Raw genomic sequence first — 459,024 nt, 5'->3', positions numbered from 1 at the left:
GTGCTGCTGTCCGCCCTGGTGCTGGTCGTGCTCGGACTGCTCGCGTGGCACCCGTGGACGCACGCGTCGATGGAGAAGTCCACCGTCGAACTGCCCGCGCTGCAGGCGGCACCGGCCGGCGAAGAAGACCTGCTGGTGGTGATCTACTCCGGCGATGGCGGGTGGTGGGACCTGGACCAGCGCCTCGGTGCCGTGTTCACCCAACGCGGTATTCCGGTCGCCGGCGTCAGCACGTTCAAGTACTTCTGGCGCTACCGGTCGCCGGAGGAATCCGCGCACGACCTGGATGGCCTCCTGGACCGCTATACGCGGCAGTGGCACAAGACGCGGGTGCTGCTTGTCGGCTACTCCTTCGGCGCCGACGTGCTCCCCACGCTCGTGGGAAAGCTGCGGCCGGACAACCGCGCGCGCCTGGCGCAGCTCGTGCTGCTTTCCGCGAGCCGCGACGTGAACTTCGAAATCGAGCTCGAGGGCTATATGCAGCAGGGCTGGTGGACGACGCACACGCACGACTTCCTGCAATGGCTGAACCCGGTGGTGCATACGGATGCCATGCCCCCGATCACCGCGCTTGACGGCAAGCCGCCGGTGGCCTGCTACTACGGTGCCGAGGATGCGGACGAAAGCGGCTGCACCGACCCCAAGCTGCCCTCGTTCGTTGAGGTTTTTCGCAAGCCGGGCTCGCACCACTTCGACGAAAACTACGAGGCACTGGCGACCGAACTGATCACGCGCATGCCCGCGCGGAAGCCAGCCGCGTCCACGCCGCCTTAACGCTTTTCCCGGCCTCCCGAATGTGAAGGACTGTCACGGAACCTTCACCGTGGTGCCACCGAAAATTTCTCTTCCGGCGCCCACTCTTCAGTTTCGGGGCGGATACGTGCGGCAGGAGAAAAGTGATGCAAAGAGAACCCGGTAAACGCGATTACGGCTCCGCCGACTGCGCCTATCTACGCAGCCTGGCCAGCCGTGGAGTGATCGTTCCCCAGCCGACGAAGCCGTCGCGGCAAGTCCATCCGGACGGTCCGCGCGCCGAGCGCCGCCGCGAACCCCGCGGCCCCCGCACCCCGGCCTGAAACCGGCCTTCGTCGTCGACGAAGGCAATTCCACACTAATTTTAAGAATCCTCCTATATCCGTCGGCGTCCGACCTACGCAAGATGAGGTCCAAGCCTTCCCGGTCACCCGGGCAAGGCCAAAAAATCGCCGATGACCGATCCGATGGCAGGATGCCGTCCGTCCCTAGTAACAGGATCGATCCCCCCTTCATCGGCGGTGACGCCGCGCCGGCTTCGCCGGGCCGCGTTTGGGTGGCCCAGGCCACCGGACCCCAGGGACGGTCGCCATGGCCCTCCGCGTGAGCGCGAGGGCCATGTTTTTTTGGGGTCAGCCCTTCCTGCTGCCGAAGAACATCGACACGCCCATCCCCACGATGACGGACGGGCCGTGCCGCCCGATGCGGTGCAGCGCGTAGGCATCGAGCTGGACGTGGTCGCCGATGTCATAGGCGACGCCGCCGCCGGCCTGCAGCTCGTTGCCGTCTTCCGCATCGTGGATCGCATCGGTTTCCACGTACGCGAGCAGGTTCTTGCCGAACTGCCGACCGAAGGTCGGTGCCAGGGTCCACGTATTCCGCCCCTTCAGGCGATCGACGTTCGCGTAGAGCGTTTCCTGGTGCGTATCGTCGGGCTTCCACTGCAGGGTGCTACCGAGGCTCACCTCGCGAGCGCCGTTGCCGAAGTCGTTGTCGCCGTTGGCGAACGTGACCTGTCCCACGGCTGCCCAGCTGAAACCGCCCTCGTTCTGTGCCCCGCCCGGCGCCCACTTCATGCCGACGCTGGTGTCCCCGTGGCCCACGGCATGGCGGCGCGAGCCCAATCCACGCTCCTCCAGCCGGTTCCACGCGGAGCCGGCCACCTGCAGTTCCAGCGGGCCGCCGACACCGATGCGGACCAGGCTGTCGGCCGTGTACGTGCGATCGAGGTACCCCTCGTCGCGCTGGCGTTGGTACGTGGGCAGCCCCTGCTCCAGCGCCACCGTGCCGACAGGCAGCACGGTGGTAGCGAAGCCGGCCCCGGGGCGATCGAAGTCCGGCGGGTCCGCGAAGGCGGACGTGGCGGGGAGGATGCAGGCCAGGGCGGCGAGGATGGCGCGTGATGTCATGGGCGCATTGTGACTGCGCCGCGTCGCGATACCGTGCACACCGTTCCCCACCGCCCATCCTGCGAGGTGCGCGATTACTGCGGGGCCTTCACCACCGGGAAGCTTTCGCCTAGCGCGACACGCTTTTCTTCGACCACGTCGGTAGCGGAGCGGGCGAGCTTTACCGCGTAGTCGCCTGCCGCGACGTGCCAGCGCTTGGCCTTGTCGTCGTAGCGGGCGAGGGCCAGCGGCTCCAGCGGGATGTCCACGCGGCGGCTCGCGCCGGGTTTCAACCCGACTTTCGTCCAGCCGGCCAGGCGGCGCGTGGCGGCGCCCGGTGCGGTGACATACACCTGCGGCACGTCGGCACCGGCGGCCTTGCCCGTGTTACGCACCGTGACGTGCGCGACGGGATGGCCATTCGCGTCCTTGTCCACCGCGAAGTCGCTGTACGCGAACTGGGTGTAGGTGAGGCCGTAACCGAAGGGGAAAAGTGGCTCGCGCTTCGTCTTTTCGTACCAGCGGTAACCGACGTCGGCGCCTTCGATGTTGTAGTCGACGTTGTCGGCCGGCTTGGCCTTCGAGTACAGGCCCGCAGCCTGGATCGCCGGGCGCGGCAGCTCCGCTTCGTCCTTCGGCCAGCTCAATGGCAGACGACCCGACGGCGCCGTGACGCCGTAGAGGAGGCGCGCGATCGCCTCGCCACCGCCGGAACCGGGATACCACGCCTCCATCGCCGCGCCGACATGGTCGAGCCAGGGCATCTTCACCGGGCCATTCGTCTCGAGCACGACGACCGTTTTCGGATTCGCCTTCGCCACGGCCTCGACCAGGGCGTCCTGACCGTCCGGCAAGGCAAGGTCTGGCGTGTCGAACGACTCGGCCGCCCATTTGGTGACGAAGACGACGGCGACGTCCGCGCCCGCCGCCGCTTTCGCCGCGGCAGCGGGGTCGGTGCCGGGGTCGAAGCTCACCTTGCCACCGAGTTTCTGCATGAAGGCGAGCGGCGCCGACGCGTGGTACATCAGCGGGCCCGGCCAAGCCTGCGGCTGGAGTCCCGGCACCGGGTCGCCTGCCACGTCGCGCACGAGCGAGGAGCCGCCGCCGGCGAGGACGCCCTTGTCCGCGTGCCCGCCGATGATCGCGACCGACTGCTTCCGCGACAGCGGCAACAGTCCCCCTTCGTTACGCAGGAGCACCGCGCCCGCTTCCAGCGCATCGCGCGCCACGACACGGTCGGCTTCGTAGGGCACCTTGCCCTTCGTCTTGGGCTCGTCGAGCACGCCGTGCGCGAACAGGGTGCGCATGATGCGCTTGACCATGTCGTCCAGGCGCGCCTTCGGGAATTCGCCGGAGGCGTAGGCCGCGCGCAACGGTTTGTCGAAGTACACCTCCTTGTCGAACACTTCGCCCGCCGATTCCTGGTCGAGTCCGGCCATCGCCGCCTTCACGCCACTGTGCACGCCGCCCCAGTCGGACATGACATAGCCCTTGAAGCCCCATTCCTGCTTCAGCACCTGGTTGAGGAGCCAATCGTGCTCGCCGGCGTAGGTGCCATTGATGCGGTTGTACGCGGACATCACGGACCCGGGATCGCCCTTGGCAATCGCCAGCTGGAAGGCCAGGAGGTCGGACTCGCGCAGCGCGACCGGGTCGATGTCGGCGCTCAGTGTGTTGCGTCCCGACTCGAGGTCGTTGATGACGAAGTGCTTGACCGTGGCGACGACCTTGCGCTCCTGGATGCCCTTTACGGCGGCGCCGACGATCGTGCCGGCCAACACGGGATCTTCGCCCGCGTATTCGAAGTTGCGCCCGTTGCGGGGATCGCGCGTAAGGTTCACGCCGCCGGACAGGAGGACGTCGTAGCCCTTGCCGCGTGCTTCGCCGCCGATCATGCGGCCACCGGCGTGGGCGACGGCCGGGTCGAAGCTGGCGGCCGTCGCGAGGCCAGCGGGAAGGGAGATGGCGCCCTTGCCGTCGCTGCCGTCGCGGGTCACGCCGAGCCCGGCGTCGGTCTCATTGAGGAAGGGCAGGCCGAGGCGCGGCATCGCCGGGACGAAGCCGGCGCCGTTCAATGCGCCGGGCGGGTTGGGGCCCTTCTCCTTCACCTGCCCGAAATCGGCACGGATCATCCGGAATTTCTCGTCGTCGGTCATGGCCGCGACGAGGAGTTCCGCGCGGCGGTCCGGCGACAGCGAGCGGTCCATCCACGGATGCTCCGGCGGCGGGGCGGCATGGACGGAGCCGGCGAGTCCGCCGGCAAGGGCGAGGGCAAGGGCGCTGCGACGGGCGATATCGGGCATGGTCACGGTGGGGTCCGGGTGAGAGGCTTACACCATCGCCAAGTAACGCTTTCATCGCAACCCATGCGACCGTGGAGGAGTACCCTCGCGGCTTGCCATCCACACCGTCAGGCCCCACTTAAGTGGTTCAATGAATTCACAAAAGTCGATGCCGCTCGCCGCCTTCCATCCCGCCGTCGCCGCCTGGTTCGCCAACGCGTTCCCCGCGCCCACCGAAGCGCAGGTGGCCGCGTGGCCGGCGATCCGCTCGGGACGGCATACGCTGGTCGCGGCGCCCACCGGTTCCGGCAAGACGCTCACGGCCTTCCTCTCTGCCATCGACGTGCTCGTGCGCGAAGGCGTCGAGCAGGGTGGCCTGCGCGATCGGACGACGATCCTTTACGTGTCGCCGCTCAAAGCGCTGTCGAACGACATCCGGATCAACCTCGAGGCTCCGCTGGCGGGTATTCGCGACGAACTGCGCAAGCAGGGCCTGCCCGACCTCGACATCCGCACGGCCGTGCGCACGGGCGACACGCCCCAGGCCGATCGCGAGCGCATGAAACGGCGTCCGCCGCACATCCTCGTGACCACGCCGGAGTCGCTTTACGTGCTGCTCAGCTCGGAGTCCGGCCGCGCGATCCTCCGCGACGTCCGCGAGGTGATCGTCGACGAAATCCACGCCGTCGCCGCCAGCAAGCGTGGCAGCCATCTGGCGGTGTCGCTCGAGCGGCTGGAGTGCATCGCGCAGCGGCGCATCACGCGCATCGGCCTGTCCGCGACGCAGAAGCCCATCGAAACAGTCGCCGCCTTCCTCACCGGTAATGCGCGCGAGGATTGCGCCATCGTCGACATCGGGCACGCGCGCAAGCGCGACCTCGCGCTGGAGGTGCCACCGGTTCCGCTCGAGCCAGTGATGTCGAACGACATGTGGGAGCTCGTCTACAACCGGCTCGGCAACCTCGTCGAGCAACACCGCACCACGCTGGTCTTCGTGAACACGCGACGCATGGCCGAGCGCGTCGCGAGGCACCTGTCCGAGCGCCTCGGCCACGACGCCGTGACCGCGCACCACGGCAGCCTGTCGCGCGAGCAACGCCTCGACGCCGAGCAGCGCCTGAAGCGCGGCGACCTGCGCGCGCTGGTGGCCACGGCATCGCTGGAGCTCGGCATCGACATCGGCGACGTCGACCTCGTCTGCCAGATCGCGTCGCCGCGGTCGATCGCGGCCTTCCTGCAACGCGCCGGCCGCGCAAGCCACGCCGTCGGCGGCACGCCGAAGGCGCGCCTGTTCCCCACGTCACGCGACGACCTCGTCGAGTGCGCGGCCCTGCTCGACTGCGTGCGGCGCGGCGAACTCGACACGCTGGTGGTGCCCGAGGCGCCGCTGGACGTGCTGGCGCAGCAGATCGTCGCGGAGGTGGCGTGCCAGGAGTGGGACGAGGATGCGCTTTACGACCTCGTCCGCCGTGCGTATCCCTTCCGCGACCTGAAGCGGGGCACGTTCGACGAAACGGTGCGCATGCTGGCCGACGGCTTCACCACGCGCGTCGGGCCACGCGGCTCGTACATCCACAGGGATGCCGTCAACCGGCGCCTGCGCGAGCGGCGCGGCGCCCGCCTCACGGCCGTCACCTCCGGCGGCACGATCCCCGACACCGGCGATTACAACGTGCTGCTCGAACCGCAGGCGACCATCGTCGGCACGGTGAACGAGGACTTCGCCGTGGAAAGCCTCGCCGGCGACATCTTCCAGCTTGGCAACCGCTCATATCGCATCCTGCGCGTCGAGATGGGCCGGCTGCGCGTGGAGGACGCCCAGGGCGCGCCGCCGAACATCCCCTTCTGGCTCGGCGAGGCGCCGGGCCGCAGCAACGAACTGTCGATCGGCGTGTCACGCCTGCGCGCGGCGATCTCGGCCGCCTTCGACGAAGGCGGCCGCGAGGCGGCACTGGCCTGGCTCACCGGTGAGCTCGCGCTGGCAAAGGCCGCCGCCGAGCAGATCGTCGACTACCTTTTCCGCGCCCGCGCCGCGCTTGGCGCGTTGCCCACTCGCGACACGCTGGTGATGGAGCGCTTCTTCGACGAATCGGGCGGCACCCAGCTGATCATCCACACGCCCTACGGCAGCCGGATCAACCGGGCATGGGGCCTCGCCCTGCGCAAGCGGTTCTGTCGCAAGTTCAACTTCGAGCTGCAGGCCGCGGCCACCGAGGACGCGATCGTGCTTTCGCTGTCCACCAGCCACAGTTTTCCGCTGGACGACGTCGCGCGGTACCTCCACTCGAATTCGGCGGAGCACGTGCTGGTCCAGGCCTTGCTCGACGCGCCGCTGTTCGGCGTTCGCTGGCGCTGGAACGCCACCACCGCCCTTGCCCTGCCGCGATTCAGCGGCGGCAAGAAGGTCGCGCCACAGTTGCAGCGCATGAAGAGCGAGGACCTCCTCGCCACCGTCTTCCCGGACCAGGTGGCCTGCGCGGAGAACCTCGTCGGCGAACGCGAGGTGCCCGACCATCCGCTGGTGAAGCAGACCCTCGACGACTGCCTGCACGAGGCGATGGACTGCGAGGGCTTGCTCGCTATCCTGCGCGGCCTCGAATCCGGCGCCATCGCCATGGTCGCGCGCGACCTGGCGACGCCTTCGCCCCTCGCATCCGAAGTGCTGAACGCGGCGCCCTACGCGTTCCTGGACGATGCGCCGCTGGAAGAGCGCCGCACGCAGGCCGTGCAGTCGCGCCGCTGGAACGACGCGGAAAGCGCGGACGACCTTGGCCGTCTGGATGCGGAAGCCATCGATGCGGTGCGCGGTGAAGCATGGCCGGAAGCGCGCAGCGCCGACGAAATGCACGAGGCGTTGATCCAGCTCGGTGCGATCACGATGGACGAGGTGCATGAGAACGCAGGGTGGGCCGCGCTGCTCGGTGCGCTCGCCAGGGACGCCCGCGCCACGCTGATCGATGACACGGTCGCCCCCCTGTGGGTGGCCGCGGAGCGCCTGCCGGTATGGCGCGCGATCCGTCCCGACCTGTCGATGTCGCCGGCGATCGCGGCACCGGCCGAGTTCGAAGCGCAGGCGTGGACAATGGCGTCGGCGCTCGTGGACATCGTGCGCGGACGTCTCGGTGGTCTCGGCCCCGTGGCGGCGGCCACGCTCGCGGCGTCGCTGGGCGTGCCGCAGACCGACATCGACTTGGCGCTGACGGCGCTGGAAAGCGAAGGCTACGTCATGCGCGGCGAGTTTTCGCCGGGCGCGGCGAACACGGAATGGTGCGAACGGCACCTGCTCGCCCGCATCCATCGCTACACGATCGGCCGCCTGCGCCGCGAAATCGAGCCGGTGGCGCGTCGCGACTTCCTGCGTTTCCTGCTCGACTGGCAGCACGTAACGCGCGCCACGCAGGTGTCGGGTCCCGATGCGCTGGCGGGCGTGATCGGCCAGCTCGAAGGTTACGAGGCCGCTGCGGGCGCATGGGAATCCGAACTCCTGCCGGCGCGCGTGAACGACTACGGCATCGGCTGGCTCGACGACCTCTGCCGTGCGGGTCGCGTGGTCTGGAGCCGGCTACGCCTCGGCACCGGCAGCGGCGGTCCCGTGCGGTCCACGCCCATCGTGCTGCTCCCGCGGCGCCAGTTGGCGATATGGTCGGCAGCGGCACCGGCAGCCAGCGACGACGTATCGCTGTCGTCGCGTGCGCAGGCCGTGGCGGACGCGCTACGCGACGAAGGCGCGCTGTTTTTCGACGAACTCGCCTCGACGACGCGCCTCCTGCGTACCGAACTGGAAGACGCGCTGGGTGAACTGGTCGCCGCCGGCCGCGTCACCGCGGACAGCTTCGCGGGCTTGCGCGCCCTCCTCCTGCCGGCGTCCAAGCGCAACGGCAGTCGCCACCGGCGCACGCGTCGGCACATGCTCAGCGGCATCGAGGACGCGGGGCGCTGGTCGCTGGCGCGACGGCCGAGCGAGCAACGTAACGACGCCGATGGGCTGGAACACATCGCGCGCACGCTGCTCCGCCGCTATGGCGTGGTGAGCTGGCGCATCCTGGAACGCGAAGCGGCCTGGCTGCCGCCCTGGCGCGACCTGCGGCGCGTCTACCACCGGCTCGAGGCGCGCGGCGAGATCCGCGGCGGGCGTTTCGTCGACGGCCTGGTGGGCGAGCAGTTCGCCTTGCCGGAAGCACTTCCCGCGCTGCGGCAGATCCGCCACCGCGCGCACGACGGCGAGATCGTCTGCATCGCCGGCACCGACCCGCTGAACCTGGTCGGCACGATCTTCGCCGGGAGCAAGGTGCCCTCCACCCTCGGCAACCGCATCGCGATCCGCGACGGCGTGCCGCTGGCTGCGATGGTCGCGGGCAAGTTCGTCACCTTGCTGCCGCTGGAAGGCGACGACGAACGCGAGGCGCGGAGCGCGTTGCAACGGAAGGCCGATATGCGTAGCACGCTCGCCTGAAGAAACCGCTCGCTCCTAACGCAGCTGCACGTCGCCTAGTACCCACATCTTCGGACCCGGCTTCCCGGTGACGACGAAGCAGAGGTCGTGCGTGCCTTCGCGCTTGGGAAGGATGCCGTCCAGCGTGGCACGGCCGTCCTTCGCCTTCGCGAGCGGAATGGTCGTCAGCTTCGGACCGTCGCAGGTGTCCTGGTGGACTTCCAGTTCACCCGCCGCGGAGCGTGCCTTGCGCGAGACAACGGCCTTGGCGTCCTTCCACAGCGCGTAGTTGTACGGCAGGCGGTCGACGGTGACGGCGACGCCATAGTGGCCGTCCAGCTTCACGCCCTTCCAGACCCAGCAGGTGTCCATGATGTCCACCTTGTACACGGGTCGCTGGCCGTCCGTCGCCGTCGGCGATTCCAGTCTCAGCACGAGCTTGTCGCTGCACGTATCGAGTTCGTCGCTGCTGCGCCGCAGGAGCGACTTCGCAACGATCTCGCGATCGCGCGGGCCGGCCAGGCCGAAGCCTCCGTCGAAGGCGTTCGCACGCACGGTCGTCGGCAGGGCCACCTCGAAGGGACCGTCGTAGGTCGTCGATTGGGACGTCGGTGCGGTGCCGTCGGTGGTGTAGCGAATCGTGCCGTAGCCGCTCTGGTTCGACAGCGTGACCTTCGCCTTGCGGTCGGGCGCGCTCTCTGTCGCGATGGCAACGGCGAACACGCCGTCGGATGGGACGATACCCGCCGCACGGTAGCGCGACATCTGCACTGGCAGGCGTGCGACGAAGCCGTTCCAGTCTGCCGTCGACGACCAGGTGCGTTCCGCGAGCGCGGCGACACGAGGGAAGATGGCGTGCTGCGTGCGGTACCAGTTCGGCAGGTATTCGGTGAAGAGCGTGACTTCGGCGCCGAGCACGTGCTGCGCCTTCTCCGGCGCGATGGCCGCCGGCACGGGCTCGAAGTCGTAAATCGTCTTCAACGTCTGTCCCGCCGGGCGCCCCGGCGGCTCGTCCGGCAGGGTCGATTGCAGCCGGTCGAGGTAGAGCGTCGGCGACGGTGCGAGCACGACGTCGTGACCGGCGTTGGCGGCCTTGATGGCTCCCTCGGTGCCACGCCAGGACATCACGGTGGCACTGGCCGGCACCTTGCCGTCGAGGATCTCGTCCCAGCCGATCAGGCGGCGACCATGCTGTTCGAGATACCCCCCGATACGCGCGATGAACCAGCCTTGCATCTTTTCCTCGTCGTCGATGCCCAGCGACTTCATCTTCGCCTGCACCGTCTTCGACCGCTCCCATTCATCCTTCGCCGCTTCGTCGCCACCGACATGGATATAGGTGGACGGAAAGATCGCCATGACCTCGTCGAGCACGTCCTGCAAGAAGGTAAAAGTGCCGTCGTCGACGTTGTATAGGGCGGTATTCACACCCCAGTCGGACGAGACCGAGAGCTTCTTACCGCCGGCACCGAATTTCGGATACGACGCCACCGCGGCTTGCGCGTGTCCCGGCATCTCGATCTCGGGCACCACCGTGATGTGACGCTCCGCCGCGTAAGCGACGATCTGCTTCGCTTCTTCCTGCGTATAGAAACCGCAATACGGCTTGTCGACGGAACCCGTGAGCGCGACATCCGGACCGACCGTCTTTCGACATGACCCGGTTTCGGTGAGCTTCGGGTACTTCTCGATCTGCAGGCGCCAGCCCTGGTCGTCGGTGAGGTGCCAGTGGAAGGTGTTTAGCTTGTGCATCGCCATCTGGTCGAGCAGGTGCTCGATGTCGCTGACCGACTGGAAGTGGCGGCTCGAGTCGAGCATCAACCCGCGCCACTCGAAACGCGGCGCGTCGACGATGTGCACACCGGGAACGCCATTGCGCGCCGCGGGATCGGTCAGCAGCTGCCAGTAGGTGACGGCACCGTAGAAAAGTCCCGTCTCGTCGTTGGCGGCGATGCGTACGCCGTTACTGGTTACATCGAGCGTGTACGCCTCGCGGCCCTTGATGCTCGCCTGGGTGACCAGGTCGATGCCGCCACCGCCTGCCTTGCCCTCCACGACCGCCAGCGTGATGCCGCGCGCCTGGCGAATCCAGCCCTGCAACTGGGCGGCGACCCGCTTCGCCTGGGCGTCGCCGGGCGCGATCACGATCTTCGTGTCGGCATCGATCCGAAAGTGGCCGGGCATCCGCTGGAGCTGAGCCGGCATGGGGATGAGCGATAACGGCGTGCTGTCGATGGGGCCGGCTTCTTGCTTCGGCTGGGTGGCGCAGGCGCTGAGGCCGGCGGCCATCGCGAGAAGGAGGAATCGGCGCATCGAGGGCTCCTGTTTGTTGGGCAGTCGATCGATTGTGCAGCTTCCCTGTAGGAGCCGCTATAGCGGCGAGGGAAACATCCTCGCCACTTCATTGCTTCGTGGGCTTCTCGCCGCTATGGCGGCTGTCACGTTCCAAAAAAAAGCGGGCCCGGTCGAGGAATTGACGGGCCCGAGGGGAATGGTGCTTCGAGGTTGCGTTTGCGGCCGTCCCTGGCCGCGCGTCCATGACGCTTTATCAGAGGTCGAAGTGCACCGAGGCCATGTAGCGGCGGCCCGTCGTGTACTTGGCTACCGGCATCGCGGTAATGCCGAGGTACTGCTTGTACTTCTCGTTGGTGAGGTTCATGCCCGCGAGCGTGAACGACACCTGCTGGTTGAGCTTCCAGCCGAGCGTGGCACCGAGGTCGCCATAGTCCGCCGTCGTGGCCGGCGGCGCACCGGCGATGTAGCCGCCGGCGAGGTACTTGCCACGCCAGTTGTACGTGACACGGGCGCTGAACGGACCCATTTCGTAGTACGGGCTGACCGAGTACGAGTTCTTCGAGTTGTACGGCAGCGAGCCACCGGAATCGAGCGTGCCCTTGGCGTACGTGTAGTTCGCCGTGACGCCGAAACCCGTGTCCCAGAACGCCTGCTGATAGCTCAGGCTGCCGCCGCGCACCTTGCCCGAACCGGTGTCGCGCGGACGGCTGATGCTGTACGTGCAGAAGCCATCCGCCGTGCAGAGTCCCTGCGCGACCTGGCGCGCAAAGGTCGTCGGGTCGGTGAACAGGCCCGAATTGAACTGCGTTTCCGGCGCCGAGTCCACGAAGGTGTAGTTCTCGATTTTCTTGTAGAAGCCGGTCAGCGCGATGTACGACTGCGGCGCGAAGTACCACTCCGCCGAGAGCGAGAAGTTCTTCGATTCGTACGGCTTCAGGTCCGGATTGCCGCCGGAACCGGTGAGCACCGAATCGTTGAGGAACAGGTTGTTCACCTGCATGTTGTACGGCGGACGCGCGATCACCTTGGCGGCGGCGAAGCGCAGCACGACGTCGTCGGCCAGGTCATAGGCCACGTTCAGGCTGGGCAGCCAGTTCTTCGTGGTCTTCGACGAGGTCTGCCACGAGCCCGCGGGTGCCGGCAGCACGGGGGCGCCGCTGTAGTTGAAGCCGGTGCCGTCGGTCTTGGTGTCGACGTAACGGATGCCCACGTTGCCGTGGAAATCGCCACCGGCGAAGTTCGCCTGCAGGTAGGCGGCGTTCGTCTTCTCAACCAGCTTGTACGTGCCATTGAGATAGGTGCCGGGGTCTTCGTTTCCGCCGTTCGTGTTGCGCACCCACGCGTACTGGGCGTCACGGTCCGGCATCACGTGGCTCGATGAGCCGTCCAACGCACCGCCGAACGCGTCGAGCGTATCGGTGAAGCCGCCGAACCCGAGGTCGGCAAGGTTAGTGGGCGCGTTGCCACCGTAGACATGCGCCTGCATGCCCTCCTCGTGGCGGTTCCAGCGATAGCCGAACGCCAGCTCGTTGAAGAACGAGTCGAAGTACTTCGAGAAGTCGAGCTGCGCATACGTATCGCGCGCCTGCGCCGAGTAATCGCCGTAGTTACCGGGCCAGCCGCCAAGGCCGGGGGCGTCGCCCATGTGCCAGTTCGCCGGGTCGCGCGCGGCGGCCGGATTGTCGAAGGCGAAGCCCTTGTTGATGTCCCAGGTATAGCCGCCGGCGTAGACCGGCTCCATCACTGCCTGGGAGATGTTGTTGTTGACGGCCTTGCTGTAACCGGCGGCCCCGCCAAGCTTCCAGCCGTCGCCACGATAGGTCGACTTCAGGTCGAAGGCCGACGTACGCACCACCGACTTGCGGATGTTGCTGTCGAACGTGCCCTGGGCGATCGCCGGGCAACCGACGGTGTCGTTGCCGCAGACGTGGCCGCCCGTGACGACGCCGTTCGGACCCTGGGTGAAGCTGGTGACGTTACCCGGCGTGGCGCCGGTGAACGGGTACAGCGACTGGTTCCAGTTGTCGAAGTTCTCGCGAACGAACAGGTTGTTGATGTCGATGTCCCAGTTGTCCGTGGGACGGATCTGGAAACCGAGGGTGGCGGTATCGCGCTTACGCTTCTGCTGGAACCATGCCGAGTTCACCTCGTCCGGCACCATGGCGTTCGGGTCGAGCGACCCGTTGCCGATGCCTGCGGCGACGGCCGGGCTCGCTGCCCACTTCGACACCGGGCTATAGCTGAAGATCTCGAAGCCCTGGCGGTCGATCTTTTCCTCGTAGTGCTGGACCGAGGCGATGACGCCGAAGATGTTGTTCGCGTCCTTCCAGCTGTACAGCGCCGAGCCGTTCGGGCGCGTGCCCGGCGTGGCCTGGTCGTTGTAGTTCAGGCCGAACGAGCCGCGAATGGTGTTCGCCGGCAGGTCGAGCGGCTTCAACGTGTGCAGCAGCACCGTGCCACCGAGGCTGCCTTCCGGCAGGCGTGCTTCCGGCGACTTGTAGACTTCCAGGCGACCGATGATTTCCGGCGCCAGCATGGTGAAGTCGAACCCGCGGTTCGGCTGCGCACCGTACTGCCACGGCGTCTGCGATATCGGCTGGCCGTTGAGGAAGGTGAGGTTGAGGCTCGGATCCGTGCCGTCGATCGACACACGGTCGCCCTGGCCGAACTGGCGGTCGATGACGACGCCCGGGATCTGCGTCATCGCTTCCGCGACGTTGGTGTTCGGGAACTTGCCGATGTCCTCGGCGGTGACCGCCTCGACAACGGCGTCGGCGTTGCGCTTGGTGTCGAGCGATTTCTCGAGACTGGCGCGGATGCCGGTGACGGTGATGCCCTCGAGCTGGGACGCCTTGGCGGCGTCGGCCTTTTCCTGGGCGGTCTGCGGCCTCGCCGGTGCGGTCGTGTCCTGTGCGGCCACCGTTCCGGTGAAACAGCAAAGCCCGGCGATGATGCTCGCCGTCAGCAGGTTTCTACGATGCGACATGGTGTCCTCCCCTCAGAGGATGTGTATCGACGATGGGCCTCGCGGCCCGCTTTTTTTGAACTGAGCCTGCGTTCCTTTCCCGCTCTTCAATGAGCGGTCGAACCGTGCAGGTAGAGACCGGCGGCACCGATCACACCCAACTGTCCGTGGTCCATCAGACGTACCGGCACTTGCTGGAGAAAGGCGCGCATGACGCCCTTGTTGAAAAACCTGGAGGCGAAGCTGCTGGCGATGAGGCGCTCACGTACCTGCGGCAGGATGCCGCCGGCGAGGTACACACCGCCGCGGGCGCCGTAGAGCAGGGCGAGATCGCCGACGAAACTGCCGAGCAGGCCGCAGAAGACGTCCAGCGCTTCCGACGCGGCAGCATCGCTGCCTTCGAGGGCTGCGCCGGTGACGGCGGCGGGTTCGGCCAGCGTCGCGTGCGTGCCGCGCAGCGTGGAAATGGCTCGATAGAGATTGACGAGGCCCGGCCCGGACAGCGCCGCCTCGTAGGACACGTAATCGCGGTCGCGGGCCAGTTCGCGAAGGATGTCCACTTCGCGCTCGTTGCCCGGTGCCAGCGAAATCTGCCCGGCTTCGGTCGGCAGCACCGTGGCGTGCGGACGTCCGGGCAACAACACGGCCGAACCCAGTCCGGTGCCGGGACCCATCACGAGAATGGGGCCTTCGGCGGGCGCGGCATCCGTTTCGATGATCGGCGCCGTCTCGTGGCGCTGCAGGAACTGGCAGGCGTAGGCCACGGCTTCGAAGTCGTTGACCACGGCGAGGCTTGCCAATCCCAGCGTCTGGCGGATATCGCCGATCGACACCGGCCACGGAAGGTTTTCGTTGACGATGGCATCGCCGAGGACGTACCCAGCACTGGCGACGGCGCAGTGTTCGATGGACACCTGTCCTTCCAGGTGCCCGACGAAGTCCTGGAGCACCGCCGTGAGGCTGGGCCAGTCGGCGCAGGCATAGCGCTCGTAGCGAAGCACGTCGATCGTGGCGGATTCGTTGGCGCGGCGGACGAGACCGATACGGGCATGCGTGCCGCCGACATCGGCGGCGAGGAACGCCTCCGATCGCGACGCACGCGGCATCTCCCGCTGATTGGCCGATTCCACCACGCCCCACCCCTTGGTTCTGTCTGTGACAACCCCTTGATGGCGGCGAGTCTTGGCTCGGATGACAACGTTGTCAACAGGACAAATGGCTAGGACAGGCGACATTTCATAACGCGCCGCAACAGGAAACGTTTGCGCCGGACAGGCCGAACTCGCCGCGTAAGCGCCTGTCGCAGCGCCATTTGCCGTTCGTCTTGCCCGTTCGGACCGTTGACGCGACGCGACATCGAAAGTGCGTACCCCTCCCGGGGGTAACGCACCGACGCCGTCTCGCGATTGACAACGTTGGGCAGGGAAGCCGATAAAGGGGCGGATCGGGGCGCGTCCGGCCCTGCGAGAGGGGAGCATCCATGTCGTCCAGCACGGCCGCCGTCCACGAGACGCGCCATTCCAGCCTGGTCCCGATGATCATCATCGGGGTCCTGTTCTTTATCTTCGGCTTCGTCACGTGGCTCAACGGGCCGCTGATCACCTTCGTCAAGCTCGCCTTCAACCTGGACGACGTGAACGCGTTCCTGGTACCGATGGCCTTCTACCTGTCGTACTTCTTCCTCGCCCTGCCCTCCTCTTTCATCCTGAAGAAGACAGGCATGAAGAAAGGCATGGGCCTCGGCCTTTTCGTCATGGCCATCGGCGCGGTGATGTTCGGTCAGTTCGTCACGATGCGCGTGTACCCGGGAGCGCTTACCGGCCTGTTCGTGATCGGTGCCGGTCTTTCGCTGCTGCAGACGGCGTCCAACCCCTATATCTCCATCCTCGGCCCGATCGAGAGCGGTGCGCAGCGCATCGCCTTCATGGGCATCTGCAACAAGGTGGCCGGCGCACTCGCGCCATTCGTCTTCGGTGCGGTGGTGATGAGCAACATCGGCAGCTTCGACAAGCAGATCGCCGCCGCAGGCTCGCCGGGCGAGAAGGACGCCCTGCTCGCCGCCTTCGCGGCGAAGGTGCACATGCCGTACATGGTGATGGCTGGCCTCCTGGTGATCCTCGCGATCTGGGTCGTGCGTTCCTCGCTGCCGGAGATCAAACCGTCGAGCGACAACAGCGAGCGCGCCATCGGCCACGACAAGGGCAGCCTCTTCAGCTTTCCGCACCTGTGGCTGGGCGTGCTCTGCCTCTTCGTCTACGTGGGCGTGGAAGTCATGGCCGGCGACGCGATCGGCACCTATGGCCAAGGCTTCGGCATGTCGCCGGCCGACACCAGCCACTTCACGTCATACACCCTGATCGCGATGCTCGTCGGCTACGTGGCGGGCCTGCTGCTGATTCCCCGCTTCGTCTCGCAGCAGCGCTACCTCGCCTTCTCGGCCATCCTGGGCGTGCTGTTTTCCATCGGCACCTACGTCACGAGCGGCTATCTCTCGGTCGCCTTCGTGGCCGCGCTGGGCTTCGCGAACGCCATGATGTGGCCGGCGATCTTCCCGCTGGCGATCAAGGGCCTCGGCCGCCTCACCGAGTTCGGCTCGGCGTTCCTGATCATGGGTATCGCGGGTGGCGCGGTCATTCCGGTGCTGTTCGCGCACCTGAAGCAGCACTTCGACTTCCAGGCGGTGTTCGTCTGCCTCGTGGTCCCCTGCTACCTGTACATCCTGTACTACGGCGCCGCCGGGCACCGGGTCGGTCAGCACGTGCGGGACTGAGGATTTCATCTTCGCTCCGTGACGGCCATCCGCTAGGATGGCCGTCCTGCTATCGAGGGTCGTAGATTGCGTAGCCCTACCATCAAGGACGTGGCCGAGCGGGCCGGCGTCTCGCTGAAGACCGTGTCCCGCGTCATCAACCACGAACCGTCGGTGCATGCGCGCACCCGGGAAAAGGTGCAGCGGGCGATCGACGCCCTCGACTACCAGCCCGACCAGGCGGCGCGCAGCCTGCGCAGTTCCCGCACCTATGCGCTCGGGCTGGTCTACGACAATCCGAACGCGCACTACGTCATCGCCATGCAGAACGGCGTGCTTTCCGTGTGCCGCGAGCGCGGCTTCGGCCTGCAGATCCACCCCTGCAACTCTTCCGCCCCGAAGCTCGCGGAGCAGCTCGCGGACCTGGTTCGCCGCAACCGCCTGGCCGGCCTCGTGCTTTGCCCGCCGATGTCCGAGCAGCCGCGCCTGCTTGCCTCGCTGACCGAGCAGAACGTGCCCTTCGTGCGCATCATCTCCGCGCGACAGGACCCCAAGGACGGCTGGCCCTGCGTGTTCGTGGACGACCGTGACGCCGCCTACGCGATCACCGAGCACCTGATCCAGCTCGGCCACCACCGCATCGGCTTCCTCTGGGGCGGCAAGGGACATCGCTCCAGTCCCGAGCGCTACCAGGGTTACGAGGACGCCTTGCGCGAGTACGGCATCGCGGTGGACAAGCGCCTCGTGGTCGAAGGCGACTATTCCTTCGACGACGGCTTCCGTGGCGCGCGCAAACTGCTGGCGCTGAAAGAACCGCCGACGGCGATCTTCGGCTCGAACGACGAGATCGCGGCGGGTGTCCTCGCGGCGGCGCGCTCGGGCGGCGTCGACGTGCCGTGGGAGCTCTCGATCGCGGGATTCGAGGACAGTCCGTTTTCGAAACAATCCTGGCCGGCGTTGACGACGGCGCGGCAGAACACGGAGGAAATCGGTCGCCACGCGGCGCAGCGGCTGATCGCGGAACTCGAACGCGAAAGCGACGACCACGTCATCGAGAACGAAGGCTTCAGCCCCGACCTCGTGGTGCGTGGATCGACGGCACCGCGGCGGCTTTGAGAGCATCCGTCCACTCGCCCTTCCTACGCGGTTTTAACGGCGCTCCCGTTATACTTTCGCGATGTCTCCGCCGCATCGTGCTTCGATGCACGTGCGGGACATCACGCGCGTCCCCCTAGCGGACTGCGCCCGAGCGCCGCCACTTCCGCGTTGCGCAACCCTTTCCCAGGACGGCATCCGGCCACGCCTGTGCGTGCCCGTCCGCGCGAAACAGGAGCACACGATGCAGGATTCCGCAGGGCACGACGCCCATTTCGGCTGGTTCACCCGCCGCCGCAAACACCTGAAGCCCGACGACCTGACCATCGTCGACGAGCCTATGCTTCGCCGCGCCGTCGGCGCCGCCGCTCTTGGCAATGCGATGGAGTGGTTTGATTTTGGCGTCTATGGCTACCTTGCCGTGACGCTGGGGCACGTGTTTTTCCCCGGCGGCAATCCGACCGCCCAGGTGATCGCCACCTTCGCCACGTTCACTGTCGCGTTCCTCGTGCGACCGCTCGGCGGCCTCGTCTTCGGCCCGCTCGGCGACCGCTTCGGCCGCCAGCGCGTCCTCGCCGCGACGATGATCATGATGGCGCTGGGCACCTTCGCCATCGGCCTGATCCCATCCTATGAGCGCATCGGTTTGTGGGCGCCGGGCCTGCTGCTGCTCGCCCGGCTGTTGCAGGGCTTCTCCACGGGCGGCGAGTACGGCGGCGCGGCGACCTTCATCGCGGAGTATTCGACCGATGCGCGGCGCGGGCGAATGGGTAGTTGGCTGGAATTCGGCACGCTCGGCGGGTACATCGCCGGTGCCGGTGTCGTCAGCCTGCTCACGACGCTGCTGGACGAAGGCGACATGCTCGCGTGGGGCTGGCGCGTGCCCTTCCTCGTGGCGGGCCCCCTCGGCCTGCTAGGCCTGTACATGCGGATGAAGCTCGAGGAGACGCCGGCCTTCAAGGCGCATGCGGAAGCGATGGAGGGGAGGGAGGACGCGACTCGCGTCGGTTTCGTCGAACTTATCGCCGTGCATGGCCCGCAGCTGCTGAAGTGCATCGGCCTTGTCCTGGTGTTCAACGTCACGGACTACATGCTGCTCACTTACATGCCCAGCTACCTCACGGTGACGCTTGGCTACGATGGGACGAAGGGCCTGCTCCTCATCCTGATCGTGATGCTGGTGATGATGCCCCTTAACGTGATCGGTGGTGGCTTCAGCGACAGGATCGGTCGCCGGCCGATGATCCTCGGCGCATGCGCGGCGATGTTCGCGCTGGCCATACCCTGCCTCCTGTTGGTGGGCACGGGTAACGACGCGCTGATCTTCACCGGACTGATGCTGCTCGGCATCGCCCTGGTGTGCTTCACCAGCACCATGCCCGCGACGCTGCCCGCGCTGTTCTACACGCCCGTGCGCTACAGCGCGCTGTCGATTGCCTTCAATGTGTCGGTCTCGCTGTTCGGCGGCACGACGCCGCTGGTCACGGCATGGCTGGTGGAACGGACCGGCGATCCGCTGGTGCCGGCCTATTACCTGATGGGCGCAGCCGTCATCGGCGCGGTCACGATGCTGTTCGTGCGCGAAACGGCGGGACTTCCCCTCCGGGGATCGCCTCCTGCCGTAGCCGACCATGCGGAAGCACGCGAACTGCTTGCGGGGGATGCCCCGTTGACGGTCGACGAGGTGCTGCCGGTACTGGCGATCGATACGATGGTGGAGCCGCGGTCGGCTTGAGATGCCAGACCGAAGGTCCTTGTTGCATGTCGCGCGAGTGCGCGGTTCACGCGGTGGCGAGCACCGCGATGGCAGCAATGGCCAGGACGATACCGCCCCAGTTCACCGGCGCCAGGCGCTCGCGGAAACCGAATGCGCCGACGACGGTCCCGAGCACGACGACGCCGACATTCATCGACGCGAAGACCAGGGACGGATCCTTCGGCAGGGCCTGGTGCCCGCGCACGTAGAACAAGATGTTCGCGAAGTTGGCCGCGCCCAACAGCACACCAAAGCCCAGGCTCCGCAGGGTAACGGACGCGCGGCGCGTGACCGCGCGCGCGAGCACCACGATCCAGCACGGCACCATGGCGATGAGGAACGAGGCGAGCAACGCGCTGGCGAAGGGCGCGCCGGCCTGCGCCACGAGCTTGAAGCAGATGTCGATCGCCCCGAATCCCGCGAACACCGCCAGCGGTGCGAGCCAGCCGCTGCGTTCCGCCGAATCGCGCTCCTTGCGCCATAGCACGCAGAGTACGGCCGCGAAGGCGAGGACGATGCCGAGCGACTTGGTACCCGTCAGCGTGTCGCCGAAGAACGCGAACGCCGCCATGAGCGAAAGGAACAAGGACAGCCGTTGCGCCACGTCGGTACGCACGATGCCGGCCGTCCGCACCGAACGTGCGAGCACGAGGAAGATCGCGGGGAGCAGGATGCCGAGGAGGAGCAGCGGCGTGTACGTGGCCTTGGCGTCGATCGCGGCCTGTGGCGTCGCACCGAGCAGCCACGCCGAAAGCAATGCGGCGACGACATAGTTCGTCGCGACCGCCTGCACGATATCGATCCCGTGCTTGCGCGCGAGCTTGAGAAGCACGGACACGGCCACGCTGAAGACGACCGCGAGGAGGATGTAGGTCATGCCAAGGGGTACGCCGTTATCGGGCGAGCTGAGCCGCTTCGCGCGCCAGCGCCTCGATGCCGGCCCAGTCGGAGGCGGCGAGCTTGTCGGCGGGCGTGAGCCACGAGCCGCCCACGCAGGCCACGTTCGGCAGCGAGAGGAACTCCGATGCATTCGCGAGGCTGATGCCGCCGGTCGGACAGAAACGAATCTGCGGGAGCGGGCTGGCCCAGGCGCCGAGCAGCTTCGCCCCGCCGGCGGGCACCGCCGGGAAAAATTTCTGGAAGCGATAGCCGCGTTCGAGCAACGCCATGGCTTCGCTCGACGTCGCCGCACCGGGCAGCAACGGAAGGTCATGGTTGTCGGCGGCATCGAGCAGGCGTGGCGCGCTGCCCGGCGACACGGCGAACTTGGCTCCGGCCTTGTACGCGTTCTCGAGGTCGCGGGCGGTGAGCACGGTGCCCACGCCCACGAACGCGCCCTCGACCTCGGCCGCGATGGCGCGTACCGCTTCGAGCGCCGCCGGTGTGCGCAAGGTCACCTCGATGGCGGGCACGCCACCGGCGACCAGCGCGCGCGCCATGCCGACGGCCTTCGAGGCGTCCTCGATGATCACCACCGGGACGACCGGGGCAAGGCGTAGGGTTGCCTCGACACGCTGTTGCTTGGCTTCGTTGCTCATGTCTACTCCAGTGGATCAGAAAACGCCCGCGCCCAGGTCGGCCGTGACGGCGGACTGGCGGAACATCGCGAAGAGTTCGCGGCCCATGCCGCTGTGGTGCACGGCAAGGTCGGCGGCGGCGGGTGTGCGCGCGTTCCATTCGTGCGCGTCGACCAGGACTTCCATCGTACCGGCGACGGCATCCACGCGGACGAGGTCGCCCGTGCGGACGCGCGCGATGGGTCCGCCCGCCTCCGCTTCCGGCGTGACATGGATGGCGGCAGGGACCCGCCCCGAGGCGCCGGACATGCGTCCGTCGGTGACGAGCGCGACGCGACGCCCGCGATCCTGCAGCAGGCTTAGCGTCGGCGTGAGCTTGTGCAGCTCCGGCATGCCGCGTGCGCGGGGGCCCTGGAAGCGCACGACGGCGACGAAGTCGCGGTCGAGGTCGCCACGGTCGAAAGCGGCCTTCACATCGTCCTGCTCGTCGAAGACGATCGCCGGTGCTTCGACCACCATGCGGTCGTCGGGCACCGAGGACACCTTGATGACGCCACGCCCGAGGTTGCCCTTGAGCATGCGCAAACCGCCGTCCTGGCGGAACGGCTCGTCGATGGAACGCAGCACGCCGCGATTGCCGCTTTCCTTCGACACCGGCTTCCACGTGAGCGCGGCGCCTTCGAGCACCGGTGCCTTGCGGTAATGGTGCAAGCCGTGACCCATGATCGTGTTCACGTCGTCGTGCAGCAGGCCCGCGTCGAGCAGCTGGTCGATCAGGAAACCCATGCCGCCAGCGTCATGGAAGTGGTTAACGTCGGCATAGCCGTTCGGATACACGCGGGCGAGCAACGGCACGACGGAGGACAGGGCGTCGAAGTCGTCCCAGCGCAGTTCCACGCCGGCGGCGCGCGCGATCGCGACGAGGTGCAGCAGGTGGTTCGTCGAACCGCCGGTGGCGTGCAGCCCCACCACGCCATTGACGATGGCGCGCTCGTCGACGATGCGACCGAGGGGGATATAGTCGTCGCCGAGCGTATCGATGGCGAGCACGCGCTGCACGGTGGCGCGGGTGAGCGCGTCGCGCAATGGCGTATCGGGTGCTTCGAAGCTGGCGCCCGGCAGGTGCAGGCCCATGATCTCCATGAGCATCTGGTTCGAGTTCGCCGTGCCGTAGAAGGTGCACGTGCCGGCCCCGTGGTAGGAGCGGGCCTCGGCTTCGAGCAACTCGGCGCGCGTGGCCTTGCCCGCGGCGAATGCCTGCCGCACCTTCGACTTCTCTTCGTTCGGGATGCCCGACGGCATCGGGCCCGAAGGCACGAATGCGCCGGCCAGGTGGCCGAAGCTGAGCGCACCGATCAGCATGCCGGGCACGATCTTGTCGCAGATGCCCAGGTACAGCGCGCCCTCGTACATGTCGTGCGACAGGGACACTGCGGTGGCCATGGCGATGAGGTCGCGCGAGAAGAGCGACAACTCCATGCCCGGCCGGCCCTGGGTCACGCCGTCGCACATGGCCGGCACGCCGCCAGCGACCTGCGCGGTGGCGCCGAGCAGGCGTGCGGTCTTGCGGATCAGTTCCGGATAGCGCTCGTACGGCTGGTGCGCCGAGAGCATGTCGTTGTACGAGGTGACGATCGCGAGGTTGGACGCATGGCCGTTGCGCAAGGCGTCCTTGTCGTCTTCCGCGCAAGCGGCGAAGCCGTGGGCCAGGTTGCCGCAGGACAAGTGGTGGCGCTTCGCGCCCTTGCCACGCGCCGCGTCGATCTTGGCGAGGTAGGCGGCGCGCGACGTGCGGCTGCGCTCGACGATGCGCTCGGTGACTTCGGCGAGGATGGGATGGATGGTCATGCTTACGGAGCCCAGTAGACGTCCACCGGCACGCGATCCTGCGTCAGCACGGCCGCGATCGGGAAGTCACCGCCGGCCAACGCCTTGCCGAGCACGTCCTTCTTGTCGTCGCCTTCGATGTGGAGATAGAGCGCGCGCGTATCGAGCACGCGAGGCAGGGTGAGCGTGATGCGCGGTTCGCCGGCGTCCGGAGCGCGCATGGATACGACCGTGCGCGTGCCGTTCGGGTCGAGTGCCGCGGCAAGGTTGTCGCCACCCGGGAAGAACGACGCCGTATGGCCGTCGCCACCCATGCCGAGCAGCACCACGTCGAACGGCAGGCCGAGCGCGTCGATGCGTTTGCCGACGTCGTCCAATGCGTCGTCCACGCTGTCCTTGTGCGCGCGGTCGAACAGCGGGACGAAACCCGCCGTGTGGGACTGGTGGTGGAACAGGTGCTCGGCGACCATGCGCGCGTTGGAACGGTCGCTGTCGGTATCCACCCAGCGCTCGTCCACCAGCGTCACGGTGACCTTCGACCAGTCGATCTCCTGCTCGGCCAGCACGGCGAACATCGTCTTCGGCGTGCCACCGCCGGACACGGCGATGGTGGCCTTGCCGCGCGCCTGGATCGCGGCCTCGAGCTTGGAGGCGACGTCCCGGGCGAGCTTGTCGGCGAGCGTGAGGCGATCGGCGAATTCGTGTCGGTTGATCTTGGCGTTCATGCGGCGTCCTCGGCCCAGGTTCGGCCATCGCGTTCGATGAGCGCCACGGCGGCGCTCGGACCCCAGGTGCCTGCGGTATACGGCTTCGGTGTGTCGCCGCTGGCTTCCCACGCGTCGAGGATGGGGCCGGCCCAGTTCCATGCCGCCTCGACCTCGTCGCGGCGCATGAACAGGGTCGGGTTGCCACGCACGACGTCGAGGATGAGCCGCTCGTAGGCGTCGGGCTGCTGCACGCCGAACGCCGCCGCGAAGCTCATGTCGAGCGGCACGTGGCGCAGGCGCAGGCCACCCGGACCCGGATGCTTGATGGTCAGCCACAGCTTCACGCCCTCATCGGGCTGCAGGCGCAGCGTGAGGCGATTGGGCAGGAGCGGACCACTGGTGGGATCGAAGATCGAATGCGGCAACGCGCGGAACGTCACCACGATCTCCGAGACACGATTGGGAAGGCGCTTGCCGGTGCGGAGGTAGAACGGGACGCCGGCCCAGCGCCAGTTACCGATCTCCGCCTTGAGGGCGACGAAGGTTTCGGTTTTCGACTGGTCGCTGCCGAGTTCGTCCAGGTAGCCCGGCACACCCTGCCCTTCGGCCGCGCCGGCGCGGTACTGGCCACGCACGGTGAGCTGCGCCGCGTTGGCGCCGTCGATCGGACGCAGCGAACGCAGCACTTTCAGTTTCTCGTCGCGCACGGCGTCGGGCGCCAGGGACGACGGTGGCTCCATGGCGAGCATGCACAGGAGCTGCAGGATGTGGTTCTGCACCATGTCGCGCAACGCGCCGGCACGGTCGTAGTAGCCGGCGCGATGGCCGACGCCGACCGTCTCCGCCACGGTGATCTGCACGTGGTCGATGTGCTGGGCGTTCCACAACGGCTCGAACAAGGCGTTGCCGAAGCGCAGCGCCAAAAGGTTCTGCACCGTCTCCTTGCCGAGGTAGTGATCGATGCGGTACGTCTGCGATTCGCCGAAGACCTGGGCCACCGCGTCGTTGATGGCGTTGGCGCTTTCGAGGTCGCGACCGATCGGCTTTTCCAGCACCACGCGCGAGCGCTCGCCGTTGAGGCCGAGCCCGCCGAGGCGCTGGCAGATGTCGGTAAAGATGTCCGGCGACGTCGAGAGGTAGAACACGCGGATGTGCGTGGGCTCCGCCGCCATCAACGCGGCGAACTCCTCCCAGCCGTCGGACTTCCGCGCGTCGAGCGACCGGTAGCCGATCATCCCGATGAAGGCGTCCAGCTGCGCCGGGACGATGTGCGACACGCCCTTCTCGACGGCGGCGCGAACCTGCTGGCGGTATGCCTCGTCGTCGAGGCCTTCGCGTGCCACGCCGATGATCCGGCTGGTCGCCTGGATCTGGCCGTCGGCAAAGCGGTGGTACATGGCGGGCAGCAGCTTGCGCACGGCAAGGTCGCCGGTGCCGCCGAAAATGACCAGATCGAAAGGTTCGATCGACTGGAGGGGAGCGCTCACGACAGTGGCCTCTTTAGGAGCGGGAAGAAATGCCTCCGGATCGTACCAGTGACATACCAGGACGTACCAGCCCCGTACCAGTCGCTCCTGTACGGGGTGACGTTTCACGCGCCGGAAACGGAATGGAAACGTTTCCATGGAAATTTCAATCGTGCAAACGTCTGTTCGACCGGGCGGCTGGTATGGCTGCCCGCCCCCGGTCTTGCCTCAGTGGTCGTGCATTGGTATGTTCGCCGGATGGAAACCGCCCTCGTCGCCGAGTACCAGCGCCTGCAACACGATCCGGCCACCCGGCAGCCGCTGGCGTACATGCGCCTGCGCCGCGCGATCCGGAACGTGATCGAAAAGGGCGAAGTGCAGGTGGGCCACGCGCTCCCCAGCGAACGCGACCTCGCCAGGGCCCTCACCCTGTCGCGGGTCACCGTGCGCAAGGCCATCGGTGGCTTGGTCGAGGACGGCCTCCTGACCCAGCGGCACGGGGCAGGCACCTTCGTCTCCGAGCGCATCGTGAAGCCGCTCTCGCGGATGACGAGCTTCACCGAGGACCTCCGCGCCCGCGGCCTCAATCCCCGTTCGGAATTCTTCGAGCGAGCGATCGGCGAGGTCACGCCCGAGGAAGCCATGGCGATGAACCTGTCGCCTGGCACGCAGGTGGTCCGCCTGCATCGCTTGCGTTACGCAGGCGACGAGCCTCTGGCCATCGAGCGCAGCGCCGTGCCGCTGGACCTCCTCCCTGATCCCTCCCTCGTGGAGGACTCCCTGTACGAAGCCCTCGACAAGCTGGGCAACCGTCCGTTGCGGGCGCTCCAGCGGCTGCGCGCGGTGGTGCTGGGGCCCGCGCAGACCCGATTGCTCCGCCTCGGGGCCGGCAGTGCCGGCCTCAACATCGAGCGGCGCAGCTTCCTCGACGATGGCCGCATCGTCGAGTTCACCTGCTCCTGGTACCGCGGCGATATCTACGATTTCGTCGCGGAACTGCAGAGCGACTGACGACACTCCAGGACATGACCAAACTTCCGCAAGACACCCTGATGTTCCGCGAAGCGCACGAGACCGCCGGGGTCGTGGAGCGGCAGCTCGCTGAAAGCGAAGCGGTCGTGAGCGCCTTGGGCGCGCACCTGCGTGCCAACCCGCCGCGCATGGTGATCACCTGCGCCCGCGGCAGCTCCGACCACGCGGCGATGTACGCGAAGTACGTCTTCGAGACGCAGCTCGGTGTGGTGACCGCATCGGCGTCGCCGTCGGTCACATCGATCTACCACGCGAAGCAGAACCTCGACGGCGCCCTCTACGTCGCGGTGTCGCAGTCCGGTAAAAGCCCGGACCTCGTCCGCAACGCCGAGGCGGCCAAGCGCGCCGGGGCGTACGTGGTGGCCCTGGTCAACGTGGTCGATTCACCCTTGGCCGCCTGCGCCGATGTCGTCGTGCCGTTGCACGCCGGCCCGGAGAAGAGCGTCGCGGCCACGAAGAGCTACCTGGGTGCGCTCGCCGCCATCCTGCACATCGCCGCGCGCTGGAGCGGAAACGCCGCCATCGGCGAGGCGCTCGCCGCCCTGCCGGCGCAACTGCGGGACGGCTGGGACGCGGACTGGTCCGCCTTGACCGACGGCCTCGTGGACGCGCACAACCTCTTCGTCGTCGGCCGCGGCTTCGGCTTTGCCGGTGCGCTCGAGGCCGCGCTGAAATTCAAGGAAACCTGCGGGCTCCACGCCGAAGCCTTCAGTTCGGCGGAAGTGAAGCACGGCCCCATGGCCCTCGTGGGTCCCGACTTCCCGGTGCTCTTCTTCGCGCAGGACGACGACACGCTGGACGGCGTCCTCGCCGTCGCCGCGGAATTCCGCAAGCGCGGCGCCAAGGTGTGGGTCGCCACGCCGGGCGGGCAGGGCGACGACATGTTGCCCCTGGTCGCGACCGCGCCGATCAGCGCGCCGCTCGTCACGGTACAGAGCTTCTACCGCGCGACCGCCGCGCTGGCCCTGAAGCGCGGCTTCGACCCGGACGTTCCCCCGCACCTCAACAAGGTGACGGAAACCATGTAGGGCTCGCCTGCCCGGAGGTGGGTAGACGAACAGAACAGACATTTGAGCTTGCAGAGGAAAGACCCATGACCATCGCCCTCGTCAACGGCCGCGTACTCACCGACAACGGATTCCAGGGCGGTTTTGCCGTGCTCGTCGACGGTGGCACGATCACCGGCCTGGCCTTGCCGTCCGATCCCCGCGTCCGCGCGGCCGAACGTCACGACCTCGGTGGACGCACGCTGCTGCCCGGTTTCATCGACTGCCAGGTCAACGGTGGTGGCGGCGTGCTGTTCAACGACGCGCCCACGGTCGATACCATCCGCCGCATCGGCGAAGCCCACGCGCGCTTCGGCACCACGGGCTTTCTGCCGACGCTGATCAGCGATGATGCGGACGTCATGGTGCAAGCCATCGACGCCGTGAATGCCGCGGTGGAGCAGGGCGTTCCCGGCGTCCTCGGTATCCACCTCGAAGGACCGTTCATCGCGCCGGAGCGCAAGGGCGTGCACGATCCGGCGAAGTTCCGCATTGCCGGTGCCGACGATATCGCGCTGGTGGCGCGCCGACATGGCGGCGTCACGCTCCTGACGCTTGCACCGGAACGCACCTCGCCCGAGGTTCTCGCACAGCTCGTTGCCTCCGGCGTCATCGTGGCGGCGGGGCATACCGCCGCCGACTACGACACGACACGCAATGCGCTGGCCACCGGCGTGCGCGGCTTTACGCATCTGTTCAACGCCATGACCCCGTTCACCAGCCGCGAACCCGGCGTCGTGGGCGCCGCGTTGGAAGACGCGGCCAGCTGGTGCGGCCTGATCGTGGACGGACACCATGTGCATCCGGCGTCGCTGCGCGTCGCCATCGCCGCGAAGGCGCGCGAAAAGATGATGCTCGTGACGGACGCGATGCCGCCGGTGGGCTCGGACAACCCGAGTTTCGTGCTGAAGGGCGAGACGATCACGGTGCACGACGGCGCCTGCAAGACCGCCGACGGCACCATCGCAGGGTCCGCGCTCGACATGGCCACCGCGGTACGCAACACCGTGCACATGGTCGGCGTGCCTTATGACGAGGCCGCACGCATGGCGTCGACTTATCCTGCCGCCTTCCTCGGCCTCGGCGCCACGCACGGCCACATCGCCGCCGGCTATCGGGCCGACTTCGTCGTCGTGGACGACACCCAGCACGTGATCGAAACCTGGATCGGCGGTTCGAAAGTCCACGGTTGAAGCCATAAAAAAGGCCGGCGCTCCGCGCCGGCCAGTTCCAGGGAGATCTCATGACGCACCCGGATACTTGGTCCGGGTGCGTCGTGGTTCCCGCCGTTAGAGCGAGAAGTCGTAACGCACGCCGAAGCGGAAGTAGCGCGGCGACTGGTACGCGACCGGACGACGATAGTCCGGGTTCACGTTCGGCAGGCCGGTATCATCATCGATCGTGTCAAGTTCGCCGGTGTCGATCTGCGCGACGGGGCGCTGCTTGCCCGCCAAATTGAACACCGAAGCGGTAAACGCCAGCGGCTGCTTCGCACCGGCCCACATCGGGCGGTACTCGGCATTGAGATCGAGGCTCCAGGTGTAGGGCAGGCGACCCTGCGAACCGCGCGGTGCCGGCTGGAGTCCGCACTCGAAGTACGACGCACCGTACTGGATCGCGTCGACCGGATCCTGGCCCAGGCAGTTCTTCGGACGACCCGTGGCCACGGCCAGGTTCGCGCCGATCAGCCACTCTGGCGTCGCCTGCCAGTAACCGTAAGCCTTCAGCTGGTGGGTGCGATCGTTCGGCAAGGGACCATTCGAGTACTGCATGATTTCGGGGGCATCCCAATCCTGCGTCACCGACGGATCGAGCTGACCGATATCGGACTTCAGCTGGCCTTCCGAGTTGCCGTAGCTGCGCGAGAAGGTGTAATCGACACGGGCATACCAGTCGTTCGCCAGCTGGTGCTCCAGGTAGAGTTCCAGGGCGTAGTACTTGCGCTTCAGGTCGGGGAACGCGACGCCTTCCGGCGACGTGAAGTCGTCCTTGGTCAGCTTGAACGGCACCAGCGAACCCTGGCCATCGATATCGACCATGAACGTGTTCGACTGGCCCGGGTTGAACAGGTAGCAACCCGGAATCGACGCGTTGCTCAGGTCGATGCCGTTGCGCGCAGCGTACTTCTCGAAGGGACGCGAGTCGCAGAAGTCATCGATGGAGCTCTTCAGCTTACGCACCGTCGCCTTGGCGCCGAAGGTCCAGTCGGCGTTGATCGCCTTGTCGAAACCGAGGATGTACTCATCCTGGAAGTAGGCGTCGATGCCCTGCGAGGCGATCGTCTTCGGATTGAGCGGCGTACCGTCTTCGCCATTGAGGTAGGCGCGGGTGCCGATCGGTGTGAGACCCGTGGGTTCGCCATTCGGGCCCACGCCCGTGTACGTGTAGTACTCGGAGTAGTACGTGGAGGCGGAAGCACCGCGAATCGCCACGTTCGACGGGATCGCGAGGTGGTAGCGGCCGGCGTTGGCGTACACCTTGAAGGTCGAGTCGCCGAAGACGTCCCAGGTCACGCCGAGGCGGGGTGCCAGCTGGTGACGCTGCTTCACGTAGGTAGCGCCATCGCCATTGATGTTCTTGAACTGTTCGTTGCGCAGGCCGATGGACGCCATCCAGCGATCGGTCACCTGCCAGCGATCTTCAATGAACTGGGCTTCCTGCTCCACCTTCACGTTCGCGCCGGTCGCAAAGAGACGCTTCTGGGCGAAATAGTCGACGCCGGGCGGCGCAACAATGCCGCGGCTCGGGATATCGCCAGCCGGCCCGTAGATCCAGCGGTAACCGCCTTCATAGACGTTGCCCGAGTACGATTCCAGCGTCTGGTTATCGACACCTGCGCGCAGATCGTGGGCGCCGAGAACGTATTCAACGTCGAGACGCCAACCGTGAGTCTTGTCCTGTGCACCTTCACCGAGAACCGTGCCATTGACGAGGCCGCAACCCGTGATGCGATCGGGCTGGGCCCGGTTGTCGACGATCCAGGGGCAGTTCGGATTGCTGGCATAGGACAGGTTGCGCTCATGGACGGTCTTGGTGTGGCCGTACAGCGCGTTGACCGTCAGGTTGTCCGTGATGTAACCGGTGTACTTGCCGATGTATACATCACCGCCAGGCGCGGACCCGGCCTGTGCATCGAAGTTTTTGAGGTTGTCGGTGCCGATGTATGCGCCGCGGGCGCTGCGGTTGTAGTCGTACGCGTAGACGCTGCGCTCGATGTTGCTCTTGTCACCGAGGCCCGTGATTTCCAGGAGGTGGTTGTCGGTGATGTTCCAGTCGACCTTGGCCAACCATTTCGTGGCCTTCGATTCCTGGTAGGTGCGCTGCGGCGCCACGATGCTGCTGGTATTACGGCTATCGGATCGAGTGAAGTCGCCGGCCGCGAACAGGAACAGCTTGTCCTTGATCAGCGGGCCGCTGATGTAGCCGGTGTACTGCGTGTCGGTGCTCTTGTTGCGGCCGCGGTCCTGCCACAGCGTACCGTCCTCGCGGTAGATGCTGCGGGGCTTCTGGCGCAGGCCCTGCGGCGTGACGTAGAGGCCGACACCGGCCTTCCAGTCGTTACCGCCGCGCTTGGTGACGATGTTGATCACGCCGCCGGTCGAGCGACCGTATTCCGCGCCGTAACCGCCGGTGAAGATCTGCTGCTGGTCGATCGCGTCGAAAGGCAGGCTGGTGAAGCCCAGGCCCGTGAGCGCGTTCGTGACGGAGTAGCCGTTGATGTAGTACTGGTTCTCGGATGCGGACGCGCCACCGAACGAAGCCACGTTGCCGTAACGCGCGTCGCCAGCCACGACGCCGGGCGCGAGCAAGGCCGCCGCAGTGACGTCACGGGCGAGCGGAATCTTCTGAAGCTGCTGGGCGGTCAGGACAGTACGGGAGTCGACGGACGAGACGTCGATGGCGGGAAGCACGTTGCCCGTGACCTGAACACCCTCGAGGTTCTGTGCCTCCGTATTCGTCGCGCTGGCTGCGCCGGCGAATGAGACGTCCACGCCACCACCGATGTTTACCTGGACATTGTCGCGGCTTTCGACAACCTGATCGCCTCGCTCGACAGTGACTTTGTAGACGCCGACCGGCAGGGAGCTGACGCGGTAACGACCATCGGCATCGACGGCGACCTTGCGGTCGAAACCGGTATCGACGTTGGTCAGATGAACGGAGGCGCCTTCAGGCTGCGAGACGCGGCCGAAAATGACACCCGAAGCGTTGGACTGGGCAAGCACGGCGCCGCTGGCAAAGCAGAGGGCGAGCGCGGTGCAGAGGGTTGAGCGGCGAAGGACGCCGTTACGGCGGGTGGAACGATGCATGTTTTGTCTCCCCAAAGAAACAGCAAGAAGGTCCGTCGCCGTGACTGGAATACGGACCTTTGTTCTCGATGGCCGCCTTTCGTGTCCGCCTCCACGCATCCTCCCCAGGATGGGTGGGTGGCCGACACGCCCCCGTGGCGCAAGAACCCGCGCCCCTACGGCAATCCGTTACGCTTGTAATCGAAATATTTCGCGGTCGTCAAGACCCCGTTAAGGTTTCGGTGAAAAAATCGTGACAGTCGAAGCACTTGCGAAGTACTATCCGCCACGTTCGGGTGGCCTTCCGGCGCAAGTTGGAAGGCTGAAACGGGAAGCCGGTGCGCCACCTGGGTGGCAAGGCCGGCACTGCCCCCGCAACGGTATGCGTCATCGGGAAGGCGTTTCGCGTTTTCCTGCGGTCCGGTCGTAAGCCACTGCGCAAGCGGGAAGGCGCCGGAGCCGGCCATCGGCGATGGCTGACGCGAGTCCGGAGACCGGCCCGATGACCGCCCGCCCCTCATGGGGTGGGTGTCCCTGTTTCGGTCGATTCGCGGAGGGCGGATCCGGACAGCTTCCGGGTTCCCTCCCCGTTCGCCGTTCGTCTGCGTCCTCCCTCGGCCCCGTGCGTTTGGCCGCGATGGCGGCAGAGGAAGACGGTGTGATGAAGAAGACCCTGCTCGCGACGGCGTTGCTGTCGACGACCGCCATGGCCCATGCGGCCGACGCGCCCGATCGGCTCGACGCCGTGGTGGTCACGGCCAGTCGTTTCGCGATGCCCCTGGACCAGGTGCTGGCACCTGTCACGGTGATCACGCGCGAGGACATCGAACGCCTGCAGCCGCTCAGCGTCCAGGACCTGCTCGCCGGACTGCCCGGCGTGGCCCTGTCCAATACCGGCGGCATCGGGCAACAGACCTCGCTGTTCATGCGCGGCACGAATTCCTCGCACACGCTCGTGCTGGTCGACGGCGTCCGGGTCGGCACCGTGGGCGCCGGCCTTCCCGCGTACGAGCAGCTGCCCGTCGAGCAGATCGACCGGGTGGAGGTGGTGCGTGGCCCGCGTTCCGCGCTGTACGGCTCCGACGCGATCGGCGGCGTCATCCAGATCTTCACCCGTCACGGCAGCGCAGGCGAAGCGCCGACGCCGACGATCGCCATCACCGGGGGTAGCCACGGGTATACGGCGGGACAGGTCGGACTTTCCGGCGGTACCGCGCACGGCTGGTACAACGCCAGCCTGGGCGGCCAGTACACCTCGGGCATCAATGCCTGCCGCGTCGGCGCCGCGGCTGCCTTTGCCGGCTGCTTCACCGACGAACCCGACCACGACGCGTATCGGACCTACAACGGCGCCCTCTCTGGCGGCTACCGCTGGGACGACGGCACGGAACTGACCGGCAGCTGGCTGCGAAGCAAGGGCGACATCCACTACGACGGCGATTTCCAGAACGTCACCCGGCGCTCGCAGCAGGTGGCGGGCGCGAAATTGTCCTTTGACGCACTCGCCGAGTGGCGCGTGTCGCTGGCCGTGGGCCAGAACCAGGACCGCGCCGACAACTATCTCGACGGTGCCGACAAGACGCTGGATTTCGTGCACTACGGCGTCGACGACGCGCGCGTGGGCTACCTCTATTCGAAGCGCAACCAGGCCTCCTGGCAGAACGACATCACGCTGACGAAGGACCAGGTCCTTACCGCGGGTGTCGATTTCCAGCAGGAAAAGCTGGAGAGCGATACCGCCTACCTCGCCGATTCGCGCAATAACACGGGCGTCTTCGTGCTTTACCGTGGCCTGTTCGGGCCGCATGAGCTCGAACTTTCCGCCCGCCACGACCACAACACCCAGTTCGGCAACCACACGACGGGTTCCGCGGCGTATGGCTTCCGCTTCGACAGCGGCATGAAGATCACGGCGTCTTATGGCACGGCCTTCCATGCGCCGACCTTCAACGACGAGTTCTATCCCTACGGCACGCCGGTAAACCTCAAACCCGAGAAGTCGCGCACGGCGGAGATCGGCCTCTCCGCGCGGCCGGGCATCTGGACCTGGGCCGTGAACGCCTACCGCACCGATGTCGACGACCTGATCGGCTTCGACGCCAGTTTCCTGCCGATCAACGTGAGCAAGGCCCGTATCCGCGGTCTCGAAGGCCAGGCAGGCGCGGACGTCGACGGCTGGCACGTCCGCGGCTACCTCACGTTCCAGCAGCCGGAAAATCGTGACGGTGGCGTCCAGCAGGACAACCTGCTCGCCCGCCGGCCGCGGCGCATCGCCCGCGCGGATATCGACAAGGACATGGGCACCTTCACCGTCGGCGGCTCGCTGAACGCCGCCGGGTACAGCTACGACGACGCGGCCAATACTCGTCGACTGGGCGGCTACACCACCGCGGACCTTCGCGCGACCTGGCACGTGGCGCCCGACTGGAGCGTCCAGGGCCGTGTCGCCAACGTGGCGGACAAGCGCTACGAGACGGCGGCGTACTTCAACCAGCTGGGCCGGACCTACTACCTCACGCTGCGTTATTCACCGGTCCGTTAGCCATGACGAATGTGGGAGTCTCACGCATACGCTGCCCCCCTGCCTTCCGGCAGGGGCCCCACTAAAGGCACACGCGACGAATCGGGCGGGACGTCATAAAGTTCGCGGGCGCGGAGTGTGGGCTCCGCCCACACAGGAAGTGCCGTGAACTTTTTTGCTCCATTCATCCGCCGGCCGAAAGGTACCTCGCTGCTCGCGGCGGGATTGACCCTGGCCGGTGCGATTGCCTACATGCTGCTGGGCGTGGCCGCGCTGCCCTCGATCGAGGTGCCGGCGGTGTTCATCCAGACGCAGATGCCGGGCGCCAGCGCGCAGACGATGGCTTCGACCGTCATCGCGCCGCTGGAGCGCCACCTGGGCCAGATCCCGGGCGTCGACCAGATGTACTCGAACAGCGCCGAAGGCGCCGGCTTCGTGCGCATCCGCTTCAATATGGACCGGTCGACGGACGCGGCCGCCCGCGACGTGCAGGCCGCCATCAATGCCGCGGCCGCCGACCTGCCCGCCGGCATGCCATCGCCGCCGCAGTACTTCAAGTTCGACACGGGCCAGATTCCCGTGTTGCTGGTCGCGTTCACCTCGAAGACCATGCCGCCGGACAAGCTGTACGACGTGGTCGACACGCTGATCCGGCCCGCCGTGTCGCAGATCGACGGCGTGTCGCGCGTGCAGGTGTTCGGCGGCACGCCGCACGCCGTGCGTATCGAGCTGGACACGAACGCGCTCTCGTCGAAAGGCATCACCACCAACGACGTGTCCAATGCCCTGCAGGCAGCGAATGTGAATTCGCCGCAGGGCCTGCTGTCCGACGGCAAGACACAGACCACGGTGATCGCCAACGATGGCCTGCGCGACGCCTCGGAATTCGGCAACATCCTGATCGCCGTGCGGAACAACATCCCGGTACGGCTTTCGGACATCGCCAAGGTCTACAGCGGTCAGCAGGACCAGTACCAGAAGGCGTGGTTCCAGGGCGATCGCTCGGTCACCATGCAGATCAGCAAGCGTCCGGAGGCCAACTCGATCGCCACGGCGGAGGCGATCCGTGCGGCCCTGCCGCGTTTCCGTGCCCTGCTGCCGGCCGACGCGCAGGTGACGCCGATCTTCGACCTGACCCAGACGACCCAGTCGGCACTGCACGAGGTCAAGGTCGCGCTACTGATCAGTATCGTCATGGTCGTGCTGGTCATGATGGTGTTCCTGCGCCGTCTCGGCCCGACGATGATCGCCACGCTGAGCGTGCCGCTGTCGCTCGCGGGCGCGTTCGTCATCATGTGGTCGCTGGGCTATACGCTGAACACGATGTCGTTGATGGCGCTGGTGCTGTGCATCGGCTTCGTGGTCGACGATGCCATCGTGGTGATCGAGAACATCGTCCGGCACATGGAGAACGGCGCCAAGCCCATGGAGGCGGCGCTGGAGGGCGTGCGCGAGATCGGCTTCACGGTGGTTTCGATCACGCTGTCGCTGATCGCGGTCTTCGCACCGCTGCTGTTCGGCAACAACATGATCACCAAGCTGCTGCGTGAGTTCTCGGTGACGCTCGCCGGCGCCGTGCTGATCTCGGCCGTGGTGTCGCTGACCCTTACGCCCGCGCTATGCGCGCATTACCTCAAACACGACGCGCCGGACCGCAAGCCCGGGCGCCTGGAACAGGCGCTGGAGCGTTTCGACCGCGGCTTCCTGCACGTCTACCAGCGCGCGTTGGATTGGGCCATGCGCCACCGTCGCCTCATGCGCTGGCAACCGTTGATCCTGCTGGTGGCGACCGTCCTGCTGGCCATGGCGGTGGTGAAGACCGCCGGTGGCAACTTCATGCCGGAGGAAGACACCGGCATGCTGCAGGCCCAGATCAGCGCCGACGCGAACATCTCGCCCGACGAGATGACCCGTCGCCTGAAGCGCGTCGGCGACATCATGCAGAACGACGCCACGGTGGCCGATGTCACCACCATCCTGGGTGGCGACAACGGCGGCGCCGTGGGCAACCAGGGCCTGATGTTCGTCGACCTCAAGCCGAAGGGCAGCGGACCGGGCCAGCGCCACGAGTCGATGAAGGAAATCATGGACCGGCTGGGCAAGGAGTACGAGAAGATCTCCGACGTCCAGGTCTTCATGAACCCGGTGCAATTCCTCGGCGGCGGTGGCGGTAACAGCAATCGCGGGCAGTACTCGTTCCAGCTGATCAGCACCAGCGGCGAAGACCTGCAACCCTGGGTGCTGAAACTGGTGCGGCAGATGCGCACGATGAAGGAGTTTCGTGACGTCGGCAGCGACTTCGACATCGTGGGCAAGCAGCAGATGTTGAAGGTGGATCGCGAGGCCGCGGGGCGCCTGCACATAGGCATGGGCATGATCGACTCCGCCCTGTTCAATGCCTTCGGCCAGCGCCAGGTATCGATCATCTACTCGGACATCAACCAGTACTGGGTGGTGCTGACGGCCGCGGCGGCACAGACGCTGAGCCCCGACGCCCTGCTCAACACATACGTCAAGAACGAACAGGGCAAGATGATCCCGCTTTCCGCCGTGGCGAAGATCGCGCCGGTCGCGGTGCCCAGTTCCGTGACGCACCAGAACCAGCTCGAATCGGCCGATCTCACATACAACCTCGCGCCGAAGGTTACGGCGGACAAGGGCAACGCCCTGGTGGAGCAGGCGGTGCACATCATCGGATTGCCCGAGGGCGTGCGCATGGATTTCACCGGTGCGAACCAGCGCCTGCGCGACGCGCAGTCCAACGGCATGGTGCTGCTGATCGGCGCCATCCTCGCCGTGTATATCGTGCTGGGCATTCTCTACGAGAGCCTTGGGCACCCGCTGACGATCATCTCGACCCTGCCGGCGGCGGGTGCCGGCGCCTTCCTCGCGATGCTGGTCACGCAGACCCAGCTGACCCTGATGGCGATCATCGCCGTGTTGCTGTTGATCGGCATCGTGAAGAAGAACGCGATCCTGATGGTGGACTTCGCCCTCGTGGCGCAGCGCGAACACGGCATGTCGCCGGTGGAGGCGATCCGCCAGGCGGCGCTCGTGCGCTTCCGTCCGATCACCATGACCACGCTCGTCGCGATGGGCGCGGCGCTGCCCCTGGCGATCGGCTTCGGCGTCGGCTCCGAAATGCGCCGCCCGCTGGGTATCGCCATCGTGGGCGGACTCCTGGTGTCGCAGCTGCTGACGCTGCTGAGCACGCCGGCGATCTACCTGTGGAACCACGATCGCAAGGAACGCAAATACCGGCGCATGCTGAAACGCCGCTACAAGCGCTGGTTGAAGATCCGGAAGCAGCGCGACAACGGCGGGTTCCGGGCGCTGAGGCCAAGCGAAGCCTGAGCTTTCGTCCTACACGGCTTTTTCCGCCAGTGTGCGGATGTAGTCGCGTACGTCGGTCGGCCATGCGTCGAGCAATGCCTCGAACCGTTCGCGTTCGTTGCGGTGGAACGCGCGCGAGACCTCCTCGTACCCGGGCAGGTCGCCGCCCAGTGCGAGCATGATCCGATCGACCGCTTCGCGCGCCTGGCGGGTACGGTCCGCGGAAGCGTTGTCGCGACTCGCCGCCTCGACCAGCCGGCGCAGTGCCACCGAGGCGCCGCCGGGCTGCCTGCCTAGCCAATCCCAGTGCCGCGGAAGCAGGGTGACCTCGCGAGCGACGACGCCGAGCTTCGGCCGGCCCGGTCCGCGTTTGGCCACTGAGGCCGGTTCGGAGACGTCCGACTCGCCCTCAGGCGTCAGGCGTGCGAGGACATCCTGAACGTTCCCGCGGTAGTCGATATCGACGGGCCGGCCGGTGGCGTCTTCGTAGACGAGGATGGTGGCAGCGGAATCCGCATCGAACATGACCTTGCAGCGCTCGGCGACCGCGGGGAGCGTGCCGGACGCCACGCGCGTGTGGCCGTGGAATGCCGTGTAGGTGGACATGGGGAAGGCTCCGGGAAACGATGCGGCAATACTACCCGGGTTAAATGTGATGGGCAATACCTTCCGGGTAAAACTCGCCCACGCATACGAGTCCATCGACAGCACGCCATAGGTGAACCCGCCATCGATCGCCATGGGCGCATCGCCACCGGCGGCGCCCAGGGCCACGAGCAGGGGCAGGTAGTGCTCTTCCGTCGGGTGCGCGCGGATGGCGCTCGGCGCCACATGCCGATAATCGAGCAGCGCGTCCACGTCGCCGGCAAGCACGGCTTGCCGGCTCCACGCGGCGAATGCCTTCGCATACGCCGCGGCGTCCCCGTCCCGGCGTACCTCGTGCAGGTTATGCGTGAGGCTACCCGACCCGACGACCGCCACGCCGCGGTCGCGCAGCGGCGCGAGTATCTGCCCCAGGCGCAGCGCACCCGCAGGGTCCAGGTTATGCGGCATGGAAACCTGGATCACGGGCGTGTCGGCGTCCGGGCGCAGGTAGCGCAGCGGGACCCATGCGCCATGGTCGTAGCCGCGCTCGGTGTCCACCGTCGCGACGAGGCCGCCGTCGATCAGCAATGAAGCCACCTCCGCCGCAAGGCTCGCCGAGCCCGGTGCCGGGTAGGTCAGGTCGTAGAGCGCCGACGGGAAGCCGCCGAAGTCGTGGATCGTCGGCGGCCATGCCGCACCCGTGACGCGGATGCCGCAGGTCTGCCAGTGCGGCGAAACCACGACGATGGCGCTGGCGCTGGCGAGGCGCGTGCCGAGGTCGGTGAGACGGGACCCCAACAGGCCGGGCTCGAGCGCGAAGGTGGGGGCACCGTGGGAAACGAAGATGGCGGGGGCGCGGAACATGGGGAACACCGGGGAAACGTGGCTCGATGCCACCAACCCTCAATGTACGAGCGTCGTATCGCCGGATAAATCGTCCTGCGGAGAACGCATTGACTCCCCGCGTGAACGACCCAGCTGCTCCACCGGCACGGGCCGCGAAAAGAAGTAGCCCTGCATGACGCTGCATCCCTCGGCCAGCAGCCAGGAGCGCTGGCGATCGAGCTCCACCCCCTCCGCGACCACGCCGAGGTTCAGGCTGCGGGCGAGGAAGATGATGGAACGGCAGATCGACGCGTCGACCTCGTCCTGCAAGAGCGTGCCGGTGAAATGGCGGTCGATCTTGACCTTGTCGAGCGGCAGGCGCGAGAGATAAGTGAGGTTCGAGTAACCGGTGCCGAAGTCGTCCAGCGCGATGCTGACACCCATCGCGCGGAGCTCGTGCAGCGTGCGGATCGCGCGCTCGGGCTCGTGCATGAATGCGCTTTCGGTCAGTTCCAGCTCCAGCGCGGATGCGCTGGCACCGGTCTCGGCCAGTGCGTGGCGGACATCGGCGACGAGGTCGGTATGCACCAGTTGCTGCGCGGAGATGTTCACCGAGAGGCGGCAGCCGTGGCCGATGGTGTCGAGCACGAGACGCTGCTGCCGGCAGGCCTCGTGCAGCACCCACTGGCCAATCTGCACGATCGCGCCGGTCTCCTCGAGCAGGGGAATGAGGCGATCCAGGCGGCCGAGATCACCCGGCGCCGATGGCCAGCGCAGGAGGGCTTCGGCACCGATGATGGCGCCATCGGCGCCTTCATGCTGCGTCTGCCAGGCGAGCGCCAGCTCGTTGTCCAGATTGGCGCCCGACAGGCGAGTGAGGACCGTGAGGCGCGCCATCGCGGTCGCGTGCATCTCGGCGGAATAGCACTTCCAGGTATGCCGACCCGAGCGCTTCGCGTCGTACATCGCGGTATCGGCATTGCGAATCAGCGTGTCCGCGTCGGCGCCGTCGCGGGTGGCGAAGGCCACGCCGATGCTGCACTTCAGGCGCTGGAAGGTGCCCGCGACCTCCAAGGGCTCCTCGATGGCCCGCTGGATACGCGGCAGCACGTCGATCGCCTTCGCCGGCGAACAGGTGAACGGCAGGACCGCCACGAACTCGTCGCCACCGAAGCGGCCCACCTGTCCGGTGCCACCGAGGGCATCGCCGAGTCGCAGCGTCACGTCGCGCAGCACCTGGTCGCCGAGGGTATGGCCGAGGGCGTCGTTGATGACCTTGAAGTGGTCCAGGTCGACGAACAGCACCATCAGCCCGGAGCCGTCGCGCATGCTCTGCGCCAGCATGGACTCGAGCGTCTCGCGCAACGCACGGCGATTGGGAAGGCCGGTGAGTTCGTCGTGCGTCGCCTGGTGGTTGAGGCGTTCCTCGTAGCGACGCTGCTCGGTCATGTCGCGGACGATGACCAACGTGCCGCGCCCGCGGGAATCGCGATAGTCGGAGAGCGCCAGTTCCGCCTCGAATGGCATGCCGTGTCCCGGCTCGATCCAGGCGGCGATGCTGGTCCCCTCGGGCGCGCCGCGGCGGATGGCGTGCAGTGCGTACGCGTCGAGGAAGTCACTGGCGGCGCGGCCGACCAACGTGGCCTCCCCGCCGTCGAGTCGTTCCTCGGCGAGCAGGTTGGCGTACTCGATACGGTCGTCGCGGACGATGACCAGGGGCAGCGGCATGCGCGTCAGCAGCTGCCGATAGGCGGCTTCGCTGGCGGCCAGGTCCCTGTCGGAATCGTGGAGCCGCTGTCGGGTCTCGTGCAGGGCGGTCACTTCGCTGATCGTGCCAGCGAGGGTCCGCTGCACGTCACCGAGATGGCGCGTGCTCCGCGAGAGGGCTTCGACGAGGCGTGTTTGCCGGCGGTAGGCCCGGTCGAACAAGGCAGCGAAGCCGTTGAGCAGGACCAGGAGCGCAAGCGTCGCCAGCAGGGACGGGCGGGCCTCGCGCAGCCACTCGCCCAGTGTGCTGGCGCGGTCCACGCTCACCAGCACCATGTACGGATAGCGCGCGGAAGCGAGCCACGCATACAGCCGCTTGCCATCGTCGTAGCCGCCGGACGCACCGGCCGCCGGACGCGGCGAGGTCCAACGCGTCGCAGTGTCATCGGGATAAGCGGCGAGGAGTCGCCCATCGAGCGCGAAGGCGCTCATCGACGCAGCGGAGCCTGGCATCGCATGGCGCATGCCTTCGCGCACCCGCGCCGCGTCGACCACCGTGCCGAAGGCGGCGGGTTGGGGAACGCGGGAGTCGACCAGGATGCGGATGCCCGGCGGAATCGTTCCGTCGGCATCGGCGACCAGGACGCGGACGCTCACTCCGAGCGCCATCCGGGACGGCGTGGCGCGACTGCCGCGCCAGTTGGCCAGCGGAAGGCTGGTGGAGGCGATAACGCCACCGTCGGTATCCAGCGCGACCATCCCCGACAGTTCGGGATGCCGCGCCTGCACTTCGGCGAGGCGTGCGTGAAGCGGGCCGGATTCGGCGCTGTCGACGGCATTGCGAAGGGCGAGCAGCGGGCCCAGCGCGGCGTCGATGTCCTGATCGATCATATGGACCGCGCCGGATGCCGATCCCGCGAGCTGGCGCCACGTGTTGCCGAGCATGCGGTGGTAGCCGTCGACCTGGAGGATGCCGACGAGTGCGACCAGGCCGGCCGAGAGCACGATCGCGACCGCCCAGGTCGCCAATCGCACGTGGCGGGCGCGCACCCTCGTCACTACCTTGACCGTCGCGCCTTCCACTGTCCCCTTGCCCCCCGCGGCCCCTGCGCCCGCCGGCGGCGGCGAGTTCTCTGCGTCTTTAACGGCAGGGGGCGGGCGCTCTTGAACCGGCGCCCAGGGCAGGAGCGGACAAGCTTCTACGCGTCGGGCAGAAAATAATTATCGCCATGCCCTTTATTCACATTCGTTGGACACTATTTACCGAACGATCCAGTTCACAAACGTCCCATCACAAGGCCCCGCCTCCCATGCGTTCGTCCCGTCCCGTCCTCGGCGCCCTCGCCGTCCTCGCCCTCGCCGGCGCAAGCCTTCCCGCCACCGCGGAGACCCACCTGGAACTGCAGGGTGGCCGCAGCTACATGAACAGCTATGGCACCAACGCCTTCTTCGCGGAAGCCGTGTTCACGCCGCAGTCCATGGGGCAGAGCCGGTTCACGTGGTCGCCGGATATTTCGATCGGCTACATCAAGGGACGCGAGATCGGCCGTTACCGCAACGCCGACCCGGGCGTGACGGACAACCTCTGGCTTGGCGCGGCCGGTGCACGGTTCCATTACGGCAGCGCCGGCGACTGGTACCAGCCGTTCTTCTTCAGTTTCCAGGTGGCAGGCGTCGCGGGCGGCCGCACCCAGGCGTTGTCCAGCGGCTACGAGTTCGTCAGCACCATCGGCTGGCAGTACAAGAACGTGAGCCTGCAGGTCCGCCACATCTCCAACGGCAGCTTCAAGGAGCCGAACCGCGGCGAGACGATGGCACTGGTGGGTATCGGTTTCGATATCTGACCGCCTCAGGCTCAAAAAAAAACCGGCGCTGGAAAGCGCCGGTTTTTTTGTTGCGGGAAGCGCCCGGGCCGGTGTCAGTGGCCTGCCGCGGCCGGTCCCGCCTTCGCGGCGAACGGCGGCTTCGCCAGCCACACTACGAAGATCAAGGCCACGAAGACGTAGCCGAGCAGGTGGAAGACCTCGTTGAAGGAGATCTGGTAACCCTGCTGGGTGATCATCTGGTTCACGGCGGCCGCGGCATATTGCGGATCGCCTTGGCCGATCTGGTTGAGGGCCTGTTGTGCGGTCGGATTGAATGGCGTGATGTTCTCCGCCAGCCGCTCGTGGTGCACGATCGCGCGGTGGTCCCACATGAACGTCGTGATCGAGGCCGCGAAGCTGCCGCCCAGCGTGCGCAGGAAGGTCGCGAGGCCGGAGCCGGCCGCGATCTCCCGCGGTTGCAGGTCGGACAGCAGGATCGTCAGCACCGGCATGAAGAACAGCGCCACGCCCAGTCCCTGGATCAGCTGCACCATCGCCACGCTGTAGAAGTCGATGTCGAGGAAGAAGTCCGAGCGCATGAAACAGGTGGCACCCATGACGATGAACGCGCCGGAGGCCAGGAGGCGCAGGTCGAACTTGTGCGCATATCGGCCCACGAACGGCGTGAGGATCACCGGCAGGATGCCTAGCGGCGCCGCGGCGAAGCCCGCCCAAGTAGAGGTGTAGCCCACGTTTCGCTGCAGCCACTGTGGCACGAGCAGGCCGATGGCGAAGAACGCCGCATAGGCCAACACGAGGCATAGCGTGCCCATCGCGAAGTTTCGATGCCGGAACAGCTTCAGGTTGACGATCGGGTCCTTGTCGGTCAATTCCCAGATCAGAAACACGATGAGCCCGACCGCCGCGACGATCGCGGTGATGACGATGAAGGTGGAGTTGAACCAATCCTCGTCGTTGCCCTTGTCGAGCACCACCTGCAGCGCACCCACGCCGATGATCAGCGTGATGAGGCCCACGTAGTCGACCTTCGGTCGCTCGGTCGTTTCCGGACGGCCCTTCATCTGGTTGGCCACGACGAAGCTGGCGAAGATGCCGATGGGCACATTGATGAAGAAGATCCAGGGCCACGCGTAGTTGTCCGTGATCCAGCCGCCCAGGATCGGACCGGCGATCGGCGCCACGACGGTGACCATCGCCAGCAGCGCCAGCGCCATCCCTCGTTTCGCAGGGGGATAGATCGAGATCAGCAGGCTCTGCGTGATCGGGTACATCGGTCCGGCCACCGCGCCCTGCAGGGCGCGGAAGAGGATCAGCATGCTCATGCTCTGCGCGATACCGCACAGGAACGAAGCGAGTGAGAACAACAGGGTCGCCCACACGAACAGCTTCGTCTCGCCGAAGCGGCGGGTGAGGAAGCCGGTGAGCGGCAACGCGATCGCGTTGCTCACCGCGAACGAGGTGATGACCCAGGTGCTCTGGTTGGAGCTGACGCCCAGGTTGCCCGCGATGGTGGGCAGCGAGACGTTCGCGATCGTGGTGTCCAGCACCTGCATGAAGGTCGCGAGCGAGAGGCCGACCGTGGACAGCGCCAGATTGGGCGGTCGAAATTCGGTGCTCATGGATAAGCCTGGTCGTTAAAGAGGAACCGGTGGCGGACGGGACGGACGGGTGGCCTGGCCACCGACGCCCGTCCCCGCACTCTTACTTCGGAGCCTTCTGCTGCTCGCCTTCACCCGCCGACGCGTTCTCGTGGATGACGCGCGCGATTTCCTCGTCGGCGCCCGCGAGGCGACGGTCGTAGACATCGGTCGAGAACTCGGGCTTGGTCGGCGCCTGCTGCGCGAGCAGCGGGCCGCCCTGGTCGTGCAGCGACACGGTCACCTTGGTGGACAGACCGAGGCGCAGCGGCTTCTGGTCGAGCTGCTTCGGATCGGTGAACACCACACGCACCGGCACGCGCTGCACGATCTTGATCCAGTTACCCGTGGCGTTCTGCGCCGGCAGCAGCGAGAACGCGCTGCCGCTGCCCACGCCGAGGCTGCGGATCTTTCCCTTGTAGACGATATCGCCGCCGTAGACGTCCGCGGTGATGTCCACCGGCTGCCCGATGCGCATGTGGGTCAGCTGGGTTTCCTTGAAGTTGGCGTCGATCCATACCTCGTGCAGCGGTACAACGGCCATCAGGGCCGCACCGGGTTGCACGCGCTGGCCCAGCTGCACGCTGCGCTTGGCGACGTAGCCGTCCACCGGCGCGAGGATGACCGAGCGCGCCTCGTCGAGGATCGCTGAGCGCAGCTTCGCGGCGGCGGCACGCACGTCCGGGTGCGAGGCGACGACGGTGTCGTCCACCAGCACCTTGCTGGTGCTGTACGACTGCTTCGCCGAGGCGAGGTTGCTTTCCGCCGCGGTGAGGGTGTCGAGAGCGTGCGACAGTTCCTCCGCGGAGATGGCGCCGGTCTTCGCCAGGTCGCGGCGACGGTTGTAGTCGGCGCGGGCACGGTCCACCGCGGTCTGGCGCACGGCCACGTCGGCCTGCGCCGAGGTCACGTTGTTGTACAGACCGCGGACGCGACGGACGGTGTTGGCGAGTTCGGCGCGTGCGCTCAGCAGGGCGATCTGGGCGTCGCTGTCGTCGAGCTTCACCAGCACGTCGCCCTTGTGCACGAGGTCGCCATCGTCAGCGGTGATCGACAGGACCGTCGCGGCGATCTGCGGCGTGATCTGCACGACATTGCCGTTGACGTAGGCGTCGTCGGTGTCCTCGTACCAGCGTCCATCGACGAAATACCAAACTGTCCAGCCGATGCCGGCCAGGACGAGGACGAGGACAAGGAGCTTGAGGAAGAAGCCGCGGCGGCTCTTCGGTGGCGGCGCCACGACGGCGCCGGCGGGGGCGGTGGTTTCTTGGGACATCGTTAGCTGCCTCGGGACGTTTTCTTAGTTGTTAGCCGGCGTGGCGGCGGCGACCGGCTGGTCCCCCGCCTCGGGGCGGAAGCCGCCGCCGAGCGCCTGGATGAGTTGGACGGAGGTATCGACCTGCTGCGCGCGCAGGGCGGCCATGCGCTGCTCGGCAAGGAGCAGCTGCTGGCGCACGACGAGCGACTCGAGGTAGCTGCCGACGCCGGCCTTGTAACGCTGCTGCGAGAGGTCGTAGGCCTGTTGCGCGGCGTCGCGCGCACGCTGCTGCGCCTGGATCTGCGTACCCAGCGAGTCGAGGCCGGAGAGGTCGTCGGCGACTTCGTTGAGGGCGCCCACCAGGATCTTGTTGTACTGCGCGACCGCGATGTCGTACTCGGCGTCCTTGCCGGCGAGGTTGGCGCGCAGGCGGCCGCCGTCGAAGATCGGCAGGCTGAACGCCGGCAGCACCTGCCAGAAACGGGCCCGCGACGAGAACAGGTTCTCGCTGCCACCCGCGACCTGGGCCGCGAGGATGCCGAGGCTGACGTTCGGGAGGAACTCCGTCTTCGCCGCGGCGATGTCCTTCGATGCCGCTTCGACACGCCAGCGCGCGGCCACGAGGTCGGCACGATGGCCGAGCAGGTCGGCCGGCAGGTTCGCCGGCACGGCTACGGCCGAAGGCTCCAGCACCGCGGGACGGCCGATGTCGAGGCCACGGTCCGGGCCCTTGCCGAGGAGCACGCTCAGCGCGCTGCGCGAGGAGTCGATCGCGCGTTGCGCCACCGCCATCTCACGCTCGGCCGTGGCGACTTCGGTGTCGGCCTGCTTCACCTGCATCTGGTTGTCGACGCCGGCGGCGACGCGCTGGCGCGTGAGGTCACGCGACGCGCGGCTGCGATCCAGCTCGGCCTTGGCGACATCCATCTGGGTGAACGCATAGCCGAGCTGCACGTAAGCGCGGGCGACGTTGGTCGACAACTCGATGCGCGCGGCGCGCGCGTCGATCTCGCTGGCGCGCTGCGAGCCCACCGCGGCTTCCCACGCGGCACGCTTGCCACCCCAGAGGTCGAAGTCCCAGCTGAAATTGCCGTAGCCGTACTTCGTCCAGCCGAAGTGGTTGCCCAGCGGCGCGGGGAACAGCGTGCCCGGCATGTGCGCACCGGCGACACCGCCGCCGACGGCCAGCGTCGGATCGCGCGCGGCATCCGCCGCGCCACTCTGGGCCTGTGCCTGGCGCACGCGCGCGTCGGCCGCGGTCAGGTCCGGATTGTCCTTCAGGGCTTCTTCGATCAGCGCCGTGAGCTGGCTGTCGCCCAACCCCGTCCACCAGTCGGCCGAGGGCCAGTTGGCCGGCGACACCTGGGCCTTGGCCAGGCTGCGTTCGGCGTGGAGGGTGGCGGGATCCGCGAGCTGGCCCTGTGGCTCCAGTCCACGGCTGGTGACGCAGCCGGAAAGGATCAACGCGGCCCCGACGGCCGCCACGAGAGTGTGCAGACGCATGAGTTTTCTAGCCTCGACAGGTGGTCAGTCTTTTTCGCGGAGCGCGGTAAGTACGCGCTCCAGGTAATCGCGCAGCTGCTCGCGTTCTTCGGCGGACAAACTGCGCTGCGCACGCTCGAGCGTGGCGACGTTGCTTTCGTACAGGTGCCGCCAGAGCGCTTCGCCCGCTTCGGTCAGCTCGATGCGGAGGGCCCGGCGGTCCTGTTCGTGCGGCTGCCGGCGCAGGTAGCCCTTGGCCTCGAGCTGGTCGAGCTGACGGGTCATGGCACCACCGTCCAGGTCGACGGCGCGTGCCAGTTCCGTGGCGGACATCGGACCCGCCACGGCCAGGCGCTTCAGCACGTGGAACTGCGTGAACTTGAGGTCGGCGCCCTGGGCGGCGAGATCCGTCTCGATGGCCCGCACGATTTCGCTGCGGACCATGCCGATCAGGGCACCGAGGCTGTCGCGGCCGTCAGGAGTGGGGCAGGCGTTCGGGTTCATGACGCATATTCTATTGCCTATAGTATAGTTGTCAAGGCAAATATGCGCAGGGCAGATAGTTTTAACTCACAGCCGGTTCGTCCTCGTCGGCGAGGAGGGCTGCGAGCGCCGGGTCACGGACAGTAAACAGGTCGAACACGCCGAGCGCGCGGAGCGTCGGCAATTGCGCCAGCAAGCGCGGTTCAAGGGTCCTGACCTGCTCTTCCGGGGTTCCCGGGTCGAGCATGGCATGGGCGCAGGCGACGAAGGTGACCAGGGCGTGGCCCGCCTCCTGGCCGCCGTCGAGGTCGTTGTAGTCATTCGTGACGAGACGGATCATGGGGAATCTCCGGCGTCGAGGTTCCGTTCGCGGCATCGGGAACGCCACGGGGAACATTTGTTTGGGAGTGCAAATGTTAAGCACGGAAGCTAACGGCCTGATATCGTCATCGGGCCAAGTTATGTCGAGGAATGGCCAAAATGCTGGATGAAACCCTGCATGCCTTGCTGGAAAGCGCCGACGGCCCGCCGCTCATCGCGTACGAGGCAAGGGGCGAGATCCCGCTGGCGGAGACCGACTGGCACAGCCATATCCGGGGGCAGTTCTTCTACGTGGAGCAGGGGCTGGTCATCAGCCGCACGCAGCACGGTTCCTGGTTGCTGCCCCCCCATCGCGCGGGATGGATGCCGCCGGGCGAACTGCACACGGTGAGCATTGCCGGGCCGAGCCACGCCTGGGGCGTGTTCATCGCGCCCTGCGCCGCCGCGGGCCTGCCCGACCGGCCCTGCGTCGTGGGTGTGAACGACCTGTTCCGGGCCATCATCAAACGTGCCGCCAGCTGGCCTGCCGACGCCGACAGCGCGCCGGAAAAGGATCGACTGCTGGCCGTGCTGCTCGACGAGATACGCCGCGCGCCGGTCGAGCAACTGCACCTGCCCATGCCGGTGGACCGCCGCCTGCGCCGCATCGCCATGGCGATGTTCGAGCGCCCCGACGACACGCGCGGCATCGAGGACTGGGCGAGCTGGGCGGGCATGTCGGTGCGCACGCTCACGCGCTTGTTCCGCCAGGAGACGCAGTGCAGCGTGGCGCAATGGCGACAGCAGGCGCGCCTCACCTGCGCGCTGGAACGGCTAGCCGAAGGCGAACCGGTGTCGGTCGTCGCCGATGCGCTGGGCTACGCTTCGCCGAGTGCCTTCGTGGCCATGTTCCGAAAGGCCTTCGGCGATTCGCCGGGACGCTACCTGGCAAGGCAAGCCGTCGGCGCCTGAGGTCTTACAACGGCTTGCACATCCATAGCGTCTCGAACGTGTAGGCATCGCCGCTATGGCGTTCGACGACGTCCATGGCGATGCGGCCGTAGTGCCAATCGCCATGCGGGGCCGGTGAATCGACGTCGTAGCACGAGCGTTCCTTCTCGAATCCGCCGCTGGCCACTTCGGTCAGGGTTCGTTCCTCCTGCCGGCATTGGAGCATCGCCTCGCCGTGCGAAGGCAGGATGCGATCGCCGGCGACGAAGCGCTCTTCCGCGCAGGCCATCGTTCCGGTCAGGACAGGTGCCTCGGCCGCGCCGACGGCGATGGATACGAGGATGATGGCGATGGACGGCAATCGGTACACGCGGCGCTCCTTTTTCAGTGAGCGGGCGAGGCTGCGTCAGCCGATCGAGGAAGGAAATCGGACTTGTCTTAGAAATGCGCCGCATGGGCCGGTCTGTGACAGGCATCACGCGTTTGCGTGGCGTCATGACGACCGCGTGAGAGACGAAAACGTTTGCGTCGGCGTCAGTTCGCGGGGAAGCGATACCCGACGCCCGGCTCCGTTTTGAGCCAACGCGGAGAAGACGGGTCATCCCCGAGCTTTTGCCTCAGCTTGCCCATCACGATACGCAGGTAGTGGGTGTCCTGCGTATGCGTCGCGCCCCAGACGTCGCGGAGGATCTGTTGCTGCCCGACGACCCGTCCCGTATGTCGGACCAGCAACGAAAGGACGGCGAACTCTTTTCGCGTCAGCGCGACGGCGTGGCCGTCGAGGAAGACTTCACGACGGGCGAGGTCGATCGTCAGCGTGCCATCGTCATAGCGCAGTGCCGCTCCCGCCTCGCCACCCTTGGCGCTGGCGCGCAACAGCACGCGCAGGCGGGCCATCAGTTCCTGGATGCCGAACGGCTTGGTGACGTAATCGTTGGCGCCGCGATCGAGCGCCTTCACCTTTTCGCTCTCCGCGTCACGCACCGACAGCATCAGCACGGGCACCTCGCTCCATGCACGCAATTCGCGCAGCACCTCGTGGCCTTCCATGTCCGGCAATCCGATGTCCAGGATGACGAGGTCCGGGGAACGGGTGGCCGCCAGGCCCAGGCCTTCCTCGCCCGTGGCGGCGAGGATCACCTGGTAGCCCTCGGCGCGCAGGCCGATGTCGAGGAAGCGGCGAATCTGGACCTCGTCGTCGATGACCAGCACGCGCGGCGCGGTGGCATTCATGGGATCTCGTCGGGCGGAGCCGGCAATGGCAGCGAGATCCGGATGGTGGTGCCCCCGCCGACATTGGGCAAGGCCTCGACGCTGCCCCCGTGCGCGCCGATCATGCCGCGGCAGATGGCGAGACCGAGGCCAGTGCCCTGCTTGCCGCGGTCGCCGCGTGCCACCGAATGGAACATGTCGAAGATCTTCTCGCGCTCGTCCTCGGGAATCCCCGGTCCCCGATCGACCACGTCGACGAGCAGGCGACCCGCCTCGCTGCGCACGACCACCCGCACGGGCTCGGAAGGTGGCGAGAAGCGGGCGGCATTCTCCAGGATGTTGAACACCGCCTGCTCGATCAGGGCCGGATGCGCATGGAGCAACACCGTGTCATGCGGTAGTTGCACGTCCACCCGAGTGTCGGGAAACAGTTTGCGCATGCGCCCCACCGCCGCCGCGACGATCTCGCCGGCGTCCACCCAGTCGCGGCTCAGCTTGAGCGTGCCGTGGCCCAGCCGCGTCATGTCGAGCAGGTTCTGGATATACCGGTCCAGGCGCTGGCCCTCGCCGAGGATGGCCTCCAGCAGCTCCTTGCGCTCGCTTGCCGGCAACCGCTCCTCGTAGTCGAGCAAGGTGCCGGCCGAGCCGATCATCGACGCAAGCGGCGAGCGCAGGTCGTGCGACACCGAGGAGAGCAGCGCATTGCGCAGGCGCTCCGTTTCACCCTGGACCCGCGCACTTTCGAGTTCGGAGGCCAGCCGCGCACGCTCCAGCGCCTGGCCGATGTCCTGGACCATCGCGAGCACCAGCCCGCGGTGCTCGGGATCGGGTTCGTTCGACGAAGGCGGAAAGCGCAGGGCGACGACGCCGGCACGCTGCGTGTCGCCACCGAGCGGCAACATCCAGCTCGAGGCGGCGCGCAACGTATCGGTGAACCGCCCCGCGGGTTCCGCATGCATCTCGCTCCAGTCGGCCGCCGCGAAATCCTGCGCCGACAGGGGCAGCGCTTCCGGTGCCGAGGCGAGCGGCGCGAGAACGCCGGCCGCGTCGCGCGCCAGGATCGCCACATGGATGTCGAGCGTGCGTGCCAATACGCGCGCGCCCACCTCGCGAATGGCGGCTGCGTCGGCCGCCGCGGCGAGCTGCTGCCCCAGCGCCACCAGCGCACGCCCGCGCACCTGCGCCGCCCGCAGCGAGGTGACCTGGCCGGCGAGCCGGGTCGCGAGGCGGCTGCATACCAGGGCGGCCACCAGGAACAACACCACGGCCAGCACGTCGTCGGCATTCGCTATCGCCAGCGTGTAGCGCGGCGGGGCGAAGAAGAAGTTGTAACCGAGGAAGCAAAGGATCGCCGTGTATACCGCCACCGCCATGCGCGTGCGAACCGCGACGAAGAGCACCGCGGTGAGGAAGACCAGAGACAGGTTGGCGACCGAGAGGAACCGGTCGGCCACGAAGGACAACGCCATCGCCACCGCCGTCGTCGCCGTGGCGATGCCGTATTCGCGCCGCGAGCCCTCGGCGTTACCCGCTCGAAGCCGGCGGCGGGCACTGGCTCGTTCCGCCGGCGTAGCGACGATCGTCAGTTCCAGGTGTGCACCGCGGCGGAGCAACTGCTGGGTGAGGGAGTAACCGAGCCGGCGGGCGATCGGGCGCTCGCGCGTGCGACCGACGATGATCTGGCCCACGCCCTCGCGGTCGGCCCAGGCAAGCAATTCGTCGGCGACCGCGTGTCCGCGCAACACTACTTCCTCGCCACCCAGCCGGCGCGCGAGGCGCATCGCGGCGTCCACGCGTTCGCGGCGGGTGCCGTCGGCACGGCCGCGGTCGACGAAGACGACGCTCCAGGGCGCGCCACGTCGTTCCGCGATGCGACGCGCCATGCGCACCAGGTATTCACTTTGCGCCGCCCCGTCGATCGCTGCCATGATCCGCCGCCGAACCGGCATGGCGCCGCCCCGCGCCCGCATATGCACGCGCAGATCGCTGTCCACGTGCGTCGCCACCGTCTCCACGGCCAGCTCGCGCAATGCGGCGAGGTTGCCCGGCGAGAAGAATGCCTCGAGCGCCACGGCCGCCGTCTCCGGCACGTAGACCTTTCCCTGGCGCAGGCGCGCGATGAGCTCACGCGGTGGCAGGTCGACCAGCACGATGTCACGCGCGCGGTCGAGGAAGGCGTCCGGCACGGTTTCGCGCACCGCCACGCCGGTGATACGGCGCACCTGGTCGTTAAGGCTTTCCAGGTGTTGCACGTTGAGCGCGGTGTAGACCTCGATGCCCGCATCGAGGAGTTCGGCGATATCTTGCCAGCGACGCGCATGACGTCCGCCCGGCAGGTTGGTGTGCGCCAGCTCGTCGACGAGGATCACCGCCGGCTTGCGTGCCAGCGCGCCCTCGAGATCGAATTCCTGGAAAACACGACCGGCGTAATGCACCGCCCGTGTCGGCAACACGTCCACGCCCTCGAGCAGGGCAGATGTCTCGGTACGCCCGTGTGTCTCGACCAGTCCGACGACCACGTCCACGCCCTGCTTGCGCAGCTCGCGGGCAGCCGAGAGCATCGCGAAGGTCTTGCCCACGCCCGGCGCGGCCCCGAGGAAAATCTTGAGTCGTTGGCCGTCCTCACTCTTCACCGCGTCGAGCAGCGCATCGGCACGGGCATGGCGTTCGTCATTCATGAAGTTGACCAGGAGGAGGAGCCGCTCGACGAGCAGATTACCCGAGGCACGACGGCGCCGTTTGTGGGAACAGACCGTCCGTTGCCGGGAGGGCCATGGGTCGGCTCCCCAAGGCAAGGCGGTAGGCTGGTTTTTTATCGGTGCACATCATCCAGCGCGAGGTTGAGCGCCAGCACGTTCACCCGCGGCTCGCCGAGGATGCCGAGCTGCCGGCCTTGCATGTGCGCGTCGACCAAGGCCTCGACGACAGCGGGATCCATGCCGCGCGCGCGCGCGACGCGAGCCACCTGGTAGCGTGCCGCCGCCGGACTGATATCCGGATCCAGGCCGCTGGCGGACGCGGTGACCAGCTCCACCGGCACCGGCGCATCGTTGCCCGGATCGGCCGAACGCAGCGTGGCGAGGCGTCCCTTCGCGGCGTCAGCAAGGGCCGGATTGGTGGGACCCTGATTGGAACCGCTGGAAGAGGCCGCGTTGTTGGCGTTGGGCGCGGTTGCCGAAGGTCGGCCCCAGAAATAGCGCGGTTCAGTGAACGACTGGCCGATAAGCGACGAGCCGATCGCCTTCCCGTCGCGCTCGACGATGCTGCCATTGGCCTGCTTCGGGAAAACGAACTGCGCCAGCCCCGTCGCCGCTAGTGGATAGAGCACGCCGGTGAGCACCGTCATGCCGATGAAAAGGAACAGTGCCTGGCGAATCAGCTTACCCATGACGACATCTCCTGTCAGAACGTGCCCTGGAACATGACGAAGCCCCGCGTTCCGCCCACATCGCGCGTGTCGGAAGCGTCCGTGAAACTGGCGACGCGACGGTAGAACGCGCCGTCGTCCGCGTGGGTCACGCCGCCGCTGACCGACCAGTGCGTCGCCAACTGATATTTGAGCGTGACGCCGGTGTCCGTATAACTGGCATCCCGCGCGCCGGTTGCCAGCGCCGTCGCCAGCTGCGCGCTGTAGCGCGTGTGACCGGCGTGCAGCGAAAGGCTCCATGCATCCGCGAGGGGGAAGACGGCATCGAGCTGCAAGTAGCTGGTGCCGTGCGTATCGCCGTCATAGCCCTGCTCGGTATCGGCGCCGAAATAGTCGGTGAGCGAGCGGTTGTACTTCAGGGTGAACTGCCGCCACGTGAGCGCCGCGTTGGCCTCGACCGTGTTCAGCGAGCGCGAAGGCAGACCGGCCTCGCTGAGGTTCGCACCCGGGTAGACATAGGCATACACGCCCGCGCGCCATGACCAGTCCGCATCGATCGGACGCCCGAAGCTCGCGTAGAGATCGAGTTCCATGGAGCCACCGGGGTAGCTGCGGTCGCTGACGCTCGAAGCCCAGGCGCCGGCGGCGAATCCGCTGGGCTGCGCATAGTCGACGCCGCCCTGGATGGCGGGTTTGCCCCAGGTCTGGGTGAGGCCGCGGAACATGTAATCGGACACGGCGGCAACGTTGCCCGTCACTGCCGGCGCGTCGGCCGCCGGAGCGGCGGGAGCGAGGAAGAGGAGGAAAAGGGCCGCCGGAGCGGCCAAGGAACGGCATGTCATAAGGAACTCGGGGAAAGTGACTTTGGGGACGAGTGGGAATGCGGACGTCGATGCGTCCGTCTGACGCGCTTCAGGCCAGTCCGAACAGGACCAGCAACATATCGATGGCCTTGATGCCGATGAACGGCACGACGATGCCGCCGAGGCCGTAGACGAGCAGGTTCCGTCGCAACAGCGCGCCCGCGCCGAGGGCGCGATAGGCCACGCCCTTGAGTGCCAGCGGTATCAGGCAGACGATGACCAGGGCATTGAAGATCACCGCCGACAGGATCGCGCTGCGCGGTGTTGCCAGGTGCATCACGTTCAGCGCATTGAGGGCTGGATAGGTGCTCGCAAACGCCGCCGGAATGATCGCGAAGTACTTCGCGATATCGTTGGCGATGGAAAACGTGGTGAGTGCGCCGCGCGTGATCAGCATCTGCTTGCCGATGCCCACCACTTCGATCAGCTTGGTCGGGTTCGAGTCCAGGTCGACCATGTTGCCGGCTTCCTTGGCCGCCTGCGTTCCCGTGTTCATCGCCACGGCGACGTCCGCCTGGGCCAGTGCTGGCGCGTCGTTGGTGCCGTCGCCACACATCGCCACGAGGCGGTTTTCGGCCTGCATGTCGCGGATGAGCTTGAGCTTGGCCTCCGGCGTGGCCTCGGCAAGGAAGTCGTCGACGCCTGCCTCGGCGGCGATGGCCGCCGCGGTGAGCGGGTTGTCGCCGGTGACCATCACCGTGCGGATGCCCATCCGGCGCATCTCGGCGAAGCGCTCCTTGATGCCCTCCTTGACGATGTCCTTGAGCTCGACGACACCGAGCGTCAGGGCACCGTCGACCACCACCAGCGGTGTGGCGCCGCGGCGTGCCACATCCTCGGCCATGCGCTTCACCAACGGCGGCATATGACTGTCCTGGCCGCCGAGGTAGCGCTCGACAGCGTCCATGGCGCCCTTGCGAATGTGTCGCAGGCCGGTGTCGACGCCGCTCATGCGCGTCTGCGCGGTGAACGGCACGAACACGGCTGCCCGGTCGTTGCCGTGCCTGTCGCTCCAGCCAGGTGTGTTCGAGGCGAGCGCGACGATGCTGCGTCCTTCGGGGGTCTCGTCGGCGCGCGAGGCGAGTTCGGCCGCTTCGGCGAGTTCCCGCACCTCGACGCCCGGCGCGGGATGGAAGGCCACCGCCTGGCGGTTGCCGAGCGTGATGGTGCCCGTCTTGTCCAGCAGCAGCACGTCGACGTCGCCAGCCGCTTCGACCGCGCGGCCCGAGGTGGCGATGACGTTGGCGCGGATCATGCGGTCCATGCCCGCGATGCCGATAGCCGATAGCAAGGCGCCGATGGTCGTGGGGATGAGGCACACCAGCAACGCGATCAACACGGTGAGGGTGATCGGTTCGCCCGTCCCAGCCGCCTGCACGCTGTAGATCGAGTAGGGAAGCAGGGTGGCGCAGGCGAGCAGGAAGATCAGCGTGAACTTCGCGAGCATGATCGTCAGCGCGATCTCGTTGGGCGTCTTCCGGCGCGACGCACCCTCGACCATCGATATCATCCGGTCGAGGAAGGTTTCGCCGGGATTGCTGGTAATGCGCACGACGAACCAATCCGACAGCACCCGCGTTCCGCCGGTGACCGCGCTTCGGTCGCCACCGGATTCCCGGATCACCGGTGCGGATTCCCCCGTGATGGCGCTCTCGTCGACGCTCGCTGCGCCGACGACGACCTCGCCATCGCCGGGAACGATGTCCCCGGCTTCGACCAGGACGTGATGCCCGCTGCGCAGTTCGCTCGAGGGGGTGAATACGATCGCGGCATCGCGGTCGGGCCCCGCGAGCTTTTTCGCCGCGACGTCCCGGCGCGCGCCACGCAGCGCGTCCGCCTGGGCCTTGCCTCGTCCTTCGGCCAGCGCCTCCGCGAAGTTGGCGAAGAGCAGGGTGAACCAGAGCCAGAGGCTGACCCAGAAGATGAAGCCGGTGGGCGCCTCGCCGTGACCCGTCAATGCCTGTATCCAGAGCAGGCTGGTCAACACGCTGCAGACGAATACCACGAACATCACGGGGTTGCGGAATTGCTGGCGCGGCGAAAGCTTGACGAACGCGTCGCCCAGGGCGCGGGTGACCAAGGCGCCGTCGAAACCGCGCTTGGCGTGCGTATGGGTTGTCATGGATCAGTGCCCCGTGGCGGACATCAGTTGTTCGGCGATCGGCCCAAGGGCCAGCGCCGGCAGGAAGGTCAGTGCGCCGACGACGATCACGACGCTGGTCAGCAAGACCACGAACAACGGCGTGTGCGTCGGCAGGGTTCCGGCGGATTCGGGCACGTGGCCCTTCGCGGCGAGCGAGCCGGCCATGGCGAGCATGGCGACGGCGAGCGGGAAGCGGGCGAGGAACATGCAGATGCCGAGCAAGACATTCCAGAACGGTGTGTTCGCCGACAGCCCGCCGAAGGCGCTGCCGTTGTTGTTCGACGCCGACGAGACGGCATAGAGCATCTCACTGAACCCATGCGCTCCCGGGTTCGCAACGCCGGCCGCTCCTGCGGGAACCATGACGGCGATGGCGGTGCCGATGACGACGAGCGCGCAGGGAATGAGCACCGTGAGACTGGCCATCTTCATCTCGTGCGCCTCGATCTTCTTGCCGATGTACTCGGGCGTACGCCCCACCATCAACCCGGCGATGAACACCGCCACCACGGCGAAGGCGAGCATGCCGTACAGGCCACTGCCCACACCGCCGAAGACGACCTCGCCGAGTTGCATGAGCCACATCGGGACCAGGCCGCCCAACGGCGTCATCGAGTCATGCATGGCGTTCACCGCGCCGCAAGAAGCAGCCGTGGTGATGGCGGCGAACAGGCTCGAGGTGGCAATGCCGAACCGGGTGTCCTTTCCTTCCATGTTGCCGCCCGCCTGCAGGGCCGATGCGTGGGCGTCGACTGCAAGACCGTGCAGCGCGGGATTGCCGGCCTGCTCCGCGGCCACCGCGCCAAGCGTGAGCGGGATGAAAATGAGCAACATCGTGGCGAGGATCGCCCAGCCCTGCCGTCGATCGCCCACCATCTTTCCGAAGGTGTAGCAGAGCCCCGCGGGGATCACGAGGATCGCGAGCATCTCGATGAAGTTCGAGAAAGGCGTCGGGTTCTCGTACGGGTGGGCCGAGTTCGCATTGAAGAATCCGCCGCCGTTCGTGCCAAGCATCTTGATGGCCACTTGAGAAGCGGCCGGACCCATGGGCAAGGTCTGTGTGGTCGCTTGGAGCGTCGCCACCTCCTGGTAGGGCCGTACGTTCTGCACCACGCCCTGCGACACGAGAAGGAGCGTGATCACGAAGGAAAGCGGCAACAGCACGTAGAGCGTTGCCCGGGTCATGTCGACCCAGAAGTTGCCCAGGGACGAGGTCGCGCGACGACTGAAACCGCGCACCACCGCGATCAGGACCGCGATGCCCGTGGCCGCCGAAAGGAAGTTCTGCACCGCGAGGCCGAGCGCCTGGGTGAGGTAACTCATCGTGGTCTCGCCGGAATAGCCCTGCCAGTTCGTGTTGGAGGCAAAGCTGATGGCGGTGTTCACCGCGGAGTCCGGCGCCACGGCGCCGAAGTGCTGCGGATTGAGCGGCAGCCATCCCTGCAAGCGTTGCAGCAGGTAGACGGCGGCGATACCGATCACGTTGAACACGAGCATGGCGATGGCGTACCGCTTCCATCCCATGTCCTCGTCCGCGCGGATTCCGCACAGGCGATAGAGCCCATGTTCGATGCGGGCACCGAAGCGTGTGACGCGGTTGGGGTCGTCCGAGAACACCAGGCTCATGTAGTGGCCTACCGGTTTCACCAGGAGGACCAGCACGAGCAGGTAGAGACCCACCTGCAGCAGGGCGTTCGCGTTCATTCGAACCACTCCGGCTTGAGCAGGGCGACGCAGAGATAGCCGGTAAGCGCCAGGGCGATGGCGCCGGCGAGGACGTAGATGAGTGACATGGCGGCTCCCTCAGCGGCGACCGAGTCGGTCGCAGATCATGAGGAAGCCGATCGTCATGGCTGTAAGCACGATGACGAGGAGGATGTACAGGAATTCCACGGTTGCGTTCCGTCGAAGAGGACGGTGCGCATTGTTCGCCCCGGGCGATATTTACGGCGTATCGCGCGGGGAGGGGGGCGTAACGTTTTCGTAAATTCTTCGCGACTACCTGGCGCTGGCCGGCTCCAACCGCTCGCGGAACAGCTCGTCGATCCGCCGGTACTCGTCGTACCACGAATCCGCGTGCACGAAGCCGTGCCGCTCCATGGGGTACAGCGACATCCAGAAGTTCTTCTTGTGCAGCTCGATGAAGCGCTGGTACAGGCGGATCGAATCGCTCGCCAGTACGTTGTCGTCGATCAGGCCATGCTCGATCAGCAACGGATCGGCCAGGGCATCGGCGTAATGGATCGGCGAGCTGGTCGTATACGCCTCCGGATCCAGCTGCGGATCGTTGAGGATGTTCGAGGTGTATTCGTGGTTGTAGCTGGTCCAGTCGGTGACGGGACGGAGCGCGGCGCCCGCCGCGAATTCGCCCGGCGCGCGCAGCAGGGCGATCAGCGTCATGAAGCCGCCGTAGCTGCCGCCATAGATGCCGACGCGTTTCGGGTCCACGCCGTGGTTCGCGACCAGCCAGGCCTTGCCGTCGAGCAGGTCCTCCAGTTCCGGATGGCCCATCTGGCGGTAGATCGCCGTGCGCCAGTCGCGGCCGTAACCCTTCGAGGCGCGGTAGTCCATGTCGAGTACGACGTAGCCACGCTGGACGAGCAGGTTGTGGAACATCTGCTCGCGGAAATACGCCGGGTAGGACAGGTGCACGTTCTGCAGGTAACCGGCGCCGTGGACGAAGATCACGGCAGGTCGCGATGCCGCCGCGGCCGCGTCGGCGGGACCGTAGAACTTCGCCCAGACGGTGCCCGCGCCATGCTTCGACGGCACCTGCACGATCTTCGGCGCGATCCACTCGCGCGCCTTGTACGCCGGCTTGCGCGTGTCGGTCAGTTCATGGATCGCCGAGCCATCCACGCCGATGGTGGCGAGTTGCGACGGAACGTAGGGCGACGAATGGAGCACGGCGAGGCGAGTGCCATCAGGAGACAGCGAGAAATCGTCGAGCCCCTCGAAGGTCGTGACGCGCCTGAGATCGCCGCCTTTCGCGGGCACGTCGTAGATGTCGTAGCTGTACGGCGCCACCTTGTTCGTACGCACGTAGAAGCGCGAGCCGTCCGGGCTCAGCACCGGATGGTCGACCTCGAAGCGGCCCGCCGTGAGCGCGGTGGCCTTGCCGCCGAGTGGCCGCGTGTACAGCTGCGCGTAACCCGATTCCTCGCTCAGGTACCACAGCGTGCGTCCGTCGGGCAGCCACCCGAAGTCGTTGCCGTCCCAGTTGATCCAGGCCTTGTCGGTGAGGCGGTGCTGCGAGACCAATGCATGACGTGCGAAGTCCACGGTGGCGATCCACCGGTCCTTGTTGTCGATGGCGCGAAGCTGCACGGCGACCTGCTGCCCGTCGTCGCTCCAGACGATGCCAGGGCTGTATTCCGCGTTGACGATGACCGGTCGCTTCTTCGGGGCGGCGAGGCCGTCGGCGCGGTCGTTCTTGCCCGCCTTGCGCAAGCCGGCGACGGTCTTTGCACGGATGTCGGCCAGCGGATCGTCGCCGATGCCCGGCAGCGTCTTCGTGTCGAGGTCGAAGCTCGCGTGGGTTTTCAGGTCGAGCAGGCGCAAGGCCTGCGGCGTCGGGTCCTTCCTCCCGACGTAGCTGCGCGTGGCCTCCGTTTCGGCGTAGCCCGACTCGGTGACGTAATGCGTTAGGTCGGCGATCTTGCCCTTGTCGGCGTCCTTGGCCTCGGTGACGACGAGCATCCACCGGCCATCCGGCGAAAGCGAGGTGTCGGCGATGCTCACGTCCTTGCCGAGCCAGAAGGGCTTCGGCGCACGCCCCGCATCGGCCGCGGCCAGCGCGTCGGCGTCCGCGGTCATCGCCGCTTCGTCGGCGCGGAGGTCGCGCAGGGTCTTGAACAGGGCCTGCTGGTCGTCGGTCAGGCCGTCGGATGTCTTGGCCTTCGGATCGTCTTTCGCCTCGAGCGCCGCCGCCTGCGTCACCGGGCCGCCTTCAACCGCATAGGCGAACCAGTCGTTGTCGGCGCGGAAGGTCAGCAGGAGGCCATCGAGGGAAAACCTCGGATCGCGTTCCTTCGCCGCGGTGCGCGTCACCTGCACCGTGGCACCGCTGGCCAGGTCGCGCAGGAAGATGTCGCCATGACGGACAAATGCCGCATGGCGTCGTGCACGGTCGAACACGGGCTTTCCACCGTCCGCCTGGGCGGCCGCCGCGGCATCGAGTCGCTCAGGTGTGCCGCCAGCGGCTGGTACGCGCCACAGATCGCGCACCGGGGTGCCGTCATGCTTCAGCGAGTAGTAGACCTGGTTGCCGTCCACGCTCCAGTAGGCATCCTCGACCGGCGGCCCGATCCAGTCCGGATCGGCCATGATCGTCTCCATGTCCAGCGGCGGCTGGGCAGCGAGGGCCGGCGCGGCAGCGAAGAGGGTGAGCAGGGCGGCGGCGAGTACGCGCATCGGACGTTCCGGCAGGGGCAAATCGCAAGAGCATAGCGTGGGCCGAGAACTCGGTGGGAGCAGGTACCGGCACCGCCGTGGGTCCGGGCCAAACAGGTGAGGGCGCCTCCGGGCTCGGCGCCTTTGCTACCCTCGGCAATCCTCCACGGGAGTCCAACCTCATGCGCGTCCTCGTCCCCCGCCTGCTCGCTGCGAGCCTGTTCGTCGCCTTCGCCGCCCAGGCCGCCACGTCCGCCCCGCCGCCGACGCCGAAGCGCATGGTTTCGGAAACCCTCGCGGGACAGCCGGTGAACGATCCGTACCGTTGGCTGGAAAACCCCGACGCGGCCGACGTGAAGCAGTGGATCGACGCACAGAACGCCTACACCGAGGCGGCGATCGGCGCGATGCCACTGGGGAAGGCCCTGAGTGCGCGCATCCGCGAGCTGTCGATCACGTCCACCACGCGTTCCTCGCCCACGCTGGCGGGCGGCACGTTGTTCTACTTCGAAAACACGCCGCCGCAACCGCAACCCGTGCTGGTCGCGAAGGCCTGGCCGGACGGCGAGACCCGCACCCTGGTCGACCTGAACAAGGGCGACGGGAGCACCGCGATCACCGCCTACTGGCCCTCGCCGAGCGGCCGATACCTTGCCTACGGCACGGCGGAAGGCGGTAGCGAACTGACGACCATCCACATTCTCGACACACGCACCGGCAAGCCGCTGGGCGACGTGCTCCCGTTCGCCGGCGGCGGCACCACGCCGCAGGCGCTGGCCTGGGACGCCGACGAGAAGGGCGTGACGTACGCGCGTTTCGATGCGCCCACCGCAGGCAAGCCGCTGCGCGAATTCGACGCCCACCTCGCGCACCATGTCATCGGCCAGCCGGCGGCGAAGGACACGGTGGTGTTCGGCAAGGGCTATTCGCACGTGGCCGAATACATCCTCAAGGAAAGCGGAGACGGCAAGGCCACGGCCCTGCTGGCGAACGAAGGCGACGGTGGCCCAGCCGAGGTCTACCTGCGCACGGGCAACGGCTCCTTCAAGCGCGTGCTGGGCCATGAAGCCGACGTACGCGAGGCGAGCTGGATGGGCGACCGCCTCTACGTGGCGACATTTGCCGGCGCGCCGCGCGGCAAGATCGTCGCCATCGGCCCCGACGGGAAGGCTACCGACGTGCTCGCCGAGGGCAAGGGCGCCATCCAGCACGTGACGGCCCTTGGCGATGGCTTCCTTGTCGTGCGCAGCGCGGGCCCCGATTGGTGGGCCGACCAGTACGACGCCAAGGCAGGCTTCGTCCGCCGCGTGCCCCTGCCCGCGACCGGCATCATCATCGGTGGCGTTGCGGCCGAAAAGGGCCAGGGCAAGGCATTGATCACGTATGCCGGCTGGACGCAGCCGACGCACTGGGTCGAGTACGACGGCGCCAGTGGCGCGATGAAGACCATCTTCGAGGTGAAGCCCGCCGCCGATTATTCGAAGGTGCGCGTCACTCGCGTCGAAGGCACCTCCAAGGACGGCAGCAAGATTCCCGTCACCGTGATCGCGATGGACGGCACGACACCCAACGGCAAGCGCCCGACCATCCTCTACAGCTACGGCGGTTTCGGCATTCCGGTGACACCGGGCTTCATCGGCGCGAACCTCGCCTGGCTGGAGCGCGGCGGCGTGCTCGCCTATGCCAACATCCGCGGCGGCAACGAGTTCGGCGAAGCCTGGCACGAGCAGGGCCAGAAGACGCGCAAGCAGAACGTCTTCGACGACTTCTATGCGGCATCGCAGGCGCTGGTCGACACGAAATGGACGGACACGAAGCACCTCGGCATCCTGGGCGGAAGCAACGGCGGCCTGCTGATGGGCGCGTCGCTCACGCAGCATCCGGAGCAATACCGTGCCGTGGTCGGCGCCGTGGGCATCTATGACGTACCGCGCCACGAGACGGCTTTCGCGAACGGCCCGTACAACGTGAGCGAGTACGGCAGCGTGTCCGACCCCGTACTGGCGAAGGCCATGCTGGCCTACTCCCCGCTGCACAACGTGAAGAAGGGCACGAAGTACCCAGCCGTGCTCCTGACCACCGGCGCGAACGACCCCCGCGTGGCGCCGTGGCAGTCGCGCAAGTTCGCCGCGGCGCTGCAGGAGGCCAGCACCTCCGGCCAGCCCGTGCTGCTGCTCACCCGCATGAACGCCGGCCACGGCATCGGCGCGCCCTTCAGCCAGCGCGTGGGCAACCAGGCCCTGTCGATGACGTTCTTCGCGACCGAGCTGGGTCTCGGGGAGTAACGGCAGGTCGCGCGCTTCGCCTATATTGGCGGCGCGGCCGGGAATGGCCGTGCCGCCAAGGAAGCCTTCGTGATCGTGTCGGATCTTTTCACCCTGCCCGCCTTCGTGGCCTACTTGGCCGTCGGGATCCTGTACTTCGTCGCCTTCCTGGTGACCTATATCTGGATCACGCCCCAGCGGGAAATGGCGCTGATCCGCGACGGCAACCTCGCCGCCACCATCAGTCTCGGCGGTGCCGCCGTTGGCTTCGTGCAACCCCTGGCCAGCGCGATCGCGCACAGCGTCAACCTGCTCGACCTCGCCCTATGGGGCCTGGTGGCCTGGGCCGTGCAGTTGCTGACCCATTTCGTACTTCGGCTGGTGGTGCGTGACTTGCGCGGCAAGATCGAGGGCGACGTGCGCTCGGTGGCGGTGTTCGTCGCGGTGGTCGCCGCCTGCGTCGGCGCGATCAACGCCGCCGCCATGTCCTACTGAAGGACAGCGGCATGAAGAAAGACAGCCGAACCACGCTGCCGTCGGTCGCCCGGCATCCCTCGTTCCATGCGCCCAGCGATCCGTTGCTGCGCAAACGATCCGTGAGCGTGGCCCTGGGGGTGCTCGGCGTCGCGGCCATCGGTTTTATCTCGTTCGGTGGCAAGGACGTGCAACGCAACGGCTATGGTTCGCTGGAGGATTGCGAGCACGATTACGCCACGGGGCAATGCACGCGGGATGCGCCCGTGTCGTCCAGCGGCGCCGGCGGCTATCACTACTACGGACCCTGGTATCGCAGCGACTGGCGCAGCGGTCCGATCGCGGGCGATCCCGGACCGGGACGCCGTTTCGCAACCGGCGCCGGAGTCACAGGACACGGTCCTTCCACGATGGACTTCGGCCGGCGCGGCGGGTTCGGCTCGTCGGGGCGGGTCTCCGCGCGGGGCGGCTGATGCGACGCGAGCGGATCGTGCCGCGCACGGCATGGCAGGAGCGTGTCGAGGCGATCGGTTTCGGCTTCCATACGCTCGAAGGTAAGCCTTACTGGCGCGAAGACGCCTGCTACGTCTTCGACGAGTCCGAAATCGAGGTACTCGAGACGGCCACGGGCGAACTGCACGCCCTCTGTCTCGACGCCGTCGAGCGGATCATTCGCGCCGGACGCTACGCCGAGCTCGGCCTTGGCGACGACGCGGCGCGGCTCGTCGAGCGCAGCTGGTTCGATCGCGATCCGTCGCTCTACGGACGCATGGATCTGTCGTTCGATGGCGCATCGCCACCGAAGCTCCCCGAATACAACGCCGATACGCCAACCTCGCTGTTCGAAGCCTCGGTGGTGCAGTGGTACTGGCTCGAAGATGTGGCGCCCGAAGCCGACCAGTTCAATTCGATCCATGAGAAATTGATCGAACGCTGGCGAACGGTCGGCGGCGGCCCACGCGTGCATTTCGCGGCCTGCTACGACAACCCCGAAGACGGCACCACCACCGACTACCTGCTCGATACCTGCGTACAGGCTGGATGCGACGTCCAGCCGCTGGATATCGAAGAGATCGGTTGGTCTGGCAAGGCCTTCATCGATCTTGCGGACCGGCCGATCGACCGATTGTTCAAACTCTACCCATGGGAATGGCTGATGAGCGAGCCATTCGCCGCGCACATCCCGCAAAGCGCGGCGCGCTGGCTGGAGCCGCCCTGGAAGATGCTGCTTTCGAACAAGGCGATCTTGCCGCTGCTATGGGAATTCTTCCCGGGACATCCGAACCTGCTGCCCGCGAGCCGCGCGCGTGCGGATATCGAGGGCCCCGTGGTAGCCAAGCCGTACTGGGGCCGCGAAGGCGATGGCATCATCGTGCTGCGCGCGCGCGAGTCGAGTGAAGACAAGCCGTTCCATGTTTACCAGGCACTTGCTCCGTTACCGGTATACGACGGCCGACACGCCCTGGTGGGTTCGTGGATCGTCGGCGATGAGCCCGCGGGCATCGGCATTCGCGAAGACGACGACAGGATCACGCGAAACACGAGTTGCTTCGTGCCGCACATGTTTCGCTAGGCTTCCGGAAACGGCATGCCGTGTGTGTTGCGGTAGTGCTGGTGGAATCCCGCCGTGTGATGCAGCTGCGCACCTTCGCCACGATCTTCCGACGACACGAGTTGGCCGACGAAGAACGTATGCGAGCCGATGACCTGGCTGTGGACGATGGCCAGCTCCTGCACGCGCAAGGCCGATGCAACCATCGGGATATCGAACGCGGGAGACCGGCTGGTCGGGAAGGCCAGTTCATTCCAGGCCCTGATGGGCTCCTTGTGGTGTCGGGCCAACTGGTAAACCGTCGGCTTCATCGATGCCGGCGGGTGCGACAGCGCAACGCGGCGGATCTCGCGCATCGTGGATTCCGACACGTTGCTGCTGCGCAGGGCGAGCGAGAACAGTCCGCTGCTTTCCAGGGCCCCGATCAGGTCCATCGGAAAGATGTTGCGATGACCTTCCGTCTCCACCGACACCAGGACGACCGGACGCGGCGGCAGGTACGTGATCATGAGCTGCTGCGCGGCGATGGGTTCCATGTTCAGGTGATTGGTCGATCGGTGCTTGCGCATGCTCCGGTTCTGCCGCCACGCGGTGACCGCGCGAAGCGGCCAGCCGAGGCAGTAGTGTTCACCCGTCTCCACCTGATACAGATGGATCGGCGCATCCCCGATGGCGATGCTCCCTTCCTTCCTGAGGCGCAACACGCCAAGTACGCGCCCCGTAAGGCGATCGCTGTATTGGAGCAAGGGTCGCTCGCCGGCGTCGACGCTGGTGGCGATCGTCAGCGGCTTCAGGGAAGCGATCGTGTGGTCGCGGGTGACGGTCGCGTGGCCGCCGTTCCAGTGCAGTTCGGCGGTCACGAATTGCGCCGAGGGCTCGACGGCCACCGTCGCCCACTGAGGGATGGGTCGCACGATGCGCCTGACCACGTCTCGCAACACGATCAGGCGCGCCTGAAGCGCATGAACAGGTACGGATCGGTCAACACGCCGAGCCTGCGCGGGAGCCAGCGCTCCAGGCGGAAATGCGGCGCGGCGGCGCGCGCCAGCAGTCGCGGGGCGAAGCGGTGGATGCCGCTCTCCGTATCGAACGAATAGGAGCCGTGGCGGAACAGGTTCAGGAGGTTCTTTCGCCACCAGCCGTACTTCGCATCGCCGAGAAAGTAGGGATTGAGCAGGCTGGCGAAGACGAACCCACCCGGTTTGACCACGGCGTGAAGTTGCGCAAAGAGCGGCGCGTGGTCGGCAATATGGTTGAGCACGGCGAAGTTAGCGACCACCGCGTCGACACGACACGGAAGATCCGCGTCGATTCCGATCACCGAGCCGTTGGCGATCTCGTCCCGGCAATACACTTCGAGGTGAGCGCGCATGGAAGGCGACGGCTCGTAAACATAGGTACGGTGGTTGTTCGAGGCGTAGGCCTTGGCATCGATGCCCGTCCCCGCGCCGAAGTCGAGCAGTTCGGCACCTTTCGCCACCCGTCCCAGCACCGCCTGCTGGAAGCGATCGCGCACCGCCAGGTCGCGCCGCGAGGAGAGGAAAAACTGGTGGTACTGCTCACCGGTGTGCATTCGTGGGCGGCCTCGCGCTTTGTGAGAATCCCGCGTTCGAGCGGCTCCAGGCGTGGGTGCGCCACGGCAGGGAAAAGGTTTCAGGCACCGTGCGCCTCACGGGGTCTACCCGCCTGATACGATGCGTCCCCTGCGAAAACCGGAGTTCCCGCGATGCCCCTGCCTACCGTCGAACACGAGACCAGCCCCTCGCCGGCGTGGTCGGTCCTCTGGCTGCATGGCCTCGGCGCGGACGGCAACGATTTCGCGCCGATCGTTCCGGAACTCGTCGATCCCGCGTGGCCCGGCATCCGCTTCGTGTTTCCCCACGCGCCGGTACGGCCGGTGACGGTGAACAACGGCATGCCGATGCGGGCCTGGTATGACATCAAGGGGCTCGCGATCGCCGACAAGCAGGACGCGGCGGGTATCCGCGCATCCATCGAGGAGGTGGAGGCGCTGATCGCGCGGGAGGCGGAGCGTGGCGTGCCGCCGTCGCGGATCGTGCTGGCAGGGTTTTCCCAGGGCGGCGCGATGGCCTTGGCCGCGGGGCTACGCCATCGCGAAGCGCTCGCGGGCCTCCTCGTGCTGTCCGCCTACCTTCCGTTGCACGAGACGATCGAGGCGGAGCGCAGTGGCGCGAACCACGCCACGCCGATCTTCTGGGGCCACGGTAGCGCCGATCCGATCGTGCCGATGGCGCTGGGCGAGCAATCGCGCCAGGCACTGGAGGCCCTCGGCCATCGCATCGACTGGCATACGTACCCGATGGGTCACCAGGTGAGCCTGCCGGAGATCGAGGATATCCGTGCGTGGCTATCGGAGCGCTTCACCGTGTAGGAGCAGCCATAGCGGCTCTCGCCATCGGGCATACTTCCTTCATGTCCGAGTCTCGCGACAATCCGCGACCGCCGTCCGCTCCGCTGCCCGATTTCTGCAGCTTGCCGGTGCTGTTCGCGTTGCTGGTGGTCGGGGCGCTCACGGTCACCCTGATGTGGCTGGCGCCCGGCAATGACGGCGACCTGCGCGATTACAGCATCGCTGTGCTGTTCACCAGCTGGCTTTCGATCCTGCTCACCGTGGCCCTTTGCAAGCTGCGGCCGTGGATGCAGCGGCTGCCCTGGCTCTTGCCTTACGCCGCCGTCTGGCTGCTGCTGGTGGGGACGGTCGGCATCAGCGCGGGCCTGCTCGGCTGGATCGACCATAACTTGGGCGCGGGCCTCAGCCCCGTCTCGCGCTATCGCTTCGTGCGTGACTGCGTGCTCGCCACGGGATTGCTGGGTGCGGGCTTGCTCCGCTATTTCTACGTCGTCGCGCAGTGGCAGGCGCGCGTCGCCGCCGCCGCGCAGGCCCAGGTGGCAGCGCTGCAGGCGCGCATCCGCCCGCATTTCCTTTTCAACAGCATGAATGCGGTGGCGGCCCTCATCCGTGTCGATCCGGACGCCGCCGAACGCACGGTGGAAAACCTGGCCGAATTGTTCAGGGCAGCCTTGGGCAGCGACCAATCCGCCTTGGGTACGTTGGGCGAAGAGTGGGCGCTGGTCGACCGCTACCTGGAGATCGAGGCGCTACGCCTTGGCGACCGCCTGCGCGTGCAGCGCGACATCGACGTGCCGGCCGAGATGCCGCTGCCGCGCCTGCTGCTGCAGCCGCTTGTGGAAAATGCCATCCGTCACGGCGTGCAGCCGCTGCGCGCGGGCGGCACGATCCGTCTCGGCGGCCGGCGCGTGCGTGGCGGCGTGGAGGTCGTGGTGGACAATCCCGTGGCCGAGACACCGGCCATGCCGGGAAATGGTCACGGGCTGCGCAACGTGCGCGAACGGGTGCGTTTTCATTTCGGCGAGCGCGCCAGCGTGGACGCGCAAGTACGCGAGGGTCGCTTCGTCGTGACCGTGTTCCTTCCGGAGACCGTGCATGCGCGTACTGATCGCCGATGACGAGCCGCTGGCACGGGTCCGCCTGCGCAGTCTGCTCGCGCGGCGCCCGGACGTGACGGTGGTGGGGGAAGTCGCCGATGGCGACGCCATGCTCGACGCCTGTGTGCAACTGAAACCGGACCTCGTGCTCCTGGACGTGGAGATGCCCGGACTGACGGGTACCGCCGCGGCCCGCCGGCTGGCCGCCTTTCCCACGCCACCGCAGGTGGTGTTCTGCACCGCGTACGAGCAACACGCGCTCAGCGCGTTCGATCTTGGCGCGACGGACTACCTGCTCAAGCCGGTACGGGCCGAGCGGCTCGACGAAGCACTCGACCGCGCGGCGGCGCGGCAGCCCTCGCCGCGCGCGGAACGGGGCGCGTGGCTGCGGGCGCGCAGCGGCTCGGATGAAGTGCGCGTGGCGCTGGACGAGGTGCTCTACCTGCTCGCCGACGAAAAGTACGTCGCCGTCCACCATGCCGGCGGCATGTGGCTGATCGACGAATCGCTGCGCCAGCTGGAAGCCGCGCACGGCGACCGCCTGGTCCGCCTGCACCGCAATTGCCTGGTCCCGCGGGTGCGCCTGCAAGGCCTGAAGACGCTGCCCGATGGCCGTGTGCTCGCGCGCCTGTCCGGCACCGATGTGGCGCTGGAAGTCAGCCGCCGTAACCTCCCGGCCGTCCGCCAGCTGTTGCGCGCACCCGGCCCCTGAGCCTCGTGGACCGTTTTGTTGTGGGAAGCGCGCTGCGCGCGCCGGTGGTTTGCGGGACAATCACTCTCTTCGTTCGTTCCGTCCCGGCTGGAAAGTAATGACCGCACCGCTCCGCATCGCCACCCGCAAAAGCGCGCTGGCCCTCTGGCAGGCCGAACACGTGGCCGCCCTGCTGCGCCAGGCCCACCCTGGGTTGCTCGTCGAGCTGGTACCGCTGTCCACGCGGGGCGACGAAATCCTCGACCGCTCCCTCGCGACGATCGGCGGCAAGGGCCTGTTCCTGAAGGAACTGGAGATCGCGATGCTCGAGGATCGCGCGGACATCGCCGTGCATTCGCTGAAGGACGTGCCGGCGGAGCTGGAGGCGGGGTTCGTGCTGTCGGCCATCCTCCCGCGCGCCGACGCCGCCGATGCCTTCATCAGCAACGACTACGGCACCCTGGCGGAGCTGCCAAACGGCGCCCGTGTCGGCACGTCGTCACTGCGCCGGCAGGCACAGTTGCGCGCCCTGCGCCCGGACCTGCAGTTGCTCGACCTGCGTGGCAACGTAAATACGCGGCTGGCCAAGCTCGACGAAGGCCACTACGAGGCGATCATCCTCGCCTGCGCCGGCGTGGATCGACTCGGCTTGGGCGGGCGTATCCGCCACCGCCTCGCAAGCCCGGACTGGCTGCCGGCACCTGGACAAGGCGCGATCGCGGTCGAGTCTCGCGAAGGCGACGGACGCGTGGCCGAACTCATGAAGGCGCTGACCGATCCGGAGACGCTCATCGCGGTGGAAGCGGAGCGCGCCATGAACGAGAAGCTCGGCGGCAGCTGCGCGGTGGCGATCGGCGCGTGGTGCGTGGTGGCGGAGTATGGCCTCACCCTGCACGGCATGGTCGGCAACGCGGCCTCGGGAGAACTGCTGCGCGCGCAAGCAGACAGCCGGGGCGATACGCCCGTGGCGCTGGGCCACGAAGTCGCCGAGATGCTACTGGCACAGGGCGCCGCGGAATTCCTGAAGCCGCAACGCTGAGAGCATCGCCGACGGGGTCGGCTCCCACCGAGCATGCTTTCGAACCCGACAACCTCTGGATCGGCTGAAAGGATCGGCTCCCACGGAGCAAGCCTGCCTGAGGTGGCCTGTCCTGCCTGGTGGGAGCCGACCCTGTCGGCGATGCTTCAGAAGTTGTAGACGAGGTTTGTCGTCGTCAGCTTATCGGTGCTCTGCGTGCCCGGCTGCGTGTCGCTGTTGTAGCGGATCTGGTAGCCGACCTTCAGTGCCATCTTCTTCGTCATGCTGACCGAGAGGCCGATGTCGTTCTGGTAGTACTGGTTCTTGGAGCCCGCTTCCACCAGCAGCGTGTCTTCAAGCGCGGTGTTGTCGGTCAGGCGGTACTTGGCGTTGATCAGGCCACGACCGACCACTTCGCTCTCGGCGTCGGGTTTATAGGTTTCGCTCACGGCGTTACCGGAGGCGTCGAACACCGGGGTGCCGTCCGGGTTCAATGCGGCGCGTTCCGAACTCGCGGGCTGGTAGCGCTTGAAACCGGGACCGATTTCGAAGGACAGCTCGGCGCGCTCGTTCTTCAGCGCGATATAGCCATAACCGACCGAGACGATGCCCTGCCAGAGGTTGGCGCCGAAATCGTCATGCTCGTAACGCGCGGCCGTCACGATGTAGCTGCGCGGGTCGAACTTGTAGCCGACCGAGGCGCCCGTGTCGTAGCGGTTCGCGGTGGTGCTGAACTTGTCGACCGTATTGCCCGCGCCGTCCTCGACCGAGACCTCGCCCTTGGAGCGCAGGCCATTGAGGAAGAAGTTGTTCTTCCAGACCTCGTTTTCCTGGCTCAGGCCGAGCTTGGCGTTGGCGTTCTCGGAGCGCGAGTTGCCGCGCGACGAAGCGAAACCGAACTCGCCGGAACCCGTCCACCCGCCGTTCTGGGCGGGGTCCGAATTGGGGTTGGCACTGGCGTTGGCGTCCTGGGCCGATGCCGTGAAGGGCAGCGCGGCGAGGACGAGCGTGGCGATAAGGAGTTTTTTCATCGTCTACCCGGATGTGGAAAAGGAACCGTCATGCGTCGCCCGCGACGAGCCGACCGTACGCACGGCCGTAGAGCCGCTGCTCGAGGCATTGACCGACAACGCAGCTTAACGCGGCCAGACCGGCGGCCAACGCATGGGCGGGGCCGGCGGGATGGGAAATCAGGAGCAGGCTGGGCAGGCCGACCGACAGCATCGCGGCGGCGACCCGGCCGCCGAGCAGGGAAACCGCCCCCCGCCCGCTTACGAAGCGGTCCGCGGCGCCATGGTCTTCGGCCAGTTGGCGAAGCGAGCGCCAGCGCATGCCTTCGACGATGCCCAGTGCCAGGGCCACCGCGAGCAGGGCCAGCCGCCACGGGTTGAAACGCTCGACCGGCGCGTCCGCCTGCAATGCGACGCAGAGCCAGAACCAGAGGCTGCCCGCGAACAGCGCCCAGGTCGTCCGCCCCAGCGGCAAGGTATTGGCCACCGAGGCCACCGCGTGGGGGAGGCCCTTCGACATGCCGCGAGCGGTATGGACCAGCGTCGTCAGGCTGCACAGCATCAGCGCGGCGCCGGCCACGCGCGTGGCCCAGAAGTCGTTGTCGCCGCGCGCCAGGCCGGCGAGGGCCAGCATCGGCAGGAAGTTCACCATGGCGATCATGCCTTCCAGCGTCGGCATCATCCGCTTTACCGGGTTCCAGCCGTGCCAGTCCGGCGCGAAGGACAGGCGAAGACAGGTGGCGACCAGGCCTGAGGCGACGAAGACCAGCCCAATCGACAAGGGGACGAGGACTTCACCGCGGCCGTCGGGATACGTGCCGAGCGCGAGGGCGGTGCCGAGCACCATCCACAGGCCGTAACCGGTCGTCGTGGCCGTCTGGATGACCACGCGCGGGGTGGAGAACAGGTTGCGGGCAGGACCGCCCCTGTCGATCCGACCGTTGGAGCCGGGCACGACGGAGGCAGTCTCGTTCGGTTCCGCCATGGTCGGGGGAAGGCCTTCGGCGAATCGCAAAGGGCCATTTTTGCGCCTTATGGCGCCCAGCGCAAACCGGAAAGGCCCGGGCGGACACGACTCCTACGGAACGGGCGGCCTCGCTCCCTTGCGGAGTAGCCCTGCCACCGCCATGCTTCCGCCGTAGATACGGGCGTCACGCCCGCGCGGACACACTCACCGAAAGCTCCATCTGCCGGCGACACCCATGGACCGCTACGAGCGCATTCTCACCCTGCACCGACTGCTGAAGTCCGCCCATTATCCGGTGCCGCTGTCCCGACTGATGGACGAACTGGAATGCTCGCGGGCCACGCTTTACCGCGACGTCGCCTTCCTGCGCGACGCGCTCGGCGCGCCGGTGCAGAGCGTGGCGGGCGAACAGGCCTCGTTCCGCTACGAGGCCGGCGAAGGCGACAGCTTCGAGCTGCCGGGCCTGTGGCTGACCAGCGACGAGCTGGCCGCGCTGATGGCCCTCAACGAGCTGATCGGCCGATCCGATCCCGGCGTTCTGGCCGGCGCGCTCGCACCATTCAAGGCACGCATCGAGCGCCTCCTCTCCGACCATGGCAGCGGCAAGGCCTTGCCGGTCGACCGTATCCGGGTCATCTCCTGGGGCGCGCGCAAAATGGACCAGCAGGTGTTCCGCATCGTTGCGGGCGCCGTCCTCGAGCGTCGCCAGGTGAGCTTCCGTTACCGGGCGCGCACCACGAATTCGGATACCAAGCGCACGGTGTCGCCGCAGCGCCTGACCCACTACCGCGACAACTGGTACCTCGACGTGTGGGACCACGACCGCGAAGCGCTGCGCAGCTTCGCCGTGGACCGCATCGCCGACCCGCAGGCGCTGGATGCGAAGGCGAAAGACGTCGAGGAAGCCGAGCTCAACGACTTGCTCGCCTCCAGCTACGGCATCTTCGCGGGCAAGCCAAAGGCGTGGGCGACCATCCGCTTCTCGTCGCATGCGGCACGCTGGGTGGCCGACGAGCACTGGCACTCGCAGCAGAAGGGCGAGTGGCTGCCGGACGGCCGCTACGAATTGAAGGTGCCGTATTCGAACTCGCGCGAATTGCTGATGGACGTGCTCAAGTACGGGCCCGATGCGGAGATCGTCTCGCCGCTGCCGCTGCGCGAGGAAATGAAGATCCTGCTGCAGCTCGCTCTTTCGGGTTACCAGGCCAACGGCAACCACCACTGAAGAGCGTTCCATGAGCGACCTCGACATCGCCGACCCTAGCGCGTTGCCGGCCGTGACCGGCGGCCCGCGCAAGCCGCGCGTCGCGCTCGCCCTCGGCGCCGGCGCGGCCAAGGGCCTGGCGCACATCGGCGCGATCGAGACACTGGAAGAACATGGCTACGAAGTCGTGGCCGTGGCGGGCACATCGATGGGCGCGCTCATCGGCGGCATCTACGCCATGGGCAAGCTCGACATCTACCGCGACTGGGTATCGACCCTGGCCCGGTTCGACGTGCTGCGCCTCGTCGACTGGAGCTTTTCCGGCGGCGGCTTCATCAAGGGCGATCGGATCATGGCCGCGCTGCGTGAATTGATCGGCGAGGTGAACATCGAAGAACTCGGTCTGGCTTACACCGCCGTGGCCACCGACCTCGACCGCGAGCGCGAGGTGTGGCTCACGCGGGGGCCGTTGTTCGATGCCATCCGTGCCTCGATCGCGATTCCCACCTTGTTCCGCCCCTATACCCACGAGGGCCGCCGACTCGTCGATGGCGCCCTGCTGAATCCGCTACCCGTCCTGCCGCTGATGCGCGAGGAGGCCGACTACGTGATCGCGGTGAGCGTGGACGGTGCGGCGGAAATGCAGAGGCCGCCGGAGAAGGACGTCGCCGCCATGCCCGACAAGGGCTATGCCGCCAAACTCGGCCGCTTGATCGGCCGCGTACTGCCGCAGGGCGAGCAGAAGATCCGCGATCCCGGCGCATTCGAACTGATGACGCAGTCCATGGACCTCATGCAGGCCAACCTCTCGCGCCTGCGCCTGGCCGCCTACCCACCGGACCTGCTGATCGAGATCCCCCGCAACGTGTCGACGGTGTACGAGTTCTACCGGGCGCGCGAGCTGATCGAACTGGGCCGCGAGCGGACGGCGAAGGCGCTGGAGGCGTGGCGACCGCGCGCGCCGACTTCGCGCTGATCCTGCCGCTCGCTGCCGGTGCCGCAGCGGCTCAGACTTCCTCGGTGCGCGTCACCTTCGCCCGGCGCATCAGCCAAGCCACGCCGCGCAGGTCAGCCAGGCCGACCCAGAGGCGGTCGAGCATGCCGTACTTCGAGGTGCCGGCCGTGCGCGGGCGATGGCCTACGGGCACGCTCTGGCTGGCGAACCCCGCACGCTTCACCAACGCGGGCAGGTAGCGGTGCATGTGGTCGAAGTAGGGCAGGCGCAGGAAGGTCTCGCGTTCGAACAGCTTGAGGCCGCAGCCGGTGTCCGGCGTGTCGTCGCGGAGCATGCGCGAGCGCACCGCGTTGGCGACCTTCGACGAGATCCGCTTGTTGAAGCTGTCCCGGCGGGTAACGCGCCAACCGGCGAACAGCTTCAGCTCCGGCGCGGCCCCGGCGCGAGCGTCGAGCAGCTTCGGGATGTCGGCCGGATCGTTCTGGCCGTCGCCATCCAGCGTCGCGATCCAGGGCGCCCGGGCGGCGCGGACGCCGTTCCACACGGCGGTGCTCTGCCCGCTACGCGTGATGTGCCGGATGATCCGCAGTTCGGGGTACTGGGCGCGGGCCGCCGTTAGGACGGCGACGCTGTCGTCGGTGCTGTCGTCATCGACGTAGATGATCTCGAAGTCGATCCGCCCACGCAGGGCCGAGGCGATCTCGGCGAGGAGGGGCGGGATGTTGTCACGCTCGTTGAAGACGGGCACGACCACGGCGAGTTCGGTCATCGCGGTTCCGGAGGCAGCAGGATTCGGGCCCGCATTATCGCCCATGCCGCCAGCCGGGGACACTGCGGAGCCTGCTGGGGCGCTGGCGCTCAGATCTGGCCGACGTTCGGGGCTGCCGGTCCTTCGATCGCCGCGCGCCAGCCGCGTTCCACGGCCGCCATCGTCTGGCGGCTGGCGCCCTGGGCCATGACGACCAGGGTGCCGCCGCTGAGCGCCACCTGTCGGCCGTCCCAGCCGTCGCGATGGAAATCGGTGCTCTTGTCGATCATTTTTTCCGGCATGTAGAGGGCGACCACGGGCTCATCGTTCATCCGCGTGACCAGGTGCACCGCCGGGTACGGTCCCACCGTGCAGTCGTGCACGTAGGTAACCCCGACCGGCGCGGGGCCCTTGAGCCGCGAGGCACGGCCGACGAAGCCGGCTTCCACCTGGGCGTCGGTCATCGGCTTCGTGAGGTTGAGCGAGTCCAGTTCCTCCGGCATGTGCGCGACCGCGAGGGCCGGCAATGAGCTGAGGTCGGCCTGGCGCCAGAACAGGCCTGCACCGACGAACGCGAGCAGGACGGAGGCGGCCATCGCCATCCAGGCACGACGCCTGCTCACCTGGCGGCGGCGCTCGCCGGTGGCGTGGGCGAGCAGGATTCGGTCCGCGAGGCCCTCGGGAACGGGCACGGTAAGCGCCGCCTCGAGGTCGTCCTCGAAACGCTGGGCGCGCTGCCAGAAGGCCGCACAGCCCTCCTTGCAGGCATCGCGGTGGCCGAGCAGCTCGGGATCGCGTGAGCGCGGTTCGGCGCCGATGCGGCGGCGGAAGTCCAGGCAGTTCATTTCCGGCCCCCCTCGGCCGCGGCGCGCCCGCCCAGCAGGGCCTTGAGGCGCTGGCGGGCACGGAACAACTGGGTCATGACGGCACCGGGTTGCTGCCCGGTGCTCTCGGCGATCTCCTCGCAGGTCATACCGCCCAACACCTGCATGGCCAGCGGGTCGCGGTATTTGTCGGGCAGCTTGAGCATCGCTTCTCGCACCTGCGCGGCGTCGCCGCTGCGCTCGGGGCTGGCAAACGCGCCGTCCTCGGCCACGTTGTCGTCCAGTTCCACGAGGTCCAGGCGCTTGCGTTCGTAGAGTCGCGCGTGTTCGCGACGAAGGATCGTGATCAGCCAAGGCTTGGCGGCGTCCACGTCGCGCAAGGCGTCGAGGTTCTTCCACGCCCGCAGGAACGTCTCCTGGACGAGGTCCTGGGCGACCGTTTCGGAGCGCGACAGCCAGAAGGCGTACCGGTAAAGGTCAGCCGACAGGGCGCGCACCATGGCTTCGTACTGGCGCTGCTTCGGATTCACACCCTCTTTGACCGGCGCCATCGATGTTCTCTTACAAGGTGCCCTCAACGGACCTTGGTGAGGATGCCATCGAGCTCGTCGAGGCTGTGGTAATGGATCACCAGCTTGCCCTTGCCGCCGCGGCCATGGGCGAGCTCCACGCGGGTAGCGAAGCGCTCGGCCAGTTCGCGCTCGAGGTTGGCGATGTTCGGGTCGACCGCGGCCGACTTCGCCTTGCCCTTCGGCGCCAGCTGGGCCTTGCGCGCCGCCTCTTCGAGCTCGCGCACGGTCCAGCCGTTGCGCGCGGCTTCCAACGCCAGCGGTTCGGCGACCGTGGAAGGGAGGGTCAGCAGGGCGCGGGCGTGACCCATCTCGAGCTTGCCCTCGTCGAGCAGTTGCTTGATCGAGGACGGGAGCTCCATGAGACGGAGCAGGTTCGACACCGCCGCGCGGGACCGGCCGACGGCGTCGGCGGCCTGCTGGTGGGTCAGGTCGAACTCGTCGATGAGGCGCTGCAGGGCCTGCGCTTCCTCCAGCGGCGTGAGTTCCTGGCGTTGGATGTTCTCGATCAGCGCCATGGCCAGCACGGACTGCTCGGGCACGTCCTTCACCAGCGCCGGGATCTCGCTCATCGAGGCGCGCTGCGCGGCGCGCCAGCGGCGCTCACCGGCGATCAATTCGTAGCTGTTCTTGCCGATCGCCCGGACCACCACCGGCTGGATGAGGCCCTGGGCCTTGATCGAGGCGGCGAGTTCGTCCAACGCCTCGTCATTCCAGTGCCGACGCGGCTGGTACTTGCCCGCCTGGATCTGCTGGATCGGCAGCATGCGCAGCTCTCCCTCCTGCTCGACGATGGAGGGCGTGGCCGTCGGACCCGCGCCGCCGCCGAGCAGGGCGTCGAGGCCACGGCCGAGTCCACGTTTTTTCGCTGCTGCCATGGTTACGGATGCTCCTTAAAGGGTCGTCGGGGCTTCGTCGGCGTCGCTCATGGCCGCGGCTTCCGCGCCGTTCAGCGCGCGCTCGCGACGGATCATCTCGCCGGCGAGCCCGATATAGGCGATGGCGCCGCGCGAGCCCCGGTCGTAGAGGTGGATCGGCTGGCCGTGGCTCGGCGCTTCGGCCAGCCGCACGTTGCGCGGGATGATCGAGCGCAGCACCTTATCGCCGAAGTGCTGGGTGAGCTGGGCCGAGACCTCGTTGCCGAGGTTGTTGCGCACGTCGTACATGGTGCGCAGGAGGCCTTCGACCTCCAGACGGGGGTTCAGCCGCTGGCGCACGGCCTCGATCGTATCGAGCAGGCTCGAAAGACCTTCCAGCGCGAAGTACTCGCACTGCACGGGAATCAGCACGCCGTCCGCGGCGGTGAGCGCATTCAGGGTGAGCAGGTGCAGCGAGGGCGGGCAGTCGATCAGGATCGTGTCGTAGCGGTCCGCGACCTTCGCCAGCTGTTCCTTCAGGCGTTGCTCGCGGGCCAGGCCGTCCATCAGCTTGAGCTCGGCGGCGGTCAGGTCGCCGTTGCCCGGCAGGAGGTCGAAACCGGCCTCGGTCCGGACCAGCACGTCGGCGATGGGCGCCTCGTCCAGCAGCACCTCGCAGCCGTTCGGCTTGGCCTCGTGCTTGTCCACGCCGGACGCCATCGTGGCATTGCCCTGCGGATCGAAGTCGACGAGCAGCACCTTGCGCTTCGCGGCGGCCAGGGCCGCGGCGAGGTTCACGGAGGTGGTGGTCTTGCCGACGCCGCCCTTCTGGTTGGCGACTGCGATGATGCGGGCCATGGGGTACCGGTAGCTGCCGTGCGCGGAAAGGGTAGTAGCGTAGCATCCACGGGCCGGCGGGCCCTAGGTGCCCCCGTCGCGGCAGGATGCGACCTTTGGGAGACGACTTGACGAGGACTCATATGCACTCGGCCAACACGCCTACTTTGAACATCGCTTATGTCGAACACGGACCGCGGACCGGCTGGCCGGTCGTGTTGTCGCACGGCTTTCCCTACGACGTTCATGCCTACGACGAGGTAGCTCCGATCCTGGCAGACACCGGGGCGCGGGTGATCGTGCCCTACCTCCGCGGCTTTGGGCCGACCCGTTTCCTTTCGGCGGCAACGCGACGTAGCGGTCAGCAGGCGGCACTGGGCCGCGACATCATCGAACTGCTGGATGCCCTCGGCATCGAGCACGCCCTCCTCGCCGGCTATGACTGGGGCGGGTTGGCTTCATGCGTGGCGAGTGCGCTCTGGCCGGAGCGTGTCACAGGACTCGTTTCGTACGCCGGCTACGACGTCATCGATGTAGAGCGGCTCAGGCACGCCTACCCCCCGAGCCTGGACGCCGTCTGGTATCAACACTTGTTCCAGCACGAGCGTGGCCGCGAGTGCCTCTCTCTCCACCGGCGGGACCTCTGCCATATGCTTTGGAAGCAATGGTCGCCGGGTTGGCCATTCGACGAGGCGACGTTCGAACGGACGGCCGCTTCCTTCGACAATCCTGACTTCGTCGATGTCGTGATTCACTCGTATCGCTTCGACTTCGGACTTGCCGAGGGGGACCCCGCACTTGCTCACTTGGAAGAAAGGCTCGCGAAGAAACCGCCGATCACGGTTCCCGCCATGACGCTCGATGGGACGCAGGACCCACTCAAGCCGGGAGGCACTGCCGACCATGCGACGATGTTCGCCGCGCGGCATGAGCACCGCACCGTGGATTGCGGACACAATTTCCCCTGGGAGGCGCCGAGGGAGTTTGCCGACGCTGTTCTTACGGTGCACCGTTGGACGACGGGCGGCTTCCCCGCCGTAGCTCGTCGTTTGCAGGGCACTTGCCAGTAATTCGCCCGCGGGTCGATAGGCCGCGCCATTGCCGCGATCGCGCAGCGGCTGGCCACACGGATGCCTCAGGGGGGGCTGAAGAGCATGCGCAGATCGTCGATGACGGCCTTTTTCTCGGCACTGCAGCTTTTTGCTTCTGCGGGTGCCCTGGCTCAATCAACAAAAGCGCTTCCGCCCATTCCAGGCGACGTCCGTACGGTGACCGCGCCACACGTGGAATCGTGCAATACGATCAATTGCGATGTGAGTGCCGAACAGATACGAGCATTCGATGCCGCGCGCGGGCTTTATATGAAGAATTCGCTCGCAGCGGCAACGTTCTCGGTCGTTTTCGGACACGAACGGGAAAATATCGCGATCACCTTCATCCCGTCACCCCTCGGAACCCGCGGGCGAGCCATCACTTACCTGTTCGATTCCTCGGGTGTGAAAGTCGAGCGGAGTTACATCAACCGTTGAGGTTGCGTCGCGGCCTACCTTCGGCGAATGACGACGAGGTGCCGCTCGCCTTCCACGCCCGGCACGGTCAGCACATGGATCGCCTCCACCTGGAAGCCTTCGGGCACCCCGTCCAGCTCTTCGGCCGGATGCTTGCCCTTCATGGCAAGCCAGACGCCGTTGGGCGCGAGCAGGTGACCACCCCAGCCGAGCATGTCCGCCAGCGACGCGAAGGCTCGGGCGGTGACGCATTCAAACGTGCCCTCGACGTCCTCGACCCGGCTCTGCAACGCCTTCGCATTGCCCAGCTTCAACGAGCGAATGGCCTCGCGCAGGAAGCGGACCTTCTTGCCGTTCGAATCGACCATGAGGACCTCGCGCGCCGGTTCGGCGATGGCGAGGGGGATGCCGGGCAGGCCCGGGCCCGTGCCAAGGTCGGCGAGCGATCGCCCGTGCACATAGGGAAGGATCGCCAGCGAATCGAGCAGGTGACGCCCCACCATCTCACTGCCGTCGCGGACCGCCGTGAGGTTATAGGCCGCGTTCCAGCGCTCGAGCAGTTCGCGGTAATCGAGCAGGCGCTCGACCGCGTCCTCGGGCAAGGACGCGCCGAGCGTGGCGATGCCACGTTCCAACTGGGTTTGCAGGGCTTCGCGCGCGGTCATGCCGTACCCGGTTCAGGCGAGGGTCGCAAAGTATGGAAGCGCGGGCGCTACGGCGCCAGCGCGGGAATCACGCGGCGTCGAGTTCGACGCGGGTGACGAGCATGCCGCGGGCGCGGAGCGAGCCGTTCACGGCGTGCTTGAGCTGGGTACCGACGGCGCGGCGGTCGGTGGTGTGGGCGGTGCCGTTGTCGCGGAGGGCGGCAACGACGTTGGTGCGGATGAGCTCGGGCGCCTCGTCGATCACCTCGTCGGCGACTTCCGGCTCCAGCACCTGCCAGTAGACAGTGCCACCTTCGAACCGAAGCACCTGGCCGCCGAGGTCGATCTTGTGCGCGACCCGGTCGATCATCGGAAGGACCACGTGCGTGCCAGCCGTCAGGAGGGAGGGACGGCGGCCGAGACGCCGCACCGTATAGACCTGCCCTTCGGGAATACGCCGGACCGAGATCGCCGCGATGGCGAAGGCTATGAAGGTCGTAGCGATGAGGGCGGTGGTCAACATGGCTGCTACATCAACGAGTTATCGGCTTTTCCTGTCGCGCCGCGCAGCGAGAATGCTGCAGGGCGATGATCGGGCGGGTGTTAATCATAATTTAACGGGGCCCTTTAACGCTAGCTTTACGAAGCCCCACATTCAGTTAACGGACGGCTTGGTCAAAACTTGAGCAGATAGTGCGGCCCCACCGTTTGACCGACTCGCCGCAAATGATAATAATTATCAATCAGTCATTCGCCCGGTCTCGCCCATGGATTTCCTCGGCTGCGTGGCGGCCATCGCCGCCATGGCCCTCGCCTACCTCTCGTCGCCCAACCAGCGCCTGTTGCGTCGTTCACTCGGACGGCCTGGCAAGGTCGCCGGTTGGCTTTTCGGGATCGGCGCGTTCGTCGCCTGGATCGTCGGCGAAACGTCGCTGCCGGGGATCTTCGCGGCCCTCACGGCGCTGATGTTCGGCGGGGTCGTCCTGCCGTACATCACCTGGTTCTTCCGCCCCGCCTCCGAACGGACTCCGCGCTGATGCTCGCCAAGACGTTTGCCGGTGTCCTGCTCGGCCTGCCGCTGTCGATGGCACTGGTATCGCTCGCGATCTGGCTGTGGCCGTCCTCCAGCGAGTCGGTGGCCATTCCGATGCTCATGCTGTTCTTCCCGCTGTGGATCAGCGTCATGGCGGCCACGTTCCTCTTTCGCAGCGGCGTCCGCGCATGGGCGTGGCTCGCCGTCGCGAACGTAGGCGCCTTCGCCGCGCTGTTCCTCGCCAAGCACACGCTGCCCGGGCTCTGACGAATGAAAGCCTCGACCCTCCGCACATTCACCACGGTGCACACCTGGACCGGTCTGCTCGCCGGCTTCGCCCTGTTCATCGCCTTCTACGCCGGCGCACTGACGATGTTCCACGAGCAGATCGACACCTGGGCATTGCCGCAGGCGACGATGGCCCGCGCGGACACGATGGATCGCGCGCGCGCGATGCTCGACGACATCGTCGCCAGGCACCCGGCGGCGCGCGCGCAGATCGGCGTGACGTATCCGGCCGACCATCCCTCGCACGAGGTGGCGGCGTACTGGATGGAGAAGGACGGTTCGTGGAAGACGCAGACCTTGGGAGCAGCGACACCGCGCGATTCCGAAGACCATGAGCACGGCCTCGCGGATTTCATCTATGAGCTGCATTACGACCTCGGCATTCCGGTCGTCGGCATCTACCTCATGGGCGTCGTCAGCGTCATTTATGGCCTGGCATTGCTCACCGGCCTGCTGATCCACCTGCCTAACCTGGTGCGTGAACTCTTCGCCCTGCGGCCCGGCCGCAACCTGAAGCGCCTGTGGCAGGACGCGCACAACGTCATCGGCATCCTCAGCCTGCCCTTCCACATCATCTTCGCGATCACTGGTGCGCTGCTTTGCCTCACGCTGGTGATGCTGATGGCTTTCAACACAGTCGCCTTCGACGGCAAGCTCATGCCGGCCTTCGATCGCATGACGAGCTCGCTGCCGGAAACGAAGGCCAAAGGCGGCGTCGCCGTGATGCTCTCGCCGGCCGAACTCGGCGCGCGTGCGCGCCACGCTGCGCTCGCCGCCGGTGCGGCGGATTTCTCGCCCGACTACATGCGTTATGTCCATTACGGCCAGCAGGGTGCGACGGCGGAAGTACGCGGCACCTCGACGAAGACGCTCGGTGAATACGGTTCGGTCGCACTGGACGCCGTCGATGGGCGCGTACTGAACATGCAGCTCGCGGGCGTTCGCGACGCCAACCACGCAACCTATTCGGCGATCTTCGGCTTGCACTTCGGATCGTTCGGCAACCTGTCGCTCCGGTGGCTGTACTTCTTGCTGGGACTCGCCGGCGCCTTCCTGTTCTATTCGGGCAACCTGCTGTACATCGAATCGCGACGCAAGCGCCGCCAGGCCGACCAGCCGATGAAGGTGCGCGCGATGGCCACCGCCACCGTCGGCGTTTGCATCGGCTCGTGCTTCGCCATTTCGATGACCTTCCTCGGTAGCCTGCTCCTCCCGCTGTGGGGCGCTTCAGCCACGGCCATCGTGCAACCCGTGTGCTTCACGGCGTTTGCGGCGGCGATCCTCTGGACCTTCTGGCGTCGGCCCGCGAAAGCCGCGGTCGAGCTACTGTGGGGAACGGCCGTGGTGAGCGTGGCCGTGGGCGTTCTCGATGTCGTCATTTACCGTGAACGCCTGGCACGCACCCTGGGCGAGGGCGACTTCGGCGTGCTTGGCGTCGACCTCGTCGCGATCGCCATGGGCATCGGCTTCGCCTGGTTGGGCATCGCGACCCGCCGCCGCGCAGTGGACGGAGACCCGTGCAGCGTGTGGTCGTCGCGGAGACCCGCGCCTCCGACGCAGGCGGTGGAGCTGCAAGAGGCCTGAGGACTGTCGCGCGACCCTCCGATGTAACGCGCGTTACGTATTTCTATACCTGACAGCTATTTATGTCAGTGAAGGTTTTGTGTGCGTTTGTTGCGGCAGTGCCGCAAACGGCCGAATACCACTCAGGCTATTGATCGGAGCGTAGTTTTTAGCTGACCTGGTGCACTGGTATTGCTGATACCGCGACTTCTTGCGGCGTTGCACCAACCGGTTGATTTCGAAGGCTTTACAAGCTCGTATGAAAACGTTTACGTTCCGCGCCGTCGAGCCCCGGGAGGGGTTGGCTCAAGGGCGAGAACGACGTGAGTGTGACGATCAAAGACGTCGCGAGAATGGCCAACGTATCGGTGGCCTCTGTCTCGCGCGCACTGAATGGACATGGTGGAGTCACCGCGGAAACGCAGAAGCGGATTCGTGAAGTGGCGGCTCGCCTGCGCTACGTGCCGCACAATGCGGCGCGGAGCCTGATCACTCGCCGGACGCAGACCATCGGCGCGTTGTTGCCGGATTTGCATGGCGCGTTCTTCTCGGAATTGATCCGCGGCATCGACCTCGCCGCCCGGGCCCATGGCCTCTACATGCTCGTCTCCAGTTCGCATGGCGATGCCACCGAGGCCGCCATCGCGTTGCGCGCGATGCAGGGCCGCGTGGACGGCCTGTTGGTGATGTCCCCGCACGCGGACGAGGCCTTCCTCGACGAGAACCTGCCGATCGTGTTGCCGACCGTGCTGATCAACAGCCACGTGCGCTCTGATCGCCATACCGCCCTGGATATCGACGATTACGGCGGCGCACGGCTCATGACCGAGCACCTGCTTGGGCTCGGCCGCAAGCGTATCGCCTTCATCGCCGGTCCCGAGGTGAACCACGACGTGCAGGAACGCTGTCGCGGGTACCGCGAAGCGCTGGCCGCCGCCGGACTTGCCGACCGCGCCGTCGTGCTTCCCGGCGACTTCACCGAAGAATCCGGCTACCACGCCGGCAAGCAGGCATTGGCGATGGTCCCGCGTCCCGACGCGATCTTCGCCGCCAACGACATGATGGCGATCGGGTGCCTTTCCGCGCTGTCGGAAGCCAAGGAGCGCACGCCGGAAGACGTCGCCGTCGTCGGCTTCGACGACATTCCCATGGCGCGCTATGTCACGCCACCGCTCACGACCGTCCGCGTGCGCATCGCCGAATTGGGCGAAGCGGCACTGGAACGCCTCGTTCGCATGATCGAGGCACCCGAGGATGCCGCGCCCGAACCGCGCGCCGTCGTCGGCACCGAACTCATCGTCCGCGCCTCCTGCGGCGGCAACGACACGGTACGACGACGAGCCTGACCGCTCGTCGACAGGCGGCCTGCCGGGCCCTGGATGGATTCTTCAGGACGGCGTCTTCACAGGACAACAGCTTCAAAGCCGGCTCCGTTCACGCGGGGCGGGCGCGATACACGGGGAAAGAACGCTTGCAGAAGAGTGGTACGACCACCGCGTCACGACGCTACGTCGATCGCCGTGTTTCACGTTCGGCCGGATAAGAAAACACACACGGAACCTTTCGGGAGAGGGGAACAATGAAAGCCTCGATGCAGTTGAAGAAGAAAATCCTAACGAGCGTGATCTCCGCGGCGGTCGCCACCGCCGTGGTGTCGCCCTCGGCATTCGCGCAGTCGGCCATTGCCACCTTGCGCGGCAAGGCCGCGCCGGGCGCCACGGTGACCGCGTTCAATCCGCAGACCGGCCTGAGCCGAAAGGCCACGGCGGGTGCCGACGGAACCTATACGATCAACGGTCTGCCGCCGGCGACGTACCAGGTCGACGCGGGTCCGGGCACGCAGCAGAACGTGACCCTCACCGTCGCGTCGACGGCGACGCTCAATCTGGCCGCGCCGGCCGGGGCTGCGCCTGCAGACGCCACCGCCGCCACGTCGATGGAAGGGGTCACCGTTAGTGCCACCACGCTGACCGAAGTGCGCACGCCCGAGGTCGCCAAGACCATCTCCCTGCACCAGATCCAGACGATTCCGCAGGTTTCGCGCAACTTCCTCGAATTCGCCGATACCGTGCCCGGCATGGTGTTCAGCGTGGACGCCCAGGGCCATACCTCGCTCCGTGGCGGCGCGCAGAACAACAGTTCCGTCAATGTCTTCATCGACGGCGTCGGCCAGAAGAGCTACGTGAAGGAAGGTGGCGTCTCCGGCCAGGTCAACAGCCAGGGCAACCCGTTCCCGCAGCTCGCCATCGGCGAATACAAGGTCATCACGTCGAATTACAAGGCCGAGTACGACCAGGTGTCGTCGGCTGCAATCACCGCCGAAACCAAGTCCGGCACGAATGAGTTCCACGGCGAGACGTTCTACACCTACACCGCGGACAAGTACCGCAGCCGCACCGCGGCCGAGGAAGACGCCGACAAGGCACGCTCGTTCGAGAAGGAATACGGCTTCGCTCTGGGCGGCCCGATCATCAAGGACCAGATGCACTTCTTCGTGACTTTCGAGCAGAAGAAGTTCGACACGCCGATCACCGTCACGCCAGGATCGGACGTGCCCGCCAGGGCCATCGGCCTTCTCCCGGCCGCTGCACAGGCGGAACTCGGTCCGGCCAACCTGCCGTTCGACGAGAAGCTGTACTTCGGCAAGATCGACTGGGAATTCTCGGATCGCGACCGTATCGAGATCAGCACCCAGGTGCGCCGTGAGACGCAGGCCGACAACATCGGCGCTGGCCAGTCGTACTCGCAGTCGATCGTGACGGAGAACCACGATACCCGCGCCACGTTCCGCTGGCAGCACAGCGGGGAGTGGTATTTCAACGAGCTCAAGGCTTCTTACGAGAACTCGTCGAACGATCCGCTCCCGATCAACTATGGGAACGGCTACAACTACACCTGGCGTCCTGCGAGCGACGCGCCCATCATCGGCATCGGCGCCGCCTCTCCGCTGGCGACCCAGATCAAGGGCCAGGAAGGCCCGATGATCTCCGACGACTTCACCTTCAACGACCTGACTTGGCACGGTAACCACGTCGTCAAGATGGGTTACAAGTACAAGGAAGTGACACTTCATGCGCAGGACGCGCAGGACACCAATCCGCAGTTCATCTACAACGTCGAGGAGGATGGCACGAACCCGCTTCCGTACAAGGCGCAGTTCTCGAACCCGGTGCCCGGCCTGAATCCGGTATCGGAGACGAACAGCAAGCAGTACGGCGCCTACATCCAGGACGACTGGTCGGTGAACGACCACCTCACCTTGAACCTCGGTGTGCGTTGGGACAAGGAGAAGACGCCTTCGTACCTGGACTACGTCACGCCGCAAAACGTGATCGATGGTTTCAATTCGCTCGACGAGAACGCGCAAGGCCAGTTCCCGGGTCAGACCTACGCTCAGACCCTCGCGAAGGGCGGCATCAACTACCGCGACTACATCGGTACCGGTAACAACCGTCATGCCCAGAACCAGTGGGCACCGCGTCTCGGCTTCTCGTACGACCTGTTCGCAGACGAAGCTCACGTCATCCACGGTGGCGCCGGCCGTTCCTACGACCGCAACCTGTATGACTACCTGCAGCTGGAGCAGACGAAGTCCGCACTGCCGTATCAGGAGATCTTCTTCAACATTCCGGGTCGCCCCTGCACCGTCGGTCCGAACACGAACTGCGTGAACTGGGACCCGGCGTACCTGAATGGCCTCGAGAACCTGCAGGCGCTCGTCGCCGGCACGAACAAGGGCCAGGAAGTCGACATGCTCAACAACGACCTGAAGGCTCCGTATTCGGATCAGTTCAGCCTCGGCATGTCGAACAAGCTCGGCGACTGGAACACCGACGCGACGATCACGCGCGTGCTGTCGTATGACGGCTTCGCGTTCACGCTGGGCAATCGCTTCCCGAACGGCGACTTCTTCCAGGCCGGTTCGCAGCCCTGGGGCAACGGCATCCCGGGCTTCGGCTCGATGATCATCGGCAACAATGGCATCCGCACTCGCACGACGCAGGTCTTGTTGTCTGCCGATAAGCCGTACACGCGTGAGTCGGGCTGGAGCGCCAACTTCGCCTACACCTACACCCGCGCAAAGCAGAACCGCGACGTCAAGGAACACTACTCGTTCGACGAGCCGACGATCTTCGACTACCCGTTCATCACCTCGAACGCGGCGTCCAAGCATCGCTTCGTGGCGACGGGGTCGATCGACGGTCCGTGGGGCTTCAGCTTCTCGGCGAAGCTGACCCTCGCCACGCCGCTGCCCTGGAATGGCAATTACGGCTACGGCGGTGTCTTCCCCGATGGCTCGAGCAATATTCCCCGGGCATACGTCCCGGCCGGCTCGAAGTTCCTGGTGGGCGGCAATATCTGGGGCTATCGCGACATCGATATCCAGGCCACGAAGGACTTCCCGATCGGCGAAGGCGACATGACGAAGTTCTACATCCGCTTCGACATCCTGAACGTCTTCAACTGGAAGAACTTCGTCGACTACAACACCAACTTTGGTGAGGGCGGCATTCCCAGCAACGACAGCCGTCCGGTCGCTTTCAACAAGACGGGCAACATCCAGTTCGTGCCGCGCACCGCGCGCTTCACGGCTGGCTTCAAGTTCTAAGCGCTTCACCGGCGCAACCGGCTCGCATGACCGGTTGCGCCGTCATTGGCGCCCGCGAGTCTCCCCGCGGGCGCATTTCTTCTCCATTCGCGCGCGACCGCCATGACCTACGGCATCACCCACATCGTCGTCGTCGGTGGCGGCACCGCAGGCTGGATGGCAGCCTCCGCCCTGGCGCGAGTCCTCGGCCGACAGGTCACCGTTCGGCTGGTCGAATCGGACGAGATCGGCATCGTCGGCGTGGGTGAAGCGACCGTCCCGCACATCAAGTTGTTCAACAACCTCCTCGGCTTGAACGAGGCCGAGTTCGTCGCCCGTACCCAGGGCACGTTCAAGCTCGGCATCCAGTTCCGCGACTGGGGCAAGCTGGACACTACCTATATCCACGGATTCGGAGTGATGGGCCACGACGTGGGCCTGACGCCGTTCCACCAATACTGGCTCAAGGGACACCTGGCGGGTTACGCCGGCGACCTGCTCGATTATTCCGTCAACACGGTGGCGGCCGTGCGTGGCAAGTTCATGCCCGCGCCAGTCGACGTACCGGCCGGCAATCCGCTCGGTGGCATCGGCTACGCCTACCATTTCGACGCCGCGCTCTACGCCCGCTTTCTTCGTGCGTACGGCGAGGCACGCGGTGTACGCCGCACCGAAGGCAAAGTACAGCACGTCGAACTCGATCCGGAGTCCGGGCACGTGGCCGCCGTCGTGCTCGCCGACGGCGAACGCGTGGAAGGCGACCTCTTCATCGATTGCTCCGGCTTCCGCGGGCTGCTCATCGAGGGCGCCCTGCAGACCGGTTATGAGACGTGGAACCATTGGCTCCCGTGCGATCGCGCGCTCGCCGTGCCTTGCGAGAGGGTGGACGTGCCGACACCGTATACGCGCTCCACGGCGCGCGAGTCCGGCTGGCAGTGGCGCATCCCGCTCCAGCACCGCACCGGCAACGGCTACGTCTATTCGAGCAGCCACATCGGCGACGACGAGGCCGCGTCGACCTTGCTGGCGAACCTCGACGGCAAGGCGCTGGCCGACCCGCGCCCGCTGCGCTTCGTCACGGGTGTGCGCAAGAAGGCCTGGAACAAGAACGTGGTGGCGCTCGGCCTCGCCAGCGGCTTCATGGAGCCGCTGGAGTCGACCAGCATCCACATGATCCAGATGGGCATCTCTCGCCTGCTGCAGCTGTTCCCTTCGGATGGCCGCATGGATCCGGTGCTCGCGGATCGCTACAACGCGCAGACGCGTTTCGAAGCCGAGCGCATCCGCGACTTCCTCGTCCTGCACTACAAAGCCACCACGCGCGACGATTCGCCGTTTTGGAACGATTGCAGGACGATGTCGATTCCGGATTCGCTGCAGGCGACGATCGATCTCTTCCGCCACAGCGGCCGCTTCTTCCGCGATGCCGATGAGATGTTCGGCGTCGTGAGCTGGGTCCAGGTGATGATCGGCCAGGGCATTATTCCGAACGGCTATGACCCGCTGGTCGACCAGATGCCCGGCGTGGACCTGCCAAAGTTCCTCGCCAGCGTGCGCGACGTCGTTTCGCGGAACGTCGATCTGATGCCCACGCACCAGCAATTCATCGATCGCGAATGCCGGGCCGCGGCGGTGGCTGCCTGATGGCCATGGCAATTGCCACGAGGGGACCGGGTACGTATGGTTCCAGGTCAGACCAAGGCCCTCCGGGGCCTTTATCCGGCCTCGCGACGTAAACGTTTACGCACACAGGATTTCGCTCCATGCACGCCAAGACGATCAAGCGCCTCTCCCTCGCCCTCGGCCTCCTCTTCGCCTGCGCCGCGCCCGTGGCGATGGCACAGAAGGACGCCCCGAAGCCGAAGCCGACGAGCGCTGCGCGGATCCGCGACATCCATCCGGTATCCCCGATGATCGCGGACCTCGAGAAGCGCACCTTCCAGTGGTTCTGGGACAGCGGCAATCCGTCCAACGGCCTCGTGCCCGACCACTACCCGACGAACTCCTTCGCGTCGATCGCCTCGGTGGGCTTTGGTCTCACGGCGTACGGTGTGGGTGTGGAACGCGGCTTCATCACGCGCGACCAAGCGGTCGAGCGAACACTCGCCACGTTGCGCTTCTTCCACGACGCGCCGCAGAACGAGTCCGAGGACGACGCCACCGGCTACCGGGGCTTCTTCTACCACTTCCTCAACATGGAAACCGGCAAGCGCCACGACCGCTGGGTGGAGCTCTCCACGGTCGACACGACGCTGCTTCTTGGCGGCGTGCTGTTCGCGCAGAGCTATTACGACCGCGACGATGCGAAGGAACAGGAGATCCGCCAACTCGCCGACGACATCTATCGCCGCGTGGACTGGGCCTGGGCTCAGAACCACAAGCCGCTCATCAGCATGGGCTGGACCCCCGGCGGGAAGTTCATCCCGCACGACTGGGCCGGCTACAACGAAGGCATGCTGGTTTACATCCTCGCGCTCGGCTCTCCCACGCACGCCGTGGAGGACGACGCCTGGCCGGCCTGGACGAAGACGTACGAGAAGACCTGGGGCGAGTTCCACGGCCAGACCTTCCTCAACTTCGCGCCGCTGTTCGGCCATCAGTTCACTCATACCTGGGTCGATTTTCGCGGCATCCGCGACGACTGGAACCGATCGCACGGCCTCGACTATTTCGAGAACAGCCGCCGCGCCACGTACTCGCAGCAGGCCTATGCCATCGCCAATCCTGGCGGTTGGAAGGGCTATGGCAAGAACATCTGGGGCCTCAGCGCCAGCAACGGTCCGGGCGGCCTGATCGTCAAGCAGGGCGACAAGGAACGCACGTTCTACGGCTATACCGCGCGCGGCGCGGGCCGCGACTACATCTCCGACGACGGCACCATCGTGCCAATGGCCGCCGGCGGGTCCATCGCCTTCGCGCCGGAGATCGTCATCCCGGCGCTGGAGGAAATGAAGAAGAAGTACGGCCAGACCATCTATACGAAGTACGGCTTCGTCGACGCCTTCAACCAGAGCTTCGACACGCGCACCGAGCTGCGTACGGGACGTCTCGTACCAGGCTTTGGCTGGGCCGACACCGTCCACCTCGGCATCGACCAGGGTCCGATCGTGCTGATGATCGAGAACTACCGCAGCGAGTTCGTCTGGAACGTGATGAAGAAGAACCCGTACATCCGCAAGGGCCTCGAGCGCGCCGGCTTCACCGGCGGCTGGCTCGATGCCGACACGGCAACCAGCCTGTGGTGAAGCGTGGCGCCCGCGGCCTGCTGACGGCACTCGCGCTGGTCGCCTGCGCGGGGCTGGCCAGTTGCGGGAAGCCGGAAGAGGGCACGCGCACGCTGCAGTTCTGGACCATCGGACGGGAAGGCGAGGCGGTGGCGCAGTTGCTGCCGGATTTCGAGCGCGAGCACCCGGGCCTGCACGTCGCCGTGCAGCAGCTGCCCCTGACCGCGGCGCACCAGAAGCTGCTCACGGCTTACGCCGGCGACTCGACGCCGGACATCACGCAGCTCGGGAATACGTGGATACCGGAGATGGTCGCGCTCGGCGCGCTCGAGCCGCTCGATGCGCGCGTGGCCGCGTCGAAGGTGGTCGACCGGTCCGATTACTTCCCCGCCATCTGGTCCACCAACGTCATCGACGGCACGCTCTATGGCGTGCCGTGGTACGTGGACACGCGCCTGTTGTTCTACCGGAAGGACCTTCTGGCGAAGGTCGGCTACGACCATCCGCCGCGCGACTGGGCGGAATGGCAGGCGATGATGGCGAAGCTGTCGCAACCGCCCGGCAAGACCTATGGCGCGCTGCTACCGACCAACGAATTCGAACAACTCCTGGCGCTCGCGCTGCAACAGGACGACCCGCTGCTGCGTGACGATGGCCGCTACGGCAACTTCCGCAGCGCGGGATTCAAGAAAGCGCTGGCGTTCTACGTGTCCATCTTCAAGGACCGCCAGGCACCGATTATGACCAACGTCGGCATCGGCAATCCATGGGCGGCCTTCGGCCAGGGCTTCTTCACGTTCTATCTCTCCGGCCCCTGGAACATCGGCGAGTTCCGCAAGCGCCTGCCACCGGAACAGCAGAACGACTGGGGCACCACGCCGCTACCGGGCCCCAACGGTCCAGGCGCATCGAACGCCGGCGGCTCCAGCCTCGTGATCTATCGCAGCTCAAAGCATAAAGACGATGCGTGGGCGCTCGTGGAGTTCCTGTCGCGACCCAAAATCCAGGACCGCTTCTACCGGATCCTCGGCGACATGCCGCCGCGCCGATCGTCATGGCTGTCGCCTGCGTTGAGCGGCGACGACAAGGCCGTCGCCTTTCGGGACCAACTGGAACGCGTGAAGCCGACGCCCCCGGTGGCCGAGTGGGAACGGATCGTCACGGAGATGCAGCTGGTGGCGGCGCAGGCCGCCCATGGCGACCTCACCATCGACCAGGCCGCGGCGGAGATGGATCGGCGCGCGGATCGTCTCCTCGAGAAGCGCCGCTGGATGCTCGACCACGGCCACAAGGCTTCGCCATGAACACATCCCGTGCCGCCTGGTGGTTCATCACCCCCGCGCTGATCGTCCTCGGTTTGTTTTTCCTCCTACCCGTGGCGGCGGCGCTGGTGCTTTCGCTCACTGACTACGACCTGTATGCGCTAGCCGATATCCGTAACCTGCGCTTCGTCGCCTTACAGAACTATTGGGCGCTGCTGCAACGGCCGCTGTTCTGGTCGGCACTGGGCCACACCGTGTACTTCGTCGTGGTCGGCGTACCTCTGTCCATGATCGCCTCGCTAGGCGCCGCGATGCTGCTCAACTCGCCGCTGGCGCGCTTCAAGGCGTTCTTCCGCACGGCCCTCTTCGCACCGGTGGTGACGACCGTCGTGGCGGTGGCCGTGATCTGGCGCTACCTCTTCAATACCAAGTACGGCCTGGTGAACTACGTCTTCGACGCGGTGGGCATCCCGACGGTGGACTGGCTGGGCGATCCGCACTGGGCGATGCCGACGATCATCCTCTTCGCCGTATGGAAGAACTTCGGCTACAACATGATCATCTTCATGGCCGGGCTCCAGGCCATCCCGGGCGACCTCTACGAAGCCGCGCGCATCGACGGCGCGTCGGCGGTCGCGCAGTTCCGCCATATCACGCTGCCGATGCTGAAGCCGACGATGGTGATGGTCAGCATCCTCACGGTGTCCGGCTACTTCCAACTCTTCGCGGAGCCGTACGTGATGACGGAGGGCGGACCGCTGCAAAGCACGACGTCCGTGCTGTACCTGATGTATGAAGAAGGCTTCAAGTGGTGGAACCTCGGATCGGCCTCGGCCGTGGCGTTCATCCTCTTCGTCATCATGTTCGTGGTGACCGCATCGATGCTTCGCTTGTCGAAGCAGGGAGCACCGGCATGAGCCCGCGCACCGCCAAGGCCCTCATCAATGGCCTGCTCATCGGTGGCGCGGCCATTGCGATCGCGCCGCTGCTCTACATGGTGTCGGTCTCTTTCATGCCCCAGGGACAGGCCAGTTCGCTGCCGCCGCCGGTGCTCCCGAGCCATGCCACGCTGGACAACTACCGGCAGCTGTTCATGAACGCCGGCATGGGTCGCTACCTGTTCAACAGCCTGCTGATCTCGACGTCGATCACGCTGGTCTCGCTCGCGTTCAACCTCATGGCCGGCTACGCCTTCGCGAAGCTCGAGTTCAAGGGTCGGCAGCGCATCTTCCAGGTATTGCTCGGTGCGCTGGTGATCCCCGCGCAAGTGGCGATGCTGCCGCTGTTCCTGCTGTTGAAGTACATGGGGCTGGTGAATACGTATGGTGCGGTGATCGTGCCGGCGCTGGCCACGATCTTCGGTATCTTCCTCGTACGCCAATACGCCAGCGGCATCCCGGATGACCTGATGGAAGCGGCCCGTATCGACGGCGCCGGGGAGTTCCGCATCTTCGCCACCATCGTGATGCCCTTGCTGAAGCCCATCATGGTGACGCTCGCCATCTTCACCTTCCTGGCCGCGTGGAACGACTTCATGTGGCCGTTGATCGCTCTGACCGGGCAGGAGCACTACACCTTGCCCATCGCGCTCGCCTCGTTATCGCGCGAGCACGTGCAGGACAGCGAATTGATGATGGCCGGTTCGGTCGTCACGATCCTGCCGGTCCTGGTGTTGTTCCTCGCCTTGCAGCGCTATTACCTCGAAGGCTTGCTGCTGGGCAGCGTCAAGGGTTAAGCACGATGAAGAGCCCTCTTAGGAACATGTCCCTCTGCGGACTCTGTTTCATGGCATGCCTCGTGTCGCCCGGCGCACGAGCCGGGGTCCTCGACAGCTTCGACAAGGCCACCGGCTGGCAGGCGACCCACACGGACGACGTCTCCGCGCAGCTTCGCGTGGTGCCTGGAAAGACGGGGCAGGCCATCTGCCTCGCCTACGACTTCAACGGCGTGTCCGGCGCGGCGTCGATCCGCAAGACCCTACCGGTGGACTTCCCCGGTGGCTTCGCCATCAGCTTCGACGTGCGCGGCACGATGCCGCCGAACACCTTGCAGCTCAAGTTCATCGACGACAGTGGCGACAACGTGTGGTGGTACACGAAGCCAGCTTTCGAGCCGTCGGATACATGGCGGACGATTGAGGCGACGAGCCGGCAGGTCGAGTTTGCCTGGGGGCCCATCAAGGATCGAACCTTGCGCCACACGCGCGAGATCGAGTTCGTGATCTACAAGGAAGCGCCAGCGCGCTTTCCACCGCCGCAGAACAAGGGTGAGGTGTGCTTCGACAACCTGCGGCTTGTCGCGCAGGAACCCGAGGCGGTGCCCCCGCCGCCGCCTACGCCGAACGCCGTCTTCGAATCCCGTGCGAAGCAGGTTCGTCGCGGCCTCTATCCGCGCGGGTTCTCTGGCGAACAGTCGTACTGGACGATCGTCGGCGTCGATGGCGGCAGCCGTGATTCGGCCTTGATGTCGGAAGACGGGGCCGTCGAGATCACGCGCGGCGGTTTTTCGATCGAACCGTTCCTCATCGACGGCGGCAAACTCGTCACCTGGGCTGACGTGAAGACGACCCAGTCATTGCGCGATGGCTATCTGCCGCTGCCGTCTGTGCGCTGGCAGGCCGGCGCGCTGGCGCTGACGACGACGGCGTTCGCGCAAGGCGACGCCGGTCGATCACAGCTCGTAATCGGCTACCGGGTTGCGAATGCCGGCGACGCCGCGCGCGACGTGACGCTCGCGCTGGCGGCGCGACCTTTCCAGGTGAATCCCCCCACGCAGTTCCTCAACGCGCCGGGCGGTACGAGCCGCATCGACGACCTGGCATGGGATGGCCGCGCGCTTACCGTCAACGGGACGCGCAAGGTGGTTCCGCTGCAGGCGACCACGCGTTTCGTGGCCAGCGGGAACCAGCCGAAGACGCTGAGTGAGCGACTCGACTCTGGGGAACGTCCCACGGCGAAGGCGCTCCACGACGACGAAGGTTTCGCGCAGGGCGCGCTGCTTTACGACGTGCATGTGCCGGCGCACGGGCACGTCGATCTCGGCGTCGTGGTGCCAGTCGATCCAACGGCGCACCTGGCGGTTGACCACATCGACCCCGGCCGTTGGCTCGCGACGCATGCCGATGCCGTCGCCGCCCTCTGGCGGGACAAGCTGGACCGCGTGAGGATCGAGGTACCACCCACCGGCCAACCCATCGTGGACACGATGAAGAGCGGCATCGCGCAGATCCTCATCTCCCGCGACGGCCCGGCGTTGCAACCCGGCACGCGCTCGTATTCGCGTACGTGGGTGCGCGACGGCGCCATGATGCTGGAGGGCCTGCTGCGCACGGGTCACGAGGATGTCGCTCGCGACTTCATCCGCTGGTATGCGCCTCACCAGTTTTCGAACGGCAAGGTTCCCTGCTGCGTCGATGCGCGCGGCTCCGATCCCGTGCCAGAAAACGACAGCCACGGCGAGTTGGTTTTCAGCGTCGCCGAACTGTGGCGCTACACGCACGACCGCGCGGTGGTGGAGACGCTGTACCCCCATGTGCGCAAGGCGGTGGCCTATATGGATCGGCTTCGCGCCAGCGAGCGCCAGCCCTCGCGGCTCGACGGAACCGACCGCGCGCTCTATGGCCTGATGCCGGCATCGATCAGTCACGAGGGGTATTCGGCCAAGCCGATGCATTCGTACTGGGACGATTTCTGGGCGTTGAAGGGCTACGACGACGCGGTGGAACTGGCCAAGGTCCTCGGAAAGAACGACGCCGCGCGCTACACCGCGTCGCGCGACCAGTTCCGGGCGGACGTGCATGCATCGATCGCGGCGGCCGTGAAAGCCAAGGGCATCGACTTCATTCCGGGCTCGGCGGAACTCGGCGACTTCGATGCGACGTCGACGACGATCGCGTTGTCGCCGGGAGGAGAACAGTCGCGCCTGCCGAAGGACCTGCTCGACCGCACCTTCGAGAAGTACTGGGAGGGTTTCGTCGCGCGGCGCGACGGGAAGACGGCCTGGAAGGACTACACGCCGTACGAGATCCGCACGGTGGCGAGTCTCATTCGGCTCGGCTGGCGTGACCGGCTCGACGGCCTGCTCACGTTCTTCTTCGCCGACCGCCGCCCGGCGGCATGGAACCAGTGGGCCGAGGTCGTCGGCCGCGACCCGCGAGAACCGCGGTTCGTCGGCGACATGCCGCATGCGTGGATCGCGTCGGATTACGTTCGTTCGGCGCTCGACATCTTCGCGTACGACCGAGACGCCGACCGCGCATTGGTGGTCGCGGCCGGCGTGCAGCCGTCATGGCTGGAAGGCGAGGGCATCGCGATCCGCGACCTGCGCACGCCTTATGGGCGGTTCGGGTACACGTTGAGGGCGAAGGACGGCATGGCCGAGCTGACAGTCACACAGCCGGTGGCCGCGCCGGGTGGGATCGTTCTCTCGCTTCCATCGGGTGAAGCGAAACTGCCGACGGGTGACACGCACTTGCGCGTGAAGCTGTAACCCGCGAAGCGGGCTCAGTGCGTCGCCACGCGGGTGCGGAGCAGGGCATCGACCGCCTGCTGCCATTCAGCGGAGCCGGGCTGGCTTTGTGGGGCTTCCTGGCCCAGCTTTCGGTTCACGGCCTGGTCCCACTCCGCTGTGCCGGCCTTGGGGCCGTGCCCGTCGTCGCTCACGGCCAGGGTCTTGTCCACCCAGGCATACCACTCGGGCGACCCGAGTGTCGGGTTGGCCGGTGCCGTCTTGCCGGGGGCCGGCGAGGCGGCCGTTGACGCCGCCGCCGGGGTGGCGGAGGGGGCGGTGGGCTCGGAATGCGAGCAGGCCGCGATGATGAACGCAGCCGTCAGCGGAACCACGGTGAGGAAGAAGCGCATGGTCGATCAAGTCCTTTGCTTACAGGGCAATCCTACGAACCCCTTCCCGTCCCCCGCCTAAACGCCCCAGGGAACTTCTTGAATCCGTTCAGCTTCGCGCCGCGATCTCGTCGATGTGGCGGAGCATGTCAGCGGGGTCTTCGAAGACCCGATACGCGCCGGCGCGCTCCAGCTCGTTCTCCCCGTATCCCCCTGAGAGCAGGCCGATGCCGAGTGCCCGGGCGCGCTGGGCGGCGAGCATATCCCAGATGGCGTCGCCGATCACCATGGCATCGCGGATATCCGTGCCCAGGCGCTCGGCTGCGGTGACGAAGAGGTCGGGGTCGGGCTTGGCATGACGGACCTGGTCGCGCGTCACCACCGGCACTTTCGCCGGGTCCACGCCGAGGGCGGCGATGTTATGCGACGCCGTTTCCATCCGTCCGGACGTGGCGATGGCCCAGGGGATCTTGGCGTCCGTCAGCCAGGCGAGCAGTTCGACCGCGCCCGGCAACGGCCGGACGGCCCCTGCCTCGGCAAGCCGGCCGTAGGCCGCCGCATGGTTGCGGCGCAGGCGGTCAATGCGGTCGGGCGTGATCTCGGTACCGGTCTCGCGCAGGAGGATGTCGGTGAACAGGCCACCGCTCATGCCGATCTTGCGATGGATGCGCCACACGGAAAGGTCGATGCCCTCCATGTCGAGCGATTCTTTCCATGCGAGGACGTGCTGGTAGACGCTGTCGACCAGCGTGCCGTCGAGGTCGAAGAGGAAGGCATGTTTTTGTCGGGACATGCCGGTCAGGGTAAGGCGCCCGGGTCGGGTCTGACAACAACCGGGCGCCTTGGCCGACTCAGAACTTGCCGGCGCGGAAGTCCGCGATGGCCTCGTGGATCTGCGCTTGCGTGTTCATGACGAACGGGCCATAGCGTGCCACGGGCTCGGCCAGCGGTCGCCCGGCGACGAACAGGACGCGGGCGGGACGTTCGGCCGCGAAGCTCACCATGTCGCCCTTCGACAGGACGGCCAGTTCGCTGCGCGCCAGCGGCTCGCCTGCCACCGTCGCCGACTCGCCGTCGAACACGTACGCGAAGGCGCTGTGCCCCTCGGGCAGGTCGAGCTCGAAGCGTGCGCCCGCGTCCAGGCCGATATCGAGGTAGACGGGTTCGGTGCTGATGCCGCTGACCGGGCCGGTCGCTCCCGCGATATCGCCGGCAACCACGCGGACGGTAACGCCTTCCGCAGGATGGACCACGGGAATCGCCGCGGGCGGGATGTCCTGGTAACGCGGTTCCACCATCTTGTCCGCGGCGGGCAGGTTCACCCACAGCTGGAAACCCCACATGAGGCCTTCTTCCTGCTGCGGCATCTCCGAATGCAGGATGCCGCGGCCGGCGGTCATCCACTGCACGCTGCCCGGGCCGAGGTCGCCGCGGTTTCCGTGGTTGTCGCCATGGCGCATGCGGCCGGCGAGCATGTAGGTCACTGTTTCGAAGCCACGGTGCGGATGCTCGGGAAAGCCTTCGATGTAATCGTCGGCCTGGTCGGAGCGGAACTCGTCGAGCAGCAGGAACGGGTCCAGCATGTCGAGCGCCGGCTGTCCGATCACGCGCTTGAGCTTCACGCCCGCGCCGTCGGCGGTATCCATGCCGCGGACGCGGCGGGTGATGTGGCGTTGAGTGGTCATGGCAGGCTCCTTGGTTGGAACAAGGATGGCTCCTGACAGGACGCCGGCCAAGACGCGAACGATGAACGATGCGTTCCGGCGATAAGGTCAGTGCACCCAATGGCCCGCGCGGTGCCTCGGCGGGCCTTCCTCGCCCTCTTCGCGAGGGCGGGTAAGGGCCTGGAGCTCCGCTTCGGTCGGTGGGCTTTCGCGCCAGTAGTCGCCGACGGCGTTGAGCACCTCGGGCAGCTGGCCCAGGCACTCGTCGTATTCCTCGTCGGTGAGCTTTTCGAATTCGGCGTCGGCCTGGAGCACGCCTTCGTCCACCGCGAGGGCCATGATCGGGCCGAGCAGCTGCATCAGGGTCGGGTCTTCCGCCAGCCGGTTTTCCCAGACCTGCGCGCGCATGTCGATGCCCCGGCTGAAGCCTTCGCACCAGCCGGCCGCCGAGAGCAGCGGGCCTTCCTCGGTATCCACCTCGCCGAGTATCGGCTCATAGGCGTCCACGTCGAGTTCCGCGCTGATCGAATCGTTGAGCTTGGCCAGCAAGGCGAGCACGCGATTGCCTTCGTTCTCGTCGTCGAAGGCATCGTGCAGCACTTCGTGCAGCCATTCCTCGGGCTTGACCTCGAGCGGACCGATGGCGACCGCGGAGAGCAGTCCGTGCACGCCGTCGAGCATGAGGTCGCCCTCGGACCCGTGCGCGCGCAGGTAGGTGTCGAGTTCTTCGAGTTCCTTGTCGTCGAGGGAACTCGGCCATTCGGACTTCGGTGTATTCAAAGGTTCAACTCCAACGCGACGGGCGCGTGGTCGGACGGCTGTTCCCACTTGCGCGGTGCCTTGTCGATGATCGACGAGGTCGCCACGGATTTGAGCGCATCGCTGATCAAGATGAGGTCGATCCGCAGGCCCATGTTGCGACGGAAGGCGGCCTGACGATAGTCCCACCAGCTGAAAAGACCGGCATCTTCGGTGAAAAGACGGAAACTGTCATGAAGACCGACATCGAGCAGTGCCTGCAGGGCCGCGCGCTCCGGCGGCGAGCAGAAGATGTCCTCGCCCCAGGCCACCGGGTCGTACACGTCGCGGTCGTCGCGACAGATGTTGAAGTCGCCCAGCACCACCAGCTTCGGGTGGCGTGCGATCTCGCCCGCCAGGAAGTCGCGCACCTTCGCTAGCCAGTGCAGTTTGTACGTGTACTTCTCGTCGCCGATGGCCTTGCCGTTCACCACGTAGAGGTTCACGACGCGAATGTCGCCGACCGTCGCGGCGAGGATGCGACGCTGCGGATCGTCCAGGCCGTCGATGTCGGTGACGACGTCGACGGGTTCCTCGCGCGCGAGGATGGCGACGCCGTTATAGGTCTTCTGTCCGGAGAACACGGCGCGGTAGCCCATGGCCGCGATTTCGTCGACGGGAAATTTCTCGTCGACGATCTTCGTTTCCTGCAGGGCGAGGATGTCCGGCTGCGCCTCCGCCAGCCATTGCTGGAGGTGGGGCAACCGGACCTTGAGGGAGTTGACGTTCCATGACGCGATCTTCATCGCGCCATTGTAAAGGACAGTCAGGCCAGCCCGTAGCTCTTCAGGAGGGCGTCCGGGCGCGGTTCGCGACCCCGGAAGGCCTTGAACGACTCCAGGGCGGGTCGGGTGGCGCCGACCGCGAGCACTTCCTTGCGGAACCGTTCGCCCGTGGCACGGTCGAGCACGCCCCCCTCTTCGAAGGCCTCGAAGGCGTCGGCCGAAAGGACCTCCGCCCAGAGGTAACTGTAGTAACCGGCCGAATAACCACCGGCGAAGATGTGCGTGAAGGCGTGCGGGAAGCGCTGCCAGGCCGGCGGATGGAGCACCGCCACCTCGCGGCGGACCTCTTCCAGCACGTCGAGCGCCCGCGCGCCCTTTGCCGGGTCGTATTCGAGGTGCAGGCGAAAGTCGAACAGGGCGAACTCGAGCTGGCGCACCAGGAACAGGCCCGCGTGGAAGTGCCGGGCGTCGACCATGCGCTGGTAAAGGTCGTCGGGCAGGGGCTCGCCCGTCACGTAGTGCTTCGCGAAGGATCGCAGCGCCTCACGGTCCCAGGCGAAGTTCTCCATGAACTGACTGGGCAGCTCCACCGCGTCCCATTCCACGCCATCGATGCCGCCGACGGAAGGAATGTCCACCTCGGTCAACATGTGATGCAGGCCGTGGCCGAATTCGTGGAACAGGGTGAGCACGTCGTCATGCGTGAGCAGCGCCGGCATGCCTTCGGTCGGCGGCGGGAAGTTGCAGGTGAGGAAGGCTACCGGCAGCTGCACCCGTTCACCGTCCCGGAACCGTGCCGCGCACACATCCATCCATGCGCCGCCGCGCTTGCCGGAGCGCGCGTAGAGATCGAGGTACGCACCGGCGAAGACGGTGCCGTCGGCGTCGATCAGGTCGTAGTAGGTCACTTCCTTGTGCCATGTATCGACGTCCTCGCGCGGGGCGAAACGGATGCCGTACAGCCGCTCGACCACCATGAGCAGGCCGTCGATCGCGGCGGACGCCGGGAAGTACGGCTTGATCTGTTCCTCGTCGATCGCATAGCGACGCTGGCGCAGGCGCTCGGCCGCGAAAGCGATGTCCCACGGCTCGAGGTTGTCGATCTTCAGTTCGTCCGTGGCGAAACGGCGCAGCTCGTCCAGCTCCTTGCGCGCGACGGGCTTGGCGCGGGCGGCGAGGTCGCGAAGGAAAGTGAGGACGACGTCTGGCGACGTGGCCATCTTCGTCGCCAGGGATTCTTCCGCGGCGTTGGCGAAGCCGAGCAGCTGCGCGGCCTCGTGGCGGAGCGCGACGATCTTCTCGATGCGCTCCGAGTTGTCGAATTTGCCCTTCGAGGGCCCCTGGTCCGATGCGCGCGTCTGATAGGCGTAATAGACGGCTTCGCGCAGCTCGCGTTTTTCCGCGTACGTCAGCACGGCCTGCACGCTGGGTTGCTTCAGCGTGACCAGGAAGCCGTCGAGGTTCGCCTCGCGCGCGTACTCGCGCAGCACGGCACGGCTGGAAACGGGAATGCCGGCGAGGTCGCGTTCGTCGGTGATGTGCTGGTGCCACGCCTCGGTCGCATCCAGCACCGCATTGGAAAACTCGGTGGTCAGGCGGGAAAGCTCCACGCCGATCTCGCGGAAGCGGCTGCGTGCCGGCTCCTCCAGCGCCACGCCGGACAGGCGGAAGTCGCGCAGCGCATGGTCGACGGCGGCGCGGGCCGCCACCGGGAGCGTGGCGAAATCGTCACGATCCGCGACGGCCTGCACGGCGGCGTAAAGATCGCGGTTCTGGCCGATTTCCAGGCCGAGGTCGGTGAGCTTTTCTTCGGCGTCGCCGTGCGCCTTGCGCAGGGCTTCGGAGTCGGCGACGGAATGCAAGTGGCTGACCGGTGCCCAGGCGCGGGACAGCGTCTGGTCGAGGCGCTCCTGGGTGAGCATCACGTGCTCGAAATCGCGCACGCCGTCGGGCGCGGCGATCCGCTCGATGGCGGACCGCTGCTCCGCCACGAGCGCGTCGATGGCCGGCTCCACGTGCTCCGGCCGGATGGCCGAAAAGGCGGGCAGGCCATGGGGGTCGAGCAAGGGGTTGGTTGGGGTATCCATGGGCGATCTCCTGTCAGGCGACCAGCGTGGTGCCCCCGCGAGGCCAAATCAAGCGGGGGGATGTCGAGACATCGCCTACCCCTGGGCCAGGTAGTCGTCCTTCAGGCGAACGTAGTTGGCGGCCGAGTAGTAAAGCTGTTCGACCTGGCTATCGCTGAGCACGCGGACCATCCGGGCGGGGTTGCCGAGCCAGAGTTCCCGCTCGCCGACGACCTTGCCGGGGGAAACCACCGCGCCCGCGCCGATGAAGCCGTTCTTCCGGACCACGACCCCATCGAGCACCGTGGCGTGCATGCCGATAAGGCAACCGTCCTCGATGGTGCAGGCGTGAATAACCGCACCGTGGCCGATGGTGACGTCGGCCCCGATGATCGTGGGAAAGCCGCCGGGGGTATAGGGACCGTCGTGGGTCACGTGGACGATGGCGCCGTCCTGGATGTTGCTGCGGGCCCCGACACGGATGTGGTGGACGTCGCCGCGGAGGACCGCGCCGGGCCAGATCGAGGCGTCGTCGGCCAATTCCACATCACCGATGACCGTCGCGGCCGGATCGACGTAAACGCGGGCGCCCAGGCGCGGGAAGATGCCCTTGAAGGGCCGGAGCGAAGTAGACATGGCGGGCATTGTAAGCGCTCGCGTGGCGGAGGGACGCCCTGCCCGGCGTCCCCGGTGACTTACTGGAAGTGACCGCCGGCGATGCGGCCGAAGGTGTCCACCTCGGCGAAGTAGCGGCTGTTGTCGCTGCGCAGTTCACGAGTGGTGAGATCGCCCGGAAGGACGAGCTGCACGCAGGCATAGGCGGCACGGAACTCGGCGACCGTCGGAAGTCCGGCGATGAACGCGCCGAACGCGGCGAGGTCGGTCACGCCGCAGCTGCCGGTGGCGCTCAGGGAGCCGTTGCCGCCCTGGAAGCCACCGCTCTGGCCGTTACCGCCCTGGGAACCACCGCTCTGGCCGTTACCGCCCTGGAAGCCGCCACCCTGGCCGTTACCGCCTTGCAGGCCACCACCCGCCTGTGCAGCGGCTGCCAGCGGGGCGGCAACGAGGAAAGCGAGGACGGCAGTGCGAATCATTTTTTCCATCATGGTGGAGCTCCTTGAGTGTCAGGGTTCGACCGCGACGTGCGGTGCGATACCCACGACAAGCGTGGCCGACAGGAGCCCGCCGTTACCTGAATCCGGACCGTCCTTCCGCCGACGCGACGTGTCGGCCGATGCCGCGCCTCACATGAACGAGCCGCCGACGATCCGGCCTTCGGCATCCATCTTGGGAAAGTAACGGCTGTTGTTTTGCCGCATTTCCCGCGTGGTCATCATGTCGGGCGTCACGAGCATCACGTCGGGATACGTAGCCCGGAATTGCTCGGGCGTCGGCCGCGTGGCGATGAAGGCCTCGAAGGCCCGGGTGTCGGTGACGAAGCCCGCGACCGGCTTCGGATGGGTGGCTGGCGCGGTCTGGCAGGCGCTCAGGGCCGCGCCGCCGAGGGCGATGAGGAAAAAGATCGGGGTGAGGCGATTCATAGGGAGGCTCCGTGCCGTTGGGGTGCCGCGATTATCCCCAGCCCGCCTGGCACGCGACATGAACCGGTTCGCGAAGCCGGTCATCCGTTCCGGTGGCGCATGGCCTCGGCGCGGGCCTCGTCCTCCGCCGTGACCACCTGCTGTTGGGCATCGAGTTTGGCGCCGAGGATGATCAGCGTGTAGTTGGTCGGGTCATAGTCGCGCAGGAGCGCGATTTCCCGGCGTGCCTCTTCCAGTTCCCTGCGGTTGATCAGCCGCTCGATCTCCTGCGCCGCAAACGGCAGCGTCTCGCGCAGTGCATCCTGCGCCGTCGCATTGTTCGCATCCAGTTGGATCACGCTGAGGTAGTACTCGTAGGCGTTATTGCCTTGCGGCGCCACGAGGCGCCCTTCACGCGTCGCTTCACGCGCCAGCCCGAGCAGGATGTCGACGCCGCTCGACCCGGACTCGTCGCTGGGAGATGACGTCATCGCGCCATCGGCCATGGCGACGGTCGCGGAGTGACGTCCGTGCAGCGCGGTGAACGTCCCGATCGACAAAACGGCGATGGCGGCTGCAACGAGGACAGCCGCGCGTCGGGGAGGCGCGGCGAGGGCTAGCTTGGACATGGGGGACATCCGGGGGAGCGCCCGCAACCAGGCAGGCCCCCTGTCGGCCGGCCCCGGCGGGCGCGCCATCTTCCCGCCCGATTGTTGCAGTTCCGTGGCGGTCCATTCGCAGGAACTTCCGAAGACATGGCATGACGAGGTTCATATTTGTTCTCTGGCAGGACGTTTAGACGTCCAAATGTGACCAGGGTCACCCCGTTGCGCTCGTGGCGGGTTTAGCGTGGGAAGACTGATCGCCCTGAGACGTGGCGTTGGGGGCAAAGCCTCAAGCAGGGAGCTCGGTGGGGAACCATCACTCACGCCAAGGGAGTAGCCACATGTTACGCAGGTACACCACCTGGCTCGCGCTCGCGAGCCTGACGACGGGCTGCGCGCTGTCGTTGCCGTCCGCCGCAACGGATTTGCGGGAAGCCGCCCGATCCTTGCAGCCGCAGCCCGCGGTGCGGATAACGACCACCGTCGAGAAAACATCGACCGTCGCCTTGCCGGGAACGGCACCGCTGCAAACCATAGCGAAGTACGACCTGGGTCCGATGCAGGCGGGTGACACCGTCGACGGAATCACGCTCGTGCTGAAACGCGACGACGATCGCGAGAAAGCCTTTCGAGCATTCCTCTCGCAACTCAACAATCCTGCGTCACCGGATTTCCATCATTGGCTGACAGCCAAGGAGCTGGGCGAACGGTTCGGGCCTTCACCGCAAGACGTGCAAGCCGTCCAGCAGTGGCTGCAAGCGCAAGGCATGACGGTATCGAATGTGTCCAGCGATCGCATGCGCATCGTGTTCTCCGGCGCCGCGGGTGCCGTCGCGAAGGCGTTTGGAACGTCGTTGCATCGTTACAACGTCGACGGCGACCGCCACTTCGCCAACAGTGGGGCGGCCAAGGTTCCCGCCGCGCTGTCGCCGGTGATCCAGGCCGTCGCCCTGGACGACTTCTTCCCGAAGGCGCAGCACACACCCGTAAGCCGCAGCAGCTTCGACCGGAAGCACGGGAAGTGGACCACCACGACCGCGGGTGCGACCGCGAACTTCACGGTGCCGCCCGGTAACACCGATCCGAACACCACGTACGACATGGTTCCCGCGGACTTCAACCAGGTCTACAACGTGAAGCCCTTGTGGCAGCGGCGCGATGCCGTGCGCGGTGCGGGACAGACCGTGGTCGTGCTCGAACGCACGAATGTTCTCCCCGACGACGTCGCGCGCTTCCGCAAGGCATTCCTCCCGGCCGACGCCAAGGGCAGCTTCAGCATCCTGCATCCGCTGTACGACGGCGTGGCATGCGACGATCCCGGCTTGAACGGGGACGAAGGCGAGGCGGCACTCGATGCCGAATGGGCCGGCGCCGCCGCGCCCGACGCCGACGTCGTGCTGGCATCCTGCGCGGACAGCGGAAGCACCTTCGGTCCCTTCGTTGCCGCGGCGCGGTTGCTGGAAGGTGGTCCGGACGGCGCGTTGCCGCCACCGGTATGGAGCTTGAGCTACGGCGCGTGCGAATCCCTCGACCCCAGCGACGCCTTCACGGCGGACGTGCTGTGGTCCGCTGCCGCCGCCGAAGGCGTGACCGTCTTCGTGTCGTCCGGCGACGGCGGATCCACGCAATGCGACCAGGGTGCGTTGTTCTGGTCCACGTCGGGCGCGGCGGTCAACGGTCTTGCCTCCTCGCCTTCGGTCGTCGCAGTGGGTGGCACGGACTTCAACGATCGCGGCCACCTGTCGACGTACTGGACCGACACCAACCTGCCGTACTACCAATCCGCCATCGGCTACATCCCGGAAATGACCTGGAACAACAGCTGCGCCAGCAGCCACTTGTACACGCTGCTTGGCTATACCGACGGCATCACCGCCTGTAACGACGGCGTCGGCCGCGGACAGGATTTCCTGCAGGTAGGCGGTGCCGGTGGCGGCCCCAGCGGCCGGTTTGCGCAGCCTGTGGAACAGGTCGGCATCGCCGGCTCGACCAACCATACCGCGCGCATGCTGCCCGACGTGTCGCTGTTCTCCGCCAACGGCATCTTCGGCCACGCGCTGGTCTTCTGCATGTCCGACGCGGACAACGGCGGTACCGCGTGCGACTTCGACAATCCCGACAGCGTCTTCGCCAACTCGGCGGGCGGCACGTCATTCGCCGCGCCGGCAATGGCCGGTGTGCAGACGCTGATCAACCAGGCGACGGACGGTCGCAGCGGTAATGTGCTACCGGCCCTTTACGGCATCGCCGCCCGCCAGTACGGCACGGTCGGTTCGCCGAACACGAAGACGCTCACCGCCTGCAACGCCAGCAACGGCGCGACGATCTCTCCGGATTGCGTCTTCAACAACGTCACCGAAGGCGACATCGTCCAGCCCTGCGGCGTGGGCTCCCCCAACTGTGACACCGGCCACAAGCTCACCAATATCGTTGGGATCGTCGAGGGCGGTGATCCGACGACGAACGCGCTGGTCCCCGCGTGGAAGACCAACGTCGGCTACAGCATGGCCACCGGCCTCGGCACGATCAACGCCTCCAACCTGGTGGATGCGGTGGCGGCATGGGGCTCCCCCGCGAAGCGCGACTATGCCGCCCCGGCGGACTTCCTGTCGCTCAACAACCTGTTCAGCAACGATGGTTACAGCGATTTCGCCTATGTCGATCCTTCCGAAGGCATGCTGCATTCGGTGGCGATGAAGGGCGCGGTGAGCCTGTACGACCAGGCCCAGGCGATCGATCCCAGCCTCACGGTGGCCGCATTCGGCGACCTGATCCCAGGCCTCGATGCCCTGTCGCTGAAGTCCGGCGAGATCGTCCTCCTCGGCAGCGATAACCGGGTGAACATCTGGGTGTCCACGGGTACCGGCGGTTACTTCACCTTCGTGGTGAACCATTCCGTGCCGTCCACGTGGAAGCTGCTCGGCACCGGCGTCGACGATCCCAGTGGTGACCAGAAGCTGGTCTGGTTCGACACCAAGACCTCGCAGATCATCTGGTGGAAGCTGGACCTCGATCCGGTGACCCAGAACGACATCATCGTCACCGCACTATCCAAGCCGATCGACGGCGTGCGCGATGCCACGCCGGTCCTGGCCGACGCGAACGGCGACGGCTACACGGATATCGTCTGGACCCGCAGCAGCGACGCCTCCGTGACGCTCTGGATCGCGGACCAGAAGCGTGGCTTCGTGTCGCGCCGCCTGCCCGATCGTCCCGCGGGTGCCACGCTTTACGGCGTGGGCGACATCGACGGTAACGGCAGCACGGACCTGATCTGGACGGATGCGGCGAACGCGCAGCTCACCTGGTGGACCCTCGACGGCTTCCGCGTCGTCGCGACGCGCAGCCGCGCGATTCCGGACGGCTACGTCCTTGCCAGCATCGGCGATTACGATGGCGACGGCATGGCCGACCTGCTCTGGCGCAATACCAACGGCCGGGTGATCGAGTGGCAAGGCACCGGGAAGGCGTTCGCGGCGTTCAAGGTGGCCGACGCCTGGGGCACGCCGCTCGTCCTCGCCAAGCAGGCCACGGTGCCGGCGAACCGCTTCCAGGGCGGTCGGCGTGTGACTGCGACGCAGTAAATGCTCCAGGCAGCTCCTGCCTCCGGGCAGGAGCGGCGTGAATACGCGTGGGTGGGGGCCGGCCGTGTCGGCTCCCACTCTTGCGTCACGACTGGCAACCGGGCTGCTTTTCGCGCCTAATGCAGCCACCGTCCGCTGGAGGATCGTGGCATGACCCTGCTGCTCGCCTTGCTCATCGGTATCGTCGCCGGACTGCGCGCGATGATCGCCCCCGCCGCGGTGGCGTTCGCGGCCCGCTTCGGCGGACTGGCGCTCACCGGTACCCCGCTCGCCTTCATGGGATACGCGTGGACGCCATGGATTTTCGGTATCGCCGCGCTCGGCGAACTCATCACCGACCAGCTACCGCAGACGCCCAGCCGCAAGGTGCCGGTGCAATTCGCCACGCGCGTGATCATGGGCGGCCTGGCCGGTGCCTGCATCGGTGCGGCGCACGAGATGCTGGCAGGAGGCCTGATCGCGGGAGCGATCGGGGCGGTGCTCGGCACGCTTGGCGGCGCCGCGGCCCGGTCGAGGCTGGCGGCCATCTTCCATAAGGACGCACCGGCGGCGATCGTCGAGGACGTCGTCGCGATCGGGCTTGCCATCGCGATCGTTGCGATGGCCTGAGGGATCGCGACGGGGCACATCTGCCCTACCCAACGCGCCAGCGGATGCGGCACCGCGGGGATCAGAAGCGCTGGCGCAATGCCTCGTAGACAGGATCCGTATCCGGGCGCTGGCCGTGCCAGCGTTCGAAGGCATCGGCCGCCTGTTCGACGAGCATCCCCAGGCCGTCACGGAAATAACGTGTGCCCGCGGCGGTAGCCCACCCCTTGAAGCTGGCGGTAGCCGTGCCGTAGCAGAGGTCGTAGCACGTGGAGTGGTCCTGCAGGATCGACATGGGCAGGTCGAAGGAACCCCCGGTGACGCCGATCGACGTGGCGTTGACCACGAGGTCGAAGCACTCGCCCTCCAGCCCATCCCAGTACCGCGTATGGCAACGTGCGGGCTCGCCGATGGCGTCCGCCAGCTCGTCGGCACGCTCCGGTGTGCGATTGACGATGGTGAGCGTTTGCACGCCCGCGTCGAGCAGGGCCCAGGCCACGGCGCGGGCGGCACCGCCGGCACCGAGGAGGAGGGCGTCGTGGCCACGCAGGTCGAGCGAGTGGCGCTCCGTGACGTCGCGCACGAAGCCGCTGCCGTCGGTGTTATGGGCGTGGATTTGTCCCCCGACGAGCGGCGTGAGCGTATTGGCGGCAGCGGCACGAATCGCCGCCTCGCTGCGCTCCTCGGCCAGTGCGAAGGCCGCTCCCTTGTACGGCAGGGTCACGTTTGCGCCAAGGCCGCCCTCGGCGAAGAAACGGCGGACCGCTTCGTCGAACGTCCCGGGTGCCGCATCGATCGTTTCGTAGCTCAGGCGGATACCGAGCTGCGCGGCGAAGGCCTTGTGGATTTCCGGGGACAACGAATGCGCAATCGGATGACCGAAGACGGCGTAGCGGTGCGCTTCAGCGCTCATGGATTTTCCCTTGGCTCATGCTCGGCACAAATTATGGCAGGTGCCGCGAATTCCGGGAGGCCCCCGTGGATCCCTCGGGGGAGCCGGTCGCGGTTCTTGAGACGGCGGCCTCTTAGCCTTGCTCCATCGCCATCGATGCCCGGAGTACGCCATGCACGACACGCTCTCGCCGCGCCGCCTGCGCGCCCTCATCGCCCTGGCCTGGTTGCTCGTCGGCGCGCTGTTGCTCCTGCTGACCCCGCTCACCGGCCACAGCGAAACGCTGGGATGGACGCCGGCCTTCTGGCTGCTGCTGGCGCCGGCCAGCGTACTCGTGGCGATGAAGCCGAACCTGCCGATGGCCTTGCTGGCCGCGCTGTTCCGCCGCTGAAGCGGCGCCTTACGCCTGGATGCCGAGCCGCTTCATTTCCAGCCGGCGCAGGAACTCCTGCATGATGCGCAGGTAGAGGTCTTCGCCCAGGTAGGCATCCTCGACACCGGCATCGATCGACGGGTTGTCGTTTACTTCGATGACCACCGGACGGTCGCCCACCTGCTTCAGGTCCACGCCATACAGGCCGTCGCCGATGGTTTGCGTCGCCTTCAGCGCCAGCTTCACCACCTCGGCCGGCGCGTCGCGAACGGGCACCGTGCGGAAGCCACCGGATTTCGCGGTGCCCTTCGCGCCGTGGTTGTAGATCTGCCAGTGGCCGCGCGACATGAAGTACTGGCAAGCGTAGAGCGCTTCGTGGTTCAGCACGCCGATGCGCCAGTCGAACTCGGTATAGACGTATTCCTGCGCGATGAGCAGGGCGCTCTTGGCGAACAGTTCGCCGGCGGCTTTTTCCAGCGCCTCGCGCGTCTCCACCTTGACCACGCCACGCGAGAACGAACCGTCCGGAATCTTCAGCACGATCGGCAACCCGAGTCGCTCGGGAAGGTCCGGCAGGCGCCGCGTGTCCTCGCGATAGAGGATCTCCGTGGCCGGCGTGGGAAGCTTGCGCGCGACCATGAGGTCGTTCAGGAAGATCTTGTTCGTGCAACGCAGGATCGACGTCGGATCGTCCATCACCACCATGCCTTCCTTCTCCGCGCGATGGGCGAAGCGGTAGGTGTGGTTGTCGCTGGCAGTGGTTTCGCGGATGAAGAGGCCGTCGTATTCCGCGAGTCGCTGGTAATCGTTCTTGCCGATCGGATCGACTTCGATGCCGAGGTGCTTGCCCGCTTCGATGAACTGCTTCAGCGCCTTCTTGTTCGAAGGCGGCATCGCCTCGTTGGGGTCGACCAGCATCGCGATGTCGTAGCGGAAGCGGCGACGGGTGCGGGGCTTGCGCCAGATCTTGCGCGAGAACTTGTCCAGCGCCTGCGCGAAGGCGTCTTCCTGCGCGTCGTCGAGGGTATGCAGGCCCACCGCCTTGATCGACGACACCTGCCACACACGCTCGCGCTCGAACTCGATACGCATGAGCGGGCAAGGGAACATGTCGAACAGCTGCCTCGCAAGATCCTGCAGGTCCGGGTAAGCGGTTTCGCCGAAGTAAACGAGCACGCCGAAGTCGGTGGTGTCGCGGCCGCCGGCGGGGAGGAAATTGGCGAGCTTCTGGTTGAGGTCTTCGATATCCAGGCCGTACAGCGAACGGCGGCGCAGGTCGTTCACCGTGCGCACGGAAGGAATGACCTTGTGCCCGCGGGCCTCGGCGAGCAGCGAGACGTAATAGCCCGTGCCCAGGTATTTGTAGCTGCGGCAGAGGTTGATGACGTGGGTGCGCTCGTCGTCGCCACCCACGGGCTGGCGAAGGTAGTCCATGGCGGTGACGACATCGGCGGACGGGTAATACGAGCCCCAGTCCGAGGCTTTCTCCACGACGATGACGAGCCGGCTCATGAGACCTCTGCAGACGGCGAATGCCATTCCTTCGACCCCGCCTGGGATCGATCGTATCGCCGGTGGCGCAGTGTGAGCTTCTCGCGGCGCGACGCACAAGCGGGGCGGCCGCATCGTGCCCGACAGGTTCATGAAAAAGTCATTGATCCATGCTGCGTCGAGGTCTACAGTGCCGCGCCTGCCACCCGATCCCAGTCATCCTCCACCCGCGCCGGAGTCCCCAAGCGCATGCGTCCACCCCCGGTCACCGCCGCGGTGCGCGTTCGTCGCGCCGAAGTGAGCGATCTCGACGATCTCGTCGCCCTCGAGGAATCGAGCTTCGCGCAGGATCGCCTGAGCCGCGCCCAGTACCGCAAGCACCTCGACAGCGAGAGTGCGCTGGTGCTCGTCGCCAGTGCCAACCATCGCCGCTTCCTCGGCACCGCCGTCGTGTTCTTCCGCAAGGGCACGACCGTCGCGCGACTGTATTCGCTCGCGACCACGCCGCAGGCGCAGGGCAAGGGCGTCGGATCGGCGCTGATCGGCGCCTCGGAAGACGCGGCCCGCGTCCGTGGCTGCCGCTCGCTACGGCTCGAGGTACGCAAGGACAATGCCGTCGCCATCCGGCTTTACGAGCGGCTGGGCTACGTGCGGATCGGCGAGTACGCCGCCTATTACGCCGACGGCGCCGATGCCTTCCGCTTCGAAAAGAAGTTCTGAGCGGACCCGAGGCTATACTGCCCGTCGTTCACAGGACAAAGCCCATGCGCCGACTCATCCTGCCCATCGCCCTCGCCGTCACCACCGCCACGCTCGCCGGTTGCGGCCAGAAGGGCCCGCTCGTTCTGCCGCCGGCCACGGCTGGCACCACGGCGAAGCCACAGGCAACGACACCGACGTCGGGTACCACGTCCGTCGCGCCGCCACCGGCCAGTACCAGCAGCCAGCCGTTCAATTCCGTCCTTCACCAGTAACGCCGCGATGCCTTCCCGCTTCACCAAGATGCATGGGATCGGCAACGACTTCGCGATCGTCGACTGGCGCGAGGATGCGCCGCGGGTCCCGAACGCCGCGCGCGTCGCGGCGCTGGCCGATCGCCACACAGGCGTCGGTTTCGACCAGCTGATCAGCATCGAGCCCGCGCGGGACCCATCCTGCGCCTTCTACTACGGGATCTGGAATGCGGACGGCTCGCCGTCGGGCCAGTGCGGCAACGGCGTGCGCTGCGTGGCCGCGTGGCTCTACCGGGACGGTGCCATCGAACGCGATACCGATGTCCGCCTGGAGAGCCCGTCCGGGCCGGTCACGGTGCGGGTGCTCGACGAGGGCACCGTCGTCGTCGACATGGGCGAGCCGAATTTCGACCCCGCCGCCATCCCTCTCGACATGCCGCGCCACGCCACGCACACCGTCCACCTCGAGGGCGAGGACGTGAGTTTCGGCGCGGTCTCCATGGGCAACCCCCATGCCGTGCTATTCGTCGACGACATCGCCGATCCGCGGGTCGACCGGCTGGGCCCCGTGCTCACGACGCACGCCGTCTTCCCGAAAGGTGCCAACGTCGGCTTCGCCCAACGCGTGGGGCCTGACCGCATCCGCCTGCGCGTGCACGAGCGCGGGGCCGGCTGGACCCGCGCCTGCGGTACCGGCGCGTGCGCCGCGGCGGCCGTCGCCCAGTCGCTAGGGCTGGCCGCCCCGGTGGTGCAGGTCGACCTGCCCGGCGGCACACTCACCATCGAATGGCACGGGCCGGGCCATACCCTGTGGATGACGGGCCCCGCCGCCTTCGTCTTCGAAGGCGAGGTGTGACGTTCGCTTGCGAACGGGGCACACTCATGACGCACGCATCCGAGGAAACACGCATGACCGACACCGCGATCGACGGCGACATCAAGCCAGCCACCGTGGCGTCGTACCTGCGGCGGCACCCGGACTTCCTCGTCGCCTACCCCGACCTGGCCCATGAGCTCGTCCTGCCCAGCGCGAACGGGCCGGCGTCCTCGCTCGCCGTCCATCAGTTGCGCGGCCTGCGCGAGAAGAACGCGGAGCTGGAAGCGCGACACAAGGAATTGGCCGCCGTGGCGGGCGACAACGAGAAGCTGATGCGGCGCGTGCATGGCCTGATGCTCGCGCTGCTTGGTTCCAGCGACATCGAAGATACCGTGCGCCAGGTGGTTCGCCGCCTCACGGAGGACTTCCAGTCCGAGCGCATTCGCCTCGTGTTCTTCGGCGACCTGGCTGGTCTGCCGGACGAGCCCTGGCTGCTGCGGGAGCCGCACGGCGCCTCCGGCCTGCCGGAGTTCGCCTCCTTCCTCGAGCACGGCGACCCCGTCGCCGGCCGCCTGGCACCCGACAAGCTGCATCGCCTCTTTGGCGATGCCGCGCCCGAGGTACGCTCGGCGGCGCTCATGCGCGTGGGCGAGGACGCCCTGCTGGCCATCGGCAGCGGCGATCCCGACCGCTTCCACCCAGGCATGGGCACGTTGTTCCTGGACATGATCTCGACCACGGTCGGATCGGCCATCGAACGGGCGCGGAAGGTGGCGTGACCCCACGGGCCGCCGTCGAGGCGTTCCTCGGCCACTTCGCCGCCGAGCGGGCACCGTCCGCCCATACGCTCGCCGCCTACCGGCGCGACCTGGAGAAGCTGCTGGCCTTCATGGAGGCCGAGGGCCTGGAGAGTTTCGACCGGCTGGGCCCGGACCGCATGCGCACGATGATCGCCCGGCTGCACCGTCCGCCCCCCGGCAGGAACGGCAAGGCACCGGAGGGGCTGGAGCCCACCAGCATCCAGCGCCTGCTTTCCGCCTGCCGCACGCTGTTCCGTTACCTCACCCGCGAAGGCCGGCTCGACCATGACCCCGTGGCGGGCGTCCGAGGGCCGAAGGTGCGTCGCAAGCTGCCCCAGGTCCTGGATGCCGACGAGGCCAAGGAGCTGGTGGAAACCACGCTGGGTGGCCCGCTCGCGCCACGCGACACGGCGATGATGGAGCTGTTCTATTCCAGCGGGCTGCGCCTCTCGGAACTCTGCCGCTTGCGTTGGGACGACCTCGACCTCGAGGACGGGCAGATCAGGGTGCTGGGCAAGGGGAACAAGACGCGCATCCTCCCGGTGGGGCGCTTCGCCGTGGCCGCGCTGCGAGCGCTGGCCGCGGCGGGCGGCGCCGGCCCGGAGCAGGCGGTGTTCAAGGGCCGGGCCGGAGAGCCCATCGGCCCGCGGGCCGTGCAACAGCGGTTGGCGAAGCTGTCCAGCGGGCAGGCGAAACGGGTGCACCCCCACATGCTGCGGCATACCTTCGCCAGCCACATGCTGGAGTCCTCGGGCGACCTGCGCTCCGTGCAGGAGCTGCTGGGGCACGCCGACATCGCCACGACCCAGATCTACACCCACCTCGATTTCCAGCACCTGGCGAAGGTGTACGACGCGGCGCACCCGCGGGCCAAGCGGAAATCCTGAGGGCCGGAGCCGGTACGGCGCTTCCGGCGCGGGCCCGGCGTCCTTCTGCCGGGCTTGCACCACCCCCCGGGGAACCCCACCTCTGGCGACTCCCCCAAGGAACGCGCTATGGAACCGATGCATGCCACGACCATCGTCTGCGTCCGCCGCGACGACAAGGTCGTCATCGGCAGTGACGGCCAGGTGACCCTCGGCAATACCGTGATGAAGGCCAACGCCCGCAAGGTGCGCCGCCTCGGCAAGGGCGACGTCCTGGCCGGGTTCGCCGGCGCCACGGCCGACGCCTTCACGTTGTTCGAGTTGTTCGAGGAGAAGCTGGTCAAGCACGGCGGCAACCTCACACGCTCCGCGGTAGAGATGGCGAAGGAATGGCGTACCGACCGCCGCTTGGGTCGGCTCGAGGCCATGCTGGCCGTGGCCGACCGGGAAGCCTCGCTCCTCATTTCCGGCAACGGGGACGTGCTGGAGCCCGAGCACGGCCTGATCGCCATCGGCTCGGGTGGCCCCTACGCCCAATCCGCCGCGTTGGCCCTGATGGAGAACACCGAGCTGGATGCGCGCACGATCGTGGAGAAAGCGCTCAAGATCGCCGGCGATATCTGCATCTACACCAATCACAACTACTCGATCGAAGAGCTCTGAGCCGATGTCCGAACTCACTCCCCGCGAAATCGTCAACGAACTCGACCGGTACATCATCGGCCAGCACGACGCCAAACGCGCCGTCGCCATCGCCCTACGCAACCGCTGGCGCCGCATGCAGCTGGACCCGGCCATGCGCGACGAGGTCACGCCGAAGAACATCCTGATGATCGGCCCGACCGGCGTGGGCAAGACCGAGATCGCCCGCCGCCTGGCGACCCTGGCGAACGCGCCATTCGTGAAGGTCGAAGCGACGAAGTTCACCGAAGTGGGCTATGTCGGCAAGGATGTGGAGTCGATCATCCGCGATCTCGCCGATGTCTCCTACAAGCTGCTGCGTGAGCAGGCCAAGGGCCGCGTGCGCAGCCAGGCCGAGGATGCCGCCGAGGATCGCCTGCTCGACGCCCTGTTGCCGCGGCGCCAGCCCAGCGGTTGGGACGACACCGGCAGCGCCGCTCCCGCGATCGACAGCGATACCCGCCAGAAGCTGCGGAAGCAGCTCCGCGAAGGCGCGCTGGACGACCGCGAGATCGAGCTGGATTTCGCCATGAACGTCGGCGTGGAGATCATGACCCCGCCCGGCATGGAAGAAATGAGCCAGCAGCTCGGCAAGATGTTCCAGAACCTGGGCGGGCAGAAGTCGCAGAAACGGAAGATGAGCATCCGCCAGGCCCGGCCGATCCTGGTCGAGGAAGAGGCGGGCAAGCTGCTCAACGACGACGAACTGCGCAGCCAGGCGGTCGACTGCGCGGAGCAGAACGGCATCGTCTTCATCGACGAGATCGACAAGGTGGCGCAGCGCTCCGAGTGGGGCGGCGCCGGCGTCAGCCGCGAAGGCGTCCAGCGCGACCTGCTGCCGCTGGTCGAGGGCTCCACGGTGTCCACCCGCTACGGGTCGATCAAGACCGACCACATCCTGTTCATCGCCTCGGGCGCCTTTTCGCTGGCCAAGCCGTCGGACCTCATTCCGGAACTGCAGGGCCGCCTGCCGATCCGGGTGGAGCTGAGCGCCCTCTCGGTGGACGACTTCAAGCGCATCCTGCGCGAGCCGAACAACGCGCTGACCAAGCAATATGCTGCGCTGCTCAATACCGAGGGCGTGACCCTGGACTTCACGGAAACGGGTATCGACCGGCTCGCCGACGTGGCGTTCCAGGTCAACGAACGGACCGAGAACATCGGCGCGCGGCGCCTGCATACGGTCATGGAGCGCCTCCTGGAGCGCATCTCCTTCGAAGCGGCGGACAAATCCGGCGAAAAATATGTGATCGACGCCGAATATGTCGACAACAACCTTGCTTCGCTGGTCAAGGACGAGGACCTGAGCCGTTACATCCTCTGAACATCGGGAAATACCCCCTCTGGTAAACTATTGACGTATATGGGCAAGGTCATTCATCTCAAAACCAACGGCCAGCGAGCCACCCTGCGCGAGGCGCAGGACAACGGTCAGCTGGTGCGCCTGTGGCGCGGCGAACTCGAGCATGGCAGCTTCTGCGGCTATGTCGGCGGCGTCGGCCGCGAGTTCTTCCTGCTTTGGGTCGTGGGTGACGGTGTCAGCTACGACGGCATGTACGTCATGCGGCATCGCGACATCTCCGAAATCGAAGCGCCGGACAAGCACGCGATCTTCCTCGAGAAGGCGCTGGCGATGAAGGACATCCGGCCCACGCCGCCTTCCGACTTCCCGCTCGACGAGATCGCCCAGGTCGTCCAGGCGGCGGCGTTGCATGCGCCGGTCATCGGCGTGCACGTCGACAGCGAGGACGAGTCGGAGGTCTGCTACATCGGCCGCGTGGTCAGCGTGGAAGAAGAAGGCTTCAACATGCAGGAGATCACCCCCGACGCGGAATGGCTGCGCGAGCCGTCCTTCTTCGCCTGGGACGAAGTCTCCACGGTGAGCATGGAAGACGCCTATGCCATGGCGCTCCTCGCCGTCGCCGGCGATCCGCCCCCGCTCGAGCAAGGCACTGGCGACGGCTTCGGTCGCGCCCACTGATCCACCGTGCAACACCCGCATCCGGTCGACATCGTCCTCCACGCGACCTCGCGCATCCTCGAGGTCGCGTTCGACAACGGCGAGCGCTTCCGTCTTCCCTGCGAATACCTTCGCGTGAACTCCCCCAGTGCCGAGGTCCAGGGCCACGGCCCCGGTCAGAAAGTTGTTGTGTCCGGCAAGCGCGATGTCGGGATCACGGCACTTGAACCCACTGGCCATTACGGCGTGCTGATCCGTTTCGACGACGGGCACGCCAGCGGCATCTTCGGCTGGAACACCCTCTACGAACTCGGCCGCGCCTACGACGCGGCGTGGCCCGCGTACCTCGCCGCACTCGAGGCGAAGGGGCTTTCCCGCTAGACGACAGCAAGCGCATGAAAGCAGCACGCGCTTGCACGACGTATATTGGCCCGTCCTCTCCAGCAAACGCCCCCGGAGCCCCACGACATGGCGCGAATCGTCGTCGTCGGCAGCATCAACATGGACCTGGTCACCTTGTCGCCGCGGTTCCCCGATCCGGGTGAAACCCTCACGGGCGATCGTTTCCTCACGATTCCCGGCGGCAAGGGCGCGAACCAGGCCGTGGCGGCCGCACGCCTCGGCGCCAGCGTGGCGTTGGTTGGCTGCATTGGCGACGACGCGTTCGCCCAGGCGTTGCACGACGGCCTCGTGGCCGAGGGCGTCGACGTCACGCATGTCACGCGCGTCGCCGGTATCGGCAGTGGCACCGCGTCGATCACGGTCGCGGGCGGCGAGAACAGTATCGTCGTCGTACCGGCGGCGAACGGCCGGGTGACACCCGCGCACGTGGAAGCGGCACGCGACATCGTACGCGGGGCCGACGCCGTCCTCGTCCAGCTGGAAATTCCCCTCGATGCCGTCGAAGCGACCTTGCGTGTCGCCGACGACGAAGGCGTCCCCGTCATCCTCAATCCCGCGCCGGCGCAGCGCCTGCCCACGGAATGGTTGTCGCGTGTCCGTTTCCTCACCCCGAACCAGCACGAACTCGCCACGGTACTCGGCGCGGGCGACGACAACGATTTTCGCGACCTCATGCGCCGTGCGCCATGCGCGGTCGTGCTGACGCGTGGCGCCGAGGGCGCGTGGTTCGGCGAAAAGGACGAAGCGCCGGAGCACCAGGCCGGATTCAAGGTCGAGGCGGTGGACAGCACCGGTGCGGGCGACACCTTCAACGCGGCGCTCGCGGTGTATCTCTCCGAGGGCCTCGACAACGCCGTGCGCAAAGCGTGCGCCGCAGCGGCGATCGCCGTGTCGCGCCTGGGTGCCCAGGCGGGCATGCCGCGGGCCGACGAGGTCACGGCTTTCCTGGAAGCGCAGGGATGAGACGCCATGGTCTGCTGCATGCGGAACTCAACCGCGTCATCGCGGCCATGGGCCACACCGACACGCTGGTGATCGCCGACGTGGGCCTTCCGGTCCCACCGGGCGTGCCGTGTATCGATCTCGCCTTGCTGCCGGGCACCCCATCGTTCGCGGCCGTCTTCGAGGCGGTGTACGCGGAACTCGCGGTGGAGCGGCTCACCGTCGCCAGTGAAATACACCGAAAGAACCCAGCGCTTGTCGACCTGTCCACGCGCATTCGCGCGGAAGGCGTCGGCGTGGACGAGGTCTCGCATGACGACCTGAAGCGCCTGGCCGCACGGGCGGTAGCCGTCGTGCGTACGGGTGAAACCTCGCCGTACGCCAACGTCATCCTGCATGCGGGCGTCACCTTCTGATGGACGCGCCGCTCATCCGGATGCACGACATCCACAAGGCTTTCGGTCCGGTGAAGGTGCTGGAAGGTGTGGATTTCGAGTTGCTGCCGGGCGAAGTGCACGCGCTCATGGGCGAGAACGGCGCGGGCAAATCGACGCTCATGAAGATCCTCACCGGGATCTATGCGCCAGATTCGGGCACGGTCGAGGTGGATGGAAAGCCTGCCGCGATGGCGACGCCGGCGGATGCCGAGAAGCACGGCATCGCGATCATCCACCAGGAACTCAACCTCATCTCCGCGCTGAGCGTGGCGGACAACCTCTTCCTCGGTCGCGAGATTCATCGCTTCGGGCTGCTCGACCGCCGCGCGATGGCGCGCCGCGCGACGGAATGGCTCGCGCGCGTCGGCATGGAGCGGCTCGACACCGCGACGCTTATCGAGCGGCTGTCGGTCGGCCAGCAGCAGATGGTCGAAATCGCCCGCGCGCTCGGCCAGGAGGCGCGCGTGCTGATCATGGACGAGCCGACCGCCGCCCTGACCGAGCACGAGACCACCACACTGTTCAAGCTCATCCGCGAGCTGCGCGAGCAGGGCAAGGGCATCGTCTACGTATCCCATCGCATGGAAGAGATCTTCGCCATCTGCGATCGCATCTCCGTGCTGCGTGACGGCCGGTTCGTCGGCACGCGCCCGGTACCCGGCCTCGCCTTCGACGAGGTCGTGAAGATGATGGTCGGCCGCACGCTGGATGCGCGCTATCCGACCCGCACACCGAACATCGGCGAGGTGCGGTTGAAGGTCGAGCACGTCACGGGCGGACTGGTGCAGGACGTGAGCTTCGACCTGCACGCCGGCGAGGTACTCGGCGTGGCCGGCCTCCTGGGCGCCGGCCGCACCGAGCTGGCGCGGTTGTTGTTCGGCCTGGACAAGATGGCGTCCGGCACGATGACCCTCGACGGCACGCCGGTCACGCCGTCGTCGCCCATCGACGCCATCCATGCCGGCTTCGGTTTCGTGACCGAAGACCGGAAGGCGCAAGGCCTCGTCCTCGACCTCAGCCTGCGCGAGAACGTGAGCCTGCCGCGCGTGCCCGCGCATGCGGGCCTCGTCGACCGGCCTTCCGAGAAGAAGCAGACGCGCGGCCTCATCGACGCGCTGAAGATCCGCACGCGCGACATGGAGCTGGATGCGCGATCGCTCTCGGGCGGTAACCAGCAGAAGGTCGTGCTGGCGAAGTGGCTGGCGCTAAAGCCACGCGTGCTCATCCTCGACGAGCCGACGCGTGGCGTCGACGTCGGCGGCAAGGCCGAGATCTACCACATCATCAACCAACTCGCGGAGCAGGGCGTGGCCATCCTCATGATCTCGTCGGAACTGCCGGAGGTGCTCGCGATGAGCGACCGCATCCTCGTCATGCACGAAGGCCACGCGACGGCGCTGCTCGACGCCCATGGCGCCACGCAGGAAGCCGTGATGACCGCCGCGACCGGAGGCAAGTGACATGACGCTGCATTTCGACTGGAGCCGCGCGACGACGATCCTCCAGCGCCTCGGTTCGGTCATCGGCCTCGTCCTGCTCTTCATCGTGCTCTCGATCATGAGTCCGGACTTCCTCACCACCGGCAACTTGCTCACGGTGCTGCGCCAGGTCTCGATCAATGCGCTGATCGCGTTCGGCATGACCTTCGTGATCCTCGCCGGGGGCATCGACCTTTCCGTCGGTGCGATCCTCGCGCTTACCGGCGCGGTGGCGGCGGGCCTCATGGCCGCGGGACATGGCATGGCGCTGGCGGTCGGCGCGGGCCTCGGGCTCGGGCTCGTCCTCGGCATGGTCAACGGTGTGCTCGTGTCCTGGGGCAAGGTGGCGCCGTTCATCGCCACCCTCGGCACGATGACGCTGCTGCGCGGACTCACGCTTTCGTATACGCAGGGCAGTCCGATTCCCGTCACCGACAAGGGCTTCGCGCTGCTCGGTGGCGGCTATGTCGGCCACCTCGTGCCGTTGCCGGTGGTCTGGATGTTCATCGCCTTCGTCGTGTGTGGCTTCCTGTTGCGCGGCACCGTGTTCGGTCGCCACGTGGTCGCCATCGGCGGCAACGAGGAGGCCGCGCGCCTGTCCGGCGTGCGCATCTCGCCGATGAAGCTCGCCATCTACGGCCTTTCCGGCCTGCTTTCCGCCTTCGCCGGCATCGTGCTCACCTCGAGGCTCTATTCCGCGCAGGCCACGGCCGGCGCCGGCTATGAACTCGACGCCATCGCCGCCGTGGTCCTCGGCGGCACCAGCCTGGCCGGTGGCCGTGGCTGGCTCTTCGGCACGCTGGTAGGCGCGCTGCTCATCGGTTTCCTCAACAACGGCCTCAACCTGCTGGGCGTCAGTTCGTTCTACCAGCAGGTCGTCAAGGGCATCGTCATCCTGATCGCCGTCCTGCTCGACAGGCGGCAGTGAACCACGAGGTACACGTCATGCGCACACGCAACTTCTTCACCACGGCCGCCGTCATCCTTCTCGCCGCCTGCTCACAGCAGGGCCCGGGCGAATCCGCGCCAACCGCTGCCGGCACGGCGGGAGGCGCGGCGCCGTCGGGTACGCCGGTGGTCGGACTCGCACTGTCCACGCAGAACAACCCGTTTTTCGTTGAACTGAAGGACGGTGCGCAGAAAGCGGCGAAGGACGCCGGCGTGCAGCTCGTCGTCGTCGACGCGCAGGACGATCCGGCCCGGCAGATCTCGAGCGTGGAGGACCTGATCCAGAAACGCGTGTCGGTGATCCTGCTCAATCCGACCGACTCGTCCGCGCTCGCTGGCGCCGTGCAGTCGGCGCAGCGCGCCAACATTCCTGTCGTGACGCTGGATCGTGGCGTCGATGGCGTGGAAGTCGCCTCGCACATCGCATCCGACAACATCGCGGGCGGGAAGATGGCCGCCGACTACCTCGCGAAGGCGCTGGGTGGCAAGGGCGACATCATCGAACTGCAAGGCGTTGCCGGTACCTCCGCCGCGCGCGAGCGTGGCAAGGGTTTCGACGACGCGATCGCGGGCACCGGCATGAAAATCGTCGCGAAGCAGCCGGCGAATTTCGACCGCGCTCAGGGTCTGTCCGTGAGCGAAAACCTGCTCCAGGGCCATGGCGACGTCCAGGCGATCTTCGCGCAGAACGACGAGATGGCGCTCGGTGCCGTGCAGGCACTCGCCGGCAAGAGCAAGAAGGTACTCGTCGTCGGCTTCGACGGCACGCCGGACGGTAAGACCGCGGTACAGAACGGCGGCATGGCCGCGACAGTCGCGCAGCAACCCGAGGAAATCGGTCGCCTCGGCGTCGAGACGGCGAAGAAGCTCATCGACAAGCAGCCGGTGGAGAAGTCGATCGCGGTGCCGCTGAAGCTTCTGACGAAGGAATAAGCGGCCAGATTTGCTGCCTGGTGGGAGCCGAGCAGAAAGTGAGCAGCCGCTAGTCCTGCGGGCCCGGTGCGATGACTTCCCGTTGCCCGTTGATGCCCATCGCCGACACGAGGCCCGCCGCTTCCATCGCCTCCACCAACCGCGCCGCGCGGTTGTAGCCGATGCGGAACTGGCGCTGCACGAAGGAGATGGACGCACGGCGGGAGCGCAGGACGAACGCAGCCGCTTCGTCGTAGAGCGGGTCCAGCTCGGCATCGATGCCTTCCTCGCCCGGCTCGCCCTCGACGGCTTCGCTCGCCGGGCCGGCAAGGATCTCGTCCTTATAGTCCGGTTCGCCGAACTGCTTCAGCCACGCCACGATGCGATGCACTTCTTCGTCGGCGACGAAGGCGCCGTGGATGCGTTGCGGGTACCCGGTGCCTGGCGGCAGGAACAACATGTCGCCCTGGCCAAGCAAGCTCTCCGCGCCCATCTGGTCGAGGATGGTGCGCGAGTCGATCTTCGAGGACACCTGGAACGCCACGCGTGTCGGGATGTTCGCCTTGATCAAACCCGTGATGACGTCCACCGACGGACGCTGGGTGGCGAGGATGAGGTGGATGCCCGCGGCGCGTGCCTTCTGCGCCAAGCGCGCGATCAGTTCCTCGATCTTCTTCCCCGCGACCATCATGAGGTCGGCCAGCTCGTCGATCACCACGACGATCATCGGAAGGGTGTCGAGGTGCTCGGGTACTTCCGGGTGTGCGGGGAAGGGATTGAACAGCGGCGTCCCGGCCGCGCGCGCCTCGCGCACCTTCTGGTTGTATCCCGCGAGGTTACGCACGCGCAGGTCGGACATGACCTTGTAGCGGTTTTCCATTTCCGCCACGCACCAGTTGAGCGCGTTCGCGGCGAGCTTCATGTCCGTGACGACCGGCGCCAGCAAGTGCGGAATGCCTTCGTAGACCGAAAGCTCCAGCATCTTGGGATCGATCATGATCATGCGGACGTCGTCCGGCGTCGCCTTGTACAGCATCGACAGGATCATCGCGTTGACCGCGACCGACTTGCCGGAGCCGGTCGTGCCGGCGACAAGCATGTGCGGCGCCTTCGCGAGGTCGGCGACCACCGGTTCGCCCGTGATCCCCTTGCCCATGGCGAGCGTCAGCAACGAATCCGAGTCGCGGTATTCCGCCGAGTCGAGGATCTCCGACAACGCGATCATCTGCCGCTGTTCGTTCGGCAGTTCGAGCCCCATGCACGTCTTGCCGGGAATCGTTTCGACGACGCGGATGGACGTGCGGCCAAGACCGCGCGCGAGATCCTTCATCAGCGCGACGATCTGGTTGCCGCGCACGCCGACGGCAGGCTCGACTTCGTATCGCGTGATGACCGGCCCCGCCGAGGCCCCGACGACCTGCACCGGCACCTTGAACTCACGCAGCCGCTGCTCGATGAGTTCGCCGGTCTCCCCGAGCTCTGCTTCGGAGATGGACAGGGTGTCGTGACGCGCAGCCGCCAGCAACGTGAGCGGTGGCAGGCTCGCCTCGTTTGGACGGCTCGCGCGCAAAGGGCCGACAGGTGTCAGCGCCACCCGATGTCGCAGTGGCTCGATCGGTTCGTCAGGGCGGGGCGATTCGGCGACGGATTCGTCATTCGCCGCGATGGCGAAGCGCGACACGGGCCGTGCCGATGGCGGCACCGACACGGGCACCGGCACCGGCACGGGCCGGTCCGCAAGGTGTTGAGTTGAACCGTGCCGCTGCTGGGTGGGAGCCGACCCTGTCGGCGATTCAAGGCTGCCCTCGTTCTCCAGGCCCACCGAAAGGGGTCCCACCGCACGCGGCGCCAACCACGGCTCGCGAATCACCGTCTCCGGACGGGCATCACGGCGTGGCGGCACGGACGTGGCCATCGACGGCCCGACCGTCGGCGCGGGGGACGCGGCGCGAACGATCGTCCCCCGCGACGAACGCGTTTGTGCAGACGATCGCTTCGCCTCGGGTGTCGCACGCCGACGGACGGGCGGACGATCCGCACGCCGCACGGCCGCCGCCGTTCGCCGACCGGTAGCGCGCGCGGCCGTGCGCGAGAACAGCCTCCGCGTCGCTTCGATCGTCAGCGCGCCCAAGGGCTCGAGCACCGCGTTCGCACGCGTGAGGAACGACGACCAAGGCACGCCGACGTACCAGGGCAACGCGATCACCAGGATCACGACCGCAAGCAGCGCCGTAAGGCCGCCGCCGGGAAAGGTCGTGAACGCCGCGGCCAACACGCGGCAGACGACACCGCCGGTGGACGCATCGTCGGTGTAATGCGACACGACCAGCCCTTCGAGCGTGGAGCTCGCCACCAGGACCAGTGTGAATCCCACCCAGAAGCGAATCGCGCCGGGACCGACGGTGGGCGGCCGGCGCCGGCGGACCATCGCGGCGACGAGTCGCCAGAACAGGGGAAGCAACCACAGAGTGGACAGCCCGAAGGCGCCGAACACGAAGGAGAGCATGCCTAACCGGAAGAAGAATCAAGCGAGCCCATTAGTTTAGCCCGCATTCGTGCGGAGAGCGGCGGGAATGCGCGCTAAGCCGCTGGCATCGTTCAAAAGGCACATTCCCACGAGGAGCGGGAATGCTAGCCTCGCGAAAACCTGCGGGGGCGACGATGAATCCGATGATCCTGGTAGCCGTGCTTTGCCTGGGTGCCGTGGCCGGCGCCTGGCTTCGATCGGAAGCGGTCCTCGCGGCGAAAGGGTCGCTCGGACTCGCCGCGGGAGTCCTGCTTGCGCAGGTGCTTTCCATGCTCCTTCGCTTCGGGCACGTCGCGGATGCGGACGAGATGCTCGAACCGATCCTCGTCGCGCTGCATGTAGCGTGGGCGCTGACTGTCGCGTACGCGATCGGCGCGGCCTTTCCATCCACGCGCGGCAACGGGGCACGTCAGCGCGCGCTATGGCTTGCCGCGGTGGGCGCCGCGCTCCTCGTGGCCGGAAAATTCCTGCTCTTCGAGGTCGGCAAGATCCGTCATAACGAGGAAATGGAACAGTTCTTCCTCTCCTCGGGCTACCCGGCGTTCCTGCATTACGTGGTCATGGCACTCGAACTGACCGGGTCGCTCGCCCTGCTGTTCTTCGCGAAGCGGCGGCCGGGTTTGGCCGCCGCGATCGGTCTCGGCGTGATCATGGCTGGCGCGGTCGCCACGCACATGCGTAACGGCGACCCGCTGAGCGACTCCTACGACGCCATCTCGCAGGCCGTCTATATCGCTACGTACTTGGTAGCCGCGGTCTTGGCGATGCGTGCAACGGCTCCGGTCTCGGCGCGGCGTTACGCGCGGTAGCGCGGTGCCACGTCCTTGCGCGAGAGGTTCGGCGCCATCGTGAGGCGTGCGGCCTCGTAGGCCTTGTACTGCTCCTCGTCCTGCAGCGGCGGAATGGTGACGACTTCACCGCGGTCATAGCCGACCAGTGCGGCGTCCACCAGGTCGGCGGTGTCCATCACCATGCCGGGCAGCATGGCATCCACGTCCTTGCCCGACTTCTCCCAGATTTCGGTCCGGGTCGCGCCCGGCAGAACCACCTGCGCGCGCACGTTCGTGCCCTGCAGCTTCGCCGCCAGCCCGAGCGTGATGTTGACGAGGTGCGCCTTGGTGCCGCTGTAGAGGCCGTCCATCATCTCCGGGGCGAAGGCGAGCACGCTGGCGATATTGATGATGCCGCCCTCGTTGCGTGCCGCGAATGCCTTGCCCGCCGCGGCGGCCAGCAAGGTCGGCGCGAGTGTGTTCACGACGATCAGCTTTTCGATGTTCTCGCTGCCGTTCTCGAGGATGCTGCCCTCCAGCGAAATGCCGGCGTTGTTCACCAGGAGGGTGAGCGTGGCGTCTTCCGCGAGTACGCGCTCTACCGTCGCGATCCCCTCGCGGTCGCCAAGGTCGGCTTGCAGCACATCCACCTTGCGGCCGGTGCGCGCGGCGATTTTTTCGGCAAGGGCGTTGAGCCGGTCGAGACGCCGGGCGACCAGGAGCAGGTCGTAGCCGCGGTCGGCAAGGCGCTCGGCGTACAGCTCGCCGATGCCCGAAGAAGCGCCTGTAATCAGTGCCTTACCCTTGTTCTGGATGCTCATGATCGTTGACTCCGCATAGTTAGTTGCAAAACGATAGTTACTACGTTGCCATACGATAGTGACATCGCTATCATAATGCAATGGACTCCGACAAACTTTCTTCCGGTACCTGCGCCATCTCCCGCGGCCTCGCGCTCGTCGGCGACACCTGGAGCGCCCTGATCCTGCGGGACGCAAGCCTCGGCCTGACCCAGTTCGACCAGTTCAGGACCAGCCTCGGGATCGCGCCGAACATCCTGTCGCGCCGATTGAAGTCCCTGACGGAGGCTGGCGTCTTGGAGAAGCGGCGCTATAGCGAGCGGCCTCCGCGCGACGAGTACGTGCTGACGCAGGCGGGGCGCGACTTCCTTCCCATCCTCGCCGCGATGGGCGAATGGGGTCGACGCTATAACGGCGGCGGACGGGCGCTATCGCACCTGGTGGACAGCGACACCGGCTGTCCTCTCGAACCTGTCGTCGTGGATCGCACGACGGGCAAGCCGCTAGGCGAGCTACCGATGCGCCTGGTAATGCCGGACTGAGTCGGCTGGCTTCGGGCAAGCCGCCGTGGGAAAGAGGTCGTTCGGATCGCCACGGCGCGAGGCGACGATGGGATGCTGGACGGCCGTGTACCAGCGCTGGCGCGGCCACCAGTGCGCGAGCTTGGGGTGCAGCGTCGGTTCGACGGCCTGCCCCGGCTCTGGAATCAGCACCTCGGCATGACGGCATGCCGCCGCTGCCAGGACGCGCTCGGCCGGCTCCGTCCACGCATGGTGCGCCAGCTTGATGAGGCCCCAGTGCACGGGGATCAACACGCGTCCACGCACTTCCTCGTGCACGCGCACCGCCTGTTCCGGACCGAGGTGCCAGTCGGGCCACTGCGGATCGTACTGGCCGGACTCGATCATCGTGACGTCGAAGGGGCCCAGCTTCTCACCGACATCGACGAACGTGTCGTTGAGGCCGGTGTCGCCGGAGTAGAAGGCGCGATGCGCCGGGCCGACGAGGGCAAAGCCGGTCCACAGCGTCTGGTTGCTGCGTGGCGACAGTCGTCCGGACGCGTGGCGCGAGGGGGTGGATACGACACGCACGTCGCCCACCGTCGTTTCCTGCCACCAGTCCAGTTCGGTGATGCGTTGCTCGGGCACGCCCCAGCCCACGAGGTGGGAACCGATACCCAGCGGCACGATGAAGCGCACGCCGCGCGCGTTCAGGGCCTGGATCGAGGCGCGGTCGAGATGATCGTAATGGTCGTGCGACACCAGCACGGCGTCGATGCGTGGAAGGTTCTCGATCGGCACCGGCGGCTCGTACCAGCGTTCCGGGCCCAGCCACGGGAACGGCGACGCCCGTTCGCTCCAGAGCGGGTCGACCACGATGTTGGTGCCGTCGATCTCCACGAGCATCGACGAATGCCCGAACCACGTGATGCGCAGCCCGCTTGCCGGGGCGGCGGCGTATAGCGCCGAGGAATCGACCGTCGGTACGGGACGGTCGGGTTCCTCGCCCGGCTGCGATCGAAGCAGCTGGAAAATGCCGCCCTTGATGTTGCTGTACATCGGCAGCGGGTTGTCGAAACGATCGCCATGCCATTGCGGCGAGTGGGCATAGCGCGACAGTCGCGCGCCGTCCGGGTTCGTGCCGATGTTCGGCCACGCCGAGACGGCGGCGAATACGATCAACGCCACGACAATGGCGGCCGCGACGCCGACATGGCGGGCGATGCGCTTCAAGCAGGCATCGTCGCCATGTCGATCACGAAGCGGTAACGGACGTCGTTCTTCACGAGGCGCTTGTAGGTCTCGTTGATCGAGGCCATGTCGACCACCTCGATGTCGGACACGATGCCGTGCTCGGCGCAGAAGTCCATCATCTCCTGCGTCTCCGCCATGCCGCCGATCGCCGAACCCGCGATGGTACGACGGGGGAGCATGAGCGCACCGCCGATCATGCCGTCGATGGGCGTCAGCACACCGACCAGCACCATCGTGCCGTCGAGCCTGAGCAGGTTGATGTACGGATTCAGGTCGTGCGAGACCGGCACGGTGTTGAGCAGGAAGTCGAAGCTCGCAGCCGCCGCCTTCATGGCTTCCGCGTCGGTGGAGAGCAGCACGGCGTCAGCGCCCAGACGCTTCGCGTCGTCGCCCTTGGAGGCGGAGGTGGTGATCATCGTGACGTGCGCGCCCATCGCCTTGGCGAACTTGACGCCCATGTGGCCGAGGCCGCCGAGGCCCACGACGCCCACCTTCTGGCCCGGGCCCACGTTCCAGTGGCGCAGCGGCGAATAGGTGGTGATGCCGGCGCAGAGCAGCGGCGCCGTGGCCTTGAGGTCGAGCTTCTCCGAGATCTTCACCACGAAGCGATCCTGCACGACGATGTCGGTGGCGTAGCCGCCGTAGGTCGGGGTGGTCTTGTCCTGTTCGGTGCCGTTGTAGGTGAAGCTGGTGTGGGTCAGGCAGTACTGCTCGAGGTCGCGCTTGCAGGATTCGCACTCGCGGCAGGAATCGACCATGCAGCCGACGCCGGCATAGTCGCCGACCTTGAACTTCGTGACCGCCGAGCCGACGGCCTTCACGCGGCCGACGATCTCATGGCCCGGCACCATCGGGAAAATGCCCGGACCCCAATCGTCCTGAGCCTGGTGCAGGTCGGAATGGCAGACGCCGCTGTAGAGGATTTCGATGTGGACGTCGTTCGGGCCCACGTCGCGGCGAGGAACCTTGAAGGGGGCGAGGGGCGCCTTGGCCTGGGGGGCGGCGAATCCGCGGACTTCGAACATGGCAGTCATCCTCTTCATAAGGGTGTGGATCGGTAGCCGGTAACGGTAATGCTTCAACAATCCATTGCGCCAACGGGGATTCCGCGATGAATCGTTGAGTTATCCTTGACAATCATGCGACCGGACAACCTTTCCCACCTCGCCGCGTTCGCGGCCGTGGCCCGCCACGCGAGCTTCCGCAAGGCCGGGGCCGAGCTGACGCTGACGACGTCGGCGATCAGCTATGCGATCCGCAGCCTGGAGGAACGGCTGGGCGTCGTATTGTTCCATCGAACGACGCGGAGCGTTTCCCTCACCGAGGCGGGGCAGCGCCTGCTGGAGCGGCTGGCGCCCGCACTGCTCGACGTGGGCGAGGCGCTGGAGGAAATGAACAACTTCCGCGCGACGCCCGCGGGTACGTTACGGATCAACATGCCCCGCGTGACGGCCCAGCTGCTGCTGCCCGGGCTCTTGCCCCGGTTCCTGACCCGTTACCCGGACATCCACTTCGAGGCCGTCGACAACGACGGACTCGTGGACATCGTGGCGCTCGGGTTCGACGCCGGCATCCGCTTCCTGGAACAGGTGCCGGAGGACATGATCGCGGTGCCGATGGGCGGCGACCAGCAGGGCGCCTGCGTCGCCTCGCCTGAATACATTGCCGAGCACGGCATTCCCCAGCATCCGAACGACCTGTTCCAGCACGACTGCATCCGATTCCGCTTCCCCAGTGGTCGGCTCTACAAATGGGAGTTCGAGCAGGGCACGAAGAAGCTGGAACTGGACGTGCGCGGCCGCGTGACGTTCGGCGACCTCCGTCTGGCGCTCGATGCCGCCGTGGCTGGGATCGGCTTCACGCTCGTCCTGGACGAGCAGGTGACCGACCTCGTCGCCGAGGGGAAGCTGGTGAAGGTCCTCGAGGACTGGTGCCCGCCGTATCCGGGTTTCATGCTTTATTACCCGCGCCAGCGGCGGGTGACCTCGGCCCTCAGGGCCTTCATCGAGTTCGTCCGCGACGAGACCTACTAAGTCCACTTGTGGCGGCGTATCCTATGGCAATGTTGCGTCGCAACACGCGGCGACGCGCCCCATCGTCCCCGAGCTGCCAATGACTTCTTCCGCACCCGCGCTCCGCCCGGGCACGTCGCCCGTTCGCGCTCCCCATGTCGGTCTGGTGATCCTGGCCCTGGCGGTCGGTGGCTTCGCCATCGGCACGACCGAGTTCGCGTCCATGAGCATGCTGCCCCTGTTCGCGCAGGGCCTCGGCATCGACGCCCCGACGGCCGGACACGTCATCAGCGCCTATGCGCTGGGCGTGGTCGTGGGCGCGCCGATCATGACGGTGCTCGGCGCGCGCGTGCCGCGTCGCCGCTTGCTCCTCCTTCTCATGGCGATGTTCACGCTGTTCAACGGCCTGACCGGGCTTTCGCCGAACTACCACTGGATGCTGGTGTTCCGCTTCCTCGCGGGCCTGCCGCACGGCGCGTATTTCGGCGTCGCCGCACTCGTCGCGTCGTCGCTCGTGCCGGCGAATCGCAGAACGCGCGCGGTGGGGCAGATGTTCCTCGGACTCACGATCGCCACGGTGGTCGGCGTCCCGCTGGCGAGCTGGCTCGGACAGGCGGTCGGTTGGCGGTGGGCGTTCGCGCTCGTCGCGTTGCTGGGCATCGCGACGATGTCCGCCGTCGCGCTGTTCGCGCCCGAGGTGCCGGCGGACCAGAACGCGAGCCCTCTGCGCGAACTGGGCGCGCTGAAGCGACCGCAGGTGTGGCTCACGCTGGCGATCGGCGCGATCGGCTTCGGAGGACTATTCGCCGTCTACACGTATCTCGCCGATACCCTCGTGGCCGTCACGCACATGTCGTTGGGCACCGTGCCATGGGTGATCGGCGTCTTCGGCCTCGGCCTCACCGCCGGCAACATGATCATTCCCGTCTTCGCCGACCGCGCGCTCATGCGCACCGCGGGAGGACTGCTGGTGTGGAGCATCGTCGTGCTGGCGCTCTTCCCGTTCACCGCGGGAAATGTATGGACGCTGGGACTGAACGTGTTCCTCATCGGCATCGGCGGCGCGCTCGCCACGGTGTTGCAGACGCGGCTGATGGATGTCGCGGGTGACGCGCAAGGCCTTGCCGCCTCACTCAACCATTCGGCCTTCAACACGGCGAATGCGCTGGGGCCGTTCCTCGGCGGACTCGCCATCGCGCACGGCTACGGGTGGACGTCGGTGGGTTGGGTGGGCAGCCTCTTGGCAATGCTCGGCCTCGGTATCTGGGCAATCGCCGCGGCCGCCGACGTGGAAACCCGGCCGTCACTTGCCGATGCAGAATGAGCTGAAGATGGCGCCCAAGAGGTCGTCGGACGAGTAGGTTCCGGTGATTTCGCCCAACGCCTGTTGGGCATGGCGCAGCTCTTCCGCCGCGAGTTCGCCGGCATGGCTGCCGTGCAGGGCGTGCGCCGTGCGCTCGAGATGGTCGCGCACCGCTTCGAGTGCGACGACATGGCGGCGTCGTGCACTGAAGGCGCCTTCGCCCGCACCCGCCGTGGCGAGGTGGCGGAGGATCGCGCGAAGGTCGTCGAGGCCTTCGCCCGTGCGTGCGGATAGCCAGAGCGTTTCATGATCGCCATGCCGTTCGCGGCGTGCGGCGACATGCGCCAGGTCGATCTTGTTGATGACGACGACGCGCGTTGCATGCGCCGGCGTGCCTTCGAAGAAGGCGAGGTCGTCGCTCACATGGGACTCGTCGGTGACGAGGAGGGCGACGTCGCAACGCTCGAGTTGTGCGCGCGCGCGGCGAATGCCTTCGCGTTCGACGATGTCGTCCGACTCGCGTAGCCCCGCCGTGTCCGCGAGTTCGAGCGTGGCGCCTTCGATCGAGACGGACTCACGAAGCACATCGCGCGTCGTGCCCGGGATGTCGGTGACGATGGCGCGCTCCTGTCCCGCAAGCGCATTCAGCAGGCTCGACTTGCCCGCGTTGGGACGGCCGACGATCGCCACGGATATGCCGTCGTTCAACCGGACGCCTCGCCGCGTTTCGACGAGCAACGCATCGAGGTTGGCTCGCAGCGTGGCGAGGTTCCGCCCGATGACAGGGTCGGCGAGGAAATCGATTTCCTCTTCGGGGAAGTCGATGGCCGCTTCGATGTGCACGCGGAGCGCGACCAGCTCGGCGAGGAGATCGTCCACGCGCGCCGAGAACACGCCTTCCATCGAACGCAACGCAGCGCGCGCCCCGGCTTCCGATGTGGCGGCGACGACGTCGGCCACCGCTTCCGCCTGGGCGAGGTCGAGCTTGCCATTGAGGAACGCACGCTCGGTGAACTCGCCGGGACGCGCTAGACGCGCACCCAGCGTGACGACGCGGCGAAGCAGGGCGTCGAGCAGCACCGCGCTGCCGTGGCCCTGCAATTCCAGCACGTGTTCGCCCGTATAGGATGCCGGGCCAGGGAAGTGGAGCAGGATGCCGCGGTCGATCAATTCGCCGTCGCCGTCGCGGAATGCCGCGAAGTGTGCATGTCGCGGCGACGGCTCGCGCCCGAGCATCGTGCGTGCGATCGACGGAACGAGCGGGCCGGAGACACGAACGGCGCCGACACCGGCCGCACCCGCGCCGGTGGCGATGGCTGCGATGGTGTCTTCGCCGTGGCTCATGGGGAACTCCCTATGGCGAAGCGGCGCGTCTTTCGACGCGCCGCCCTGTGGATCAAGCCGTCTTGGCCTTGATCTCGGCCCTGTCGACGCTGCGGTTGATCCACCACTGCTGGAGCAGGCTGGTGGCGCCGTTGACGGTCCAGTAAAGCACGAGGCCGGCCGGGAAGAAGGCGAAGAAGACGCCGAAGATCAGCGGCATCACCTTCATCATCTTGGCCTGGGTCGGGTCCATGCCGGCGGTCGGCATCATGCGCTGGGTAAGCAGCGTGACCAGGAAGTACAGCACCGGCAACACATAGAGCGGATCGGGCGCCGAGAGGTCGTGGATCCAGCCGAAGAACGGCGCGTGGCGCAATTCGATCGACTCCGACAGCACGCGGAGCAGGCCGATGAAGATGGGGAAGGTGATGAGGATGGGCAGGCAGCCCGCCATCGGGTTGACCTTCTCCTTCTTGTACAGCTCCATCATCGCCTGCTGCATCTTCATGCGATCGTCGCCGTAACGCTCCTTCAGCGCGGCGACGCGCGGCTGCAGCTTGCGCATGCGCGCGCCCGACCGGAACTGCGCATCGGTGAGCTTGAACAGCGCGGCCTTGATGAGCAGCACGAGCAGGATGATCGCCACGCCCCAGTTGCCGCTGATCGCGTGCAGCTGCGAGAGGAGCCAGTGCAGCGGCTGCGCGATAATCGTGAGCCAGCCGTAGTTGCTGGTGAGCTCGAGGCCGGGCGCGATGACGTCGAGCGTGCCCTGCAGCTTCGGACCGATGTAGAGGCGCGCGACGCTGTCGGCGGCCTGGCCGGGTGCGACCTGCATGGCCGGGCCGAAGGCGCGCACGAGGTAACGCGGCATGGCGGAGTTCGGATCGACGATCGTGCTGCTGTAGGTCACGTTCTGGTCGGCCGGCGGGATCCAGGCGACGAAGAAGTAGTGCTGCAGCATGCTGATCCAGCCGCCGGTGATCGCGTGGTTCAGCGGCTTCTTGGCGAAGTCGAGGAATGACAGCGATTCGAACTTGTTTTCCGGGCTGTACCACGCGGCACCGAAGAAGCTGTGCTGCGCCGGATCGGTGTAGCTCTTGAACCAGTTGGCCTTCGGCGCGGGAACGCGCTGCAGCTGGTGATAGGCGTTGCCGGTCCAGGCCACGCTGGAACCGTTCTCGACGCGCTGGTCGAGGTCCACCACGTAATCGGTGCGCTTCAACGTGTAGCGCTTCACAACCTTCACACCGGACGGATCGGTCCAGGTGAGGTCGAGACTCACCGACTTCTGGCCATCGGCAAGGACGGCTTCGCTTTTCTCGGCATGGAAGAGGGCGCGATGGTCGGGGGCGGCGCCGGTGCTGCTGACCAGGCCATCCTGCGCGGCGAAGAAGTGTTCCGGCGTGTCGTCGAGCAGTCGCGCCGGCGGCGGGTTCGGATTCTTCTTCGTCACCGGATCGTTCGGGTACGCGAGCAACTCGGAACGCACGATGCTTCCGCCGCGGGTATCGATCGTCAGGCGCAGCACGTCGTTAGCCAGCGTGACGAGTTCGCCCTTGCTGTCGGCGGACGAGGCAGACTCGGTCGGCACGGCAGCCGGCGCGGCGGCCCCGGGAATGCTGGTGTCCGTGTTCGGCTTGCCGGCGCCGGCACCGGCATCGGTCTGGGCTGCAGGCGTCGGGGCGACCGGTTGCGGACCGTAGTCCTTTTCCCATTCCGTCCACAGCAGGTACGCCACGAACATGAGCGCGAAGAAGAGGAGCGTGCGCGTTTGATTCATTGCTTAGGCCAGATCCGAATGGCGCCACGGCCGGCTGGCCGGGAAAGGCGGGAAGGACGGTGAGGTCAACGCGCGATTGTGCCGTCGGCACCCTCAGGCTTCAACGGCCGGATACGGCGCAGCAGGCCATCCAGCTCGGCCAGGAGCACCGCGCCGGTCTCGCCCACCGCGGTATCGCGGGCCATCACGAGGATATCGACCGGCGGCAGCGAAGGACGGGCGCGACGGAATGCCTCACGCGCCAGACGCTTGATCCGGTTGCGATCGACGGCGCGTTTCGAGCAGCGCTTGGAGATGGCCAGGCCGAGCCGGGCGGTGCCGGCGTCGTTGTTTCCGAAGCGCAAAAGAAAACAGCGGCCGCCGAGGCGACCGCTGACTGTGCGCAGGGCGGCGAAATCGGCGGCGCGGCGTAACCGCGCCTCGCGCGGCATGGCTGCGGCACGCACGACAGGCGAGCCGCTTACGGGATCAGGCGCTTGCGACCCTTCGCACGACGGGCGTTGATGATCTTGCGGCCGTCGGCGGTGGCCATGCGGGCGCGGAAGCCGTGCGTGCGTGCACGCTTGAGCTTGCTGGGCTGGAAAGTACGCTTCATGGCGCTACATCCGGATGAAGAGGGAAAAAGGCCCGAAAGTATGCGGGACATTCCGTAGGACTGTCAACCGCTTGGGCGAGAGAGGACACGGGTCTTCCGGCGAGGCGAGGCCCGAGGAGGGGGCGGAACACTGGTAGACTTCGTCGTCCACCCCGCGCGCATGCGCCCCTGCTGTGGCAAGAATACCTGATGAGTGATCTTTGGAGGCGCTGTCTCGAGCGTCTGGAAGGCGAGTTGACGTCCGAGGACGTCCACACCTGGCTGATGCCCCTGCAAGCCAGGGAGGATGGCCACGGCCTGTTCCTCTACGCGCCCAACCCCTATTCGCTGGACACGGTGCGCGAGCAGTACCTGGTCAAGATCCAGTCGATCGTGGAGCACCTGAGCGGGCGTGCCCTGCCCGTCCGCCTGGAAGTCGGTTCGTCCGGCGCCCGTCCGGCACCTTCGCGCCCCGCCTCGTCGACGGCGCACGCCCCGGCGCAGGCCGCGCCGCGCATGGCGGAGCCGGCGCACGAGCCGCCGCACGTGCACAACCTCGACCCGCACTACACGTTCGAAACCTTCGTGGAAGGCAAGTCGAACCAGCTCGGCAAGGCCGCGGCGATGCAGGTGGCGATGAATCCCGGCCGCGCCTACAACCCACTGCTGCTCTATGGCGGCACCGGCCTGGGCAAGACCCACTTGATGCATGCGGCCGGCAACCTGCTCATGCAGAACAACCCGGGCGCGAAGGTGCTTTACCTGCGCTCGGAACAGTTCGTCAGCGGCATGGTGAAGGCGCTGCAGCAAAAGAACATGGACGACTTCAAGCGCCGGTTCCGCTCCGTGGACGCGTTGTTGATCGACGACATCCAGTTCTTCGCGGGCAAGGACACCACGCAGGAAGAGTTCTTCCACACGTTCAACGCGCTGTTCGAGGCGAAGCAGCAGATCATCCTTACCTGCGACCGCTACCCGAAGGAACTGGACAAGCTGGAGCCGCGCCTCAAGTCCCGCTTAGGCTGGGGCCTCTCGGTGGCGATCGAGCCGCCGGATTTCGAGACGCGCGCGGCCATCCTGCTTTCCAAGGCGGCCGAGAAGGAGATGGAAGTCTCCGAGGACGTGGCGATGCTGCTGGCCAAGCGCATCCGGTCCAACGTGCGCGACCTCGAGGGCGCCCTCAACACGCTGGCCGCCCGCGCCAACTTCTACCGCAAGCCGATCACCACGGATTTCGCCGAGGAGACCTTGCGCGACCTGCTGAACACGCATGCGCAGGCCGTCACGGTGCCGAACATCCAGAAGACGGTGGCGGACTACTACCAGGTGCGCCTGTCGGACCTGCTCTCCAAGCGCCGTGTGCGCTCGCTGGCGCGTCCCCGGCAGGTCGCCATGGCCCTGTCCAAGGAACTGACCGAGCACAGCCTGCCTGAGATCGGGGAGGCCTTTGGTGGCCGCGACCATACGACGGTGCTGCATGCGTGCCGCACCATTCGCGGTTTCTGCGAAAAGGACGTACGGATGCGCCAGGATTGGGAGCAACTCATACGTATCTTGACGGGCTGAGAAGCTGTGGATAATAGGTGGATGGATGGAGGACGGTTTTGACGCCTGAAGTTATCCACAAGGCACCCACACGAAACCGCGTGTTCAAGCTAGTCGATATCAAGAATCAAGCTTCTGAAATTCAACGTGATTTCCGGCTTTTCAAGATATCCACCGGCCCAACAACAACTACCAATAAAATCTTAAAAACTTAAAAGCAGGAGTAGGGGACGCATGCAATTCAGCATCCAGAGGGAAGTACTGCTCAAACCCCTGCAGCAGGTGGTGGGCGTCGTGGAACGCCGCCAGACGCTGCCCGTGCTGGCCAACCTCCTCGTGCGCGCCTCCGGTAGCGAGGTCTCGTTCACCGGCACCGACCTCGAAGTCGAGATGATCGCCACCACCGCCGCCGACGGCGTGCAGGAAGGCGAGATCACGATTCCGGCCCGCAAGCTGTTCGACATCGTTCGCGCCTTGCCCGACGGCGCGAAGATCGACATCAAGTTGAACGGCGAGCGCATCGCGCTGAATGCCGGCCGCAGCCGGTTCACGCTGGCCACGCTGCCGTCCAGCGAGTTTCCGATCATCGACGAGATCGAACTGGTCGAGCGCGTGACGCTTCCCGAGGAAGTGCTGCGGGACCTGATGGATCGCACGGCCTTCGCCATGGCGAACCAGGACGTCCGTTATTACTTGAACGGCATGCTGCTGGATCTCCAGGAACACACGCTGCGCTGCGTCGCGACCGACGGCCACCGCCTGGCCCTGAAGGAAACGAAGCTGGAAAGCTCCGTTTCCACTCGCCGGCAGATCATCATTCCCCGCAAGGGCGTGAACGAACTGATCGGGCTGTTCGAGTCGGGCGAGGGCTCGGTCGAGCTGGAGTTCGGCCGGAACCACCTGCGCGTTCGTCGCGGTGGCGTGGTCTTTACCTCGAAGCTGATCGATGGCCGCTTCCCGGACTACGAGGCGGTGATCCCGCTCGGCGCCGACAAATCCGCCACGATCGAGCGCGACGTGCTCCGCAGCGCCTTGCAGCGCGCCGCGATCCTCTCCAACGAGAAGTATCGTGGTGTGAAGCTCGAACTGACCCCGGGGCGCATCAAGATCGTCGCGCACAATCCGGAGCAGGAAGAGGCCCAGGAAGAGGTGGAGGCCGAAACCGCGGTGGACGATTTGGCCGTTGGTTTCAACGTCGGCTACCTGCTCGACGCCTTGGGCGCCCTGCGCGGTGACAAGGTTCGCATCAACCTGCGCGATGCCCAGTCCAGCTGTCTGCTCCAGGAAGAGGGCAACGACGAAGCCCGCCATGTGGTCATGCCGCTTCGTCTCTGACGGCCTTCCACGCTAAAGTGCGGCCCATGACGCCGGGGATGTCTTCGACACCCCGGCGTTTCTCGTTTCGGATGGGATAAAGGCTGGATGAAGTTCGACCTGCTGCGGATCGCTGGCTTGCGCTGCCTCGACGAGGTGTCGGTGACACCGTCAGCCGGGATCAACGTGTTCGTGGGTCCCAATGGTGCCGGCAAGACGAGCGTTCTCGAGGCGGCATACCTGCTTTCGCACGGGCGCTCGTTCCGGGCGGGATCGCGCGACGTGCTGCTGAAGCGGGGGTCGGCTTCGCTCTCCGTCTTCGCCGAGGTAAAAAAGGGCGACGGGAGCGTCCGCCGGCTTGGCCTGGGTCGGGAGAGCGGCCGGTGGCAGGCCCGTGTCGATGGCGATGCCGCGGCATCGCTCGGTGCCTTGGTCCAGGAGTGTGCCGTTGTCTGCTTCGAGCCGGGATCCCACGACCTGATCGCCGGCGCCTCCGACGAGCGCCGTCGGTTCCTGGATTGGGGTCTGTTCCACGTGGAACATGGTTTCGTCGGGCAGTGGCGCCGCTACCAGAGGGCGCTGAAGCAGCGGAACGCTTTGCTTCGGGCGAACAACAGCGTCGACCCCGCCCAATTGGAGCCGTGGGAGGCTGAGCTGGCGGCATCGGGGGAGGGGATGACGACATACCGTCGCCAGTATCTCGACCGCCTGCTCCCGCACGTCCAGTCGTTCATGACCAACGTGCTTCCCGAACTGGGGGCGTTTTCCATCCGCTACCGCCCGGGGTGGGATGAGGCGGCCGATTTGGCCACCACGCTGGCAGAACGCCGCCTGCGAGACCTTGGGAGGGGCCACACGACCGTGGGACCCCACCGGGCGGACTTCACGGTGACGTTCGAGCAGGCCCCGTTGCGTGAGCACCTGTCCCGCGGGCAGGAGAAATTGTGCGCGTTGGCGTGTCTCCTGGGGCAAGCGTCGCTCCACGCCGAAATCCGCGGAGAATGGCCTGTGGTCTGCCTTGACGACCTTGCATCGGAGCTTGATCGTACCCATCAAGAGTGGGTAGTCGCGCAGCTTCTCGGCCGCGACGTCCAGGTCTTCGTGACGGGGACAGAGGTTCCCTCCGCCCTTGCCGCACAGCCGGTCACGATGTTCCACGTGGAACAGGGTGCCGTCACGGGTTTGCTATAATCGACCGACTGTCCCGAAGCCTTTCCGCGCCGCTCGGGGCCGCACTCTGGCGCCATCACCGGGCATCGCATGAACGAACCTCTCGATCCGACGACGAACTCGAACGCCTACGACTCCGGCAGCATCAAGGTCCTGAAGGGCCTCGACGCCGTCCGCAAGCGCCCCGGCATGTACATCGGCGACACCGACGACGGTACGGGCCTGCACCACATGGTGTTCGAGGTGGTGGATAACGCCATTGACGAGGCTCTGGCCGGCTACTGCGACTACGTCAAGGTCACCATCCTCCAGGACGGGTCGGTCAGCGTCGACGACAACGGCCGCGGCATCCCGGTCGACATGCATCCGGAAGAGGGCAAGTCGACCGCCGAAGTGGTCATGACCGTGCTCCATGCCGGCGGCAAGTTCGACGCCAACTCCTACAAAGTCTCCGGTGGCCTCCACGGCGTCGGCGTCTCCGTCGTGAACGCGCTCAGCGAGAAGCTGTGGCTGACGATCTGGCGCGACGGCAAGGAATACCGCCAGGAGTACGCCCACGGCGAACCCCAGGCTCCCATCGCCGCCGTCGCCGACGCGAACCGTCGCGGCACCATGGTCCGCTTCCTGCCCAGCCCGGCGACCTTCACCAGCAATATCGAGTTCCACTACGACATCCTGGCGAAGCGCCTGCGCGAGCTGGCCTTCCTCAACTCGGGCGTCACCATCGAGCTGGTGGACGAACGGAACGACCGCAAGGACATTTTCGCGTACGAGGGCGGCATCAAGTCCTTCGTGCAGCACCTGGCCCAGCTCAAGACGGCGTTGCACCCCAACGTCATCAGCTTCAGCTCGTTCTCCGAAGGCATCACCGTCGAAGTGGCGATGCAGTGGACGGACGCGTACCAGGAAACGATGTTCTGCTTCACCAACAACATCCCGCAGCGTGACGGCGGCACCCACCTCACGGGCTTCCGTGCGGCGCTCACCCGTACGCTGCAGAACTACATCGAGAAGGAAGGCCTGGCGAAGAACGCCAAGGTCGGCCTTTCCGGCGACGACATGCGCGAGGGCCTGATCGCCGTCCTCTCGGTGAAGGTGCCGGATCCGAAGTTCTCGTCGCAGACCAAGGACAAGCTGGTTTCCAGCGAGGTGAAGACGGCGGTGGAGCAGGTCGTCAACGACAAGCTCGCCGAGTTCCTCCTCGAGCACCCGGCAGAGAGCAAGGCCATCGCCTCCAAGGCCGTGGACGCCGCGCGTGCGCGCGAAGCGGCCCGCAAAGCCCGAGAAATGACCCGCCGCAAGGGTGCGCTGGACATCGCCGGCCTGCCGGGCAAGCTCGCCGACTGCCAGGAGAAGGATCCCGCGCTGTCCGAACTGTTCCTGGTGGAGGGTGACTCCGCAGGCGGTTCCGCGAAGCAGGGGCGTAATCGCCGTACGCAGGCCGTGCTGCCGTTGAAGGGCAAGATCCTCAACGTCGAGAAGGCCCGCTTCGACAAGATGATTGCCTCCGCCGAAGTCGGCACGCTGATCACCGCGCTCGGCACGGGCATCGGCAAGGAGGAATACAACCCGGACAAGCTGCGCTACCACCGCATCATCATCATGACCGACGCGGACGTGGACGGATCGCACATCCGTACGCTGCTGCTCACCTTCTTCTACCGCCAGATGCCGGAGCTCATCGAGCGCGGCCACGTCTACATCGGCCTGCCGCCGCTGTACAAGGTGAAGCAGGGCAAGCAGGAGATGTACATCAAGGACGACAACGTCCTGAACGAGTACCTGATCGCCAGCGCCGTGGACAACGCCTCGCTGACGCCGGAAGAGGGCGCCCCCGCCATCGACGGCGTGGCACTCGAGAAGCTGCTGCGCGACTACCAGGCGGCGCAGGACCAGATCCAGCGGCTGAGCCACCGCTTCGACGTGGCGTCGCTCACGGCCATGATCGAGCACACACCGCTCGAGGAAGGGCATTGGACCGACCCGGCTCGGATGCAGGCGTGGCTCGACGGCATCGCCACCCGCCTCAGTGCGAGCGGGCTCGGCAAGCCGACCTACAAGCTGCGTTTCCGTGCCGCGCTCAATGAGCAAGGCGCCGCGATCGAGGTCGAGCGCATGCAGCACGGCCTGAGCCACACCTGGATCATGCCGCAGGCGTTCTTCGCCGGTACCGAGTTCCGCGCCATCCACTCGATCGCGCAGCAGCTCTCGCAACTCGGTCTCCAGCCCGGTGCGGTCGTCCGGCGCGGCAACGGTTCGCGCGGCGTGCTGTCGTTCGCCGACGTGCGCAACTGGTTGCTCGAGGAAGCGAAGAAGGGCCGTACGATCCAGCGCTTCAAGGGCCTGGGCGAAATGAATCCCGAGCAGCTGTGGGAAACCACGGTGAACCCGGAAACTCGGCGCATGTTGCAGGTGGGCATCGAGGACGCGGTCGCGGCCGACCAGATGTTCTCCATGCTCATGGGCGAAGCGGTGGAACCCCGCCGCGACTTCATCGAGGCGAACGCGCTGAAGGTCGCGAATCTGGACATCTGATTCGCCCATAAAAGCACGTGCGACATCCAAAACGCCCGGTCGACGCTCGACCGGGCGTTTTTTATGAGCTGCATCACAGATCGCCGCAAAGGGGTCGAAAAGTGCGATTTCAAGGCAACCTTTTGCCTATAAATCGGTAAGCGCCAACATTCTTCTAACAAGTCGTTGTTTTGACTCTCCTTTTTTCTTGCGCTGCGACTTGTTCTTAGGAATAGAATCGGGTTAACCTCTGTAGTCCCCCGGAGTGCCGCCTTGTGCGAAGACTCCTACAACCGAGGTCATTCAATGAAACAGGGTTCCCTCAGCAAGTTGGCGCTCGCTACCGCGATCGCACTTTCGCTTGTCAGTGGTGCGGTGGTCGCTCGCGACACCAAGCCCCAGGAAAAGAAGGAAGCGCTGTACCCGAACGCCACGCGCACGGAACCCAAGCTCGACCTCAAGAGCGAGAAAGACCAGAAGGCCATCAACGAGGGCCTCGACGCCGCGAACAACGGCGAGAAAGACAAGGCGATGCAGATCCTGCAGCCGCTCGCCGATGGTTCGGGCACCAGCAGCAAGTACGCCCAGGCGCTCGCCCTCCAGGGCATCGCCAACATGAAGTACAACGACGGCGACATCAAAGGCGCCATCGCCACGCTGAAGCAGGCGCTCGATATCGGCGTCATGCCGAACGACACGTACTTCCAGCTGAAGTACATGTACACGCAGTTCCTCGTGGCCGACGAACAGTACGCGCCGGCACTGCAGTCGCTGCAGGAATGGCGTAACGAAGGCAAGAAGGAAACGGCCGATTCGTACGGCCTCGAAGGCAACATCGACTATCGCCTCGAGAAGTACCCGGAAGCGATCGCCGCGATCAACAAAGCCAAGTCCATGCCGGATGCCAAGCCGCAGGGTTCGTGGGACCAGATCCTCGCCGCCAGCTACGCGGAGACCGGCCAGGGCGACAAGGCGGCCGAACTCGCGCAGGCCGAGCTGCAGAAGAACCCGAACGATCCGACGGCCTTGAACAATGCTGCGTCGTCGTTGATCCAGGCGCAGAAATACCCCGAAGCCATCGCGCTGATGGAGAAGGGTCGCGCCGCCGGCGCTTTCAAGGATGAGAAGCAGTACGTCAACCTCGCGAAGGTCTACCTGATCGACGGCCAGGAACATGGCGACCGCCAGGAAGGCAATGCCTCCAAGGCCGCCGCGGTGCTCGACGACGGTCTGGCGAAGGGCGTGGTCAAGCCCAGCGCCGAGGTCTACAAGCTCCAGGGCGACGCCGCCATCACCGGCGGCAACGAAGCCGCCGCGCTGGCCGCGTACCAGAAGGCCGCGCCGCTCGCGAAGGACGGTGAAATCACGCTGAGCATCGCTCGGCTGCAGCTCAGCAAGAACCAGTACGGCGCCGCTGAAAAGTCGGCGACGGATGCCATCAGCAAGGGTGTGCAGCATAAGGGCCAGGCCTACATGCTGCGCGCGGAAGCCAAGCGTGGTCAGAAGAACAAGCAGGGTGCCATCGCGGACATGAAGCTCGCGGCTCAGGACCCTGAAACGTCTGCCAAGGCCAACGCCTGGTTGAAAACGGCAGGTACCGGCAAGTAAGCGCTTGTAAAGACCCGGAAGGGGGGTCTATGGATCGTCGTAAATCCTCCCTTCAGGTGCTATACAAACGCCATATGCTGGTGTAACTTGCTTATCTTTCCGCTTGCAGAAACCTGCGTTTTCGGCATTGTCAAGCCGTCGACGCCGGAAGAGCAGTGCGGGCTCACTTCCGCTTGATTAGCTCTTGATAGTGACTGATGGCCTCAAGTAACGAATCAACCGGCCAAGCGCCGTTCAGTTGGGGGCGCACCAGTGCGTTGGCTGTTGCCATCGCGCTGCACTCGTTCGCCTTCCTGCTGCTGGTCGCGCCCATGGCGCCGCCCAAGACGCAGGAAAAGCAGAAAGAGAAGGTCGTGCAGGTCGATTTCATCGAACCGCCACCGCCGCCCCCGCCTCCTCCGCCGCCGCCGCCGGAACCCCCAAAGCAGCCGCCGCCGAAAATCATTCAGCAGGTAAAGCCGCCACCGACACCGCCGCCGCCGGCACCGCCGCCGCCGGCTGTTGAAGAGGCGAGCACGAATGCCGTTCCGGCACCGCCGCCGGCGCCTCCCGCGCCGCCAGCACCGCCGGCTGACATCGCGCCCAGCGAGAATCTGTCGTACCGTCAGCGCAACCCGCCAAGATATCCGCCGCAGGCGATTCGTCAGCGGCATGAAGGTACGGTGATACTTCTGGTCCTCGTAGGTGTCGACGGTTCGCCGAAAGACATCAAGGTCGACCAGTCGAGCGGTTTCCGCGAACTGGACAAGGCAGCGCAGGATGCGGCAAGGAACTGGCGATTCAACCCGGGCAAGCGAGGCGGTCAGGCCGTCGAAGGCTATGCACGTGTCCCCGTTACGTTCAACCTAAACCAGCTGTAAGTCCTCACACTTACATCTCTGTTCACGCTTGACTTCCCAAGGGTAGCGTTATGTTGCAAGACACCTCCGCTCAGCCTGCTAATCCAGGTCAAAACTCCAATGCCGACGCCCTCAAGCAGATGGGCTTCGACCACCTGATCCACAACTTCGACTTCCTCGGTTGGATTGTGTTCGTGGTGCTGGTCGCGATGTCCGTACTCTCCTGGTACTTCATCGTCGCCAACTTCATCCGTAACAGCATGGTGCGTGCGCGCGCCGACAAGGTGATGCAGGGCTTCTGGAACACCTCGTCGACGCAGGAAGCCATTCGTATGCTCGAAGAGCAGCCGAAGGGCGAACCGTTCTCGAAGATCGCTCTCGATGCCGCTTCGGCCGTCGCTCACCACCAGGCAGCCGCCGGTGGTCGCCTCGCCGAGACGCTGTCGCGTTCGGAATTCATCGACCGCGCCCTGCGCCAGGCCGTCGCTCGCGAGAGCCTGCGTCTGGAAGGCGGCCTGACCCTGCTCGCCACGGTCGGTTCGTCGGCTCCGTTCATCGGTCTTCTCGGTACGGTGTGGGGTATCTACCACGCACTTATCGGTATCGCCGCTTCGGGCTCCGCTTCGATGGATAAGGTCGCCGGCCCCGTCGGTGAAGCGCTGATCATGACCGCGTTCGGTCTGTTCACCGCTATCCCGGCCGTGCTTGCGTACAACTTCTTCATGCGTTCGAACCGCCTGACCTATGCCCAGTTCGACGAATTCGCGCACGACCTGCACGACTTCTTCGCCACGGGCGCCCGCGTCGAAGGCACCGGTCCGGCTGCCGTCGTCAAGAAGTAAGAGGAACTGACCCATGGCTATGAGCAGCGGGGGCAACTCCGGTGGGCCGATGTCGGAAATCAACGTCACGCCGCTGGTCGACGTGATGCTGGTTCTGCTGATCATCTTCATGATCACGGCGCCGCTGATGTCCCATAAGGTCCAGATCGATCTGCCGAAGGCTAATCCGAACGTTAAGGATGACACCCCGGTCGAACCGATGGATCTCGCGGTCAAGCCGGACGGTACGTACTTCCTCAATGACGGCGAAGTCACTGAGGCTGAACTGAAGGCCCAGTTCGCGGTTGCGGCGGCGAAGTCGCCGCAGCCGGAACTCCAGATCCGTGCCGACCGCACCACCGAGTATCGGGTGGTCAAGAAGATCCTTGGCGATGCCAAGGAAGCGGGCATGGTCCATGTCGGCTTCATGTCGACTGGCAAGGCGGGGGAGTAACGAACATGGCATTCAGTTCAGGCAACTCCGGTGGCCCGATGTCGGACATCAACGTCACGCCGCTCGTCGACGTGATGCTGGTGCTCCTGATCATCTTCATGATCACGGCTCCGATGCTGTCGCATAAGATCAAGATCGATCTTCCGCAGCCGAACCCGAACATCGTCAACCCAGAGAATCCGCCGGATCCCGTCCGGCTGCAGATCCGCCAGGATGGCTCGCTGTATTGGAACGACACACCGGTCGACGAACTTGGCCTTCGTGCCCAGATCGCGGTGATCGCCCAGCAGTCGAACCAGCCGGAACTGCAGATCGACGCGGATGACGCGGTTCAGTACGAGGTCGTGGCACGCGTGCTTTCCGACGCAAAGGGCCAGGGCCTGACCAAGATCGGTTTCGTCAACGCGCAATAACCGATCGGTTGTCCGGTAACACCGAAAACCCCGCCTCACGGCGGGGTTTTTTTATTTCAGGATGTCGAGGTAGGCGCGGACTGTACTCGCCAGGCCCTGGTACAACGCCTCGCTGATCAAGGCATGTCCGATCGAGACCTCTGCCAGTCCCGGAATCGCCGACTTGAACGTGCCGAGGTTCGCCTGGCTCAGATCGTGTCCCGCATTCACCGCGAGACCGGCCTGTTGCGCGCGTCGCGCGGTGTCTGAAAAAGCGGCGAGCTCCCTGCGTGCGTCACCTTCCTCGAAGGCCTTCGCGTAAGGCCCCGTGTACAACTCGACGCGCTGGATGCCGATCGCTTTTGCCTCCTCGAATCCCGCACCGCCCGCATCGACGAACACGCTTACGCGGCAGCCGAGTTCACGGAATGCCGCGACCACCGGCTTCAGGGTCTCGATGTCCGTGGTGAGGTCGAAGCCGTGGTCGGAGGTGATCTGGCCATCGCCATCGGGCACCAGCGTGACCTGCGTCGGCCGCACTTCCCGCGCGAGTTCGAGAAGACCCGGGTACGCGCCACGCGGACCTGCGAAGGGATTGCCTTCGATGTTGTATTCCACGCGCCCGCGCAGCAAGCCGGCCAGCGTGCGAACGTCGTCAGGCGTCACATGGCGCATGTCGGGCCGTGGATGCACGGTGAGGCCGCGGCACCCGGCGTCGATGCAGCAGTTGGCGGCGGTGGCGATGTCGGGTTCGTGTCCGCCGCGGGAGTTGCGCAGTACGGCGATCTTGTTGAGGTTGACGCTGAGCAGGGTCATCGACGGTCCATAAAAAAACGCACGCCACCAAACGCGACGTGCGTAATGACTGTCATCCCAGCATAACTCGCCACGTCCCTGTGGCGCACTCCACGGTCACACTCACACACAAGGAATCAGACACAGCTCGCCGCGAAAAGGTTCAAAGCGGAAATGTGAAGACGCGGAGCGCACGTTGAGCACCCCGCCAGGCGACAGCGGCGACGAGGTCATCGGCCAGCGACAAGGGGCGGACCTGCCACTCGGCTGCGTCGCCCACGTCGCCCTCGAAAGCCTCCGGCTTGGCGCCCTCCTCGTTCAGGCTGAACGACACGCGGTGGAGTCCATAGGAAAGTCCGCCGCCGTGGGCCTTGAGCACCGCTTCCTTCGCGGTCCACAACGTGAGGAAGCCCTGCAGTTGCATTGCTGTCGGCAACGATCGGAGGTAAGCCGTCTCAGCCGGCGCGAAGAATCGCTGCGAGAGTTCGATCGCCCGGGCCCTCGGCCGCACGGTTTCCACGTCGACGCCCACTTCGAACCCAGCCGCTCCCCGGCCCACCGCGAGTAGCGCCACGTCGCCACTGTGCGACCAGTTGAAGCCCAGGCCGTCGTGGGGTGGCCCGAAGTGCGGTTTGCCGTGCTCGCCCCGCTCGATCGGCACCGTCTCGTCACCCGCATAGGACCGGAGGATGCCGGCGAACGCGCGCTCGCCGGCACCACCGGCCCAGCTGCTGCGCCAGATGTGGATCTCGTCATTCGCCAGGGGCGAGATGTGCGTTGCCGGTGGAGTCACCGGCACGATCCTAACCCGTGGGAGCGGTGGCGTCGCGAGGTCCTTCGGCACGGAATGAACGCGTCCGGGCGGGACGGGGCAAGTGGCCCTAGAATGGCCACGTATACCGGGGGAGGCCAAAGGTGATCGCAGGCTGGCTGTTGTTGCTGGTGTCGCTGCTCTACGTGGGGATGCTCTTCGGCATCGCCTACCTGGGCGACCGCCGTCCGCTTTATCCGCGGCAGCCGAAGCTGCGTCCCTTGGTCTACAGCCTGGCCCTCGCGGTGTACTGCTCGTCGTGGACGTTCTACGGCGCGGTCGGCACCGCCGCGGTCTCGGGCCTGTCCTACCTGCCGATCTACCTCGGTCCGCTGCTCCTCTTCGTCCTGGGCTTCGGCCTGCTCGAGCGCCTGGTGCTCGTGGCGCGGGAACGCAACATCACCTCGATCGCCGACTTCATCGCCGCGCGCTTCGGCAAGTCGCACGGTCTGGCGGCACTCGTCGCGGTCATTGCGGTCGTGGCCGTGATTCCCTATATCGCCCTGCAGTTCAAGGCTGTGGCGATGTCGTTCACCGTCCTCGGTGCCGGCAACTCCGCCTGGTGGTTCGGCGATACCGCCTTGTGGTGTGCCGGCCTCCTCGCTGTGTTCGCGATCCTCTTCGGTACGCGCAACATCGACGCGACGGAACACCACCACGGCATGATGCTTGCCGTCGCTGTCGAGTCGCTGGTGAAACTGCTCGCCTTCGTCGCGATCGGCGTCTATGCGTACCTGCACGGCCCGGGGCTGGTGGAAACGATGCGCGCGCCCATGCTCCAGGTGGAAAAAGGAAGCATGCCGCCCGGCTTCGTCGCGCAGACGCTGCTCGCGTTCTGCGCGATGTTCTGCTTGCCGCGACAATTCCAGATCGGCGTGGTGGAATGCGAAGATCCACGCGACCTGCACCGCGCGCGCTGGTTCTTCCCGATCTACATGGTGCTGATCTCGGTAGCGGTGCTACCCATCGTCAGCGCGGGACTGCACCTCCCGCAGGTCACGCGGGGACACGTGGATGCGTGGGTGCTGAACCTGCCGATCGCCTTGGGCGATAGCGGCATCGCCCTCCTCGCCTTCGTTGGCGGCTTTTCCGCCGCCACCGGCATGGTGATCGTCGCGGCCGTGGCGCTCGCCACGATGATCAGCAACGACCTGGTGATGCCGGCGTTGTTGCGCGTGAAGCGGCTCGACCTCGAGCGCCGCGGCGACCTCTCGAACATCGTGCTGCTCGTGCGCCGCGTGGCGATCGTCGTCCTCGCGGGGCTGGCGTACATCTACTACCGGATCATCGCCGACGCCGAGAACCTCGCCGCCACCGGGCTGTTGTCGTTCGCGGCGGTGGCGCAGTTCGCGCCGGCGATCGTCTCGGCGCTCTATTGGCGCGGCGCTAGCCGTGTCGGCGTGTACGTCGGCCTGCTCGCGGGATTCGTCGTCTGGGCGTATACCCTGCTGCTGCCCGCCATGACCCGCGCCGGCTGGTTGCACCCGGGCTGGATGGACGACGGTCCGTTCGGCCTCGGCTGGCTCAAGCCGACCGAACTGTTCCATCTCACGGGGTGGGAGTCGGTCACGCACGGCACGTTCTGGTCGTTGCTGTTCAATGTCGGTTTCCTCGTTTTCATCTCGCTGCGTTTTCGTCCCAGCGTCGCGGAGCGTCTCCACGCCGCCCTCTTCGTCGATCCCTTCGTGCGTAGCGCTACCGGCGCCGGCGACTGGCGTGGGCGAGTCACCGTGCGCGACCTCGGCACGATCGCCGGGCGCATCGTCGGCGACCGCGTCACCGTGCGCGCGTTCACCGAGTACGGCCAACGCCACGGCGTGACGCTCTCCCCCACCGATTCCGCCGACCGTCCGCTCATCCAGTTCACCGAACGCCTGCTTGCCAGCGCCGTCGGTGCGGCCAGTGCCCGGCGCATCCTGATGGGCGCGCTCTCGGGCACCGGTCTCGATATCGCCGAAGCCATGGCCTTGATGGACGAGGCGTCGCAGGAGCTGCGCTTCAATCGCGAGCTGCTATCCACGACGCTGGAAAACGTCTCGCAAGGCATCAGCGTCGTCGACGGCGAGATGCGCCTTGTCGCATGGAACCGTCGATACCTGGAACTGTTCGGTTACCCCGATGGCATGGTGTACGTCGGACTGCCGGTCGCCGACCTCATCCGCTGGAATGCCGAGCACGGCGAGTGCGGCCCCGGCGAGGTCGACGAGCACGTGGCCAAGCGCATTCGCTACATGCGGGCCGGGTCACCGCATGTCTTCCAGCGTGTGCGCCCCCACGGCACGGTGATCGAGATGCGCGGCCGGGCGTTGCCGGGCGGCGGCTTCGTGACGACGTTTACCGATGTGACAGCATATAAGTCGGTGGAACAGGCACTGATCGACGCCAACGAGACGCTCGAGCAGCGCGTGGAAGATCGCACCGCCGAATTGTCCGAGGCCCTGAGCGCGACCGCCATCGCGCGGCGCGAAGCCGAAGCCGCAAACGCATCGAAGACGCGCTTCCTCGCCGCCGCCAGCCACGACCTGCTGCAGCCGCTCAATGCGGCCCGGTTGTTCACCTCGGCGCTACGCCAGCACCCCGGGCTCGACGGCGAGGTGGCGAAGCTGGCGGAACGCATCGATGCCTCGTTCCGCGCGGCGGAAGACCTGCTCGACGCACTGCTCGACGTCTCGCGACTCGATGCCGGCAGCTATCGTCCGGAAGTCGCGCCGTTCGCACTGGAAGACTTGTTCGATTCCCTGCGGCAGCAATTCGCCGTCGTGGCCGAGCAGCGCGGCCTGACCCTTCGCGTGGTGCCCTCCTCGCTCGCTGTGCGTTCGGACGCGCAATTGCTTCGCCGCATCGTCGCCAACTTCCTCTCGAACGCCTTGCGCTATACGCGCTCCGGCGGCGTCCTGCTCGGCGTGCGCCGCAGCGGCGACACGGTGCGCATCGAGGTCTGGGACAGTGGGCCCGGCATCGCCCACGAACAGCAGGCGCGGATCTTCGGTGAGTTCCAGCGGTTGGAGCGTCCGTCGCCGTGGGGCGAGAAAGGCCTCGGCCTCGGTCTCTCCATCTGCGATCGCCTCGCCGGCATCCTCGGCCATCCCCTCGGCCTGCGTTCCCGCGTCGGCCAGGGGAGCTGCTTCAGCATCACCGTGCCACGCGCGGAAGCCGTGTCGCGCAAGCGCGCGCCGGCCGTCGTGCGTCCGGGCGGCGAACAGCTGCCGCTGACGGTACTGTGCCTGGACAACGACGAGACCATTCTCGAGGGCATGCGTGCGCTGTTGGGCCGCTGGGGCGTCGATTGCCGCGTGGCCTTGGATGTCGAGGCCGCGCTGGAGACGCTGTCGGCCACGCACGTCGACTTGATCCTTGCGGACTATCACCTTGGCGAAGGCATGGACGGCCTCGAGGCGCTGCAGTTCCTCGGCGGCAAGGTGACGCGGATGCCACCGGCGGCGATGGTGACGGCCGACGGAAGCACCGAGTTGAAACAGCGCGCGCGTTCGCTGGGCTACCCGTTGCTGCACAAGCCGGTGCGACCGGCCGCGTTGCGTGCCTTGCTAGTCGCATTGGTCAAGCGCACGGGAACGCACGCGGCCTGAGGTAATCCCATTCGCTCGCAAGCGAGCTTCCCACAAACCTGCAATGGGCTAGTGCTTGCTAGCAATCCCATAAAACCGAGGGGCCGGTGCTTGCCAGCCAAGCCCACAAAACCTGGGACGGCTCAGTGGGAAGCGCGCTTGCGCGCGAACGGTCGAAGCGAAACGTTAACCTTCTTGCGACACACCAGGGAATGCTTCCTTCTCCACATCCAGGTGGCTCGCCGCCAGCGCCACTTGTGTGCGATTCGACACACCCAGCTTTCGCATGATCGCGGTCATGTGCGCCTTCACGGTCGCCTCGGACACGCCGAGGTCGAAGGCGATCTGCTTGTTGAGCAGACCCTCGGCGATCATGTTCAACACGCGGAACTGCTGCGGCGTGAGCGACGCCACGCGCGCGGCGACATCGGCCTCGTCGGCCTTCAGTTCGACGCTACCGCCGACGAGCTGGTGCGGAAGCCACACGTCGCCATCCAGCACGGCACGCACGGCCTCGACGATCTGCTCCACCGCCGCGGACTTCGGAATGTACGCCGACGCCCCATGGGCAAGCGCCCGGCGCGCGATCTGCCCTTCCTCATGCCCCGAGACGACGATAGTGGGCAAACCCGGGTACTGGCCACGGATGTGCGCGAGCGCGGAGTAGCCTCGCGCGCCCGGCATGTGCAGGTCCATCAGCAACAGGTCCGCGTCGGGTAGCGATTCGATGAGCGCGAACAGGGCCGGAACGGTGTCCGCGGTGTGCACCGTCGCGCCCGGCACCGCCGCCAGCACCGCGCGCTGCAAGGCATCGCGGAACAGGGGATGGTCGTCGGCAATGAGGACGTCGGACATGGGCTACTTGATCAACCGTTCTTCCACGAGGCTCTTCACCACGCCGGGATCGGCGAGGGTGGATACGTCGCCGAGCTGGTCTGGCTGGTTCTCGGCGATCTTGCGCAGGATGCGGCGCATGATCTTGCCGGAACGTGTCTTCGGCAGGCTCGGCGCCCATTGCAGGTAATCCGGCGCGGCGATCGGACCGATCTCCTTGCGCACGCCCGCGATCAGTTCCTTCGCCAGCGCCTCGCTGCCCGTTTCCCCGGCGACGAGGGTCACGAAGGCGTAGATGCCCTGGCCCTTGATGTCATGCGGGCAACCCACCACGGCGGCCTCGGCCACCTTCGGATGCGCCACGAGCGCGCTTTCCACTTCCGCGGTACCGATGCGATGGCCCGAGACGTTGATGACGTCGTCGACGCGACCGGTGATCCAGTAGTAACCGTCGGCGTCGCGCCGCGCGCCGTCGCCGGTGAAGTAATTGCCCGGATAGGTCTTGAAATACGTATCGACGAAGCGCTGGTGATCGCCGTACACGGTGCGCATCTGACCGGGCCAGGAATCGGTGATGACCAGGTTGCCGCTGCACTCGCCTTCCTGCGGCTTGCCGTCGGCGTCGACGATGGCCGGCTTCACGCCGAAGAACGGCAACGTGGCGGACCCCGGCTTCAGGTCGATGGCACCCGGCAGCGGCGTGATCATGAAACCGCCCGTCTCCGTCTGCCACCAGGTATCCACCACCGGGCAGCGTTCGTCGCCGACCACGCGGTAATACCAGTTCCACGCTTCCGGATTGATCGGTTCGCCGACCGTACCCAGCACGCGCAGGCTCTTGCGCGAGGTCTTCTTCACCGGGCCCTCGCCCTCGCGCATCAGCGCGCGAATGGCCGTGGGCGCCGTGTAGAACAACGTCACCTTGTGCTTGTCGACGACCTGCCAGAAGCGGCTGAAGTCGGGATAGTTCGGCACGCCGTCGAACATCACGACGGTGGCGCCATTAGCCAGCGGACCGTATACGACATAGCTGTGGCCGGTGACCCAGCCCACGTCGGCCGTGCACCAGTAGATATCGTCCTCGCGGAGGTCGAAAGCCAGTTCGTGCGTGAGACTCGTATACACGAGGTAGCCGCCACTGCTGTGCAGCACGCCCTTCGGCTGGCCCGTCGAGCCCGACGTGTAGAGGGTGAACAGCGGGTCCTCGGCGTTCATCGGCTCCGGGGCGCACACCTCGGACTGGCCTTCCATCAACGTGTGGTACCAGCGGTCGCGCGGCGACTGGAAGGGGATGGCGCCGCCCGTGCGGCGAACGACGATGACCGTCTCCACGCTGTTCGTGCGCGGACGCGTCAGCGACTCGTCGACGTTGGCCTTCAGCGGAATCTTCTTTCCGCCACGGCAGCCTTCGTCGGCGGTGACGATGAGCTTGGCGCCCGAGTCGGCGATGCGGCTGGCCAGGGAATCCGGCGAGAAGCCACCGAAGACCACGGAATGCACGGCGCCGATACGCGCGCACGCGAGCATGGCGACGGCGGCCTCGGGAATCATCGGAAGGTAGATCACCACGCGGTCGCCCTTGGCGATGCCCAGGTTCTTCAGCGTGTTCGCGAACTTGCACACCTCGGCATGCAGCTCGCGATAAGTGATGCTGCGCGATTCGCCCGGATCGTCACCCTCGAAGATGATGGCGGTCTTGTCGCCGCGCTGGGCCAGGTGGCGATCCAGGCAGTTGGCCGAGACGTTGAGCTGGCCGTCTTCGTACCAGCGGATGTAGAGGTCGTTCGGGTCGAAGGAGACGTTCTTGATCTTCGTGGGCGGCACGATCCAGTCGAGCCGCTCGCTCATCTCCTTCCAGAACCCGTCGGGATCCTGGACGGACCGTGCGTACAGGCGCTCGTAGTCGTCCTTGCGGACGCGCGCCGTGGCGGCGAAGGCGGGATCGACCGGGTGCAGATCGGACATGCTGGCTCCAGGGGTTTGCTATGGCCTGAAGTTTAGCCTCGCGGCGCAGCATTAAGCTGCGAACCCGCTACGACTTTGGTCGAGGTTCGACCTTTGGCGAATGGCAGGCCCAACGGCCGTGTCACATGCTCGGCCTGCCAATGGTTGGGGAGACCATGATGAACAGCATTCGCTCCGGTGGCCGCAAAGCCATCGCCCTCAGCGTCGCCTGCGCCCTGATGCTGCCGATGGCAGCGTTGCCGGACCTGGCCCATGCCCAATCGCGGGCGAAGAAATCCACGCGGGAAGCCCAGCTCGAATCCCGAGTGAGCCAGCTCGAGCAGCAGCTGGCCGAACTGAAGGCCATGATCCAGCAGCAGAACGCGGCGACCACGCAAGCCACCGCGACCGCGCAAGCCGCGCAGACCCAGGCCCAGCAGACCGACGAGAAGGTGACCCGCGTCGAGAAGACCGTGGCCACGGTGCCGGCGAAGCCCACCTTCAGCTCGGCACCCGGCGTGTCCGTCGCCTTGCACGGCTTCATCAACGCCAATGCGTTCAGCCAGAGCAAGAGCTTCACGTACGGCAACGGCGCCAACGCGGAGTACCCGATCCCCGGCCAGGGTGGTCGCGTGAACGACTCCCTGAGCGGCGTCGATGTGCGCAATACGCGCTTCTGGCTCGACTTCACCGGCGCCAAGTTCAACGAGAACTGGGCCGGCAGTGGCCGCCTCGAGATGGACTTCTTCGGTGGGTTCAACGGGACCGGTCCGTACAGCCAACAGCAGCCGACGCCGCGCCTGCGCCAGGCGTACATGGACATCACCAACGCGGCCACGGGCACGACCTTCCGCATCGGCCAGATGTGGGACCTGATGTTCCCGCTGGAATACGTGCCGCAGTCGCTCTCGCACATCGCCTTCCCGCTGGGCTACGGCACCGGCATGATCGGTTGGCGCTATCCCGGCATCATCCTCATGCAGGACCTCAACCACGGATCGGAGGGCGTGAAGTGGCGCTTCGACCTGGGTGTCTTCGAGGGCAGCTGGAACGGACCGGGCCTCACGACCAACTACCTCACCGCGGGTAACGCCGGCTTCAAGCCACAGGTGGAGGCGCGGCTCACCGCCAAGGGTACGAACTGGCAGATCTTCGGCGCCGCGCATTACAGCAAGCTGGACCTGCACGGCGTCGACGGCGAGACGGTGACGCCGATCAAGAGCGGCATCAAGAGCAGCGCGTACGAAGTGGGCGGCATGTGGATGCCGGGCAACTTCATCGTCAAGGGCGCCGTCTACACCGGTACCGCCATCGCGCAGATCTTCGGCGACCTCTCGCAGTTCGGCGACATCAAGGACAAGGGCGGTTACCTGCAGGTCGGCTACAAGTTCACGCCGAACTGGAGCCTGTACGGCACCCTCGCCGGCAGCAAGCCCAACGAGAACGACGTGCTGCGCTGGCGCGCACCCACGGCGCCGGGCCTGCTCAAGAACCGCCAGCAGGCGCTCAGCCTGCAGTACACGGCCGGTGCGTACGACTTCAGCATCGAGTGGCTCCACTCGAACCTCAATTCGACCACGGTCAACGGCTTGGGCCGGCAGAAGACCTCGGCGAACGAATTCACCCTCAACGGCAACTACCGGTTCTGATCGGAGACCGACATGGCGACTACCGCGGGCGGCCTTCGCGCCGATGGCACCATTGGAACCAGTCATAAGCGCGTCATTTTCGCGTCCAGCCTGGGCACCGTCTTCGAATGGTACGACTTCTACCTTTACGGCTCGCTCGCCGCGATCATCGGCAAGCAATTCTTCACGGGCCTCAACGAGACCAGCCAGTTCATCTTCGCGCTGCTGGCTTTCGCCGCGGGCTTCTTCGTGCGGCCGTTCGGCGCGATCGTGTTCGGTCGCGTGGGTGACTTGATCGGACGCAAGTACACCTTCCTCATCACCATCGTGATCATGGGTACCTCGACGTTCCTGGTCGGCGTACTGCCGGGCTACTCCACCATCGGCGTGTTGGCACCCGTGCTGCTGATCGTGTTGCGCCTGTTGCAAGGCCTGGCATTGGGCGGCGAATACGGCGGCGCCGCCACGTACGTCGCGGAACACGCGCCGATGGGCAAGCGCGGCTTGTACACCAGCTTCATCCAGATCACCGCCACCTTCGGCCTTTTCCTGTCGCTGCTGGTGATCCTGGGCACGCGCATGGGCATGGGCACCGAGGCATTCGAGGCCTGGGGCTGGCGCATTCCGTTCCTCATCTCGTCGGTCCTCGTAGGCATCTCCGTCTACATCCGCATGCAGTTGCAGGAATCGCCGGTGTTCCAGCAGATGAAGGCGGAAGGCAAGCACTCGAAGGCGCCGCTGACCGAAGCCTTCGGCCGCTGGCCGAACCTGAAGCTGGTGATCCTCGCGCTCCTCGGCGCCACCGCCGGCCAGGCCGTGGTCTGGTACACGGGCCAGTTCTACGCACTCTACTTCCTCACCCAGAGCCTGAAGATCGACGGCACCACGGCCAACCTGCTCATCGCCGCCGCGTTGCTCATCGCCACGCCGTTCTTCGTGTTCTGGGGCTGGCTGTCGGACAAGATCGGACGGAAGACGGTGGTGCTTGCCGGCTGCCTGATTGCCGCGCTCACCATGTTCCCGATCTTCAAGGGACTCACCCACTTCGGCAACCCCGCGGTGGAAGCCGCCGCCGCCTCGTCCCCGGTGGTGGTCACCGCCGACCCGAACGCCTGCACGTTCCAGTTCGATCCCGTGGGCAAGAAGACCTTCACCAGTTCGTGCGACGTGGCCAAGAGCGTGCTGGCGAAGAAGGGCATCCCATACTCCAACGCCGAGGCGCCGGCCGGCGCGCTGGCCACCGTGAAGATCGGCGACGAGGTGATCGAATCGTTCGAGGGCACGCAGCTCGACAAGGCCGCATTCACCGCGCAGAACAAGGCGTTCACGGCGAGGATCGGTGACCAGGTCAAGGCCGCCGGATATCCCGAGAAGGCCGATCCGGCGGCGATGAACAAGCCGATGCTGGTGGTGCTGCTGTTCCTTCTGGTGCTCTACGTGACGATGGTCTACGGGCCGATCGCCGCGTGGCTGGTCGAGATGTTCCCCACCCGCATCCGTTACACCTCGATGAGCCTGCCGTACCACATCGGCAACGGCTGGTTCGGCGGATTCGTGCCCACGATCGGCTTCATGCTGGTGGCGTGGAAGGGCGACATCTACTACGGCCTCTGGTATCCCGTCATCGTGGCGTTGATGACGTTCATCGTCGGACTGTTCTTCGTGCGGGAAACGAAGGACGTTCCGTTGGAACATTGAGCCACCCGGCGCCGGCGCCTCCCTCGGAGGCGTCGGTTGCCTTCCGCGTCATCCGTCCCGATATCGTTCGACCATGTAATCAACGAAGACCCGTACCTTCGGTGCCAGATGGCGCGTCTGCGGATACAGGATGTGATAGTGCTGCTTGCCCAGGATGTAATCCGGTAGCACCGGTACGAGGCTGCCGCGAAGCAGATCGCCTTGCACGGTGCGCCGGGTGAATGCCGCGACACCGGCTCCGGCAAGCGTCGCGGCATAAAGGGCGGTGATCGCATCCACGGACAACGAGCTGCGCGGCGCCACGCGAATCGGAGCCTCCCCCTGTCGTGTGAGCGACCACGTCTCCGCCGTCCCACTCCCCGAGAACGCCAACCTCTCGTGTTGCGCCAGCTGTTCGGGTGTCATCGGCAAGCCGCGCCGGTCCCGGTACGCGGGTGATGCGACCAGCACGATGTCTGACACGGCAAGCGAGCGCGCCATGAGGGTCGTGTCGGCCAAAGGTCCGCTGATGCGGAGTGCCGCATCGAAACCTTCGTCGACGAGGTCGACGAAGCGGTCACTGCACGATAGGTCGAGTCGGATGTCCGGATAGCGTTCCTGGAATGCGGGCAGCCAGTCGGGCAACTCGAGCGTGCCGATGACGTGCGGGACGCTGACCCGCAAGCGACCGGCAACGCGCGCCTGCTCATCCGTCATGCTCTCGGCAGCGCTGCATACTCGGTCGAGGATGTCGACGCAGGCCGCGTAATAGCCTTCGCCGGCGGCGGTCAGCGCGAGGCGCCGCGTGTTGCGATTGAGTAGCTGGACACCTAGTGACGATTCCAGTTGCTTCAATTGGCGCGACACCGTCGAATGCGTCGTCTCCAACCGCTCGGCGGCGGCGGAAAATCCACCGCTCTCCACGATACAGCGGAAGGCACGCATCGCCAGGAACTGGTCCATTGCAGGGAAGCTCGGTTGTCGCTCCGCGCCGCGGATGCGGTGGGTGTAAACGCGTCAGCGCAACGGCAACTCGAGGATCTGCGATGTCGTCAGCACGTCGCCAAACGTATCCTCGATCTCCGCGAGCGCGGCGCGATGCAGGGTCTTCTCGTCGACAGTCGTGCCGTCCGTGCGTGTGATGGAGCGCGTCGCCGAGGCGTCCGATGCTACCACGACGTGGAAACCGGCCGGCACCGCATCGCGAGCCGCTCCGGCGACGCATGCGTGCGTCATCAGCCCGGCAACGACGATCGTTTCGATTTTCGCCGCCTTCAACCTGTGCTCCAGATCCGTGCTGGCGAAGACGCTGACCGTCTTCTTCTGCAACACCGTGTCCTGCGCGCGAGGTGTCATGTCCGGGTGGAACTTGACCGTCTCGCCATCGATGGCGAACAGCGCCGATCCTGCGGGTGCGATGTGCTGGACCGCGAATACGGGGATCTTCGCTTCGTCGGCGAACCGGATCAGGCGCCGCGCGTTTTCCATCGCCTTCTTCCCGTCGGGAATGGGCATCTTGCCGGTGAAGTACTCGTTCTGGAAATCGACGACAACAAGGGCGGTCGTCGTCGGGTCAAGACTTTCGAGCGACGTGGCACCCGACATCACGCGGATGGTCGGATGCGGATGAGCCGGTGTGGCAGCGGTGCTCGCGCCGGCGGCGGTGAGCGATGTGCCAAGGGCGGCAAGCTTGAGAAGATTCGAAAGCGACATGGTCCACTCCGTGAGTCGGTGAGGGTGCGATGGGCAACCTCGAGAACGTGGAAGGAGTCTCCATATCGCTAGCAGCGGGTGCAACGCTGCGAGAGGCACAGAGCCTGTGCATATGTTGCACAGGCTCCGACGCCATACGCGCTAGTTCTAGTCGCCTTTAGCTGCGGTTTCGACCAGGGCCGCGACTTCCTTCGGGTGGGAGATCATCACCACGTGCGAGGCGCCATCGACCACCACGGTCTTCTTCGACTTCGCACGCTCGGCCATGAACTTCATCGCCTCCGCCGGAATGTTCTTGTCCTTGCTGCCGTAGATATGCCACGACGGGATGTGCTTCCAGGCAGCGGCGGTTTCCGCCTCATTGAGGGCGCCGGCCGTGATGGGGCGTTGCTCGGCGGCCATGACCTTGGCCTGCTTGACGGGAAGGTCGCCGGCGAACTGTGCGGGAAACTTGTCCTGCTGGACGTAAAGGTCCTTATCCCCGCCGGAGAGTGGCACGGGCGGCGCGAGAGCCGGTCCGAGCGTGCTACCGGGGAATTTGCCGGATAGTCCGCCGGCCGACTCGCCTACCTCGGGCGAGAACGCCGCGACGTACACGAGGGCCTTCACGTTCGCATGCCCTTCCGCCGCCTCGGTAATAACCGATCCGCCGTACGAATGGCCGACCAGCACGACAGGCGCGTCGATACCCGCGAGCACGTCGCCGATATACGTGGCGTCCGTCTTCACGCCGCGCAACGGGTTGGCCGCCGCGACGACCGTGTAGCCGTCCTTCTGCAGGATGTCGACGACACCGTTCCAACTCGAGGCGTCCGCGAAGGCGCCGTGGACGAGGACGACGGTGGGTTTGTCGGCGGCGAAGGCGGCGGGGCTGAGGGTGATGGCAGCCAACAGGGCGGCGCGTGCGAGGGAATGGTGCATTCGGGATCTCCTTGGGTGACGGGGACTGGCGTGTCCCCGGGCGGGGATTGGAGCAGGTCGGCGTGGCGAAGCCTTGTCTGCTTTGGCGTCGACTGGGACGAATCCGGCGTGACGCCGTTCTCCGCGTATCGCGGTTTTTGAGACGGTGGAGTCGTACATTTGTACAATGTCCGACCCGATCCCCATGATTCGCCGCCACAAGGGCCGCGGCGCCGCCTCCAATCCGGAGGGCCGCTTCGAATCCACGCGTATCCAGGCCGAGGACGATGGCTGGTATCGCGAGGAGGACGACCACCGTCCGACCACGGAGGTGCGCGAGGAGCTGGCGCGCAGCGTCATCAGCCGGAACGATTCGCCCGACGTCAGCTTCGACCAGGCGACCAACCCCTACCGCGGGTGCGAGCACGGGTGCATCTACTGTTTCGCCCGCCCGTCGCACGCCTACCTCAACCTCTCGCCCGGCCTCGACTTCGAGACGAAGCTGTTCGCCAAGACCAACCTGGAAGAAATCCTCCGCGCGGAACTGTCCAAGCGCAGCTACGTATGCAAGCCGATCAACATCGGCAGCAATACCGATCCTTACCAACCCATCGAGAAGAAGTGGCGGCTCACGCGCGCCGCGTTGGCACTGCTCAACGAATGCAACCACCCGTGCACCATCGTGACGAAGAACGCCTTGGTCGAACGTGATCTGGACATCCTCGTACCGATGGCGCAGCGCAAGCTGGTGCAGGTGTTCATTTCGATCAATTCGCTGGACAACAAGCTGGCGTCGAAACTGGAGCCGCGAGCCTCGGCGCCGCATCGACGCATGCAGGCCGTGGGAACGCTTGCGAAGGCTGGTGTGCCGGTAGGCGTCCTGGTCGCGCCGATCATTCCCGCACTCAACGAACGCGACCTCGAGGCCATCATCGAACAGGCCGCGACGAACGGTGCGAACGCCGCGGGTTATACCTGCGTCCGCCTACCGTATGAACTGAAGCAGCTGTTCCGCGAATGGCTCGACCTCCACTATCCCGACCGCGCCGCGCACATCATGAGCCTGATCCAGCAGATGAATGGCGGCAAGGACTACGACTCGAACTTCGCCACGCGCATGCGCGGGCAGGGGGTGTTTGCGGAGATCATCCGCAAGCGCGTGGAAGTTGCGCGGCGGAAGAACGGGATCGATCGGGCCTGGGACGTGGTGCTGGATACGTCGCAATTCGTGCCGACGCGCCTGCCGTCGCCTCAGGGGGAGCTGTTCTAGGCGGCCATTGTGCAAATTCGGCAATCGGCTGGCTGGATACGCAAACGATGCACTAGGAAAAGGCCTTGTCTTCACCTCCTCGGTGCCAGGCAAGTACGTGGGTCGTCGGCGGTCTACCAGAAGATAGTCAACCAAAGCGGCGTGACTACGGGCTACCTGACCTGCCCCCACTGAGCCGTACCACGTGAAGCTGTAAAGTTCGTCAACCACGAGGACGGACATGAAGAAGAGTCGTTTCACCACCGAGCAGATCATTGGCTTCATCAAACAGGCCGACGCAGGGATGGCGGTCTCGGAGCCAGCGCGGCAGCATGGCTTCAGCCCCGCGAGCTTCTACGCCTGGCGGGCCAAGTACGGCGGCATGGGGGCCGAGGACGCCATGCGGCTGAAGGAGTTGGAGTCCGAGAACGGTCGGTTTAAGCGTCTGCTCGCAGAGGCCCATCTGGACATCGAGGCTTTGAAGGTCGGGTTCGGGGTAAAACGCTAGCCCCGCAACGCAAGCGCGAGGCAATCCGGCGCATGTGCGAGCTGACGCCGATCAGCGAGCGCCCGGGCTTGCCGCCTTGCGGGGCTGTCCCGCGATGCTTTCCGTCACGAACCGATACCCACGCCCGCCACGCAGGCGTTGTCGCTGCGGCTGGTCGAGCTGGCGCAAGCGCGCCGCCGCTTCGGTTATCCACGCGCCATACGAACCGACAACGGACCGGAATTCACCAGTCGCGCTTTCATCGCCTGGACGCAGCAGCATGGCATCGAGCACATCCTCATCGAACCGGGCTGCCCCACGCAGAACGGCTACATCGAAAGCTTCAACGCCAAGTTCCGCGACGAGTGTCTCAACGAGCACTGGTTCACGTCACTGACCCAAGCGCGTGACGTCATTGGAAGCTGGCGTCGTGATTACAACGAGGTTCGGCCCCATAGCCGCTGTGGCCGCATCCCACCATCGCAATTCGCTGCCCATCACCGCGCACAATCGGACAACAACGCAGTAATCTTCAACCCCGGACTTTCACAGTGATCACTGGTACGGCTGCTGGGGGCAGGTCACTACTGGGAGCGCGGCCAGCCGCCCAATATGTTCAGGGTGCGCACAGGAACTGAACAACCAAAACGTGAAGGCACTGTCCCCACTTAAGGAGGCTTCGAATTCCCAATGACTGAGTATGAAGACCGATTTAGATGGCTACTCTCAGAGTTGAGGAGCCGCCCATTTCTTCACCAACTTGCATTCGGCATTTGTATCTTTGAGCGATCACTACCTGGATATTTTCAATTTCAGCAGGAGACAGGATGGCACGGAGGTGCAGAACTCCGAGCCGTTCTAGCGAAATGCTGGAGTGTCCTGGAAGGCGGAAAAAACACTAATGAGCTATGTTTTACGACAAATGTAGAAGATTGCGCGCGGTGGATGCCGGAGTCCGAGAGATTCGATAGCCCATATACTTCCGCGGCCATAGATACTGCGAATATCGCATGTTGCCTTCTAGAATATCTAGACGCTAGTGATTTTCAATTCATACTTGAAGCGGCAGAAGCACGAAGGGACACTATTTATCTTTATGTGCAAAATTCGATGCCTGGGGTCCTTGTTGACGAATCGCTGCAGCGGGCGACGCATGAACATCCCCTCATGATGGAAGAGCTGTCATTTATGTCCGGAGACCTCGACGAGCTCGCCGATCTTTCAACGAAAGGCGCCGAACTCTCAACCGGACTTCTGAAGCGAATTCGAGCTATGCGCTACAGTGATCTTCGCTTGAAGTAACGCTTTCGTTCTTGAATCCCAATGGTGGAGGAATTACTCGTTTTCATTGGGAGAGCGAGATGCGTCCTTATGAGGGCGATATGTCGACCCCCCGTTAGTTAGTGCCAACCATAACCCGAGGTCGCCGGATCGTTTTGCTGTCTGAATTCGGCGGGTGTCAGCCCGCCAAGGCTGTCGTGCGGGATCTCGCCGTTGTAATCGGCAAGCCAGAGCTCAGCCTGCTCGCGCACCTCGGACAGGTTGCGGAACACATGCAAGTCGAGCACGCCGCGACGAAAGCTGCCGTTGAAGCGTTCGATGAAACCGTTCTGCATCGGCCGGCCGGGTTTCGATGAAGTCCAGGGTGATGCCTTTTCGTTCCGCCCATTCTGCTAGCGCCAAAGCCACAAATTCAGGACCGTTGTCCAGGCGAAGTTTCGACGGATACCTAACAGACGAAATACTCAAGAACGCGTTCTTGATGGAGCTCAACGAGAGGATCACTGGCGCGGTATCCGGGGGGCGTCGTTACGGGTGGGTCGCCTATTTTAGTCAGATCAATGACCAAGAAATTCTCTATCGGATCGACAGCGTCATCCGTGGACTCTTTTCCCGATTAGCTGAATTTCATTTCACGGCTCCGAAGGAGTTGAAGCGAATTGCGCGTTCACACTGGGAAATTCGGTATAACGTGCTCGGTGGGTACATTCGTAACTACGATGTCATCGTCACAACCGAACAAAGGATTGAATTTTTAGTGGCTCGTGGTCGTATGGGCGCGGGCGAAATACTTACAGAAGCTGATATTAATGAGAGGTATGAGGCTTACCTCGCTCGCCAACTTGCAGATATGCACGCCGACGAAGCATCCATGTACTAGTGCTAGCGGTGGCGAGCGAGCGCGACAACGTATATCCTCTGTTCGGACGGGGTGCGCCACCGCAATCCCAGCACGGCTTCTTCCGAAAGCAGGCTGTTCAGGACTTCGAACGATGCGCCGTCCCTCGCGACGGTGCCGATCGGTACATGACGCGCACCCGTCGCCTGGTCGCTGAGGACCGCGTGTCTCTGCGTAAACGTCCCCCGCTCCGTATCCTGCCCGGTCAGGCGCACGGACGTACCTTCATGAAGGAGCGTGCCGAGGGCCAATGCTTCGGCCGTCGACCAGTCGATGCCGGTGTCCTGCGCGATGGATTTCTCGCGCTGGTCGAGGAAACGCTGGATCGTAGGGTGGACGCGGAATCTCTCGGGGACGCGCGTCAATGCGGCGCCCACAGCGGCGACCACGTCGGCGCCGACGCCCGTCGGCGGGCTGGCGTCGCTCACCGCGGCATCACCTTGGAATCGCAGGCCTTCCCATCGTCCGCCCAACCAGTCAGCGGATGCTGGAACGAAGGCCTGGCTCGCTTCGAGTTCCCGATCGAGGTAAGCGACCCAAGCCGCCTTCATCCCGTTGAACACCTCATCGGTCAGGATGCCTTCGCCGCGCAGCCGGTCTGCGTAAACTTCCAGCGTGGACGGGTGCGACCGGATGGCCTTGTACATGAGCGGTTGGGTGAACGCCGGCTCATCACTCTCGTTGTGGCCGTAGTAGCGGAAACACACCATGTCGATCACAACCGGCTTTCCGAACCTCTGACGGAATTCGAGCGCGAGACGCGCGACAGTGACGACCGCCTCCGGATCGTCGCCGTTCACGTGGAAGATGGGGGCACCGACGACCTTCGCCAGATCCGACGGGTGCGGGGACGATCGCGCGTAGGTCGGGTCCGTCGTAAAGCCAATCTGGTTGTTGATGATGAAATGCAGCGACCCGCCCGTCCGGTAGCCTTCGAGGCCGGAGAGCGCGAAACACTCCGCGACCACGCCCTGCCCGGCAAACGCGGCGTCGCCGTGTATCAGTAACGGCAGTACGCTGGTGCGGCTGATCCGGTCGCCCTTCTGGTCCTGCTTCGAACGAACCTTTCCGAGCACGACGGGATCGATGATCTCCAGGTGCGATGGGTTCGACGCCAGCGAGAGGTGGATCGTCCGCCCGCCGAATTCGCGGTCGCCCGACACCCCGAGGTGGTACTTCACATCACCGGAGCCTTCGACCTCTTCAGGGAAGAATGCCCCCCCGCGAAACTCATGGAAGATCGCGCGGTGTGGCTTGCCGATCACCTGGCTGAGCACGTTGAGCCGGCCGCGGTGCGCCATGCCGATGACCGCGTCGGTCACGCCGTGGTGCGCCGCCAGTTCAATGATGGCTTCCAGCGCGGGAATCGTCGCTTCCGCACCGTCCAGGCCGAAACGCTTGGTGCCGACGAACTTCTTGTCGAGGTAGCGCTCGTAGCCTTTCACTTCCACCAGTTTTTCGAGGACACGCATCTTCTCTGTCGGCGACAGCTGCCCGGGAGCCACGGGCCCCTCGATGCGTTCGCGCAACCACTCGCGTTGCTCCGTGTCGGCGATGTGCATGTAGTCGTAACCGATGGTTCCGCCATAACGCGCGCGAAGGTCGGCTTGGCGATTGCGCAGGGTTGTCGTCTGTTGGCCGAACGTGCCGTCGACCGCGATGACCCGGTCAAGGTCGGCGTCGGTAAACCCGTGGGCCTGGTAGTCGAGATCGGCGTGAGCGTCGGGGGCCTTGAGCCCGAGAGGGTCAAGGCGGGCCTGGAGATGGCCGTACGAGCGGTAGGCATGGATCAGACGGGAGGCCCCGATCGCGTCGCGCACGCTGCCTGTCGCATCCGAAGGCAGGTTTCCGTCTTTCGCAAGCCCCGCGCCCGGCGAGGGGGCAGCCATGCGTACGGCGCCAGCGAAGGCAGCCTGCCATTCTGTGGGCAACGACGAAGGATCGTGCTCGTATTGCTCGGCGAGGCCCTCGACGTAAGGCGCGCTGCCTCCGTTGAGGAACGACGTATCGGCGAGCCATTGGACGAGGGAGCCGGAGCGGAATGCGGTCATGGCGGCGAATCCTGACGCGAGGGAGACAAGTCTGTCTACATCAAGCTTGATGTAGACAGGTCTGTATGTCAAGATGGACGGAACAAGGAGTCGCCATGCCCTCGAAATCCAGCGCAACGCTTCCCGCGCGCCAGCGCATCCTGGAAACCGCCAACCGCCTCTTCTACAGGGAAGGGCTGCGGGCGACCGGCATCGACAGGATCATCGCGGAGTCCGGTGTCGCCAAGATGTCGTTCTATCGCCATTTCCCGGCGAAGCGCGACCTCATCGTGGCCTTCCTCGAGACGCGCCACAAGGAGTGGATGGCGTGGTTCAGGACGGACGTCGAAAGCCGGCTCACGAAGCGCGGCGCCGGCCTCGAGGTCATTGCCGACGTCCTGGAGACTTGGTTCGCCCAGCCCGACTTTCGCGGCTGCACGTTCATGAATTCGGTCGCGGAAGCGGCCAGCGAGGAACCGGCCATCGCCGGCGTCGTCACGGAGCATGAGACGGAACTCGGCGACTACATTCAGGAGCTCGCGCAACGACTTGGCTTGTCCAACCCTAAGCGCGTGAGGGAGGCGGTCATGGTCGTCATCCAAGGGTCGGTCGTGCGGGCCCTGATGACAGGCGAGTACGGCGACCCCACGGTCGGCCGGATGCTTCTCCGCGCCATCGCCCGCGAGTACACACGCAAGAAACTTCAGTGATCCCGCGCGGGGAGCATGTGGACGGTACCGGGACGCTCCCCGATATCGTCAAGGCGGGCTTGGACGTCCTTTTTTGCGGGATCAACCCCGGACAGGCCGCGGCAAAGGCCGGTCACCATTTCCAGGGCAACGGCAACCGATTCTGGAAAACCCTGCACGACGCCGGCTTCACCCCTGGCCAGCTTACGGCAGTCGACGACGCGAGGCTGCCGGAGTTCGGGTACGGGCTGACGGCGGTCGTTCCCCGTGCCTCGCGCTCCGCAGACGAGGTCACCGGGCCCGAACTCCTGCAGGGCCTCCGGGATCTGGAGGCCAAGGTAAGGCGATGGAAACCCCGCGTCGTCGCATTCCTGGGAAAGGCGGCATGGACGGTGCATACCGGGAGCACTCAGGTGACATGGGGACGGCAGGGCTTGGCATTCGGGGGCGCCGAGGTTTGGGTCCTTCCCAACCCCAGCGGCCTGAACAGGCACTTTTCTCTCGCCGAGCTCGTGCGTGCGTACCGGGAACTGCGTGAGTATGTCGGGGCGGCGGAAGGAATCAGCCGGTCAATGCAGGCGCCGCCGGAGAAGTGGAGTGAGGCAGAGAGGCCCATGTGGCTGAGCCGTTCGCTGCCTTCAGCTAGATGTGTCGCCAGCCACCGGAGCGGCGAAGAAAATTTCGTGCGCGATGTCGAAACAGGGTCGCGCCGCTCGACGGAATAGTCAGAGGGACATCCTCTACCATCACAACGAGGTGAAACCATGGGTACCGTCAATCTCCACCGCGTCCTGCGCACCACGCCCGAGCGTCTCTTCAAGGCCTTCACCGATCCCGACGCCATGGCCAAATGGCTGCCGCCGTACGGATTTACCTGCAAGGTCTACGAGATGGACGCCAAGGTCGGCGGCACCTTCCGCATGTCGTTCACGAACTTCTCCACCGGCAACGGCCACTCGTTCGGCGGCAAGTACCTGGAACTGGAGCCCGGCAAGCGCCTTCGCTACACGGACGTTTTCGAGGATGCGAACCTTCCCGGCGAGATGGTCACCACTGTGACGCTGACCGCGGTCAGCGTGGGAACGGAACTGAAGGTGACGCAGGAGGGCATTCCCGATGCCATCCCGGCGGAAGCCTGCTACCTCGGCTGGCAGGAATCGCTGATGCAGCTGGCGCAGCTCGTCGAGCCGAACATCCCGGACTGACGAACGCTCCTCCCCAGCCACCATGGTGGCCATGTGCCATAAGTGGGTGCCGCCGGGCAGGGCGGCGCCATCTTGTGGCACATCAAAGGAGGTGCCCAAGCGGATACCTTGTTGAACGAAACGATGCGGGTCATCGACAGCATCGTTCCCACGACGGGGGTACGGATGCTTGGCTATTACGTAGAACTGGCCTTGCGCAACATGAAGCGCAACCGGATGCTCACCGCGCTCATGGTGCTCGCGATCGCCGTGGGCATCGGGGCGAGCATGACGACGCTGACGGTGATGCACCTGCTGTCGGGCGATCCCCTGCCCGGACGGAGCCAGCACCTCTATTACCCGCAGGTGGACGTCGACCCGCAGTCCAAGCGTCGCGAACCCTTCGACGTGCTCGACTACCAGACGGCGGTCGACCTCTGGCGTTCGCGGCGAGCCGACCGGCAGGCGCTCATCGTGAACAGCGACGTGAAGCTGCAGGCGCCCGACTCAAGGCTGCCGCCATTGATGTTGCCGATGCTGTCCACCACGACGGACTTCTTCGCGATGTTCGACGTGCCGTTCCGTTACGGACGGGGCTGGAGCGCCGACGACGATGCCCGGCACGCGCGAGTGGCGGTCATCTCCGCCGACCTCAACGAGAAGCTGTTCGGCGGCGCGAACAGCGTCGGCCGGGCGTTGCGGCTGCGCGGCAAGGACGTGCGCATCGTCGGTGTACTGGATGTGTGGCGGCCCTCGCCCCTGTTCTACGACGTGCGCGGCGGCCGCTTCTCCAACGGTGACACCGCCGACTTCTACGGAAAGCCGGAAGACGTGATCACGCCGTTGAACACGGCGCTCGACATCAACCACGGCTATTTCCAGCAGTTCACCTGCTGGGGCATGCCGGCGACGCCGGGCCACCTGCAGAACTCGCCATGTGTCTGGGTATCGCTCTGGGTGCAGTTGGGCGATGCGAGCAAGGTCGCCGCCTATCGGCGCTACCTCGACGATTATGCGGCCGAGCAAAAGGCGCTGGGGCGCATCTCGGTGGCTGACAACAACCGCATGCGCTCGTTGATGGAGTGGCTGGATTTCAACGGCGTCGTGCCCAGCGACGTGAAACTCCAGACCATGCTGGCCTTCGCCTTCCTGCTCATCTGCCTGTGCAACGTCGTGGGTTTGCTCCTTGCCAAGTTCCTCCGCCGCGGTGGGGAAATCGGCCTGCGCCGGGCGCTGGGCGCGACACGAAAGACGGTGTTCGCGCAATACCTCGTCGAAGCAGGCGTGATCGGCATCGTCGGCGGTATTGGCGGCCTGCTGCTCACGCTGCTCGGTCTTTCGCTGGTTCGACGGCAGCCCGTGCCTTACGCGGACTTCATCCACCTCGACGTGTCGATGTTCCTGGCGACCTTCGCGCTCTCGCTCGGAGTCAGCCTCGTCGCCGGCATGCTGCCCGCCTTGCGTGCCAGCCTCGTCGAACCCGCGCTGCAGCTGAAGGTGATCTGAGATGAGCACGATGCAGTTCCAGCCCATCGTCGCCGCACTGCGCAAGCACCGCATTGCCACGGTGCTCATCGCGCTCGAGATCGCGCTGGCCTGCGCCGTGCTGTGCAACGCCTGCTTCCTGATCATGCAGCGGGTGCAGGCGATGCACGTGATCACCGGCGTCGACGAAAGCGCCCTGGGCACCATCAAGCTCGACGGGTTCGAGCCGGTACAGGCGACCGATCTCAACGCGCGCGTGCTGTCGGCTGTCCGTGGCGTTGCCGGCGTGCGTGCGGCCACCGTCGTCAATACGGTGCCCTTTGGCCAACATGCCGGGCGTGCAGGCGTGTTCCTGGATCGGGACAAGGTCCAGTTCGGCGGCGTCGTGGAGTTCTATCTCGCGAGCCCAGGCACGGCAGAGGCGTTCGGCTTGCGCCTCATTTCCGGACGCATGCCCGCGCAGAACGAATACACGCCCGTCGCAAACTTCGTCCCGAAGAATCCCCCGGTGCTGGTCACGCGCGTACTGGCAGACCATTTCTGGCCCGGCGAGAACCCGCTCGGGAAGACTTTCTGGAGTGGTGAGACTTTTCGCGTGATCGGCGTACTGGATCACCTGGCCGTCCCGGAACCAGGCGGTGGCGAGGCGAAGGATCCCGATTGGTCGGTGTATGTTCCGGCCCAGCCGGGCCCACAATTCGCGGGCAGGTACCTCATACGCGCGGACCCGGCCGATCTGCCGGGCGTCATGCGCCGCGCCAAGGAAGCCGTGCTGCGGGCCGCCCCGGATGCGGTGATGGATCAGGCCCAAAGCCAGACGATAGGAGACCTGCGCAGCCGTTACTTCCTCAGCTCGCGCGTCATGACCGGGCTGCTGGTCGGCGTGGTGGTCGCGCTGCTCGGTACGACCGCCCTCGGGATCGTCGGACTCGCGAGCTTCTGGGTCGCCCAACGGCGCAAGCAGATTGGCGTGCGCCGCGCGCTCGGCGCGACCAGCGGCGACATCCTCCGTTACTTCCAGATCGAAAACTTCCTGATCGTCACCATCGGCATCGTGCTCGGCATGGCGCTTGCGTTTGGCATCAACGCCGCCCTGATGAAGGTCTACGAGTTGCCGCGCCTGCCGGTCTGGTACCTGCCGGTCGGTGCGGCCGTGCTGTGGGTACTCGGTCAACTGGCCGTGCTCGCGCCCGCACTTCGCGCGGCTTCCGTGCCTCCCGTCGCGGCGATGCGATCGGCATAGCGGTGACCGAGGGTGTCCGCGTGCGGCGTCCGCGGACAGGTTCGATGGACGCCGCGCCAGATCGAAAGAAATCGCAGGCGTCCGGACAGTCCCTGGAAAAGCGGCTCGTAAAGCGTGGACGGCAGGGTCCCGCACCCGGCACGCTTCTTGCTGAATCGCCCCATCGACACACTGGAATAGGGGCGAATATGCAGAAGCGGAAGTTATCGACGTGCCTTGGGCTCTTGCTGGCGTTGGCTGGCGGCGTGCCGGTGACGGCGGGTGCCGAAGATCTCCTGGACGTCTATCGCGAAGCCGTCGCCAACGATCCGGTGCTGGCCAGCGCGGATGCACGGCGGCTGGTCGTGGCGGAAGGCGTGCCGCAGGCCCGCGCGGCGCTGCTGCCGCAACTGTCCGCCGGCCTCAGCCTGCAGCAGTTCCATCCCGGCTATGCCGGTGTCATCAACGACGGCAACGGAAATCCGCAAGCCACCTCGAACAGCGGCCACAGCCGCCAGCGCGACCTGTCGTTGACCCTCGACCAGACGGTGCTGGACCTGTCGAAGTTCGCACGGGAGCGACAGGCCAAGCTCACGGCGGAGGCGCAGAACGCGACCTACGAGGGCGAACTCCAGGATCTGTTCGTCCGTACGACCACGGCCTATTTCAACGTGCTGGTCGCGCAGGACCAGGTCGAGGTGTTCCGCTCGTACGAAGACGCATACAAGCAGCAATACGAGCAGGCCAAGGTGCTGGTCGGGCAGGGCCTGAATCCCGAGGCGGATCTCACCCAGTCGCAGGCGTACTACCTCTACATCAAGTCGTCGCGCGTCGACGCGGAAACCGCGTTGAAGGACGCGCGCCGTGCGCTGCAGCAGCTGACGGGTAAGGAACCCGGCACGCTGAAAACCCTCCGCGACGACATCCCCATGGAGCGACCGACGCCGGACGATCCCAACGCATGGGTGGAACAGGCGATGCGCCAGAGCCCCTCCGTGCTCGCGGCCAGCCATCTCGTCAGCGCCGACGAGCACTCCATCAACGCGGCCCGCGCCGGCCACTTGCCCACACTGGGCCTTGCAGTCGGCTATGACAAAGCGGGCGCGTGGTCGAATCGCCTGCCTGGCACGGCCAGCTACGGCACGGGAAACACCACGGTGGGTCTGGTGCTTTCCGTCCCGCTCTTCAGCGGCGGCCTCACCCAATCCCAGGTGCGCCAGGCGATCCACCAGCGCGATGCCGACCAGGGCGACCTGGAAACCGTCCGCCGGCAGACGGCCCGCGATGCGTACAACTACTTCAACCGCGTGGAAGCCGGCATCGGCCAGGTGAACGACGCGCGCAGCGCGGTGGACGCCGCGAAGAAGGCACTGGCGTCGATGCGCGCCGGCTACGACATCGGCACGCAGAGCCTGACCAACGTGGTTTTCGCGATCCAGACGCTGGCTGAAATTCGCAGCCAATACACCGCGCTCCGCCATCAGTTCATCCTCAACAAGCTGCTGCTCAAGCGCACCGTGGGCGCGGCAACGCTCAAGGACGTCGAGGACATCAACAGGCTTCTTCAGTAATCTGGGCGCAGGTACGGAAGGAACGGAACATGAGACACAAAGCGCTGGCGCTCGGAAGCTTCCTGGTCCTGTCGATCCTCTCGTCGTCCGCGTCGGCCGCGGATGAAGAAGCTCAGGTCCGTGCCGCCGAAACCAGGTTCTGGACGGCATACAACGCCTGCGATATGACGACGATGAGCGACCTCATTGAGCCCGCTGTCGAGTTCTATCATGACAAAGGCGGGCTCACCTCCGGTCGGCAGGCATTGATCGACTCCCTACGCAAAGGGCCCTGCGGTGACCCCAAGATGCACCTGCGCCGCGAAGCGGTGGCAAGTAGCATCACATTCCACTCGATGAAAGGCGGCTACGGCCTGATCACCGGTCACCACCTCTTTTACGTCACCTGGGAAGGCAAGCCTGAGCACCTCGACGGCCAAGCCGATTTCACCACGCTATGGAAAGACGACGGCGGCAAATGGCGGATGTATCGGGTGCTCAGTTACGACCACGGGCCTGTGCCCTAGCGCGTCGCCGATACCGTGGGAACGCCATCCTTCAGCTCGAAGCGGAATGAGTAGTCGAGGCTGAAGGGTTGGGTCGTCTTCGTCTGGTTGAAGTTGCCGCGGGCATCTTCGTTGTCCTGGACGACGGTCATCGGCGTGTAGCGCCAGCGCATCGCGGCCTCGCGTACGGCGGCGAAGAATGCGCCGTGATGCTCGCCGCCCATGGTGTCGAGATCGCGCACGTCCGTGACCTTGCCGTCGCCGTCGACGATCACTTTGGCGCGGATCGTCGCGGCAAGGTTCGCCGAGACAAGCTCGGGCGGATAGACCGGGGGCGGGTTCTCGATGGGCTGCGCACCGAACGTGTGCTGGCCCTTGGCCGGGTGGAGCCGGTCGGCGTCTTTCGCCGGGACCATGTCGTAGCTGACCTTGCCATCCTTCGGCGTGGCGGCCTGCTTCGCCGGCGCGACCGTCCCGTCGTGGGCGCAGCCAGCAAGAAGGATGAGGGTGCCGACGAGGCACACGAGGCCCGGACGATTGCTGGAGCTTGCCATCTTGGTTCCCCTGTTTCTGGTGATGTTCGTGAAGTCTGACACGGTGGGCGCCACGGCGTCTTTTCTGGTGAGCTATCGGTCTTCCCCGGAGGCGCATGTCCCTTTGCGGGTCGCGCGCTACCTGATCCGACGTTGGCAGGCGTTGCCTTGTCCTGGCTCGCGGGAGTGCACGTGTTCGTTGCTTTGTTTTTCCTTAGTTGCGCACTGCTTCCCGCGCACTGATGTTCGCAGTAAGAATCGTTTTGTCTGACAAAAACGGTGCGGTCGCAAACTGGCAACGGGAGCGATAGCGACACACGTCACAGAACGACAAACTAAGCCTTAATGTTTCAGACATGCTTAAGCTATAACGTCGTGGCGCAGTGAAGGCGCGGTCGTCGTATCGATTGAGCAGGACACGCTTGACAGGGGAGCGGTAGACGCAATGGATAAGTATCCACCCAGTAGGCCGCAGAGGCCGAAAGCGAAGCGAGTAGCGAACCTCGGCCGATCACGCATCGAATGCCGATGTCATGGCCTGGATTGTTCCCGCATGGCGATGCTGCACGCACCGCCCACGCGCGCGGACACCTGATCATCTAACTCCCGAACACCGCCGTCATCGGACGCGCGCGGCTGGAGCCGCGTGCTACAGGACAGCGGCCGACGAACCGGGAGAAGCCACTACGCGATAGCGCGATAGCGCGACGCACCCGTGCGTCGCGCGACGGGCAGGCACGCGCGCGGCTCACTCCCTGGCTGATTCCTCCCCGTGCATTTCCCGAAACAGGAAAACCGCCATGAACAAGATCCACAGCAAGATCTGGAACCGGGCACTGAACCAGCTCGTCGTTGCCTCGGAACTGGCCAGCAGTCGCCCTGGCGGTACAACGACCAGTCGACCCGTAGGTCGAGGCAGACGTCAAGGATTCGGCAGGTTCGTCGTTGCCGCGTCGGCGGCCGTCGGTGGCCTTGCGTGGACAGTCGTGGCGCAGGCCCAGGTCAGCTGCGCCAACCCTCCGTACAATGCCTACGCCGGATCGACCATGTGTATTGGCTTGGCGTCCGCGGCTAATGCCGGCGGCGCGACTGCCGTGGGATACGGGGCACTCAGCGCTAACTTGAACGGCGTCAGCGTCGGCTTCCAGGCGTACGCGCAGGGAATCAATGCCATCTATGTTGGTGCCCGCACCGTCCCAAGCTCTGGGGCCCTCGCGGAATCAGCAATAGCGGTCGGGACTGACGTGACAGCGAGTGGTGCCGCGGCCATCGGTATCGGCGTGCAGAGCTTGGCTTCGAACGTCAGCGGCATCGCTATCGGCACGCAGTCGTCGAACACGGGTTCCAACGCGGTCGCCATAGGCGCGAGATCGTCAGCCGATGTCGATTCCGCGAACAGCGTGGTCATCGGCAGTTCTTCCAAAGCGGTGGGCGCCCAGAACTCCGTCGCGTTGGGTACATCGGCACAGGCGAACACGGGGCAGGCGACCGCCCTCGGCGGATTCACCGTGGCCACCGGCGAGGGCACCCTGGCTGCGGGGCTGTCGTCCCAAAGCCTCGCGGCCCATGCCACCGCCATCGGCTGGCAGGCCTATGCAACAGCGCTCAATGCGCTCTACATCGGTGCCCGCACAACCGGCGGCGCTACCGCCGAGTCAGCGATTGGTGTCGGCACGGATGTGACGGCATCAGGCTTGTATGCCATCGGCATGGGCTTGCGCGCCGCCGCAACCCAGACGCAAGCGACCGCTATTGGTTATCAAGCCAAGGCGAGCGGGCTGGCTTCGATCGCCATCGGCGGCGATTCGACCGCCAGCGCCACGGCATCAGGCAATAACTCCACCTCGATCGGCGCGCGGTCGAGCGCTATTGCCGTCAACGCAGCGGCCATCGGCTATGACGTGCACGCCACGAACAGCAACGCCTCCGCGTTTGGCGTGAGTACGAGCGCCACGGGCCAGGGGGCCATCGCCTTGGGCAACGGCTCCACTGCCTCCGGGACCAACTCGGTGGTGTTGGGCACCACGACAACCGCCACCCAGATCAACGCCGTGGCGGTAGGCGTCCTTGCCAACGCTGGTGCAGCCGCCGCGGTCGCACTCGGCCCACAGGCGCAGGCGATGGCGGCCTCGACCGTGGCTCTTGGCGACAGGAGCACGGTGGCCGCCGCCGCCGGTCCCGGCTCCATTGCAGCAGGTCGAAACTCACAGGTTACGGCGGGCACCGGCGCGGTCGCACTCGGCGAAGGGCAGGTCGCGAGCGGCAACGGTGCGGTCGCCATCGGCGACCCGAATGCCGCTAATGGTAACGGTGCCGTTGCCGTGGGCTCGAACAACACCGCCACCGGCGATGGCGCGATTGCGCAAGGTAACGGCAACAACGCTCAAGGCGTCGGTTCCATTGCCATGGGCAACACCAGCGGCGCGCTCGGTGCCGGTTCGGTCGCCCTTGGCAATACGGCAAGGGCAAATAACGCGAACGACGTGGCCCTGGGGTCGGGTTCGACCACCGCTGCGGCCGTGGGCACCGCCGGGACGACCATCAACGGGGTTGCCTATGTGTTCCAGGGAACCACACCAGGTAGCACGGTGAGCGTGGGCGCCGCCGGCGCGGAACGCACCGTCACCAACCTTGCGGCGGGTCGTATCAACGGTGCCAGCACGGATGCCATCAACGGCTCTCAGTTGTTCGCGACCAACCAGGCTGTGGACGGGTTGGGAACGAGCGTTACCAACCTCGGCAGTACGGTGACTAACCTCAGCAACACCGTGACCAACCTTGGCGACACCATCGCCACGACCATCGGCGGCGGCACGACCTACGATCCGACCACGGGCAACATCAACACCAGCGTGACCTACGGCGGTAACACCTATAACTCGCTGCAGCAGATCTTCAGCCAGATCGGCGGTGACGTGGCGACCGCCGCCATGCACTACTACAGCGTCAACGACAACGGCACGCCGGGCGCCAACTATGCCAATGACGGCGCCACCGGTCTCAATGCGCTGGCGGCGGGCATCGGTGCCACGGCCAGCGCGGACAACGCTACTGCGCTGGGCCAGGGTGCGGGCGCCTCCGTGCTCGGCGGTGTGGCGCTGGGCTCCGGCGCGGTCTCGGATCGCCCCATCGCCCCGGACTCCGGCTCGATCACGGCAGGCACCCACCTCATTCCGTTCAACACCTCCGACCGCACGCTGCGCGGTGCCGTCTCCGTCGGTAACGCCACCGACTTCCGCCAAGTCACCAACGTTGCCGACGGTACGGAAGACCAGGATGCGGTGACGCTGCGCCAGTTGAAGGGCTCGCTGGCCTCGTTCGCGATCACGCCGCTGAAGTACTTCCACGCCAATTCCACGGCCAGCGATTCCGCGGCGGTGGGGCTGGAATCAGTGGCCATCGGCCCACAGACCACGGTGAACGGCGACAACGGCATCGGCATCGGCAACGGCGCCATCGTGCAGCAGACGGCGCCGGGCGGCACGGCCATCGGCCAGAACGCGACAGCGAACCTCGCCGACGGCATCGCGCTGGGCAGCAATGCCACCTCGAACGGCATCCAGGCCATCGCACTCGGTACGGGTGCACAGGCAGCCTTCGCGGGCAGCGTGGCGCTGGGCGCGGGCTCCACGACAGAAGCCGCGGTGCAGACGCCGAACGGCGTCGTGAACGGCACGACATACGCCTATGCCGGTACTGCACCGGGTTCCACGGTGAGCGTGGGTACGGCTGGTGCCGAGCGCACCATCACGCACGTGGCGGCCGGCCGCGTCGATGGCGGCAGCACGGATGCCATCAACGGCTCGCAGCTGTACGCGACGAACCAGGCCGTCGGCGCCGTGGGCACCACGGTGACCAATCTCGGCAGCACGGTCACCAACCTCGGTAACACGGTGACCAACCTGGGCGATTCCACCGCGACGAGCATCGGTGGTGGCACCACGTATGACCCCGCGACCGGCACGATCGACACCAGCATCAACTACGCCGGCAACACCTACAGTTCGGTGCAGCAGATCTTCGACCAGATCGGCACCAATGGCATCAAGTACTTCCATGCCAACTCGAACCTCGCCGACTCCATCGCGACGGGCGTGAACAGCGTGGCGATCGGTCCTCTGTCCAACGCCAACACCGACGACGCCGTATCCATCGGCAACGGAGCCACCGCCGGCGCCAATGTCGGCGACGTGGCACTGGGGGCGGGTTCCACGACGGCACCGGTGGTGCAGACGGCCGGCGGCACCATCGCGGGCACCGCATACACGTATGCCGGTGGCACGCCGACGAGTACGGTGAGCGTCGGCGCGGGCGGCGCGGAACGGACAATCACGAACGTGGCCGCGGGGCGAATCGACGGCGGCAGCACCGATGCGGTGAACGGATCGCAGCTGTTCGCCACGAACCAGGCGATCGATTCGCTCAACACCACCGTCATCAACAACGCCACGCACTACTACAGCGTCAATGACAACGGCGTCACCACGGGCGGCAATTACGACAATGACGGCGCCACGGGCCTGAACGCCGTCGCCTCCGGCGTTGGTTCGGTCGCCGCGGCGACCAACGCCACGGCGGTGGGCCAAGGCACGAGCGCCACGGTGCAAGGCGGCGTCGCGCTCGGTTCCGGCGCGGTGTCCGACCGTCCGATAGCGCCGGACTCCGGTTCCATCACGGTGGGCACGCACGTCATCCCGTTCAACACCACCGATCGCACGTTGCAGGGCGCGGTGTCGGTGGGCAACGCCACGGACTTCCGCCAGGTCACGAACGTCGCCGACGGTACGGAGGACCAGGATGCGGTGACCCTCCGCCAGCTGAAGGGTTCGCTCGCCTCGTTCGCCGTCACGCCGACGAAGTATTTCCACGCCAATTCGACCGCCAGCGATTCGGCGGCGGTGGGCGCGGAGTCGGTGGCCGTCGGTCCGGAGACCACGGTGAACGGCGACAGCGGTATCGGCATCGGCAACCACGCCATCGTGCAGCAGACGGCGCCGGGTGGCATCGCGATCGGCGAGGATTCCACGGCCAACCTCGCGGACGGCATCGCGTTGGGCAGCAACGCCACGTCCAACGGCATCCAGGCCATAGCCATGGGTACCGGCGCCGAAGCGGCGTATGCCGGTAGTGTGGCCCTCGGCTCGGGCTCCAGCACCGATGCGGCCATCGGCACCGCCAGCGCCATGCTCGCCGGCGCGACCTACGCCTTCGCCGGCACCACGCCGGGGTCGACGGTGAGCATTGGCGCGCTCGGCTCGGAACGCACCCTCACCAACGTCGCGGCCGGGCGCATCAGCGGTAGCAGCACGGACGCGATCAATGGTTCCCAACTCTATGCGACCAATACGGCGGTGGATGCGCTGTACACGGCGTTGACCAACCTCAGCAACACGGTGAACAACCTGCCGCCGCCCGGCAATGGCGGCACCAACATCGACAACACGTACCAAACCAGCCCCGATAACACGTCCACGGCGTCCGCCGGCGGCAACAACTCCACGGCGGCCGGCGCCGGTTCGTCGGCCTCGGGCAACAACAGCACCGCGATCGGCGCAGGCTCAAATGCCAGCGGCGACAACAGCGTGGCGATTGGCGCGGGCTCGGTCGCGACGGGCAGCAATACCGTGTCAGTCGGCTCGGTTGGGCACGAGCGCACCGTCACCAATGTTGCGGCGGGCGTGAATCCCACCGACGCGGTGAACGTCGGCCAGTTGGACCAGGCGATCGAGAGCGCCAAGAACTGGTCGAAGGACTATGTCGACCAGCGCTTCCAGAGCGTCGACCGCGACCTCAATCGCGTCGGCAATCGCGCCAACGCGGGCGTCGCGTCAGCCATGGCGATGGCTTCGCTGCCGCAGGCCTACCAGCCGAACCAGAACTCCGCCGCAGTCGCCCTCGGTAGTTTCCACGGCGAGACTGGTATCGCCGTGGGCATGTCGACGATCACCGAGAGCGGGCACTACGTGTTCAAGCTCAACGCCACGACCAATTCACGCGGCGACGCGGGCGCCGGCGTCGGCGCGGCGGTGGTCTGGTGAGCGGTGCATCCATGAACATCATCGAAGGAGTCAGGAACATGCGTGCATCGTTCAAGGGTATCGCCGTGTCGTGCATCGCGCTGGCGCTGGCAGGTTGCGGCAGCTACAGCCGCGACATCGCGAAGGACGGTCGCTCGGCGGCTCAACTCGACTGGCCGGCGCCGGCGAACATGCCGTCCCTGCATAAGGGCGGCACTTTCCCGAACCTGGACAACCTGCGCCAGGTGAAGTCCGGACTCGACAAGCACCAGATCTCCGAGTTGATCGGCTTCCCGCACTTCGAGGAAGGTGTGTGGGGTGTGCGGGAGTGGAATTACCTCTTCAACTTCCGCAAGCGCGGTACCGACGAGGTCGTGCAGTGCCAGTACAAGGTGTTGTTCGACCAGGACAAGCTGGCGCGGAGCTTCTATTGGAAGCCGGAATCTTGCGCGGCCTTCCTGGACGAGCCGACGCCGCCGGCAGCCGTGGCCGATGCGATGCCGCAGCAAATCACCTTGTCGGCCGACGCGCTGTTCGCCTTCGACAAGGCCGACCTGACCGCCGATGGAAGATCGGCAGTGACAAACCTGGGAGCGAACCTGCGGGCGCACATGGCGCAGATCCAGAGCATCCGCGTCACGGGCTATACGGATCGGCTGGGCACCCATGCCTATAACCAGCCGCTATCGGAGCGCCGGGCGCGTGCGGTGATGGAAGCCCTGGTCGCCGACGGCGTTCCCCGCACAAAGATCCTCGCGGAAGGGCTCGGCGAGAAAGATCCGGTGAAGGAGTGCCCGGCCGGTGCACACGCGGAACTGGTAGCGTGCCTTGCGCCAAATCGACGGGTGGAAGTGAGGGTCGAGCAGGCGTCATAACGCCCGTAGGCCTGTCGACACCGGATGCGGGCGAGGGCGGGTCTATCGGCCGGCTTTCGCTCGCTGGCGGTGCGCGGTTTGTTTCGCACGGTTGCCGCACGCCGCCATGCTGCACCAGCGGCGGACGTGACCGCGGGTGTGGTCGGCGAACAACAAGGTACATGTCGGGCCCTCGCAGGCTTTGATGTGCGAGAAGTCTTCTTCGGCGACCAGTTTCGCCATCGCTTCGCCGATCGGCTGAAGCAGCGCTTCCGGCGACGTCCAGCGGCGCGTGCGGACGAGCCGCACTGACCCATCACCCCCGTCGCCGACGAGCTGCGCAAACCCTTCGTCGCGCGCGAGCAGCAGGTTCAGCGGCTCGAGTTCCGGAAGGTCGGTGGACTCCAGTGCCCGGCCCCTCTTTTCCCGCACGAATGCGCGGAACCATTCCCGCAGGTTGCGCGCCTTGTCCGCCATCCGATCGAGTTCGCCCGGCATCGCGCGCTGGCGTACCTCGGCCAAAACCTTGGCAGGAACCATGTCCGCTTGCTCGAGCCACGCCAGCAAGCCGTCGCCGTCGTCCAGCCAGTCGAGCGGGACGTCCACCGGCGTGGCGACTGAATTCAGAAAATCGAGACCGGGGGCATCGGCGACAAGGATGGGTGGCAGGGACTGGGACATGACGGGCCTCGGTAGGTGGGGCGAACGTAACCCCTTCAGAAGTGGTTGACAAGTTAGCTTCGTCGGACATAACCTTCTAATCGATGTCAAGGCGGTTATTCGGAATGCGAGCCGGCCCCATCGCACAGGCCAGCCAAAAGCCACCGCTACGCCTACTCCCGGAGCCAGCCATGTCCTCAACAACCTTGACCTTCATCCTCGCCCACGGCGCCTGGGCCGATGGCTCCAGCGGGTCAAAAGTCGTCAGCCGACTCCTACATAAGGGTCTTAAGACGGTTACCACTCCGCTTCCCTTGACGAGCTTGGCGGATGACGTGGCCGCCGTGGAACGCAGCATCGAGCGCGCCGGCGGACCCGTGATCCTGGCGGGTCACGCCTACGCCGGTGCAGTCGTCGGCGCGGTGCGCAGTCCGCAGGTCAAGGGCCTCGTGTATGTGACCAGGCCATCCTCGCCGCCGTGCAGCGCCCAATCTTCCCCGCCTGCCTCACCGTTCCCGTGCCACGCCCGCTCTGGAAGGACGTACCCAGCTGGTACCTCGTCGCAAAGGAGGACCGGATGATCCTCGAGTCCACCCAACGCTTCATGGCGGCGCGCATGAACGCGCGGCTCGCCGGGCACGCCGTGGACCACGCACCTTCCGTGACGGCACCCGACACCGTGGTGGACCTGATCCTGCAAGCCGCGCATGGCGTCGCGGATTGAGCCTACGAACGTCCGGACCCGATTCGAGAGGAGACATGCCATGACACCCGTTCGCAAGGTGAGTGCAGACCGACTCGGCGCGTTTTCCGATGCGGTGATTGCCGTCCTCATCACCATCATGGTGCTGGAACTCAAGGCACCGGAGGGCACGACGTTCGAGGAGCTCGTGACGCTTTGGCCGACCGCCGTGGCATACCTCGTGAGCTTCCTTTTCATCGCGATCATCTGGACGAACCACCACCACCTCCTGCGCCTCGTCACGCACGTAACGAACCGCCTCATCTGGGTCAATTTCGCCCACCTGTTCGGCATCTCCCTCGTACCGTTCGCCACGGCCTGGATCGCCAATGCCCACGTCGCGTCGGCGCCCGTAACGGTCTACGCGACGATCTTCTTCTGCGTCGACTTCATCTACCGCCTCTTCGAGAAAGAGGTCTTCACCCAAGTGGACGACACCCAGATGTCCCCGCGATCACGGCGCATGGCACGGCGCCGGTCGCTGGGCACGCTCCTGATGTTCGCCATCGCCGCCGTCGTGGCGCTGGTTTTTCCGCTGATTGGACTCGTGCTGATCTGCAGTGCTCTGGCGATGTACCTGCGCCCCGAGATCCCGGACGACCTCCTGGACCCGACCCATACGAACTGAACCCTCACCACTTGCCGAGGAGTACGAACCATGACCGTCATCCGCTACCGCACCGCCGACGTCGACGGCTTCAACGTGTTCTATCGCGAAGCCGGCCCGGCGGACGCGCCGAAGTTGCTCCTGTTGCACGGCTTCCCCACGTCCAGCCATATGTTCCGCGACCTTATTCCGCTGCTTGCCGACCGCTTCCATATCGTCGCGCCGGACCTGCCGGGCTTCGGCCTCTCGGACATGCCGTCCCGCGACAGCTTTGCCTACACCTTCGAGCACGTCGCTGACGTCATCGACCGCTTCACCGAGGTGGTAGGGCTCGACACCTTCGCCGTCTACGTCTTCGATTACGGCGCGCCAACCGGCTTTCGCATCGCCAGCCGTCATCCCGAGCGCATCACTGCGATCATTTCGCAGAATGGCAATGCGTATGAAGAAGGATTGAGCGACGGCTGGAACCCCATCCGCGCTATTGGCAAGACTCTTCGAAGCAGAATCGCGAAGTGCTGCGCGCGATGCTGGCACCGGAAACGACGCGCTGGCAGTACACGCACGGCGTGTACGACGAAGCGAGCGTATCGCCCGACGGGATCGCGCTCGACAACTACTATCTGGCCCGCCCCGGTGCCGATGAGATCCAGCTGGACCTGTTCGGCGACTACAAGAGCAACGTCGCGCTATATCCGGCATTCCAGGCGTACTTCCGCCAGCACAAGCCGCGATTCCTCGCGGTATGGGGCAAGAACGACCCCTTCTTCCTGCCGCCCGGCGCGGAAGCCTTCAAGCGCGACAACCCGGATGCGGAAGTCCGCTTCTTCGACACGGGACACTTCGCCCTGGAAACCCACGCCGTCGAGATCGCCGAGGTCATCGGCGACTTCCTGTCGCGCTGATCACTCCTGCACGCCTGCCGGCGCACGGGCCGTCGACGGGCGGCGGCATCAAGGCGATCTGAGGTTGGCCTGACCTCGGCTTCGCTTGCGCTTCACGCGCTGGATCGGATCGTTTGCGGTCTCAGGAGGTAGAGCCCATGCCATCGAGTGTCCCGCCCATGTTCGCCGACGACCACACCTCGTACGGTCGCCCACCCAGCAGCGATATTCCGCGCGATCAAGCGCGGGACGACACGCGCGACGTCCGCGATGAAGCGGTGCGCGACAAGGCACCCCGACCGAACTAGTGGGGTGGCCAAATTAAAGAAATCGATAAGTGTCCTCACGCCATGACAGCTTCTAACGGGAGCGTGGATGTCATAACCTCGGGTGGCTAGTCCAACCCGCCTGTCCAGGCACTCCCCAACAGCGCTGAGGACTCGATCATGGATCCATCGAACGACTGGAAGTTCACCCGACGTGAAGTCCTCAAGATGGGCGCCATGTCCGTCACGGCCCTCGCGGTGCCGGGGCTCGTCGCCGCCCCCGTCGACGCCGCGACGGCCGCCAAGCCGGTCACCGCGAAGGTCGCCTTCGAGGTCAACGGCAAGCCACAGCAGCTGGACCTCGATACCCGCACCACCCTGCTCGACGCCCTTCGAGAGCACCTCCACCTGACCGGCACCAAGAAGGGCTGCGACCACGGCCAGTGCGGCGCCTGCACGGTCATCGTGGACGGGCGTCGCATCAACAGCTGCCTGACGCTGGCCGTGATGCACCAGGGTGCGAAGGTCACGACCATCGAGGGGCTCGGGACACCCGACAAACTGCACCCGATGCAAGCCGCGTTCGTGAAGCACGACGGCTACCAGTGCGGTTACTGCACGCCTGGGCAGATCTGTTCCGCGGTGGAGGTGCTGGACGAGATCAAGGACGACATCCCGAGTCATGTCACCGGGGACCTGACGGGCAAGGCACAGTTCAGTCGCATGGAAGTCCGCGAACGCATGAGCGGCAACATCTGCCGTTGTGGCGCGTACTCCAACATCCACGATGCGATCACGGAAGTGGCCGGAGGTACGGCATGAAGCCCTTCACTTATGAACGCGCCGATTCGCCCAAGGCCGCGGCCGCCGCGGCGGCGAAGACGCCCAACGCCAAGTTCATCGCCGGCGGCACGAACCTGCTCGACCTCATGAAGCTCGAGATCGAGCAACCGGCGCACCTGGTCGACGTCAACGGGCTGGACCTGGACACGATCGAGGTCACGGAAGACGGTGGCCTGCGCATCGGCGCCATCGTGCGCAATACCGATCTCGCCGCCGACGCGCGCATCCGGCGCGACTACCCACTTCTCTCGCGGGCGATGCTCGCGGGCGCTTCGGGCCAGTTGCGCAACAAGGCCACCACCGCCGGCAACCTGCTGCAGCGCACGCGTTGCCCCTATTTCTACGACACCAATCAGGCCTGCAACAAACGACTGCCGGGCAGCGGTTGCGCGGCACTAGGCGGGTTCAGCCGGCAGCACGCGATCGTGGGCGTCAGCAAGGCCTGCATCGCCGTGCATCCCAGCGACATGGCCGTAGCCATGCGCGCCCTGGACGCCACCGTCGAGACCGTGAAGCCGGATGGCAGCGTGCGCCGCATACCGATCGCGGACTTCCACACGCTCCCGGGCAACACGCCGCATATCGAAAACGTGCTCACGAAAGGCGAGCTGATCACCGCCGTGACGCTGCCCAAACCGGTCGGCGGAACGCAGCTGTACCACAAGGTCCGCGACCGCGCGTCGTATGCGTTCGCGCTAGTGTCGGTCGCGTTGATCGTGCAGCCCAACGGGAGCGGGCGCGTGGCCTTGGGCGGCGTCGCGCACAAACCGTGGCGGGTCGAGGCCGCCGACGCCGAGCTGGCGAACGGTGCCAAGGCCGTCAGCACGCGATTGCTTGCGGGCGCGAAGACGACGGAAGACAACGCGTTCAAGACCACGCTGGTGGAGCGCACCCTTGCAGCGACACTGGCCGAAGCGAAGGAGCGGACGGCATGAAGTTCGATACTCCCGCCACGACCAATCCCATCGATCGCCTCAAGGTGGTCGGCAAGCCGGTCGATCGCATCGACGGCCCGCACAAGACGACCGGCACCGCCCCCTATGCCTACGAGCGACACGACGTGGCGCCGAACCACGCGTACGGCTACGTCGTCGGCTCATCCATTCCCAAGGGCCGGATCGTTTCCATCGACACCTCGCGCGCGAAACGCGCGCCGGGCGTCATCGCCATTGTCACCGCCCAGAACGCCGGAAAGCTCGGGAAAGGCCGCTTCAACACGGCGCACCTCCTCGGAGGCCCGAACATCGAGCACTACCACCAGGCCGTGGCCGTCGTGGTGGCGGAGACGTTCGAACAGGCGCGTTCGGCGGCAGGCCTGGTGCGCGTCGATTACGCCCGGGCCAAGGGCAACTTCGACCTCGCCGCGTCGAAAGACGCCGCTGCGAAGCCGAAGGGTGGCAAGCCCGATACCGCCGTGGGCAACTTCGACGCCGCGTTCGCCGCGGCACCGGTGAAGCTGGACGCGACATATACGACGCCCGACCAGACGCACGCGATGATGGAGCCGCATGCGACCATCGCCGCGTGGGAAGGCGACAAGCTCACGCTATGGACGTCGAACCAGATGATCGACTGGAGTCGCGGCGACGTCGCGACGACTCTCGGTATTCCGAAAGAGAACGTGCGCCTCGTGTCGCCTTATATCGGCGGCGGCTTTGGCGGCAAGTTGTTCGTGCGCGCCGACGCGATCATGGCGGCACTCGGTGCGCGCGCGGCCGGGCGGCCGGTAGCGGTCGCGCTGCAGCGTCCGCTCATGATGAACAACACGACGCACCGCCCGGCTACCATCCAGCGGATTCGCATCGGCACGTCGAAGGACGGAAAGATCGACGCGATCGCCCATGAGAGCTGGTCGGGTGACCTTGCCGGCGGCGATCCGGAAACGGCGGTGTCGCAGACCCGCCTGCTTTACGCCGGCCCGAACCGCATGACCGCCATGCGCCTGGCCGTGCTCGACTTGCCGGAAGGCAACGCCATGCGCGCCCCGGGCGAGGCGCCCGGCATGATGGCTCTGGAGATCGCCATCGACGAGATGGCGGAGAAGCTCGGCATGGACCCCGTCGAGTTCCGCATCCTCAACGACACGCAGGTCGACCCGGAGAACCCGAAGAGACCCTTCTCGCAGCGCCGCTTCGTGGAATGCCTGCGTACTGGCGCGAAGCAGTTCGGTTGGGACAAGCGTGCCTCGCGCCCCGGTAGCACCCGCGACGGCCGTTGGCTGAAGGGCATCGGGGTGGCCTCGGCGTTCCGCAACAACCTCGTGATGAAGTCCGCCGCGCGCGTGCGGCTGGAGCGCAGCGGCCGCCTCGTCGTCGAGACCGACATGACGGACATCGGCACGGGCAGCTACACGATCATCGGCCAGACCGCCGCCGAGATGCTCGGCTTGCCGCTGGACCGCGTGGACGTGCGCCTGGGCGATTCCGCTTTCCCGGTTTCGGCAGGATCGGGTGGCCAGTGGGGCGGTAACAGCTCCACAGCTGGCGTCTACGCTGCGTGCGTGAAGCTGCGCGAGGCGATCGCGCAGAAGCTCGGCGTCGATGCGAACACGGCGGTGTTCGACGGTGGCGACGTCGTGTCCAACGATCGTCGCGTGCCGCTGGCGAAGGCGGTGGTCGATGGCGACATCGTCGCCGAGGACGGCATGGAATACGGTGACTTGGAAGAGCGCTACCAGCAGTCGACCTTCGGCGCGCATTTCGTCGAGGTGCGCGTCGATGCCGCTACCGCGGAGATTCGCATCGAGCGCATGCTCGCCGTCTGCGCGGCGGGCCGCATCCTCAATCCGAAGTCCGCGCGTAGCCAGGTGATCGGGGCGATGACGATGGGCGCGGGAGCGGCCTTGATGGAAGAGCTGGTCGTCGACAAGCGCCTGGGTTTCTTCGTCAACCACGACCTCGCCTTGTACGAAGTGCCGGTACACGCCGACATTCCGCACCAGGAGGTGGTCTTCCTCGATGAAACCGATCCCATTTCCTCGCCGATGAAGGCGAAGGGCGTGGGCGAACTGGGTATCTGCGGCGTCGCCGCGGCGATCGCCAACGCCGTGTACAACGCCACCGGCGTGCGTGTGCGTGATTACCCGGTGACGCTGGACAAGATCATCGACAAGCTGCCGCCCATCACGGTGTGACGGCTGGCCCGCAAGGTCTTTCGCCGACGGTACCTGCGTATCAGCCGGTTCGTGTGAAGCCGTCGGCGCTCCAGTCCTCGCTGCCCACGCCGTGGTGCACGATGAACAGGCCGTCCGGATCGTAGCGCCGCTTCGCCGCGGCGAGGCGGCGGTAGTTCGTGCCCCAGAACGCCTGTTGCCAATCGCGTTGGAAGTAGTCGCTCTCCGAAACGTAGGCGCCGCCGTGCGGCACGGCCTTCGCCAGGCGGTCATAGGCTGCCTTGACTCGGTCCGCGCCTCGTCGCGCACCGCTCTCGTCGACACGCGTACCGAGGCCCTCGTACGCCGGGTCGCCCGCATTGCCGATGAGCGCGAGCGCGAAACCATCGAGCACCGCCGGGTTGGTGGCGGTGTCCTTGCTGGCGGCGATCGCGTCCGCCGGGGCGCCGAACAGGCCCTTGTTGAAGTGCAGCTCCACGTCCATGTGTGCCGCGGCGTCGCAGATGGCGGCGGCCGCGGAGGTGCGCTCGCTGTCGCGCAAGAGTCGGGAAGGCAGCCACGTGGACGCGTAGCCATGGATGAACCAGCCCACCTGGGCCTGGTCGCCCTTCCAGAGGATATGGTCGCGCGGGGCGCCGTCGCGCGCGTCGGAAACGATCAGGTCCGGCGCGTGTTCGCGAAAGAACGCCGCGTCCCAGAAGTGCCGCGCGGGCATCGCCATGGCTTGTAGCGGTTTGAGGAAGGTGTAGGCGGGCCGGGCCTTTACCCACGCGACGAACGGTGCCCACACGGCTTCGGCTTCCGCCTGGTCAAGGCCCTGGAACACCATCGTGACCTGCATGCTGCGTTCCCCGCGGAACGCGATCTGTTCGCCCCAGTGCGGATTGCACAGCGCATCGCGGTAGAAGCGCAGCGCCTCGGCCGCCAACGCGCGATAGGCCTCGTCGGAATCGGCCCGGATGGCGCCGAACAATGCGCCGAAGGTGTCGGGAAGGTCGTGCGTACGCAGCGTGAGTCGCGTGACGACCCCGACGCAGCCGCCACCGCCGCCCTTCAGGGCCCAGAACAGCTCGGGATCGCGGAAGGCGTTGACGACGCGGATGCGGCCGTCGGCGGTGACCACCTCGGCCTCGAGCAGATTGGACGCGGCGGTGCCGAAACGCTTCGAGAAACTGCCGAACCCCCCGCCGGTGACGAGGCCGGCGACACCGACCGTGGTGCACCCACCGCCCTGCACATAGCGGCCGCCCCGGGTGGTGACCGCATCGTACGCGTCGATCCACATCGCGCCGGCGCCAATGCTCACCGCGGGCAACGCCCGGGTGCCCGGTGCCGTGCCGCTGGGAACGAAGGCGTCATGCATGTCCACGCGATTCATCCGTCGGGTCCACACCAGCAACGAGTCCGGCGCGCACGAGGTGCCCTGGTAGCTGTGGCCGCCGCCCTTCACGACCAGCCTCACGCCATGCCGGTTCGCGAACTTCACGGCGGCCGCGACGTCCTCCGCGCTTTCCGCGGCGAGGGCCCAGGCGCTCGGTCGGGAGTTCCAGGCGCCGTAGTAGCCGCTGGTCTGGGTCAGCGCCGCCTGGTCGCCGATGTAGTACGGGTTTTTCAGTTGCGCCATCGCCTCCGCGCGGGTCGCGACGTCACCCAGGAAGGGCGAGCGCGGCACCGACAATCGCCCGCCGACCTCGCGATTCAGTGCCTGCCATTGCGCATCGCCGGGCCAGCCTGGCGCGCCAGGTCGCACCCGCTCCCGGACGACGGTCGTCGCGCCTTTCGGTGCGGCCAGCAGGGAGTCCACCCGGAGTGCGAGGGGCAGGAGGGGCAGGGCCATCGCGTGCTTGAGGAGGGTGCGGCGGTTCATGGGAAACCTCGTCGGTCGAATGGACGCATCCTGCGGCGGCGCGCGGCCGCGTGTCTCGCGCCCGGGGAGGAAATCGACGGTCCGAGGGACGAATGGTGGGCCCCCGGGTTCGAACGGGACGACCAACATCCGGCCAACGTCCATCCCGTTATGCTTGACCGGTCCCTCCGATTCCCCGCCGGTGAGAACCATGGCCGCCTGGACCGACCGCCGCATCCTCGATCTCCTCGCGATCGAACAGCCCTTGTTGCTTGCGCCCATGGCCGGCGCGGGACTCGCGCCTCTGGCCATCGCGGTCGCGCAAGCCGGCGGGCTCGGCGCCATTCCCTGTTCCTCCATCCCTGTGGAAAAGGCCACGGCGGAAGTCGTCGCCTTTCGGGACGCCGTGGACGGGCCGATCAACCTGAACTTCTTCTCGCACCGGCCCGAAGCCCCGACCAACGAGGCGTCGGCGCGCTGGCTCGAACGGTTGGCACCGTACTTCGAGGAGTTCGGCGTGGATGCCAGCGACCTGGCGCCCGCCGGCGGAAGGGCGCCGTTCGACGAGGCCATGTGCGCCATGGTCGAGGCGCTGCGTCCGGAGGTGGTGAGCTTCCACTTCGGGCTACCGGACGACCACCTGCTTTCGCGGGTGAAGGCGACCGGCGCCGTGGTGCTGTCGTCGGCGACGACGGTGGCGGAGGGCCGCTGGCTGGCGGAGCGTGGCTGCGACGCCGTGATCGCCCAGGGCTACGAAGCCGGCGGCCATCGCGGCAACTTCCTCACCGACGACATGGCCACCCAGCCCGGCACCATGGCCTTGGTGCCGCAACTCGTCGATGCCCTGCATGTACCGGTGATCGCGGCGGGCGGCATCGCCGACGGGCGAGGGATGGCGGCCGCGCTTTGCCTGGGCGCGTCCGCCGTGCAGGTGGGCACGGCCTATCTGCTGGCCGAGGAGGCCACGAGCGTGGCGGTGCACCGCCAGGCGCTGCGCGAAGCCCGTGACGACAATACGGCGATCACGAACGTCCTCACCGGCCGCCCGGCGCGCGGCGTGTTGAATCGAGTCATGCGTGAATTGCGGCCGCTCTCGGACGCCGCCTTGCCGTTCCCGCTGGCCGGCGGCCCGTTGGCACCGCTGCGCAAGATCGCGGAGGCACGCGGCAGCGGCGACTTCCAGCCGCTCTGGGCGGGCCAGTCGGCGGCGCTGGCACGCGAAGCCTCGGCCACGGCGATCACACGAGACATCGTCGAGGTCGCGGCGCGGTTGTTGCGAGTCTGAGGCAAGCACCCATCGCCGACAGGGTCGGCTCCCACCGAGTCAAGGCGAAGTGGCTCGGTCAATCGAATCCGAATTGCTTGCTGCGTTGGCGCTGCCTGGTGGGAGCCGACCCTGTCGGCGATCCCGCGGCAGCGGGCAAGCGTGCCTAAGCCCTCTGCCCGTGCTGCAGCAGCCATAGCTTCACGTACTTGCGGCGCACGTATTCCACCCGCAACAGCGCGTAGACGATGCCGCGCCAGCCGTCGAGGAAGCCGGCGCGCAACACGTAGCCACGGAAGAAGCGCCACATCGGGCTCACGACGATCTGCGCCAGCGTGGCGCGCCTGCCCGCCGCGAATTCCTCGGTGGCCATCATGTGCGCGTAGCGCTCCTGCTTCGCCATCAATTCCGAAAGCGATCGGTACGGATAGTGGTCGAGGTACCCGCCCAGCATGCGCACGTCGCCATCGACGCTTACCGATTCATGGATCTCGCGCGGACCGCGCCAGCCGCCCTGGCGACGGTCGAACAGGCGCAGCACCTTGTCCGCGCCCGCATTGCCGTGACGCATGAAGCGCCCGAAGAAATCATTGCGCCGGTAGAAGCGATAGCCGGCGGCGTCGAAGCCCTTCTCGAAGGCCTCTTCGATGGCCTTGCGCAGATCGGCGCCCACCCGTTCGTCGGCGTCGAGGCAAAGCACCCAATCGTTCTTCGCCTGGGCCACCGCGAACGCCTTCTGGCTGCGGAAACCGTCGAACGGGCGCGACATGACGCGGGCCCCGGCGGCGCGGGCGATGTCCAGCGTGTCGTCCGTGGAACCGCCATCCACCACGACCATGTCGTCGCAGAAAGGCGCGGCGGAAGCCAGGCAATCCCCGATGCGGTCGGCCTCGTTCTGGGTGATCACGCAGAGGGAAATGGGCCGTCGGGTCATCGGGTGCGGTGTCGGGTGCAGAGCCGTCATAATGCCACGTCGTTTACCGCGGAGTGCCGCCCTTGGCCGCGTGCCTGATGTTCGCCACCGAATCCTACGGCCTGCCGATCCTGCGTCCGCTAGCCGCGGCGGCACGCGCGCGTGGCATCGACGCGGGCTGGATCGTACCCGCCACGGTGGCGGCGCAGCTGGCGCCGGACGAGCATCGCGTACGCAGCCTCCGCGAGGCGCATGCGTTCGGCGCCGACGCCGTCTACTGCGCGGCCAACTGGGTCTCGCCCGCCTTGCCGGGCATCAAGGTGCAGGTGTTCCACGGCTTCAATGCGCAGAAGCGCGAGCCGGATCGCGGCCACTTCGCCGTCCGCGGCTTCTTCGACCTCTATGTGACGCAGGGACCGGCCACCACCGTTCCTTTCGAGGCGCTGGCGCGCGAGCACGGCTATTTCGCCGTGCGCGAGACGGGCTGGCCGAAGCTGGACCCGTTGTTCGCGTCTTCCTCGTCGTCATCGAGCGACCTGCTGCCGCGCGACGGACGTCCGGTCGTGATGTATGCCTCCACCTTCAGCCACCGGCTGAGCAGTGCGCCGGCGATGGTGGAGCCGTTGCGCGCGATGATCGCGCGTGGCGACCGGCAGTGGTTGCTGACCTTGCATCCGAAGTGCGACGAGGCATTGTTCGCGGCGTATCGCGAACTGGAAGCACCCAATGCGCGGTTCCTCACGTCCGATCGCGTCATCGACATGGAGCGGGCCGCGGACGTGCTCGTCTGCGATACCTCATCGGTGGTGCACGAGTTCGCGGTGATGGGCAAGCCGGTGGTGACGGTGGCCAACCGCGTGCCCCAGCCCTTCATGCTCGATGTGCCATCGCCTGCCGACGTCGACGCGGCCATCGACCGAGCACTCTCGCATCCGCCCGAACTCATGGCCGCCATCCAGGCCCACGGCGACGACATCCACCCGTTCCGCGACGGGCACTCCAGCGATCGCGTGCTGGACGCGGTGGACGCCTTCCGGCGCGGTGAGTTCGGCGCGCTGAAGCGCAAGCCGCTGAACCTCGTGCGGCGATTCAAGGCCCTGCGGGACATCCGGGCGCTGCTCGACCTCCGCTGAGCACCACTCCGGCAGTAGTAGCTGCCCGACAGAAGCAAATGAGAATAATTCGCGATATTGCGTAGGACATCGCCTTTGCGTCATCATTGGAATGAGATTCATTCGCAATGACGACCAAGCCACCGTCACTTAAACGGCGGCCGCTCCTCGGGGAAGTCCATGATCCTGAAACGAAATGCCCTTTCCATGCTGCTGGCAGGGACGTCCATGCTGCCGATGGCCGCCGCCGCCCAGGAAGCCACTCCCGCCACAGCTGCCGGCGACAAAGCCGTCCAGCTCGCCCCCATCGATGTGCGCGGCCAGCGCCTGGACGAAGGCTACGCGCGAGCCGACGCTTCGGGCGCCACCAAGACCGACACGCCCATCATCGAGACGCCCCAGGCGGTATCGGTCGTGTCGGCCACGCAGATGCTCGACCAAGGCGTGCTTACCGTGCAGGATGCGCTGCGGTATTCCGCCGGCGTGCGCGCCGATGCCTACGGCGTGGACAGCCGCGGCGACGACGCCTTCATCCGTGGCACCTCGTTCACCCAATACCTCGATGGCCTCCGCCAGTACTTCGGGTATGCCTATGCGCGCACCGAGCCGTACTTCCTCGACCATCTGGAAATCGTACGGGGCCCGTCGTCGGTGCTGTACGGACAGGGCACCACCGGTGGCCTGATCGCGCTGAGCTCGAAGCTGCCACAGTTCGCGGCGTCGCATGAAGTCGACGTGCAGCTAGGTAACTCGGCGCGCAAGCAGGTTGCCTTCGACTTCACCGGACCATTGGATAAGGCGGGTCACTGGGCGTATCGCCTCATCGGCCTGTACCGCGACGCGAACTCGCAGATCGACCACGTGCCGGACGACCGCAAGGCGCTCGCGCCATCGATCACCTGGGCCCCGGACGAGAACACGCGCTGGACGCTGCTGGCCAACCTGCAGTTCGACCACAACGGCACCTCGCTCAACTTCCTGCCGCACGCCGGCACGTTGCTGCCGAACCCCAACGGACGCATCGACACGCATCGTTTCGTCAGCGAACCGGGCTTCGACCGATATGACACGAACCAACGGTCGCTGACCTCGCTGTTCGAGCATCGCTTCAACGACACATGGAAGTTCGTCCAGAACATGCGCTACTCGCACGACAACGTGGATTACCGCACGCTATATCCGGACGTCTACTCGAACCCCGCGTATCCCTTCCTCGACGACAGCCAGCGCATCCTCGACGACAGCCAGCGCACCGTCGCCCGCTACAGCTACGTGTCCATCGACCGGCACAAGCGCTTCGTCACCGATACGCACGCCGAAGCCGATTTCGACCTGGGTGGCATGCGTCACCGCGTGCTCATCGGCCTGGATATCGGCTATTCGCATACCGACAGCCGGCAGGGCAACGGTTTCGACGACGTGCCTTTCGACCTCTATGCGCCCGTCTACGGCAATGGCTTCGCCGCACCCGACATCTTCCCGATCGCGTCGACCCATACGCGCCAGACCGGCCTGTACGTGCAGGACCAGATCAACTGGGGCGACCACTGGATCGCCACGGTCGGCGTACGCCACGACCGCGCCACACTCACCACGGGCGACGACCGCTCGGTCGACAACGCCACCACGTCGCGTTTCGGCGTCATGTATCGCTTCGACAACGGCCTGGTTCCTTACCTGAGCTATACCGAGTCGTTCCAGCCCCTCGACAGCCTGGACGTCTACAACCGTCCCTACGAGCCGCTGCGCGGCAAGCAGTACGAAGCCGGGGTGAAGTACCAACCCGTGGGATCGTCGACGCTGCTCACGGCGACGTATTACGACCTGCGCGAGGAAAACCGCCTGGCGCCTGACCCGGAAAATCCGCTCAACCAGGTCCAGGCAGGCAAGGCGAAGACGCGTGGCGTCGAGCTCGAAGCGTCGACGCGCGTCGCCTCGCACCTCGACCTGATCGGTACGTACACCTGGACCAAAGCGCGTCCCGACGACGGCACGATCGTCGCCGGTGTACCGAAGAACCAGGGTTCGGTGTGGGCCGTCTACCACGTGAACGACGCCGAGAGCGATGGCCTCAGTGTCGGTGTCGGCACGCGCACCATCGGCGCGAACTACGACGAGACCGGCACGTTGAAGGTGCCACGCAAGACGTTGTTCGATGCGATGGTGGCTTACACGCAGGGTCCATGGCGCTTCTCGGTCAACGCGGCGAACCTGACCGACCAGGTCTACAACGCGACCTGCCTCGCGCGCGGCGATTGCTTCTACGGACCGCGCCGCAGCATCGTCGGCTCCGCCCGCTATCGATTCTGAGGCGGTCACGCACCGACGGATTGGCATTCGGACGTCCGAAGCCGTTAGGATCGGACGTTCGATGACACGGCTAGGGGTGGACCATGGGTTTTCGCAAGTTGCTGGGGAGCGCGCTGCTGGCAGCGCTGACGTCGACCACCGCGCTGGCGGCACCGCCACCGGGACACGCCGGCAATCCTGTGTTTCCCGGCTGGTATGCCGATCCCGAAGCGGCCATCTTCGACGACACGTACTGGATTTTTCCCACCACGTCCCTGAAGTATGCGGCGCAGACGGGCTTCGACGCGTTCTCGTCCCCCGACCTCGTGCACTGGACGAAGCACGCGCGCGTGCTCGACATCAAGGACGTCCCGTGGGCGAAGAAGGCGCTCTGGGCGCCGGCCGTGGTGAAGAACGCCGGTAAGTACTACTTCTTCTTCGCCGCCAACGACATCCAGAACGACAACGAGATCGGCGGTATCGGTGTCGCGGTGGCGGACAAGCCGGACGGTCCGTACAAGGACCTGATCGGCAAGCCGCTCATCGGCGCGTTCCACAACGGCGCGCAGCCGATCGACCAGTTCGTCTTCCGCGACGACGACGGCACCCATTACATGATCTACGGCGGCTGGAAGCACGCGAACATCGTGAAGCTGAAGCCCGACTTCACCGGCCTCGAGCCGATGGCGGACGGCACGGTGTACAAGGAGATCACGCCGGCACCCGAGTACGTCGAGGGGCCGCTGATGTTCAAGCGCAACGGCAAGTACTACTTCATGTGGTCCGAAGGCGGCTGGACCGGCCCGGACTACTCCGTGGCGTATGCCATCGGCGACTCGCCGATGGGCCCGTTCAAGCGCATCGGCAAGATCCTGCAGCAGGATCCGAAGGTGGCGACCGGCGCGGGACACAACTCGATCTTCCACGTCGCAAAGGACGATACCTGGTACATCGTGTACCACCGGCACCCGCTGGGCGACGCGAACGGCAACCACCGCCAGACGTCGATCGAGCGCATGTACTTCGACAAGGACGGCAAGATCCTTCCGGTGAAGATCACGAACGAGGGCGTGGAAGCGCATCCGCTGCGCTGACATCGACGATGACCTTGCCGGCGGAACGGCCGCTCTCGACAAGATCGAGCGCGGCGTTCCCGTCGGCGAGATCGAAGCGCTGCTGTGAGAGGACCGGTCGCAGGTGGCCCGCGTCGACCAGGCGCGTGGCCTCGGCCATGATCTTCCCGTGCTGCTCGCGTCCCTCGCCGCTCAGCAGCGGCAGCAAGGTGAAGACACCGGAGTAGGTCCCCGCACGGAACGACAACGGTGCCAGAGAATGCGTGCCCCAGCCCAGGCTGCTGACGACGTGGCCGCCGTAGCGCCTGACCGCCTTGAACGACGCGTCGAGCGTGGCGCCGCCAAGGGTGTCGTAGACGACGTCGAAGCCGATGCCTCCGGTGTGCATGGACACGATCGCCTCGATCGACGTCTCGCGATAGTCCACGAAGGTTGCGCCCATGGCCGTGATCGTGCTTTCTTGCGCGGGACTTCCCGTGGCGACGACCGTCGCTCCCCGTGCTACGCCGAGTTGCACCGCCATGCTGCCGACGCCGCCGGCACCGCCATGCACGAGTAGGCTCTGCCCCTTTCTCAGCGCGGCGCGGTCGACGAGGCCTTCCCATGCGGTGATGAAACCAAGGGGGATGGCGGCGCAATCCGCCAACGGCAGGCGAGCGGGTGCCGGCGCCAGAAGACGCGCATCGACGGCGGCGAACTCCGCAAGTGAGCCTGCGGTGCCGCCGACGCCGCCGGTCATGCCATACACCGCGTCGCCCGCGTTGAATCGACCCGCCTCGGCACCGATGGCCTCGACGACGCCAACCATGTCGATGCCGAGGATCGCCGGAGCATCCTGTGCGGCATGCGCTGCCTTGCCGGCGCGAATCTTCGTGTCGAGTGGATTGATCCCCGCGGCGACGATGCGAACGAGCACTTCGCCGCGCGCGGGTTGCGGGACGGGAATCTCGACAAGCTGTAGCGGGGCGCCCGGGCTTTCGAGACGCAGCGCGCGCATGATGGACGGCGTGTTCATGCTTCGACTCCTGATAGTAGAACGGTGCCTAGGCAGCTATTACATGCATGCCTTACAGCCCATGACACCCGACCTTTCGATACGCAAGGATTCGTTACAATCCGGAGCCGGGCAGGGTCATTCCTGTGGGAGTGAGGCAGTATGCGGTACGAGAAAGGCCATAAAGAACAGACGCGCCAGAAGATCGTCGAGGCCGCGTCGCAACGATTTCGCGCGGACGGCATCGACGGCGTCGGTGTCGTGAGCCTGATGGGAGAGGTCGGCCTCACCCAGGGCGGTTTCTACAACCATTTCGATTCGAAGGAAGACCTGGTTCGCGAGAGCGTGGTCGCGGGTGCCGCGTGTGCCATCAAGCGGCTCACGGCCAAGGTCGCCGCATCGCGTGGCGAAGGCTATCGCGCCTTGATCAACGGGTATCTCTCCGCCGAGCACCGTGACCAGCCGGAAACCGGTTGCGTCGCCGCCGCCCTTTCGGCGGAAATGGCACGGCGTCCCGTGGCGACGAAGACGGCCTTCACCGATGGCTACGCGGAAATGGTCGGGCTGATCGCCTCGACCCTTCCCGTCGGCGCACGCGGCAAACGTCGCCGTTCGTTGGCCATGGCGGTCTTCGCGTCGTTGGTGGGCTCGATGTCGCTCGCGCGCGCCGTGGCCGACAAGGACCTCTCGGACGAGATCCTGTCGCTCGGCCGCCAGGCCGCGCTGGAACTGGTCGAGGCGGGCTGACTACTTCACGACGGGCGGTTTGCCCATCGCGGCCGTCTTTTCGGCGATCTTCGCCTTGATGGCGGGAATCGCGGCGAGCGCCGCGCGTTCGCCCTCGAGGATGGCCACGTTCTTCTGGTCGAAATCGGTGGGGCCGATCTGGCCGACCTTCGGGCGAATGACGATGTCCGCGCGCGCCAGTTCCTGCTCGGCGAGCTTGCGTCCCATGATGGTGATCGACTGCCCCACGATGCCGACCATGCTGTCCGGATTGCTGCCGTCCGGACGGGCGGAAATGTCCACGGCGATCACGATGTCCGCACCGAGCTGCCGCGCGGCGTCGACCGGTACCGGGCTCACCACGCCGCCATCCACGAAGTGCCTGCCGGCGATATCCACCGGCTCGAACACGCCCGGGATACTGCTGGATGCCCGCACCGCCTGACCGGTGTTACCGCGGATGAAGACGGCGCGCTGGCCGTTCTCCAGTTCCGTGGCCACCGCGGCGAAGGGGATACGCAGCTTCTCGATCGGCGCCTGGTGCACCAGCTCGTTCACGTAATCCTGCAGCTTCTGGCCCTGGACCATCCCGCCGGAGAAGAAACGCACGTCGCGAATCTTCCCTTCATCCAGCGAGAACGCCGTTTCCTGCAACTGGAAGGCGTCCATGCCGCTGGCGTAGAGCGCGCCCACCACGCTGCCGGCACTCGTTCCGGAGACGGCGTCCGCATGGATGCCGCTGGCTTCCAGCATCTTGATGACACCGATATGCGCGAAGCCCTTGGCCGCGCCGCCGCCCAGCGCGAGACCGATGCGTGGCTTCGCCGCCAGCACGGGCAGGGCGGTATCCAGGCGCGCGTCGGGCTTGCTGCCACCGAAGCAGCCGCCAAGCAGGACGACGCAAAGCAGCGGTAGCCACTGGCGCCGGGGCGTCACGCGCGCGTGTCGTCGGCTTCGAGGTGGTAGCGCGTGACCACGTCGATTTCGTTCCTCGAGCCGAGGAAGACCGGCACGCGCTGGTGCAGGGCGGTCGGCTGCAGGTCCATGAGTCGCGTCCGACCCGTGGTGGCGGCGCCCCCGGCCTGTTCCACGATGAAGGCCATCGGATTGGCTTCGTACATCAGGCGCAGCTTGCCCGTGCCACCCTTCTTCGTGATCTTGGCGTCGAGCGGATAGATGAAGACGCCACCGCGGGTGATGATGCGATGCACGTCCGCCACCATCGACGCGACCCAGCGCATGTTGAAGTCGCGTCCGCGCGGACCGTCGGTACCGGCCAGCAGTTCGTCGATGTAGCGCTGCATCGGGGCTTCCCAATGGCGCTGGTTAGACATGTTGATGGCGAACTCGCTGGTGTCCGACGGGATGACGATGTCGCGGCGGGTGAGCACGAAGCTGCCGTGCTCCCGGTCGAGCGTGAACTCGTGCACGCCGTGGCCGAAGGTGAGCACGAGCAGGGTGCTCGGGCCGTAGACGACGTAGCCGGCGGCTACCTGCTCGGTGCCGGGCTGGAGGAAATCCTCCACTTTCGGTTCGGTGACCCCGTCAGGGCAGCGCAGCACCGAGAAGATGGTGCCTACCGAGACGTTCACGTCGATGTTCGAGGAGCCGTCCAGCGGATCGAACAGGAGGAGGTGGTTGCCCTTGGGGTAGGCGTCCGGAATCGGCTGCGGATCGTCCATCTCTTCCGAAGCGCAGGCTGCGAGGTGGCCGCCCCAGGCGTTGGCTTCGAGCAGGATCTCGTTGGAGATCACGTCGAGCTTCTTTTGCGCCTCGCCCTGCACGTTCTCCGACCCGGCGTTGCCGAGCACCCCGCCGAGCGCACCCTTGCCGGTGGCGACGGAGATGCGCTTGCAGGCACGGGCCACGACCTCGATCAGGAGGCTGAGCTGGGCATTGATGTGCCCGGCGCGCTTCTCTTCAATCAGGAACTGGATCAGCGAAATCGGTTTCGTCATCGGGCGGGACTCTGGCGCGAAAGCCCGCATTGTCCCGGTCGGCGGTGAAAGGCGCCAGAGGGACTGCTGACAGAACGGTGTCAGCAGCCCCGGCGCAGACTTTCCCCTCACGCAATGGGGAGTGCATCGCCATGAATCGTTTCCTCGACCGGCTCGCCGATCTTTACGCGCCCCTCGGCCGCCGCGGGCTCCTGATGGACGGGCAGTACCGTTTCGCGCCGGACACACCGCGCCGACCGGGCGGGCGCAAGGCGAAGTCCCGGCCCGCACCGAATCCGTTCCAACGACCATCGACAAGGACCTTCGCATGAATACGCCGCACCGGATCAAGTTCCACCACGCGCCCAACAGCCGTTCGGGCAGCACGCTCATGCTCCTGGAGGAGCTGGGGGCGCAGTACGACATGCATGTGATGGACCTGAGCCGCGGGGAGCAGCGCCAGCCCGGCTACCTCAAGGTCAATCCGATGGGAAAAGTGCCGGCGATCGAGCACCTGGGCGGACTCGTGACGGAGCGGCCCGCGATCTTCACCTACCTCGCCGATCTCTATCCGGCCGCGAAGCTCGCCCCGGCGCTGGACAGCCCGCTACGCGGCCCGTACCTGCGCTGGCTCGCGTTCTACGGTTCCTGTTTCGAGCCGGCCGTGATGGATCGCTTCATGAAGCACGAGCCCAGCCCGCCGATGACGTGCCCCTATGGCGACTTCGAGACGGTGATGGACCTGATCGAAGCGCAACTGGCGCCGGGCCCCTGGCTGCTCGGGGAAACGTTCACCGCCGCGGACATCCTCTGGGCCAATGCGCTGGACTGGACCATGAAGTTCGGCATCGTTCCGCGCCGCGACATCTTTGAGGCGTACGTGGCACGGCTGATGGTGCGTCCGGCCATTGTCCGGGCAGCGATCCAGGATGAAGCGCTGGCGCGCGCCCAGACCCTGGCTGTCGCCTAAGCCGCGGCCATGTGGCGGCGAGCGGCCAACCGTGACCTCTATCGCTTCCCGCGCCGCGCGCGGGAAGCGATGATGTGCCGATGCGCCGCGCCGACCGCCTGTTCCTCATCATCAACGCCCTGCGTGGCCGGCGGACCGCGCTGCCTGCGCGCCAACTGGCGAGCACGCTCGAGGTGTCGCTGCGCACGGTCTACCGCGACGTGGCCGACCTGCAGCTCTCCGGCGTTCCGATCGAAGGCGAGGCCGGCGTGGGTTACCTCCTGCGCAAGGGCTCGGACATCCCACCGCTGATGTTCTCCGCCGGCGAACTCGAGGCCCTGGTGGCAGGCACGCGCTTCGTCCGCGCGTTTGCCGGAGAGCGGCTGGCACGCGAAGCGCAGGCCGCGTTGATCAAGATCGAAGCCGTGCTGCCGCCCGACCTGCGCGAGAAGTCGGCGCAGTCGCGCATCTTCGCGCCGATCTGGCGCGACCCTTTCCAGAACCACATCGCCATGATGCTCGACCGCCTGCACGAAGCCGTGCTCGCGCGTCGCGTGCTGTGCCTCGACTACCGCGATGCCGAGGGCCGAAGCAGCACGCGCGAGGTCGAGCCGCTGTGCCTTTCCTTCTGGGGCGGGGCGTGGACGCTCGGCGCCTGGTGCCGGCAACGGGATGCCTTCCGCAACTTCCGTCCCGACCGCATCGCCGATTGCCGCGACGCCGGCGAAACCTTCCCAGACCTTCCGGGCCGCAACCTCGAGGCGTACCTCGCGACGATGCGCGGCCACTACGCGGGCCTGGAATAAGCCGCCGAAAGCTTTTCGCTTTCGCGGATGCGATGATCGGACTTCTCGTCCCCGACAAACGGAGCCCGCATGTCCCCCTGGATCCGAGCCATCGCCTTCGCCGGTCTGTTCGCCGGCACCGCCCAGGCCGCCACCACGCCCGACGATACGTTCCGGGCCATCTACACGAAGGAGTGGGCATGGCGGAATGGCCAGGCCGGCATCCTCACCTCGGGCGAAGCGCAGCCGGGCGACGGGCGACTCGATACGGTCGACGCGGCCAATCAGGCACGGCGCCTGGCCTACTGGAAGGACGTGCTGGCACAGCTCGACCGCATCGACGCGAAGGCGCTCAGCGGCAACGCGAAGGTCGACTACGAGGTATATCGCGAGCAGATCCGCAACCTCGCCGCCTCGCAACGCTTCGAACAATGGCAGATGCCGTTCAACAGCGATTCCGCGTTCTGGTCAGACATCGGGTACGTGCTGCACGGTGACGACCTCCGCACGCGCGAAGACTACCGCCACTACGTGGACCGCCTGCACCAGGTTCCGGCGTACATGGACCAGGAAATCGCGAACATGCGCCTGGGCCTCGCGCGCGGATTCACCGTGCCGCGTGCCGTGCTGGATGGGCGCGACGTCTCCATCGCGGCGGTCGCCCAGCTGAAGAACCCGGAAGACAGCGCCCTCTATAAGCCATTCAAGGCGATGCCGAAGAACCTTCCTGTCGCGGACGCCGAGGCACTGCAGAAGGAAGCACGGGATGCCATCGCGACGGGGGTGATTCCCGCCTATGGGCGCTTGCTCGCCTTCTTCCGCAACGAGTACCTGCCGAAGGCGCGCACCACGCTGGCCGCCGAATCGCTGCCCGACGGCAAGGCGTTCTACCGCCAGCAGATCCACGAATACACCACGCTCGACCTGTCGCCCGACGAGATCCACGCCATCGGCCTGCGCGAAGTTGACCGCCTCCACAAGGCGATGCTGGAAACGATGAAGGAGACGGGCTTCAAAGGCGACTTCCCCGCCTTCCTCACTTTCCTTCGCACCGATCCCCAGTTCTATGCGAAGACGCCCGACGAGCTGCTCATGCGGACGGCCTGGGTGGCCAAGCAGGTGGATGCGAAGCTGGGCAAGTACTTCGGCCTGCTGCCGCGACAGCGCTTCGCCATCGAGCCGGTGCCGGCGGACATCGCGCCGTATTACACCTCGGGCCGCGGTGGTGCCGACGTCTACCTCGTCAATACGTACGACCTGCCCTCGCGCCCGCTGTTCAACATGCCCGCGCTGACCTTGCACGAGTCGATGCCGGGCCACGCGTTGCAGCTGGCGCTCTCCGCCGAACAACAAGGCCTGCCGCCCTTCCGGCGCGACGGCTACATCTCCGCGTACGGCGAGGGCTGGGCGCTGTATTCGGAATACCTGGGCAATGAAATGGGCATCTACCACACGCCCTACGAACGCTTCGGCTACCTCACCTACCAGATGTGGCGCGCCTGTCGCCTCGTCGTCGACACCGGCATCCACCACCTCGGGTGGACCCGTCAGCAGGCGATCGATTACCTCACCCAGAACACCGCGCTGAGCGACCGCGAGATCGCCAACGAAGTCGACCGCTACATCAGCTGGCCGGGCCAGGCCCTCTCCTACGAACTCGGTTACCTGAAGATTCGGGAACTGCGCGCGCGTGCGGAGCAACAGCTGGGCGAGAAGTTCGACCTGCGCGCCTTCCACGACACGGTGCTGGCGCTCGGATCGGTGCCGCTGCCGGTACTGGAGCAGCACATCGACGCGTGGATCGCCTCGCGGAAATAACAGGATCATCCCGTCCGTACTGCATTTTCTCTATCCATGGAGTAGACTGCATCACAACTCCACAGGTGAAGCCACGATGCAGCACGCCATCCATGCCGAACCGATCCACCTCGCCGACGCCGGCGGGCCAGCGCTCCGAGCCTTTTTCAACCTTGCGGAGCGTTGGAAACTGCGTACCGCCGAACAGCGCACGCTGCTCGGCGAGCCGCCCGAGTCCACGTACTTCAAGTGGAAGAAGCAGCAGGACGGCACCCCCTCGCGGGACGTGATCGAACGGATCAGCTACCTGCTCGGTATCTGGAAGGACCTGCAGATCCTCTTCCCCGACCCCCTCCAGGCCGACGCGTGGGTGCGCAAACCGAACGACGCCCCCTTGTTCGGCGGCCGCTCCGCGCTGGAGCGGATGCTTTCGGGGAACGTCGCCGACCTCTACGTCGTCCGCCAATACCTGGACGCGCAGCGCGGCTGGAACGGATGAGCCCCGTCCCGCCGCTCCGCCGCATCCGCTGGAGCCAGGCCTACCGGATCGTGTCGAGCCGGTTCCCGCCGGTCGGTCTCTTCGATCGCATTGCGGACCCTGGCGACATCGACGCGGTGATGGCGATCGAGTCGCTCACCAACCCGCGCCTGCGCGAGGAAATGGGGGCCCTCCGCCTCGTGCCGCCCGAGCGGCGCATTTCGGGGCAGGGAACATCGCCGATCATGGCCGCCTTCACCCACATTTCGCCGGACGGCAGCCGTTTCAGCGACGGGCACTGGGGCGTGTTCTATGCGGCGCATAGCGTGCCGACGGCCATCGAGGAGACGGTGTTCCACCGCGAGGCCTTCCTCGCCGCGACCCACGAGCCTCCCACCGATGTGCAGGTGCGCTGCTACAAGACCGCCATCGCCGGCCGTTTCCACGACATCCGTGGTGGCTGGGCCGCCGAGCACGATCCCGACTCCTACGTGGCCAGCATGAAACTGGCCCGGACACTCCGCGAACAGGGCTCCAACGGCATCGTCTACGACAGCGCCCGGCATGCCGGCGGGGAATGCGTGGCGGCGTTCTATCCCGACGTGGTGGCGCCGTGCATCCAGGCGGAGCATTTCATCTACCGCTGGAACGGCATCCGGATCGAAGCCGTACTGAAGGTAACCCCTGTCGAGCGTCAGGGTTTACCTCAACGTACGTAAGGGGTTACGGTGGAACGGATGAAGAAACTCACGCTCCTCCTCACCCTGCTCGTCCTCGCCTTCGCCGTCCACGCCAAGGGGCCCGACCACAGCCAGTGGGAGCACGACATCCAGGCTTTCGAGGCGGCGGACAAGGCTTCGCCGCCACCCGCCAACGCCGTGCTCTTCATCGGCAGCTCGTCGATCCGCATGTGGACGACCCTGGCGGAGGATTTCCCCAACCACCGGGTCATCAACCGCGGCTTCGGTGGTTCCGACCTCGACGACAGCACGGCGTTCGCGGACCGCATCGTGACGCCGTACCACCCGGTGGCGATCGTGATCTACGCGGGCGACAACGACCTGCAGAACGGCGATACCCCCGAGCAGGTCCGCGACGATTTCGCCGCGTTCGTCGCCAAGGTGCGCCAGGAACAGCCGGCACTGCCCATCGCGTTCATCTCCATCAAACCCAGCATTGCCCGGCTGGCGCTCCTTCCGAACATCGAGCGCGCCAACAAGCTGATTCGCGACTGGTCGATGGGGCAGAAGGGCATCGCCTTCCTCGACGTGGCGCCGGCGATGCTCGACGCCCAGGGCCAGCCGAAGCGCAGCATCTTCCTGGACGACGGCCTGCACATGAATGCGTCGGGCTACGCGCTGTGGGTCGCGCAGGTTCGTCCGTGGCTTGCCGACCACGCCGTGGCCGCCGAAGTTAAACGGGAACCAAATGCTGCGATGCAGTGAGACGGGAACTTCACGGCTTCGCCCTTATCTAAGTATTCGATCGCCGAGAGGCGACCTGTTGGCAAGCGACCCGTTTATCGAGTCGATTGTCCCGGGTCTCGCTATTTCCCCTGATAGCCTGGACCCGACGCGACCCCGGCAGCTCCTCCCCTGGCTGCCGGGGTTTTATTTTGCCTATCGTTTGCGCAAGAAGAGCCGACAGGGTCGGCTCCCACCGAACTCGAGTGGTCACGATCAAGTGCGGACGGCCATCAGCTCGTCCGCGTCGTTACTCAGGCGTGCTGCACCCGCGGTGCGTAGGGCTTGATCGACGTGTCGAATGCCCGCCAGACACCGTCGTTGCCCTGGATGTTCAGGACGATGTCGGAGGCCGCGTTGGCCGCCTCGATGCGGCGGGCTTCGCTGAGCGCGCATTCCAGGGCGTCGTCGCGCGAGCAGAACTCGCCGACCTCGCATTCGTTCTTCTGCAGCAGCCAGAGGCCGGGACCGACGGACTCGAACGGAATATCGAAGACGACCACGATGGACACACCCTGTTCAACGGAAGTGGGGCCATCGTAGGGAGCCGTTCGTTAGGCGTCCGTTGAGTTTCAGTTGTCTCCGCCGGAGGCGAAGCCCTCGCGGGTACCGCGCTGGTAGACGGTGTCGCCCGGCAGGACGTCCGCGGCCGCCACCGCTTCGCCGTTCGCCAGCTTCGCGTAGATCGGGGTGAAGTCCGGGCGGGTCGCCTCGAACAGCTGCTCGAAGTCGTCGATGACGAAATACGTCTGCTGGTACGTGTCGATCCGGTACCGGGTATTCATCACCCGCTCCAGGTCGAAGCCGATTCGGTTGGGCGCCGGGGAATCGATCGAATAGACCGACTCGCCCTTGGAACTCACGATGCCCGCGCCGTAGATGCGCAGGCCTTCGTCCGTGCGGATCAGGCCGAACTCCACCGTGTACCAGTAGAGGCGCGTGAGGTTCATCAGCGCCTCGGGCCCGATCGCATGGGCCTTCATGCCGCCCTTGCCGTAGGCCTGCATGTAATCGGCGAAGACCGGATTGAGCAGGAGCGGCACGTGGCCGAACAGGTCGTGGAACAGGTCAGGCTCGGAGAGGTAGTCGAGCTGGTCCGGCTTGCGGATCCACCAGCTCACCGGGAAGCGCCGGTTCGCGAGGTGGTCGAAGAAGACCTCGTCGGGCAGGAGGCCCTCGACCGCCACCAGCTCCCAGCCCGTGGCCTTGCCGAGCACCTGGTTCAGGTCCGCGAACCGCGGGATGCCGCCGTCGCCCAACCCGAACCGTTCGACGCCCTCGAGGAACTCGCGGCACGCATACGCAGGCAGCAACTCGCGCTGGCGGCGATACAGCGTGTCCCAGACCTCATGGTCGGTCTTCGAATAGCTCGCCCACGGCTGTTCCACCGTGCCGGTCGCGTAGACGGGCACGTATCCGCGGTCGGTCTGCTGGTGTTCGACGCGGCGGGGGGTGTCCATGGCGGCTCCTACGGTTCGGGCAGTCTCGAAGCAACAGCTTAGCCAGCAGGCGGCGCAATAGGGTTGCAAAGTTGCGCGACGTAGGCGAGTGGGAGCAATAATTCGCCGAAGTCACCCTGAAAGGCGCAGGAATCGTGCAAGCCAACCTCGACCGTACCGACCTGCGCATCCTGGCCACGCTCCAGGCCAACGGGCGCATGAGCAATGCGGAACTGGCCGCGGAAGTGAACCTGTCACCTTCCGCCTGCCTTCGGCGGGTGCAGAAACTCGAGTCCGACGGCATCATCGCGGGCTACGGCGCCCGGTTGGAGCCTCGGGCCATCGGCCTGGGCCTGCAGGCCTTCGTGCGTGTGCAGCTGTCGCGGCACGAGTCGGAAGCCATCGACTCGTTCACGGAGCGGGTGGCGGAATGGGAGGAGGTGGTCTCCTGCTACGCGCTCACGGGCGATATGGACTACCTGCTCCAGGTGTATGTGGCGGATCTGGATGGATTCTCCCGCTTCCTGCTCGATCGCCTGCTCAACGCGGCGGGGGTGGCCGACGTCAATACCAGTTTCGTCCTGCGCACCGTCAAAGCCTCGACAGCCTTGCCCTTGGGGAACGCCCGCTCGTGACCCTTGGACCCCCGTCTTCAAAGAATAAAGCGCGGGTCCCCTAGCGGGAGGCAGCGCCCCTCGTTAATCTTGTGCGCTCGATGGAAGCCGTCACCGCCAATCCGACACCCCGCGACCGCCTGCGTCCGCTGCGCTACCTGTGGCGGGTGCCGCTGTTGCTGCTCCACGTGCTGTTCGGCATCGTGATCTGCGCGCTGATCCTCAGCTGGGCCGGCGGCGTGATGAAGGACGGCCGCGAACCGTTGGCCCACCGCACCATCCGCATGTGGTCGACCATGCTCCTGCGCGTGTTCGGTTTCCGCAGCCGCCGCCTGGGCCGGCCCTTGCCGGACCCCGTGCTGTTCGTGGCGAACCACACCTCATGGCTCGACATCGAACTGCTCCATTCGCAGCGCGCCGCCTGTTTCGTCGCCAAGGCGGAGATCGCCCGCTGGCCGCTGGTGGGCTGGATGGCGGCTCGCGGCGGCACGATCTTCCATCGCCGCGGCAATAACCACTCGCTGTCGTCGGTCATGGCCGCCATGGTCGAGCGCCTGCGCGAAGGACGTTCCGTCGCCGTCTTCCCGGAAGGCGGCACCGGTCACAACGGCGTGTTGCGCGTCTTCCACGCGCGCATCTTCCAGGCCGCCCTCGATGCGGAGGTCCCGGTGCAGCCGGTGGCGTTGCGCTTCGCCCGCCATGGCCGTCGGGTCGTCGACGCGGGATTCCGCGAAGGCGAGAGCTTCATGGCCAACTTCCTGCGCCTGCTCGGCGAGCCGCCGCTCGACGTGGAGGTGCACTTCCTCGAGCCGGTGCCGGTGTCGCCCGAAGGACGCCGCCGCATGGCGGAGGCCTCGCGCGACCGGATCGCGCTGGCCCTGGATACCGACACGCCGGCATGAACCTGCCGAAGGGAACGGATTTCCAGCCGCCGTGGCCGCTCCGCAGTGGCCATATCCAGACGATGCTGTCGTCCAGCGGCATCCGCCGCCGGCTGCTGCCGCGCCACGCGCACCGTGTGCAGGACAATGCGCAGGAAGTCCTGGTGGACGTCGGCCACGGCGATCGCCTGAGTGGACGCTTCACCCCCCAGCAGACGGGCAAGGCCTCGCGCGGCCTCGCCATCCTCTTCCACGGCTGGGAAGGTAGCGTCGATTCCACCTATGTATTGCAGACAGGCAGCCGCCTGCTCGACGACGGCTGGGACGTCTTCCGCCTCAACTTCCGCGACCACGGCGACAGCCACGGGCTGAACGAAGCGCTGTTCCACTCCTGCCGCATCGACGAGGTCGTGACGGCGATGGGCGAGATCGCGCGCATGTTCCCCGCGAAAGCCATCGGCGTGGCGGGTTTCTCGCTGGGCGGCAACTTCGCGCTACGCGCCGCGATGCTGGCGCCCAAGCTGGGCGTGCCGTTGGATTACGTGCTGGCCGTGTGCCCGATCGTCGATCCCAGCGAAGGCCTGTTTTCGCTGGAGAGCGAGGCGCCCTGGTTCTACCAGGCTTATTTCATGAAGAAGTGGCGCCGCTCACTGCGCCAGAAGCAGCAGGCGTTCCCGCAGCAGACGTACTTCGAGCTGGAGGAACTGCGCCAGAACATGCGCGACCTCACCCGGTCGCTGGTGTTGCGCCACACGGATTTCGGGTCGCTCGAGGCCTACCTCGACGGGTATTCCGTCGCCGGCGACCGGTTGATGGACCTGCACCTGCCGGCGACGATCCTCACCTCGCGCGACGACCCCGTGATCCCTGTCGCGGCCTTCGACCAGTTGCGCGTGCCACCCAATGTCGAGCTCGACATCGCGACCTATGGCGGCCACTGCGGTTTCATCCGCGACTTCAGCATGACCAGCTTCACCGACGACTACATCGCGGCACGCTTCGACGCCATCTCCCGCTGAACCCTGGCGGGCGCCATTCCAAGGAGTCCGTTCATGCGTAGCGCCTTCGTTCTCGCCCTCGCCCTCCTCGCCGCCCCCGCCTTCGCCGGGACGCCGGACATGGCGTCGCTGAAGGTGCCGCCGGGATTCCACATCGCCGTCTGGACCGACAAGGTGCCCGACGCACGAGAGATGGCGTTGGGTGCGAAGAACACCGTCTTCGTCGGCTCGCGCGACGCCGGCAAGGTCTATGCCGTGAGCTACGCCGCCGACGGCTCGGTGGAAAAGGTGAGAACGCTGGCGAGTGGCCTGAAGCTGCCGGTCGGCGTGGCCTTCCATGGCGGCGATCTCTACCTGTCGGCGGTGAGCAGGATCTACGTGCTGCGCGATATCGAGGACCACCTCGACACGCCGCCGAAGCTGGAACTGGTCACTGACAAGCTTCCCACCGAGACGGCGCACGGCTGGAAATTCATCGCCTTCGGGCCGGATGGCAAGCTTTATGTGCCGGTCGGCGCGCCGTGCAACATCTGCGACCGTGGCGACGAGGGCTTCGCCCAGATGGTGCGCATGAACCCGGACGGCACGGGCGTGGAGACCGTCGCGCGCGGCATCCGTAACTCCGTGGGCTTCGATTGGCGATCCACCGACAAGTCCTTGTGGTTCACCGATAACGGCCGCGACATGCTCGGCGACGACATTCCGAATGACGAACTCAACCGCGTCACGAAGATGGGCGAGCACTTCGGTTACCCGTACTGCCACCAGGGCGACACCATCGACCCCGAGTTCGGCAAGGGCAAAAACTGCAAGGACTACACACCGCCCGTGCTGACATTGGGTCCGCACGTCGCCGCCCTGGGCATGCGTTTCTACAACGGCAAGCAATTCCCCGCCGCCTGGCACGGCGCCGCGATCGTCGCCGAGCACGGTTCGTGGAACCGCTCGGCGAAATCCGGGTACCGGGTGATGACCGTGCGCCTCAACGGCAACAAGGTCGTCAGCTACGAACCGCTCGTCGAGGGATTCCTCAAGGACGAAACGGTGTCTGGACGCCCGGCCGACGTGCAACCGCTACCGGATGGCAGCCTGCTCGTGAGCGACGACGACAACGGCGCCATCTACCGCGTGACCTACAAGCAATAGGAAGGAGTACCGCATGCGTCTCAACAGCGACAGCATCGAGCACGGCCAGCCCATTCCCGCGAAGTTCGCGTTCATGGAACTCGGCGAACCGATCAAGCCCGCCGGCAACGTCACGCCGCACCTGGCCTGGACCGAAGTACCCGCCGCGGCGAAATCGTTCGTCATCGCCGTGATCGATACCGACGTGCCATCCAAGCCGGACGACGTGAACGTCGAAGGACGCGAGATTCGCCGCGACCTGCCGCGCGTCGAGTTCGTCCATTGGCTGATGGCGAATATTCCGCTGGAGTGCCGCGAGCTGGGCGAGGGCGCCTGTGGCGAAGGCATCGTGCCGCGTGGCAAGAAGGATCCGGTCGGCCCGCCCGGGTCGGTGCAGGGCCTCAACGACTACACCGGCTGGTTCAAGGGCGACCGTGACATGGAGGGGCACTATCACGGCTACGACGGTCCGTGCCCGCCGTGGAACGACTCGATCCCGCACCACTACCACTTCCATGTGTACGCGCTCGACGTGGAGACGCTGCCGCTGGTGACGGGCTTTTCCCTCGCCGAGCTCCGCGATGTCATGGAAGGCCACGTCGTCGACCAGGCCGTCATTACCGGCACCTACTCGCTCAACCCCAAGGTGAAGGCGTGACGGCGCGGTGAAAGCGGCTGCCTGAACGTCTATTGAGCGACGTCGGGCAGCTTCACGCCGCATGCGCGGGGCGCGGGACTAAATGGTGCCGCGCCACTCCACGGAGAACCCACCATGCTGCACTATGCCCTTGTCTTCCTCGTTATCGCGATCATCGCGGCCGTCTTCGGCTTCGGTGGCATCGCGGGAACGGCGGCCGGTATCGCGAAGATCCTGTTCGTCGTTTTCCTGATCCTGGCGATCATTTCGTTCTTCCGCGGCCGCAGCGTCTAGCGGCCGTGACCCCGGCGTCACCTTTTTTGACTTACCTTGTCAGACCCCGTACCGGAGACCGTCCATGAACAAGCCCGCCGACCATGTCGCTAACGCCGCGACCGCCGCTGCGAACACCGTTTCGGCCGCCGGCCGCATCGACGAACGTGCCGAGCGAGTAAAGCAGGCCACTTCCGAGGCGGTGGATCGCACGAAGGATGCCGTTGAGCGGGCTGCCGACAAGGTGGAGTCCACCTTGCACACCGCCACCGACAAGGCTGCCCATGGTGCGACCCGCGCTGCGGAGAAGGCCGAGGAAGTGAAGATGCGCGGCAAGGAAGCCTACGGTGACGCCGTCGAGCGGACCAACGACTGGCTCGACACGGCCCGTGAATACGTCCGCGAGAAGCCGGTGCAGTCCATCGCCCTCGCCCTCGCCGCCGGCTGGCTGGCCGGCCGCATCCTGCGTAACTGATCCAATCACTTCCCCAAGGGGCGTAGCGCATGCTGGACGATGGTCCCCCGGGGCGCCAGGACGTGAACGAGCCGATGCCGGGAGAAGGCGCGGCGGCGGGTTCAGCGAAAGCTGCCTCGCCGTCGTGGCTCGACGACCTCCGCCGTCTCGGCGCCGGTCTGAAGGAGCTATTTTCGGCACAGCTGGCGCTGTTGAGCGCCGAGCTAGGCTTGGCGCGAGCCGGCATCGTCATGATGCTGTTCATGGGCCTGGCCGCCATCGTCTTCGCCGTGGCACTCGGTTTTACCTTGCTGGCGCTGGCCGGCTGGGGCCTGGCGCAATGGTTCGGATCGTGGGCCTGGGCGCTCACCGCGCTGGCGGCGCTCCAGTTGCTGCTGCTGGTGGGAGCCATCCTTGTCTTCCGCCGTGCCATGCACTGGCTTACGCTGCCCGCCACGCGGGCGGAATTCGCCATCCTGGCGCGCGAAGCGTCGCGGCAGGGCAAGGCGGAAAGCGAACAAAAGGGGGAGTAACACGATGGGTGTCTTCAACAGCATGGCGAAAGTCACCGCCGCGCGTGCGCGGGTGACGCTTGCGCGGGAAGAAACGGTGCGCCCGGCGGCGGCCCTGATCGCGCGCGGTTACGAGCATCCGCTGACCGTACTCGGCGTTGCCGCCGGCTCCGGCTTCCTCCTCAGCAAGATAAAGATGAACCCGCTTGCCGTGCCTGGCGTGAGCGGTGTCGTGGCAGGCGGTGTCGCCGACATGATCGCGCGCGGCCTGTCCGTGGCCGCCGGCAGTTTCCTCGGTGAGTTCGCCAGCGACGCCGTCGACGTCGCCGACCAGGTGCCATGAGCGACTTTCCCAGTCCACTCCCTACGCCGCTCCCGTCCACGGCGGCGCCCGGCGTCGCCGTGTCCACGATCGGCACGCGGTCGCGGCGCAAGCCCGGCAGCAGCCGGAGCACCCGACGCATCACGCGTCACCTGCGCTCCATCCGCATATCGCTCAACGGCATGATCCTGCTGGCGCTGCTGTACACGGTGGCGATCGGCAAATCGATCCTGGTGCCCCTGGTTCTCGCGGGATTTATCGGCCTCGCGCTCAATCCGATCGTCGCGTCGGCGGCACGCGTGCGTATCCCGCGCTGGCTTGCCGCTGTCACGGTGATGATCCTGCTCGGAACGGGACTCGTTTCGGCCGTCGCGACGCTTTCGACGCCGGCGCTGAACTGGTTCCACGAGGCGCCGACCGCGATGCGCGCGTTCGCGCCGAAGATCAAGCCGATGACGCAGCAGATCGAAGCAGCGAGCCGCGCGACGCAGACGCTGGTTGGTGGCTCCGTAGCGAGGAACGCGCCCCAGGCGACCAACAGCTTCGCGTTCTCCGCGTGGGACGTGGTGGCGAGCGCGCCAAAAGTCCTGGCGAGCATCCTCACCGTCGCGTTGCTGGTGTTCTTCTTCCTGGTCTATGGCGATGAGATCCTCCGGCGAGCGGTGGAGATATCGCCAACGTTCTCGTACAAGCGACACACGGTCAGCATCGTTCGAAGCATCCAGGAAGAAGTATCGAGCTATCTCCTGCTGACGGCGGCCATCAATGTCACCCTGGGCCTCGTCACCGCTGGCATGTTGTACCTCTACGACGTACCCGATCCGCTGCTGTGGGGCTCCGTGGCGACGGTCGCGAACTTCATTCCCTATGTAGGTGCCATCACCACGACCACGATCCTCGCGGTCGTGGGCGCGCTGCACTTCCAGGAACTCGGTCCGGCATTGCTGCCGGCCGCTACGTTCGCCGGCATCACCGCGATCGAAGGCAACATGATCACGCCCATGCTGCAGGGGCGCCGCTCGCGTCTGAGCCCTGTCGCGATCCTGCTCTGGCTGCTGATCTGGGGCTGGCTGTGGGGCATCCCCGGCGCGCTGCTCGCCGTACCGATGCTGACCTGCGTGAAACTGATCACCGCGAAGCTGCGCGGCTGGCAGTGGTTCGCGCATATCGTTTCGCGCTGAGTCCTACCAGGCGATCTTCTTCCGATCGCGGAAGAACTCGCCCGACGACGACTCATGCTCCGAAAGCAACGCCGCCCACACGATGCCTTCCGCACTCTCCGCCGCTGGCCTGCCACCGCTGCCGCCTAGCGCGGTAGCGGTCCAGCCCGGACAGACGGCATTGACGAGGATGCCGCTACCCACGAGTTCGCGCGCAAGCACCTGCGTATACGCATTGAGCGCCGCCTTCGACACGCGATAGGCGGGACTGTTCTCGCCGCACATCGCGCCCAGGGCGCATTCGCTCGATACGTTCACCACGCGGCCGTATCCGTGCCGTTTCATCAAGGGCAGGGCGGCGGCGGTGAGGCACCACGCGCCGATGAGGTTCACATCCAGGGCGCCGCGGATGGCGTCCAGGTCCGGTGTCGAGGGGCGGCCCTCCGGGTCGTAGTAGCCGCCTGCGTTGTTCACGAGGATGTCGAGGCGGCCGAAGTGATCGCCGATGTGTGCGATGGCCTTGTCGACATCGCCTTGCTTCGTCACGTTCAGCCGGATCGCATGCGCGTCGCCGCCGAGCTCGCGGATCGCGCGTGCGACCTTCTCGCCCTTGCCGGGTTCACGCATGCCCATGAACACGGTGACGCCACTCGCTGCGAGCTGCTTCGCCACTTCGAGGCCGATGCCGCGGTTCGCGCCGCTCACCAGCGCGACGCGCTGGCTGAGCGGCGGTTCCACCGACAAGGTCTTACCGCGCCTCGGCTGTACCGGAAGACGATGGACGTTATGTGCGCTCATGGCGCCTTCGCAACCTCGCTGCACGCGTCGTCACCGCAGGCCTGCCAACCGCCGCCGAGCGCCTTGTACAACTGCACGGCGCGCAGGTTGATGCCTGCTTCCGCCTCGGCAAGCTGGTCTTCCGCCGCGAGCTGCGTGCGCTCGGCGTCGAGCAGCTCAAGGTAATCCGTGCGGCCCGCGTCATAGCGCAACTTCGCCAGGTCGGCGGCACGACGGCTCTCGGTGGCCTGTACCACGAGCTTCTCGACCCGCTCGCGCTGACGGTTGAAGGCCACCAGCGAATTGTCGACATCCTCGAGCGCGGTGAGCACGGTGCGATCGTAGTTGGCACGTGCCTCGTCGGCGCGTGCCTCCGCGCCCTTCACGCCGGAACGCACGCGCTGCACGTTGAGCCCCGACCACGAGATGCTCGGTGCCACCGACCACGCCCGCGAGTCGGCACCGCCGAAGTCGTTGCTGCGTCCGGCGAGGAAGCCGATGAAGCCGCCCAGCGAGATGTGCGGGAAGTAGTCGGCCTTCGCCACGCCGATGCGCGCGTTCGCGGCGGCGAGCTCGCGCTCCGCGATCCGGATGTCCGGACGACGTTGCAGGACCTCGTCCGCACCGCCAATGGCGAGGGTGGCGTCGATCGGCTTGAACGACGCCGCCGACAGGTCGATGTCGAGCTCGCCCGGACGCTCCCCGAGCAACACCGCAAGACGGAACTGGTCGGCGCTGGCCTGGGTCTCGAGCACGGGAAGCTGCGCTTCCACGGCGGCGAGGCGAGCCTTCGCACTGGCGAGGTCCTGCTCCGCGCCGGTGCCGACGTCCACGCGCGCGGTGATCACCTTCAGCGAATCCTGCTGGTTGGCGATGTCGCGCCTGGCCACGTCGATACGCAGCTGGGTGCCGCGCAGGTCGAAGTAATTACGCGCGACTTCCGCGAACAGGGTGACCTGGGCGTCCTGCAGGGACGCCTGGCCCGCCGCGGCATCGGCACGCGCGGCCTCGACCGAGCGGCGGATGCCGCCGAAGAGGTCGAGTTCCCAGGAGGCATCGAAGCCAGCCTGGTAGGCGGTGACGGTCTGCCGCTGGTCGCTGAAGCCAGGCTGTTGCTGGCGGCTGCGCTGGTACGACACGCCGGTTTCGATATCCGGTATCTGCTGGGACTTCGCCGTGCCCAGCGCGGCGCGTGCCTGGGCCAGGCGAGCCACCGCGATCTTCAGGTCCGGCGCGTTCTTGGCGGCGCGAACGATCAGCGAATCGAGCGTCGGGTCGCCGAACTGCTTCCACCACTGCGCCTGGAACCCGGCGGCGTCCTGGTGGGCTGCATCGACGCCCTGCAAGGTGACGGGCGCTTCCTTCGGTGCGTGGTAGTCGGGGCCCACGCTCGCGCAACCGGCGAGGACGAGGGCCGCGAACAGCGCGGTACTGCGGAACATGGTTTTCATGATCAGGACTCCCGTGCCGCGTGGGCGAGGAGGCGACGTTCACGGCGCGCCTGGCGGCGGGCCTCCGAGCGTTCGTTCCAGGCGCGGATCAGCACGTAGAAGAGCGGGGTGAAGATGAGGCCGAAGAAGGTGACGCCAAGCATGCCGGAGAACACGGCCACGCCCATCGCGTGACGCATCTCCGCGCCTGCGCCGTGCGAGGTCACCAGCGGCACAACGCCCATGATGAAGGCGAACGACGTCATCAGGATCGGGCGCAGTCGCAGGCGGGCGGCCTCAAGCACCGCATCCACGCGGTTCATGCCTTCGATCTCCGCTTCGCGTGCGAACTCCACGATCAGGATCGCGTTCTTGCAGGCAAGGCCCACCAGCACGATCAGGCCGATCTGGGTGAAGATGTTGTTGTCGCCGCCGGTGATGAACACGCCGAAGATCGCGGACAGCAGCACCATCGGCACGATCAGGATCACCGCGAGCGGCAGGCTCAGGCTCTCGTACAGCGACGCCAGCACCAGGAACACAAGCAGCACCGACAGCGGGAACACCAGCACCGCCGTGTTGCCGGCGAGGATCTGCTGGTAGGTGAGTTCGGTCCACTCGAAGCTCATGCCGTTCGGCAGGTTGGCCTTCACCAGCGCTTCCATCGCGTCCTGCGCCTGACCGGTGCTGTAACCCGGGGCCGGGCTGCCGTTGATCTCGGCGGTGGGGTAACCGTTGTAGTGCTGCACGCGATCCGGGCCGTTCGCCTGGCGCACGGTGAGGAACGAGCCCAGCGGCACGAGGTCGCCGGCGGCATTGCGGGTCTTCAGGCCCACGATGTCGGACGGCTCGTGGCGGAACGACGGCTCCGCCGACACGTTCACCTGATAGGTGCGGCCGAAACGGTTGAAGTCGTTGACGTAGAGCGAGCCGAGGAAGGCCTGCATCGTCTGGAACACGTCGCCCAGGTCGATGCCTTCCGACTTCGCCTTCTCGCGATCCACGTCGGCGTCGAACTGCGGCACGCTGACCTGGTAGCTGGTGAACAGGTGCGCGAGCTCCGGCGTCTTCTGGCTCGCACCGATGATGCCCTGCGTCTGCTTGTACAGCTCTTCGAAGCCCAGGCCGCCACGGTCCTCGATCTGCATGCGGAAGCCGCCGATCGTGCCGAGGCCGTTCACCGGCGGCGGCGGGAAGATCGCGATGTACGCATCCTGGATGGACGCGAACTTCGCGTTCAGCGCCGCGGCGATCGCATCGGCCGACACGTCCGCGCTACGGCGTTCCTCGAAGGGCTTCAACGTCACGAAGACGATGCCTGCATTCGTGCTGTTGGTGAAGCCGTTGATCGACAGGCCCGGGAACTGCACGGCGCTTTCCACGCCGGGCTGGGCGAGGGCAATGTCGCCCATGCGGCGGATCACACTCTCGGTGCGGTCCAGCGAGGCCGCATCGGGCAGCTGCGCGAACGACACGAGGTACTGCTTGTCCTGCGACGGCACGAACCCGGTCGGCACTTTGGCGAAGCCGAGGAACGCGAGACCCACGAGGCCGGCGTAGAGCACCAGCACGATCCCCGAGAAACGCAGGATCTTCTTCACGCCACCAACGTAGCCGTGCGCGCCGCGCTCGAACGTGCGGTTGAAGGGACGGAACAGCCAGCCGAGGCTGCGGTCCATCCACACCGTGAGCTTGTCCTTCGGCTCGTCGCGACCCTTCAGGAGGATGGCGGAGAGCGCCGGGCTCAGGGTCAGCGAGTTGAACGCCGAGATGACGGTCGAAATGGCGATGGTCAGCGCGAACTGGCGATAGAACTGGCCCGTGAGGCCGCTGATGAAGGCGGCGGGCACGAACACCGCGCAGAGCACGAGGGCCGTCGCGACGATGGGGCCGGTCACTTCGGTCATCGCCTGGCGCGTCGCCATTTTCGGATCGAGCCCATGCTCGATGTGTCGCTCCACGTTCTCCACGACCACGATGGCGTCGTCGACCACGATGCCGATCGCCAGCACCAGGCCGAACAAGGACAGTGCGTTGAGCGAGAAGCCGGCGAGGTACATCACCGCGAACGTACCGATCAGCGAAACCGGCACGGCCACCAGCGGGATGATCGAGGCGCGCCAGGTCTGCAGGAACAGGATCACCACCAGCACGACGAGGATGATGGCCTCGAACAGCGTGTGCACGACGGCGTCGATGGAGCCGCGCACGAAGACCGTGGGATCGTAGACGATCGAATAGTCGACGCCCTGCGGGAAGTCCTTCTTCAGCTCGGCCATCTCCTTGCGCACTTCGTCGGAGATGGCGATCGCGTTGGAGCCGGGACGCTGGAAGATGGGAATCGCGACCGCTTCGCGGTTGTTCAGCAGGCTGCGCAGGGCGTAGTTGTTCGAACCCAGCTCCACGCGCGCGACATCGCGCAGGTGGGTCACCGAGCCGGAGGGATCGCTGCGCACGATGATGTTGAGGAAGTCGTCCTCGGTCACCAGGCGGCCGCGCGTGTTGATGTTCACCTGGAAGGCGGACGTATTCGGGCCGGGGGGTGCATTGAGCGCACCGGCGGCGACCTCGATGTTCTGCTCGCGGACGGCCTTGATCACGTCACCGGTGGTGAGGTTACGGATCGCCAGCTTCTCCGGGTTCATCCAGATGCGCATGCTGTACTCGCCGGCGCCGAACAGCTGGACGTCGCCGACGCCGTCGAGACGGGCGAGCTGGTCCTTGATGCGCGTGCGGGCGTAGTTCGACAGGTAGAGCATGTCGTAACGGTGGTCGGGTGACGTGAGGTGCACGACCATGGTCAGGTCGGGCGAGCTCTTGTTCGTCGTGACACCGAGACGCTGCACTTCCTCGGGCAGGCGCGGGAGCGCCTGCGACACGCGGTTCTGCACCTGCACCTGCGCGTTGTCGAGGTCGGTGCCGAGGGCGAAGGTGACCGTGAGGGTCATCGCGCCGTCGCTGGTGGCCTGCGAGGAGGTGTAGAGCATGCCTTCCACGCCGTTGATCTGCTCTTCGAGCGGCGTGGCAACGGTTTCGGCGATCACCTTGGGATTGGCGCCGGGATAGGACGCCTTCACCACCACGGTGGGCGGCACGACTTCGGGATATTCGCTGATCGGCAGCTTGAACACGGCGATACTGCCCGCGATCAGGAAGAGCACCGACAGCACGCCCGCGAGGATCGGGCGGTCGACGAAGAATTGGGCGATTTTCATGGGTGGATCAGTCCTGGTTCTGCGCCACGCTGTCGACGCCGGCCGGACGCGACGCGACATTGCGCGTGCCTTCCGGTGCCAGCGACGCCATCGCGACACGCTTCGCATTCACTTCGACGCCCGGGCGCACGCGTTGCAGGCCGTTCACCACGACCACGTCGTCCGCACCGAGGCCGGAATCGACCACACGCAGGCCGTCCACCAGCGCGCCGGTGGAGACGCGGCGGTACTCGACCTTCTTGTCCTTGCCGAGCACGTAGACGAACTTGTTGCCCAGGTCGGTGCCCACGGCCTTGTCGTCGATCAGCGCGCGCGGCTGGGTATCGCCGCTACGCAGTTCCACGCGGGCGAACAGGCCGGCGGTGTAGGCGCCATCGGCGTTGGGGAACACCGCGCGGAGGCGGATGGTGCCGGCACCGGCGCGCACCTGGTTGTCGACGAAGTCGATCTTGCCGACGTGCGGGTAACCTTCTTCATCAGCCAGGCCCATCTCCACGGCGGGAGCGCGGCCGCTCTGGCGACGCAGGCGATCCAGCTTCAGGAAGGTCTGTTCGTCCACGTCGAAGTAGACGTACATCGGGTCGACCGAGACAACGCTGGTGAGCGCGTCGTTCGGCGTCACGAGGTTGCCCGCCGTGATCTGCGCGTTGCTGACCTTGCCGTCGATCGGTGCGCGCACCTGGGTGAACGAGAGGTTGAGCTGCGCGGCATCGAGCGCGGCCTGCACCGAGGCGACCTGCGCCTTCGCGCTGGCCGCGGCGGTGTCGAGGCGATCGGCTTCCTCGCGCGACACGGCGTGCTGTTCCACCAGCTTGTTGCCGCGAGCCGCATTGGCCTCGGCGTTCTTCGCCTCGGCCCTCGCCTGGGCGAGGTTGGCGGCGAGACGGTCCACCTCGGCGCGGTACGGGCGCGGGTCGATGGTGAAGAGCAGGTCGCCCTTCTTCACCGAGGCGCCTTCGCGGAAGTGGATCGAATCGATGTAGCCACTGACGCGCGGCTTGACCTGGATGGTGTCCACGGCCTGGATACGGCCGGTGAAGGCGTTGGCGTCGGAGACCGGGCGGAGCAGGACCTGGGCCACGGTGACTTCCGGTGCCGGCGGGGCGGCCGCGGGCTCGCTGGCGTGGCTCGGGGAGCTGCCCGCGCTGAGCCAGATCGCCGAAGCGACGGCGACCGCGAGGGCCGACGAACCGAACAGGATTTTCTTCTTCATGGGAGGTCCTGGAGCTTCGATGGGAGGGGGGAAAGTCGGTCGGGGGCCGGAAGGTTGGAGCCTCAACGTTGGTTGAGGTCAAGCCGGTCCACCGCAGGGAGCGAAATCTAGGTCTTGCTTGGCAAGCGAAAAATGGGTCTACAATCACCGCGCCTGTGACGCACAGTCACGAATGCATCCCTGGAGTGAGCGATGGAAGACTTTTCCGCGATCAGCGTTTTCGTCCGCGTGGTGGAGGCCAAGAGCTTTTCCTCGGCCGCGCAGCACCTGCAGATGACGCCGTCCGGCGTCAGCCGTGCCATCTCTCGTCTCGAGGAAAGCCTGGGGGCGCGGCTGTTCTTTCGGTCGACGCGTTCGCTGCGGTTGACCGACGATGGCTCCGCGTTCTATGCACGTTGCAAGGAGATCCTGGCCGACCTCACCGAGGCGACCGAGGCTCTGGGCTATGCCAGGACCAAGCCGGCCGGCAAGCTGCGCGTGGCCGCGTCCTCTGCCGTGGGACGGGCGGCGATCATCCCCAACCTGGCCGAGTTCGAGCACAAGTACCCGGATATCCGCCTCGAACTGACGATGTGCGATTTCCCGTTCGACTTGAACGAGGAAGGCTTCGATTGCGCCATCCGCATGGGTGAATTGGCCGATTCCAGCCTCATCGCGCGCAAGATCGGCCACTTCAGCAACGTGCTCTGTGCCGCGCCGTCATACTTGGCGAGGCACGGCATGCCGTCGTCCATCGAGGACCTGAAGAACCATCGGGCGGTGAACTTCGTCCATCCCAGCACCGGGAAGCCGTACCAGTGGCAGTTCGACTCTCCGAGCGGCCGCGTGTCGGTCGACGTGGATGCGCACATGCTGATCAATGACGGTGAATCGGTCATCCAGGCCGCCATCGCCGGTCTCGGCATCATCCAGGCCCCGCACTGCCTGGCGAACACCGCGCTGGAGAAGGGCCTGCTGGAGATCATCATGACCGACACGATCTCCACCGGGTCCAACCTGTGGATCGTGTACCCGCAGAAGCGCCACCTGTCGGCACGCGTCCAGGCCTTCATCGAATGGACGAGCGAGCTGTTCCAGCGCACCAGCGAGCCGAAGTGCAAGCTCGTCCACCAGCAGCAGCTGGAGATGGCGAGGCTGCGCAAGGTCCGCCAGGAAGAAACCGCCGCGGTCGCCTGAAGCCCCGTGTAGGTCGCGGCGTCGGCTTCATAAAAGTTCATGGAGACTTCAGGCGCTTCACACGGGCCTCCGCTCCACTCGGGCTTCCCATTGACGGAGCCCGAGCCATGCGCCGAATCCTAGCCGCGATCGCCACCCTGGCGTTCACCCTTCCCGTCCTCGCGGGGACCTACCGCCCGCCCGCCCCGGCCAACGACGGCTGGGCCGTCGCCGATGCCGGCAAGCTCGGCTGGCATACCGCCACCCTGTCCACCCTCGAGGACAAGGTGGCCGATGGCAGCTTCAAGAAGATCACAAGCGTCGTCGTCGCGGACCACGGGCGGCTGGTGTACGAGCATTATTTCAACGATGGCTCGCCAGACCTGCTCAACGACGTGCGCTCGGCGAGCAAGAGCCTCACGGCGATGCTCGTGGGCGCGGCCATCGAGCGTGGGGCGATCCGTGACGTGAAAGCGCCGGTATACGCATTCTTCCCCGAGATCCGCATCGAGCAGCCCGACCCGCGCCGGGCGACGGTGACGTTGGAAGACCTGCTCACCATGAGCTCGATCTGGGAATGCGACGACGAGAACCCTGCTTCGTCAGGCAACGAGGAGCGCATGTACGTCACCGAACGCTGGCTGGACTTCGCCTTGAACCTGCCGATCCGCGGCTACGCGCCCTGGGTGAGTCGTCCGAAGGACTCTCCCTACGGCCGCACGTTCTCGTATTGCACGGCGGGCAGCTTCGTCGCCGGCGCAGTCGTGGAGCGGGCGACGAAACGGCCGCTCGCCGACTTCGCGCATGAGGTGCTCGAGGAGCCGCTTGGCATCACCAAGTCCAAGTGGAATGTGTCGAGCGAAGGCATCGGCATGGGCGGCGGCGGGACGCGTTATCGCTCCCGCGACCTGGCGAAGCTGGGCCAGCTCGCCGCGGACAGCGGGCGCTGGAAGGGAAAGGCGGTGCTACCGGCGGCATGGGTCCACGCGATGCTGACGCCGCACGCCCAGGCCCGCGACGACGCCGATTACGGCTACCTGTGGTGGCAGTTCCGCTTTCCCATCCACGGGGTGGAGACGAAGGTATGGGCGATGGGCGGCAACGGCGGCAACTACGTGTTCGTGCTGCCCGAGCGCGGGCTGGTGGCCGTGATCACGAGCCAGGCGTACAACCAGGGCTACGCACATCCGCAATCGCAGGCGATCTTCCGCGACATCATCCTGGCGTCGATGCCGAAGCCGTAGCGGCTCCTACATCGTTCAAGGACGGCCTTGCGCGAGCAGCTCCTTCGGACACCATGGCGCGTCGAGCACGCGCTCGCGCTCCGCGGCCACGCGGCGTGCGATCGCCTCGAGCACCGCCTCGAAACCGGCGTCGCCCGCCATCGAAGCGAAAAGCGGCGAGGCACGCAGGTAGCCCGCATCGCGCCATCCCTTGTCCACGGCCTCGGACAACGCGGCTACCGCTCCGCGCCGGTCGTGCGCGGCGTCGAGGAGCAGGGCGAGTTCGAGGCGGCTGCCGGGCCACGGATCCTCCGGCAATGCCGCACGGGTCGCGGCGATGCGATCACGCAGCCATGCCGCGTCCACCGGCGCCTCGCCATGCAGCGCGGCCAGCGTGGTGGGCAGCGTGGCCGAGGGACGCAATACCTTCGCTTCCGCGAACGCCCTCGCCGCGGAGACATGGTCGCCACGACGCAAGGCGAGTTCGCCGTCCAGCTGGGCCAGTTCCGCACGGTCCGTGCCGCGCCTGCGTGCTTCGGCCAGCGCCACCGCCGCCTCGTCGAAGCGTTGCTGCGCGAACAGGAAAGCGGGCCAGCCGACATTGGCGAAGACGTTGTCCGGCGAAAGCTCGAACACGTGCCGGTACCGCGCCTCGGCCGCGGCGGCAAAGCCGAGCAGCTCGTACTCACGTGCGACCTGCACTTCGCGGAAGCGCACCTTCGCCGGGTCGCCATGCATGTCCATGTTGGCGTGCAGCGCATCGGCGAGACGCCCCTGTTCCTGGTAAAGATACGCGGCGGAGGATCGACTCGCGTCGTCCTTGGGGTCAAGCCGGACCGCGCGCTCATAACCGGTGATGGCGCCGCCGATGTCGCCCAGGCAATCGTGCGCATAGCCCGATGCGGACCACGCGGCGGCACTGTCCGGACGTAGCGAGACGGCGCGCGTGGCCAGCCGCAGTGCTTCACGCGCCTCCGCCGGCCCGGCGTTGTAGAGGCAACTGCGGGCGGCACGGGTGCGTGAGGCGCCTGACAACGCATCGACGTCGTCGGGTGCTTCCCGCAAGGCGCGATCGTAAAGGGCGAGGGCGCGCTCGTTGTTGTCGCGCTGTCCCATGGCGCGATACCACTCGGCACGCTGCAGGATTTCTTGCTGGGCGCTCGTCACCGGCTTCTGTTCCCGCGCGAGGAAACCGACGCCGACGGCCGTGGCGGCGAGCACACCCACGGCGGCCACCGCGGGCCAGATCGTGCGTCGCCGCGGCGGCCGGTCGGCGAGCGGCACCGGTGGCTCGCCTAACTGGTAACCGCGGCTGCGCACGGTCCGGATGTAGCGTGGCTGCCGCGCGTCGTCACCGAGGGACTGGCGAAGGAGTCGCACGCGCTGCGTCACCGTCTCCTCGTTCACCACGGCTGGTGCCCAGACCGCCGCCATCAACTCGTCGAAGCCGACGACGCGATCGCCGCGCTCCAACATGCACGCCAGCAGTCGGAAGCTGAGTCCCGACACCTCCAGTAACACGTCGCCTCGCTCGACCCGTTGACGCGCGAGGTCGATGGTGAGGTCGATCAGGCGGTAGCGGGTGGCGACGGGCACGCGATCAGCCGCCGGCGGGCAGGAGCAGCAACAAGGCGATGCCGAGCACGATGCGGTAGATCGCGAAGGCGGTGAAACGGTGCGAGCGGATGTAACCGAGCAGCCACTTCACGGCGATGAAGGCCACGACGGTGGACACGACGAAGGCCACGCCGAGCCCCATCCAATCCTCACCGGCGGCGCCGCCGCCGCGGACGGTCTTCAACAGCTCGTAACCGGAGGCCGCATACATCGTGGGGATGCCGACGAGGAACGCGAACTCGGTCGCCGCGGCGCGATTGTTGGTACCTGCCAGCATGGCGATGAAGATCGTCGCGGCCGAGCGCGACGTACCCGGAAAGACGCCGGCCACGATCTGCGCGAGGCCCACGAGGATCGCCACCTTCCACGAGATGGCCGCATGATCCGGCCGGTTTGCCGCGAACTTCTCGGCGAGCAGCATCCAGACGCCGCCGATGACCAGCGCCCAGGCGATCGGCGTCACTGTCTCCGGCAACTTGAAGCCCAGCTTCGACACGACGAGGCCCAGCACCGCGGTAATCAGGAAGGCGACCGCCAGTTTCGTCACGTAGTCGCGTGTCTCCGGACGCCGCCAGTTCACCGCCATGCTCCACAGCGTGCGCCAGTAGATGAAGGTGACGGCAAGGATCGCGCCGGCCTGGATCGCGATGTTGAACAGGTCGGAGCGCGCGCCCAGCCAACGTTCGGCGATGAGCAGGTGGCCCGTGCTGGAGATAGGCAGGAACTCGGTGATCCCCTCGACGATGCCGAGGAGGATGGCGCTGAGCAGGTCGTTCACGTGGCGGGGATTCCTGTGGGGGACGACGCCATAGCTTAGCCGCTGTCCGCGTCGGTCCGTCACGCAGTGCCCACGCGGCGCGCTGATATGTTCCTCCGGACCCGGCGGACGGACGCAGGTCGTCCGTCCGCAAGAAATCCCGAACGGACTTGCCATGGCGCCATTCCTTCCCCCGCCGGGCCGCTCTTTCCGTGGCTCGCGTGCCGTCGTCGTCGCCGTCGCGCTGTTGCTCACCGCCTGCGCGCCACCCGTGCGGCCACCCGCCTTCCAGCCGCGCGACGACGTGCCGCTGTCTGGACTGCCTGTCGGCAAGGCGGGCTGGCCGTCGCCCGAATGGTGGCGCCGCTACGGCGATCCGCAGCTCGATCGCATCGTGGCGTTGGCGATGCGGGGATCGCCCGACATGGAACAGGCCGAGGCGCGATACCAGGCGGCGCTGCGTTCGGTCGAGTCCGCGCGCGCGGCGTTGAATCCGCAGGTGCGCGGTCTCCTCGACGGCGGGCACGGCTACAGCGACGTGGCGGTGCGCGGCGAGGTACCCGGCGCGCCGGGCAGCGCACAGCGCTTCCAGCTCAATCCCGGGCACAGCTGGAGCAACAGCGGCGTGGCCGGCGCGCTCGCGACGTGGGACCTGGATATCTGGGGCAAGCAAAAGGATGCCGTCGCCGCGGCGGTGGGACAGGCGCGCGCCGCCGAGGCGGAGCGCGCCGCGTCGGCCACGTCGCTGCAGTACAACGTCGCAAATACATACTTCGACTGGCAGGCCCAGCAGGCACGGCTCGCCGTGGCGCGGCATGCGGCCGCCTCTGCCGCCGACTATCGCGAGCTCGTCGCCTTGCGGGTGGAGCACGGCCTGGACGACCCGACCGCGCTCGACCAGGCCGACAGCCGCCTGGCGCAACTGCGTCGTGCCGTCGCCCAACTGGAAGGCGCCGCGAGCCTCGACGCCGTGCAACTGGCGGCCTTGGCCGGTGCCTCGCCGAACGAGCTCGGCACGCTGACGCCGTTGCCGCTGCCGGTGCCCGACACGCGCCTGCCACCGGACGCGCGGCTGGCCCTGCTCGCACGCCGCCCCGACATCGCCGCGGCGCGTTGGCAGATCGAGGCCTCGTCGAAGAACATCGACCAGGCACGCAAGGCCTACTACCCCGACGTGAGCCTCATGGCGCTCGGCGCTTTCCTGCGCACGTATCCCGACCTGGGCTCCGGCACGCGCACCGACCTCACCCTCGGCAACATCGGCGCCTCGGTGCAACTGCCGATCTTCAGTGGCGGCCGCCTGCGCGCGCAGTACGAAGGCGCGCAGGCACAACTGGACCTCGCGGTGGCACGTTATGACGCGGCCGTGGTGCAGGCCGCGGGCCAGGTGGCGCAAGGCATCGCGACACTGACCACGCTCGAGGACCAGCGCGTCCAGGTGGATCGCCAGGTCGCCGCGAGCGCCGCGCAGAAGGGCAAGGCGGCGGACCGCCGTTCGAAGGGCCTCATCGACGACCGCACCTGGCTCGATGCCGACATGCAACTGGACCAGCAGCGCGACGCGCGCCTTCAACTGACGAGCCAGATGCTCTCCGCCAACCTTTCCCTCATCCACGCGCTGGGCGGCGGCTACCACGCCGACGACCTGCCCGATCTACCGGCCGCCGGTGCCGGCGAGGATTCGACCCGATGACACATGACGACGAAAAGGAACGCGAGGACGACAAGCACGACAAGGACGGCAATGACCAGAAGGAGCAGGAGAAGAAGGACGACCCGAAGGCGAAACGCAAGAAGGTGATCATCCTGTCGATCATCGCGGCCGTCTTCATCCTCGCCGGCCTGGTCTGGCTCCTGCTGCAGATCTTCGTTTTCTCGAAGCGGGAAACCACCGACGACGCCTACGTCAAGGGCGACATGGTCACCATCTCCTCGCGTATCGCCGGAACGGTGATCGAGGTTGCGGTGGAGGAGACCGAGCGCGTGCACCGTGGACAAGTGCTGATCAAGCTGGACCCCGTCGACGCGCGCGTGAGCCTGATGAACGCCGAGGGCCAGCTCGCGCAGGCAGTGCGCGAGGCGCAGGCCCGGATGCAGCAGGCCAACCAGGCCGACGCCGCCATTCCACAGCGTCGTGCCCAATACGAACAGGCACGTGACGAGTACAACCGCCGTCACCCCTTGCTCGAACGCCGTGCCGTATCGGCCGAGGAAGTGGACACGGGCAAGCGGCAGATGCAACAGGCACTGGCGGCGTTGCAGGCCGCCGAGCGCGAAGCCGCCGCGGCGCATGCGCAGGTGGACGGCACCACGGTGGAAGACTTTCCCGCGGTAATGCAGGCACGCGCGCAATTCCGCAACGCGTGGGTGAACAACGGCCGCAACGCCATTGTGTCGCCGATCGAGGGCTACGCAGCCCGGCGCCAGGTGCAGGTGGGCCAGCGCATCCAGCCCGGGCAGGACCTGCTCACGGTGGTGCCGCTCTCCGATCTATGGATCGACGCGAACTTCAAGGAGACCCAGCTGGAAAACATCCGTATCGGCCAGCCGGTGACCGTCACGACCGACATGTATTCCGATGTCGAGTACCACGGCAAGGTCGTCGGCCTCAACGCCGGAACGGGCAGCGCGTTCTCTTTGCTTCCGGCGGAAAATGCCACGGGCAACTGGATCAAGGTCGTGCAACGCCTGCCCGTGCGCGTGTCGCTCGATGCCAACGAACTCAACAGGCATCCCCTGCGACTGGGCCTGTCGGCCGACGTGAAGGTCGACACGCATGAACGCGGCGGCCGCGTCCTGGCCGAGACACCAAGGAACAAGCCGCTGGCGAGCACCGATGTGTACGCGCAGGAGATGGATCGCGCCGACGAGCGCGCCGAGGAAATCATTCGCGCGAATACCGTCGCTACCATGCCCAAACCGCAACCGGCCAGGCGCGGCGGCTGAGCGATGGGTAAGTCCGATCAGGACAACGCCCGGCCACCGCTGACCGGCGGTGCCCTCGCCCTGTTGACGGCGGGCGTGGCGCTGGCCACGTTCATGGAGGTGCTCGACATCTCCATCGTCAACGTGTCGGTGCGCACCATCGCGGGCAATGTCGGCGTCAGCAGCAACGAAGGCACGATGGCGATCAGTGCCTACTCGATGGCAAGCGCCGTCATGCAACCGCTCACGGGCTGGATCGCGAAGCGCTTCGGCGAAGTGCGGACCTTTTCGGTGTCGGTCATGTTGTTCGTCGTGTTCTCGGCCATGTGCGGCCTGTCGCAGAGCATGCCGATGCTGATCGTGTTCCGCCTCTGCCAGGGCGCGGTGTCGGGGCCCATGGTGCCGTTGTCGCAGACACTGCTGCTCAACAACTATCCCGTGGCGAAGCGGCCCATCGCGCTGGCGCTTTGGGCGATGACCGTCGTGGTCGCCCCGGTGTTCGGACCGATCCTCGGCGGATGGATCACCGACAACTACCACTGGTCGTGGATCTTCTTCATCAACATCCCGGTGGGCATCTTCGCCATCGTCATCACCTACGCGCTCCTGCGCGACCGCGAATCCAAGATTGTGAAGGTCCCGATCGACGCGGTCGGCCTGTTCCTGCTCGCCGTAGGCGTCGGATGCCTGCAGTTCATGCTGGACAACGGCAATGACGACGACTGGTTCACCTCGAAGACGATCACGGCGTTGGCGATCGTATCCCTCGTGTGCCTGACCTTCCTCGTGGCCTGGGAGCTGATGCACAAGAGTCCCGTCGTCGACTTGAGGCTGCTCGCGAAGCGTAACTTCCTCGTCGGTGTCCTATGCCTGTCGCTCGGCATGTTCGCCTTCTTCGGCGGCACCGTGGTGATGCCGATGTGGGTGCAGGAGGTGCTCGGCTATACCGCGACGTGGGCGGGCTTCGTCGTGGCGCCGATCGGTGTCCTCGCGATCGTGATGTCGCCCCTGGTCGGCGCGTTCCAGAACAAGTTCGACCTGCGGTTGTTGAACACGGTCGGTTTCGCGATCTTCGCGGGTGCTTCGTTCTACATGTCGACGCTGAGTACCAACGCGCCGTATAGCGAACTGGCGTTGCCGCGCATGTGCATGGGCGCCGGCGTCGCGCTGTTCTTCGTGCCGGTCAACCAGATCATCCTTTCCGGACTGCCCGACGAGCAGGTGGCCAGCGCATCGGGCCTGTCCAACTTCTTCCGCACGTTGGCGGGCAGCATCGCCACCGCTGTCAGTACCACCATGTACTCGCATCGCACGACGTACCACCACGCCGTGCTGGCGGAAAACGTGAGCGAAGGCAGTCGTACCACCAGCGAGTACCTGGAGCGCTTCCAGGCCTTCGGCGTGCAGGGTCCCACGGCGAATGCCGCCCTCAATCGAATCGTCGACATGCAGGCCGCCACCCTCGCCGTGAACGACGTCTTCTGGATGTTCGGCCTGATGTTCGGCCTCGCGATGATCGCGGTGTGGTTCGCGAAGCCGCCATTCGCCTCCGGCGGCGCCGGAGGCCACTAGGCCGCGCTTACGTGAACTGGAGCGTCTCGGTCAGGTCGCCGGGGGGCGGGCCGCCCGCCGCCACCATCGCCTCCTCGCGCATCTTCAGGCCCGGCAGCTTTTCCAGCTTGAAGCGGCGGGTGAGGAAGCGCGCGATGGACCCGGTGTCGTAGATCGTATGTTCGACATGGCCCTTCTTCGCGTGGGGCGAGACCACCAGCGCGGGGATGCGTGTACCTGGGCCCCAGCGATCGCCCTTGGGCGGCGCCACGTGGTCCCACCAGCCGCCGTTCTCGTCGAAGGTGACGATTACCAGCATGTCTTTCCACAGCGGACTCGTACGCAAGGCGTGCACGACGTTGGCGATGTGGCGGTCGCCGGCTTCCACGTCGGAGTAGCCGGCGTGCATGTTGAGGTCGCCCTGCGGTTTGTAGAACGTTACCGCCGGCAGCTTGCCGGCCGCGACATCGGCGAGGAAATGGTTGGTCGAGGGCGTTTCGCCGATGCCTCCGTCACGCAGGTGCCGCTTGCGCGATTCGGTACCGGGCGCGAGGGAGACGAAGTAATTGAGCGGCTGGTGGTGCGGCTGGAAGTTGGGCGTTTGCGGGAAGCTGCCGTCGCTGCCGTCGCCCTTGCCTTCGAGCGCGGCCTGGAAGCCACCGCCGTACCACGCCCAGTCGACATCCTTCGCCGAGAGCATGTCGCCGATGTGTTTATGCGATTGCGGCGGCAGCGTGTTGGCGCTGCTCGCGTCGGCCAGGAGCGGGTTCTTCCGGTCGACGTTGAAGCCGGGCGAGTAGGGCGGACCGATGGTGTTCACCGCCCAGAAGTCCGGCGTCAACGTGTTGTGGTGCGCGAACTTCGGCTTGCCGTCCATGGCGCTCTTCGGCGAGTCCTCCGCCATCTTCAGGCGATGGTCCGTCGGCTCGCCGCTCTCCGTCACCGCGATGTTGAACTGCGCGGGGCTCTTGTCGGCATTCGGATAGAACGGTGGCTGCGCGGCCACCAGGTACTGGTGGTTGAGGAACGAGCCACCGAACGCACCCATGAAGAAGTTGTCGCACAACGTGAACTGCTCCGCGAGCCGCCACAGGCGAAGGTGCACCGGTGCGCTCGCGTAGTAGCCCATCGTGAGGGCGCCGTTGTCGCCCCACGCCACGAAGCCGTCGTTCCTGCCGCCGTTGATCTGCAGTTGGTTGTTGTAGAACGCGTGGACGAGGTCGCGGGTGACGAGGCCGTGCGGCAAGGGTGTCGTGCCGTCGCCGGTGTGCAGCGCCCAGGGCGCATTCGGCAGGCCGGCGATGTCTTTCTCGACGATCTTGTACGTCTTGTGGTCGACGACCTGTTCGTGCGGCACGAGACCGCCCCAGATCGGTGGGAGCGTGTCGAGCACCTTGCCGTCGCGATCGCGCTGGAGGTGGCGCTCTTTCGGCACGGCGCTCAGCGGTTGCTGCAGGCCGGGGAACTCGCCGAACAGATTGTTGAAGCTGCGGTTCTCCGCATAGATGACGACGACATGCTGGATGTGCTTTTCGAGAAGCGCGTCCAAGTCCTTGCCGCTGGGCGCCGGCGCCGCCGGTTTCGCACCGTTTGCGGAGGCATCCTGGAGGCCGCCCAGCGCGAGCAGCGCGCCGGTGGTGGCCATGCCGCCGAGCAACCGGCGCCGACCGGTGTCGGGTGTATCGTCGTCGTGCCTGTTCGTCATGCCATGACCCTGTGCGGTTCGCGTAGTAGCGGCCCAGGCCGCGAACTCCTACGGAGCCAACTCGACGACCTTGGACAATGCGGAGACGCCACGTTCGTCGAAAGCCTCCACGGCCACGACATAACGAACGCCCTTGTTGAGAGAGCGAAGCGTAAACGATGTCGGCTGATCCGCGAAGCGCTGGTAGGTCGAATGCAGCCGGTCGGCGGCGAGACCCCAGCGAACGTTGTATCCCACCACGCCAGGCACAGGCTTCCAGGCGATCGTCGCCTCACGCGTGTCGCTGCCACGCGTCGCCACGAGACCTTCCGGCGCGGCCGGCGGTGCGCCATCCGCGTTGCCGAAGACACGCAGGTCGGAGATCGCGAGATGTTTCGCGCCCACGTGCTTGTGCCTGTAACGAACGTAGCGCAGGCGCTGCGGTTGTTGCAGTTCGATGTACGCATTCGGTCGGTCGCGTGACTCGTTCGACAGATCCGCGAGCGTTGTCCAACGCTTGCCGTCGCTCGAGCCCTCCAGGACGAACTGCGTGACGAGATCGGGCGCGTCGCCGTAACGGTCCGATTTGAAATCCGCATAATCGATCTGCACCGCGCGTACCGTCGGCGTCCCGCCGAGGTCCAGGGTGAGCGTCTGGCCAGCTTCGTTGGACTTCGCCACCCAGAACGTCCGCGGGTCTTCGTCGGTAAGCGCAGAGGCCGGATGCTCGGCTAACGACGACGAGGCGACGACCTTCTTCCGGTAGGAAAGCAGCATCCATCCGGTGAAGGTGTCCTCCCCCTCACGCAAGGCGTGGTCCGGCATGCGGTGCGGGAAGTCTCCGAAGCGCGTGTCGATCCACATCTGGCCGTCGTCGTGCCAGCCTGCGGGAAACATGTCGATGCGGCGTTCGAAGGTCCAGTTCACGCCCAGCCACGCGGTGCCCGTGTTCCAGGCGTTGCCATACGCATCCTCGAACGTCGATCCATGGCCGGCACCCGTGACGAACCCGCCTGGCTTGTAGCCGACAGGGTTGTACGGCGCGTATTCGAACGGCCCCAGCGGCGATGTCCCGACGTAGACGCCCGTGGCGTACGCGTTGTACTCGGTGCCCGGCGCGCCGTACTGGAAGTAGTAGCGCCCGCCGTGCTCGTTCATCCAGGACCCCTCCATGTAGGCGGGTTTGTCGCCCATGGTGTGGTCGGGGCCGAAGCGCTCCCAGCCATGCCGCGCGGGGTCCATGTGGACCAGCGCGCTCGGCGGCGTCAGGAAGGCAAGGCGCTTGCCTTCGCCTTCGCGCGAAGCGAGGCGGAGATCGAGCTGCGCGCCGTAGAGCGGGTAGGTGTCCGACGATCCCCAGTACAGGTACACCTTCCCGTCCTTGTCCTGGAACAGGCCCGGATCCCAGGGACCGGGCGGGAGCGGACCCGAGGCTTCGGTCTTCCCTGCCTCGTCGTACTGCGTGGCGCCGGGCACAACCGGCAGTTGCCGGGTCCAAAAATGCCATCGCCCACTGGCCGGATCGGTGGTGACCATCAGCGGTCGGGGCGCGAACGCCGACTGCATGAGGAACAGCTTCCCGTCGGCTACCAGGGTCGCGGGCGCCACGAGACCGTTGAACGGCCAGTGGTCCGGCGTCACGAAGTCCCAGCGCACCAGGTCCTTCGACATCCAATAGCCGTCCGCGAGCGTCTGGAACATGTACCAGGCATCGCCGAAGCGCACGACCGCCGGGTCGGCACCCGTCCGGTACGAGATGCCTTGGTTCATCTGCTCGAAGTTGTAGCGGTAGTCGATGTCGATCGGGTTGGCGTAGGTGCGCTGCGCACCGGTCGCGTGGAGCGGCGGCACCGCGAAGACGATGGCGGCGACGGCGAAGAGGAAGCGCATGGCAGGTCTCTCGGAGGCGATCCTGCATCGTGCCAGCGTAATGGCGGTTACGCCCTCGGGCATGCGGTGCCCCACCTCGTGGTGCAACCCGTCCTGCATTGCACCACAATGGTGCGTTCGCACAGTCCCCGATCCGGCGGTCTATGATGCCCCGGCTTGGCCGAGGCCACTCCGTCGATGGCGGAGGTGCTGGCATAGCGATTGCTAACCGCATTCCGCCCCAACCCCATTCGAGGTTTGTATGTCCGCCGCTTCCAAAGTGCTGAACCTGATCCAGGACGAGGAAATCGAGTTCGTCGACCTGCGCTTCGCCGACATCCTCGGCAAGCACCACCACGTCACGTTCCCCGCCCACGCCATCGACGAGAGCACTTTCGAAGACGGCAAGATGTTCGACGGTTCGTCGATCGCTGGCTGGAAGGGCATCAACGAGTCCGACATGGTCCTCATGCCGGATCCGGAAACCGCCCACCTCGACCCGTTCAGCGCGCACAAGCAGCTGATCCTGCACTGCGACGTGCTCGAGCCGAGCACCATGCAGGCCTACGGCCGCGACCCGCGCTCCATCGCCAAGCGCGCCGAGGCCTACCTGAAGTCCACCGGCATCGCCGACACCGCGTTCTTCGGTCCGGAACCCGAGTTCTTCATCTTCGACTCGGTGCGCTGGCAGAACGACATGGGCCGCGTGTTCTATGAGATCGGCTCGGAAGAGGCGGCCTGGTCGTCGCGCTACAAGTACGACGGCACCAACACCGGCCATCGCCCGGGCGTGAAGGGCGGCTACTTCCCGGTCAGCCCCGTGGACAGCCTCGGCGACCTGCGCGCCGACATGTGCAAGGTGCTTGAGTCGCTGGGCCAGGTGGTCGAAGTGCATCACCACGAAGTCGCGAATGCCGGCCAGTGCGAAATCGGCACGCGCTTCAACACGCTGGTGAAGAAGGCCGACGAGCTGATGACGATGAAGTACGTCATCAAGAACGTCGCCCACCAGGCAGGCAAGACGGTGACCTTCATGCCGAAGCCGATCGTCGGCGACAACGGCTCGGGCATGCACGTGCACCAGTCGCTTTCGAAGAACGGCGAAAACCTGTTCGCGGGCGACCTGTACGGCGGTCTCTCGCAGACGGCGCTGTGGTACATCGGCGGCATCTTCAAGCACGCCAAGGCCATCAACGCCTTCGCCAACTCCACCACCAACAGCTACAAGCGCCTGGTGCCTGGTTTCGAAGCCCCGGTGATGCTCGCCTACTCGGCGCGCAACCGCTCGGCCTCCTGCCGCATCCCGTACGTGTCCAGCCCGAAGGGCCGCCGCATCGAAATCCGCTTCCCGGATCCGATGCAGTCGGGCTACCTCACCTTCACCGTGCTGATGATGGCCGGCCTCGACGGCATCCTGAACAAGATCGACCCGGGTGCACCGGCGGACAAGGACCTGTACGACTTGCCGCCGGAAGAAGAGAAGAACATCCCGCAGGTCTGCGCGAGCCTCGACGAAGCGCTGGTCGCGCTCGACAAGGACCGTGAGTTCCTCAAGGCGGGCGGCGTCTTCACCGACGACTTCATCGACGGCTACATCGCGCTGAAGATGCAGGAAGTCACGCGGTACCGTGCGAGCACCCACCCGCTCGAGTTCCAGATGTACTACGCGATCTGACGACGATCGCAAGGTGAGGGAGAAGGGCGCCGCGGCGCCCTTTTCTTTTTCTTAAAGACCTGGAGCGACCTGCCGATGACATACCTGCGGCATTGAGTGGATTCTCAAGCGCGCTGTATAGTCATCCATAGTGCAAGCCGGTGCAGTCGGCTCGCTTGAGAGGGGCTCCACCTTGAATAAGATCATCCTCGGCGCTTTCGCGCTGATCGCGCCCGCGTTTGCCGCGGCCGCCGACGCACCGTCCAACAGCTACGACTGGCGGACGAACTGGCCGACGCACCATGTGTTCGCCGATGGGACCGACCTGGGTCTCACATTGAAGTACCAGTACGACTCGGACCGCTTCTCGCACGACGAGGGGCTCTACGACGATGCGCACACCAACCGGCGCAAGGAATTCGGCTTCTTCATCCGCAAGAAGGGCGTGTACGACGGCACCGTCGTGTTCGACTTCCAGACGAAGACCTGGCTCGACGTGTTCTTCCGCATGCAGGGCAAGGCGCTGTTCGGCAGCGATGTCGGCGCGTTTCGCGTCGGCTTCATGAAGACGCCGGTGGGCTTCGAGGGCAATACCAGCACGGGCAGCACCTCGTTCATGGAGACCTCGCTGCCGATGCAGGCCATTTACGCGAACCGCCGCGTCGGCCTGGATTGGGCGCTCACGCGCAAGGCGTATCTCGTCCAGCTCGGCTACTACAAGGGCGGCAACCTGCAAGGTGACCTGGATGGCCGCATGGTCGCCGCGCGTGCCGCCTGGACGCCGCTGAATACGCCGGGCGACGTGCTCCACCTCGGCGGCTCGTTCTCTCGCGAGGAGCCGGAAGGCAGCACCGATGGCCGCGGACGCTACAACCCGCCCAACGTGCGGCTCCGTGCGTTGCCGGAGGCGGGCCTCGTGAGCCAGCGCCTGGTCGACTCGGGCGCACTCAGCATCGCCGACCACGTCGATCGGCGCGGCCTCGAAGGTCTATGGATACACGGACCGTGGTCGTTGCAGGGCGAGTACCTGTCCGCCGCCGTACACCTCAAGGACAAGCCCACCTACGACGCGCACGGCTGGTATGCCTTCGGGAGCTGGGTGATGACCGGCGAATCGCGTACCTACAACGCCGGCAATGTCGGGGACATCGTGCCGAAGGGGGCGTGGGGCGCGCTCGAGTTCGTGCTCCGCTACAGCACGCTCGACCTGGACGACGGCCCCACATTGGGCGGCACCGAGCACGACTGGACGGTCGGCGCCAACTGGTACATCACGAAGTACCTGAAGCTGCAAGGCAACTACGTGCGCGCGACGAGCGATCGCCGTGACCTGCGCGTGGATCCCCACATTGTCGAGGTGCGCGCGCAGGTCATGTTCTGACCGGTCAGAGTTCGTCGTGGCCGGCAGGGAGCGGTACGTCGACTGGCACGGGCACGCTGGCGAGTGCCGGGGCTGCACCCGGAAGGGCGTCGAGAGGATTGTCGAAGCGCCCCTCGCAAGCGGCGATGCGGCTCGCGGATGCCGGCACGATGCCCGTGAGCAGGTATCGCGCCGCGGTGCGTTCGACGCAAGGCGAGGTGGTGTAGTTGAAGACGCCATGCAGGGACGACCCGCGCACCAGGAGCATGTTGGCCGTGGCGAAGCGGTCGACGATGCGGCGGGCACCGCCGATCGGCGTCGACGTGTCCTTTTCCGACTGGATCAGCAGGAACGGCGTGACGTTGCCAAGGTGTGCCAGGTCCGGTGCGCGTGAACTGGGCGCGCCCCAATGCAGGCAGACCAGTTCATCCAAGGTCTCTTCGCCGGTGACGCTGAAGTAGCGGGCGGCATCCTGCCGCAACGTGTCCCGGATCGCCTCTTCGCCGCGCGTCCACGCCCAGTCGTTGCAGGGAACGAGGGTGCGTACTGCATCCTGGTCGGTCGCCGTGAAGAAGCCATGGGGAATGCGCGGCGGCGCATACAGTACCGACGCCAATCGCGACGCTTCCCAGCGGATGCTTCGGTCGAGGGTGTGGTCGGCGCTCGTCGGTGAGCGCTGGAGGATGTAGGCCAAGGCGTCGAAAGTGGCTGGGTTGTCGCGTCGCATCCACGACGCGACATGCAGCGCGGCGGCGAGTCGAACCGGCAACGTCATCTCCCGTACCCAGACCTCGCGTATGCGGGGCGGCAGTTCGTCGATGGCGCTCGCGGCATCGTTCGAGGTGCCGAGGCCGTACCGGCGCGCGTTCGCCAGCAGGGGCGCGACGGCTTTACGGGTGAACTCGCCATGCAGCGCGAGCATGGAGGCGCGGGTCGCCATACGATAGTCGCGCGTGAAATCCAGCGTGGAATCGAGCAGCATGCGGCCAGCGTGCTCTGGATACGTGGCCGCGTACCACGCGCCCACCATGCCGCCATAAGAGATGCCATAGAAGTGCAGCCGGTCGTCGCCGAGGCTGCGACGAAGCGCGTCCATGTCGTGGACGAACTGTTCGGTATTGATGTAACGCGCGCTCTCGAAAGCACGACACCCCTGGACGACGGCGCGTGCGTCGGCGACCGCGAGGTTCCACGTGTCGTCGTCGAGGTGGGTGGGCAGGAAGGGGAAGCCCCTCGGGACCGATGGCCCGCAACTGAACTCACTGCTGCCTACCAGCCCCCGGGGAATGACGGCGACGAAGTCGTAACGCTCCGACAGTCGCCGCTTGTCGACCTCGTCCGGATCGTTCGGATTCGCACGCGCCCACGCAGCGGCCGTCGCTTGCAGCAGTTTCCCCGGATGCGAACCGGGGCCGCCGTTGTTGAAGAAGATGGCCCCTTCGCGTTGTGTCCGCGTGCCTGCCCGCACGCGGACCACGCCGACTTCCATCATGCGACCGTCGGGAGCGACATGGTCCAATGGCACCGTCATGGAGCCGCATTGCAAGCGGTCGCCAAGGCTGTCCGAGGTCGACCCGACCCAACTTTCGGGACAGGCTCCCCATGCGATGACCTGTGGACGTTGCAACGATCCGGTCAAGGCACGTGGCGTGGCGACGACGACTCGTGCCGACAAAGCAGCGAGTGCGGCGATCGCCACGGCGGTGGCGATGCGGTGATGGCACGACTTCATGACGGTGCTCCTTGATGTGGAGCGCCAAAGTAGACGGCTGACCGCATGGACACAGCCGGGCGTGGCTGAAGAAACGTGCGGTAATCCCCTCGAAACGCTTCGGATACTGCCTGCGTCGATGTTAGGTATCCAATTTCGTCTCGCGTACCGGGGCAGAGCCCTGCGAAAAGTCAGTCGGCGCGTAGTACGAACGTCGCGGGTTCGCCTGTCACGGACGAGCCGGCGATCCAGACGAGGAAGTCGCCGGGCTCGGCCTCGAAGGTCTTGCCGTCGCGATGGGTGAAGGCAAGGTCCTTCCGCGTCAGTTCGAAAGTGACGTCCACCGTTTCACCCGGTGCAAGCAGGACCTTCCGGAAGGCCTTGAGTTCGCGCACGGGCCGCACGCGGCTGGCGACACGATCGTGGATGTACAGCTGCACGACCTCTTCGCCGACGACGTCGCCCGTGTTGGTGACCGTCGCCGATACGACGACGGTGTCGTCCCAGCCGGCATGTGCGGGCACGCGGGGCGCGCTGTAGCCGAAGGTCGTGTAGCTGAGGCCATGCCCGAACGGATACAGCGCCTCGAAGGTGACTTCGCGGTAGCGCGACTTGAACGCCGGCGGCTGGTCGGCCAGTTCCGGTCGGCCCGTGCGCGGGTGGTTATAGAAATAGGGTTGCTGCCCGGAGTCCTGGGGAAAGCTCACCGGGAGTCGGCCCGAGGGGTTGTAATCGCCGAAGAGGACGTCGGCGATGGCGGGACCGGTCTGGCTGCCGAGGAACCAGGTGACCAGGATCGCGTGGGCATCGCGCACGGCACCGTTCAATGCGAGCGCGCGGCCGTTCTTGAGGAGCACCACGACAGGCGTGCCGGTGGCGACCACGGCTTCGGCCAGCGCCTGCTGCGCGGCCGGCACGACGATCTGCGTGCGCGACTGCGCTTCGCCGGAATAATTCTGCGGTTCGCCGATCGCCAGGACGACGACATCGGCACGCCGTGCCGCGACGACAGCGGCGTCGATGCCGCCCTCGATGGCTTCCTCCACGCCGGACCCCGCCACGACCTCGAGGGACGTCGCGTCGGCGAGCGCCGCGCGCAATCCGCTCTCGATGTTCGTGTGGCGGGACGTGTCGCCGAACAGGGTCCAGCAACCCTCGAGGTTGTCCGTGTCCGCGCCGAACGGACCGATCAAGGCGAGCTTCTGGCCGCTCTTGCGCAGCGGCAGCACGCCTTCGTTCTTCAGCATGACGATGGAGCGCCGGGCGGCGTCACGCGCGAGTGCCGCGTGCTCGCTGTCGCGCGAGCGATCCGCCTCGGCCGTCGGGTCGAGCGAACGGTAAGGATTGTCGAACAGGCCGATGGCCTCCTTCACCGAGAGGACGCGGCGCACGCCCTCGTCGAGCACGTCCATCGGCACGGTACCCGATGCGACGAGGTCCGGCAGGTGCGCGGCGTAGAAACCACTCTGCATGCTCATGTCCACGCCAGCGAGGAAGGCGAGGCGTGTGGCGTCGCGCTCATCCTCGGCGAAGCCGTGCGCGATGAGCTCCATGTCCGCCGTGTAGTCGGACACCACGAGTCCACGGAAACCCCACTCGCCGCGCAGGAGATCGGTCATGAGGCCCCGATCCGCCGACGCCGGGACGCCGTTGATGTCGTTGAACGCACTCATGAAGGTCAGCGCGCCCGCGTCGAGCGCGGCTTTGAACGGAGGCAGGTGCACGTCGCGCAGCGTCTGTGGCGCGATGTCGACCGAGTTGTATTCCATGCCGGCCGTGACGGCGCCATAGGCGGCGAAATGCTTCGGCGTGGCAAGCAGCGAATCCGCTGCCTTCAGGTCACCACCCTGGAAGCCGCGCACGCGCGCCGCCGCGAAAGCCGAGCCGAGCACCACGTCTTCACCCGCGCCTTCGGCGACGCGGCCCCAGCGTTGGTCGCGCGCGACGTCAACGGCTGGCGCGAACGTCCAGTGGACGCCGGCCGCCGTGGCTTCGACGGCGGTGGCGCGCGCCGTGCGTTCCGCCAGGTCCGGCTCGAACGACGAGGCCTCGGCCAGTGGAATGGGAAACACGGTGCGCATGCCGTGAATCACATCCGCACCGAAGAGCAACGGGATACCGAGCCGGCTTTCTTCCACGGCCACGCGCTGGGCCTCGCGTCCTTCGGCCGCGCCGACGCCATTGAACAACGCGCCGACCTTGCCGGCGCGCACTTGCTCCAGGACCTCGGCCGCCCCACGCGCATTGACCTCGGGGTTGATGTCCGGCGCGAACGGGCGCACGGCATCGGCGAACACGCCCAGCTGGCCGACCTTCTCCTCGACGGTCATGCGGGCTATCAGGTGTTCTACGCGGGAGTCACGGTTCATGGTCTGGCCTTGGGAGGCAACGGCGGGGCAAGTCAGGCGGGCAAGGATACCGGCATCGCGTGCGGGAGTGGGCACGTAAATTTCGTTACACGTAAACGATTACGCCCTTGGGGCGCAATATTTTCACGCCTCCCGGGAGCCTTCCCGCCGCGCGCGCCGCGCCGCCGGGCGGGAGAGATCCGCGGAAGCCCGAATCGGCAATCGGTGCACGAGACGGGACTATCGTTACGTCTTCCGGCAACATCGGGACGTTTACCGTTCGCGGCGCCGTCACGCGCCACGACAACGCATCGCGCTGCGCTAGGCTCGGGTGACTTGAGGGAGTCGTGCGATGCAGGTCTCTTCCAGGCCACCGATCATCGAAATGCGGGGCATCGGCAAGGCGTTTCTCGCCGGTTCGATCGAATGCCAGGTGCTGACCGACATTCATTTGAGTGTGCGGCAGGGCGAGTTCGTTTCCGTGGCCGGGCCGTCGGGTTGCGGCAAGACGACGCTGCTGTCGTTGATGGGCCTCCTGGACGTGCCGACGCGTGGGGAATTTCGCTTTGCGGGCGAGCCGGTGCAGGACCTTGGACGCGCGGAGCGGTCCCGCTTGCGCAACCGGCAGATCGGGTTCGTGTTCCAGGCATTCAACCTGATCGACGACCTCAGCATCGCGGAAAACGTGGCGCTGCCGCTCTCGTTCCGTGGACGCATGTCGCGGCAGGAGCGCGGAAGGCGCGTCCGCGATGCGTTGGGGAGCGTCGGCATGACTCATCGCATGCGCCATTATCCTTCCCAGCTTTCAGGTGGGCAGAAGCAGCGGGTGGCCGTGGCCCGAGCCCTGGTGGGCGATCCCGCCATCGTGCTGGCCGACGAACCCACCGGCAATCTCGACCTGCACAACGGCGAGATCGTCATGGCCCTGCTCGGCCGCCTGCATGCCGAGGGGCGGACCATCTGCATGGTCACCCACGACGAGCGCTTCAGCGCCATGTCCGACCGGACCATTCGTCTGCTGGACGGTCACGTCGTCGACGAGAGCACCTTCCAGCAACGGCGCAGCGAAATGGAGTCAGGGCTCGACCAGCTTCGTTTCGGCGAGTCGCTGCCGTGAACCGTCGCGCGGACATGCTTCGCGCCGGGCGGGCCCTGCTGCGCCGGCCGGGCTTCCTCATGGTTGCGTCCGCGACGCTCGCGTTGGGCGTTGCCGCCATGATCGGGACGTTTACGCTCGTGGACTCCCTGCTCCTGCAACCGCCACCGTGGCCGAATCACGCGCGTGTGGTGGTGTATGGCGGGAGCACGGCGGGCGACCGCATGCGCGCGATCTCGCCTCGGCTTTACGTCGCCATCGGGTTACCGTCTTCCGTGTCGTCCCGGGGGCTGGCACGGCTGCCGGAGACCATCAATGCCGTAGCTGGCGGTCACCGCGAACTCCTTCGTGCGCAGCGCGTCGACCCGGGTTTCCTCCCCACGCTCGGCGTCGTTCCGTTGCACGGCAAGCAGGCGCCGTTGTCGGACGACGACGTCTTCGTCTCGCACGCCCTCTGGCGTCGGTGGTTTGCATGCGACCCGGACGCCGTGGGCCGGGCCATGCTGGTGGACGGTCGGCGCATGACCGTCCGTGGGGTGCTTCCCGAGGACTATCGGTTTTTTTCGGATGTCGACCTTCTCCTTCCGCTGGGCCTGGCCACGTCGGCGATCGATTCATGGGAGAACATGACGGCGGTCGCGTTGCTCGCGGTGAGGCATGACGTGAACGACTTCTCCGACGATGTCGTGCGTTCGGCCACTGCGCACGCGGGGGAGTTGCGACTGGGTCGCGACGACCTGCGTTGGTATGGAGCCACGCCTATCGACGAGCTGCTGGCCCCGGGGGCACACGCGAGCCTATGGATGTTCGCGGCGTGCGCCGTGCTCGTGGTCGTCGTCGCTGGCGTGAACGTCTCCCAGCTGATGTCCACGCGCATGTTCGGACGCATCCATGAGACGGCCTTGCAGATGGTGTTCGGCGCGAACCGGTGGCAGGCATGGATTCCCGCCCTGACCGACGCCATGGCAATCGGCCTGGCGGCATCGCTCGCAGGCGCGCCGATCGGCTTTCTCCTGGTCGGGCTCTTCCGCCGGTTCGTCCCCTCCCCATGGTTGTCGTCGGCACTGCCGCCGAGTCCGGGCTGGCGGGTCCTGCTTGCCGTCGCGGCGATGACCTTCGCCGTCGTGCTGCTGGCGGCCATGCATGGCGCGATGCGAGCCAGGATGAACCTTCTCATGCGGGAGCGCTCCGCCATGGGTGGCCTCACGGGTCTTACCACCGCCTCAGGCAATGCGCGATCGACGATGGCGATGGTGCAGGTGGCGCTGGCGACCTTGCTGGTTTCGCTGGGCGTCGCCGCGGTGGTGCGGGAAGGACGACTCGAGCGCACGCCGGCGGGTTTCGACGCTACCAACGCCATGGCGGTGGAAATCCATCCACCGCGGCAGGAGTTTCCCGAGGCGCGCGATATCGTTCGTCTGGTGGATGCCATCCGGACCGCGCTGGCGCGCGTGCCAGGTGTGGAGACGGTCAGTTGGTCCACGGAGCTACCGACGGGCCGGGGCTTCGTGATGCCCTTCCTGCACCGGGACGGGACGACCGAGTTCCTGCAGTACGGGCTCACCACGCCGGGCGCGGCCCAGGCGATGGGCATGCGCAAGATCGCGGGCCGCTGGTTCGATGAAGCCGACGGACCGTATGCCGGGCGCGTCGCGTTGGTGAACGAGGCCTACCTGCGCCGCTTCGCGGGCAGCGCGATGGGTGGTCTCGTGCTACCCGCAAGCGCACCGGACCAGGCCGCCCGCATTGTCGGTGTCGTGGCGGACACCCGGCGCGACAGCATGGGTCCCGACAACCCGGCCGTGTTCATTCCACTTGCCCAGGCGAGCCCCGGCACTTACGCACTCGTCCGGGACCTGGCGCCATCCCATATCGTGCTGCGCGGGCCCGCCGCGAGCAGTGTGGCTCGCAAGGCCCTGCCCCGAATCGTCGAAGACCTGGCGCCGTCCCTTGCCTTGTCGTCGCCGACGTCGATGGAGCAGATCGCGGATGCGCCCCTCGCCGACGCGCGGCGCGACGTTATGCTTTTTTCGACGCTTTCGCTGTTCGCGATCGGCCTGGCGGGCGTGGGTCAATATTCGGTGCAGACCGTCGAGGTCGCCGCGGCGCGTGACGCCATCGCCCTTCGCGCGGCGCTGGGCGCCACGCCCAGGAACCTGTTGACACGCGTCCTCCGCAAGGCGCTTGGCATCGCCCTCGCCGGCATCGCTCTCGGATTGACGTCGATGCACGTCCTGCAGCACTGGCTGTACCCAGACGTGGCCCTTCCCGGGGGGTTCGGCATAGCGACGACGGCGGTCGCGGCCTTGATCATGGTTCTTGCAACGGTGGCGGCGGCCCTGGCACCCGCGCGCCGGGCGGCGGATGTCGAAGCCTGGCGGGTAGTGCGCAGCGATTGACCATGCCGCAAGGCGGCGCATGCAGATTGGGGAAAGGCAAAGTATGTCCAGAAGCAACGAAATCGCGGCCCCGGTCCTGGTGGTCGACGATCATCCCGATATCCGGCTCGCCTTGCGCATCCTCCTGCACTCGGAGGGACTTGCCACGGTCGATGTCGCCTCCGCGGCGGCGGCGCTCGATGCGGTTGCCAGGACCGAGTTCGGCTGCGCCGTGGTCGATCTCAACTATGCGTCCGACACGACCTCCGGCCACGAAGGCCTCGATCTCGTGACGCGACTGCGCGACGAAGCCCCGGAGATGCCCATCATCGCGATGACCGCCTGGGGCAGCATCGAGATCGCCGTGCGCGCGATGCGATTGGGTGCCGCGGACTTCATCGAGAAGCCATGGAACAACGCGCATCTGATCCACGCCGTTCGCAGCCAGCTCGCGCTGCGCCAGATGGCGGACGAGAACCGGCGCCTGCGCGCCGAGGCCGCGCTCTCCCGGCAAGGCGTGGACATGCTGCGCATCGGCGAATCCTCCTCGATGCGGCGCGTGCTCGAACTGATCCACAGGATCGCCAGCGGTGACGGCAACGTGCTGGTGCTGGGCGAGAACGGCACAGGCAAGTCTCTGGTCGCACGCGAGATCCATGCACGTTCGCCGAGGGCCGAACAACCGGTGATCCGGGTGGACATGGGCACGCTGCCCGAATCCCGTTTTGCCGAGGAAATGTTCGGTGAAGACAAGCCAGTGCCTCGGCCCGGCCGCTTCGAATTGGCGCACGGCGGGAGCCTCATCCTCGAGGAAGTGGGCAACATCCATCCGCTCCAGCAGGTGAAGCTCCTCCGCGTCGTCGAGGAAGGCGAACTGGAGCGCTGCGGAGGCATGCGCACGCGCCGCGTCGATGTCCGCGTTATCTCCACCTCCAACGCCGACCTCGACGCCGCCACACGCAGCGATCGCTTCCGCCGGGACCTGTTGTACCGGCTCAACGCCATGCAGGTACGCCTGCCGCCGCTGCGCGAACGGCAGGAGGACATCGTTCCGCTGGCCCGGCACTTCCTGCTTCGCGAGTGCCGTCGCAGGGGGCGTAGTGCGATGCTGTTCACACCTTCGGCGGAAAGGGCCTTGCGCGGCTACGACTGGCCGGGCAACGTGCGGGAACTGGAGCACACCATCGACCGTGCCGTGCTCCTGGCCGGCAGGGACGACGTCGATGCAGACGCGCTGTCGCTCCAGCGACGCCGGGACGAACCGGTGGTGCTGGACAGTCTCACCCTTCCCGAGGCCGAGGAGTTGCTGATCAGGCAGGCGCTCGAACGGAACGACCACAACCTCCAGTGAGCCGCCGATGCCCTCGGCATCTCTCGCCAGGCCCTTTACCGCCGCTTGGAGAAGCGCCGGGCCCGCGGTGGGCTGGAGTCGGTCGACTGACGATCCGGGCACGCCGCCTTCCGACGCGAGCACCTTGAACAACGTGCACGTTCGACCCGCCTGCAACTTGGGGCGGCGCCATGGGTCGCCATCGTCCTGCTGCCGGTGACTGCCGCGGGAGGGTCGCTGGTGGTGCTCGACGACCTTTCATGGATGCTGCGGCTGGGTCTGTTCACTTTGGGCATGTCCATCACGCTCGCGCTCGCGTGGACCGCCGGACGCCGGGTCATGGACACGCTCGACACCGTTTCCGACCTCCTCAGTGCCTTGCGTGAAGGCGACTTCGGCTTGCGTGGGCGCGTTCGGTCGGGGCACGACCCGCTGCAACGCCTGGTGGAGGACGTCAACCTCCTGTCCGATGTGTTGCGCGACGGACGGCGTAAGCGCACGGAAGCGTCGCGGTTCCTGGGTAAGACCCTTACCGCCCTCAAGGACCCGGTGTTCGTTGCGGACGAGCAGGGCAGGTTGCGCCTGATCAATCCGGCGGCGCGCCAGTTGATCGGCGCGGAAAAGGCCGTGGTGGTCGGTCGTGACCTCGTGTCGCTCGGCCTCGCCGAGGCGTTCGCCACGCCGGACAACGCGGTCTTCCATGGTCGCTTTGCGGGAGGAGAGGGACGGTGGGCAGTGCGCCGCGCGGCTTGGCGCAGCGACGGACGCGAGCACCGCCTGATCATGCTGCGCGACCTGAGCGCGGCGCTCGGGCAGGAAGAGCGTCGCGCGTGGCAACGCCTGATCCGCGTGCTGAGCCATGAGCTCAACAACTCGCTGACACCGATCGCCTCACTGGCCGGTAGCCTGGCCAGCCTCCTCGAGAAGCAGTCCGCCGAAAGCCTGCGCGGGGATATGCGAACGGGTCTCGACGTCATCGAGCGGCGTGCCACGTCCCTTGCCCGCTTCCTCGCCGGCTACGGAAAGCTCGCACGCTTGCCGCCGCCCCGCCCCCGCTCGTTCCGTCTCGACGTCGCGTTGGCAAGGTTGGCCGCGCTCGACCGCCGCCTCGACATCGCGGTGCTGGGCACGGAGCAGGTCACGATGTATGGCGACGAGGACCAGCTGGCACAGGCGTTCATCAACCTGCTCCGCAATGCGGTCGAGGCCGCTCTTCCCGTCGTGGGTGCCGTTCGCCTGGACTGGTACACCGAGGGGCGCCGCGTGTGCATTGTCGTCGAGGACGACGGCGTGGGTCTGCCCGAAAGCGATGCGCTCTTCGTTCCCTTCTTCACGACCAAGTCCGAAGGCTCCGGGATAGGGCTCAGCCTGACCCGGCTGATCCTGGAGGCCCATGCCGGGACCGTCGAATTGGTATCACGGACCGACGCTCGCGGCGCCGTGGCCACGGTCCGCCTCCCGCTCTTTCCCTGAGGGTTAGCGGCGTCCGAAGCCGGACGCCGGTGTCCGTTTCCGGACGGTGAGCCGACCGTTTTCGATGTGGAGCGTGAAGAACATGTCTTCCCGGGCCGTCGCTGCCCCTGTGACGCCCGGTTTTCCATTGCGACACGGCAAGTGGGCTCCCTAGATTCGCGGCGCACACCACGTGCGACGGACCTTCAACGAACGAGGAAAGCCATGAACCGGATCCTGGAACTGCAGCTCATGCAAATCGACGCCGCATCGATGAACGACACCAACGAAACCAACTACAGCACCTGCAGCAATCGCCGTGCTCGACCGCCAATGGGGATGGCTTCGACGAGATGGCTTGACGAGCCTGGGGGGCGCGGTGCGGGAGGCCTCATGGCTCCCGTGCCGGCATCGGCGTGACTTACAGGGGATGTGACGGGCATGGAGCGACACACGGAATTGTTGCAATACACCGCCGTGGACCGGGAATTCTTCGAGCCCTACGGGCGTCGCGAGATCGATACCGCCGACTTCGTCCAGCCCGTCCGGCGCATTGTTCCGGAAGAGTGGCGGGTACGGCGATCCGGGATCTGGATGCACTGCTCGCCGCCCGGTGTCGAGCTGCCGACGCAGGGATGGAAGATCCACGTCTCGAGCGTGGCGGCCACGGCCCGCATCGTGGTTTCGATCGCGGCCGCCGCGCTGGTCGCTTCGGGCACCGCGTTCAAATTCGCGGCGGACGCGCGCATGCTCGCGGCGATCAACGGAAAGCGTTGGCCGCGTGGGGGATCGGGGAAATTCATCACCGTGTACCCGCGCGGCATCGAGGACTTCCGCCGCATCATCGACGACCTCTACGTCGCGTTGTCCGGCTACTCCGGCCCCTACGTCCTCAGCGATCGCCGGTACCGCGATTCGCGAGTGCTCTATTACCGCTACGGGGGCATCGCCGGCGAACACCGCACGACAGCGGATGGACGCCGGGAATATGTGCTGCGCGCCCCGGACGGAAACCTTGAGCCCGATGAACGCAAGCCGGGGTTCCACCTGCCCGCGTGGCTGCGTGATCCGTTTCCGCCGGAGCCGCACGAGGGCAAGGGCGACGGTGCTCACCTGGGCGCGGGGCGGTTCCGCCTGCGACGGGCCCTGTCGTTTTCGTCCGCGGGCGGCATCTATCTGGGGGACGACCTCGACGAAGGCCGCCCCGTGATCATCAAGGAAGCGCGTCCCTTCATCGGCGGTGGCGACACAGCGACGACCATGCTGCGAAAGGAGTTTCGCCTCCTGCGCCGGCTGGCGCCGCTTCGTGTGGCGCCGCAGCCGGTCGCTTACTTCCGCGATTGGGAGCACAGCTACCTCGTGGAGGAGTTCATCGAAGGCGACACATTGCGCAGCTGGCTCGCGCGGCGCTATCCCTGGCTGCGGACACGGATGACGCGGGATGACGTGCAGCGCTACCTCGAAGAGGTCATCGCGGTGTTCGGGCGCTTCGCGGAAGCCCTCGAACTCACCCACGACGCCGGCGTGTCGATGGGCGACCTGTCGTTCCACAACTGCATCGTCACGCCCGGTGGCGAAGTGCGCCTGATCGATCTGGAGACAGCGATCGAGGAAGGCCTCGACCTGCCGCTGGACGTACGCACGCCTGGATTCGCGTCGCCGCGCCCCGTGCGCGACCATCCGGACGCGGCGCGCGCCGAGGATACCTATGCGTTCGGCGCCAACCTGCTCGCGGCGGTCATGCCGATGAACGCGATGCTGCCGCTCGATCGGTCGGCCGCGTCGCGCTTCGTCCATCGCATGAGCGAGGATCTCGGATATCCCGGTGCGCTCGCTGACATCATCGGCTCCCTGCTCGACCCCGACAGCACGAAGCGACCGACGCCTGTCGTTGCGATGGGCGCCCTGCGCAAGGCCTTCGACGCGGCGCCCGTCACCTGTCCGGTGGCCAACAACCCGCCGAAGCCAGAGCATGCGGAGGCGCTGTTCGCTTACATCGACGGCATGGCGAGGTCGGCACGGCCGGACCGCTACGTGCCGGCGGGTCCCGAGGTGTTCCAGAGTCATCCCTGGGGCGTGGCACACGGCGCCGCGGGCGTGTTGCATGCCTACCTCCGTGGCGGCAGGAACGCCCCGGAGGGATTGCTGGCTTACCTCGTCGATGGCGCGCGTCGCAGGCAGGATCGCGGCGCCAGCCTGATGCACGGCGATGCCGGCATCGCGTGGGTGTTGTTCGACGGGGGCGAGCCGGAACTCGCGACGACGTTGTTGGGCGCGCTGTCGCCCGACACGGCCATCCGCGCGCATGCCGGGTTGCACGACGGGCTGGCAGGCTGGGGCCTCGCGCGGATCAAGGCCTGGCGCGAGACGGCCGAATCCGGCTTCCTGACCGCGGCGGCGGAAGCTGGCGAGCTGTTGCTACGAAGTGCGGTGGCCGGCGAGGGAACCCTGCATTGGCCGCGCGGCGACGTGCAACCGGTGGGACTTGCCCAAGGCGCGGCGGGCATCGCGCTGTTCCTCCTCCACCTGCATGTGGCGACCGGCGACGAGCGCTTCCTGCGTGCGGCCGACAGCGCGCTGGCATTCGATCTCGCCCAACGCGGCCACAATCCCGACGGCGATGCCACGTGGCCGAAAGAGGTGGGAGGGGCCACGTTCTTCCCGTACCTGCGCCACGGCACGGCAGGTATCGTCGCCGTGGCCGCGCGGTTCCATGCCTGCACGGGAGACGCGCGATACCGTCATATCGTCCGCGGTGCCGAAGCGGACCTCATGCGCCGACACGCCATTTCCCCCGGGCTGTTCGACGGACTCACCGGCATCGGCGAAACCCTCCTGGACCTCGCCGATGCGTTTCCCGACGAAGCCGCCGGCTACCTGGCGGCGGCACGACGTATCGCGGGTGGCATCGAGCCCTTCCTCGTGCCGCGCAAGGAGGGACTTGCCGTGCCCGGTGCCGAGCTGCTCCGCCTGAGTTGCGATTTCGCCACGGGCAATGCCGGTGTCGGCGCCTTCTTCGACCGCCTCCATGGCGGCGCACCCGCTTCGTTCATGCTCGACGAACACCTGTCGTCCGGGTGGCGGAAGCCGTCCACCGGAGCGATGGCATGAGGTTCCGCGACGCCGCTCCCTAACGGCGTCGTGGTTCGGTTCCCGCCAGTCGCCGCGATGGCGGGAGCCTCACGATGCTCACAGGTGGAACTTCGCCTCGGCGAGCCACGTGCGCGACGGATACGGGTAATACACGTAGTAGCGCCGGTTGGTGAGGTTGTCGACGCCCACGCCGAGGTCCACGTGGTCGCTGGCCTTCCAGGAAACCTTGGCATCGAAGGTCAGGAAATCGCTGGCGCCGCCGAACGTGTCCGGGTGCACGTCGCTGTGGTCGAGCGTGTTGTACTGCCGACCAGAGTAGCGCCCGGCAAGCGTCAGTGCCAGCCGCTCGCTCGCGTGCCAGGTCGCGACGAGGTTCGCCCGCCATCGGGGGATGCGGTAGAACTGCTTGCCTTCGGAGGACGGATTGCGCGCGTTGCGGACCGTCGTTGCCTGCGTGTAGGCGGCGTTCGCGGTGATGTCGAGGCCCTGCCACACGACGTCGCGCCCGTCGTAGCTCGCTTCCGCGCCGCGTGTACGCACGAGCCCGACGTTCTGCACGTTCGTCACGTTCGGGAAGACGGTGGTGTCGGTCTGGCTGAAGAGCGTGTTCCGTGTGTCGCTGCGGAACACGCTGAAGCGCGCGACACCGTTCTCGCGATACCACTCCGCGGAGAGTTCTCGGGACAGGTCGTTCTCCGGCTTCAACGACGGATCGTTGTTCACCAGCGCGATGCCGTTGAACGTTCCCTGGAAGAGTTCGTTCACGGTGGGGAATCGATACGCCCGCGCACCGGAAAGGCGCAGCAGCACCGACTCGCTCACATTCCACGCGAGCGAGGCCTTCGGCGACGTATGCGACTCCTTCCGTTCCGGGTATGCGATGCCCGCCGTTGCGGTGGCACGTGCGCCGTTGAATGCGCGCCATTGCTCATAGCGCGCACCCACGGTGAGGCGCCAACGCTCCGCCAGTTGCCACGCATCCTGCAGGTAAAGCGCCTGGGTCTGCGTACTGCCGCCGTTGGCGGCGGCGAGCGCGCCCGCGCCGCCATCGCGCCACGCGTCCAGTGCGTAACTGGCATTGTCCAGGCGGTATCCGTCGTAGTGGTAGCCGAAGCTCACCGTATGCGTGTTGGGCGCCATGCTGTCCGGTGTGTGGCTTGCACGCAGGTCCAGCGTGCGCCACCGGCTGCCGTCCCCCGCGGTGAGCAACCCCGGGCCGTCGTAGGTGACCGTCGAGGCGACTCGGTCGCGGTTGCGGTCCATGTCGAAATAGGAGACGTCGCCTTCCACGTTCCAGCCGGTTTCGCGGTGCGTGCCGAGCGAAAGGCCGTAGAGATAATTGCGGCTCTGCCGCGTGCTCGGCGCGAAGTAGTTGGCGGGCAGCGTGTATTGCCGGCCGTCGATGGTCACCGGTCCGGACCAGACGGGCTGTCCCTGTGCGTCGCGCAGGAACGTCTGGGTGCGATGCGAAAGGTCCTGCTTCCAATAACCCGCCGTCACCGCCGCCGTCAGGTCGGGCGTGACATCGTAGGTAAGCCGGACATGCGCCTCGTCCTGGCGGGTGGCTTCCTGGCCTTCGCTGTTGATGCCGACGACCTGCCGCGGCAGGCCATTCGCACCGGTGTCGCCGATGGCACCCGTCACCGGGTTCTGCGTGCCTGGACGCACGGAGGCGTTCTGCGTGGCGTAGACCAGCGGCTGGCCATTCGCCTGCAGGTGTGACACGCCAGCGAGGAAGGCAAAGCGCCCCAGACGATCGCCGAACGTGACCGATTGCCGGCTGCCACCGTAGTCGCGGTCCACGCCATAGGTGTCGACGTGCTGGGTGAAGCCCTGCACCTCCGCCGTCAGCTCCCGCTTTTCAGGCATGCGCGTGGTCATGAGCACGGTGGCGCCGATGGCGTTACCGGGATAGAGGGCGGAGTAGGCGCCGTAGATGACGTCGACACGCGCGAGGTTCTCCGGAAACGCCATGGACCAGCGCGGCGGGTTCGCCCAGTTGTTGCCGAGCAGGTTCGAGAGGAGCAGGCCGTCGAGGTACACGAGTCCACGCGCGCTTTGCTGGTTGCTGGTGCCGCGCACGGAGAACGTGGCGTTCTCATCGCCGGCGAAGCGTTTGCGAATGCCGAAAGCGGGGAGGTACTTCAGGGCGTCTTCGGTGTCGACGATGTTGAGGCGGTCCAGTTGCGCGGCGCTGACCGTTTCCACGGCCGAGGGCATGTCAGGGTCGACGCTGGTGGATTTGTTCGCGGCGGACACGCGCACCTCGCGCAGCATGGTCGCGCGTTGTGGATCGTCGGCGGCGTCGCCTGCGTGGGCGGCGAGCGAGGCTGCGCCCAAGGCGCAGCAAATGGCGCACGGCAGAGCGCGCCCTGGGAAAGGAGGCAGGAGCATCATGGGAGTCCGTTGTCGGTGGCTAAGGCGCGATCGGGGGCGATCAGACCTGTGCCATCGGCGGACCCCGGGCAGGTGCATGGGCAACGCGGGCAGACGGGCGCACGCGGGGAACCGGCGCCGTCGCGAGCGCATGGGTGACGGGTGGAAGCGCATGGCCGACGAAGTAGCTGCCGGCCACGCCGGGCAGCTGCGCGAACAGCGTGCAGTAGCCACAGGCATCGTCGCAGTCTGGCGATCCGCGCGAATCGTGCGGCGCCGGCGTTTGCGCCATCGCGTGATGATGTCCGGGCATCGCCATGGCCATCGCCATGGCGGCGTGGTCGTGGGCAGGTGGAGCGAAAGCGACAAGGGATCGTGACACCGTGGGCACGAGCGCGGTGAGCCAGACGGCGACGAGCGCCATCCATCCCAACCATCGTTTTCCCGCCGGGCTTCGACGCACCGGATCCACCCTCATGACAACCCTGGACATGGGTCCAAGGATCATCGCACGGGCAGGCGTGAAGCCCATGCGACACGGTGTCGCTGCCAGCGTGGTCGCGGCCCCTCCTTCAGAACGGTCGCGGCGGTACGGCGGGCGGGGCGGCCATGTCCGGTGCCTTGCGCAGGACCAGCACGAGGGCCACGGCGAGCGTCGCCACGCACGAGGCAAGCAGGAAGCCGTCGAGCGTGGAGAGCGTATAGGCTTGCGTGCGGACGGCGGTCGCCAGCAGCCCGGCGCCCCGCGCCTCGGCGTCGTTCCCCTGGCTCAACGAGCCGACCGCGTGGGCATAGGCCGCGATACGTTCCGTCGTCGCCGGATCGGTCGCCGCCACGTGCTGGCCGATCAGGTTCGAATGCCATTGCTCCGCCTTGCGCGTGAACACCACCAGCAGCGACGTGCCTAGTTGGCCTCCGAACAGCCGCGCCGTCTGGATGATGGCGCCGAACGTGATGCCGTCGGTGGGACCCAGGTGGTGGCCGAAGAAGTAGATCACCGCGGTAAGTTCCAGTGTTTCGCCCATCGCCTGCAGGAGCAACGCGACACTGAAGTTTCCTTCCACCCATTGCGAGGTGATGCCGGTGGCGAGGAGGAATCCGGCGGCCGCCATCGCGAAGCCCGTGCCGATGGCGAAACGAGGTTCCAGGCGACCCAGCATCCACGCGACGAGCGGCGCGATCACCAACTGCGGAAGGGCGACCCATAGCAGGGCGTTGCCCACCTCCAGCGGGCGGAGTCCACGTACCTGGATCAGGTAGCTGGTGACCAGCGTGTTGCTCGCCGTCACGAGGAAGCGGGTCGCGAGCACCAGGACGATGAGCACGATGACGTTGCGCCGCACGAGCAGCCGGAAGTCGATGCTCGGCACATCCAGCGTGGATTCGTGCAGGAGGAACAGCCCCAGCGCGATGGCGCCGGTCACGAGCAGGGTCACGATCAACGAGGAGGAGAGCCAGTCGAGCCGGTCGCCCTGGTCCAGTGCGATGAAGACGAGGGTGAACCCGGACGCGGCGAGCAGCATGCCCCGGAAGTCGCCATGCCGAAGGTACTCGCGGTCGATCGGCAGGCGGCGCAGGCCGAACCAGTAGAGGGCGAACAACGGGAGCGCCACGACCGTGTTCTGCCAGAAGATCCAGTGCCAGGTCGCGTGCTCCATGTACCAACCCTCGAGCGACGACGCCACGTTGAGACCGAGGATGATGTTCATGGCATAGGCGGCGAGGCCCCACGGCCAGAGATGGCGAGGAAGGGAAATCAGGATGAAGGAGGCCGTGAGCGGGATGAAGGTGCCGGAACCGAGGCCGGCGACGACTTGCAACAGCAGCAGCGTGCGCAGGTCGGGTGCGAGGGGCAGCAGGAACATGGCGATGCCATAGACGGCGCAACCCGCCAGCAGCACCCGTCGCGGTGTGTAGACCCGGCCGAGGAAGATCGCCAGCGGGCCGATCATCATCTGTGCGGCGGAAAAGGCCGTGGGAATCCAGGCGCCCTCGTCGAATCCCGCGCCGATCGCGCCGCGTACATCCGCCAGCCCGAGGGAGGTGAGACGCGAGGTAAGCGTCGTCGCTACCGCGCCGACCAGCACGGCCGCCACGCCGAGCCACGGCAGGTTGGCCGGGGGCGCTGGCGCGCCGGCGACGGTATCGGCCGTCGCGCTCATTGGGACACTCCGGCGCCGGCCACGGGCTGCCTCGGCACGGCCTCGCCTTCGCTCCAACCGCCTCCCAGTGCCTTGATCAGCGTGACGGCCGCGAGCAGCCGTTGCTGGTCGTTCTGGATGGCCGCGCGTCGGCTGGCGAGTGCCTGGCGTTCCGAGTCGACGACTTCGAAATAGCCCGCCAGCCCCCGGTCGTAGCGCGAACGCGACACTTTCGCCGCCGCCGTCGCGGCGTCCACGGTCGCGGCCAACGCGTCGCCGCGCTCGCGCAACCAGCGCGTATCCGTGAGCGCGTCCTGCACTTCGCGGAACGCGACGATGCCTCCTTGCCGCCAGTTCGCCAGCGCGCCGCGATAGCTGGCGTCGGCTGCCTGCAGGTTGGAACGGTTGCGGCCGCCGTCGAAGATCGGCAGGTGGATGGCCGGACCGATCGACCAGGCGCGACTGTCCGCGCTGGCGAGGTCGCCGAGTCCATCGCTCGCGATGCCGCCTGCCGCGGTCAGGCGTACCTGCGGAAAGAAGGCCGCGCGTGCAACGCCAATGCGCGCGCTCGCGGCCGCCAGCGCGCGTTCGTCCGCGGCCACGTCCGGGCGTCGCTCCAGGAGCGTGGACGGCAGGCCCGCGGGAACCTCCGGCAGCACGGGCGTCCATGCCCGCACCGCGACGGTGAAGTCCGGCGCGTTGCGCCCTTCCAGCACCGCCAGCGCATGCTCCAGATTGTCCCGGCGACGGTGGGCATCGGCGAGGTCGGCACGCGTCTGGGTAAGGTCGGCGCGTGCACGGAGGACGTCGAGGTCGCCGACCACGCCGGCGTGCGCGCGCCGTTCCGCGAGTCGCAACGCGTCGTCGCGCAGACTGACGGTGCGCGCGAGCACGTCGATGTCGCGATCGCTGCTGCGCAGGGAGATATACGTGGACGCGGTGGTGGCGGCGAGGCTGAGCCGTAGTGCGGCGATGGTGTCGGCGTTGCCTTCCACCTCGGCACCGGCGGCTTCCACGCTGCGCCGGACCCGTCCCCAGAGGTCGACCTCGTACGCGACGTCGACGGGAACGCGCCACAGCGTCGTCTCGAGCTCGGGCAGGCGGTTGGCGACCGAGCCGGAGGTGCGCGCGCGTGCGTAAGCCGGATCCAGCGACACGTCGGGAAACTCGTCCGCGCGCGCGACGCCCAGCAGCGCACGGCTACGATCGTAGCGGGCGAGTGCGGCCGCGAGGTCCTGGTTGGCGGCGAGCGTGGCGGCGACATGACGGTCGAGTTCCTCGTCGCGGAACAGCGTCCACCAGGCGTCCGATAGCGGCGCGTTCACGGCGGGTGCTTCGCGCCAGGCAGCGGGGGCGGAAGCCTCCGGTCGCCGATAGTCGGGCCCGACCACGCAACCCGCCAGACTCACCGCGAAAACAACCAGCACCGTCGTGGGAAGCGCGCTGGCGCGCGAACGCTTCTTGCCGCGAGCACCCGTTCGCGCGCCAGCGCGCTTCCCACGGCGGTCCTCCTCCTCGCCAGGCCCGACGCGCCACAAGTTCATGGCGCACTCTCGTCGGCATGGATCTTCACGATGGTGGAAAGGCCTGGCGTCAGCCTCTCGCGATAGCGGCGCAGGTCGTCGGCCGCGAAAACGATCTTCACCGGTACGCGCTGGACGACCTTGGTGAAGTTGCCGGTGGCGTTATCCGGGGGAAGGAGGGCGAACTGCGAACCGGAGGCCGGCGACAGGCTGTCGACATGGCCGACGAAGCGGACGTCGGGCAGGGCGTCCACGGTCATGCAGGCCGGCGTGCCGCGACGGATGCGAGCGAGCTGTGTCTCCTTGAAGTTCGCGACCACCCAGACCTCGTCCGACACGATCGAAAGCAGCGTTTGCCCGGCATTGACCCTCGCGCCGACCTCGACGGTGCGGCGGCCGACGTAGCCGCTTACCGGTGCGATGACCTTGGTATAGCCATACGCCAATTGCGCGTCGTGCAGGGCGGCTTCCGCGGTCGCGACCTGCGCCCGTGCCGACGCCGTCGCCGCAACCGCCGCCACCTTGCGGGCGCCCGCGCTGGCGCGGTTCGCCACCGCGGAATCGGCCGCGGCCTTGGCCGCGTCGAATTCCTGGCGCGAGATGCCGCGCGGCGTCTCGCTCACCAGCTCGCCGGCACGGCGCAGGTCGAGCACCGTCTTCCGGGCGGAGGCGTCCGCCGCGGCGATGGCGGCGGACGCCTCCGCGATCTGCGCCTCGGCGCTCGCCAGCTGGCCCCTGGCCCGGGCGATTTCCGCTCGCGCCTGTTCCACGCGCACGTCGAAGTCGCGCGTATCGAGTTCCAGCAGGACGTCACCCGCCTGCACATGCTGGTTGTCGTTCACATGCAGCGTGAGCACCGTGCCCGTGACGCGTGGCGCCACCGGATGGATACGCCCGGTCACATAGGCATCGGTCGTCGTTTCCGTGCCGTCCAGCCAGAAAAACAGCAGGACGGCCAGCGTGCCGAGCACGAGGATTCCACCGATGATGCGCAACGCGTGTTTCATGCAACGTCCCCCTGCCCACGGCCCATCACGCTGCCACTGGGCACGGGGTCGATGCTTGGCGAATCCTGCGCGCGCGGCGCGGCGGATTCGTCGTTGACCCACCGCTATATAGCTTCCTATATTGCGGGGTCTTCCTCCGGGACCGCATCATGCGATTTCGCCCGCTCGTCGCGCTGATCCTCATGGCCGGGCCGTGCGCGGCGAACGCCGCCGATCTCGTCGTCTCCGCCGCCGCCAGCCTCACCAACGCCTTCCAGGCGGTGGGCAAGGCCTATGAGGCGCGGCATCCGGGGACCCATGTCGTGCTTAATTTCGCCGCCTCGGACGTACTGCTGCGGCAGATCGTGAATGGCGCGCCCGCGGATGTCTTCGCTTCCGCGGACCAGGCGGCGATGGACAAGGCCGTGGCCGCGAAGGCCGTCGATCCGGCGACGCGGCGGGACTTCGCACGCAACCAGCTGGTCCTGGTGGTGCCGAAGGTTGCCCGCGTCCCGGTATCGTCCCCCGCGAGTCTCACCGACGCGGCCGTCAAGCGTGTGGCCTATGGCGACCCGGGTTCGGTGCCGGCGGGGCGCTACGCAAAGGCCTCGCTGGAGCGTCTGGGCTTATGGGAGGCGGTGTCGGCCAAGGGCGTGCTGGCGCAGAACGTCCGCCAGGCCCTCGATTATGTCGCGCGCGGCGAGGTGGAAGCCGGCCTCGTCTTCGCCACCGACGCTGCAATCATGCGCGACCGGGTGACCGTCGTGGCGGTGTTGCCGACGCCGACGCCGGTGACGTACCCGATGGCCGTCGTCGCCCACTCGACGCAGGCGCGCGAAGCGGCGGCTTTCCAAGGCTTCGTGCAGTCGGAGGAAGGCCGCACGATCCTCGCCGGCTTCGGTTTCCAGGCGCCCTGACTCGCATGGACACGATCTGGGAGCCACTGGCACTGACGTTGAAGGTCGCGCTGTGGGCCACCGCGATCAATCTGGTGCTCGGCGTCGCCGTGGCGTACGGGCTGTCCCGCTGGCGCTCGCACGCGCGGGAAGTGGTGGATTCGGTCCTCACCTTGCCCCTGGTCCTGCCGCCCACCGTGCTCGGTTACTACCTGCTGGTGCTGCTAGGACGGCGTGGCGTACTCGGAGAGTGGCTGGACAGGCTGGGAATCGAACTGGTGTTCACCTGGCAGGGCGCGGTCATCGCGTCGACCCTGGTGGCCTTCCCCCTCGTGCAAAAGGCGGCGCGCGCCGCGTTCGAGGCCGTCGATCCGCAGCTCGAGGATGCGGCGCGCGTACTCGGACTGGGCGGCGCGGCGGTGTTCTTCCGGGTGTCGCTGCCGCTCGCCATGCGCGGCATCACCGCCGGCGCCTTGCTCGCGTTCGCGCGCGCCATGGGCGAGTTCGGCGCGACGTTGATGATTGCGGGCAACCTCCCGGGACGGACACAGACGCTGTCGGTCGCGATCTATGCCGCGGTGCAGGCGGGCGACGACCGCTCCGCGGGGATCATGGTGCTGGTCACCTCGGTGACCTGCGTGCTCGCGTTGTTGCTTGCCGGCTGGCTGGCGCCCGACCACCTGCGCCGGAGCCGGCCATGAGCCTGGATATCGCCATCCGCAAGACGCTGCGCGCTGACGACCGGTGCTTCGAGCTCGACGTCGCCTTCGCCTCCGATCACCGGCGAATCGTGCTGTTCGGGCATTCCGGTGCCGGCAAGAGCCTGACCTTGCGCGCGATGGCGGGATTGCTCGCACCCGACGCGGGGCACGTACGCGTGGACGGCAGGACATTGTTCGATGCGAGCACGCGCATCGACGTCCCCGTGCGGGAGCGCGGCGTCGCCTACGTCTTCCAGGACTATGCCTTGTTCCCGCACCTCACCGTGGCGCAGAACATCGGCTTCGGGATCGAGCGGGGCTGGTTCAACCCGGCGCGACGCACGCGCGACGAACGCGTGCGACGCTGGATCGATACGTTCGAGCTCGGCACCGTCGCCGACAGTTATCCGTCCCGCATCTCCGGCGGTCAGCGCCAGCGCGTCGCCCTGGCGCGCGCGCTCGTGGCCGAGCCACGCCTGGTACTGCTGGACGAACCGTTCGCCGCACTGGACCCGGCGCTCCGCGGACGCATGCGCGCCGAATTGCGTGCACTCCAGGCGCGCCTGGACCTGCAGATGCTGGTCATCACGCACGATCCCGCGGACGTCGCGGCACTGGAAGGCCACACGATCGAATTGCGCGACGGACGCGTCGCGACCCGCTGACGCCGCCACATCGCCGTGCGAACGATGGGCGCGAATGCAGGTGTGAAGCGCGCTGGCGCGCGAAGGGTGCTCGCGGGAAGCCGCAAGTGAACATCGCGATCAGTCCGTGACCCCGAGGATCACCGACGAAGCGTCGAAGACCGCCAGCACGCGCTCGCCTTCCGCCAGGTCCAGATCCGCGACGCTCTCCATCGTGACGATGGCGCAGATGCTGCCGCCGCCATCGAGACTGACCGTGACTTCGCTATTCACCGCACCGGGGACCACACGCGACACGGTGCCCGGCAGGCGGTTCGACGCCGACACGCGCAGGCCGTCACCCGGCAGCGCGAGCATGACCCAGCTGGCCTTCACCAGCGCCACGACCGCGCGTCCGACGACGAGCCCGAGACTGGCGGCGCTTTCGCGCGTCACGGTGGCGAGGAGCGCCGCGCCGCCCGGGAGCGACACCTCCACGGTGTCGTTCACCGCGCCTTCGCCGATGCGCCGGACGGTGCCGGCCAACTGGTTGCGCGCGCTCGTTCGCATCGTGAAGGTCCTCAGGAGGTGCAAGTCGTCCGTGGCGTCCTCGCCGAGTCCGGCCAGGCGCTCCACGAAGCGGCGATGCTCGGCCTCGATGCCGCGAAACGATGCGATGAGGCGTTCCGCTCGCGCCGTGAGCTTCGCACCGCCGCCGCCGCGGCCGCCGGCGGTACGCAGCACCAGCGGCTCGCCCGCGAGGTTGTTCATCGCTTCCACGGCATCCCAGGCACCCTTGTAGCTCATGCCCGAGGCCTTGGCCGCCGCGGTAATCGAGCCCGTGGCACCGATGTGCGCCAGGAGTTCGACGCGGTCGATGCCGCCCCAGCGGCGGGCGCCGTCGGTCAACCAGAGCGAGCCTTCGTAGTGGAGCATCGCGGAAGTTTAGGCTTCTTCGTGCCCTCGTGGGATGATGCCGCCGCCCACGACAGACAGATGACCAGGCCAAGCGGTGACGGACAGGCAAGACACGACGCGCCGGAAGGCGATGGCGACGAGGGTCGCGAAGTACCTCCTGACGGCGGCGATCGTCGCCGGCGCGGCCTTCCTGCTGCATCGCTACATCGCGCGCATGGCCTGGCAGGACGTGCGCGAGGCCCTCGATAGGATCCCTCGCTGGCACGTCATCGGGTCCATTGCCGCCACGATGCTCAGCTGGACCTGCCTCACCGCTTACGACGTCTTCGCCGTGGAGACCGTGGTGCCGGGGAAGGTGCCGATGCGCATGAAAATTTTCTCCGGCTTCACCACGCACGCCATCTGCAACGCGCTGGGCTTCCATGCGATCACCGGCACCGCGTTGCGGTACCGGGTGCTGTCGACGCAAGGCGTCGGTGCCGCCGACGTCGCCCGTGTCGTGGGACTCGTCGGTTTCGCCGTGGCCATGGGTTTCGCTTCCGTGACCTGCCTGGCGTTGATGGTGGAGCCGTCGATCGCGCGTGGATGGGGCCGCTGGCCGGGCATCGCGCTGGTCGTCCTGTTCGTGGTCCTGCTGCGCTGGCTCGCCGGGAAACACGACGAACTGAAGGTGTGGAAGTTCAGCACGCCGGTGCCGTCGGCCCGCTCGGCCGGTGCGCAGATGGTCATCGGCGTGGTGGAAATGATCGGCGCGACCGGTGCGATGTATTTGCTGCTACCCGTGGACGTCGCGGGTAGCTTCCTCGACTTCGCACCGATCTACGTCGGCGCCATCCTCGTCGGCATCGTCAGCAACACGCCCGGCGGCATCGGGGCATTCGAAGCGCTCACGCTGGCCGCCTTCCCGCAGGAACAGCGTGCGCAGGTGCTGGCCGCGCTCCTCGCCTACCGGGTCATCTACGGGCTCGGTCCCCTCGCGGTCGCCTCGCTTGCCCTCGGTGCCTTCGAAGTGCGCCGCCGTATCGTCGCTCCCGCATGAAAGTCCTCGCGTCACTCACCTTCCTGTTGCTCGCGGCATGCACGACACCGCATGCGCGTCGTACGGATGTGCTCTTCTGGAACCAGCCGCAGCGTGAGGCGGCGTTCCGTGCGATGGAAACGCATTACGCGAGCAACGTCGTGCACCACGGCAAGGCGCGTCCACTTCCTGCCGGTGCGCCCGTCCTCCCGCGGTTCACCGACGGCACGACGCTGGACACTTACATGGCCGCACACCACGTGGCTGGCGTCATGGTGGTGCAAGACGGGCACATACGCCTCGAGCGCTACGGCCTCGGCGCGGGACCCGCGACCCGGTGGACCTCATTCTCGGTCGCCAAGTCCTTCACCTCCACCCTCGTCGGCGCCGCGCTGCGCGATGGCGCCATCCATGGCCTGGACGACAAGGTGACGCGCTACATCCCCGAACTCGCGGCAGGCGCGTACCGCGACGTCACCGTGCGCCAGTTGCTTGAAATGACATCGGGCGTGCGGTGGAACGAGGATTACGCCGATCCGCGTTCCGATGTGGCCATGATGTACGAGGGCGTGCGCCAACCGGGCGTCCCGCTCCTGGTCACCTATATGTCGCGCCTGCCGCGCGAGTTCCCCGCCGGCAAGCAGTGGGTCTACAAGACAGGCGAGACCGACCTCGTGGGGATCCTCGTCACGCGGGCCACGGGCAAGTCCCTGGCCGCGTACCTGTCGGAAAAGATCTGGATGCCGTACGGCATGGCGTCCGATGCGCTCTGGCTCAAGGACGAGGTGGACGGTACCGAGGCCGGCGGGTCGGGCGTATCGGCCACGCTGGCGGACTATGCCCGTCTCGGGCAGTTCCTACTGGACGGCGGCATCGCGAATGGGACGTCGGTCCTCGCGGAGGGATGGCTCGCGGACGCCACTCGCAAGCACTCGGATATCGGCATCCCAGGGCGCGGCTATGGCTACCAATGGTGGAGCTACGACGACGGCAGCTTCGAAGGCATCGGCATCTTCGGCCAGCTGCTGCACGTCGACCCGCGCCGCCACCTGGTCATCGTGCAGCTCGCCGCATGGCCGGTGGCGACGAGCGAGGCCCAGGCCAAGGCTCGCGCTGAATTCGTGCAAGCGGTGAACCGTGCCGTGGATACGCAGGGCCGGTGAGAGGGAAGATCGCCTAAACTGGCGTACCCCGCATCAACAGGTGCCCCCCATGGCCCTCTCCTGGAACGACCTCACCTGCACGCCCGACAAGGAAGCCATCGACGCCCTCGCCGAATCCTGGCGCTGGCGCATCGGCGACGCCTTCACGCCGCTGCTGTTCACCGCGCTGGGCGACATGTTCTACGAGGCGGACGAAGGCGGCATCTTCTGGCTCAATACCGGCACGGCCGAACTTGAGCGCGTGGCGGAAAGCGTGCCTGGCTTCAATAACCTGTTGCGCGAGGACGTTGCCGACGACTGGCTGCTGCCCTCACTGATCGAAGCGCTGCTCGAGGCCGGCAAGACGCGCGGCGATGGCGAGTGCTACACCTACGTGACCCTGCCGGTCTTCGCCGAAGGCGAATACACCGTGGAAAACCTCAACCCGGTGCCGGCGAAAGAGCATTTCGAACTCACGGGCTCGGTCCTGCAACAACTCCAGGACGTGCCGGATGGCACCGACGTGAACATCGACATTACGCACTGAGGCGTTGCCCTTTGGCCATGCGTCAGGCGAAATAGTCGTCTTCGCGCTGGTGGCGAATGGCCAGCAGCGTGACGTGCTCGCTACCGATGTGGAACAGGACCACGTAGCCGTTGTTGCCGAAGGGAACGACGAGCTCGCGGAGGAAGGGATTCCTTTCTCCCGCCCTGCGGCAGGTATAAGGAAACTCGTCGAGAATCCGCACCGCGCGTACCAGGGTAGCCAGCGCGCGTTCCGCCGCGTCCGCGTCGCTTTCCGCGAGGAAGTCCGTGAGACGAAGGAGGTCGGCTCGCGCGCCGTCCGTGTAGCGAACCTCGTACTTCATTTTTCGGATTTCTTTCCTCGTGCGGCAGCGATGCGTTCCGCGGCCTCTTTATGTACGTCGGCGGCGGCGTGGTAACTGCCGGTGCGCTCCGCCTGCGCCAGTGAGGCAAGGCCTCGCGCGAGGAATTCCTTCTGCATCGCCCGGCGTTCGACCGCCTCGGCGACCGCGGTTTCTATGAACGAGGAAAGGGTTTCTTCCTCGCCCAGGACGTTTTCCGCCTGTTGGCGGAACGCTGGCTCGACGCGTATCGAGGGAAACGTTGCGGTCTTCATGGGCGCCTCTGCATTGCATTGCATTTGCGATGCAAGCTAGCACGCGGCTCCGCCGGCAGCAACGCTCGCCATCACCGTCTTAATCGGCGGTGGAACCCGCGCATGCTTCCGCGCGGGACTGCAGCAGGCGGCGCTCGCGGTCGTTGCGCGTCATGCCCGCCGCGCGCAGGAAGGCGGCACGGGCGTCCCCCAGGCGGCCCAGGCGGAAGAGCAGGTCGCCGTACACGCTGGGAAGCAGGTGGTAGTCCTTCAGCGTCGGCTCGTCGAGCAGTCCTTCCACAATCGGCAGGGCTGAGTCCGGGCCCTCGGCCATCGATACCGCAACGGCGCGGTTGAGCTCGACCACCGGCGAGGGAAGCACGTCGACCAGCTCGGCATAGAGTGCGGCAATCCGCGTCCAGTCGGTGTCTTCCGCGCGCGTGGCGCGCGCATGGCACGCCGCGATGGCGGCCTGCAGCGCGTAGGGGCCGCTCGCGCCGCCCAGTCGCTCGGCACGCTCGAGTGCCTTGAGTCCCCGACCGATCAGCAGGCGGTCCCAGCGGCCGCGATCTTGTTCGAGGAGAAGGATGGGCTCGCCGCTCGCGCCGGTGCGGGCGCCGGTGCGTGACGCCTGGATTTCCATCAGCGCGACGAGGCCATGGACTTCCGGCTCTCCCGGCATCAGCTCGGCCAGCACGCGGCCCAGGCGCTGGGCTTCTTCGCACAGGGCGGGTCGCATCCAGTCTTCGCCGGCGGTGGCGGCGTACCCCTCGTTGAAGACGAGGTAGAGCACGCGCAATACCGACGCGAGGCGTTCCTTCAGCGCGTCGCCGCGCGGTACCTCATACGCCACCGCTTCGTCGGCAAGGCTGCGCTTCGCACGCACGATGCGCTGGGCCACGGTGGCCTCGGGGACGATGAAGGCACGCGCGATTTCGTCGGTGGTCAGTCCACCCACCAGCCTCAACGTGAGCGCCACCCGCGCCTCGATCGACAGCACGGGGTGGCAGGCCGTGAAGATCAGCCGCAGCATGTCGTCGCCGATGTCGTCGTCGAGAGCGTCGATCAGGCGGTCGTCGCCGGACTCGAGCAGGCCTTCCATGTCCTGGCCCAGCGCCTCGAGCTTCCTTCCGGCCATGCGCTCGCGGCGGATACGATCCACTGCGCGATGCTTGGCGGCCTGGGTGAGCCAGGCGCCGGGATTGCGTGGCACGCCCTGGGTTGGCCATTGTTCCAGGGCCGAGACAAGCGCGTCCTGGGCCAGTTCCTCGGCCAGGTCCAGGTCGCGAACCATGCGCGCGATCGTCGCTATCAGGCGCGGCGATTCGATCTTCCAGATCGCGTCGATGGCACGGTGGGTATCGTGCGTGGTCATGACCACGCATGACAGCATCCGCCGCCATGCGTGGCAAGCCGCGTTGCGGCAATCAGGCCGGGATCAGGTCTTCCATGCGCCACAGCTCGCGGATCTCGAGCCGGGCATCGTCCCCGTCCGGGAACGGGTAGCTTTCGGCCCAGGCGATCACGTCCTCGATGCCGTCCACGCGCAGGACCCAGAAGCCGGCGACCATTTCCTTGATCTCGGCGAAGGGGCCGTCGAACACGGTCGGCTTGCCCTTGCCGAAGGTCACCCGCTTCGCGTGACGGCTGGACGCCAGCCCATGCCCCGCGATGAGGAACCCGGCGTCGTGGCCGGCACGATTCGCCTCGCTCATGCGGCCGAGGATCTCCGGACCGGGATTCCAGTCGGTTTCGCTGCGCTCGTTCGCCTTCAGCATCACCATGTAGCGAGGCTTGGGCGATTCTTCCTCGCTCGGATTGCCGAAACCGGATAGCCCACCCGGACAGCCGATGGGGCGGATCTCGATCTCGGCATGGCCGTTGGCGTCTTCCGCCGGCCATCCCTTGACCCACTCCACGGCTTCTTCCATGGAGGCGGCCTCGATGATGCTGAAGCCGGCGACGAGTTCCTTCGCTTCCGCGAAGGGACCGTCGACCGTCACCGCCTTGCGGCCCGGCGCGAACGTGACCCGCACACCCGAACTGCTCGGCTTCAGGCCTTCGCCGGCCAGCAGGCGGCCCTCCGCAGCGAGCGTGTCGATGTACTCGCCCATCGCGTCGATCAGTTCGCGGCTGGGTTTTACCCCGGCTTCGCTGTCATTGTCCGCCTTGCGAACGATGAGGAATTGCATTGGCTCACTCCTTACGGACTGGGTTTGTCGCCTGCGTTGACCATCCAGGGCACACCGAACTTGTCGGTGCACATGCCGAAGCCGGCGGCCCAGAAGGTTTCCTGATACGGCATTTTCACTTCGCCACCCTCGGACAAGGCTTCGAAGACCTTGCGGCCCTTCTCCACGTCCTCGATGCCGATCGAGATCGAGACACCCTCCACGCCTTTGTAATCCTGGGGGTTGTCCGAGCCCATGATCATCTGGTCGTCGACGATGAGGTTCACGTGCATGATCTTCTGGCCAATGGCGGCCTGCTGCTCGGGCGTCATCGGACCGCAACCGTTGTCCTCGCCGCCGCCTTCCTGCGGGGGCATCTCGTTGAAACGGTGGAGCTCGTTGATCTTTCCGCCGAGTGCCTTCTCATAGAACCTGAAGGCTTCTTCGCAGGTACCGTCGAAAAACAGGTAGGGCATGATCTTCATGTGGACTCCTTTCGTAGTGGGATGGGATCAATGACGCGACGCGATCTCGGCGCGCAGCCGTTCTTCCTGGGCGCGTGCCTCGGGAGTGAACTCGGCGCCGAAGTCTTCGGCATCGTAGATGCGGCGAATCTCAATTTCTGAGTCGACGTCGCCTTCGAACGGATTGGGGGCCCGCTTGATCCATTCGATCGCCTCGTCGAGCGAGCGCACCTGGATCAGCCAGAACCCGGCGATGAGTTCGCGGGTCTCGGAGAACGGACCGTCGATCACCTCGCGGCGATCGCCGGAGAAGCGCACGCGCGCGCCGGCACTGCTGGGATGCAGGCCTTCGCCCGCCAGCATGACGCCTGCCCGGACCAGTTCCTCGTTGAAGTTGCCCATCGCCGTGAGCAAGCTCTCGCTCGGCATGACGCCGGCTTCGGAGGCCTGGGTCGCTCGCACCATCACCATGAAACGCATCGTCGTTCTCCTGCGAGGGGCCCGGACGGTTCCGGGCTTTCATGGGAACGTCGATTGTGGACCCGTCGAATCGACAAGGGCGACCGACATTTATTCAACCCGGCCGGGGAGGCGGCTCAACCCACCCGGGCGGGCGCCTCGAAGACGGCACGGACCCCGTCCGGTTCGAAGCGGATGGCGGCCTCGCCGTGCGCCTCGCCGGCCAACGTCCGTTCGATGAACCGGGTGCCGAAGCCGCGGCGGACCGGCGGTTCCACCCGCGGACCGCCACGCTCCTTCCATGCCAGCCGGACCCGCCCACTCGTTGAGCCTTCGACGAACGACCAGATGACCGCGACCGTACCGGACGCCGTCGACAACGCACCGTACTTCGCCGCGTTGGTCAGCAGTTCGTGCAGGGCCATGGCCACCGCCACCGCGGTTTCGGGATCCACCGTGAGCGGCGGGCCGGCGATGCGCAACCGGGAGTGACCCGGGTCATGCGGCGCAACGGCGGATGCCACCACGCGATGAATGGCCACGCGCCGCGTACCGCCCGCCAGCAGCTGGTCGTGGGCGCCGGCCAGTGCGCGCAGGCGGCTCTCGAAAGCATCCATGGAGCTGTCCAGTGGACGATCGTCGCGGAAACTCTGCCGCGCCATGGCCTGCACGACCATGAGGATATTCTTCATGCGATGGTTGAGGTCCTCGATCACCACGCGCTGGGCGCGCGCGGTGTCGCGCAGGACCATCACGGTCTCCAAGGGGCTCGTCGCGTCGTTACTCATCGTATCCACCGTCAGGCCCGCGCTTCGCCTCTGTATCCCCCACGCGGAACGTTCCATGCGGCGAGGTCCGCTCCCTGCGGGTCCTGCCGTCCGCACGACCGACGGACTCTCCGACGATAAAGCAAGATACATGCGCGTTACATGACGTTACGCGGCCAGCGTGAGCCACGTCACGCCGGCTGTCCTTGGATCGATTTTTCAGAATCCTTCTATTGTGTGACGGTGCTGTAACAGCACGCTCCGTGTCCTCCCTGTGCCAGAATTCCGCCGTCGCCGCGGCAGACGCCCGGCGCAGCATGGTCGCAGGGGATACACCATCACGATCCGTTCGTCGCCGCCGCGACGGATGGGTCGTACGCGTATCCGCGCCACGCCGGCCAGCATCGTCATTCGGAAAAGGAACGGAAGGGAACATGGACCTGCTTCGCTTTATCGGTTTGTTGCCCGTGCGCTTACTGTGCGGTCTCTTCCATGTGCTGGGATGGGCGCTGAAGCCCCTTTTCGGCAACGTCGCCTGGGCCGCGCCCGCCTGGATGCCCGCGACAGGCCGAGCGGCTCGAAACCATCCCCTGAAGTTCGGCGCGACGGTCGCCGGCGTGCTCCTGATCGCCGCGGCAACCTGGTTCGGCTGGCACTGGTGGCAGAACCGTCCCCGCCCGGCGGAGCCGCAGCGCATCACGTTCCAGGCCCCCGCGCCCGAGATCAGCGATTACGACCACGTGCCGGTAACCATCCACCCGTTGACCGTGACCTTCTCCGCTTCCGCCGCGCGCCTCGAGTCCCTGGGCAAGCCGGTGACGGACGGCATCGCCATGGATCCCAAGCTTCCCGGGCAGTGGAACTGGGAGAACGACCGGGTGCTTCGCTTCACCCCCGCCAGCGACTGGCCGGTGGGTCGGAAAATCGACGTGCGCTTCGACACCGCGAAGGTCTTCGCGCCGCAGGCGCTGCTTGCCGACGACCATTTCAGCGTCGAGACGGCGCCGTTCAGCGCACGGGTGGTGAACGGCGAGTTCTACCAGGACCCGCAGGACCCGACGCGCAAGAAGACGATCGTCCAAGTCGGCTTCAACTATCCCGTCGACGCGGCGCAACTTGAAAAGCGCCTTGCCCTGGACCTGCGCAATGGCAACGACAAGCGGGGGACCGATCTGAAGTTCACCGTCACCTACGACGAGCACCGGCTCAACGCGTTCATCCATTCGCAACCCTTGCAGCTGCCGCGCGACGACGGTTCGGTTGGCCTGCGGATGGACGATGGCGTGCGCAGCAGCCGCGGCGGCGACGGCACGGAGAAGGACCTCGAGACCTCGGTGCGCGTGCCCGGCCTCTACAGCCTGAAGCTGGACGAGGTTTCAGCGACGCTGGTGGACAACGCGCGCTTCGAGCCCGAGCAGGTGGTGGTCATGCACTTCGGCGGCCCGGTAAGCGACGCCGAGCTCGCGAAGAAGCTGCAGGCGTGGGCGCTCCCGGCGAACGACGACAAGCACTACAGCGTGGATTCCATCGGTGAGGCGGACTTGCGCGGCTTCGCCCGGCTCAAGCCGGAGATCGTGCCCACGGAGAACGACTGGTCGGAGACGCAAAGCTTCCGCTACCAGGCGCAACCGGGCCAGCGCATTTACGTGCGCGTCGAAAAGGGCATGACCTCGTTCGGTGGCTACGTCATGGCCAAGCCGCGCGCGGACCTGCTCACCGTGCCCGACTATCCGAAGTTGCTGCGCTTCATGGCCGATGGCTCGCTGTTGTCGCTGAGCGGTGATCACCGGATCTCGGTCGTGTCCCGCAACATGCCTGGCATGCGCGTGGAGGTCGGACGGGTATTGCCCGACCAGCTGCAGCATCTCGTGTCGCTGAACTCGGGTACGTATGCCAAGCCGGAGATGTACAGCTTCACGCCCGACCACATCGTGGACCGCTTCGTAAGCAAGGTGTCGTTCCCCGACGAAGGCCCCGGCAAGGCGCATTACGAAGGCTTCGACCTCGGCCAGTACCTGGCCTCGGGCAAGCGCGGCGTGTTCCTGCTCAAGCTGTCGGGATACGACGCGAAGGCTGCTCAGGAGGCCCGCGCGGCGCGCGAGAAGGCGGCCCGTGAAGCCGCGGCCCGCGAGGCCGGCGGTGACCCGGATGCGGCCGCCACGGCGGCGGCCGCCGACGAGGAGGACAACGACGGCATGCTCTATGACGCTCCCCGCGACGAGCGGCTCATCGTCGTCACCGACCTCGGCATGATCGCGAAGAAATCGCTCGACGGAAGCCACGACATCTTCGTCCAGTCGATCCGCACCGGCTCCCCGGTCGCCGGCGCCTCGGTCTCGGTCATCGCGAAAAACGGCAGCACGCTGTTCACCCAGGCCACCGGTAGCGACGGCAGCGCGCACTTCGCCAACCTCAAGGGCTTCACCCAGGAAAAGGCGCCGGCGATGTTCGTCGTGCGCCAGGGCGAGGACCTTTCGTTCCTGCCGGTCGGCTCATACGACCGTTCCCTCGACTTCTCGCGCTTCAATATCGGCGGCGAGCCGAACGCGCACAGCCAGGGTCAGCTCTCCGCTTACCTGTTCTCGGATCGAGGCATCTATCGGCCCGGCGATCGCTTCCACATCGGCATGATCGTGCGCGCCAGCAGCTGGACGCGTAGCGTCGCGGGCATGCCGCTGATTGCCGAGGTAGTGGATCCGCGCGGGACCACCGTGCGACAGCAGGTGGTGTCGATGGATACCGCCGGCTTCGCCGAACTGGACCACGAGACGGCCGAGACGTCGCCGACCGGCAACTGGACGGTGAATCTCTACATCGCCAAGGACGGCAAGCCGTACTCCCAGATCGGCAGCGCGACGGTGCAAGTGAAGGAGTTCCAGCCCGACCGGATGAAGGTCTCCGCCACCTTGTCCGCCGCCGTGGCGGAGGGCTGGGTGAAGCCTGCGCAACTGAAGGCGCTGGTGGACGTGCAGAACCTGTTCGGCACGCCGGCGGCGGCGCGGCGCGTGGAAGGATCACTGACCCTGCGTCCCGCCTTCCCAAGCTTCCCCAGCTTCAAGGACTACCGCTTCTACGACATCCGCCGCGCGAAGGAGGGCTTCGAGGAGAAGCTCGCCGACGCGAAGACGGATGACAAAGGCCATGCCGAGTTCGCGTTGGACCTTACCCGCTACGCCGACGCCACATACCAGCTCTACTTCCTCGCCAAGGCCTACGAGGCCGAAGGCGGGCGCAGCGTCGCGGCCGCCACGCAGGGCATGGTGTCGTCCAACGACTGGCTGGTCGGCTACAAGGCCGTGGACAACCTGGACTATGTGAGCCGCGACGCGAAGCGCACCGTCAACCTCGTGGCCATCGACCCGAACGCGAAGCGCATCGAGCTCAAGGGGCTCAAACAAGCCATCGTGGAGACGCGTTTCGTATCGGTCCTCACGAAGCAGGACTCCGGGGTATTCAAGTACGAATCGAAGGCGCGCGAATCGACCCTTTCGGAAGTGCCGCTGACGATTCCCGCGAGCGGGCTCGATGTGCCCCTGCCCACGGACAAACCCGGCAATTTCGCGCTCGTCGTGAAGAATGCGGACGGGAAGGAAGTGAACCGCGTGGCCTGGTCGGTGGCGGGCGATGGCAACGTATCGCGCTCGCTCGAGCGCAATGCGGAGCTGCAGCTCACCCTGTCGAAGAAGGACTATGCGCCCGGTGAGGCGGTCGATGTCGCCATCCGCGCCCCGTATGCCGGCAGCGGCCTGATCACGATCGAGCGCGACAAGGTCTACGCGCACGCCTGGTTCCATGCCGACACGACCAGCTCGGTGCAGCACATCACCGTGCCGGCCGGCTTCGAAGGCAACGGGTACATCAACGTGCAGTACGTGAGGGATCCGTCGTCGGACGAGATCTTCATGAGTCCGCTGTCCTTCGGCGTGGTGCCCTTCTCGGTCAACATGGATGCGCGACGCAACGCGATCGCCGTGGAATCGCCTGCCCTGGTGAAGCCGGGGGACACGATCACCTTCCGCGTCACCTCGTCCACGCCCACCCGGGCGGTCGTGTTCGCCGTCGACGAAGGCATCCTCCAGGCCGCCCGCTACAAGCTCGGCGATCCGCTCGAGTACTTCTTCCGCAAGCGCATGCTCGAGGTGTCGACGTCGCAGATCCTCGACCTGATCATCCCGGACTTCCAGAAACTTATGGGCATGGCCGCGCCCGGCGGCGATGCCGAAGGCGCCATCGGGCGCCAGCTGAATCCGTTCCGGCGCAAGCGCGACAAACCGGTGGCGTACTGGTCGGGCATCGTCGACGTGGACGGCTCGCGCGACCTCACCTACAAGGTGCCCGACTACTTCAACGGCAAGCTCCGCGTGATGGCGGTGGCCGTGTCGCCCGAACACATGGGTACCTTCGAAGGCGCCACGACCGTGCGTGGCGATTTCGTCCTGTCCCCGAACGTCCCGACCACGCTGGCGCCGGGCGACGAAGCGGAGATCAGCGTCGGCGTCGCCAACAATCTCACCGGCCTGGGCGGCAAGGACGTGCCCGTCGCGGTGAGCCTGAAGCCAGGTCCGCAGCTCCAGGTCGTCGGCGATACGACGAAGACGCTCAGCCTCGGCGAAATGCGCGAAGGCGCGGCGATCTTCCGCGTGCGCGCAACCGAAAAACTCGGCTCCGGCAACATGGCGTTCACCGCGAGCTATGGCGGGAAGTCGGCAAGGCAAGCTGTGGACCTGTCCGTCCGTCCGGCGTCGCCCATGAGCACCGACCTGGCCTTCGGTCATGTCGCTGCCCACTCTCGCGGCGACGTGCAGGGCTTGCGCGACATGCACGACGAATACGCCACGCGGGACGCAGCGTTTTCGACGGTGCCGGCGGTGCTGGCGCGTGGATTGGCCGCCTACCTCGTGGACTTCCCGCACTACTGCACGGAGCAGGTGATCAGCGCGGCGATGCCGGCGCTCGTGCTCGGCAAGCGTCCGGAATTCGGCGACGTGAAGCCGGCTCGCATGCAGGACGGGGACGCGCCTCCGGCCGATCCCGTCGCAGCGTTGTTCGACACCTTGCGCGCGCGGCAGAACGGGCAAGGCGGCTTTGGCCTCTGGACGGCGACGCCCGACACGCATGCCTTCGCTACCGACTACGCCGTGCATTACCTGGTGGAGGCGGGCGATCGCGGCGTGGCCGTGCCGCGCGACATGCTGACCGCGGCGGACACCGCCCTGCGACAGATCGCCGCCGACGACAGCGGTGATTCGCTGGCGGACATGCGCCAGCGCGCGTATGCGATCTACCTGCTCACCCGCCAGGGCAATGTCACCACCAACGACCTGGCTTCGGTGCAGCGGCGCCTGCAAGAGGTGCATCCGAAGGACTGGAAGACCGACCTCGCCGCGGCGTGGCTGGCTGCCTCGTACAAACTGTTGCACCAGGACAAGCTGGCCGGCGACCTCATCGCGGGCCCGCGCAAGCTGCTCACGCGTGCGCCGGCCGACGAAGCTTATGCATACCTCGATTACTACGATGCGCCGATCCGGGACGCGTCCGTCCTGTACCTCCTGGCGAAGCACTTCCCGGAGCTGGCGCAGGCCCTGCCGCCGGAAACCGTGGAGAACCTCGTGCGACCGCTCGGCAAGGGCCACTACAACACCTTGTCGTCCGGCATGATCATCCTGGCCCTGGACGCGTGGGCGAAGGGTGGCGGTGATCCGGCCAAGCTGTCGATCGGCGCCGTGGCAGCCAATGGCACGGTCACGCCGATCGGTACCGCGAAGGGCTCGATCCTCGACGGACGCTGGTCCGCGGGCACGCAACGCCTGCGGCTCGTGAACGATGCCGACACGACGGCGTGGTACGGCGTGGCCCAGACCGGTTTTGACCGCAAGCCCTCCACCGAAACGCGCAAGGACGGGCTCGAGATCACCCGCTCCTACACGGATCTGCAGGGCAAGGCGATCGATACGGTCGGTGCCGGCGACGAAATCGACGTCCACGTGCGGATACGCGCCACGAAGGCCGGCGGCGTCGCCGATGTCGCGATCGTCGACCTGCTGCCGGGCGGCTTCGAGCCGGTCCTCGACACGACACCGGTTACCGCCGCGCCGACCGCCGAGGCATCGGACGCATCCGACACATCCGCTGGCGAAAGCGGCGACGCGACGGATGAGGGCGGAGGCGAGGGCGACGCGGGTGCCGACGCCGACGATACACCGGCCTGGCGTTCGCCCATCGGCAATCCGGAATCCACCTGGAAGCCCGAGTACGCGGACGTGCGCGAGGATCGCGTGGTCGTGTATGGCTACGCGAGCGACGACGTGCAGGAGTTCGTCTACCGCATCAAGGCGACGAACGCGGGCACCTTCGTCGTGCCGCCCGCGCTCGCCCAATCGCTGTACGACAGGACCGTGCAGGCACGCGCGCCGGGTGGCGGAACGATCAAGGTGGAGCGCAAACCATGATCGCGTACCTTGGCTAGGCGAGCCTCTGTGGGAAGCGCGCTGGCGCGCGAACGGGTTCGCCGCAAGGCCCCTTCGCGCGCCAGAGCGCTTCCCGCGATTCGCCGTCGCCTGCCCCGCTGGCACAACGTACTGGCGGCGCTCTTGCTGGGCGCCGGCATCCTGCTCGGATGCCGGCTCTGGCCGCACGATCCGCTGCGCGCGTCGTTCCCGTCATCGACGGCGGTGTACGACGCCAAGGGCCACCTCCTGCGCCTCACGCTCGCCAGCGACCAGCGCTATCGGTTGTGGGTACCGCTCGAGGACATCTCGCCCGCGATGGTCGACGCGGTGCTGCTGCACGAGGACCGCTGGTTCCGTTGGCATCCGGGCGTCAGCGCCTGGGGGCTGCTGCGCGGCGCATGGATGACCTATGTGCGGGGACGTCATCCTCAGGGCGGCTCGACCATCACCATGCAGCTCGCCCGCCTGATGTGGCGCCTCGACACCCGCAGCCCCGGCGGAAAGCTGGTGCAGGCGGCCCGTGCGTTGCAGCTGGAGCTCTTCCATTCGAAGCACGACATCCTCGAGGCCTACCTCAACGCCGCCCCGTTCGGCCGCAACGTGGAAGGCGTGGGCGCCGCGAGCCTCGCGTATTTCGGCAAGGCGCCGGCACGCCTCAGCCTTCCCGAGGCGCTGACGCTTGCCGTGATCCCGCAGGAACCGGGGCGCGGCTTGCCCGGCAGGATGGGTGGCGCGGCCGTGATCGATACGTCGCTCAAGTCGTCGCGCGATCGCCTGTTCGCCCGCTGGATCGCCGGCCATCCGGACGACGCCTCGGCACGCCCGCTGTTCGACCTGCCGTTGCGTCTCCGCCCGCTGTCGCGACTGCCGTTCGAAGCGCCGCATTTCGTCGAACAGGTATTGGCGGAGCGTCGGCTCGACGGCGACGACGACATGCGCGTCGCGACGACACTCGACCTGGGGCTGCAGCACAGCCTGGAGCGACAGGTACGCCAATACGTGGAGCGCGGTGGCGAAAGAGGGATCCGCAACGCGGCGGCGATTCTCGTCGATACGCGCGACATGGGCGTGAAGGCCATGGTCGGTTCAGCGGATTACTTCGACGCCTCGATCCAGGGACAGGTGAACGGCACGCAGGCGAAACGTTCGCCGGGCTCCACGCTCAAGCCTTTTATCTATGGGCTCGGCTTCGACCAGGGCTTGCTGCATCCGGAAACCGTGCTGCGCGACGTGCCGTCCGCCTTCGGCCCCTACACGCCCGAAAACTTCGACGGGCATTTCCTCGGCCCCGTGACGGCGACGCAGGCGCTTGTTCGCAGCCGCAACATCCCCGCCGTTCAGATCGCCGCAAAACTCGCCTCGCCCAACCTCTACCAGTTCCTCCGCGACGCCGGCATCTCGCGCATGGCGAGCGAACAGCATTACGGCCTGGCCCTGGTGCTCGGGGGCGGTGAAGTCACGATGCAGGAACTGGCGGACCTGTACGCCATGCTCGCGAATCGTGGCGAACTGCGGCCACTGCGACTGCTGGATACCGCGCCCAAGACCAAGGGCACGCGTCTGTTGAGCGAGGAGGCGAGCTTCTTGGTCATGGACATGCTGCGGCAGAATCCGCGGCCCGACGATGCCGTGGCGGCGCAATCCTCGCGCCTGCCGGTGTACTGGAAAACGGGAACGTCGTGGAGTTTTCGCGACGCGTGGACAGCCGGTAGCTTCGGCCCTTATGTGCTCGTGGTATGGATCGGCAATTTCGACGGCGCGGGCAATCCCGCCTTCGTGGGGATCGATGCCGCGGCGCCGCTGTTCTTCCGCATCGCCGACGCGTTGCGTGCCGAGCGGCCCGGGCTGGCGGAACCGGTCCGCCGCAACCCGCCCAACCTTCGGCGGGTGCCCGTCTGCCTCGCCAGCGGCGACCTCCCGAACGCCTGGTGCCCGCAGGTCGGCAGCACCTGGTTCATCCCCGGGAAGTCCCCGATACGCGTGAGCAACGTGCACCGGCCGGTGGTCGTCGACATCGCGACGGGCAGGCCGGCATGTCCCCCGTACGATCCGACGCGTACCCGGGTCGAGGTATTCGAATACTGGCCGTCGGACCTGGCAAGGGTCTTCGCGCAGGCGGGCATGCCGCGGCGTACCCCGCCCGCGCTGCCAGACTGCCAGGGCGGCGGCCAGCCACCCGGCGACCCGCCACGGATCACGTCACCGCTGAAGGGCAGCAGTTACCAGATCCGCGTGTCGCGGCTGGGTGCCGAGCGCATCGCCTTCGCCGCCACGGCCGATGCCGTCTCGCGCACCCTGTACTGGTTCGTCGACGATGCCTACCTGGGCAGTGCCGCCAACGGTCAGCCCCTGATGTGGGCACCGGAACACACGGGCCGCTTCCTCGTGCGAGTCGTGGACGAGCAGGGCCGCACGGACGCGCGCACGCTGGTGGTGGGTGCGCAGGAGTAGCGGCCGCTCAGTGCTCGCGCAGGTGCTCCAGGCCCTTGCGGGTCAAGGTGAGTTCGCCGCCACCGTAGCCTCGCGTGACGAAGCCGACGCGCTCCGCCCAGGCGACGGCCTCGGCGCACGCTTCCTCGGGGATGTTCGCCTTCTGGCGGATCTCGCGCAGTGCGTCGTCGGACACGGCGCCGGGATCCTCTGCCGCGCCCATCCGCAACTGGCGCTCGATCGCGCGCCAGACCTCGGCGTGACGGGCGTCGGCGACCGACGTTTCCTCGCTCATGGGCGGCCTCCATCGTGGGACAGGCCACGGAACCTAGTCGCGGGAGTGTCCACGGGATGTGTTCGGGCGTAACGTAGGGGTTCGACTGGGAGGCCTTGACGATGACGAGCACGATCATTCCCTGCCTGCGCTACACACACGCCCTCGAGGCGATCGACTTCCTCTGCACGGCCTTCGGCTTCGAGCGGCAGGCCGTTTACACGAACGCGGAAGATCCGCGCATGGTGGACCACGCGCAGCTGACCTACGGGGGCGGCATGGTCATGCTCGGTTCCGTGCGCAACGACACGGCCTTCAGCCAGCACATGGTGCAGCCCGATGACGTTGGCGGGCGGGAGACGCAGTGTGCCTGCGTGGTCGTCAAGGATGTCCGCGCGCATTACGAAAGGGCGAGGAATGCCGGCGCCACCATCGTGGAAGATTACGAGGAGAAAGAATATGGAGGCGCGGGCTATTCGGCGCGCGATCCGCAGGGGCACCTTTGGTACTTTGGGAGCTACGATCCCTGGGCTTCGGGTGAGGGGTAATAACGTGATCACAACTTCAATACGTGTCGCGGCATCCAATGCCGGGCACGTTCACGCCAGGAATCTTCGATGGATGTAGCCAACCAAGAACCACACGTCGCCCATCCCAAGGCGGCCATCGTCACCACCTGCATCCTCGCCGCGCTGGCAGGCCTCATGTTCGGACTCGACGTCGGCGTCATTTCCGGCGCGACGCAATTCATCCAGGCCGAGTTCAAGGTTTCCGACAGCGTCATCGAATGGATCGTCAGCGCGATGATGGCGGGTGCCGCGGCGGGATCCGTCGGGGCGGGCTGGATGTCGGCCGCCCTGGGTCGGAAGCGCTCCTTGATACTCGCGGGTGTCTTGTTCGTCGCCGGTTCGCTGTTTTGCGCGGTAGCCGGCACCGCGACCACGCTGATCCTCGCGCGCTTCGTGCTTGGCCTCGCCATCGGCATCGCCGCGTTCACCGCGCCCCTGTACCTCGCCGAGGTGGCGCCGGAACGCATCCGTGGCGCGATGATCTCGACCTACCAGCTGATGATCACCACCGGCATCCTCCTGGCCTTCCTCTCCGACACCGCCTTCAGCAGCAGCGGCAACTGGCGCTGGATGCTGGGCATCATCGCCGCCCCGGGTGTCCTCTTCCTCATCGGTCTGTTCTTCCTTCCCGACAGCCCGCGCTGGCTCCTGCTGGTGGGCCGGCGACAGGATGCCCAAGTCGTATTGACGAAGCTGCGTGGTGACGAGGCGGTGGTGCGGCGGGAGATGGCCGACATCGACGAACAACTGAAGACGCGCCAGCACGGCTGGAGCATGTTCCGGGAGAACCCGAACTTCCGCCGCTCGGTCGGCCTCGGCGTCCTGCTGCAGGTGATGCAGCAGCTCACCGGCATCAACGTCGTCATGTACTACGCGCCGCGCATCTTCAAGGAGATGGGCTACGACACGCATGCGCAGATGTGGTTCACCGCCGTGGTAGGCCTCACGAACATGCTCGCGACGGTGATCGCGCTCGCCTTCGTCGATCGCCTCGGGCGCAAGCCGATCCTCTATGCCGGTTTCGTCATGATGACCATCGGCCTTGGGGCCGTGGGCACGATGATGAGCCTGGGCATCACTTCGCATGCCGAGCAGTTGCTCACCGTGGCGATGCTGCTCTTCTTCATCGTCGGGTTCGCGATGTCCGCCGGTCCGTTGATCTGGGCCCTCTGCGCGGAAGTGCAGCCGCTCAAGGGACGCGACTTCGGCATCGCGTGCTCCACGTTCACGAACTGGATCATGAACATGATCGTGGGCGCCACGTTCCTCAGCCTGCTCAACGGCTTTGGCAACGCACACACGTTCTGGCTCTATGCCGCGTTCAACGCCGTGTTCATCGGACTCACGTTCTGGCTCGTCCCGGAAACGAAGAACGTCACCCTCGAACAGATCGAGCGCAACCTCATGAGCGGCAAGCCGTTGCGTGACATCGGCCAGTGATGGACTAGCACATCCGTCGACGGCGGGTCGCGAGAACACGGCACGCTTTCGCAAACTGCGAGCGAGATCGGACTTCTGAAAAGAAGTCCGATTTTTGAGCAAACTTCCATATGGCTTGTAAGCCAAATCCGACAGAATCCTTGTCGCTCGCGTCGTCGAGCACTCGGCTGCGCGAGCACGGGGGAAGGCCCCGTGCCTCCCCAGGCCGACGGCCCGATGGGTCGTTGCTTCTAAGAACGTAACAAGGTTAATCGGATGAACCTCAAGGTAATCTCTTCGGCCCTGCTCATCGCAGGGCTGGCGGCTCCGGCCGCCTTCGCTTCCACCGGCACGATCACGTTCACCGGTTCCATCAGCAACGTCACCTGCACCGTCAGCGGTGGCGAACCCGGCACGGGCAATCCCGACTTCACCGTGCCGATCGACGGCGTGAACGCCGGCGATTTCCCCACGGTGGGCAGCCACGCGGGCAATACCGGCTTCAAGATTTACGTGGGACAGGCCGGCGAAACCACCTGCACCAACGGCACCCTGGTGTGGGCGGCATTCGAGCCGGGCGCGACCGTCGACCCCATCACCGGCGCGCTCGTTACCTCGGGCACCGCGCAGGGCGTACAGATCCGTCTCTTCAACAAGTCCGGCGAGCCGATCGACGTCTGGAGCCCGAACCAGAGCGTGATCAAGGAAACGGTCGCCGACAACCAGGCCGTGATCGCGCACTCCGCGGCGTTCGAGCGCACCGGCAACATCACCGCCGGTGACGCAAACAGCTCCGTGGTCTATTCCATCCGCTACGAAGCACCGTAAGGAAACCCGGTCGCCGGCATGGGCCGGCGACCGATCTCCTCGCCAAGGACACTGCGAACCATGCAAGGTACGATCCGCAAAGCCGGCCCAGGCGCATACGCCCTGGCTGTCGCCCTCGCGCTGGCCGCTTCCTGCGCCGCGCAGGCGACCGTCGTGATGAACTCGACGCGTTACATCTATGGAAAGAGGTAACGCATGAAAATCTTCCACGCAGCAACACGACCCCGGACACTATGGGCTCTGGCCCTCTGTGCATGGGGGCCATGGGGAGTGGCATCGGCCGACGACAACGGCTGCTTCTATATCGCTGACGGTATCTACCAGATCGGTCAGACGGCGCAGGTGGTCGTAACGAACGACATGGCCGAGGGCACGATCGTGCGCGATGAAAAAGCGCACGGCGATGGAAACATCCTGGCCACCTGCATGCAGGGCGTAGGCACGTTCGAAGGCGACTACACGGTGCCCCAGGTCCAGTCGCTGATTCCTTTGACCGTCGGCGGAAAGCCATCGGGGTTCGGTCTGGAGCTCTACATCGAGGAGCTCCTTGAACAAAGGACGTTCCCTTTCCCGCACCGCTACGAGCGCAGCTTCAACATGGGTGACCCGGTCCGCAGCAACCATGCCAACATCGGCTATCGCATCAAGCGCATGTCGGGCCCCATCGAATTCGGACAGGTGGATGCGCGCAAAATCGCCGAGCAATGGACGTACGAGCCGGGTGGCAGGCGGACGGCGCCTTTCCGCCACATGACGATCTACGAGTTGGCTTTCGTTCGCCCTTCGTGCAGCATTTCGACCGAAAGCCTCAATCAGGAAGTACAGGTTGGCGATTACAGCGTGGCCAACTTCGCGACGCCCGATCGCGCGACACCGTGGAAGGAATTTCGCCTGACGGTGGAGGAATGCCAGGAGCCGGTCGGCATGGTCGCCAGCTTTACGTTTGGCACGCAGGCCGACGCCGACTCGGATAACGCTGAAGTCTTTTCGCTCAAAGGTACCGATGCCCCGGAGAACGTGGGATTGGAAATCGGCGACGGTAGTCGTAAGACTATCCGTCCCGGCGAGGAGGCGCGCTTCAACGCACTGGGCACCGGCGAAGACTTCGTCTTCAACGTGCGTCTCCGTGAGACGAAGCCGACGGTGCGCGGAGGACGCTTTCGGCGCCCGGTCACGGTGCTGGTCAACTTCATGTGAGCGACAGGCGCGTGCGCACAGATTACCTCGCACGGCTTCCACGTATTGCCACGGCTTCGCTCGCCGTCGCACTCGCGAGCTGTGCGTCGGTCGCAAGTGTGGGGAAACGTGTCGATGCAGGCGGCGCCATCGCCGTTGGAAAACTGCAGGTGTACTCCCTCGCGCCCCTGCATTCGCTCGGCTCTGAGCGCCTGCACCGCGATGCCCGCCTGCTCGACAAGGCACTCGCGGAGCGTTTCAGTGCGGAGAAGACCGAGACGGTCGTGGCCGATGTCGATGCGCTCGTGCATCGACATCGCCTTGCCGTCGAGGTGACGTTGGCCGGCAGCGAAGGGCTCAGTCGCCGCACGGCGTTGCCGGAGCGTGAGCTTCTGGAAGCCCATCGCCCCGAGGAGCAGGCCGTCGGCGCGACTCATCGACTCGTCATCCTGCCGCTGCGCCTGACCCTCGACCGTTCGACGGGTGTCGCCCATGGCGTGTTGCGCTGGCGGGTCGAGGGTACGGCCAACGACGAGACGCTGGCCGTGGGACTCCTGCGTTACACGGCGGATGCGCGGGGTTACCCGGCGAAGCGGATGGCGTCGATGCTGGTGGCGAAGCTCCGCGCACTGAACATCCGCTAGTAGCGAAGAGGAGGGCGGAGCTTCCCACATTGGAACGGTCAGTATTCGGCCACCAGCGTTCGGAACGGCCCTGGCAGCTTTACGCCGTCGGCGTCCCCCGTCGCGACCGCCTTGCCGTCCACCGTGACCTTCCGAGGCCGTACGCGATCCGGCCAGAAAACGCGTACCGGCGTGTCGGAGCGGATGCCTTTGTCCAGCGTCACCGTCAACCGGTTCCCGTCGCGTCGCGCGCTCATGCTCAGCGACCCATACGCGACTGGCAGGCGCGTGACGGACAGGCCCTTGCCGGCCACCCAGGACGGCGGCGTGCCGGGCAGCAGGTACAGACCGTCGTCGGCCTCGCGCATCAACATGCCGAAGATCGTCCGCGCGTACTCCGAGCCGATCCACGTATGCGGCATGTCCCCGAGGTAGCCTGGGTGGCGCAGGCGGGAGTGCACCACCTCGGCCCACATGTTCCATTCCGGCGGCCGGCGGTCGCGCACGACGTCGGCGAGCAGTTCGGCGGCATCGCCCGGGCGGTTCAGGTGCACGTAGGTCAGCACGTTGCGCAGCTCGTAAGGCGTGTACGCGTATAGCTCGCCGGGCCGCTCGCGCTTGCGCACGTCGGCGAGGTAGCGGTCGAACGTTCTCACCAGGGCGTCGTGCGGCAGGATGTCCATCTGCCCGGCCGGATCGAGGCCGATGGAGACACTGGTGGGATCGCCGTCGCCGAGGTCGGCGGCGGCGGGGATGACGTCGGTGCCCTTCCAGGCCATCGTCGCCCGTATCGACTGGCGCATCGATTCGCGCAGCGCCGCGTACTGCTCGCGCGCGTAAGCGGCGAGCTTTTCGTCGCCCCACTGCGCCGCCAGCCAGGCGCCGTCGTGCCAGCCCTTCAGCGCCCAGTAGTCGTCCCAGTAGCTGTGCGTCGGGCTGGAGTAGCCCTCGTGGCTGATCGACGGCGCAATGATGCCGTGGAAGCGTTCCGGCGCGGGCCGGTCCGACAGATAGCCCGGCACCATCGTGCGCTCACGCAGCTCCTGCATGAAGTGCATGGCCGCGCGTACCTTGGGCAGGTAGTCGCGCACGCTGTTGGGTCCGCCGCCGAAACGCGCGACGTCGGCGACGAGGTTGATGAATTCGCCCTGGCTGTCGTATTCGATGTCCGACCCGAAGCCGCGATTCACGCTGCCGTCGGCATTGAGGATGGGAGAAACGAGGCCATTCTCGTGCACCGCATGCGCGGCGTACCAGTCGAGGTAATCGCGCGCCGTCTTCACTTCGCCCATGCGCAGGAGGATCGACGCCGTCGCGGCACCGTCGCGGATGAACGAGCGGTTGTAGTTGCGCGGTCCCGCCTGCATGGCGTGGCCGGTCTGGTTCACCAGCATGTACGCGGCCTGCGAGCGCAGGATGTCCACGAGCGACGCGTCCGGCAGCGAGATGCCCACGCCGCCGAGGCGCTTCTGCCACTCGGCGGAGACCTGTGCGGCGATCGTTTCGTAGCGGTCCGCAGCCAGCGCGGCGCGGTCGATGGCCGGAGGCTCGGGCAGGCGACCGTTCGTGTCCGCGGGGGCGTTGCCGAGTGGAAAGGCGACGACCACATCGCGCTGTTCGCCGGGAGCGAGGTGCACGCGATAGTCCAGGACGCCGGCGGCGAGGCCGTCGTCGTCATGCGCCTCGCGCGTGGAGGGCACGGTGCCCGCGGCGACCTGCGCGGTGATTTCCGTTTCACCATGCGCGCCGAACGGCGCGGCACCGGCGGCGTCCACCGGCGTCAACGATGACAGTAGCGTGCGGCCTTCAACGCGCACGTCCGTGCGCGCCGCATCGCCCACGATGGCGATGTCGTGGATGGGTGATGCCCCGCCGTTCTGCCAGGGCGGATTGACCTGGATCGGCCGCACGACGAGGGACAGCGTGCCGTCCACGGACGCGCTTCCTTCATTGCGCAGGCGATGGCGCAGCAGGACGACCGGCTGGCCGTTGCCTTGCACCGCGATCGCCTCGCTGTTCATGGCAAGACCCGGCTGTACCGTCCAGCCCATCGACGGCATCGGCTTCCATCCGTCGCGCAACGCGTGCGTGCGCTGTGTGTTATCGGACACGGCGGCGCGACCGGAGGCGTCGCGCCAGATGGCCTGCACCTGCGGGCCGCCCTTGAAGGGCTCGATGTTGCCGTACTCGTCGAAGATGGACTTCTGCAGACCGGCGGGTACGCCGACGGCCGTCCAGTACACCTGTTGCATGTGCAGGGAGGAGGGGAACAGCGGCGCGTTCGCCCGCGAGGCCGCGATCTGGTAGCGCTTCATGGCCGTCATCGCGCGCAGTGGGCCCAGGAAGCGCAGGCGCTTGATACGGGGCGCCGCCCCGTCCTTCATGCCGACGACGAGGCGCAGCGCGGTCATGTCGCTCGCCTTGCGGGCGGCGAGGTACGAGGTGTCGCCGAGGCTGCCCGGATCGCTGTCGACCTCGCTCCATCGGCCCTTCGCGTCGCGGGCCTCGAGCGTGGCCCCGTCGCGCGGGCCGGCCCAGGTCACCTCGATACCCGCGATGTCCAGCGGCCGGGGGAGGGTGATATCCAGTTGCCGCCGTCCGCCGGGTCCCTTGCCCACGATGTCCCGGGCGTCGCCGTCGGCCCATAGCGACGCGCCGTCGCCCTTGCCGCCGAGCCCGGCAAGGCGTGCGGCATCGGCGGCGGCGAAAGGCTCGAACTCGAACACCGACACGCCCCAATCCGCCGTTCGCGCCGGGGCGGCGAGCCGCAGGTAGCGCGCCTCGGTGGCGGGGAAAACCAGGTATTCAGTGCCGCCGGGGGAATCCGTCACGGAATAGACGGGATGGAAGTCCTTGCCGTCGACGGACGCCTGGACGGAATACGCCGCGGCGAACCCGCTGTCCCAGTGGATCCGCACGCCACCGACCTTCGCCACCTTGCCCAGGTCCACCTGGAACCACTGGCCGGGGCTGAAGCCCCCGCCCCAACGGGTGGTCTCATCGGCGTCGATGGCATGGGCGGGCGCCAGCGCGGGCACCTGCTCGGAGGAGCTGCTGGCCTTCCAGGCGCTGCGCGGCGGCAAGCCGTCGGCGGCGAAGGCGGGGGTGGCCGAGAGCGCGGTCAGCGCGAGGGCCAGGCGCGCATGGCGCAAAAGGGATCGGGCGTGCATGGTTCTACCTCCGTGGAGGCCACCAAGCCTAGGCACGTAACGCGATGTAACCAACCCTTCGGCGTTAGAATCGAGACCTTCGCAAGCAAGAAGTACCCGTCCATGCGCAATCCGTTGCAGGAACAATTGCTCAAGGCCGGCCTGGTCAAGAAGGACAAGGCGGCCAAGATCGTGCGCGACCAGGCGAAGCAACGCCAGGGCAAGGCGCCGGCGCCCTCCGCCGAGGAACAGGTGGATGCGCGCAAATTGCAGGCCGAGCGCGCCGAGCGCGACCGCGCACTGGCCGCGGAGCGTAACGCCGAGGCCCGCGCTCGCGAAGTCCGCGCGCAGGTGCGCCAGATCGTGGAGACCACGCGGGTGAAGCGCGAGGGCGACATCGCCTACCGCTTTCCCGACGGCGAGAAGATCGCCAGCATCTTCGTGAGCGAGGCATTGCGTGACCAACTGGCTTCCGGCGCCCTCGTGATCGCGCGCCTCGGCGACGGCTACGAACTCATCCCCCGCATGCCGGCGGACAAGATCCACGCGCGCTCGCCGGAGACGATCGTGCTCGATCACGGGCGCAAGGAAGGCGATGCCGCGCCGTCCGAGGAAGACGTCGACGATTACTACAAGCAGTTCGTCGTGCCCGACGATCTCATCTGGTAAGGGAAGGATGCGATGACCGTCCTCGTCACCGGTAGCGCGGGCCACCTCGGCGAGGCGCTGGTCCGCCGCCTGCGCGCCGACGGTCGCGAGGTGCGCGGCCTCGATATCAAGCCTTCGGCCCATACGGATGTCGTCGGCTCGATCGCCGACGAGGCCTTCGTGCGCGACGCCATGTCGGGAATCACACAGGTGATCCACAGCGCCACGCTGCACAAGCCGCACGTAGCGACGCACTCGAAGCGCTCGTTCGTCGACACCAACGTGGGCGGTACCGTGGCGCTCCTGGAGGCCGCTGTGGCGCACGGGGTGCGCTCCTTCGTCTTCACCAGCACGACCAGCGCGTTCGGCGCGGCGCTGTCGCCCGCACCGGGCGAGCCGGCCGCCTGGATCGACGAGGACGTGCCGCCGGTGCCCAAGAACATCTACGGCGCGACGAAGATTGCGGCGGAAGGGATGTGCGAGCTCGTCGCTCGAAAGGACACGCTGCCGGTGCTGGTGTTGCGTACCTCGCGGTTCTTCCCCGAGGACGACGACAACGCGCATGTCCGCTCGGCTTATGACACGGCGAACATGCAGGCCAACGAGCTGCTGTATCGACGTGCCGACATCGAGGACGTCGTCGAGGCTCACCTGATGGCGTTGGAACGCGCGCCGTCGCTGGGCTTTGGACGTTACATCGTCTCCGCCACGACACCGTTCTCTCGCGGCGACGTTGCCGCGCTGCGTGGCGACGCCGCCGCCGTCGTGCGGCGGTTGTTCCCGGAGGTCGATGCGCTTTACGCGGCGCGTGGCTGGAAGTTGCTGCCGTCGCTGGACCGCGTCTACGACAGCAGCCGCGCCACACGCGACCTGGGCTGGCGGCCGAAGCGCGACTTCGCCTTCGTGCTGGAGTGCCTGCGTCGCGGTGAAGATTTCCGCAGCGAGATGGCGCACGCGGTGGGCGTGAAGGGCTACCACGACACCGTCTTCGACAACGGCCCCTACCCTGTGCTGGGCTGAGGCGACCTGTATCGCCGACAGGGTCGGCTCCCACCAAGCAAGGGAGTCGCAGCGCGGATTCGCCGGTGAACTGGCCGCGGCTTGCTCGGTGGGAGCCGACCCCGTCGGCGATTCAACCTGGCAGCAACTTCCGCTCGTGCCGCAGCAACCAGTCCTTGCGCCACAGCCCACCGCCGTAGCCGGTCAACGAGCCGTCCGCCCCGATCACGCGGTGGCAGGGAATCACGATCGCGATCTGGTTCGCGCCGTTGGCCCTGGCCACGGCTCGCACCGCCGTGTGCCGCCCGGCTGACGCGGCGATCTCCGAATAGCTCCGCGTCGTGCCCGGCGGGATCGCCATCAGTTCATCCCACACCGTGCGCGTGAAGGGTGAGCCGTGCATGGCCAGCGGCGTCTCGAATGTCCGCCGTGCGCCGGCGAAGTACTCGCGCAACTCAGACTCGATCCGCTCGATGGCAGGCGTCCGCCCGAAGGTGATCGTGGACCGCGTCGTCACGCGGAGGCGCTTCAGCTCGTTCGGCAAGGCCGTGCGGTCGAAGAATTCCAGCAGGTGCAGCGCCTGCGAGTCGCCGACGGCGAGCATGCTGCCGATGGGCGTGTCGATCCAGTCCGCCTTCAGCCACTCGCGACCGCGCAATTCGGCGGGGCAGTCCCCCAGCAGCTTGACGATCGCCTCGCGGAAGCCGCTGCCGGAGTCGTAACCCGCGGCCTGCTGCGCGTCGATGACGCTGGCGCCGGCGGCGAGCCGGTCCATGCCGCGGCCGGCCCGGCGCAGGCGCGCCATATCGAGGAAGGTGAGGCCGAGATGGCGCTTGAAGCTCCGCCGGACCGTGGACGGGTCGTAGCCCAGGCCAACAAGGTCGTCCTCCGACCAGATTCGTTCCGGCTCATCCTCGAGGCGGCGGAGCAGCGCCGAAACCATCGGCTCGCGCTGCCCGACGGGGTCGAGGGGACGGCAGCGAAGGCAGGGCCGGAAGCCGGCCTCGAAACAGCCAGCCACGGAATCGAAGAACCGGGTGTTCTCGAGCTTCGGCTTCCGCGCGGGGCAAGTCAGCCGACAAAACACCCCTGTGCTGGTGACGCCGACGAACACGTGCCCGTCGTAGGCCGGATCGCGGTCCAGGAGGGCCCGGTAGAGGGTGTCGTGGTCGGGGAGGTCGAAGAGCATGGCGTTAGGGTAACGCCCGGCCCCGGCCCGTGCCGCCGGAGATCGGGCGGCTATTCTTCCGAAGCATGGACTGTTGTAGGAGCCGCTATAGCGGCTCCTACACGATGTCGTCAGGCCTTGTTCCGGTCCGTCTCGAGCGCCTTGTTGATGCGCAGGGCGAGCAGCGTGCAGGCCACGCCCGAGAGCAGGTACATGCTCACCGCGCCGAGGCCGAAGCGCATGGACAGGCCGAGGGCGACGAGCGGGGCGAAGGCCGCGCCGACCAGCCAGGCGAAGTCGGAGGTCAGGGCCGCGCCCGTGTAGCGGAAGCGCTTGGCGAAGTTGGCGGTGACCGTGCCGGCGGCCTGGCCGTAGGACAGGCCCAGCAGCGCGAAACCGACGACCAGGAAGGCATCCTGGGCGAGCTTGCCGCCACCGAGCAGCCAGGGCGAGGCGATGGCGAACAGCCCGATCAGCACGGCCATGGTACCGAGGGTGTTGCGGCGGCCGACCTTGTCGGCGATGACACCCGAGGCGACGGTGGCGAGGATCGCCACGAACGCGCCCACGATCTGCACGATCAGGACGTTGTTGATGTCCTGCGAGCGATTGAGCGAGATCCACGACAACGGGAAGATCGTGACGATGTGGAACAGGGCGTAGCTGGCCAGGGCCGCGAAGGCACCGATGAACAGGTTGTAGCCCTGGGCGCGGACCATCTCGATGATGCCGATCGGCTCGAGCTGGCCCTCTTCGAGCAACTGGGTGTACTCCTCCGTGACCACCAGGCGCAGGCGGGCGAACAGCGCCACGACGTTGATGGCGAAGGCCACGAAGAAGGGATAGCGCCAGCCCCAGCCCAGGAAGTCCTCGCGGGACAGTTGGGTGTTGAGGAACAGGAAGAGGGAGGCGGCGATCAGGAAGCCGGTGGGCGCGCCCAACTGGCCGAGCATGGCGTACCAGCCGCGACGGTGCTTCGGCGCGTTGAGCGAGAGCAGGGAGGGGAGGCCGTCCCAGGAACCGCCCAGCGCAATGCCCTGCAAGAAGCGCAACACCGAGAGCACCACAATCACTGTGTAGCCGTGCGAGGTATTCGCGGGCAGGAAGGCGATGCACACCGTGGAGGTGCCCAGCAGGAACAGCGCGGCGGTAAGCTTCGTGCCGCGGCTCCAGTTGCGCTGGATCGCCATGAACAGCGTCGTGCCGATCGGTCGGGCGATGAACGCGAACGAGAAGATCGTGAAGGCCAGCAGGATGCCGTCCAGCGGGCTCAGGAACGGGAAGAACACCGACGGGAACACGAGGACGGACGCGATGCCGTACGTGAAGAAGTCGAAGTACTCCGAGGCGCGGCCGATGACCACGCCGACGGCGATTTCGCCGGGGGCAACGGACGCGTGGCTGGTCTGGTGCTGGCGCCGGACGTCGCGTTCGGCGCCCTCGGCGGCAGTGTGATCGGCGTGTGAAATGCTCGACATCGTATTCGGCCCGCTCGGGGAAGTGGATGGCAGGATAGCGAAGGATCGCACTACTCGGCTTGCAGGGCCATGGGACAAAGTGTCCTATGGTGGCCGCGGGCCGTTCGGCGTATTTTTTCGTGTCCCCACGGTTGCTCCCATCATGCGAATGTCCATGAAGATGTTGCGCGGATTGCTGATCCCCGCCCTGGCCCTGATCCTGTCGGGCTGCGACGCCGTGCTGCTTTCCCCCTCCGGCGATATCGCCCGGCAGCAGCGCGACCTGATCATCATTTCCGTGGTCCTGATGCTGATCATCATCGTCCCGGTGATCTTCATGATCCTGGCCTTCGCCTGGAAGTACCGCGAGTCGAACAAGGCGGCCCATGCCGAGTACGACCCGGACTGGAACCATTCCACGGTGCTGGAACTCCTGATCTGGTCGGCGCCGCTGCTGATCATCATCGCCCTCGGCGCCGTCACCTGGACCAGCACGCACAAGCTGGACCCGTACCGGCCGGTCGACCAGATCGACCAGGCCCGTGCCGTGGCGCCGGGTACCAAGCCGCTGGTGGTCGAGGTGGTCGCACTCGACTGGAAGTGGTTGTTCCTGTACCCGGAGCAGGGCATCGCCACGGTGAACGAGATGGCCGCCCCGGTGGACCGTCCGATCGAATTCCACATTACCGCGTCCACTGTCATGAACGCGTTCTTCGTCCCGTCCCTGGCCGGCATGATCTATGCCATGCCGGGCATGGAGACCAAGCTCAACGCGGTCATGAACAAAACCGGCGATTTCGAAGGTATTTCGGCCAACTACAGCGGCGCCGGCTTCTCCGACATGCGCTTCCGCTTCCATAGCCTGTCCGACGCCGACTTCGACGCCTGGGTGGCCAAGGCCAAGGCCAGCGGCGACACCCTCGGCCGCACGGACTACCTGAAGCTCGAGCAGCCCAGCGAGAAGGAGCCGGTGCACTATTACGGCACCGTGGCCCCGGGCCTGTACAACGCCATCCTCAACCGCTGCGTCGAGTCCAACCGCATGTGCATGAGCGACATGATGGCGCTCGACGCGCAGGGCGGGCAGGGCGTGGTGGGCGCCTACAACGTGACCACGCCCGACGCGGCGACCCGTGCGCGCGTGGGCCTCGCCGATGACGGCAAGCGGTACGTGGGCGCTCTGTGCGTCGCCAGCGGTGCCGGCGGCCAGCCGATGACGCCTGCCGGACGGCCGCTATGAGCGCCCCGGTCTCCTACCAATTCAAGCCTTGCCGAGTCCGGTAATGAACATGCCCGATCTAGCCAAACTGATCTTCGGACGCCTCACCCTCGAGGCGTTTCCGTACCACGAGCCGATCCTCGTCGGCACCTTCGCCGCGGTCGCCATCGGCGGCATCGCGCTGCTCGCGCTGATCACGAAGCACAAGCTCTGGGGTTACCTCTGGAGCGAGTGGTTCACCAGCATCGATCACAAGAAGATCGGCATCATGTACATGGTGCTCGGCATCGTGATGCTGCTGCGCGGGTTCTCCGACGCCATCATGATGCGCGCGCAGCAGGCCATCGCCTTCAACGGCAATCCCGGCTTCCTCCCGCCACACCACTACGACCAGATCTTCACCGCCCACGGCGTGATCATGATCTTCTTCGTGGCGATGCCGCTGGTCACCGGCCTGATGAACTACGTGGTGCCGCTGCAGATCGGCGCGCGCGACGTGGCCTTCCCGTTCCTCAACAACTTCAGCTTCTGGATGACCGTGGCCGGCGCCATGCTGGTCATGGCCTCGCTGTTCGTCGGTGAGTTCGCCCGCACGGGCTGGCTGGCGTATCCGCCGCTGTCCGGGCTGGCGCAAAGTCCGGACGTGGGTGTCGACTACTACATATGGTCGCTACAGGTAGCGGGCGTGGGAACCACGCTGTCCGGCATCAACCTGATCGCGACCATCGTCAAGATGCGCGCGCCGGGCATGTCCATGATGAAGATGCCCATCTTCACCTGGACCTCGCTGTGCACCAACATCCTGATCGTCGCCGCCTTCCCGGTGCTGACGGCGGTGCTGGTACTGCTCTCGCTCGACCGCTACATCGGCACCAACTTCTTCACGAACGACTTCGGCGGCAACGCCATGATGTACGTGAACCTGATCTGGATCTGGGGCCATCCCGAGGTCTACATCCTGGTGCTGCCGGTGTTCGGCGTGTTCTCGGAGGTCACCTCCACCTTCAGCCGCAAGCGCCTGTTCGGTTACGCGTCGATGGTGTACGCCACGGTGGTGATCACGGTGCTGTCGTACCTGGTCTGGCTGCACCACTTCTTCACCATGGGATCGGGCGCGAGCGTCAACTCGTTCTTCGGCATCACCACGATGATCATCTCGATCCCCACGGGCGCGAAGATCTTCAACTGGCTGTTCACGATGTACCGTGGCCGGATCAAGTTCGACGTGCCCATGCTGTGGACCGTCGGCTTCATGGTCACCTTCGTGATCGGCGGCATGACCGGCGTCATGCTCGCCGTGCCGCCCGCCGACTTCCTCCTACACAACAGCCTGTTCCTGATCGCGCACTTCCATAACGTGATCATCGGCGGCGTCATCTTCGGGCTGTTCGCCGGCATCAACTACTGGTTCCCAAAGGCCTTCGGGTACCGGCTCGATCCGTTCTGGGGCAAGTGTTCGTTCTGGTTCTGGCTGGTGGGCTTCTGGGTCGCCTTCATGCCGCTGTACGTGCTCGGCTTCATGGGCGTCACCCGCCGCATGAACCACTTCGAGGACCCGTCGCTGCAGATCTGGTTCCAGATCGCCGCGTTCGGCGCCTTCCTCATCGCGCTCGGCATCGGGTCGTTCCTGATCCAGCTGTGGGTCAGCTACAAGCGCCGCGACGAACTGCGCGACGTCACCGGCGACCCGTGGCACGGCCGCACGCTGGAATGGTCGACCTCGTCGCCGCCGCCCGAATACAACTTCGCGTTCACGCCGGTCATCCACGATACCGATGCGTGGTGGGACATGAAGGAGCGCAACGCCGGCCGTCGTCTCGAGGGCTACCTGCCGATCCACATGCCGAAGAACACGAGCGCGGGCATCATCCTCGCCGGCTTCGCCTTCGTGTTCGGCTTCGCGATGATCTGGCAGATGTTCCTCGTCGCCGGCCTGGCCTTCGCGGCCCTGCTGGTGACGGCGATCGCCCACACCTTCAACTACAAGCGCGACTACCACATCCCCGCCGACGTCGTGGCCCGGACCGAGGCCGCCCGCACGGAAGAGCTTGCCGCCCATGTCTGATATGCACGCCACGCCTTCCGCCGCGATCGCGGAACAGGACGTCGAATTCTGGATGTCCAAGGACCACCACCCGGCCAACGGCACGTTGCTCGGGTTCTGGATCTACCTGATGAGCGACTGCCTCATCTTCGCCTGCCTGTTCGCCACCTACGGCGTGCTGGGGCGGAGCTACGCAGGCGGTCCGTCGGGCGCCGACCTGTTCGACCTGCCGCTGGTGGCGGTGAACACGACGATGCTGCTGCTCTCGTCGATCACCTACGGCTTCGCCGTGCTGGAGATGCAGAAGAACCGCCGCGGCACGATGATGGCCTGGCTGATCGTCACCGGCCTGTTCGGTGCCGCGTTCCTCGGCATCGAGATGTTCGAGTTCGCGCACATGATCCACGAGGGTGCGGGCCCGCAGCGCAGCGCCTTCCTGTCCTCGTTCTTCACCCTGGTCGGCACCCACGGCCTGCACGTGACCTTCGGCATCGTCTGGCTGATCACGCTGTTGTTCCAGGTAGGTCGCTTCGGCCTCACGCCGGCCAACAAGCGCCGCATCATGTGCCTGTCGATGTTCTGGCACTTCCTGGACGTGGTCTGGGTCGGCGTCTTCACCTTCGTTTACCTGATGGGAGTGCTGCCGTGAGCGCGCACATCGAATCGCACGACCACCACGACGCGCACGACCACCACGAGCACGACGACGGCCATACCCCTAGCACCCTCAAGGGCTACATGATGGGGTTCTTCCTCGCCGTGGTGCTCACGGCGATCCCGTTCTGGCTGGTGATGGGCAAGGTCATCCCGAACTCGCAGACGCTGGCGGTGGTGATCCTCACCTTCGCCGCGATCCAGATCGTGGTGCACATGATCTACTTCCTGCACATGAACACGAAGGCGGAGGGCGGCTGGAACATGCTGGCGCTGATCTTCACCCTCGTGATGGTCGTGATCACCTTGTCGGGTTCCATCTGGGTCATGTTCCACCTGAACTCGAACATGATGCCGGGCATGTCGCACAACATGACCGGTGAGCAGGCCAAGAACCTGCCCTGAGCGTGAGCGTGGATACAGGCAACGACATCCAGACGCCGCGCTCCCCGCGCGGCGTCTTCGTTCTGGGCGCGCTCGCCCTGCTGGGCGCCGTACTGTTCGCCGCCTTCCTCGCACTGGGCACCTGGCAGGTGCACCGGCGCGCGTGGAAGCACGACCTCGTCGCCCGCGTCGACGCGCGCGTGCATGCCGAGCCGGTGGACGCGCCTGGCCGTGGCCAGTGGCCGGTGGTGAGCGTCGAGAATGACGAATACCGGCGCGTGAAGCTCACCGGGACGTTCCTGCAGGACAAGAGCGTGCGCGTGCGCGCAAGCACGGAGCTCGGCATGGGCTCATGGCTGCTGACGCCACTACGCCTTCGCAGCGGCGATATCGTGCTGGTGAATCGCGGGTTCGTGTCGCCGGGCTGGTGCGGCGGCAAGGCTACCTGCACGCCCGGTCCGTCCGGCGAGACGACGATCTCGGGCCTGCTGCGCATCAGCGAACCGAAGGGCGCCTTCCTGCAGGCGAACCAGCCGGCCAACGACCGCTGGTATTCCCGCGACGTCGCGGCCATCGCAGCGGCGAAGGGGCTGGACTCCGTGGCGCCGTATTTCGTCGACGCCGACGCGGCATCCTCGCCCGGTCGCGGCGAAGGCAACGACGGCCCGGTCGGCGGGCTGACGGTGATCGCCTTTCCCGACAACCATCTGATGTACGCCATCACCTGGTACAGCCTGGCCTTCCTGACGCTGCTGGCGGCATGGATCGTCTGGAAGGACGAGCGGCGCAAGCGCCGGGCCTGAGCAGCGGGGCGATTTCAATTTCCGGGGCCTCGCACGTCTTTAGGACATGCAGCCTCGCTATCCCCAAAGCGCCCCGTACGAGGACCTTCCCCTCGGTTGGGCGCCGCACCGCCAGGAACGCGGTCCCCTGGCCCTGGTACTCGACCACGCCCGCCGGCGCGCCGCCCTGCGCCGCGCGCTGCCGATGCCCGAGCGGCGGCTGACCTACCTGCTGCGTACCCTTGCCGCCTTTCGCCGCCAGGCCCAGTGGCTGCGCCTCGTCGGCGCCTCGCGCGCCATGCGCGCGGCGGCGGAATCCAACCCGCGGGTGTACGAGCGCTGGCAGTCGCACTACATCTCGCGGTCCTTCGACTTGGCGACCCGGGCCCGGCTGATCGAAGCGCACTACCGCTTCGTGGCACGCGCGTTTCCGGAGCGCCTGAGCAGCCGCCTCCTGAAGGGCCACGACGTGCGCCTGGCCACGTTGCCGCTCGGCAACGGCGAACTGGCCTACCTGCACGCGCGAGCTCCCGAGCACGAGTGCACCGGCGAGCTCGGCCTCTACCTGCTCAATGGCGAGAAAGAAGTCATCTCGTCGTGCACGATCACCTTCGGCGGTGCCGACGGGCTACTCCTCGGCGCAGTCCGCGGCTCCTGGGCCTACCTCGGACGCGGCGCCATCGTCCGTTTCAGCCGGGCCACCGGCGGCGTGCGGCCGCGCGACCTCCTGTTGTCGGTCGTGCGCGCCCTGGCACGCCACTACGGCATCGACCGGCTGCGTGGCGTCGGCCGGGACCAGCACCCGCTCGACCGCCGCGCGGGCGTGACCGCCGCCGCGTACGACCGCTTCTGGCGTCGGCACGGCGGTGTGCCGGACGCCGATGGCTGTTACGAGATTCCGCTGGTCGCGGCGCCCAGCGGTCGACCCGAACGCGATGCGTTCGGCAGCGACGCCTGCGACGTGGTGTTGAAGGCGTTCGGCAAGGTGGGCTGATCAGAAGTCGTACACGCCAGTCAGCAACACCACGCGTCCCTGCCGGATCGGCACGAAGGTCTCGTCGAAGTTCACCGCGTAGAGCGTGCGTGCGAAGAGGTTCTTGACGCCCAGCGTCATGCGCCAGTTCTGGCCATAGCGCGAGACGTTCGCCTCCACGCTGGCCTGGCCGGGAATGCCGAAGTATTCGCCGTCGGCGCTGGTGCGACCCAGGCTGCGGCTGCGCGCCAACACGCCCGCGGCGACACCCCAAGGCTTCACGCCGCCCTGCCCGAAACGGTAGCTTGCCCAGACCGCGGCCTGGTGCTTCGGCGCGCCGGTGGGGCGCGTATCGTCGCGGTTCTCGATGCGTGCCTCGGTGAGGCTGGCCAGCACGTCGAAGCCGGGCGCGACCTGGCCCGCGAACTCGACTTCGAGGCCACGATTCGTCTGGCCCGGCCCGGGCGTCGCGAAGAACGGCGGTTCCGGTGACACCAGGTCGACGCTGTGGTCGACACGGATGCGGTACAGCGCGGCGGTGAGGCGCGCCCGCTGGTCGAACAGGTCGAACTTGCCGCCTACTTCGATCTGTCGCGACGTCGCGACGGGCAGCGGCTGCCCGTCCTTGCCGAGGAGCGGATCGGGCTGGAATCCCGTCGACGTATCCGCGTAGAGGGAAACGTCGGGCGAGACCTTGTAGACCACGCCCAGCTTCGGAATCCAGCGCGATTCGTGCACGCGCCGCTCCGAGCCGTCTTCCCAGCGCGTATCGAGCTGGTAGCTGGTGCGGCGCAGGGCGGCAAGCACGTTCCAACGATCCCCGATTGCCACCTGATCCTGGAAATACAGCCCCGCGTTCGTCTGCCATGAGCCGCCAAGGTTGGTCACCGTCGTGCTGACCGGCGCGACGAACGCTTCGAACTTCTCGGAGAAGTCGCTCGTATTGCGCAACCCGTACGCGAGCGGCCGGGTGACGATCACCGCGTCGCCGCCGCTCCGTTCCGCCGACGGCCCTTCCTCGACGCTCCCACCGCCGTTGTCGCCGGCGTGCGTGCGCGCGAGATCCACCCCCACGAGCAGGTTATGCGTCACGTTCCCGTGGCGGAAGCTGGCACTGAGGTCGTTCTGCCAGGTCCAGTACGTGCCGGAATAGCGGAAGCTGCGCGCCACGGCGTCCAGCGTTCCCGCGAAGCCGGTGGAAAGGTAGGAAAGACTACGGCCGTCGCTGCGCTGGCGCACGTACTGACCCTGGCTATGCAGCGTCCAGTCGTTGCCGAATGCGTGGTCCACCTCGAACACCGCGCGGCTCGTGCGAAAGCGGGAGATGTCGGTGGGATCGTCCGCCGATCGCGATGCAAGCGTGGCCGTGCCGAGGCTGGGGCCGAGCAGCACCGTGTGGTCCGGGCCCGGCACGCGATTGTCCACGTACTCGAGGCCGGCCATCACGCGCGTGCGCGCATCTTGCCACGCCAGCGACGGCGCCAGGTAGGCACCGCGGCCGCCACCGTATCCCTGCGGCGTCTTCTCGCCCCGCTGCCCGGAGGCGACGAGGCGATAGGTCAACGATCCGTCCTTCGACGCCGTGCCGGCGAGATCGACGCCGAGGCGCGCGCCGTCGTACTCGCCCAGCGAATAGGTGAGCGTACGCACGGGTTGCGCTTGCGGGCGCTTCATCACGACGTTGATGGATCCGCCGAAATTGTTGTTCTGCGATGCGTCGCCGAGAATGGCCTCCGGCCCGCGCAGCACTTCCACGCGTTCGATGCCGATGAGCGGCGGAAGGTCCTCGGTGCGCGCGATGCCGTTGGGCATGCCGTCGGTCAGGCCGTGGCCCGCATCGAAGCCGCGAATGAGGAAGAGGGGCGAGCCACCGTAGCCGTCGACGTATTGCACGCCCGCGACGTAGCGGGCCACATCGCCGATATCCACCGCCTGCTGCGATTCGATCACGTCGCGCGTCAGCACGGTGACCGACTGCGGCACATCGCTCAGGCGCGCTTCCTGGCGCGTGACGGTGCGCGTCGTATCCGCCTTGAAGCCGGTATCCGACACCAGCCCCCGGACGTCGACGGTCGCCAGCGGCACGACCGTGGCAGGATCGAAGGCCACGGCGGGATCCACGGGGCCGGGCGTGGCATCGCCAGGCTTCTGGCGCTGCCTGACCACGACGGTGCGGGGATCGTATGTTTCGCGCTCGAGGTCGGTGCCTTCGAGCAGCTCGTCCAGGGCGGCATTGGGCGTCAGGACGCCCTGGGCGCCGCCCGAACGCCAGTTCGAGATCGATCCGGACGCGGTGAGCACCTGCACGTTCGCCTGTTTCCCCCAGGCAAGCAGGGCCGTGGCCAAGGGCTGCGGGGCGATGGCGAAGGGAATCGGGGACGAGACATCGCCGCCGGGTGCCTCGACGGCGCCGGCGGCGTGGGCCACGAAGGCCAGCGCGAGCGCGCCGGTGAGTACGCGCCGGCGCCCGCGAAGCATGTACTGCAAGACCTGCGGCCCCAGTGGGTGTTCTTGTTCAGCGCGGTCGGGCACCCCGCGCCGTGGTCGTCTGCCGCGCGAGCTCCAGACGGTCCGGATAGGCGTCGACCCGCACGGGGAAGACCCGTGGCAGCGCGGCTACCCAGCTGTCGATGGTATCGACCTGGACCGTACCGGTAAACGTCATCCGGCCAAGGGTCGGGTCGGCGAGGCGGATCGGCCGGGCGCTGTAGCGATTGACGTTCTCCACCACCGACGACAGCGGCTCGTTGACGAACTCCAGCCGGTGGCCGCGCCATGCGGTGGCGGTGGCCGGATCGACGTCGAGGATGCGCATCGCCTGGGTCTCGGGGTCGAAGGACACCTCGCGCCCCGCGCCGAGCTCGATGGTCGCGGCATCGCCCTGGGCGGCCATGGGCGAAACCTGCACACGACCCTCGGTGACCGCCACGGTGACCCGCTCGCCGGTCCGGCGCACGTTGAAGGCCGTGCCGAGGTCGCGTATCCGCAGTGGCCCCGCGTTCACGACGAAGGGGCGCTCGGCGTGGGCGACGCGGAAGAAGGCTTCGCCCGCGTCCAGGTCGACCGTGCGCTCGTCGTGGCCGTACCGCGCGGTGACCGAGGTCGCGCCGCCCAACTCGATGGTCGAGCCGTCCGGGAGGTCGATGTCTCGGTGGCCCGCCCGTTCGCTGGCGTACTGGTGCGGTGCGTTGAGGGCACCGGGACGCAAGGCCAGGAAGAGTTCGGCAGCGACGAAAACCAGGGCGACGCAGGCGGCGAGCGCCATGACCGCCTTGGGTAACGACCGGCGAGCCCGCGAGGATGGCGCGAAACGGCTCACGAAGGCGGCACGAGTGGCGGCATCCATGGCCGCGGCCGCCTCGGCCAGGGCGGCCGCACGCTCGAAGGCGTCGGCATGGCGGGGATCGGCTTCGATCCATTCGCTCCATTGGAGGATGGCCGGCTCGGGGAGGGCGGGGTCGCGCAGGCGCGCCCACCAGTCGGCGGCGGTGTGCTCGATCTGCCGTTCGAAGGGGAACGTCGTGGTGGTCATCGGGGGCTCTCCGCACGGTCGCGGCGTTGTCGGCAGTGCGCGAGGGCGTTGCCGACGTGGTAGCGCACCATGCGCTCACTCAGATTCATCTCACGTGCGATGGCGGCGAAGTCGCGTCCATCGATCACGTGCATCACGAAAGCCCGGCTCGTTTTCGCCGGCAGTTCGTCCAGTGCCAGGCGCAGGTCGCGCCATTGTTCGTGCGCCGACGCGTGCTGCTCCGGGATCGGCGTGGCGTGCCAGTTGTCGTCGTCCGGATCGGCGGGTGCCGACGCCCGGACGTTACGCATCCGCAGGCGGTCCACGGCCAGGTTCGAGGCGGCACGGAACAGGAAGGCGCGGGGCGAATCGATGGTCGTGCCCTCGCCGAGCGACAAGAGTTTGAGATAAACCTCCTGCGCCACTTCCTGTGCATCGGCCAGCGAATTCAGCCGCGCACGCAGGAAGCCGACGAGCGCCGCGTTGTGCTCGCGGAACAGGGCGACCACCTGTGCCGCCCGCTTACCGCCAGGGGAGGTGTCCGCCTCGGAAGGATCCATGGTGTGCCTGACTGCGTTCATGGGGCTGTAACTATGGTCGCACGGTGGGAAATCGGCGCCCGTACGGGCAGGGACGAACGCCGATTTCCGCACCGGCGAAACCCCTAGACGTCCCAGCTCCGGGAAATTGAAATGGCCGGGTGCGGAGAGGGCGCGATCGTCACTAAGGAAACAGTAGGGTGGACGCCCGATCCATCCATTAGGATGCGACCGACCGTCCGACATCGCCTCCGCCAGACGCCTCCATGCTTTCCACTGACGAACGAGATTCGCGCCGACAGTTCGGCTGGTTCATGTTGATCGCCCTGGTGGTGCTCGGGGCGGGGATCGGCCTGCGCGACCCCTGGCCGCCGGACGAACCGCGCTTCGCCCTGGTGGCCCGGCAAATGCTCGAATCCGGCCAGTGGCTGTTCCCGCACCGGGGCCTGGAGCTCTATTCCGACAAGCCGCCCATGCTCATGTGGACGGAAGCCTTCTGGATGTGGCTCACCGGCGGCTGGCGCGGGGCCTTCCTGCTCACCTCGCTGTTTTCCGGCCTGGGCACCCTGGCCCTGGTCTGGCACCTCGGCCGCCGCCTGTGGGACGCGCGGGTGGGCCTGGTCGCGGCGACGCTCGTGCTGTCGACGATGCAGTTCGTGGACGTGATCAAGCACGCGCAGATCGATCCGCTGAACCTGTTCTGGATCACGCTAGGCAACGCCGGCATCCTGCTGCACTGCCTCCGCGGGCCCAATTGGCGGATGTACTGGCTCGGCTGCTTCGCCGCCGGCCTGGGCGTCATCACGAAGGGCGTGGGCGTCATCGCCCTGTTCATGCTGCTGCCCTATGTGGTCATGCGCGCGCGGCAATGGCCGGGCGTCACGGTCACGCGCGGGGACGGGTGGCGCTGGGCCGGCGGGGCGCTGGCCTTCCTCCTCGCCATCGCGCTCTGGCTGGTGCCCATGCTGGCGGCCGCCTACGGGCTGCGCACGCCGGAATACCTCGCCTATGTGCAGGACATCCTCTTCCGCCAGACCGCCGAGCGCTACGCCAACTCGTGGCAGCACGAGGAGAAGCCCTGGTACTTCCTGCTGGTGATCCTGGGCAACTGGGTTCCCGCGTGGCTGTTGTTGCCCTTCATCGTGCCCGGCTGGCGCCATGCGCTGCGCCTCCGCGACCCCCGGGTGTGGATGCCGTTGATGTGGTGCGTGCTGGTGCTGGTCTTCTTCTCGGTACCCAGCGGCAAGCGCTCGATCTACATCCTGCCCGCGCTGCCCATGCTGGCGCTGGCCATGGCGCCCTATGTGGCGGACCTGTTGAAGACCCGCTGGCTGCCCCGGACCTCCTTCGCGATCACGGTCGCCTGCGCCGTCGTGTTCGGCGGCGCAGGAGCCTGGGCCCTGCTGAAGGCGCCGAAAGCAGCCCAGCGCATCGCCGCGGGTTACGAGATGGCCGGTCACGGTGAACCCCTGTGGTGGTGTGTCATCGCCGTGGGTGCCGGCTTCCTGCTCTCGGCGTTGGTATACCGTCCGCGCCGGGGTGTCGCCGCGTTGTTGGGTGGCATGGCGCTGGGCTGGATCATCTGGCCGGTGGGGACGGCCGTGCTGCTCGATGCCAATCAGTCCGCGCGGCAGCTGATGGAGAAGGCCGACGCCACCATCGGCCCGTCGGGTCAGTTGGCCCTGGTGGTCTGGCGCGAGGAACTCATGTACCAGGCGCGCCGTCCGGTGACCGAGTTCGGTTTCGCCCGCGATTCCGCCGACCAGCTGCGCGACGCGCGCGCCTGGCAACAGGCGGATCCGGCGCACCGCTGGCTGCTGGTCAACGAGGAAGCCCTCGACGACTGCGTCGTGCCCGGCAACGTGGTGAGCCTGGGCGTCGCCAACCGCACGCGCTTCGCGCTGCTGCCGGCAGGGGCATCGAGGCCCGGCTGCGTGCCGTCGAAGACCCGCTGACTACGCCACTCGCGGCGCTTCCGCCTTGGTCCGCCGCAGCATCCGCTCGTACTTCTTTTTTGTGCGCGACGCGTTGTGCGAGCGACTCATCGAGCAGTGGGGGATGATGTTCTTCTCGCCGAAGCCGTCGATCATCACGAGGCGGGGGCCGCCGCGCGAATCCTCGCCATAGACGACGTTCCACGCATGCAGGTCGGCGGCGATGGTGTTGTGCGAAAGCAGGCGCGCGTAGAAGGCTTCCAGCTCCGCCTGCGTCTTCGCGGTAAAACCTTCCGTCTTCACCCAGTCGTGCAGCGTCGGCGCCAGCCGGCCGTCGGGCGTGCGGACCTTTTCCACGACCTGGCCCAGCCCGATGTCGGTCATCTCCAAGCCGACGACGCGCGCGATGGGCGAAGTGGCGTAGCCCCCGACGTAGATGCCGGTGACGTATTCACGGAACTCACGGACGAAATCCTTGTACGGCCCACTGCGGGCCATCCGCCGGTACCAGGGCGCCTTGTTCCAGCGCTCCTCGATGGATCCGCTGGCGATCACCTTGACCAGCAGGTCCGTATCATCCGGGTGCTGGTACACCTCGCGGACATGCCCGGTGGCGATCGGCGTGGCGTCGGCAAGTCTGAACATCGTCGGTCCTCGCGCGGCGGCCGAAAGGCCCCCGTAAGTTGTCGAAAAGGCCGCCAGTGTAAAGTCTCGGGCCTGTAACATGCGTCTTTCCACGCGTGGCCGCCGCCGCGCCCATCGGGACTCCAACGTGCGCAAGCTTACCTGGCGCTTCATTGTCGCCGCCCTCGTCTTCCTGACCCTGTCGCGCCTCGGCCTGTCGTTGTGGCAGTGGACCCGCGTCCACGATGCCGGCGGACTGTGGCCCATCCTGCTCGGCGGCTGGCGCATCGACCTGTCGCTGGTCGCCATGATCGTCGCCTGGCCGGCGTTGCTCTCGCCCTGGCTGGGCCACCGCGCCTGGCCGACGCGCATCGCCGCATGGTGGTTGCGCTTCTGGTGGCTGGCCTTCGTGTTGCTCGAAGTGTCCACGCCGCAGTTCGTCGTGGAATACGACACGCGCCCGAACCGCCTGTACTTCGAATACCTCACCAGCCCGCACGAAGTGGCGGCGATGCTCTGGCATGGCTACAAACTGTCCGTGGCGGCGGGGCTCGTCGTGTTCGCGCTGCTCGGATGGCTCGGCTTCCGCCTGTTGCCCACGCGCCGGCCCGATGCCGTGGCGATGCGCGGCTGGATGCGTCCGGTCGCGACGGTACTCGCCTTCGTGGTGCTCTTCCTCGCCGGGCGCGGCACGCTCCAGCATCGACCGTTGAACGCCGCCCAGGTGGCCTTCACCAACGATGCGATGGTCAACACGCTGCCGCTCAACTCGTTGTACAACGTGCTCAATGCCGCCATCGCGCTTGGCAACGAACGCTCGGCATCGGCCGTCTACGGCAAGATGCCGGAGGACGAGATGCAGTCCATCGTTCGGCGCACCGCCGGCTTCGACGGCGCACCGCTCGATCCGCAGTACCCGAGCCTGCACCGCCAGCAGGCGACGCGCCAGGGCGAGAAGCCCCTCAACCTCGTCATCATCCTCGAGGAGAGCCTGGGCGCGCAGTTCGTCGGCAGCCTCGGCGGTGCCGGATACACGCCGGAACTCGACAAGCTCTCGAACGAGGGCTGGTGGCTCACCCGCACCTATGCCACCGGCACGCGCAGTGCGCGCGGTCTGGAAGCGGTGACCACCGGCTTCCTGCCCACGCCCGCCGAAGCCGTGCTCAAGCTTCCGCGCAGCCAGCGCGACTTCTTCACCCTCGGCGCGCTGCTCGACACCTTCGGCTACCACACGCGTTTCCTCTACGGCGGCGAGGCGCATTTCGACAACATGCGCTCGTTCTTCTTCGGCAACGGCTTCAACGAGGTGGTGGATCGCGCCACGTTCAAGACGAAACCCGTGTTCGTCGGATCGTGGGGCGCGTCGGACGAAGACATGTTCAACGAGCTGCACCAGCGCCTGCTCGACGACGGTGAGAAGCCCACGCTGACGGTGGCCTTCTCGGTCTCCAACCACACGCCCTGGGAATACCCGGCGGGCCGCATCAAGGCCGAAGGCGACCCGGCCAGTAACGCGAACGCGGTGCGCTACGCCGACTGGTCGATCGGGCAGTTCTTCGCGCGGGCGAAGCAGTCGCCGTACTGGAACCACACGGTCTTCCTCGTCGTCGCCGACCACGACGCGCGCGTATTCGGCGCCAGCCTCGTTCCGGTGCGCCACTTCCACATCCCGGCGCTGATCCTCGGTGCCGGCGTGCCGGTGAAGAAGGACGACCACATCGTGAGCCAGGTCGACCTGGCGCCGACGCTGCTCTCGCTGATCGGCATCAGCAGCGAGCACCCGATGCTCGGCGCGGATCTCACCCAGCGCTACCCCGACCGCGCCATCATGCAGTACGGCGACAACTACGGTTACCTGCGCAACGACACGCTAGTCGTGTTGCGCCCGAACCAGCCGGCCGCCCAGTACCACTACACCGTGGACGGCGAAAAGATGGCCCCCGAGACGGTCGACCCGCAGCTGGAAAAGGTGGTGCTGGCGCATGCGCTGTGGCCGAGCTGGGCTTATGGCAAGCAGCGTTACCGCTTGCCGCAGGCGGCGGACAAGGCGCCGAAGGACTGAGGTGTATCGCGGCCACATGGCCAGCCGTATTGCAGCGGTCGCGGTTCCTACCGGTCATTCGCGAATACCTCGTGCGCAAAACCCCACGGCTGCATCCGCCAACCTTCCGGCGTCGCGGAAAGTCGGTCCGTAAGGTCGAGGCGGTCGAGGAACGCCTCGTCGTGCGACACCACGACGAGTGCGCCATCGTATTGTCGAAGCATCGCTTCCAGCGCCTCGAGCGAGGCGATGTCGAGATGGTTGCCGGGTTCGTCGAGCAGGAGCAGGCCGGCGGGAGGTTCCGTCGCCAGTGCATGGGCGAGGGCCGCCTTCAGCCGCTCGCCACCGCTCAGCTTTCCCGCCGGCAGGCCGACCTTGGCCGCATCGAGGCCCAGCAGGGCAAGGCGAAGGCGTAGCGCATCTTCGCCCGCCGACGGTGCGGCTTCCCGCATTTGCTCTATCAGGGGACGCGTCGCATCGAGAGTGGCGAGCCGTTGATCGAGCCACGCCGCGCGAACGGGCACATCGACCGTTCCTGCCGTGGGCGCGATGCGGCCGGCAAGCAGATGCAGAAGTGTCGACTTGCCGCTGCCGTTCGGCCCCGTGACGCCTACGCGCTGGCTACCCCTGAGGACCAGGTCGATCGCCTGCGTACCGCCACGCGCGTGGGGGAGCACCACGCCTTCGAGCAACGCAACGCGACGGCCGTCGACCCGCACGGTCTCCGGCGCGAGCAAGGCAGGCACCGCGTCGTCGGTAACGCCCCGCGCCGCATCGGCCACTTTCTCCGCCAATGCAGCGCGCGTCGCATCGCGCTGCCGGATCAGCTTGCCGGCCGTCGCTTCGCTGCGGCTTTTCCGTCCGCCGAGCGAGATGCGGGGCAAGTTCGCGTCGTCGGCGTCACGCCGTCCACGTGCCTGCCGTCGCGCCTGCCTTTCCTGCCGTTCGCGCATCGTCAGCTCCGCGCGTTTCCGTTCGACGCGGCTCGCGTCGAGAGAGCGCCGCGCAGCCGCGCGTTCCTGGTCGCGCGCTTCCGCATAAAACGCGTAGTCGCCGCCATAGCTTCGCAATCCCTGCGACGACAGTTCGACGATGCGCTCCATGTCGCCGAGCAGCTCGCGATCGTGGCTCACGACCAGCAAGCCGCCGTTCCATGCACGGAGCCATAGGCGCAATGCGCTTCGCGCATCGCGATCGAGGTGGTTGCTCGGCTCGTCGAGGATGAGGTAGTCGGCATCGTGCAGGCGTGCGCCCAGCAAGGCGACACGCATGGCTTCGCCGCCGCTCAGCGTGGCCGCGCTTCCGGCGCCTTGCACGTGCGGGAGTCCTTCGGCAGACAGCGCATCGCGCAGGCGTTCCCGGACGTCCCAGCGATCGCCCACGACGTCGAAATCACGCGGATCAGTGCTGCCGGCTTCGATGCGCTCGAGCGCGGCGAACATCTCTCCGACGCCCGCGAGCGCCGCCACGGAGAGCTCGCCACCGCTGTCCACGTGCTGCGCGAGATAATAGACGCCGCTCGCGCGAATACATCGGCCATGCGTCGGCTCGGACAGCCCGGCGACCATGCGCGCCAGCACGCTCTTGCCCACGCCGTTACGCCCGACGAGGCCTGTAGGGCGCTCATCGAACGACGCGTTGAGATCGGAAAAGAGGGTCCTGCCATCCGGTAGGACACAGGTGACGCCTTCGAGCGTCAGCAAGGTCTTCGTCATGTGATATCCGGCAATGCCATGCGCTTCCCTCGGGGGGAAGATCGACGTGTGCCCGGTGAACGGGCGCAGGCATTACTGGCGCATCGGACGAATTCCTCGTGCTGTGACGGGGCGATGGTACTACGGCGAGGACGGAATCACCTGCCCGACGATCTTCGCCAGCGCCGCCTGTGAATACGGCTTGGCAAGGCGCGGCAGGTCCAATTGCGGACCCGCCGGCAGGTCGGCGTAACCGGTGGCGAGGACGACAGGCAGGCCCGGGTAGCGCTCGCGCAGATGCACGGCGAGCTGCGTGCCCGTCATCTGCGGCATGGCGTGATCGGTGATGACAAGGTCGATGCCCGCGCCGTCGATGAGACGTAACGCCTCCGCACCCGAACGGGCGGCGATCACGGCGTAGCCGAGGTCTTCCAGCATTTCGACCGTGGTGGCGCGCACCAGTTCGTCGTCGTCGACCGTGAGGATGCGCAGCGTGCGTGTCGCGGGAACTCGGCAGAATGCGGCCGCTGGCGACGAAACCACCGGCGTGGTCGTTTCGGCGGTCTTCGCGGCGGGTAGCCAGATCTCCGCCGTCGTTCCTTCATCCTTCCTGCTGTGCAGGATCAGCGTGCCCCCCAGTTGTTCCGCGAGCCCGTGCACCATGGACAGGCCCAGCCCGGTCCCCTTGCCGACGCCCTTCGTCGTGAAGAACGGCTCGATCGCGCGCGCCAGCGTGGCTTCGTCCATGCCCATGCCCGAGTCGGACAGCGAAAGCCGGACGTAATGACCCGGCGGCACGCGGCCATCCGTTTCCCGCACCCATTTCTCGCTCGTGGTGATGGTGATGGTTCCGGCACCGTCCATGGCGTCGCGAGCGTTCACCGCGAGGTTGAGCAGGGCGGCCTCGAGCTGGTTGGCATCCGCCTCGACGGGAGGAAGGCCCGCGGCGAAACGCGTTTCCACCACGATGGTGCCGCCCAGTGAACGCTGCATCAGTTCCTTCATGCCGTCGACCAGCGAGCGCAGGTCGACGCGCTCGGTCTTCAGTTCCTGGCGGCGCGCGTAAGCGAGCATGCGCCGGGTCAACGTGGCGCCGCGCTGCGCGCCCGCCATGGCGTTGTCGAGCAGGCGCAGCAATGTCGGCTCCTGCGGCATGCGCTCGCGCAGCATTTCGAGGCTGCCCTGCACGGCCATCAGCAGGTTGTTGAAGTCGTGCGCGATGCCGCCCGTGAGGTTGCCCAGCGCTTCCATCTTCTGCACCTGCATCAACGCCTGCTCGGCCTTGCGGATGTTTTCCTCACTCCGCCGCAGGGCGGCCGTACGCTCGGCCACCTTCGCTTCCAGCTCCTCGCGGAAGCGGCGCTCGCTTTCGCGCACCTCCTTTTCGGCGAGCACCCGCTCCGTGGTTTCGACGACGATCGCGATGACGCCGGCGGGGCGGCCGCTCTCGTCCAGTACCGGCGAGTAGTCGAGGTTCATCCAGACCGGCTCGGGCCGCCCGTGCCGGACGAGGGTCAGTTGCTGGTCCTTGTACGCCAGCGTGCCGCCGGCGAGGCCCACGCGCATCACGTTGTCATTGAAGTCGGCGACCTCGGCCCAGCCCTTGCGCACCTCCGATCCCAGCAGGGAGGGATGACGGCTCCCGGCGAAGACCGAGTACGCATCGTTGTAAATCATGATGCCCTTCTCGCCCCACAGCAGCACGATGGGTACAGGCGAAAGCAGGAGCATGCCCGTGACGGTGCGCAGGCTCTGCGGCCAGCTCTCGAGCGGGCCGAGGCCGGTCGCGGTCCAGTCGAAGGCGCGAATTAATGCGCCTGCTTCGCCGCCGCCGTCGAGCCACGAGAGGGTTGCGTCATCGGAGGGGTTGCGGGAATGGGCCGTCATCGGATCGATCCGGGAGCGATGGGCCGGAGTGTAGCGAAGGCAAATGTGATGGCGAACGCAAGACGACCGGCTTTCCTTAACGGTCGGTTCGGGTCCGCGCTTCGTCCAGGGTCCGGCACAGGGTCGTCACACCGGGCAGGATGGACGGCGAGGGCAGGGCGAGTGTCGGCGCGTCGATGGACAGCACATTGCCGTGGCTGACCGCCGCGAGGAACGCGGCCTGCTTCCATGGCTCCAGCGAGCCGTCGGCTTCCCCGCCGCCCAGGATGACGTCCGGATTGCGCGCCAATACGGCTTCCCGACTGACCGCCGGCGCGGCCTGGGCGAGATCGGCGAAGACGTTGTCGCCGCCGCAGAGGTCCAGGGCATCGTCGATGATCTGCGCCCGGCCGATGGTCATGAGAGGCCTGTCCCAGACCTGGTAGAACACCTTGAGGCGCTTCTTCCCGGCGTAGGTGGAACGAAGGCGCTCGAGGCCTGCTTCGAATGAGCTCGCGTTCCGTTCGGCAACGGCGTCGGTCCCTGCCAACCGGCCGAAGCGGCGCACCGCGGCGGCGACATCGGCGAGGCGCGTGGTCTCGGCATAGAAGACAGGCAAGCCAAGACGGACGAGCTTGTCCACCTGCGCCGCCGGATTACCGCTTTTCCAGACCACGACGATGTCCGGCTTCAGGCTGACGATCCGCTCGAGGTCGATCATCGTCGCGTCGCCCACGACCGGCACGGTCCTCGCCTCCGCCGGGTAGTCGGTGAAGCGCGAGGTCCCCACCACGTAAGCGCCCGCGCCCGCGGCGAACAGCGTGTCGGTGACGTTGGGAGCGAGGCTGACGATGCGGTGCGCCGGCGCGGCGAGCGTGATGCTGCGCCCGGCGTCGTCGACGACCGTCACGGAGGCGGCGGCCGAGGTGGCGACAAGGAGGCAGAGGCTGGCGAGGAGGCGGATCATGGTGTCCCGTGCAAGGGCGCGGCGCGGAAGAAGGGCTCGTCGCCGAGCATCACGCCATGGATCGGATGGTGGAAAGCGGCGCTGAGGTGCTCGCTGGTGACGACATCGTCCTTCAGCCCCGCGAGGGCACCGCCCTTGCCATCGAGCAGCACGGCATGGGTCGCGTGCTGGAACGCCAGGTTGATGTCGTGGACGGTGTAGACCACGGACTTGCCGTGCACCGACGCGGCGCGCATGAGTTCGTGCAGCGTCTTCATCTGGTGGTGCAGGTCCAGCGACGACAGCGGCTCGTCGAGCAGCAACACGTCCACGTCCTGGGTGAACAAGGTGGCAATGTTGACCCGCTGGCGCTCGCCGCCGGAAAGCGTGGTGACGTCGCGGTCGGCCAGCGCCTCGAGCTCGAACGTGTGCAGGGCGCGTTCGGCGGCGCCGGTGTCGCGCTCCCCCCAGGCCCAGAAAGGCAGGCTGGGGTGGCGCGCGGACATTACCGCTTCCATGACGGTGAGGCTGAAGGCGTCCACGATCGTCTGCGGCAGGAAACCACGACGGCGCGCGAGGTCGATCGGACGATAGCCGGCGATGTCGCGCCCCCCAAGCAGGACGCGGCCGCCGTCCGCGCCGCGCAAGCCGGCGAGGGTGCGCAGCAGCGTGGATTTGCCGGCGCCGTTGGGACCGAGCACGCACCAGACTTCCCCAGGCGCGATGCGCATGTCGAGCGCATCGACGAGCGTGCGACCGCGCATCGCGAGGGCGAGCGATTCGGCAACGAGGTCGAGGCTCATCGCCGCCGCACCAGCAGGAACATGAACGTCGGGACACCGATGATGGCCATCACCGCACCGACAGGGAGTTGGATCGGATCGGCCACGACGCGCGACACCGTGTCCGCGATCGTGACGACGATACCGCCACCGATCGCGCAGGCCGGAAGCAGCACGCGCTGGTCGTTGCCGACGATGCGGCGCAGTGCGTGCGGCACCACAAGGCCCACGAAGCCGACGGTGCCCGCCGTGGTCACCGCCACGGCGGTGGCGGTGGATGCGATCACGAAGATCGCCGACTTCACCACATTCGGACGCACGCCCAACGCGCTGGCCGATTCCTCGCCGCGCATCAACAGGTTCAACTGGCGCCCGAGCGGCACGACCACGAGGACGCAGGCCAGCAGCACGAACACGGGCAGCAGCCAGTTCGCCGCACCGCTCAGGTCGCCCATCATCCAGAACAACATGCCTCGCAAGTTCTTGTCCGGTGCGAGGACCAGCATCATGCTGACGATGGCGCCGAAGCCGGAGGCCAGCATCACGCCGATCAGGATGAGGTCGGTGGAATCCTCGCGCTGCGCCGCGCGGGCGCGTGCGAGGAGGTCGCGATGGGCGAGCACGAACACGCCCACGCAGGCAAGCAAAGCGCCGGCCGCCGCGCCCATGGCCGTGATCACGGCGCCGGCACCGGCGAGCATGGCGCCCAGCGCGCCGACGGCGGCGCCGCCGGAAAGGCCGAGGGTGTACGGATCGGCCAGCGGATTGCGTACGAGGATCTGCATCAGGCAGCCCGACATGGCCAGCAGGCCGCCCACCCCGTACGCCGCCACGGCGCGCGGCACGCGCAGTTCCCAGACGATGGCGTGCATGGCCGTGTCCGCCGGCGACACCAGCGCCTGCCAGGAAGCGGCAAGCGTGGAATCCGCGCCGCCGAGCAGGACCGACCCCAACAGCACGGCCACGCCGCACACGAGCATGACGAACCACAGCCGGAGGGCCGAAGCGAAGGTGGTCATGCGGGGTGGCGCCGGCTCGCGACGGGCGGCTGCCAGGTCCGGGTGGTGTCGTCGATGCATGCGTCGAAAGCGTAACATGAGGGGCTTCATCCGGCCGTCCCCGCAGCCATCCCCACCGGAGTCCACCGTGACCTACCAAGCCGCCCCGGATCGTTACGACAACCTCATGCCTTATCGCCGTTGCGGGCGCAGCGGCATCGACCTGCCCGCCATCTCGCTGGGCCTCTGGCAGAACTTCGGTGGCGCCGACGTCTACGAGACGGGCCGCGCGATCCTCCGCCGCGCCTTCGACCGTGGCGTGACGCATTTCGACCTGGCGAACAATTACGGCCCGCCGTACGGTTCGGCCGAAGAAAACTTCGGCCGGGTGATGGCAAGCGACCTCGCCCCCTACCGCGACGAGCTGATCGTCTCCACGAAGGCCGGTTGGGACATGTGGCCCGGGCCCTATGGCGGCATCGGCGGCAGCCGCAAGTACCTGATCGCGAGCCTCGACCAGTCGCTGCGGCGTATGGGCCTCGACTACGTCGACATCTTCTATTCGCATCGCGTGGACCCGACGACGCCCCTGGAGGAAACCATGGGCGCGCTGGCGCACCTGCATCGCCAGGGCAAGGCGCTGTATGTCGGCATCTCCAGTTACTCACCGGAACTGACCCGCAAGGCGGCCGCCATCCTGGCCGAAGAGCGCGTGCCGCTCTTCATCCACCAGCCCAACTACTCCCTGTTCAATCGCTGGATCGAGGACGGCCTGCTCGACACGCTCGAAGCGCTCGGCACGGGCTGCATCGCGTTTTCGCCGCTGGCCCAGGGCCTGCTCACCTCGAAGTACCTTGCCGGCGTTCCCGCCGATGCTCGCGTCACGCGCGCAGGCTCGCTGGGCAAGGACCAGCTCAACGAGAAAAACCTGGAGCGCGTCCGCGCCCTGAATGCCATCGCCGAACGTCGCGGCCAGACGCTCGCGCAGATGGCGATCGCCTGGGTGCTCCGCGACCCGCGCGTCACCTCGGCTCTTATCGGTGCGCGGACCGTGGCCCAGCTCGACGACTCGCTCGGCGCACTCAAGGGCCTCGCGTTCTCGCCGGAAGAACTGGCGGAGATCGACCGCTACGCGAGCGACGGCGGCACCGACCTCTGGAAGGAATCGGCGGAGCTCTGAGTCCGTCGGGGGCGGCAGGAAGGCAGCTAAAGAATTCGACAGCCGGGAACGGCCGTATCGCGTGTACTGCGGACACATCATCCCGGTACGGCAAACATGCGAAACGGCCTTCTGCTCCTGCTCACCCTCGCCCCGGCGCTCGTCGCCCTCGGACCCCTTTCCGCCCACGCGTCCGACCATCTCGACACGCCCACCGTCGCCGCCGATCCGCGCGCGGACATCGGCGACGTCTATGCCTGGACGGCGCCGGACGGCGGGCGGCTAAACCTCGTGATGACCATCGTCGGGCACAGCTTCTCCGACAGGATCGCGTACACCTTCCACGTGGACAGCGGCAAGGCGTTCGGGCAGACAACGAAGAGCACGTCGATCACCTGCCGCTTCAGCGCGTCCTACGCGGTGCAGTGTGCGGCAGGCGTCGACGAGCGTGCCGACGGATTCGTCGACGCGGCCGCCGGGTTCGCTTCCCCGAGTGGACGGCTGAAGGTTTTCGCCGGACGTCGCGACGATCCCTTCTTCAATAACGTGAAGGGATCCCGCAGCGCCTTCGACGTGGCGGCCGCGGCGCTCAAGGGCGGGGCACCGATGGATGCCGATGGGTTTCCCGCCTTCGATGCGGCGACCGTCGCCTCCATTCGCGAGCATTGGCGGCAGACCGACGGCGGCCCCGGCAAGAACTTCCTTGCCGGCTGGACCCCGGCATGCATCGTCGTGACGGTAGACCTCGATATGGTGGCGGGTGGCGGCCCAGTGCTTGCGGTGTGGGGAGAGACAGCACTGCCCAACGGGCGGGTGGATCGTGCCGGCCGACCGCTCACGGGCAACGCCCTGCTGGCGCCCCTCGCGCCAGAGGCGGTGAGCGATCGGCTCAAGGAGCGTTACAACCGCGCGGAACCCGCGACCTCGCGACAATTCATTGCGGACATCCAACGCAGCCTCGGCTTGTACGACGCCTATGACGGCGTGCGCGGGAACCAGTGGCTCGCCGACGCGCGAGCCGCCCAAGGCGAACGCTACAAGCAGCTCGCCACCTTGCTGGCAGATGACCGCCTTTGGGTGAACAGCGCGGCGCGTACGTGCACGCAACTCTTTGCCGTGGAGCTTGCCGCCCTTTCGGGCCGTCGCGATCTTGCCGACGATTGCGGTGGGCGCACGCCGAGCTACGATGCTTCGAACGTGTACCGGTCGCTGCTCGCGGCGGGCGACACACGCACGATCGACGACGGTGTGCATCGCGACGAGCGCGTGCATTCGACGAGCCGGTTTCCGTTCCTCGCGGCGGCGGCTGCCGTGAATCCCGAAACAGCGCCCGCACAGCCGTCGACGGCGACGGCGAGCGATTATCGTGAGTAAGACGTCGCACGCGGCATCGCTGACGGCAGCGATGGTATGGCTCGGCTATACGGGTGCCGCCATGGCGCACGCCGGCACCGGCTTGGCCGGTGGCTTCACGGCGGGTTTCGCCCATCCGTTCGGTGGCTGGGATCACCTGTTAGCCATGGTCTCCGTGGGCCTGTGGGGTGCCTTCCTCGGCGACCCGCTGGTCTATCGACTCCCGGTCGTTTTCCCGGGCCTGATGGTGGTCGGTGCCATCCTCGGCATGGCTGGCGTCCCGCTGCCACCCGTGGAGTGGGGAATCGCGTTATCCGTGTTCGTGCTGGGCGGATGCATCGCGGCCGCATGGCGACCGCCGATGTACCTGGCCATCGCCATCGTGGCCGTGTTCGGGCTGTTCCACGGATACGCGCATGGCAAGGAACTGCCGTCGGCGGCCGAGCCGGTGGGGTATGCCGCGGGATTTGTGCTCGCGACGGGCTCGCTGCATGTCCTTGGCATCGCCCTGGGCATGGTCACGCGCTGGCGGCAAGGCATATGGGCTGTGCGGATCGGCGGCGCCGTCATCGCAGCGGCCGGCACGTGGTTCATCGCGCAGGCATCCGGTGACACGGTGCGCGATCGCGGGGAGTGGCTGTTTCCCATCGTCGTACTTTCCGTCGTGGTCGCGGCCACCTGCGTCGTCGTCGCCAAGCTCACCGCGTCGAACCAGCGCGGGCGCATCGTCGCCTGGCGAGTCCTGATCAGTTGGCTGGTCGCGGTGGCGGCCCTGACTGCCACCCTTGCGTTCCTTCCTGTCACACCGGGCTACGCGCCCGATCATCTCGAGTAGGTCCCGTCATGCGTCGTCTTCTTGCATCGCTTGTCTTCGCCAGTGCGGGAGCCGCGATGGCACACGACTTCTGGGTGGAACCGGCAGCGTTCCGGACAAGCGTCGGCGGCACGACGCCTTTTACGCTCCAGGTGGGGCACGGTCCGTACCGGCAGCGGTCGCCCATCCCCGCGAACCGCATCACGCGCTTCGATCTGATCGGCCCATCCGTGACGACGGATGTGCGCACGATGCTGCGGCCGGGCGGGAAGACGGACGACGGGAACATCGCCCTGCCGGGCAGCGGAACGTATGTCGTCGTCCTGGAAACCGACAACCGTGCGGAAAGCCACCTCCCCTCGCTGCGCTTCAACGATTACCTCACGGTGGAAGGCCTGACGCCCGCACTCGAACGACGCCAGCGCGAGCACCGCATGGACTACGACGAGACGGAGATCTACAGCCGGCGAGCGAAGGTCATCATGCAGGCCGGCGCTTTCGATGCCACCGCGCAGGCGTCCGTTACGCAGCCCCTTGGACTGGCGCTCGAAATCGTGCCTGAGGTGAATCCGTATGCCTTGCCACGGCCGACGATCTTGCCCGTGCATGTCGTGTATCGAGGCCGGCCCCTCGCGGGCGCGACAGTGAAACTCACCGACCTGGACCACGATGAGCGTCCGGTCGAGCTCCACATCACGGACGACACCGGCCGCGCGACATTCGCGCTGCCGGTGAAGGGACGTTGGTTGCTCAACGTGATCTGGACGCGCGTCCTGCCGCCAAATGCCGAAGCTGACTATGAAACCGATTTCTCCAGCCTCAGCTTCGGCTTTTCATGAGATCGCCCAGAGGCGCCTTGCCTCGGATGCGATGACCTCGGGGAACTCCTCGGGAAAGAACAGTTTCCCCTGCGCGATGCGATGCACGCCCAGCGAGCGCGCGAAGGCATGGTCGAGGTATTCGGCCCCGGCAGGCGAAAAGATCGTATCGGCCATGCCCCAAACCGCGCGCATCGGCGCCTTGCACGCGGCGAGCGCGGGGCCGATGCCCGCGAGCGAGTTCTCTTCCAGCGCCAGTGCATAGGCGTGCGTGCGATCGGGATGGGCGACGAGCGGTGAGAGGTACATGTCGAGAGCTTCGTCGGTCGGATGGTCGGGATAGGAGAACGTCATGCCGCCCAGTCCCTGCGGCGAGCGTGCCAATGCCTTGTCCTTCAGCCATGGACGCAGCCAGGTATCCACATACGTGCCTTCACGGGACATCGCGATCACCGGCGCCATCGCCGCCGGGGGACATTCCTGTTCCGTATCGCAATTGGTGAGGAGGAGGCTGCGCACGCGGTCCGGATGGCGCGTCGCGAGCAACTGCGCCACGGCACCGCCGCTGTCGTTCGCCACGACGTCCGCCCGCGCGATACCAAGCGCGTCCATGAAGGCCGCCAGCATGTCGGCCTGTTCCGCCGGGGCGACGCTCTGGCCAGGGGCGACGTCGGTGTAGCCGAGGCCGAGGAAGTCTGGCGCGACGCAACGTCGGGCGTCGGACAACCGGGGAAGTACGCCGCGCCACTGGAATCCGTTCAAGGGAAAGCCGTGCAGGAAGAGGGCGGCATCGCCGCTTCCCTGCTCGACGTAGGCGATCTTGCCGAAGGTGGTATGCGCGTAGCGGCGGGCGGCCGTGAAGTGCGCCGCGTCCATTGTCTTCTGGGGTTTGCCCGCCTTCGCCGCCATGACCCCCGTCACGCGCGGTGCGCACGCGGCGAGGGTGCCGACGGCCAGGGCGCCGGCGGCCCAGCGGACGAAGGCACGGCGGCCGGTATCGGTCATTGCACTGCTCACGTCCGGTCTCCTTTGTTGCCGCCCATCGCGGCGAGCAAAGCAGACCATGGGGCCGTCGTTGCGGCTGTCGAAATATTTAGCGGCCGTCAGCCGCGCCGCGTGCCACGGCGGAAATCGGCGGGTGTCTGCCCATAGGCCTGGCGGAACGCCGCCGTGAAGTGGCTGTGGCTGGAGAAGCCTAGGTCGGCCGCCAGCGCCGACAGGTCGAGGTCCGCGCTACCCATGAGGTCGAGCGCGCGCGCCAGTCTCAGGCGCAACTGGTAGCGATACAGGGGAAGTCCTTCGACGCGCTGGAAGACCTGGGTGAGGTATACGGGGGACGCGCCGATTTCCGCGCCCACGTCGGCCAGGGACCAGCGCCGCGACAAATCGCTCGAGAGCAGCAGCTTCACCCGGTTGGCCAGCCGATGTTGGCCCTCGGTGGCTTGCGGGGCGCGCGTGTTACGCGGTCCGAGGCTGCGCGTGACCAGGTCGAGCAGGAGCCCTTCCGCCTCGAGCGCTTCCATCGTGCCGTGCTCCAGCCCGTGGCGCAGTGACGCCACCAGGGCTTGCGCATCCGTGTCGATGCGCCGGTGCTGCATGCGGAAGCCCGGGTTTGCCTGCTTGTTCAAGAAGGCGGCGGGGGCAAGCTCCTCGAGCAGGGCGGGGGATAGCTGGAGCGACAGGCTCGCGTCGCTCCCCGCCACCGGATGGGCGATGCGGTAGCCCTCGTCGGCATTGAAGAACACCACGTGGTTCGCATCGGCCACGGCTTGGTCGCGGCCCACGTGGCGCACGTAAACGCCCCGGTAAGGGAAGACCAGATAGGTGGACGCCGCGCATTCTTCCGGGCCGCTATGCGCGCAGCCACCGTGGCACACCATGTTCCGCACGGAAACGCTCGCTGTGTCCAGCGAGGCGCTGACGCTGAGCTCGTTGCTGGCGGGAGGAGGCTGGGGCATGGGCTTGACCGTCGGCAGGAGCCTAGCACGCGCCTGCGGACGCCGAATCCCCGCCAGCGGTTCGGGTTCACCGGGTGCGCAAAGCCGCCAGGTAGGCGCAGAGCATGTCGGCCATCGCGTCCGCGTACATCGCGATCTCCACATCGCTTCGCGGACTTTCCGAGAACTGCTTGCCGACCGCTCCCAGCGTGGTGGTGACCAGCTCGGCCGCGAGGACCCGGGTCGCTTCTGCGACGTCCGGCAAGGCCTCGCGCACGAAGGCGAGTACGGTCTGCTGCCCCGACGCGCGCACTTCGTGCGCTTCCGGCGCATCCCGGTAGAGCGGGGCTGCATCACCCAGCGCCACCCGCATGTCCGCCTCCTCGCACTCTGAGCGGACGAAGGCATGGACCAGTGCGCGCAGACGCTCGGGCGGCGATCGCCGGGTGTCCTCGAGGATCTCGCGTAGCATGTCGGTGGTCTGCCGCCACTCGTCGCTTTGCAGTCGGAAGAGGATCGCCGCCTTGTTCGGGAAGTACTGGTACAGCGAACCGACGCTGACGCCCGCCTTCTCGGCGACCCGGGCCGTGGTGAAACGATGCGCCCCTTCCGTGGCCAAAACCTGAGCAGCCGCTTCGAGAACCGCGGCGACGAGGTCGTTGGAACGCGCCTGCTTGGGTTGTTTTCGCGAGGAAATAAGGGGATTCCGGCGCTGGGTCATGACGTTCCTCGCAATGCGAATAGGAAACCTGACGAATCCGTCGCATTCTAATCCGGCTCGCCGAATGGCGCACCCAAACCCCCGGAGACACCATGACCACCCTCACTGCCGCCCCGCTCGCCTCCCTCCTGGATCGCCTGTTCGAGGAGGCCGACGGCACCTCGCCCATGGCGGTGCCGTCCATCGCCGCGATGTCCCGCGAGGACCACGAGCGCCTGATGCGGAGCAAGACCGATTACGTTGAATTCTATGGCCGTCTGAAGGACCTGCCGCTGCCCGTGTCGCGGGCGACCGGTAAGTTGCTCTACATGCTCGCGCGGGGCTGCGGGGCGCGGACGATCGTCGAATTCGGAACGTCGTTCGGCATCTCGACCATCCACCTCGCCGCGGCGCTTCGCGACAACGGTGGCGGCCGGCTCATCACCAGTGAGTTCGAGCCGTCGAAGGTGGAACGGGCGAGGGCAAACCTCGAAGCCGCAGGCCTCGCCGACCTGGTCGAGATCCGTACAGGCGATGCCCTCCGCACGCTCGCCGTGGACCTGCCTGACACGGTCGACCTCCTCCTCCTCGACGGCGCGAAGGCGCTTTATCCGGAGATTCTGGATCTGGTCGAAAATCGCCTGCGCCCCGGTGCCTTCGTCATCGCCGACAACGCGGACTACAGCTCCGATTACCTTGCGCGCGTGCGCTCGGCGGCCGGCGGTTATCTGTCGCTGCCGTTTGACGAGGATGTCGAGTTGTCGATGCGCCTCGGTTGAGCGGGTCATGCGGGCATGACACGATGCCGGCATGACCCGCCGCCCCGCCGACGCACAGCACCTGCGCGACCTCGCCCGTCTCCGCCGTGTCCGTGACCGGATGGACCGTGAGTACGCGCAGCCGCTGGATGTCGAAGCCCTGGGACGCGCGGCCGGCATGTCGGCGGGGCACCTCAGCCGGCAATTCCGCCTCGCGTATGGCGAGTCGCCGTACGCGTACCTGATGACGCGTCGCATCGAACGCGCCATGGCGCTGCTGCGCCAGGGAGAACTCAGCGTCACCGAGGTCTGCTTCGCCGTCGGTTGCGCGTCGCTCGGCACGTTCAGCACGCGCTTCACCGAACTGGTGGGCATGCCGCCGAGCGCCTACCGCGTGCAGGGGGCCCAGGCCACGGAAGGCATGCCGCCTTGCGTGGCGAAGCAGGTCAGCAGACCCGTCAGGAATCGAGAAGCGGAGCCGAGCGAGTCGTCCGTAGACTGATCGCCGTGGACTTCGCCACGCAACGGAACCGATCGACATGGCTATCAGCATCTTCTCCAGCTTCCTTCCGCAGACCGATCCGGAGGCCTCCCTGGCCTTCTATCGCGACACCCTCGGTTTCGAGGTGCGCAAGGACGTCGCTTATGGCGGCATGCGCTGGATCACCGTGGGCCCCGCCGGCCAGCCGGATACGTCCATCGTGCTGCATCCGCCGGCCGCCACGCCCGGCCTCACGGACGACGAGCGCCGCACCATCGCGGAGATGATGGCCAAGGGCACCTACGCGATGATCATCCTGGCGTCCCGCGACCTCGACGCCACCTTCGAACGCATCCAGGCCACCGGCGCCGAGGTCGTGCAGGAGCCGACCATGCAGCCTTACGGCATTCGCGACTGTGCGTTCCGCGATCCCGCGGGCAACCACGTGCGCATCAACGAAGTGCAGTAGTCCCCGGAGGGATGCGCCCTATCTCGATGGGGCGAGTCGCGAGGCGTGGCTGGCGACGATCACCCAGCCGTCGCCTTTGCGCACGTACGTATCCGTGAACTGGAAATCCAGCGCATACGATTTGCCGCCGCTCTTTCCTTCCACATGCGTGATACCGGTCACGACGGCGGAATCGCCGTACACCCGCACCTTCGAATTGCGATTGCGGAACACGTCGTACTTCGTGCCGCTTCGTAGATCGGCAACTTCATCCGCCCGCGTCGTGACCTTACCGGTGGAACTGGTCAGCGTGAACGTCGGATCGAGGTGCTTTTCGAGCCAGTCCGCGTCCTCGCGCTCGTATGCGGCGCAGACCTCGCGCTCGGCGCTGAGGATTTGCCGTACGTCATTGCGTTCGGAAGGTGTCGGTGGGCTCGCCGATGCGGCCTGGCTCAGGGCCGTCGCGGCGACGGCGAGCCATAGCGGGAGCAGGCGGCGCATACGAACAGGGCTTTCGGGATGCATCGGACAGACCTCGACGGAGCGTGCGGGCGGGACGACGGACCGACGGGACAACCTGCCTGCCAGCCCATACCGTGTAAAATCGCGGTTTTTCTCAAGAATAACCGTGCAAGCACTCCAGCGGGCCACCGTCCGCGGCCCTACCTTCATCCGCCTCCTGGCTCGTCTCACGGCTGTCGATACCGGGCCGTCTGGCCCGTCGCTGCCGGACCGGCTCAGCCGGTGGCTCGACTGGACGCACGCCATCGCGCTGTCCACGGCGCTTGACGGGCGGCCGCCCGCGCCTCCGGAAGGTGTCCCAGCCTTCGGCAGCGCCGAGGAAGACGAGTGCGCGCGGGTGCGGGCGGTACTGGTGAAGGCCATCGAGGGAGCGCGGGAGCTGGTTCCCTCGGCCTCCCGTCCGGCGGGCCAGGTCGACGTCCCCGCGGACTACGCACCGTTCCGCCAGCGTTACCTCACCCTCCAGCGGTCGATGCAGGCCGCGACGGGGCAGCTGCGTGGCCGCCTGCGGGACATGCTCGCGCAGGGCTCGCCGACGATGGCTCGCCTTGCCGAGGTGGATGCTGTCATGGAGATGGCGCTGAGCCCCCGGGAGCAGAAGTTGCTGTCCTCGGTGCCGGCCCTGCTTTCCGACCACTTCGACCGGCTCCGCCGGTCGGCCCAGGCGTCACCCACCGACACCGAGGCCGTCGAAGCGCGCCCGGTCCCGGCAGAAGGCTGGCTCGACGCGTTCCGCGGCGACATGCGCAGCGTGTTGCTCGCCGAGCTGGACGTTCGTTTTCAACCGGTGGAAGGGCTCCTTGCCGCCCTTCGCACCCGCTAATCGGGTAGTCATGTTCAGGAATCTTCTGTATCTCGCCGTTTTCCTCCTGGGTTTCGCCGCCGTCTGCTGGATAGGCATCGGTTATGTGGGCTCGAATCCACTCGGTGCCTTGGTGGCGGCACTGATCGGCGCCTGTTACCTCGCGGGCGCGGTGGAGCTGCAGCGCTATCGCCGGGCAACGCACACGCTGCGTGACGCGGCAGCCGGTCTGTCCACGACGCCTCCCTCCCTGGACGCCTGGCTCGAGCGATTGCACCCGACCCTGCGGAATCCCGTGCGCCTGCGCATCGAGGGGACGCGGACGGCGTTGCCCGTGCCGTCGATGACGCCTTATCTGGTTGGCTTGCTCGTCCTGCTGGGCATGTTGGGCACGCTGCTGGGCATGATGGCGACACTGCGGGGCACCGGCGTCGCCCTCGAAAGCGCCACCGACCTGCAAGCGATCCGCGGCTCCCTCGCCGCGCCGGTGAAAGGCCTCGGCTTCGCCTTCGGCACGTCGATCGCGGGTGTCGCGAGCTCGGCGATGCTCGGCTTGCTCTCCGCTTTGTGCCGCCGCGAACGCCTGCGCGTGGTCCAGCGCCTCGACGCGCGGATCGCGACGACGCTGCGTCCCTATTCGCAGGCGCACCAGCGGGACGAGGCCTTCCGGCTGTTGCAGCAACAAACGGCGACCATGCCCGCGCTGGTCGAGCGGCTGGACGCGATGATGGCGTCCATCGAGCGCCAGAACCTCGGCGCCAGCGAGCGGCAACTCGCGGCCCAGGAGGCATTCCACGCGCGCACGGAAGCGGTCTATGCGCAACTTGCTTCATCCGTGGAGAAGTCGCTCAAGGAAAGCATGGCGGAGGGCGCGCGCGCGGCCGGCACGGCGTTCCAGCCCGTCGTGGAATCGACGATGGCGGCGCTGTCGCGCGAGACGGCGACACTGCACGACACCGTGACGCAGGCCGTACAGCAGCAGCTGCAAGGCCTGTCGACCCACGTCGAAGCATCGTCCCGATCGGTGGCGGACGCGTGGAAAGACGCCCTGGCCGATGCGGTCACGGTCTTCCGCGAGGGCGGTGCGTCGATGGTGGAGGCCGTGCATGATTCCCAGGCGGAGCTGCAGACGACACTCGCAGCGCGCGACAACGAGCGGTTGGCGGCATGGACGGACGCGCTCTCGACGATGGCGAACGGGCTGAACGCACGCCTCGATCGATCGAGCGAAGAGGCCGCGACCCGGCAGAAGGACATCTGCGAGACGCTCAGCCGCACGGCGCTCGATGTCTCGGAGCGTGCGCAGGCCCATGCGAGCCACACGATTGCCGAAGTGTCGCGTCTGCTGGAGGCGGCGACGGAAGCCCCGCGTATCGCGGCGCAGGTCGTGGCCGAACTGCGCGAAAAACTCTCCGAGAGCATGGTGCGCGACACGGCGATGCTCGAAGAGCGTAGCCGCCTGCTCGCGACCTTGGAAACGTTGCTCGACGCCGTGAACCACGCCTCGACCGAGCAACGGACGGCGGTGGATGCGCTGGTCGCCACGTCGGCCGATCTGCTCGACCGCGTGGGCACGCGCTTCGCGGAACAGGTACGAGCGGAGTCGGCCAAACTCGCCACGATCGCCGACGGCATCACCGGGAGCGCGATCGAGGTGGCGAGCCTCGGCGAGACGTTCGGCGGCGCGGTCGACCGTTTCGGTCAGTCCAACGACGCGCTCATGGAGCGTCTCGACCGCGTCGCCGGCGCGCTCGATGCCTCGCTGGTGCGCAGCGACGAACAGCTGGCGTACTACGTGGCGCAGGCACGCGAGGTGGTCGACCTGAGCGTCCTCTCCCAGAAGCAAATCATCGAGGACATGCAACGCCTGGCTGGACAGTCCGCCAAGTCGGGGGCTGAAACGGCATGAGCGACGAGCTGGAGATCGAAGACGAGGCCGGGGTACCGATCTGGGCCGCCTTCGGCGACCTGATGTCCGTGTTGCTCGGCGCCTTCGTATTGATCCTGGTCGGCGTGATCGGCGTGCAGTTGCAGCTGTCCCATCGCCTGGATGAGGAGGTGAAGCAGCGGCACGCCGAGGAGCAGCGCCGCACGGCGCTGGAACAGGCGCTGGCGGCACCCCTGGCGGCCGGGCGGGTCACGCTGGTCAACGGCCGCATCGGTATCCGCGGCAATGTGCTGTTCGCCCTGAACTCCGACCAGCTCCAGCCGGAAGGGCGCGACCTGCTGAAAAGCCTCGCCGGACCGCTGTCGGGCTATCTGAAATCCCGCGACGAGATCCTGATGGTCAGCGGCTTCACGGATGACCAACCGGTGCACGATGGCAATCGCCATTTCTCGGACAACTGGGAACTGTCGGCGGAACGCGCACTGACCGTCACGCGTGCGCTGGTCGCCGAAGGTGTTCCCGCGTCGGCGGTCTTCGCTGCCGCATTCGGGTCGGAACAGCCGGTCGGCTCGAATGCGAGCGAAGAAGGCCGGGCGATGAATCGCCGGGTGGAGATCGCGCCCATCCCGAAGCCATCCACGTCCTCCGTGGCAGCCCATGGCCCATAGCGCTTCGCGTGGACCGCTCGGTGAACTGGTCGCCTGTCTCGCCGATGCCGCGTCGGCACGAGGCACCGGCGCGGACTATCCGGAACTGCCCGAGGTCGGGGAGTTCCAGAAGATATGGTCACGCCTGCGCACGGAAAGCCAATTGCGGCAGTCGCTGGCACACACGCCGGAGAATGCGGGCCCTCTCAACTCCAGTGCCCTCGTCCATCGCTCGATGGCACTGATGCGTGACCTGTCGCCGGGCTACCTTCGGCACTTCCTCTCCTACATCGACGACCTGTCGTGGATGGAGCGCGTAAGCGAGGGTAAGGTCGCGCCGGCGGCCGATGCACAGACGGCCGCGAGCATCGGCAAGCGTCGGAAGAGCAGGAAGCCTCGCACGAAACCTCCTGCCTAGGCATGCACGCGCCCTAAGTCGCGGGTTGTTCCTGCAAGTTGCGATCGAAAACACGAACCCATGCGGCCTTTGGCCAAGCAAGCGCTTCGGTCGCAGCGTGAACTGTCATCGACGAACCGCCGCTCCCGATGCCAGGAATAGCCATGAGGTCAATCATCGCCATCATCGCGGTCACCACGGCCTTCACTGTCGCCATGGCGGGGGCCGCCCCTCCGGTACAGGCGCAAGCGAAAAACGGCAGCCATCGCACGGACCTGTCGAAAAACGACCTGAGCATTCCCGGATGGGAGGAAGTCCAGGTGCGGGTCGACATCGACCCCGGCAAGACGGCGCCGAACCACCGCCACCCGGGCGAAGAAATCATCTACGTCATCGAAGGGACGATCGAGTACAAGCTGGAGGGCATGCCGCCCGTGCGCCTCCAGGCGGGCCAGGTCCTGTTCGTTCCTTACGGCGTGGTCCACAGTGCGACCAACGTCGGTACGACCAATGCGGCGGAACTGGGCACGTACGTGGTGCAGAAGGGAAAGCCGCTGGTCGAATGGGTCAAGTGAGCGCTCGCGCAGTGGCGGCGCCGGTTAATTCCGTTCGCGTACGAAATCCACGAACGCCCTCAGCGGCGACGGCAGATGCTTGCGTCCGGGGTAATAGAGGAGCGGTCCGCTGAAATCCTGCCACCAGGGTTGCAGCAGCGGCACGAGCTCACCACTCTCCAACTGCGGCCGCAGCCAGTCGGCGAAGAGGTGGATGATGCCGAGACCGGAAACGGCGGCCTGCACGGCGAGGTCCAAAGCCGCGCCTGTGCGGACGAGCAAGGGCCCTGTCGGGTCGATACGTATCACTTCGCCCTTGCGCTCGAACTCCCAAGGCGGCGTCGCCCCACCGGAAAACTGACCACGAAGGCAGGCGTGCTGCAACAGCTCCCGCGGATGGTGTGGCGTGCCGTGCGCGGCAAGGTACGAAGGTGCCGCCGCGGTGGCGAACCGCTGCGTGCGTGGCCCGATGGGCAGGGCGATCATGTCCTGCTCGAGGCGCTCGTCATAACGGATGCCGGCGTCGCAGCCCGCCGCGATAAGGTCGACGAAGCTGTCTTCCACCACCACTTCGAGGCGAACCTCCGGATATCGCTCGAGGAAGGGCACGATGATCCCCGCCAAGATGGTGCGCGCCACGTTGGCAGGTACGTTGATGCGCAAGGTGCCGGCCGGCCTGTCGCGATAGTGGTTCACGACGTCGAGCGCTGCTTCCACCTCGCCCAGCGCCGGTGCGAGGCGTTCCGCCAGGCGTGCACCGACTTCCGTGGGAGCCACGCTGCGCGTGGTCCGGTTGAGAAGGCGGACACCGAGCCGGGTCTCCAGGCGGCGCACGGCCTCGCTCAGGCTGGAGGCGGAGGCCTCGCCGCTGCGCGCCGCTTCGCGGAACCCGCCCGCGCGTACGACGGCCAGGAAGGCCAGGAGGTCTTGCGGATCGGCATTCATTGTTCGGTATCCCGTACAGCCCGTACCGATTGCACCGGATTATCGTGCGGGTGGTCAATCCCTATCCTCATGGGCGTTCCCCCATCTTCAGGAGACGCACATGAGCAACCTGAGCAAAGCCGGCACCTATGCCCTCGGCGACCGCACCGTGAACCGCATGGGCTATGGCGCCATGCAACTCGCCGGCCCCGGCGTCTTCGGTCCGCCGAAAGACCACGCAGCGGCGTTGGCCGTGCTCCGCGAGGCGGTCGCTTCCGGCGTGAACCACATCGACACCAGCGATTTCTACGGCCCGCACGTCACCAACCGGATCATCCGTGAGGCGCTCGGCCCCTATCCGCAGGATCTGACGATCGTGACCAAGGTGGGCGCGACGCGTGGCGACGATGCCTCGTGGATCGCGGCGGAACGCCCGGACGACCTCGTGCGAGGCGTCCACGACAACCTGCGGAACCTGGGCGTCGATGTCCTCGAGGTGGTGAACCTGCGCCTCATGGGCGACATCCACTCACCGAAGGAGGGCTCCATCGAAGAACCGTTCACCGCGCTCGCGGAACTGCGGGAGAAGGGGCTTATCCGCCACCTCGGCCTGAGCAACGCCACGCTGGCGCAGGTGAAGGAGGCGCGTGCCATCGCGCCGATCGTGTGCGTGCAGAACCAGTACAACCTCGTGCAGAGCGACGACGACACCATGGTCGACGCCTTGCACGAACTGGGTATCGCCTACGTACCGTTTTTCCCGCTGGGCGGATTTTCCCCGCTGCAATCGGACGCGCTCAACGCGGTGGCCAAACGCCTGGACGCGACGCCCATGCAGGTCGCACTCGCATGGCTGCTCCACCGTTCGCCGAACATCCTGCTGATCCCCGGCACATCGTCCGTTGGCCATCTTCGGGAGAACCTGGCCGCGGCGGAGCTCGAGCTTTCGGATGACGTGCTGGCGGAACTGGCGGCGATCGGCGGCAAGTGAGGCTGGCGCTTAGCCGCATGTCTGCAACGCCTGGAGTGACCAGGGCAGGCTGATCCGGTGACCGGCCTGTCGGCGTGCGAGCCAGCAAATTCGTTATGCTTCGGGTCGTGATTCAGGTGAAATCCCACCCCGAAGACAGGACCGCCGCGCGTGATGGATGAGCGAGGACCGGGTTCCGGCCGGGTTGCCGCGGTCTTCGTCGCCCTGATGTCGCTGCTCACCCTGGCGGCCCTATACGCCCCGCGCTTCGAGCAGGTCAGGGCGAAGGCGGAAGTCACTCCCCAAGCGAAGCCGTTCATGCCTGCGGTCGAGGTCTGGCTGAGCACGGCGGACCGCCGGGCGAAGCTCGCGTCGCAACAGGATGTCGCGATGCGTGCGCGAGGCACGTCGCCGGCCGACATCACCATCGACCTCGACACCAAGTACCAGACCATCACCGGCTTCGGCGCGGCGATGACCGATGCGTCGGCCTGGCTCCTCCGCAACAGGTTGAACGCGGTACAGCGCCTTGCCGTGCTGCGGGAGCTGTATGGGCCACCGCCCAACCTCAACTTCAACATGATGCGCCTGACGATCGGCGCGTCGGATTTTTCGTTGAACCTCTATACGCTGGACGACATACCGTTCGGCGAGAGCGATACGGAACTGAAGTACTTCAATGTCGCGGCCAACCTGCCAGACCTCATCCCGGCGGTGCGGGACGTCCTGGCGATCAACCCCGGCCTCCTCATCGTCGCGTCGCCATGGAGCGCACCGGCATGGATGAAGACGGAGGAGAACCTGATCGGCGGCGAACTCCAGGAGCAGTACGAGAGCGCGTATGCGGACTACCTCGTCAAATACCTGGATACCTACCGCGGCCACGGCATTCCGATTTATGCACTGACCCTGCAGAACGAGCCGGCGTACTCACCGATCAGCTACCCGGGCATGCTGATGCCCGCGGCGACCCGGGCGCGCATCATAGCCAGATACCTCGGCCCCAAGCTGGCAGGGCGCACGCCAAGGACACGGATACTGGATTGGGACCACAACTGGAGCCACCCCGAACAGCCCCTCGCCGTACTGGCGAATCCGGACGCGGCGCGCTACGTCGACGGCGTCGCCTGGCATTGCTACGAAGGTAGCCAGCACGCACAAGGGCGCGTGCACCGCGAGCACCCCGAGAAGGACACGTTCATCACCGAGTGCTCCGGCGGCGACTGGGCCTTGAACGTGACGAGCTCCATGTTGTGGTTCGCGCGAAACCTTCTGGTGACAGGCACCCGGCAGTGGGCACGCGGCGTCATCTATTGGAACCTGGCGCTCGACGAGGGCTACGGCCCACATTTCGGCGGCTGCCTCCTATGCCGGGGCGTGATCACCATCGATTCGGGAACGGGCGAAGTGACGCGCAACGACGAGTACTACGCGCTGGCGCACTTCAGCAGGTTCGTGCTGCCCGGCGCCGTCCGCGTGAAATCGACGGATACCGACGCCGACAAGGGCATCGCCAACGTGGCCTTCCAGAATTCGGTCGATGGTTCCATCGTGCTGGTCATGGTCAACATCAATAAGCGCGCGCGCCCCGTTTCCGTCGCCCAGGGCCAGGCCCGCTTCGACTACACGGTGCCGGGAGAGAGCGTGGTCACGCTTCGGTGGAACCCGGATCCGGCGGCGGCGTATATACGCCGGGCCCTGGAATGGCTGGGAAATCCGCGCCCCGTGCCGACTGTCGAATAACGACGGGAGCGCGTGCCAGATTCGCTTTTACTCGCCGGCTATGCGCCCATCGTTTGATGCTGCACTGCGGTTGGATGAATACTCGGCCATCGCCGCCGCCGCCCACAGCCATGACCGATTTGCTCTCGCCGGATTCGCTAGCTCCGCAGGAGCTCGACCGTGCATTGACCTTGCCTGCGCGCTTCTACACCGATGCGCGCATGTCGGCGCTGGATGCCTCCGCGGTCTTTGCCCGTACCTGGCAACTGGTGTGCCATCAGTCGCAGGTGAGTGGCGTGGGCGACCATGTCGTCGCCGAAGTAGCCGGGCTGCCGCTGCTCATCGTCCGTAGCGACACTTCCCGCATCCGGGCATTCCACAATGTATGCCGACACCGCGCCGGACCCATCGCGAGCTGCGACGGCCAGGGCGCGAAACATCTCCGCTGCCGCTATCACGGCTGGACGTATGGCCTGGACGGGGTGCTGCGTGGCGCCCCGGAAATGGGGCGCACGCCAGACTTTCATCCCGAAGACATCCGCCTCCCCGAAGCTGACGTGCATGTCTGGCAGGGGCTCGTCTTCGTGGCTATGGGTGAGGCGCCACCATTCGAGGCGTTCGTCGCGGGCATCGATGCACGCCTCGGAGAGCACCGGGCACTGCCCGACTACCAGTTTCACCATCGCATCGCATACGACGTCGCCTGCAACTGGAAGGTCTACGTGGACAACTACCTCGAGGGGTACCACGTGCCTCATATCCACCCGGGTCTCAATAGCCTTCTCGACTATCGGAGCTATATCACCGAGACCGCCGAGTGGTACTCCTTCCAGTTCAGCCCGCTGGAGAGTGGCGACGATCTCTATGGGAGCGGGGAAGCGCTCTACTATTTCCTGTATCCGAACGCCATGCTCAACATCCTTCCCGGCCGTTTGCAGACGAACCGGGTCCTACCTTTGGGCGTGGACCGCTGCCGGGTGGTGTTCGACTTCTACTACGCACCGGACCACCGTCCGGAGGCACACGCGAGGCGGGAACGGGACATCGCCTTCAGCGACGAGGTACAGGACGAGGACGTCACCATCTGCGAGGACGTGCAGCGAGGCCTCGCCTCCGGGTCGTACGAAGCGGGGCGACTGAATCCCTTGCGCGAGAACGCGGTACACCACTTCCATGAAATGATCCGCCGCGCATACCGCGACTTTCACGCCAACGCATGAGCAACCGTCAGAGGTCGCTCGGACAATGGATGCTGATCGCGCTGGTGATCGGCAACATCATCGGATCAGGCGTCTTCGTCCTACCCGCTGCGCTGGCGCCTTATGGCGCTGCCAGTCTGATCGGCTGGGGCATCAGCCTGGCAGGGGCGTTGATGCTGGCCCTGGTGTATGCGCGCCTGGCACAGCTGATTCCCAACCATGGGGGCGCGTATGCCTATGCGCGAACCGCCTTCGGGGACCGGGTGGGATTCGTGGTGGCCTGGAGCTACTGGGTCTGTGTCTGGTCGGCGAACGCGGCGATCGCGGTGGCGTTCGCCGGCAGCCTGGGCTCGGTATGGCCGGAAGCGACGCTCACGCCGTGGCGAAGCGCCCTATGCGCGCTCGGTGCGCTGTGGATTTGCACGGCCATCAACCTGAGCGGCGTGCGCGAAGCCGGCTACACCGCGATCGTCATGACCCTCCTCAAGTTGGTGCCCCTGGTCGCCTTCGGCGTGATCGGGCTGGGCTGGGTGCATATGAGCGCCTTCGAGCCGTTCAATCCCAGCGGCTTGCCCCTGGTGAACGTGGCGTCCTCGGTGGCCGCCTTGACGCTCTGGGCATTCCTCGGGCTGGAGACGGCGACTGTGCCGACGGGGATCGTGAAAGACCCTCGGCGGACGGTGCCGCGCGCCACCATCGCCGGAGTGGCGATCGCAGGTGTCGCCACGATGCTGGCGTGCACCGTGGTGATCGGCATGCTCCCGGCCGGCGTGCTCAGCACATCGGCGGCACCGATGGCTGAGGCAGCCAGGCGCGTTTGGGGTGACGCGGCGGGCGTCGGGATCGGCGTCGTGGCCACCCTGTCGTGCTTCGGCGCCCTGAATGGGTGGGTGTTGCTGCAAGCACAGACCACGATGGCCGCCGCGCAGGATGGGTTGTTCCCGGCGGGATTCGCACGCGTGGACAAGCGCGGCATCCCCTGGATCGGCCTGTTGATCAGCAGCCTGCTGGCGAGCGCCCTGATCGCCTCCAACTACACGAGGACGCTCGCAGCGCTCTTCACCTTCACCATCCTGCTGTCGACGGCGGCAACGCTGGTTCCCTATCTCGTGACGGTCCTGGCCTGGTGGCGAGTGGACACCACGGCCGGACTATGGCGCCGTTGCATCGCCATCGGTGCACTGGTTTTCAGCCTGTGGGCGCTGATCGGAACCGGCACGGAGACGTTGTTGTGGGGTGGGGTGCTGCTCCTCGCGGGGCTACCGATCTACCTATGGCAGCGCTATGCGACCAAGTGACTTGTCGGCCCGGCGGCGGTCTATCGGCGACGCAATGGGTCGAGCAGTGCCTTCAGGCCGTTGTGATCGAGTTCGAGCGCGAGGGCGAGCAACGTGCCGAGATGACCTGCGGGAAAGCCTTTGCGGGCGTACCACGCAAGGTAGGCGCCGGGGAGGTCGGCGATGAGGCGGCCCTTGTACTTGCCGTAGGGCATGGCGACCGTCACGAGGCTCTTTAGATCTTCGGGTTTCATTAGTGCTCCCATGAAGAGCACCCATGGTATCGCCTGTATCCACGCTTGAAAGGACCGGTGACGAAGCCGGTGTGATTTTTCCGCTCGAGGCGCGAATCATGGACATGGCGCGGGGATTGGGAGAGCGTAGTGCGGTCAGAAACGATAGGGATCTCCGTGAATACCATCCGGGACCGCTTCCAGGTGCTTCTCCGGGAGCACGATCGGATCGTGTTCAAGGTCGTGGCGATGTATTGCCGGGACGTCGAGGACAGGAAGGACCTTGCGCAGGAAATTTGCGTGCAAGCATGGCGATCCTTCAGCAGCTATGACGACACTCGCCCGTTCTCCACCTGGCTCTACCGGGTCGCGTTGAACGTTGCGATTTCCTCCGTACGTCGTTTCAGTCTGCGGAAAAAGTTCATCGCGGAGATGCCCGAAGGTTTCATGGACATCGCCGATGACCGCGCGGGACCTCATGAGCCCGATGAACGCTTGCAGGCGCTCCGCGCGTTCATCGGGCACCTCGACCCCCTGAATCGTGCGTTGATGCTCCTCTATCTCGAGGATCGGAGCTATCGGGAGATTGGCGAGGCGCTGGGCATATCGGAAACCAACGTCGCCACCAAGATCAATCGTCTGAAGCAGCGCATTCGTGCTGGTATCGCCCCACCCTCCGCCTGATCAGGAGAACCACGATGGAGCTTGATGACATGAAGGCCGCATGGCGGGACATGGACCAACGGCTTGGCGCGCAGAGCGCGCTGACTCTCCACATGTTCAAGACGGCAAGGCTCGATGGGTTTCGCCACGGATTGCGCCCGTTGGCCTGGGGCCAGGCTGTGCAGATCGTAGCGGGTCTGGTTGTTGCGTATGGGGGGGCGCGTTGCTGGTCCGACAACCCTGATAGTCCGCATCTGCTCATCGCGGGCTTGATGGTGCACATCACGGGAATCTCGATGATTGTATTCGGCGCCGCGGTGGCGACGTTCATCGCGCGCATCGACTATTCCGCTCCGGTAGTCACTATCCAGAACCAGCTCTCACGGCTGCGCAAGGTGTACGTGCGCGGAGGATTGATGGCAGGACTCCCTTGGTGGGTCGTATGGGTGCCGGCTTTGATGGTGGCCCTGAAGGTAGTCTTCGGAAACGACATCTATGTCGCAGCGCCCGAATGGATATGGTTCAACCTTGCAGTCGGTTTTCTTGGGCTGGTCCTGTCCTGGCGTGGCATCAGGTGGCTTGCCAGGCGTCCCTGCTGGGGTGTGCGGGTGGAAAGGGCGGCAGCGGGTGGCAGCATCAGCCGGGCCCAGGCCTGGCTCGATGAGATAGCGCGCTTCGAGAAGGAATGACGGCAGGTCCGACGACATAAGGGACTAACTACTAAATATATAGTTGACAACCGGTTTGCCTCGGCGCATATCTACTACATCTATAGTCGATAGCTGGCCGAGAACGCGTATGAAGATCTCTCTCACCGACCGTGAGGCGGACATCATGCAGGTGCTGTGGGACCATGGCCCCTCCCTGGTGACGGATGTTCGCGAGCGCTTGAGCGACAAGCTCGCGTACACCACGGTGCTTACGGTGCTGCGTACGCTGCAAGCGAAGGGATATGTCGGCTACGAGGAGGAGGGCCGTGGGCATCGCTATTTTGCGAGCGTCAAGCAGCAAGCCGCGCGCAAGAACGCGCTACAGCACCTGACGGACAAGCTGTTCAAGGGGTCCGCCGAACTGCTGTTTTCGCAGCTGGTGTCCGACCAGAAGCTCAGCCCCGAGCAGATCAGCCGCATGCGAAAGTTGCTGTCGGAACGTTCTGGCAAGGACAAGCCGTGATGCTTGCGTGGATGGTCTACGCGATGCTTGTCGCCTTCGCCCTCAGCGCGGCCGCCTTGCTGGCGGAGCAGGCGACCAGGCATCGTCGGTGGCCCACGCGCTGGCCCTGGATGGTCTCGCTCGCGGCGTCGATACTCTTGCCGATCGCTATGGCCACCATCTCCACGCCGCGACACGATGTTGCCGGTCCGGTGGACCTCGCGGCGACCACGGTGTCCACCGCTCTATTGACGCTGCACGACAAGACGTCGATCCCGTTGGCATCGCGAGTCATCGACTGGAGCGGTGCGAAGTCATACACCTCGTCGACGCGCATCAACATGATTCTGGTGGATATCTGGCTAGCCAGTTCGTTCACGCTGGTGCTGTTCCTGGCTTTGAGTACGATCGTTTTCCACCGACGCAAGCGCCGGTGGGCGCCGAGAATCCTGTGTGGCGAGCCAGTGCTCGTGTCCGAAGGCGTGGGGCCAGCCGTCGTCGGCCTGATCCGCTCGCGCATCGTGGTGCCGGCCTGGGTGCTGACGGAGGCACCGGAACAGCAGCAATTTGTCATGGCCCATGAGCGATCGCATGTGGAGGCGCGCGATCCTTTGCTGGTAGCGGCGGCGATGGCATTCCTGGTGTCGATGCCATGGAACCCCTTGCTCTGGTGGCAGTTTCACCGCCTTCGATACGCGATCGAAGTGGATTGCGACGCTCGTGTGCTTGGCGAGGGCGGCGACGTAAGTGATTACTGCGAAACGTTGATCCATGTAGGGCAGAACCAGTCCGAGTACGTGGGAGCGGTAACCGCGATGTCGGAGTCGAAATCGCTTCTCGAGCGAAGGATCAAGATCATGCTGTCGAAGCCTAAAAAATGGGCGGGCGCATTGGCGTTTGCCTTGATCAGCGTCGCCCTTGGCATGGCGATCTTTGCGGCCCAGGTCACGCCCCCTGCAGATACCCAACAGCCCGCCGAACACCCGGTCGCGACGGATCCGAGCCTTCTCGATACGTACACGGGCTTCTATGCGCTCAGCGACTACTCGCTGGTCACGGTGGCGCGTAAAGGCAGCGGACTGACCGTTACGCCCATTGGCCAACTCCTGGCACAGGGCACGATCGACGTCGCCGCCATCAGCGATACCGAATTTTCCATACCGAGCATCGACATCACGCTCGAGTTCATCAAGGACGCCGGCGGGCAGGCCAAATCCTTGCGCGTGCGCGAGCATGGCCGCGTCGTCATGGAGGCGCCTCGTGTCGATCCGGCCACGGCGGAGCAGATTCGCGAAGGGCTGGCGGCCAGGGTCAAGGACCAGAAACCTTTTCCCGACAGCGAAAAGGCCCTGCGCCAGATTTTGAGCCACCCGGACACCGGCGGGGCCGCCAAGTTAGGACCGGTCGAGTCCTACCGGTTCGAAGGCGTCACGGACTACGGCTGGGACATCTACGACGTTCAATACCAGCATGGCGCACAGCAAGTTTTCGTCCAGCTCGACAAGCATGGCTCGCTCACGAACTTTGTCTTGCGTCGTCAATAAGGGCACTCACAATGCGGCCAATCCGAAAGCGCGTTCTCCACGGCTCGATGCTCGTCGCGAGCATGGTCGCCATGCCGGTCCTCGCCCAGCCCGGCCGGTGTCCTGCTCCCGATGAAGCCGCAGGTGGTCCAAGTAACGCGCATACGCGTTACGTCGAGACGAAGCTGCAACCTGCCGTCATCAAGCCAGGGGACAAACCATTCACTTTGGCCGAGCGCATGCGCGAGTATGACGTGCCGGGTATCAGCATCGCCGTGATTCACGACGGGAAGATCGACTGGGCGCGTGGATGGGGCGTTCGCGATACCGTGAGCTGCGCGCCCGTTACGCCGGATACCGCTTTCCAGGCTGCCTCGGTCAGTAAGGTCGCGACGGCCATGCTCGCCTTGCGCCTGGTCGAACAGGGAAAGATCGGGCTGGACCAGGATATCAACGACGCGCTTCACTCCTGGAAACTGCCTGGGGACGCGACACTCGCGCCCCATGGCGTGTCCCTTCGCCAACTGCTGAGCCATACCGCTGGACTTAGCGTCCATGGCTTCGCTGGCTATGCGCCAGGTGCACCGTTGCCCACGCCCGTCCAGATCCTGGACGGCGCACCGCCCGCCAATAGCCCCCCGGTGCGTAGCGTGCTACCCGCCGGCGCGCAGTTCGAGTATTCCGGTGGCGGTTACGTGCTGACACAACTGGCCCTCTCCGACGCGAGCGGAATGCCGTTCGAGAAACTTGCTCAACGCGAGGTGTTGGGCCCACTCGGTATGACGCGAAGCGCCTTCGCCCAGCCGCCATCACCGGCGATCCGAGCCAACATGGCGCTCGGTCACGTCAACGGCGCCCCGATACCTGGGAAATATCATGTGTATCCGGAACTCGGCCCGGCAGGACTATGGACAAGCGCAGGGGATCTCGCCCAGTTGCTGATGGACCTTCAAGCCTCGGCCGCGGGCAAGAAGGGTCATCGCCTTTCGCCCGACATGACCCGCGCCATGCTGACGCCGGTCAAGGACAACTGGGGTCTGGGAGTTGCGCTGTACACGGAAGGCGTCGCACGTTTCGGCCACGACGGCGTGAACGAAGGATTCCAGTCTTTCATGATTGCGTACGTCGACAAGGGTGAGGGCATCGTTGCCCTGACCAACGGTGGCCAGGGCCGCCGACTCATGGACGACGTCGTCCGCGCCATCGCGACCGACTACGGCTGGCGCGACATCGCGGCACCAGCGGCTGCGGAAAAGACGCTGTCGCTCGCCGAATTCTCGAAAGCGGCAGGACGCTTCAAGGGCGGCGGGCTCGACGTTCTCATCGAGGCTCGCCCGGACGGCTTGTATGCAAACGCGGGCGCTCCCGTTCCCGAACGTTTACTCACACTCTCTCCCAGGCGCTTCCGGTCGGAATCCATGGGCGTCACGGTCGAGTTCGCGCCCGACTTTTCCAGCCTCACACTCATCGAAGGCGGCCCTCCGATGAAGCTGGTGCGCACGGGGCCGGCGCCCTCCGCGGCAAAATCCAACTGACCCGCCTCCCTGTCCCGTGGCCGGTGCGGCGATCCCGCACAGGCCAAAACCCTGCTGCGCCACGACTTGACACCGGTGTCAGTCCCGTTACACCCTGATTGCGAATCCGGTGCGGGGGCGCCTTGGATGCGTGGTTCACCCTTTGGTCCGAAGCGGGTGGGGAATCGGGGATGCAATTTCTTGCGGGCGATATCGGCGGCACGAATGGCCACGTCGCGCTCATGCGCGTCGCCGACGACGGACGGGGTGAGCTGGAGACACTCGCCTATCGCGTCTTCCCCTGCGCCGCCTTCCCGTCGCTCGCCGAGCTGCTCCGGACGTTCATCGATGCCGAGTTGCGTGCGTCGGTCTCGCATTGCGTGCTGGCGTGCGCCGGCCAGGTGATGGGCGACGAGGTGGTGAACGATAACCTTGCCTGGCCAGTTCGGCCTGACGTCCTCCGCGCCGCGCTCGGCCTGAGCGAGGTGGTACTTCTCAACGATTTCGAAGCCCTGGCCCATGCGATCGACGGGCCCTTGTCCGCGAGTGGCCGGCACCTGTGCGGTCCTTCGCGTCGTGGCCCCGGGGCGTCGCTGGTGGTGGGCCCGGGCACCGGCTTGGGCGCGGCCGCGCACGTGCCCGGTGCACCGGATGCGGTGGTCCTGACCACGGAAGCCGGCCAGATGGACTTCGCGCCGCATTCCTTGCGCGAGCGCGAGGTGCTGGCGTGGCTCGCACCGGGCGGCGGTTACGTACCGGTCGAGACCATCGTCTCGGGGCCGGGCTTGCTGACCGTCTACGAGGCGCTGTGCGCGCTCGATGGCAAGGCACCGACGCTGACGACACCCAAGGCCGTCACGGCCGCGGCCGCGACCGGGGGCGACCGGCACGCAGTGGAGGCGGTGGAGCTGTTCTGTGCGGCGCTGGGGAGCTTTACCGGCAATCTCGCCATGACGTACATGCCGACCGGCGGCATCTTCCTTGCCGGTGGCTTCCTGTCCTCCATCTTCGATTTGCTGAAGCGCAGTGCGTTCGAAGAGCGTTTCCTGCATGGGCGTAGCGTCCAGACGCTGCTGGCGCAGGTGCCGGTGTGGGTCACCGAGCATGGGTGCCATGGCGTGCAGGGCGCCGCCCGCTGGTACGTGCGCCACCATGCGCCGATGGGCATCACGTCGCCGGAGGGCGCTGCCGCATGAGGCCGGGCGCGACGAGGATACGTAACCGGATCGTGCTGGTGAGCGCGGCGATGCTCATCGCCATGCTCGCGACACACGCCTTGGCCGCATCCGCACCCGTGTGGTCGCTGGTGCCCGTGCCCGCGGTCGTGAAACCGGCCGCCACGGGTACGGTCGAGATCGCCAACGGCGCGGACGTTGTCGTGCGTGGCGCCGGCGATGCCGCCATGGCGACCGTCGTGGACACCTTCATGCGGCGCGTTGCGGACGTGCGCGGGCTGACGCTGCACAAGGGCGCAAGCAGCGCAGCGCAGGCTGCGGTGACGTTCGACGTTCGTCCCGACGCGGCCGTCGTGGGCGAGGAAGGCTATGCGATCGCCGTGGGCGAGCACGGCATCGTCGTCACGGCCCGCACTGCGCGCGCCGCGTTCTACGGAAGCGTGACGGTGTGGCAGCTGATGACACAGCCGGGTTGGAAGCGTGGCGCCGCGGCGCAGGTGCCCTACGGCACGATCGAGGACCACCCCCGCTTCGCCTGGCGTGCCCTGTTGCTCGACTCCAGCCGGCACTACCAGAGCGCCGACGAGATCAAGCGGCTGATCGATGGGATGTCGCTCGACAAGCTCAATGTGCTCGTGTGGCACATCACCGATGACCAAGGCTGGCGCCTGCCGGTGCCCAAGTATCCGGACCTGTCCACGAAAGGTGCGTGCCGAGAGGCCGTCGGTAACGACAGCGAAGTGTCGGGCGCGCACGACAAGCCGTACTGCAAGGTCTACACGGCCGCCGAGATCCGCGACATCGTGCGCTATGCCGCCGAGCGCTACGTGGATATCGTGCCGGAGATCGATCTTCCGGGGCATTCGCAGGCCGCCATTGCCGCCTACCCCTGGCTCGGCGTCACGGGCAAGCGTCCGCCGGTGTGGACCGACTGGGGGGTCAGCCCCTGGCTGCTGAATCCGAACGCGAAAACCCTGCGCTTCGTCGACGACGTGATGGACGAGGTGATGCGCTTGTTCCCGTCGCGCTACGTCTCTTTCGGTGGGGACGAGGCGGATAAGCAACAGTGGAACGCCTCGGCCGAGACCAACGCCCAGATGAAGGCGCTGAAGCTCGCCAACATGGATGCGTTGCAAGGCTGGTTCATGCAGCAGGTCGCCACGTACCTGACCGACCATGGCCGCATCCCGGTGGGTTGGGACGACGAAGTCGCCGCCGGCGTCGCGCTGCCGCGCGAACAGGTGGTGATGTCCTGGCATGGCGACCACGATGAGCGCGTGGCGCTCGCCGCCTTGCGCCAGGGCCACGACGTGGTCATGACACCCCAGGAGTCGCTGTACTTCGACCACCTGCAGTCCAGCCACCCCGACGAGTGGGCCGGACCACCGCCGGAGGTGACGTTGCGCCAGGCGTATGACACGCAGCTGGTGCCGCCAGGCACCAGCGCGGAACAGGCAAAGCACATCATCGGCGTGCAGGCCGGCCTTTGGGCCGAGCAGATGCTGACCTTCGCGCACATCGAGCACGCCACGTTCCCGCGCGTGGCCGCACTGGCGGAACTGGGTTGGTCGCCGGCGTCGACGCACGACTGGAACGGGTTCGCAGTGCGCCTTCCGGCTCAGATGGTTCGCTATCGCGCGCTCGGTATTGGCGTCGCGGACAGCGCATTCGCGCCAACCTTCGATGTGTCGCGTGCTACGAACGGCGATCTTCGCGTCGTGCTCGCCAACCAGGTCCATGGCGGCGGTATCCGTTACACCACCGATGGCACGGAACCCGGCCCACGCTCCGCGACGTACACGCGACCACTCTCGTTGCCCGCAGGCACCACGGTGCGAGCCGCGACGTTCGCACCGGATGGCAGCCTGCTTGCCGCGACACGTTCGACATCGCTGGACGAGGCCACGCTGTGGAGTCGTGACAGCGCCGCGCTACAGACCTGCTCCGGCGAGCCGCCATCCCGACTGCAAGGTGCCCGACCGTCGCACGGTGCGAGCCCTGTGTACGCGGTCGAGATCGGCAATGCTTGCTGGATGTGGCCGAAAGCGGACGTGCAGGGCGCCACGCACGTCACGGTGACAGCTGAAAAGCTGCCCTGGCGCTACGGCGACGAAGCGCGCGGCGCGGCGGTACGCGACAGCAAGGGTGCGGACGACGCCATGGAGATCCACGCCAACCGGTGCGATGGGCCGCGGCTTGCGACGTTGTCGCTCGGCCATGCCATGCCGGCGAGCGGACAGGTGCATCTGGAGACGACCTTCTCCACGCCCATCGCGGCGGATGCGCATGCCTTATGTGTGTTTGCAACGGGCGACCCACGCGAGGGGCAGTGGGCGCTGGGAAAGATTTCGTTCTCGAAGTAAGGCGGTGCGCGGGGGCGCGCCGGGTTTTGGGGAAAACAAGGATCGGCACCACAACGGCGTGCGCTTTCGGGCGCGGCCGGGCATTACGCGTTCCCGACAGGCAACAGTCACGAGGTTACGGCCATGTCCACAGCACTTCGCAAGCATCCCTTGTCGTTCGCCATCACGGCGACACTGCTAGTCGTCGCTTCGACATCGGCAGGGGCTTCCACCTTCTTCGACGTGCAGCAGGACGCGCCGCCCGCACAGGCAGCCACCACGCAAGCCACGCCGCCCGCGGCCGCCGCGAAGAAGGGGAGTGGTCAGAACGGTCAGGACGACACAGGGAAGCATGCCGTCGACCTTTCGGGCGTCACGGTCACCGGTGTCCGCGCATCGCAGATGAAGGCGATCGACGTGAAGCGCGACGCCGACAAGATCCAGGACAGCATCACGGCCGAGAACATCGGTGCGCTGCCCGATACAACGATCACCGATTCGCTCCAGCGCATCACGGGTGTGCAGATCAACCGCGACGCGGGCGTGGGTACGTCGGTGGACGTCCGAGGCCTGCCCCAGGTCGGGACCATGCTCAACGGCGAGGTCTTCATCACCGCGGACCAGATCGACTCCCAGCAGCCTGACTTCAGCATGCTGCCGTCGACCCTGTTCCACGGCGCGGACGTGGTCAAGTCGGCCACCGCGAACGAAACCGACGCGGGCATCAGCGGCGCGATCGACCTGCACACGTACCGCCCCTGGGACCTGCCTTCCGGCTTCACGTACAGCTACTCCGCCAACGGCGAGCGCGGCTCGACCACGAAGCACACCGGACCGGAGGCGAACGGCCTCTTCTCCTACAACGACAGCGGCCGGTGGGGTTTCCTCCTATCCGGTGACTACTCCGATACGCGGCGCATGAACTCCACCGAGGGCCTGGACCAGTATGGCGCGGTGCTCAACGGTGAGAACGCCGCGAGCGCCGGCGGCTATAACGGCTTCCTGACGCCGTGGAACGGTGCGCCCATTCCGTCGCAAATCGTGCAGAACGCCGACGGCAGCGTGGACGTGAACGGCGACGGCAAATCCAACGGTGTCTTCCTGGGCAGCCAGAACTTCGGCATCAACCAGATCATCACCCAGCGGCAGCGGAAGTCGGGCAACGCCTCCTTCCAGTTCGACATCGGCAACGGCTTCAGCCTCACGAGCGATTACTTCTACTCGCAGCAGCACGAGTTCGACCGGAACGTCGGCGTCCAGTTCAACTCCACCAACTGGCAGGGTGCGACATACGTGCCGTTGCAGTCGCAGGATACGGGCCGCCCGGCGCTGGGCTCGTACGGCACGCCCGAGCCGGGCTGGGAAGGCTCGAACATCTACACCACGCAGGTCTACCAGAAGTGGCCGGGCGACGTGGAGTCGTACTCGTCGATGATCCGCAAGTTCTCGGTAGCGAAGAACCTGAACCTGCAACTGGACTACGACAACGGCGGCCCCTTCACCGCGACGCTTCGCGGTATCCATGACACGGCGTCCCAGTCCCTGCAGGAAACCGACGTCAACATTTCCGATTCCGACGGTGCCCTTTGGCCCAACGTGCTGAAGGACGGCGTGCCAGACGAGGCGGTGCCGCCCGGGACGATGGTGTATCCCGCCGAGCTGGGCGGCAATCGTGTGTTCAATCCCACGGGCATTCCGCAGAACACGATTCCCATCGTGGCCGACTTCCGGGGCCGTTACCTGAAGATCAACACGCCGGCCGAACTCGCGGCGGCGTTCGCCGATCCCAACGCCTGGACCTTCAAGACGCTCGAGTCGTCGGGCAATTACGACCGCCAGGTGGCCCTCAACGCCTTGCGCTTCGACGGCAAATTCGACTTCGACGATGGCTTCAAGCTCGAGTTCGGCGTGCGCAACAGCATCCGCAGCGCGGACAACAAGGGCTGGACGTTCGAGACGCCGGTCTACGCGGGGATGGGCGCGAGCGACCCGAATGGGTGCCTGGTGCGCTACGTCGGTGCCGACGTGGTGCTGAACAGCGGAGCATGTACGGCCGGTAACGATCAGGGTTACTTCCGCGCGGGTCCCTTGTCGGCCATCTCCATGCCGAACACCGCGGCCCCGCTCGCCAATAACTTCAAGGCTTATAACAACCTGCTCGGCTCCGGCATCAACTTCTGGGCGATCGACCCCGATGCGATGAAGAATCCGGAGGCTTACTGGAAGTCGCTGTACCCGGACACCGTGCGGGTCGGCGAGCCAGGCACGACATGGGCCGTGCGGCTCAAGGAGTTGTCGGGTTACCTGCAGGGCGACTTCAACGGCACGATCGGCGACATGCCCTACAGCGGCAACGTGGGCGTGCGGCTGATTCGCAGCAATCTCGACGTGACGCAGCACCTGAGCGGCGATCCGGGTGCCTACGGCAACGAGCCGGAAGACGTGGGGCGGGATATCACGAAGCGGTCGTACCAGGACGTGCTGCCCTCGGCGAACTTCGCCCTGGATGTGACCGACAGCCTGAAGTTCCGCCTGGCGTACTCGAAGAACATGATGCCGCTTGACCTGAGCACCTGGGCGGGCGGCCTGCAGCTGAACTATTCGTTGTCCGAGACGCCGGATGGACCCGTGTTCCGTGTCGCCAACGGCACCTCCAGCGGCAACCCGAACCTCAACCCGTGGCGCTCCACCAACTTCGGTGCCTCGGCTGAGTACTACATCAACCCCACCAGCATGGTCAGCCTCGCGCTGTTCCGCATCAACGTGGACAGCTTCATCAAGAACGGCAGCGTCACCAACTGCACGCTGCCCGACGAAGATGGCGTGGTGCGCAATCACTGCATCGTCATCACGCAACCCGTGCAGGGCACCGGCAACAGCATCAAGGGCGCCGAGTTCGACTACCGCCAGGGCTTCACCTTCCTTCCGGGTATCCTTTCGAAGACGGGCATGGAGGTGAACGCCACTTACGCGCCCAGCAACTCCGGCGAGAAGGACCTCGCGGGCAAGGAGATCCCGTTCCAGGACAACTCCACGAAATCGGGCAACTTCATCCTGTGGTACCAGGACGACCGCTTCCAGGCCCGCGTGGCGTACAACTACCGTTCGCGGCGCGCGGTGGCCGATAGCGTCGGTGGCATCACCGGCCTGGAGATGTACGAGGCTCCGCAGGAATACATCGATGCGTCCATCTCGTACAAGTTCGCCAAGCAGCTGGAGGTGTTCCTCAATGGCACGAACCTGACGAACGAGTACCAGCGCTACTACCTCACATGGAAGAACCAGCCCGGGCACTCGACATTCTCGGAGCGTATGTTCATGTTCGGCATCCGTGGCCAGTGGTAGGGGAATCCATGAGCGAGCGCAGTTTCCACCGGTCGATCGGGGTCTTCTCGGGCACCGCGATCAACATGACGCAGATGTGCGGGATCGGGCCGTTCATCACCATTCCGCTGATGGTGGCGGCAATGGGCGGCCCACAGGCCATCGTCGGTTGGATCGTGGGTGCCTTGCTGGCGATGGCCGACGGGCTGGTGTGGGCGGAACTCGGTGCGGCCATGCCGGGTTCCGGCGGTACCTATGTGTACCTCCGGAAGGCCTTCCAGGAACGCACGGGCAAGCTCATGCCGTTCCTCTTCATCTGGACGATGCTGCTGGCCATCCCCTTGCTGATGTCCACGGGCATCATCGGTCTCGTGGAGTACCTGCACTTCTTCTTCCCGAACATGGGCTGGTGGACCGCGCACATCGTCGGCGTGGCGGCGACCGCGCTCGTGACATGGTTGCTGTACCGGCGGATCGAGTCGGTGCGCGTCATCACCATCGCGCTATGGGTGATCATGCTTGTCTCGATCATCGGCGTGGCGGCGGCGGGCTTCTCGCATTTCGACGCCAGGCTTGCGTTCGACTTCCCGCCCGATGCGTTCGGTCCCCGTTTCTTCGTCGGCCTCGGGGCGGGACTCATCATCGGTGTCTACGACTACCTGGGTTACAACACCACCGCTTACATCGGCGACGAATTGCGCGATCCGGGCCGAACCATGCCGCGCTCGATCATCATCTCGATCACCGCGATGATGGTGGTGTACCTCCTCCTCAACATCAGCGTGCTGGGTGTAGCCCCGTGGCGGGAGATCGCGGCATCCAAGTCCGTCGCGTCGCTGGTGGTCGAGCGCAGCTGGGGCCACACCGCCGCCGCGGTCATGACCGCCCTCATCATCATCACCGCGCTGGCCTCGGTGTTCACCGGTCTGCTGGGCGGCTCGCGCGTGCCGTTCGAGGCGGCGCGGGACAAGGTCTTCCTCTCGGCATTCGGCCGGCTGCATCCGAAGGAGGCTTTCCCCCATGTCGCCTTGCTGACCATGGGCGTGGTCACGGCCATCGGTACCTTCCTCGACCTGACCGAAGTCATCAACATGTTGCTGACGGCGACCATCCTCGTACAGTCCGTCGCGCAGATCGTCGCGCTCATCGTGCTTCGGCGGCGCGAGCCACAGCTCCATCGGCCCTATAAGCAATGGCTCTACCCGGTGCCGTGCATCATTGCGCTGGTCGGCTGGGTATACGTCTACGTGTCCGCATCGGCCCTCTCGCTGATGCTTTCGGGCGCATGGATCGTCGCCGGGCTGGTGGTGTTCGCGCTATGGGCGCGGGTGAATGCCGCGTGGCCTTTCGCACCGCTTGAAATCCAACACCCTGCCGCCGGGGAGCACTGACGTCATGCAGCGCGCAGCACGAACCACCTTTGCCGCCGTCATGTTGCTGGGCCTCGGCTCCGGTCAGACGGCGATGGCACGTACCACCTATGCCGATACACGCGTTGCCGCCGAGGCGGGAACCGTCAATCCTATCAACCGTTGGCAGATGCAGGACGTCGCAAAGGCGCAGCAGGGCGGCGAAGCGATTTCCGCGAGCGGGTTCGCCACCAAGGACTGGTATCCCGTCACCGGGCGCGCCACGGTGATGGCTGGCTTGCTGGAGAACGACGTCTTCAAGGGAGACGTGTTCCACAGCGACAACCTCCGCGCCGTGCAGGTGCCCGATGCCAGCGGCAACCTGTTCGTGACGCCGTGGTGGTACCGGGCCGGATTCAACCTGCCCAAGGCTCCCGGGACGCGCCATACCTTGCTGCGCACGCACGGGATCATCGCCAGCGCGGACGTCTGGGTGAACGGGCAGAAGGTCGCCGACCATGCGGATATCGCGGGCGCGTACCCCATGCACGACATCGATGTGACACGGTGGGTACGCGCCGGCGCCAATGCCGTGGCATTCAAGGTGTATCCGGGCGACCCGCGAATGAGCCTGTCCATCGGCTGGGTCGACTGGAATCCCACGCCGCCGGACAACAACATGGGCCCTTGGCGCGGCGTGGACATCATTCAGACCGGCCCGGTGGCGTTGAGCGCGGCGCACGTGGCCCCGACGCTATCGGCGGACCTCAAGCAGGCGACGCTGGCCGTGAGCGTTACCGCGACGAACCTGGATACGGTGGCCCACGAAGCCATCGTCTCGGGCACCGTCGCTGATACCCCGGTGCAGCAGACGGTCCGTCTCGCCCCGGGCGAGGTGAAGGTCGTATCGCTCGCCGCCGGAGCGACACCGGCCGTGGTGCTGGACAACCCCAAGGTGTGGTGGCCCATCGGCATGGGCGAACACCCGCTGTACCAGATGGCGGTCACCGCGACGGTGGACGGCGCGGCATCGGACCGTGCGGCGACGACGTTCGGCGTACGACGCGTCGAATCGACGCTCACCCGACAGGGCTATCGCCAGTTCATCGTCAACGGCCAGCCCTTGCTGATACGCGGCGGTGGCTGGGCGCCGGACATGTTCCTGCGCGACGACCCGGCGCGCATGGAGGCCGAATTCAGCTACGTGGTGAACCTCGGCATCAACACCATCCGCAGCGAAGGCAAGCTGGAGAACGACCGGTTCTACGACCTCGCCGATCGCAACGGCATCCTCGTCCTGCCCGGCTGGGAATGCTGTGACAAATGGGAAGCCGCCGCCAAGACGGGTGGCGAGCCTTGGAACGACGCCGACGTGCGCGTGGCGCAGGCATCGATGGCCACCGAGGCGCGCCTGTTGCGTAACCATCCCTCGGTCATCGGCTTCTACATCGGCAGCGACCACGTGCCACCGCCGGCGCTTGCGAAGATGTATGCGGATACGCTGCGGGCCGAAGGCTGGTCGCTGCCCGTCATCTCCGCGGCCGTGGACGAGAAGACGGCCGAAGCCGGCCCGTCCGGCATGAAGATGGCCGGTCCGTACGATTGGATTCCGCCGTCGTACTGGTACGCGGATAAGTTGGGTGGGGCGTTCGGCTTCGATTCGGAGGTCAGCGCGGGCGCGGTCATTCCGCGCCTCGAGGACGTGCAGCGCATGCTGTCGACGCAGGAACAGGAAGCCTTGTGGAAATACCCGGAGGTCCGGCAGTACCACGCCTCGGCCGACTGGTCGACCTTCGCCGTGCTTACGCCTTTCGATACGGCGTTGGCGAAACGCTACGGCGCGCCCACCGGCCTCGCCGATTATGTGGCGAAGGCCCAGCTCGACAATTACGACAACGTGCGCGCGCAGTTCGAAGCGTTCAACGCGCACATGGGTGCCGCCAACCCGGCCACCGGCGTCATTTACTGGATGCTCAACAACGCGTGGCCATCGCTGCACTGGCACCTGTACGACTACTACATGAACCCGGCAGGCGCATACTACGGCGCGAAGAAGGCCAACGAGCCGGTGCATATCCAGTATTCGTACGATTCGCGTTCCATCGTCGTGGTGAACCACACGCTGGACGAACGGCACGGGCTGCAGGCCTCGATAAAGGTCCGCAACCTCGATGGCAGCGTGCGCTACCAAAAGCAGGTGCAGGGGATCGACCTGCCGGGCAACCGCGCACAGCCGGTGCTCGACCTGCCGCCGGTCGCGGGATTGTCGACTGTCTACTTCATCGAGCTGGAGCTCACCGCCGTCGACGGCAAAGCCGTGAGCCGCAACGTCTACTGGCTGTCCACACGCGAGGACAAGCTCGACTGGGCGAAATCGAACTGGTACCTCACGCCGGTCACGCAGTACGGCGACTTCACCGCCCTGGCATCGCTGCCGAAGGCGACTCGCGAGGTCCACGTCACGACCGTGCGCGACGGGAACGAGGAGGTGGCCACAGTGACGCTCTCCGTACCCGCTTCCTCGCCATCGGCCGCCGTGCAGGAGCACCTGGCGATACGCCGTGGCGCGAAGGGCGACCTTGCGCTGCCCGTGACCTGGACTGACAATGACGTCACGCTCTGGCCCGGCGAATCCGTCGTGCTGACGGCGCGCTATCCGGCGCAAGGCAAGGCGGGCACGGTGGTCGAGGTATCCGGTTGGAACACGCCCGCGGCGCAGGTCGTGGCGGGAGTCACCCAGGGAACGAAGCATTGAAGAGGCCTTCATGTCGCGCGTGACCATCAACGATGTGGCCCGTGCGTCCGATACGTCGAAGAAGACCGTTTCGCGCGTGCTCAACCAGGAACCCGGCGTGCGCAAGGAGGTGCGCGACCGCGTGATGGCGGCCGTCGCCGAGCTCAACTACCGGCCGCTCACGTCGGCGCGCAGCCTCGCCTCCAATCGTTCCTTCATGATTGGCCTGCTCTACGACAACCTGTCGCCCAGCTACGTCATGGAAGTGCAGGCGGGTGTGCAGGAGGCCTGCGAGACGCACCAGTACAGCATGATGGTGCAGCCGCTGGACTCCAAGGCGCGGGACTTCATGGAACGCGTCGAAGGCATCCTGTGGCGGCACCGCCCCGACGGCCTGATCCTCACGCCACCCATCACCGACCACCCGGCGCTGCTCGCGCACCTGCGCGCCGTCGAACTGCCGTTCGCGTCCATCGCGCCACGCAAACCCAAGGGCATCGCCGGCGTCATACTCCAGGAGCGCGAGGCCGCCGCGGCGATGGTGGACCACCTGGTGGCACTGGGGCACCGCCGCATCGCGCACATCATCGGTGATCCGAAGCACGGCGCGGGTGTATGGCGCCTTGCGGGATACCGCGATGGGCTGAAGCGCGCGGGGTTGGCGGAACGCGCCGACTACATGGTCCAGGGCCAGTTTTCGTTCGAATCGGGCGTGAAAGCCGCCCGCCAGCTGTTGCGCCTGAAGCAGCGGCCCACGGCGATCTTCGCCGCGGACGACGACATGGCCGTCGGCGCCATCTGGGCCGCCGCCGAAGCCGGCGTGACGGTGCCGGGTGACGTATCGATCTGCGGCTTCGACGACACCACGATCGCCACGCAGGTGTGGCCCCTGCTCACCACGGTGCACCAACCCGTGCGCGACATGGGCAAGCGTGCCACGGAGGAACTCCTGTTGGGCCTCCTCGGCAAGGGCGAGCCCCGTATGGTCGAAGTCGATTACCAAATGCGCCTGCGTGCGTCCACGGCGCCCGCACCCCGATAGAGGAAGGACCATGCCAGCTCCTGACACCCAGCGCCGGTTCCATTTCATTTCCGGCCTTCCGCGCGCGGGCACCACGTTGCTTGCCGCCATCCTGAACCAGAACCCGCGCTTCCGCGCCGGCATGACCAGTCCCCTGGCCGACATCATGGGCGTCGTGGTGGCGGAAGCCAGCAGCAAGAACGACTTCGCCTTCGATGTCACGGACGAACAGCGCGTGGCCGTGCTGCGGGGGCTCGTGGAGAACTTTTACTCGGTCGATCGCCGCCCGGAGGCGGTGTTCGACATGAGTCGCTTGTGGTGCAGCCGCATGGGCCTGCTGGATGCCTTGTTCCCGGGGGTGAAGGTCATTGCCTGCGTACGCCAGCTGGCCTGGGTGCTCGACAGCATGGAGCGCTTGGTCCTGAAGCAGCCGGTGAGCGTCAGCAAGGTGTTCCGCTTCGACACGAACACGACCGTGTATTCCCGCGTCGAGGCACTGACCGATCCGCGCGGGATGGTCGGCTTCGCCTACCAGGCCACCAAGGAAGCGTTCTACGGTGAGTACGCACGCGACCACCTGTTGCTGCTGACCTACGAGAGCCTGGTGCGCGATCCGGAGACGGCGATGCGCGCGGTATACGGATTCCTTGGCGAGCCCTGGTTCGAGCACGACTTCGACAACATTGCCTACAGCGCCGACGAGTTCGATGCGCGCGTCGGCATGCCGGGCTTGCATGTCGTCCGCGCCAAGGTCGAGGCTGTCGAGCGCACGCCGGTCCTTCCGCGCGAGGTCTTCGGGCGTTTCGCCAACGAGGCCTTCTGGGCGGACCCGAAGAACAACGTCAACCAGGTGACCATCGTTTGACGACGCTGATCGCGCCGCACGGCGGCGCCCTCAAGGAACTTTACCTGCCGGAGGCGGAAGCGCTCGACGCACGGCACGCATGCGGCGCACTACCCAGTGTCGTGCTCGACCATCGGCATCTTTGCGATCTCGAGCTGCTCCTCGACGGAGCATTTTCGCCACTCGAAGGATTCATGGGCGAGGTGGATTACGACGCCGTGGTCAACGGCCTCCGTCTGGCCGACGGTACGCTCTGGCCCATGCCGATCGTGCTCGATGTCTCCGAGCAGGCTGCCGCATCGTGTTCGATCGGACAGGACGTCGTGCTGCGCGACATCCAGGGCACGGCCTTCGCGATACTCACCCTGACCGACGTGTTTCGCCCGGACAAGACTCGGGAAGCCCTGCAGGTCTATGGCACGCTGGACCGAGCGCACCCGGGCGTCGCCGACCTGCTAGGCCGTGGCGACGTCTACCTAGGGGGCCGTCTTCGCGGTGTCCAGCGACCGGCACACTACGACTTCACCGACCTGCGCGCGTCTCCGCGCGAGATGCGCGCGTACCTCGCCGATCAGGGTTGGGAGCGCATCGTCGCCTTCCAGACGCGCAACCCGCTGCACCGCGCACACGTCGAGCTTACGCGCCGGGCCATGCAGGCCACCGGTGGCAAACTCTTGCTGCATCCCGTCGTCGGGCGTACGCGGGAGGGCGATGTCGATACGTACACGCGGGTCCGCTGCTACCGGGCGTTGCTGTCGCATTACCCCGCTGACGCCGTGAAGCTGTCCGTCCTGCCGCTGGCCATGCGCATGGCCGGTCCTCGTGAAGCACTCTGGCACGCCATCATCCGAAAGAACTTCGGCGCGAACTTCTTCATCGTCGGGCGTGACCATGCAGGACCGGGGAGGGACGCTTCGGGACGGCCCTTCTACGAGCCGCTGGCCGCGCAAGCGCTGGTCCAGGCACATGCCGACGAATTGGGCATCACCGTCCTTCCCTTCGCGCCGATGGTGTATTCGCCCGAACGGCAGGCCTACGTGTCCACCGACGAGCTGCATGCGGGCGAAGCCGTGGCCGACATCTCGGGCACCGAACTGCGCAAGCACCTCCGCGATGGCAGTCCCATCCCGGAGTGGTTCACGTATCCGGATGTCGAAGCGATCCTCCGGCAGCGCTTCCCGCGCCCCGTCAATCGCGGGTGCGCCGTCTTTTTCACCGGACTGTCCGGCGCCGGCAAGTCGACCATCGCGCAGGCACTCATGGCCGCCATCCTGGAAAACACGGGGCGGCAAGTCAGCATGCTGGACGGCGACGAGGTGCGGAGGACGTTGTCGGCGGGGCTTGGATTCTCGCGCGCCGATCGATCCGCCAACATCCTCAGGATCGCGTACGTCGCATCGGAAATCGTACGCCACGGCGGCATCGCCATCTGCGCGCCGATCGCGCCGTATGCCGACGACCGGGCGGCAGCCCGCGCGATGGTCGAAGCGCAGGGCGACTTCATCGAGGTGCATGTCAACACCAGCCTCGATGTCTGCGAGGCGCGCGACACCAAGGGACTGTATGCACAGGCGCGTTCGGGTGCGCTCAAACATTTCACCGGCATCAGCGACCCGTACGAGGTGCCGGAAACGCCCGACCTCAGACTGGATGGCGCGGCGCAGACGCCGGCACTCCTTGCTGATCGTATCGTCGGCTTGCTGAGGGAGCGCCAGTTGATCGTCTAGATGGGCGCTGCCTTTGCGCTATCCCAGCCGCTTCGGCGAGGCTTGCGATAAACCGCCGCCACTGTTGCCCCGCAGGCACCGCTGCGATGTTCCAGGCGTGGCTACTCCTTCCCGTGTGCACTGCCTAGCCTTCTTGCTACCGAGACCGCGATCACCGCGTCAGCAAGAGGATCGTCCGATGTGTTTCCGAATCGTCACCGCCGCGTGCCTCCTGGCCGCGTCATTGCCCGCCTTTGCCGCGAACATCGCATCCATCTCGCGACTGGAGGCCGGCCCGGGCAACGTGTTGTTCGTCGCGGACTGGAAGGAGGCCCGGATCCACGCGGTCACACTTCCTCCCGCCACCCACACGCCTGCGGGAGGCGCGTTCAATATTCTCGACCTGGAATCGCTCCTGGCCCGCCAGGTCGGTGGCGCCCGGATCACGGTCGAGGACATGGCGGTACGCCCCGGTACGGGCGAGGTGTATGTCGCGATCAGCTACGGCGAGACCAAGGCGCCGGCGCTCTTCGCGGTCACGAGCGACGGCAAGGCGCGGCGTGTCGACCTGAAGGCGGCAAAGGAGACGTCAGTTGGGTTGCGCGACGCGCCCACGACGAACGCGTCGTTCTGGAAAGAGACGCCGGAACGAAGCTTCACGGTCACGGACATGAAGTGGCGTGACGGCGAGTTGTTCGCATCGGGGCTTTCCAATCAGGACTTCGCCTCGACGCTGCGGCGCATCCATTACCCGTTCGGCGATGCGCAAGCGGTGACCTCCGTCGAGATCTTCCACGGCGGGCACAATCTCGTCGAGACGCGCGCACCCGTCAGGGCCATGAGCTTCGCGGAACTCGACGGCATTCCCTACCTTGTCGCCGCCTATACCTGTACACCGCTCGTGCTCATTCCCTTGACCGACCTCAAGGACGGCGCACACATACGCGGAAAGACCGTCGCGGAGCTGGGCTATGGCAACACCCCGGCCGACATGATTTCTTACTCGGTGACCAGCGAGGGAAAGAAGAGCGACCTGTTGATGCTGGTGAACTACAACCGCGTATCGAACATCATTCCGGTCAGCGAACTCCAGGCGGCGAAGAATCGCCCCGGCATCGAAACGCAGGTGGCGTTCGGGCAGCTCGCAGGCGTGAATGTCATGCAGGCACCGCTGGCGGGGGTGCTTCGCATCGATAACCTCGACGACGATTCCTTCGTCATGATCCGCCGTGACCTGCAAAAGGATCGCCTGCAGATGGTTTCCATGGGGAAGGACCTCAGCTTCCGGCTGACCGACCACGTGTCCGAATACGCATTCCCCGATTTCAGCTTCAAAGGCAATGACTTCCAGATCCAGAAGATCAAGCCGCGCCAGGACATCCTGCTCAAGGCCGAGGGCTTCCCGGATCTGATCAAGGCAACGGACTGAGGCCATGCAGGCTTCCCGGCTCCTGCTGGCGGCCTGGGTGGTCGCGACCAGCTCAGGGGCGTGTCTCGCCCATGCGTCGAACGTCCCGTCGGTGCATCCGTCGGGAAGCAGCGTGCCGGCGAACCTGCTTCGGGTATCGCTCGTCTTCCCGAACGCGCCGGCAGACGAGGTCTTGCCGAGGATCGCTCTCTCGCATGCGAGTGGCCGTCCGGTCGACCGACCCTTCCTGCCGCAGGAACTCTGGTCGCCCGATGGCAAGACACTCACGCTGCTCCTCCACCCCGGGCGGGTGAAGACGGACCTGGAGGCGCGGAGGACGCTCGGGCCGATCCTCGAAGAGGGGGACGACGTCGTGCTGTCGCTCGATGGCCAGCCGCTCAAACACTGGCGCGTCGACCGTGCGGATCTTCAGGGTCCGCAGGTAGCGGCATGGCGCATCGCACCGGTTGCTTCGGCATCCCGACGTGCCCTGGTCGTGACACTCGATGCCGCGATCGACGCGCGCGCCGCGGAATACATCGCCGTGGCCGATGCGCAGGGTCGGCGACTGGCGGGAACCGGGCACCTCGGCCCGGGCGAGACGACCTGGGTATTCGTACCGGCCGCGCCGTGGCGCGTCGGGAGCTACCGCCTCATGGTCCGCGGCACGCTCGAGGACCCATCCGGCAACCGTCCCGCCAGCCCCTTTGAATCGCCCACTTCGTCCGCGGTGGCGGCACCGCCGGCCGATCTCTCCATTCCTTTCCAGATCACCGCACCCTCGAGGTCCCCATGAACATGCATCAACGTCGTACCTGCGCGCGGCTCGTTTTGTCGCTCGTTCTTGGCGCAACCATCGCGGCCACGGCCGCTCCGGCCCATGCCGCCGCACCCATCCAGGGCGGACAGGCTCCTGGCTACTATCGAATCATGGTGGGAACGATCGAAGTCACGGCCCTCAGCGACGGCACCATCGACTTTCCCATGGACACACTGCTCGTGGGTGAGACACCCGACGCGATCCGCGCCGCCTATAAGAAGGCTTTCCAGCGGTTGCCGGCCGAGTCGTCCATGAACCAGTTCCTGGTGAATACGGGAAGCCGCCTGGTATTGGTCGATGCCGGTGCCGGCACGGTCTTCGGCCCGACATTGGGCAACACCGTCGCGAGCCTGCGCGCCGCGGGCTACACCCCGGAGCAGGTGGACGAGGTCGTGATCACGCACATGCACGCGGATCATACGGGGGGTCTCGCGCACGATGGGCAGCGCACTTTCCCGAACGCGGTACTGCGCATTGCGCGCGCGGACCTGGACTTCTGGATGAACCCGGCCAATGAGGCCAAGTCTCCGGAGGGCGTACGCCCGAGTTTCGCGGTGGCACGCGAGGCCCTGGCACCGTACATCGCCTCGGGCAAGCTGGAACCGTTCGACGGCGCGACGCAGATCGTGCCGGGCGTCCGGGCCATACCGGCCCCGGGCCACACCCCAGGGCACACCTACTTCGCCGTGGAGAGCAACGGAGAAAAGCTCCTTGCCTGGGGCGACGTCGTCCACGCGGCAGCGCTGCAGTTCGCGCATCCATCGGTGCGCATTGCCTGGGACAGCGACGACGGCGCCGCGGAAGCCGCGCGAGAGAAAGCCTTCGCCGACGCGGCAGCGAAGGGATACATCGTGGCCGGCGCGCACCTGCCATTCCCCGGTCTCGGCCACGTCGCGCTGGCCGGCGATGGCAAGGGCTACGTTTTCCTACCGGTCACCTACTCGGCCGATAGGAAGCCCGTAGCACTCGCGAAGTGAATCGGTCAGTCCAGCGGCCGCACCCAGATGTTCCGGAAGCTGATGGGCTGCGAGTGGTCGCCGTGCGCCTGTAGCTTGATCGGCGCATCGGTATACGCCTTGTACTTGGGCTTGCCGATGTAGAACGTTTCGCCGGTGAGCTCGGTGTGGTTCTGCACCAGTACGCCGTTATGGAACAGCGTGACGTATGCCGGCGACTTCACCGAGCCGTCGGGGGCGAAAACCGGCGCCGTCCACACGATGTCGTACGTCTGCCACTCGCCGGGGCGACGCGCGGCGTTGACCAGGGGCGCCGCCTGCTTGTAGACGCTCGCGGCCTGGCCGTTCACGTAGGTCTTGTTCTGCCACGAATCCATGATCTGGACTTCGTAGCCCTCGTCGCCGGGACCGGTGGAGGCAAGGAAGACGCCACTGTTACCGCGTCCCTGGCCTTCGCCGGTGATGTCCTTCGGTATCTGCCATTCCAGGTGCAGCTGGTAATTGCGGAAGCGTTGCTTCGTCTGGATGTTGCCCGTCGTCTTGTCGACGGTGACCACGCCGTCATGCACCTTCCAGTGCGCGGGCGAGTGATCCTTCGACGCCTCCCAGCCGGCGAGGTCGCGACCGTCGAAGAGCACGACGGCATCGGAGGGCGGCGCGTTCTCCTTCGCGCCCGGCGTCACGACCTTGGGTACCGGCTCCCATTGTTCCGTGGCCTTCGGATCGTCCTGTGCCGAGGCGCAGGTCGAACCAAGAATCGTGAGAGAGAGAACGGCTAGAGCTGTCGGGGTGAAACGCTTCATCGGCACTCCTTGGGCAGATGTCATACCGTGCACGTCCGGAACGCGTCGGCGAACGATTCGAAGGGATCGGGGCGCGACGGCATGAACTCATGCGCGATGAAGCCCTGATAGTTCAGGTCCGCGATGGCCATCGCGATGGCGCGGTAATTGAGTTCCTGCGACCCGTCGATGTCATGGCGGCCGGGCACGCCGCCGGTATGGAAGTGACCGATCCACTGGATGTTGTCGCGGATCGTGCGGATCACGTCGCCTTCCATGATCTGCATGTGGTAGATGTCGTAGAGCAGCTTGACGTTCGGGGAGTTGACGCCCTTGGCCACGGCCACGCCGAACGCGGTGCGGTCGCCCTGGTACCCGTGGTGGTCCACCTTGCTGTTCAGCAATTCGAGGCAGAGCGTGATGCCGTTCTCCGCCGCGTAGGGTGCGATCTTCGAAAGGCCCGCGACGCAGTTGTCGATGGCTCGCTGGTCGTCGATGCCGGCCTTGCGGTTGCCGAACATGGTGATCACGTTGGTCACGCCGGCGCGCTTCGCGAGCGGGATCGTCGTCTCGATCTCCTTGATCAACGTGGCGTGGTTCGCCGGATCGTTGAAGCCCATTTCGATGAAGTTGTCCCGCTTGGCGGGGTAACCCATCGACACGGCCATACCGTTGTCCGTCACCACCGACCATTCGTCCGCGTAGAGCAGATCCACGCCCACGAAGCCGATGGTCTTGAGGCGCTTGCAGAGCTCGGGCAGCGGCGCCTTGGAGGTCCAGCGGCTCAGCGACTGCTTGAGACGTCCGGGGCCCGTCTTATTCGGACTCTTGCGCGGCGCCGTGTCGGCCGAGGCGATCAGTGGTGCGGCACCGAGCGCGGCGGCGGTCGCGGCGAGGTGGCCCAGCATGGTACGGCGGCGGCTGTCGGGAATGCGATCCGATGTGGTCATTCGAGCCCCAGGATGGTGCGGTTGAAAGCGCGGTCGGAGCCACTCGAAGCAAAATCGTCGAACGCGCGCTCGGTGACCTTGATGATGTGCTTGCGGATGAAGGGTGCGCCTTCCATCGCGCCCTGCTGCGAATCCTTGATGCAGCATTCCCATTCGAGCACTGCCCAGCCGGGGTAGTCGTACTGCGCGAGCTTGCTGAAAATCGCGCCGAAGTCGATCTGCCCGTCGCCCAGTGAGCGAAACCGCCCCGGCCGGTCGATCCAGCCCTGGTATCCGCCATAAACACCGGAGCGTCCGTTGGGCCGGAACTCGGCGTCCTTCACGTGGAAGGCGCGAATGCGGTCGTGGTAGTTGTCGATGAACTGGAGATAGTCCATCTGCTGCAGGACCATGTGGCTCGGGTCGAACAGGATGTTGGCGCGCGGATGGTGATCCACCGCGTCGAGGAACCGCTCGAACGTGGCGCCGTCGTGGAGGTCCTCGCCGGGATGCAGTTCGTAGCAGACGTCGACACCCACCTCGTCGAAGGCATCCAGGATCGGTTTCCAACGCTTGCCCAGCTCGGCGAAGGCTTCTTCGACGAGCCCGGCAGGGCGCTGCGGCCATGGATAGAACAGGTGCCAGGCCAGCGCGCCGGAAAAGGTGGCGTGCGCCGTCAGGCCCAGGTGGCTGCTTGCCTTGGCGGCGAGCTTGAGCTGCTGCACCGCCCATGCCTGGCGCTCTTTCGTGTGCCCACGCAGTGCCGGCGGAGCGAAGCCGTCAAACAGGCGATCGTAGGCAGGGTGCGACGCCACGAGCTGTCCTTGCAGGTGCGTGGACAGTTCGGTCACCGCGAGGCCGTGCTCGGCGAGCATGCCCGCGATGTCGTCGCAATACGTCTTGCTCGCGGCCGCCTGTTCGAGATCGAACAGGCGATGGTCGTTGGACGGGATCTGCACGCCGACGAATCCGAGCGACGAAGCCCAGCGGGCGATATCCGGCAGCGTGTTGAACGGTGCCTCGTCCGATGCGTACTGGGCGAGGAAGATGCCCGGGCCCTTGAGCGTCTTCATCGGTCAGATCCTCAACACGGTTTCGACGGCCCAGGCCTTGCCGTTACCCGCTTCCGTCAACGGGATGTCACCCTTCCAGGCGCCGGGGACGGGCGCGTACTGGAGCACCTGCGTGCAACCGGGCTGCGACAGGAAGAAGCCCAGCATCGTGAGCTTCTTGCTCATCAGCACGAAGTCCGCCGCCGGCGACAACGTGCCACCCTTCGGCACGGCCAGCGCTTCCTTGTGCAGGCGGGTCACCAGTGCCTTGCGCTGGGCCTCGTCGAGCTGGAGGAAAGGCTTGCCGCCGGCCTTGTCGAAGGCGGCCATGGCCGTGAGGTAGCGCTTCTGGTCGTCCTTGCTGTAGACGGCCTTGAACATCTGGTCGATGAACAACGGCACGCCCGCATCGACCGCGCCGGGGGTGTCGGTGCGGGGAATCACGATGTCAGACACGGCACCGACCAGGCTGTACTGCGCCGGATTGAAGAATTGCGGCTTCGCATCCGGCTTCTGCGATGCGGCGTGGGCGTCGAACACCGCCAGCAACGATGGCCCGGCGATGACGCCGACGGCCAGTGCGGACATGCTTTTCAACCATTCGCGACGATTCATGGCGAGATCCTCAGATATTGCCGCGCTTGAGTTCTTCCACGGCGTGATTGGCCGCGCGTGCGGTCAGCGCCATGTAAGTGAGGGACGGGTTCTGGCAGGCGGAAGAGGCCATGGCCGAACCGTCGGTCACGAAGACGTTCTTGCAGGCGTGCATCTGGTTCCAGCCATTGAGCACGGACGTCTTCGGATCGCGGCCCATGCGCGCGGTACCCATCTCGTGGATGCCGGCACCCACGTTGGCCTGGATCGCGAAGGAGCCCACGTCGCGATAACCCGCCGCCGTCAGCATCTCCATCGCGTCCTCGATGATCGCCTTGCCCATCATGAGTTCGTTTTCCTGGTGCGCGGCGTCGAAATTCAGGACGGGTAGGCCGTACTTGTCCTTGTGGTTGCGGTCCAGCGTCACGAAATTCTTGTGCGACGGCAGCATCTCGCCGAAGCCCATCATCGAGACGTACCAGGGACCGGGCGACTGGGCGGCGCGCTTGAGTTCTTCACCCAGCACCGGGTCGTCGACGAGGCGAGTCCAGTCCTGGCGCCCCGCGCCACCCTGGAAGCCGAAGCCGCGCAAGTATTTCTGCTTGTCGGTGCCGATGTTGCGATAGCGGGGAATGTAGAAGCCGTTCGGGCGCCGGCCCGAGTAATAGCGGTCTTCATGGCCGTCGACCATGGCGCGCGCGCCGCTGCCGAACAGATGGTCCATGATGTTGTGGCCGAGTTCGCCGCTGTCGTTGCCGAAGCCGTTGGGGAATCGGCTGGAGGTCGAGTTCAGCAGGATGTGCGCGGTGCCGAAGGTCGACGCACACATGAAGATCACCTTGGCGAAGTACTCGGTCTGGTGACCGGTCTCCGCATCCAGCACGCGCACGCCGGTGGCCTTGCCTTTCTCGTTGTCGTAGATCAGCTCGTAGACGATGGCGTTGGTCACCATCGTCATGTTGCCCGTGCGCTCTGCCGAAGGCAGGGTGGACGAGTTGCTGCTGAAGTAGCCGCCGAACGGGCAACCGCGCATGCACAGGTTGCGATACTGGCAGGTGGCGCGCTGCGGGCTCTGGTTGTGCTTCAGCGGGGCCGAGAGGTTGGCGGTGCGGCCGATGATGAGCTTGCGGTTGAACTTGTTGTCCAGCTTGCCCTGGAAATCTTTTTCCACGCAGTTGAGGTCCATGGGCGGGAGGAAGTCGCCGTCCGGCAGCTGCGCGAGGTGGTCCGTGTTACCGCTGACGCCGATGAAATGCTCGACGTAGTCGTACCAGGGAGCGATGTCGTCATAGCGGATGGGCCAGTCCACGCCCACGCCTTCCTTGCCGTTCGCCTCGAAGTCCATGGGGCTGAAGCGATAGCTCTGTCGACCCCACATCAGCGAGCGTCCACCGACGTGGTAGCCGCGGAACCAGTCGAATGGCTTGGTTTCCTCGTAGGGATTGTCGATGTCGTCGGCGAACCAGTGCTTGGTGGACTGGGTGATGCCGTAGAACGACGGGCGCGTGTGCTTGGGCCAGCGGGCCAGGTCTTCCTGCGTCGGCTCGTCGGCGTACGGCAGCTCCCACGGTGCCTTCATCGCCGTGGGGTAGTCGCCATGCTTGACCATCGGACCACGGTCGAGCACGAGCGTCTTCAGGCCCTTCTCGGTGAGTTCCTTGGCGGCCCAGCCACCACTGACGCCGGTACCGACGACGATCGCGTCGAATGTGTTCTTTTCCATGCCTTTCCCTTCAGCGCAACGGGCGCAGGTAGTCGTAATCGACGCGCGCGGCGTCAAGGGGGCTCATGCGGGCATACGGACCTTCCTGCTCGACGAAGCAATGCTTCAGTCCGGAAGTGTCGGCTGCCGCCATGATCGGTTTGTAGTCGAGCTTGCCGCGCCCGAGTTCGGCGCCAGGGTAATCCGTGTGCTCGCCGCGCAGGAAATCCTTCGCGTGCATCAGCGGGATGCGGCCGGGGTTGGCCTTGAAGTAGTCGGCCGGATTCTTGCCGCCCGCGGCGACCCAGCCGCAGTCGAGCTCGAAGTGCACGAGCTTCTTGTCCGTTTCCTTCAGCAGCACGTCGTAGAACGTCTGCCCGCCACCGACGTCGGTGAACTCGGCATGGTGGTTGTGGTACGCGTACTGGAGGCCGGCCTTGTGGGCCTTTTCACCGAGGCGGTTCGCATAGTCGGCCGTGCGCTTCGCATCGTCCAGCGAATAGGCCGGTTCCCCGGATTTGTTCGCCTCTTTCTGCATGATCGACGGCAGCATGCTGCTGACGATGTACTTCGCCCCCAGCGTATGCGCGGCCTTGATGCCGGCGTCGAAGCCGAGGCTGTCGAAGTGCATGCTCGGGCAGCCCAGGCCGGCTTCCTTCAGTTGGTCGCGCAGCGTCTCCGCCGTGCTGGTGACGATGGCTTCGATTTCCAAGTAGCCGATCGACTTCAGGGTCTTGAGCGTGCCGACGGGATCCTTCTGATACGCGTCGAGCACCATGTAGAGCTGGATACCCAGCCCTTTGCCCGTCGAGGCGGCGGCGAGGAGCTTTCCCGGCATGCTGAGGCCGAGCCCCAGCGCGGTGCCACACAGCGCGGAACGCGCGAGGAATTGCCTGCGATTCATCATGAGGTAACGCTCCGAATCAATGGGCGCCGACGACGGCGGCGTCCGCGGTGGCCTTGCGATCCTTGAAGAGCAAGACGAAGAGGGCGAAGACGAAGGCGGCGAAGGCGCCGGCGATGATCCAGATGCCGTGCCAGTCGTGCGTCCCGTCGCTGCGCGTATAGGTCTGGACCACCACGCCGGACAACCACGAACCGACGAACATGCCGAGGCCGTAGGTCAGGAAGGTGATGAGTCCCTGCGTTGCCGCGCGCAGCGCCGGCGGCGCTTCACGGTCGATGTAGATCTGGCCCACCACGAAGAAGAAGTCGAAGCAGACGCCGTGCAGGACGATGCCGAGCCATAGCATCCACATCAGCTCGCCGGACCCGCCAAAGGCGAACATGCCGTAACGCACCACCCAGGCGAGCATGCCGACGGCAAGCATCCACTTCACGCCAAGACGCCGGAAGAACCACGGAATGAGGAGCATGAAGAACAGCTCCGACATCTGGCCGCCGGTCATCTTGCCGGCGGCATTGACCACGCCGGCCTCGTTGAGGAACAGGTTGGTGAAGGCGTAATAGAACTGCAGCGGGATGCAGATCAGGAACGAGGCGAGGGCGAACACCGCCATCGAGCGCTCACGGAGCAGGTGCAGCGATTCCAGCGGCAGCACGTGGCGCAGTTCGAAGCGCGTATGGCGCGCGAGGGGCGGCGTGGGCGGCAGGGTGAAGCAGTAGCCGGCCATCACGACCGAAAGCCCCGCGGCCAGGAGCAAGGGAGACGCCGTGGCTTCCACGCCCCACGCGCCGACGACCAGGCCCACGACGATCCAGCCGATGCTGCCGAACACACGGATCGCGCCGAATTCTTCCTGCGGATCCTTGATATGCCGCATCGCGAGCGAGGCCGTGAGGGCCAGGGTCGGCATGTAGCAGAGGCTGTATGCCAGCAGGGGAGCGTAGACCAGCGCGAACGTCGTCTGCTGCGCGGCGACCGCGAGCAGGATGGCGCCGAGGAGGTGCAGCAGGGTGAGCACCCGGCGCGTGTCGAAGAGGCGATCGGCGAGCAGTCCGACGAACAGCGGCGAGATGATCGCGCCGACGGCGGTGGTACCCGCGATGGCACCGATCTCGGTGCCGCTGAAATGCAGCGTCTTGCCGAGCCAGGTGCCGACCGTGACGTACCAGGCGCCCCAGATCCCGAACTCGAACAACATCATCACTCTAAGGCGCCACTTCATCCGCGTTTCCTCGTTGGTCGTGTGGGTTCGAGAGGGTCGTCGACCGACTGCCACAGGCCCCCGGCGGCATGACTCTTGAGCATGGCGTCCACCAGCAGGCTGTTGCGGTAGCCATCGGCGAACGTCGGCAGCGCAATGGGCTTCGCTTCCGGCTTCGCGCCGCGACGGATCCACGCGTAGGCGTCGGAGATCACGTTGCGGAACGCATCCGCCCAGGCTTCCGGATGGCCCGCGGGCAGGTGCGCATAACCGCGGGCGGAAGGGTCCATGAGCGCGGGATCGCGCGTGAGGACGGTGTTCACCTTCGCGTGGTGCCCGAGCCAGAGTTCGTTGGGCTGTTCCTGGCGCCACGCCACGGAGCCTTCGCGCCCGTTGACCTCCAGGCGAAGGTCGTTCTTGTGGCCGGGGAGCACCTGCCCGACGGTGACGCAGCCGCGCGCACCGTTGTCGAAGCGAAGCAGCACGCTGGCCAGGTCTTCGCTGGTGATCTTGCGTCGCTTGCCGACGGTCTTAGCCGCGCCCGCGAAGGCTTGCGCCGAGGCGTCGGGCGCTTCGCGCTCGGGTACCACCGTGTGCAGGTCGGCCAGGACGGCGACGATGCGCGCGCCGGTGACGTGCTCGGCCAGGTCGCACCAGTGCGAGCCGATATCGCCGAGCGCGGAACTGGCGCCGCCCAGCTTGGGATCGAGGCGCCACGTGTACGCGCGCTCATCGGTCAACCAGTCCTGAAGGTAGCAACCGTGCACGAACACGGTTTGGCCCACCTTGCCCTTGGCGATCATCGCGCGGGCCTGCTGTACGAGCGGGTAGCCGCGGTAGTTGAACGTGACCACGTGCGCGAGGTTCGCGCCGCGCGCGGCCTCGTAAAGCTCTCGCGCTTCCTGCATCGTGGTCGCGAGCGGCTTGTCGGAGATCACGTGCTTGCCCGCACGCAGCGCCGCCAGCGAGACCTCGCGATGCAGGTGGTTAGGCGTGGTGTTGTGCACCACGTGTACGGCGGGATCGGCCAGCAGGTCGCGGTAGCTTGCGTAAGCCTGGCCGGCATTCAACTCGCGCGCGCGCTTTTTCGCGGATTCGAGGCTGGAGCCGGCGATGCCGATCACCTCGACGTCGCCGAGACGCCGCACGGCATCGAGATGGTGCGCGGCAATGAAGCCGGGGCCGACCAGGCCCATGCCAAGCCTCATCGGTTGCTGATCCTGGCGCTTGTCGCGATCGACTGGCTTGCCATGCTTACCCCAAATGTATTCGATTACATCCGCGCAGTAGGCGGAGTCCCCTGAAGATGCAAAGATATGTATCAGATGGGTGAAGACGCCTGCAACGGTTTTATGTAATCCATTACATTGCGCTGCAACATTAGGGATGGAAACACGCGTGAGTGCAGAGGGACCAGGGCAAAAGCCACAAGGCGTCGACGGTCAACAGGCCGATGTTGCGCCGCAGCCTGCTCGCGTGCGCACGGTGAAGGAAATCGCCGCCATCGCAAAAGTTTCAGTGGCAACCGTTTCGCGTGCGCTGCAGCGTCCGGAAATCGTCAGCGAGGAAACACGGCAGCGTATCCATGAAGTGGTGAAGCGACTCGGGTACACGCCCAACGCGCTCGCGCGGAACCTGCGGACGGCGCGGACACGGCTGATCGTCGCGCTGCTTCCCGACATCACCAACCCCTTCTTCTCGGAAGTGATCCGCGGCATCGAGCAGGTCGCCTACGAGAATGGGTATTCGGTGCTCCTGGGTGAAACGCAGAGCAATCTCGTGCGCGAACAAGCGTATGCCGACATGGTCGCGGCGCGACAGGCCGACGGCATCATCACCATGTTCCATCGCGTGCCCGCGATCCCCATGGATGGCCGCCTGCCGCTCGTCAACGCCTGCGAATACGTCAAGGACAGCGCCATCTCGAGCGTCTATGTCGATAACGTCGCGGCGGCGTCCGCGGCCGTCGACTACCTCGTCGCCCTGGGCCACCGCGACATCGCCTTCGTCGCCGGCCCCGCATCGAGCCCTATCTGCGTCGACCGCGAACAGGGGTACCACCTCGCGCTACAGCGAGCGAGCATCGCGGCCGACCCCGCCCTTACCGCCGTTGGGGACTTCTCGATCGAGGCCGGCGAGCGAGCGGTCGAGTTGTTGCTCTCGCAGGGCCAGTCCTTCAGCGCGGTCTTCTGCTCGAACGACGAAATGGCCATCGGCGCGATGCGTGCCCTGATCTCTCGTGGACTGCGCATCCCGGAAGACGTCTCCGTCGTCGGCTTCGACGACATCCGCTACTCCCGCTACACGTCGCCGCCGCTGACCACCGTCTCCCAGCCGAAGAACGCCCTGGGACGCGAAGCCATGGCGATGATGATCGAGATACTCAACGACCCGGAGGTGCCACCGCGCAAGCGCGTGCTCGCCGCCGAGCTGGTGGTGCGCGGGTCGACCGGGCCCCGGTCGTCTCTCTATCGAAACGTACCGAGGCCTGGCCTGGCTGGCGTCTTACCCTAGGGACCAGCCTGCGCGGTAGTCACGACGCAGGAACTGGTTGGCTTCCGCCCGGTTGGTGATGCGCATGTTCTGCGCGTCGTATTCGATCCTGCCACCCGCTCGCAGGGAGACGACGCCGAGCAGCATGACTTCCGTCAGCTGCGCGGCGTACTCGAACGGCGATGACGCCTTCGTCTTCCCTTTGCAGGCGTCGACCCAGTTCATCTCGTGCGAGGTAGTGATGCGCGCGTACTTCTGCGGAGGCGTGCCCACGGATTCGTGCAACGACTGCGGGAGCAGGCGCGGATTATCGCCGTAGGTCTCGTGGATCAGCTTGCCCTTGTCGCCGACGTAGAGGACGCCGCCGTCCCGCATCTGCCCGGCGCCCATCGCCTCCAGGCCCGGCGGCAGCAAGGCGCCGTCGTACCAGGTGAGCTTCACCGGCGGTCTGCTGCCGCGTGCCGGGAAGTCGAAATACGTCATCGTCGCCATGGGATACGACGCGTTGTCGAACGGCGTCGAAACGGTTTCCACGGACGTCGGGAAACCCAGGTCCAGCGACCAGAACGGCGAATCGATGAGATGCGCGCCCATGTCGCCGATGGCACCCACGCCCCAGTCCACCCAGCCACGCCAGTTGAACGGGTGGTAGACCGGGTGGTAGTCGACGACGGGGCCCGGGCCCAGGAAGAGATCCCATTCCAGGCCCTTCGGTATCGGGTAGTTGCCGACCATGGCATTGGCGAGCCGATCCATCACCGCATCCATGCTCCAGTTCGTGTCGTCCGGCTTCGGCCGGGGTTGCGGGCGCGGAATCCCCTGCGGCCAGTACACCAACGGGCGATTCGTCCAGGCATGCACCTCACGCACTTCGCCGATCGCCCCAGCCGCGATGTACTCGTTGATCAGACGGGCGTCGTCGGTCGAATGCCCCTGGTTGCCCATCTGAGTGACGATCTTGGGATTCGCGGTGGCCTTCCTGGACAGCTCGCGGGCTTCGTGGATCGACCAGGTCAAAGGCTTCTGCACGTAAACGTGCTTGCCATGACTCATCGCCGCGCTGGCGATCACCGCATGCAGGTGGTCCGGCGTCGCAATGACGACCGCGTCGATGTCCTTCTGCTGCTCGAGCATCCGACGGTAGTCGGTATAGCGCTTGATGGAATCGAACTTGCGCGAAAGCAGCTGCGTCTGCGCGATCTCATCCTGCAGTTCGCGACGCTTCTTGGGCGTCTGCGCCTTGTCGAGCCGCGCCTGCGCCTTGCCGAGGTCGGCAAACATCCCGCGAAAGGATTTTTCCGTATAACCCCAATCCACGTCGCACAAGGCGACGATGTTCTCGCCGGCCAACGCGCGGATGTTGTGCATGCCCATGCCGCCGACACCAATGCCGGCGATGTTCAAGCGATCGCTGGGTGCGGTGTGGCCGGGGCCGCCGAGGACATGGCGGGGAACGATCATCAGGCCCGTTGCGGCGAGGGCCGTGCCGGTGAGGAAGGATCTTCGGGAGAGCTTGACGGTCGACTGCGCGTCGACGGACGTTTCCGATGCGCTGTGAATCTGCTGCACGTTCTCTACTTTCGGTTCATCCGTCATGATCGCTGCTGTCTCCGCTTTTGAATATCGGTTACATGGGTAACGGTTTGGGCGAGGTTCCGTCCCCTGAGGGAAGCTCGACTTCTTATCGTAGAGTGGGTTTGGGTTTGAATGCTAGCCAGTGTTCCTGCAGAGACGGGATGTCAGTGCGTGGATCTGCGTTGTAGCTCTCAATCGACCATGCAAGAATTCGGAGTCGCGCACCTGATCGACGAACTTCGACACGATCCCTCTTTGGCGAAAGAGATCAATTCCTGGAAGGTTCTCCGTTCGCAGGCGGCCTCAAGGTCGCATTGAGAGACTCGATGAGGATAGTGTTTCGACGTGAGAACGGTTCCAGTAGCATGCAAGAAGAGGCTCGGGCAATTGATCGATCAGCCCTTCGCCGCGTCAGAATGTGATGACTCGCCGGTGACCATGACGCTTGGCCTGCGGACGCCATTGCCCGCCATTTGGCGGTTGGGGAGGCAAAATGTTGACCGAAGAAGGCAAGAAATATAAAGCTAAGCTTGATGCTGAAATTGCAGGCGTACCGACGTGATCGAGGTATCGACTTCGATATGCAAGGCTTCCCGGTTGAAGTCGTCGACGACATTGAACGTGCGGAAGCGTCGGCCGCACGTCAGTGCGTCGCTCATGAAATCCATGGACCAGACGGTATCCGGGTGCTTCGGAACGTACAGCGCGACTCGCTCGCGTTTGGGAAGCCGCCGCCGCGCGGCACGTCGAAGGTTGAGCCTCATCGCTTTGTAGACTCGATAGATTCCCTTGGAATTCCAGTCGGGACGCGTGCGACGCAGGATGGCGCAACACTTCCAGAAGCCGCGGCTGGGCCGATCCTCGATCACCCTGGACAACGCCGCGATCAGCGCCGCGTCACGTACGGCGGCGTCAGCCGGCGGCCGGTAATACGCCGATCGCTGCCTGACGGCAGATATCCTTGATCGGCACGCCAGCGTCGGCCTGTTTGAGAATGGCGACGATCTGCGTCTCGGTGAACTTCGATTTCTTCATGGATCCTCCGGATGGGAAAGATGCCAGAAGTTCCAGTTCTTGTGTGTCTACCTATTGGGGAAGCTTACGCTAGGGAAGCGCAGATGCACAAACCATTCGCGATACAAGCGGCGGGCCGCTTCTTCTAGCAGGGCAATGCGACGCTGGTTCGTAGCAATAAGACTGTCGTAAGAATCCAACACGAAGGCGATTGCAGCCTGATCGTCGAGACCAGGGGCAAGCAAACAAACGTTCTTGATCCGTTGTGGCGCGGTGTGTTTAACCTTCGCGCCAGTGGATGTAGCACGAATCTGTGCGCGAACGCCGGGGCTATTGAAAGCCCAATAAAGGAACTTCTTGTCGAACAGATCTTCGTTCGTAATCTCTACTAGACCAAGTCGTTGGTTGTGCAGGTACTTACCGTCTGCCGGAATCCTTGCCGCACTTCCGAGCAATCCCTCGCCTTGCTCGGTCATAGCGACAATCAAGTCGCCTTTCGAAAGCAAATACTCTCGGGGGAAATCCGAGTGATAGAACCTCTCTTTTCCTTCACGAGCACGGAACCCTCCTTTTTCAAGGAAATTCCCTGGCGTAAGCACCATTAACTCTCCGGCATCGGAGAAGAACTCGCCTTTGAATGCGAAACCGTGCTTTACGTGAATGCCGTCGCCTAGGCGCAAATTTCGCCAACTCACGCGAAGAGCTCCTGGAAATTGCGACTGATGTTCCCGGCAAACTCCACCGCCCTCTCGTTCAACTCCGTCAGCTCGTCGTGGATTTCACGCATCTTCTCGACGAAATCCTCCTCATCGTCCTCCGACACCGCCGCCACGCCCACATACCGCCCCGGCGTGAGCGAATAGTCATTCGCCGCGATCTCCTCAACCGTCACCACCTTGCACAGCCCCGGCACTGCCGCAAACACCCCATCTGGGAAGCGCGACAGCAGCCAACGTCCTTGCGCGATGAAATGAGCCGACTGCCTCATCCCTTCCAGCACCAGGTCACGGGTGGTCGCCTCCTCGTTCTTCCTCACATCTGCCGCTTGCAAGGAGCGCTTGGCCTCGCGCAGCGCCTTGACTTCGAACGCCTTGCTCAAGCGCGCACGCAAGCCTTTCTCCGCCGTTTCCAGCAGCTTCAGCCAGGTCTTGTGGCGGGCTTCCAGCAGCTTGCCGGCGGCTTTCAATTGCGGAGCAAGCCCTTCCAGCGTGGCTTGCACGGTTTTCAGGCTGTCCAGTTGGGTAGCGTCGGCCTTGCCGATGGTAACGCGAGCCGCTTCCGCCGCTTCCAATAAGGCGGCAACAGTCTCGGTGGCGGTGGCATCTGCCTGTGCGGTCTTCACCTCAGCCATGAACGCATCCAGCGCGTCCTGAGTGAGCTTCACGTCCGCAAGCTGACGCGATCGACAATGACATCGAAATCGTGTCCAACGCCGACAAGGTGCTCATTTACAATCGTCCGATCGGGAGGGAGGGTCTGCGATGGTCCGACCTCCAAGCATGGTGGATGGACGAACAGGGCATTGCAGACGCGAATGAAGGCAAGGGAACGCTCTATCGCCGTTTGAAAGCGAGCCTGCCGCCAACGTCACCGCCGCAGGCGGCGTTGTTCACTGCCTTCTACAAGGGTTTCGCCGCGTCCGTGCAAGGTCTGCCTGCATTGTTACCCGAGGTCTGGCTGCATTGGGACCCACAGACTGTCAGGGAGCGAGGGCGCGACGCCCTTCTGCGTTCCCGCATGGACTTCCTCATGCTTCTTCCCTACGAAAACGACCGCATTTCACAGGTGGAGCAGGTGGAATTCGACCCTGCTGCAAGCTACGCGCACGCCTTATTGTCAGCCGCGCCATGGGGACAAACTTGCTGGACGTCCATCAAGGTTTGGCCAAATCGGTCAAACCTTGATGGATCGCGCAGCTTGGACGACTTCGGACTTCTATGTGGTGGGCCCACCAGGACTCGAACCTGGAACCAAAGGATTATGAGTCCTCTGCTCTAACCATTGAGCTATAGGCCCTGCGCCGGACGAAGTTTAGCCGATCCGGATTGTGGATGGACCGGGGAAGTCGCCGGGTCCGCGCCTTTGCACGGACGACGATCGGGAGGGGACGGGGCATTCCTGCACGCAAAAACAAAACGCCCGCTTGCGCGGGCGTTTCATCATGCCAAAAATCCCTATCGATCAATCGATATCAAGGAACGACCGCAGCGTCTCCGAACGGCTCGGGTGGCGCAGCTTGCGCAGGGCCTTGGCTTCGATCTGGCGGATGCGCTCGCGGGTGACGTCGAACTGCTTGCCGACTTCTTCCAGCGTGTGATCCGTGTTCATGTCGATGCCGAAGCGCATGCGCAGCACCTTCGCTTCGCGCGGCGTGAGGCCGGCGAGGACGTCGCGCACGGTTTCCATGAGACCCGTTTCGGTCGCCGACTCGATGGGCGAGCTGGCGTTGGTGTCTTCGATGAAGTCGCCGAGATGCGAATCTTCGTCGTCGCCGATCGGGGTTTCCATGGAGATCGGTTCCTTCGCGATCTTCAGGACCTTGCGGATCTTGTCTTCCGGCATCTCCATTTCCTTCGCCAGCTCTTCCGGCGTCGGCTCGCGGCCGAACTGCTGGAGCATCTGGCGGGAGATGCGGTTCAACTTGTTGATCGTCTCGATCATGTGCACCGGGATACGGATGGTGCGCGCCTGGTCGGCGATCGAGCGGGTGATGGCCTGGCGGATCCACCACGTCGCGTACGTCGAGAACTTATAACCGCGGCGGTATTCGAACTTGTCCACGGCCTTCATCAGGCCGATGTTGCCTTCCTGGATGAGGTCGAGGAACTGCAGGCCACGGTTCGTGTACTTCTTCGCGATGGAGATCACGAGGCGCAGGTTGGCCTCGACCATTTCCTTCTTGGCGCGGCGTGCCTTCGCCTCGCCGACGGACATGGCGCGGTTGATTTCCTTGATGTCGGTCAGCGGCAGGTACAGGGTGCGCTCGATCTGCGCGAGCTTCTCCTGCTCACCGTCGATCACCTCGCGGTAGTTCTTGATGTTCGGCGACCACTTCTGGCGCTTGCGCGACAGCTCGGCGGCCCACTCGAGGTTGCCCTCGTTGGACGGGAAGCTCTTCAGGAACTCGGCGCGCGGCATCTTCACCTGCTTGACGAAGATGTCCATGAGCACGCGCTCGTGGTGACGGATGTCGTTCACCACTTCGCGCAGCTTGCGCACGAAGCTGTCGATCAGCGCCGACGGGAGCTTGAGGTTGAGGAAGGCTTCCGACATCTGCTCGCGGATCTTCGCGACCTTCTTGTCGTTGATTTCCGCCTTGGGCGCGGCCTTCTGGAACTTCGCGTGCAGCGAGCGGAGTTCTTCCATGCGGCGCTTGACCTCTTCCGGGTCGGGACCGGTCGGGCCGGTGTCCTCGTCCTCGGTAGCGGCCTCGACTTCTTCCTCTTCGTCGTCGCTGTTGCCGTCGGCGTCGACATTCGCGTCGGCTTCGGCCTGGGCGGCGTCGGCGGCCTCTTCCAGGTCGGCGAAGCCAGCGAGGATCTCGCTCAGGCGGCGCTTGCCTTCCACGTGCTGGTCGTATTCCTCGAGCAGCAGCTGGATGGTGAGCGGGAAGCTGGCCAGCGCGGTCTGGACCTGGCTGAGGCCTTCCTCGATGCGCTTGGCGATGGCGATCTCGCCTTCGCGGGTCAGCAGTTCGACGGTGCCCATCTCGCGCATGTACATGCGGACGGGGTCGGTGGTGCGGCCCACCTCCGCGTCGACAGCCGACAGCAGCGCCACGGCTTCCTCGGCCGCGGACTCGTCGTCCGTGCTGGTACCCGGCGCGGCGCCATCGGAGATGGTGTCGGTGTCGGGAGCCGAATCGTGGACCTCGATGCCGACGCCCTTGAGCACCGCCATGATGTCTTCGATCTGCTCCGGATCGACGATATCGTCGGGCAGGTGGTCGTTGATCTCGGCATAGGTCAGGTAGCCCTGCTCCAGTCCCTTGGAGATGAGCTGTTTGATTTCAGACTGTTGCTCGTGAGCTTTATTAGTCATGCCGACCGCCGCGGGTTACAGGAACCGATCAGTATAGTCATTTGATGATTTTTTGACCAGTTTTCAAGTGGATCGGACTCATCGACGGGACGCAAGAATCGCGCCAGATGGCCTGTTTTGGCCGGGCGGTCCCGCGTGGCGATGAGGAGGATGCGGGGCCGAACGCCCCGCGCAGTGACGGCTCAGCGCACCTCCAGGCGGAAGGTGACCGGGCCGTCGTTTATCAGATGAACCTTCATATGGGCCCCGAAGCGTCCGGTTTCCACCCCTGGCTGGGCGGACCGGGCCAGTTCCACCAGGCGGTCGAACCAGCGACGGCCCTCCTCGGGCGGCGCGGCCGTGGTGAAGCTGGGCCGCATGCCCTTGCGGGTGTCCGCGGCGAGCGTGAACTGGCTGACCAGGAGCAGGGCGCCGCCCGTATCGGCGAGACCGAGATTCATCTTGCCCTCGGCGTCCGAGAAGATGCGGTAGCCCCGCAGGCGCTCCAGCATGCGCACGCACTGGGCCTCGCCGTCGCCGGGCTCCACCGCGACCAGCGCGAGCAGGCCGGCGCCGATGGCGCCCACCGTTTCCCCGTCGACTTCGACACGTGCGGACTCGACCCGCTGGATGACTGCGATCATGGAGAGCTTAGCGGCTGGTGGGCGCCAAGCTTAATCGCGAACTAAACTCCACGGAATGCGTCCCGACATTTACCTGCTTTATCTCCTGCTCAGGCTGGTGAGCCTGCTGCCCCTGCGAACCGTCCATGCGCTGGGCGCCTGGATCGGCCGCCGATCGCTGCGCTCGAACTCGCGCAGCGCCCGCTATAGCGCCGTGAACCTCCGTCTCACGAGGCCCGAACTGGGCGACGCCGAACGGGCGACCCTGCTGCGGCAGACGATGGAGGAGGCCGGCAAGTCGGTGACCGAGGTCGCCGCCATCTGGGGCGGCGGGGCGGAGAAATCGCTGGGTCTGGTCCGCGACGTGGTCGGCGGCGAGCTGTTCGCCCAGGCGTTGGCTTCCGGCAAGGGCGTGATCATCGCCGCGCCGCACCTGGGCTGCTGGGAACTGCTGAACTACTGGCTGTGCAGCAAGACGCCGATGGCCATCCTCTACCGCCCGCCGCGCATCCACGCGATCGAGGCCCTCCTGCGCAAGGTCCGCGGCAAACTGGCGCCGGAGCAGGTGCGGGCGGAAGGCGCGGGCGTGCGCACGTTGTTCAAGCGTCTGGGCGCCGGCGGCACCGTCGGCATCCTTCCCGACCAGAAGCCTCGCGAGGGCGAAGGCGAGTTCGCGCCCTTCTTCGGCGTGGATGCGCTCACCATGGTCCTGTTGCCGCGGCTCGCGGCCCGCACGGGGGCGACCGTCCTCTTCAGCTTTGCCGAGCGTCTGCCCGACGGCGAGGGATTCCGCATCCATGTGCTGCCCGCGCCGGAAGGCATCGACAGCGCCGATCTCAAGATCGCCTGCGCGGCGCTGAATCGTGGCGTGGAACAGTGTGTGGAGCGCGCGTTCCCGCAGTACCAGTGGCACTACAAGCGCTACACGGCCCACGACCGGCCGGACCCCTATAAGACCGGCGCGGTCAGCGCGGGCGCGAAATCCGGTTGAGGAACACCGTCATTTCCTTCGCCGCCTGGATGTCGCCGCGGGAGGTCGCCGTGTCGATGCCGGATCGCCATGCGGCCGCGGCACCTTCGTGGTCGTCGATGGCGAGCAAGGCCTTGCCGAGCAGTTTCCACGCCGCGGAATAGTGCGGGTCGAAGTCGATGGCATCGCGGAAGGCCTGAGCGGCGTCCGCGTACGCGCCGTCGCCGAGCAGCGCATTGCCGAGCGAAAAGCGCAGCAGGGCCCCGTCGCGGACGCCGCCGAGCTGGGCACGCAGGCGTTCGACGAGGGGGTCGGTCATCGCAGGGCCGTCCGTGTGCGCCAGTAATCCTGAGGATAGAGCAGCGTCGGCTGCCTCGGTTCCGGCGGAAGGCGTCCGGCCTGCAGGGCGTCCAGCGTGGGCGCGTCCCAGATCATCAGCCAGCCCGTGCGCGACGGCTGGATCAGGCGCGCGTAGCGGAAGGCATTGGCCGGCGGATGCTTGGCGTAGGAGACGATGACGCCGTCGGAATGGTGGGCGGCGAAGTCGGCGAGGCTGTCGCCGTCGTGCACCACGTTGTCGTCGTCATCGTCGACCTGCGCGGGCATGCCCGGCGCGACCTTGATCCGGGCGATCGGGTGCATCAGGCGCCCGGCGAAATGGTACTGGCCGTTGTAGGACACCCCGAGGTTGCCGATGGGGCGCCCGGCGGCGTCGGCCTGCGCCAGGAAAAGCGACGCGGGCGTCAGGTCGTAGCGATACCAGAGGCCCAGCGTGAACAACGCATTGAGTGCCACCGTGCCGATGAGTCCGGCGAACGCCAGCCGGCGCATCTCGCCGCGGCCGCGAAGGAGCAGCAGCGCGCCGAGCACGATGAAGATCACGCCGAAGAAGCGCGCGTAGGGCGCCATCCCCACGAGCCAGATGTTGTCCGGGAACCGGGTAGGCACCACCGACGGCATCGCGAACAGCAGGATCGCGAGGATGAAGGCGCCCAGCGAAAGCGGCCACGTGCCCAGCGCGTAGTGCGACGCCAGGCCCACGTGCCGCTCGCGCAGATCGGCGACCGCGGCAGCCACCAGCATGGTCGCCCCAGCCAGTTCGGGCAGCACGTAGTAGAGCTGCTTACCCGTGATCAGCGAGAACGTGAGCAGCGTCGGCAGCAGCCAGGCCACGAGGAAACGCAGCCCCGGCTCCAGGGGCTGGCGCATGAGCGCGACGAACAAGGGCAGCACGACGAGCACGACCAGCAGGTTGCCGACCCACGTCGGGACCTGGGTCAGCGCGGACGCCAGGAGCAGTAGCAACGCGATGCCAGCGACAAGGAGGGCCACACCCGCACCCGGACGCCACGGCTTCCGGAACAGCGCCATCGGCACGGCGACGATGCCGCGCAACCAGCCGCTCAGCGGGAAGAGGATGACCGGCAGGAACAGCAGGTAATACCAGGCCGGGCGCGCGTGGTTCTGCAGGTCCACCGCCTTGGTGTCGACCACGCGGCCGGCGGTCTGGGTGAAGAACAGGCGCTGGCGATAGGCCTCGCCACCCGCCTCGCCGGCGGGGATCGCCCAGGCGAGCAGGATCGCGAAGCCGAGCAACAACCCGAGCACGCCGAAGCCGTACCAGCGCGCCTTGTTCTGCCGCGCCCAGTCGTTCCACAACGGGCCGAGCAGGAAGGGGAAGAGGACGTGCACCACCATCACCGGGCCCTTGGTGAGCAGGCCGGCGCCGACCATGAGACCGAACAGCCACCAGCGCGGCGACGCACGCGTGGCGGTGGGCGTGAGGCAGAGCAGCGCGCCCAGCACCCAGACCACGAGGAGTACCTCGTACATGATCTGCAGGCCGAACAGGAACGCGTACGCCAGCGCCATCAGCAGCCAGGGCGTGGCCTTGGCCACCCACGGGCGCGCCGGGAAAAGCCGCCCTGCCAGGACCGAGGCGAGGACCAGCTGGGCGCCGCCGAAGATCACCTCGAGGATGCGCGGCCAGACGTCGCTGACGCCGAACACCGCCCAGCCGGCGTGGATCATCCAGAACAGCAGCGGCACCTTCTCGCTGTACGGGTCGCCGTTGATGTGCGGCACCAGCCAGTGTCCGTGCGCCCACATTTCCCACGCCACGGCGAGCGTCCGCGTCGAGAACATCGGCATCGGGCCATGCGCGAAGATCGCGAGCAGGGCCATCGCGGCCCATAGCGGTAGCCACGGCCAGAGGGCGCGAATGTGTTCCGATCGGGTATAGGCGCTGTTGGACAAGGGCGTCGTGACCGCTGAGGGATAATGAATTCTAAACGAACGATATCAGAGCAGTACGTCAAGCGCCGTGCGTAACCGCCCCGCGAAACCGGCCTGGTTGGTCTCGTACCAATGCCGGGCCTGTTCGCCCAGCCGGCGCACCTCGTCGTCCGGCAGGGCGACGGCGCGTTCCACGGCGGCTTCCAGCGCCGCCTCGTCGAAGTGCCAGAGTGACGAGGCATTGAGCGTCCCGCACTCCCGCGCGGCGACGAGCAGCCCGCGCTCCGGGGTCACCAACTCGTTCATCGGTGGCGCGTCCGTGGTCAGCACGACGGCCCCGCAGCTCATCGCTTCCACGATGTAATGGCCCCAACCCTCCGCCTCGGACAGGCAGACATGGAACGCGTGGGCGTTCTGCAGCCGGCGGATGTCCTCGATGTCGTCCACGTACGTCACGCGATGGTCGAGGTTGGCGGCAGGCGCCGGGCGGTCGTTCCGCGCTGTCGACGGCGACTGCAGCACATGCAGGGTCGGCCACTCGGGGTGCCGGCGCCAGACGTCGAGCAGGCGTTCCGTCCCCTTCATCCGGCTGGCGCCTGCCAGGTGCAGGAAGGTGCGGTCGCGGGCGATGCCGTCACGGCGGCAGTCGATGCTCTGGAACCCGATCACGGCGGTGGGCAGACCCAGGGCCGCGAACGTGTCGCGCGCCACGGCGGTCTTGCAAAGGATCGCGTCGAAGCGATGCAACTGGCGGCGATCGCGACGCGACAGCCATTCCGGATTCGGCACGAGCGCGTTGCGCCGCGCGAGCGGCAGGTAGGCGGTGTGCACGTGCTCGAGCGTGATGCCGAGGTCGTAACGGCGCGGCCCGCGCCGCGCCAGCCACAGCGCGTGCATGCGCAGGACCTGCCACCACGCGCGCCATGGCAGCCCGCGGCTGCGCCGTGGCACGCCAGTGATCGAGACCGCGTGGCCCAACTGGCGCAGCGCGGCTTCCAGCAGGCGGATGTCGTGGCTCAGGCCGCGCCCGTTGTCCCAGGCGATCAGGTGGATGGACGCCACGTCAGCGTGCCGCGCCCGGCTGGCCCGCCGGAGGCAACAGGCGACCGATATATACCGCCAGTCCCAGGGTCAGGAAGAAATACAGCGAGTGCGGCATCGCGCGATAGAACACGTTGTCCGTGAAGCCGCAGAGCGCATACATGCAGACCGTGCTGAGGCCCGCGATCGCCGGCATCGCGATCGCGTTGTCCGGATCCAGCGCGTGCCGCCCGAAGTACACGAGGGCCCCGCCGAACAGCAGGACGAGCACCAGCAGGCCGGGCGCGCCGCCGGTCACCGCCCACTCCAGGTATTCGCTGTGCGGGTGGTCGTAGCGCTCCACCGTGGCATTGACCTTGCCTTCGGCGATCCGCGCCCGCGCGTAATCGCCGAACTGGTTGAGGCCCAGCCCCGCCAGCGGGTGCTCGGCCACGGCCATGCGTGCCGTGCGCCACATCTCGAGGCGCTCGCGGACGGCGCCGGTCGCGTCCTGCTCGCTATACGTCGACATCTCCTCGGTCACGGCCGCGAAACGGGAGAACACCTCGCCGTGCAGCGTGGTCGCGGCGACAGCCGCGGCACCGATGCCCAGCGCGACCAGCAGCAGGCCCTGGCGCCAGCGACCGCTGCGCCGCGACTGGACCAGCACCACGACCGCGAAGGCGGGAAGGAAGGCGAGCAGGGGACCGCGGCTCTGGGTCAGCAGGGCGCCGTAGAGGCCGAGCACGGCGAAGAAGCCATGCAACAGCCGTTCGCCACGTCCCAGCTCGGCACGCAGCGCCTGTGCCACGGCGACCAGCGAGAGCACGAGGATGAACATGCCGAATTCGATGGCGCCCCAGAGGCCGTTGTTGATGCCGTAGACCCGGTCGATGCCTTCGATGTAGTGCTGCTCGAGGCAGATGCCGCCCAGCACGCCGGCGGTGAGGCTGAAGCCGATGCGCAATACCTCCCGGCGCAGGGGCGCGGCGAAATTCGCGGCGATCACCAGGAAAGCGAGGATGTGCGAGGTGACGTCGAACTCGCGCATGGCGATCCCGTGCCCGGCCACGTTCGCGAGCCAGAAGGCGAAGGCGAGTGCGGCGGGACCCAGCACCCACGCCGCGCGGCGGTACGCGCGCCGCGTGTCGGGGTCGCGCAGGAGTGCCCACAGGCCCGCGATGAACAGGATGGCGGCGGGCACCGACTTTGCCTTGAGCGGCAGCGCGAACGTCAGCGGCATCACGGCGATCAGCAGCGAGACGATCCACATGCGCCATGGGTTGGTTTTTTCGAACACTCGGCACCTTGCTGGGATCGGGACGGCACGGCGGCCACGCCTCACGGCGACCCTGGCCGCCGGAATAGCGCGAGGGCATGGTACTTTAATCGACGGCCGATGCTGTTCGGCATCCACCGGGAAGGAAGCCGGAATTCAGCTTCCCCCAGGCAAGCCAGGATCGACACCGCCCGATGAAGCTCCTCTTCACGAATTTCCACGACGGCGACGGCGGCGGCCACACCACGTATATCCTCGGCCTCGCGGCTGGTCTCGCGGGCCGTCACGCCGTGCACGTGGCGGCGCCACCGGGCAGCCGCCTGAACCGCGAAGCCCGGGCGATCCCCGGCGTCGCCGTGCTGGACCAGCCGTTTCCGAACGGCCTCGGCCGCTTGCCCGCGCGGGCGCGGGCGCGGCGCCAACTCGCGGCGTACCTGCGTCGCGAGCGCTTCGACATCGTCCACGTGAACGGCTCGGCCGACCACCGGCTGGTCATGTCGGCCGTGCGCGGCATCCGTCCCCGGCCTCCGATCGTCCTCACGAAGCACAATTCGAAGCCGATGACGGGCCTCGGCCATGCCTGGCGCTCGCGCTTCGGGACGGACCAGGTGATCGCCGTGTGCGAGTTCGTTCGGCGCCAGGTCCTGGCGTCGCCCTACGCGCGCTGCCGTGTCGCGACGGTATTCAATGGCGTGGACATCGGTCGCTTCCTGCCGAGACCGGCCGATCCGGCCCGACGCGCGGCCTGGCTCGAACCTGCCGCCGCCGAGGAGCCGCTGCTGATCGGCAGCAACGCCGGTACCGCCCGCTACAAGGGTTGGATGGACCTGGTCGAGGCGCTCGCTCTGCTGGCGCCGGACCAGCGCTCGCGGCTTCGGGTGGTGTTGGCCGGCGGCCTGCCGAAGGCCGAGGACCTGGCGCGCGTCGAGGCGCTCGGCGTGGCGCCGCAGGTGCATTTCACCGGCCGCCTGGACGACGTCCGCCCCATGGTCGCCGCGCTGGATGCCGGATTCGTGCTGTCCTGGGACGTCGAGACGATTTCCTTCGCCTGCCGGGAAATGATGGCGATGGGCAAACCGGTGCTGGTCAGCGACTACGCCGGACTGCCTGAGAACATCCGCGCTGGCGAAGACGGCTGGGTGGTGCGCGCGCGCGACCGCGAGGCGATCGCGGATGCGCTGCGGCGGCTTTTGGCGGAACGCGACGCGCTACCCGCGATGGGCCACGCCGCGCGGCTGCATGCGGAAGCGGAGTTCGGTATGGAGCGCTTCGTCGATGCGACCGAAGCGGTTTACGCCGCGCTGCTCCGCGACTTCTCCAGCAACGCGTAATACATCCCGTCGAGATCCCCGTCACCGGGACGGATCTGCCAGCCCACGGCCGCCGGCTGCCCCACCGGTAGCGAGATGGGCAGTGTCGATGCGTCGTCGTGTGCAGCAAGAAACGCGTTCACCACGCCTTCGTTCTCGGCGCGCAGTAACGAACACGTGACGTAGAGCAATCGTCCGCCGGGGGCGAGCGTCTGCCAGCATGCCGCGAGGATGCGTTCCTGCTGCGCGACCAGCGCGGCGATGTCCGCCGCGCGGCGATGCAGCCGAACGTCGGGACGTCGCCGGATGACGCCCGTGGCGGAGCAGGGTGCGTCGATCATCACGCGATCGAACGGACGGCCGTCCCACCACCCGGAGGGATCGCCGGCGTCACCGATCACTACCTCCGCCTCGAGGCCGAGCCGCGCGAAGTTCTGGCGGATGCGCGGGACACGCTTCGCTTCGAACTCCACGGCCAGCAGGTCGAGGCGAGCACGCTCCAGCGCATGGCAGGCCTTGCCGCCCGGCGCGGCGCACGCGTCGAGCACGCGCTGTCCGTCATCGAGTCCGAGCAGGTCGGCGGGTACCTGTGCCGAGCCGTCCTGCACGGCGAAGTGTCCTTCGCCGAAGCCCGGGAGGCGCGTGATGTCGGTGCTGTGCGGAAGCACGAGTCCGTCGGCCAGCCACGGATGCAGTTCCACCGCCTGGTCGGCGGCGCGCAGGCGCTCGGCAAGTTCGTCGCGCTCGGCGCGTCGCCGGTTGGCGCGCAGCATGAGGGGCGGCTCCGTGTTGGCGGCGGCCAGCACGGCGTCGGCTTGGTCAGGCCAGTCACGCGCGATGGCGTCCGCGAGCCACGCCGGATGGGCATGGCGTGTGGCCGGCACGGCGTCGAGCGCAGCCGACAGCGTCTCGCGCTCGCGTTGCCAGCGCCGCAGCACGGCATTGACCAGGCCAGCGAGGCGCGGGCGGCGCAGTTCGCGCGCCGCTTCGACCGTTGCCGCCACGGCCGCATAACTGGGCAGTTCGAGGACTTCCAGCTGGATCAGCCCGGTCACGAGCAGCGCGTGGATCACCGGTTCGTTGCGCCGGATGGGCTTGTCGAGCAGGCGGTCGAGTGCGGCGTCGAAGCGGGGCCACCAGCGCGCGCCGTCGTTGAGCAGCGCGGTGAGCAGGGCGCGGTCGCGCGCATCGGGAAGGCGCGGCAGCGCCCGGTCGGCGACATCGCGCAGCGAATGCCCGGAAAGCGCGATGTCGGCGAGCGCTTCGGCGGCGAGGGCTCGCACCGAGATCGCGCGGCTCACGACGCGGCCTGCTTCAGCTCCGGCCGGGCATTGAGGTAGTCGACGGCGCCGATCCGGCGGCCGCCGGCGCGCTGCACCGCCGTGAGACGCAGGGCGCCCTCGGCACAGGCCACGTCGATGCCGTCGCGGGACGCCGCAAGGATGCGGCCCGGCTCGGCACCCGGAACACCGGGTACCGCCTGCGCCGACCAGATGCGCAGCCGTTCGCCGGCGATGTCGGCCTCGGCCACGGGCCAGGGATCGAAGGCGCGCACCTTGCGCTCCAGCACCATCGCCGGCTGCGCGAAATCGAGGCGTGCCTCGGCTTTGTCGAGCTTGTGTGCGTACTCGACGCCTTCGCCCGACTGCGCGCGCGGCACGAGCGATTCGCCCGCGAGCGTGCGGCGGAGTCCTTCGGCAAGCGCATCGGCGCCGAGGGCCGCAAGGCGGTCGTGCAGGCTGCCGCCGGTGTCGTCGTCCGCGATGGGTGTCCGCCGCTCGACCAGCACCGGGCCGGTATCGAGGCCGGCTTCCATCTGCATGAGGTCGACACCGGATTCGGTATCGCCCGCGAGGATGGCGCGCTGGATCGGCGCCGCGCCGCGCCAGCGCGGCAGCAGCGACGCGTGCACGTTCCAGCAACCGAGGCGGGGGATGGCGAGCACCTTGCGCGGGAGGATCAGGCCGTACGCCACGACGACCATCAGGTCGGGCGCGTAGGACGCGAGGCGTTGGCGATCCGCTTCGGCCTTGAACGATTCGGGTTGTTCGACAGGGATACCGGCGGCCAGCGCGGCTTCCTTCACCGGGCTGGCGGCGAGCTTGCGTCCGCGGCCCGCGGGGCGGTCAGGCTGGGTGTAGACGGCGACGACGTCCGCGCCGGCGGCACGACAGGCTTCGAGACAGGGAACGGCGAAATCCGGCGTTCCGGCGAACACCACCCGCAGGGAAGGGTTCGCCATCGGTCAGGCGCTGGCCTTGCGCTGCTTTTCCATCCGCTTGAGCAGCATGGTGCGCTTCAGCGGCGAGAGGTAATCGACGAACACCTTGCCGGCGAGATGGTCCATCTCGTGCTGGATGCAGACGGCCAGCGGGCCCTCGGCCTCGACGACGATCTCCTTGCCGTCCACGTCCTGGGCGCGGACCTTCACGTGCAGGGCGCGGGTCACGTCGGCATAGATGCCGGGGAAGGACAGGCAGCCTTCCTGGTAGACCTGCTGGCCGTCCTTCTCGAGGATCTCCGGGTTGATCAGCGCCATCGGCTCATTCCGGTCGTCGCTCATGTCGGCGACCAGCACGCGCTTGTGCACGTTCACCTGGGTGGCGGCAAGGCCGACGCCGTTGGCGGCATACATGGTCTCGTACATGTCGGCCACGAACTGCTTCAGTTCGGCGTCGAAGACGGTGACCGGGGCGGCGACGGTGCGCAGGCGCGGGTCGGGGAATTCGAGGATGGCGAGGGTGGACACGGTGTCACCTTGAACGTTCACGGGCCAAAGCGGCCGCTTCGTCGCGGATTTGCGGGCAAATCGGCGAAATCCAAGCAGCCGCGAAGGTAGGATGCCCCCGTATTCTACGCGTGGGGCACGTATTGTGCCCGTTAACGATTCGGTTACACTCGCGACAGCACCGGGGAAAGGGGAAAACCCGCCATGATCAAGAAGTTCGCCATGCTGCTTGGCGGCATGTTTTTCACTGTGGCCGCTTATGCGGCAGTGTCCCAGCTTCGACCCGACCACCCGGATACCTACACGGTGCGCAAGGGCGACACGCTGTGGGACATCTCGGCGCGCTTCCTGAGCAAGCCCTGGCTCTGGCCGGAGATCTGGCAGGCCAACCCCCAGGTCCGTAATCCGCACCTTATTTATCCGGGCGACGTGCTCAACCTGTCGATGATGGGCGGTCCTCGCATCGGCCTGCAGCCGCGCGTCCGCAGCGAGGGCGAGCCGATCACGGCCATCCCGCTGAGCGAGCTGCGCATGTTCCTGAAGGAAATGCGGGTGATGAACGCCGACGAGGTGGAGCAGGCCCCCTACCTGGTGGGCTTCGAGGAAGCACACCTCCGCGCGACCCCGGGCAACAAGATCTATGCGCGCGACCTCGACGCCGCGCAGCCTGGCCAGCGTTGGGCCATCGTCCGTCCGAGCAACCGCTTCCGTGACCACGGCGGGTCGGACGGTGACTTCGACATGCTGAACAACCCCTCGCACGGTTCCTTCGTGGCCGACGAACTGGACAGCGATGTATCGATGGCGCCCAGTCCCTGGCGCGAAGATTCTCGCCACGACACGCATGTCGGCAAGGGCGAAGACCGCGGCGTGGAAGTCTCCGTGATCGGCACGGCCGAAGTGATCGCCACCAACGGCGACGTCGCCAGCCTTGTGCTGGTCGATTCGACGAAGGAAATCCGCAAGGGCGATCGCCTGATGCCGGTCGACGACAAGCCGTACGACCCCTATTTCTACCCGCACGCGCCGAAGGCCATGCCGGCCGATCCGCGCGTCATCGGCTTCACCGACGCGCTGCATGCGGTGGGCAGCCGCCAGGTCGTCTCCATCTCGGCCGGCTCGGCCGATGGCATCGACAACGGCACCACCTTCACGGTGATGAGCCAGGGCGAGACGATCGACGACGAAGTCAGCGGCAACTACAACCGTCGCGGCACCTCCCCGGACGTGAAACTGCCGGATGAATACGGCGGCCACCTCATGGTCTTCCGCACCTTCGACCACGTGAGCTACGCCCTCGTGATGGACGCCCTGCGCCCCCTGAAGAAGGGCGACAAGCTGGTCGCGCCGGAGTAAGCCGCAGCTCCCCGTGAGCCGACATGGCTCTGGTAGGAGCCGACATGGCTCCTACAGCGGCTTATGGCGGTTCCTACAGAGGAAAGTCGGTCCGCCCCCTAAACTGCGCGGATGACTGAATCCGACGACCGCGACTGGCTGATCCTCCTGCGCACCCCCGGCTTCGGGGCAAGACGCCTGCGTGAGGGCCTGGTCGCCCGCGGCGGCGCCCCGGCCCTGCTGCGCTGGCTGGCGCGCCATCCCGATGCCCTGGACGCCGAAGGCCGGGCCTGGATAGAGCAGCCGGACGACACCGTCCTCGCCAACGACCTCGCCTGGCTGGCCGGCGATGGGCAGCTCATGCTCCGCTGCACCGAAGAGGACTTCCCGCCCCAGCTCGAGGCCATCCCGGACCCTCCCGCCGTGCTTTTCGTGAAGGGCGACGCGTCGCTGCTCCTGCGGCCGCAGGTCGCCATCGTCGGCGCCCGCCGCGCGCAGGAGCCCGGCCTGGCCAACGCCCGGCGCTTCGCCGCTGAACTGGCTGGCGCAGGGCTGTTGGTCACCAGCGGCATGGCCGACGGGATCGATGGGGCGGCCCATACGGCGGCCCTGGACGCCGGCGAAGCCACGGTCGCCGTGATCGCCACGGGACCGGACCGGGTGTACCCACGCAAGCACCATGCCCTGGCCCGGCGCATCGCCGAACAAGGTGCCATCGTCAGCGAGTACCCGCCGGGCACCCCGTCGCTGCCCGGCCAGTTCCCCCAGCGCAACCGGATCATCGCCGGCCTGAGCCTGGGCGTGGTGGTCATCGAGGCCGGTCTGCGCTCCGGTTCCCTGATCACGGCCCGCTACGCGGGCGAGCAGGGCCGGGAGGTCTTCGCTTTGCCGGGCTCGATCCACAACCCCCTCGCCGAGGGCTGCCATTCCCTGATCGCCGAGGGCGCCCGCCTGGTCCAGCGGCCCGACGAGGTCCTGGCCACGTTGGCGCCGGCCGCCATGGAACTGGGGGCCGAATTGCGGGCCCGCCTTGCGTCGGGCGGAGGTGCCGCCGGGGCCGGCAGCCGCAAGACCGGACCCTTCGACTGGCGCCAGGATGAGGAATATCGCCGCCTCCTCGACGTCATGGGGTACGATCCCGCCTCCCTTGACGCCCTGGTGGACACGACGGGCCTCTCCCCCGGGGCACTGTCGTCGATGCTGCTGATACTGGAACTCGAAGGCGAGATCGCGGGCCTCCCGGGCAACCGGTTCCAGCGCGTGGTCCGGTAGTCGCGGCTTGACAGCCGTCACGGCGATATGTTTCCAACTAAATATATACATACGCTGGGGTCCACTCGCCCCTGCGCTCCTCGGAATCGGTAACGCATGGCAAAGAACCTCCTCATCGTCGAATCGCCGGCCAAGGCCAAGACGATCAACAAGTACCTGGGAGCCGACTTCCAGGTGCTGGCGTCGTATGGCCACGTCCGCGACCTGCGGCCGAAGGAAGGTGCCGTCGACCCCGAGGACGGCTTCCGCATGGCCTACGAGGTGATCGACCGCAACGAGAAGCACGTCGACGCCATCGCCAAGGCGGCGCGCGCGGCCAGCAGCATCTACCTCGCGACCGACTTGGATCGCGAAGGCGAGGCCATCTCCTGGCACATCAGCGAGATCCTGCGTGAGCGTGGCCTGCTCGAGGGCAAGGACGTCCAGCGCGTGGTCTTCAGCGAGATCACGCCGCGCGCGATCAAGGAGGCCGTGGCGAACCCGCGCAAGTTGTCGCACGACCTCGTGGATGCCCAGCAGGCACGTCGCGCCCTGGACTACCTCGTGGGCTTCAACCTCTCGCCGGTGCTGTGGCGCAAGGTCCAGCGCGGTCTTTCCGCCGGCCGCGTGCAGTCGCCCGCGCTGAGGATGATCGTCGAGCGCGAACTCGAGATCGAAGCCTTCCGGGCGCGCGAGTACTGGACCATCCAGGCCAACCTCGCTCATCCGGACGGCGCGTTCGACGCGCGTCTGGTCAAGCTGCACGGCAAGAAGTTCGAGCAGTTCGACCTCACCAACGAAGCCGACGCCATGGCGGCGCGCGCCGCGCTTGAGAAGGCGGCGGCCGGCCGCTTCACCGTGGGCGAGGTCACCAGCCGCGAGCGCAAGCGCCGTCCGGCGCCGCCGTTCACCACGTCCACGCTGCAGCAGGAAGCGGCACGCAAGCTCGGCTTTTCCACCAGCCGCACGATGCGCGTCGCGCAGGGGCTTTATGAAGGTGTCTCGCTGGGAAGCGAAGGCAACGTGGGCCTCATCAGCTACATGCGTACCGATTCCGTGGCGCTGTCCGACGATGCCGTGGCCGAGTTGCGCGACCTGATCGGGCGCGAATACGGCAAATCCGCGCTGCCCGACAGCGTGCAGGTCTACAAGTCCAAGTCCAAGAACGCCCAGGAAGCGCACGAGGCCGTGCGCCCCACGTCGGCCATGCGCACGCCACGCAGCGTGGCGTCGTTCCTGAACGACGACCAGCGCAAGCTCTATGAGCTGATCTGGAAGCGCACGGTGGCCTGCCAGATGGTCCATGCCACCCTCAATACGGTCTCCGTCGAATTCCCCGTGGGCGACTCGGCGTTCCGCGCCAGCGGTACCACGGTGGTCGATCCGGGCTTCCTCGCCGTTTATGAGGAAGGGCGCGACCAGAAAACCGAGGACGACGACGACCAGCGCCGCCTGCCGCGCCTTGCGCAGGGCGACGTGGTGCCCGTGTCCCAGATCGGGGCCGACCAGCACTTCACCGAGCCGCCGCCGCGCTTCTCGGAAGCCAGCCTGGTCAAGACACTCGAGGAGTACGGCATCGGCCGTCCGTCGACCTACGCCAGCATCATCCAGGTGCTGCTGAGCCGCGAATACGTCCTGCTCGAGAACCGCCGCTTCAAGCCGACCGACGTCGGCCGCGCGGTCGCCCAGTTCCTCGCCGGGCACTTCGCCCAGTACGTGGACTACGACTTCACCGCGCGGCTCGAAGACGAACTCGATGCGGTCAGCCGGGGCGAAGAAGCCTGGGTCCCGTTGCTCGAGCGTTTCTGGCAGCCGTTCAAGACTCTCGTGGACGACAAGACCGAATCCGTCGACCGCAGCGAAGCCACCGGCGCGCGCGAGCTCGGCACCGATCCGAAGAGCGGCAAGCCTGTCTCCGTGCGCCTCGGCCGTTACGGCGCCTATGCGCAGATCGGCAGCAAGGACGACGAGGACAAGCCCACCTACGCGAGCCTGCGTCCCGGCCAGAGCATGCACACCATCACCCTCGAAGAGGCGATGGAGTTGTTCAAGCTGCCGCGCAACCTCGGCCAATCCGAGGCGGGCGAGGACGTCACCGTGGGCATCGGCCGCTTCGGGCCGTTCGTGAAGCAGGGCAGCACCTATGCCTCGCTCAAGCCCGAGGACGACCCGTACACGATCGAACTGCCGCGCGCGCTGCAACTCGTGCAGGAGAAGCTCGAGGCCATCGCGAACCGCACGATCCTCGATTTCGGTAACGGCGTGCAGGTGCTCAATGGCCGCTACGGGCCGTACATCACCGACGGCGAGAAGAACGCGCGCATCCCCAAGGACCGCGAGCCGAAGACCCTCACCGAAGCCGAGTGCGCCGAGCTGCTCGCGGCCGCGCCGGTGAAGAAGCCGCGTGGTGGCCGAGCCGCGAAGAAGACCGCGACGAAGAAGGCTGCCGTGAAGAAGGCTGCCGTGAAGAAGGCGGCCAGCAAGGACGCAGCCGCGACCAAGACGGCAACCAAGAAGACGGCGACGAAGAAAGCGGCGAAGAAGACCGTCGCCAAGAAAGCCGCGGCGAAGAAGTCGGCTGCGAAGAAGACGACGGCGAAGAAGGCCGCCACGAAGAAGGCCGCCACGAAGAAGACCGCGGCGAGCAAGGCGACGAAGACGGTGTCGCGCGTCGCCGACTGATATGCGTCGCTTCGACCCGTCCACCATCGATGCGGCCGCCACCGTCCTGCACCATGGCGGCGTCCTCGCGTATCCGACGGAAGCCGTCTTCGGTCTGGGATGCGATCCCCACGATCGGGCGGCGTTCGACCACGTGTTCGCGCTCAAGGGCCGTCCGGCCACGCAAGGTGTCCTGCTGATCGCGGCGACCTTCGAGCAGGTCGAGCCGTATATCGACTTCGCCTCGGTGCCGGTCGCCGTGCTGGAACACGTACGCGCGTCGTGGCCCGGACCGAACACCTGGGTTTTTCCGCGCAGTGCACGCGTCCCCGACTGGGTGGCGGGTGCCCACCCCGGCATCGCCCTGCGCGTGACGGCGCACGGACCGGCGGCGGCCTTGTGCCGCGCCTTCGGCAGGCCGTTGGTGTCCACCAGCGCCAATCCGCACGGCGAGCCGCCGGCCCGCGACCTGCCGACCCTGGAGCGTTACTTCGGCGATCGTCTGGACGCCGCGCTGGACGCGCCGCTCGGCGGGCTCGACCGGCCGACGCTCATCCGCGACGCCTTGAGCGGCGCTATCATCCGCGCCTGATAGGGGGGAATGCCGTTTGTCGTCGAACGTTCATGAGATCACCGGGCGCCTTGCCGGCGCGCCCTTGCCGTTGCTCGTCGGCGCGTTGTCCCGGCCCATCGCGTGGCGCGGAGGCCGCGCGGTAAGCGCCGCCACGTTCCTGGGCCATGTGCGCCAGGTGGCGGCCCTGCTTCCCGATGCGGACAGCGCGGTCAACCTTTGCGAAGACCGTTATGCGTTCCTCGTGGCCTTCGCGGCCCTGGTCGTCCGCGGTCAGGCGAACCTGCTGCCGCCATCGCGGGCGCCCCATGCCGTTGACGAGGTCATGGCGGGGCATCCCGGTTCCTACGCCATCGGGGAGCTCGACCTGGCGCCGGCGCCGGCCGGTTACCTCCGCCTGCCGCCGCTCGACGACGACGTTGCACCGGGCGGCGACGTGCCGATGATTCCCGCGACCGCCGTCGTCGCCATCGGCTACACCTCCGGTTCCACCGGGAGGCCGAAGCCGAACATCAAGACCTGGGGTGGCTTCGTCGCGAGCAACGCCGGCAACGCGCAGATGCTTGGCCAGGCGGTCGGCGGCTCGTTCGATGTGGTCGCCACGGTACCGCCGCAACATATGTACGGCATGGAGATGTCCGTGCTGATGCCGCTGCTGTCGGAAGTCAGCGTGCACGCTGGACGTCCTTTCTTCCCGGCCGATGTCGCGACGGCGCTGGGCACGATGCCCGAGCCGCGCGTGCTGGTCATCACGCCGGTCCACCTTCGCGCCATCGTGGAATCGGGTGTCTCCCTCCCGCCGCTCGCCGCCTTCGTTTCCGCGACCGCGCCGATGCCTGCCGAACTCGCAGCCGCGGCGGAACAGCGTTTCCGCGCGCCGCTCTACGAGGTGTTCGGCTCGACCGAAACCTGCGTGTTCGCCAGCCGGCGTACCTCGGTGGAAGACGACTGGACGCTCTATGCCGGCGTGACGTTGCATCCGCAGCCTGACGGCACCCTCGTGGACGCGCCGCAACTCGTCGAGCCGATCGCGCTGGCGGACATCGTCACGCTGCACGACGAAGGGCGTCGTTTCCGCCTGCGCGGCCGCAACATCGACCTCCTCGAAATCGCCGGCAAGCGCGCGTCGCTGGGCGACCTCAACCGCCGCCTGCTCGCCATCGACGGCGTGCGCGACGGTGTCCTGTTCCAACTCGACGAGGCGGATGCCTCCGGCGTGCGTCGCATCGCCGGGCTGGTCGTCGCCCCGGAGATGACCGAACAGGCCGTCCTCTCGGCGCTACGCCAGGCGATGGACCCGGTCTTCCTGCCCCGTCCGTTGCGCCTGGTCGACGCGTTGCCTCGGAACGAAACGGGCAAGCTGCCGCGCGGCGAACTGTTGGCCCTCATTCGACCGGCCCTGTAGCGGCGAGCACCCATCGCCGACAGTGGACCCCACCGAGCAAGGCGAGGGCGGGCGTCGCCAGTTAGAATGGACGGCTCGACATCCGGAGAATCCCATGAAAGTCCTCGTCATCGGCGGCGGCGGGCGCGAACACGCGCTGGCCTGGAAGCTCGGCCAGTCCGCGCGCGTGGACGAGGTGATCGTGGCGCCGGGCAATGCCGGCACCGCCCGTGAGCCGGGGATGAGGAACGCTGCCGTGGCCGTGACCGACATCGACGGCCTGCTGGCGCTGGCGCGCAGCGAAGGCGTCGGTCTGACCGTGGTCGGCCCGGAGGTCCCGCTGGTCGCCGGCGTGGTGGATCGCTTCACCCGCGAGGGGCTGCGCTGCTTTGGCCCCACCGCGGCGGCCGCGCAACTCGAGGGCAGCAAGGCGTTCGCGAAGGACTTCCTTGCCCGCCACGGCATCCCCACCGCGCACTACGCGGTATTCACCGAGCTCGCTCCCGCGCTCGCGCATGTCCGCGAGAAGGGCGCGCCGATCGTCATCAAGGCGGATGGCCTCGCGGCAGGGAAGGGCGTGGTCGTGGCGATGACGCTCGACGAAGCGGAAGCGGCGCTCGAAGACATGCTCGGGCAGCAGGCGTTCGGCGACGCGTCGTCGCGCGTGGTAATCGAGGAATTCCTCGACGGTGAGGAAGCCAGTTTCATCGTCATCGCCGACGGCACGCACGCGCTTCCGATGGCGACCAGCCAGGACCACAAGCGCCGCGACGACGGCGACAAGGGACCGAACACGGGCGGCATGGGTGCGTATTCGCCCGCGCCGGTCGTGACCGAGGACGTCTCGGCGCGCGTGATGCGCGAGATCATCGCGCCGACACTCGCCGGCATGGCCGCCGATGGTGCGCCGTTCACCGGGTTCCTCTATGCGGGCCTGATGATCGACAAGAGCGGCGCCCCCAAAGTCATCGAATTCAACGTGCGCTTCGGCGATCCGGAAACACAGCCGATCATGCTGCGCCTGCGCTCGGACCTGGTGGACCTCATCGAGGCTGCCCTCGACGGGCGCATCGAAGGTGCGGCGGCGCAGTGGGACCTGCGACCGTCACTGGGTGTCGTGGTGGCCGCGGGCGGTTATCCCGGCAAGGTGCGCGGTGGCGACGTGATTGAAGGTGCCGATGCGGACTTCGGCGCGGACGTGAAGGTCTTCCATGCGGGCACTGCCGAAGGGCCGGATGGCCGACCGGTGACGGCAGGCGGCCGGGTGCTCACCGTATGCGCGCTTGGCGACGACCTCGCCACGGCACGCACGCGTGCCTACGACGCCTTGGAACGCATCCATTTCGCCGACGCGTTCCATCGCCACGACATCGCACATCGCGCGCTGTCGCGGGATTGAGGGGCGGTTGAGGCTTTTCGCCGGGATGGAATCACGGCACTCCGTTACACTGGGGGAAACAAAAAGGAACGGCCCAGGATGTCGCAGTTCTCCCTACTCGCCCGGCGACGGTTCGCTCCCTTTTTCTGGACACAGGCGCTAGGCGCCTTCAACGACAACGCGTTCCGCAACGCGATGGTCATGCTGGTGGCCTTCCAGATGGCCCTACCGGATGCCCAGGTTTCGCTCTACACGAACCTGGCGCCGGCGCTGTTCATCCTTCCCTATTTCCTGTTTTCCGCCACGGCGGGACAGCTCGCGGAAAAGTTCGAGAAGACGCGGATCATCCGCTATGTGAAGCTCTTCGAGATCGTCGCCATGGTCATCGCGGCGGTGGGCTTTTTCACGCACCACGTGTCGCTGCTGCTCGTGGTGCTCTTCCTCATGGGCGTGCACTCCACCGTGTTCGGTCCCATCAAGTATTCGATCCTGCCGCAGGCGCTGGAGCGTAGCGAATTGGTCGGCGGCAACGCGCTGGTGGAAACGGGCACGCAGCTTGCGATGCTGATCGGCATGATCGTCGGCAATTCACTGATGCTCATCGCCGGTTACGGCACGCTCGCCGCGTCGCTGACGACCATCGGCATCGCCTGCGTCGGCTACCTCGCCAGCCGATCGATCCCACCCGCGCCGGCGACGGCACCCGATCTTCGCTTCAACTGGAACCCGCTGAGCGAAACCTGGCGCGTGCTGAAGATCACCCATGAAGACCGTGCGGTGTTCAACGCGGTGCTGGGCATTTCGTGGTTCTGGTTCTTCGGCACGGTGATGATCGCGCAACTGCCGACGTATACGCGGCACGTCCTCGGCGGTGACGGCTCGGTCAACACGCTCGTGCTGACGCTGTTCTCGCTAGGGACGGGCATCGGTTCGCTGATGTGCGAACGCCTGTCCCGCCGTCGCGTGGAGATCGGCCTCGTGCCGATGGGTGCCTTCGGCCTCACCGTGTTCGCCGTGGACCTGTACTTCGCGCGCCCGGGTGTGACACCGGGCGTCGCATTGGACTGGGCCGCTTTCGTCGGCGTGCCGGGCGCCTGGCGGGCGATGCTCGACCTCACCATGATCGGTGCGTTCGCCGGCTTCTACGTGGTGCCGCTGTTCGCCTTCGTGCAGAGCCGTGCACCGCGCGAGCGGCTGTCACGCGTCATCGCGGGCAACAACATCGTCAACGCGGTGCTCATCTGCACCGCCGCGGGGTTCGGCATAGGCCTGACCGCGATGGGCCTCGACGTGCCGTCGATCTTCCTGGTCACGGGCATCGTCAACATCGCCGTTGCCGTATACATCTTCACCCTCGTCCCCGAATTCATGATGCGCTTCATCACCTGGGTGCTGGTGAACACGCTTTATCGCGTGCGCGTGGACGGGCTGAAGAACATTCCGGACGAAGGTGCCGCGCTGGTGGTCTGCAACCATGTCAGCTTCATGGATCCATTGATCCTGATGGCGAGCGTGCGCCGGCCGATGCGTTTCGTCATGTATTACAAGATCCATGACATTCCCGTGCTGCGCTTCGTCTTCCGTACGGCGAAAGCGATTCCCATCGCAGGGCGGCAGGAAGATCCCGCGCTGATGGAGCGGGCGTTCGACCTCGTGGACGAAGCGCTCGCCAACGGCGAAGTGGTCTGTATCTTCCCGGAGGGAGGCATCACCCGCGACGGCAGCCTGCAGAACTTCCGCCCGGGCGTGGACCGCATCCTCGCCCGGCGCCCGGTACCGGTGGTGCCCCTCGCGCTGCGCGGGATGTGGGGCAGCATCTTCAGCCGCCGCGACAGCGCGCTGCGCCGCGCGCGTTTGCCGCGTCGCTTCTGGTCGAGGATCGAACTGGTGGGCGGCGAGCCGCTGCCGGCAGGCGAGGCGAATGCGGCGGTGCTGGAAGCGCGCGTCGCCCAGCTTCGCGGCGACAAGGTGTAGCCCTCAAGCGAACCAGGCGGCCAGAACGATCACGGCGACGACGGCCAGCCACACGATAAGCACGCGCCGGATCACGCGGCGCGCGTCTTCCAGTTCCGCGATGGGATCGCTGACGTCCTGCACGTACCCATCGCCTGCTTCGACATCCGCATCGACACCGGCGCGCGCGACCGCGCCGAGAAAATCGGGATCCAGCCGCGACCGCGGACTACCGGAATTGCGGTGCCAGTGTTTCCATGCGCCCATGACGGCATCGAAGTCGGAGACCAGCGCCATAGCGAAGACCATGAGGTGTGCCGGGATCCAGTCGAGCGCATCGGCGACGCGACGCGCGATGGCGCGCGTCGCGGCATCCAGCGCCAGCGCGACGTCGCGAGCGAGGATCTGCGCGAGGCGATAGCCCAGCGCGCCCGTGGGGCCGAGCACGAAGAACCAGAAAAGCACACCGAAGCGACGACGCAGTGCGCCGTAGAAGGCGGCCTCGACGAGCACCGGCGCGAACCAGCCCAGCGGCGGATCGTCGTGACGTAGCGCGGCCACGGCTTCATCCCTGCGCAGCGTATCGCGCGCCTGCAGGACCGCATCGATGTCGGCCTCGATCTCGCGGGGACCGAGGGCATACACGAGCACGGCGATGGCGAAGACCAGCCAGCCCAGGTCGAAGAAGGGAAGGGAACGGAGGATGCCCGCGACGATGGCGCAGGCGACGACCGGGGCGAGCAGCACCACGGCGACGCGTCCGGGGCCGGAGAGGTCCGAGAGTCGGTCGACCCAAAGACGGAACCAGCGTTCGTCGCGCCACCGCGTCAGTTGCGGCACGCTCCAGACAATGACGAGGGCGACGAGTACGGCGAGGAGACGTAAGGCCATGGGAGACACGATCCGCGGGTGGATGGCTCGATTGTAGGCGAACCAGGCGGCCGACTGCGTCCCACACCTCTAGCGGGGCGTACCTGCCACGAGTTCGTCGAGGTCGACGCCGCGCAGCCCCAGCCAGTGCTCGATGAGGCGATACGACACCGAGAGCGGGGGCGGCACGCCGAGGGTGCCCGAACGCATGCCCTGGACGATGTCCTCGACGGTGAACCAGCGAGCATCCTCCAGCTCGTCGTCGCGCAGGTGGATTTCGCGCGTTTTCGCCGTGGCGGTGAAGCCGACCATCAGCGATGCCGGCAACGGCCAAGGCTGCGACGAGTGATACGTGGCGTGCAAGACCTCGACACCCGACTCCTCGCGCACTTCGCGCCGCACCGCATCCTCGAGCGATTCGCCGGGCTCGATGAAGCCGGCCAGCGTCGAATAACGGCCCGGTGGCCAACCGCGCTGGCGCCCGAGCAGGCAGGCGTCGCCGTGCTCGACGATGACGATGATCGCCGCGTCCGTACGTGGAAAGTGCAGATGGGCGCCGTCAGGGTTGGTGCATTGGACGCGATGGCCCGACGCCACGACCAGGGTCGGCGCACCACACTGGCTGCAGAAGCGCGTCTGCCGCTGCCAATGGGTGATGCCTTTGGCGTAAGCGAAGAGCCCCGCCTCGAATGCGTCCAGGAGCAGGCCGGCGTCGCGCAACGACATGCGCCGCGCACCGGTCAGGGAAACGAAAAGCGCGGCCTGGGCTTCGTCGGCGACAAGCGCGAACCAGGCGGCGCCGGATGCCAGGCCCAGGAACGTGGAGGGAATATCGCCGAAGCGCTCGTCGCGCATTGCAGGCGACATCCAGCACGGCGATTCCGCATCGCTGCGCATGAAGGCGTTGCCTTCGGCATCCAGGACGAGGAAGCGCGACTCCGGGAGGCGTTCGAGTTCCTCGATCCAGAGGCGGTCGTCGCGGCGTTCGGACATGCGGTCGATGTCGATGCCGGCGAAGACGTTTTCCCGCGCGCGAGTCGCGGCGGCCTTGTCGCGCTCCTGGTCGACGCTCACGCCCTACGGCCGCTCATGCGCTGAACGAGGAACCGCAGCCGCAGGTGGTCTTCGCATTGGGATTGCGAATGACGAACTGCGAACCGCTGAACGATTCGGCGTAGTCGATTTCGGCGCCCGTGAGGTATTGCAGCGAGAGCGGATCGACGAGCAGCGTCACGCCTTCGCGTGCCACGGCCAGGTCGTCCTCGGCCTGCTCTTCGTCGAAAGTGAAGCCGTACTGGAAGCCGGAGCAGCCACCGCCGCTGATGTAGACGCGCAGCTTGAGGCCGGGGTTGCCTTCCTCCTGGATCAGCTCGTGCACCTTGCGGGCTGCCGCCTCGGTAAAGACCAGCGGCGACGTTCCCGAGCGGTAGTCGGGCGCGGCGCTCGGAGCCATGGGGAATGGGTTGTTCATGCCGACCATAATGGCGCCGTTCCCGGACAGGTCAAGCCTCGTCGAGCACGGGCGCCGCCTCGATGGCGGCCTGGGTCAGCTGGCGGATGGTCTGCGGCGCCCGATGGACCATCTTGCCGTTCACCTGGGCGCCGGCGGCCATCTCGAGCACCTGGTAGTGCACATCGCCGTCGATGCGGGCCAGCGGAGCCAGTTCCAGGCGCTCGGCGATGTGGATGTCGCCCGCGACGGCGCCGTTGATCACGGCATGCGGAACCTCGATGCGTCCTACCACCCGGCCGGTCTCACTGATGGTGAGCACGCCATCACTGCCCGGATCGGCGTGGATCGACCCCTCGACGGCCCCGTCCAGGTGCAGCGACCCGCTGAACAGGATGTCACCACGAAGGGTGACCCCGCCGGCGATAAGGCTGGTGGCGGCCGCGCTGACGGCGGGCGCCTGGTTCTTCCGGTTACTGCTGAACATCGTTGGCCTCGTCGTTACGCAGGGCATCGCTCCACGCCACCGTACCGGCGACAGATGCATCGCCGGTGACGTCGGCGACCAGCCGTAGCCGGGTCGGCTTGAAGCCGGCCGGAAGGGTGAAACTGCCCTGGATCTGCTGGAAGTATTTGAATGAGAAGGGAAGATTAGTGGATTGGCTGCCCTGGCCGAGCGCCGGCCCTTCGAGTGTTGCCACCTCGGTGCCTTGGATACCCTCGACCGCGAGCTTCAGCGATCCCTTCACCACGTCGCCGCGGCGAGCGTTCTGGGTCAGGGTCACCACCAGGTTCCAGGCGTTGCCGGTGCCTTTCACCGGCGTGGTGCGCGCACCCTGGATCTTCAGCCCGTCGCGCTGGCCGCCAGTGCCGACGAGGCGGGAATAAAAGGCGAGGTCGGTGCGCAAGCCGCTGATTTCCTCATCGCGCTCCGCAAGGTTTCGCTTGAGTTCCTTCGCAGCGACGTCGGCGACTTGTCCCGCGCGTTCAAGGTTAGCCACCTGCTGGCGCAGATCCTCGTTGTCCGCTTTCAACTGCCGCACCGCGCCGCGATCGGCTACGACCGCGGGCACTCGCGCCGCCGCGAACCAGGCGCCCACGCCCACCAGGAGCAGGCTGAGCGCCCAGGCCCCGCTAAGGACGAGTCGCTTCCGGCGCTGGCTGGCCGCGTCGTCGAGCGTGCGCACGACGAACCGTGGCGGTGGGCGTGAAGCCATGGGCATTCCGTGGAGAAGGCGTGAAGACCGCGATGGTATAGCCCCCGGTTCCTTCAATGGTCAAGGAACCCTCTCCCATAACGGAGAAAGGCCGCGCATGCGCGGCCTTTCCAGATGACCCCTGCGAGCCGGGGATCAATCGTGCAGCGATCCCACCTTGCTGAGCATGTACCGCTCGGCCCCGATGTCGGAAATCAGGCTGAACTGGGTTTCCAGCCAGTCGATGTGCTCCTCCTCCTGGCCGAGGATGAACTTGAACAGGTCGCGGCTGACGAAGTCGTGGATGCCTTCGCTATAGGCGATCGCCTCGCGCAGGTCCTTGGTGGCCAGCATTTCGAGGTCGAGGTCGCCCTGCAGGGCCTCCACGACGTTCTCGCCGATGCGCAGCTTGCCCAGGTGCTGGAGGTTCGGCAGGCCGTCGAGGAAGAGGATGCGCTCGATCAGCTTGTCCGCGTGCTTCATCTCCTCGATCGATTCCTCGTACTCGTGCTTGGCGAGCTCGTTGTAGCCCCAGTCCTTGAACATCCGGTAATGGAGGAAGTACTGGTTGATGGCGGCCAGCTCGTTGTAGAGGACCTTGTTGAGGTATTCGATGACCTTCGCGTCGCCCTTCATGAGGGGTCTCCCTGGTTGTGCAGGGCACGACTATACGTTGGCGCGCAGCACCATGACGTAACGAGAATGAAGGTGTTTCGCGTCCGCGACTGGACGCCGGGGATCGGCCCCGCGTGGGCTCAGGCCGGGGAGGGCAGGAAGGTCAGGAAGGTCAGCGCGGGCCGTGCAGCCTGGACGGCCTCACGCAGGCACTGCCGGGCTTCCGACTCGCAGGCGCCGCAGCAGTCCGAGCAGCCCGTGCGGGCCTGGAGCTCGGCAAAGGATTCGACGCCCTCGGCCGCGGCGCGGCGGATGGCGTGATCGGTGACGGCATTGCACATGCAGATGTACATGGGTGCGCATTCGAACGCGAATGCGAACGATTGTCAACTACACATTTGTGAAGCGTTCAGGCGCCGGTGTCGCCGACCTGGCGGAGCAGCTCGGCCTGTTGCGGGCAACGGCCGACCTCGACCCGGCAAACGGTTTCCACGGTCGGCGCGAACTGGCGCAAGGCGCGCTCGTAGACCTGCCGCTTGAAATTGACCACGTGGTGGGCCGGATACCAGAAGTCGACCCAGCGCCAGAGGTCGAATTCGGGTTTCTCGCAGGCGTCTAGGCGGAAGGCATCCTCGCCGCAGGTGAGGCGGAGGAGGAACCAGACCTGCTTCTGGCCGATGCAGGTCGGCCGCTGGTGGTGGCGTACGAATCGGCTGGGCAGGCGGTAACGCAACCAGCCGCGGGTTTCCGCCAGGACCTCGACGTGCCGGGCGAGCAGGCCGGTTTCTTCCTCCAGCTCGCGATACATGGCCTCCAGCGGTGTCTCGTCGCTGCGCATGCCCCCCTGCGGGAACTGCCAGCCATCGCGATTGACGCGGCGCGCCCAGAACAGGCGGCCGTCTCCATTCAGGAGCACGATCCCCACGTTCGGTCGATAGCCATCAGCGTCGATCATCCGTCCTCCGCGAGCCCGTTGCCGGCGTCAGGCCGGGTACGCTCGTCGCCACCGATTCAACCACAGCGCGAGAAGCGCGGGCAAGGCGCCACTTGAATGGGAAGCCAGCCACGATTAAACTGCCCGGCCTTCGCGGGTCTGCCCGCGGACGACCAGGTTCCACGGCTAGGTAGCTCAGCTGGTCAGAGCGCGGCACTCATAATGCTGAGGTCGGCGGTTCGAGCCCGCCTCTAGCCACCAAACGAAAAAGCCGCGCCTCAGGGCGCGGTTTTTTTTGTGGGGGATGCCTACACCACGATCGGTTCGTCGTCGGCGCGAATCGACAGGTCGAGCACCGCCCGCGCCAGCTCCACGACGTTATGCACTCGCAGCTTGGCCATGAGGTTCGCGCGGTGCAGTTCCACGGTCTTCGGACTGATGCAGAGCTCGCTCGCGATGACCTTGTTGAGCTTGCCGCACATGATGCCCTCCAGTACCTGGGATTCCCGGCGAGTAAGGGATACGTCCGGGCGCAGCGCGGCGAAGCTGCTCGCCGCGGGCTCGTCGCCGTGTTCGTCGTCGGGCAGGGGCATGAGGAAGACGGCGTGGAAGGCTTCGGGCGGGACGTCGAGTACCTGGCGGGTCATCCGGTAACGCCGTCGTGGCGCGTGCCGGTCGCGCAGGACGAATTCGTCGAGGTTGCCGGTCGGTTGGAGGTGTTCCTCGAACCACGCCGGGCCGGCACGCCCGCGTGCCGTGCCGAATTCGCGCTGGAACGCGGCGTTCGCCATCACGGCCTGCTGTCCGTCCACTCGCCATACGACGACCGGCCACGGCAGCGCCGCGAACACTTCCTCGGCCAGCCCGCACGTATGCGGGCCGTCGAGGGAATCACGAGCAAGGCACATCGATGCCTCCTGGTGGTACGCATGGATACCGGCGGGCACCCCTTCGCGTCGCGCCGGTAGTTACCACTGCAACGGTTCGCGGATGAAAAGTCCATGAATCCGGCCGCCGGATGCGCCGAAATGCGAACACCGTCGTGAAGACCGGCCGCGGAGCGTGGCGTCCGGCGTCCGCTACAATGCCGCCCCATGCGCATCTTCAAGACCTTCACCATCGAAGCGGCCCACCGCTTGCCGAATGTGCCCCAGGGGCACAAATGTTCGCGCCTGCACGGCCACTCGTTTCGCGTCGAGTTGCACGTGGAGGGCCCGACCGACCCCGTGCTCGGCTGGGTCATGGACTTCGGCGACCTGAAGGCGCGGTTCCAGCCCCTCTACGACCGCCTCGACCATCATTACCTCAACGACATCGAGGGCCTCGAGAACCCGACGAGCGAAAACCTCGCCCGTTGGATATTCGAAAAGCTGAGCCCGGATGTCCCGGGCCTCGCGAAGGTCGTGGTGCATGAGACGTGCACCTCCGGCGCGGAATATTCGGCGCCCGTTCGATAGCTGTCACCGCAACAATTCGCGGTTGCCGCGTCGCGTTCACGGGGTCTACACTCGACTTCCCCCGTTCCCCGACGGTCGCATCGATGCTCCCAGTGAACGTTTACGCCGCCTTTGCCCGATCCATCGGGCAGGACGCCGGCGTGCGCGATGCGGTGTCACGCGCATTGGCAGGTCCGCCCGCCCGGGCCTGACCGTCAGCGCTGCCTCGACAACGACGCGACGCCGGTCGCGCCGGCGGGTGGTTTTGGGCTTTCGCAGCTTGTCCCGTCGTTTACGGCGCTGGTATACTTTTCCAGATTAAACCGTGGCCCGTTGAACCATCTGGTGCCGCCTTCGAGCGAAACCACGGGAGCCTCGCGTTGCTCAACAGTCTTGCCGCCGGTCGTCACCTCGCCAAGCGCATCGTCTTCGCGCAGCTGGTGGTGGCCGTCGTCGCGGGACTCGCTTTCTCCCTGCAGGGACGTCCAGCCGCGCTGGCCGCCTTCGGGGGTGTCCTGATCGTCGCTATCGCCACCGCGCTGCTTGCCGCGCGAGCGTTCAGCGCGCTGGGCGGAGCGGGAGCAACGTTCATGCGGTTCCTCGTGGGGATGATCCTTCGCTGGATCGTCCTCATCGGTGGACTGGCTCTCATCCTGGTTCAGTGGAAGCTGCCACCCTTGCCCGCGTTGACGGGACTGGTGGCCGGCTACGCGGTCAACGTATTTGCATTCAGATTCAAGGGTTGAGCATGGCGAGCGAACCGCAGGGCGGTCTGACCGAATACATCCAGCACCATCTGAACCACCTGACGGTGAATTTCAGCGCCGACCATTTCTGGTTCTGGAACCTCCGCGCGGATTCCATCCTCGTCTCGTTCGGCCTCGGCGCCGCGTTCTGCCTGTGGTTCTGGCTGTTCGCACGCAAGGCCACGTCGGGCGTGCCGTCGAAGGGCCAGGCCCTCGTCGAGCTGGCGATCGAGTTCGTCGACACGCAGGTGAAGGACACCTTCCACGGCGACCGCCGCACGGTCACGCCGCTGGCGCTGTCCATCTTCATGTGGGTGTTCCTGATGAACGCCATGGACCTGCTGCCGGTGGACCTGGCCGGTTGGCTGGTGCAGACCTTCGCCGGTCATGAGGTCGCGCACCACACGTACTTCCGCATGGTGCCCACCGCCGACATCAACACCACCGTCGGCCTGTCGGTCGCCGTGCTGTTCATCGTCATCGGCCACGGCATCAAGGCCAAGGGCGGCTTCGGCTTCGGCAAGGAGCTGCTCACCGCGCCGTTCCACGCGAGCAACCCGATCGCCAAGCTGATCCTGGTGATCCCCAACTTCCTTCTCAACGTCGTCGAAACCCTGTCGAAGCCGGTGTCGCTTGCCATGCGACTCTTCGGCAACATGTACGGCGGAGAACTGGTGTTCATGCTGATTGCCGGTCTGATGGTGAGCTGGATCAGCTTCGTGCCTGGCGTCGTGTTCAACACGGCGTGGGCGATCTTCCACATCCTGATCATCGCCCTCCAGGCGTTCATCTTCATGATGCTGACGATCGTCTACATCGCCACTGCGCGGGAACACCACTAACTCACCGCACCGACGTTAGAACCTTCAGCTTCACCCTTTTCATTTCCACCCTTTCGCCATTCGTTTATCCCAGGAGAACACCATGGAACTCGCCTCGCTTCTCGCCCACGTCCAGGGCATGACCGCCATCGCCATCGGCGTGATCATCGGCCTCGGCGCGCTGGGCGCCTGCCTCGGTATCGCCGTCATGGGCTCGAAGTTCCTCGAGTCGGCCGCTCGCCAGCCTGAGCTGGTCCCGCTGCTGCAGGGCCGTATGTTCCTGCTCGCCGGCCTGATCGACGCGGCGTTCATCATCGGCCTCGCCGTGGCCCTGCTCTTCGCGTTCTCGAACCCGCTGGTCGGTGTCGTGCGCGCCGCCGTCGGCGGCTAAGCAGCCGTTCGTCATGTCGCCGTGACCCCGCCGGGTCACGGCGATCGTCAGTACCCAAGCGTTCGGAGTCTTCGGAGAGATCATGGAAATCAACATGACCTTCCTGGGCCAGATGATCTCTTTTGCGATCCTGGTCTGGTTCACCACCAAGTTCATCTGGCCCCAGCTCAACGGTGCCATTGAAGAGCGCCAGAAGAAGGTGGCCGAGGGTCTCGCCGCCGCGGAGCGTGCGCGCGCCGAGCTCAAGGATGCCGACGCCAAGGTCGCCACCGAGATCAAGCAGGCCCGCCTGCAGGCGACCGAGATCATCGACAAGGCCCAGCAGCAGGCCAACCAGATGCTGGACAAGGCCCGTGCCGAAGCCACTGGCGAGATCAACCGTCTGAAGGCCCAGGCCCAGGACGAGATCGCGTCGATGGCCCAGCGTGCGCGCGAGCAGTTGCGCGAGCAGGTCGGTGCACTCGCCGTCCGCGGCGCGGAGAAGATCGTGCAGCGTGAAATCGATCCGGCGGCCCACAAGGCCCTGCTCGACCAGCTCGCTGCCGAGATCTGATCATGGCCCAGGCGCTCACCCTCGCCCGTCCGTACGCGCGCGCCGCCTTCGAGGTGGCGCACGCGTCGGGTGCGCTCGCCGATTGGTCGGCGGCGCTCACTTTCGCCGCCGCGGTCGCGGTCGACCCCCAGGTCGCCGGCCTCGGCAACGATCCGCGCGTGCTGCCGGCGCAGCTCGTCGCCATCCACCTCCCGCAAGGCATGGCGGCCGACGCGCCGTTCGCCCACTTCCTCGAGGAGCTGGCCGAGAACCGCCGCATGCACCTGCTGCCGGAAATCGCCGCGCTCTACGACCAGTACAAGCTGGAGTCGGAGTCGACCCTGAAGGTCAAGGTCACGAGCGCGCTGGATCTCGACGGGGCGCAAACCGAACAGCTGCGTGCCTCGCTGAAGCGCCGCTTCAAGCGCGAGATCGAACTGGATACGCACGTCGATCCTGCATTGCTTGGCGGTGTCGTCATCGACACGGGCGAGCAGGTGATCGACGGTTCGGCGCGAGGCCGCCTGCAACGGCTGGCCAGCGCGCTGACGCACTGATTTCATATAGGAACCGACCATGTCCAGCACCACTCTGAACCCGTCCGAGATCAGCGAACTGATCAAGACCCGCATCGAGCAGTTCAAGCTCGGCGCCGAGGCACGCAACGAAGGCACGATCATCAGCGTGTCCGACGGCATCGTGCGCATCCACGGCCTGGCCGACGTGATGCAGGGCGAAATGATCGAACTGCCGAATGACACCTTCGCCCTCGCGCTGAACCTCGAGCGCGACTCTGTCGGCGCCGTGGTGCTGGGCGAGTACCAGCACCTGCGCGAAGGCGACGCCGCCAAGACCACCGGCCGCATCCTCGAAGTGCCGGTCGGTCCGGGCCTGCTCGGCCGCGTCGTCGACGCGCTGGGTAACCCGATCGACGGCAAGGGCCCGATCGACGCCGCCGGCACCAGCCCGGTCGAGAAGGTCGCCCCGGGCGTCATCTGGCGCCAGTCGGTCGACCAGCCGATGCAGACCGGCTACAAGTCCATCGATTCGATGATCCCGATCGGCCGCGGCCAGCGCGAGCTGATCATCGGCGACCGCCAGACCGGCAAGACCGCGGTGGCGATCGACGCGATCATCAACCAGAAGGACTCCGGCATCCGCTGCATCTACGTCGCCATCGGCCAGAAGCGCAGCTCGATCGCCAACGTCGTGCGCAAGCTGGAAGAAAACGGCGCGCTCGCCAACACCATCGTCGTCGTCGCCTCGGCCTCGGAAGCGGCCGCGCTGCAGTACGTCGCGCCGTACTCCGGCTGCGCCATGGGTGAGTACTTCCGCGACCGCGGCGAAGACGCGCTGATCGTCTACGACGACCTCTCCAAGCAGGCCGTGGCCTACCGCCAGATCTCGCTGCTGCTGAAGCGTCCGCCGGGCCGCGAAGCGTACCCGGGCGACGTCTTCTACCTGCACTCGCGCCTGCTCGAGCGCGCCTCGCGCGTCAGCGCCGAGTACGTCGAGAAGATGACCAACGGCGAAGTGAAGGGCAAGACCGGCTCGCTCACCGCGCTGCCGATCATCGAGACCCAGGCCGGCGACGTGTCCGCGTTCGTGCCGACCAACGTAATCTCGATCACCGACGGCCAGATCTTCCTCGAGACCGACCTCTTCAACGCCGGCATCCGCCCGCCCGTGAACGCCGGTATCTCGGTGTCGCGCGTCGGTGGCGCCGCCCAGACGAAGATCGTGAAGAAGCTCTCCGGCGGCGTGAAGCTGGCCCTTGCGCAGTACCGCGAGCTGGCGGCGTTCGCGCAGTTCGCCTCGGACCTCGATGCCGCGACCCGCGCGCAGCTGGACCGCGGCCAGCGCGTGACGGAGCTGATGAAGCAGTCGCAGTACTCGCCGCTGTCGATCGCCGAACTCGGCGTGTCGATCTACGCGGCCGAGAAGGGCTACCTCGACGACCTGCCGGTCAACAAGGTGCTGCCTTTCGAGAAGGGCCTGCACGCCTTCATGCGCCAGAACCACGCTGAGCTGATGGCGAAGATCGACCAGACGGGCGACTGGGACAAGGACATCGAGGCGACCTTCAAGGCCGCCGCCGACGAGTTCAAGAAGACCGGTAGCTGGTAAGAGCGAAACGCGCGGGGCGCTGGCGACACGCCCGCCCCGCGAGCTGGCGACACCCATTCAAGACGAGTAAGCCATGGCAAGCGGCCGCGAAATCAAAACCAAGATCAAGAGCACGCAGAACATGCGCAAGGTGACGCGCGCGCTCGAAATGGTCTCGGCGTCGAAGATCCGCAAGGCGCAGGACCTGATGAAGGCCTCGCGCCCGTATGCGCGCCTGATGCGCAAGGTCATCGCGCACGTCGCCCAGGCCAGCACCGACTTCACCCATCCGTTCCTGACCGAGCGCGGCAACGTCGCGCGCGTCGGCTTCGTCGTCGTCTCGACCGATCGCGGCCTCGCCGGTGGCCTCAACTCCAACCTGTTCCGCCGCACGCTCGCCTCCATCCGCGAGTGGCAGGGCAAGGGCGCCGAGATCGACGTCGTGGCGGTGGGCCAGAAGGCCGTGCAGTTCTTCCGCCGCATCAAGGGCGTGAACCTCATCGGCTCGGCCACCCACCTCGGCGAAAAGCCGAAGCTCGAGGACCTGATCGGCGTCATCAAGGTCGTCCTCGATGCGTACTCCGACAACCGCCTCGATCGCGTCTTCCTGGTCTACAACGACTTCGTGAACACGATCGTGCAGAAGCCGCGGATCGACGCGCTCCTGCCGTTGTCCGTGGTCGCCACGGAGCTGGAGCATGCCGAAGGTGCCGTGTCGGAAGGTGTCAAGGTCGAGCAGACGCACGACTGGGACTACATCTACGAGCCGGACGCACGCACGGTGCTCGAGCACCTGATGACGCGTTACATCGAGTCCGTGGTGTACCAGGCGGCGCTCGAGAACCTCGCCAGCGAACATGCCGCGCGCATGGTCGCGATGAAGGCCGCGTCGGACAACGCCAGCAAGGTCATCGGCGAACTGACGCTCGTCTACAACAAGGCGCGCCAGGCGGCGATCACCCAGGAAATCTCGGAAATCGTCGGCGGCGCCGCGGCGGTCTAAACGAAAAGCGATGGCGACGCGAGAGCGGCGCCGCTACAGAACCTAAAGAAGATTCATCCGGAGCATTCCATGAGCCAGGGTAAAGTTGTTCAGATCATCGGCGCGGTCGTCGACGTCGAATTCCCGCGCGACCAGGTACCGCAGGTCTACGACGCACTGAAGATCGACGGCACCGAGATCACCCTCGAAGTGCAGCAGCAGCTGGGCGACGGCATCGTGCGCGCGATCGCGCTCGGTTCCACGGACGGCCTGCGCCGCAACCTGATCGCGCGCAACACCGGCGAAGGCATCAAGGTGCCGGTCGGCAAGGCCACGCTCGGCCGCATCATGGACGTGCTCGGCAATCCGATCGACGAAGCCGGCGAGATCGGCGAACAGGAACGCTGGGTCATCCATCGCGAAGCCCCGTCGTACGACGACCAGGCGGCCGCGAGCGAGCTGCTGGAAACCGGCATCAAGGTCATCGACCTGATGTGCCCGTTCGCCAAGGGCGGCAAGGTCGGCCTGTTCGGCGGCGCCGGCGTGGGCAAGACTGTCAACATGATGGAGCTCATCAACAACATCGCGAAGGCGCACTCGGGCCTGTCCGTGTTCGCCGGCGTGGGCGAGCGTACCCGCGAGGGCAACGACTTCTACCACGAGATGAAGGACTCCAACGTCCTCGACAAGGTCGCGATGGTGTACGGCCAGATGAACGAGCCGCCGGGCAACCGCCTGCGCGTCGCGCTCACCGGCCTCACCATGGCCGAGTACTTCCGCGACGAGAAGGACGAGACCGGTCGCGGCAAGGACGTCCTGCTCTTCGTCGACAACATCTACCGCTACACGCTGGCCGGTACCGAAGTGTCGGCGCTGCTCGGCCGCATGCCGTCGGCCGTGGGTTACCAGCCGACCCTCGCCGAGGAAATGGGCGTCCTGCAGGAGCGCATCACCTCGACCAAGACCGGTTCGATCACGTCCATCCAGGCCGTGTACGTGCCCGCGGATGACCTGACCGACCCGTCGCCGGCCACCACCTTCGCGCATCTCGACGCGACCGTGACCCTGAGCCGCAGCATCGCGTCGCTGGGCATCTACCCGGCCGTGGATCCGCTGGACTCCACCAGCCGCCAGCTCGACCCGGGCGTGATCGGCCAGGAGCACTACGACGTGGCCCGCCGCGTGCAGGGCACGCTGCAGCGCTACAAGGAGCTCAAGGACATCATCGCCATCCTCGGCATGGACGAGCTGTCGCAGGACGACAAGGAAGCCGTGTCGCGCGCCCGCAAGATCGAGCGCTTCTTCTCGCAGCCGTTCCACGTGGCGGAAGTGTTCACTGGCTCGCCCGGCAAGTACGTCCCGCTGAAGGAAACCATCCGCGGCTTCAAGATGATCGTCGACGGCGACGTGGACTACCTGCCGGAGCAGGCCTTCTACATGGTCGGCGGCATCGACGAAGCCATCAAGAAGGGCGAGGAGATGGGCGCGAAGAAGGCCGCGTAAGCCTTCTTTCCCCATCCCCGACCAACGGAAGACCAGCCCATGACCCATACCATCCGCGTCGACATCGTCAGCGCCGAAGCCGAGATCTACTCCGGCGAAGCCACGCTCGTGGTCGCCACCGGTGAGCTTGGCGAGCTGGGCATCGCGCCGCGTCACGCCCCGCTGATCACCCGCCTGAAGCCCGGCCACGTCGACGTGGTCGGCGCCAACGGCGAGCGCCAGCAGTTCTTCGTCTCCGGCGGCATCCTCGAGGTGCAGCCGCAGGTGGTCACGATCCTCGCCGACACGGCCGCCCGCGCGGCCGACCTCGACGAGGCGGCCGCCCTGAAGGCGAAGGAAGAGGCGGAGGCCGCACTGTCCAACCGCGGCCCGCAGGTGGACGTGGCGGAGGCCCAGGCCAAGCTGGCCGAAGCCCTCGCCCAGCTGCAAGCCCTGGAACGCATGCGCAAGACGCTCAAGCATTGATCGACGAAGCCCCTCCCCGGAGGGGCTTTTTTTTTGGATGGGCTGTCCTGTTCATGGAATGACGACTCGCGGAGCGCCACACTGAGCGCTCGCCACCCGGTCACTCAGCCATGCGCACCCGCTACCGCCGCAGCCTCTGGATCATCGGTATCGTCGCCGTCGTGCTCATCGTCGGCCGAATCGTCCTGCCGTATGTCGTGCTCGATTATCTCAACGGCCGCCTTTCGCGCATGGGCGCGTACTCGGGCCATATCGCCGACATCGACATCCACCTCTGGCGCGGTGCGTATTCCATCGACCGGCTGACGATCCAGAAAGTGGACGGCAAGGTTCCCGTGCCCCTGTTCGATACCGACCGGGCCGACATCTCGCTGAGCTGGCGCGCCCTCTCGCGCGGGCACCTGCGCGGCAAGATCGATTTCTACCGCCCGGTGCTGAACTTCGTCGACGGCCGGGGCGAGGGCGACACGCAGACGGGTAAGGGCGTCGACTGGCGTGCCCAGCTGCGCACGCTGGTTCCGACGCGCCTGGAAGAGGTCAACGTCATGGACGGCACGATCACCTTCCGCAACTTCGTGTCCAGTCCGAAAGTCGACCTGAAGATGACCGAGGTGAACGGCACGGCCACGAACCTCACCAACGTGCAGCGCGAGGGCGGCTCGCGTGTCGCGCACATGCACGCCACGGCGAAGGTGCTTGGCGACGCGCCGCTGGAGACGCGCGCGGAGTTCGATCCGCTCGAGCGCCTCGGCGACTTCCGCTACGAACTGAGCATCCGCAACATCAAGCTGATCAAGGCGAACGATCTCGCCCGCGCGTATAGCGGACTCGATTTCGCCGGCGGGGAAGGGGAGTTCTTCATGGAGCTCCAGGCACGCGACCGGAAACTGAACGGCTACGCGAAACCGCTGTTCCACGACCTGAAGATCTTCAGCTGGAAGCAGGACGTCGAGCAGGACAAGAAGAACCCGCTCAAGCTTGCCTATGAGGTCGTGGCGGAGGGCGTCACCAAGCTGTTCAAGAACCAGGCGAAGGACCAGTTCGCGACGCGCGTGCCGATCTCGGGCAGCATCGACGACAAGAACGTTTCGGCGATGGAAGCCATCGTCGGCATCCTCCGCAACGCGTTCGTCGAGGCGTACAAGCCGAACCTCGAGCACCTGACCGGGCGGCCGAAGGACGAGTAGCCGACTTGGCATGGGGCCGCAAACGCGCGAAAGTGCGCCCCTCGTTCCGAGGCAGGCAGCCCACCCATGACCGCGACACCCCTCCACGTCCTCATCCTCGCCGCCGGCGAGGGCAAGCGCATGAAGTCCGCGTCGGCGAAGGTGCTCATGCCGCTCGCCGGTCGACCGCTGTTGGCCCATGTGATCGAGGCGGCGAGGAGCCTGGACCCCGCGGGCGTGCACGTGGTGTATGGCCATAACGGCACGCAGGTGCGCGATGCGTTCGCCGCCGATGGCGCCCTTGGCTGGATCGAGCAAGCCGAGCGTCTGGGTACCGGCCATGCCGTTCGCACCGCCCTCGAGGTGTTGCAGGCGAAGGGACAGCTCGAAGGGCGCGTGCTGGTGCTGTACGGCGACGTGCCGCTCATTCGCGCCGAAACGCTCGCGACCCTCGTCTCCACCGGCGACGGCCTGTCGATGCTGGCGACCCGCCTTGCGGATCCCAGGGGCTACGGCCGCGTCGTGCTCGACGCCGCCGGTCACGTGCGCCATATCGTCGAAGAAAAGGACGCGAGCGCGGCGCAGCGCGCCATCGACCTGGTGAACACCGGCATCGTCGCCGCCGATGCGGCGCGTCTGCTTGCCTGGACGCAGCGCCTCGGCAACGCCAACGCGCAGGGCGAGTATTACCTCACCGACGTGTTCGAGATGGCGGCCGCCGAAGGCTCGCCGGCTGCCTGTGTCGATTGCGAGGCCACCGAGGCGTCGGGCGCGAACGATCCCTGGCAACTCGCCGACCTCGAAGCGCTGTATCGCGAACGCAGCGCACGTGCACTGGCGCTCGCGGGTGTGCGGCTGGCCGATCCGCGGCGCCTCGACGTGCGCGGCAAGGTCACCGCGGGTCGCGACGTTGAGGTGGACGTCAACGTCATCTTCGAGGGAGAGGTTGTGCTGGGCGACGACGTGCGCATCGGGCCGTTCACCCGCGTGCGCAACGCGCGGCTTGCCTCGGGTACCGTCGTGCTCGCGCATTGCGACCTGGATGGCGTGGTGACGCATGGGCCATGCACCATCGGCCCCTTCGCGCGGTTACGCCCCGGCACCGACCTGGCGTCGGGCGTGCACATCGGCAATTTCGTCGAGACCAAGAACGCGGTCATCGCGGAGGGCTCGAAAGCGAACCACCTCACCTATCTCGGCGATACGGTCATCGGCAGCAAGGTGAACATCGGTGCGGGCACCATCACCTGCAACTACGACGGCGTGAACAAGAGCCGCACGACGATCGAGGACGGCGTCTTCGTGGGTTCCAACAGCTCGCTGGTGGCTCCCGTGACGCTGCACACCGGTGCGACGATCGGCGCCGGGTCGGTCATCACCAAGGACGCGCCGGCGAATGCGCTGACCATCGCGCGCGGTCGCCAGACGACCGTCGAAGGCTGGCACCGCCCGACGAAGAAGAGCTGAAGAGCATCGCCGACCCTGTCGGCGATCAGGCGCGATAGCGCCAGCCGTCGATTTCTATCAGCAGCTCTTCGCGGCAGATGTCGCCGTGCAGCAGCACCAGCGGCGCCTCGGGAAAATGTTTCGCGGCGAACGCCTGCACGGCGGGCGCGTGCTCGGGATGGCGGACATACGCCTTCAGGGGCGCCGTGCGCCCGAAGCCGGCCGGTAGGCCGCCCGCGGCGAGCAGCGCGTCGAGGTTGCGCAGGGTTTCCGCCAGTTGCGCCTCGATATCGCCCGCGTGGGCCGACGCATGCCCGACCACCGCGGCCGTGCCCGAGATGGCGAGCACGTCGCCTGCGGGAAGCAGCGTGGCGCGCGCGAAGCTCGGCGGCGTGCGCCCGTACTGGCGCGGGTAGCGCCACGCGCTCACCTGGCGCGGGTTCTCCACCCGCGTGCCTGGCCGGTCCGTCGCGAGCAGGTACACCTGCAGCCGTTCCGGATCCGCGTGGTGACCGATGGCCGTCGCCGCGGGGAAGCCGTGGGCGAACACATCGCCCATGCCGCCGATGCGGCCCGTACAGAAGTGCTTGTAGCGCTCGTCGTCGGCCTCGCCGGCGTTGATCGCGCCGAGGTAATTCCAGATTCGCTGCACGTGCTGCTCCGGCGCGCCCGCGACGAAGCGCGACAGGAGTCCGTACGCGTACCGCGCGGCGGCTTCCGTGCCGCCGTGCTCGTCTTCGCGGCACTCGACGGCGGCGTACAACCAGCCGCCGCCACGGGACCAGCGCAGCTCGCCCTCGCGGCCGCTTTGGACCTCGCCGTCCACTTCCCAGACCTCGCTCGCCGAGCGGCCGATTGGCGCCAGGGCCACGCTGAGCCACCGGGGATCGTCGACGGCAGGCGCGGCGGTTCCGAAACCGAAGGCGGCGAGCGTGGAAGGGGTGAGGGCGACCGGTCCGTGGACGTATCCCACGCGGGGTGCGGCATGGGTGGCCTGATGCGCGGGCTCGCGCATTTCACTTCCTGGGAGCATCGAGTCTTCCATCCAACGCAGTCGCGCCATCATATCGTCCCGCTCCCGGGCCGGCGCGTGAACGTGTGGGAATTCACCTGCCTGAACAGTCGAAGCTTGGCCTAAGACCCCTGTGGTAAACTCCGCGGCCGCTGCCATCCGGGGGGAGGCAGGAACATCCAGGACCTGGAAAGACCAATGGCAACGCAGACCGCAGCACAGCAAGAACTCGCCGAACTCATCGTCACCAGCCTCAACCTCGAATCGGTCAAGCCGGCCGAGATCGACCCGGAAGCCCCGCTGTTCGGCGGCGACCTGGGCCTCGATTCCATCGACGCGCTGGAAATCGCCCTTGCCGTGTCCAAGCGCTATGGCTTCCAGCTGAAGTCCGACAACCCCGACAATCGCACCATCTTCACGAACCTGCGCACGCTGTCCGACCATATCGAACAGCACCGCGCCGCCGCCTGAGCGCCATTCAGGCCGCACTGGCCCGGGGCGTGGTTTGCTTCGTCCGGAGATGTCGATGAACGATTCCGACCCCGTGCCGTTCGTGTGCCCGCTGCGTTTCGACGCGGCGCACCCGAGTTTCGCTGGCCATTTCCCGAGCCGCCCCATCGTCGCGGGCGTGCTCTTGCTGGAGGCGGCCGCGCTCGCGCTGCGCCGCTGGCGCGGAGTCACCGTGCGCCAGGTCGTCGATGCGAAGTTCCTGGCGCCGCTCCTGCCCGACGAAGTCGCGGAACTCGAACTCGTCGCCATGGGTGAAGCGCGCTTTCGCTTCACGGTGCGTCGCGGCACGGATACGCTGCTCCGCGGCACGATGGAGGGCGCATGAGCCACTGGAAGCAACAGGAAGGCGGCGGCTGGTTCGCGATCTGGCTGATCCGCACGATCGCGCTGAGGCTGGGTCGCGGCGTGGCGCGGGTGCTGCTCTATCCGATCGCCCTGTACTTTTTCCTCCGCCGCGCCGATGAACGGGCCGCCTCGCGGATCTACCTCTCCCGCGTGCTGGACCGTCCGGTCACCGCGTACGACGTCTTCCGGCATATCCACATGTTCGCGGCGACGCTGCTCGACCGCCTGTTCTTCCTGGCCCACGGCGAACGCGACTTCGCCGTCGAGGTCGAGGGCCTGCAGGCCCTGGATCAGTGCATCGATGCAGGCCGCGGCGTGCTGCTGATCGGTTCGCACCAGGGCAGCTTCGAAGCGCTTCGGGCGGTGGGAGCGCGCCGTCCGGAAATACCCCTGCGCGTGGTGCTCGATAAACAGAAGACCCCGGCACTGACCGCCGTGCTCGAAGCGCTGGCGCCGGACGTGGGCGCGGCGGTCATCGACGCCTCGCGGGGCGGTGCCTCGGTCGCGCTGGCGATGGCCGAGGGCGCCGCGCAGGGCGGTATGGTGGCCCTGCTCGCGGATCGCGGTCATCGCAACGAGGCGATGCGCCGGGTGCCTTTCCTCGGCAGGCCCGCGCCGTTCCCGGTCGGCCCCTGGCTGCTCGCCGCGGCGCTGAAGGTTCCGGTCGTGTTGTGCATGGGCATTTACCTCGGCGGCAATCGCTACCGGTTGATCTTCGAGGCGTTTTCCGATGGCATCGATGTCCCGCGTGCGCAGCGCGCCGCCGCGCTGGACGACCTCGTCGTCCGTTACGCCGGGCGCGTGGAGCACTATGCCCGTCTCTATCCCTTCAATTGGTTCAATTTCTATGACTTCTGGCAAGAAACTGGCCCTGCTGACGAGCCTGCTGCTGCCGCTCACGTGCCTCGCCACTCCGACGCCTGACGCGGACGACGCCAACGCGCTGATCGCCAGCCTGCATCGGCCGGCGCCTGCCCGCACGTCCTTCGCCGAAGCGCGCTTCATGCGGGTGCTGGACAAGCCGCTGGTGGTGTCCGGGGAACTGGCCTGGTTGGGAGGCGACCGCCTGGAGCGCCGCGTCGACAAGCCCACCCGCGAGGTGTCGACCATCGCCGATGGCGAGGTGACGCAGGAGCGCGAGGGCAAGAAGCCGCGCAGCTTCTCGCTGAAGCGTGCGCCGCAGTTGCAGGTGCTGCTCGATAGTTTCGTCGCCCTGCTCGCCGGTGATCCGTCGCGGCTCGGGCAATCCTTCGATGTCGCGCTTGGTCGCGATGCCGATCGCTGGCAGCTCACCTTGACGCCGCGCGACGCGCGCGTCGCGAAGCAGATCGCGGGCATCCACGTGTACGGCAGCGGGCAGGTCGCCCGCTGCATGCGCATGGACGAAAGCGACGGCGACACCTCGATCGACCTCCTCGGCGACCTCGCGGCCGCGATGCCGGCCGAGCCGACCCGCGAAGGCCTGATCGCGCAGTGCGGCGGCGCGATGTGAGGGGCCGGCGCCTTGGCCTGCTGATCGCCTGGATCGCCGTCCTCGCCCTTCTCGGCGCGGTGGTCGCCACGCAACTGAAAGTCGGCACCGACCTGCGCAGCTTCATGCCCGCGCCGACCACGCCGGACCAGAAGCTCCTGATGGAGCAGGTCGGCGAAGGTCCCGGTTCGCGACTGCTCCTCGTCGCGATCGACGGCGGCGACGACGCGGCGAAGGCGGCACTCAGCCGCGGGCTCGCGGGCGCGCTGCGCAAGGACCCCGCGTTCACCCAGGTCGTGAACGGCGACTTCGACCTCGGCATGCTCGACAGCACGCTGCTGCCGTATCGCTACCTGCTCTCGCCGACGCTGGACACCCAGGCGCTGGACGAGACGTACCTCGCCGATCAGTTGCAGCAGCGACTGGACGATCTCGGCTCGCCGGCGGCGACGCTGTTGAAGGGGCTCTTGCCCCGCGACCCCACGCTCGAGACCTTGAAGCTCGCGGAGCGCTGGACACCGGTCCGTTCGCCCGAGGTGCGCGACGGCGTGTGGTTTTCGTCGCGCGGGGAAGCGCTCCTGCTGGCGCAGACGCGCGGGGCTGGCTTCGATCCTGGCGCACAAGACGAAGCGATCGGCCGGTTGCGTGCGGCCTTCGCGGCCCTGCCCGCCAATAGCGGCTCGCATCTGACGATCAGCGGGCCGGGCTACTTCACGGTGGTGGTCAACGCGCAGACGCGCGACGAGGCCGACTGGATCGGCCGCATCTCCACCATCGGCTTCATCGTGCTGATGCTGGCCGCCTATCGCAGCTTGAGCAGCCTCCTGCTTGGCGCGCTGCCGGTTGCGACCGGCGCGCTCGCGGGCATCGCGATGCTGACGTTGTGTTTCGCGGAGGTGCACGGGATCACGCTGGCGTTCGGCTTCACGCTTCTCGGCGTGGCCCAGGAATACCCGATCCGCCTGCTGAGCCATCGGCGCGAAGGCGAATCCGCCGTCGCGAGCGTGCGCGGCTTGTGGCCGCTGCTGCTCACGGCGATCGCCTCGGCCTGCATCGCCTACCTCGCCTTCTACGCATCGGGCGTGGGCGGGCTCAAGCAGCTGGCGGTATTCACCATCACCGGCCTCCTCGCCGCGGGCTTCAGCACACGCTACGCCTTGCCCTACCTGCTGCCGGACCATGCGCGCGACGTCGCCGGCATGCGTGGGCTCGCCGCCTTCCGGGGCTGGCTCGACGCCTTGCCGCGTCCGCGTTGGCTGCCGATACCCATCGTGGCCGCCGTGGTGGCGATGATCGCGTTCGCGCCCGGCCCGTTCTGGCAGAACGACCTTTCCGCGTTGACCCCGTTGCCGCGCGACTTGTTGATGACCGACGCCCGCCTGCGCGGGGAGCTCGGTGCGCCGGACGTTCGCTATCTGCTGATCGTGCAGGCGAAGACGGCGGACGATGTCCTCGCCGCCTCGGCGAAGCTGGAACCGCGCCTGCGCGCACAGGTCGCGGCAAAGGCGCTCGACGGCTTCGAGCTGCCGTCCATCTACCTTCCCGACATCGCGACGCAGCGTGCGCGCCAGGCGAAGCTGCCGGATCGCCCGACCCTGGACAAGGCGCTGGACGCGGCGCTCGATGGCATGCCGTTCCGCAAGGACCTTTTCGCGCCCTTCGTCGACGACGTGGAGACCGCGCGGACTGCGCCCTTGCTTACCCCGGAAGTATTCGCGCGCTCGCCGCTCGGGCAGCGCCTTGCCGCCATGTTGCTGCAGCGGGGGGACCATTGGGTCGGACTGTCGACGTTGAGCGGCGTGCACGACGCCGCGGCGGTCGCGGCGGCGGTATCCGCCGCCGATCCGGGCGCGCGCCTGCTCGACCTGAAGGAGGCCTCCGAGTCGCTCGTCGCGGCGTACCGGACGCGCATCCTGCACGCGGTGCTGGCCGCCGCCGCCCTGTTGTTCGTGACGATCACGCTGGCACTGCGCAGCATCCGTCGCGCCTGGCACGTGCTGGCGCCGATGACCCTCGCGACCTTCCTCGTGCTCGCCGTGGAACGCATGGCCGGCATCCCCGTCTCGCTGTTCCACCTCGTGGCGTTGATCCTCGCCGCGGGTCTGGGACTGCATTACGCGTTGTTCTTCGAGCGCGATACTGGCGATCCGGCCGAACAGCGGCGCACGCTGCACGCGACGGTGGTGTGCGTCATCGCGGCCCTCCTCGTGTTCGGCATGCTGGCGTGGTCGTCGATCCCGGTGCTGCGCGCGATCGGCCTCACGGTCGCGCTGGGTGTCGGCTTCCACTTCTGCCTTTCGATCCTGATGGCTCCGCATGCTCGCCAAGACCGACTTCGTTGACCTGATCCCGCATGCGGGCGACATGTGCCTCCTCGACGGTGTCGTGGCGTGGGATGCGTCGTCGATCCATGCCGTCAGTACGAGCCACGTACTGGTTTCTCACCCGCTGCGCGGCACCGAGGGGCTGCACGCGATGCACCTCGCCGAATACGGTGCGCAGGCGATGGCCGTGCACGGCGCGCTGCGCGCACGGAATGAAGGCAGGACGGAGCCGCGGCCCGGCATGCTCGTGAGCCTGCGCGGCGTGAAGCTGGGCGTGGAGCGCATCGACACGCTGCAAGGCGCGCTGGACGTGCACGCTGAATGCCTGCTTGCGGACGATGCGGGAGCGCAGTACGCCTTCCGCATCCTGCACCAGGGCAGCGAGATCGCTTCGGGTCGGGCGGCCGTGATCCATCCGCAACGGTGATCGACGGCCCGGAGGGGTAGCGTGAAAGGGTGACTGATGAGGAGCCTGACCGGCCCCTCCGGACCGACGAAGAACAGTCTGCTACGCCGCCGTCTCACGGATCGCGACGGCAGTACGTCTATCTGATCAAGCCACCCGCGCGAACAACGCCATCCGTCGCCCTTCGACATCGATGAGGTGCTCGTAGCCCGCGACCACCGACGGATGGTCCGCCGCAGCGTGCTCGACGATGCTCGCGGCCAGTGCGCGCATCATGTGCACGTTGTCGCGCAGGCGCCGGGCGAGGGTGTCGTCGTTGAGGCTGTCGTGCAGCGTGGCATTCATCTCGGCGAACCAGGTCAGGTCGCGCTGGTCCATCATCGCCTTCCCGTTGCGCCGTTCCGACACCGCGTGCCAGCGCTGGAAGAACGTCTGCATGACGGTATTGAGCTGGGCGGACTCCATGAGTTCCGGGCCCATGCGGGTGATGAAGTCGGCGTCCCCGAGGCGGTCCTGGAAGACGATCTGGCAGAGCACGCCCCAGTAGTACGCGTAATCCCAGATCACCTTGACCGGCAGTACTTCCGGATCGCCGAAGAGGTTGTACTGGCCGCGGTACATCCGCAGCGTGCCGTCGTAGAACGAGAAGAACATCCGCTCGTAATGGCGGGCATGGGAGGAAAGTCGCTCGCCCCGGCGGTCGATGCCGACCAGCAGCGTGATGTACGTATTGGCAATGGCGATGAAGTCGCTGCCGGGCGAATAGAACGGATCGAGGAAGGCACCGGCTTCTCCCGTGAGTGCCCAGCGATCGGACGAGAACATCCGCGAGCAGCCATACGAGAAATTCCGGAAGAACGCGAAGTCCAGGAGTTTCTCGCGGTGCGATGCCACGTGCCGCGCCACGACGGGCTGGTGCTCTTCCAGCCAGGCCAGCGCGAGGTCGAAGGTCTTCATGCCTTCCAGCGGGTGCATCGCCGCATCGGCGACGATGCCGACGGAATGCGCACCGGACGACAGCGGAATCAACCACACCCAATAACCGGGGCCGACGAGGTGGTTCGTCGACCGCCAACGCTCCGGCGGATGGCAGCGGTCCTTCCACACCGGATCGTCGCACCAGTCGTCGATGGCCAGGCGTTCGCCGATGCGGAACCACACCGCGTTGGCGTGGTGGCCGTTGTCGCGCGTCAGGTCCAGCTTGCGGCGCATGAGTCCCGCGCGACCGGATGCATCGAGCAGCCATCGGGCCTGCAGGCTCTCCTCGACGCCGTCGCGCACGAAGCGCACGGTGTGGTCGTCGTCGCCGGCACCGACATCGAAGCCGCGGACGGTGACGCCTTCGCGGAAATCGATGCCGCGCCGCCGGGCCTCGTCGCCCAGGAAGTTTTCGAGGATGCCGCGGTCGATCTGGTAGCTCGGTGTCGGCAGCACGGCACTGACACCCAGCTCGGTGACGTCCTCGAGGTTGTCGCTGCCTTCGGAGAAGAAGAAGCGGAAGCCGAACTTGCGGATATGCGCTTCCTCGAGGTGCGGGAGCAACCCGAGGGTGTCGCCGAAGTAGTGCGCGGCGATCTCGACCGTCGACTCGCCCACCTTGAATGCCGCTTCGGGGAAGGGACGGACATGTCGTTCGAGCACGGCGATGTCCATGTCGGGATAGGCGCCCTTCAGTTGCATGGCGAGCGTCAGTCCGGCCAGGCCCCCGCCCAGGATGACGGCGTCGTGCGGCTTGCGATCCATCGATTCGACCCCTTCGTTCGCGATGTCAGTGTGTTGTCGAGCTTACCGCCCCTGGAGCGTTCCCTGGTCGTCCACGATGGTGGGACGGGCCCGCGACCGGCGGTAGCTGGCGAGGACGCTGCCGTAATGGACCAGCCGGCCGATCGTGTAGAAGGTGATCCGCGATACGTCGCGCACCGGACTGAAGTGGCTGAGGCGGAATTCGCCCTGGTAGCGCGACGCGATGGGGACGGAGACCACGCCGATCCCGCGCTCGCGGCAGGCCGTGATGAGCACGGCGGCCTCGAAGACGAAATGCTCGGCGGGGAGGTCGACCAGGTCGAGCGTCGCCCGCGGGTAGAGCCGCTGACCGCTTTGCGTGTCGGCGATCGGGTGCCCGCATGCCCAGGAGATACCCCAGTCGGCCACGGCGTTGGCGCGCCGCCGGCCCGGTGGCTGCTGCTCGCGCTCGAGCAGGCGCGCACCGATCACGATGTGGCCGGGAAAGCGTTCGGCCGCGGCCAGGATGGCCGGGATGTCGGAAGCCAGGTGCTGGCCGTCGCCGTCCATCGTCACCACCGCGTCATAGCCCATGCGGCGGACTTCGCGGAAGCCGGTGCGCAAGGCTTCACCCTTGCCGCGGCGGGTCTCGTGGCGGAGGAGGGTGACTGGCATGGCGCCCACGATTTCCGGGGTGCGATCGTCCGAGCCGTCGTCGACGACGATGACCGGCAGCCCGAGCGCCAGCGCCTCGCCGACGACGCGCCCGATCGCGCGTTCCTCGTTGAGGCACGGAATGAGGATGCAGTAACGCGGCGTGGCGGCGTTCATGCGGCCACGCCGACGTCGATGTGCAGGTCGAGGCCGCGCGCGGCCGGCAGGCGTAGCGCCGATGGACGCGTCAGCGCTAGCGCGAGCATCAGCGGCACGGCGCGGGCGGAGGGATTGCTCGCCGCCAGTCCGTCGAGCCACGCGTCGCCGAGGGCATCGCTGCCGCTGTTGCCGCGTTCCGGAGTGATGTCCAGCCGCACCGCCGCACCGTCCGCGCGTGGCGACAGCACCAGCGCCGCGGCGAAGGGGCCGGTGGTGCTGGTCATGCCGCCGAGCGGACCGGTGCCGGCGATGTCGTAGCTGGCCAGGAGGACGTCCCGGTCGTCCGCCACCGCGAGCGCGGCGGCTTCCAGCAGCCCGGCGCCAAAGGCTTCCTCGCCGCCGGAAACGGCGCTCGAGGCAGCGTGGCAACCGGTAGCGATGGTCCAGTAACCCGCGGGCGCGTTGTGCACGGAGTTGTGGAATTTCGTCGGCGACAGATCGCGTGGCGCGCTGGCCAGCGTCTCGCACATGTAATCGGTGATGACCTGGTCGCCGTGCGCGGAAGCGAAGACGCAGGGCAGGGCGGCGGCGTCGCGGCCGCTCATGCGCACGGCCTGACCCGCGGCGGCCACGGCGAGCAATACGCTTTCAGGGGCGCGGCGGCGTTCGTTCGGCGGCAGGGTGTCGGCGAGCGGACGCTCGTTCTCCCCGGGTGCGGCGGCACCCGCGGCGATCTCGCGGAACGCGTGCCAGTTCGGAGCGCCGGGCGCCCAGAGGCCGATGCCACTGACCCAGACGGACAACGCGGCGCTCATGCGCGTTCCTCCGCACGGGCGAAGGCCAGGCAGGCATTGTTGCCGCCGAAGCCGAAGGAGTTGCTCAGGGCGATGCGAATGTCCGCCTGCTCCGGGCGCCATGCCATCTGCGGGCCGCACAACGGATCGGGCGTGTCGGCGCCGAGGTTGCCGGGGATGCGACCGTCGCGCATCGCGAGCAGCGTGATCGCCGCTTCGAGCACGCCCGCCGCTCCCAGCGTATGGCCGGTGAAGCCCTTGGTCGAACTCGCCCGGGTGGAGGCGGGGAAGGTGCGCGCGACAAGCGCGGCTTCCACCTCGTCGTTCTTCTGGCTCGCGGTGCCGTGCAGGTTGATGTAATCGACATCGGACGGCTCGATGCCCGCGCGGGCCAGCGCATCGCGCAGCGCCAGTTCCGCGCCGAGGCCTTCCGGATGCGGCGTGGACATGTGGTGTGCGTCGCTGGCCTCGCCATACCCGATCAGAAGGGCGGCGTCCTTGGCTGCTTCCACGCGCTCGAGGATGGCGAAACCCGCGGCTTCGCCAATGGAGATGCCGCTGCGCCCGGCGTCGAATGGCCGACACGGTTCCGGCGAGACGAGCTCGAGCGAATTGAATCCGAACAGCACGCTGTCGCACAGCGTGTCCGTTCCGCCGACGACGGCCGCGTCGATCAGTCCGAGGCGGATCATGCGCTCGGCGTTGGCGAACACCTTGGCGCTGGACGAGCACGCGGTCGCCACGGTGAGGCACGGGCCCTCGAGTTCGAACGCCGCGGCGACGAAGCTCGCCAGCGAGTGGGGCGTATGCAAGACCGGACGATGCAGGTCCGCCGGCATGCGGCCATGGTCGAGGCGCCGGTAGCCTTCTTCCGTCGCGCCGATGCTCGCCGTGGACGTGCCGAGGAGCACGGCGACCCTGTTTGCGCCGTACCGTTCGCGCGTCGCACGCACGGCGTCCGCGAAGCCGTCCTGCTGCAGGGCGATCCATGCGAGGCGGTTGTTGCGGCAGTCCCACTCGGCGAGTTCCGGGGGAAGCGCTTCGTCTTCGACGCCGGCCACGCGGCCGATCCAGCAGTCGAGGGGCGCCACGCTGAAATCGTTCCGGGTCAGTCCGCCGCGCGAGTCGGCGAGGGCGTCGGCGTGGGCTTGCAGCCCGCGGCCGAGGGCGGAGGTAGCGGTGTAGGCGCGAATGGCTAACGGTGTCATGGGATGGGGCATGCGGCGAGCCTATCCTTTTTGATCGACAGCGTCGCGTGAACGCTAGTGCGTCCCGAGTGCGTTCGGCGATACTGCGCCTCTTCAGGATGCTTCCATGTCCGGTATCCAGGCTCCGAAAATTCTGCGCCGCGGCGTATGGCGTTACCTCAGCGACCGCGACATCCTCGTGGCGGCCTTCGCCACCTTGTTCGTTTTCGTCGCCAGCCTGGGCCTCGTCTACGTGGCGCATCTCGCGCGTGTCAGCTGGCTCGCGGCACGTGCGCCGGCGCGGGCCGCCAGTCGTCGGGCGATGCTGATCTTCGGGCGCCGTCTCGTTCGCGATTGGCCGGAATCCGATTTCGCCGGGCGCCTCGCTCGCGCGCGGACCGACGCGCTGGCGGGGCAGGCCGAGCGGGTCTTCCTGCTGGGCGGTTACAGTGGCGGTGCCATCAGCGAGGCCGAGGCCGGTCGCCGCTGGCTCGAGGCCGAAGGGTGGCCGCCGGCCGTACCGCTCGAACTGGAGCAGGCCTCCATCGACTCGCTCGAAAACCTGCGCCACGCCCGTGTGTTATTGCGAGAGCGCGACGACGAGCCGCTGCCGCCCGTCTGGCTCGTGACCAGCCGTTACCACTTGGCGCGTTGCCTGTACCTGGCCAGGCGGCTCGGTTTCGACGCCGAGCCACTCGCCGCCGAGGAGCGCCTGCCACTTCGTGGCCGCTACCTGGCGCGGCTGCTGATGGAGGCCGGTTACCTCATGTGGATCGATACCGGCATGCGCTGGGCCGCCCTGACCGGCAACCGGCGGATGGCCACGCGGATCTCCTGAGGGAGCCGCGCGGCGGCGTGCCGCAGTGGCAAGGCTGCGTGGCTTGCTAAGCTCTGCGGCCTGTCATCGCCCGAGGACCCGTCATGTCCGAACAAGCCGAGCTTGCCGCGTCGTTCCTCCGCGGCCTGCAGGACCGCATCTGCACCGCCATCGAGGCGGTCGACGGCAAGGCGCGCTTCGAGGAAGACGCCTGGACGCGGCCCGCCGGCGGTGGCGGCCGGACGCGGGTGCTCCGCGACGGCGGCATCTTCGAACAGGCGGGCGTCAACTTCTCCCGCGTGTCAGGCTCGCCGCTGCCGCCGAGCGCCACGGCGCACCGTCCCGACCTCGTCGGCGGCAGCTTCATCGCCACGGGCGTCTCGCTCGTGTTGCATCCGCGCAACCCGTACATTCCGACGACCCACGCCAATGTGCGCTATTTCGAGGCGTCGAAGGAGGGCAGCGATCCGGTGTGGTGGTTCGGCGGCGGGTTCGACCTCACGCCTTACTATCCGTTCGACGAGGACGTCCGCCATTGGCATGCGGTGGCGAAGGATCTGTGCCAACCGTACGGCGACGACGTCTATGCGCGCTACAAGCGCTGGTGTGACGAGTACTTCTACCTGAAGCATCGCGGCGAGACGCGCGGCGTGGGCGGCTTGTTCTATGACGACCTCAACGAGGGCGGCTTCGAGCGCTGCATGAACTTCACGCGCGACATCGGGGAAGGCTTCCTCGACGCCTACCTCCCCATCGTCGAGCGCCGCCGCGACATGCCCTATGGCGAGCGCGAACGCGAATTCCAGTTGTACCGGCGTGGCCGCTACGTGGAGTTCAACCTGGTGTACGACCGCGGCACGCTGTTCGGCCTGCAGTCGGGCGGCCGCACGGAGTCGATCCTGATGAGCCTGCCGCCGCGCGTGCGTTTCGAGTACAGCTATGCGCCGGAGCCGGACAGCCCCGAAGCGCGGCTGCAGGAATACCTGAAGCCGCGCGATTGGGTTTGAATCGGCTTACGGTGCGGAGCCGGCGAATTTCTTCGCCGTGGCGCCTTCGATCTTGCCGACCGTGGCCGAGTCGCTGACGTAGAGTTCCACCTCACGCTCGAAGCTCAGCGTGCCCTGGACGACGGCGTGGGGGCCAATGACGATCTTCGGCACGCGGTCGCCGTTGCTGCTGAACCAGCTCATCGTCGGCTTCTTCACGACCAGGCCGCCTTCGACCTTCGAGCCTTCGCCGATGGTGACGTCCGCGTTGACCGTTTCGATGCCGCCGCCGACGTGCGCGCGATCCAGGCTGATTTCGCCGTTGACGTTCGACAGGTGCCCTTTCACCTCCGCGCCCGGCTCGAGTCGAACCTTTCCGTTCACCGTCTCGACTTCGTCGGACACGCGCGACTTCTCGCCGAGCGTCACGGCGCCGTTCACCGACTTCACGATCGTGGCCGTGGCCCCGTCGCCGAGCTCGACCGAACCATTCACCGTGCTGGCCTTCTGCACGACGGCGCGGTCGCCGATGCGCACCGACCCGTTGACGGTATGCACGTCGCCCGCGTGCTGCCCCGCTTCGACCGAGGCGGTGCCGTTGACCTTGCTGACGTCCTCTTGTGCGAGGGCGGCGCCCGAGACGGAGAAGGCGATGAGGAGGGAAAGGAGGGTACGGCGCATTGCGGAACTCCGCGGGTGGATTGGACCCCTAGGATGCACCGAACGGCCACAAGGTTTAGCGTGACTGACGGCACGGGCCTCTCCGGGCGGCAAAGTTGACGGCTCCGGGGCCACGCTCCACCATCGGATTTTTCCTTCCCACCGTTGGACGCCATGTACAAGCTCGTGATGATCCGCCACGGCCAGTCGGCCTGGAACCTCGAAAATCGCTTCAGCGGCTGGGCCGACGTCGACCTCAGCGAGCAGGGCATCGCCGAGGCCCGCGAGGCGGGGCGCCTCCTGAAGGAGGCCGGCTTCACCTTCAACCTCGCCCACACTTCCTACCTGAAGCGCGCCGTGCGCACGCTGTGGCACGTCCAGGACGAGATGGACCTGATGTGGATCCCGGTGGTGACCGACTGGCGCCTCAACGAGCGCCACTACGGCGCCCTGACGGGCCTCAACAAGGCCGAGACCGCCGCGAAGTACGGCAACGAGCAGGTCCATATCTGGCGGCGCAGCTACGACACGCCGCCCCCGGCGCTGGAGGCGGGGGCGACCTCGTTCGCCGACGACGACCGCTACAACGGGATCGACGTGCCCCTGACCGAATGCCTCAAGGACACGGTCGCCCGCGTGCTGCCGTACTGGCACGAGGTGCTGGCGCCGGCCATCCGGGCAGGCAACAACGTCCTCATGGCAGCCCACGGCAACTCCATGCGCGCGCTGGTGAAATTCTTCGACGGCATCTCCGACGACGACATCGCGGAGCTCAACATCCCCAACGGGATCCCGCTGGTCTATGAATTCGACGCCGAGCTTCGCCCGGTGAAGCACTACTACCTGGGCGACCAGGCGGAGATCGAAGCCAAGATGGCCGCGGTGGCCAACCAGGGCAAGGCCAAGTAGCGCATGACAGGCGTCACCATCGATGGGTCACAACCGCCCCTCGAACGGTGACGCCGTTTCGCTAACCTTGCCTCACACCGACACCGAGAGGCATCGTCATGCTGGCACCGTCCGCCATTTCGCTCATCTTCACCGCTCCCCTGATGGCGTTCGCCGTGTACCGCCGCGTCCGCGGCAGCTTCGGCCGCCAGCCGATCCGGACGAAAAGGATGACCGTCCGCGTCGCGATTTTCGCGGTCGTCATCGGCCTGATGATGCTTTCGGGCCTGCAGGACATCCGGCTGGCCGAAGGCGCCCTGGGCGGTGTCGTTCTCGGCGGTGCGCTGGCCCTCGCGCTCGGCCTTCGCCTCACCCGCTTCGAAACCGGCGGCGATGGGACGGACTTCTACGTACCCAACCCCTGGATGGGCGGCGCGCTCACCGCGCTCCTCCTGGGACGGCTGGCCTGGCGTTTCTTGATGCTGGCCCCGGCGATGGCCGGCGGCGCCGCGATGGCCGCCAGCGGTCCCGCACCGGGCAATAGCCCGCTGACGATGGCGATCGTGGGCCTGACCGTCGGCTATTACCTGGTCTATTACACCGGAATCCTCATCCACCACGGCCGCCACCAGCGGGAGCTGCGGGCGGCTTGATCCCGCCTGGAGCGCCCTCGCTCAGAGAGCGTCGTTGTCCAGTTCGCCGGTGCGGATGCGGATGACCTGTTCGAGGGGGCTGACGAAGATCTTGCCGTCGCCGATCTTGCCGGTACGCGCCGCCTGCTGGATCGCCTCGACCACGCGCTCGATCTGGTCGTCGGCTACCGCCACTTCCAGCTTGATCTTGGGCAGGAAATCGACCACGTACTCGGCGCCGCGGTACAGCTCGGTATGGCCCTTCTGCCGGCCGAAGCCCTTCACTTCCGTCACCGTCACCCCCTGGACCCCGACGTCCGCCAGGGCTTCGCGGACGTCGTCCAGCTTGAAAGGCTTGATGATGGCGACCACCAGCTTCATGTATCACTCCTCGTGCGCGACGCGCGGATGACCATTGTGCCATCCGGGTCCGGGGTCGTCTCCATACGGTGGCTTGTAGGAAAAACCCTACACTACGTGTGGGTGTAGGCCTATAGCGCCTACAAACTCATCACTTAGAATTCATCCACGACATCGAGGTGCGCAAGATGGATGTGCAGGGTATCGATCAACTCGCACAGCGGTTGGCATCGTTGGTTCCGCCAGGGTTGGCGCAAGCGCGTGAGGATATGCACGCCAACTTCAAAGACATTCTGGCGCAAGGACTTCGCCGCCTCGATCTCGTAACCCGCGAAGAATTCGATGTTCAGAGCCAGGTTTTGGCGCGTACACGCGAACGGCTCGAGCTTTTGGAAAAACGCCTCGCCGACCTCGAAACTGGCGCGGCGCACCCCGGCCAATAAGGACGGCCACTCGTCCCGGGACCGCCCCCGATCCGTCACCCTCACCCCGAGAGCGGTCGGGGGCGGTTATTTTTCCCAGTGAGCGCAAGGAGCGCGTGTGCAGACCGGGCCCCGCCAGGAACGTGAGCGTTCGCACCCGGTCGACATCCGTTACCGGTTACGATACTCGGCACCATGAGCCTCGCCGTCACATTGTCGCGCGCGCAGGAAGGTGTCGCCGCGCCGCAAGTCGTCGTCGAGGTCCACCTGTCCGGCGGACTGCCTTCCACCTCCATCGTCGGATTGCCGGAAGCGGCGGTCCGGGAAGCGCGTGACCGTGTCCGGGTCGCCATCCAGAACACCGCCTTCGAATACCCGAACCGCCGCGTGACGGTAAACCTGGCGCCGGCCGAGTTGCCGAAGGACGGCGGCCGGTTCGACCTCGCGATCGCCCTGGGCATCCTCGCCGCCGGCTCGCAGGTGCCGCGCGAGCGCCTGGACGATTGCGAATTCCTTGGCGAGCTCGCCCTCTCGGGCGAACTTCGCGCCGTGCCTGGCATCCTGCCCGCCCTCATCCGGGCGCGCCGCAGCGGACGGCGCATCGTCGTGCCCCGGGCCAATGCGGCCGAAGCCTCGCTGATCGGGGAAGGCGATGTCCTCCTTGCCGGCAGCCTCGCCGAGGTCTGCGCCTGGTTGGGAGGGCACGCTGAGCTCAAGGGCCCGGAGGCCGCGGATTTCTTCGCCATGCCGGCCTGCGGTCCTGACATGCAGGACATCCGCGGCCAGTTCCAGGCGCGTCGCGCCCTGGAGATCGCCGCGGCGGGTGGGCACCATCTCCTCCTGGTGGGGCCACCGGGCACGGGTAAGACCATGCTCGCGGAGCGCCTCCCCGGCATCCTTCCACCGATGACGGAATCCGAGGCGCTGGAAAGCTGCGCCATCCGCTCGTTGTCCGGTGAGGACATCGAGCCCGGCTGTTGGCGCCGCCGGCCATTCCGCGCGCCGCACCATACGGCGTCGGGCGTGGCCCTGGTCGGCTGTGAATTCCCAAAGAAGATGCGACTCCACCAAAGGCGATGCGACTGGTGAATTCTGGTCTGGAATCGAGCATCGAGTTTGCGGCCTTCCTGGCTGACGTCTCCGATCCGGCGACCGGCGCCATTCGCGCTGACCGGCTCGCGAGGCGTTTGCGCATGGACCAGGCGTGTCTGGAAGAGGGCTGGCGGAGTTCCGGGATTGCGCCATGGAGTGAGTATGCGAGCTGCATTCTTGCCATCCTGGATATGCTCCAGGACATGACCTTCTGCCTCGAGCGCTCCGTTTGTTGGTGCGAAAGCCAACCATTGGCGTGTGCTGGGGGAAAAACAGTCACGGAATGCCTGGCTCGGGGGGAGGTTTACCGGGTGCTTGCCGTAGTTCGAGAGCTGCGAAAGCGGGGCCGGACGCTGGATTCCGCTGCCGCCGTGGACGCGGAAATGAGACGTGAGTTCCGTTAGGCGACTAGCGGCCATAGGAATAGCGGTGGCCACAGGGGCCCACAGGGAGACGATCGCATGCCGACGCTGCGGCCTGAAGAACGCTACGAGGTGGATCCGCAGGACAAGCTCGTTCGGGCCATCGTCGGCGGATGGGCGGAAGAGAAGCACAAGCGGCTTCGTCACTATGTGGATATTTCGCGAGGCGCCCGGCGCAAGTTCAAGGGGAATTCCACCTACATCGATCTCTATGCGGGTAGCGGACGTGCACGCATCCGCGGTACCACCGATCAGGTGATCGACGGCAGTCCGCTCGTGGCGGTGGCAGAAGCGGGCCGCACGGTGCCCTTCGGTGAGGTGTATTTGGCCGAATACGAGCCAGCGAATCTGGAGGCATGTGTCGCCCGCCTAGGACGGATCACGGCGCCTCCGATAAGCACCTATGTGGGCAAGGCAGAGACCACCGTCCACGAGGTCGCGGCACGGTTGTCGCCGACCGGATTGCATCTGGCGTTTCTGGATCCGTTCAACATCGACGCCATGCCCTTCGGGATCATCGAAACCCTGGCCGCGTTCGAGCATATGGATCTCATCATCCACGTGAGCGTGATGGACCTGCAGCGCAACGTGAAACGGCTGATGGCCAACGGCAGGCTCTCCGCCTTCGCACCCGGATGGGAAACCGCCGTAGATCCCCATGCCCGCAACAGCATCGTGGTCGTGGAGATCATGCGTTACTGGCAAGCGCTCATCGGTCGCCTTGGGCTGAAGGTCAGCCATGTGGAACGCGTCGCCGGCAATCGGAATCAGCCGTTGTACTGGCTCGTGCTGGCCGGGCGACATCCCTTAGCCGATCAGTTCTGGGCCGAAGTCAGCAACGTCACGTCGCAGCGGCGGCTTCCTTTCTAAGCGCCCTGCGGCGTCTGGACCAAGGCTCGTGCGGCACGCAGAAGCGACACCAGTGCCTCGGCCTGGGCGTGGGATCCGTCCCAGGCCCGATCCAGTTCCGCGTGCAGACGGTCGCGCACGGGATCGGTCGCGGCTGCCTCCAGAAAGGCAAGGTCGATGTTGGCCGCCTTGGCGAGTCGGAGCACTGCTTGGGTCACTTCTCTGGCCTTGCCATCGAGGATGCGACTGATCTGACTCTGCGACAGCTGCGCGACACGACCCAAGTCACTTTGGCGCCATCCCCGAGCGGCTTTCCACCGTTTCAGCTGCACCCCGAGCTCGTGCGCGGCCTCTTGCGAAAGAGGGCTAAGTGGTTGATCCGATTTCATGCGCATACTATAATAAGGTTATGCGCATAGTGCTACCGGCGCGCCCCGCGCTTGATGTCGGAACGACATGAGAGGACTGGACGGATGACGACGACCTCACGCATCGAATGGACCGAACAGACCTGGAACCCCATCGTGGGGTGCACCAAGATTTCGGCCGGCTGCAAGCACTGCTATGCCGAGGTGATGGCGCGTCGCCTGCAGGCGATGGGTACACCTGGCTACGAGAATGGATTCGCGCTGCGCTTGATTCCGGAGCGGCTGCAGGACCCCCTCAAACGCAAAAAGCCGACCGTCTACTTCGTCAATTCCATGTCCGACCTTTTCCACGAAAAGGTGCCGGACACCTATATCGACCAGGTGCTCGCGGTGATCGCCGCCACCCCGCAGCACAGCTACCAGATTCTCACCAAGCGGGCGGCCCGCATGGCGCGGTATTTCCGCGGCCGTCGTGTGCCGGACAATGTGTGGTTGGGCGTCTCGGTGGAAAACCAGCGCCATGGCGTTCGCCGCATCGACCACCTGCGGCAGGTGCCGGCGCGGATCCGCTTCCTCTCGGTGGAACCGCTGCTGGAGGATGTCGGCCCGCTGGACTTGACGGACATCCACTGGGTCATCGTCGGCGGCGAATCCGGCCCGAAGGCCCGGCCAATGAAACCGGAATGGGCCGAGGCCGTCCGGTTGCAGTGCGAGACGCAGTCGGTCGCATTCTTCTTCAAGCAGTGGGGCGGCTGGGGGGCCGACGGCAAACGCCGGGCGAAGGCCAAGAACGGCCGCTTGCTCAACGGCCGTACTTGGGATGAGATGCCGGTTCACCACGCGCTTTAAGGCAGGACGCTATGACGCTATCGCCGTATTCATGGAAGGATGGCCCGGCGATCATCGAGCAACACAGTGTTGCTAAGCATGAGGTGCTGCGCGAGTACCTGGTCGCGTACTTCCGGACGCTGGTGACCAGTCCTGGGCAGGACAAGGTCAACCTGTCGCTGGTGGACGGCTTCGCCGGCGGCGGCCTCTTTACCCATGCCGATTCGCGGCGACCCGTCCTGGGTTCACCCTTGATCATGCTCGAGGCCGCCCAAGAAGCCCGCGCGACGATCGAACTGGGACGGCAGAAAGCCCTCGAGTGGGCGATCGACTACTTCTTTGTCGAGAAGGATCGGCACGCTCTTGCCGCGCTCGATCGCACCCTGCGGCAACAAGGTTACGGAGCGCGCATCGGCACGGACATCAAGCTGTTGAAGGGTGCCTTCGCGCAGCATGTGGAAGCGATCGTGGCCTTCATCGCGCAGAAGAGCCCGCGGGCGGGGCGGTCGATCTTTCTCCTGGATCAGTACGGCTACAAGGACGTACCGACGGCCCAGATCCGTTCCATCTTTGCGCGCCTTCCCAGGGCGGAAATAATCCTCACCTTCGCGGTGGATTCCTTCATCAACTTTGCCCACGACGGTCCCCGCACCCAGGCCGTGCTGGACCGTATCGGCCTGGGCGAGGCCTTTGGCGGCCGCCGTTTTGACGACATCCGGCATAGCGAGAAGGATGCCCGGCTGTATATCCAAGGTCAGATGCATCAGGAACTGGTGCGTCAATGCGGGGCGGCTTACTACACGGTGTTCTTCATTCGTACCACAGGGCACGGGGTCTACTGGTTGGTGCATCTGTCTCAGCATCCACGAGCGCGGGATGTCATGACCCAAGTGCACTGGAAGAAGAACAACCATTTTATTCATTACGGAGGCGCCGGCATCGACATGTTCGGCCTCCTGGGCTATCAGGCCAGTCACGACGCGGTCCCGGCCGGTCAGAACGAATTTGGCTTTTGCTTCGACGATGTGGCCGGTGCGGCGAGCGTGGCCGCGCTCGAAGCGCAGCTGATCCGGCGGGTCCATGCCGCGCCGGAAGGGACGGCGTTCGGCACCCTGTTCGCCGATCTGTGCAACACCTCGCCGGCGAGCAGCGATCAGTTCCGTCAGGCCTTGGCCCGGTTGGTCGATCATAAAGCGCTCATGGTCCGTTCCCCCGAAGGACAGCAGCGCCGTACGGCACGTACGATCGCCAAAAACGACCTGTTGCTCGTGCCGCCACAGGCGAGCCTGTTTCTTCCTCCCTAGCGGTCCGCACCCTCGGCCCCGTGACGAGATGAGGCATCAGGCACGCTTTCCGAATGCCGAGAGTGGATCAATCAGGCGTTTTATAGCTTCGCTCTGGCGGAGACTATCTTCGAGCAACGTCTGCGCAGCGCCGATTTTCCCGAAGGAACCGAACTGCGCCATGGTCTTCGCCGTCTGCGCCAGTGTTTCTTCGATTTGCGTAACGATTGATCGGGCGAGATCGGCAACCGGGTCGTCCGACGGCCCAGGCGAGCCCGACAGATCCAGAACTGCGGAAGCAAGGGCGCGCTTATCCTCATCGGTAAGCGGGGCGAAGGAGAAGCGCTGGAGATCGGTCAATATCCCACCCAGGCGTTAAGCCGCTAGTTCAAGAGAGGGTTCACTCGGTACCACCACATCGACCAATCATTCACGCACCAATGCAGCACGGAGTCTGGCCTACCAACGCCGGCGTGCGTCACTTACCCGCGTTAGGTAACCAAATAAACCCAACGGGCGGCAATGGTTAGTGTCTGCTAGTTACATCAGAATGTCTTCACGACGGCATGCTATGTCTTGCCCTATGAAATCTCAACGTAACCAACTAGCTCCGCCGAGTAGCTGCCGTCGCCGTCCGCAGCACCCTTGTGCTTGAGCTCCCGCTGCAGTGTCGGCTCGACAGCGCGGACGAACAAATCGCTTCGTTGCTCCGCTCGGAGCGTCGGTGCGGCGGGGACAGCCTGAAAATACTTTTCGCATAGGCGTTCGACCACCAGAACGCGCGTGCCGTCCTGCTTGACGGCTATGGGCTGAACTACCACACGGCGCTCACCGTTACCGACGGACGCCTCTACCATCCATAGCGACAGCAGTACCGGCTCGTCCATGTCACCCGAAACCGCAATACCTACTTCCTCTGGTGCCAAGGTACGCCAACGGCCGAGTTCTTCCTGCACCAGCGGGTGGTCCAAGCCCATCAGCTGCAGCTCGTCCTGATTTGTCGCCGCTTCGCGACTCAAAGTGAAGCGCGTGCGGCGAGTGCCATCGTCAGTGATAACGTCGTACGTGGCATCGTCCACCTTCACTAGTCTCTGGTGGCGATCCGCGACCGCCGCCGAAAGGAAACGCACAAGCCGATCCAAACTGGACGACACGTCCGAGAAGGGCTTGTAGTCGTCCAAACTGAAGCCGTCGAGGTCTTGGAACAGGTCGAACACTACCTGCCGCGCTTCGCGGGAGTTCGACAGCGCAGCCTCCAGCTCCACCTGTGTGCGTTTCAGCTCCGGGTCGGACAGCGCCTCCTGATACAATCGGTCGTAGTTCAGTCGCTCGGACAATTGCCCAAGAATCTGCGCACGCAGGTCTTCCGCGACATTCCCTTGTTCATCGACCTTACCGACGGTGCGGGCGATCTCGGTGAGCTTCTCGTCGAGCAGCAGGAAGATGCGGCCCTCGATGGTGTCAGAAAGCACGAGGTTGTAGACCTGTGCGGTATGGCTCTGCCCGTAGCGATGGATGCGCCCGATGCGCTGCTCCATGTCCATCGGATTCCACGGCAAGTCAAAATTGAACAAGACGCGCGCAAACTGCAGGTTGATGCCTTCGCGTCCCGCCGCAGTGCAGACCAGCACACGCGGGCCGTCCTTCTGGCGGAAGCGTCGCTCCGCCGCGACCTTCGCACCGTGATCGCCACCTCTCAGCACGGCGACGCCCTGACCCGGAAACGTCTGCTCGATCTCGCGGGCGATCATGTCCACTGTACCGAGGTAGGTGGCGAAGATCACGATCTTCTCGTTGGGACTCTGCCGCCACAGTGTTCCCAAGCCATCGAGCAGCTTTTGCATCTTGGTCTCGCGCTCTCCCGGGAACACGCGCAGCAGGTCGCCGATGCGCAGCCGCTCTTCGGGCAGATGGAGGTTCACCACCGCCGACGCGGCTTCTTCCGCGTGCGTGGCCGAAGACTCGCTACCGTAAGGGTCGGAGGCCATCTCCAGCGCCTCTTCATCCAGCTTCTTCACCAAACGGAACTTTAGATCAGCCAGGACGCGATCTACTTCGCTGCGCCCGATGCTGTCGCGCGACAGTCCGAACTCCACGTGGATCAGCTCCCGCGCCTCCTCGGTCAGGCGCTCGCGGCCTTCGATGTCCAGTTCCTTGTCGCGCAGAAGCGCCTCGTGCAGGGTCAGCATCAACAGACGGCGTTTGAGCGTGCGGCGCACGGCGGCGAAGCTCGACGCAGCAATCTTCTGAAAGATCGCCATGAGGAAACCCAATGCGCGCCCCTTGTTACCTTGACGGCGCGCGAGGTCGAAGCCGTCTTCCAGATACTCACGTAGCTTTTCGTAGAAGAGCCGCTCGGCTTGATTCATCACGAAGGATTCGGTATGAACCCAGCGCCGCGCGAACAGAGGTGAGCCATCGGGCTGGCAGGCGTCGGCCTTGGTGCGGCGGAACATCACCGTGTTGAGCCGGTGCCGCTCCTCCACCATTTCCTCGGGGCTTCGGAACAGCGTCGGGTTCAGCAGCTGCGCCAGCATCCAGAACTGGAAGTGATTGCCCTGGTGAGGCGTGGCCGACAGCAGCACGAGGTCGCGCGAGTGATCTTTCAGCGCTTCGGCCAGCTTGTAGTTCTCGGTTTTCCTGACTTTGCCACCGGTCTTGTAGGCCGTGAGGTGATGCGCTTCGTCGAACACCACCAGATCCCAGCGTGGCGCGTCCAGCAGGCGCTTGATGCGCGCGGGGCGCTTCAGGGTATCGATGCTGGCGATCAGCCGGTCGTGCTTGGCGAAGGCATTGGTCTTGCGGTCGGTGATGTCGCCTTCGGAACCGAACACCTCGAAGTCGAGGTTGAATACTTCGTTCAGCTCGCGGTGCCAGTTATTCACAAGGCCCGCAGGCACCACCATCAGGGCGCGGGTCAATTCGCCTCGGCTGGCCAGCTCTCGCAATATCAGCGCGGTTTCGATAGTTTTGCCCAAGCCCACCTCGTCGGCAATCAGATAACGCCGGGGCGATGCGGTGGCAATGCGGTGCGTCAGCACCACCTGATGCGGTAACAGGTCGATCTTGGCCGAGGTAAGCGCTGAGGCGCTTTCCATCACCGGCAACGCGTGCGCCTCGTAAGACAGCCATGCCTTGCGCGACCGCTCTGCGCCACCATCCACGGCGCGCAGGATGCGCTCGGTGCGCGTGAGTTCGCGCCGCAGCGACGCCGCCGGCACTCGGCGTTCGCCGACTCCAAAGAACGCGCGCAAATAGCCGTCACGCGCAGGGTCAAGGACGACACCATGGCCATACTCGTGGTGGGTGATGCGTTCGCCGGGCTGGAACTGGATCTCTGCTGTCACGCGCCGCCCTCAAGTAATCCGCAAGTGGAACAGGCCAGCGGGCCTGCCGCCGTCGCGCAACAGAATTTCCTGCGGGTACTCGTTTGCCTGGCCCCACAGGATGCGGCCGAGGTCGATCTGGTACCCATGGGGCGAGTGGCAAAGCCAGGCCACCTCATCGGTGGCCGCGTGCGCTCTGACGCGGTTGTTACCACCGGGCAGCCAGAACGCCAGCGCCGCCTCGCCTTCATACTCGTCCTGAAAGGACAGGATGGCGGGCTTGATCACATCACCCAGCCACGCTTCGGCATCCGTCGGCGTCAGCAGATCGAGGCTGCCATCGAGCCCAGCCACGACCAGCGTCTTGCCGCCATTACTTGGCAAGTCGTCCGGCCAATTTCCTTTCGCGCGCAGGAACTCGCGCAAACTCCATACTTCGCCGGCTGCGCAGATCTGGTTGCGGGCCTCTTCGTCCCATACCCAACTGGTACCGCGCCGCTGCCACACCGTGTCGCGCAGAGGTCTCATCGTTCGTACTCCCCGTCGTCATGGAACAAGGAACCCTGCGCGGGCTGAGGTGCTTGGCTGGATTTCCAGGTGGTGAAGATCGATACCGCGCGCGAAGCCGCGTTGCGGGTGGCCTGATCTGGACCGTTGCGGTGAAACCATTCCAACAGCGGCTTCAGCGCGACGTGCGGCCTGAAATTGTCATTTCTCAGCGTGTCCGAGGCATTGATGCCGCTGCCGTCGAAGCAGGCGCCGATCAGCACCAGCGATTGATCCAGATCGGAGGTCAGGCGACGCCGGTGCCTGCCCGACCACTCGCGCGCGAACTCCCGCGCATCGGTGCGGGTGAACACCTTGTTTTTCTCCGCGCACCAGCCGCGCTGAACGAACTCGTCTGGCGTGGTGATCGAGCCCTTGAGAAACTTCTGCAACTGATCACGTTTTAGCTCAGGCGCGCTACCGAAGGTGCGCAGAAACTGGCGCGTAATCGGCTCGGCGTTGACCGGCGGCGCTTCCTTGCCCTTGTCGGCGTCCTCGTCGATGAGCTGGTTAATACCCACCAACGCGTCGCGCACGGAGATGGTGCGGTCTTCGTCCACGTACACCTTGCCGTAGTGACGCGAGAAGTATTCCAGCGCCTTGCCGCGTCGAATGACCTGAATGTCGGCGTCGGGCAGACCTTCTTTGGCATGGTTCTCCAGCATGGCCTGCAACTGCCGCACATCTGCCATCACCTCACGGCGCATCCGGCCCCAACTCACCGGCTTGGGTTCCTCGGTGCGCTTGCGACAGACGTGGATGATGTCGTACTCGATGGTCTTGGAACCGAACTCGCCTTCGCCCTTGGTTTCGTCGGACCGGATGGGGTACGTCGCTTCAAGGTAGTAGCCCGCGTCAAATAGCGACTCCAGCACCGCCACCCAGGGCTCGTCCTCGCTGTGGTGGAAGGTGAAGGCCAGGATGCCGCTGGGCTTGAGCACCCGGTGCGCCTCGCGCCAGCACTGCGTGAGCAGGCGCTGATAGAAACCGTCCGGGTCTTCCGGCTCGCGCGCGCGGTTGGCAACCGCCTCCAGCGACTTAGGCGTGTAATCGGCACGGAAGTAGTCGGGATATTTGTCCTTCAGCGCGAGGCGCAGCCAGACGTAAAAGAAGTCGGACAGCTCTGAGTAGTGCAGCAGGTCGCCAAAGGGCGGATCAGTAATAACGAGATCCTGGCTGCCATCGGCAAGCTGCGTCAGTTCCGTGGACGAACCGCAAAGAACAGCCGCGCCATCGACAGGATCTCCGGGGAAGACTTTCTCGCTTTTACCGCTAATGCCATCGGCGAGCGATGCCTCTCTGCGTCTCAGTCCCTCAGCACTGACGGCCTCCCAAGGGTGGAGCGCCCAATCGCGCCCTTCAACAGCGCCCTCCACGCTGGACGCCCAATTACCCCTGCCGAGATCAGCAAAGACACAATTCTCGATCGTCGTGGATTTTGGGTGGAAGTTGTTGTTCGAGAACATCGGTTCCGGCGTGTCACGCTGCGGATTCCAGAAGCTGAACAGGCATTGATTCCGCAGGTATTGTTGGAATGCGCCCAGCACGTATTCTCGAACCATCCAGTCGTAGCTACCGACATTTATGATGGCCTTCAACAGTTGCGCGTGAACGAGTAACTGGCGTGGATTAAACATGTCCACCCAATTCAGGTAGCCATGCTGCGGCAGCGGCTGGCGTTGGTGAGTCATATGCCCGAACGGGATGGCGCTCCGGGGCCAGTAGTCTTTCAAGTCGGAGTTTTTGCGCTCCTCCCATTCCTTGAAAGCTGCGTCGTATTGCGCAGCGAAAGCGCCATCTGCAGCCGAAAAAAAACGACCACCGTAGGGTTTGCCTGCAGCATCACGCCTGGGTGCATAACCCTGGATAGCATAGATGCTTGATGGTGCCGTCTTCTTCGTGGCCTCAATAGCAACGACGATCGGTTGCACCGTGCCACAGGCCGCACACGCAAATTTTCCCGTTTTCGGCACTGTTCCCTTCTTTGGCGCGAACGTGATCCCCGTTTCCGGGTCAGTCACTTCATCCGGCAGCGCGCCACGCACCTCCAGCAGGCGAATCTTCACCGCGCGCGCTGTATCCCATCGAGTGGTTGCCGCCACATCGTCCTGCGCCGAACCGCCGTATAACTGGCCGTTCGCATCCTGCTTCGCTTCGCCCGCCAGCCATTGCGGATGCACTAGTAGGCTCAGTTCCACCTTCTTGTTCTTGCCCTTGCCCAGATTCACCATCTCGGTGTGGCCGCAGTCCGGGCAGACCACTCCCTTTTTCCTATCGAGCACGGAATGCGGCAATTCGGTGGGCACGACAACGAACGGCGCATCGGGTGCCATGCGCGCAGCTTCTTCCTCCACATCAAACGCCTCGCCGCACTTGCCGCAGGTGTGTGCCCAATGCCTAACCGTCAGCGTCTTCACCGCCATAACCGGGCTGGTCATGATCGGCGTGCGGTGGCCGCAGCCAGTCACCTGACAGGGGCCGTGCTTATCCCAGAAGGTGTAGATGATTTCCGGGCCTTCGTAGCTGTAGTCCTTGCGCTTGTCACGCGGAATGGCGAGCGGGTCAAAATAGGCGGACATCGCCTTGTTGCTGGGCAAGTGCGTCCACTTGCCTGTCTCTCCCTGCGGGCCGTTGCAGAAGTAATACGGCATGATCTGCGGCTTAACCTCGGCCTCTATGTCGGCGCAGAGCTTTTTCACTTGCTCCAGATCGACATTCGCCAGTTCCTGCTTCACCACAAACCACGCGACTGGGTTGAGGTCGTTGCCGATCATCTGCATCCCGAGGCGCGAGCCTTCCACCAGCGTGGTGCCGCCGCCCATGAAGATGTCCGCCACCTTCAGGTGCTTGAACGCGCCGCGCTTCTGATGGTTGGCGTAGTAGTTGTCCCACACCAGCTTGGCCGCATGCGAAGGGTCATCCGGCGCCTTGGTTGCCGCCGCGATCAACATCGAACGGAACACGCTGGATCGACGCCGCGCCCACCACTTCGACATCTGGTATATCGGCTTACCGGCGTTGCCTTCGATGATCGCCACTTGATTGACCGGCAGGATGGGAAAATCCACCTCCAGACAGGTCTTGGGGCGGTTTGGGTCGTTGAAGTCCACGGTTTCAAGCGCGACCGCCTTGCCTGCGCCGACGGCTTTGGCGACTTCTTGTTGGAGTAGTTCTTTCTTGGTGGCCATCAGCCGCAATCCTTATTTGGTCAGCTCGACGAAAGGCGACAGCACTTCGAGCAGCGACAAGCCGCCATGCGTGAGCGTCGGGTAGCCGCCCTGACTGCGCCACTTCCTGCGGCCCAGGGCCAACCGGTGCGGGCCATGAGGGCTGTTGATCTGCAATGCTACGGGCGGTACGAAGGGACCGATATCACCGGTTCCCTTCTTGCTGCGCGAACTGCCAAACGTCTGCTTAAGGAACTGGCCGACCTCTCCATCGGCGTCGGGGAAGTAGCCGGTGGCTGCGTAGCCGTGATCGGAGGTGATAACCAGCCGTCGCCCGGTGGCGAGGCGCTCGACGAAGGCCCAGAAGTCATCGCCGGACAACTGCTCGGCAACGTCCTTGGTGAGCGGCTCCAGCCCTTGGCCTTGACCTGCAATGTCATGCAGCTTGGCGTCGGGCCAGTGGTGCCAGAAGATCTGGTTCGGCGCGCTGCCGATCAGGGCTTGGCAGTCCTTCCACGGCAAATCCACAGCTTCGGTATTGGCCGCTTGCAACTTGTGCGCGAGGCCGCCACCGTTACTCTGGAGTTTGCTGCGGCTGGAAAAGCCGAGCGCGCGGGCAAATACATCGGTTTCGCCGGGCAGCTCGGAAGCGCAAGCAGCGACCTCGTGCGTTGTGAAGCCTCGCTCCTTCGCGCCCTGCAACAACCATGGCAGTTCGCGCAGGGAAAGGCCGTCGAGGATCAGTACCGCCTTGGCGCTGAAGGGCTTGGCCCACCATCGCTGCAGGCGATCCGAAGTTCGCTCCACGCTGTCGCCGAACGCTTGCCACAAGTCCCAGCCGCTGGAGGAGAGGAACAGATCCAGTGCGCCGATCTCACGATCGCGCCGAACTACCTCCCTGGGCGCATTGTCCGCGGTCAGCGGCCTTCTGGCGATCTCGACGGATTGTTCAACCATGACGCGCCAAGCATCGGCGTCGGAGCCCCGGGTCAAGGCCTGCAAGGCGCTGGCGGTCAGTGCCATCAGTCGTTCTCCTTCTCAAGGTTCAGCTCAAAGCTCATGCCTTCGGGCAGCTTCTTGAGCAGTTCCTTGAGCTGCGCGCCTGTGATTTGCGAACCTTGAGCGGTGGACACCTTGATGGACACCTCCGCGACCCTGGTGGCCGGGCCGATGCCCCAACCCTCAATCTTGCCGATCAGGTTGAGCGGCGACGTGGCCGGGTTCGACAGCGGCATGCGCGGCTTGGAGGTGCCCCAGTCGCCGCCGAAGATACTGCCCAGTGCGGACTCTGGCGTGGGAGCGGGAGAAACGCTCGGTGTGGGTTCAGCTACGCCTGGCGAGGGGACAGCGCCACCACCACCTGATGGCGCACCACCCGGCAGCAGCACAGGCGGCGTGGTGCCTCCCGTTGCGGGTACCGCCGAGGGCAGCATCACGAATACGTCGTCGAGGTGGCGGCCCGTGAGTGAGAGCTTGGGACGCAGGCGTCGCCACGCGGTATCCTCGTCCTCGCCCGGGTTCGTCTGCAGGTACTCCATGCCGCGCAGGTTGATGGCGACCTTGCCCTTGGCGCATAGGCGAAGGAGGCGGTCCTTCATTGCCGTTTCGCCCAGCCACGGAATGCAGTCCTGCCCGGCAGGACGTGGCTCCTGCAGTTCGCGCAGCAGCTTGCCGACCGATTCGTTGTTGCTTGCGTATTCGAGCAGCAGTTCCTCAAAGTCTTCCGGCACAAACAGGTCGCCTGTCAGTGCCTCCTCGATGGCTTCGGGAATCTGCGAACCCTGCTTGTCGAGACGCTCAACGCTAAACTTGCACTGCGCGGGATCGGCGAAATTCCAGCGCTGCAGCACGGCGAAGCGGTCAAAGCGCTTCTTGAGGTTGTCGCGCAGAGTGTTTTCGAACTCCTTGTGCAGCTTCTTGTATTCAGGGTTCTGGCTGCTCCATTCCTGCGCCTTCATTTCGGCGCGGGCGAGGATGAGCAGGTCGCGATCCAGGAAGGAGTTGGTACTGCCCGCGCGTGGCAGCAGGAAGCGCACGGTGTTGCGACGCCTCTGCAAATGGTCTTTGAGCCAGCGGCCCAGCGTGGCGTCGAGCTTGTCGGCCTCCTCCGGCAGCACTAGGATGGGCAGACGTTCATCCCACTTTTCGGGCTGCTCGGCTTCATCAAGCGCTGTCCACGGATCATTGACCCACGACTTCGGCAGGGCGATGACACGGAAGGTCTTGGCGACTTCGTCACTGCCGCCGATGACGTAGCGTACCTGCTTGGCGAGCTGCACCTGATCCGCACGGTCAGCGAACAGCTTTTCGTTGCGCGCGTAGGCCATGAGCTTAGCGCGCGGGTTCTCCTCCTCGCGGAACAGCAGCTTGGTGCCTTCCTGATGGATGTTGAAGCTGTTCTCGACGATGGTCGCCAGCTCGACCTGGAAGGCGTTGTCGTCCACCGGCTTGCCACGGGTGATGTCTAGTTGCAGCGTGTCGGGGTCGGCTCCGGCGAGGTTGCCGACGGCAATCGAGCGCAACCACAGCGCGCCGATGATCTCCTGCAGATGTGGCGCGATGCTAGCGTGGTCGTGCCGCGCCTCCTGTACTGAAATTATGTTCTGCTGTGCCTTCTCGCGCAGTGTGCGGTGGTGTTGGTTGGCAACGGCTTCAAGCAGCGCGCCTATGCCCGAGGTGTCATCGTCCAAGCGGAAGTCGGCGGCGGTGAGCACCGGCACGGCCTCGCCACGGCTCTTGTAGAGGTTGGCGAGGATGCGGATTAGATCGCGCGTTTCCTGCGCGTCGGTGGCGATTAGCACCTGCTCTTCGAGCAGACGCAGCAGGTGCGGCGCGTAGGGCCACGATTCGGTGAATTCACGGTGCTTGCGCTCCTGCTCGGCGGGCGGCACATCGAGCAAGCGGAAGGATTCCGCCACATGCTGCGCAACCAGCGATTCGATGGTGCCGCTGGCGATCTGCAAGCGGTTATCGAACAGGCGGTGCAGCAGCATTCGGCGGCGATCCTGCTGGATACGCTCGGCGCTGCCGCCTGCCTTGAAGTCAATGGCGACCGGGTTGACGCGGTGTACCTGCTGGTAGGCGTCGCTGCCGCCGTTACGCACCGAGATCACCAGTACCAGCAAGTCGGGGCGCTCTTTGGCGATCTCCGAAAGAATCTGGATGAAGTTGAACGCCCAGTTCTTCCACGGGTACTGCTTGGTGTTGGTGAGGCCGTCGTACCACGTCTGGAACTCGTCCAGCAGAAGCATCGTCGGCTTGTTATCCAACAGTTCGATGATGAGCTTGTCGGACGGGATTTCGGTCTTGGAAGAGCCCTGACCCTCCCACTTGCCCTTGATGAAGGCGCCGTGCGGATGGTTCTCGAACAGCACATCCCACAGGAACTTGTAGCGGTGGCGATGCAGGCTTTCGCCAATGACGTGCATCCCTTCGCGCAGGGCGATTTTGCCGATGTTGGCATCGCCCAGATTAGCCGCCCACGAATTAAGCCACGAGCTGGTCGAGGACGGGTCAGTTACTGCGTGGTACAGAGCGGCCATCAAATGCGACTTACCGAGACCACGCTCACCAATCACGACGACTGAACGACCTTGTCCCGGTCCTACCGCTTCGATCCCCTTGAGCAAGTCGTGGGTCGGATAGGTAATGTCCAAGAATTGTTTGGCCGCAATCTGTGTCGCGCCAGTGTTGGAGTCATTGGATAGCTCAATGGCAGTGCCCTTGAGACGCTTGCCACGAAACTCTTCACGTAGAGTTAGTCCGAGCATTACTTCTTCCCCCTTTTGTTCGATGCGGTACGTGTGTCGCCATCGGGCGTTGCCACCGTTTGCTTCCTGATCCACCCATCGATGTCTTGACGCGAAAATCGCCACGTGCCGCCGACTTTGAATGCGGGGATCTCCTTCCCTCCCGCAAGCCGATAAATAGTTCGTTCGGTGACCTGCAAGTAGGCAGCAACCTGCTTTATGGTCAGGATCTCGAATTCGTTAGGTCGTGAAGGCATGACAATGCGCCCAGGTACTGAACTGGGAAGAATAGTGCAGAATTTTCATATTATGGGTAGCTTCGGCGTCTATTCGCCAGGATTTTCAAGGGCCACCCAATTTGTAGCCGCGCTTCCGGCTGCGGGAAGCGCCCTGCGACGGGCGATTTGCCCCGCGAGGATTTGGCTGCTTCATTGGATGCGGCCGAATCCAGGATGGCACCAACGTCGGCCTTGATCAGCATGGTGGAAACGAGGTGGATAGGCACCATCCCGAGGATTCGGCCGCAACGGCGTTGTCCACGCATTTTGCCCCGCCACCCTTTGGCTGTGGATATGACCCGATCGAGAAGCAGGGCTGGCCAGACTTCGCCTCCCATCGTCCATTCTGCGACTGGTCCGTGGCTGAAGCAGGTGATCTGACAAGAATTTAGAGAGGGATTTCTGTATGTAACCCAGCACGACCACAGTGACCGGCCTGTTCAGCACGCCTCACCATTATCAAATTCCGATTTTCCAGCGCGGCTACGTTTGGACTCTGGAGAAGCAGGTCGGCCCACTTTGGGCAGACATTCAAGACCGGGACGACGCCGTGCTGGAGCAACAGGCGTCAACTGCCAAAGGGGCGTGTAGACCGAAGCGACGTGGGGCCGGTGTGCCTCTCAAGCTGCAGCTCCAGCATTACGAATCACCGCCGATCACAGCGCCGGCAGTCTATGCAGATCCCACGTCTGTCGTCTCTGAAATCCTCTGGAACTCCTTGAGGTACTCGGGCCGATGCCGGGCCAGCCAGCGAACCACCGAGGCGTTGCCCAACCATTTGCCGAGATGGCCCTTGACGATGGTCAGGTGCAGCACGTCCGGACCATAGGAATCTTCGACGGCTGAGGTCTGCATCTGGAGTGCGGCAAGCTCGCGCTCCATCCGCCCTATGGATTCGACCGTGCCCGGGCTTGCCGCCACCTTGGGCTCATAGGCAAGCAGGGGCGGCGGCGTTGCCGCCAACATGGCGTTGGCAAACTGCATGGTGTAGTTCTTGTTGCCGAGCATGAGTTCCGCCGCCTCCATCTGCCGGACCGCCTTCATCTGGCGGAGGATGGAGAACACCTTTGCAGGACAGGGGGCATCGGCCAAAAGGCTCGCGGCCTCCTCGCAGATGCCGTTGAGCAGCCGGAACCGCTGCCGGACCGTTTCAACCGAAAGCCCCAGGGACTTGGCAAGGCGCTCGGCCGAAACGCCCCTCTCCATCGCCCGGACAATCATTTTGTGGTCCTGGATTGCGGACAGCCGCCCGACCCGTTTGTTGTAGGTGTAGGTGTCGTCGTGCTCCGTGAGCAGGCATTCGACCTCGGTCCAGCCAAGCTCCCGGATGGCCACAAAGCGCAGATGTCCGTCGACGAGGAAATACTGGTCTGCCTGCTTGGCGGACCGGGTGACCACGGGCGCCTCGACCAGTCCGACCTCCTCGATGGACGCCAGAATCTGCTGGTACTTGATGGTCGCCTTCACGCTCGGGCGGATCGCCTTGAGGGGAAGGATGCTCGACAGGGGGAGCCGGATGCCACGGCGGTCGAACGCCGTCCTGAGCTCTGGGACGCTGTCTTGGGGCGTCTGGATGGTCATGGATGCGCGCTCCGGATGCGTTCCTGGAGGAGCTTCGGCAGGGTGTCGAGTTTTTCAGCCTGAAGCAACGCCATGAACTCGGTGTTGTCGAGTAGCTCCTTGATGGCCTGTGTCGAAAACACCAACCGTTCATGGACAAACGTCGCTTTCTTGATGACCAGCCGCTGACGTTCGGCTTCCTTCTCGAAGATGCGTCGGATGTCCGCTGCCGACATTGCCTGCCGCTCACGGGGCGGAAGTCCCTCGCGGGTCTCGACCCTCGGCCGCCGCTTGGCCCGGGCTTCAAGGAGATGCCGCAGGCGGCTGAGCTTCTTGCCCCGGAAGCCCTGCTGGTAGGCATCGGACAGGAGTTTCTGGATTTCGGCCGTGCTGCTCCGGGCAATATCGGTTGCCATGCTGAGTGGGATGACGTCACCTTCGACCGCTGCCAGCAACTTCTCCTCGCCTCGTTCAAGCAGGTTGGTCACCATGTTTATCCATTGCGGGGTGACGCCGATGATGTCGGCAATTTCGTTCTCGGTATGGCCGCGCTGGCGGAGCCGTCCGATTTCGCGCATGAACTCGATGCCGGGGTACACCCGCCGCGCGACGTTCTCGACCAGACTCATGACGAGGCAATCTTCCTCGGCGGCATCGACAACCACGGCCGGCACCGTGGTGTGTCCAAGCACTTGCAGGGCCTCAATCCGCCCCTGTCCACAAACAAGGTCGTAGGGCTGACGGTGCGCACCCTCCCGCCGGCTCACGGTCACCGGTCGCTTCAATCCCACACGGCGGATGTTGTCGACAAGCTCCGTGTGGATTCGTCGACTTCGGGTGCGCGGATTGAGCACATGGATGTCACTGATGGGAATGTTTTGGACTTCCACGGAATCGAGGCTGGTCATGCGGCCTCCCTGAGGCGCGCCCGCGCGGCGAGTTCGGAGAGAATGGCGAGGGTGTCAAAGCGGTAGCCATCGATGAACGGCGAGTTTTCAAACCCGAGATGCCTTGGCCAAGTTGCCATGTCGAGGCGGGGCACGAGGTAGTAATCCCGCGCTTCTTTGTTTGCTTCATCGAGGCGAACAGCCACGGTGATGTCCGGCATAAGGTCCACGTCGAACCTGACTTTCCAGCGCAAGGAACCTGATTCTTGCCGGTGGCACTTGGCCAGCACCACTGACGCGGTCCACTCACCATTGACTGTGAGCAAGTCCGTCTCGGGATTTCGCTCCACGGAGCGCGCCGTTGTCCCCAGCATGTCGACCACGGCCGAGACGACCGAAGGGCGCCACGCGCGGAGCTGCCGGTTGACCTCCAGAAATCCGAAGTCCCGTCCACTGTCGTACCCGATGAGTGCGTAGGCCCGGACCAATCCCCCGAAGCGCTGCCGGTAGCTCGTGCTCGACGGCATGTCCGGTTGTTCATCGATGACGAGGCCCGAGAGCGCCTGCACCCGGTTTGCCAGCTCACGGAGCAGGGCGAGCATCTGGTGGTCTTCGAGCCGCACTGAGCGTTCGGCAATGATTTCCCGGACCTGGAGAAAGGCGGCTGGCGACACAATGCCTTCGAACGCGCCATCGCATCGCACCCAGCGTTCGGGTGGATTGGGCAATGTCGGGGTTTTCAGCTTTCCTGACGTCCTCGCATAAACATTGTTGCCGATGTATTTCTCATTGGTCAGCACCTGGTGGACAGTGCCGCGTGACCACGGCCGCCCAAGGTCGGTGAGGATGTTTTCGTCGTTGAGAAGGTCAGCAATCGACTGCTCGCCAAGGTGGCGTTCCAGGAAGAGATGGTAGATGCGGTGAACGGTGGCGACTTCCTCGTCTGGCCCGGCGACGAGGACAACCCGGTCGGTCTGGATGCTTTTCTGCTGCCCGCGACTGAGAAGACCTTTGGGAGCCCGGTGTTCATCAATCAACTGGCGGCGAAGGCCATAGCCTGGCGAGCCGCCCTGGTGAAAGCCGAGCCTGACCAGCCGGCATTGCCCGGCAAAAACCTTGGCGGACAATTCGCGGCTGTACTCGGCTGCCATCGAGCGCTTCACGCCTTTGACGATAGTCGCCAGTGGGGTTCCATCGTTCTCGAACGGCTCGGCACAGTAGATGACCCGGACGCCGGCCTTCGTGCAGAGATATTCGTAATGGGCCGCCTCGTCTGAATTCTGGAAGCGCCCCCACCGACTGATGTCGTAGACCAGGATGGCCGAGAAATCGAGGTGCCCCTCGGTGACGTCGTCGAGCAACTGCCGGAGGCCAGCCCTGCGTCCCACTTCAAGCCCGCTCTTGCCGTCGTCGGCGTAGGTCCGGACCACGTCCATATTGTGCCTCTCCGCGTACTCGCGGATGGCGGCTGCCTGGTTGGCGGTGGAGTATTTCTGGTGATCGGTCGACATCCGCACGTACTCGGCCACTCGAAGGTGATCGGATGGTGTGGGTGTCTGCGGAGCAACGTGCGGTGCCATGGGCACCTCGACTACAAAGTGGTCCCCCAGGAAGGGGACGCTACTCTCTATACAAACGGGTTCCGTGACGGCATCCACAGAATGCTCGGCGTGTGCGACATGCCAATCACGTGCCAGCTCAAAAGATGCGCCATGTGCCGTCCTTGACCTGCACCTGATGAACCTCTCAGCGTCTTCAGCCCAAGCTGAAAGACTGGGACGATCTTCGGTATATGACACAGAAACGCTTCTGGGCCTTTAGACCGATCGTCACCCGGCCGGATCTCGGGTACCGTGCCATTCCAATCGCGGCATGCGCGCCTTTTGGTCGAAGTCTGCACGGTGCGAGCGCGCAGACGACGCACCGCCATCCCTTAGACATTATATTGACGACAACCAGTGCCGGCAGCCCTGTTGTTAGGCCCGCTCACAATGAAGGCACCAGGCGATGCGGTCTGACTTGATGTGGTCGGCTATAGCCATAGGCTGTTACCTTGATCGACATGCATTATGGGTATTCCTTCGCCTTCGTACCCCTTTTTCAGCACGGACACAATGTTTCACTGGGTCTTGAGCATGCGACGTAAAGTGCTCCGCGTATCCCTCTTAATGCCTTTCAGCTTTCCGCAGTGCAGGGCTTTAGAATTAGCCGCACGGCGAACAGGCCATATATCTCTACTCCATTGGGTGCGTTCATGCTGGGATGGTCGATAACCGTTCGAATTGCGCCGCTGAAAGGCGCCAAGTTGGGTCCCGAGAGCATCCTCGCGCGCTGGATGACTGACGCCTCAGGCCTGGCATGGCTTCATCCCTTACTCGATCAAGGCAGGGTTCTTCAAACAAAGAAGAACGGATATCCGAACGAATACCGCGGCCTCGCCGGCGATATCCTGCCATTGCTTCAAACCGACGCGATGCAGCCTCGGGGGCTGGGCGCCTGGGTGTTTGGTCTGGACGAAGGCGAGGAATACGCCATTCCGCCTGGTGGTATGGTGGCCGACGCAGTCAGGTATGACGACCGTATAGCGGCGTGTCGGGACGACCAATGGTTAACCATCGAGGCATGGGACCAGTCCTAGCTGCGTCGGAAGGTGGCTTGACTCAAGGCGCCTCGCATGAACGGCCACTTATCGAAAGGCCGGAAAGCGGAAGCGCCGCCGCCGACGTCCGCGTGATCTAAAAAATGCCGTGCTGAGTCCGCCGGATCAATGCAGCGATTTGCGGTGCGCCGTTTGGTAGGCCCGTCCAATCCCGCGGTGTGTACTTAGGCCCACCGGGGGCTATCGGTAGTGGAGAGTCCCACCACCTCCTGGCCTGATCCTCCGTATCGAAGAAATCGACGGCAAGCGCGTACAGGGTGATTGTCGTCATGAGCACGGTGGCCCACGCCGGTGGCAAGCGGGCATCCGTCGGCAGTCCTAACGGCATTAGCGCCTCATCCAGAGCAGCCGGCGTGCCTATGGCAGCGCGGACGTGCATCCAGTCGGCAATCGTAATCGGTGGTGGACTACCTTCGAAGGTCACCTCTCGCCACGACTTGCCAGGCAGGAGTGAGCGAATCGCGGCGGCAGCTTTCGGCGGAAAAAGGTCGACTTCGTCTGCCATGGGGGCCTCCACACGTGGGCTGTCGAACAGCTTACGCCGTTCCGGCCAGCGCTGCCCAGCCGTGCGGGATGAAATTACCCTGAGCGAGCACGCCTCGACAGCTAGGTGCTCGCTGCAGGGGAGATCTGCGAGTTTCTCGCACGATTGCAGTTCTTCCGTATTCGCTGCGAGTTGCCGGCGTGATCAGCCGTTCCAATCAGGATCAGACTCAAGACTAGGCGAACTTGGCCGATATCGATGCAAAGGTAAGTGGCAAGGACGACGAAATGAATGCGCAATCACACCACCATAAGCGCTCGGTACCGCTGGTCCTGAGCGAGCTGAAGAAAGAACCTGGTCCAGTCATGCTTCACTGGTTCGGTGAGTTGCAGAAGGCGCGCAGCCGTTCGCAGCGCTATACCATCAAGGCCCATTTCCGGCACGTGGAGTCCGAAGCTGAGCCTGTCAATATCGACGTACCGCTGGAGGCCATGCATTTGCTGGCGACCGGCACGGTGTGGCGCTACGGCACGGTCACCGGGTATCACGACGTGATCGGCAAGAGCAAGGTGAAGACGGGCAACGTTACGCTAGACCTGACCGCCTTGGATCCGACGAAGGCCCACCGTGCGCAGTTGCCGGAGCGGTCGCTGTTGCCCGACTTCGCCTATCCGCTGGACGGGATCGCGGATCCGGCATTCGTCCGGGTCATGCCCACGGTGGGAGGGCCGGAGGTGATCTTCCCGCTCGCTGAAATCCTGCGGACCTGGTACCTGTTTCATCCGGACATGCTGCCGGTGATTCTGGGCGATGGCATCAACCATCCGCGCGGTATGTCACGTGGTGACCTGCCTTGGGACCCCGACGAGACCCGCCGTACCGGCGAGGGCGCGCATGTGGTCTATCGCACCCGCTTCGGCGATCCATCGATGAAGCGCCTTGCCCGTCTCCTGTTTGACCCCTTTGCCCGCTTTCGCGCGGGCCAGCTCGCGCGGATGTTTCGTGACCTGAGCCGTGAGCCGCACTTTCCGCTGCCTTTTTCCCTCCCTCCGTTAGAAGGCCGGCCGACGCTGACGGTTCGTTACGTCGATGTAGCGCCGTGGGAAAACCGTCGGCCTGCGCGGCGGCTGATCCTGTCGGTGCTAGGCATCGACCATCGCCCGCCGTTTCGCGAACTGACATGGGCGCCCCTGCACGACAACCGCAAGGATCCGGACGGTAGCCCGGACCGTCCCATCCTCGGCCCCTTTAGCGATCCGCTCATCCTGTCCGATGACCAAGGTGTGCAGCTGGCCGGTGACGGTCGCGACCCGTCGCTGGAGCGCGCGCGGACGTTCATGCTCGGCTTCGAGGACAACGCGTATTACGTACCGACTGAGTTGGTGCCCCGAAAGCCTTCCTCCCATCAGGCTGGTGGCAAGCCAAATGACCCGGTCGTTGTCAGCACCACGGGCCCGGATACCGGTGCCGCGGCTGAGGATGGTGTGGCCGAACTCGCAGGCGGCGACGCGCTGCCGAACACAGAGGCGGCGCAGTTTGGGCCGCCTGTCGCGTTCCTGCGCATGCGTGCGGTCTTTGATCAGGTGATCGACTACCTAGTAGACGCGTTGCCGGGATGGGGGGTCGGTTACCTTTCACTGGCCGGCACGGACAATGGTGTTCTGGAGATTCCTCACGAGGAACGGGACGATTACCGCTTCCTGATCTTGCATGTGCACGGGGAAGGGCGCCACCTGTACGCCCTTCACGGGGCCCCCATCGGCGACGACCATGGCAGGTCGCATCAGATATTCGCGTGTCGCCAGCCGTCGTTCCGTGCGCTCACGGAAAGCGATTTCAGCCGGTGGCTGAGCGGTTTTCCCTACAAGGGGCGACCCGTTTGGGTCGACAAGGAGCCCGGTGGGCTTAAGCTCATCCCCGAGGCGCGCAACCACCAGCCACGCATGACACCATTTGACGAAAGCGAGTGGACACACGCCTTCGCCTCCAATATTGCCGATGCGGTGCTCGTTCTCGCGCGCTAGGGGGGTGAGGTAGCCGTCCTATGCGAGGCGATCGTCACCTGCCCGTTCGACTTCGCGCATGCGTTCCAGTTGGAGTATCCCGAGGGCGGCCGGAGGAATCTCGCCGTCGCGAAGTGGGCGCTCATCGTTCGTGCGGCACTCAGCCTGGCGCAGATAACGGACCCCGGGAGCCAAGGCAGATGAAGCCGCTGCGCGAGCAGAACGTGTCCGCGAGCCTAGAGGCTGTTTCGCGACGGCGCGACCTGATCGAGTACAACAGCAACCCACGCGGGTGTAGGCGAGCGGCCATCATCAAAGCGGCAGCGATAGGCATGGCTTCGCGCTGCATCGCGGAGGAATGCGTCCGGCCAATCGTGGAGATAGTTCTCCAGCGCACCAAGGGCCCGCATGCGATCGGTTAGGCGCCAGTGTTCGAAGGGCGTAGTCGGGCGTGCCTGGTCGCGGGGCCAGCGCAGGCTGCGGCGAACCGCGCTGTCGGTTACGCCGTTCAGACGTGCTCGCGCGTACAGGCCACGCAGGAGCATACGCGTCCCGGCAAAGTACGTGCTCGCAGGAATCATTTCGCCAGCCAGAGGGGCTCGGCCTTGCCGAAGCACGCGATGGCAACGGTGTTCGAACGCCTTGGCCAACGCATTGAGCGGCCGCGAGGACGCTGCGGCAAGATTGCCCCCGCAAACGGCGCATCGGTAGCGGCCCACCTGGGCCAACGACATGCGTGAGAAGGTTATGGGGGCATCACAGTAGGGGCACGCGTCCAGCAGGGCGCACTGGTGACGGGTGCATGCGACCTCGAATGCGAGCCTTCCGCTGATCCGTAGCGGGCGTCCCTCGCCGAGGCAGCGCGGACAGAACGCATGCCCCCGGTGGCGGTGAGTTCGATGAAAGACGCCTACCGGCATGATCCACGGCAACCAGCCAGAGAGGGTGAGGCGAGGAAACAGCGTGCCCTCATATCGGTGCAGCGTCGCCCCGACGAGTATTGGTGGGTCGACATCCAGGTGATCGGCGATCACAGCGAGCATGTCGAGAGAGGCAAAGCGATCGACGTCGCGCGGCCAGAAGGGCTGTCCTGCCATCATGCGCGCCAACAAGGTATGGTTGCTGATGGCATTCGCCCACGCGAAGCGATGCAGCCACCATGACAACGCTTCACCCGGCACCAGCTGCGGGTGAACACACCACCGCGCATGCGTTGCCGGGTTCACGATTATATCCGCGCAGTGGCGAGTCGCCGTCGCCGATCGCTTGGGGCGGTCCAGGTAACATTGCGAAGCAGATCCTGGGTAATCGATTCTTCGCCACGGCCGAGCGCTTCAGCGACCGCCAGGCAAAGGAGATCGCGCATCTCGCCCAATAGGCCCTCGCTCAGGCCTAGGATCAACGCCGCCATGTCGCGCTGCTGCAGCCGCGAAGGTTCACGCAGCGGTAGAGTCGCTTCGAAGCTCGCGAGCAGCCGGCGGTATTCACCATCCATGCGCCAGGTCGGCATCCATAGGGGTGTCAGTCGATTGGCCAGTTGCTCGTCCTTACTGACAGCGACCTGGGCTTCGGTGGTGCCGAGCACGACCACCGACAGACGAAGCACGTTGCCCAAGTGCTTGACCACGTCCATCACGACACGGCGCCGGTCATTGCGAGGACCCAGGACGTGCTGGAATTCGTCGAGCATCAACATGCGACAACCCACGCTGTCCAGCAAGGCGCGGACCTGGCGTGCCTTCTCGCTGACCGGGTCACGCGCGCGGAACGGCTGTCTTAGGGCGATGAAGATTTCATCGTAGAGCCGCGCCTCGTCGGGATTGGGCGGCACCTCGATGCGAAGGACGGGAATAACCGCGGCATCGCCATCCAGATTGGGATCCATCGGATGACGCGCAAGGAATTCCAGTCCGACCGCGGTCTTGCCGCTGTTGGAATCGCCCAGGATTTGAAGGCCCGGCATGCGGTGGGAGGGAGGGTAGTCCAGCAGGCCTTCGAGCCTGTCCAGGATACTATCCGCCGCCGCGTAGCTAAACCACTTGGGTCGCCGCATAAAGGCGAGGCGCTCCTTCGCCGACAACGGCAGGATAAGGCGCACGCTTTCGTCAACATGGTCCATATCAGTGCACGACGCGTATCGCGAATGGCTCGGCCGGCGCGTCATCGTCCCAGTCATCATCCATTGTCGTCGCGCCGGCGGACGGGCGGCTGATTCCCACCTGGGCTTCCTCAGCTTCGCGGCGCGTGACGCGGTCCCGCTTCTTCTGCTGAGCCTTGCGCGCCTTCACCGAATGAGACTGGGCATCGGCCACCAGCTGGTTAAGGCGTTCATAGGTTTGAAAGATGAGGTCTTCGTCGACCTCGTTCCGCCCCTCCTTGCGAAGCTGCGCGCGCACTTCGCGAAGCTCCCACATGCTGATCGACGGGTGCTCCAGGTGCCGAAAGGGGATCGGGTAGTAGCGGTTCGTCGTCGGATCCAGGAAGAAGATGACGCTGATGTCACGCGGGTCGCGACGAATGACAAAGCGCCTCGGCCGCCGGGTCTCCGGGTTGACCGACCGGATCCATGGATCCAACACGGGGTCGTAGTAAGACAGCCCGTCGATCCGCAACCCGTAGGACTGGATGGTCCGCTCGATCATGGGCATGAAGTCCAGGCGCAAGCGCTTTGCGTCGCCCACCGGCGGTGGCAGGCCGACACCCGGTGTCACACCGTCGCCAAGGACACCGATCTCGTAGCGTTTGATCGGCGGACGGTCGATGCCGCTATGGACGCGCTGGTGGTACACGTTGCAGATGTACTCGGTCAGGTATTGCTCGAGTTCGCGCAGCGTCAGCACAGCCTCGGTATGCGGCGCGTAGGTTCCGCGCTCCTTGGTGTTGGCGAACGTGGTGCCCGGAAGCAGGTGAACTTCCTCGTTGAACGTCCCCATCAGGCGCTCAATATGACCGCCCCAGTTCGGCGTCTTGACCTTGCGCCATTCCACCCGGAAGCGGTACTGCTGTGCCGCACGCGTGATCATGCTGCCGCGGAACTCCTTGCCATTGTCGGCGTGCACCGCGGCCGGCGTGCCCCACATCGGCCAGCGGGCATCCACGCCGATGACGCCGAGCCAGCTGTCCTTGGGCAGGATCGCGTGCACTAGGCACATACCCACGGAAACTTCGCTTGGAGGATCCAGCGAGAGGTAGAAGCCGGCGACGCAGCGGGAATAGACGTCAATCGCCACGGTAAGCCAGGGGCGCCCAATATGCCGACGGTGCACGTCATCGACGATTACCACGTCCAGTGGAGTGTGATCGATTTGCCAGTACGCGCCGGGATAGTCAGCACCAGGAAAGGCGCCCGGACGCGGGGCAAACTTATCGTCGGCCGCCTTGCGACCGAGTCGCTTCTGAGTCACCAAGCGCTCGGACAGCTCGGCGACGCGGCGACGCACGGTGCTGGGGTGCGGGGCGGAAATGCCCGCGCGCCGGCATGCCAGTTCGATGTCGCGCATGATCTGCGAAATCAACGGACGTTGCGGCTGCAGGTAGCGTTGCTCGACGTTTTCGCGGATCAGGGCGTCAGCGAGGGGATCCAGACGGGATCCGCCCCGGCCTCCCGTAGGCTTATGCGGTGCCAGGTCGACGATGTCACCCCCTTCCTTGAGCTTCTTGATCCACCGATAGATTGTCGCGATGTGGACGCCAAGATGCTTGCCCACCTCGGCGACCTCCCTGCGCGAAGGTTGCTCGGCCGCCAGAAGGGGAGCGAGCGCGGTAGCTCTGCGCTGAGCCATTTCCCAGTCATCGGCGGAAAGAGTCTCGAAGCGCGAGCTGTGGTGGGCATCGTCCACCACCTCGGCTTCGCCCCGACCCATGGCCGTAAGTAGGGAGGAAATGGCCACACGGACCTTCTCACCGGTATCTACGCGAACAGCCAGGATCGAATACAGATCTACGTAGCGGACCAGCGTGTAGGCAATGCCATCGACGACGACGTCGCGTCCGATGCGAAGCATGTCCCGAGCAGTGGGCTCAGTCATGGCAGTAGATCTCCGAATGCATAGTGACCCGTTCGGACAGGTCGCACAGGAAATGACGACTGGCCACCAACGCCCAAACAGAGGCGACCAGCCCGGCCCGCTCCCAGGGGTCCGACGCCAAGTGTGCGACAAGTTTCTCGGGCGTCGTCGGACCGAGGTAGCGCAAGGTCTTGACCAGTAGCTCCTGGATGCCGCCATTGACCTCATCGTGGCCGTAGGGCAGGAGGAACTTGGCATTCCACAAGAGACCTCCGCTGCGGATTTCGCGGTCGGTGACAATGCGGAAGGCCCAACCATTAGCCCGGGCGAAACGACGCGCCGCCCTGAACCGGGCTTTCCACTTGGCCCAGTTATCCCGCAACTCCGCACGCTGCTTCACCTCGTACAGCACCTTGTACTCCCGGCCCGGGTGGACGTCGTAGTCGTAAAAGGTCACCAGCACATCGGGCACATAGCTCGGGTGCCCGTCGCCGACGTCGATCCGGAGCGGCTGTGGCTCCCAGCGGGTCACCTTCAGGTCGAACTCGAGCAGCAGGTAGAAGTCGCGCTCAAGCGAGGATTCGAAACGGGCAGCCTCCGGTCCAGCCTGCTTCTGGCTGGGCAGAACGCCTGCCAGGGCGCGGCGGCCGAGACCGATTTTTCTGGCAGGTGGCAAGGCGCGTGGAAACCCAGTCGCATCAGTGTGGTGAAAATTGTAATCCGTCGCACCCACTTCGGTAAGTGCTCGCAACGTGTTTGACAAATCCATGGCGTCTGGCCCTCAATTGGCGGCCAAACAGTCGCAATTACTTCGCTTCTTGTCATCGGCGGTGGGTCGTCGCCCCGCCCGGGCGAAATCTCGCTGGCGCATAACGGCGTGCTGTTCCTCGACGAGCTTCCCGAGTTCAGCCGCCATGTGCTCGAAGTACTGCGCGAACCGCTCGAATCGGGTCAGATCGTGATCTCGCGGGCTGCCCGGCAGTCGACATTTCCGGCGGAGTTCCAGTTGGTCGCCGCCATGAACCCATGCCCTTGTGGCTATGCTGGCGATCCGTTGCACGAATGCCGTTGCACGCCGGACCAGGTGCAGCGCTATCGAGGGCGCATCTCGGGGCCATTGCTGGATCGCATCGATCTGTGCGTCGAGGTACCTCGCGTACCGATTTCCGAACTCTCTGCCGCGCGGGGACCGCGCGACGACGACAGCGCCACGGTGCGCAAGCGCGTGATCGCGGCACGCGAGAAGGCGCTGCTTCGCGCGGGGCAGGCCAACTCCGAACTGAGTGTCGTGAACCTCGAACGCGACTGCGCGCTGCCTTCTGCCGAGCGCGATTGGTTGCAAGTAGCCCTCGACAAGCTCGGTGCGTCGGCGCGTGCCTACCACCGCATCCTGCGCGTGGCCCGCACCATCGCCGACCTCGAAGGCGGTACCGGTTGTGTTGAGCAGGTGCACCTGGCGGAAGCGCTGCATTACCGGCGGTTCTAGCGCCTTGTTGGCGAGGAGCATCCCCTCGCCGATCCCTTGCAAGACGATCAGGTCTGATCCGAGTGGCCGTGCGGCTCACTACCCGTTATGGTCGAGGACTCCTTGTCGTAGTGGTCGACTCGAAGATGCCCACCGCTTTCCCGCGTTCGCCGATCCGTCGCACGTCCCTCCTTGCGTACATTGCACCGTTCCTGGTGCTCGTTGTCGGCGCACCGGCGGCACCGCTGCCGGAAGCGGAAACGACCGTTACCACACACATACTCAACGGACCACCTGGCACCGCGCGAAAAGACGACATGGGTCGCCCTATCGATGCGCATGACGGGGAGATCCAGCATTTCGGCAATCGCTACTACCTTTACGGCACCGAGTACGGGTGCGGTTTCCGCTGGAACGACAAGAAATCGCCCTTTTGCGGATTCGTCGCGTACTCATCGAGTGACCTCGCGCACTGGCACGCCGAAGGCAAGCTATTCGACGCGAGTACGCCGACCTGGCAGCGGCGTTGCAACGGTTCCACCTACGGCTGCTTCCGCCCCCATGTCGTCTTGAACGCGAGAACGAAACAGTACGTGCTCTGGATCAACAGCTACGACGTGTCGGTCGGTTATCACGTCTTTACCTCTCCGAAGCCCACGGGTCCCTTCGTGGAGGCGGCGCTGCCCAAGCTCGCCATCAACAGGACGCAGCCGCCCGGTCTCAATCATGGCGACCACGACGTCTTCGTCGATTCGGATGGAACGGCATACCTGGCGTACACCGACTGGCGGCGAAAGGGTGACCTCGTCATCGAAAAACTTGACGCCAGCTACCTCAGCGGCACCGGTGAGTTCGCGCGCGTGGGATTGAAGGCCACGGAGGCACCGTCGCTCTTCCGCCGTGGCGATACCTACTACCTGACCTTCTCCGATCCCAATTGCGGCTACTGCGCGACGGGGACCTCCTATCTGCACGCGTCGTCGCCACTGGGGCCATGGGTGGGTAAGCCCGCGGCAACGGATGAGGAAAAGCTGCACCGCGGCCTCCGCCTTAGCGATACGTCGTGCGGTGGCCAGCCGGCGGACGTCGCCACGCTGCCAGGGAAGGGGGGTACGGTGTATCTCTACCAGTCGGATCGCTGGGACAACGAGAACCCGAACGAGACTCACGCGACCCATTACTGGGAGCCGCTTCGCTTTGATGCTGGCGGGGCCATCGCACCGCTGTCATGCATGGCCTCCTTCGACGTCCCTCTTGGGAGTTAATACTTATTTCATGTACTGAGTAGTTGACAAATAGCGGGTGCGAGCGGAGAATTCTGTACCAGGCGGTTCTCTAATGGGCTGCCCGCCCCGTCCCGGTGCTGGATACCCCTCCCTCCCCCCGCTCCAGCACCGGGGCCCGGCCTTCTCCAGCGGCGCTTCACCCATTCCCGCGCATCGGCCCGCCTTCCATGGCGCTGGCCGATTTTCCTTTTACGCCGCCGACGCCGGGTGGAACTGCTGCTCCTCCGTCGAGCCGTTGAGTGCCGACAACGAGCTCAACGATCCCGCGATCACCTGGTTCACCGTGTCGAAATACCCGGTGCCCACCTCGCGCTGGTGCTTCGCCGCGGTGTAACCGTCCTTCTCCGCCGCGAACTCGGCCTCCTGCAACTCGACGTATGCCGCCATCTGCCGATCGCGATAACCGCGGGCAAGCTGGAACATCGAATAGTTGAGCGCATGGAAGCCGGCGAGGGTGATGAACTGGAAGGCGTAGCCCATGTCACCCAGGCGCTTCTGGAACTCCGCGATGGTGGTCTCGTCCAGGTTCTTCTTCCAGTTGAAACTGGGCGAGCAGTTGTACGCCAGCTTCTTCCCCGGGAACTCCGCATGTATCGCTTCGGCGAAGCGGCGCGCCTGTTCCATGTCGGGCGTGGCGGTTTCACACCAGATGAGGTCGGCGTAGGGCGCGTAGGCAAGGCCGCGGGCGATCGCCTGCTCGATGCCCTGGCGCGATTCATGGAATCCTTCGACGGTGCGCTCGCCGGTCAGGAACGGCTTGTCGTGATCATCGACATCCGACGTGACGAGGCCCGCGCCCATGGCGTCCGTGCGCGCCACGATCAGGGTAGGGACGCCGGCGACATCGGCGGCGAGGCGGGCGGCCACGAGTTTTTGCACGGCCTCCTGCGTCGGCACCAGCACCTTGCCGCCCATGTGGCCGCACTTCTTCGCGCTGGCGAGCTGGTCCTCGAAGTGCACGCCGGCGGCGCCCGCCTCGATCATGTGCGCCATCAATTCATACGCGTTAAGCACACCGCCGAATCCCGCCTCCGCGTCGGCGACGATCGGCACGAGCCAGTCGATGCCATCCTTTCCCTCGGCGTGGTGGATCTGGTCCGCACGCAACAGCGTCTTGTTGATCTTGCGCACCACGTTGGGCACGGAATCGACGGGATACAGCGACTGGTCCGGGTACATCGTTCCCGCGGTGTTCGCGTCGGCGGCGACCTGCCAGCCGGACAGGTAGATCGCCTGCAGGCCGGCTTTCACCTGCTGCATGGCCTGGTTCCCGGTGAGCGCGCCCAGCGCATTGACGTACGGCGCGTCATTCAGCGATCGCCACAGTCGTTCGGCACCGCGCCGGGCGAGCGTGTATTCGACCTGCACCGACCCACGCAGCCGCACGACATCCTCGGCGGTGTAGGGGCGCTCGACGCCCTTCCAGCGTTCGTTGTTCTTCCAGTCGAGCGTGATCTGTTCGGCGGTATGCGTCTTCATCGTCGTGCTCCAGGGTCAGGACAGGTGCTCATAGGCGGGCAGGGTGAGGAAATCGCGGAGCTCGTCGGCGTGCGTGAGTGCGGCGATGAGCGCGGCCGCATCGTCCGCCCGCCGTGCGCCGGGTTGTCGGCTCTCGCGCAGGCGATGGCAATGTGCGGCCAGAGCGTGGTCGAACAGCGCGAAGTTGATCTCTGCGTGGTCGCTGAATTCCAACGGTCCGTGGTGCAGCCACTGCCAGAGCTGGGCGCGAGCGATCTCGGCCGTGGCGGCGTCTTCCATCAGGTGGTGGATCGGCACACAGCCGAGTCCGTCCAGCCAGGCGGCCGTGTAGCGCAGGCAGACTTCGACGTTGTTGTCGAAACCTTGCCGGGTGACCGTGCCGATGGCCGGGGCGATCAAGGCGTCGCGCGACACGTCGACGTCCTCACGCAGCACGTGCAGCTGGTTCGGCGTCGGCATGTGTTCGTCGAAAATCGACTGCGCGACCGGCACGAGCGCGGGATGCGCCACCCACGTGCCGTCGTGTCCCGCGGTCACCTCACGGAGCTTGTCGGCGCGGACCTTGGCCATGGCTGCTTCGTTCGCTTCCTCGTCGTCCTTGATGGGGATCTGCGCGGCCATGCCGCCCATGGCGAAGGCGCCGCGGCGGTGGCACGTGCGGATGAGGAGCTCGGAATACGCCTTGAGGAACCGAACCGTCATCGCGACCTGGCCGCGCTCGGGAAGCAGGCGGTCGGGGTGGGCGCGAAAGGTTTTCAGGTAGGAGAAGATGTAGTCCCAGCGTCCGCAGTTCAGGCCGACGGCGCGATCGCGCAGGGCGTGCAGGATCTCGTGCATCTGGAACACGGCGGGCAAGGTTTCGATGAGCACCGTCGCCTTCATCGCTCCGTATGGCAGTCCAAGCGTGGCTTCGGCGTGCCCCATGACGTCGTTCCACAGCGCCGCTTCTTCCATGCTCTGCAGCTTCGGCAGGTAGAAGTAGGGACCGCGGTCGTGCTCGTGCAGCGCTTTCGCGTTGTGGAACGCGAACAAGCCGAAATCGACGAGTGCGCCCGCCACTACGTCGCCGTCGACTTCGGCGTGACGCTCAGGGAGGTGCCAGCCGCGAGGACGGACCACGAGCACCGCCGGTGTGGCACCGACGCGATACGCCTTCCCCTCCGGGCTGGTGAACTCGATGCTCCCGTCCACTGCATCGCGCAGGTTGCGTTGGCCGTCCATCTGGTTCGCCCACGTGGGCGCGCTGGAATCCTCGAAGTCGGCCATGAATACCTTCGCGCCGGAGTTCAGCGCGTTGATGATCATCTTGCGCTCGACCGGGCCGGTGATTTCGACGCGCCGGTCCTGGAGCGCGGGCGGAATCGGAGCCACGGACCAGTCGCTTTCGCGGATGGCGACGGTGTCGTCGCGGAAGTCAGGAAGCTCGCCGGCGTCGTAGCGCTGCTGACGGGCGACCCGCTCGGCGAGCAGGACCAGGCGGCGCGCGTCAAAACGGCGGTGGAGGTCGGCCACGAAGGCAAGCGCCGCAGGTGTGAGGATGTCCGCATAGCTTTCGTCTTCGAGGCCGAAGCGGACGCCGGACAGTGGATGGCTCGCGCTCTGGGGAACTGCCATGGAACGTGCTCCGGGTTCGGGGTGGAGTCCACGCTAGGCCCGGAGCTATGCTGTTGACAAAGCATATGTTTCAATGTCAAACATTGACGGTGTTAATACAACACATAACTCACGGATAAGGCGGAAGTTTCTCGATGCCTCGGAAGCTGAACGCACCTCTGAAGACGCCGAAGCGGAGAGTCGCGGGGGCGAATAGGCCGGAAGCCGATAGCGAGGGCGGGCGGTTTTACTACAAGGGAAACCGGCTGAAGCAGCTTCGCGCCTTCGTCTACATCACGCGCCTGGGTACCCTCAGCCGGGCAGCCGAGGCCCTGTTCCTCTCGCAACCGTCGGTCAGCCTCCAGCTGAAGGCACTGGAGAGGGAGCTAGGCGCCCCGCTGCTCGAACGCACCCGGCGCCGGGTGACCCTCACGGACGCGGGCGAAGCGCTCTACGAAATGGCGCGACCCCTGGTCGAGGGCTTCGAGAACCTCGACCGGGAGTTCCAGGCGAAGACTCGCGGCAGCCAGGCCGGAAAGCTCACCGTCGCCGCCGGCTCGTCGACGATCCAGTACCTGCTGCCGGACCTGGTCAAGGCCTTCCGTGAGCGCTATCCCGCCGTGCACTTACAGCTGGCGAATGTCACCGGCAAGGACGGGCTGGCGCTGCTGCGCGCCGACGAAGCCGACATCGCCATCGGGTCGATGCTCGACGTACCGCAGGACATCGCCTGGGCGCCGGTCTATCACTACGACCCGATGCTGATCATGCCGCCGGACCATCCGCTGGCCGCGAAAGACGACATCCGCCTCGAGGACCTCTCGCCGTACGGGTTGATCCTTCCGCCGCAACGATTGACGACGTTCCGACTCGTCGACATGGTGTTCCAGCAACGGCACGTGCCGTATACCGTGGCCATCGAAGTCGGCGGCTGGGACGTCATCAAGCAATACGTCGCCATGGGGCTCGGCATTTCCATCGTCACCGGCATCTGCATCACGGAAGCCGACAAGGAGCGCCTCGTCGTACGCAACCTGCGCCGCTATTTCCCGCAACGCAGTTACGGTGTGGTGATGCGGAAGGGAAAGTTCCTGAGCCCGGAAGCACGCGCCTTCATCGACCTCATCCGGCCCGGATTGCTGACGCATCGCGATTACGACGAGCCGGGACATTCTGGGCGATGACTAGGCCTGCACGTCGATGAGATGTCCCCTCATGTAATCAGCTAGTGCCCGCATGCCTTCCACGCAGTCAATCGCCGCTTCATACATTCTGACGGCGACGCGATAATCTGCGTCACGAGCTTCCCGAACCTATTCAAGCGACTCCCGCATCAGTGTCAGCACATCCACAGGACCTTCGTGATCGAGTCTAAGGAGGCTGATTTTCACGAATGCCTCTTCGGAAATCATGCCTTCCCAGTACAGGTTGGCAGCCAGGTTGTCCAGCTGTTCAAGATCGACGGCGCTCATGTTGAGGCTGAGTAGCTGTCTTTTTAGCGTGTCGGGAAGATCCTTCGCGATCTCAGCTGGGTCGGAGATGCCAGAAGGGCAGTTGCCAGCGGTATTGGAACAGCTTTGTCGGAGACGGCAGCCCGCGGTGAACGTGCCGGTAGGGTGCATTGGTTGCATGTCTGGTGCGCCTTCTATGGAAGGCACAAGCATCCACGCGCGCACGTTCATGCACAGCCAGCAGAATGAGCCTCGTCCATGCCGCCGATTCCTCCGAGTTGTCAGGATAGCGCAAGGGCCCTGCGCCACGTTGCTTACCCGTGGGAATGGCCTGCCCCGATGGAGCGGGAAAAAGATGAGACGTAGTTTGGTGTCGCGCAATCTGCGCCCCACTAGGATCTTCGATGAAACTCTTCGTACTTGGCGCCGTTGCTGGCGCACTCCTTGTCACTACGTCGGCATCACCTGCACAAGGTTGGCCGCACATCGGTAGCCGCACCGACTGGGGGCGTTGTATCGCGAACCTTCCCCAGCAGGAAGAGGGAGGTTATCTGAACTCGGCGGAGACGAAGGTGGCTCTGCAGTGGACGACGACCTGCCACAGCTCATTCTGGGCGACTTCGCGGGGCGGGACGATGACGATGCAGAAGTTGACGGGCAGAGGGTGGCAAGATTTGAGCTATGGTTATTCGGCTTACGTGTCGAACCTTGGCCCTGGCACCTATCGACTAGTAATAAAGAACTTGTTCCAGCGACGCACAGGGTACCTCGTGCGTCATAGACGCGGGCTTGGCTGAGGACCCTTGAGAGCGCTCGGCATCACGAGCCGGGCGTTCCAAGTCAAGAAGTCTGCCTTAGGGATTTGCCGAGCTACACATTACGACGCTTGCCGCGACACCCACCAAACATCGCGCGGATACGCACCATGTCGGCTTCGATGTCTTCACCGGCTTCGACCAGCGGTCCCACGGTGAAGGTCTTCGTCGGATAATCGATAAGGATCGGCTGGATGGGAACGCCCGAGGCACGGGCGATGCGCAGGAAGCCGGACTTCCACTGCTTCACCGGCTTGCGCGTGCCTTCCGGCGTGATGCCGAGCCACATCCTTTCGTGACTGGCAAAGCGCGCGACCATCTGATCGACGACATTGGTCGCCGCGGAGCGGTCGATGGGAATCATGCCCAGTCGGCGGACGATCGGACCATAGGGGCCGGTGAGGACTTCGCGCTTGATCATCACACCCAGGTCCAGCCCGAGCGCGGATTTCATCAACAGACCCCACACGCCGTCCCAATAGGACGAGTGCGGCGCGCCGATCAGGATCAGCTTCGGCAGGTTCGGGAGGTCCCCGACGATGCGCCAGCCGCTCAGGCCGATGGCCCAGCGGCAGAAGCGCTTCCACCAGGAATCCGATAGCGATGGCGCCTGCGGCGGCAGATAGAACGGGCCGCCGCTCATTCGCGGCTCCAGTCGCGCGAGCGTGTCTTCTTCGTCTGCGATCGCTGCGCCTTGCCGACGAGGCGGCGTTCCTTGGAGGCGCGGGTCGGTTTCGTCGCCACACGCTTCTTGGGCGCCACCGTCCCCTCGCGAACGATGTCCGCGAGGCGTTCGCGGGCATCGTCGCGATTGCGCGCCTGGTCGCGGAAGCGTCGCGCCTGGATGACGAGCACGCCGGCGTCGGTCATGCGTCGGTCGCGCCGTGCGAGCAGGCGGGCGCGGACCTCGTCGGGAAGCGACGGTGAATTGGGGACGTCGAACCGCAACTCGACCGCGCTTTCCGTGCGATTCACATGCTGCCCGCCGGGGCCGTCGGCGCGCGTGAACCGCTCGATGAGCTCGGCGTCGGGGATGGCGATGGAGCGGGTCACGATCAGCATGGCGAGTCGGATTCTAGCAGCCAGCCCAACGCTCGAAGGCGTCACGCCAGCCGAACCGATCGAGCAGACGCTCCCAGGTCTCGTCCATGCCGGCGCGAATCGCCATGAGGCGACCGTCACGCGGATGCGCGAAGGAAAGCGTCGCCGCGTGCAGCAGCAGGCGGTGCGAGGCGAAGTGCTGCTTGAACAGCCGGTTGTGGTCCCCGCGACCGTGCTGGCTGTCGCCCACGATCGGGTGGTGGATGTGCGCGAAATGCTTGCGGATTTGCCGGAAGCGGCCCGTCTGAGGCTCCGCCGCCACAAAGGCATACCGCTGCTTATCGTAGCGCCCGAGCGGTATATCCACTTCGACCGTGCCGAGACGCCTGTAGTCGGTGCGCGCATCTTTCCGCGGCCCCGTATCGCGCGAGCCGGGCAAGGGGTAATCCACCATGCCCTCGTCGGGCTCAGGCCACCCGCGCACCACCGCAAGGTAGCGTTTTTGCACGCTCCGCCCCATGAACTGCTCGCCCAGTTGCGCGGCCACTTCGGGTGACCGTGCCACGAGCAGAACACCGGACGTGGCACGGTCGAGGCGATGCGCGAGGTGCAGGCGTCCCTCGACCTGTTCGCGCAGGAGGTCGATGAGGAACGCATCGTCGGGGCCGACGAACTTCGAGCGGTGCACGGCGAGGTTCGCAGGCTTGTTGACGGCGACGATGTCGTCGTCCTGGTAGAGGATCTCCAGCACGATCAGGGCAGGCGGCGCGGCCAGCCGATCGCGAACGCCCCGAGTCCGACGATGGCCAACGCGACGGCGGGCCACGTCGCATGGGGTGCCAGCGTCCCGAGCAAGGCGGCGGAGACCAGCAGCGCCGCTCCGAGCAATCCGCAGGCGACGAGCCGGCGCATCCGGCGCGCGTCGTCGCGGACCAGTGCGAGGGCGACCGGATCGGCCACTTGCACCTGCTGCCCGCTGGCTACCTGGCGCAGTGCGTCGCGCACGAGTTCCGGTACGCGCGGGGCCGTGTGGATCCACTCTGGGAGGCGCCGACGCACGTCGCGCAGCGTGGCCCGGAGGCTGTAGCGCTCGCGCAGGATCCGCCGCAGCACCGGATGCGCGACGGCCCAGATGTCGATGTCCGGGTCGAGCATCCGCCCGACGCCCTCGATGTTGAGCAGCGTCTTCTGCAGCAGGATCAACTGCGGCTGTAGCGTCAGCTCGAAGCGACGCGCCGTCTGGAACAACTTCACCACCAGCTCGGCGATGGAAATCTGCGCGAGCGGACGGGTGAAGTAAGGTTCGCACACCGTGCGCACCGCGGCTTCCAGTTCGTCGAGGCGAATCGTCGAGGGCATCCAGCCCGCGGCGACATGCAGCTGCGCGATGCGGGCGTAATCCCGTTCGAACAGCGCGATGAAATTCTCCGCCAGCCAGTATTGGTCCGCTTCCGGCAGCGAGCCCATGATGCCGAAGTCGAGCGCGATGAAGCGGGGTTCTTCCAGGCGCGAGGTATCGACCCAGATGTTGCCGGGATGCGCGTCGGCGTGGAAGAAGTTGTCGCGGAAGACCTGCTCGTAGAACAGCCGGACCCCCTTTTCCGCCAGCCTCTTGCGGTCGAGGCCGGCGGCGTCGATGGCGTCGATGTCGTCGGCGCTCACGCCGCGCACGCGCTCCAGGGTCAGCACGCGTTCCGTGCTGAAGTCCCAGTGCACTTCCGGCACATAGAGGTCGATGCCGCTGGCGAAGTTGCGCCGGAGCAGACTCGCGCTGGCGCCTTCGCGCTGCAGGTCGAGCTCGTTCGAGAGCATCTTCTCGACCTCGGCGACGACCTCGAGCGGACGGATCTTGTCGGCGTTCGGATGCCAGCGCTGGGCGAGCTGTCCGAGCGCATGCAACAGGTCGACATCGCGCGCGATGCGTCGATCGATGCCCGGACGCAGTACCTTGACCACGACCTCGCGACCGTCGTGCAGGGTCGCCGCATGGACCTGGGCGATCGAGGCGGATGCGAGCGCCGTTTCGTCGAACGCGGCATAAAGCGTGGCGACCGGCGCACGCAGTTCCCGTTCCACGATCGCGCGCGCCTCGCTGCCGGGAAAGGCGGGCACCTGGTCCTGCAACAGGGCCAGTTCATCGGCGACGTCGCCAGGAACGAGGTCGCGGCGCGTGGACAGCACTTGTCCGGCCTTGACGAAGATCGGCCCGAGCTCGGTGAGCGCGAGTCGCAGGCGGGCGCCTCGCGAGAGTGCGCGCACATCGACGGATGCCCGCGGGAAGAGGGGGCGAACCAGTTTCAGCGGGCGATAGAGGTGGCCGCCCTCGACGAGTTCGTCGAGCTGGTACTTGAGCAGGACGGCGGTAACGCGCAGCAGGCGCGGCGCAAGGCGCAGGGGCGTCATGCGTCACGCTCCTTCAGCGCACGCTCGAGCCGGGCGAGGCGCGCTTCGGCGCGCTCGGTGCGCTCGCGCACCGCGTCCACGCCGTCGAGGAAATCGTCCATTTCCCCGGGAGCGACCGCCACCCGACCTTCGTCGCGCAGCCAGTCGGCGGCATCCTCGGTGAGGTGCGCCACCGATTCCTTCGCGTGCGCCAGGGCGTCCCGCAAGGCCTTGGCGAGGGGGACGCCGATGACGTCGCCGAAGGTCTTGGCGAACGCTTCCTCGACATCGGGCGCGTATTGTCGGGCCAGCCGTTCGAGACGGCGGGCGAGCTCGGCGTCGCCCGCGATCTCGACCTTGCCGGGCGAGACGCCATCCTCGTCGCGGCGCAAGGCCATGGCCAGCAGACTGCCCGGCGAGGCGTTGACGCGCAGGCTGCCGCCTTCCTCCGGCGGTCCGACCCGAAGTCGGCCTTTCTCGACCGATATGCGCAAGGCGAGTGCCGGGCCGTCCAGGTAGAGCTGGATGCTGCGACCGTCCAGGGCGTCGAGGCGCGCGCGCGTATCCGGATCGAGGTCCACGGCGCGATTGAGCGCGGACTCCATCGCACGTCCGGCAAGGACGCGCAGGGGACGGGGCAGGAAGCGGTTAGGGCCGGTGTCGGCCGCGGAGCGATCGGGGGTCATGCCCCG

Annotated in this window: 392 protein-coding genes, 2 tRNA genes, 11 pseudogenes and 1 riboswitch (1 of these 406 cut by a window edge); of the genes and pseudogenes, 225 read left to right on the top strand and 180 right to left on the bottom strand. The window is 66.2% G+C overall.

The window, feature by feature from the left end; translation table 11 throughout:
- A protein-coding gene (locus ACQKIE_RS09245; protein ID WP_427458180.1) for an AcvB/VirJ family lysyl-phosphatidylglycerol hydrolase crosses the window boundary here: on the top strand, positions 1–774 show its 3' portion. 33 nt of this gene lie to the left of the window's left edge; only the last 774 of its 807 coding nucleotides appear in the window; the start codon falls outside the window, past its left edge; the stop codon is at positions 772–774.
- 125 nt (positions 775–899) lie between these two features.
- Positions 900–1,076 (top strand): hypothetical protein, encoded by a 177-nt coding sequence (locus ACQKIE_RS09240; protein WP_427458178.1) that lies wholly within the window; start codon positions 900–902, stop codon positions 1,074–1,076.
- A gap of 309 nt (positions 1,077–1,385) precedes the next feature.
- Here ACQKIE_RS09240 and ACQKIE_RS09235 read toward each other — a convergent pair whose 3' ends face one another.
- Together ACQKIE_RS09235 and ACQKIE_RS09230 are read right to left on the bottom strand one after the other, a co-directional pair.
- Complete coding sequence (locus ACQKIE_RS09235; protein WP_427458176.1) at positions 1,386–2,162, bottom strand: transporter; 777 nt, start codon at positions 2,160–2,162, stop codon at positions 1,386–1,388.
- Between the two features lie 74 nt (positions 2,163–2,236).
- On the bottom strand, positions 2,237–4,444 hold the full coding sequence (locus ACQKIE_RS09230) for a glycoside hydrolase family 3 C-terminal domain-containing protein (RefSeq protein ID WP_427458434.1): 2,208 nt from the start codon (positions 4,442–4,444) through the stop codon (positions 2,237–2,239).
- A gap of 148 nt (positions 4,445–4,592) precedes the next feature.
- Between ACQKIE_RS09230 and ACQKIE_RS09225 the strand changes: the two genes are divergently transcribed.
- Positions 4,593–8,876 carry a DEAD/DEAH box helicase gene (locus ACQKIE_RS09225; protein ID WP_427458432.1) on the top strand — a complete coding sequence of 1,428 codons (4,284 nt, stop codon included), beginning with the start codon at positions 4,593–4,595 and terminating at the stop codon, positions 8,874–8,876.
- 15 nt (positions 8,877–8,891) lie between these two features.
- Here ACQKIE_RS09225 and ACQKIE_RS09220 read toward each other — a convergent pair whose 3' ends face one another.
- The 3 genes from ACQKIE_RS09220 to glk all read right to left on the bottom strand — a co-directional run bounded on the left by ACQKIE_RS09220 (position 8,892) and on the right by glk (position 15,248).
- Positions 8,892–11,168 (bottom strand): family 20 glycosylhydrolase, encoded by a 2,277-nt coding sequence (locus tag ACQKIE_RS09220; RefSeq protein WP_427458174.1) that lies wholly within the window; start codon positions 11,166–11,168, stop codon positions 8,892–8,894.
- Positions 11,169–11,403: 235 nt separating this feature from the next.
- Entirely contained in the window at positions 11,404–14,136 is a 2,733-nt protein-coding gene (locus ACQKIE_RS09215) for a TonB-dependent receptor (protein ID WP_427458172.1), read from the bottom strand.
- Between the two features lie 86 nt (positions 14,137–14,222).
- A complete protein-coding gene (glk, locus tag ACQKIE_RS09210) occupies positions 14,223–15,248 on the bottom strand; it encodes a glucokinase (RefSeq protein WP_427458170.1) in 1,026 nt (341 codons plus the stop codon).
- A gap of 347 nt (positions 15,249–15,595) precedes the next feature.
- Here glk and ACQKIE_RS09205 point away from each other — a divergent pair, with 347 nt between their 5' ends.
- The 3 genes from ACQKIE_RS09205 (at position 15,596) to proP (ending at position 19,694) form a co-directional block, all read left to right on the top strand.
- A complete protein-coding gene (locus ACQKIE_RS09205) occupies positions 15,596–16,885 on the top strand; it encodes a sugar MFS transporter (protein ID WP_427458168.1) in 1,290 nt (429 codons plus the stop codon).
- A 66-nt stretch (positions 16,886–16,951) separates the two neighbouring features.
- Positions 16,952–17,980, top strand: coding sequence for a LacI family DNA-binding transcriptional regulator (locus ACQKIE_RS09200; RefSeq protein WP_427458166.1), 1,029 nt, complete (start codon positions 16,952–16,954; stop codon positions 17,978–17,980).
- Positions 17,981–18,203: 223 nt separating this feature from the next.
- Positions 18,204–19,694, top strand: coding sequence for a glycine betaine/L-proline transporter ProP (proP, locus tag ACQKIE_RS09195; protein WP_427458164.1), 1,491 nt, complete (start codon positions 18,204–18,206; stop codon positions 19,692–19,694).
- 46 nt (positions 19,695–19,740) lie between these two features.
- On the opposite strand, the gene ACQKIE_RS09190 is transcribed toward proP, so the two are convergent.
- The 5 genes from ACQKIE_RS09190 to zwf are packed head-to-tail and all read right to left on the bottom strand — an operon-like array spanning position 19,741 to position 25,253.
- Positions 19,741–20,592, bottom strand: coding sequence for an EamA/RhaT family transporter (locus ACQKIE_RS09190; protein ID WP_427458162.1), 852 nt, complete (start codon positions 20,590–20,592; stop codon positions 19,741–19,743).
- 16 nt (positions 20,593–20,608) lie between these two features.
- A complete protein-coding gene (gene eda / locus ACQKIE_RS09185; protein ID WP_427458160.1) occupies positions 20,609–21,253 on the bottom strand; it encodes a bifunctional 4-hydroxy-2-oxoglutarate aldolase/2-dehydro-3-deoxy-phosphogluconate aldolase in 645 nt (214 codons plus the stop codon).
- 15 nt (positions 21,254–21,268) lie between these two features.
- A complete protein-coding gene (gene edd, locus ACQKIE_RS09180) occupies positions 21,269–23,080 on the bottom strand; it encodes a phosphogluconate dehydratase (RefSeq protein WP_427458158.1) in 1,812 nt (603 codons plus the stop codon).
- A gap of 2 nt (positions 23,081–23,082) precedes the next feature.
- Entirely contained in the window at positions 23,083–23,784 is a 702-nt protein-coding gene (gene pgl, locus ACQKIE_RS09175) for a 6-phosphogluconolactonase (RefSeq protein ID WP_427458156.1), read from the bottom strand.
- Positions 23,781–25,253, bottom strand: a complete 1,473-nt coding sequence (zwf, locus tag ACQKIE_RS09170) for a glucose-6-phosphate dehydrogenase (RefSeq protein ID WP_427458154.1) — start codon at positions 25,251–25,253, stop codon at positions 23,781–23,783. Before zwf ends, pgl begins: the two co-directional genes overlap by 4 nt.
- 237 nt (positions 25,254–25,490) lie before the next feature.
- Here zwf and ACQKIE_RS09165 point away from each other — a divergent pair, with 237 nt between their 5' ends.
- The 3 genes from ACQKIE_RS09165 to nagA all read left to right on the top strand — a co-directional run bounded on the left by ACQKIE_RS09165 (position 25,491) and on the right by nagA (position 28,503).
- Positions 25,491–26,243, top strand: a complete 753-nt coding sequence (locus tag ACQKIE_RS09165; RefSeq protein ID WP_427458152.1) for a GntR family transcriptional regulator — start codon at positions 25,491–25,493, stop codon at positions 26,241–26,243.
- 14 nt (positions 26,244–26,257) lie between these two features.
- Complete coding sequence (locus tag ACQKIE_RS09160) at positions 26,258–27,292, top strand: SIS domain-containing protein (RefSeq protein WP_427458150.1); 1,035 nt, start codon at positions 26,258–26,260, stop codon at positions 27,290–27,292.
- A 65-nt stretch (positions 27,293–27,357) separates the two neighbouring features.
- Entirely contained in the window at positions 27,358–28,503 is a 1,146-nt protein-coding gene (nagA, locus tag ACQKIE_RS09155) for an N-acetylglucosamine-6-phosphate deacetylase (protein WP_427458148.1), read from the top strand.
- Positions 28,504–28,599: 96 nt separating this feature from the next.
- On the opposite strand, the gene ACQKIE_RS09150 is transcribed toward nagA, so the two are convergent.
- Entirely contained in the window at positions 28,600–31,620 is a 3,021-nt protein-coding gene (locus tag ACQKIE_RS09150) for a TonB-dependent receptor (protein ID WP_427458146.1), read from the bottom strand.
- A gap of 256 nt (positions 31,621–31,876) precedes the next feature.
- Positions 31,877–32,116, top strand: a riboswitch (cobalamin riboswitch).
- 144 nt (positions 32,117–32,260) lie between these two features.
- Between ACQKIE_RS09150 and ACQKIE_RS09145 the strand changes: the two genes are divergently transcribed.
- Together ACQKIE_RS09145 and ACQKIE_RS09140 are read left to right on the top strand one after the other, a co-directional pair.
- Positions 32,261–34,141, top strand: a complete 1,881-nt coding sequence (locus ACQKIE_RS09145) for a TonB-dependent receptor domain-containing protein (protein ID WP_427458144.1) — start codon at positions 32,261–32,263, stop codon at positions 34,139–34,141.
- A 144-nt stretch (positions 34,142–34,285) separates the two neighbouring features.
- Positions 34,286–37,474, top strand: a complete 3,189-nt coding sequence (locus ACQKIE_RS09140) for an efflux RND transporter permease subunit (protein ID WP_427458142.1) — start codon at positions 34,286–34,288, stop codon at positions 37,472–37,474.
- Between the two features lie 9 nt (positions 37,475–37,483).
- Here the strand turns inward: ACQKIE_RS09140 and ACQKIE_RS09135 are convergent, their stop codons facing one another.
- On the bottom strand, positions 37,484–38,902 hold the full coding sequence (locus tag ACQKIE_RS09135) for a DUF2239 family protein (RefSeq protein ID WP_427458140.1): 1,419 nt from the start codon (positions 38,900–38,902) through the stop codon (positions 37,484–37,486).
- Positions 38,903–38,941: 39 nt separating this feature from the next.
- Complete coding sequence (locus tag ACQKIE_RS09130) at positions 38,942–41,620, bottom strand: bifunctional diguanylate cyclase/phosphodiesterase (protein WP_427458137.1); 2,679 nt, start codon at positions 41,618–41,620, stop codon at positions 38,942–38,944.
- 260 nt (positions 41,621–41,880) lie between these two features.
- On the opposite strand from ACQKIE_RS09130, the gene ACQKIE_RS09125 reads away from it, so the two are divergent.
- On the top strand, positions 41,881–42,414 hold the full coding sequence (locus tag ACQKIE_RS09125; protein WP_427458135.1) for an acyloxyacyl hydrolase: 534 nt from the start codon (positions 41,881–41,883) through the stop codon (positions 42,412–42,414).
- 74 nt (positions 42,415–42,488) lie between these two features.
- On the opposite strand, the gene ACQKIE_RS09120 is transcribed toward ACQKIE_RS09125, so the two are convergent.
- From ACQKIE_RS09120 to ACQKIE_RS09100, 5 genes are all read right to left on the bottom strand, one after another.
- Entirely contained in the window at positions 42,489–44,015 is a 1,527-nt protein-coding gene (locus ACQKIE_RS09120) for a DHA2 family efflux MFS transporter permease subunit (protein ID WP_427458133.1), read from the bottom strand.
- An 82-nt stretch (positions 44,016–44,097) separates the two neighbouring features.
- Positions 44,098–45,309: an efflux RND transporter periplasmic adaptor subunit gene (locus ACQKIE_RS09115; RefSeq protein ID WP_427458131.1), complete on the bottom strand. Its 1,212-nt coding sequence runs from the start codon at positions 45,307–45,309 to the stop codon at positions 44,098–44,100.
- A gap of 24 nt (positions 45,310–45,333) precedes the next feature.
- Complete coding sequence (locus tag ACQKIE_RS09110) at positions 45,334–46,794, bottom strand: efflux transporter outer membrane subunit (protein ID WP_427458129.1); 1,461 nt, start codon at positions 46,792–46,794, stop codon at positions 45,334–45,336.
- A gap of 24 nt (positions 46,795–46,818) precedes the next feature.
- Positions 46,819–47,277: a MarR family winged helix-turn-helix transcriptional regulator gene (locus ACQKIE_RS09105; protein WP_427458127.1), complete on the bottom strand. Its 459-nt coding sequence runs from the start codon at positions 47,275–47,277 to the stop codon at positions 46,819–46,821.
- A 61-nt stretch (positions 47,278–47,338) separates the two neighbouring features.
- Positions 47,339–47,596, bottom strand: a complete 258-nt coding sequence (locus ACQKIE_RS09100; RefSeq protein ID WP_427458125.1) for a hypothetical protein — start codon at positions 47,594–47,596, stop codon at positions 47,339–47,341.
- Between the two features lie 140 nt (positions 47,597–47,736).
- On the opposite strand from ACQKIE_RS09100, the gene ACQKIE_RS09095 reads away from it, so the two are divergent.
- A complete protein-coding gene (locus tag ACQKIE_RS09095; protein ID WP_427458123.1) occupies positions 47,737–48,528 on the top strand; it encodes an AraC family transcriptional regulator in 792 nt (263 codons plus the stop codon).
- Positions 48,529–48,532: 4 nt separating this feature from the next.
- Here the strand turns inward: ACQKIE_RS09095 and ACQKIE_RS09090 are convergent, their stop codons facing one another.
- The 9 genes from ACQKIE_RS09090 to ACQKIE_RS09050 form a co-directional block, all read right to left on the bottom strand.
- Entirely contained in the window at positions 48,533–48,877 is a 345-nt protein-coding gene (locus tag ACQKIE_RS09090; protein WP_427458121.1) for a hypothetical protein, read from the bottom strand.
- Between the two features lie 164 nt (positions 48,878–49,041).
- Positions 49,042–49,740, bottom strand: coding sequence for a response regulator (locus ACQKIE_RS09085; RefSeq protein WP_427458119.1), 699 nt, complete (start codon positions 49,738–49,740; stop codon positions 49,042–49,044).
- A complete protein-coding gene (locus ACQKIE_RS09080; protein ID WP_427458117.1) occupies positions 49,737–52,397 on the bottom strand; it encodes an ATP-binding protein in 2,661 nt (886 codons plus the stop codon). The genes ACQKIE_RS09085 and ACQKIE_RS09080 overlap by 4 nt, the downstream gene beginning before the upstream one ends.
- Before the next feature lie 134 nt (positions 52,398–52,531).
- A complete protein-coding gene (gene kdpC, locus ACQKIE_RS09075; RefSeq protein WP_427458115.1) occupies positions 52,532–53,107 on the bottom strand; it encodes a potassium-transporting ATPase subunit KdpC in 576 nt (191 codons plus the stop codon).
- Between the two features lie 14 nt (positions 53,108–53,121).
- Positions 53,122–53,928 carry a TorF family putative porin gene (locus ACQKIE_RS09070; RefSeq protein WP_427458113.1) on the bottom strand — a complete coding sequence of 269 codons (807 nt, stop codon included), beginning with the start codon at positions 53,926–53,928 and terminating at the stop codon, positions 53,122–53,124.
- 70 nt (positions 53,929–53,998) lie between these two features.
- Complete coding sequence (gene kdpB / locus ACQKIE_RS09065; RefSeq protein WP_427458111.1) at positions 53,999–56,071, bottom strand: potassium-transporting ATPase subunit KdpB; 2,073 nt, start codon at positions 56,069–56,071, stop codon at positions 53,999–54,001.
- 3 nt (positions 56,072–56,074) lie between these two features.
- Positions 56,075–57,796 (bottom strand): potassium-transporting ATPase subunit KdpA, encoded by a 1,722-nt coding sequence (gene kdpA / locus ACQKIE_RS09060; RefSeq protein ID WP_427458109.1) that lies wholly within the window; start codon positions 57,794–57,796, stop codon positions 56,075–56,077.
- Positions 57,793–57,885, bottom strand: a complete 93-nt coding sequence (gene kdpF / locus ACQKIE_RS09055) for a K(+)-transporting ATPase subunit F (protein WP_427458107.1) — start codon at positions 57,883–57,885, stop codon at positions 57,793–57,795. Before kdpF ends, kdpA begins: the two co-directional genes overlap by 4 nt.
- 205 nt (positions 57,886–58,090) lie before the next feature.
- Positions 58,091–60,505 (bottom strand): S9 family peptidase, encoded by a 2,415-nt coding sequence (locus tag ACQKIE_RS09050; protein ID WP_427458105.1) that lies wholly within the window; start codon positions 60,503–60,505, stop codon positions 58,091–58,093.
- A 161-nt stretch (positions 60,506–60,666) separates the two neighbouring features.
- On the opposite strand from ACQKIE_RS09050, the gene ACQKIE_RS09045 reads away from it, so the two are divergent.
- The 4 genes from ACQKIE_RS09045 to ACQKIE_RS09030 all read left to right on the top strand — a co-directional run bounded on the left by ACQKIE_RS09045 (position 60,667) and on the right by ACQKIE_RS09030 (position 64,795).
- Positions 60,667–62,769, top strand: coding sequence for a prolyl oligopeptidase family serine peptidase (locus tag ACQKIE_RS09045; protein ID WP_427458103.1), 2,103 nt, complete (start codon positions 60,667–60,669; stop codon positions 62,767–62,769).
- A 69-nt stretch (positions 62,770–62,838) separates the two neighbouring features.
- Positions 62,839–63,243: a DUF350 domain-containing protein gene (locus ACQKIE_RS09040; RefSeq protein ID WP_427458101.1), complete on the top strand. Its 405-nt coding sequence runs from the start codon at positions 62,839–62,841 to the stop codon at positions 63,241–63,243.
- Between the two features lie 11 nt (positions 63,244–63,254).
- A complete protein-coding gene (locus ACQKIE_RS09035) occupies positions 63,255–63,695 on the top strand; it encodes a hypothetical protein (protein WP_427458099.1) in 441 nt (146 codons plus the stop codon).
- On the top strand, positions 63,695–64,795 hold the full coding sequence (locus ACQKIE_RS09030; protein ID WP_427458097.1) for a glutathionylspermidine synthase family protein: 1,101 nt from the start codon (positions 63,695–63,697) through the stop codon (positions 64,793–64,795). Before ACQKIE_RS09035 ends, ACQKIE_RS09030 begins: the two co-directional genes overlap by 1 nt.
- Here the strand turns inward: ACQKIE_RS09030 and ACQKIE_RS09025 are convergent.
- Together ACQKIE_RS09025 and ACQKIE_RS09020 are read right to left on the bottom strand one after the other, a co-directional pair.
- The gene (locus ACQKIE_RS09025) at positions 64,792–65,688 is read right to left on the bottom strand and encodes a flavin reductase (RefSeq protein ID WP_427458095.1); all 897 of its coding nucleotides are present in this window, start codon (positions 65,686–65,688) and stop codon (positions 64,792–64,794) included. The two genes, ACQKIE_RS09030 and ACQKIE_RS09025, sit on opposite strands and share 4 nt — an antisense overlap.
- A gap of 29 nt (positions 65,689–65,717) precedes the next feature.
- Positions 65,718–66,347, bottom strand: coding sequence for a class I SAM-dependent methyltransferase (locus tag ACQKIE_RS09020; protein WP_427458093.1), 630 nt, complete (start codon positions 66,345–66,347; stop codon positions 65,718–65,720).
- Between the two features lie 153 nt (positions 66,348–66,500).
- On the opposite strand from ACQKIE_RS09020, the gene ACQKIE_RS09015 reads away from it, so the two are divergent.
- The 4 genes from ACQKIE_RS09015 to hemC all read left to right on the top strand — a co-directional run bounded on the left by ACQKIE_RS09015 (position 66,501) and on the right by hemC (position 69,972).
- Positions 66,501–67,166, top strand: a complete 666-nt coding sequence (locus ACQKIE_RS09015; RefSeq protein ID WP_427458091.1) for an alpha/beta hydrolase — start codon at positions 66,501–66,503, stop codon at positions 67,164–67,166.
- 41 nt (positions 67,167–67,207) lie between these two features.
- Positions 67,208–68,263: a sensor histidine kinase gene (locus ACQKIE_RS09010; RefSeq protein WP_427458089.1), complete on the top strand. Its 1,056-nt coding sequence runs from the start codon at positions 67,208–67,210 to the stop codon at positions 68,261–68,263.
- Entirely contained in the window at positions 68,241–68,954 is a 714-nt protein-coding gene (locus tag ACQKIE_RS09005; RefSeq protein ID WP_427458086.1) for a LytR/AlgR family response regulator transcription factor, read from the top strand. Before ACQKIE_RS09010 ends, ACQKIE_RS09005 begins: the two co-directional genes overlap by 23 nt.
- Positions 68,955–69,051: 97 nt before the next feature.
- Positions 69,052–69,972: a hydroxymethylbilane synthase gene (gene hemC, locus ACQKIE_RS09000; RefSeq protein ID WP_427458084.1), complete on the top strand. Its 921-nt coding sequence runs from the start codon at positions 69,052–69,054 to the stop codon at positions 69,970–69,972.
- Positions 69,973–70,118: 146 nt separating this feature from the next.
- Here the strand turns inward: hemC and ACQKIE_RS08995 are convergent, their stop codons facing one another.
- Positions 70,119–70,982, bottom strand: coding sequence for a DUF481 domain-containing protein (locus ACQKIE_RS08995; protein ID WP_427458082.1), 864 nt, complete (start codon positions 70,980–70,982; stop codon positions 70,119–70,121).
- Between the two features lie 28 nt (positions 70,983–71,010).
- A complete protein-coding gene (locus ACQKIE_RS08990) occupies positions 71,011–71,946 on the bottom strand; it encodes a hypothetical protein (RefSeq protein WP_427458080.1) in 936 nt (311 codons plus the stop codon).
- Positions 71,947–72,163: 217 nt separating this feature from the next.
- On the opposite strand from ACQKIE_RS08990, the gene ACQKIE_RS08985 reads away from it, so the two are divergent.
- Complete coding sequence (locus ACQKIE_RS08985) at positions 72,164–73,153, top strand: helix-turn-helix transcriptional regulator (RefSeq protein ID WP_427458078.1); 990 nt, start codon at positions 72,164–72,166, stop codon at positions 73,151–73,153.
- Between the two features lie 10 nt (positions 73,154–73,163).
- Positions 73,164–74,108 carry a patatin-like phospholipase family protein gene (locus tag ACQKIE_RS08980; RefSeq protein ID WP_427458076.1) on the top strand — a complete coding sequence of 315 codons (945 nt, stop codon included), beginning with the start codon at positions 73,164–73,166 and terminating at the stop codon, positions 74,106–74,108.
- 31 nt (positions 74,109–74,139) lie between these two features.
- Here ACQKIE_RS08980 and ACQKIE_RS08975 read toward each other — a convergent pair whose 3' ends face one another.
- The 5 genes from ACQKIE_RS08975 to ACQKIE_RS08955 form a co-directional block, all read right to left on the bottom strand.
- Complete coding sequence (locus tag ACQKIE_RS08975) at positions 74,140–74,856, bottom strand: glycosyltransferase (protein WP_427458074.1); 717 nt, start codon at positions 74,854–74,856, stop codon at positions 74,140–74,142.
- A gap of 89 nt (positions 74,857–74,945) precedes the next feature.
- The gene (locus ACQKIE_RS08970; protein WP_427458072.1) at positions 74,946–75,680 is read right to left on the bottom strand and encodes a DUF3379 family protein; all 735 of its coding nucleotides are present in this window, start codon (positions 75,678–75,680) and stop codon (positions 74,946–74,948) included.
- On the bottom strand, positions 75,677–76,210 hold the full coding sequence (locus ACQKIE_RS08965; protein ID WP_427458070.1) for a sigma-70 family RNA polymerase sigma factor: 534 nt from the start codon (positions 76,208–76,210) through the stop codon (positions 75,677–75,679). The genes ACQKIE_RS08970 and ACQKIE_RS08965 overlap by 4 nt, the downstream gene beginning before the upstream one ends.
- A 23-nt stretch (positions 76,211–76,233) precedes the next feature.
- Complete coding sequence (locus ACQKIE_RS08960; RefSeq protein WP_427458068.1) at positions 76,234–77,106, bottom strand: ParB/RepB/Spo0J family partition protein; 873 nt, start codon at positions 77,104–77,106, stop codon at positions 76,234–76,236.
- A 15-nt stretch (positions 77,107–77,121) separates the two neighbouring features.
- On the bottom strand, positions 77,122–77,943 hold the full coding sequence (locus tag ACQKIE_RS08955) for a ParA family protein (protein WP_427458066.1): 822 nt from the start codon (positions 77,941–77,943) through the stop codon (positions 77,122–77,124).
- A 122-nt stretch (positions 77,944–78,065) separates the two neighbouring features.
- Between ACQKIE_RS08955 and ACQKIE_RS08950 the strand changes: the two genes are divergently transcribed.
- Both ACQKIE_RS08950 and ACQKIE_RS08945 read left to right on the top strand, forming a co-directional pair.
- Positions 78,066–78,992, top strand: a complete 927-nt coding sequence (locus tag ACQKIE_RS08950) for an alpha/beta fold hydrolase (RefSeq protein ID WP_427458063.1) — start codon at positions 78,066–78,068, stop codon at positions 78,990–78,992.
- 84 nt (positions 78,993–79,076) lie between these two features.
- Positions 79,077–79,451 carry a hypothetical protein gene (locus tag ACQKIE_RS08945; protein ID WP_427458061.1) on the top strand — a complete coding sequence of 125 codons (375 nt, stop codon included), beginning with the start codon at positions 79,077–79,079 and terminating at the stop codon, positions 79,449–79,451.
- 14 nt (positions 79,452–79,465) lie between these two features.
- Here ACQKIE_RS08945 and rsmG read toward each other — a convergent pair whose 3' ends face one another.
- Positions 79,466–80,095, bottom strand: coding sequence for a 16S rRNA (guanine(527)-N(7))-methyltransferase RsmG (rsmG, locus tag ACQKIE_RS08940; protein ID WP_427458059.1), 630 nt, complete (start codon positions 80,093–80,095; stop codon positions 79,466–79,468).
- A 67-nt stretch (positions 80,096–80,162) separates the two neighbouring features.
- Complete coding sequence (locus tag ACQKIE_RS08935; protein WP_427458057.1) at positions 80,163–80,597, bottom strand: SPFH domain-containing protein; 435 nt, start codon at positions 80,595–80,597, stop codon at positions 80,163–80,165.
- A 244-nt stretch (positions 80,598–80,841) separates the two neighbouring features.
- Here ACQKIE_RS08935 and ACQKIE_RS08930 point away from each other — a divergent pair, with 244 nt between their 5' ends.
- From ACQKIE_RS08930 to ACQKIE_RS08880, 11 genes and pseudogenes are all read left to right on the top strand, one after another.
- On the top strand, positions 80,842–81,111 hold the full coding sequence (locus ACQKIE_RS08930; protein WP_427458055.1) for a hypothetical protein: 270 nt from the start codon (positions 80,842–80,844) through the stop codon (positions 81,109–81,111).
- A complete protein-coding gene (locus ACQKIE_RS08925; protein ID WP_427458053.1) occupies positions 81,111–81,374 on the top strand; it encodes a hypothetical protein in 264 nt (87 codons plus the stop codon). Before ACQKIE_RS08930 ends, ACQKIE_RS08925 begins: the two co-directional genes overlap by 1 nt.
- Positions 81,375–81,377: 3 nt before the next feature.
- Positions 81,378–82,979: a PepSY-associated TM helix domain-containing protein gene (locus tag ACQKIE_RS08920; protein ID WP_427458051.1), complete on the top strand. Its 1,602-nt coding sequence runs from the start codon at positions 81,378–81,380 to the stop codon at positions 82,977–82,979.
- Between the two features lie 332 nt (positions 82,980–83,311).
- Positions 83,312–84,304, top strand: a complete 993-nt coding sequence (locus tag ACQKIE_RS08915) for a LacI family DNA-binding transcriptional regulator (RefSeq protein ID WP_427458430.1) — start codon at positions 83,312–83,314, stop codon at positions 84,302–84,304.
- Between the two features lie 233 nt (positions 84,305–84,537).
- Positions 84,538–87,567, top strand: a complete 3,030-nt coding sequence (locus ACQKIE_RS08910) for a TonB-dependent receptor (protein ID WP_427458049.1) — start codon at positions 84,538–84,540, stop codon at positions 87,565–87,567.
- Between the two features lie 102 nt (positions 87,568–87,669).
- The gene (locus ACQKIE_RS08905; RefSeq protein ID WP_427458047.1) at positions 87,670–89,190 is read left to right on the top strand and encodes a tryptophan halogenase family protein; all 1,521 of its coding nucleotides are present in this window, start codon (positions 87,670–87,672) and stop codon (positions 89,188–89,190) included.
- A gap of 119 nt (positions 89,191–89,309) precedes the next feature.
- Positions 89,310–90,791 (top strand): glucoamylase family protein, encoded by a 1,482-nt coding sequence (locus tag ACQKIE_RS08900; RefSeq protein ID WP_427458046.1) that lies wholly within the window; start codon positions 89,310–89,312, stop codon positions 90,789–90,791.
- On the top strand, positions 90,788–92,074 hold the full coding sequence (locus ACQKIE_RS08895) for a sugar ABC transporter substrate-binding protein (RefSeq protein WP_427458044.1): 1,287 nt from the start codon (positions 90,788–90,790) through the stop codon (positions 92,072–92,074). The genes ACQKIE_RS08900 and ACQKIE_RS08895 overlap by 4 nt, the downstream gene beginning before the upstream one ends.
- Positions 92,071–92,949 (top strand): carbohydrate ABC transporter permease, encoded by an 879-nt coding sequence (locus tag ACQKIE_RS08890; protein ID WP_427458042.1) that lies wholly within the window; start codon positions 92,071–92,073, stop codon positions 92,947–92,949. The genes ACQKIE_RS08895 and ACQKIE_RS08890 overlap by 4 nt, the downstream gene beginning before the upstream one ends.
- Positions 92,946–93,767, top strand: a complete 822-nt coding sequence (locus ACQKIE_RS08885) for a carbohydrate ABC transporter permease (RefSeq protein WP_427458039.1) — start codon at positions 92,946–92,948, stop codon at positions 93,765–93,767. The genes ACQKIE_RS08890 and ACQKIE_RS08885 overlap by 4 nt, the downstream gene beginning before the upstream one ends.
- A 50-nt stretch (positions 93,768–93,817) precedes the next feature.
- A pseudogene (locus ACQKIE_RS08880) lies at positions 93,818–96,466 on the top strand (discoidin domain-containing protein); the annotation flags it as partial.
- Between the two features lie 68 nt (positions 96,467–96,534).
- On the opposite strand, the gene ACQKIE_RS08875 reads toward ACQKIE_RS08880, so the two are convergent.
- The 10 genes from ACQKIE_RS08875 to ACQKIE_RS08830 form a co-directional block, all read right to left on the bottom strand.
- Positions 96,535–96,891, bottom strand: a complete 357-nt coding sequence (locus ACQKIE_RS08875) for a hypothetical protein (RefSeq protein WP_427458037.1) — start codon at positions 96,889–96,891, stop codon at positions 96,535–96,537.
- 88 nt (positions 96,892–96,979) lie between these two features.
- Positions 96,980–97,663, bottom strand: a complete 684-nt coding sequence (locus tag ACQKIE_RS08870) for an HAD family hydrolase (RefSeq protein WP_427458035.1) — start codon at positions 97,661–97,663, stop codon at positions 96,980–96,982.
- Positions 97,664–97,721: 58 nt separating this feature from the next.
- Positions 97,722–98,555, bottom strand: a complete 834-nt coding sequence (locus tag ACQKIE_RS08865) for a pirin family protein (RefSeq protein ID WP_427458033.1) — start codon at positions 98,553–98,555, stop codon at positions 97,722–97,724.
- Between the two features lie 87 nt (positions 98,556–98,642).
- Complete coding sequence (locus ACQKIE_RS08860) at positions 98,643–99,314, bottom strand: YecA family protein (RefSeq protein WP_427458031.1); 672 nt, start codon at positions 99,312–99,314, stop codon at positions 98,643–98,645.
- A complete protein-coding gene (gene xth / locus ACQKIE_RS08855) occupies positions 99,311–100,078 on the bottom strand; it encodes an exodeoxyribonuclease III (RefSeq protein WP_427458029.1) in 768 nt (255 codons plus the stop codon). Before xth ends, ACQKIE_RS08860 begins: the two co-directional genes overlap by 4 nt.
- Positions 100,079–100,098: 20 nt before the next feature.
- Positions 100,099–102,144: a M3 family metallopeptidase gene (locus ACQKIE_RS08850; protein ID WP_427458027.1), complete on the bottom strand. Its 2,046-nt coding sequence runs from the start codon at positions 102,142–102,144 to the stop codon at positions 100,099–100,101.
- Positions 102,145–102,219: 75 nt separating this feature from the next.
- Entirely contained in the window at positions 102,220–102,759 is a 540-nt protein-coding gene (locus ACQKIE_RS08845) for a gamma carbonic anhydrase family protein (protein ID WP_427458025.1), read from the bottom strand.
- A 59-nt stretch (positions 102,760–102,818) separates the two neighbouring features.
- On the bottom strand, positions 102,819–103,229 hold the full coding sequence (locus ACQKIE_RS08840) for a hypothetical protein (RefSeq protein ID WP_427458023.1): 411 nt from the start codon (positions 103,227–103,229) through the stop codon (positions 102,819–102,821).
- A gap of 138 nt (positions 103,230–103,367) precedes the next feature.
- Entirely contained in the window at positions 103,368–103,664 is a 297-nt protein-coding gene (locus ACQKIE_RS08835; protein WP_427458021.1) for a hypothetical protein, read from the bottom strand.
- A gap of 80 nt (positions 103,665–103,744) precedes the next feature.
- Positions 103,745–104,272 carry an energy transducer TonB gene (locus ACQKIE_RS08830; RefSeq protein ID WP_427458019.1) on the bottom strand — a complete coding sequence of 176 codons (528 nt, stop codon included), beginning with the start codon at positions 104,270–104,272 and terminating at the stop codon, positions 103,745–103,747.
- 317 nt (positions 104,273–104,589) lie between these two features.
- Here ACQKIE_RS08830 and ACQKIE_RS08825 point away from each other — a divergent pair, with 317 nt between their 5' ends.
- Together ACQKIE_RS08825 and ACQKIE_RS08820 are read left to right on the top strand one after the other, a co-directional pair.
- Positions 104,590–107,832, top strand: a complete 3,243-nt coding sequence (locus ACQKIE_RS08825; RefSeq protein ID WP_427458017.1) for a protease pro-enzyme activation domain-containing protein — start codon at positions 104,590–104,592, stop codon at positions 107,830–107,832.
- Positions 107,833–107,982: 150 nt separating this feature from the next.
- Positions 107,983–108,441, top strand: a complete 459-nt coding sequence (locus tag ACQKIE_RS08820; protein WP_427458015.1) for a DUF4126 domain-containing protein — start codon at positions 107,983–107,985, stop codon at positions 108,439–108,441.
- 61 nt (positions 108,442–108,502) lie between these two features.
- On the opposite strand, the gene aroE is transcribed toward ACQKIE_RS08820, so the two are convergent.
- Positions 108,503–109,333, bottom strand: coding sequence for a shikimate dehydrogenase (gene aroE, locus ACQKIE_RS08815; protein WP_427458013.1), 831 nt, complete (start codon positions 109,331–109,333; stop codon positions 108,503–108,505).
- Between the two features lie 151 nt (positions 109,334–109,484).
- Between aroE and ACQKIE_RS08810 the strand changes: the two genes are divergently transcribed.
- Positions 109,485–109,703: a hypothetical protein gene (locus tag ACQKIE_RS08810; protein WP_427458011.1), complete on the top strand. Its 219-nt coding sequence runs from the start codon at positions 109,485–109,487 to the stop codon at positions 109,701–109,703.
- Positions 109,704–109,712: 9 nt separating this feature from the next.
- Here the strand turns inward: ACQKIE_RS08810 and ACQKIE_RS08805 are convergent, their stop codons facing one another.
- On the bottom strand, positions 109,713–111,197 hold the full coding sequence (locus ACQKIE_RS08805) for a RimK family protein (protein WP_427458009.1): 1,485 nt from the start codon (positions 111,195–111,197) through the stop codon (positions 109,713–109,715).
- A 228-nt stretch (positions 111,198–111,425) separates the two neighbouring features.
- Between ACQKIE_RS08805 and ACQKIE_RS08800 the strand changes: the two genes are divergently transcribed.
- The 14 genes from ACQKIE_RS08800 (at position 111,426) to rbsB (ending at position 122,393) form a co-directional block, all read left to right on the top strand.
- The gene (locus ACQKIE_RS08800) at positions 111,426–111,896 is read left to right on the top strand and encodes a GNAT family N-acetyltransferase (protein ID WP_427458007.1); all 471 of its coding nucleotides are present in this window, start codon (positions 111,426–111,428) and stop codon (positions 111,894–111,896) included.
- Between the two features lie 44 nt (positions 111,897–111,940).
- On the top strand, positions 111,941–112,150 hold the full coding sequence (gene lptM, locus ACQKIE_RS08795) for an LPS translocon maturation chaperone LptM (RefSeq protein WP_427458005.1): 210 nt from the start codon (positions 111,941–111,943) through the stop codon (positions 112,148–112,150).
- 7 nt (positions 112,151–112,157) lie between these two features.
- On the top strand, positions 112,158–112,985 hold the full coding sequence (dapF, locus tag ACQKIE_RS08790) for a diaminopimelate epimerase (protein ID WP_427458003.1): 828 nt from the start codon (positions 112,158–112,160) through the stop codon (positions 112,983–112,985).
- Between the two features lie 53 nt (positions 112,986–113,038).
- Complete coding sequence (locus ACQKIE_RS08785) at positions 113,039–113,725, top strand: DUF484 family protein (RefSeq protein ID WP_427458001.1); 687 nt, start codon at positions 113,039–113,041, stop codon at positions 113,723–113,725.
- Positions 113,722–114,633 carry a tyrosine recombinase XerC gene (locus ACQKIE_RS08780; protein ID WP_427457999.1) on the top strand — a complete coding sequence of 304 codons (912 nt, stop codon included), beginning with the start codon at positions 113,722–113,724 and terminating at the stop codon, positions 114,631–114,633. Before ACQKIE_RS08785 ends, ACQKIE_RS08780 begins: the two co-directional genes overlap by 4 nt.
- A 108-nt stretch (positions 114,634–114,741) precedes the next feature.
- On the top strand, positions 114,742–115,275 hold the full coding sequence (gene hslV, locus ACQKIE_RS08775) for an ATP-dependent protease subunit HslV (RefSeq protein WP_427457997.1): 534 nt from the start codon (positions 114,742–114,744) through the stop codon (positions 115,273–115,275).
- A 4-nt stretch (positions 115,276–115,279) separates the two neighbouring features.
- The gene (hslU, locus tag ACQKIE_RS08770) at positions 115,280–116,617 is read left to right on the top strand and encodes an ATP-dependent protease ATPase subunit HslU (protein WP_427457994.1); all 1,338 of its coding nucleotides are present in this window, start codon (positions 115,280–115,282) and stop codon (positions 116,615–116,617) included.
- A gap of 39 nt (positions 116,618–116,656) precedes the next feature.
- Positions 116,657–117,274, top strand: coding sequence for a hypothetical protein (locus ACQKIE_RS08765; RefSeq protein ID WP_427457991.1), 618 nt, complete (start codon positions 116,657–116,659; stop codon positions 117,272–117,274).
- 6 nt (positions 117,275–117,280) lie between these two features.
- Positions 117,281–117,634: a gamma-butyrobetaine hydroxylase-like domain-containing protein gene (locus ACQKIE_RS08760; protein WP_427457988.1), complete on the top strand. Its 354-nt coding sequence runs from the start codon at positions 117,281–117,283 to the stop codon at positions 117,632–117,634.
- 87 nt (positions 117,635–117,721) lie between these two features.
- Entirely contained in the window at positions 117,722–118,618 is an 897-nt protein-coding gene (gene rbsK, locus ACQKIE_RS08755) for a ribokinase (protein WP_427457985.1), read from the top strand.
- The gene (gene rbsD / locus ACQKIE_RS08750) at positions 118,615–119,013 is read left to right on the top strand and encodes a D-ribose pyranase (RefSeq protein ID WP_427457982.1); all 399 of its coding nucleotides are present in this window, start codon (positions 118,615–118,617) and stop codon (positions 119,011–119,013) included. The genes rbsK and rbsD overlap by 4 nt, the downstream gene beginning before the upstream one ends.
- Positions 119,013–120,494 (top strand): sugar ABC transporter ATP-binding protein, encoded by a 1,482-nt coding sequence (locus ACQKIE_RS08745; protein WP_427457979.1) that lies wholly within the window; start codon positions 119,013–119,015, stop codon positions 120,492–120,494. Before rbsD ends, ACQKIE_RS08745 begins: the two co-directional genes overlap by 1 nt.
- A 1-nt stretch (position 120,495) precedes the next feature.
- Positions 120,496–121,440: an ABC transporter permease subunit gene (locus ACQKIE_RS08740; protein ID WP_427457976.1), complete on the top strand. Its 945-nt coding sequence runs from the start codon at positions 120,496–120,498 to the stop codon at positions 121,438–121,440.
- A gap of 17 nt (positions 121,441–121,457) precedes the next feature.
- Positions 121,458–122,393, top strand: coding sequence for a ribose ABC transporter substrate-binding protein RbsB (gene rbsB / locus ACQKIE_RS08735; RefSeq protein WP_427457973.1), 936 nt, complete (start codon positions 121,458–121,460; stop codon positions 122,391–122,393).
- A 49-nt stretch (positions 122,394–122,442) separates the two neighbouring features.
- Here the strand turns inward: rbsB and ACQKIE_RS08730 are convergent, their stop codons facing one another.
- Complete coding sequence (locus ACQKIE_RS08730; protein WP_427457970.1) at positions 122,443–124,878, bottom strand: DNA translocase FtsK 4TM domain-containing protein; 2,436 nt, start codon at positions 124,876–124,878, stop codon at positions 122,443–122,445.
- Positions 124,879–125,033: 155 nt separating this feature from the next.
- Between ACQKIE_RS08730 and ACQKIE_RS08725 the strand changes: the two genes are divergently transcribed.
- Positions 125,034–125,708 carry a DoxX family protein gene (locus ACQKIE_RS08725; RefSeq protein ID WP_427457967.1) on the top strand — a complete coding sequence of 225 codons (675 nt, stop codon included), beginning with the start codon at positions 125,034–125,036 and terminating at the stop codon, positions 125,706–125,708.
- On the opposite strand, the gene ACQKIE_RS08720 is transcribed toward ACQKIE_RS08725, so the two are convergent.
- Positions 125,696–126,490: an SDR family NAD(P)-dependent oxidoreductase gene (locus tag ACQKIE_RS08720; protein WP_427457965.1), complete on the bottom strand. Its 795-nt coding sequence runs from the start codon at positions 126,488–126,490 to the stop codon at positions 125,696–125,698. The genes ACQKIE_RS08725 and ACQKIE_RS08720 overlap by 13 nt on opposite strands.
- Positions 126,491–126,570: 80 nt before the next feature.
- Between ACQKIE_RS08720 and ACQKIE_RS08715 the strand changes: the two genes are divergently transcribed.
- Positions 126,571–127,011: a winged helix-turn-helix transcriptional regulator gene (locus tag ACQKIE_RS08715; protein ID WP_427457962.1), complete on the top strand. Its 441-nt coding sequence runs from the start codon at positions 126,571–126,573 to the stop codon at positions 127,009–127,011.
- Here the strand turns inward: ACQKIE_RS08715 and ACQKIE_RS08710 are convergent.
- Positions 126,982–128,202 (bottom strand): MBL fold metallo-hydrolase, encoded by a 1,221-nt coding sequence (locus ACQKIE_RS08710; protein ID WP_427457961.1) that lies wholly within the window; start codon positions 128,200–128,202, stop codon positions 126,982–126,984. The two genes, ACQKIE_RS08715 and ACQKIE_RS08710, sit on opposite strands and share 30 nt — an antisense overlap.
- A complete protein-coding gene (locus ACQKIE_RS08705) occupies positions 128,199–129,248 on the bottom strand; it encodes an NAD(P)-dependent alcohol dehydrogenase (RefSeq protein ID WP_427457958.1) in 1,050 nt (349 codons plus the stop codon). The genes ACQKIE_RS08710 and ACQKIE_RS08705 overlap by 4 nt, the downstream gene beginning before the upstream one ends.
- Positions 129,249–129,362: 114 nt before the next feature.
- Between ACQKIE_RS08705 and ACQKIE_RS08700 the strand changes: the two genes are divergently transcribed.
- Both ACQKIE_RS08700 and ACQKIE_RS08695 read left to right on the top strand, forming a co-directional pair.
- Positions 129,363–130,256: a LysR family transcriptional regulator gene (locus tag ACQKIE_RS08700; RefSeq protein ID WP_427458428.1), complete on the top strand. Its 894-nt coding sequence runs from the start codon at positions 129,363–129,365 to the stop codon at positions 130,254–130,256.
- Between the two features lie 79 nt (positions 130,257–130,335).
- Positions 130,336–131,559, top strand: coding sequence for an MFS transporter (locus ACQKIE_RS08695; protein WP_427457954.1), 1,224 nt, complete (start codon positions 130,336–130,338; stop codon positions 131,557–131,559).
- Here ACQKIE_RS08695 and mnmE read toward each other — a convergent pair.
- From mnmE to rpmH, 4 genes are all read right to left on the bottom strand, one after another.
- Positions 131,539–132,882, bottom strand: a complete 1,344-nt coding sequence (gene mnmE, locus ACQKIE_RS08690) for a tRNA uridine-5-carboxymethylaminomethyl(34) synthesis GTPase MnmE (protein ID WP_427457951.1) — start codon at positions 132,880–132,882, stop codon at positions 131,539–131,541. The genes ACQKIE_RS08695 and mnmE overlap by 21 nt on opposite strands.
- 52 nt (positions 132,883–132,934) lie before the next feature.
- Entirely contained in the window at positions 132,935–134,641 is a 1,707-nt protein-coding gene (gene yidC / locus ACQKIE_RS08685) for a membrane protein insertase YidC (protein ID WP_427457948.1), read from the bottom strand.
- 65 nt (positions 134,642–134,706) lie between these two features.
- On the bottom strand, positions 134,707–135,087 hold the full coding sequence (rnpA, locus tag ACQKIE_RS08680; protein ID WP_427457945.1) for a ribonuclease P protein component: 381 nt from the start codon (positions 135,085–135,087) through the stop codon (positions 134,707–134,709).
- A 14-nt stretch (positions 135,088–135,101) separates the two neighbouring features.
- Positions 135,102–135,236 (bottom strand): 50S ribosomal protein L34, encoded by a 135-nt coding sequence (gene rpmH, locus ACQKIE_RS08675; protein ID WP_007082494.1) that lies wholly within the window; start codon positions 135,234–135,236, stop codon positions 135,102–135,104.
- A gap of 189 nt (positions 135,237–135,425) precedes the next feature.
- Between rpmH and dnaA the strand changes: the two genes are divergently transcribed.
- The 9 genes from dnaA to ACQKIE_RS08630 all read left to right on the top strand — a co-directional run bounded on the left by dnaA (position 135,426) and on the right by ACQKIE_RS08630 (position 145,893).
- The gene (dnaA, locus tag ACQKIE_RS08670; protein ID WP_427457942.1) at positions 135,426–136,781 is read left to right on the top strand and encodes a chromosomal replication initiator protein DnaA; all 1,356 of its coding nucleotides are present in this window, start codon (positions 135,426–135,428) and stop codon (positions 136,779–136,781) included.
- A gap of 213 nt (positions 136,782–136,994) precedes the next feature.
- A complete protein-coding gene (gene dnaN, locus ACQKIE_RS08665; RefSeq protein WP_427457939.1) occupies positions 136,995–138,095 on the top strand; it encodes a DNA polymerase III subunit beta in 1,101 nt (366 codons plus the stop codon).
- 87 nt (positions 138,096–138,182) lie between these two features.
- Positions 138,183–139,265: a DNA replication/repair protein RecF gene (gene recF, locus ACQKIE_RS08660; protein ID WP_427457935.1), complete on the top strand. Its 1,083-nt coding sequence runs from the start codon at positions 138,183–138,185 to the stop codon at positions 139,263–139,265.
- A 69-nt stretch (positions 139,266–139,334) separates the two neighbouring features.
- Positions 139,335–141,779 carry a DNA topoisomerase (ATP-hydrolyzing) subunit B gene (gene gyrB, locus ACQKIE_RS08655; protein ID WP_427457933.1) on the top strand — a complete coding sequence of 815 codons (2,445 nt, stop codon included), beginning with the start codon at positions 139,335–139,337 and terminating at the stop codon, positions 141,777–141,779.
- A 285-nt stretch (positions 141,780–142,064) separates the two neighbouring features.
- Positions 142,065–143,366: a tetratricopeptide repeat protein gene (locus ACQKIE_RS08650; RefSeq protein WP_427457930.1), complete on the top strand. Its 1,302-nt coding sequence runs from the start codon at positions 142,065–142,067 to the stop codon at positions 143,364–143,366.
- Positions 143,367–143,563: 197 nt separating this feature from the next.
- Positions 143,564–144,226 (top strand): energy transducer TonB, encoded by a 663-nt coding sequence (locus ACQKIE_RS08645; RefSeq protein ID WP_427457928.1) that lies wholly within the window; start codon positions 143,564–143,566, stop codon positions 144,224–144,226.
- Positions 144,227–144,276: 50 nt separating this feature from the next.
- Positions 144,277–145,047, top strand: a complete 771-nt coding sequence (locus ACQKIE_RS08640; protein WP_427457925.1) for a MotA/TolQ/ExbB proton channel family protein — start codon at positions 144,277–144,279, stop codon at positions 145,045–145,047.
- Positions 145,048–145,060: 13 nt separating this feature from the next.
- Positions 145,061–145,480: an ExbD/TolR family protein gene (locus ACQKIE_RS08635; protein ID WP_167029499.1), complete on the top strand. Its 420-nt coding sequence runs from the start codon at positions 145,061–145,063 to the stop codon at positions 145,478–145,480.
- Between the two features lie 5 nt (positions 145,481–145,485).
- Positions 145,486–145,893, top strand: coding sequence for an ExbD/TolR family protein (locus tag ACQKIE_RS08630; protein WP_072323403.1), 408 nt, complete (start codon positions 145,486–145,488; stop codon positions 145,891–145,893).
- 51 nt (positions 145,894–145,944) lie between these two features.
- Here the strand turns inward: ACQKIE_RS08630 and ACQKIE_RS08625 are convergent, their stop codons facing one another.
- Entirely contained in the window at positions 145,945–146,688 is a 744-nt protein-coding gene (locus tag ACQKIE_RS08625; protein WP_427457920.1) for a pyridoxine 5'-phosphate synthase, read from the bottom strand.
- 142 nt (positions 146,689–146,830) lie between these two features.
- A complete protein-coding gene (locus ACQKIE_RS08620) occupies positions 146,831–147,460 on the bottom strand; it encodes a 4'-phosphopantetheinyl transferase family protein (RefSeq protein WP_427457917.1) in 630 nt (209 codons plus the stop codon).
- Positions 147,461–147,582: 122 nt separating this feature from the next.
- Between ACQKIE_RS08620 and ACQKIE_RS08615 the strand changes: the two genes are divergently transcribed.
- The gene (locus tag ACQKIE_RS08615; RefSeq protein WP_427457913.1) at positions 147,583–151,065 is read left to right on the top strand and encodes a hybrid sensor histidine kinase/response regulator; all 3,483 of its coding nucleotides are present in this window, start codon (positions 147,583–147,585) and stop codon (positions 151,063–151,065) included.
- A 165-nt stretch (positions 151,066–151,230) separates the two neighbouring features.
- On the opposite strand, the gene ACQKIE_RS08610 is transcribed toward ACQKIE_RS08615, so the two are convergent.
- Together ACQKIE_RS08610 and acs are read right to left on the bottom strand one after the other, a co-directional pair.
- Positions 151,231–151,899, bottom strand: a complete 669-nt coding sequence (locus tag ACQKIE_RS08610; protein ID WP_427457910.1) for a response regulator transcription factor — start codon at positions 151,897–151,899, stop codon at positions 151,231–151,233.
- A 3-nt stretch (positions 151,900–151,902) separates the two neighbouring features.
- Positions 151,903–153,843, bottom strand: a complete 1,941-nt coding sequence (gene acs / locus ACQKIE_RS08605; RefSeq protein WP_427457907.1) for an acetate--CoA ligase — start codon at positions 153,841–153,843, stop codon at positions 151,903–151,905.
- A 158-nt stretch (positions 153,844–154,001) separates the two neighbouring features.
- Here acs and ACQKIE_RS08600 point away from each other — a divergent pair, with 158 nt between their 5' ends.
- Together ACQKIE_RS08600 and ACQKIE_RS08595 are read left to right on the top strand one after the other, a co-directional pair.
- Positions 154,002–155,471 (top strand): hypothetical protein, encoded by a 1,470-nt coding sequence (locus tag ACQKIE_RS08600; RefSeq protein WP_427457904.1) that lies wholly within the window; start codon positions 154,002–154,004, stop codon positions 155,469–155,471.
- A 12-nt stretch (positions 155,472–155,483) separates the two neighbouring features.
- Positions 155,484–157,148: an MFS transporter gene (locus tag ACQKIE_RS08595; protein ID WP_427457901.1), complete on the top strand. Its 1,665-nt coding sequence runs from the start codon at positions 155,484–155,486 to the stop codon at positions 157,146–157,148.
- Positions 157,149–157,196: 48 nt separating this feature from the next.
- On the opposite strand, the gene ACQKIE_RS08590 is transcribed toward ACQKIE_RS08595, so the two are convergent.
- The 3 genes from ACQKIE_RS08590 to ACQKIE_RS08580 form a co-directional block, all read right to left on the bottom strand.
- Positions 157,197–158,090 (bottom strand): LysR family transcriptional regulator, encoded by an 894-nt coding sequence (locus tag ACQKIE_RS08590; RefSeq protein WP_427457898.1) that lies wholly within the window; start codon positions 158,088–158,090, stop codon positions 157,197–157,199.
- Positions 158,091–158,144: 54 nt separating this feature from the next.
- A complete protein-coding gene (locus ACQKIE_RS08585) occupies positions 158,145–158,840 on the bottom strand; it encodes a cysteine hydrolase family protein (RefSeq protein WP_427457895.1) in 696 nt (231 codons plus the stop codon).
- 147 nt (positions 158,841–158,987) lie between these two features.
- Positions 158,988–159,761: an alpha/beta fold hydrolase gene (locus ACQKIE_RS08580; RefSeq protein WP_427457892.1), complete on the bottom strand. Its 774-nt coding sequence runs from the start codon at positions 159,759–159,761 to the stop codon at positions 158,988–158,990.
- A 184-nt stretch (positions 159,762–159,945) separates the two neighbouring features.
- Here ACQKIE_RS08580 and ACQKIE_RS08575 point away from each other — a divergent pair, with 184 nt between their 5' ends.
- From ACQKIE_RS08575 to ACQKIE_RS08565, 3 genes and pseudogenes are all read left to right on the top strand, one after another.
- Positions 159,946–161,010, top strand: a complete 1,065-nt coding sequence (locus tag ACQKIE_RS08575) for a PA0069 family radical SAM protein (protein ID WP_427457889.1) — start codon at positions 159,946–159,948, stop codon at positions 161,008–161,010.
- Positions 161,011–161,230: 220 nt separating this feature from the next.
- Positions 161,231–162,031: pseudogene (locus tag ACQKIE_RS08570) on the top strand (integrase core domain-containing protein).
- 135 nt (positions 162,032–162,166) lie between these two features.
- The gene (locus ACQKIE_RS08565) at positions 162,167–162,778 is read left to right on the top strand and encodes a DUF416 family protein (protein WP_427457886.1); all 612 of its coding nucleotides are present in this window, start codon (positions 162,167–162,169) and stop codon (positions 162,776–162,778) included.
- Between the two features lie 98 nt (positions 162,779–162,876).
- Here the strand turns inward: ACQKIE_RS08565 and ACQKIE_RS08560 are convergent.
- A pseudogene (locus tag ACQKIE_RS08560) lies at positions 162,877–163,204 on the bottom strand (integrase core domain-containing protein); the annotation flags it as partial.
- Positions 163,205–163,238: 34 nt separating this feature from the next.
- On the opposite strand from ACQKIE_RS08560, the gene ACQKIE_RS08555 reads away from it, so the two are divergent.
- A complete protein-coding gene (locus tag ACQKIE_RS08555; RefSeq protein ID WP_427457884.1) occupies positions 163,239–163,637 on the top strand; it encodes a hypothetical protein in 399 nt (132 codons plus the stop codon).
- Positions 163,638–163,639: 2 nt separating this feature from the next.
- Here ACQKIE_RS08555 and ACQKIE_RS08550 read toward each other — a convergent pair whose 3' ends face one another.
- On the bottom strand, positions 163,640–165,706 hold the full coding sequence (locus ACQKIE_RS08550) for a 2-oxoglutarate dehydrogenase E1 component (RefSeq protein WP_427457882.1): 2,067 nt from the start codon (positions 165,704–165,706) through the stop codon (positions 163,640–163,642).
- Between the two features lie 95 nt (positions 165,707–165,801).
- Here ACQKIE_RS08550 and ACQKIE_RS08545 point away from each other — a divergent pair, with 95 nt between their 5' ends.
- The 7 genes from ACQKIE_RS08545 (at position 165,802) to ACQKIE_RS08515 (ending at position 172,342) form a co-directional block, all read left to right on the top strand.
- The gene (locus tag ACQKIE_RS08545) at positions 165,802–166,395 is read left to right on the top strand and encodes a TetR/AcrR family transcriptional regulator (protein WP_427457879.1); all 594 of its coding nucleotides are present in this window, start codon (positions 165,802–165,804) and stop codon (positions 166,393–166,395) included.
- A complete protein-coding gene (mug, locus tag ACQKIE_RS08540) occupies positions 166,392–167,099 on the top strand; it encodes a G/U mismatch-specific DNA glycosylase (protein ID WP_427457876.1) in 708 nt (235 codons plus the stop codon). Before ACQKIE_RS08545 ends, mug begins: the two co-directional genes overlap by 4 nt.
- A 39-nt stretch (positions 167,100–167,138) precedes the next feature.
- On the top strand, positions 167,139–167,579 hold the full coding sequence (locus tag ACQKIE_RS08535; RefSeq protein WP_427457873.1) for an SRPBCC family protein: 441 nt from the start codon (positions 167,139–167,141) through the stop codon (positions 167,577–167,579).
- A 165-nt stretch (positions 167,580–167,744) separates the two neighbouring features.
- Positions 167,745–169,064: an ABC transporter permease gene (locus ACQKIE_RS08530; RefSeq protein ID WP_427458426.1), complete on the top strand. Its 1,320-nt coding sequence runs from the start codon at positions 167,745–167,747 to the stop codon at positions 169,062–169,064.
- A gap of 10 nt (positions 169,065–169,074) precedes the next feature.
- On the top strand, positions 169,075–170,286 hold the full coding sequence (locus ACQKIE_RS08525; protein ID WP_427458424.1) for an ABC transporter permease: 1,212 nt from the start codon (positions 169,075–169,077) through the stop codon (positions 170,284–170,286).
- Between the two features lie 188 nt (positions 170,287–170,474).
- Positions 170,475–171,836 (top strand): TolC family outer membrane protein, encoded by a 1,362-nt coding sequence (locus tag ACQKIE_RS08520; RefSeq protein ID WP_427457870.1) that lies wholly within the window; start codon positions 170,475–170,477, stop codon positions 171,834–171,836.
- 29 nt (positions 171,837–171,865) lie between these two features.
- Positions 171,866–172,342 (top strand): nuclear transport factor 2 family protein, encoded by a 477-nt coding sequence (locus ACQKIE_RS08515; protein ID WP_427457868.1) that lies wholly within the window; start codon positions 171,866–171,868, stop codon positions 172,340–172,342.
- On the opposite strand, the gene ACQKIE_RS08510 is transcribed toward ACQKIE_RS08515, so the two are convergent.
- Positions 172,339–172,875 (bottom strand): energy transducer TonB, encoded by a 537-nt coding sequence (locus tag ACQKIE_RS08510; protein WP_427457865.1) that lies wholly within the window; start codon positions 172,873–172,875, stop codon positions 172,339–172,341. The genes ACQKIE_RS08515 and ACQKIE_RS08510 overlap by 4 nt on opposite strands.
- Positions 172,876–173,654: 779 nt before the next feature.
- On the opposite strand from ACQKIE_RS08510, the pseudogene ACQKIE_RS08505 reads away from it, so the two are divergent.
- From ACQKIE_RS08505 to ACQKIE_RS08495, 3 genes and pseudogenes are all read left to right on the top strand, one after another.
- Positions 173,655–173,774 (top strand): annotated as a pseudogene (locus tag ACQKIE_RS08505) (ESPR domain-containing protein); the annotation flags it as partial.
- Positions 173,775–174,098: 324 nt separating this feature from the next.
- The gene (locus ACQKIE_RS08500) at positions 174,099–178,892 is read left to right on the top strand and encodes a beta strand repeat-containing protein (protein ID WP_427458421.1); all 4,794 of its coding nucleotides are present in this window, start codon (positions 174,099–174,101) and stop codon (positions 178,890–178,892) included.
- 38 nt (positions 178,893–178,930) lie between these two features.
- On the top strand, positions 178,931–179,746 hold the full coding sequence (locus tag ACQKIE_RS08495) for an OmpA family protein (protein WP_427457862.1): 816 nt from the start codon (positions 178,931–178,933) through the stop codon (positions 179,744–179,746).
- Between the two features lie 42 nt (positions 179,747–179,788).
- Here ACQKIE_RS08495 and ACQKIE_RS08490 read toward each other — a convergent pair whose 3' ends face one another.
- On the bottom strand, positions 179,789–180,406 hold the full coding sequence (locus ACQKIE_RS08490) for a CGNR zinc finger domain-containing protein (protein ID WP_427457859.1): 618 nt from the start codon (positions 180,404–180,406) through the stop codon (positions 179,789–179,791).
- A gap of 400 nt (positions 180,407–180,806) precedes the next feature.
- Here ACQKIE_RS08490 and ACQKIE_RS08485 point away from each other — a divergent pair.
- The 7 genes and pseudogenes from ACQKIE_RS08485 to paoC form a co-directional block, all read left to right on the top strand.
- Positions 180,807–181,109, top strand: a pseudogene (locus ACQKIE_RS08485) (alpha/beta fold hydrolase); the annotation flags it as partial.
- A gap of 40 nt (positions 181,110–181,149) precedes the next feature.
- The gene (locus ACQKIE_RS08480) at positions 181,150–181,755 is read left to right on the top strand and encodes a TMEM175 family protein (protein ID WP_427457856.1); all 606 of its coding nucleotides are present in this window, start codon (positions 181,150–181,152) and stop codon (positions 181,753–181,755) included.
- Between the two features lie 30 nt (positions 181,756–181,785).
- Positions 181,786–182,639 (top strand): annotated as a pseudogene (locus ACQKIE_RS08475) (alpha/beta fold hydrolase).
- Positions 182,640–182,776: 137 nt separating this feature from the next.
- Entirely contained in the window at positions 182,777–182,926 is a 150-nt protein-coding gene (locus ACQKIE_RS08470; RefSeq protein WP_427457853.1) for a hypothetical protein, read from the top strand.
- Between the two features lie 138 nt (positions 182,927–183,064).
- Positions 183,065–183,706 (top strand): aldehyde dehydrogenase iron-sulfur subunit PaoA, encoded by a 642-nt coding sequence (paoA, locus tag ACQKIE_RS08465; protein ID WP_427457850.1) that lies wholly within the window; start codon positions 183,065–183,067, stop codon positions 183,704–183,706.
- Entirely contained in the window at positions 183,703–184,662 is a 960-nt protein-coding gene (locus ACQKIE_RS08460; protein WP_427457847.1) for an FAD binding domain-containing protein, read from the top strand. The genes paoA and ACQKIE_RS08460 overlap by 4 nt, the downstream gene beginning before the upstream one ends.
- Complete coding sequence (gene paoC / locus ACQKIE_RS08455; RefSeq protein ID WP_427457844.1) at positions 184,659–186,860, top strand: aldehyde oxidoreductase molybdenum-binding subunit PaoC; 2,202 nt, start codon at positions 184,659–184,661, stop codon at positions 186,858–186,860. The genes ACQKIE_RS08460 and paoC overlap by 4 nt, the downstream gene beginning before the upstream one ends.
- 40 nt (positions 186,861–186,900) lie before the next feature.
- On the opposite strand, the gene ACQKIE_RS08450 is transcribed toward paoC, so the two are convergent.
- Positions 186,901–188,706 carry an FAD-dependent oxidoreductase gene (locus ACQKIE_RS08450; RefSeq protein WP_427457841.1) on the bottom strand — a complete coding sequence of 602 codons (1,806 nt, stop codon included), beginning with the start codon at positions 188,704–188,706 and terminating at the stop codon, positions 186,901–186,903.
- Between the two features lie 190 nt (positions 188,707–188,896).
- On the opposite strand from ACQKIE_RS08450, the gene ACQKIE_RS08445 reads away from it, so the two are divergent.
- A complete protein-coding gene (locus ACQKIE_RS08445) occupies positions 188,897–189,970 on the top strand; it encodes an NAD(P)H-dependent flavin oxidoreductase (protein WP_427457838.1) in 1,074 nt (357 codons plus the stop codon).
- A gap of 145 nt (positions 189,971–190,115) precedes the next feature.
- Here ACQKIE_RS08445 and ACQKIE_RS08440 read toward each other — a convergent pair whose 3' ends face one another.
- Positions 190,116–190,913 carry a glycosyltransferase family 2 protein gene (locus ACQKIE_RS08440; RefSeq protein ID WP_427457834.1) on the bottom strand — a complete coding sequence of 266 codons (798 nt, stop codon included), beginning with the start codon at positions 190,911–190,913 and terminating at the stop codon, positions 190,116–190,118.
- A 47-nt stretch (positions 190,914–190,960) separates the two neighbouring features.
- Here ACQKIE_RS08440 and ACQKIE_RS08435 point away from each other — a divergent pair, with 47 nt between their 5' ends.
- The 3 genes from ACQKIE_RS08435 (at position 190,961) to ACQKIE_RS08425 (ending at position 195,357) form a co-directional block, all read left to right on the top strand.
- Positions 190,961–191,995, top strand: a complete 1,035-nt coding sequence (locus tag ACQKIE_RS08435) for a CDP-glycerol glycerophosphotransferase family protein (protein WP_427458419.1) — start codon at positions 190,961–190,963, stop codon at positions 191,993–191,995.
- A 159-nt stretch (positions 191,996–192,154) separates the two neighbouring features.
- Positions 192,155–194,284 (top strand): TonB-dependent siderophore receptor, encoded by a 2,130-nt coding sequence (locus ACQKIE_RS08430; RefSeq protein WP_427457831.1) that lies wholly within the window; start codon positions 192,155–192,157, stop codon positions 194,282–194,284.
- 83 nt (positions 194,285–194,367) lie between these two features.
- Positions 194,368–195,357 carry a glycoside hydrolase family 43 protein gene (locus ACQKIE_RS08425; RefSeq protein WP_427457828.1) on the top strand — a complete coding sequence of 330 codons (990 nt, stop codon included), beginning with the start codon at positions 194,368–194,370 and terminating at the stop codon, positions 195,355–195,357.
- On the opposite strand, the gene ACQKIE_RS08420 is transcribed toward ACQKIE_RS08425, so the two are convergent.
- On the bottom strand, positions 195,320–196,351 hold the full coding sequence (locus tag ACQKIE_RS08420; RefSeq protein WP_427457825.1) for a zinc-dependent alcohol dehydrogenase family protein: 1,032 nt from the start codon (positions 196,349–196,351) through the stop codon (positions 195,320–195,322). The genes ACQKIE_RS08425 and ACQKIE_RS08420 overlap by 38 nt on opposite strands.
- Before the next feature lie 141 nt (positions 196,352–196,492).
- Here ACQKIE_RS08420 and ACQKIE_RS08415 point away from each other — a divergent pair, with 141 nt between their 5' ends.
- Entirely contained in the window at positions 196,493–197,077 is a 585-nt protein-coding gene (locus tag ACQKIE_RS08415) for a TetR/AcrR family transcriptional regulator (protein ID WP_427457822.1), read from the top strand.
- On the opposite strand, the gene ACQKIE_RS08410 is transcribed toward ACQKIE_RS08415, so the two are convergent.
- On the bottom strand, positions 197,078–197,992 hold the full coding sequence (locus ACQKIE_RS08410) for a patatin-like phospholipase family protein (protein ID WP_427457819.1): 915 nt from the start codon (positions 197,990–197,992) through the stop codon (positions 197,078–197,080). It lies immediately after the preceding gene.
- On the bottom strand, positions 197,989–199,014 hold the full coding sequence (locus ACQKIE_RS08405; protein WP_427457817.1) for a class 1 fructose-bisphosphatase: 1,026 nt from the start codon (positions 199,012–199,014) through the stop codon (positions 197,989–197,991). The genes ACQKIE_RS08410 and ACQKIE_RS08405 overlap by 4 nt, the downstream gene beginning before the upstream one ends.
- A gap of 131 nt (positions 199,015–199,145) precedes the next feature.
- Between ACQKIE_RS08405 and ACQKIE_RS08400 the strand changes: the two genes are divergently transcribed.
- The 7 genes from ACQKIE_RS08400 to ACQKIE_RS08370 all read left to right on the top strand — a co-directional run bounded on the left by ACQKIE_RS08400 (position 199,146) and on the right by ACQKIE_RS08370 (position 204,447).
- Positions 199,146–199,325, top strand: a complete 180-nt coding sequence (locus ACQKIE_RS08400) for a hypothetical protein (protein ID WP_427457814.1) — start codon at positions 199,146–199,148, stop codon at positions 199,323–199,325.
- On the top strand, positions 199,322–199,963 hold the full coding sequence (locus tag ACQKIE_RS08395; RefSeq protein ID WP_427457811.1) for a glutathione S-transferase family protein: 642 nt from the start codon (positions 199,322–199,324) through the stop codon (positions 199,961–199,963). Before ACQKIE_RS08400 ends, ACQKIE_RS08395 begins: the two co-directional genes overlap by 4 nt.
- Positions 199,964–200,043: 80 nt before the next feature.
- Entirely contained in the window at positions 200,044–200,748 is a 705-nt protein-coding gene (locus tag ACQKIE_RS08390) for a helix-turn-helix transcriptional regulator (protein WP_427457807.1), read from the top strand.
- 69 nt (positions 200,749–200,817) lie between these two features.
- On the top strand, positions 200,818–202,545 hold the full coding sequence (locus ACQKIE_RS08385) for a DUF885 domain-containing protein (RefSeq protein WP_427457805.1): 1,728 nt from the start codon (positions 200,818–200,820) through the stop codon (positions 202,543–202,545).
- 76 nt (positions 202,546–202,621) lie between these two features.
- Positions 202,622–203,023, top strand: coding sequence for an MbcA/ParS/Xre antitoxin family protein (locus tag ACQKIE_RS08380; RefSeq protein ID WP_427457803.1), 402 nt, complete (start codon positions 202,622–202,624; stop codon positions 203,021–203,023).
- Positions 203,020–203,721, top strand: coding sequence for an RES family NAD+ phosphorylase (locus ACQKIE_RS08375; protein ID WP_427457801.1), 702 nt, complete (start codon positions 203,020–203,022; stop codon positions 203,719–203,721). The genes ACQKIE_RS08380 and ACQKIE_RS08375 overlap by 4 nt, the downstream gene beginning before the upstream one ends.
- 18 nt (positions 203,722–203,739) lie before the next feature.
- Positions 203,740–204,447: an SGNH/GDSL hydrolase family protein gene (locus tag ACQKIE_RS08370; protein WP_427457799.1), complete on the top strand. Its 708-nt coding sequence runs from the start codon at positions 203,740–203,742 to the stop codon at positions 204,445–204,447.
- A gap of 272 nt (positions 204,448–204,719) precedes the next feature.
- On the opposite strand, the gene ACQKIE_RS08365 is transcribed toward ACQKIE_RS08370, so the two are convergent.
- Together ACQKIE_RS08365 and phhA are read right to left on the bottom strand one after the other, a co-directional pair.
- Positions 204,720–204,977, bottom strand: coding sequence for a hypothetical protein (locus ACQKIE_RS08365; protein WP_427457797.1), 258 nt, complete (start codon positions 204,975–204,977; stop codon positions 204,720–204,722).
- Positions 204,978–205,037: 60 nt separating this feature from the next.
- Positions 205,038–205,925 (bottom strand): phenylalanine 4-monooxygenase, encoded by an 888-nt coding sequence (gene phhA, locus ACQKIE_RS08360; RefSeq protein ID WP_427457794.1) that lies wholly within the window; start codon positions 205,923–205,925, stop codon positions 205,038–205,040.
- A 134-nt stretch (positions 205,926–206,059) separates the two neighbouring features.
- Here phhA and ACQKIE_RS08355 point away from each other — a divergent pair, with 134 nt between their 5' ends.
- From ACQKIE_RS08355 to ACQKIE_RS08310, 10 genes are all read left to right on the top strand, one after another.
- Positions 206,060–206,539 (top strand): Lrp/AsnC family transcriptional regulator, encoded by a 480-nt coding sequence (locus ACQKIE_RS08355; RefSeq protein ID WP_427457791.1) that lies wholly within the window; start codon positions 206,060–206,062, stop codon positions 206,537–206,539.
- Positions 206,540–206,619: 80 nt separating this feature from the next.
- Positions 206,620–207,420, top strand: coding sequence for a lysophospholipid acyltransferase family protein (locus ACQKIE_RS08350; RefSeq protein ID WP_427457788.1), 801 nt, complete (start codon positions 206,620–206,622; stop codon positions 207,418–207,420).
- A complete protein-coding gene (locus tag ACQKIE_RS08345) occupies positions 207,417–208,418 on the top strand; it encodes a YheT family hydrolase (RefSeq protein WP_427457785.1) in 1,002 nt (333 codons plus the stop codon). Before ACQKIE_RS08350 ends, ACQKIE_RS08345 begins: the two co-directional genes overlap by 4 nt.
- A 33-nt stretch (positions 208,419–208,451) precedes the next feature.
- The gene (locus ACQKIE_RS08340) at positions 208,452–209,543 is read left to right on the top strand and encodes a PQQ-dependent sugar dehydrogenase (RefSeq protein WP_427457783.1); all 1,092 of its coding nucleotides are present in this window, start codon (positions 208,452–208,454) and stop codon (positions 209,541–209,543) included.
- 13 nt (positions 209,544–209,556) lie between these two features.
- Positions 209,557–210,180: a YbhB/YbcL family Raf kinase inhibitor-like protein gene (locus ACQKIE_RS08335; RefSeq protein WP_427457780.1), complete on the top strand. Its 624-nt coding sequence runs from the start codon at positions 209,557–209,559 to the stop codon at positions 210,178–210,180.
- A gap of 114 nt (positions 210,181–210,294) precedes the next feature.
- Positions 210,295–210,453, top strand: coding sequence for a DUF1328 domain-containing protein (locus tag ACQKIE_RS08330; protein ID WP_166700115.1), 159 nt, complete (start codon positions 210,295–210,297; stop codon positions 210,451–210,453).
- Between the two features lie 64 nt (positions 210,454–210,517).
- Positions 210,518–210,907 (top strand): DUF883 family protein, encoded by a 390-nt coding sequence (locus ACQKIE_RS08325; RefSeq protein WP_427457777.1) that lies wholly within the window; start codon positions 210,518–210,520, stop codon positions 210,905–210,907.
- A gap of 29 nt (positions 210,908–210,936) precedes the next feature.
- Positions 210,937–211,419 carry an ABC transporter ATP-binding protein gene (locus tag ACQKIE_RS08320; protein ID WP_427457774.1) on the top strand — a complete coding sequence of 161 codons (483 nt, stop codon included), beginning with the start codon at positions 210,937–210,939 and terminating at the stop codon, positions 211,417–211,419.
- A gap of 4 nt (positions 211,420–211,423) precedes the next feature.
- Entirely contained in the window at positions 211,424–211,741 is a 318-nt protein-coding gene (locus ACQKIE_RS08315) for a hypothetical protein (RefSeq protein ID WP_427457771.1), read from the top strand.
- Complete coding sequence (locus tag ACQKIE_RS08310) at positions 211,738–212,901, top strand: AI-2E family transporter (RefSeq protein ID WP_427457769.1); 1,164 nt, start codon at positions 211,738–211,740, stop codon at positions 212,899–212,901. The genes ACQKIE_RS08315 and ACQKIE_RS08310 overlap by 4 nt, the downstream gene beginning before the upstream one ends.
- 3 nt (positions 212,902–212,904) lie before the next feature.
- Here ACQKIE_RS08310 and ACQKIE_RS08305 read toward each other — a convergent pair whose 3' ends face one another.
- Genes ACQKIE_RS08305 through ACQKIE_RS08290 form a run of 4 tightly spaced genes read right to left on the bottom strand, consistent with a single transcriptional unit; the run spans position 212,905 to position 219,515 of the window.
- On the bottom strand, positions 212,905–213,678 hold the full coding sequence (locus ACQKIE_RS08305) for an SDR family NAD(P)-dependent oxidoreductase (protein ID WP_427457766.1): 774 nt from the start codon (positions 213,676–213,678) through the stop codon (positions 212,905–212,907).
- On the bottom strand, positions 213,675–215,108 hold the full coding sequence (locus ACQKIE_RS08300; protein ID WP_427457763.1) for an efflux transporter outer membrane subunit: 1,434 nt from the start codon (positions 215,106–215,108) through the stop codon (positions 213,675–213,677). Before ACQKIE_RS08300 ends, ACQKIE_RS08305 begins: the two co-directional genes overlap by 4 nt.
- Before the next feature lie 2 nt (positions 215,109–215,110).
- Positions 215,111–218,302, bottom strand: coding sequence for an efflux RND transporter permease subunit (locus ACQKIE_RS08295; protein ID WP_427457760.1), 3,192 nt, complete (start codon positions 218,300–218,302; stop codon positions 215,111–215,113).
- Positions 218,303–218,309: 7 nt separating this feature from the next.
- The gene (locus ACQKIE_RS08290) at positions 218,310–219,515 is read right to left on the bottom strand and encodes an efflux RND transporter periplasmic adaptor subunit (RefSeq protein WP_427457757.1); all 1,206 of its coding nucleotides are present in this window, start codon (positions 219,513–219,515) and stop codon (positions 218,310–218,312) included.
- A 192-nt stretch (positions 219,516–219,707) separates the two neighbouring features.
- On the opposite strand from ACQKIE_RS08290, the gene ACQKIE_RS08285 reads away from it, so the two are divergent.
- The gene (locus ACQKIE_RS08285; protein WP_427457754.1) at positions 219,708–220,691 is read left to right on the top strand and encodes a LysR family transcriptional regulator; all 984 of its coding nucleotides are present in this window, start codon (positions 219,708–219,710) and stop codon (positions 220,689–220,691) included.
- Between the two features lie 107 nt (positions 220,692–220,798).
- Positions 220,799–221,914, top strand: a complete 1,116-nt coding sequence (locus ACQKIE_RS08280) for a serine hydrolase domain-containing protein (protein WP_427457751.1) — start codon at positions 220,799–220,801, stop codon at positions 221,912–221,914.
- Between the two features lie 15 nt (positions 221,915–221,929).
- On the opposite strand, the gene ACQKIE_RS08275 is transcribed toward ACQKIE_RS08280, so the two are convergent.
- Entirely contained in the window at positions 221,930–223,489 is a 1,560-nt protein-coding gene (locus ACQKIE_RS08275) for a winged helix-turn-helix domain-containing protein (RefSeq protein WP_427457747.1), read from the bottom strand.
- A 4-nt stretch (positions 223,490–223,493) separates the two neighbouring features.
- Positions 223,494–224,288 (bottom strand): undecaprenyl-diphosphate phosphatase, encoded by a 795-nt coding sequence (locus ACQKIE_RS08270; RefSeq protein WP_427457745.1) that lies wholly within the window; start codon positions 224,286–224,288, stop codon positions 223,494–223,496.
- A 154-nt stretch (positions 224,289–224,442) separates the two neighbouring features.
- Between ACQKIE_RS08270 and ACQKIE_RS08265 the strand changes: the two genes are divergently transcribed.
- From ACQKIE_RS08265 to ACQKIE_RS08255, 3 genes are read left to right on the top strand one after another with little or no spacing between them, the layout of a single operon-like run.
- Entirely contained in the window at positions 224,443–225,960 is a 1,518-nt protein-coding gene (locus ACQKIE_RS08265) for an efflux transporter outer membrane subunit (RefSeq protein WP_427457742.1), read from the top strand.
- Entirely contained in the window at positions 225,957–227,213 is a 1,257-nt protein-coding gene (locus ACQKIE_RS08260) for an efflux RND transporter periplasmic adaptor subunit (RefSeq protein WP_427457739.1), read from the top strand. Before ACQKIE_RS08265 ends, ACQKIE_RS08260 begins: the two co-directional genes overlap by 4 nt.
- Before the next feature lie 3 nt (positions 227,214–227,216).
- Entirely contained in the window at positions 227,217–228,764 is a 1,548-nt protein-coding gene (locus ACQKIE_RS08255) for a DHA2 family efflux MFS transporter permease subunit (protein ID WP_427457736.1), read from the top strand.
- A 7-nt stretch (positions 228,765–228,771) separates the two neighbouring features.
- On the opposite strand, the gene acpA is transcribed toward ACQKIE_RS08255, so the two are convergent.
- Positions 228,772–230,448 (bottom strand): acid phosphatase, encoded by a 1,677-nt coding sequence (acpA, locus tag ACQKIE_RS08250; RefSeq protein ID WP_427457733.1) that lies wholly within the window; start codon positions 230,446–230,448, stop codon positions 228,772–228,774.
- Between the two features lie 48 nt (positions 230,449–230,496).
- Positions 230,497–232,317, bottom strand: coding sequence for a family 43 glycosylhydrolase (locus ACQKIE_RS08245; RefSeq protein ID WP_427457730.1), 1,821 nt, complete (start codon positions 232,315–232,317; stop codon positions 230,497–230,499).
- 241 nt (positions 232,318–232,558) lie between these two features.
- Here ACQKIE_RS08245 and glnA point away from each other — a divergent pair, with 241 nt between their 5' ends.
- Positions 232,559–233,971 carry a type I glutamate--ammonia ligase gene (gene glnA, locus ACQKIE_RS08240; RefSeq protein ID WP_166700095.1) on the top strand — a complete coding sequence of 471 codons (1,413 nt, stop codon included), beginning with the start codon at positions 232,559–232,561 and terminating at the stop codon, positions 233,969–233,971.
- A gap of 172 nt (positions 233,972–234,143) precedes the next feature.
- Complete coding sequence (locus ACQKIE_RS08235; protein WP_427457726.1) at positions 234,144–235,331, top strand: OprO/OprP family phosphate-selective porin; 1,188 nt, start codon at positions 234,144–234,146, stop codon at positions 235,329–235,331.
- Between the two features lie 4 nt (positions 235,332–235,335).
- Here the strand turns inward: ACQKIE_RS08235 and ACQKIE_RS08230 are convergent, their stop codons facing one another.
- Both ACQKIE_RS08230 and ACQKIE_RS08225 read right to left on the bottom strand, forming a co-directional pair.
- Entirely contained in the window at positions 235,336–237,042 is a 1,707-nt protein-coding gene (locus tag ACQKIE_RS08230; RefSeq protein ID WP_427457723.1) for an alpha/beta hydrolase, read from the bottom strand.
- A gap of 170 nt (positions 237,043–237,212) precedes the next feature.
- Positions 237,213–239,390: a glycoside hydrolase family 3 N-terminal domain-containing protein gene (locus ACQKIE_RS08225; protein ID WP_427457720.1), complete on the bottom strand. Its 2,178-nt coding sequence runs from the start codon at positions 239,388–239,390 to the stop codon at positions 237,213–237,215.
- Positions 239,391–239,721: 331 nt separating this feature from the next.
- Between ACQKIE_RS08225 and ACQKIE_RS08220 the strand changes: the two genes are divergently transcribed.
- The 7 genes and pseudogenes from ACQKIE_RS08220 to lanKC all read left to right on the top strand — a co-directional run bounded on the left by ACQKIE_RS08220 (position 239,722) and on the right by lanKC (position 248,736).
- On the top strand, positions 239,722–240,486 hold the full coding sequence (locus ACQKIE_RS08220) for an ABC transporter ATP-binding protein (RefSeq protein WP_427457717.1): 765 nt from the start codon (positions 239,722–239,724) through the stop codon (positions 240,484–240,486).
- Positions 240,483–242,864 carry an ABC transporter permease gene (locus ACQKIE_RS08215; RefSeq protein ID WP_427457714.1) on the top strand — a complete coding sequence of 794 codons (2,382 nt, stop codon included), beginning with the start codon at positions 240,483–240,485 and terminating at the stop codon, positions 242,862–242,864. The genes ACQKIE_RS08220 and ACQKIE_RS08215 overlap by 4 nt, the downstream gene beginning before the upstream one ends.
- 43 nt (positions 242,865–242,907) lie before the next feature.
- A complete protein-coding gene (locus ACQKIE_RS08210) occupies positions 242,908–244,194 on the top strand; it encodes a sigma-54-dependent transcriptional regulator (RefSeq protein ID WP_427457711.1) in 1,287 nt (428 codons plus the stop codon).
- A pseudogene (locus tag ACQKIE_RS08205) lies at positions 244,195–244,284 on the top strand (helix-turn-helix domain-containing protein); the annotation flags it as partial.
- 132 nt (positions 244,285–244,416) lie between these two features.
- A complete protein-coding gene (locus tag ACQKIE_RS08200; RefSeq protein ID WP_427457708.1) occupies positions 244,417–245,646 on the top strand; it encodes a sensor histidine kinase in 1,230 nt (409 codons plus the stop codon).
- Positions 245,647–245,850: 204 nt separating this feature from the next.
- Positions 245,851–246,045 carry a hypothetical protein gene (locus ACQKIE_RS08195; protein WP_427457705.1) on the top strand — a complete coding sequence of 65 codons (195 nt, stop codon included), beginning with the start codon at positions 245,851–245,853 and terminating at the stop codon, positions 246,043–246,045.
- Between the two features lie 21 nt (positions 246,046–246,066).
- Positions 246,067–248,736, top strand: a complete 2,670-nt coding sequence (gene lanKC / locus ACQKIE_RS08190) for a class III lanthionine synthetase LanKC (RefSeq protein ID WP_427457702.1) — start codon at positions 246,067–246,069, stop codon at positions 248,734–248,736.
- 78 nt (positions 248,737–248,814) lie between these two features.
- Here the strand turns inward: lanKC and ACQKIE_RS08185 are convergent, their stop codons facing one another.
- From ACQKIE_RS08185 to ACQKIE_RS08165, 5 genes are all read right to left on the bottom strand, one after another.
- Positions 248,815–251,112 (bottom strand): TonB-dependent receptor, encoded by a 2,298-nt coding sequence (locus ACQKIE_RS08185; RefSeq protein ID WP_427457699.1) that lies wholly within the window; start codon positions 251,110–251,112, stop codon positions 248,815–248,817.
- A 43-nt stretch (positions 251,113–251,155) separates the two neighbouring features.
- On the bottom strand, positions 251,156–251,518 hold the full coding sequence (locus tag ACQKIE_RS08180) for a DUF2946 domain-containing protein (protein WP_427457697.1): 363 nt from the start codon (positions 251,516–251,518) through the stop codon (positions 251,156–251,158).
- 148 nt (positions 251,519–251,666) lie between these two features.
- The gene (locus ACQKIE_RS08175) at positions 251,667–253,256 is read right to left on the bottom strand and encodes an MFS transporter (RefSeq protein WP_427457694.1); all 1,590 of its coding nucleotides are present in this window, start codon (positions 253,254–253,256) and stop codon (positions 251,667–251,669) included.
- Positions 253,253–254,779 (bottom strand): efflux transporter outer membrane subunit, encoded by a 1,527-nt coding sequence (locus tag ACQKIE_RS08170; protein WP_427457691.1) that lies wholly within the window; start codon positions 254,777–254,779, stop codon positions 253,253–253,255. Before ACQKIE_RS08170 ends, ACQKIE_RS08175 begins: the two co-directional genes overlap by 4 nt.
- Complete coding sequence (locus ACQKIE_RS08165; protein WP_427457688.1) at positions 254,776–255,765, bottom strand: HlyD family secretion protein; 990 nt, start codon at positions 255,763–255,765, stop codon at positions 254,776–254,778. The genes ACQKIE_RS08170 and ACQKIE_RS08165 overlap by 4 nt, the downstream gene beginning before the upstream one ends.
- Positions 255,766–255,914: 149 nt before the next feature.
- On the opposite strand from ACQKIE_RS08165, the gene modA reads away from it, so the two are divergent.
- From modA to ACQKIE_RS08150, 3 genes are read left to right on the top strand one after another with little or no spacing between them, the layout of a single operon-like run.
- A complete protein-coding gene (gene modA / locus ACQKIE_RS08160; RefSeq protein WP_427457685.1) occupies positions 255,915–256,661 on the top strand; it encodes a molybdate ABC transporter substrate-binding protein in 747 nt (248 codons plus the stop codon).
- Positions 256,662–256,666: 5 nt separating this feature from the next.
- On the top strand, positions 256,667–257,341 hold the full coding sequence (gene modB / locus ACQKIE_RS08155) for a molybdate ABC transporter permease subunit (protein ID WP_427457682.1): 675 nt from the start codon (positions 256,667–256,669) through the stop codon (positions 257,339–257,341).
- Positions 257,338–258,006: an ATP-binding cassette domain-containing protein gene (locus ACQKIE_RS08150; protein WP_427457679.1), complete on the top strand. Its 669-nt coding sequence runs from the start codon at positions 257,338–257,340 to the stop codon at positions 258,004–258,006. Before modB ends, ACQKIE_RS08150 begins: the two co-directional genes overlap by 4 nt.
- Before the next feature lie 99 nt (positions 258,007–258,105).
- Here ACQKIE_RS08150 and ACQKIE_RS08145 read toward each other — a convergent pair whose 3' ends face one another.
- Complete coding sequence (locus tag ACQKIE_RS08145) at positions 258,106–258,900, bottom strand: TOBE domain-containing protein (protein WP_427457676.1); 795 nt, start codon at positions 258,898–258,900, stop codon at positions 258,106–258,108.
- A 112-nt stretch (positions 258,901–259,012) separates the two neighbouring features.
- Here ACQKIE_RS08145 and ACQKIE_RS08140 point away from each other — a divergent pair, with 112 nt between their 5' ends.
- Genes ACQKIE_RS08140 through ACQKIE_RS08130 form a run of 3 tightly spaced genes read left to right on the top strand, consistent with a single transcriptional unit; the run spans position 259,013 to position 261,589 of the window.
- On the top strand, positions 259,013–259,921 hold the full coding sequence (locus ACQKIE_RS08140) for a lysylphosphatidylglycerol synthase transmembrane domain-containing protein (RefSeq protein ID WP_427457672.1): 909 nt from the start codon (positions 259,013–259,015) through the stop codon (positions 259,919–259,921).
- Positions 259,918–261,063, top strand: coding sequence for a serine hydrolase domain-containing protein (locus ACQKIE_RS08135; protein ID WP_427457669.1), 1,146 nt, complete (start codon positions 259,918–259,920; stop codon positions 261,061–261,063). Before ACQKIE_RS08140 ends, ACQKIE_RS08135 begins: the two co-directional genes overlap by 4 nt.
- Positions 261,064–261,112: 49 nt before the next feature.
- The gene (locus ACQKIE_RS08130; RefSeq protein WP_427457666.1) at positions 261,113–261,589 is read left to right on the top strand and encodes a T6SS immunity protein Tdi1 domain-containing protein; all 477 of its coding nucleotides are present in this window, start codon (positions 261,113–261,115) and stop codon (positions 261,587–261,589) included.
- A gap of 22 nt (positions 261,590–261,611) precedes the next feature.
- Here ACQKIE_RS08130 and ACQKIE_RS08125 read toward each other — a convergent pair whose 3' ends face one another.
- From ACQKIE_RS08125 to ACQKIE_RS08095, 7 genes are all read right to left on the bottom strand, one after another.
- Positions 261,612–261,911 (bottom strand): type II toxin-antitoxin system RelE/ParE family toxin, encoded by a 300-nt coding sequence (locus tag ACQKIE_RS08125; RefSeq protein ID WP_427457663.1) that lies wholly within the window; start codon positions 261,909–261,911, stop codon positions 261,612–261,614.
- Positions 261,908–262,183: a YlcI/YnfO family protein gene (locus tag ACQKIE_RS08120; protein ID WP_427457660.1), complete on the bottom strand. Its 276-nt coding sequence runs from the start codon at positions 262,181–262,183 to the stop codon at positions 261,908–261,910. Before ACQKIE_RS08120 ends, ACQKIE_RS08125 begins: the two co-directional genes overlap by 4 nt.
- A gap of 79 nt (positions 262,184–262,262) precedes the next feature.
- Entirely contained in the window at positions 262,263–263,537 is a 1,275-nt protein-coding gene (locus ACQKIE_RS08115; protein ID WP_427457657.1) for an RNA polymerase sigma factor, read from the bottom strand.
- Between the two features lie 52 nt (positions 263,538–263,589).
- Complete coding sequence (locus ACQKIE_RS08110; RefSeq protein ID WP_427457654.1) at positions 263,590–264,354, bottom strand: YciI family protein; 765 nt, start codon at positions 264,352–264,354, stop codon at positions 263,590–263,592.
- A gap of 11 nt (positions 264,355–264,365) precedes the next feature.
- Positions 264,366–264,818, bottom strand: coding sequence for a VOC family protein (locus ACQKIE_RS08105; RefSeq protein WP_427457652.1), 453 nt, complete (start codon positions 264,816–264,818; stop codon positions 264,366–264,368).
- A 27-nt stretch (positions 264,819–264,845) separates the two neighbouring features.
- Positions 264,846–265,277 (bottom strand): YciI family protein, encoded by a 432-nt coding sequence (locus ACQKIE_RS08100; protein WP_427457650.1) that lies wholly within the window; start codon positions 265,275–265,277, stop codon positions 264,846–264,848.
- Positions 265,278–265,393: 116 nt separating this feature from the next.
- Positions 265,394–266,044: a sensor histidine kinase gene (locus ACQKIE_RS08095; protein WP_427457648.1), complete on the bottom strand. Its 651-nt coding sequence runs from the start codon at positions 266,042–266,044 to the stop codon at positions 265,394–265,396.
- A 413-nt stretch (positions 266,045–266,457) separates the two neighbouring features.
- On the opposite strand from ACQKIE_RS08095, the gene ACQKIE_RS08090 reads away from it, so the two are divergent.
- Both ACQKIE_RS08090 and pbpC read left to right on the top strand, forming a co-directional pair.
- On the top strand, positions 266,458–272,472 hold the full coding sequence (locus ACQKIE_RS08090; RefSeq protein ID WP_427457646.1) for an alpha-2-macroglobulin: 6,015 nt from the start codon (positions 266,458–266,460) through the stop codon (positions 272,470–272,472).
- Between the two features lie 27 nt (positions 272,473–272,499).
- Complete coding sequence (gene pbpC, locus ACQKIE_RS08085) at positions 272,500–274,923, top strand: penicillin-binding protein 1C (protein ID WP_427457644.1); 2,424 nt, start codon at positions 272,500–272,502, stop codon at positions 274,921–274,923.
- A 7-nt stretch (positions 274,924–274,930) separates the two neighbouring features.
- Here the strand turns inward: pbpC and ACQKIE_RS08080 are convergent, their stop codons facing one another.
- Positions 274,931–275,197, bottom strand: a complete 267-nt coding sequence (locus tag ACQKIE_RS08080) for a hypothetical protein (protein WP_427457642.1) — start codon at positions 275,195–275,197, stop codon at positions 274,931–274,933.
- Between the two features lie 101 nt (positions 275,198–275,298).
- Between ACQKIE_RS08080 and ACQKIE_RS08075 the strand changes: the two genes are divergently transcribed.
- The 6 genes from ACQKIE_RS08075 (at position 275,299) to ACQKIE_RS08050 (ending at position 279,812) form a co-directional block, all read left to right on the top strand.
- Positions 275,299–275,724, top strand: a complete 426-nt coding sequence (locus ACQKIE_RS08075) for a VOC family protein (RefSeq protein ID WP_427457640.1) — start codon at positions 275,299–275,301, stop codon at positions 275,722–275,724.
- A 69-nt stretch (positions 275,725–275,793) separates the two neighbouring features.
- Positions 275,794–277,185 (top strand): sugar porter family MFS transporter, encoded by a 1,392-nt coding sequence (locus ACQKIE_RS08070; protein ID WP_427457638.1) that lies wholly within the window; start codon positions 275,794–275,796, stop codon positions 277,183–277,185.
- 255 nt (positions 277,186–277,440) lie between these two features.
- Complete coding sequence (locus tag ACQKIE_RS08065) at positions 277,441–277,992, top strand: fimbrial protein (RefSeq protein ID WP_427457636.1); 552 nt, start codon at positions 277,441–277,443, stop codon at positions 277,990–277,992.
- A gap of 60 nt (positions 277,993–278,052) precedes the next feature.
- Complete coding sequence (locus tag ACQKIE_RS08060) at positions 278,053–278,184, top strand: hypothetical protein (RefSeq protein ID WP_427457634.1); 132 nt, start codon at positions 278,053–278,055, stop codon at positions 278,182–278,184.
- A 3-nt stretch (positions 278,185–278,187) separates the two neighbouring features.
- A complete protein-coding gene (locus tag ACQKIE_RS08055) occupies positions 278,188–279,189 on the top strand; it encodes a fimbrial protein (RefSeq protein ID WP_427457632.1) in 1,002 nt (333 codons plus the stop codon).
- 98 nt (positions 279,190–279,287) lie between these two features.
- Positions 279,288–279,812 (top strand): hypothetical protein, encoded by a 525-nt coding sequence (locus ACQKIE_RS08050; RefSeq protein WP_427457630.1) that lies wholly within the window; start codon positions 279,288–279,290, stop codon positions 279,810–279,812.
- A 38-nt stretch (positions 279,813–279,850) separates the two neighbouring features.
- Here the strand turns inward: ACQKIE_RS08050 and ACQKIE_RS08045 are convergent, their stop codons facing one another.
- Entirely contained in the window at positions 279,851–282,961 is a 3,111-nt protein-coding gene (locus ACQKIE_RS08045; protein WP_427457628.1) for a discoidin domain-containing protein, read from the bottom strand.
- Positions 282,962–283,063: 102 nt separating this feature from the next.
- Here ACQKIE_RS08045 and ACQKIE_RS08040 point away from each other — a divergent pair, with 102 nt between their 5' ends.
- Positions 283,064–283,609, top strand: coding sequence for a DUF2058 domain-containing protein (locus ACQKIE_RS08040; RefSeq protein WP_427457626.1), 546 nt, complete (start codon positions 283,064–283,066; stop codon positions 283,607–283,609).
- A 12-nt stretch (positions 283,610–283,621) separates the two neighbouring features.
- Complete coding sequence (locus ACQKIE_RS08035) at positions 283,622–284,608, top strand: NAD-dependent epimerase/dehydratase family protein (protein ID WP_427457624.1); 987 nt, start codon at positions 283,622–283,624, stop codon at positions 284,606–284,608.
- A 112-nt stretch (positions 284,609–284,720) separates the two neighbouring features.
- On the opposite strand, the gene ACQKIE_RS08030 is transcribed toward ACQKIE_RS08035, so the two are convergent.
- Positions 284,721–285,776, bottom strand: a complete 1,056-nt coding sequence (locus tag ACQKIE_RS08030; RefSeq protein ID WP_427457621.1) for a bifunctional transcriptional activator/DNA repair enzyme AdaA — start codon at positions 285,774–285,776, stop codon at positions 284,721–284,723.
- A 110-nt stretch (positions 285,777–285,886) separates the two neighbouring features.
- The gene (locus ACQKIE_RS08025) at positions 285,887–287,233 is read right to left on the bottom strand and encodes an MFS transporter (RefSeq protein WP_427457619.1); all 1,347 of its coding nucleotides are present in this window, start codon (positions 287,231–287,233) and stop codon (positions 285,887–285,889) included.
- Positions 287,234–287,387: 154 nt separating this feature from the next.
- Between ACQKIE_RS08025 and cyoA the strand changes: the two genes are divergently transcribed.
- Genes cyoA through ACQKIE_RS07995 form a run of 6 tightly spaced genes read left to right on the top strand, consistent with a single transcriptional unit; the run spans position 287,388 to position 293,289 of the window.
- Positions 287,388–288,452: a ubiquinol oxidase subunit II gene (gene cyoA / locus ACQKIE_RS08020; RefSeq protein WP_427457617.1), complete on the top strand. Its 1,065-nt coding sequence runs from the start codon at positions 287,388–287,390 to the stop codon at positions 288,450–288,452.
- A 49-nt stretch (positions 288,453–288,501) separates the two neighbouring features.
- A complete protein-coding gene (cyoB, locus tag ACQKIE_RS08015) occupies positions 288,502–290,496 on the top strand; it encodes a cytochrome o ubiquinol oxidase subunit I (protein WP_427457615.1) in 1,995 nt (664 codons plus the stop codon).
- A 1-nt stretch (position 290,497) separates the two neighbouring features.
- Complete coding sequence (gene cyoC / locus ACQKIE_RS08010) at positions 290,498–291,124, top strand: cytochrome o ubiquinol oxidase subunit III (protein ID WP_427458417.1); 627 nt, start codon at positions 290,498–290,500, stop codon at positions 291,122–291,124.
- On the top strand, positions 291,121–291,534 hold the full coding sequence (cyoD, locus tag ACQKIE_RS08005; protein WP_427457613.1) for a cytochrome o ubiquinol oxidase subunit IV: 414 nt from the start codon (positions 291,121–291,123) through the stop codon (positions 291,532–291,534). The genes cyoC and cyoD overlap by 4 nt, the downstream gene beginning before the upstream one ends.
- Before the next feature lie 8 nt (positions 291,535–291,542).
- Positions 291,543–292,316, top strand: a complete 774-nt coding sequence (locus tag ACQKIE_RS08000; RefSeq protein WP_427457611.1) for an SURF1 family protein — start codon at positions 291,543–291,545, stop codon at positions 292,314–292,316.
- Positions 292,317–292,362: 46 nt separating this feature from the next.
- Entirely contained in the window at positions 292,363–293,289 is a 927-nt protein-coding gene (locus tag ACQKIE_RS07995; protein WP_427457609.1) for a DUF535 family protein, read from the top strand.
- Here ACQKIE_RS07995 and ACQKIE_RS07990 read toward each other — a convergent pair whose 3' ends face one another.
- Genes ACQKIE_RS07990 through ACQKIE_RS07980 form a run of 3 tightly spaced genes read right to left on the bottom strand, consistent with a single transcriptional unit; the run spans position 293,290 to position 297,339 of the window.
- The gene (locus ACQKIE_RS07990) at positions 293,290–295,746 is read right to left on the bottom strand and encodes a TonB-dependent siderophore receptor (RefSeq protein WP_427457607.1); all 2,457 of its coding nucleotides are present in this window, start codon (positions 295,744–295,746) and stop codon (positions 293,290–293,292) included.
- Positions 295,747–295,783: 37 nt separating this feature from the next.
- Positions 295,784–296,800, bottom strand: a complete 1,017-nt coding sequence (locus tag ACQKIE_RS07985; RefSeq protein WP_427457605.1) for a FecR family protein — start codon at positions 296,798–296,800, stop codon at positions 295,784–295,786.
- Positions 296,797–297,339 carry an RNA polymerase sigma factor gene (locus ACQKIE_RS07980; RefSeq protein ID WP_427457603.1) on the bottom strand — a complete coding sequence of 181 codons (543 nt, stop codon included), beginning with the start codon at positions 297,337–297,339 and terminating at the stop codon, positions 296,797–296,799. The genes ACQKIE_RS07985 and ACQKIE_RS07980 overlap by 4 nt, the downstream gene beginning before the upstream one ends.
- A 245-nt stretch (positions 297,340–297,584) precedes the next feature.
- On the opposite strand from ACQKIE_RS07980, the gene ACQKIE_RS07975 reads away from it, so the two are divergent.
- Positions 297,585–299,273, top strand: coding sequence for an ArnT family glycosyltransferase (locus ACQKIE_RS07975; RefSeq protein ID WP_427457601.1), 1,689 nt, complete (start codon positions 297,585–297,587; stop codon positions 299,271–299,273).
- Here ACQKIE_RS07975 and ACQKIE_RS07970 read toward each other — a convergent pair whose 3' ends face one another.
- On the bottom strand, positions 299,274–299,897 hold the full coding sequence (locus tag ACQKIE_RS07970) for a YrbL family protein (protein ID WP_427457598.1): 624 nt from the start codon (positions 299,895–299,897) through the stop codon (positions 299,274–299,276).
- Positions 299,898–300,024: 127 nt separating this feature from the next.
- Here ACQKIE_RS07970 and ACQKIE_RS07965 point away from each other — a divergent pair, with 127 nt between their 5' ends.
- Entirely contained in the window at positions 300,025–301,938 is a 1,914-nt protein-coding gene (locus tag ACQKIE_RS07965) for an LTA synthase family protein (protein ID WP_427457596.1), read from the top strand.
- A 47-nt stretch (positions 301,939–301,985) separates the two neighbouring features.
- Here ACQKIE_RS07965 and ACQKIE_RS07960 read toward each other — a convergent pair whose 3' ends face one another.
- From ACQKIE_RS07960 to ACQKIE_RS07940, 5 genes are all read right to left on the bottom strand, one after another.
- Positions 301,986–303,632 carry an ATP-binding cassette domain-containing protein gene (locus ACQKIE_RS07960; RefSeq protein WP_427457594.1) on the bottom strand — a complete coding sequence of 549 codons (1,647 nt, stop codon included), beginning with the start codon at positions 303,630–303,632 and terminating at the stop codon, positions 301,986–301,988.
- A 120-nt stretch (positions 303,633–303,752) separates the two neighbouring features.
- Positions 303,753–305,498, bottom strand: a complete 1,746-nt coding sequence (locus tag ACQKIE_RS07955; RefSeq protein WP_427457592.1) for an ATP-binding protein — start codon at positions 305,496–305,498, stop codon at positions 303,753–303,755.
- Positions 305,499–305,574: 76 nt separating this feature from the next.
- Complete coding sequence (locus ACQKIE_RS07950; protein WP_427457590.1) at positions 305,575–306,444, bottom strand: cobalamin-binding protein; 870 nt, start codon at positions 306,442–306,444, stop codon at positions 305,575–305,577.
- The gene (locus ACQKIE_RS07945) at positions 306,441–307,226 is read right to left on the bottom strand and encodes an ABC transporter ATP-binding protein (RefSeq protein ID WP_427457588.1); all 786 of its coding nucleotides are present in this window, start codon (positions 307,224–307,226) and stop codon (positions 306,441–306,443) included. The genes ACQKIE_RS07950 and ACQKIE_RS07945 overlap by 4 nt, the downstream gene beginning before the upstream one ends.
- Positions 307,223–308,284: a FecCD family ABC transporter permease gene (locus ACQKIE_RS07940; RefSeq protein WP_427457586.1), complete on the bottom strand. Its 1,062-nt coding sequence runs from the start codon at positions 308,282–308,284 to the stop codon at positions 307,223–307,225. Before ACQKIE_RS07940 ends, ACQKIE_RS07945 begins: the two co-directional genes overlap by 4 nt.
- A gap of 67 nt (positions 308,285–308,351) precedes the next feature.
- Here ACQKIE_RS07940 and mgrA point away from each other — a divergent pair, with 67 nt between their 5' ends.
- From mgrA to ACQKIE_RS07920, 4 genes are all read left to right on the top strand, one after another.
- Positions 308,352–309,383, top strand: coding sequence for an L-glyceraldehyde 3-phosphate reductase (gene mgrA / locus ACQKIE_RS07935; RefSeq protein WP_427457584.1), 1,032 nt, complete (start codon positions 308,352–308,354; stop codon positions 309,381–309,383).
- Positions 309,384–309,479: 96 nt separating this feature from the next.
- Positions 309,480–310,736, top strand: coding sequence for a DUF4331 family protein (locus tag ACQKIE_RS07930; RefSeq protein ID WP_427457582.1), 1,257 nt, complete (start codon positions 309,480–309,482; stop codon positions 310,734–310,736).
- The gene (locus ACQKIE_RS07925; RefSeq protein ID WP_427457580.1) at positions 310,729–311,550 is read left to right on the top strand and encodes a HupE/UreJ family protein; all 822 of its coding nucleotides are present in this window, start codon (positions 310,729–310,731) and stop codon (positions 311,548–311,550) included. Before ACQKIE_RS07930 ends, ACQKIE_RS07925 begins: the two co-directional genes overlap by 8 nt.
- Positions 311,551–311,558: 8 nt before the next feature.
- Complete coding sequence (locus tag ACQKIE_RS07920) at positions 311,559–312,368, top strand: DUF4198 domain-containing protein (RefSeq protein WP_427457578.1); 810 nt, start codon at positions 311,559–311,561, stop codon at positions 312,366–312,368.
- On the opposite strand, the gene ACQKIE_RS07915 is transcribed toward ACQKIE_RS07920, so the two are convergent.
- The 3 genes from ACQKIE_RS07915 to ACQKIE_RS07905 form a co-directional block, all read right to left on the bottom strand.
- Entirely contained in the window at positions 312,363–313,364 is a 1,002-nt protein-coding gene (locus ACQKIE_RS07915) for an alpha/beta fold hydrolase (protein ID WP_427457576.1), read from the bottom strand. The two genes, ACQKIE_RS07920 and ACQKIE_RS07915, sit on opposite strands and share 6 nt — an antisense overlap.
- An 86-nt stretch (positions 313,365–313,450) precedes the next feature.
- Positions 313,451–314,305 (bottom strand): helix-turn-helix domain-containing protein, encoded by an 855-nt coding sequence (locus tag ACQKIE_RS07910; RefSeq protein ID WP_427457574.1) that lies wholly within the window; start codon positions 314,303–314,305, stop codon positions 313,451–313,453.
- A 67-nt stretch (positions 314,306–314,372) separates the two neighbouring features.
- Positions 314,373–315,005 carry a TetR family transcriptional regulator gene (locus tag ACQKIE_RS07905; RefSeq protein WP_427457572.1) on the bottom strand — a complete coding sequence of 211 codons (633 nt, stop codon included), beginning with the start codon at positions 315,003–315,005 and terminating at the stop codon, positions 314,373–314,375.
- A gap of 92 nt (positions 315,006–315,097) precedes the next feature.
- On the opposite strand from ACQKIE_RS07905, the gene ACQKIE_RS07900 reads away from it, so the two are divergent.
- Genes ACQKIE_RS07900 through ACQKIE_RS07890 form a run of 3 tightly spaced genes read left to right on the top strand, consistent with a single transcriptional unit; the run spans position 315,098 to position 316,692 of the window.
- Positions 315,098–315,763: an O-methyltransferase gene (locus ACQKIE_RS07900; RefSeq protein ID WP_427457570.1), complete on the top strand. Its 666-nt coding sequence runs from the start codon at positions 315,098–315,100 to the stop codon at positions 315,761–315,763.
- Positions 315,764–315,794: 31 nt separating this feature from the next.
- The gene (locus tag ACQKIE_RS07895; protein ID WP_427457568.1) at positions 315,795–316,244 is read left to right on the top strand and encodes a helix-turn-helix transcriptional regulator; all 450 of its coding nucleotides are present in this window, start codon (positions 315,795–315,797) and stop codon (positions 316,242–316,244) included.
- Positions 316,245–316,281: 37 nt separating this feature from the next.
- Complete coding sequence (locus tag ACQKIE_RS07890; RefSeq protein WP_427457566.1) at positions 316,282–316,692, top strand: VOC family protein; 411 nt, start codon at positions 316,282–316,284, stop codon at positions 316,690–316,692.
- Positions 316,693–316,710: 18 nt separating this feature from the next.
- Here ACQKIE_RS07890 and ACQKIE_RS07885 read toward each other — a convergent pair whose 3' ends face one another.
- Positions 316,711–317,172, bottom strand: coding sequence for a nuclear transport factor 2 family protein (locus tag ACQKIE_RS07885; RefSeq protein WP_427457564.1), 462 nt, complete (start codon positions 317,170–317,172; stop codon positions 316,711–316,713).
- Between the two features lie 127 nt (positions 317,173–317,299).
- Between ACQKIE_RS07885 and ACQKIE_RS07880 the strand changes: the two genes are divergently transcribed.
- The 5 genes from ACQKIE_RS07880 (at position 317,300) to ACQKIE_RS07860 (ending at position 321,502) form a co-directional block, all read left to right on the top strand.
- On the top strand, positions 317,300–318,016 hold the full coding sequence (locus ACQKIE_RS07880) for a DUF3348 domain-containing protein (protein ID WP_427457562.1): 717 nt from the start codon (positions 317,300–317,302) through the stop codon (positions 318,014–318,016).
- A gap of 10 nt (positions 318,017–318,026) precedes the next feature.
- Positions 318,027–319,904: a hypothetical protein gene (locus ACQKIE_RS07875; protein WP_427457560.1), complete on the top strand. Its 1,878-nt coding sequence runs from the start codon at positions 318,027–318,029 to the stop codon at positions 319,902–319,904.
- Positions 319,901–320,551 carry an OmpA family protein gene (locus ACQKIE_RS07870; RefSeq protein ID WP_427457558.1) on the top strand — a complete coding sequence of 217 codons (651 nt, stop codon included), beginning with the start codon at positions 319,901–319,903 and terminating at the stop codon, positions 320,549–320,551. Before ACQKIE_RS07875 ends, ACQKIE_RS07870 begins: the two co-directional genes overlap by 4 nt.
- Positions 320,541–320,948: a DUF2894 domain-containing protein gene (locus ACQKIE_RS07865; protein WP_427457556.1), complete on the top strand. Its 408-nt coding sequence runs from the start codon at positions 320,541–320,543 to the stop codon at positions 320,946–320,948. Before ACQKIE_RS07870 ends, ACQKIE_RS07865 begins: the two co-directional genes overlap by 11 nt.
- Before the next feature lie 143 nt (positions 320,949–321,091).
- Positions 321,092–321,502: a cupin domain-containing protein gene (locus tag ACQKIE_RS07860; RefSeq protein ID WP_427457554.1), complete on the top strand. Its 411-nt coding sequence runs from the start codon at positions 321,092–321,094 to the stop codon at positions 321,500–321,502.
- 24 nt (positions 321,503–321,526) lie between these two features.
- On the opposite strand, the gene ACQKIE_RS07855 is transcribed toward ACQKIE_RS07860, so the two are convergent.
- Positions 321,527–322,426, bottom strand: a complete 900-nt coding sequence (locus ACQKIE_RS07855) for a LysR family transcriptional regulator (RefSeq protein ID WP_427457552.1) — start codon at positions 322,424–322,426, stop codon at positions 321,527–321,529.
- Positions 322,427–322,526: 100 nt separating this feature from the next.
- On the opposite strand from ACQKIE_RS07855, the gene ACQKIE_RS07850 reads away from it, so the two are divergent.
- The 4 genes from ACQKIE_RS07850 (at position 322,527) to ACQKIE_RS07835 (ending at position 327,594) form a co-directional block, all read left to right on the top strand.
- Complete coding sequence (locus ACQKIE_RS07850) at positions 322,527–323,396, top strand: aldo/keto reductase family oxidoreductase (RefSeq protein ID WP_427457550.1); 870 nt, start codon at positions 322,527–322,529, stop codon at positions 323,394–323,396.
- 153 nt (positions 323,397–323,549) lie between these two features.
- Entirely contained in the window at positions 323,550–325,118 is a 1,569-nt protein-coding gene (locus ACQKIE_RS07845) for a glycoside hydrolase family 30 protein (protein ID WP_427458415.1), read from the top strand.
- A gap of 110 nt (positions 325,119–325,228) precedes the next feature.
- Complete coding sequence (locus tag ACQKIE_RS07840; protein WP_427457547.1) at positions 325,229–326,317, top strand: aromatic ring-hydroxylating oxygenase subunit alpha; 1,089 nt, start codon at positions 325,229–325,231, stop codon at positions 326,315–326,317.
- Positions 326,314–327,594 carry an amino acid permease gene (locus tag ACQKIE_RS07835; protein ID WP_427457545.1) on the top strand — a complete coding sequence of 427 codons (1,281 nt, stop codon included), beginning with the start codon at positions 326,314–326,316 and terminating at the stop codon, positions 327,592–327,594. The genes ACQKIE_RS07840 and ACQKIE_RS07835 overlap by 4 nt, the downstream gene beginning before the upstream one ends.
- Positions 327,595–327,614: 20 nt before the next feature.
- Here ACQKIE_RS07835 and ACQKIE_RS07830 read toward each other — a convergent pair whose 3' ends face one another.
- Entirely contained in the window at positions 327,615–327,827 is a 213-nt protein-coding gene (locus ACQKIE_RS07830) for a DUF3820 family protein (protein WP_427457543.1), read from the bottom strand.
- A gap of 228 nt (positions 327,828–328,055) precedes the next feature.
- Here ACQKIE_RS07830 and ACQKIE_RS07825 point away from each other — a divergent pair, with 228 nt between their 5' ends.
- The 16 genes from ACQKIE_RS07825 to ACQKIE_RS07750 all read left to right on the top strand — a co-directional run bounded on the left by ACQKIE_RS07825 (position 328,056) and on the right by ACQKIE_RS07750 (position 350,358).
- Positions 328,056–328,490: an RNA polymerase sigma factor gene (locus tag ACQKIE_RS07825; protein ID WP_427458413.1), complete on the top strand. Its 435-nt coding sequence runs from the start codon at positions 328,056–328,058 to the stop codon at positions 328,488–328,490.
- Between the two features lie 14 nt (positions 328,491–328,504).
- Positions 328,505–329,158, top strand: coding sequence for a hypothetical protein (locus tag ACQKIE_RS07820; protein WP_427457541.1), 654 nt, complete (start codon positions 328,505–328,507; stop codon positions 329,156–329,158).
- 109 nt (positions 329,159–329,267) lie between these two features.
- Positions 329,268–329,642 carry a BlaI/MecI/CopY family transcriptional regulator gene (locus ACQKIE_RS07815; RefSeq protein ID WP_427457539.1) on the top strand — a complete coding sequence of 125 codons (375 nt, stop codon included), beginning with the start codon at positions 329,268–329,270 and terminating at the stop codon, positions 329,640–329,642.
- The gene (locus ACQKIE_RS07810; RefSeq protein ID WP_427457537.1) at positions 329,642–331,165 is read left to right on the top strand and encodes a M56 family metallopeptidase; all 1,524 of its coding nucleotides are present in this window, start codon (positions 329,642–329,644) and stop codon (positions 331,163–331,165) included. Before ACQKIE_RS07815 ends, ACQKIE_RS07810 begins: the two co-directional genes overlap by 1 nt.
- Before the next feature lie 11 nt (positions 331,166–331,176).
- Positions 331,177–332,679, top strand: coding sequence for a serine hydrolase domain-containing protein (locus tag ACQKIE_RS07805; protein ID WP_427457534.1), 1,503 nt, complete (start codon positions 331,177–331,179; stop codon positions 332,677–332,679).
- A 170-nt stretch (positions 332,680–332,849) separates the two neighbouring features.
- Positions 332,850–333,854, top strand: a complete 1,005-nt coding sequence (locus tag ACQKIE_RS07800) for a glucokinase (RefSeq protein ID WP_427457532.1) — start codon at positions 332,850–332,852, stop codon at positions 333,852–333,854.
- Complete coding sequence (locus ACQKIE_RS07795) at positions 333,851–336,196, top strand: beta-N-acetylhexosaminidase (protein ID WP_427457530.1); 2,346 nt, start codon at positions 333,851–333,853, stop codon at positions 336,194–336,196. Before ACQKIE_RS07800 ends, ACQKIE_RS07795 begins: the two co-directional genes overlap by 4 nt.
- 123 nt (positions 336,197–336,319) lie before the next feature.
- Positions 336,320–339,520 carry a TonB-dependent receptor gene (locus ACQKIE_RS07790; protein ID WP_427457528.1) on the top strand — a complete coding sequence of 1,067 codons (3,201 nt, stop codon included), beginning with the start codon at positions 336,320–336,322 and terminating at the stop codon, positions 339,518–339,520.
- Positions 339,521–339,528: 8 nt separating this feature from the next.
- Complete coding sequence (locus ACQKIE_RS07785; protein ID WP_427457526.1) at positions 339,529–340,890, top strand: APC family permease; 1,362 nt, start codon at positions 339,529–339,531, stop codon at positions 340,888–340,890.
- Positions 340,891–340,894: 4 nt separating this feature from the next.
- Positions 340,895–343,603 carry a glycosyl hydrolase 2 galactose-binding domain-containing protein gene (locus tag ACQKIE_RS07780; RefSeq protein WP_427457524.1) on the top strand — a complete coding sequence of 903 codons (2,709 nt, stop codon included), beginning with the start codon at positions 340,895–340,897 and terminating at the stop codon, positions 343,601–343,603.
- A gap of 10 nt (positions 343,604–343,613) precedes the next feature.
- Positions 343,614–344,624: a LacI family DNA-binding transcriptional regulator gene (locus ACQKIE_RS07775; protein ID WP_427457522.1), complete on the top strand. Its 1,011-nt coding sequence runs from the start codon at positions 343,614–343,616 to the stop codon at positions 344,622–344,624.
- Between the two features lie 10 nt (positions 344,625–344,634).
- The gene (locus ACQKIE_RS07770; protein ID WP_427457520.1) at positions 344,635–345,468 is read left to right on the top strand and encodes a sulfotransferase family protein; all 834 of its coding nucleotides are present in this window, start codon (positions 344,635–344,637) and stop codon (positions 345,466–345,468) included.
- Complete coding sequence (locus ACQKIE_RS07765) at positions 345,465–347,174, top strand: bifunctional sulfate adenylyltransferase/adenylylsulfate kinase (RefSeq protein WP_427457518.1); 1,710 nt, start codon at positions 345,465–345,467, stop codon at positions 347,172–347,174. The genes ACQKIE_RS07770 and ACQKIE_RS07765 overlap by 4 nt, the downstream gene beginning before the upstream one ends.
- Before the next feature lie 178 nt (positions 347,175–347,352).
- Complete coding sequence (locus ACQKIE_RS07760) at positions 347,353–348,582, top strand: hypothetical protein (protein ID WP_427457516.1); 1,230 nt, start codon at positions 347,353–347,355, stop codon at positions 348,580–348,582.
- Between the two features lie 4 nt (positions 348,583–348,586).
- Complete coding sequence (locus ACQKIE_RS07755) at positions 348,587–349,357, top strand: hypothetical protein (RefSeq protein WP_427457514.1); 771 nt, start codon at positions 348,587–348,589, stop codon at positions 349,355–349,357.
- Positions 349,354–350,358 (top strand): MBL fold metallo-hydrolase, encoded by a 1,005-nt coding sequence (locus tag ACQKIE_RS07750; protein WP_427457512.1) that lies wholly within the window; start codon positions 349,354–349,356, stop codon positions 350,356–350,358. Before ACQKIE_RS07755 ends, ACQKIE_RS07750 begins: the two co-directional genes overlap by 4 nt.
- Positions 350,359–350,363: 5 nt before the next feature.
- On the opposite strand, the gene ACQKIE_RS07745 is transcribed toward ACQKIE_RS07750, so the two are convergent.
- The 8 genes from ACQKIE_RS07745 to ACQKIE_RS07710 are packed head-to-tail and all read right to left on the bottom strand — an operon-like array spanning position 350,364 to position 358,712.
- Positions 350,364–351,140, bottom strand: a complete 777-nt coding sequence (locus ACQKIE_RS07745; RefSeq protein ID WP_427457510.1) for a 3-keto-disaccharide hydrolase — start codon at positions 351,138–351,140, stop codon at positions 350,364–350,366.
- A 20-nt stretch (positions 351,141–351,160) separates the two neighbouring features.
- Positions 351,161–352,069: a hydroxypyruvate isomerase family protein gene (locus tag ACQKIE_RS07740; RefSeq protein ID WP_427457508.1), complete on the bottom strand. Its 909-nt coding sequence runs from the start codon at positions 352,067–352,069 to the stop codon at positions 351,161–351,163.
- Positions 352,066–353,121: a sugar phosphate isomerase/epimerase family protein gene (locus ACQKIE_RS07735; protein ID WP_427457506.1), complete on the bottom strand. Its 1,056-nt coding sequence runs from the start codon at positions 353,119–353,121 to the stop codon at positions 352,066–352,068. Before ACQKIE_RS07735 ends, ACQKIE_RS07740 begins: the two co-directional genes overlap by 4 nt.
- A 3-nt stretch (positions 353,122–353,124) precedes the next feature.
- Complete coding sequence (locus ACQKIE_RS07730) at positions 353,125–353,715, bottom strand: gluconate 2-dehydrogenase subunit 3 family protein (protein ID WP_427457504.1); 591 nt, start codon at positions 353,713–353,715, stop codon at positions 353,125–353,127.
- Positions 353,716–353,725: 10 nt separating this feature from the next.
- Positions 353,726–355,417 carry a GMC oxidoreductase gene (locus tag ACQKIE_RS07725; protein WP_427457502.1) on the bottom strand — a complete coding sequence of 564 codons (1,692 nt, stop codon included), beginning with the start codon at positions 355,415–355,417 and terminating at the stop codon, positions 353,726–353,728.
- A gap of 10 nt (positions 355,418–355,427) precedes the next feature.
- Positions 355,428–356,303: a sugar phosphate isomerase/epimerase family protein gene (locus tag ACQKIE_RS07720; RefSeq protein WP_427457500.1), complete on the bottom strand. Its 876-nt coding sequence runs from the start codon at positions 356,301–356,303 to the stop codon at positions 355,428–355,430.
- A 16-nt stretch (positions 356,304–356,319) separates the two neighbouring features.
- Complete coding sequence (locus ACQKIE_RS07715; RefSeq protein ID WP_427457498.1) at positions 356,320–357,525, bottom strand: nucleoside permease; 1,206 nt, start codon at positions 357,523–357,525, stop codon at positions 356,320–356,322.
- Complete coding sequence (locus ACQKIE_RS07710) at positions 357,522–358,712, bottom strand: Gfo/Idh/MocA family protein (protein WP_427457495.1); 1,191 nt, start codon at positions 358,710–358,712, stop codon at positions 357,522–357,524. Before ACQKIE_RS07710 ends, ACQKIE_RS07715 begins: the two co-directional genes overlap by 4 nt.
- Before the next feature lie 190 nt (positions 358,713–358,902).
- On the opposite strand from ACQKIE_RS07710, the gene ACQKIE_RS07705 reads away from it, so the two are divergent.
- The gene (locus tag ACQKIE_RS07705; RefSeq protein ID WP_427457492.1) at positions 358,903–360,018 is read left to right on the top strand and encodes a LacI family DNA-binding transcriptional regulator; all 1,116 of its coding nucleotides are present in this window, start codon (positions 358,903–358,905) and stop codon (positions 360,016–360,018) included.
- Here the strand turns inward: ACQKIE_RS07705 and ACQKIE_RS07700 are convergent.
- From ACQKIE_RS07700 to dtd, 8 genes and pseudogenes are all read right to left on the bottom strand, one after another.
- Positions 360,010–361,593: a Gfo/Idh/MocA family protein gene (locus ACQKIE_RS07700; protein WP_427457490.1), complete on the bottom strand. Its 1,584-nt coding sequence runs from the start codon at positions 361,591–361,593 to the stop codon at positions 360,010–360,012. The two genes, ACQKIE_RS07705 and ACQKIE_RS07700, sit on opposite strands and share 9 nt — an antisense overlap.
- 524 nt (positions 361,594–362,117) lie before the next feature.
- Positions 362,118–362,513: pseudogene (locus ACQKIE_RS07695) on the bottom strand (IS3-like element ISXac4 family transposase); the annotation flags it as partial.
- A gap of 4 nt (positions 362,514–362,517) precedes the next feature.
- Positions 362,518–362,607 (bottom strand): annotated as a pseudogene (locus ACQKIE_RS07690) (transposase); the annotation flags it as partial.
- A gap of 47 nt (positions 362,608–362,654) precedes the next feature.
- The gene (locus ACQKIE_RS07685) at positions 362,655–363,281 is read right to left on the bottom strand and encodes a restriction endonuclease subunit S (RefSeq protein WP_427457488.1); all 627 of its coding nucleotides are present in this window, start codon (positions 363,279–363,281) and stop codon (positions 362,655–362,657) included.
- Positions 363,278–363,970 (bottom strand): N-6 DNA methylase, encoded by a 693-nt coding sequence (locus ACQKIE_RS07680; protein ID WP_427457486.1) that lies wholly within the window; start codon positions 363,968–363,970, stop codon positions 363,278–363,280. Before ACQKIE_RS07680 ends, ACQKIE_RS07685 begins: the two co-directional genes overlap by 4 nt.
- A 556-nt stretch (positions 363,971–364,526) precedes the next feature.
- Positions 364,527–364,602: transfer RNA gene (locus ACQKIE_RS07675), tRNA-Ile, on the bottom strand.
- A gap of 165 nt (positions 364,603–364,767) precedes the next feature.
- On the bottom strand, positions 364,768–366,627 hold the full coding sequence (rpoD, locus tag ACQKIE_RS07670) for an RNA polymerase sigma factor RpoD (protein ID WP_427457485.1): 1,860 nt from the start codon (positions 366,625–366,627) through the stop codon (positions 364,768–364,770).
- Positions 366,628–366,809: 182 nt separating this feature from the next.
- On the bottom strand, positions 366,810–367,250 hold the full coding sequence (gene dtd / locus ACQKIE_RS07665; protein WP_427457484.1) for a D-aminoacyl-tRNA deacylase: 441 nt from the start codon (positions 367,248–367,250) through the stop codon (positions 366,810–366,812).
- A gap of 55 nt (positions 367,251–367,305) precedes the next feature.
- Here dtd and ACQKIE_RS07660 point away from each other — a divergent pair, with 55 nt between their 5' ends.
- A complete protein-coding gene (locus ACQKIE_RS07660; RefSeq protein WP_427457482.1) occupies positions 367,306–368,220 on the top strand; it encodes a lipid A biosynthesis acyltransferase in 915 nt (304 codons plus the stop codon).
- Here the strand turns inward: ACQKIE_RS07660 and ACQKIE_RS07655 are convergent.
- From ACQKIE_RS07655 to ACQKIE_RS07640, 4 genes are read right to left on the bottom strand one after another with little or no spacing between them, the layout of a single operon-like run.
- Positions 368,195–368,518, bottom strand: coding sequence for a tetratricopeptide repeat protein (locus tag ACQKIE_RS07655; RefSeq protein ID WP_427457480.1), 324 nt, complete (start codon positions 368,516–368,518; stop codon positions 368,195–368,197). The two genes, ACQKIE_RS07660 and ACQKIE_RS07655, sit on opposite strands and share 26 nt — an antisense overlap.
- Positions 368,515–370,455 (bottom strand): ArnT family glycosyltransferase, encoded by a 1,941-nt coding sequence (locus ACQKIE_RS07650; protein WP_427457478.1) that lies wholly within the window; start codon positions 370,453–370,455, stop codon positions 368,515–368,517. The genes ACQKIE_RS07655 and ACQKIE_RS07650 overlap by 4 nt, the downstream gene beginning before the upstream one ends.
- 45 nt (positions 370,456–370,500) lie before the next feature.
- Positions 370,501–371,496, bottom strand: coding sequence for a glycosyltransferase family 4 protein (locus ACQKIE_RS07645; protein ID WP_427457476.1), 996 nt, complete (start codon positions 371,494–371,496; stop codon positions 370,501–370,503).
- 1 nt (position 371,497) lies between these two features.
- Positions 371,498–372,754, bottom strand: coding sequence for an O-antigen ligase family protein (locus ACQKIE_RS07640; protein WP_427457474.1), 1,257 nt, complete (start codon positions 372,752–372,754; stop codon positions 371,498–371,500).
- A 173-nt stretch (positions 372,755–372,927) separates the two neighbouring features.
- Here ACQKIE_RS07640 and ACQKIE_RS07635 point away from each other — a divergent pair, with 173 nt between their 5' ends.
- Positions 372,928–374,064, top strand: a complete 1,137-nt coding sequence (locus tag ACQKIE_RS07635) for a glycosyltransferase (RefSeq protein WP_427457472.1) — start codon at positions 372,928–372,930, stop codon at positions 374,062–374,064.
- On the opposite strand, the gene rsmB is transcribed toward ACQKIE_RS07635, so the two are convergent.
- The 3 genes from rsmB to def are packed head-to-tail and all read right to left on the bottom strand — an operon-like array spanning position 374,025 to position 376,792.
- Positions 374,025–375,344 carry a 16S rRNA (cytosine(967)-C(5))-methyltransferase RsmB gene (rsmB, locus tag ACQKIE_RS07630; protein WP_427457470.1) on the bottom strand — a complete coding sequence of 440 codons (1,320 nt, stop codon included), beginning with the start codon at positions 375,342–375,344 and terminating at the stop codon, positions 374,025–374,027. The genes ACQKIE_RS07635 and rsmB overlap by 40 nt on opposite strands.
- Complete coding sequence (fmt, locus tag ACQKIE_RS07625) at positions 375,341–376,285, bottom strand: methionyl-tRNA formyltransferase (protein WP_427457468.1); 945 nt, start codon at positions 376,283–376,285, stop codon at positions 375,341–375,343. The genes rsmB and fmt overlap by 4 nt, the downstream gene beginning before the upstream one ends.
- A 3-nt stretch (positions 376,286–376,288) precedes the next feature.
- Positions 376,289–376,792: a peptide deformylase gene (def, locus tag ACQKIE_RS07620; protein WP_427457466.1), complete on the bottom strand. Its 504-nt coding sequence runs from the start codon at positions 376,790–376,792 to the stop codon at positions 376,289–376,291.
- Between the two features lie 183 nt (positions 376,793–376,975).
- On the opposite strand from def, the gene ACQKIE_RS07615 reads away from it, so the two are divergent.
- From ACQKIE_RS07615 to ACQKIE_RS07585, 7 genes are all read left to right on the top strand, one after another.
- Positions 376,976–378,127 (top strand): LysM peptidoglycan-binding domain-containing protein, encoded by a 1,152-nt coding sequence (locus ACQKIE_RS07615; protein WP_427457464.1) that lies wholly within the window; start codon positions 376,976–376,978, stop codon positions 378,125–378,127.
- A gap of 111 nt (positions 378,128–378,238) precedes the next feature.
- A complete protein-coding gene (gene dprA, locus ACQKIE_RS07610) occupies positions 378,239–379,378 on the top strand; it encodes a DNA-processing protein DprA (protein ID WP_427457462.1) in 1,140 nt (379 codons plus the stop codon).
- A 96-nt stretch (positions 379,379–379,474) separates the two neighbouring features.
- The gene (locus ACQKIE_RS07605; protein WP_427457460.1) at positions 379,475–382,039 is read left to right on the top strand and encodes a DNA topoisomerase I; all 2,565 of its coding nucleotides are present in this window, start codon (positions 379,475–379,477) and stop codon (positions 382,037–382,039) included.
- Position 382,040: 1 nt separating this feature from the next.
- Positions 382,041–382,610: an L-threonylcarbamoyladenylate synthase gene (locus tag ACQKIE_RS07600; protein ID WP_427457458.1), complete on the top strand. Its 570-nt coding sequence runs from the start codon at positions 382,041–382,043 to the stop codon at positions 382,608–382,610.
- Positions 382,611–382,626: 16 nt separating this feature from the next.
- The gene (locus ACQKIE_RS07595; protein ID WP_427457456.1) at positions 382,627–383,994 is read left to right on the top strand and encodes an AMP-binding protein; all 1,368 of its coding nucleotides are present in this window, start codon (positions 382,627–382,629) and stop codon (positions 383,992–383,994) included.
- A 94-nt stretch (positions 383,995–384,088) separates the two neighbouring features.
- Positions 384,089–385,372 carry a phosphoribosylamine--glycine ligase gene (purD, locus tag ACQKIE_RS07590; protein ID WP_427457454.1) on the top strand — a complete coding sequence of 428 codons (1,284 nt, stop codon included), beginning with the start codon at positions 384,089–384,091 and terminating at the stop codon, positions 385,370–385,372.
- Between the two features lie 78 nt (positions 385,373–385,450).
- Positions 385,451–387,325 (top strand): MFS transporter, encoded by a 1,875-nt coding sequence (locus ACQKIE_RS07585; protein ID WP_427457452.1) that lies wholly within the window; start codon positions 385,451–385,453, stop codon positions 387,323–387,325.
- 3 nt (positions 387,326–387,328) lie between these two features.
- Here the strand turns inward: ACQKIE_RS07585 and ACQKIE_RS07580 are convergent, their stop codons facing one another.
- From ACQKIE_RS07580 to ACQKIE_RS07545, 8 genes are all read right to left on the bottom strand, one after another.
- A complete protein-coding gene (locus ACQKIE_RS07580; protein WP_427457450.1) occupies positions 387,329–388,195 on the bottom strand; it encodes a beta-lactamase induction protein in 867 nt (288 codons plus the stop codon).
- Between the two features lie 69 nt (positions 388,196–388,264).
- Positions 388,265–389,248 (bottom strand): NAD(+) diphosphatase, encoded by a 984-nt coding sequence (gene nudC / locus ACQKIE_RS07575; protein ID WP_427457448.1) that lies wholly within the window; start codon positions 389,246–389,248, stop codon positions 388,265–388,267.
- A 13-nt stretch (positions 389,249–389,261) separates the two neighbouring features.
- Positions 389,262–389,645, bottom strand: a complete 384-nt coding sequence (gene erpA / locus ACQKIE_RS07570; protein WP_427457446.1) for an iron-sulfur cluster insertion protein ErpA — start codon at positions 389,643–389,645, stop codon at positions 389,262–389,264.
- A 31-nt stretch (positions 389,646–389,676) separates the two neighbouring features.
- On the bottom strand, positions 389,677–390,111 hold the full coding sequence (locus tag ACQKIE_RS07565) for a bactofilin family protein (protein WP_427457444.1): 435 nt from the start codon (positions 390,109–390,111) through the stop codon (positions 389,677–389,679).
- Complete coding sequence (locus tag ACQKIE_RS07560) at positions 390,098–390,841, bottom strand: DUF6776 family protein (RefSeq protein ID WP_427457442.1); 744 nt, start codon at positions 390,839–390,841, stop codon at positions 390,098–390,100. The genes ACQKIE_RS07565 and ACQKIE_RS07560 overlap by 14 nt, the downstream gene beginning before the upstream one ends.
- A 135-nt stretch (positions 390,842–390,976) precedes the next feature.
- Positions 390,977–391,456, bottom strand: coding sequence for a bacterioferritin (gene bfr, locus ACQKIE_RS07555; RefSeq protein WP_427457440.1), 480 nt, complete (start codon positions 391,454–391,456; stop codon positions 390,977–390,979).
- 119 nt (positions 391,457–391,575) lie between these two features.
- Positions 391,576–391,788 (bottom strand): (2Fe-2S)-binding protein, encoded by a 213-nt coding sequence (locus ACQKIE_RS07550; RefSeq protein ID WP_427457437.1) that lies wholly within the window; start codon positions 391,786–391,788, stop codon positions 391,576–391,578.
- Positions 391,789–391,844: 56 nt separating this feature from the next.
- Positions 391,845–392,390, bottom strand: a complete 546-nt coding sequence (locus ACQKIE_RS07545) for an RNA pyrophosphohydrolase (protein ID WP_427457435.1) — start codon at positions 392,388–392,390, stop codon at positions 391,845–391,847.
- A 163-nt stretch (positions 392,391–392,553) separates the two neighbouring features.
- Here ACQKIE_RS07545 and ACQKIE_RS07540 point away from each other — a divergent pair.
- A tRNA-Met gene (locus tag ACQKIE_RS07540) sits at positions 392,554–392,630 on the top strand.
- Positions 392,631–392,677: 47 nt separating this feature from the next.
- Here the strand turns inward: ACQKIE_RS07540 and ACQKIE_RS07535 are convergent.
- Positions 392,678–393,277 (bottom strand): response regulator transcription factor, encoded by a 600-nt coding sequence (locus ACQKIE_RS07535; protein ID WP_427457433.1) that lies wholly within the window; start codon positions 393,275–393,277, stop codon positions 392,678–392,680.
- A gap of 186 nt (positions 393,278–393,463) precedes the next feature.
- Between ACQKIE_RS07535 and queD the strand changes: the two genes are divergently transcribed.
- The 12 genes from queD (at position 393,464) to glmU (ending at position 403,984) form a co-directional block, all read left to right on the top strand.
- On the top strand, positions 393,464–393,826 hold the full coding sequence (gene queD, locus ACQKIE_RS07530) for a 6-carboxytetrahydropterin synthase QueD (protein ID WP_427457431.1): 363 nt from the start codon (positions 393,464–393,466) through the stop codon (positions 393,824–393,826).
- A 359-nt stretch (positions 393,827–394,185) separates the two neighbouring features.
- The gene (locus ACQKIE_RS07525) at positions 394,186–394,551 is read left to right on the top strand and encodes an ATP synthase subunit I (protein WP_427457429.1); all 366 of its coding nucleotides are present in this window, start codon (positions 394,186–394,188) and stop codon (positions 394,549–394,551) included.
- 2 nt (positions 394,552–394,553) lie between these two features.
- The gene (atpB, locus tag ACQKIE_RS07520; protein ID WP_427457426.1) at positions 394,554–395,393 is read left to right on the top strand and encodes a F0F1 ATP synthase subunit A; all 840 of its coding nucleotides are present in this window, start codon (positions 394,554–394,556) and stop codon (positions 395,391–395,393) included.
- 82 nt (positions 395,394–395,475) lie between these two features.
- A complete protein-coding gene (gene atpE / locus ACQKIE_RS07515; protein WP_089975626.1) occupies positions 395,476–395,763 on the top strand; it encodes a F0F1 ATP synthase subunit C in 288 nt (95 codons plus the stop codon).
- 82 nt (positions 395,764–395,845) lie between these two features.
- Positions 395,846–396,316, top strand: coding sequence for a F0F1 ATP synthase subunit B (locus tag ACQKIE_RS07510; RefSeq protein WP_427457423.1), 471 nt, complete (start codon positions 395,846–395,848; stop codon positions 396,314–396,316).
- 2 nt (positions 396,317–396,318) lie between these two features.
- Positions 396,319–396,852, top strand: a complete 534-nt coding sequence (locus ACQKIE_RS07505) for a F0F1 ATP synthase subunit delta (protein WP_427457421.1) — start codon at positions 396,319–396,321, stop codon at positions 396,850–396,852.
- Between the two features lie 19 nt (positions 396,853–396,871).
- Complete coding sequence (atpA, locus tag ACQKIE_RS07500) at positions 396,872–398,422, top strand: F0F1 ATP synthase subunit alpha (RefSeq protein ID WP_427457419.1); 1,551 nt, start codon at positions 396,872–396,874, stop codon at positions 398,420–398,422.
- A gap of 73 nt (positions 398,423–398,495) precedes the next feature.
- Entirely contained in the window at positions 398,496–399,404 is a 909-nt protein-coding gene (gene atpG, locus ACQKIE_RS07495) for a F0F1 ATP synthase subunit gamma (protein ID WP_427457417.1), read from the top strand.
- A gap of 69 nt (positions 399,405–399,473) precedes the next feature.
- Positions 399,474–400,886 (top strand): F0F1 ATP synthase subunit beta, encoded by a 1,413-nt coding sequence (atpD, locus tag ACQKIE_RS07490; RefSeq protein WP_427457415.1) that lies wholly within the window; start codon positions 399,474–399,476, stop codon positions 400,884–400,886.
- Between the two features lie 39 nt (positions 400,887–400,925).
- A complete protein-coding gene (locus ACQKIE_RS07485; protein WP_427457413.1) occupies positions 400,926–401,351 on the top strand; it encodes a F0F1 ATP synthase subunit epsilon in 426 nt (141 codons plus the stop codon).
- 110 nt (positions 401,352–401,461) lie between these two features.
- Positions 401,462–402,538, top strand: a complete 1,077-nt coding sequence (locus tag ACQKIE_RS07480) for a DUF748 domain-containing protein (RefSeq protein ID WP_427457411.1) — start codon at positions 401,462–401,464, stop codon at positions 402,536–402,538.
- A 66-nt stretch (positions 402,539–402,604) separates the two neighbouring features.
- Complete coding sequence (gene glmU / locus ACQKIE_RS07475) at positions 402,605–403,984, top strand: bifunctional UDP-N-acetylglucosamine diphosphorylase/glucosamine-1-phosphate N-acetyltransferase GlmU (RefSeq protein ID WP_427457409.1); 1,380 nt, start codon at positions 402,605–402,607, stop codon at positions 403,982–403,984.
- Positions 403,985–404,009: 25 nt separating this feature from the next.
- Here glmU and ACQKIE_RS07470 read toward each other — a convergent pair whose 3' ends face one another.
- Complete coding sequence (locus ACQKIE_RS07470) at positions 404,010–404,978, bottom strand: pteridine-dependent deoxygenase (protein ID WP_427457407.1); 969 nt, start codon at positions 404,976–404,978, stop codon at positions 404,010–404,012.
- Positions 404,979–405,173: 195 nt separating this feature from the next.
- Here ACQKIE_RS07470 and ACQKIE_RS07465 point away from each other — a divergent pair, with 195 nt between their 5' ends.
- Genes ACQKIE_RS07465 through ACQKIE_RS07440 form a run of 6 tightly spaced genes read left to right on the top strand, consistent with a single transcriptional unit; the run spans position 405,174 to position 410,052 of the window.
- Positions 405,174–405,446: a phosphopantetheine-binding protein gene (locus tag ACQKIE_RS07465; protein ID WP_427457405.1), complete on the top strand. Its 273-nt coding sequence runs from the start codon at positions 405,174–405,176 to the stop codon at positions 405,444–405,446.
- A gap of 55 nt (positions 405,447–405,501) precedes the next feature.
- Positions 405,502–405,810 (top strand): hydroxymyristoyl-ACP dehydratase, encoded by a 309-nt coding sequence (locus ACQKIE_RS07460; protein ID WP_427457403.1) that lies wholly within the window; start codon positions 405,502–405,504, stop codon positions 405,808–405,810.
- The gene (locus ACQKIE_RS07455; RefSeq protein ID WP_427457401.1) at positions 405,807–406,754 is read left to right on the top strand and encodes an acyltransferase; all 948 of its coding nucleotides are present in this window, start codon (positions 405,807–405,809) and stop codon (positions 406,752–406,754) included. Before ACQKIE_RS07460 ends, ACQKIE_RS07455 begins: the two co-directional genes overlap by 4 nt.
- Positions 406,678–407,322: a LolA-related protein gene (locus ACQKIE_RS07450; RefSeq protein WP_427457399.1), complete on the top strand. Its 645-nt coding sequence runs from the start codon at positions 406,678–406,680 to the stop codon at positions 407,320–407,322. The genes ACQKIE_RS07455 and ACQKIE_RS07450 overlap by 77 nt, the downstream gene beginning before the upstream one ends.
- Positions 407,304–409,643, top strand: a complete 2,340-nt coding sequence (locus ACQKIE_RS07445; RefSeq protein ID WP_427457397.1) for an MMPL family transporter — start codon at positions 407,304–407,306, stop codon at positions 409,641–409,643. Before ACQKIE_RS07450 ends, ACQKIE_RS07445 begins: the two co-directional genes overlap by 19 nt.
- Positions 409,618–410,052, top strand: coding sequence for a phosphotransferase (locus ACQKIE_RS07440; RefSeq protein WP_427457395.1), 435 nt, complete (start codon positions 409,618–409,620; stop codon positions 410,050–410,052). Before ACQKIE_RS07445 ends, ACQKIE_RS07440 begins: the two co-directional genes overlap by 26 nt.
- A gap of 126 nt (positions 410,053–410,178) precedes the next feature.
- Here ACQKIE_RS07440 and ACQKIE_RS07435 read toward each other — a convergent pair whose 3' ends face one another.
- The 4 genes from ACQKIE_RS07435 to ACQKIE_RS07420 are packed head-to-tail and all read right to left on the bottom strand — an operon-like array spanning position 410,179 to position 414,580.
- A complete protein-coding gene (locus tag ACQKIE_RS07435; RefSeq protein WP_427457393.1) occupies positions 410,179–411,774 on the bottom strand; it encodes an NAD(P)/FAD-dependent oxidoreductase in 1,596 nt (531 codons plus the stop codon).
- Between the two features lie 42 nt (positions 411,775–411,816).
- Positions 411,817–412,584, bottom strand: a complete 768-nt coding sequence (locus ACQKIE_RS07430; protein ID WP_427457391.1) for a glycosyltransferase family 2 protein — start codon at positions 412,582–412,584, stop codon at positions 411,817–411,819.
- Complete coding sequence (locus ACQKIE_RS07425) at positions 412,581–413,381, bottom strand: beta-ketoacyl synthase chain length factor (protein ID WP_427457389.1); 801 nt, start codon at positions 413,379–413,381, stop codon at positions 412,581–412,583. Before ACQKIE_RS07425 ends, ACQKIE_RS07430 begins: the two co-directional genes overlap by 4 nt.
- On the bottom strand, positions 413,378–414,580 hold the full coding sequence (locus tag ACQKIE_RS07420) for a beta-ketoacyl-[acyl-carrier-protein] synthase family protein (protein WP_427457387.1): 1,203 nt from the start codon (positions 414,578–414,580) through the stop codon (positions 413,378–413,380). The genes ACQKIE_RS07425 and ACQKIE_RS07420 overlap by 4 nt, the downstream gene beginning before the upstream one ends.
- 94 nt (positions 414,581–414,674) lie before the next feature.
- Here ACQKIE_RS07420 and ACQKIE_RS07415 point away from each other — a divergent pair, with 94 nt between their 5' ends.
- Together ACQKIE_RS07415 and hemF are read left to right on the top strand one after the other, a co-directional pair.
- Positions 414,675–415,385, top strand: a complete 711-nt coding sequence (locus ACQKIE_RS07415; RefSeq protein ID WP_427457385.1) for a YdcF family protein — start codon at positions 414,675–414,677, stop codon at positions 415,383–415,385.
- An 83-nt stretch (positions 415,386–415,468) separates the two neighbouring features.
- The gene (gene hemF / locus ACQKIE_RS07410) at positions 415,469–416,371 is read left to right on the top strand and encodes an oxygen-dependent coproporphyrinogen oxidase (protein WP_427457383.1); all 903 of its coding nucleotides are present in this window, start codon (positions 415,469–415,471) and stop codon (positions 416,369–416,371) included.
- 6 nt (positions 416,372–416,377) lie between these two features.
- Here the strand turns inward: hemF and ACQKIE_RS07405 are convergent, their stop codons facing one another.
- On the bottom strand, positions 416,378–417,031 hold the full coding sequence (locus ACQKIE_RS07405) for a hypothetical protein (RefSeq protein WP_427457381.1): 654 nt from the start codon (positions 417,029–417,031) through the stop codon (positions 416,378–416,380).
- Between the two features lie 153 nt (positions 417,032–417,184).
- Here ACQKIE_RS07405 and gpmA point away from each other — a divergent pair, with 153 nt between their 5' ends.
- Together gpmA and ACQKIE_RS07395 are read left to right on the top strand one after the other, a co-directional pair.
- Positions 417,185–417,919, top strand: coding sequence for a 2,3-diphosphoglycerate-dependent phosphoglycerate mutase (gene gpmA, locus ACQKIE_RS07400; protein ID WP_427457379.1), 735 nt, complete (start codon positions 417,185–417,187; stop codon positions 417,917–417,919).
- A 98-nt stretch (positions 417,920–418,017) separates the two neighbouring features.
- Complete coding sequence (locus tag ACQKIE_RS07395; RefSeq protein ID WP_427457377.1) at positions 418,018–418,551, top strand: DUF1453 domain-containing protein; 534 nt, start codon at positions 418,018–418,020, stop codon at positions 418,549–418,551.
- 21 nt (positions 418,552–418,572) lie between these two features.
- On the opposite strand, the gene glnK is transcribed toward ACQKIE_RS07395, so the two are convergent.
- Complete coding sequence (glnK, locus tag ACQKIE_RS07390) at positions 418,573–418,911, bottom strand: P-II family nitrogen regulator (protein ID WP_166699925.1); 339 nt, start codon at positions 418,909–418,911, stop codon at positions 418,573–418,575.
- Between the two features lie 167 nt (positions 418,912–419,078).
- On the opposite strand from glnK, the gene ubiK reads away from it, so the two are divergent.
- From ubiK to tcmP, 3 genes and pseudogenes are all read left to right on the top strand, one after another.
- Positions 419,079–419,333: a ubiquinone biosynthesis accessory factor UbiK gene (gene ubiK, locus ACQKIE_RS07385; protein ID WP_427458411.1), complete on the top strand. Its 255-nt coding sequence runs from the start codon at positions 419,079–419,081 to the stop codon at positions 419,331–419,333.
- A 174-nt stretch (positions 419,334–419,507) separates the two neighbouring features.
- Positions 419,508–420,350: pseudogene (locus ACQKIE_RS07380) on the top strand (YifB family Mg chelatase-like AAA ATPase); the annotation flags it as partial.
- A gap of 515 nt (positions 420,351–420,865) precedes the next feature.
- Positions 420,866–421,696: a three-Cys-motif partner protein TcmP gene (gene tcmP, locus ACQKIE_RS07375; RefSeq protein ID WP_427457374.1), complete on the top strand. Its 831-nt coding sequence runs from the start codon at positions 420,866–420,868 to the stop codon at positions 421,694–421,696.
- Here tcmP and ACQKIE_RS07370 read toward each other — a convergent pair.
- Positions 421,693–422,064 carry a helix-turn-helix domain-containing protein gene (locus ACQKIE_RS07370; protein WP_427457372.1) on the bottom strand — a complete coding sequence of 124 codons (372 nt, stop codon included), beginning with the start codon at positions 422,062–422,064 and terminating at the stop codon, positions 421,693–421,695. The two genes, tcmP and ACQKIE_RS07370, sit on opposite strands and share 4 nt — an antisense overlap.
- 84 nt (positions 422,065–422,148) lie before the next feature.
- Between ACQKIE_RS07370 and ACQKIE_RS07365 the strand changes: the two genes are divergently transcribed.
- Together ACQKIE_RS07365 and ACQKIE_RS07360 are read left to right on the top strand one after the other, a co-directional pair.
- Positions 422,149–422,892, top strand: a complete 744-nt coding sequence (locus ACQKIE_RS07365; protein WP_427457370.1) for a DUF5131 family protein — start codon at positions 422,149–422,151, stop codon at positions 422,890–422,892.
- Positions 422,893–422,903: 11 nt separating this feature from the next.
- Positions 422,904–424,175 carry a three-Cys-motif partner protein TcmP gene (locus ACQKIE_RS07360; protein WP_427457368.1) on the top strand — a complete coding sequence of 424 codons (1,272 nt, stop codon included), beginning with the start codon at positions 422,904–422,906 and terminating at the stop codon, positions 424,173–424,175.
- Between the two features lie 36 nt (positions 424,176–424,211).
- Here the strand turns inward: ACQKIE_RS07360 and ACQKIE_RS07355 are convergent, their stop codons facing one another.
- The 10 genes from ACQKIE_RS07355 to ACQKIE_RS07310 all read right to left on the bottom strand — a co-directional run bounded on the left by ACQKIE_RS07355 (position 424,212) and on the right by ACQKIE_RS07310 (position 439,247).
- Entirely contained in the window at positions 424,212–424,514 is a 303-nt protein-coding gene (locus tag ACQKIE_RS07355; protein ID WP_427457366.1) for a hypothetical protein, read from the bottom strand.
- Between the two features lie 221 nt (positions 424,515–424,735).
- On the bottom strand, positions 424,736–427,501 hold the full coding sequence (locus ACQKIE_RS07350; RefSeq protein WP_427457364.1) for a DEAD/DEAH box helicase: 2,766 nt from the start codon (positions 427,499–427,501) through the stop codon (positions 424,736–424,738).
- Between the two features lie 9 nt (positions 427,502–427,510).
- Positions 427,511–428,008, bottom strand: a complete 498-nt coding sequence (locus ACQKIE_RS07345; RefSeq protein ID WP_427457362.1) for a hypothetical protein — start codon at positions 428,006–428,008, stop codon at positions 427,511–427,513.
- Positions 428,005–431,214: a DUF1156 domain-containing protein gene (locus tag ACQKIE_RS07340; RefSeq protein ID WP_427457360.1), complete on the bottom strand. Its 3,210-nt coding sequence runs from the start codon at positions 431,212–431,214 to the stop codon at positions 428,005–428,007. The genes ACQKIE_RS07345 and ACQKIE_RS07340 overlap by 4 nt, the downstream gene beginning before the upstream one ends.
- Positions 431,215–431,226: 12 nt before the next feature.
- Positions 431,227–432,216, bottom strand: a complete 990-nt coding sequence (locus tag ACQKIE_RS07335; RefSeq protein ID WP_427457358.1) for a hypothetical protein — start codon at positions 432,214–432,216, stop codon at positions 431,227–431,229.
- Positions 432,216–434,963, bottom strand: a complete 2,748-nt coding sequence (locus ACQKIE_RS07330) for a DUF499 domain-containing protein (protein WP_427457356.1) — start codon at positions 434,961–434,963, stop codon at positions 432,216–432,218. The genes ACQKIE_RS07335 and ACQKIE_RS07330 overlap by 1 nt, the downstream gene beginning before the upstream one ends.
- Positions 434,963–435,199, bottom strand: coding sequence for a helix-turn-helix domain-containing protein (locus ACQKIE_RS07325; protein ID WP_427457354.1), 237 nt, complete (start codon positions 435,197–435,199; stop codon positions 434,963–434,965). Before ACQKIE_RS07325 ends, ACQKIE_RS07330 begins: the two co-directional genes overlap by 1 nt.
- A 693-nt stretch (positions 435,200–435,892) precedes the next feature.
- On the bottom strand, positions 435,893–436,801 hold the full coding sequence (locus ACQKIE_RS07320) for a plasmid partitioning protein RepB C-terminal domain-containing protein (RefSeq protein WP_427457351.1): 909 nt from the start codon (positions 436,799–436,801) through the stop codon (positions 435,893–435,895).
- Positions 436,798–437,688, bottom strand: coding sequence for a plasmid partitioning protein RepB C-terminal domain-containing protein (locus ACQKIE_RS07315; protein WP_427457349.1), 891 nt, complete (start codon positions 437,686–437,688; stop codon positions 436,798–436,800). The genes ACQKIE_RS07320 and ACQKIE_RS07315 overlap by 4 nt, the downstream gene beginning before the upstream one ends.
- Entirely contained in the window at positions 437,685–439,247 is a 1,563-nt protein-coding gene (locus ACQKIE_RS07310; protein WP_427457347.1) for a recombinase family protein, read from the bottom strand. Before ACQKIE_RS07310 ends, ACQKIE_RS07315 begins: the two co-directional genes overlap by 4 nt.
- A gap of 674 nt (positions 439,248–439,921) precedes the next feature.
- On the opposite strand from ACQKIE_RS07310, the gene ACQKIE_RS07305 reads away from it, so the two are divergent.
- Both ACQKIE_RS07305 and ACQKIE_RS07300 read left to right on the top strand, forming a co-directional pair.
- A complete protein-coding gene (locus ACQKIE_RS07305; RefSeq protein ID WP_427457345.1) occupies positions 439,922–440,305 on the top strand; it encodes a hypothetical protein in 384 nt (127 codons plus the stop codon).
- Positions 440,306–441,055: 750 nt separating this feature from the next.
- On the top strand, positions 441,056–442,834 hold the full coding sequence (locus tag ACQKIE_RS07300) for a hypothetical protein (protein WP_427457343.1): 1,779 nt from the start codon (positions 441,056–441,058) through the stop codon (positions 442,832–442,834).
- A gap of 215 nt (positions 442,835–443,049) precedes the next feature.
- Here the strand turns inward: ACQKIE_RS07300 and ACQKIE_RS07295 are convergent, their stop codons facing one another.
- Genes ACQKIE_RS07295 through ACQKIE_RS07280 form a run of 4 tightly spaced genes read right to left on the bottom strand, consistent with a single transcriptional unit; the run spans position 443,050 to position 447,589 of the window.
- Positions 443,050–444,039, bottom strand: coding sequence for a TniQ family protein (locus tag ACQKIE_RS07295; RefSeq protein WP_427457341.1), 990 nt, complete (start codon positions 444,037–444,039; stop codon positions 443,050–443,052).
- 2 nt (positions 444,040–444,041) lie between these two features.
- The gene (locus ACQKIE_RS07290; RefSeq protein ID WP_427457338.1) at positions 444,042–444,911 is read right to left on the bottom strand and encodes a TniB family NTP-binding protein; all 870 of its coding nucleotides are present in this window, start codon (positions 444,909–444,911) and stop codon (positions 444,042–444,044) included.
- A gap of 22 nt (positions 444,912–444,933) precedes the next feature.
- Entirely contained in the window at positions 444,934–446,841 is a 1,908-nt protein-coding gene (locus ACQKIE_RS07285) for a Mu transposase C-terminal domain-containing protein (protein ID WP_427457336.1), read from the bottom strand.
- Positions 446,834–447,589 carry a TnsA endonuclease N-terminal domain-containing protein gene (locus ACQKIE_RS07280; protein ID WP_427457334.1) on the bottom strand — a complete coding sequence of 252 codons (756 nt, stop codon included), beginning with the start codon at positions 447,587–447,589 and terminating at the stop codon, positions 446,834–446,836. Before ACQKIE_RS07280 ends, ACQKIE_RS07285 begins: the two co-directional genes overlap by 8 nt.
- 54 nt (positions 447,590–447,643) lie before the next feature.
- Here ACQKIE_RS07280 and ACQKIE_RS07275 point away from each other — a divergent pair.
- Positions 447,644–448,306 (top strand): annotated as a pseudogene (locus tag ACQKIE_RS07275) (ATP-binding protein); the annotation flags it as partial.
- Between the two features lie 296 nt (positions 448,307–448,602).
- Positions 448,603–449,550 (top strand): family 43 glycosylhydrolase, encoded by a 948-nt coding sequence (locus tag ACQKIE_RS07270; RefSeq protein WP_427457332.1) that lies wholly within the window; start codon positions 448,603–448,605, stop codon positions 449,548–449,550.
- 210 nt (positions 449,551–449,760) lie between these two features.
- Here the strand turns inward: ACQKIE_RS07270 and aceA are convergent, their stop codons facing one another.
- Positions 449,761–451,050, bottom strand: coding sequence for an isocitrate lyase (aceA, locus tag ACQKIE_RS07265; protein ID WP_427457330.1), 1,290 nt, complete (start codon positions 451,048–451,050; stop codon positions 449,761–449,763).
- 15 nt (positions 451,051–451,065) lie between these two features.
- Positions 451,066–452,664, bottom strand: coding sequence for a malate synthase A (aceB, locus tag ACQKIE_RS07260; protein ID WP_427457328.1), 1,599 nt, complete (start codon positions 452,662–452,664; stop codon positions 451,066–451,068).
- A 134-nt stretch (positions 452,665–452,798) separates the two neighbouring features.
- Here aceB and ACQKIE_RS07255 point away from each other — a divergent pair, with 134 nt between their 5' ends.
- A complete protein-coding gene (locus tag ACQKIE_RS07255) occupies positions 452,799–453,827 on the top strand; it encodes a LysR family transcriptional regulator (RefSeq protein ID WP_427457326.1) in 1,029 nt (342 codons plus the stop codon).
- A 129-nt stretch (positions 453,828–453,956) separates the two neighbouring features.
- On the opposite strand, the gene ACQKIE_RS07250 is transcribed toward ACQKIE_RS07255, so the two are convergent.
- The 6 genes from ACQKIE_RS07250 to ACQKIE_RS07225 form a co-directional block, all read right to left on the bottom strand.
- Positions 453,957–454,325 (bottom strand): hypothetical protein, encoded by a 369-nt coding sequence (locus tag ACQKIE_RS07250; protein WP_427457324.1) that lies wholly within the window; start codon positions 454,323–454,325, stop codon positions 453,957–453,959.
- Positions 454,326–454,964: 639 nt separating this feature from the next.
- Positions 454,965–455,552 (bottom strand): 1-acyl-sn-glycerol-3-phosphate acyltransferase, encoded by a 588-nt coding sequence (locus tag ACQKIE_RS07245; protein WP_427457322.1) that lies wholly within the window; start codon positions 455,550–455,552, stop codon positions 454,965–454,967.
- Positions 455,549–455,971 (bottom strand): alternative ribosome rescue aminoacyl-tRNA hydrolase ArfB, encoded by a 423-nt coding sequence (gene arfB, locus ACQKIE_RS07240; RefSeq protein ID WP_427457320.1) that lies wholly within the window; start codon positions 455,969–455,971, stop codon positions 455,549–455,551. The genes ACQKIE_RS07245 and arfB overlap by 4 nt, the downstream gene beginning before the upstream one ends.
- 13 nt (positions 455,972–455,984) lie before the next feature.
- Positions 455,985–456,701, bottom strand: a complete 717-nt coding sequence (locus ACQKIE_RS07235; protein ID WP_427457318.1) for a pseudouridine synthase — start codon at positions 456,699–456,701, stop codon at positions 455,985–455,987.
- A 2-nt stretch (positions 456,702–456,703) separates the two neighbouring features.
- Positions 456,704–458,353: a ubiquinone biosynthesis regulatory protein kinase UbiB gene (gene ubiB / locus ACQKIE_RS07230; protein ID WP_427457316.1), complete on the bottom strand. Its 1,650-nt coding sequence runs from the start codon at positions 458,351–458,353 to the stop codon at positions 456,704–456,706.
- Positions 458,350–459,018 carry a ubiquinone biosynthesis accessory factor UbiJ gene (locus ACQKIE_RS07225; protein WP_427457313.1) on the bottom strand — a complete coding sequence of 223 codons (669 nt, stop codon included), beginning with the start codon at positions 459,016–459,018 and terminating at the stop codon, positions 458,350–458,352. The genes ubiB and ACQKIE_RS07225 overlap by 4 nt, the downstream gene beginning before the upstream one ends.
- Positions 459,019–459,024: the final 6 nt, after the last annotated feature.

This window comes from Luteibacter sp. NPDC031894, from assembly GCF_050273135.1.
GTDB lineage: Bacteria > Pseudomonadota > Gammaproteobacteria > Xanthomonadales > Rhodanobacteraceae > Luteibacter.
This window is presented reverse-complemented; position numbering and strand designations above follow the sequence as displayed.

Excerpts from the sequence above, each read along its gene's own strand:
- ACQKIE_RS08965 (WP_427458070.1), bottom strand. The coding sequence starts at position 76,210 with ATGGCGCCGGTCAAAGAGGGTGTGAATCCGAAGCAGCGCCAGTACGAA.
- ACQKIE_RS09050 (WP_427458105.1), bottom strand. The coding sequence starts at position 60,505 with ATGCGCGTACTCGCCGCCGCCCTGCTCACCCTCTTCGCTGCCGCGCCG.
- ACQKIE_RS09165 (WP_427458152.1), top strand. The coding sequence starts at position 25,491 with ATGGAAACCGCCCTCGTCGCCGAGTACCAGCGCCTGCAACACGATCCG.
- ACQKIE_RS08910 (WP_427458049.1), top strand. The coding sequence starts at position 84,538 with ATGAAAGCCTCGATGCAGTTGAAGAAGAAAATCCTAACGAGCGTGATC.
- ACQKIE_RS07875 (WP_427457560.1), top strand. The coding sequence starts at position 318,027 with ATGTTCAGGAATCTTCTGTATCTCGCCGTTTTCCTCCTGGGTTTCGCC.
- ACQKIE_RS07990 (WP_427457607.1), bottom strand. The coding sequence starts at position 295,746 with ATGCTTCGCGGGCGCCGGCGCGTACTCACCGGCGCGCTCGCGCTGGCC.
- ACQKIE_RS09135 (WP_427458140.1), bottom strand. The coding sequence starts at position 38,902 with ATGTTCCGCGCCCCCGCCATCTTCGTTTCCCACGGTGCCCCCACCTTC.
- ACQKIE_RS07750 (WP_427457512.1), top strand. The coding sequence starts at position 349,354 with ATGAACATGCATCAACGTCGTACCTGCGCGCGGCTCGTTTTGTCGCTC.
- aceB (WP_427457328.1), bottom strand. The coding sequence starts at position 452,664 with ATGGCAGTTCCCCAGAGCGCGAGCCATCCACTGTCCGGCGTCCGCTTC.
- ACQKIE_RS07425 (WP_427457389.1), bottom strand. The coding sequence starts at position 413,381 with ATGAGCGCCGCGTTGTCCGTCTGGGTCAGTGGCATCGGCCTCTGGGCG.
- atpE (WP_089975626.1), top strand. The coding sequence starts at position 395,476 with ATGGAACTCGCCTCGCTTCTCGCCCACGTCCAGGGCATGACCGCCATC.
- ACQKIE_RS08495 (WP_427457862.1), top strand. The coding sequence starts at position 178,931 with ATGCGTGCATCGTTCAAGGGTATCGCCGTGTCGTGCATCGCGCTGGCG.
- ACQKIE_RS08445 (WP_427457838.1), top strand. The coding sequence starts at position 188,897 with ATGGCCGCCTGGACCGACCGCCGCATCCTCGATCTCCTCGCGATCGAA.
- glmU (WP_427457409.1), top strand. The coding sequence starts at position 402,605 with ATGACCGCGACACCCCTCCACGTCCTCATCCTCGCCGCCGGCGAGGGC.
- ACQKIE_RS08060 (WP_427457634.1), top strand. The coding sequence starts at position 278,053 with ATGCAAGGTACGATCCGCAAAGCCGGCCCAGGCGCATACGCCCTGGCT.
- erpA (WP_427457446.1), bottom strand. The coding sequence starts at position 389,645 with ATGAACAACCCATTCCCCATGGCTCCGAGCGCCGCGCCCGACTACCGC.
- ACQKIE_RS07505 (WP_427457421.1), top strand. The coding sequence starts at position 396,319 with ATGGCCCAGGCGCTCACCCTCGCCCGTCCGTACGCGCGCGCCGCCTTC.
- ACQKIE_RS07745 (WP_427457510.1), bottom strand. The coding sequence starts at position 351,140 with ATGAAGCGTTTCACCCCGACAGCTCTAGCCGTTCTCTCTCTCACGATT.
- ACQKIE_RS07775 (WP_427457522.1), top strand. The coding sequence starts at position 343,614 with ATGTCGCGCGTGACCATCAACGATGTGGCCCGTGCGTCCGATACGTCG.
- ACQKIE_RS08810 (WP_427458011.1), top strand. The coding sequence starts at position 109,485 with ATGCACGACACGCTCTCGCCGCGCCGCCTGCGCGCCCTCATCGCCCTG.
- ACQKIE_RS08140 (WP_427457672.1), top strand. The coding sequence starts at position 259,013 with ATGGCGACGAGGGTCGCGAAGTACCTCCTGACGGCGGCGATCGTCGCC.
- ACQKIE_RS08315 (WP_427457771.1), top strand. The coding sequence starts at position 211,424 with ATGGGTGTCTTCAACAGCATGGCGAAAGTCACCGCCGCGCGTGCGCGG.
- ACQKIE_RS08390 (WP_427457807.1), top strand. The coding sequence starts at position 200,044 with ATGCGCCGCGCCGACCGCCTGTTCCTCATCATCAACGCCCTGCGTGGC.
- ACQKIE_RS08925 (WP_427458053.1), top strand. The coding sequence starts at position 81,111 with ATGCTCGCCAAGACGTTTGCCGGTGTCCTGCTCGGCCTGCCGCTGTCG.
- ACQKIE_RS07415 (WP_427457385.1), top strand. The coding sequence starts at position 414,675 with ATGTCCGGTATCCAGGCTCCGAAAATTCTGCGCCGCGGCGTATGGCGT.
- ACQKIE_RS07585 (WP_427457452.1), top strand. The coding sequence starts at position 385,451 with ATGTCGCAGTTCTCCCTACTCGCCCGGCGACGGTTCGCTCCCTTTTTC.
- rpoD (WP_427457485.1), bottom strand. The coding sequence starts at position 366,627 with ATGACTAATAAAGCTCACGAGCAACAGTCTGAAATCAAACAGCTCATC.
- nagA (WP_427458148.1), top strand. The coding sequence starts at position 27,358 with ATGACCATCGCCCTCGTCAACGGCCGCGTACTCACCGACAACGGATTC.
- ACQKIE_RS09215 (WP_427458172.1), bottom strand. The coding sequence starts at position 14,136 with ATGTCGCATCGTAGAAACCTGCTGACGGCGAGCATCATCGCCGGGCTT.
- ACQKIE_RS08990 (WP_427458080.1), bottom strand. The coding sequence starts at position 71,946 with ATGGCGGAACCGAACGAGACTGCCTCCGTCGTGCCCGGCTCCAACGGT.
- ACQKIE_RS08865 (WP_427458033.1), bottom strand. The coding sequence starts at position 98,555 with ATGACCACTCAACGCCACATCACCCGCCGCGTCCGCGGCATGGATACC.
- ACQKIE_RS07845 (WP_427458415.1), top strand. The coding sequence starts at position 323,550 with ATGGATGAGCGAGGACCGGGTTCCGGCCGGGTTGCCGCGGTCTTCGTC.
- ACQKIE_RS07535 (WP_427457433.1), bottom strand. The coding sequence starts at position 393,277 with ATGTGCCTTGCTCGTGATTCCCTCGACGGCCCGCATACGTGCGGGCTG.
- ACQKIE_RS07365 (WP_427457370.1), top strand. The coding sequence starts at position 422,149 with ATGACGACGACCTCACGCATCGAATGGACCGAACAGACCTGGAACCCC.
- ACQKIE_RS08070 (WP_427457638.1), top strand. The coding sequence starts at position 275,794 with ATGGATGTAGCCAACCAAGAACCACACGTCGCCCATCCCAAGGCGGCC.
- kdpA (WP_427458109.1), bottom strand. The coding sequence starts at position 57,796 with ATGAACGCGAACGCCCTGCTGCAGGTGGGTCTCTACCTGCTCGTGCTG.
- ACQKIE_RS08100 (WP_427457650.1), bottom strand. The coding sequence starts at position 265,277 with ATGCGTTTCATGGTGATGGTGCGAGCGACCCAGGCCTCCGAAGCCGGC.
- rsmG (WP_427458059.1), bottom strand. The coding sequence starts at position 80,095 with ATGACCGCGCGCGAAGCCCTGCAAACCCAGTTGGAACGTGGCATCGCC.
- ACQKIE_RS08565 (WP_427457886.1), top strand. The coding sequence starts at position 162,167 with ATGACTGAGTATGAAGACCGATTTAGATGGCTACTCTCAGAGTTGAGG.
- ACQKIE_RS07315 (WP_427457349.1), bottom strand. The coding sequence starts at position 437,688 with ATGACCAGCCTCGATTCCGTGGAAGTCCAAAACATTCCCATCAGTGAC.
- ACQKIE_RS07715 (WP_427457498.1), bottom strand. The coding sequence starts at position 357,525 with ATGAAGTGGCGCCTTAGAGTGATGATGTTGTTCGAGTTCGGGATCTGG.
- ACQKIE_RS09010 (WP_427458089.1), top strand. The coding sequence starts at position 67,208 with ATGTCCGAGTCTCGCGACAATCCGCGACCGCCGTCCGCTCCGCTGCCC.
- cyoA (WP_427457617.1), top strand. The coding sequence starts at position 287,388 with ATGAAGATGTTGCGCGGATTGCTGATCCCCGCCCTGGCCCTGATCCTG.
- ACQKIE_RS08585 (WP_427457895.1), bottom strand. The coding sequence starts at position 158,840 with ATGTCGCTTTCGAATCTTCTCAAGCTTGCCGCCCTTGGCACATCGCTC.
- ACQKIE_RS07910 (WP_427457574.1), bottom strand. The coding sequence starts at position 314,305 with ATGCCCCAGCCTCCTCCCGCCAGCAACGAGCTCAGCGTCAGCGCCTCG.
- ACQKIE_RS07270 (WP_427457332.1), top strand. The coding sequence starts at position 448,603 with ATGGGTCGCCCTATCGATGCGCATGACGGGGAGATCCAGCATTTCGGC.
- ACQKIE_RS08290 (WP_427457757.1), bottom strand. The coding sequence starts at position 219,515 with ATGAAGAAGAAAATCCTGTTCGGTTCGTCGGCCCTCGCGGTCGCCGTC.
- ACQKIE_RS08545 (WP_427457879.1), top strand. The coding sequence starts at position 165,802 with ATGCCCTCGAAATCCAGCGCAACGCTTCCCGCGCGCCAGCGCATCCTG.
- ACQKIE_RS09225 (WP_427458432.1), top strand. The coding sequence starts at position 4,593 with ATGCCGCTCGCCGCCTTCCATCCCGCCGTCGCCGCCTGGTTCGCCAAC.
- cyoB (WP_427457615.1), top strand. The coding sequence starts at position 288,502 with ATGCCCGATCTAGCCAAACTGATCTTCGGACGCCTCACCCTCGAGGCG.
- ACQKIE_RS08220 (WP_427457717.1), top strand. The coding sequence starts at position 239,722 with ATGCAGGTCTCTTCCAGGCCACCGATCATCGAAATGCGGGGCATCGGC.
- atpA (WP_427457419.1), top strand. The coding sequence starts at position 396,872 with ATGTCCAGCACCACTCTGAACCCGTCCGAGATCAGCGAACTGATCAAG.
- ACQKIE_RS08510 (WP_427457865.1), bottom strand. The coding sequence starts at position 172,875 with ATGGCAAGCTCCAGCAATCGTCCGGGCCTCGTGTGCCTCGTCGGCACC.
- ACQKIE_RS07840 (WP_427457547.1), top strand. The coding sequence starts at position 325,229 with ATGACCGATTTGCTCTCGCCGGATTCGCTAGCTCCGCAGGAGCTCGAC.
- ACQKIE_RS07280 (WP_427457334.1), bottom strand. The coding sequence starts at position 447,589 with ATGGATTTGTCAAACACGTTGCGAGCACTTACCGAAGTGGGTGCGACG.
- ACQKIE_RS07755 (WP_427457514.1), top strand. The coding sequence starts at position 348,587 with ATGCAGGCTTCCCGGCTCCTGCTGGCGGCCTGGGTGGTCGCGACCAGC.
- proP (WP_427458164.1), top strand. The coding sequence starts at position 18,204 with ATGCAGGATTCCGCAGGGCACGACGCCCATTTCGGCTGGTTCACCCGC.
- eda (WP_427458160.1), bottom strand. The coding sequence starts at position 21,253 with ATGAGCAACGAAGCCAAGCAACAGCGTGTCGAGGCAACCCTACGCCTT.
- ACQKIE_RS09070 (WP_427458113.1), bottom strand. The coding sequence starts at position 53,928 with ATGACATGCCGTTCCTTGGCCGCTCCGGCGGCCCTTTTCCTCCTCTTC.
- ACQKIE_RS07345 (WP_427457362.1), bottom strand. The coding sequence starts at position 428,008 with ATGAGACCTCTGCGCGACACGGTGTGGCAGCGGCGCGGTACCAGTTGG.
- ACQKIE_RS08840 (WP_427458023.1), bottom strand. The coding sequence starts at position 103,229 with ATGATGGAAAAAATGATTCGCACTGCCGTCCTCGCTTTCCTCGTTGCC.
- ACQKIE_RS07825 (WP_427458413.1), top strand. The coding sequence starts at position 328,056 with ATGTATTGCCGGGACGTCGAGGACAGGAAGGACCTTGCGCAGGAAATT.
- ACQKIE_RS08065 (WP_427457636.1), top strand. The coding sequence starts at position 277,441 with ATGAACCTCAAGGTAATCTCTTCGGCCCTGCTCATCGCAGGGCTGGCG.
- paoC (WP_427457844.1), top strand. The coding sequence starts at position 184,659 with ATGAAGTTCGATACTCCCGCCACGACCAATCCCATCGATCGCCTCAAG.
- mnmE (WP_427457951.1), bottom strand. The coding sequence starts at position 132,882 with ATGAGCCACGGCGAAGACACCATCGCAGCCATCGCCACCGGCGCGGGT.
- ACQKIE_RS09110 (WP_427458129.1), bottom strand. The coding sequence starts at position 46,794 with ATGCGTCTGCACACTCTCGTGGCGGCCGTCGGGGCCGCGTTGATCCTT.
- ACQKIE_RS07580 (WP_427457450.1), bottom strand. The coding sequence starts at position 388,195 with ATGGCCTTACGTCTCCTCGCCGTACTCGTCGCCCTCGTCATTGTCTGG.
- ACQKIE_RS07850 (WP_427457550.1), top strand. The coding sequence starts at position 322,527 with ATGAGCAACCTGAGCAAAGCCGGCACCTATGCCCTCGGCGACCGCACC.
- ACQKIE_RS07565 (WP_427457444.1), bottom strand. The coding sequence starts at position 390,111 with ATGTTCAGCAGTAACCGGAAGAACCAGGCGCCCGCCGTCAGCGCGGCC.
- ACQKIE_RS07455 (WP_427457401.1), top strand. The coding sequence starts at position 405,807 with ATGAGCCACTGGAAGCAACAGGAAGGCGGCGGCTGGTTCGCGATCTGG.
- ACQKIE_RS08535 (WP_427457873.1), top strand. The coding sequence starts at position 167,139 with ATGGGTACCGTCAATCTCCACCGCGTCCTGCGCACCACGCCCGAGCGT.
- ACQKIE_RS08185 (WP_427457699.1), bottom strand. The coding sequence starts at position 251,112 with ATGCTCCTGCCTCCTTTCCCAGGGCGCGCTCTGCCGTGCGCCATTTGC.
- ACQKIE_RS07460 (WP_427457403.1), top strand. The coding sequence starts at position 405,502 with ATGAACGATTCCGACCCCGTGCCGTTCGTGTGCCCGCTGCGTTTCGAC.
- ACQKIE_RS07945 (WP_427457588.1), bottom strand. The coding sequence starts at position 307,226 with ATGAGCCTCGACCTCGTTGCCGAATCGCTCGCCCTCGCGATGCGCGGT.
- ACQKIE_RS08440 (WP_427457834.1), bottom strand. The coding sequence starts at position 190,913 with ATGACGGCTCTGCACCCGACACCGCACCCGATGACCCGACGGCCCATT.
- aroE (WP_427458013.1), bottom strand. The coding sequence starts at position 109,333 with ATGAGCGCTGAAGCGCACCGCTACGCCGTCTTCGGTCATCCGATTGCG.
- ACQKIE_RS07810 (WP_427457537.1), top strand. The coding sequence starts at position 329,642 with ATGCTTGCGTGGATGGTCTACGCGATGCTTGTCGCCTTCGCCCTCAGC.
- ACQKIE_RS09015 (WP_427458091.1), top strand. The coding sequence starts at position 66,501 with ATGCCCCTGCCTACCGTCGAACACGAGACCAGCCCCTCGCCGGCGTGG.
- pgl (WP_427458156.1), bottom strand. The coding sequence starts at position 23,784 with ATGAACGCCAAGATCAACCGACACGAATTCGCCGATCGCCTCACGCTC.
- ACQKIE_RS08180 (WP_427457697.1), bottom strand. The coding sequence starts at position 251,518 with ATGGCGCTCGTCGCCGTCTGGCTCACCGCGCTCGTGCCCACGGTGTCA.
- ACQKIE_RS07740 (WP_427457508.1), bottom strand. The coding sequence starts at position 352,069 with ATGACCACATCGGATCGCATTCCCGACAGCCGCCGCCGTACCATGCTG.
- ACQKIE_RS08135 (WP_427457669.1), top strand. The coding sequence starts at position 259,918 with ATGAAAGTCCTCGCGTCACTCACCTTCCTGTTGCTCGCGGCATGCACG.
- recF (WP_427457935.1), top strand. The coding sequence starts at position 138,183 with ATGAAGTTCGACCTGCTGCGGATCGCTGGCTTGCGCTGCCTCGACGAG.
- gyrB (WP_427457933.1), top strand. The coding sequence starts at position 139,335 with ATGAACGAACCTCTCGATCCGACGACGAACTCGAACGCCTACGACTCC.
- ACQKIE_RS09150 (WP_427458146.1), bottom strand. The coding sequence starts at position 31,620 with ATGCATCGTTCCACCCGCCGTAACGGCGTCCTTCGCCGCTCAACCCTC.
- ubiK (WP_427458411.1), top strand. The coding sequence starts at position 419,079 with ATGGATGTGCAGGGTATCGATCAACTCGCACAGCGGTTGGCATCGTTG.
- ACQKIE_RS08230 (WP_427457723.1), bottom strand. The coding sequence starts at position 237,042 with ATGAAGTCGTGCCATCACCGCATCGCCACCGCCGTGGCGATCGCCGCA.
- ACQKIE_RS07370 (WP_427457372.1), bottom strand. The coding sequence starts at position 422,064 with ATGAAATCGGATCAACCACTTAGCCCTCTTTCGCAAGAGGCCGCGCAC.
- hemF (WP_427457383.1), top strand. The coding sequence starts at position 415,469 with ATGTCCGAACAAGCCGAGCTTGCCGCGTCGTTCCTCCGCGGCCTGCAG.
- ACQKIE_RS07995 (WP_427457609.1), top strand. The coding sequence starts at position 292,363 with ATGCAGCCTCGCTATCCCCAAAGCGCCCCGTACGAGGACCTTCCCCTC.
- ACQKIE_RS08845 (WP_427458025.1), bottom strand. The coding sequence starts at position 102,759 with ATGTCTACTTCGCTCCGGCCCTTCAAGGGCATCTTCCCGCGCCTGGGC.
- ACQKIE_RS07310 (WP_427457347.1), bottom strand. The coding sequence starts at position 439,247 with ATGGCACCGCACGTTGCTCCGCAGACACCCACACCATCCGATCACCTT.
- hslU (WP_427457994.1), top strand. The coding sequence starts at position 115,280 with ATGTCCGAACTCACTCCCCGCGAAATCGTCAACGAACTCGACCGGTAC.
- phhA (WP_427457794.1), bottom strand. The coding sequence starts at position 205,925 with ATGGACACCCCCCGCCGCGTCGAACACCAGCAGACCGACCGCGGATAC.
- ACQKIE_RS07920 (WP_427457578.1), top strand. The coding sequence starts at position 311,559 with ATGCGTCGTCTTCTTGCATCGCTTGTCTTCGCCAGTGCGGGAGCCGCG.
- ACQKIE_RS08700 (WP_427458428.1), top strand. The coding sequence starts at position 129,363 with ATGCGACCGGACAACCTTTCCCACCTCGCCGCGTTCGCGGCCGTGGCC.
- ACQKIE_RS07250 (WP_427457324.1), bottom strand. The coding sequence starts at position 454,325 with ATGAACGTGCGCGCGTGGATGCTTGTGCCTTCCATAGAAGGCGCACCA.
- ACQKIE_RS09085 (WP_427458119.1), bottom strand. The coding sequence starts at position 49,740 with ATGAATGCCACCGCGCCGCGCGTGCTGGTCATCGACGACGAGGTCCAG.
- ACQKIE_RS08800 (WP_427458007.1), top strand. The coding sequence starts at position 111,426 with ATGCGTCCACCCCCGGTCACCGCCGCGGTGCGCGTTCGTCGCGCCGAA.
- ACQKIE_RS08595 (WP_427457901.1), top strand. The coding sequence starts at position 155,484 with ATGGCGACTACCGCGGGCGGCCTTCGCGCCGATGGCACCATTGGAACC.
- ACQKIE_RS07890 (WP_427457566.1), top strand. The coding sequence starts at position 316,282 with ATGGCTATCAGCATCTTCTCCAGCTTCCTTCCGCAGACCGATCCGGAG.
- ACQKIE_RS08125 (WP_427457663.1), bottom strand. The coding sequence starts at position 261,911 with ATGAAGTACGAGGTTCGCTACACGGACGGCGCGCGAGCCGACCTCCTT.
- ACQKIE_RS09120 (WP_427458133.1), bottom strand. The coding sequence starts at position 44,015 with ATGAGCACCGAATTTCGACCGCCCAATCTGGCGCTGTCCACGGTCGGC.
- ACQKIE_RS08385 (WP_427457805.1), top strand. The coding sequence starts at position 200,818 with ATGTCCCCCTGGATCCGAGCCATCGCCTTCGCCGGTCTGTTCGCCGGC.
- lanKC (WP_427457702.1), top strand. The coding sequence starts at position 246,067 with ATGGAGCGACACACGGAATTGTTGCAATACACCGCCGTGGACCGGGAA.
- ACQKIE_RS08890 (WP_427458042.1), top strand. The coding sequence starts at position 92,071 with ATGAACACATCCCGTGCCGCCTGGTGGTTCATCACCCCCGCGCTGATC.
- ACQKIE_RS07970 (WP_427457598.1), bottom strand. The coding sequence starts at position 299,897 with ATGTTCAGACTTGCCGACGCCACGCCGATCGCCACCGGGCATGTCCGC.
- ACQKIE_RS08115 (WP_427457657.1), bottom strand. The coding sequence starts at position 263,537 with ATGACCACGCACGATACCCACCGTGCCATCGACGCGATCTGGAAGATC.
- ACQKIE_RS08995 (WP_427458082.1), bottom strand. The coding sequence starts at position 70,982 with ATGAAAAAACTCCTTATCGCCACGCTCGTCCTCGCCGCGCTGCCCTTC.
- ACQKIE_RS09105 (WP_427458127.1), bottom strand. The coding sequence starts at position 47,277 with ATGAACCCGAACGCCTGCCCCACTCCTGACGGCCGCGACAGCCTCGGT.
- ACQKIE_RS08030 (WP_427457621.1), bottom strand. The coding sequence starts at position 285,776 with ATGCTCTTCGACCTCCCCGACCACGACACCCTCTACCGGGCCCTCCTG.
- ACQKIE_RS08075 (WP_427457640.1), top strand. The coding sequence starts at position 275,299 with ATGACGAGCACGATCATTCCCTGCCTGCGCTACACACACGCCCTCGAG.
- ACQKIE_RS08975 (WP_427458074.1), bottom strand. The coding sequence starts at position 74,856 with ATGACCGAACTCGCCGTGGTCGTGCCCGTCTTCAACGAGCGTGACAAC.
- queD (WP_427457431.1), top strand. The coding sequence starts at position 393,464 with ATGCGCATCTTCAAGACCTTCACCATCGAAGCGGCCCACCGCTTGCCG.
- ACQKIE_RS07435 (WP_427457393.1), bottom strand. The coding sequence starts at position 411,774 with ATGGATCGCAAGCCGCACGACGCCGTCATCCTGGGCGGGGGCCTGGCC.
- ACQKIE_RS08300 (WP_427457763.1), bottom strand. The coding sequence starts at position 215,108 with ATGAAAACCATGTTCCGCAGTACCGCGCTGTTCGCGGCCCTCGTCCTC.
- ACQKIE_RS08430 (WP_427457831.1), top strand. The coding sequence starts at position 192,155 with ATGATCCTGAAACGAAATGCCCTTTCCATGCTGCTGGCAGGGACGTCC.
- ACQKIE_RS08040 (WP_427457626.1), top strand. The coding sequence starts at position 283,064 with ATGCGCAATCCGTTGCAGGAACAATTGCTCAAGGCCGGCCTGGTCAAG.
- ACQKIE_RS07980 (WP_427457603.1), bottom strand. The coding sequence starts at position 297,339 with ATGGATCCTTCCGAGGCGGACACCTCCCCTGGCGGTAAGCGGGCGGCA.
- ACQKIE_RS07335 (WP_427457358.1), bottom strand. The coding sequence starts at position 432,216 with ATGGCACTGACCGCCAGCGCCTTGCAGGCCTTGACCCGGGGCTCCGAC.
- ACQKIE_RS08580 (WP_427457892.1), bottom strand. The coding sequence starts at position 159,761 with ATGCACCATTCCCTCGCACGCGCCGCCCTGTTGGCTGCCATCACCCTC.
- ACQKIE_RS08555 (WP_427457884.1), top strand. The coding sequence starts at position 163,239 with ATGGAGCTCAACGAGAGGATCACTGGCGCGGTATCCGGGGGGCGTCGT.
- ACQKIE_RS08960 (WP_427458068.1), bottom strand. The coding sequence starts at position 77,106 with ATGGCAGCAGCGAAAAAACGTGGACTCGGCCGTGGCCTCGACGCCCTG.
- ACQKIE_RS07830 (WP_427457543.1), bottom strand. The coding sequence starts at position 327,827 with ATGAAACCCGAAGATCTAAAGAGCCTCGTGACGGTCGCCATGCCCTAC.
- ACQKIE_RS08955 (WP_427458066.1), bottom strand. The coding sequence starts at position 77,943 with ATGGCCCGCATCATCGCAGTCGCCAACCAGAAGGGCGGCGTCGGCAAG.
- ACQKIE_RS08210 (WP_427457711.1), top strand. The coding sequence starts at position 242,908 with ATGTCCAGAAGCAACGAAATCGCGGCCCCGGTCCTGGTGGTCGACGAT.
- modA (WP_427457685.1), top strand. The coding sequence starts at position 255,915 with ATGCGATTTCGCCCGCTCGTCGCGCTGATCCTCATGGCCGGGCCGTGC.
- ACQKIE_RS08695 (WP_427457954.1), top strand. The coding sequence starts at position 130,336 with ATGACTTCTTCCGCACCCGCGCTCCGCCCGGGCACGTCGCCCGTTCGC.
- ACQKIE_RS08265 (WP_427457742.1), top strand. The coding sequence starts at position 224,443 with ATGGCGCCATTCCTTCCCCCGCCGGGCCGCTCTTTCCGTGGCTCGCGT.
- ACQKIE_RS07860 (WP_427457554.1), top strand. The coding sequence starts at position 321,092 with ATGAGGTCAATCATCGCCATCATCGCGGTCACCACGGCCTTCACTGTC.
- ACQKIE_RS08225 (WP_427457720.1), bottom strand. The coding sequence starts at position 239,390 with ATGAACCGTGACTCCCGCGTAGAACACCTGATAGCCCGCATGACCGTC.
- ACQKIE_RS07660 (WP_427457482.1), top strand. The coding sequence starts at position 367,306 with ATGCGTCCCGACATTTACCTGCTTTATCTCCTGCTCAGGCTGGTGAGC.
- ACQKIE_RS09100 (WP_427458125.1), bottom strand. The coding sequence starts at position 47,596 with ATGATCCGTCTCGTCACGAATGACTACAACGACCTCGACGGCGGCCAG.
- ACQKIE_RS08145 (WP_427457676.1), bottom strand. The coding sequence starts at position 258,900 with ATGCTCCACTACGAAGGCTCGCTCTGGTTGACCGACGGCGCCCGCCGC.
- dnaA (WP_427457942.1), top strand. The coding sequence starts at position 135,426 with ATGAGTGATCTTTGGAGGCGCTGTCTCGAGCGTCTGGAAGGCGAGTTG.
- ACQKIE_RS08120 (WP_427457660.1), bottom strand. The coding sequence starts at position 262,183 with ATGAAGACCGCAACGTTTCCCTCGATACGCGTCGAGCCAGCGTTCCGC.
- tcmP (WP_427457374.1), top strand. The coding sequence starts at position 420,866 with ATGCCGACGCTGCGGCCTGAAGAACGCTACGAGGTGGATCCGCAGGAC.
- kdpF (WP_427458107.1), bottom strand. The coding sequence starts at position 57,885 with ATGTCACTCATCTACGTCCTCGCCGGCGCCATCGCCCTGGCGCTTACC.
- ACQKIE_RS08530 (WP_427458426.1), top strand. The coding sequence starts at position 167,745 with ATGCTTGGCTATTACGTAGAACTGGCCTTGCGCAACATGAAGCGCAAC.
- ACQKIE_RS08470 (WP_427457853.1), top strand. The coding sequence starts at position 182,777 with ATGCCATCGAGTGTCCCGCCCATGTTCGCCGACGACCACACCTCGTAC.
- ACQKIE_RS08325 (WP_427457777.1), top strand. The coding sequence starts at position 210,518 with ATGAACAAGCCCGCCGACCATGTCGCTAACGCCGCGACCGCCGCTGCG.
- ACQKIE_RS07420 (WP_427457387.1), bottom strand. The coding sequence starts at position 414,580 with ATGCCCCATCCCATGACACCGTTAGCCATTCGCGCCTACACCGCTACC.
- ACQKIE_RS08295 (WP_427457760.1), bottom strand. The coding sequence starts at position 218,302 with ATGAAAATCGCCCAATTCTTCGTCGACCGCCCGATCCTCGCGGGCGTG.
- edd (WP_427458158.1), bottom strand. The coding sequence starts at position 23,080 with ATGACCATCCATCCCATCCTCGCCGAAGTCACCGAGCGCATCGTCGAG.
- glnK (WP_166699925.1), bottom strand. The coding sequence starts at position 418,911 with ATGAAGCTGGTGGTCGCCATCATCAAGCCTTTCAAGCTGGACGACGTC.
- ACQKIE_RS07865 (WP_427457556.1), top strand. The coding sequence starts at position 320,541 with ATGGCCCATAGCGCTTCGCGTGGACCGCTCGGTGAACTGGTCGCCTGT.
- ACQKIE_RS08625 (WP_427457920.1), bottom strand. The coding sequence starts at position 146,688 with ATGACCCTGCTCAGCGTCAACCTCAACAAGATCGCCGTACTGCGCAAC.
- ACQKIE_RS08600 (WP_427457904.1), top strand. The coding sequence starts at position 154,002 with ATGAACAGCATTCGCTCCGGTGGCCGCAAAGCCATCGCCCTCAGCGTC.
- ACQKIE_RS07360 (WP_427457368.1), top strand. The coding sequence starts at position 422,904 with ATGACGCTATCGCCGTATTCATGGAAGGATGGCCCGGCGATCATCGAG.
- ACQKIE_RS08830 (WP_427458019.1), bottom strand. The coding sequence starts at position 104,272 with ATGTCCAAGCTAGCCCTCGCCGCGCCTCCCCGACGCGCGGCTGTCCTC.
- ACQKIE_RS08930 (WP_427458055.1), top strand. The coding sequence starts at position 80,842 with ATGGATTTCCTCGGCTGCGTGGCGGCCATCGCCGCCATGGCCCTCGCC.
- hslV (WP_427457997.1), top strand. The coding sequence starts at position 114,742 with ATGGAACCGATGCATGCCACGACCATCGTCTGCGTCCGCCGCGACGAC.
- ACQKIE_RS08915 (WP_427458430.1), top strand. The coding sequence starts at position 83,312 with ATGGCCAACGTATCGGTGGCCTCTGTCTCGCGCGCACTGAATGGACAT.
- ACQKIE_RS08875 (WP_427458037.1), bottom strand. The coding sequence starts at position 96,891 with ATGCGCTTCTTCCTCACCGTGGTTCCGCTGACGGCTGCGTTCATCATC.
- ACQKIE_RS08195 (WP_427457705.1), top strand. The coding sequence starts at position 245,851 with ATGAACCGGATCCTGGAACTGCAGCTCATGCAAATCGACGCCGCATCG.
- ACQKIE_RS08335 (WP_427457780.1), top strand. The coding sequence starts at position 209,557 with ATGCGTCTCAACAGCGACAGCATCGAGCACGGCCAGCCCATTCCCGCG.
- cyoC (WP_427458417.1), top strand. The coding sequence starts at position 290,498 with ATGCACGCCACGCCTTCCGCCGCGATCGCGGAACAGGACGTCGAATTC.
- ACQKIE_RS07785 (WP_427457526.1), top strand. The coding sequence starts at position 339,529 with ATGAGCGAGCGCAGTTTCCACCGGTCGATCGGGGTCTTCTCGGGCACC.
- ACQKIE_RS09125 (WP_427458135.1), top strand. The coding sequence starts at position 41,881 with ATGCGTTCGTCCCGTCCCGTCCTCGGCGCCCTCGCCGTCCTCGCCCTC.
- ACQKIE_RS07440 (WP_427457395.1), top strand. The coding sequence starts at position 409,618 with ATGCTCGCCAAGACCGACTTCGTTGACCTGATCCCGCATGCGGGCGAC.
- ACQKIE_RS07735 (WP_427457506.1), bottom strand. The coding sequence starts at position 353,121 with ATGAAGACGCTCAAGGGCCCGGGCATCTTCCTCGCCCAGTACGCATCG.
- ACQKIE_RS07305 (WP_427457345.1), top strand. The coding sequence starts at position 439,922 with ATGCTGGGATGGTCGATAACCGTTCGAATTGCGCCGCTGAAAGGCGCC.
- ACQKIE_RS07955 (WP_427457592.1), bottom strand. The coding sequence starts at position 305,498 with ATGACGGCCCATTCCCGCAACCCCTCCGATGACGCAACCCTCTCGTGG.
- acs (WP_427457907.1), bottom strand. The coding sequence starts at position 153,843 with ATGTCCGATCTGCACCCGGTCGATCCCGCCTTCGCCGCCACGGCGCGC.
- ACQKIE_RS07470 (WP_427457407.1), bottom strand. The coding sequence starts at position 404,978 with ATGCGCGAGCCCGCGCATCAGGCCACCCATGCCGCACCCCGCGTGGGA.
- ACQKIE_RS07255 (WP_427457326.1), top strand. The coding sequence starts at position 452,799 with ATGCCTCGGAAGCTGAACGCACCTCTGAAGACGCCGAAGCGGAGAGTC.
- ACQKIE_RS08395 (WP_427457811.1), top strand. The coding sequence starts at position 199,322 with ATGAATACGCCGCACCGGATCAAGTTCCACCACGCGCCCAACAGCCGT.
- ACQKIE_RS08375 (WP_427457801.1), top strand. The coding sequence starts at position 203,020 with ATGAGCCCCGTCCCGCCGCTCCGCCGCATCCGCTGGAGCCAGGCCTAC.
- ACQKIE_RS07405 (WP_427457381.1), bottom strand. The coding sequence starts at position 417,031 with ATGCGCCGTACCCTCCTTTCCCTCCTCATCGCCTTCTCCGTCTCGGGC.
- ACQKIE_RS08400 (WP_427457814.1), top strand. The coding sequence starts at position 199,146 with ATGAATCGTTTCCTCGACCGGCTCGCCGATCTTTACGCGCCCCTCGGC.
- ACQKIE_RS08920 (WP_427458051.1), top strand. The coding sequence starts at position 81,378 with ATGAAAGCCTCGACCCTCCGCACATTCACCACGGTGCACACCTGGACC.
- paoA (WP_427457850.1), top strand. The coding sequence starts at position 183,065 with ATGGATCCATCGAACGACTGGAAGTTCACCCGACGTGAAGTCCTCAAG.
- ACQKIE_RS07710 (WP_427457495.1), bottom strand. The coding sequence starts at position 358,712 with ATGAGGCTTGGCATGGGCCTGGTCGGCCCCGGCTTCATTGCCGCGCAC.
- ACQKIE_RS08785 (WP_427458001.1), top strand. The coding sequence starts at position 113,039 with ATGACCGACACCGCGATCGACGGCGACATCAAGCCAGCCACCGTGGCG.
- ACQKIE_RS08245 (WP_427457730.1), bottom strand. The coding sequence starts at position 232,317 with ATGCGCTTCCTCTTCGCCGTCGCCGCCATCGTCTTCGCGGTGCCGCCG.
- lptM (WP_427458005.1), top strand. The coding sequence starts at position 111,941 with ATGCGCCGACTCATCCTGCCCATCGCCCTCGCCGTCACCACCGCCACG.
- ACQKIE_RS07480 (WP_427457411.1), top strand. The coding sequence starts at position 401,462 with ATGCGCACCCGCTACCGCCGCAGCCTCTGGATCATCGGTATCGTCGCC.
- ACQKIE_RS08150 (WP_427457679.1), top strand. The coding sequence starts at position 257,338 with ATGAGCCTGGATATCGCCATCCGCAAGACGCTGCGCGCTGACGACCGG.
- ACQKIE_RS07320 (WP_427457351.1), bottom strand. The coding sequence starts at position 436,801 with ATGACCATCCAGACGCCCCAAGACAGCGTCCCAGAGCTCAGGACGGCG.
- ACQKIE_RS09190 (WP_427458162.1), bottom strand. The coding sequence starts at position 20,592 with ATGACCTACATCCTCCTCGCGGTCGTCTTCAGCGTGGCCGTGTCCGTG.
- ACQKIE_RS08905 (WP_427458047.1), top strand. The coding sequence starts at position 87,670 with ATGACCTACGGCATCACCCACATCGTCGTCGTCGGTGGCGGCACCGCA.
- ACQKIE_RS07450 (WP_427457399.1), top strand. The coding sequence starts at position 406,678 with ATGACTTCTGGCAAGAAACTGGCCCTGCTGACGAGCCTGCTGCTGCCG.
- ACQKIE_RS08805 (WP_427458009.1), bottom strand. The coding sequence starts at position 111,197 with ATGAGCCGGCTCGTCATCGTCGTGGAGAAAGCCTCGGACTGGGGCTCG.
- ACQKIE_RS08035 (WP_427457624.1), top strand. The coding sequence starts at position 283,622 with ATGACCGTCCTCGTCACCGGTAGCGCGGGCCACCTCGGCGAGGCGCTG.
- ACQKIE_RS07940 (WP_427457586.1), bottom strand. The coding sequence starts at position 308,284 with ATGCATCGACGACACCACCCGGACCTGGCAGCCGCCCGTCGCGAGCCG.
- ACQKIE_RS08080 (WP_427457642.1), bottom strand. The coding sequence starts at position 275,197 with ATGAGCGAGGAAACGTCGGTCGCCGACGCCCGTCACGCCGAGGTCTGG.
- rbsK (WP_427457985.1), top strand. The coding sequence starts at position 117,722 with ATGGCGCGAATCGTCGTCGTCGGCAGCATCAACATGGACCTGGTCACC.
- dnaN (WP_427457939.1), top strand. The coding sequence starts at position 136,995 with ATGCAATTCAGCATCCAGAGGGAAGTACTGCTCAAACCCCTGCAGCAG.
- ACQKIE_RS08435 (WP_427458419.1), top strand. The coding sequence starts at position 190,961 with ATGTTCGCCACCGAATCCTACGGCCTGCCGATCCTGCGTCCGCTAGCC.
- ACQKIE_RS07870 (WP_427457558.1), top strand. The coding sequence starts at position 319,901 with ATGAGCGACGAGCTGGAGATCGAAGACGAGGCCGGGGTACCGATCTGG.
- ACQKIE_RS08490 (WP_427457859.1), bottom strand. The coding sequence starts at position 180,406 with ATGTCCCAGTCCCTGCCACCCATCCTTGTCGCCGATGCCCCCGGTCTC.
- ACQKIE_RS07720 (WP_427457500.1), bottom strand. The coding sequence starts at position 356,303 with ATGATGAATCGCAGGCAATTCCTCGCGCGTTCCGCGCTGTGTGGCACC.
- ACQKIE_RS09240 (WP_427458178.1), top strand. The coding sequence starts at position 900 with ATGCAAAGAGAACCCGGTAAACGCGATTACGGCTCCGCCGACTGCGCC.
- atpD (WP_427457415.1), top strand. The coding sequence starts at position 399,474 with ATGAGCCAGGGTAAAGTTGTTCAGATCATCGGCGCGGTCGTCGACGTC.
- ACQKIE_RS07985 (WP_427457605.1), bottom strand. The coding sequence starts at position 296,800 with ATGACCACCACGACGTTCCCCTTCGAACGGCAGATCGAGCACACCGCC.
- ACQKIE_RS07815 (WP_427457539.1), top strand. The coding sequence starts at position 329,268 with ATGAAGATCTCTCTCACCGACCGTGAGGCGGACATCATGCAGGTGCTG.
- xth (WP_427458029.1), bottom strand. The coding sequence starts at position 100,078 with ATGAAGATCGCGTCATGGAACGTCAACTCCCTCAAGGTCCGGTTGCCC.
- ACQKIE_RS08515 (WP_427457868.1), top strand. The coding sequence starts at position 171,866 with ATGAGACACAAAGCGCTGGCGCTCGGAAGCTTCCTGGTCCTGTCGATC.
- ACQKIE_RS08950 (WP_427458063.1), top strand. The coding sequence starts at position 78,066 with ATGCACTCGGCCAACACGCCTACTTTGAACATCGCTTATGTCGAACAC.
- ACQKIE_RS07635 (WP_427457472.1), top strand. The coding sequence starts at position 372,928 with ATGAAGCTCCTCTTCACGAATTTCCACGACGGCGACGGCGGCGGCCAC.
- ACQKIE_RS08425 (WP_427457828.1), top strand. The coding sequence starts at position 194,368 with ATGGGTTTTCGCAAGTTGCTGGGGAGCGCGCTGCTGGCAGCGCTGACG.
- ACQKIE_RS09160 (WP_427458150.1), top strand. The coding sequence starts at position 26,258 with ATGACCAAACTTCCGCAAGACACCCTGATGTTCCGCGAAGCGCACGAG.
- ACQKIE_RS07835 (WP_427457545.1), top strand. The coding sequence starts at position 326,314 with ATGAGCAACCGTCAGAGGTCGCTCGGACAATGGATGCTGATCGCGCTG.
- ACQKIE_RS07655 (WP_427457480.1), bottom strand. The coding sequence starts at position 368,518 with ATGACCGACCCCCTCGTCGAACGCCTGCGTGCCCAGCTCGGCGGCGTC.
- ACQKIE_RS07465 (WP_427457405.1), top strand. The coding sequence starts at position 405,174 with ATGGCAACGCAGACCGCAGCACAGCAAGAACTCGCCGAACTCATCGTC.
- ACQKIE_RS08650 (WP_427457930.1), top strand. The coding sequence starts at position 142,065 with ATGAAACAGGGTTCCCTCAGCAAGTTGGCGCTCGCTACCGCGATCGCA.
- purD (WP_427457454.1), top strand. The coding sequence starts at position 384,089 with ATGAAAGTCCTCGTCATCGGCGGCGGCGGGCGCGAACACGCGCTGGCC.
- ACQKIE_RS07790 (WP_427457528.1), top strand. The coding sequence starts at position 336,320 with ATGTCCACAGCACTTCGCAAGCATCCCTTGTCGTTCGCCATCACGGCG.
- ACQKIE_RS07340 (WP_427457360.1), bottom strand. The coding sequence starts at position 431,214 with ATGGCCACCAAGAAAGAACTACTCCAACAAGAAGTCGCCAAAGCCGTC.
- atpB (WP_427457426.1), top strand. The coding sequence starts at position 394,554 with ATGGCGAGCGAACCGCAGGGCGGTCTGACCGAATACATCCAGCACCAT.
- ACQKIE_RS07605 (WP_427457460.1), top strand. The coding sequence starts at position 379,475 with ATGGCAAAGAACCTCCTCATCGTCGAATCGCCGGCCAAGGCCAAGACG.
- ACQKIE_RS08380 (WP_427457803.1), top strand. The coding sequence starts at position 202,622 with ATGCAGCACGCCATCCATGCCGAACCGATCCACCTCGCCGACGCCGGC.
- ACQKIE_RS07800 (WP_427457532.1), top strand. The coding sequence starts at position 332,850 with ATGCAATTTCTTGCGGGCGATATCGGCGGCACGAATGGCCACGTCGCG.
- ACQKIE_RS08630 (WP_072323403.1), top strand. The coding sequence starts at position 145,486 with ATGGCATTCAGTTCAGGCAACTCCGGTGGCCCGATGTCGGACATCAAC.
- ACQKIE_RS08635 (WP_167029499.1), top strand. The coding sequence starts at position 145,061 with ATGGCTATGAGCAGCGGGGGCAACTCCGGTGGGCCGATGTCGGAAATC.
- ACQKIE_RS07895 (WP_427457568.1), top strand. The coding sequence starts at position 315,795 with ATGACCCGCCGCCCCGCCGACGCACAGCACCTGCGCGACCTCGCCCGT.
- ACQKIE_RS08835 (WP_427458021.1), bottom strand. The coding sequence starts at position 103,664 with ATGAATCGCCTCACCCCGATCTTTTTCCTCATCGCCCTCGGCGGCGCG.
- ACQKIE_RS07510 (WP_427457423.1), top strand. The coding sequence starts at position 395,846 with ATGGAAATCAACATGACCTTCCTGGGCCAGATGATCTCTTTTGCGATC.
- ACQKIE_RS08175 (WP_427457694.1), bottom strand. The coding sequence starts at position 253,256 with ATGAGCGCGACGGCCGATACCGTCGCCGGCGCGCCAGCGCCCCCGGCC.
- bfr (WP_427457440.1), bottom strand. The coding sequence starts at position 391,456 with ATGAAGGGCGACGCGAAGGTCATCGAATACCTCAACAAGGTCCTCTAC.
- ACQKIE_RS07725 (WP_427457502.1), bottom strand. The coding sequence starts at position 355,417 with ATGGAAAAGAACACATTCGACGCGATCGTCGTCGGTACCGGCGTCAGT.
- ACQKIE_RS08550 (WP_427457882.1), bottom strand. The coding sequence starts at position 165,706 with ATGACCGCATTCCGCTCCGGCTCCCTCGTCCAATGGCTCGCCGATACG.
- ACQKIE_RS08525 (WP_427458424.1), top strand. The coding sequence starts at position 169,075 with ATGCAGTTCCAGCCCATCGTCGCCGCACTGCGCAAGCACCGCATTGCC.
- ACQKIE_RS08285 (WP_427457754.1), top strand. The coding sequence starts at position 219,708 with ATGGAAGACTTTTCCGCGATCAGCGTTTTCGTCCGCGTGGTGGAGGCC.
- acpA (WP_427457733.1), bottom strand. The coding sequence starts at position 230,448 with ATGACGAACAGGCACGACGACGATACACCCGACACCGGTCGGCGCCGG.
- ACQKIE_RS07885 (WP_427457564.1), bottom strand. The coding sequence starts at position 317,172 with ATGCGCCGCCTGCTCCCGCTATGGCTCGCCGTCGCCGCGACGGCCCTG.
- ACQKIE_RS08970 (WP_427458072.1), bottom strand. The coding sequence starts at position 75,680 with ATGAACTGCCTGGACTTCCGCCGCCGCATCGGCGCCGAACCGCGCTCA.
- dprA (WP_427457462.1), top strand. The coding sequence starts at position 378,239 with ATGACTGAATCCGACGACCGCGACTGGCTGATCCTCCTGCGCACCCCC.
- ACQKIE_RS08170 (WP_427457691.1), bottom strand. The coding sequence starts at position 254,779 with ATGAACTTGTGGCGCGTCGGGCCTGGCGAGGAGGAGGACCGCCGTGGG.
- ACQKIE_RS09205 (WP_427458168.1), top strand. The coding sequence starts at position 15,596 with ATGTCGTCCAGCACGGCCGCCGTCCACGAGACGCGCCATTCCAGCCTG.
- ACQKIE_RS07560 (WP_427457442.1), bottom strand. The coding sequence starts at position 390,841 with ATGGCTTCACGCCCACCGCCACGGTTCGTCGTGCGCACGCTCGACGAC.
- ACQKIE_RS07485 (WP_427457413.1), top strand. The coding sequence starts at position 400,926 with ATGACCCATACCATCCGCGTCGACATCGTCAGCGCCGAAGCCGAGATC.
- ACQKIE_RS07975 (WP_427457601.1), top strand. The coding sequence starts at position 297,585 with ATGCTTTCCACTGACGAACGAGATTCGCGCCGACAGTTCGGCTGGTTC.
- ACQKIE_RS08255 (WP_427457736.1), top strand. The coding sequence starts at position 227,217 with ATGGGTAAGTCCGATCAGGACAACGCCCGGCCACCGCTGACCGGCGGT.
- ACQKIE_RS08765 (WP_427457991.1), top strand. The coding sequence starts at position 116,657 with ATGGGCAAGGTCATTCATCTCAAAACCAACGGCCAGCGAGCCACCCTG.
- arfB (WP_427457320.1), bottom strand. The coding sequence starts at position 455,971 with ATGCTGATCGTGACCCGCTCCATCGCCATCCCCGACGCCGAGCTCATC.
- ACQKIE_RS07730 (WP_427457504.1), bottom strand. The coding sequence starts at position 353,715 with ATGAATCGTCGCGAATGGTTGAAAAGCATGTCCGCACTGGCCGTCGGC.
- ACQKIE_RS08885 (WP_427458039.1), top strand. The coding sequence starts at position 92,946 with ATGAGCCCGCGCACCGCCAAGGCCCTCATCAATGGCCTGCTCATCGGT.
- ACQKIE_RS08820 (WP_427458015.1), top strand. The coding sequence starts at position 107,983 with ATGACCCTGCTGCTCGCCTTGCTCATCGGTATCGTCGCCGGACTGCGC.
- ACQKIE_RS08280 (WP_427457751.1), top strand. The coding sequence starts at position 220,799 with ATGCGCCGAATCCTAGCCGCGATCGCCACCCTGGCGTTCACCCTTCCC.
- dapF (WP_427458003.1), top strand. The coding sequence starts at position 112,158 with ATGCCTTCCCGCTTCACCAAGATGCATGGGATCGGCAACGACTTCGCG.
- ACQKIE_RS09145 (WP_427458144.1), top strand. The coding sequence starts at position 32,261 with ATGAAGAAGACCCTGCTCGCGACGGCGTTGCTGTCGACGACCGCCATG.
- ACQKIE_RS08740 (WP_427457976.1), top strand. The coding sequence starts at position 120,496 with ATGACGCTGCATTTCGACTGGAGCCGCGCGACGACGATCCTCCAGCGC.
- ACQKIE_RS08370 (WP_427457799.1), top strand. The coding sequence starts at position 203,740 with ATGAAGAAACTCACGCTCCTCCTCACCCTGCTCGTCCTCGCCTTCGCC.
- ACQKIE_RS08945 (WP_427458061.1), top strand. The coding sequence starts at position 79,077 with ATGCGCAGATCGTCGATGACGGCCTTTTTCTCGGCACTGCAGCTTTTT.
- ACQKIE_RS08590 (WP_427457898.1), bottom strand. The coding sequence starts at position 158,090 with ATGGACCAGTTCCTGGCGATGCGTGCCTTCCGCTGTATCGTGGAGAGC.
- ACQKIE_RS09235 (WP_427458176.1), bottom strand. The coding sequence starts at position 2,162 with ATGACATCACGCGCCATCCTCGCCGCCCTGGCCTGCATCCTCCCCGCC.
- ACQKIE_RS08575 (WP_427457889.1), top strand. The coding sequence starts at position 159,946 with ATGATTCGCCGCCACAAGGGCCGCGGCGCCGCCTCCAATCCGGAGGGC.
- ACQKIE_RS07820 (WP_427457541.1), top strand. The coding sequence starts at position 328,505 with ATGGAGCTTGATGACATGAAGGCCGCATGGCGGGACATGGACCAACGG.
- ACQKIE_RS08090 (WP_427457646.1), top strand. The coding sequence starts at position 266,458 with ATGGACCTGCTTCGCTTTATCGGTTTGTTGCCCGTGCGCTTACTGTGC.
- ACQKIE_RS08105 (WP_427457652.1), bottom strand. The coding sequence starts at position 264,818 with ATGAAGATCATGCCCTACCTGTTTTTCGACGGTACCTGCGAAGAAGCC.
- ACQKIE_RS07855 (WP_427457552.1), bottom strand. The coding sequence starts at position 322,426 with ATGAATGCCGATCCGCAAGACCTCCTGGCCTTCCTGGCCGTCGTACGC.
- ACQKIE_RS07770 (WP_427457520.1), top strand. The coding sequence starts at position 344,635 with ATGCCAGCTCCTGACACCCAGCGCCGGTTCCATTTCATTTCCGGCCTT.
- ACQKIE_RS08980 (WP_427458076.1), top strand. The coding sequence starts at position 73,164 with ATGAGCGACCTCGACATCGCCGACCCTAGCGCGTTGCCGGCCGTGACC.
- yidC (WP_427457948.1), bottom strand. The coding sequence starts at position 134,641 with ATGAATCAAACGCGCACGCTCCTCTTCTTCGCGCTCATGTTCGTGGCG.
- ACQKIE_RS07930 (WP_427457582.1), top strand. The coding sequence starts at position 309,480 with ATGCGAAACGGCCTTCTGCTCCTGCTCACCCTCGCCCCGGCGCTCGTC.
- dtd (WP_427457484.1), bottom strand. The coding sequence starts at position 367,250 with ATGATCGCAGTCATCCAGCGGGTCGAGTCCGCACGTGTCGAAGTCGAC.
- ACQKIE_RS07700 (WP_427457490.1), bottom strand. The coding sequence starts at position 361,593 with ATGACGGATGAACCGAAAGTAGAGAACGTGCAGCAGATTCACAGCGCA.
- ACQKIE_RS08610 (WP_427457910.1), bottom strand. The coding sequence starts at position 151,899 with ATGTCCGACGTCCTCATTGCCGACGACCATCCCCTGTTCCGCGATGCC.
- ACQKIE_RS08025 (WP_427457619.1), bottom strand. The coding sequence starts at position 287,233 with ATGTCGAGCATTTCACACGCCGATCACACTGCCGCCGAGGGCGCCGAA.
- ACQKIE_RS08825 (WP_427458017.1), top strand. The coding sequence starts at position 104,590 with ATGTTACGCAGGTACACCACCTGGCTCGCGCTCGCGAGCCTGACGACG.
- ACQKIE_RS09035 (WP_427458099.1), top strand. The coding sequence starts at position 63,255 with ATGAAGAAAGACAGCCGAACCACGCTGCCGTCGGTCGCCCGGCATCCC.
- ACQKIE_RS08350 (WP_427457788.1), top strand. The coding sequence starts at position 206,620 with ATGGAAGCCGTCACCGCCAATCCGACACCCCGCGACCGCCTGCGTCCG.
- ACQKIE_RS08715 (WP_427457962.1), top strand. The coding sequence starts at position 126,571 with ATGGACTCCGACAAACTTTCTTCCGGTACCTGCGCCATCTCCCGCGGC.
- ACQKIE_RS07395 (WP_427457377.1), top strand. The coding sequence starts at position 418,018 with ATGCTGGCACCGTCCGCCATTTCGCTCATCTTCACCGCTCCCCTGATG.
- ACQKIE_RS08985 (WP_427458078.1), top strand. The coding sequence starts at position 72,164 with ATGGACCGCTACGAGCGCATTCTCACCCTGCACCGACTGCTGAAGTCC.
- ACQKIE_RS08340 (WP_427457783.1), top strand. The coding sequence starts at position 208,452 with ATGCGTAGCGCCTTCGTTCTCGCCCTCGCCCTCCTCGCCGCCCCCGCC.
- ACQKIE_RS07615 (WP_427457464.1), top strand. The coding sequence starts at position 376,976 with ATGATCAAGAAGTTCGCCATGCTGCTTGGCGGCATGTTTTTCACTGTG.
- ACQKIE_RS07900 (WP_427457570.1), top strand. The coding sequence starts at position 315,098 with ATGACCACCCTCACTGCCGCCCCGCTCGCCTCCCTCCTGGATCGCCTG.
- ACQKIE_RS09115 (WP_427458131.1), bottom strand. The coding sequence starts at position 45,309 with ATGTCCCAAGAAACCACCGCCCCCGCCGGCGCCGTCGTGGCGCCGCCA.
- ACQKIE_RS09045 (WP_427458103.1), top strand. The coding sequence starts at position 60,667 with ATGCGCGTCCTCGTCCCCCGCCTGCTCGCTGCGAGCCTGTTCGTCGCC.
- ACQKIE_RS08720 (WP_427457965.1), bottom strand. The coding sequence starts at position 126,490 with ATGAGCATCCAGAACAAGGGTAAGGCACTGATTACAGGCGCTTCTTCG.
- ACQKIE_RS08260 (WP_427457739.1), top strand. The coding sequence starts at position 225,957 with ATGACACATGACGACGAAAAGGAACGCGAGGACGACAAGCACGACAAG.
- ACQKIE_RS08130 (WP_427457666.1), top strand. The coding sequence starts at position 261,113 with ATGGCCCTCTCCTGGAACGACCTCACCTGCACGCCCGACAAGGAAGCC.
- ACQKIE_RS08415 (WP_427457822.1), top strand. The coding sequence starts at position 196,493 with ATGCGGTACGAGAAAGGCCATAAAGAACAGACGCGCCAGAAGATCGTC.
- ACQKIE_RS09030 (WP_427458097.1), top strand. The coding sequence starts at position 63,695 with ATGCGACGCGAGCGGATCGTGCCGCGCACGGCATGGCAGGAGCGTGTC.
- gpmA (WP_427457379.1), top strand. The coding sequence starts at position 417,185 with ATGTACAAGCTCGTGATGATCCGCCACGGCCAGTCGGCCTGGAACCTC.
- ACQKIE_RS08320 (WP_427457774.1), top strand. The coding sequence starts at position 210,937 with ATGCTGGACGATGGTCCCCCGGGGCGCCAGGACGTGAACGAGCCGATG.
- kdpC (WP_427458115.1), bottom strand. The coding sequence starts at position 53,107 with ATGGGTAAGCTGATTCGCCAGGCACTGTTCCTTTTCATCGGCATGACG.
- ACQKIE_RS08450 (WP_427457841.1), bottom strand. The coding sequence starts at position 188,706 with ATGAACCGCCGCACCCTCCTCAAGCACGCGATGGCCCTGCCCCTCCTG.
- rbsB (WP_427457973.1), top strand. The coding sequence starts at position 121,458 with ATGCGCACACGCAACTTCTTCACCACGGCCGCCGTCATCCTTCTCGCC.
- rbsD (WP_427457982.1), top strand. The coding sequence starts at position 118,615 with ATGAGACGCCATGGTCTGCTGCATGCGGAACTCAACCGCGTCATCGCG.
- ACQKIE_RS08345 (WP_427457785.1), top strand. The coding sequence starts at position 207,417 with ATGAACCTGCCGAAGGGAACGGATTTCCAGCCGCCGTGGCCGCTCCGC.
- ACQKIE_RS08480 (WP_427457856.1), top strand. The coding sequence starts at position 181,150 with ATGACACCCGTTCGCAAGGTGAGTGCAGACCGACTCGGCGCGTTTTCC.
- hemC (WP_427458084.1), top strand. The coding sequence starts at position 69,052 with ATGACCGCACCGCTCCGCATCGCCACCCGCAAAAGCGCGCTGGCCCTC.
- ACQKIE_RS08520 (WP_427457870.1), top strand. The coding sequence starts at position 170,475 with ATGCAGAAGCGGAAGTTATCGACGTGCCTTGGGCTCTTGCTGGCGTTG.
- aceA (WP_427457330.1), bottom strand. The coding sequence starts at position 451,050 with ATGAAGACGCATACCGCCGAACAGATCACGCTCGACTGGAAGAACAAC.
- ACQKIE_RS07950 (WP_427457590.1), bottom strand. The coding sequence starts at position 306,444 with ATGATCCGCCTCCTCGCCAGCCTCTGCCTCCTTGTCGCCACCTCGGCC.
- kdpB (WP_427458111.1), bottom strand. The coding sequence starts at position 56,071 with ATGACAACCCATACGCACGCCAAGCGCGGTTTCGACGGCGCCTTGGTC.
- ACQKIE_RS09230 (WP_427458434.1), bottom strand. The coding sequence starts at position 4,444 with ATGCCCGATATCGCCCGTCGCAGCGCCCTTGCCCTCGCCCTTGCCGGC.
- atpG (WP_427457417.1), top strand. The coding sequence starts at position 398,496 with ATGGCAAGCGGCCGCGAAATCAAAACCAAGATCAAGAGCACGCAGAAC.
- ACQKIE_RS08935 (WP_427458057.1), bottom strand. The coding sequence starts at position 80,597 with ATGTTGACCACCGCCCTCATCGCTACGACCTTCATAGCCTTCGCCATC.
- ACQKIE_RS08110 (WP_427457654.1), bottom strand. The coding sequence starts at position 264,354 with ATGCAATTCCTCATCGTTCGCAAGGCGGACAATGACAGCGAAGCCGGG.
- ACQKIE_RS07330 (WP_427457356.1), bottom strand. The coding sequence starts at position 434,963 with ATGCTCGGACTAACTCTACGTGAAGAGTTTCGTGGCAAGCGTCTCAAG.
- ubiB (WP_427457316.1), bottom strand. The coding sequence starts at position 458,353 with ATGACGCCCCTGCGCCTTGCGCCGCGCCTGCTGCGCGTTACCGCCGTC.
- ACQKIE_RS08745 (WP_427457979.1), top strand. The coding sequence starts at position 119,013 with ATGGACGCGCCGCTCATCCGGATGCACGACATCCACAAGGCTTTCGGT.
- fmt (WP_427457468.1), bottom strand. The coding sequence starts at position 376,285 with ATGGCGAACCCTTCCCTGCGGGTGGTGTTCGCCGGAACGCCGGATTTC.
- ACQKIE_RS07795 (WP_427457530.1), top strand. The coding sequence starts at position 333,851 with ATGAGGCCGGGCGCGACGAGGATACGTAACCGGATCGTGCTGGTGAGC.
- modB (WP_427457682.1), top strand. The coding sequence starts at position 256,667 with ATGGACACGATCTGGGAGCCACTGGCACTGACGTTGAAGGTCGCGCTG.
- ACQKIE_RS08095 (WP_427457648.1), bottom strand. The coding sequence starts at position 266,044 with ATGAGTAACGACGCGACGAGCCCCTTGGAGACCGTGATGGTCCTGCGC.
- ACQKIE_RS09080 (WP_427458117.1), bottom strand. The coding sequence starts at position 52,397 with ATGAATGACGAACGCCATGCCCGTGCCGATGCGCTGCTCGACGCGGTG.
- ACQKIE_RS08305 (WP_427457766.1), bottom strand. The coding sequence starts at position 213,678 with ATGAGCGCACATAACGTCCATCGTCTTCCGGTACAGCCGAGGCGCGGT.
- rpmH (WP_007082494.1), bottom strand. The coding sequence starts at position 135,236 with ATGAAGCGTACTTTCCAGCCCAGCAAGCTCAAGCGTGCACGCACGCAC.
- ACQKIE_RS07780 (WP_427457524.1), top strand. The coding sequence starts at position 340,895 with ATGCAGCGCGCAGCACGAACCACCTTTGCCGCCGTCATGTTGCTGGGC.
- ACQKIE_RS07760 (WP_427457516.1), top strand. The coding sequence starts at position 347,353 with ATGTGTTTCCGAATCGTCACCGCCGCGTGCCTCCTGGCCGCGTCATTG.
- ACQKIE_RS09095 (WP_427458123.1), top strand. The coding sequence starts at position 47,737 with ATGCTGGATGAAACCCTGCATGCCTTGCTGGAAAGCGCCGACGGCCCG.
- ACQKIE_RS08405 (WP_427457817.1), bottom strand. The coding sequence starts at position 199,014 with ATGACGAAACCGATTTCGCTGATCCAGTTCCTGATTGAAGAGAAGCGC.
- ACQKIE_RS08420 (WP_427457825.1), bottom strand. The coding sequence starts at position 196,351 with ATGAACACGCCGTCCATCATGCGCGCGCTGCGTCTCGAAAGCCCGGGC.
- ACQKIE_RS07245 (WP_427457322.1), bottom strand. The coding sequence starts at position 455,552 with ATGAGCGGCGGCCCGTTCTATCTGCCGCCGCAGGCGCCATCGCTATCG.
- ACQKIE_RS07545 (WP_427457435.1), bottom strand. The coding sequence starts at position 392,390 with ATGATCGACGCTGATGGCTATCGACCGAACGTGGGGATCGTGCTCCTG.
- ACQKIE_RS08460 (WP_427457847.1), top strand. The coding sequence starts at position 183,703 with ATGAAGCCCTTCACTTATGAACGCGCCGATTCGCCCAAGGCCGCGGCC.
- ACQKIE_RS08330 (WP_166700115.1), top strand. The coding sequence starts at position 210,295 with ATGCTGCACTATGCCCTTGTCTTCCTCGTTATCGCGATCATCGCGGCC.
- ACQKIE_RS08705 (WP_427457958.1), bottom strand. The coding sequence starts at position 129,248 with ATGTTCGAAGTCCGCGGATTCGCCGCCCCCCAGGCCAAGGCGCCCCTC.
- ACQKIE_RS09005 (WP_427458086.1), top strand. The coding sequence starts at position 68,241 with ATGCGCGTACTGATCGCCGATGACGAGCCGCTGGCACGGGTCCGCCTG.
- glnA (WP_166700095.1), top strand. The coding sequence starts at position 232,559 with ATGTCCGCCGCTTCCAAAGTGCTGAACCTGATCCAGGACGAGGAAATC.
- ACQKIE_RS07325 (WP_427457354.1), bottom strand. The coding sequence starts at position 435,199 with ATGCCTTCACGACCTAACGAATTCGAGATCCTGACCATAAAGCAGGTT.
- ACQKIE_RS08850 (WP_427458027.1), bottom strand. The coding sequence starts at position 102,144 with ATGGATACCCCAACCAACCCCTTGCTCGACCCCCATGGCCTGCCCGCC.
- ACQKIE_RS07805 (WP_427457534.1), top strand. The coding sequence starts at position 331,177 with ATGCGGCCAATCCGAAAGCGCGTTCTCCACGGCTCGATGCTCGTCGCG.
- ACQKIE_RS07225 (WP_427457313.1), bottom strand. The coding sequence starts at position 459,018 with ATGACCCCCGATCGCTCCGCGGCCGACACCGGCCCTAACCGCTTCCTG.
- ACQKIE_RS08900 (WP_427458046.1), top strand. The coding sequence starts at position 89,310 with ATGCACGCCAAGACGATCAAGCGCCTCTCCCTCGCCCTCGGCCTCCTC.
- ACQKIE_RS08055 (WP_427457632.1), top strand. The coding sequence starts at position 278,188 with ATGAAAATCTTCCACGCAGCAACACGACCCCGGACACTATGGGCTCTG.
- ACQKIE_RS08725 (WP_427457967.1), top strand. The coding sequence starts at position 125,034 with ATGAATCCGATGATCCTGGTAGCCGTGCTTTGCCTGGGTGCCGTGGCC.
- ACQKIE_RS08310 (WP_427457769.1), top strand. The coding sequence starts at position 211,738 with ATGAGCGACTTTCCCAGTCCACTCCCTACGCCGCTCCCGTCCACGGCG.
- ACQKIE_RS08870 (WP_427458035.1), bottom strand. The coding sequence starts at position 97,663 with ATGTCCCGACAAAAACATGCCTTCCTCTTCGACCTCGACGGCACGCTG.
- ACQKIE_RS08165 (WP_427457688.1), bottom strand. The coding sequence starts at position 255,765 with ATGAAACACGCGTTGCGCATCATCGGTGGAATCCTCGTGCTCGGCACG.
- ACQKIE_RS07905 (WP_427457572.1), bottom strand. The coding sequence starts at position 315,005 with ATGACCCAGCGCCGGAATCCCCTTATTTCCTCGCGAAAACAACCCAAG.
- ACQKIE_RS07960 (WP_427457594.1), bottom strand. The coding sequence starts at position 303,632 with ATGACGAAGACCTTGCTGACGCTCGAAGGCGTCACCTGTGTCCTACCG.
- ACQKIE_RS07285 (WP_427457336.1), bottom strand. The coding sequence starts at position 446,841 with ATGACTGAGCCCACTGCTCGGGACATGCTTCGCATCGGACGCGACGTC.
- ACQKIE_RS07600 (WP_427457458.1), top strand. The coding sequence starts at position 382,041 with ATGCGTCGCTTCGACCCGTCCACCATCGATGCGGCCGCCACCGTCCTG.
- ACQKIE_RS08645 (WP_427457928.1), top strand. The coding sequence starts at position 143,564 with ATGGCCTCAAGTAACGAATCAACCGGCCAAGCGCCGTTCAGTTGGGGG.
- ACQKIE_RS07550 (WP_427457437.1), bottom strand. The coding sequence starts at position 391,788 with ATGTACATCTGCATGTGCAATGCCGTCACCGATCACGCCATCCGCCGC.
- ACQKIE_RS08045 (WP_427457628.1), bottom strand. The coding sequence starts at position 282,961 with ATGCACGCCCGATCCCTTTTGCGCCATGCGCGCCTGGCCCTCGCGCTG.
- ACQKIE_RS09220 (WP_427458174.1), bottom strand. The coding sequence starts at position 11,168 with ATGCGCCGATTCCTCCTTCTCGCGATGGCCGCCGGCCTCAGCGCCTGC.
- ACQKIE_RS09020 (WP_427458093.1), bottom strand. The coding sequence starts at position 66,347 with ATGCACACCGGTGAGCAGTACCACCAGTTTTTCCTCTCCTCGCGGCGC.
- ACQKIE_RS07430 (WP_427457391.1), bottom strand. The coding sequence starts at position 412,584 with ATGAACGCCGCCACGCCGCGTTACTGCATCCTCATTCCGTGCCTCAAC.
- ACQKIE_RS08640 (WP_427457925.1), top strand. The coding sequence starts at position 144,277 with ATGTTGCAAGACACCTCCGCTCAGCCTGCTAATCCAGGTCAAAACTCC.
- ACQKIE_RS08730 (WP_427457970.1), bottom strand. The coding sequence starts at position 124,878 with ATGCTCTCCTTCGTGTTCGGCGCCTTCGGGCTGTCCACTCTGTGGTTG.